Genomic DNA, 401,612 nt, shown 5'->3' on the forward strand with positions numbered 1-401,612 from the left:
GGCCACATCGCTGGCCGGACGACCCGCGACGGAAGCCGCCTCGGCGAGCGTCTGCCCGATGGTTCGCGCCGGATTGAGAGCCGAATAGGGATTCTGGAAGACGATGCCGACAGCCGGTCCTCGATCGGCCTGCGCGTTCACGTGGACGGTTCCCGAGTCGGCGTGTTCCAGCCCGACGATGATGCGCGCGAGCGTTGTCTTGCCCGAGCCGGACTCACCGACGATGCCGATGGATTCTCCCTGCGCGATCTCCAGGGAGACGTCCATGAGGGCGACGTGCAAGTCCTTGCGAGAACGGAACACCTTGGTCAGGTCGCGCACCTCGACGATAGTCTCCGCACCAGCGGGCGTGGACTTCCCTTCGCGCGGGTTCGGTCCATCGATGCGTGGTTCGGCGTCCGACAGACGCTTCGTGTACTCGTGACGCGGCGAGGCCAGAACCTCATTGACCGGTCCTTCTTCGACGATCTGGCCGTCCTTCATGACGATGACGTCGTCGCCGAATTGACGCGCGAGCCCCAGGTCGTGGGTGACCAGCACCAGCGTCATGGCGCGCTCGTCACGCAGGCGCGTCAGCAGAGTGAGGATGTCGCGCTGCGTCGTGACGTCCAGGGCTGTCGTCGGTTCGTCGGCGATAAGGACGCGCGGCTCAGAGTCGAGCGCCGACGCAATGGCGACGCGCTGACGCATACCGCCCGAGAGTTCGTGCGGGTACGAGCGAGCGACACGTGCGTCGAGGCCGACATCGGCCAGGAGCTCACGCGAACGCTGGGCGCGCTCGGAGCGCCTGCCGGTGCGCGCCGCCGTGATTTGCTCTCCGCACGGGAGCGTCGGCGCGAGCGACGTGAACGGATCCTGCGGCAACCAGACGATGCCTCCCCCGCGCTGCTTCTTCAAACGCCCCTGATCCGCCGCCAGGTCGAAGGTCTCTCCTCCCAGCGTCACCGTTCCGCTGGCGACAAGCGCCGAGGGGGTCAGTGCGCACAGCGTCCGCGCGAGCATCGACTTTCCCGCGCCGGACTCTCCGACGATGACGAGGGTGCGACCGGATCGTGCGCTCACGCTGACGTCGTCGACGATCAGGGCTCCGGAGCGGTCGGTGACGCTCACACGCGAGGCCACGAGGCCGTCGCTGCGCTCACGTGTCGTCGCGGTGCTCATAGGTCACGCTCCTTGCGCTCAGCAAACCAATCACCGGCAATGTTGATCGCTGTGGCCGTCACGATGATCGCGAGGCCGGCGGCTACTGACGCGGCGGGGTTTTGGGCGAGGAGGGCTCGTCCGTCCGCGAGTTGGCGCCCCCAGTCGGCATCCTGCGCCCCGACGCCGAGGCCCAGGTAGGACAGTCCAGACAGGGACACGAGCGCGAACGCGATGTTGACGAAAAGGTTCGCCCACACGATCGGCGTGATGTTCGGCAGGATATGGACAGTGAGGATGCGAGGGCCGGACAGGCCCAGGACGCGCGTGGCCTCAATGTAGGGCTGAGGCTTCTGAGCGAGTGTCGCCGCGCGGATCATGCGAATATCCGAGGGAGCGAACAGCACGATGAGCACGCCGACCGTCACCCAATAGCTGCCACCAATCACACCGGCGACGACGATCGCGAGGAGCGTGACGGGAAGCGACAGGAGCACCTCACACGAGCGAGACACGCAGGCATCCCACAGCCCACCGCGCCACGCCGCGCTCATTCCGAAAATGAGTCCGGCAACCATCGAGCCCACGGCGATCACGATCGGCCCGATGATCGCGGAGCGTGCGCCGGCAACCGTCAGGGCGAGGACATCACGCCCGACCTTATCCGTGCCCAGCAGGTGACCGGGGGTGCCCGCAGGACTCACCCCCAGTGCCAGGTTCTGGTCCAGCGCGCCGGGAACCAGCACGGACGGGACAATCACGCAGATCGCGACAGCGACAAGCACCACCACGGACAGGACCACCGAGCCGGGGATCTTGCGCGCGGAGGAGCCAATGCCTCGTCCCAGGGTGCGCGGAGAAAACGACAGCGTCATCACGCTCCCCTCCCCTTACCAATCGTCTGACGTGGATCAACCGCAAACGCGGCCACGTCAACGATCAGCGTGACGACGATGATGACGAACGCGACCAGTAGAGCGATCGCCTGCACGACGGGAACGTCCTTGTAGGTGATGGAGTCGGCGAGGAGCTGTCCGAGGCCGGGCAGGGAGAACGCCTCCTCGACGAGCACCGTGGACCCGAAGAGAGTCCCCAGAATCAGGCCCGCCGAGGTGATGATCGGCAGCGCCGCTCCCCGCACGTACATGGCCGTGATACGCCTGTGTGGCACTCCCCGCGAGCGCGCGAAGGTCACGTAGTCCTGGCTGAGCTCGGCGCCGACGGCCGCGCGGGTGATGCGCACGAGCATCGCGCCGATTCCGGTCGCGAGGGCGATCGCAGGCAGGGTGAGGTGCCACAGGGTGTCGACGAGGCCGGTGCCTTCACCGAAGACGGGGAACCAGCCGAGCATGAGGCCGAAGACGTAAAGGAGGACGAGGCCAAGGGCGAATCCGGGTGCGGATACGCCGACGACCGACCAGCCGACGATTGTGCGGTCGACCCAGGATCCACGGCGCCGTGCCGCTGCGATCCCCAGGGGGACGCCGACGGCGACGGCGAGGATAAATGCGCCGACGGTAAGCCAGGCGGTCAGTGACACGCGCGAGGCGAGCACGTCGGTGACGGGCGTTGCGGAGCGCACCGAGTCCCCGAAGTCACCGGTGAGGGCGCGGGTCAGCCAGTGCCAATAGCGCACGACGAGGGGCTCGTCCAGGCCGTAACGCGCGGTCACGGCCTGGCGAACCTCGGGGGTCAGGCGCCTCGTGCCCACCAGGATCTTCACGGGGTCTCCGGGTACCAGGTACAGGAGAGAGAAGACCAGGAAGGACAAGAGCGTGAGCACCACTGCCACGCCTGCGAGGCGGCGGAGGATGTAGGGCAGCATTTACTTGGCCAGCTCCAGGGAGGAGGCCCACGGAGTCATGAAGAAGTAGGGCGTGTATTCCGTTGGTGTGACGCGCGAGGAGAAGGCCGTCGATGTCTTGCCCCACCACAGCGGCGAGTAGATCGTGTTCTCCTGAGCGATACGCTCGGCTTCGACGATGTCGGTGACGCGCTTGCCGGGGTCGGTCTGGGTGGCCTGGGAGGCGATCAGCCCCTGAACCTGCGCGTTCTCGTAGCGCGCGGGATTGTCGGGGCCGAGCAGCCACCCGGCCACCTCACCCGGGTCGCCGGTCGTGGAGGTGTAGCTCATGTAGGACAGGCCGTAGGTGCCGCTGCCGACCTCGGAGATCCATTCTTCGATGGGCTTGGAGGTGACGGTGAGGTTGATGCCGATCTGTTTGAGGTTGTCGGCGATCGCGAGGGCCGCGGAACCCAGGTCCGGGATTGACGAGGGGTAGGTCAGCTCGGCGTCAAAGCCACCGGGTACCTTGGACTGGGCGAGTTCGGCGCGCGCGGCGTCGAGATCAAAGGAGTCGATGGGCAGGCCCGCCTGGGCGTCCGCTGCGGCCTGCTCGCCGATCTCGCTGCCCAGCTGGTCCGGCGGCTCGATGCCCGTCGCGACCGTCGCCTGGCCCTTGAGGATCGAGGAGACGATGGTGGAGCGGTCGACCGCATGGGCGATGGCCTTGCGCACGTGGATGTCGTCGAAGGGCTCGATGTTCTGGTCGAAGGTGAGGCCCACGTAGGAGCGATCCGACTCGGTCAGGACGCTCACGCCGTTAATGCCCTGGAACTGCGACACCTGGTCGATGGGCAGCTGGGTGGAGATGTCGATCGTTCCGTTCTTTTGCGCGAGGAAGCGCGCGTTCTCGTCGGAGAAGAAGTCGAACTCGATGGTCTGGGCAGACGTGTCGCCGCCCCACCAGGTACCGCTCTTTTCGAAGACGGCCTTGGAGTCGGGCTGGAAGGACACGGCCTTGTAGGGGCCTGTTCCCATGATGAGGTCGGCCGAGGAGCCGTAGGAGGCGGCCGCCTCGTAGAAGGACTTTTCGGTGATCCACAGTCCGCCGTTCGCGGTGACCGTCCACCCGAAGTTGACGGCGGGTGCGGGCAGGGTGATCGTGATCTGGTTGTCGCCGCTTTGCTCGGCCTGGACGCCGGCGGGCCAGTAGACCGCGGAGGACGGGGACTTGTCGGGGTCCTTGGCGATGTCGATAGAGAAGAGGACGTCGTCGATGGTGACCGGGTTCCCGTCCTGGAAGAGGGCGTCGGGGCGGATGTCGAAGACCCACGTCTGGGCGTCGTCAGTGTGATAGGCGGAGGCAATCGCGGGGATCAGCTGACCGTCCTTGCCCACGGCCAGGAGGCCTTCGGAGACGACCTGCGCGACGTAGTAGTTGATGATGCCGGTTTCGTGGGCGGTGTCCAGCGTGGACAGGGAGCCGGGCAGGCCCACCGCGATGGTCCCCTCGCGGGAGGCCGACTGGGCCGCGCCGCCGCCGGATGGAGCACAGGCCGCGAGGGTCGCACACATCATGGCAGCGACGGAGGCGAGGGTGGCTGCTGTTCGTGGGATGCGTGCGATGTGCATCGGTGTCTCCTTGTGTTAGGTGTTGGCGGTAGTGCCGACATCTACGGTATGCACAGGAGAAACAGCGGGAGAAGGATCCTCGTCAGGCGGTCATTTGTAACACCGGTTGATTATGTGTCACACATCTGTCAGGTACGAGGTCACGACCTCGTGGAGGACCTCGGCGGTCGCGCGCACGTCCGCCAGTGCGATGTGTTCGTCGTGCGCGTGCAGCTGTGAGTACACCTGTCCGAGGCTCGCACCGCTATCCACGGCCCCGAAGCCATACCCGATACCGCCAAGCCGACGGGCGACGCGCAGGTCGGATCCGCCGGGGAAGAGCACGGGGACGACGCACGTGCCCGGGTAGCGTCGCTTCAGCGCCGCTTCGATCACCCGGTACAGGTCGGTGTCGATCGACGAGGCCGTGGCGGCCTCACTCAGGAGGCGTTCGATGGTCACGTGCTCGGCGAGGTCGCCGAGGGCCGCCGCAATGGCGGCGTCCACGTCATCGTCGTTAACGCCGGGCAGCGTGCGGATGTCCAGCTCGAGGGTGGCGTGGGAGGGCATGACGTTGATGGGCCCGCCCGAATGAGCGACCGTCTGGGCGACGGTCACGTGGGAGATCGCGTGGGCGAACGCCGCCAGGTCCTCGAACTCGGAGTAGTCGCCCTCGTAGGTACCGTTGATGAGACTCGTTTCGGTCGTTTCATCGAACTCGAAGGCGCGCACGAAGCCCGCCCAAACCTCGTCCGTGGCGGTGGGCCAGCGGGCGGCGGACAGCGCCGCGCTCACCTGGGCGAGCCGCTCGACGGCGCTCGTACGTCCCAGCGGAACAGAGCCATGGCCGGCGTCGCCCCGGATGTGCAGGCGGCGCTGGGCGGCGCCCTTTTCGCCGACGACCACGACGACGCTGTCCCCTCCCCTGCGCCCGAAGATGTGCGCCCCTCCCATTTCGGACAGGGCAGCGTCCCACGGCAGGGCGTCCGGCCGCTTCTCGCCGATCCACGGGACGCCAAGCCCTCCTCGGGCTTCCTCGTCGGCGGCGGCCACGAACACCAGGGAACGCGCGAGAGGCGCGCCTTCCTGGGCGCGGCGCGCAACCTCGCGGGTTACGACGGCCATCGCTGCGGTCAGGTGGAGCATGTCGACGGTGCCGCGCCCCCACATGACGTCATCCTCGATCTGCGCGCCGAAAGGATCGCGCGTCCACTTGGCCGTATCCACGGGCACGACGTCCGTGTGCCCGAGGAGGGTCAGCGGCGTGCCAGGGCTGCGCGGATCCGCGCCCTCGACCGTGACGACGAGCGAGGTGCGCCCCGGGTGCGGGGTGAGCCGCTCGATTGACACGGGCAGGCCCACGAAGAACTCTTCGAGACGGTCAGCGGCGCGCTCTTCTCCGCCCGAGTCGGCGGTCAAGTCGTTGACGCAGCCCAAGCGCACGAGGCGCGCCAACAGGTCGACGGTCTGCTCACCCAGCGATTGCGTCCTCACGATGATCCCCTTCCCAGCGGGGGCCTCGTCCCAGCTCCCACGTCTGACACCACGGTATCCCCACGCGCTCACGTTCACCCGACCGCGCCACGAGAGGAACTTTTGTAACGGCGCATGTGAGCGACGCGCCGGGAGCTCACAGGCCCAGCATTGGACCGAAATGCATGAGGAAACGTAGGCTAGTGAGGCACACAGTCCACGACTCGGATGGAGACAACTCAATTATGGCCATGAACACCCGTGCGCAGGCGCCTCGCGTGCCCGACCGCGCCGCCCCCGAAGGCCTCGAAGCCAAGTGGGGTGAGGCCTGGGAAAGCCAGGGCACCTACGCTTTTGACCGCAGCGCCACGCGCGAGCAGGTGTACTCGATCGACACTCCCCCGCCGACGGTATCCGGCTCCCTGCACATCGGCCATGTTTTCTCCTACACGCACACCGACGTCGTGGCCCGCTACCAGCGCATGACCGGCAAGTCCGTGTTCTACCCGATGGGTTGGGACGACAACGGTCTGCCCACCGAGCGCCGCGTGCAGAACTACTTCGGCGTGCGCGTCGACGCCACACTGCCCTACGACCCCGACTTCGAGCCCCCGCACGTGGGCGGCGACGGCAAGTCGATCAAGGCTCGCGACCAGAAGCCGATTTCGCGTAAGAACTTCGTGGAGCTGTGCGAGCGCCTCACGGTCGAGGACGAGGCTCAGTTCGAGGCGCTGTGGCGCTACCTGGGCCTGAGCGTGGACTGGAAGCAGAACTACCAGACGATCGGCGCGCGTGCGCGCAAGGTCGCCCAGGCCGCGTTCCTGCGCAACCTGGCGCGCGGCGAGGCCTACCAGGCCGAGGCCCCGGGCCTGTGGGACGTCACCTTCCAGACGGCGGTCGCCCAGGCTGAGCTGGAGAGCCGCGAGTACCCGGGCTTCTACCACCGCCTGGCCTTCCACATCACGGACGCCGAGGCCGCCGCGAAGGCTGCCGCCGCCGGCGCGCCCGTCGAGGACGGCGCCGACGTGTGCATCGAGACGACGCGTCCCGAGCTGCTGGCCGCCTGCGTCGCCCTGATCGCCCACCCGGACGACGAGCGCTACAAGCCGCTGTTCGGCACGACGGTCGCCTCCCCCGTGTACGGCGTCGAGGTGCCGATCCTGCCTCACCCCGAGGCGGAGATGGACAAGGGCGCAGGCATCGCCATGTGCTGTACCTTCGGCGACACGACCGACATCGACTGGTGGCGTGACCTGGAGCTGCCGCTGCGCGCGATCCTGCGCAAGGACGGCCGCATCATCACCGAGACCCCCGAGTGGATCACGACGGACGCGGGCCGCGCGGCTTTCGAGGAGATCACCGGTAAGACGACGTTCTCAGCGCGCGAGGCCGTGGTGGCCGCCCTGCGCGAGTCCGGCGAGCTGAAGGGCGAGCCGACCAAGACGATGCGTCAGACCAACTTCTTCGAGAAGGGCGACAAGCCCCTCGAGATCGTCACCTCGCGCCAGTGGTACATCCGTAACGGTGGCCGCGCGTGGACGAACCCGGCCTCGGGCAAGGATCTGAACGAGGAGCTCATTGGCCGCGGCCGCGAGCTGGAGTTCCACCCGGACTTCATGCGCGTGCGCTACGAGAACTGGGTGAAGGGCCTGAAGGGCGACTGGCTGGTGTCCCGTCAGCGCTTCTTCGGCGTGCCGTTCCCACTGTGGTACCGCGTGGACGCGGACGGCCAGGTGAACTACGACGACATCATCACCCCGTCTGAGGATCAGCTGCCGGTCGACCCCTCAACGGACGTGCCGGAGGGCTACACCGAGGATCAGCGCGGCGTGGCCGGCGGCTTCGTCGGCGAGCTGGACATCATGGACACGTGGGCGACCTCGTCCCTGTCCCCGCAGCTGGCGTGCGGCTGGCTGGATGACGAGGATCTGTTCGCTCGCACGTATCCGATGGATCTGCGCCCGCAGGGCCAGGACATTATTCGCACGTGGCTGTTCTCCACCGTGGTGCGCGCCAACCTGGAGTTCGGGGCGCTGCCGTGGAAGCACGCGGGATTGTCGGGCTGGATCCTGGATTCGGACCACAAGAAGATGAGCAAGTCCAAGGGCAACGTCGTGACCCCCATGGGCATCCTGGAGAAGTACGGTTCGGATGCCGTGCGTTACTGGGCGGCGTCGGCTCGCCTGGGCCTGGATGCGGCGTTCGACGAGCAGCAGATGAAGATTGGTCGCCGCCTGGCGATCAAGGTGCTGAATGCGTCGAAGTTTGCGCTCACTATGGGCGGCGAGGGTGCGGCGATTGATCTGGATCCGGCGCTGGTGACGGTGCCGCTGGATCGTTCGGTGCTGGCCGCGCTGGCTTCCGTCATCGACGAGGCCTCGGCTGCGCTGGCGTCCTACGAGCACTCTCGCGCGCTCGAGGTCACGGAGTCGTTCTTCTGGACGTTCTGCGACGACTACCTGGAGCTGGTCAAGGAGCGCGCCTACAACCGTGATGGCGCGTGGGACGAGGCCGCGGCCGCGTCGGCGCGTGCGGCTCTGGCGATCGTGATCGACAACGTTGTGCGCCTGCTGGCCCCCTACCTGCCGTTCGTGACGGAGGAGGTGTGGAGCTGGTACCGCGAGGGTAGCGTGCACGTTGCTCCGTGGCCGCTTTCCTCGGATCTGGACGGCGCCCAGGGCGATCCGTCGGTGCTGGAGGCCGCGTCTTCTGCGCTGATCGCACTGCGTCGCGTGAAGTCTGAGGCGAAGGTGTCGCCGCGCACCCCGTTCCTGGCGGTGACGGTGCGCGCCCCGCAGGCTCAGGTGGAGGCTCTGGAGTCCGTGAAGGGCGACCTGGAGGCCGCGTCGAAGGCCGTGGGTGCCCTGACCGTGGCCGCCTCCGACGACGCTGAGGCCACCGAGGCCGCCGTTGATTCCTTCGAGCTGGGCGACGCACCGGCGAAGCGCAAGGGCTGATCGTTAGGCTGCTGGGGGGCCGCCCGTGGGTAACCACGGGCGGCCCCCTTTCAAAACCTGCGCCTGTGCACAACTAGTGGATTACCCAACGGATCGCCGAAATAACCAGACGAGTTCTGGGGAAAGCCCACCCACTCGTCGTGTTCCAGGGCCGTAATCATGTAAAAGTTCTTTTCAGACAGCATCGACACCGCATTGTGGTACCGGATCATTGCCGGGATATCGTCCAAGAACAGGTCTTCTCTTCCACCACCAGCGTATACTCACATCGAGCAACCGCAATCAATTGAAAGCACTGCCGTCTGCCATCCCCTCAGACCGATCACGACGCTCGAGCGAATCAGGGCATCAGCGGGTAGGGACAGACACCGCCCGAGGTCATTGAAGAAGGCGGCGGCAGAAGGCGCTTTATCATCAAAGATCTCGACCTACCACCTCAGCCAGTACCCGAGCACACACGCATTACAAAAGAGGTGGAATAGTCGGAATTACCTGTCCAAAGCGGACGGTTCAACAGAGCCAGCGCTCCTAAGCTAACCCACGCGATTAGCAGTTGAGTTGCCTTCGAGCAGGATACGATTCTACATATGAGCAACAACCCTTTTGAAGATCTTTCTTCGTACCTTGAGTCAATTAACGCCTCGTATGAGAGTTTCACTCCGGCACTCACGCATCTTGCGGAAGACATCCAGTGGTTTGACTCCCATGCCCAAGTCATGCAATCCCTCCTCGAATCAAAAGAACTAGCTCGTGCAAGCGGCGCTGATAAAGCCGCGCTCAACCTTCTCGATGAGATTCACCAAAATCTCCTACTACGCACTCAGAACTGGGACGATACCCGCGTTTCCTTTGACGATCTCAAGATCTCGATGATCCGCTATATCGGCAAAGACGTAGCATCTCGCGGTCTCTTGCCTCCTCCCCTCACCCCGGAGGCACGCGTGGCCCTCCAGGATGCCCTTGAGAAGATGCAGGACTACGTCACCAGAGTCTCTTCGAGCCTGCCCGAAAACTCTCTCGGCTACCTTCGGTACTTGATCGCACGCTGCCTTGATCTCCTCAAGGGAGAAGACGTGGATCTCATCGCACTTCGTGCACTAAGCACGCAAGTGGCTGGCACAGCGCTCGGTCTCGGAGAACACATCCAGGACGAAAACGAGCGGAACGAACTTTGGTCCCACTGTGGCACTATTTTCCGTACGTGGATCATCCCCATGCTTACTGGTGCTGCCGGAAATATCATCGCCGTCGGTGTCCAAAACATGATGCTCGGATCCTGACTGCGCCTCGCTCAACGTACATTCTCCTCTTGTACAGATGAGATATCAGTGTCCTCTGAAGATAACTCCCACAACCTAAAGTCTGGATACTTTCACTCCATCCGTTTGTAACTGGAGACAAGCCGTTTCGTGATAAAAACACTCACTACAGTTCACATGCATACTCTGCAACGCCCCCGATTAGGGCATCATCACGGGCAAGAGTCCTGCACGTTCACGTCAACCCACAGCCACGCCGTACGCTCATTCTCGTGTCCTGTCACTCCGTTCGAACGGTTACGTCTCAAACCTAATGCCTACAAGTCCCCACGGAACACCAAGGGCAACCTCTCTATTTGTGCATGAGGCGTCGGGCAGCTTCACTGTTCACGGACGCGGTTCATTTCGCCCACCGCAGATGTGCATGGGCGTTGTTAGGGTGAAGTCATGGCCATCTCAACGCTCGACGAGTACCTCGCGACCATCCCGAACGACGATAATCGCTCGCGGATGGTGGTGGTGTTGAACTGGGTAGCTGAGCGCTACCCGGAGCTGGAGCTGCGCATCGCGTGGAACCAGCCGATGTTCACCCACCACGGGACATACATTATCGGGTTCTCTGCAGCCTCTAAGCACATGGCGATGGCACCCGAGCGCACCACCATGATTCGCTTCGAACCGGTCATGCGCGAGCGAGGCACGGACTTCGGCAAGATGTTCGCGCGCCAGCCCTGGGACAAGCCCTTCGACTACGAACTCCTCGACGCCTTCATTCAGCACCAGCTCGCGGAAAAGCAGGATGTCACCTCGTTCTGGCGCCCCAAGGAGCACGAACTCGCAGCCGCTGAGGCCGTCGCATCCGGCGCTCTGCCGCCCACCGTCCGCGAGCGCACGGCAGACGATGGTCAGCTAGCCGAGTCCTTCCTCGAAGAGTTCAGGAAATACGCCGACAACCCCACGCCGGGGCATCCGTTCGAGCAGCTCAACGAGCAACTCAAGCAGGCCGTTCGGGACTACGAGCAGCACCCGGACGACGTCTACACGTTCGACGAGGTGAAGGCCGAGCTCGGCCTGGACTAGTACCTACACAGGTTTGCTCTGTCCGGCCACGGCGAACGCAGGCAACCACCCCTAAAGACGGCTCCTTGCCCACCCTACGGGAGCGTAAGATATCGGGTAACAGCAGATGCGCCGCGCTGAATCCCGTCCCGCGGCGCTCACCGCCCAGCGACCAGGGAGCAGACATGACCGCCGAAGAAACCCCGGCCTCGTCCAACGACGACGCACCGACCCAGACGCAGACGACCACCGAAGCCCTCGAGTGGCACGCCCCCGTCCTGGTGCGCATCGACGAGCACACAACGATCCCCCACCTGCTCAAAGAACGCGTGCAGCGCGGCGCCACCCGCCCGCTGATCCTGCGCAAGATCGGCATCGGCGACACGTGGCGCTCCATCACGGCGCGCGACTTCTACGACGAGGTCCAGTCCGTGGCCGCCGGCCTCATCGCGCGGGGCCTCGAGCCCGGCGACCGGGTCGCGATCATGAGCCGCACCCGCTACGAGTGGACGCTCCTCGACTTCGCGTGCTGGGCGGCCGGCCTCGTCCCCGTACCCATCTACGAGACCAGCTCCATCGACCAGGTCGCCCACGTCCTCAACGACGCGGACGTCACCCTCATCATCACCGAGACCGTGTCCATGGCGGAGATCGTGCGCGCGGCAGCAGCACGAGAAAACCGGGACAACACGCACGTGCTCTCCCTGGACTCCGAGGCCATCGAGACCCTCATCGCGGACGGCGCAGCCACGCCCCGCGACCGCGTCGCCGCACGAGCAGACGCCCTCACGAAGGACGACATCGCGACCATCGTCTACACCTCGGGCACGACCGGGACCCCCAAGGGAACGGTCCTGTCCCACGAGAACTTCACGAACCTGTGCCTCAACGCCCACGCGTGGATGCCCGAGATCGCGGCGGGCAAGGACTCGCGCCTGCTGCTGTTCCTTCCGCTTGCCCACGTGTTCGCGCGCTTCCTGCAGGTCTTCCAGATCAGCGGAAACGGCGTGCTCGGCCACGCCTCCAACATCAAAAACCTGCTCAACGACCTCGCCTCCTTCAAGCCGAGCTACCTTCTGGTGGTCCCGCGCGTCCTGGAGAAGATCTACAACTCGGCGGACACGAAGGCATCCGGCCCCAAGCGCAAGATCTTCCGCTGGGCGGCCAAGGTCGCGATCGCATACTCGCGCGCTCTCGATACCGACGAGGGGCCCAGCGCCTCCCTCAAGGCCCAACACGCGCTCGCCGACAGGCTCGTCTACCAGCAGATCATCCGCCTGGTGGGCGGCAACGCGGATTACATCGTCTCCGGCGGCGCGCCCCTTGCAACCTGGTTGGCCCACTTCTACCGCGGCGTCGGCATCCCCGTCCTGGAGGGCTACGGCCTCACCGAAACGGTCGGCCCGGTCTCCGTCAACACGCCCCGCCTGTCCAAGATCGGCACCGTGGGCCCGGCCCTGCCTCCCATGTCCTTCAAGATCAGCGACCAGGGGGAAATCCTCCTCAAGGGCCCCAGCGTCTTCCAGCGCTACCACAACGACCCGGGCGCCACCGCCGCCTGCTTCACCGAAGACGGCTGGTTCCGCACGGGCGACCTGGGGTCCCTGGACCGCGACGGCTACGTGTCCATCACGGGCCGCGCGAAGGAGATCATCGTGACGGCCGGCGGCAAGAACGTCGCGCCTGCGGCGCTGGAAAACCCGATGCGCTCCCACCCGCTCATCTCCCAGGTCCTGGTCGTAGGCGACCAGCGTCCCTTCGTCGCCGCGCTCATCACGCTGGACGCGGAGATGCTGCCCGACTGGCTCACCGCACACTCGCTGCCCCCGATGAGCGTGGCGGAGGCCGCCACGAACGTCGAGGTTCTGGCCTCCCTGGAGAAGGCGGTGGCCTCGGCGAACGAGCACGTCTCGCGCGCCGAATCGATCCGCAAGATCAAGGTCCTCACCACGGACTTCACGGAGGCGAACGGCCTGCTCACGCCCTCGCTGAAGGTCAAGCGCCTGGAGGCCACGCGCCGCCTCGCGCCGATTATCGATGAGATCTACGGAGGACCCGTCCAGAGCTGAACCCCGCAAGGTTGCTCGCCCATAGACGAGGCCGTGGCCGGCTCGCGCTCCCCCGCGAAGGAGACGGGGGGTTGCGAGCCGGCCACGGCTTTATCGGATGGGCTCTCCTACTGCGAGGCGAGCGCCGCGGTAGGCGGTGTGCGGGCCGCTCGGATCGCGGGGTAGAGCCCGGCGACGGCGCCGATGAGGAGAGTGGCGCCCAGGCCTGCGGCGATCACCCACCAGTGCAGGGTGGGAGGCCAGCCGTAGACGTAACACATGCCCCAGGTGACGCCCGCACCGATGAGGCATCCAGCGAGTCCTCCAAGGAAGGACAGGAGCAGTGCTTCGGCCAGGAACTGAACGGTGATGTGGCCGCGCTTGGCACCCAGGGAGCGGCGCAGGCCGATCTCCTTGCGGCGTTCCAGCACGGAAATAATCATCGTGTTCGCCACTCCGATGCCGCCCACGAGCAGGGCGATCGAGCCGACACCTGCGAGCAGGGTCGTCAGGGTCTGGTCGGCCGCGTTCTGGGCGGCCAGTGCGTCGGAGGGGCGCGAGACCTTCAGGCCGGTGGCCCCCTGCGGGGCCAGAGTCGGACCCAGGAGCTCTCGCACCGTCTCAACCTGGGCCTCGGTGGAGCGCTCGTAGATAGTCGTGGGCGTCTTGCCTGCATCGAAAAGCGAGTTCGCGGCGGGCACGCCGATCAACGCGGCGTTGTCGAGTTCCTCGGCCAGGGGCGCGTGTTCCATAATGCCCAGGACCGTGAAGGAGCGCCCTCCGAGCCACACCTGGGTGCCCGGTTCGACGACGCCGAGGAGCGCGGCGGCCTTCGAGCCCAGGACGACGCCCGGGTAGCGAGCGGTGGCATCATTGAGCCAAGACCCGCTCTTCATGGTGCCCGAAATGACCTTGAGTAGGTTCGTATCGGCCGCCATCGTGAGGATACCACCGGTTGCGTTAGGGTCTGACAGTCGCGAACGGTACACGGAGATGCCGTTGAGCGTCGAGGTCGAAGCCGCGTCGGTCACGCCCGGGATCATACGGACTCGTCCCACGGAGTCTTCGGGTAGGATCAGATCCTGGCCACTCAGGTCAGCCCCGCTGCGCGCGGTCAGCATGTTCGTTCCCAGCGCCCGCAGCTGCTCTTGCAAGCGCGCCTGCGAGGATGCTGACACGCCGACAACGCCGACCATCGCCGCAATGCCGATCGCGATGCCCAGGGCCGAAAGGATTGCTCGCATGGGCCGGGCACGCAGCCCGGTCAGGCCGAGGCGAGCAACGTCGGAGGCGCGCAGCGCGGAACGGCCGGCTCCCGAATTCTTCTTACTCGTCATGGCCACCTCCCGGGTGCGCAGAGTCGGAAACGATCTCGCCATCACGGATGGCGATCTGGCGAGGCAGCGACGCTGCCAAGTCGTTGTCGTGAGTGATCACGATGATGGTGGTGCCGGCATCGTTGAGCTCTCGCAACAGCTCAACGATCGAAGCACCCGAACGCGAGTCGAGATTGCCGGTAGGCTCATCAGCCAACAGCAGGGCTGGGTGGCCGATGATGGCCCTGGCGATAGCGACCCTCTGGCGTTCGCCGCCCGACATCTGGTGGGGCTTGTGGTCCATGCGGTGCCCCAGCCCCACGCGGGTCAAGGCTTCGCGGGCCGCCTCACGCCGCTTGGCTCGCGGCACGCCCCGGTAGAGCAGGCCGTCAGCGACGTTATCCAGGGCGGACACGCCGGCCGTGAGGTGGAACTGCTGGAACACGAACCCAATCAGGGAGGAGCGCACGCCCGACAGTTCGGTGTCTCGCAGGGAGGACACGTCCGTGCCGTTGATGCACACGCTTCCCGAGGTGGGCCGATCCAGCGTTCCGATCAGGTTGAGCAGGGTGGATTTACCAGAGCCCGAGGGGCCCACGATGGCGACGAACTCGCCCTCGTCGACGCTCAGGGATACTCCGTTGCAGGCGTGCACGGGCGGCGAGCCAAACGACCGGTGCACGTCGGTCAGTTGCAGAATGTGGCTCATCGGTTGGGCACCACCACGCGCTGGCCTTCGGCGATCTCATCGCCGCTCACTTCGACGCGGTCACCCGCGAACAGGCCGACGGTGACGGGAACCCGACGAACTCCGCCCTTCTCATCCACAACCTCAACTCCGAACTGGTCGGTGCTGAGAGCAACGAGGGCACCCAAGGGCACGGACAGGACACCCTTGCGGGTCTCAGAGGTCAGGCCCAGGGAGACGGAGGCCTCCTGGAAGCCTTCCAGGGCGGAGGTGTCATCGGGGGTGACGGTGATCGGGATGATCCTCTCCTTATTCGTCTCCTTGCTGCCTTCTTCGCTTTCCTTCTCACGGGGCGGTTCCACGGAGGTGATCGTCCCGGTCGTTGTCGTCGCCGAACCGGGTAGGCGCACGGTGACGGAATTGCCGACGACGCCGAGCGCCTGGTCGGAGAGCTTCAGGTTCGCGGAAATCACCTGACGCGAGGACGAGGCAGTGAACAGCTCCGTCTCCATCGTGGCGCTGGTGCCGACGCGGGCCTTAAGCGCACCGATGCGCAGGTCTTCAGGGGCGAAGAGCACGGTGCCCAGCGGCAGGGAGCCGCTTTGGGGCAGAGTAAGCGCCTTCTGCCACTTCTTGATCGCCGCGATCGTATTCCAGTCGAAGTGGGCGTTGGGGGTGGCCTCGAAGTAGCCGAGCTCCGACAGCGCGGTCTCCAGCTGTCGCACGTCCTCACCGTCGCTCATGCCCTCCTCGAACGCGCGCCAGGCGGGGGTGGCGCCGTGGAGCAAATAGGTGTTGTTCCCGGCGACCGTGTACACGTGTGAACCCTGGGTGAGGGTTGTACCGGGCGTGGGCAGGGCTGTGACGACGCCATCAAAGGCGCTCTTGAGGGTGTAGGAGTCGGCGTAGTGGAGGGACCCCTGGACGGTGGTCTCACCGACCAGGTCTCCGCGGGTGACGGTCGCGGTGGCACCGTTAAAGGACTGCGGGGCATCGGCCTCGGCTTGAGCGCCCGAGCAGGCCGACAGGGTCATTCCCGCGACCGCCACCATCGCTAGTGCTGCGGCGAAGCGTGGGGTGCGTAGACAATTCACTTCGCGCCTCCGGGGTTACCGAAGCACTTGTTGAGAGCATCCTGCGGGATGTCCTGGATGTTGACGCCCTTGCCCGGCTCGGGGTCCTTCACGTCGTAACCAAGATCGCGCAGGCACTGGGCGCCCTTGACGAGGGCTTCACGTCCATTCGGATCCTTCGTCAGATCGTCGTCGCCCGTCAGACCCGACACCTTCGTCATGCACTCGTTGAGTGCCGAATTGAAAGCATCGGAGTTGTCCTTGATCTGCTCGGGCGTCAGCCCGGTGTCGGGAACGTCGAAGCCCTTCTCACGCATGCACTGAGCGAAAACCAGGTTGGGGTCGTTGCTGGCCGCGTTGGTGGCCGCCGAGCTTGGGCTCTTAGTGCTGGAGGCGGACGAACCGGTCGAGCCGGTCGAGCCGCATGCGCTGAGGGCTGCTGCCAGGGTGATGGCGATGACGGCGAGGGCGCTCGTCTGGGCGCGATTCTTCATCGAAAACTCCTTGAGGACTGCTTATCGGCAATGGTTCTCACTGCCTGTATAGATTACAGTCCACAACCCTGAAAGCTACCTGAAAACTATCCGGGAGCCTTCGCAGAATTTCATCAGACAACCCTGAGAGGTCCTCACAGCCACACACCGACAGAAACCACTGTCATGTCCAACTCCTCGCGAGCATATCTCACTCACACCCCAAGGACCTTGGAATACCGATGATCTAATGTCGACACCCGAACGCGATGCAGCAGAGTTGCCTGTGGAATTGCAGACGAATCAGGAGGTAGCGAAACAGGCGGGGGACGACGAAGGCGTCCCCCGCCTCAACTCTCCCACGCGTCGCCCGGAGCATCTCACGAGTTGCCCCGAAGAGGCTGCGAATGTGGAAGTCTTAACCCTCCTTGTCAGAAGCGCTCGCCATGTTTTCTTCAAGGATGGACACGATCTCGCCGTGCTTGGCCTCGGTGAGAGTCACCTTGCGGGCGAAGACGATGAACGCAAGGACGACAACCACCAGCGGCACGTAGAATGCAGCCGCCTTGAATGTCTCGATGTTGCTGCTCGTCAGAAGCGAAGGATCGACGTCGTTGGTCATGGCGGCCACGATGGCGACGAAACCGACGATCGAGTTCGACAGCGCGCCTGCGATCTTATCGAGCATCGGACGCACGGAAAGCGTCACCGCCTCGTTGCGCTTGCCGGTCTTCCACTGGCCGTATTCGACGGAGTCGGTGATCGTCAGGATCGCCGTCATCTGGATGCAGGTGGCGGGCAGGTAGAAGAGCACCAGGGCAACGAAGACGACTACGAGGTTCGTCGAGAAGATGATGAACAGGATGTAGGCGCAGGCCATGAACGCCATGCCACCGAGGTAGAGGTAGCGGCGCGGGACATGCCGGTTTATGACCGGGTATAGAGGCGTGACTGCAAGGCCGATGAGGAAGGCGATGATACCGACTACGGAGTAGATGTCCGGCTTTTGGAGGACGAACTTGAACAGATAGATCATGAATCCGGTCGTCGCGACATTCGCGATCGAGTACAGGACGTAGGACAAGGAGACCCAGAGGAGCTGGTCATTACGTCCGATCGCCTGGAAGGCCTGCAGGGGGTTGGACTTGTCGGCGGGATCGCGCAGCACGCTCTCCTCTTCGCGCGTTCCAAAAGCGACGGCCAGGCAGGTGACGATGCCAAGGATGGCGATCACGGCACCGAAGCCGCTCCAGCCTGCCTGACTCTCGGAGCCTGCACCTGCAAGGGCACCGAAGAACGCGACGACGGGAACGACAATCGCGGTCACACCGTTGTAGCCGATCGAGCCCGTGAAGGTACCGAGGGCGGTGTACACGCTACGTTCCTGCGAAGACGAGGACAGGGCGGGGATCATTCCCCAGTAGGAGATGTCACGTAGGGAGTACAAAACGTCGAGGACCACGAAGACGATCACGAAGACAACGATGAACACGCCCTTGTTCACGTTGACGAGGCCGAAGAGTCCGGTGAAGATCGCGAAGAGTAGGATCGAGGATCCAACACCGCCGATGACCTGCCAGGGCTTGAAGCGCCCAAAACGCGAGTTCGTGTTGTCCACGAGGTTACCCAGGAGCGGATCGATGAAGATCTCAACAATCCTGATGATGAAGACGAGAGCCGTGATGATCGCGATCATCGCCTTGGCATCGGAGTCCTCGTAGTCACGGAACAGGGTCTGCGCCGCGTAGTAGGTGACAAAGAAGGTCGACAGCGCGTTGTAATACGCGGCCTGCCCGAGGTTGCCGATCGCGTAGCAGATTCGCGACACCCAGCTCTTGTTCATTCCTTGTTCGTGTGCCATTGTCCCTCTCCTTTGAAGCAACACTTGCATGGACAGTCATAACTTAACATATTTACCTTGCAGCTCCAAGGTCATTTAGATCATACGAGCATTTACAAGTAACCTAATTGCGTATTTGTACACGGCAGGTTAATCTGTTCTCAGAGCACGATCGCTCCACCGCAACGTCGCACATCCGGAGGTCACCATGTTCCACACGCCCCATGTTTCCACCCCCACATCTGCTTGGCTCAGCGATCCACAGACCTTTGCCGTCAATCGACTTCCCGCCCGCTCTTCCCATGACTCAGACACGCACCGCCAGAGCCTCGATGGAACCTGGGAGGTAGCACTCACCACCGCATCGCGCATCTGCCTCGTCTCCCCCACCGACTGCTTCTTAACCGAGGAAGCGTGCGACCTGCCCGTCCCCTCGACGCTCGAAGCGGAGGGACTGTGGCCACCGGCCTACGTCAACATCCAGATGCCGTGGGACGGACACGCTAATCCGACGGCTCCCAACTTTCCCGAGGACTGCCGAGTCGCCGTCTACCGTCGCCAATTCCGCCTTGACGACGCCGTGCTGGAGAGTCTCAAGGCACGCGGCAGCGTACGCCTACGTTTTGAAGGCTTCGCGACCGCGCTCTACGTGTGGGTCGACGGCGCGTTCGTCGGATACTGCGAGGATGGCTACACTGCGAGTGAGTTCGAGGTGATGCAGGCTCTCAATAGCGATAGCGGCACGGAGGAACACGAGCTCGTGGTCGCGTGCTACGAGCACTCGAGCGCTTCCTGGCTTGAAGGACAGGATTCGTGGCGTTTCCACGGCCTGTTCCGCTCCGTTTACCTGATCGCGCTGCCGGTGTGCCACATCGAAAACCTAATGGTGGACACGGACTACGACGCAGCGACGGGCATGGGCACCCTGGACATCAAGGCCGACATCTGCGGCATCGATGCTGACGTCACCATCAGCGCCGAACTTACGGACCGCTCGGCCACCGTCGTGTGGAGCCACCGCAGCCCCACGAGGGAGCCCGTCATTGAGCTGAGCGGTGTTCTATCCAAGATTTGCCCATGGACGGCGGAGGACCCGGCGCTCTACACGCTGAGCGTGGCTCTTCTCGATGCGGACGGACACACGCACGAGGTCGTGAGCCAGCGCGTGGGCTTCCGCCGTTTTGAGATCGTCGACGGCGTGTTCACTCTCAACGATCAGCGCCTGATCTTCCGAGGAGTGAACCGTCACGAGTTCAGCCCATACACGGGCCGCACGATGGCGATGGAGGACATGGTCACGGATGTACGACTGTGCAAACAGCTCAACATCAACGCCATTCGCACGAGCCACTACCCTAACGACACGCGATTCCTCGATCTGTGTGACGAATACGGCCTGTACGTCATCGACGAGGCGAACCTGGAGACCCACGGCTCATGGTGCACACCAGGCGATATTCCCACACCCGAGACGGCCATCCCGGGCTCGAAGATGGAGTGGGAGAACGCATGCGTGGATCGCGTGGAGTCGATGGTGCGCCAGGACCGCAACCACGCGAGTGTGCTCATCTGGTCACTGGGTAACGAGTCCTACGGCGGCGAGGTGTTCCGCAGCATGTACCGACGCTGTCACGAGCTGGACGAGGCCCGTCCAGTTCACTACGAGGGCGTGACATGGGATCGCGAGTTCGACGATGCCTCGGATATCGAGTCGCGCATGTACGCCCATCCCGACGCTATTGAGGAGTACCTGCGCTGTGAGCCGGCAAAGCCCTACCTGTCGTGCGAGTACATGCACTCAATGGGTAACTCAGTGGGAGGCTTGCAACTGTACACGGACCTCGAGCGTTACCCCGAGTACGGCGGCGGCTTCATCTGGGACTTCATCGATCAGGCTCTGTACCATGAGCCGACCGCCGGATCGGGCGGTGAGTTCCTGGCCTACGGCGGCGACTTCGGTGATCGTCCTTGCGACTGGGAGTTCTCGTGCGACGGCATCGTTTTCGCGGATCGTACGCCCAAGCCTCAGGCGCAGGCGGTGAAGGCTCTCTACGCCCCGGTGACACTCACCCCCAGCGCGCAGGGCATACGTCTGGGTATACTCACCCTTCCCGCTCCGCTTGAGCACCTGAGAGTGCGCGCCCGCGTGCTCGCGGACGGCGAGGTCGCATGGGAGGCCGAGTACGAGGCGGCATCCGCGAGCGGCCCGGAGGGCTTGGTCGAGGTACGTTGGCCCAGCGAGCTGTTGGGCGAGACAGCACGAGAAATTGTCCTGGAGGGGACGCTGTTTCTCGCCGCGCCTACCGCGTGGTGCGAGGCGGGGCACGTGGTGGCGGTGGGTCAATCGATCCACGCGCGCCCGGAGCCGCCAACGGAGGAGATCGAGGGTGAGGCTGACTTCACGCTGGGACGCTGGAACGTCGGCATGCGCCACGGCGAGAGCGAGGCTCTGCTGTCTCGCACCGCCGGCGGCATCGTGCAGTGGAAACGCGGGGAGGAGGCCATGGTGCTCTTCCCGCCTCGCCTAACGACGTTCCGTCCCCTCACAGACAATGACCGCGGGGCCGGCCACGGTTTCGAGCGTGCATGCTGGACGACCGCCGGTGCCTACGCCCGCTGCGTGGACACACGGGTTGAGCCCCGTGAAGGCGGCGTCGTCGTCACCTACGACTACCAGTTGGCCAGCCTGGACAACGTCATCGTTCCCGTGCGCTACGAGCTGCGTACCGATGGAACGATCCGCCTGACGGCAACCTACCCGGGTGCCCAGAACCTGCCGACGATGCCATGTTTCGGCCTCGAGTGGGCTCTACCTTCCTCGATTGACCGGCTGCGTTTCTACGGCCTCGGCCCTGTCGAGGCCTACGCGGATCGCCTAGCCGGCGCAAACCTGGGTGTGTGGGAACTCAGCGCCGCGCAGGGCCTGGCCCACTACGCGGTGCCGCAGGAGTGTGGCTTCCACCCCGGTGTGCGCTGGTGCGATGCGACCGACGCCAACGGCCACGGGCTGCGCGTACAGGCCCGCGCCAACCTAGGCATCTCTCTCCTACCCTATTCGTCCACGCAAATTGAGAACGCACGCCACTGGTGGGAACTTCCCGAGCCTTCGCAGCGTACCGCGACGTACCTGCGTCTGCTCAGCGCACAGATGGGCGTGGGCGGCGATGATTCGTGGGGTTCACCGGTCCACGACGAGTTCCAGATCGACGCGACGCACGAGCAGATCGTGGACGTGACGCTGTCTCTCCTGTGACGAGGCAACGCGGCGGCGGGGTGAGAAGCACACGCCGCCGCCACGTTGCGCGTCAGACGATCAGTACCGGGGCGTGTCCTCGACGGGAATAAAGCTCTGCCGAGGCACCAGGCGCGTGGAGAGGAGCACGTGATGCTTGTGCCGGAACCGGCCGACAATCGCGTCGGAAAGAAGCATGAGGGCTGTCTCGGCGAGCTCTGAACGCTCAATCGCGTAGGAGCTGAGCGTGGGAGCCGTGTACTGACACACTTCGAGATTATCGATCGACAGGACCGCGACCTCCTCGGGAATCCTCACCCCACGGGCCACCAGCGCCTGGATGACGCCGACTGCCAAAGGATCTGCAGCCACGAGGATCGCGTCAGGCATCGCCTCCGCATGGGCATCCAGCAGAGCCTCGGCCTGGTCACGCCCGTTATCAACCGTGAATGGGCCGGACGCATACACGTGCCCGTCGGTCGGCATCCCCAGCAGACGCGCCCACTCATCGAAAGCAAAGGTGCGAGGATCCCGGGCGAAGACGTGCGACCCCATCATGTGCCCGTCTCCACCGATAAAAGCGATACGCTCGCGCCCCTGCTCGCGCAGCGCGTAGATGGCCTCGATGACGGTTTGCTGCAGGTCGGGGCGCACCGAATGAAAGAGGGTGGGTGCGGGATTGATATCGATGAACACGCCGTGTGCCAGCGCCTCATGCAGCCTTTCAAGATCCTCACTCGCGATCGGAGCGGGCCCCAGGGAGACGAAGCCAGCGAAGTCATCACCGGCTTCGACCAGCGAGTCTACGTCGGAGAAGAAGGACAGGCTCATCATGTTTTTGACCGCGCATTCGCGCAGTGCGTCACGCACGTCTGCGAAGTAAGTGTCCTGGGGTCCGCGCGTCGCGTCGAAATTCTCCAGCACCGCCATCATCTGCGGAATTCCGGAGCGCGAGGAGCGCAGCGCGTAGCCGAGCTCATTGGCCACCTGAATAACGCGATGTCGGGTCGATTCTTTCGCGGTGAAGCTGGGATCCCCCGAGAGCACACGGGACACAGTCGCCTTCGAGTACCCTGTCGCCTTCGCGATATCACCTAGATTGACCATCAATCCCCATCCTGAAATGCCACGTGTTCAGCTCGTACAGTCTAGTCGAGAGGCAGAGAAAAGGCTGACACCACCGCCCCTCATCGCCAGCCACCGCAGTCGCATGCAATGCCTCACAAGCGCATCTCCCCATATCCCCTAAACCGCAGAATATCACCGATCCAATGTCGACACCTGAACGCGACGCAGGAGAATCGCCTGCGGAATTAATGAGGCAGGACTCTACAGACGCGGCCCCTCGTTGTACTCGGCCTTGATGTCCTCGTGGTGGCGGATGACCTCACGGACCATGAAGCCCAGGAACTTTTCGGCGAAATCAGGGTCGAGGCCGGAGGATGCTGCCAGGGTGCGCAGGCGCTCAACCTGGCGGGCCTCGCGGGCCGGATCGGCGGGAGGCAGGTCCAGCCGAGCCTTGATGTGCCCGACGCGCTGGGTGCAGCGGAAGCGCTCAGCGAGGATGTGCACGAGGGCAGCGTCGATGTTGTCGATCGTGGCGCGCGCATCCGCCAGCTCGGCGGGAACACCGCTCACTCCCAGGTCGGCCGAAGCGGCCACCGAGGCCTCGTCACGCTGTGCCATTGTTCCTCCCCTAGGGTCTCAACTGACCTCAGTGTAGCGGGAGAACTCAGGCGCTGCGCTTGCCTTCCGAGGAGGGCTCCGGGTAGAGCTCGGCGGGGCCCACGCCCTCAACCAGGTCGCGGGTGACAACCACGCGTGCGACGTCGTCGCGGCTGGGCAGGTCGAACATGAGATCCGACAGGGTCTGCTCCATGATCGACGACAGGCCACGGGCACCCGTCTTTCGCTCGTTCGCGCGAGCGGCGATCGCAAGGAGTGCCTCGTGCGTGAACTCCAGCTCCATGTTGTCCAGCTCGAAGAGGTGCTGGTACTGGCGCACGAGCGAGTTCGACGGCTCGGTGAGGACACGGACGAGGTCCTCCTCCGTCAGCTCCTTGGTGGAGGTCAAGATGGGGAGTCGGCCGATGAACTCCGGGATCATGCCGAACTTGTGCAGATCCTCGGCGGAGACGGCCTCGTAGAGGTCACCCATCTCGGAGGTGCTCTTCAGCTCCGAACCGAAGCCCGTCGACCGGCGGCCCAGGCGGGCCTTCACGATGTCCTCGATGCCCGCGAACGCACCGGCCGCAATAAAGAGGATGCCGGAGGTGTCGATCTCGAGGAACTGCTGGTGGGGGTGCTTGCGTCCGCCCGTGGGGGGAACGGAGGCAACCGTGCCCTCGATGATCTTCAGGAGGGCCTGCTGGACGCCCTCACCCGACACGTCGCGGGTGATCGAGGCGTTCTCAGCCTTCCGGCCGATCTTGTCGATCTCGTCGACGTAGATGATGCCCTTCTCGGCCTTCTTGATATCGCCGTCGGCCTCCTGGATGAGGCGCAGGAGGATGTTCTCCACGTCCTCGCCCACGTAGCCGGCCTCAGTCAGAGCGGTCGCATCCACGATCGCGAAAGGCACGTCAAGGAGGCGGGCCAGGCATCGCGCCAGGTGGGTCTTGCCCGTGCCCGTGGGGCCCAGCAGCAGGATGTTGGACTTGGTACCCAGCATGTCCTCAGCATTACCGGCCTCGCGCGAGCGCACGCGCTTGTAGTGGTTATACACGGCCACCGACAGGGCGCGCTTGGCACGGTCCTGACCGATCACCCACGTGTTCAGGAATTCGTTGATTTCGCGCGGCTTAGGCAGCGGAGTCGCCGAGGAGGAGGACTGCTGAGCACCCAGCTCCTCTTCGATGATCTCGTTACACAGCTCAATGCACTCGTCGCAGATGTACGCGCCGGAGCCGCCGATGAGCTTACGCACTTGCTTCTGGCTCTTCCCGCAGAAAGAGCACTTGAGCAGTTCCGCGCCATCAGTCAGACGAGCCACGAGACCTCCAAGGTGTTGAACGTTTTGCCGTTCGATCGGATACGCTTTCGCACTTGCTAGCAAACAACGTAGTGCACGCGGGGCAGTTTTCCGCTTAGCCACGCCTATTGTTATGAAAAGTTCACCCTCAGCCGAGCGCCGACACTGACCCGCTCAACGAGAGAGACAGCGACGAGGCCGTGGCACCCACCGCACACGCGCGCGGGGAAACCACGACCTCGTCAATGAAGACAGCGTCACAGAGCCTTGCGGGACTCCAGCACCTGGTCGATCAGGCCGTACTCGGCGGCCTGCGGGGCGGTGAGGATCTTGTCGCGCTCGATGTCGCGGCGCACCTGCTCCACCGGCTTGCCCGAGTGCTTCGAGATGGTGTCCTCGAGCCACGCGCGCATGCGGTCGATCTCGTCGGCGACGATCTGGATGTCCGAGGCCTGCCCCTGCATACCCTCCATCGCCGGCTGGTGGATGAGGACGCGGGCGTTGGGCAGCGCCAGACGCTTACCGGGCGAACCTGCGGCCAGCAGCACGGCGGCAGCCGAGGCGGCCTGGCCGAGGCACACCGTCTGGATCTGCGGCTTGATGTACTGCATCGTGTCGTAGATGGCGGTCAGCGCCGTGAAGGAGCCGCCGGGCGAATTGATGTACATGGTGATCAGCGAATCGGGATCCTGGGACTCCAGGACCAGCAGCTGCGCCATGACGTCATCCGCGCTGGCGTCATCCACCTGAACGCCCAGGAACACGATGCGGTCTTCGAAGAGCTTCGTGTAGGGGTTCTGACGGCGGAAACCGTAGGCCGTGCGCTCCTCGAAGTCGGGCAGCACGTAGCGGGCCTGGGGCATCTGGCGGGCGACCGCCTCAAAGTAGGGCTGGATGCTCATCAGTTCTCTCCTCGCGTTCCGATCTCCTGCGGGCTGTCGATCACGCGGTCGACGAAGCCGTACTCGAGGGCTTCCTGCGCAGTGAACCAGTGGTCACGATCGCCGTCGGCCTCGACCTGCTCGACGGTCTTGCCCGTGCGAGACGCGGTGATGGCAGCGAGTTCCTTCTTCATGCCCAGGATCAGGTCCGCGTTGATGCGGATCTCGGTCGCGGAACCGCCCGCACCGCCCAGGGGCTGGTGCAGCAGCACGCGGGTGTGGGGGGTGATGTAGCGCTTGCCGGGGGCTCCCGCGGTAAGCAGGAACTGGCCCATCGACGCGGCCATGCCCATGCCGACCGTGACGACGTCGGGCTTGATGTACTGCATCGTGTCGTAGATGGCCATGCCGGCCGTCACCGAGCCGCCGGGCGAGTTGATGTACAGGTAGATGTCGCGGTCCGGGTCCTCGGCCGCGAGGAGCAGCAGCTGCGCGCAGATCACGTTCGCATTCTCGTCGCGGACCTCGCCGCCCAGCCAAATGATGCGTTCCTTGAGCAGGCGCTGGTAGACCGAGTCGCCCAGTCCCAGCTGCGAGCCTTCGCCAGCAGCACCGGTGTTGTGCACGCTCACGCGTACCTCCTCGTCTGTTCGCGGGCCCCGTCGGCCCATTGGTGTCAACCGTACCCGCAGCGCGCCCGCTCGTGCGCGCGCCGGGCCGTCGTTTCGCTGTCGGCACATGCACTGAGCACATGCGCTCGACACATGCACTGAGCACATGCGCTCGACACATGCACTGAGCACATGCGCTCGACACATGCACTGAGGGGGCGAGGCTCGCGCCCCACCCCCTCAGCCCACGAGTTAGTCACTCGTCAGCGGGTATACCCGCCGCGGTTCACTCCTGCTCGTCAGCGACCTCGGTGATGATCTCCGCGCCCTCTTCGGTGGCGGGATCGGTGCCGAAGAACTTGCTCAGGTCGACGTCGGCGCCGTTGGCATCCTTGACGGTAACGACCTTCAGGGCCTCAATGAGGGCCTTGGAGCGACCCAGGTCGGCCACAACGTTGGCCATCTGCTGGGAGGAGGAGAACAGCTGGTTGATGTCGATGCCGAAGTTCTGCGACATCTGGATCGCGTAGTCGATCAGCTCCTGCTGGGAGACCTGCACGTCGAACTTCTTGGCCAGGGCCTCGGAGAGCAGCTCGGTGCGGATTTCCTTCTCGACGGCCTCGCGGGCTTCCTTCTTGGCCTTGGGCTTGGCGTCCTCGCCGACGCGGTGCTCGACCTGGTGGTCGACCGCGGACTCGGGCAGGACGATCTCGACCTTGTCCAGGAGGAGGTCGATGAGGGCATCGCGCGCAGCGAGGGCCTGCTGGGATTCCTTGGACTGGGCGGCCTGCTTCTTCAGGTCTTCCTTGAGCTCGTCGATGGTGTCGAACTCGGAGACCATCTGAGCGAAGTCATCGTCAGCCTTGGGCAGCTCGCGGGTCTTCATAGCCTTGATGGTGATGGTCACCTCGGCCTCTTCGCCCTCGTGCTCGCCACCCTTCAGCTTGGAGGTGAAGGTGACCTCTTCGCCGGCCTTGGTGCCGCGCAGGGCGGTGTCCTGGCCGTCAAGCATGGAGCCGGAGCCGATCTCGTAGGAGACGTCGGAGGCGGAGTCAACCTGCTTGCCGTCGATGGTGGCGACCAGGTCGATGGTCGCGAAGTCGCCGGTCTTGGCCTTGCGGTTGATGGTCTTGAGGGTCGCGAAGCGGCCGCGCAGGTCCTCAAGTTCCTTCTCGACGTCCTCTTCGGTGACCTCGGTGGGCTCGACCTCGACGACGAGCTTCTCGTCGATCTCGGGCAACTCGAAGGCGGGGACGACGTCAACCTCGGCAGTGAAGACGAGCTGGCCGCCCTGGGCGCCGGTCACGTTGGGGATCTCGGTGACGTCGACAGTGGGCTGAGCCATGGGGCGCAGGTCGTTCTCGTTGACGGCGTCGGAGTAGTAGCCGGGCAGGACCTGGTTGACGACCTGCTCGATGACGGCGGCGCGGCCGAAGCGCTGGTCGATAATGCGCGGAGGCACGTGGCCCTTACGGAAGCCGGGGATGTTGACCTGTCCGGCGATCTCCTTGTACGCCTTGTCCATTTCGGACTTCAGTTCCTCGAAGGGAACCTCAACGGTCAGACGAACCTTGGTGGGCTCGAGGGTTTCAACGGTGCTCTTCACGTGCGTACGCTCCGTAGTCTACGAATTCGGGAACGCCCATTTCAGGCGCATAACAACTCGCTTAGTGTACGCCACGACCCCGCTGATGTCCTCATTCGCGGGGCATTAGTGGGCATATCCACCCCTCTACAGCCGCTTCAAGTGCGCAACGCCACACGGGGAGGTACCCCTCTCTTCCCATTCGCGAGGCCGGGGCCGCCCGCACTCAGGGGCACACTCAGGGGGCGAGGTAGTGGGAGCGCCCTCGCACAACGGCTGCCAGGCGGGCGCGGGGCACATCGGCGACGAGGCGCACCGCGGCGGCGATCTCGCCGTGAATGGCTCGCGCCTCGGCGTCATCTGTCGCGGTAAAGCGTGCGGTGACACGGGGCTGGCCGGAGGCTATGTCGATGTCCCAGGATTCGAGCCGGGTGACGGAGCGGGCGGCGGCCTCGACTTCTTCGGGGGCACGGCCTGGTGCCAGAGTCGTGACCGTCATGATGGTGCGATAGGACGGCATGGACTCCCCCAGGATCGTAAGAAAAAACCGCGACACTATGGCCGCGGCTGGTCGGGGTGACAGGATTTGAACCTGCGACCCTCTGCTCCCAAAGCAGATGCGCTACCAAGCTGCGCTACACCCCGTTGGACTGATGTCCGGTGCCCCATCATACGGGAGGGCGGTTTAAATGTCGCGCACGCGGACAATACCCGCTACGATCTTCGTGTCCCCTTCGGGGGCACGCGGATGTAGCTCAATGGTAGAGCCTCTGCCTTCCAAGCAGATCACGCGGGTTCGATTCCCGTCATCCGCTCCAGCACTGGGAAAGCCCCGGGCCACTCGGCCCGGGGCTTTCTTGTCACATGCTCACATTCACGGTTATAGGACAAAACGTGTTGGTTTTATGGTGACTTTTCGGCTTTTTGGTGCGGAAAAATCGGTATTGAAGTTGGTGGGAGCCAACTTGAAGGATGGACAAAACGTGTTGGTTTTGTAGCGACTTTTCGGCTTGCTGGTACGGGAAAATCCACATTGAAGTTGGTTGTTTCATCGTGGGGGTATGAATACCCCCAAATGCCCGGCGTGCGGGCGAACGATGACCAGGTATGGGCACTCGGCTTCAGGGGCGCAGTTCGCCGGTGTGCTAGCTGCCTGCGCTCCTCGCCACGCACGTGGGCCCGCTAATGCGAGCCTGGGCAGCCCCGCCCACGCTCACATAAGAGGGTTAACGCGCTAATTAGCGGGTTAACGTGCGCATCCAGGGGTTCACGCGCATATTCAGCGGTTTGCATGCGGGCTACATGCCAGGCCGGGCACCGTTACCTCCAACACGCAGAACGCGTCAGCCGCAACCACCGTTTTCAGCGTTCTTCACGGAGGTGGGCTGCGATGTGAGCGCCATACCGCCCCGAACCGCGACATCACTACCCCGAACCGCGACATCACCGCCCTGAATCGCGACCCCACTGCCCACGACCGCGACCTCGCCGCGACTAAACGGGGGGATTTGCACCATTAGGAGCGCGACACGCCGGCGACACGCCGAAGGGAGGGTCATAATGCTGCAAAACCCCCACCATTAGCCCCCGCGTCAGGCTCCCTCACCGGTGCATGGCCGCCTGGCGGGGCGCCGATTAACGCCGGTGAGGCATCGCCAGCAACGACGGGGGACATCATGGTCGCCAGCTCCGAGACAACGCTTGTGATCGATGGGGTGTTACACCCGATCGGGAAGATTCAACCCCTTCTGATCGGGTGGATTCTTCCCTAACGGGTTGAATGCTCCCGTTGGGGTTGAGCCTATCTGAGACGCAGCAGCGCGAGCACGCTAGCCCAACGACACCGCCCTCGACGATGCCTGGGACCGAGCCACGACCAACACGTTGTGACCTTTGCCCGGGCTTTCCGCTCACTCACCTATGCTCACGCGGTTTCGGGGAACGCGGAGGTGTCGACGACGTAGCGGTAGCGCAGACACCGGCCCAACACGACGATCACAAGTTTGCGTCGATGAGAACCTCACGCGGCATGTCCCCATATTTCTTCGGCGTCGCAATCCCGTACGCAAGAAGCGGGTTTGCCTGCAGCAAGGGCTCGATCCGCACCCCCAACCAATCATCACAAATACCTGCATTCTGAACAAAATGATGCAACACTGCCAGGATCTTATAAATCGAACGCTCATCAAACGTCCGGTAGTTTCTCTTGATCCTGTTTGCAATATTTCGATTCAGCGCAGGTGCATCCGACACAGAAATATTCCAAAGCCGATTGAAGTGCGAACAGCGATTTCGCAAATAAACGAACGATCGAACTTGGGAGGGAAAACTACGTCGCGACATACTAAGCGGGGGTGCAACAATTGAATCTAAAACGTCAGACACTCCTGAGGCATGAATCATACGCGATAGTGTCCCAAAGCTAAGAACCTCAACAGCAACCCATATCGGCATCCTGTCGTAGGCCTGAGGAAGATACGACGTGCCAGACTTAATCTCATCACGATAGTGCAGAACGAACAGATCATTACTACGATCCAGGTCGGACAGTATGCGCTCCTGCACCGGTTCCTCTCTAGAGCAAGACAGGGGTTGACTAAAACCTTCACCACGAGCATAAGAGGCAACAGGAGCAAAGTGCTCCGCGTAATGATACGCAAATCGATTTCGCAGGAAAATTTCACATGAGGCTAGCAACATAGAGCACTCATGACTGAGCAGGCGCTCCATCTCATACAGCCGATAGACAGCATCAAAGCTTGTCCCATCAATGAACGAATCGTCTTGATGATCCGGATCGAGCTGCCAATAGCGAAAATAGCCGGATAGGCGATAGTAGTTGACGCGAGATAAGATAGCTGCAGCTTCTACCTCATCCTCAATGAGCATGCCACGACGCTTTAGCAGATCAAGCTGTTCACCGTATGTCAGCCGAACTTTACCGACTTCTGAACGCATTTCAGGCTTCCTCGCATAAAATGGCCCCGGCCATTTGTGCATGTGTGCAGTAATAATTTTACTACACCAGAGGCCTGGCCGGGGGTCTGTCAAGATGACAGATTACACGACGCGGCCAGAGAACGCAACTAGCATTCGTGAGATCTGAAGTGATCTCAAACACTCAATATCCATCTTAGTGTCGAAGAGCTAGCTACGAGTAGCATCGTTCGCCCAGAGAATGGGAAAGCCCCGGGCCACATGGCCCGGGGCTTTCCCGTCACTCACTCACATTCACGCGCTCTCGGGGAACGTCGAGGTGTCGATGACGTAGCGGTAGCGCACGCGCGAATCAACGATGTTGTCGTAGGCCTGCGTAATCTCATCACCGGCGATCATCTCAACCTGCGGAATGACGCCGTGCTCGGCACAGAAGTCCAACATCTCCTGAGTTTCGGCGATTCCGCCGATCTGGGAGCCCGCAAAGGACTTGCCGCCGTTGACGAAGGCGCGCAGTGGCAGGGAGACGGGTTCGGAGGGCAAGCCCACGTCGACGAAGACGCCGTAGGGGCGCAGGGCAGCCATGTAGCCGGCGTAGTCCAGGCCCTCGGCGGAAACGGTGCACAGGATGAGGTCGAAGGAGCCGCGCAGGGACTCGAGCACGCCCTCTTCACTGGTCGCGTAGAAGTGGTCGGCACCGAAGCGGCGGGCGTCATCTTCCTTAGAGCGGCCGTGGGAGATGACGGAGACCTCCGCGCCCATGGCCTTGGCGATCTGTACGCCCACGTGCCCAAGGCCACCCATGCCGAGGATGGCGACGCGCGAGCCGGGGCCCACCTGATAGTGCCTGAGCGGCGAGTAGGTGGTGATGCCGGCGCACAGGAGGGGTGCGCAAGCGGAGAAGTCGAGCGACTCCGGGACGTGGAGGGCGAAGTCCTCGCGCACGGTGAAACCGCGCGAGTAGCCGCCGGTCGTCGGGTTACCCTCGGCGTCGGCGCGGTAGGTCCACAGGGTGCCCGGCGTCGATGTGCACCACTGCTCGTAGTCGGATTCGCACATCTCGCAGGAGCCGCAGGAGCCGACCATGCAGCCCACGCCCACTCGATCCCCCACCTTAAACGTTGTCACGCCGGGGCCAACCTTGGCGACGGTACCGACGAACTCGTGGCCGGGTACCAGCGGGTAGGACACGGGACCCCACTCGCCTCGGGCGGCGTGGATGTCGGAGTGGCAGATGCCCGCGTAAGCGACGTCGAAGTAGATCTCACCCTCGCCGGGTTCGCGGATGTCGATCTCGAGGGGGTGGAACTGGGTCGTGGCGTCGTCACATCCGTAGGCGATCACACTAGGCATAGGAACTCCTTTGTCCGGTCAATTGGATTGCTACCAGCATACTCCACGAGCGTCAGACTGATCGAACATGTCGCAGCGCCGTTACTTTCTCGAAGGCTTGTGCGTCACGGGCTGACGCAGGCCTGCCAAGTCTCGGGTTATGTGTAGGGGCGTTGAGGCCGCTTACGTTCGTATTGCGGGAATCCAGGTTCCGCTGACGTTCCTATCTGCGAGCCCAGTACACCCGATCCGTGGGCATTGCACCCGATCCGTGGGCATTGCACCCGATCCGTAGGCATTGCACCCGTTCTGATCGGGTGCAGCGCCACATAACGGGTGCAGCACCACGTAACGGGTGCAGCGCCACATAACGGGTGCAGCGCCACGCAACGGGTGTAGCGCCCCGCGTGACATCGCCACTTGATTGGCCTGCCACGTCCCGGGTTATGTGTAGGGCTGTTGAAGCCGCTTTCTTTCGTATTGCGGGAATCCAGGTTCCGCAGTCGTTCCTGTCTGCGAGCGCGGTGCACCCGATCCGTAGGCATTACACCCGATCCGTAGGCATTGCACCCGTTCTGATCGGGTGCAGCGCCACATAACAGGTGCAGCGCCCCTCATAATGTCGCCGCTTGATTCGCCTGCCAAGTCCCGGGTTTCATGTAGGGGCGTTGAGGTCGCTTTCTTTCGGGTTGTGGGGTTCCATGTTCCGCGGTCGTTCTTGTCTGCGAGCGCGGTACACCAGATCCGTGGGCATTGCACCCGATCCGTGCGCATTGCACCCGTTCTGATCGGGTGTAGCGCCCCGTAAAGGGTGCAGCGCCCCGCAACGGGTGCAGTGCCCACGTCATGTCGCCGCTTGATTGGCCTGCCGAGTCCCGGGTCTCGTGTAGGGGCGTTGAGGCCTCTTTCTTTCGCGTTATTGCATGTTGGTTTTCTGCTTGTTGTGGTGCGATGGCACCCAGGGCGAGGTGTGGGCGGCTTGTGTTGCACCAGTGGACACAGGTTGAGGTTTCGCGTTCGACATCGCATTGGTCGTGCCATGGACCCATGCAACTGGGGCGTGCCTTACTGGGACAAGACAGTGCAGATTGGCTCGACTCCCCACCGATGTCGATTGACCTCGAAGAAGTCGTAGACTAACGCCCGAGGCGACCCGGCTCCACCCCGGGAAAGCTGAAGCTGCCTTCAAGATCTCATTGGCTCGGCGCAGTTCACGGCTCTCAGCTTCCACGCCCGGATGTGGGCCTCGTGATCACTGACCTCGCCGCGCTCATTGCGTCCTCCCTGCTCCTCGGCACGCACCCAGGTACTCAACGCCTCAGGATTGCCCCCGAACTGGCCGAAGACACCCTCCACAATGCCCGGGATGTATCAAATCTCTTGGGTTTCGCTGCGCACGAAGGGTTTAACGCCGCCACGCATAGAGTCGCACTGTCCACCCGACAGAGTAAACGAAACCCCAGCGCGTGTGCGCCGGGGCGTTGGGGTGGCTGACGGGACTCGAACCCGCGACGTCCTGGACCACAACCAGGTGCTCTACCAACTGAACTACAGCCACCATCGCGTCGCCGTGAAGGCAACGGGTAGAGTTTAGCACTACCCGCCCGAGCTTGGAAACTCGAGCACTACCCTCACGGCGGTGGCGTGCGTCACCAGTGGGCGCGCGCGGAGATCGCGTCGGCGAAGTTGCCGAGCGCGCCCGGGGTGGCACCCAGGTAGAGGTCGGCGTCCACGAGGGAGACCTCCATGACCAGGAAGGAGCCCTTGCCGTCGGGGACCAGGTCCACGCGGTTGAAGAGGAACTGCTCGTCGTGGCCCAGGCGCGAGCGCACGTAGCCGTGCAGGACGCGGCGGATCTCTTCGCCCCACTTCCAGGCGACGGAGTCAGCGGCCTCGGCGGTCACTACTGCCTCGTGAACGGCATGATCGCTGACCGACGCGGGGTGCAGGGCGGAGCGCTTCTCGACGGCATGGGAGACCAGGCCGTTGAAGAAGACCAGCGAGATCTCGCCGTGCAGGTCAATCTCCTCAACGTAGCGCTGGATCATGACGGAGCGACCCTCGCCCAGCAGGCCCTGGACCTGGCGCATGGCGGCCTGACGCTGGCGGGTGTCGACCGTCGTGTAGCGGCCGATATCGCGCACGCCCGAGGACACGGCGGGCTTGACGACGAACTCGCCGAAGGCCGGGAAGCGCGTGTGGATCTGGTGCTTGGACAGGTTCTGCTCGGGCTCCAGCCAGTTCGTGGGAATCGTGGGCATGCCCAGGGCGGCCAGTTCCTTGAGGTAGTGCTTATCCGTGTTCCAGTTCAGCACGTCCGCGGAGTTCTGCACGCGACGCAGCTGCTTCGTCCACTCCAGGAACGCGGGGCGATCACTCGCGTAGTCGGACACGGAGCGCACGACGACCATGCCGGCCTCGGACCAGTCGACGTCGGGGTCGTTCCACACCTTGATCTGGGGGTCGCACCCGCGCGCCGCCAGCTCATCGAGCAGACCTTCCTCACCTTTGAAGAGGTTGGGCATGGACTTGCAGGTCACCAGGGTGACTTTGGGATGGGCCGTCATAGTTATCTTTCTATCGTGGGAATTAGTTGATTAACGAGGCATTGGCTGGGTGCTCAGCGCAAGCCGAGCGGGCGCTGCGCGGCCTCGGTCAGCAGTTCGGTCAGCAGGTCCGGGTAGGACAGGCCTGCGGCGGCCCACATCTGCGGGTACATCGAGATAGGCGTGAAACCGGGCATCGTGTTCACCTCATTGATGATGACGGTGTCGCTGGCCTCGTCGAGGAAGAAGTCGACGCGCGCCAGGCCCTCGCACTCGAGGGCGTCGAAGGCACGCCACGCGGTCTCGCGAATGCGATCGGCGTATTCGGGAGCGACGTCGGCCGGGCAGGACAGGCCGACCACGTCGTCCACGTACTTGTGCTCGTAGTCGTAGAACTCGCCCTCGGGGACGACGATCTCGCCCAGGGGCGCGGTACCGCTGCGCCAGTCGGAGCGCGAGCCGAGGACTCCGCACTCGACCTCGCGGCCGGAAATAGAGGCCTCGACGATGATGCGCGGGTCGTGGTTCGCGGCCTCCTTGATGGCCACGGGCAGGTCCTCGCGGCAGGTGACGCGCGAGATGCCAACCGAGGAACCGGCGCGGCAGGGCTTGACGAAGACGGGGAAGCCCAAGCGCTCGATGCGGTCCATGCATGCGGTGGAGTCGGCGTCCCACTGGCGCGCGGTCACCAGCTCCCACTGGCCCACGTCGATGCCGGCGGCTGCCAGGACGGTCTTGGTGAGGTGCTTGTCCATGGAGACGGCGGAGGAGGTCACGCCGCAGCCCACGTAGCGCACGCCGGCCATCTCGAAGAGGCCCTGGATGGTGCCGTCCTCGCCGTAGGGGCCGTGCAGGAGCGGGAACACGATGTCCACGTGGCCCAGGTCCTCCACGCCAATGACCCGTGAGTCCGGTGAGTCCGGGTCGCCCTCGTAGGTGAGCTCGACGAGGTTGCCCTCGCCCGGGGTCAGGGCGACGCGGGTCGATCCGGCGGTGACGGACTGGCCCTTCCCGTCCTTGAATTCCAGCGCCGACGGGTCATCGGCGACGCGCACCCACTGGCCGTCGCGCGTAATGCCCAGCGGGATCACATCCCACTTGGTGCGGTCGATAGCGGTCAGGATGCCGGCGGCCGTCGAGCACGAGATCTCATGCTCGGAGGAGCGTCCACCGAAGACGATGAGGACGCGAGGACGAGAAATTGCAGTCATGGGTCCAAGACTACCGCGCGGGAGGCTTTTCACGCCCGCGTGCGCGGCGTTTAGACCAGCTCGATCTTCCAGCCGTCCATCTTCTGCGGGCGTGCGAGCAGCATGCGCCCCATGTCCTCGATGCTGGCGCGTCCCTCGACGACCTCGACGACGGCGCCTGTAATCGGCATATCCACGCCGACGGAGGCCGCGACCTGGAGGATCGGCGAGGCCGACGCAACGCCCTCGACGACACCCGGGGAGAGGGCCAGGGCCTCGGCCAGCCCCATGCCGGAGCCGAGGCGGTGGCCGAGGGAGAAGTTGCGCGACAGGCGCGAGGAGCAGGTGGCGACGAGGTCGCCGATGCCGGACAGACCTGCGAAAGTCGCGGGGTCGGCGCCGAGCGCGGTGCCCAGGCGCGTCATTTCCGCCAGGCCGCGGGTGATGAGGGTCGAGCGCGTGTTGGTGCCCAGGCCCATACCCTCGGCGGCGCCGATGGCGACCGCGATGACGTTCTTGGTGGCACCCGCCATCTCCGTGCCCACGACGTCGGTGGACGCGTAGGGGCGGAAGTAGGAGTTGTGGCAGGCCTTCGCGATCTCCTTGGCCAGCTCCACGTCGGTTGCAGCCACGACCGTGGCCGTGGGCTGGCGTTCCGCGATCTCGCGTGAGAGGTTCGGGCCGGACAGGACGGCGATGCGACTACTCGGCACGCCCGAGGCCTCGGCGATGATCTCGTCGACGCGTTTGAGCGAGCCGAGCTCGAGGCCCTTGGCCAGGGACAGCAGGGCGACGTCGGGGGCGAAGGCCTCGCGCGCGGCGCTCAGGGTGGCGCGCACGGCCTTGACGGGCACGGCGACGACGACGAGCTCGCGACCGGCGACGGCCTCGGCGATATCGGTGGTTGCGTTGATGCGCCCCGAGAGCTCAATCCCCGGCAGGTACGTCGGGTTCTCTCCCCCGTTGATGAACGAGATCGTGTCAGCGTTGCGCCCCCACATCGTCACGCTCACGCCCGCGTCGGCGAGGACCTGCGCGAACGTCGTTCCCCACGCGCCCGTTCCCAGGACCGCTGCTGTTGTCATACTCATCGAGACCTCCCTGTCGAGTCCATTCTACTAGGATTGAAACAACCGACCCGCACCAGGAGGAACTGTGTCTCACCGTCGCGCCCTCGCCGCGAGCGCGGCCACCTGTCTGCTCCTGTTGGGTGCGTGCGCGCCCGGAGCCCCAACGGACGCGCCTCAGTCAGCCGAGACCTCGCCGAGCGCCTCTCACTCCCCCACGGCGTCTGCAACCGCGAGCGCGACGCCGGAGACCACGCCGACGTCCGAGCCAGGTCTGGACGCAACCAAGCCGATCAACGCCGATAACTGGATGTCGAGCGTGGAAGGGTTGCCTCCGGTGCGCTCGGATGACCCGGCGAAGGCTTTGGCGCTGACGGGGATACGCGCGGCGAGGCACGAGGGTTTCGCGCGGGTCGTGCTGGAGTTTTCGGGCGAGGGCACGCCGGGGGTGTGGCGTGCGGCGTGGACGGAGGAGGCCGTGGAGCAGGGCCGAGGCCTGCCCATCCAGGTCGAGGGCGAGGCTGTCTTGGATCTGGTCATTGACGGCACGCCGATGACGGCGAGCGAAAGCTCTTACCCGAGTGGCACGCACACGCGCGCTGGCGACCTGGACGTCGTCTCGGACGGAACTTTCGAGGACAACACGCACGTCGTCATCGGGGCGCCGACCGCGCGCCAATTCCAGATCGGATTCTTATCCGACCCGGTGCGCATGGTCATCGATATCCGCGATTAGCCCTTCTTGCGGGCCTTCTTCGCTTTCTTGGCCTTCTTCGCGAGCTGTTCTTCCCACCAGGGGCCGGCCTGCGTGGCGGGGTCCCACACCTGCTCGGGGACGGGCAGTCCACGCAGCTTGCCCACGCCCGCGCGAACGGCGTCGCTAATGCGCTTGGTCGCCTCATTGACGGCCTCGTGATCCTCCGAGCCTGCGGGGCTCATGAGGTCTGACAGGTCGACGGGCTCGCCGAAGTGGTAGGCGATGAGTCGGCCCGGGCGCATGTCGATGCCCTTGGCGTTGTAGGGGGCCATGATGTCCTGCGGTCCCCACTGCGAGACGGGAATGACGGGCACACCCGTGTCAAGGGCCAGGCGGGCGGCACCCGACTTGAATTCCATCGGCCACTGGTCGGGGTCACGCGTGAGAGTGCCCTCCGGGAAGATGCCGACGACCTCGCCGGCTTTCAGCGCCTCGCGGGTGGGTGCCAGGACGGCCGAGGGGTTGGAGTCGCGGTTGACTGGGATCAGCCCCATGCCCTTGATGATCCAGCCGAACACCGGCACGGAGAACATCGACTTCTTCGCCAGGAAGCGCACGGCGGTGTCGCGCTTCATGAAGTACCAGCACAGGCACAGCGGGTCCACGTTGGACAGGTGGTTGGGCACCAGGAGGAAACCGCCCTCGGTGGGGAGGTTCTCTTCACCCGTCACGGTGAACTTGATCCAGGGCGTCATGATGGGCGTCAGGACGCCCTTGGCGAAGGTGTAAAAGCCGGAGACAGCACTCATGGCTTCATTCTACGGGGACCGCTCACCCATTGCGCTGGCCCACACGGACCTCACACCAGGACGGACACAACCCCGGGGGCGACATCGACGGTGAAGGGGATCGAGGCGATGCGGTCACCGTCCGCCATGGCGATCATACCTGCGGGGGCGGCGAAGGAGACGACGCGGGCGCTTTCCACCTCGATAGCCGGGTGTGCCTTCGCGCGGCCGGCGACGACGCGGGCGAGCACGGGCAGGGCGCGAGACAGCGACAGGGGGCCGACGTGGCACACCTCAAGGACGCCGTCGCTCATGTCCGAGGATTCCACCAGGGTGATGCCGCCGCCGAAACGTCCGGAGTTGGACGCCGACGCGATCCAGCCGCTCATGTTGCGCTCGACCCCGTCCACGGTCGCCACAATCTCGGTGGGTTCGTGCGAGGCCAGGGCCGCGAAGGCCCCGTACCCGTAGGCCAGCGGACCCGAGGTGAAAGAGGATTCGTTCGCGAGAATATTCGCTCGCGCGTCCAGGCCGATCGAGACGATGCCGAGAGCGAGGCGCACGCCGTCGCGCGAGCGCACCCACATGCCGTCCAGGGGACGTATCCGGGAGGCCAGCCAGTCCGAGGAGTCGGCCCCGGCCTCGTTGGAAGAAAAACCCAGCGGAGCGAGGGAACGTGCGCGCACCAGCGGGTCCGTGCCGATCCTCAGCGCGCGACACAGGTCGTTGCCGCGACCGCCCGGCATGGGAACGAAGATCGCGTCGGACTCATGGCAGCCGCGCGCCACCGCGCCCAGGTACCCGTCACCGCCCAGAGCCGCGACAAAGGAGCCAGAGGCAACCTCGCCGGCGATCGCCGCAGGGTCGTCGCCGGGCGTCGTCAGGCGAACCGCGACCTCCCAGCCGCCGCCGCGCAGGATGCGCACGATGCGCGGCCCCAGGCGCACGCTGCGCCCGCCCGCCGACATCGACGAGACGAGCAGCAAAATGCTACGGCGCGCACCCGATGCGGCCATGATCTCAGGCGTCCAGGTAACGCACGCGCGCGTCCAGCCGGTGGAGCTTGCGCGTGAAGTGCTCGTAGCCGCGCGAAATGACGTCAATACCCGACACGGTGGACGTGCCCGACGCGGCCAGGGCCGCGATCAGGTGGGAGAAGCCGCCGCGCAGGTCCGGAACCTCGATATCCGCGCTGTGCAGCGGGGTCGGGCCCGAGATGACGGCCGAGTGGTAGTAGTTCTTCTGGCCAAAGCGGCAGGGCGTCCCACCCAGGCATTCGCGGTAGACCTGGATGTTCGCGCCCATTTTGCGCAGCGCCTCGGTGAAGCCGAAACGGTTCTCGTACACGGTCTCGTGCACGATCGACAGGCCCTCAGCCTGGGTGAGGGCCACGACGAGGGGCTGCTGCCAGTCCGTCATGAAGCCCGGGTGCACGGCAGTCTCCAAGGCGATCGAGTGCAGCGGCTCGCCCGGGTGGTAGAAGCGGATGCCGTCAGCGTCGATGTCGAAGGCGCCGCCCACCTTGCGGAAGGTGTTGAGGAACGTCGTCATATCGGGCTGGTGAGCGCCGCGCACGTAGATGTCGCCGTGGGTGGCCAGGGCGGCCGCGCCCCACGAGGCGGCCTCGATGCGGTCCGGCAGAGCCGTGTGGCGGTAGCCGTTCAGCTTGGCGACGCCCTCAATGCGGATCGTACGATCCGTGTCCACCGAGATGATCGCGCCCATCTTCTGCAGGACGTTAATGAGGTCGAGGATCTCCGGCTCGATGGCCGCGCCCTTCAGGGTCGTGATGCCCTCGTTGCGCACGGCCGTGAGCAGCGTCTGCTCGGTCGCGCCCACGGACGGGAAAGGCAGCTCGATGATCGCGCCGCGCAGGCCGGAGGAGGGACGCTTGATGTGCACGCCGTCGGGCTGCTTGTCGACGATCGCGCCGAACTTTCGCAGCGTCTCCAGGTGGAAGTCGATGGGACGGCCACCGATCGCGCAGCCGCCCAGCTCGGGAATGAAAGCCTCGCCCAGCTGGTGCAGCAGCGGGCCACAGAACAGGATCGGAATTCGCGAGGCACCCGCGAGGGTATCGATGTCAGAGCGCGAGGCAATCTTGACGTTCGAGGGATCCATGCGCAGCGTGCCGCGATCCTGATCGAAGTCAATCTGGACGCCGTGCAGACTCAGCAGGTCCGAGACAACGTCGGTGTCACGGATGAGCGGCACGTTGTAGAGCTCAGAGGGGGTGTCGGCGAGCAGCGACGCAACCATCGCCTTGGGGACGAAGTTTTTCGCGCCGCGCACCGTGATTTCACCGCGCAGCGGATGGCCGCCCTCAACCTGAAGAATCGATGACATGAGTGCTCCTCACTATGACGTCACTGGCCCCTACTCTAGCTAGGTAGGGGCCAGTATGCGCAGTGCTTTCAGTCGCGAGCGGACACAACTTCTTCCTTGGGCAAGAATTTCGCGGGCAGCGTGCGCGGCTTGAAGGAGGGGCGCGCGGCCTCGTAAGCCGCGATCTCGTCCTCGTGGCGCAGGGTCAGGGCAATGTCGTCCAGGCCCTCCATGAGGGTCCAGCGCACGTAGTCGTCGATCTGGAAGGTGCCCGAGATCGCACCGGCTCGCCAGGTCTTGTCCTCCAGGGAAACGGTCACCTCGGTGCCGGGCTCAGCCTCGAGGAGCTTCCACAGGGACTCGCAGTCCTCCTGGGAGATGATGCCGGTAACCAGGCCCTGCTTGCCAGAGTTTCCGCGGAAAATGTCAGCGAATTTGGGGGCCAGGACGACGCGGAAGCCGTAGTCCTTGAGCGCCCACACGGCGTGCTCACGCGAGGAGCCGGTGCCGAAGTCGAGACCCGCGATCAGGACGGAGCCGTTCTTGTAGGCGTCCTGGTTGAGGACGAACTCCGGGTCGTTGCGCCAGGCGGCGAAGAGTGCGTCCTCGAAGCCCGTGCGGGTCACGCGCTTGAGGTAGACGGCGGGGATGATCTGGTCGGTGTCGACGTTGGAGCGGCGCAGCGGGACGCCGATGCCAGTGTGGGTGATGAACTTTTCCATGGGTGGTTGAGTCTTTTCTTCCGTGGGGGACGAGGCCGGGGCCCTCCCCCGCTGTCGGGTGGCGGAGGGCGGGCCTCAGAGGTCGGCCGGGGAGGAGAGGGTGCCGCGCACGGCCGTGGCGGCCGCGACGAGCGGGGACACCAGGTGCGTGCGGCTGCCCTTGCCCTGGCGGCCTTCGAAGTTGCGGTTGGAGGTGGAGGCCGAACGGTCTCCCGCGTTCATCGTGTCGGGGTTCATGCCCAGGCACATGGAGCAACCGGCGTTGCGCCATTCGGCGCCGAACTCGGTGAAGATCTTGTCGAGGCCCTCGGCCTCGGCCTGGAGGCGCACGCGTGCGGAGCCGGGCACGACCATGACGCGCACGCCCTCGGCCTTGCGGCGGCCCTTGAAGATGCCGGCGGCGGCGCGCAGGTCTTCGATGCGGCCGTTAGTGCAGCTGCCGATGAACACGGTGTTCACGGTGATGTCGCGCATCGGGGTGCCGGCCTTGAGGTCCATGTACTCCAGGGCGCGCTCGGCGGCCGCGCGGGCAGTTTCATCGGTGAAGTCCTCGGGGGCGGGGACGGTTCCCGACAGCGGCACGCCCTGGCCGGGATTGGTGCCCCAGGTGACGAAGGGCTCGATGTCGGCGGCCTCGAGGATGACCTCGGCATCGAAGACGGCGTCCTCGTCGGAGGCGAGGGAGGACCAGTATTCGACGGCGCGGTCCCAGTCCTCGCCCTCGGGGGCGTGGGGGCGGCCCTTGATGTAGTCGAAGGTCGTCTGATCGGGGGCAATCATACCGGCGCGGGCGCCCGCCTCGATCGACATGTTGCAGATGGTCATGCGGCCCTCCATGGAGAGCTCGCGGATTGCCTGGCCACGGTACTCCAGGACGTAGCCCTGGCCGCCGCCGGTGCCGATCTTGGCGATGACGGCGAGGATGATGTCCTTGGCCGTCGACCCCTCGGGCAGGGAGCCGTTGACCGTGATCGCCATGGTCTTGAAGGGGGCCATCGGCAGCGTCTGGGTGGCGAGCACGTGCTCGACCTGGCTGGTGCCGATACCGAAGGCCAGCGCGCCGAACGCGCCGTGCGTCGAGGTATGGGAGTCGCCGCACACGATAGTCATGCCGGGCTGGGTGAGGCCCAGCTGAGGGCCGACGACGTGAACGATGCCCTGGTCGGCATCACCGAGGGAATGCAGGCGAATGCCGAACTCCTCGGCATTCTTGCGCAGGGTGTCGATCTGGGTGCGGCTCGTGATGTCCGCGATCGGCTGGTCGATGTTGACCGTGGGGGTGTTGTGGTCCTCGGTGGCGATCGTCAGATCGGGGCGACGCACCTGGCGTCCGGCGAGGCGCAGGCCCTCGAATGCCTGGGGGCTCGTCACTTCGTGCACGAGGTGGAGGTCGATGTAGAGCAGGTCGGGGGCGCCGTTCTCCCCCTTGGACACGATGTGGTCTCGCCACACCTTTTCTGCCATGGTTCCGCTCATTGTTCCTCCTCTGGTCTCCACTTTGGAGACACGGTGTCATTCATACTTCGCAATCAATGGAACCGCCTCATCGGCCGCGCGACCCGCTGATCTCACGTCTCGGACGCTGCTTTGACCTGTTTCACTATCCGACAATTTGCCATCTCAAAAGCTGAGATATTAAATAGTTGTATGGAAGAGCAAACATCCAGTGGCGTTGGCGTTCTCGATAAGGCTGCGTTGGTTCTCAGCGCTCTCGAGGCGGGACCCGCCACCCTCGCCCAACTCGTTTCCAGCACGGGGCTTGCTCGCCCCACCGCCCATCGACTGGCCGTCGCTCTCGAATATCACCGCATGGTCGCCCGCGACATGCAGGGACGTTTTATCCTCGGCCCCCGCCTCCAGGAACTCTCCTCCGCCGCCGGCGAAGACCGCCTCCTCCAGGCCTCCATGCCGGTCCTTCAGGCTCTGCGCGACCACACGAAGGAATCCTCCCAGCTCTTCCGCCGCCAGGGAGACTACCGCGTGTGCGTGGCCGCCTCCGAACGCGAAATGGGTCTGCGCGACTCGATCCCCGTGGGCGCCACGCTCTCCATGAGCGCCGGCTCCGCCGCCCAGGTCCTGCTGGCCTGGGAGGAGCCCGACCGCCTGCACCGCGGCCTGTACGGCGCCTCCTTCAACGCCACCATGCTCTCCGAGGTGCGCCGCCGTGGCTGGGCCCAGTCCGTGGGCGAGCGCGAACCCGGCGTCGCCTCCGTGTCCGCCCCCGTGCGCGGCCCCTCCGGCCGCGTCCTGGCCGCCCTGTCCATCTCCGGCCCCATCGAGCGCATGGGTCGCCAGCCCGGACGCCAGCACGGCCCCTCCGTCATGGCGGCGGCCAACAGGCTCACGGAATTCCTCTCCACCGTCGAGGACGCCGCGGACCTGTAAGCCGCAACCACGCAGCAGACAAACGGGTGGGCCGGGACGAATCAATCGTCCCGGCCCACCCGTTTGCGTAGCGATCCGCTAGGCGACCCAGCGGCCCGACCCATCAAAGGTGTAGGCGGTGCCGTCGATGACGACGCGTCCGGTCGCCATGGCTCCCGACGGGTGGCAGAAGTACCAGCTACCGCCGTCCTTCACCCATCCGATCGCCATCTGGCCGGATTCCGTCAGGTAGTACCAGGTACCGCCCACGTTCGCCCAGCCGGTGACCATCGAGCCATTACCGTTCAGGTAGAACCAGCCACCGCCCACGTTCACCCAGCCGGTGGCCATCGCACCGCTGCTGCGCAGGTAGTACCAGGTGTCGCCGTCCTTGAGCCATCCGGTGGCCATGGCACCGGTGTCGGGATCCAGGTAGTACCAGGTGCCATCCACTGCGGTCCAGCCGGTCGCCATCGCTCCGGACGGAGCGTAGTAGCGCCACGCGCCATCCTCGACCTGCCAACCGGTCTTCATCCAACCGTTCGCATCGAAGGAGTAGGTGACGCCTCCGCGCACAACGCGCTCGTTTGCGGGGTAGCTCCCGTCCGGGTAGCGCAGCCACCAGCGGCCATCACCCGAGGCGACCCACTGCGCGGCAGCCGGATCCGGGGTGACGGTGGGATCGATGCGATCTCCCGCGGCCTGCGTGAAGACGGCAACCGTGCGAGCGGGAACCGTGACGGAGCCCGTCTTCGCATCGAAGGACGCGCCCTTGACGGTCTCGTCCGAGCCGTTCGCCTGTGCCTCGTGCAGCTTGAAGACGCGACCCGACAGGCCTTCGACCGCGGTGGTCACGGACTCGCCGCTCGCGTTGAAGACGACGAGAGCGCCATCGAGCTTCGCGTCGATATCACTCCCAGCCCCGGCCTCGTCGTTGATGAGCATGAGGATCGTGCCGTCCACGGCGCCCTCACCCGAGTTCGGGAAGGTCACCTTGGAACGGATCAGATCCGCGCTGCCCAGCGTGAACAGGCGCGAGGAGGAACGCACGCGCAGGAAGTCCATCGCAACCTCCGAGGAGGCGTCGATCTGCTCCGGGGTCGGCTTCAGATCCGGGTTCTCCAGCAGCGGGCGCATGTGGTCCCAGGCAGCGCCATTCTTGGACTTCACGGGCAGGCCATGGCCGAAACCGTTGTCGCGCATGGACCAGTCGATCGCGTTGAAGTGATCGCCGGAGTTGTAGGAGTCGCGGTCCAGGGACTTCGAACGCAGCATCTCCGTGCCCGAGGCCCAGAAGGAAGGCGACTGCGATAGGGCCACGGAGGCCTGGCTGATCAGCGACATGCGCACGCGGTGATCCATCGGAGCATCCGCCGGCATCTTGTAGGTAACCAGGTCGAAGAGCGTCTCGTTGTCGTGGGCGTCCACGTAGTTGACGTTTTCCGCTGGCTGGGAGGCGAACCCGGCGCCCTGGCCGTTGTAGTCCAGCTGCGCGCCCGACACGGTCTTACCGTCGTAGGTGGTGAGCGTGTAGTCCTTCAGGTTGCCCGCCAGGCCCAGCTTCACCAGGTCCACGCGGTGCAGATAGTCGGCGCGGCGATCCGCCTCGGAGCGGGTATCGAGACCGTTGAGGTCCGAGAAGGCGCCCGAGCCGAAGCCCTGCAGGACGCGGTGATCCTCATCGAAGGGGCCGCCACCGTGCACGGCGTCGCGCAGGCGGTCGTTGAACGCACCAATGCCGGTGCCATCCAACTGTCCCTGCGTGGCCTGGGTGAACAGCGCGTTGTTCGCGACCTCACCGAAGTTCCAGCCCTCGCCGTAGATGTACAGGCGCGAGCCGTCCACGCCGTCCTTCTCCAGGGTGAGGGATGCCAGGGCGGCCTTCGCGCGCTTCATCTCCTCGGCCGGGTGGTGGCCCATCAGGTCAAAGCGGAAACCGTCGACGTGGTAGTACTTCGCCCAGTGGATCATCGAGTCGATCATCAGGTGCTCGCTCATCGCGTTTTCGGTCGCCACGTTGGAGCAGCACGTCGAGGTCTCGACACCGCCGGTGGCGTTCAGGCGCTGGTAGTAGCCGGGTACAACGCGGTCGAGCACGGAGTATGCGGACTGGCCGGCTGCGGGCGTGTGGTTGTAGACCTGGTCGAGGACGACCTGCATGCCGATCGAGTGCAGACCACCCACCATGGAGCGGAACTCGCGCACGCGCGAGCCGCCGTTCTGGTGGGACGAGGTCGCGTAGGAGCCCTCGGGGGCCATCCAGTGCAGCGGGTCGTAGCCCCAGTTGTAGGCATCCTGGTCGGCAACGGCCGTGACCGCAGCCTGCTGTTCCTCGGACGCCGGGCCGGCGCCCTCGGGGATCGCAGGCGTCTTCTGGTCCGCGCGTTTCTCGGGAATGGTCGCGATGTCGAAGGTGGGCAGCAGGTGCACCGTGTTCATGCCGGCGCGCGACAGCTCGGCGAGGTGGCGCATGCCGTTGGACTCGAACTGCGTGAACGCCATGTAGGTGCCGCGCATGTCCTCGGGAACCGAGGCGTCCGCGGCGGAGAAGTCACGCACGTGCAGCTCGTAGATAGAGCGCTGGGCGTCGTCCTCGATGGCCGGAGCCTTCGAGTCCGTCCACACCGACGGGGCAATCGACGGGTTGTCCATGTTGACGGCGACGGAGCGCGTGGAGTCCACGGTCAGGGCCACCGAGTAGGGGTCGGTCACGAGGTTCGTCTCGACCTTGCCCGTCTCGGGCACGTAGACGCTGACCTCCCACAGGTACTGGGCGCCCTCGTGGATCTCGCCGGCGGCGTTGTCCACGCTCCAGCGCCCGTCCTCACCGCGCACGGCGGCGGTGCGCATGCCATCACCCGGCACGTCGGCGTCGGAGCCGCGCGGGGTCGAGGTGTTCCACGACAGCAGGGTCACGTTCTTAGCGGTGGGAGCCCACAGCGCAAACGTCGGATTACCTGCCTGGTTCCAGCCCACGCCGTACGAGGCCTGGGCGGCCTTGGCCGCGTAGAGGGAGTCGAGGACGGGAGCGATCTGCACGCCGGTGAAAGCGTTGACGCTCTCCCCCGACTTCTGAGCAACCGCGATCTGGCCGGTGAGGGCCTCGCGTGCCCCGGCCTCGTCGAGGGAGGCCTTCAGAGCGATGTATCCGTTGAGGTTCGGGTGAGCCGTCGTCACCTCGGAGGGCAGGTCACCCGCGACGGTCAGGGCGCTCGTCGTGGCGCCGGTAACGGCCCCATCCGACAGGCCCGCGCCGCCCTCGGGGGCGGTCACCAGCTCGTAGGTCAGAGCCGCGGAACCGTCAAGGACCTGCGCGCGGGACACGCCCTCGGGCAGCAGCGAGGTCGGCCACGCGAGGATATTCGAGGTCACCCAGTAGGCGCGCTGCTCACCCGAGCCCGCGACAGGCGCGTCGGAGGCCGCAATGTCGAGCTTGTGCGTCGCGGAATCGTAGGTGAAGGTCACGAGCTTGTTCGCTTTCGTCGCAAACTGGTAGTTGGCGCCACCGGCGGCGCCATCTTGACCGTAATTCTCGTTCCAGGATCCACCGATGGCAACCTTGACCTCATAGGAGCCCTCGGGCAGTGCCGTCGTCGCGTACACGTAGGTACCGTCCCCCAGAGGCTCCATGAGCGGCGCGAGGCATTCGGGCTTCCAGTTATCCGAGCAGCCCAGTGCCTTTTGAACGGATCCGGGCAGGGTCACCATCTGGGCGGTGGCGGTGTTCCACACGCGGTGCGTCGCACGGTTGTAGAAGAAGGTGACGGGCGTTGTTTCGGTCAGGGTGTAGGAGATGTTCGCTCCCCCCGCAGCGCCCCCGGCGCCAAAGGACGTGTCCCACGAGCCGCCCTCGGCCACCTTATACTGGTAGTCACCGGCCGGAAGCGTGAACGTCGCGCTATACACACCCGTCGCATCGCGTGTCAGGGCCGCTTTGTCGCAGCCGGGCGCCCAGTCGGCGTCGCATCCCATCGCCTTGTTATGGTTACCGGGGATTGTCACCAGCACGTCATCGGCGGCTCCGGCGGCCGCCGTCTCGGCAGTGTTCACATCGCCTGCCTGGTTTGACGTCTCCGTTCCAGGTTCGGCCCACGCAGCTGGGAGCACACCCCCCATCAACGCGATAGCTGCGCCAACGCTGAGCGTTCGGCGCAGGAATGTCCTATTGAGTCGGTATGTCACGACAGACTCCCTCGTCCAAAAGCGGTCCCCTCCCATGGGGCTGCTCCTAGGTTAGACACACTGCAACGTTTCGGAAAGTTTTCTGCAAAGCACAAGAGAAAACGCGGACCGAGTGGTTAATAAAAAACCTCGCCACCGCGAAGGTGACGAGGCTATTGGTACCCCCAACCGGATTTGAACCGGTGTTAACGCCGTGAGAGGGCGTCGTCCTAGGCCGCTAGACGATGGGGGCCTTGATTCAATTTGAATCCGTACCCCCAACCGGATTTGAACCGGTGTTAACGCCGTGAGAGGGCGTCGTCCTAGGCCGCTAGACGATGGGGGCCTTGACTGAAACTTACGCTTCAGATCGCTGGGGTACCAGGACTCGAACCTAGAATGGCTGAACCAGAATCAGCTGTGTTGCCAATTACACCATACCCCATTGGGTATCACCTGCTTCGCTTTCACGTCGCTGGCGACAGGAGATAACTGTAGCGGACCGAGGCCCTCATGCCAAATCGAAGCCCAGTGGTCCCGATCACCAACCCTCCGCTCCCCCACAACGGGACACCTCCAGGCACGACGAAGCCCCGACCTCGTCCTCAGACAGGGCGACGAGGCCGGGGCTGGTCTCAGCGATCAGGCCAGGGAGGCGCGCAGGGCACGCAGGCGGGTCAGCGAAGAATCGCGCCCCAGGATCTCCATGGACTCGAACAGCGGCGGTGAGACCTGACGACCGGTCACGGCGACGCGCAGCGGGCCGAAGGCCAGGCGGGGCTTGACGCCCATCTCGTCGACGATGCGCGCACGCAGCGACTCCTCGAGGGCCGCAGTCGTGAACTCGGTCAGACCCTCGACGGTCTCGATGGCGGCGTCCAGCACGTCCACGGCGTTGTCCTTGAGCTTGGAGACGGCCTTCTCGTCCATCTCCAGGGCGTCGTCGGCGACGAAGAGGAAGGCGAGCATGCCCGTGGCCTCGCCGAGCAGCTGGATGCGCGTTTGGATGAGCGGCGCGGCCTCGGTGAGGATCTCGCGCTCGCGATCGGTCAGCGCCTCGAAAGAGTCGGCCGAAACAACCTCGTCGCGGTGCAGGAAGGGCACCAGACGGTTGCGGAAGTCCTCGCCGTCCAGCAGACGGATCTGCTCGGCGTTGATGGCGATGGCCTTCTTCTGGTCGAAGCGCGCCGGGTTCGGGTTCACGTCCGAGATATCGAAGGCCTGGGCCATCTCCTCCATGGAGAAGATGTCGCGGTCCGCGGCGATCGACCAGCCCAGGAGAGCCAGGTAGTTGTTGAGGCCCTCGGGGATCATACCGGCGGCCTTGTGCAGCAGCAGGTTCGACTCGGGGTCACGCTTGGACAGCTTCTTGTTGCCCTCGCCCATGACGTAGGGCAGGTGGCCGAAGCGCGGCATGAACTTGGCGACGCCAATGGCCTCGAGCGCGCGGTACAGCACGATCTGGCGGGGCGTCGAAGAAAGCAGGTCCTCACCGCGCAGCACGTGGGTGATCTCCATGAGCGCGTCGTCGATCGGGTTCACCAGCGTGTAGAGCGGGTGGCCGTTGGCGCGCACGATGACGTAGTCCGGCACCGAGCCGGCCTTGAAGGTGATCTCGCCGCGGATCAGGTCCGTGAACGTGATGTCCTCGTCGGGCATGCGCAGGCGCAGGACGGGCTGGCGACCCTCGGCGCGGAAGGCGGCGATCTGCTCCTCCGTCAGGTTGCGGTCAAAGCCGTCGTAGCCGAGCTTGGGGTCCTCGCCCTTGGCGCGGTGACGCTCCTCGATCTCCTCGGGGGTCGAGTAGGACTCGTAGGCGTAGCCGGCCTCGAGCAGGCGGGCGGCCACGTCACGGTAGATGTCCATGCGCTCGCTCTGGCGGTAGGGGCCGTGCGGGCCTCCCTTACCGACGCCCTCGTCCCAGTCGAGGCCCAGCCACTGCAGGGACTCGATGATCTGGTCGAAGGACTCCTGGGAGTCGCGGGCGGCATCCGTGTCTTCGATGCGGAAGACGAAGGTTCCTCCCGTGTGGCGGGCGTAGGCCCAGTTGAACAGGCACGTACGGACCATGCCGACGTGAGGGGTTCCTGTGGGCGAGGGGCAGAAGCGGACGCGAACGTCGGCACCGGTGGCAGTTGTTTCACTCATGATTCCTCCATCCTACTCCAGCGGTAGCTGTTGCATTTGCTTGATGGGTGGGCGCGCTGCGACGCGCGCCGGGGGTGCGGATAGGCTGGTTGCATCACCGAGATCGGCCCGCGCCGCTTCCACCGACTCATCCAGGAGGACACCGTGTCCGTTCGTCTCTTTTCCGACTCCCACCTCTACCGCACCGGCTCCCTGAAGTGGACGGGAATCACGACCGCGAGCGGTGAGCCGACGATCGGCGCGTGGGTGGCGGAAATGGACTTTGGGACGGCCCCAGAGGTCGCCGACGCGATGAAGGGGGCGATCGACGACGGCCTGCTCGGCTACCAGCCGACCTGGCTGGAGCCGCGCATCGCGGGCGTGACCGCGGAGTTCCAGAAGCGTTGCTTCGGCTGGGACGTGGATGCTTCCCACGTGCGCCTCGTGGCCTCGGTCCTGCCCGCGCTTGAGGCGACTATCCAGCACCTGGTGCGCCCGGGCGCGCCGATCATCGTGCCCACGCCCGCCTACATGCCGTTCCTGACGATCCCGGGCAAGTTCGACCACCCCGTCATCGAGGTTCCCTCACTGCGTGGCACGCGCGCCGGCGGGCGCGGCTGGGCGCTCGACCTGGAGGGGATCCGCGCGGGGCTCGAGGCCGGGGCTGGCCTCGTCATCCTGTGCAACCCGTGGAACCCGGTCGGCCGCGTCCTGCGCGAGGACGAGCTTCGCGCCCTGCATGACGTGGTCTCCGGCTACGACGCGCTCGTGTTCTCCGACGAGATCCACTCCTCCCTCGTGCTGGACGAGCAGATTCCCTTCGTCTCCTACGCGTCGCTCGGCCCCTCGTTCGCATCCCACACGGTGACGGCGACCGCCGCGTCGAAGGGCTGGAACATCGCAGGCCTGCCCTCCGCACAGGTGATCCTGCCCGACGAGGCGCTGCGCGAGCGCTGGGACGTGTTCGCCGCCGACGTGCGCCACGACGCCAACGTCATCGGCACGGTGGGCGCGATCGCAGCCTACGAGCGCGGCGATGCCTGGCAGCGCGAGGTCAAGGACCTGATCCGCTCCAACGTGGACCTCGTTGAGCGCGCTCTCGCAGATACACCGATCGACTTCGTACGCCCCGAGGGCACGTACCTGACTTGGTGGGGCTTCGAGGGAGTCGACCTGGGTCCCCTCTCCCCCGCCGCGACGCTGCGCGAGCGCGCCCGCATCGCCGCCAACGAGGGCCGCACCCTGGGAGCGGACTACGCCTCGTGGGCGCGCATCAACCTGGCGTGCGCCCCCGACGCGGCCTCGCGGATCGTGGAGAGGGTCCTCGCCCTGCTCTGATCTTCTCCTGCACGAGACGAGGCCGTGGCCGGCAACGGTGGACATCCACCTCCCGACTACGGCCTCGTATTGCGTCTGTGCGCTTAGGCTCCCAGTGCCGCCTCAATGCCTGCGACCACGGTCTGGCGGGCCGCGGAGGCCGCCTCAACGACGGCGGTCGGATCCGTCGGGCCATCGGCGAACGACAGGTCGGAGACAACCGACATGCCGGCGACGCGCACGCCCAGGGCATGCAGGGTGATGGCCTCCATGACGGTCGACATGCCCACACAGTCCACGCCCAGGCCCGAGAGGATGCGGGTCTCGGCCATCGTCTGGTACTCGGGGCCGCGCAGGATCGCGTAAGTACCCTCGCGCTGACAGACCCCGCGTAGCGCCTGCGTCATCTGGGCGTCCCACACGGCCGACACATCCAGGAAGAGCGGCCCATCGAAGGGCGAGGCGCCACTGAGGTTCACGTGGTCGGTGATCGCCATGACGTCGCCCAAGTTCCAGGGCTTCAGGCAGCCGTTCGCGTTCGTGAGGACCGCGCGGCTGATCCCCGCCGCAACCGCAGCTCGGGCAAGAGCCGCGACGGGGCGGACCCCCAGCCCCTCGTAGAGGTGCGTGCGGCCCGTGGCCACGAGGACCACTCCCCCGCACGCCTCGTAGGCGCGCAGCTCGCCACCATGCCCGTCCGCGACCGGCGCGACGACTCCGGGGATGTCACCCAGTGAAACGGTGGCCGCGGGGGCTCCCCAGGCCTCGTCGAGAGCCTCGGACAAGCCGGACCCGAGCGCGACGAGCGCGTCCGGGCGCCCCGCGAGAGAGGTGAGGATCCGGGCACCGGCCACGGCCTCGTCATCGAGGAGAGCCTGAGGAAAGCGCGGGTCGACGCTCACTGCTCGTCCTCATCCGCGCCCTCGGCGTAGGTACGCGAGGGAAGCTTCTCCTGCGCACGCACGCGGCCCACGCTGGTCACCCAGTAGCCGACGAAGCCAACGACCATCGCCAGGAGGATGCCGATGTTGGCGCCCGCCCAATCACCGTCGCGGCCACCCAGGGGACCGAGGAGGTAGCCCTGCCAGGACAGCCAGGAGGCGCTCGCGTTGACGACGAGGCCCCAGCCCACCAGCGAGCCGACGATCAGGGAGGCGACAGCACCCCAGTTCACCGAGCCGTAGCGACCCGAGGGAGTGAAGAGCGAGGGCTCGTCGTAGTCATTGCGACGCAGCGCGATGTCCGCCAGCATGACGCCACCCCACGCGGCGATGACGACACCGAGGGTTGTGAGGAACGCCGTGAAGGGTGTCAGGAAGGAGTCCGCGAAGAACACGACGACGATCGTGCCGACCGTCATGATCGTGCCGTCAATCGCAGTGGCGACCGGGCGCGAGACGGGCACGCCCGTGGCCAGCAGCGACAGGCCCGAGGAGTAGATGTCCATGACGATGCCACCGATGAGGCCCAGGATCGCGACCAGCGCGAAGGGAATGAGGAACCAGGTGGGCAGCAGCGTGGTGAGCGCGCCGATCGGGTCGCCGCCGATGGCCTCGGAGAGAGACTCGTCGGCCGAGCCAACCAGGAGGATACCGAAGAAGACGAGGATGACCGTGGGCAGCGCCGCACCCACCGTCGTCCAGCCGACAACGCCCTTCGTCGAGGCGGCGCGCGGCAGGTAGCGCGAGTAGTCGGCGGCCGCGTTAATCCAGCCGAAACCGAAGCCCACGAGGAGCATGCAGCCCGCGCCAAGCACCGCAGTCATGGGCGCCGAGGGGCGCGAGGAGAGGACCGCGAAGTCGATCGTCGGTGCGACCAGGACCAAGTAGACGATCGTCAGGGCCGCGGTAGCCCACGTGATCCACGTTTGGACCTTCATGATCGCCTCGAAACCGAGGATGCCCGAGCCCGCCGCCAGCACGACGACGAGGATCAGGGCGATAATCTGGGCGACGACGTGGTTTGTGAAGCCCAGCGCCCCCATCACCGTGGCCGTGGCCTGGACGGCCATGATCGCCAGGAAGGTCTCCCAGCCCACCGTCAGGATCCACGAGATCGCAGCCGAAATACGGTTGCCGTTGAAACCGAAGGCCGCGCGCGACAGGACCAGCGTCGGGGCGGAGCCGCGCTTACCGGCGATCGCGATGAGGCCGCAGACCAGGAAGGACAGGGCCACGCCGACGACGGACACAACGACCGCCTGGCCGAGGGAAAGCCCGAAGCCGAGGATCCACGAGCCCCACGAGATACCCAGGACCGAAATGTTCGCCGCGAACCACGGCATGAACAGGTCGGAGGGTTTTCCCTTGCGATCGGATTCGGGAATGACGTCCAGACCGGCCATTTCGACGGCCAGCGCGCCCGATGACTGGGGTTCGCTCACGGTGTGCTCCTATGCGACGGAGATATTGTCAGAACGATATGATCCTATCACACAGGTCACACAATTAGGCTCGGACGACAGGATTCGTCAGGCTTCCAATCCCCTCGATCTCGATCTCCACGCGATCACCTGCGTGAACGATCTCGGCGCCCGCGGGCGCACCCGTGGCGATCACGTCGCCGGGCAGCAGCGTCATCTGATGAGACAAGTAGGACACCAGCTCGAAGGGGTTCCAGATCATGTGCGCGGTCGAGGAGTCCTGAGCGATCTCACCGTTCAGGTACGAACGAATCGCCAGGTTGGTGACATCAAGGGCGGGGTCGACCGTGATCCACGGGCCCAGCGGGCACGCCGAGTCAAAAGACTTTCCGCGCGACCAGGGGCCGCCCGTCATCGCGTCGCGGGCAGTGGCGTCGTTAGCAATCGTGTAGCCGAGGATCATCTGCGGAGCGTCCTCAACGCTCACGTCCTTGGCGAGGGACTTGATGACGATCGCGAGCTCGCCCTCAAAGGCCACCGCGTTCGACCAGGCGGGGATCGCGATCGGGTCATCGGGGCCCACGACCGAGGTATTGGCCTTCAGGAAAATCGGCGGCTCGGGGCGCTCATCAGCCGGAATCGGGGTGTCGGAGTAGTTGTCACCGATACCCACGACCTTCGAGCGCGGAATCACCGGGGAGAGCAGGCGCACCTCGTCCAGCTCGTAGATCTGGCCGGAGGGTTCCACGGGCGAAAACAGCGGGTCACCCTTGAGCCCCACAATCCTCGTCGAGCCCTCCTCAAGGGCACCGTAGACCGGGTTCGTACCATCGGAAAAACGTGCGATTCTCATGCCGGTAGCCTAACGCAGCTCCGCGCGCGCCGCGCCGAGCAGCACCGACATACACGACGCCGGATACGCGAGGCACGAAACATGCCCGGCGCACCCGGCGAGGTGGTCGGCAGCTATTACTTCTTCTTCTGCTTGGGGCGCTTCCACACGCTGCCGGGAACGTCGCCGGGCAGCAGCGGGTTCTTCTCGCCCACGAAGACGGGCTCGGCGACGCCATCGCGACGCTGGGCCTCGTAGTCGCGCAGCGCGCCCAGCACCCAACGGGCCAGGAAGACCAGGGCCACCAGGTTCGTGATCGTCATGACCGCCATCGCGATGTCGACGGCGTTCCACACGACGTCCAGGGTCAGCAGGGCACCGATCGTCGCCGAGGCCACGCACACAACGCGCACGGTCCAGGTCGCCCAGCGGGCGTCACCGAAGACGAAGGACATATTCGTGTCGGAATAGACGTAGGCGGCGATGATCGAGGAGTAGGCCAGGACGAAGATCAGGATCGCCATAGGCACGATCGTCCAGGCGCCCAGCTCGTTGGCCACGGCCAGGGTCGTCAGGTTCGAGGGGTTCACGTCCGCGCCGCCCCACACCTTCTCGCCGGCGATGAGGATGACGAATGCGGTCGCCGTGCACACGACGATCGTGTCGATGAAGACGCCCAGAGATTGGATGAGGCCCTGGCGCACCGGGTGGGACACGGTCGCGGTCGCAGCAGCGTTGGGAGCGGTGCCCTGGCCGGCCTCGTTGGAGAAGAGGCCGCGCTTGGTGCCGTTAATCATCGCGGCAATGATGCCGCCGCCCAGGCCGCCGACTGTGGCATCCATGGAGAACGCGGAGGTGAAGATCTGGCCCAGAACGGTGCCGAACTGCGTGATACTCATGAGGCAGACGATGGCGACCATGATGACGTAGATGGTCGCCATGATCGGGGCCATCCACTCGGTGACACGGGCGACGGTGCGGATACCGCCGAAGATGACCATCGCGGAGAAGACGAAGATCAGGCCTGCGACCGTGAGCTGCGCAGCCGAGAAGCCGCCCGCGCCGGGCAGGGGCTGCTTGGCGGCCTCACCGAAGGCGCTCGTGAGCGTGCCCGCAATGGCGTTGGACTGCACGGAGGTGATGACGATACCGCAGGTGACGACGGTGATAACGGCGAAGACGTTGGCCAGGACGCGGTTCTTCATACCGCGCTTGATGTAGTAGGCCGGGCCGCCGCGGAAGGAGCCGTCAGAGTGCTTCACCTTGAAGATCTGGGCCAGTGTCGCCTCGAAGAACGCGGTCGCCATACCCACCAGGGCCACGACCCACATCCAGAAGATCGCACCCGGGCCACCGAACATGAGCGCCGCGGCCACGCCGAACACGTTTCCGATGCCCACGCGCGCGGCGAGCGAGATCGCGAACGCCTGGAAGGAGGAGATGCCACCGTCGGCGCCCTTGCGCGAGCCGAGGACCGTGCGCACCATCTCCGGGAAGAGGCGCAGCTGCACGCCGCGGGAGACGACCGTCAGGACGAGGCCCACCCCGATCAGGATGACAATCGTCAGGTGCATCGTGATCCAGTCAGCGATCTGCTGCTCGATCTGGGCAATGTGTTCCACAGGAGCCTCCCGGGGTGTCAAAAAACGAGGCCGGGGACGGGTCGCCGCGCCTCGCGCGCTTCGCGGGACGCACCCGCGCGTTGTAATGGGACCCGTTCATCTTGCCACAGGGCTCCGCGCCCGGCAGGCGACGTCTCGCGACGCGCACGCCCGCGCGTGAGTGCATGGGGCGCCCCCGGCCTCGTCGATGAAGTGCGGGGAGGGCCCGGCGGTGCGGGGACGCAGACGTGGGCGCACTCTGGGACAATGGGGCTATGAGCGCGACTTTGAACGAGATCCTGGACGACCTGGAGGACGAGGGCCGTCTGGGCCACGACGACGCCCTGTACGAGGCCTTCGTGTCCTGGGCCGAGGGCACCGGGCGCCCGCTCTACCCCCACCAGGAGGAGGCTCTGGTGGAGATCCTGGCGGGCAACCACGTGATCGCGGCGACCCCCACGGGGTCGGGTAAGTCGATGATCGCGCTCGCCGCGCACTTCACGTCGATGGCGCACGGTGGCCGCTCCTACTACACGGCGCCGCTCAAGGCCCTGGTGTCGGAGAAGTTCTTTGACCTCGTGTCCCTGTTCGGCGCGGACAACGTCGGCATGGTGACCGGCGACGTGTCTCTCAACGCCGACGCGCCCATCATCTGCTGTACCGCCGAGATCCTCGCGAATCAGTCGCTGCGCGAGGGGCCCACGCTGGACGCGGACATGATCGTCATGGACGAGTTCCACTTCTACGGGGACCGTCAGCGCGGCTGGGCGTGGCAGGTGCCGCTCCTGGAGCTGAGGACCCCGCAGGTGGTCGCGATGAGCGCGACGCTGGGCGACACGACGCGTTTCGAGCGCGCGTGGAAGGAACGCACCGGGCGCGACGTGTCCCTCATCGACGACGCGGAACGCCCCGTGCCCCTCGAGTTCGAGTACGTCGTGGACCGCCTGCCCGACACGGTCGAGCGGCTGCTGGGCGAGGGCCGCTGGCCCGTCTACATTGTGCACTTCTCCCAGCGCGACGCCGTTGCCACCGCGCAGTCTTTCGACCGTTCCTCGCTGATTTCTCCCGAGCAGAAGAAGGCGATCGCCGCGCAGCTGGCGGGCGTGTCGTTTACGAAGGGCTTCGGGCAGACCCTCAAGTCGCTGCTGGCTCAGGGCATTGGGGTGCATCACGCGGGCATGCTGCCGCGCTACCGTCGCCTCGTCGAGCGCCTCACGCAGGCGGGTCTGCTGCCGATCGTGTGCGGCACGGACACCCTGGGGGTCGGCATCAATGTGCCGATTCGCACGGTGCTGATGACGTCGCTCGTGAAGTACGACGGCCGACGCATGCGCCACGTGAGCGCGCGCGAGTTCCACCAGATCGCTGGCCGCGCCGGCCGCGCAGGCTTCGACACGGTCGGTTTCGTGCGCGTCCTGGCCCCCGAGCACGAGGTCGACGCCGCCCGTGAGCGCGCACGCCTGAACGCCGCGCAGGAGGCCGCACGCGACGCCCGCGAGGCCAAGCGCGCCGCCAAGAAGTCGGCGAAGAAGCGCAAGGGCCCCGGCGAGGGCGAGATCTCGTGGACGCGATCGACGTTCGAGCGCCTCGTCGATGCGGCTCCCGAGCAGCTCACGAGCCGTTTCGAGATGACGCACGCGATGGTCCTCAACGTGCTGGCCGGTGCGCCTGCGGCCGGGCGTGACCCGGGTGAGCACCTCGTGTGGCTGGCGCGCAACAACGATGATCCGCCCACGGATCGCAACCCGCACCTGCGCCGCCTGGGTGAGATCTACACGTCGATGAAGCAGGCGGGCGTCGTCGAGCACGTGTCCTCTGCCGAGGCCTCGGCGTCGGGTGAGCCTCGCCTGCGTGCGGCCACCGACCTGCCGGACGACTTCGCGCTCAACCAGCCTCTCTCCCCCTTCGCGCTGGCGGCGCTCGAGCTCTTGGACCCCGAGTCCCCGACCTTCGCCCTGGACGTCGTCTCGGTCATCGAGTCTGTCCTAGAGGATCCGCGCCCGCTCCTGTTCGCGCAGGAGAAGGCAGCGCGGGCCGAGGCGGTGGCCGCGATGAAGGCGCAGGGCATGGAATACGACGAGCGCATGGCCGCCCTGGAAGAGGTGACGTGGCCGCGCCCGCTGGCCGATCTACTGGGGGAAGCGTTCGCGGTGTACCTGCACGCGAACCCGTGGATCGAGGATCAGGAGATTTCCCCGAAGTCGGTCGTGCGCGAGATGATCGAGAACGCACTGACGTTCACGGGCATCGTGGGCCGCTACGACGTGGGACGCTCCGAGGGCATCGTGCTGCGCTACCTGACGGACGCGTACCGTGCGCTGCGCCAGATCGTACCGGACGAGCTGATGACGGACGAGCTCCGTTCGATCATTGCGTGGCTGTCGGCGCTGATCCGCGCGGTGGACTCCTCGCTGCTGGACGAGTGGGAGGCCATGTCCACGGGCCAGGCCCTCCCCGCGTCCGAAGGCGACGGCACCCAGGGCGCGGAGCTGGCGTTTGGCGCTCGGGAGGACGGGACGGTTCCATTCAGCGCGAATCGTCACGCGTTCCGCACGGCGATCCGCTCGGCCCTGTTCGAGCGCGTGGAGGCGATGAGCCGCGACAACGTCGAGGCCTTGGCGCGCCTGGACAAGGCCTCACGCACCCCGGTGGCCGCACCGTGGGGCGAGGACGAGTGGGACGCGGTGCTCGAGCGCTACTGGGCGGAGCACGAGTGGATCGGCATCGACCAGCGTGCGCGCGCCCTGTCGCTGTGCTCGCTAAACGAGGCCCCGACCCGCGAGGACGTGCTGGAGCTGGCCCCCGCTGTGGTTTCCTCTGATTTCGAGCGCGCCCAGGTGGCGCGCATTGAGGCGATCGCGGACGCAGTCGATCAGGCTGCGGCCGGCACGTTCTGGCTGGCTACGCAGACCCTGTTCGACTCGGAGGAGGACATGGACTGGCGTATCGTCGCCCTCGTGGACGTGGGAGCCTCGGACGAGGCGAACCGCGTCGTCTTGGCGACGGTCACGGTCGGGCCGCGGTAGGGGCCTACTCTCCGCCTTGGGTCTCTGGCGCTCGCCGCTCGCCGATCTCCTGCTGGAGACGCAGAAGGTAACCGTCGGGGTCCTGGACCAGGAACTGCCGAACGCCGATCTCGCGCTCGCCCGCCCGATACCACTGTTCTTCGGGTTCGACGAAGATCGGCCACTGCGCCTGCGTGAGGCGCCGCCACGCGGCGTCCAGATCTTCGACCTGAACCTCGAGGTTGATCCCACGACCAAGCGGTGGCTCAAGGGGGCCGGTCGCCCACGTCCTCCCGTGGTTGATCTGGTCGAGCATCAGGTGCGCGTTGCCCAAGACGAGGTATCCGAAGCCCTCCTCGGGCCGCTCGTATCGAAGGCAGAAGCCGACGAGGTCGCACCAAAAGCGGCGCGACGCCTCGTAGTTGGTGACGGCAAGTTCGGGAACAAAGCCCGGGTTCGCTGGTCATAGCCTCACTCTAGCGGCCACCGGGCGCGGGGGCGACTGGGCTGGCTGCCGCACAGCGGGTCAGCGGCGGGCGTAGCGTCGTACCTTCTCGACAAATTCGGCGCGGTATTCCGGGGTGTCCTGCGGATGATCGATCTTGCCAAGGATAAACGTGTCCGTCAGACGAATGCCGACAAAGCCCAGGATCATGTGCTTCCACCGCGTGACCGGACCACCGAAGAGACGATAGATGAGAGCGGATGCGCGGGAGGTGAGGATCAGCGCCGCGGTCTTGCCCGTCAGCTTCGCCTCGCTCTTGCCGTCGGCGAATCGGTATGCGAAGCGCGGGGTGAAAGTACGATCGATGAATCCCTTGAGGATCGCTGGTTCGGCCGACCACCAGATCGGGAAGCTGAAGACGAGGTGATCCGCCCACGCGATCAGCTCCTGGTAGCGTTCCGGGGCGCTTTCGTCCTCCATGTGCTTGCGGTACCCGTATCGCAGGTTCGGGTCGAAGTCTTCGGTAGCGAGGTCGATGGTGCGCACCTCGTGACCGGCTCTGCTTGCCTCTTCGGCGTAGGCGCTCGCCAGCTCCTGGGAGTAACTGGCTACGTCGGGGCTTCCTTGAATAACGAGGATCTTCATGATGACTCCTTCACTATCAGACACGCGGTCTAATTATACACTTTATGCCTGGACACATCGTTGATCCATCGTTACTGTCGACTATCCTCCGAGATGCTCATACGATTACAGAACCAGTATTTACAGGAGAATTCTGGCGTTCCTTTACGCGCCTTTGAAGCGTTTCGCACCAGTTCGACCGGTTTGTAGGATTATCCAGTCGATACCGGCAAAGATGGCCATGAAGAGCAGGGCGCCGATCAGGATCGCGACGATGTTGATCGTCACCTGCACGTAGCCAATGCGCCACACGTTGACGAAACCGTAGGGGTACTGGTGTGTGAAGGTGCCCCGAATCAGCGTGTACGCCACCCACGTGATCGGGATCAGCAGCGCGCGGCCCAGCGTCGCCCACGCAATGCCGCCGCGCGGACCCGCGAGCGCGGCCGTGCCCACGAAGGCGGCCGGGACGACGATGTGCTGCAGCGGGTTGGTGACGAGCGCGAAGCCGGAGAGGACCTCGTAGGGGCCAATCAGCGTCGCGTAGACGATCGCGGTCACGGTGATCATCATGAGCGCACACAGGTGCGTGGCCCTCCCCCACGCCCCGACGCGGCCTCGGCGCGCGAGGCGGGTCGAGATGATCGCAACCATGATGTTGGACAGCTCGGTGAAGTAGGACAGGCAATTGATGAGGCGCTCGGGCGCGCCCGCCCAGCCGTGGGCGACACCCGCGAAGAGGCCCTCCTCGACGTAGGTCGGCGCAGCGTATCCATCAAAGGCCGTGATAATAAGAGTGGCGGCGACGCCCGCCCAGGCGAGAGCGGCGACCACCCAGTAGGCGGCGCGCCCGCGACGGCTCAGTTCAGTCATAGTCATCGTGTCCGATGATGACACAAGGCGGGAACTACTTCAGCGGCTGTGAGGAGACGTCCCACGACCCGGTCGCTGGGTGCGCTCACGCCGCAGGACGCGACCAGGGGACACGTGTCTAGAGGAATCAGGACTGTGCGGCCAGGTCCGTGACCTCAGCATCCGTCAGCTCGACGAGGTCGAGGGGGCTCAGTTCGACGCTGAGGCCTCGGCGCCCGCCCGAGATGATCATGGTCTCGTGGTCCAGGCACGCCGAGTCGATGAACACACGGTGCGAGGTGGTCTGCCCGAGCGGGCTGATGCCGCCCACGACGTAGCCAGTGCGACGCTGTGCGACAGCAGGGTCGGCCATGGCGGCGCTCTTAGCGCCGACGGCCTTGGCGATCAGCTTCATGGACAGGTGAGCCCGGGCGGGCACACAACCGACGACGAACTCGCCGGTGGGCTCCAGGCGCACCATGAGGGTCTTGAAAGCCTGGGTGGGGTCGATGCCCAGCTTCTCGACGGTCTCCTCGCCAAATGAGCGGGCGGCCGGGTCGTGCTCGTACTCGTGAACGGTAAAAGCAACGCCGGCCGCCGTGAGCGCCTCGATGGCGCGGGTGGGGCCGCCGCCGTGGTCTTTGCTGTGTTTACGAGCCATGACCCCAGTGTAGGACGCGTCAGAGGATGGACGCGGTCGGGTCGTCGATGACGGCCTTGCCGAAGGGGAAGCAGGTGATCGGGATCATCTTGAGGTTGGCGATGGCCAGCGGGATGCCAACGATCGTGACGGCCTGCGCGGCGGCGGTAGTGATGTGGCCGATGGCGAGCCACAGGCCCGCGACCAGGAACCACACGATGTTCATGATGCCAGAGCCCGCTCCCACGCCCGGCTTGTCGATGACGCGTTTGCCAAACGGCCACAGCACGTAACCGGCGATGCGGAAGCAGGCAACGCCCGCGGGGATCGTGACGATGAAGATGCAGGAGAAGAGTCCCGCGAGGAGGTATCCCAGGAAGAGCGGGAGCCCTCCGAAGAGGAACCAGATGATGTTGAGCAGGGTACGCATGGCGTGTCCTTTCCTTGATCTGTAAACATTCTAGTCTGCCACAACGCGGCTCTCAGACTCCCCTGAGTGGCCCCTGATTCGCCCCTGAAAGTAACACCGCGCGTACCATGAGGGCATGAGCATTCCCGAGGCCATCGCCGCTGCCCGCGACCGCATCGACCGCGCGACGTCCGCGTGCGGCCGCACCGATTCGGTGCACCTGGAGCTGGCGGTCAAGACGCGCACGCCCAAGGAGTGCCGGGCCGCCGCCGCTGCCCTACGCGAGGCGGGCCTGCCGATCCTACTGGGCCATAACCGGGTTCAGGAGGCGCGCGCGACGGCGGAGGCGATCCGCGAGGTGCCCGGCGCGCGCATCCACCTGATTGGGCCTCTGCAGTCCAACAAGATCAACCAGGCGCTGGCCTGCGTGGACGCGATCGAGTCGCTGGACTCCCCCGCCCTGGCCTCAAAAATCGACGCACGCGCGACCGGTACGCTCCCGGTATTCGTCGAGGTGAACGTCTCGGGCGAGACCACGAAGCACGGCTGCGCCCCCTCCGACGTCGCAGCGCTGATCGACGCGGTCGAGGCCTCGGCCCACCTGCAGCTCGCGGGCTTCATGACGGTGGGCCTGAACTCCCCCGTCGAGGCCGACGTGCGCGCGGCCTACGCGCAGCTGCGCGGCATCAGGGACGAGGCCGCCGCGCGCCTGGGCATCAACGAGTCCGACCTGGCGCTGTCAATGGGCATGAGCCGCGACCTGGAGTGGGCCATAGCCGAGGGCGCGACGATCGTGCGCCTGGGAACTGCCGTTTTCGGGGCCCGCCGTGTCTGAGCGGACTGCTCGCTCGCGCTAGTACATCGCCGACTAGGATTATCCCCATGATGACTGTTCTCGCTGGAATGTCCGCCGCTATCCTGGCGCTCGCCCCGATCACAAATCCGATCGGCGGTCTCGCGGCGTTCGCAGGACTCACCGCCGGCAATGCTGCGGCTGCGGTGCGCTCGCAGGCGTGGAAGACAGGCATCTATGTGTTCGCCATCCTGACGGTGTTCGCGGTCAGTGGCTCACTCATCATGCGCTTCTTCGGCTTCGACCTGCCCTCGCTACAGATCGCGGGTGGCTTGGTCGTCTCGCACTCGGGTTTCTCGATGTTGGAAAACAAGCGCCGTGCCACCCATGAGGAGACTCAGCACGCGACCTCCAAGCCGGACGTGTCCTTCTCCCCCATGGCGCTCCCCCTCATCGCGGGGCCCGGCTCGATCGGCGTGGTCATCGCGCTGGCCGCCCGCAACACGGCCATCGGTTTTCATGTCGGCATCGTCCTGGGAATCGCGGTGACAGCGGCCGTCATCGCGCTGCTACTGCGCTACGGCACGCCCTGGATCGACAAACTGGGTGCCACCGGCGTCGGCGCGATCGTGCGCATCATGGGCTTCTTGATCCTCGTCATCGGCGTCGAGCTCATCATCCACGGGGTGCGCGCGCTCCAGCTCTTCTAAGCGGAAGCCCGCCCCGGCCTCGTCGAAACGACGCTGAAGCGGGCAACGGGCCCGGTTCGCACCAAGCGAGCGTGCTCAGGGGATGCGGTGCACCCACTCCTCGCGCGCGAACTTCGTCTCGCAGCGCTCCCGCGCGACCGCCAGGTCCTCCTCGGTGATGGTGCCGACGCTCGCGTTGTACTTCTCCTTGAAGTGGTCGAAGAACACCTTCAGGATCTCTTCGCGGGGAAGCCCGGTCTGGGAGCGCATGGGGTCTACGCGCTTGACGGCGCTGCGGGTGCCCTTGTCTCGGATCTTCTCCATGCCGATGCGCAGGACTTCGTTCATCTTGATGGCGTCGATGTCGTAGGCCATGGTCACGTGGTGGACCATGTAGCCGTTGGCCCAGCGTTTCTGCGCGGCGCCGCCGATCTTGCCCGACTCGGAGGCGATGTCGTTGAGCGGCACGTACTTGGCCTTGATGCCGAGCTTTTCGAGGACCTCCATGACCCACTGATCGAGGTACGGGTAGGCCTGCTCGAAGCTCATTCCCTCCACGAGGGCCGTGGGGATGACGAGCGAGTAGGTGATGCAGTTGCCGGGCTCCATGAACATGGCGCCGCCGCCGGTGACGCGCCGCGACACGGTGATGCCGTAACGGTCGACGCCGTCCTGCTGGATTTCGTTCTGGTAGGACTGGAAGGAGCCGATGACGACCTGGGGGCCGTTCCACTCCCACAGGCGCATGAAGGGCTTGCGGCGGCCCGCGGCCACGTCTTCGACCAGGGTTTCGTCCATGGCGACGTTGATCATCGGGTCGACGACGGGGCCGTGGATGACGTCGAAGTCGATGTCGTCCCACGACAGGGCGGCGCCCAGCGCGCGGCGTACGGCGATGCCGACGGCCTCGGGGGTCACCCCCATGAGCGTGTCACCTTCGTGGAGGGCGGCCTCCACGCGCGCGGCCAGATCCTTCGCGCTCGACGAGGCCGGGGCCCCTTCGAGGGACGCGGTGATCCGGGTGAGTGCGTCGTCGGGGTCGAGGAAGAAGTCGCCGGATACGCTCACGCGCGTCAGGCGGTCCTCCTCCACGCCGGTGTCGACGACGACGAGCTTGCCTCCGGGAACTTTATACTCTCCATGCATGCCCACGATTGTAGGCGCTCCGCTCACGCCCAGTCGGGCAGGACGCGCACGCCGCCCTTGTCGGCGGACGCGGCGAGCATGCCGTAGACGCGCAGGGCGTCGGAGACCTTGCGGGCGCGGGGCTTGGAGGGCTTCCACGGCGCGGCGCCCTTTTCGGCGCGGCGGCGCTCGAGTTCCTCGTCGCTCACGCCCACTCGCAGGACGCGGTTGTTGACGTCGATTTCGATCTCGTCGCCGGTTCGCACGAGGCCGATCGCACCGCCGGCCGCGGCCTCGGGCGAGATGTGACCGATGGAGATGCCGGACGTACCACCGGAGAAGCGGCCGTCGGTGATGAGGGCGCACTTCTTGCCCAGGCCCAGGCCCTTGAGGTAGGAGGTCGGGTAGAGCATTTCCTGCATGCCGGGACCGCCCTTGGGGCCCTCGTACTGGATGACGACGACGTCGCCTTCCTTGACTTGCTTGCTGAGGATGGCCTCGACGGCTTCCTCCTGGGATTCGACGACGAAGGCCTTTCCGACGAAGTGGAAGAGGGACTCGTCGATGCCGGCGGACTTGATGATCGCGCCGTTGGCGGCGATGTTGCCGTAGAGGACGGCCAGACCGCCGTCCTTCGTGTAGGCGTGCTCGACGGAGCGGATGCAGCCGGCCTCAGAGTCGGTGTCGAGGGACTCGAAGAGGTTGGCGGTCGAGAATGCCTGGGTGGTGCGCACGCCGCCGGGCGCGGCTAGGAAGCGGTGCTTGGCCTCGTCGGTGGCGCTCCCGCTGCGCACGTCCCACTCCCCCAGCCAGTCGGCCAGGTTGTCGGAGTGGACGGAGTGCACGTCGCGGTTGAGCAGGCCGGCGCGGTCGAGCTCGCCGAGCAGGGCGGGGATGCCGCCGGCGCGGTGGACGTGCTCGATGTGGTAGGTCGTGGAGTTGGGGGCGACCTTGCACAGGCAGGGCACGCGGCGCGAGATTGCGTCGATGTCGTCGAGCGTGAAGTCGACGCCGGCCTCGTTGGCGATGGCGAGGATGTGCAGGACGGTGTTGGTGGAGCCGCCCATGGCCACGTCCAGGCTCATGGCGTTTTCGAAGGCGGCCTTGGTGGCGATGGAGCGCGGCAGGACGGAGTCGTCCTCGTTGTCGTAGTAGGCGCGGCACATGTCGACGATGCGCGTGCCGGCCTCGGTGAAGAGCTTCTTGCGTTCGATCTGGGTGGCCAGGGTGGTGCCGTTGCCGGGCAGGGCCAGGCCGATGGCCTCGTTGAGGCAGTTCATGGAGTTCGCAGTGAACATGCCGGCGCAGGAGCCGCAGGTGGGGCACGCGTTGGCTTCGATGCTGGCCAGCTGGTTGTCGCTGACTGAGTCGTCGACGGCCATGACCATGGCGTCGATGAGGTCGAGGCGGTGTTCGACGACGCCGTCGACGGCGGCGCCGGATTCCATCGGGCCGCCGGAGACGAAGATGGTGGGGATGTTCAGGCGCATGGCGGCCAGGAGCATGCCGGGGGTGATCTTATCGCAGTTGGAGATGCACACGAGGGCGTCGGCGCGGTGTGCGTTGACCATGGTTTCGACGCAGTCGGCGATGAGGTCGCGGCTAGGCAGGGAGTAGAGCATGCCGTCGTGGCCCATGGCGATGCCGTCGTCGACGGCGATCGTGTTGAATTCCTTGGCGACGCCGCCGGCTGCTTCAATGGCTCCGGCGACGAGGTCGCCCATGTTCTTCAGGTGCACGTGGCCGGGGACGAACTGGGTGAAGGAGTTGGCGATGGCGATGATCGGCTTGCCGAAGTCGCCGTCCGTCATGCCGGTGGCGCGCCACAGGGCGCGTGCTCCGGCCATGTTGCGGCCTTGGGTGGATGTTGCCGAGCGCAGCGGGCGACTCATGATGTGCCTTTCTTTTGCCTTGTAATGACTCAACAGTAGGAGCGTGAGCGCTGCGTTTCCGTGCGGGTTTCGTCTCATGGACGAGGCCGGGGCTGGGTGGGGGCGGTTTTCGCGCGGTATCTCGGGGGCTGTGGTGAGCGGGTCGCCGTGTCAGTGGGCGGACGCTTGTGGGCGTGATTGCAAGGAAAACGCAAGGGGTGCGTGCGTGAATTCGCGTCTTGCCAGATGAGTGGTTGATCGCATTGGTCACGCTTCGGACATTCGGCCTCGTTCTCGACACGCGAAACGTAGGCTGGGTGCACAGATTAGAGAAAGGACTGCGATGACCATTCGCACCACTCATGTTGGTTCCCTGCCCCGTACCCCCGAGCTGCTCGAGGCGAATCGTGCGCGCCGTGAGGGTTCGCTCGGCGAGGCTGACTTCACGTCGCTGCTGCAGGATCAGGTTGACGGCGTTGTGAAGCGTCAGGCCGAGATTGGCCTGGATATCGTCAATGACGGCGAGTACGGTCACGCGATGATCGACACGGTTGATTACGGCGCGTGGTGGACGTATTCCTTCTCGCGTTTCGCCGGACTGTCCTTTGAGGACGTGCAGCGTTTTGATGTGCGTCCCCCGGCCGGCCGTGACGGTCGACTTTCTTTCTCATCGTTTGCTGAGCGCCGCGACTGGCAGCGTTTCGCGGACGCGTACGCGGATCCGGATTCGGGTATTCACATTGCGAACCGCAACCCGATCGCGTTCCCGACGATCACGGGTGAGCTGGCCTACATCGGCGCCGAGGCCGTGGAGCGCGATATCGCGGGCACGAAGCACGCGCTGGAGGCGGCGGGCAAGCCCGTGTCGGATGGTTTCGTGGCGGCGATTTCGCCGGGTTCGGCGGCTCGCGTGGCTAACGCGTTCTACGAGGATGACGAGGCCGTGGTGTGGGCGTGGGCGGACGTGCTGCGCGAGGAGTACAAGCGCATTACGGACGCGGGCCTGACGGTCCAGATTGACGCGCCGGATATCGCGGAGGGCTGGGATCAGATGAACCCGGAGCCGTCCGTTGAGGATTACCGCGCGTTCTCTCGCGTGCGTATCGACGCGCTGAACCACGCGCTGGAGGGCATTGACCCGTCTCTGGTGCGTTTCCACGTGTGCTGGGGTTCGTGGCACGGCCCGCACACGACGGATATTGCGTTTAAGGACATCGTGGATCTGGCTCTCCTGGTGAACGCGAATGGCCTGACGTTTGAGGCGGCGAATGCTCGCCACGCGCACGAGTGGACGATCTGGCGAGACATCGAACTGCCCGAAGGCAAGTACCTGATCCCGGGCGTGGTGTCGCACTCGACGAACGTTGTGGAGCACCCGGAGCTGGTGGCTCAGCGTATCCGCCAGTTCGCGGACATTGTGGGCGACGAGCGTGTCGTGGCGTCGACGGACTGCGGCCTGGGCGGCCGCATCTACCCGTCGATCGCGTGGGCGAAGCTGGAGGCTCTTACCGAGGGCGCTCGTCTCGCATCGAAGTGATCGACTGATTGCTGGCCTGGGGCGCGCGGGGTGGATGAGGATCCACCCCGCGCGCTTTTCCCAGGGTTTTTTCAGGCAACGCTCCCTTTATCTTGAGCTTAGCCTCACACAATGAAACGTGTGTTGTAGCCCCCGTTTCCGGGTCGGCTTGGCGCGGTGGGGATCGCACGCCGCGTCGGGTTCCGGGATTGGGGGCTGCGGCGCGTTTGGGGTCCTCTGATCATCCCCATCTCAATTCACTTCTCCGTCATGCGGAAAACGGAGCCCTTTCTTCGTTATTCTGGAAGTAAGCACCCATTGTCGAGGCTGTTCGAGGGAGAACATCATGGGAGCAAACAACACGGAGGGCACGCACTCCATCCGTTCGCGCGTTGGTTTGCTCGCTGCCGCTCTTGTCATCGTCGCCACGGCGTGTGGCTGCCAACAGAACACGCCCGCGGCGCAGGGGCCGTGGGCGGCCGACATTGAGCAAGCGCGCAGTGAGTGGGCGTCCAACGAGTTCGTCCAATCTGTCCTCGCCGACTCTTCCATCAGCGAGGCCGAACTCCAGGACATGCGTCAGCGTGTGCTGAACTGCCTGACAGACAAGGGCGTGACCGGCGCATCCTTCGGCCCGAGCGGCACGCTGAGCGTCCCCGATCAGCCGGTTGGCTCCTCCATATCTGAGGAACAGCAACAAGAATTCGTCTACACCTGTTCCATCGATGCCGGTCAGCCGATCATCGAGGCGCTCGAGTTCGACATGCGAGTCAACCCGGATCACCGGGATGTCAATGAGCTGTTCACGCAGTGTTTGATCCGCAACAAGGCGGTTGAGCCGTCCTTCACGGCCCAAGAGCTCGCGCGCGCTCGCGAGAGCGGAACGCCTCTCGCAAGCGCGCTGCCTTTCATCGACCCATCCCAGGGTCCCGACATTTTGCGACGATGCCTCGAGGACCCCAGCAAATGACCGCAACCACCCTCAGGAGTTGAGATGGCATCTTCTCGCCGCTGGCTCGCCCTCACCGCGTTAGTCGCTCTCATCGCCGGTGCGGGTGGGGTCAGCGCGGGTATTCTCATTGCTTCGCCGCCCACCCCGGCCTCGCTGGCATCGTCATCTGCACCGACGACGGTCCCCGTCACGACGCGCGAATTTACCGACACGCGCTCCCTCACCCTCACGATTCCCCCGGCCTCGCCTCACGAACTCACCTCCCCCATCGCTGGGCGCATCACGGCCCTCCAAGCAGCGACGGGAGCTCCTGTCACGTCAGGTTCCATTCCCTGCGAGATCGACGGGCTGCCCCTTCTCGCCCTAGCCCTATCCACTCCTCTCTATCAGGACGTGGTGGACGGAGCCGCGGGACCCGATATCGGTGCCCTGAACGCTGAGCTTGCTCGGCTCGGGTATGCGGCTCCGGCGGATTCTCAGCGGGTCACGGTCGCCACGCGAGTGGCCCTGGCCTCGGCGATGGGCGTGAGCGACGGAGCTGGAGGTATCCCCTCCAGCATCGAAGCCTCTCACGTCCTGTGGATCCCGGCGCCGACCGTCACCCCCTCGTCGGTCCCCGTTCACCTGGGTGACAGCGTCGATACACAGACCGTTCTCCTCACCCTTGAGGAGTCCCGCGACGCCTTGCGGCTCTCCGTCCCACCGGATGCCTATCCTGCGGACCACGTCATCACCCTGGGGGACACGGACTATCCCGTTCCCTACGACGGCATCATCACCGACCCCACCCTGACGGCGACGATCCTCTCCTCGCGCGAATACACGGACTTCGTCCGCTCCACCCCGAGCAGCGATGGACCCGTTCAGCTGCCCGTCTCCTGGAAGCTCGCCTCCCCCATCACCGTCGCGGTCATCCCACCGTCCTCAGTGGTCGGAAACGCGACGGGCGCGTGCGTCTTTGAAGACGGCACACCGATTCCCGTTTCTATCGTTTCTTCCCAGCTTGGCCGAACCTACGTCCTGCCAACGACCCCGCTCTCCACCGTCGACACCGCCGTCGAGGGACGCTCATGTCCGTCGAGCTAGACAACGTCGGGCACAGGTTCGCCGCCACCCCGTGGCTCTTTCGCCATCTCAGCGCACGCTGCGAGGACGGTGCCCTCACCGCCATCGTCGGCCCGTCCGGTTCTGGCAAGTCAACCCTGCTGTCACTGATCGCGGGATGGGAGACTCCGACCGAGGGAACGATCACCATCCCCCGTCCGTCTGGTGAGCAGAAGCCCCGCATTGCGTGGGTCTTCCAGAACCCGTTCGGCGTTCGCGCACGCAGCGCGATTGACCACGTGGCGCTGCCCCTGTTGGCCCGTGGCATGAGCCGGGCGCAGGCCGATGCGGAGGCACAGCGGCTCCTCAACGCTTTCAATCTGGCGCATCTTGCGACCCGCCCATTTCGGGATTTGTCGGGCGGAGAGGCTCAGCGTGTACTCCTCGCCCGCGGGCTCGCTTGCGCCCCCACTCTTCTCCTCGTGGATGAACCGACCGCGCAGCTTGATCAATCCACGGCTCGCGACATTGCCTCCACGCTCGGCTCTCTGCGCGAGGACGGGGTCAGCGTCGTGATCGCGACGCACGATCCGTCGATTCGCGCGCAGTGCGACGCCGTCATTGACCTCGCACACTTCCAGGACGAGGAGGGACAGCGATGAGCACACTCTCGTGGCGAGCACTCCTGTCCGAAGCGTGGAGGGACTGCCTGAGCGGGACGGCCCGCGTCGGGATTCTGACTATCCTGGCCACCGCCCTAGTCGGAGGCGTTATCTGCGCCGATGCGTTCTCTCTTCGTTCCGTCAGCGTTGAGGCGGCCTCTTTCCGTGTCCATCTGGGATCGGTGCGAGTCCTCCAAGCGCAAGGCAGCATCGACGGGGCTACCTGCGAGGCACTGTCGCGAATCCCCGGGGTGCGCGCAGGAGCCGTTCGCTCGGTCGAATCCGGCTTGTCCCCACTCGCTCTTCCAGCCTCGTCGCTGCCCCTGTACGAGGTCACGCCTGGAACCGTCTCTCTCCTGGGGGCAACAACGGCCGATCCGACGGGCATTGTGCTCCCTGAGCAGGTAGCCGAGGACCTCGGCACCACTCAAGGAGCCCTTCTCCCCCTCGCACACGGGCAGGCCGAGGTCGCGGGCACCTACCCGTGGGACGAGAACGACGGGCGTCGTCCCGGTTACGCCTACGCGGCTCTTGCCCCCGTGCCAGCGATGGGGACCTTCGATGAGTGCTGGTACGAATCCTGGCCGCACAGCGACGACGTTGATGCCCTGGTGCGCTCAACCCTCGTTGGAAGCGACGACCAGAACGCCCAGGTCCTCGCCATGAACCCTACGCGCGGAACGGCCTTCGACGCGGCGGGACAACTGCGGCAGAGGCCGACCTGGTGGGCGTGGATCGCCGCGAGCACAATCGGTGCCACGCTAGGGGCCGCTGCCACGTGGTGGCGTCGCCTCGAGATCGCCTCGGCTCTGCATGCTGGGCTCCGCAGATCAGATACGACGGTCCTCCAGTTGTTCGAGGCCGTGGCGTGGGTGGGCGGCGCATTCGTCCTCTCCTCCGGCATATGCCTCACGATCCTGAGCGGAGCGCCACCCAGTGACCGCTCTGACTTGATACGCCTGGTCGCTACCGAGGGCATCTGCGCTGCGTCGTGGACTCTCATCGGTGTCGTCATCGCATCAACGACGATCCGAGAGCGCCAGCTGTTCGCTTTCTTCAAGGGCCGATAGGTACCTGCGCGTGATCGCGCCTACAATTGGCGTATGAGCATCCTCGTGATTCAAAACGACCCAATCGTTCCGGTGGGCCAGTTATCCGCCTTCCTCGGCGGTCACGAGATGGTGCGCGCCTGGGAGGAACCGCAGCGCCTCCAGGACCTGGTGGCCGCTCCCCTTCCGGGTGCCCTCATTCTCCTGGGCGGGCGCGCGACCGCCTATGACGACGAGGCGTGGCCGTGGCTGGAAGCCGAGCGCGAGCTAACCCGACGATGTGTGAGCGCCAACGTGCGCGTCCTCGGCATTTGCCTGGGCGCTCAGCTGATAGCAGCGACTTTCGGTGGACGGGTCAGCATCGCCGACCCCTCAGGCCCCGAACGGGGCGTCATCCCGCTCGTGTGGGGCACGAACGACCAGGCGGGCGGCGGCGGAGCCGTCCCCCTGCGCATGGCGCTGGCCTCGACCCACACGGTGTTCGCCGACCATGGTGACGCCATCGTGGAACTCCCCCACGGCGCGCGCGAGTGGGCGCGCTCGGACAAGTACACGCAGATCTTCTCCTACGGCACCGCCCTGGGCGTCCAGTTTCACCCCGAGGTCACGCGCGAGATCGCGACCGTGTGGGCGGCGAACAACGAGGACGTCGACACCGAGGACATTGTGGCCGGCTACGACGCCCACGAGGGCGATCTGGCCTCCACGTGCAAGACCCTGGCCGACTGGGTCTCCGGCGTCTTCTAAGGCGCAAACAGAATCGCAGTGTGGGCACCCCCACGCGGTACCCACACTGCGATTGACAATCGGACCTCGTCGCAGCGAGCGGAGATGAGGCCCGATTCCTATTTTAGAGGAAAACAGCGCGCCTACAAGGCTTTTCCAGGAACCAAGACCACCACGTGGGACGACTTGACAACACTCCCATTCACGGCCTCGTCACGGCGCGCGACGCACCCCGGTCAGGGGGCCGCGACCTGCACAAAGGAGCCGGTGCCGTACGCCCACACGCGACGCTCGGCGGCCGAGATGAACACGGCCTGGCCGCGGCTCAGCCCCACGCTGTCCCCGCCCTGCTCCTCGCTCACGTGCAGGGAGACCGACCCGGAGGTCGCGATGACGATGCGCGGGCCCTCCCCGGGCACGGCGACCTCGTCCACGCGGGACGTGTGCTTGCCGGGTGCCAGCGTCGTCACCGACAGCTCGAACTCCTGGGCAGGTGCCAGGAAACGGTCAGTCGTCGCCGAGGGATGCTCGGGGGCCACGCGCACGGGCGGCAGCGCCGAGAACTCGGTGATTTCCACGAGCTGGGCGGAGTCCACGTACTTGCCGGTGAGGCCCGCGCGCACGACATTGTCGGAGGAAGCCATGACCTCGATGCCCAGGCCCGACTGGTAGGCGTGGATCTGGCGCGGCGGAATGTAGACGGCCTCGCCCGGGCGCAGGGACACCGGGTTCATGAGGAAGGCGACGATGATACCCGGGTCGCCCGGGTGCTTCTCCCCCAGGACGCTCACAAGCTCGTCCGTGCGCGGCGAGGGGGATGTGCCCGACGCGAGGCGGGAGCGGCACGCGTCCACGAACTCTTCGACGCGCTCCGGGGTAGCCGGGGAGTCCTCGTCGAAGAGCCACGTGGCCAGGGAGCGCAGACCTCCGCGCACGGTGGACAGCTTGAGGCGGTGACGCAGGCGGTCCGCGAGCTCACCCTCCAGACCGACGAGGAGCTGGCGGGCCTTGCGCGGCACGCGGAAGCCGACGAGCGCGCTGAACTCGGTGAGCGCATAGATCATCTCCGGCTTGTGGTTCATGTCCCGGTAGACGCGGCGCGTGTCCGTGCGCTCGATGCCCAGGACCTCCTCGCGCAGGTAGCCTTCGCGCGCGATCTCCTTCGTCGGATGCACCTGCAGGCTCAGGGTCTGCGCGGGGGCGATGATCTTCGCCAGGTACGGCAGAGTCGGACCAAACGCGTAGAGCAGGCCACCGCCGAGGGCACGCTTGGGGTCTTCGCCGATGTGCTCGGCGAGGGTCTGCCCGCCCGTCAGCAGCGTCGGTCCATCCGGGTGGGCGCCGAACCACACCTCGGACACCGGGTCGTCCCCGGCAGCGGCCCCCAGGAACTCGGGGATCGCGTTCGTGGAGCCCCACGCGTCAGCTTTCGTCCAGCCGATCAGTCTTTCCATAGGTCGAATCCTATCGGTATCGGGCGCGTAAACACGCGAGGGACGAGGCCGTGGCCCCATCCCCCGCACGCTCGCGTCTGTCAGGCGCTGGGTTGATCGGTGGTTTCGCGCGCCTCGAGGGCGGCGAGCGCACCGCCGCGCGCGTGCAGCTCGGCGTAGGTGCCGGTCTCCACGACGCGGCCCGCATCCATGACGATGATCTGGTCGGCGTCGCGCACGGCGCTGATGCGGTGGGCGATCTCGACGATGGTGCGACCCTTCGCAACGCGGGCGATGCCCTCACGCACGCGCGCCTCGGTGGCCGGGTCGACCTGGCTCGTGGCCTCGTCGAAGACGTAGATCGGGGCGTCTCGCAGGAGCGCGCGGGCCAGGGCCAGGCGCTGACGCTGGCCGCCCGAGAGGCGCTCGCCCATGTCGCCAACCACCGTGTCCAGGCCGTCCTTTTCCGTGGCCAGCCAATCGGTGAGGTCCACGGCCTCCAGCGCGCGTTCCAGGTCGGCCTCGCTTGCGTCGGGTGCGGCGAGCAGCAGGTTGGCGCGCAGCGTGTCGTTGAACAGGTAGGGGCGCTGGGACGCGGAGGAGACCGTCGCGCGCAGGTCTCGTAGGGACACCTCGGCCACGTTCGTTCCGCCGACGGTCACGGCGCCCGAGGCCGGGTCCCACGTGCGGGTCAGCAGCGAGGCCAGCGTCGACTTGCCAGAGCCGGAGGCGCCCACGATGGCGGTGCGCTTGCCGACGGGGATGTGGATGCTCACGCCGTCCAGGACTGTGGGGGCGCGCGCGGGTACGTCCTCGTCCGTCGGGTAGGAGAAGGTCGCGTCGGTGAACTTGATGTCGCCGGGGGTCAGCGGCTTGGGGTCGGCCGGGTCGGCGACGACGGGCGCTCGGTCGGTGATCGCGAAGACGCGGGCGGCCGACGCGAACGCCTGGTCCAGGTCGGCGGCGAACTCCTCGACCGCGAGGACCGGTCCGAAGGATCCCATGGCGATGCCGAGGGCGAGGCCCGCCTGGGACAGCGTCAGCGTTTCGGCAAGCACGTTCGAGCCCGCGACCATGGCGACCGTGACGATGCCAAGGGCGACGGCGGCCTGGTTGAGGCCCCGGCGCAGCGCGATCCAGCGGCCCTGAGTACCCAGACCCGAGGAGATACGCTTTTCGATGGCGCTCATCTCGGCCTCGCGGCGTTCCTCCGCCCCAAAGGCGAGGACCTCACGCACGCCCTGCACCGAATCGGTCACGTGGGCGGCGATCGCACCTCGGGCCTCGCGCAGCTCACGCGCTGCACGCGCGGTCGAACCGGAACCCAGGAAGGGAATAACCGCACCGACGATCAGCAGGAAGGGAGCCAGCACGGCGGCCAGCGTCCAGGACACGGCGCTGCCCATCCACACGATCGACAGGATCGGAACGATGATGGCGGTGGTGACGGGGGCGAGCGTGTGGGCGAAGAAGACCTCGACGCGGTCGATATCCTTCGTCACGCGGTTCATGATGTCGCCCGAATCCAGGCGATCCGTGCCCGCGGGAGCCTGGGGCTCGAGCTGATCGTAGAAGTAGTTGCGCAGCATCGCCAGGGAGTGGAAGGCCACGAAGTGACCGGCGAACTGCTCGAGGTAGCGGGCCAGGCCCTTGAGCAGACTCAGGCCAATCGCACAAACAATGACGAGGGCGATGCTCCAGGCGCTCTCCCCCGACGCGAGGCCGGCGACGGCCCAGCCGCCCAGGGCGAACAGGGCGATGCCGATCATGAGGAAGACGATGCGGGCGGCGATGGAGGCCGCGAGCGGCGGCAGGACGCGCCGCGTGATCGACAGGAGTCGAAGAGACAGTTGCCTGCGGGTCATCGGATCGTTCCTTCCTGCAGGGTCGCGACGCGGTCAGCGCCCTTGATAGTGGCGTCTCGGTGAGAGATCGTCAGGGTCGTGCGCCCGGCACACACGGTCTCCAGCGACGCGAGGATCTCGCGCTCGGAGGCCAGGTCGACGTGGGCGGTGGGCTCGTCCAGGATCATGATCGACGCGTTCTTCAGGAAGGCGCGGGCGATCGCGATGCGCTGGGCCTCGCCGCCCGACACGGCCAGGCCTCGGGCACCCACGCGGGCGTCCAGGCCGCCGGGCAGCGTGTCGACGAACTCGCCCAGGTGGGCGGCGCGCAGGGCCTCGATGAGCTGGTCGTCCGTGGCCGCGGGGGCGGCCAGGAGCAGGTTGTCGCGCAGCGTGCCGGAGAACAGGTAGGTGCTCTGCTCGACGACGGCGGTCTGGGCGCGCACCCACGACAGGGGCGCGCTGGCCAGGTCGACGCCGTTGAGGCTCACGCGGCCTCGCGTGGGGCGCAGGAAGCCCTGCAGCAGCGCCGAGATCGTGGACTTGCCGGCGCCCGAGGGGCCAGCGAGCGCGACGTGCTCGCCCTGGGTGAGGGTCAGGTTCGCACCCTGCAGGACCGGAGTGTCCTCGGTGTAGGAGAAGGAGACACCGCTGAGCCGGATCTCGCCGCGCTGGGGCGGGATCGCCGGGGCCTTGACACCCTTGGCGTCCGTAACCGGCGGGGTCTGCTTGATGAACTTCTTGATCTCCTTGTTGGCCGCGATGCCGCCCATGCCGATGTAGAAGAACTGGCCGATGCGGTCCAGCGGGTCGAGCATGATCGAGGAGAGCAGCACGAGGGAAATTCCCTCACCGACGCTGATCGCGCCCTGCTGGTAGCGGATAAGGGCCAGCGTGATCGCGCCGGTGATCATGCCGAGGGAGAAGACGGAGTCGATGACGAGGAGGATTAGCTGATTGCCGGCCAGGTAGCTCATGACCTTCGAGCGGACCTCTTCGGCGGCCTCGGCCAGGCGCTTGCCCATATCCTTGCCGGCGTTCATGAGGGCCAGGTCGCCCAGGCCCTGGATGGCGTCGAGCTCCTTGGCGGCGAGCTGGCGCGAGGCGTGGCGGTAGCGCGAGGACACCGGCTTGAAAGCCTTGCGGAAGCCCATGACGCAGATCGGGACCAGCGGGATCGCGATCGCGAGGAAACCACCCGAGGCCGGTTCAATCGTCATGGCAACGAGAATGACGACGAGGATCGGGGTCGTCAGCGACGCGATCATCGGGGCCAAGAAAATGCCCTTGTAGGCGGCGACACGCTCGACGCCGTCGGTGGCGGAGTTGACGACGCGGCCCGCGCGCTCATTGGTGCGCTGCGAGGGCCCCAGGGCGAAGACCTGTCGGATCATCGAATGGCGCAGCGCGGGCTCCATCTGGTTCATCTGGGCGGCCCCCAGGGCGCTGACCGCCCACGCGAACACGCCGGATCCCAGGGCCCCCAGCACGCCGATCCACCATGTCGACCAGGCATTGTGTCCCGCAATATCATCGATACCCCAGCCGATCGCCAGGTAGGCGGCGGCCAGGCAGAGAGCCGCTGCCCACGAGCAGACGACCACGATCGCACGTTTCATTGTGCTCCTATCAACATGACGCACACGAGTACACAACCAAGGATACCCTTAGTTAGGTTCTGACACCAGTGTCACTTTGGAGCAATTTCGTATCGTGACCACGTAAAGAAACCACGGCCTCGTGTCAATCGACGAGGCCGTGGCTCCCCCAAGCGATCACGCTCAGACCAGGCGGTACGTCCAGCCGTAGGGATCCTCAGCGCGGCCCCACTGAATGTCGGTCAGGCGCTTGTGAATCTCGCGGGTCTTGTCCCCCACCTCAATCTCCACGTCGAAGTCATCGCCAGCCAGGCGCGTGATCGGGGTGACCACGGCGGCCGTGCCACAGGCGAAGACCTCGGCGACCGCGCCCGAGCGGATGCCATCCACGACCTCGGACAGGGCGATCTTCTCCTCACGAACGGCCACGCCTTCGTCGCGCAGGATGCGCAGGATCGCACTGCGCGTGCCACCCTCAAGGATGACGCCGGTGAGCTCGGGGGTACGGATGGTTCCATCGGCCATGACGACGAACATGTTCATGCCGCCCAGCTCCTCGAGGTACTTGCCCTCGTAGGTGTCCAGGAAGCAGACCTGAGAGAAGCCCTTGGCTTCGGCCTGGATCTGGGGCAGCAGGGAGGCCGCGTAGTTGCCGCCAGCCTTGGCGCTGCCTGTGCCGCCGGGGCCGGCGCGGTGATACTCGCGCTCCACCCAGATGGCCACGCCAGACAGGCCGCCCTTGAAGTAGGGGCCCGACGGAGAGCCGATGACGTAGTAGTCGACAACGCCGGCGGGGTGGACGCCCACGAACTCCTCGGAGGCAAACATGAAGGGACGCAGGTAGAGCGACGAACCGTCGACCTCGGGAACCCACTTGACGTCGGCGCGCACGTAGTCCACGAGGGAGGCCACGAAGTCCTCGCGGCTCATCTCGGGCAGGGCAAGGCGGCGGGCCGAGTGGTTCAGGCGCGCGGCGTTGTAGCCGGGGCGGAAGGTCCACACGGAGCCGTCCTCGCGCTTGTAGGCCTTGATACCCTCGAACACGGACTGGCAGTAGTGGAAGACGGAGGCGCCGGGGGTCAGCTCGAGCGGACCGTAGGGAATGACGCCGCGGTCATCCCAGCCACCCTCGCGGGTCCAGCGCATATGGGCCATGTGATCCGTGAACTTCTTGCCGAAGGCCAGGGTTGACATGATCTCGTTGTACTCTTCCGGCGTCGCCGGGTGAGCGTTGGGGGTCAGAGGGAAACGACCGGCAAGCTCGTCGGCGGCGGGAAGTACCAGGTCGCCGGCAGCCTCAAGTTCCGTGGGGGTATGCTGCGTCGATGCCATGAGGTCTCCTGTCGTGTTTTTTCACAAATATGAAGCCAGAATATGCCCGCCGTCCGCATTGTGGCCGATTAGTTTCGGCATGTGACCCTCCATGCACCACCCTGTGGAGGTTCTCACCCCGGTCAGCCCACGAAGCCTGATGTGTTGTCGGTACCGTCTCATCGTACGTTCGCGCGCCGAACACCGGAGCCCCTCAAGGCTCCGCCTGCTAACGCTTCTCGCCGCCCTAGGGAGTTTGCCCTGCGCTGAGTTCTCCCGCGCCCTCCGGCCACATCTCCCGCGAGCTCATGGGCGTGGGTGCTCTGCTCCTGGGTATCGCCCCGACCTAGTAGGCCTCGCCCTCAGCTTCCAACGCACGGACAGCGCGCGGCAGCATCCGAAACGATACGATCAACCCATGACGACTCTGCCTAAGGCTCTCGCCCTCTGCCTGCCCGCCCGCGAGCGCCGCTCCCCCAGCCTCGAGCTTCATGACGGGCGATGGCTAGCGGCAGCAAAGTCCGGCCTGTACGTCTTCGGGGCCGGGTCCGCATCCGATGAGAAGGCTCAGAAGAGCTACGAGGTCTTCCCCTGGTACGACGTGGCGCGGGCGCAATGGGAGGCTGAGGCGGAATCCTTCACGCTCGAATGGGTGGACCCGACCCGGCCCTCGCTGGTGGGACGAGGGCAGGGCGACCCATCCGACTTCATGCGCCACACAAGCGAGTACGTCAATCGTTCCATCGTTGTACACGCCCAGGTGGAGACTGAGGGCAGGACAACAGTGACGGTCTGGGTACGGCGCGGACCCGACGGGCTCTTCTCCATCCTGACGGCGAACGGCCCACTCGATGCGGCAGGCCAACGTCAGGCGGACGCCCTGGAGGCGCGCGTACGCGACGCGGTTGGCCTGGACTAGGAGACGCCCCTCAGGTCCCGTACGCAGCAAAACCCTCGGGGTACCAACCGGCTCGAAAGGCGCTCAGCCCGCCTGGACGTACGCGACCAGGGCGAGTAGCCACAGGTGGGCGGGGTAGAACACGTAGAAGAAGTACTTGGAGAATCGCGTGTGCGGGCCGTGCTCACCGTTGTACAGGTGCAGGATCGGAATCACGAGGATAAGCATGAAATCGGAGTTCTGCGCGAGCATCGACACCGTCGCCTGCCACGTGTCGTAAGGCTGCCACACGAGGGCGAACATGGCCGCTGCGAGCGCCAGGTACGCCAAGTCACGCCACACGACGCGCGAGTAGAGCGCATAGGTGATGACCATGAAGGGCAGAAGCGGCAGGCCACCCTCGATCGGAAGAACCGCGCACACGAGCGAGAGCACAGAAACACCGCCGATCGCCCACTTGTGCCACTTTGTCCCTGACCAACGCTTGACGAGGGCGAGAAGGCTGGTCCCCACAGCCAGGGTGAGGAAAATATTGTTGTCGTACATGTGCACGTCGCGGGTGGCCAGCAGCAGGCCCAGCGCGTAGTTACCCGCGGCCATGATGAGCGACGCGCCCCACAGACGCGCCAGGTACTTGCGCATGCTCGAGGTGTAGAGAACTCCTTCGACCGCGCCGTAGGCGAACCAGACGGCCACGCACCTGGTGACGACGTGGAAGATGTCCGTCCACATCACGGGGACTAGTCCGGGAACGTGCGGGAGATGGTCGAGAACCATGAGCGCCGCCATCGCGAGCTTGATCCAATACTGGTTGACGCCCAGGCGCGACCGTGGCGCGATGCGAGCGGGGGAGGTGAGTGCGGGAGCGGACATCGTAATGCTTTCTCCTTGCTGGTTTCGGACGCTTCTAGTATCGGCGACCGCTCCTGACGAACTCTATGGGGGGCTGCCCCTATACTCCCCTACCTTTTCCCCGACCCACCAACGCCAATAGGCCCCGAGATACACCTACGGGGCCCAGCCTCGCGGCTGGACCCCGGACCTCGTCACGGCAGTTCAGTGAACGAGATGAATACGCTCGAAGGGGTCGAGAGAGAAACCCTGTTCGAGGATTGTGCGGCTCCATTCGCGTGCGCTGAACAGCGAATGATCGCGGTAATTGCCGCACGAGTAGGCGTCGGTGCCGGGCACGTCCTCCCAGGTGACGTCCTCGGCGATCGCGTGCAGGGAGGAGGCCAGCGCCTGCGTCACCTCACGCACCGAGGGGGTGCCCCACATGATGAGGTGGAAGCCCGTGCGGCAGCCAAACGGCGAGCAGTCGATAACGCCGTCGATGCGGTCGCGCAGCAGGGAGGCCAGCAGGTGCTCGATCGTGTGCAGGCCCGAGGTCGGGATCTCCCCGGCGTTGGGCTGGAGGAGACGCACGTCAAAGTTCGAAATCTGGTCGCCCTTCGGGCCGGCCTCCACGTTGATGAGACGCACGTAGGGTGCCTTCACTGCGGTGTGGTCCAGGGTAAAGCTCTCAACTTCGGCCATCGGTTAGTTCCTTTCAGTGTAGTTTTGCCGACGCTGCTCCAGGCGCATGAGCTCCCGGAACATCTCGGAGTAGATGGGGTCGTCCTCGCTCAAGCGCGACAGGGCCGCGCGGGCCTCGCCGAGCTTGCGGGTCAGGTCCATACGCACCATAGCGGCGACGACGCCTCGGCAGTATGAGCGCACGTCGGCCTCACCCGCAACGGGCAGAGGCGCAACAGCCAGCTGGGTGACGGCGGGGCCGATGAACTCGCCGGCGGTCTCCAGGACCACCTGGACGAAGCGGCGCGAGGCCGCGAGCGTCGCGTTCTCACCCGGGCCGAAGTGGGCCTCGGCCTGGCGCATCATCTGCGTGAAGGCGTCGAGCCCGCCGACCGCGCGGATCGCGTCGTGGACGGCGCGATGCGTGGGCACGGTGAAGGACTGCCCGTCAAGCTCCTCGAAGCCGGAGCCCACGGCGTAGAGCGGGTGCTGGAGGACGGCCTCGAGAGCCTGGCGCTCGATGCGGCTCACCGGGTCCTCGGGGCCTCGGCGCTCGGACGCGGGGACGGGGCGGCCGGCGCCCGCCATCTCGATCTCGCCCGGGCGCGCCTCGTGCGAGAGGACTTCGACGCGACCAGCCGCGCGGATCGCCTGCTCGACCGTGGGGATATCCATGCCGAGCCACCCGGCCAACTGCCGCGTGTACTCGGCACGCAGGGCGCGATCCTTAATGTGCGCAACAATGCCGGCCGAGGCCCGCAGGCCCTGCACGCGGCCCTCGGCGCTGCGCAGGTCCATCTGGGACAAGACCGAGCGGATAGCGAACTCAAAGAGCGGGATGCGCGAGTTCACCAGGTCGACGATCGCCTGATCGCCCTGCGACAGGCGCAGGTCGCAGGGGTCCTGGCCGCCCGGGGCCACTGCCACGAAAGTCTGGGCCGCGAAGTTCTGGTCCTCGCCGTAGGCGCGCAGCGCGGCCTTCTGCCCGGCACTGTCGCCGTCGAAGGTGAAGATGACCTCCGAGCCGTGCGCGCGCCCCGTGGACAGGAGCACGCCGGCGGCCGGATCCGCGTGGTCGCCCAGCAGGCGGCGAATGATCTTGACGTGCTCGGAGCCAAAAGCGGTACCACACGTGGCCACGGCGTTCGTCACGCCCGCGACGTGCGCGGCCATGACGTCCGTGTATCCCTCGACGATGACGACCTTGTGCTCCGTCGCGATCGTCTTCTTCGCCAGGTCCAGGCCATACAGCAGCTGCGACTTCTTGTAGATCGGCGTCTCGGGGGTGTTCAGGTACTTGGGCGATTCCTTGTCGCTGTCGTCCAGGCGACGCGCACCAAAACCAACCGTCGCGCCCGTGATGTCGCGGATCGGCCACACGAGTCGCCCGCGGAAACGGTCGTACACGCCCCGACTGCCCTGAGAGCCCAGGCCCGAAATCTGGATCTCCTGGTCCGTGAAGCCCTTGGAGCGCAGATGGCGCGTCAGGGAATCCCACGAGGCCGGGGCGTAGCCGACCCCAAAATGCGCGCACATCACCTGGGTGAAGCCGCGCTCGGCGAGGAACGTGCGACCCTTATGCGCCTCGGGGGAAGCCAACTGCTGCTGGTAGAACTCTTCGGCGACGCGGTGGGCGTCCAGGAGGCGCTGGCGCTTGCCCGGCTCCTCGGTGCGCACGCGCGCCCCGCCCTCCTCGTAATGGAGGGTGATCCCGGCCTTCGCCGCCAGCATCTCGACCGCCTCGGTGAAGGGCAGGTGGTCGATCTTCTGCACGAAAGAGATGACGTCACCGCTCTCACCGCACCCGAAGCAGTGGAACATGCCCAGGTGAGGGCGCACGTTGAAGGAGGGGGTGCGCTCGTCATGGAAGGGACACAGGCCCTTGAGGGAGCCGATGCCCGCGGGTCGCAGCGCTACGTGTTCGCCGATGATCTCGTCGATCTTCACTGCGTTACGTACCGCTTCGATGTCGTCCTTACGAATCAGACCCGCCATGTCCCTCAGTCTACCGATGCCTGCCCACGTCTGCGTCCGATCATGCTCACAGCTGCGAAGACAGCATGCCGCACCAGCGGGCGTGCCACGCGGAGGCCGACACGTCGGTGAGCGAGGCGACCTGGTCGATGACAGCGCGCAGGCGCACGCCGTCGTCGGAGGCGGCCCGCCACTGCGCGGCGAACACGGGTTCGAGGGTGTCGGCCCCGGCCTCGTAGAGGGCGTCGACGAGATCGGCCAGGAGCGTGCGCTGCTGGTAGTAGACCGGCTCGGTCTCACGCGGGCTCATGACGTAGTGGACGGCCATGCCCTTGAGGATCTGAATCTCGGCGCGAACCTCAGGCGGCACGACGAGGTCCGCGCGGTAGCGGCCCAGCGGCTCGTGCCCGAAGGTCTCGCGCGTGGCGGCCACGGTCGCCGAGCAGAAGCGGCCGATCAGCTCGCTCGTCGCGTCCTTCAGGTGCGCGAGGGAGGCGTAGGACCCGTCGAAGGAGCGCAGCCAGACGGGCATGGAGACGATGCGTTCAAGGGCCTCCTCCAGGTCCGAGCGCGCGACCGAGGGCCCGTACCAGTCCAGGGTCGAGGCCACGACGGCCGAGCAGTGCGCGTCATCGAAGAGGTCCGCGGGGTCCAGCTTGCGGGTCGCGACCGCGTCCTCCACGTCGTGCACCGAGTAGGCGATGTCGTCCGACAGGTCCATGATCTGGGCCTCCAGGCATCGCCTGCCCGCAGGCGCCCCCTGGCGCATCCACGCGAACACGGGCGCGTCGTCGGGGTACACGGAGTACTTGCGCGTCGACTTGGCCAGGTCCGGGCCACCGGCCTTGACCCACGGGTACTTGCAGATCGCGTCCAGGGTGGCGCGCGTGAGGTTCAGACCCGCGGGCACGCCGCCCGCGCCGATGACCTTGGGTTCCAGGCGCGTGACGACGCGCAGGGTCTGGGCGTTGCCCTCGAACCCGCCGATCGAGGCGGCCGCCGCATCCAGGGCACGCTCGCCGTTATGCCCAAAAGGCGGATGCCCGAGGTCATGGGACAGACACGCGGCGTCCACGACGTCCGGGTCGGCCCCCAGCTCCTTGCCGAGCTCGCGGCCCACCTGGGCGACCTCGAGGGAGTGCGTGAGGCGGGTGCGCACGAAATCGTCCGAGATCGGGCCCAGCACCTGCGTCTTTTCGCCGAGGCGGCGCAGCGCCGAGGAGTGGAGGATGCGCGCGCGGTCGCGCTCAAACTCGGTGCGCTCGGAGGACTTGTGGTCCTCGGGCACCCAGCGCTCGGAATCGGCAGACGCGTACGGGCGGCGCGCGTCGCCGCCATCAACACCGGGGATTGCCAAGGAAAACTCGTTCACGGGGCCATGTTACGCGGACCGCACCCACCCCGAGAGCGCGCCACGGCCTCGTCGGCCAACACACGAGGATGCTCACACCAACTCCCCTCCCCCGTGCGCTCCGCCAAGCGCGCCGCGTCCTTTCATGAGATTCTCCTCATGAAGACACAATGGGACTCTCACGGTCCGCATCCATCCTGGTAGCGATGAAAGGAGTACACATGTCAGAACGCATGCGTGTGATCTGGGCTATCGGCCTCATCGCTGCCGTCGGTTGCGGCGCTTTCTTCGGCCTGCGTGCCCTCGCGGCCGGAGGCCAGCAGACCACGATGGAGTCCGGCCTCTCCGTCCCCGCCCAGTCCGACGGTGCGGGCCCCCAATCCGCCCCGGTCGTTGCGGCCACCGAGGAGCCGACGCCGACCCCGGAGCCCGCCCCCGAGCCCACCAGCGAGGACCCGGCGCCCGCACCCACGCCCGCGCCAGTCGCGACAAACCCCTACTACGTCGCCCCCACGTCACCACAGCGCGCCGTCCCCGATGACGACGATGACGATGACGACGACGATCACGACGACGACACCGACGACTGAGCGCGTGGGGTACCGGTATCAGAGGAGCCGGTACCCCATGCCGCGCACCGTTTCGAAGTAGTCTTTACCGATTTTTTGGCGAAGGTAGGACAGGTACACGTCCACCACATTGGACGCGCCATCGAAGTCGATGCCCCACACGGCCGAGAGCAGCTGCTCGCGGCTGAGCACCTGTCCCGGATTGCGCATGAAGGTTTCGAGCAGCGTGAACTCGCGGGCGGACAGATCCACCCATTCCGCGCCCACGCGGGCGCGCCTCGTCTTCAGGTCGAGCACGAGCGATCCCCGGGTCAGCGTCATCGCGCTGGACGTGGACGTCTCTTCGCGCAGGCGCAGGCGCACGCGTGCCAGCAGCTCTTCGAAGGAGAAGGGCTTGGGCACGTAGTCGTCGGCCCCGCCCTCGAGCCCGGCCACACGGTCGGCAACAGAACTGCGCGCCGTCAGCATGATGACGGGCATGCCCACGCCCTGGCCTCGAATCTGCTCGAGGACCTCGAAGCCGTCGATGTCGGGCAGGCCCACGTCCAGGAGCATGAGGGCGCCCCGGCCCTGCAGGGCGGCTTCGACGGCCTCGGATCCCGTGGAGTAGATCTCCGGGACGAAGCCGGCGGCGCGCAGTCCTTTGGCGACGAAGGCAGCGATCCGGGCCTCGTCCTCAACGATGAGAATGGTCGTCATGATATCTCTCCTGACGCGCCGCAGGGGCGCAGAGGGATCACCAGGGTGAAGGTCGAGCCCACCCCCGGTGTCGATTCAATGTCGAGGTGCCCGCCGTGGGCGCGGGCGATAGATTCCACGATGTTCAGGCCCAGGCCGGACCCAGCAACGCTCTCGGTGCCCGCGGTGCCGCGCACGAAGCGCTGACGCACGCACTCAATGTCGTCCGGGGCAATGCCGATGCCGCGGTCGCGCACCCACAGGCGCGCCCACTGCGAGTCCGCGCCCGATCCGATTGCGATGAGCGTGCCGTCGGCCGAGTATTGGACGGCGTTTTGCGCGAGTTGGAGCCACGCCTGGGTGATGCGTGTCGGGTCGAGGCAGCAGGTGACCTGCGCGGCCTCGTCGAGGGTCCACTGGCGATCTCCCAGGGCGCGGGCCTTGTCCAGGACCGCCTCGGTGAGGGCGGCAAGGTCCGTGGATGCGGGGTTCACGGTGTCCGAGGCCCGGGCAAGCTCGAGCAGGTCGCCGACGAGGGTGCCCATCCGGTCGATCTCGTCGATAACGAGCGCGCGGGTCTCGACCACATCGTCGTGGTCGTCAGGATCGAGGAGTTCCATGTGGCCGCGCACGACCGTGATCGGGGTGCGCAGCTCGTGGCTGACATCGTCGAGGAGCTCGCGCCTGGTGACAACCGCAGTCTCGACCCGGTCCAGCATCCTGTTCACCGCTCCTGCCAGGCCCGAGAGGTCGTCGTTGCCGCGCACGGGAACGCGGGTCGTCAGGTCGGACTCGCCGATCGAGTCGGTGGCGCGGCGCAGCTCGCCGATGGGGCGCAGCAGGCGCGTCACCGAGAACCAGGCGAAAGGTACGACGAGGACGAGGGTGCCGAGCGCGGCAACCAGGTAGAGAACCATCGCAGAGTGTGTCGATTCCCCGTAGCCGCGCATGTCGATTGCGTGGACGAGGGCCGCGTTGCTGGACGGACCCGCGATCGGTACGACGATGAGCCGGTAGGTCGTCGTCGTGGTCGTGTGCGTGGTGATGATGGTGTCCGTGCCCGTCGTCAGGGGCGCAACGTAGGCCACCAGCTCCGCGTCGTCCTCGATGTGTAGACGCGGCTCTTGGGAGGGCAGCCAGTACAGGGTCCCGTCGACGAAGCCGACCTCACCGGTGTACGTGCCCGCGTAGGTTCGCGCCAGGTGCAGTCGCACGATCTCCGAGGGGTCGGTGAGAGCCACGCCCGTCTCGGGGTTGGTCCCGCCTTCGACGAGGTCTTGGAGTGCGATCTTGGATTGATGCAGCCGATCCACGGCGCGGGCGTCGAGGGCACGCTGCTGGAGGATGAAGACAAGCACACCGGAGACGGTGAGCGCAGCACCCGCCACCAGGATCACCGCGGCGATGATCCTGGTGCGGATGCTAACGGACACACCCGCGCGCGTGTTCTGCTTGCTCATGACCTCATTGTCCGGGTTATCTCCCAGGTCTGCACCCGGGCGCGACCCGCGTATCACCGTCCAATTCCCACGTGGGTCCAACCGGCGGCGTTCCACGCCTCGCGGTCCAGCGCGTTGCGCCCGTCCACGATGGTGCGCGAGCGCACGAGCGGGCCGATGGCGGCCGGATCCATGTTGACGAACTGGCTCCATTCAGTGGCCAGGACGACCAGGTCCGCGTCGGTCAGCGCCGCGTGCATGTCCTCCACCATCGTCAGGTGGGGCTTATGGGCGGCCGCGTTGGTCAGGGCGATCGGGTCGGTGACGCGCACGTTGGCGCCGCGCTCGTGCAGGCGCGAGGCGACGTCCAGGGCGGGCGAGTCGCGCACATCGTCCGTGTCGGGCTTGAAGGAAGCACCGAGGACGGTGATGTTCTTGCCCGTCACAGACCCACCCAGCGCGGCCTCGGCGGCGGCGACCGCACGGGTGCGACCACGGGTGTTGATCGCGTCGACTTCCTTCAGGAAGGCCACCGATTCACCCTTGTTGAGTTCCTCGGCGCGCGCCACGAAGGCACGGATGTCCTTGGGAAGGCAGCCGCCGCCAAAGCCGATGCCGGCGCCGAGGGCGCGACGTCCGATGCGCTCGTCGTGCCCGAGGGCCTGGGCGAGCATCGTAACGTCGGCGCCGGTGACGTCGCAGATCTCGGCCATCGCGTTGATGAAGCTGATCTTGGTGGCCAGGAAGGAGTTCGCGGCGACCTTCACCAGCTCGGCCGTGGAGAAGCTGTCGACGATGACGGGGCAGCCCGCCTCGATGATGGGTCGGTAGGCCTCGTCGAGGGCGTTGCGTCCACGGAATGCACTGTCAGCATTAGCGGACAGGCCGTAGACGAGGCGCGTGGGGCGCAGCGTGTCCTCGACCGCGTAGCCTTCGCGCAGGAACTCGGGATTCCAGGCCAGGGCGGCAGCCGTGCCCGCGAGCTTCTCTTCGACGATGTGCGCGGTGCCCACGGGGACTGTGGACTTTCCGACGACGACGGTGCGCTCGGCGGGGTCGAGCAGCTCGGTGAGCATGGAGACTGCTCCCATCAGGTGGCTGAGGTCGGCGGATCCGCCCTCGTCAGACTGCGGGGTTCCCACGGTGATGAAGTGGATGCCGGCGCCGGACAAGTCTTGCGCCGTGGGCTCGGCGGTGAAGCGCAGGTGACCCGAGGCGGTTTCGGCGGCGATCATCTCTTCGAGGCCGGGCTCGTGGAAGGGCGCCTTGCCGGCTGACAGAGCCCGCACCTTCGCCTGATCGACGTCGATGCCGACGACCTCGTGGCCGAGGGAGGCCATGCACACTGCGTGGACGGCACCGAGGTAACCGCAACCAATAACTGTCATTTTCATGGAAGTGCTCTTTTCTGTGTCGGTGTCTGTGGTCAGTGAGTGCTCGAGTGAGCGGAGAGTGCGTGGTCCATCCATTCCCCCAGCCAGGAGCTCGCCCCGGGGCGGAAGGAATGGACGAAGATGAGGCGCAGTCGGGAGGCCTGCAGGTAGGCCTCCAGGCGCGCCCGCGTGGTGGGCATGCGGGACGCGACGTCATCGATGTGCCCGATGACGACGTCAAGGCTGTGGGCGCTGAGGGGCCCGCGCAGGTGGTGCAGTTCCGCGTGGGCGCGCAGGTTCATGAGGTCGAGGGCGGGCTCGGCCATGCGGGCGCCGTCCAGGTCGATGACGCCAAGGCTGGTGCCGTCCCACAGGAGCTGTCCGTCGTGCAGGTCGGCATGGGAGACGACGTGGGTGGTGTCGATGTCCTCAATGAGGCGGGCGGACACGTCCAGGACCGCCTCGGTGATACGTGGGTCTTCGCCGATGGTGTCGGAGATGCGCGCCTGCTCGGCCCATCGGGCGAGGATGCGCGCCTCGTGGGCGCCGGTGTGGGGTTCGAGGGCGGCGTCTCGAGTCGGCTGCCAGGCCCGAGCGAGAGCCTTCCACCCGTCCAGCCCCTCGTCCCCGAGGTCACCGAGGGAGCGGCCGGGCAGACGCGTGTAGGTCAGAGCGGTCGACGACCAATCCGTCACGTCGGCGACGGCCAGTCCCCATGAGCGGTAGATGCGACCGGCGACTGCCGTGTTGCAGGCGATGCGCTCCCCGCCCTTGCGCACGTGCTTGGTGACGAAGCGATCCGCAACAACGACGGCGCGTCGGGCGTGGCGGTGGACGACGAGCTCCCCTTCCCCCACGGGAATGGTCCCGAGGACCGGGTCGCAGGCGTACAGGGACATGGCGACGCCGGCATCGGTGGCGAGTCCCGCGCGCAGGCGTCCGCGTCGGTCGACGAGCTCGACGGCGATGCCAGCGCGTGCTGGCCACGCACGCTTGATCCCCTCGATCGATCGGACGTCGGTGATTAGAGACATGCGCTTTCCTCCTCGATGAGCGTGAGGGTGTGGTCGATGTGCTGAGCCCAGTCGGGGCGGGCCTCGCGCAGGGGGTCGGCGAGTTTGAGAGCGCGGGCGTGGATGCGTGCGGCGCTCAGTTCGGTGCCCGTGGGCAGGCGTCCTCCCGCCCGCTCGTATCCGCGCGCGAAGGCCTCGGCACACTCGGGATCGGCGCTGACCATGTACGAGGCCACGTCGAGCGAGGCGGCCCCCATGCGTGCGCGGTCAAAGTCGGTGAGCAGCACGGTCCCATCCGCGGACACGAGCACCTGGTCGGGCGTGGCGTCCGCGTGGATGGGCACGAGGGGCGCTTCCTCCGGCTCGGGGGCCGTGTCCGCGAGCGCCTCAATCCGAGCTCCGAGGACGGCGTTGAGCTCGGAGATGATGCGGGCGTGCACAGCGAGGGTGTGACGGGTCGAGGACGTGGGAGCTCCCATGCTCTGGGCGAGGTGCGCGGAGGGAACGGCGGCGTGGAGACGGGCGAAGAGCTCTCCCGCTTCCTCGTGCCAGGCGTGTACCTGCCCGGCTGTGCCGGCGCTCTGGGACAGGTCGAATCCCCCGGCGTCGGCCAAGACACTCACGTTCGGATCGCTGCCCTCATCCAGGCGCTCGGGCACGGGAACGACCGCGCTCAGAAAGGCGTCAAGGCCGCGCACGTGTGCGTCCTCGGTGGCCTGGATGCGCACGACCATACCGCCACTGCGCGCGACAAGGCGGCGCAGGGGGTTGTGGCGTAACACCTGCCACGTGCGTGGTTCGACGATGCCCGAGGCCTGGGCGCGCCCGATGTGGACCATCAGGTCCGGGTCGGAGACTATGTCGCCCCACTGGAGCCACGGGCCGTCTTCGAGTATGCGCGAGGAGGTGGGTAGGTTTCGGCGCTGGGCCTTGGCGGCGCTCTTCTCGCCCTTCGCGACCGCATCCGGCCACAGCAGGCGAGCCCAACCAACCGGAAGACCGTCAGCGTCGGCGAGCGAGGCACTGATGGATACCCCGGGCTTGATGCGCACGCGGGTGGCGACCCGGGAAGCGTCCACGGCCTCGGACAGGCGCAAGGAGTCGAGGAAGAGGGACAGTGCATCCGACAGGTTCGCGCTCATCGCACGTCACCCCCTCGGGTGCTCGCGGAGGCGCTCGTCGCACTGGCCGCCCACTCGCGGAAGGCCTCGGACTCCTCGAGGAGCTGGGCGGGCGTACCGTCCAGGAGGACGCGCCCGTCTTCGATCCACACGACGCGGCTCGAGCGCAGGGCGACGGGCGGGTCGTGGGTGATGGCCAGGGCGGTGCGCCCTGCCACGAGGCCGTCGATGGCATCCAGGACGAGTCCAGTGGACTCGGGGTCGAGGCCGGTCGTAGCCTCGTCGAGGATGATGATCGGGGTGTCGCGCAGGAGGGCGCGGGCGATCGCGATGCGCTGGCGCTGGCCTCCCGACAGCGTGCCTCCGCGCTCGCCCACCTCAGCGTCGTATCCGCCGGGCATCTCCATGATGAAGTCGTGGGCGTTGGCGGCCTTTGCGGCGGCGACGATCTCCTCGTCGGTGGCGCCCTCGCGGCCCAGGCGGATGTTCTCGCGGATGGTCGTCGCGAAGAGCACGGCGTCCTGGTGGAGCAGGGTGACGTTCGAGCGCACGGCCGCCAGGGTGAGGTCGGTCAGCGGGTATCCGCCCATGAGGACGCGACCGCTCACGGGGTCTTGGGCGCGCACCGCGAGCGACACGAGCGTGGACTTTCCGGATCCGGAGGGGCCGATGATCGCGACCCGCTCGCCCTCGCGCACCGACAGGGACAGGGAGTGCAGGATCTCGACGCCGTCGTATTCGGTGACGACGCGGTCGAACTCGAGGTTGCCGCCGATGACTGCGGGGTGCAGGGCGCCGGGCGCGCTCACGATGTCCTGGCGGACCTCCATGAGGTCGGCGACGCGCTCGCCCGAGGCGCCGGCGCGCGAGATTCGGCCCGTGTACTTGGCCATGTCGCGCAGAGGCTTCATGGCGGTGCGCAGGTAGGAGGTGAACAGGACGAGGTCGCCCACGCTCATCGCGCCGCTGAGCACGCGCAGGCCGCCGCCCACGAGCACGATCGCGGTGGCGATGCCGACGAGCAGGTCCGTGGAGCGCTCCAGGCGGGCGGCCAGGCGCAGGGACTTCACGCCCTGACGGACGGCCTTGCCGTTTGCCCCGCCGAAGCGCCCGGCTATGTAGTCCTCCAATCCGTAGGCCTGGACGACGGGGATCGAGGCCAGGGACTCCTGGGCGGTGTTCGCCAGCTGGCCCTCCCCCTTGCGGGTGCGCCGCGCGGCGGCGGTGATGCGCTGGGAGGAGCCTCGCGACACGAACAGGAAGAGCGCGACGGCCACAACGACCACGACCGCGAGCAGCGGGTCGAGGACCACCATGACGATGACCATGACGAGCAGCGTCGCGGTATTGGCCAGGAGCGGCAGTCCGGCCGTGATGGCCACTTCCTGCAACCGGTTCACGTCACCGACGATGCGCTGGACCGTGTCGGCGCTGCGGTTGCGCGCGTGAAACTGCTGGGACAGGCCCTGCACGTGGCGGAACACGCGGGCTCGCAACGACTGGGCGACACGCGAGCCCACCAGCGCGAAGCACACCGTGGCCATGTAGTTCGAGGCCGCACGCAGGCCGACGATAACGACCAGCAGCCCGGCGCAGGCGACGATCATGGGGGCCGCAGACCACGGGCCTTCTCCGCGGTGCAGCGCCACCTCAACGACCGAGTCGATGACGATCTTCATCGGCCAGGGCTCCATGACGCGGAACACGACATCCAGGAGCAGAGCCACAATGCCCCCGGCGATCAGTCCGCGATGGGGACGCACGTCGGGACCCACGAGGCGCAGGGTCCGCGACAGCGCCCCCAGGTTGTATTTCTTGCTGATCGGCGCCATCTCAGGCCTCCACCAGCTCAAGCACGCGCCCCACAACGCCCGCCCACGAGTGGCGTTCCTCGGCGGCGAGACGAGCCTGCGCACCCAGCTCGGTGCGACGTTCCGGGTCCTGAGCGAGGGCGTCAATCGCACGAGCGAGCGCAGCCGTATCGGACGGCGGCACGAGGACGCCGCAGCCCAGTAGGGCCACGGGGATCTGTCCGAGCGCGCTGGCGACGACGGGCAGGCCGGCCGCCATGTACTCATAAACCTTCAGGGGCGAGAAATAGTGGTCGGCCTCGTCTGCGGGCGCCGGGTAGGGTGCGACCGCGATGGCGGAACCCTCCAGGTGGGAGGGAACCTCGTGCGGAGCGACGGTACCGCGGAAATCCACGTCCACGCCGGCTGCGCGCGCCGCCTCCTCGAGAGCCTCGCGCTGGGGACCGTCACCAATGATGCGCAGGTCCCACGGGGACGAGGCCAGGGCGCGCGCCCCGATGAGGTGCTCCACCCCGTGCCAGGGCTTGAGCGTGCCCACGAAGGTGACGACCACGCGGCCGGCCTCCTCCGTCACGGGAGTGATCCGTTTCGTGTCGACGCCGTTGGGGACGGTGTGGGCACGCTCCGTGCCCGTCATCTCCTCCACCCAGGCGCGCACCGGGTCCGACACGCAGATGATCGCACGCGCCGCACCCGCCTGCTCCACGAGCGCGGAGCGCGCTCCGGCCTCGTCATCCAGGCGACGATGACGACGCTGCTCCTCGATGAGGGGCGCGTTCACCTCGAGGATCCCGCGCACACCACTGCCCTTCGCGAGGGACGCGAGCGCCGTGGAGAACAGCGAGTAGCGCTCCCACACGAGGTCCGGGGCGCTCTTCGCAACGCGCTGTGCGATCGCGCGCGAGGCCTGGGCCTGGGCGCGCTCGCGGTCGCCCGCGCCGTCCGCATCGAGCGGGTACTCGACGGTAGGCACGTCGGCCAGGTCGGCGGGGACACGGTCCCCCATGCGCACAGCGTGGATCTCGACGTCGTGGCCGCGGCGCACGAGCTCGCGCACGACGTCCTGGATGTGGACGGAGGCTCCCTTGGTTCCGAAAACCGGGATGCCGGGGTCCGCGCAGATGTAGGCGATACGCATCAGAGGGTCTCCTCATCACTTTCAAGGCGGGCAAGGGCAGATGCCTGGCGGCGCGAGTCGTAGTGCTCCTCGATGAGCGCGCGCGCCCCACGCGCCAGCTCCACGACGGGGGTGGCACCGGAGGCGATGTCCGCGAGCGCCTGCGCGATCGATTCCGGGGAGCCCGGGGGAACGAGGACACCCGAGCGGCCGTTGATGATGACCTCGGGAATCGCGGTGACGACGGTGGCCACGACGGGTGTGCCCACGGCCATGGATTCGAGGATGACGGTGGGCAGGCCGTCGATGTTGCCGTCCGAGCCGGGGATGCAGGGGGCGACGAACACGTCGGCACCCTCAAGAGCTTCACGCACCTCGCTTTGGGTGCGCGCCCCGCACAGGCGGCACGAGGCGGTGAGGCCTCGCTCCTCGATGCGCCTGGCGAGGTCGTCCTTGAGGTCTCCCTCGCCGATGATCGAGGCATCGACCGCCACGCCTTGATCTCGCAGGATCGCGAGCGCGTCGATGAGGTCCGCGAAGCCCTTCTTTTCGACGAGGCGCCCCACCGCGACGACGCGCAGCGTGCCCGTGGCGGGCTCGGGGTCGCGGTAGGAAAAGCGGGCCAGTTCGAGGGCGTTGCGCTGCAGGACGAGGCGCGCGCCCGTGCCCTCTAGCAAGCGCTCGAGGTAGTCCATGTTGTACTGCGAGATCGCAATGACCTGGGCGGCGTCCGCGCAGATGCGGCGCAGCAGGTCAACGTCGACGGACTCGTGGTAGATGTCCTTGGCGTGTGTGGTGACCGTGAAGGGGATGCCGCTCAGGGACGAGGCGATCCAGGCGGTCCGCCCGGCCAGGGAAGCGAAGTGGGCGTGCAGGTGGGTGATGCCGTCCTCGCGTGCAGCGAGGGCGAGCGCGATGCCCTGGGCGACGACGTCGGCAGGCAACGAAGCGATGGCCGGCATGAGAGCGGCGAAGCGGGTGCGCATCTCCTCGTCGGCGAGGCCGGAGGTGAGGATGTTCCACATCTCGGAGGCCTTGCGGGGGCGCGGCACCCAGCTTACGGGTGCCTCGACGTACGCAATCTCGGGGTGGAAGCGTGTGTCGGTGGTCGGACGCAGCGCGTAGATACGCTGGTCCTGGCCCATGTCTTGGCGGGCGAGCATCTCGGTGACCACGAAGGTCTCGGAGAAGCGGGGGTACACCTTGAGGACGTAGCCGATGCGGGTCATTGGAGGTCTCCATCGTTGGCGGGGGCGATCAGAGTCATAGCGGCGTGCGCGGCGGCGGCGAGGCCCCCGCGGGCGATGCGGGACCGGTCGGTCCGCGTGGTGACGGCACCGTTCAGCCAGCGGGACAACGCCTCGGGCGTGGCGTCGGCCTGGCTGAGGGTGTCGATGAGGTGGGCGCCCGCGAGCGCCCGGGCGCGGATGGTCTGTTCGAGGCGCGGAACCTCACGCGGGACGATGAGGGCGGGGGTGTCGGCGGCGAGGATTTCGCAGACCGTGTTGTATCCCCCCATGGAGATGACGGCGGCGGCCTCGCGGATGCGGTGGGCCAGGCCCGGGCATGTGCGCACGACGGTGGTCGTGGGGCCGGCCAGGGAGCGGGCGCGTTCCATGCTCGCGTCGTCGAGCTGGGGTCCGGCGACGACGAGGTGGTCGTGTCCCTCGGGCATGCGGGCGCCAGCCGCGGCCTCGACGATGCGCCCGCCATCGGAGCCTCCTCCGACCGTCGTCAGCACGAAGGGGCGCTTGATCGGGCCGGGGTGGGGATCCACGTCGGTGCGGCCGTCGGCCAGATAGCCGGTGAAGATCGCACGGGACGCGAGGGCGGCGGGTACCTCCCCCGTCGAGGTCGCGTCGTGGATGGAGGGATCGCCGAAGATCCACACCTGGTCGATCAGGCCGTCCAGGATCGAGGCACCTCCCAGGTCGGCCCATTCCCGCGCGGCCACGGTGGGTTCGTCGAGGATGTCACGCAGCCCCAGGACGACGCGTGCCTGGGGGCGGGAGCGCTTGAGGGCGCGCAGCGGGGCCTCAAGTTCGCGGCCCACGCCCAGCGGGTGGCGGTCAACGACGACGAGGTCGGGGGAAAAGGCCACGAGAGCGGACTCGAGGAGGGCCGAGCGCAGAGCGAGGGTATCGGAGAGCGAACCGGACAGGCGGCGGGGAACGTACGCACCATTCTTTTTCGCGATGCCGGGCAGGGCCAGCCAGTCGAAGCCCTCGGGCAGGGTGAACAGCGGGTTGTGGGCCAGGCCGGAGACGATGAGTCCGCGCACCGCTTCCCCGGCGATGCGCGCGGCAATGTGATGCGCGAGAGCAAGGTTGCGCTTCACGTGCCCCAAGCCCTGGGAATCGTGGCTGTAGAGGAGCACTGACAGTGGCGGTGTCAAGGTCTCGTCCTTTCCGTGTCGGTGATCGTTAGTGACCAGAATGCCCAACTACGAAAAGACCAGGATGAGAGCATCATGAGAACACTCTCATGATGGTTGACCAGCGACGATGGGCACGGAAGGACGCCGAGCAACACCGCCTGATGACCCGATAGGGAGCCCGGGCCTCGTTACTGAAAAAGCCCCGATAATCACCGAGAAATTACTGTGAGATACCCCTTCGGGTCTTTCAGCATTTGTTCAAACATGCTAATTGTCAAGAGTCGCATTCAGCGTCGAATCCCCATCCACGGAAGGAGTCCCGAGTGTCCAACACGGCACAGGAAATCCTCGATGCGGTCGGTGGTCCCGGCAACATCACCCATTTCACCCACTGCGCGACGCGTCTGCGCTTCGAACTCAACGACGCATCGGTCGTCGACAAGGACCGAGTCGAGGCCATTGACGGCGTTCTCGGTGCCGTCCCGCAGTCCGGCGATCGCTACCAGATCGTTATCGGCGGTGCCGTGCAGTCGGTCTTCAACGAGATCAACAACCTGCCGTCGATGAAGCCGGGAGCCGCAGCCTCGAACAACGACGTCAAGGCCGCCGCCCGCGCGAAGGCGCGCGGCAAGAACGCCATCGTTGACGCTTTCTTCGAGTACCTGTCGGACTCATTCCGCCCGCTGCTGCCCGTCCTCCTCGGCGCCTCCCTGATCCTGGCGTTCCTCGCGGTTCTTGAAGCCTTTGGCGTCGTTGATACGCACGCAGATGTTATCCCCGCGTGGCTGGGCTACGTGAACTCCATGTGGAGGGCAGTCTTCTACTTCCTGCCCGCAATGGTCGCCTACAACGCCTCCAAGAAGCTGGACATCGATCCTTGGGTTGGCACGGCCGTCATCCTGTCGCTGCTCACCCCCAACTTCATCGGCCTGAGCAATGCGTCCTCCTTCACTGAGACGACCTGTACGACGACCGCGCTCGGCTCCGAGCAGTGCGTCACCCAGATCGGCTCCCTGCCCCTGCAGCTGTCTGACTACGGCGGCCAGGTCTTCGTGCCGCTGCTGATGGTGCCGATCCTCGCCCTGCTCTACAAGGGATTGAAGAGGATCATCCCCTCGAACATCCAGATGGTGTTCGTCCCCTTCATCTCCTTCATCATTATCATGCCTCTCACTGCCTTCCTGATCGGCCCCCTGTCGATCTGGATCGGTAACGGCCTGGGCGGCGGCCTGGCCTGGCTCAACGGCCACGCCCCCATCCTCTTCGCGATCATCATCCCAATCATCTACCCCTTCCTCGTGCCGCTGGGCCTGCACTGGCCTCTCAACGCCCTGCAGCTGGCCAACATCGCCGCGACGGGTTCGGACTTCATCCAGGGCCCCATGGGCGCGTGGAACTTCGCCTGCTTCGGTGCCACGGCCGGCGTGCTCTTCCTGTCGATCCGTGACCGCGACACCGACATGCGCCAGACCGCGTCGGGTGCTCTCGCCGCCGGCCTCTTCGGCGGCATCTCCGAGCCGTCCCTGTACGGCATCCACCTGCGCTTCAAGCGCATCTACCCGCTCATGCTCACCGGCTGTGTCGTCGGTGGCCTGGTCATCGGCATCGGTGGCGGCGCGATCACGCACACCTTCGTGTTCACGTCGCTGCTGACGATCCCGGTCTTCTCGCCCATGTCCGTCTACGGCCTTGGTATTGCCGCCGCATTCTTCACCGCGTTCCTCATGGTTGTCTTCTTCGACTACCGCACGAAGGAGCAGAAGGCTGAGGTTCGCGCGAAGAAGTCCCTCCTCGCGGACGACGCCCCCGCGGCTGCTCCTGCCGCCGCTCCGGTGGCCGAGGCCTCTCCCGCGTTCAGCGACGAGGCGAAGGCTGACCTGACGCTCACCTCCCCCATGGCGGGCACGACGGTCGCGCTGTCGGACGTTGCCGACGAGGCCTTTGCCGCTGGCGCGCTCGGCCCCGGCATCGCGGTCTCCCCGGCCGCTGGCGCCGTGGTTGTTGCTCCGTGTGACGGCAAGGTGTCGGTTGCGTTCCCGACGGGCCACGCCTACGGCATCAAGTCCGCGTCCGGTGTCCAGGTGCTCATCCACATCGGCATGGACACCGTGAAGCTGGAGGGTAAGGGCTTCACGCCGCGCGTCGCCAAGGGCGACGTCGTCAAGCGCGGCGACGTCCTGGCTGAGGTTGACTGGGATGTCATCCGCGAGGCCGGCTACGACACGATCACCCCGATGGTCGTGACGAACAAGAAGAAGTTCGGCGAGATCACCCCGGCCGCCCCCGGCCCAGTGGGTATCAGTGACACGGTCGTGACTGTGTCCCCCAAGGAGGCGTGAGCTTTCCGAGCATCGCTGTGGGTGCGGGCCAATCGGCCCGCACCCACATGCGTTTCTACCCCGCACCACCGACGCGCGCGGTAACCGCACGCAATGTGCGTGAGGGGCGCTGGAGTGTTCTCCGGCGCCCCTCACCATGTCACGCCCTACTTTCTATGGAACCTCGGGCTGGTACCCAAGTGGATGGGGTAGGTGTTGTCTTTGTTGGTGACCTGTGATTCGTCGAGGCCTCGGTAGGCGTAGGAATTGTCGTAGGCGATTTCGGTGGGATCGACGAGCCCGTCGGCGTACTGCTGGACCTCTGCGGGGGTGGGGCTGGTACCGCCCCCCTTGTCGGCCAGCGGATTCTCGTCGGGGTACTGGGTCGGATCGGTGTTCAGCATCCCACCGAGGTTTGCTGCGCCGTATCCGCCGTATTGATTCCAACCGTTTTCGTGACCGACAGCTGTGTTGACGAGTAGCTGTAGGAGCTGGTTTGCGGTGGCGTTGGGCCACTTTGCACGTGCCTGAGCGAGAGCTCCAGCAACAATGGGGGCGGAATAAGAGGTGCCCTGGGTAGTGCCGATTTTGCCGTCAGATATTAAGCGTTCAACAAATGGTCCACCAACCGCTGCAGTTGTCACTCCCTGGCCCCACGATGAGTAAGAAGCAAACTTTCCTTTGTCATCAATAGCAGAGACCCCGACAACGCCAGACCACCAGGATAGGGAGGTATCATTTTCGTCCTTTCCCGCATTACCCGCTGCAGCGGTAATAATGACTCCCTGACTCATGGCCCGGGCTATCGCCCACTTCAGATTGTTCTCATGTTCTCGACTCGATGCCGAGAAACTGATGATGGATGCGCCATCATTTATAGCGTGATTAATTAGCGAAGGGAGACCGATAAGAGGGATCTTTGCCGCAAGCTGACAATCGTGCTCAACTGTGCTTGAAGAGTCGTGGCTCTGGTAGGAAAGAAGTGTCGCGTCGGGAACGACTCCGTAGTCACGAGAAACTAGAAGGGAGGCTATACCCGTTCCGTGGTTTGTGTGTTCAGAACTTGAATTGACCGTACAGGGAGTCTTGTCAATAATGTTTGCTCCTGCCAACTCGGGGACGGAGGTATCAACTTTTCCATCAATGAGCGCGACGGTAACTCCCTTTCCCGTGTAGCCCTTTTCTCGCGCGGCGTCGAGGTGGTAGTACGAGAAATAGGCTTGGTCGGCGGCCGTGATCTGACGGTCGTCCGCTTGCGTAGGGGTAGCTCCCAATGCGCTGCCTGCCAAAGCAAGCACGCATCCAGATGCTACTGCAGCGCGCCGTGAGCCTTTCCTCAGAGCGCTGGTGAGCGCTGCGCGTCGTACCGTCCCATTGGTTGGGATCCCATCCGTCGTCGCGCCGGCGTGCCGGCGCAATGTCCTTGTCTGTACCGTACGTCTGAGAAAACGGATTGACGTATCCACGAGCAGCGCATCGTCATCCTTATCATCGACGCGAACGCCTCGTACTTGCAGCGACGCTGCTTCTTATCCTCCTTCGCGCCCCGGCACCAGCGCCAGAGGCACCCATGAAACCGCCCCGCTGACCGGCGGCAGCACCCTGCCCGCCGGCAGCCCCTGCCGATTGACCGGAACCAGGTGGCGTGTAGGTGCCCATGCCCGTTCCGCTGTACGTTCCCGCACGCAGAGCGGACGAACCAGCTACCGCACTGCCACGACCGAGCGCTCCGGCACCAGAGGTGCCAAACGAGCCTGCTCCGACGCCTCCCATTCGCCCCATAGCCCCCATGCTAACGGAACCCATGCGAGCAGCTCCCCGTAGGCCGAGAGCTCCAGCCCCCATCACACCGATGCCGCCAAGGCGACCTACTGTTTGGGATTCCGCAGCACGAGAAGCATTCAAGCCCCACAGCGGATGATCACGGTCGATCGGAGGGGCTGGAGTATGCCCGCCAATGACGCCGTTTGCGTGACGGTCTCCGTTGACGCGCGTGTGCAGCAGGTCCATGTCCATGAGATCCTGCGGGTCAGTGATCGGATTCGCGCGCGAACCTACTTCTCCCTCAGGGAAATAACGGCTCGGCACGCGCGGCGACTGCATGACGCGCCTGGGCATGCCGTTCCGGTCAAAAGCAACGTCTGGCATCGCTTCGCTTTCTTTTGAGAAGAAAAACCCCGCACTCCCTTCGGCGAGGTAACCACATGGTCACATGTCTATCGACGGGGGCTGAATTCATGCAATGAATCATCTTCTTTCGGACATCACAGACTGACAATAATGTTGCTGAGGGGCGCTGGAGTGTTCTCCGGCGCCCCTCACCATGTCACGCCCTACTTTCTATGGAACCTCGGGCTGGTACCCAAGTGGATGGGGTAGGTGTTGTCTTTGTTGGTGACCTGTGATTCGTCGAGGCCTCGGTAGGCGTAGGAATTGTCGTAGGCGATTTCGGTGGGATCGACGAGCCCGTCGGCGTACTGCTGGACCTCTGCGGGGGTGGGGCTGGTACCGCCCCCCTTGTCGGCCAGCGGATTCTCGTCGGGGTACTGGGTCGGGTCAGTGTTGAGCATCTTTCCAGGGTTAATAGCCCCATAACCGCTATAGATATTCTGTCCTTCTGCAGGCAACGTAGCGGTATTGATGAGTAACTGTAAGAGTTGGTTCGCGGTTGCGTTGGGCCACTTTGCGCGCGCCTGAGCGAGAGCTCCAGCAACGATGGGGGCGGAGATAGAGGTTCCTTGTGTCTGAGAGATTGAGCCTAACACAAGGTTTCGCTCGGTGAACGGCCCGCCAACAGCTGTGGTTGTAACTCCCTCTCCCCAGGAAGAATAGGAAGCAAACTTGCCATCTGTATTGATAGCAGAAACGCCCACAACACCAGACCACTGTGAAAGATGGCTACTATTTTCATCCGTTGCTTTGTTACCGACTGAAGCGGTAATAATCACGCCTTGGTTCATGGCGCGCGCAATGGCCCATTTCAGATCGTTCCCTTGACTTCTCGTTGATGAGGAGTAGTTGATAATCGAGGCACCGTCATTGATAGCGTGGTTGATTAACGAAGAGAGATCCGTTAGGCGCAAGTTGTTTTGAAAAGAACAGTCGCCACCTACGCGGCTTGTGGGGTCGAGCACCTGATAAGACAACAAAGTAGCATCCGGAACAACGCCGTAATCTCGGGACACGAGTAGTGAGGCGACGCTCGTACCATGCGTTTTCAGCTCATCGGTTGCCTCAACACTACATGGTGTCTTATCGACGATGTTTGCTCCTGCTAGCTCGGGCACGGAAACATCAACGGGGCCGTCAATAATAGCAATGGTAACTCCCTTTCCCGTGTAGCCCTTTTCTCGCGCGGCGTCGAGGTGGTAGTACGAGAAATAGGCTTGGTCGGCGGCCGTGATCTGACGGTCGTCCGCTTGCGTAGGGGTAGCTCCCAATGCGCTGCCTGCCAAAGCAAGCACGCATCCAGATGCTACTGCAGCGCGCCGTGAGCCTTTCCTCAGAGCGCTGGTGAGCGCTGCGCGTCGTACCGTCACCATTGGTTGGGATCCCATCCGTCGTCGCGCCGGCGTGCCGGCGCAATGTCCTTGTCTGTACCGTACGTCTGAGACAACGGATTGACGTATCCACGAGGCAGCGCATCGTCATCCTTATCATCGACGCGGAAGGCCTCGTACTTGCGGCGACGCTGCTTCTTATCCTCCTTCGCGCCACCGGCACCAGCGCCAGAGGCACCCATGAAACCGCCCCGCTGACCGGCGGCAGCACCCTGCCCGCCGGCAGCCCCTGCCGATTGACCGGAACCAGGTGGCGTGTAGGTGCCCATGCCCGTTCCGCTGTACGTTCCCGCACGCAGAGCGGACGAACCAGCTACCGCACTGCCACGACCGAGCGCTCCGGCACCAGAGGTGCCAAACGAGCCTGCTCCGACGCCTCCCATTCGCCCCATAGCCCCCATGCTAACGGAACCCATGCGAGCAGCTCCCCGTAGGCCGAGAGCTCCAGCCCCCATCACACCGATGCCGCCAAGGCGACCTACTGTTTGGGATTCCGCAGCACGAGAAGCATTCAAGCCCCACAGCGGATGATCACGGTCGATCGGAGGGGCTGGAGTATGCCCGCCAATGACGCCGTTTGCGTGACGGTCTCCGTTGACGCGCGTGTGCAGCAGGTCCATGTCCATGAGATCCTGCGGGTCAGTGATCGGATTCGCGCGCGAACCTACTTCTCCCTCAGGGAAATAACGGCTCGGCACACGTGGCGACTGCATGACGCGCTGGTTGATCCCCTCGCCGTTGTCGTATCCTCCCGGATAAAGACCCGAGTCTGAACCCCTTAGATCAGCGTTCCCGAATGCATCCGAACGGGAGCGACCATAAGCGCCGCCTTCATACGGTGAGATAGTGATATGACCTTTTTCGAGGGCATCCGCTGAGTCCTTTGGGATTTCAGGAATTGGTTCCCAGCCGCTACCTCCAGTCTCTGCGCCGGTATTTACTCCTGCCTGGGTATGCTCCGTTAATCGGGAACCTAGGTTGTTCATCGTAGATTCGAGGTGCTCGATGATTTCGGTGGACTTTGCCTCCCGCTGTGCGTTGGCCTGCGCTTCGACAGCGTTGACGTACGCGGCACCGGTGACAACAAGGGAGTTCACGAACTGTCCCGGAAGACCGAAGTTGGAGGCGACAGGGATTGTCACCGTAGCAACGTCACGCATAGCTTCGGTCATCGGATCCAACAACGTGGGCGACAGCTGGCGGGCTTCCTCAGCGGCTAGCATGATCGCGCGGCGCGCCTCAACGTAGTACGACATGCCTGTCAGGTAGAAGTTTGCCTGGCCATTGAATCGATTAAAGGCACGCACCGCCTCGGCGCTCATTGCATCGCCGGCCTGCCCCGTGAAGCCCTGGTGATCCTTGAAATGCTCAATCTTCTCCTGAGCCTTACGGATAGCCTTGACGACGGTCGAATGTTCGTCGTCCCAGCCGTAGAGCTTTTCATTCTCCGGCGCGCTGTTAGCGAACTGCATCAAGCGGTCGTACATGGGTGAAGACACCAATTCTATAATCTCCTTGATCCAGTATGTTTCAGTAGCTATTGGGCTCATCGTGAGACGGTGTTTGCCCAACAGTATTGGATGTTTCCTGCTGCTCGCTTTCGTGCTCGTTGCCCTGCACAGCCTCATCCTTGGGCTTATTCTCACTCGTCAATTTGTCGATGGTTTCCTGCGAATAGACCTTATGCGCGCTCTCTCCCTGATTCAGTGACAGCAGCGCAGTGCTGACAGCGGCCATCGCGGCGCGAGCGTCCTCCTCAGTCCCCTCGAAGTCGGCCACCGCCTGATTTACTTTCACGTCCATATCGCCGACGAACTGCGCTTCATGTGCCATTTGCGAAGAAAAGGCCGTCAGGAATGAACGCACTGTCTTTCCCATGTCCTGAGCTGCGTTTTCCGTTGTCCAATGCCCGAACATCTGCGCCATCGCGAGCACATTGGCGGACACGGCGGAGGCTGCGAGTTCCTGCCCACTGTCGTGTACATCATGACGCGCCTGCGCATGACGTTCCGAATCAAAAGCAACGTCTGGCATTGCCCAGCTCTCCTTCAGTTGAACCCAGCCTCGCTCCTCGGCAGCGAGGTAACCACCTAGTCACAGTCTATCGATGGAAGCTGAATTCCTACAAGGAATTACTATCCTTCGGACACAGCAGAATGACAATATTGATTGTCAGTGAGGGGCGCCGGAGAACACTCCAGTGCCCCTCACGCTGCACAGCAACCGGCCGCGCACGACAGGCTCTAGGCCTCGGGCCCCTCGACGATATCCAAGACGGTTCGCACTTGCTCAACGGTGAACTGGCCGGGAGCACTGCCTTCCCAGCCGGGCAGGGTCGCGAAGGTGGCTGCGGATCCGAGGGCGGAGCCGACCAGGCGCGTGGGTGCGCCGTGGTCCCCCATGGAGATGCCGATGACGGGACGGTCGTAGGCCTCGCGTGCCCACGCCTGCGCGGCCAGCACGCGGGCCGCGTCCGTGGCGCTGGTCGCCATGCACGCGAACTTGAGGACGTCGGCACCCGCGTAGTTCATAGCCGCGAGCACTTCGGCGAGCTGCTCGTCGCCGGGAGTCCCCTCAAAATCGTGGAAGGAAGCGACGACGATCGCCCCGGCCTCGTGCGCCTCCTCAATGAGCGCGGAGGACCCATCGCGCGAGATCTCAACGTCCACGCCGCCCGCGAAGGACGCAAGCCGACGCACGAGGGCGCAGTATTCCTCGTCGTCCAGGTAGGCCTCGCCGCCCTCGACCGACGTGCGGATGGTCGCCAACACCGGCAGGGGCGAGGAATCCGCGACGTAGCGGGCCATGCGCACCAGGTCCTCCTCCACGTCCGAGGCGGCCACGAAGTGCGACCCCACGAGGGAAGACAGGAAGGTGTCGGCCCTCCACTCGACGATGTCCGCGCGGCACAAGGCCAGCGCCTCGACCTGCCCGCTCAGGGCTGCCGCATCCCCGCTGACGGGAACGATGACCTGGGTACGTCCCCCGAGCGTCGCCTTCTTGGCGGCTCGCCCGATGGTGACGAGTCCGGGCGCAGGGTCGGGGTCGGGCGCAGATGAGTGAGGCATGATTCCTTCGCTTAGTATCCGATTTCTGCCAGGTGCAGGCGATCTCGTTCGCTCTGCGTGAGGGAGGGGCGGTCCAGCCAGCCGTCGGGTAGGTGGGGGGTCTTTTCGCCACCGGCTCGGCCGCGAGGTCCGCGTGCTGCGGGCGGGAACGCCTGGTTGAGGTCCAGGTCCGCGAGGCGCTCGTGGAGCTCCTGCAGGGTCGAGACCATGGACAGGGCGTGGCGCTGGGGGCCGCCGACGGCAAATCCGCGCAGGTACCAGCCGATGTGTTTGCGCATCTCGCGCAGCGCTCGCTCCTCGTCGCCCTGGTCGACGACGCACCAGGCGGCGTGGCACTCGATGACGGAGACGACCTCGGCGAGGCTGGGGCCGGGCGGGATGGACCCGCCGTGGTAGGCGGCGACGATGTCGCGGAAGATCCAGGGGCGTCCCTGGGCGCCGCGCCCGACGCTGATGCCGTCACAGCCGGTCTGTTCCAGCATGGCCAGGGCGTCGGCGGCCTCGAAGACGTCGCCGTTTCCGAAGACGGGGATGTCGAGCAGGTCCTTCAGGCGCGCGATTTCGTCCCAGTGGGCGTGTCCCGCGTAGTGCTGGTTCTGGGTGCGCGCGTGCAGGGTGAGGGCGGCGGCGCCGAGCTTTTGCGCATTCAAGGCGGCGTCCGTCGCGGTCTCGTGCTCGGAGTCGATGCCGATGCGGATCTTGACGGTCACGGGGATCTCGCGCCCCGCGCGCTCCCCGGCCTCGTCGCAGGCGCGCACCACGGCACCCACGAGGTCGGAGAACAGGTCGCGCTTCCAGGGCAGGGCCGCTCCCCCGCCCTTCTTCGTCACCTTGGGGACGGGGCACCCGAAGTTCAAGTCGATGTGGTCGGTGAGGTCGCGTTCGACGAGCATCGTCGCGGCCTTCGCCATGACGGCGGGGTTGACGCCGTAGAGCTGCAGGGAGCGCACGCGCTCGGCGGGGTCGGGGCGCACCATTTCCAGGGTGCGTTCGTTCTCCTCGACGAGGGCGCGGCTGGTCACCATCTCGGTGACGTACAGGCCTGCGGGCGCGTCCACGCGCGGGATGGTGACGTGGCGCGGCTCGTTGGAGCTTTCGCCGGGTGCCTTCGGGGACGAGGCCGTGGCCCCCTCCCCCGACTCGGCCGCCCAGGAGGGGATGCCGACGGGTCGCAGGTGGTCGGGCAGGCCCGACTCGCCCATGATGCGGCACAGGCGTCGGAAGGGCACGTCCGTCACCCCGGCCATGGGGGCCAGGACGACGGGTGTCCACAGGCGCAGCGGCCCCACGCGAAGAGGGGCCGCTGCGGATGTTGAGGCTATCTCCAAGTCAGCAGCCCAGGCGTTCGATCAGGTACGACTTGACCTTGTCGAGCGGGATGCGCACCTGCTCCATCGTGTCACGCTCACGGATGGTGACGGCGTGGTCCTCGATCGAATCGAAGTCGTAGGTGATGCAGAAGGGCGTGCCGATCTCGTCCTGGCGACGATAGCGGCGGCCAACGGCGCCGGCGTCGTCGTAGTCGACGTTCCAGATGCCACGCAGCTCGTCGGCCAGCTCCTGGGCGGGGCCAGTCAGTTCGGGCTTGCGGGACAGGGGCAGGACGGCGGCCTTAACGGGGGCCAGGCGCGGGTCCAGCTTGAGCACGACGCGCTTGTCGACGCCGCCCTTGGCGTTGGGGGCCTCGTCCTCGTGGTAGGCCTCGATGAGGAAGGCCATAAGGGAACGGGTCAGGCCCGCCGAGGGCTCGATGACGTAGGGGGTCCAGCGTTCCTTGGTGTTCGGGTCGAAGTAGTCGAGCTTCGCGCCGGAGGCTTCGGAGTGGACGGTCAGGTCATAGTCGGTGCGGTTGGCGATGCCTTCGAGCTCGCCCCACTCGCTGCCCTGGAAGCCGAAGCGGTATTCCAGGTCGACAGTGCGCTTGGAGTAGTGCGAGAGCTTCTCCTGCGGGTGCTCGTACTCGCGCAGGTTCTCCGGGTCGATGCCGAGGTCGACGTACCAGGCCTTGCGGTAGTCGATCCAGTACTGGTGCCATTCCTCATCGGTGCCGGGCTCGCAGAAGAACTCGAGTTCCATCTGCTCGAACTCGCGGGTACGGAAGATGAAGTTGCCGGGCGTGATCTCGTTGCGGAAGGACTTGCCGATCTGGCCGATGCCGAACGGCGGCTTCTTGCGCGCGGCGTTCATGACGTTCGCATAGTTGATGAAGATGCCCTGCGCGGTTTCGGGGCGCAGGTAGTGCAGGCCGGCCTCGTCGTCGACGGGGCCCAGGTAGGTCTTGAGCAGGCCGGAGAAGGCGCGGGGCTCGGTCCACTGGCCGCGCACGCCACAGTTGGGGCACGCGATGTCGGCGTTGCTCAGGGAGGACTCTTCGACGCCCTTCTTTTCGGCGAGCTCTTCAATGAGCTGATCCTGGCGGGCGCGCTTGTGGCAGTTGAGGCACTCGATGAGCGGGTCGGTGAAGGCCTTGACGTGGCCGGAGGCGACCCACACTTCGCGCGGGAGGATGACGGAGGAATCGAGGCCAACGACGTCTGCGCGGCGGCGGACCATGGCGTTCCACCAGGCGCGCTTGATATTTTCCTTCAGTTCCACGCCGAGCGGGCCGTAGTCCCACGCGGAGCGGGTGCCACCGTAGATGTCACCGCAGGGAAAGACGAAGCCGCGGCGCTTGGCCAGGCTGATCACGTTGTCGAGGCGGGAGGGTCCCTTAGCCACTTGTCACTCCTTGAGTATCTGGGGCACGACTGGCTGTCGTGTCGCCATCGATACTAGCCGATAACTACTGTGTCGGGCACTTGCGACCCCTTCCGAGCTCATGGAGCCCACCACAGGTGCGCACCCAACCGACGAAGGAGCCCCGGCCTCGTCCCTTCCGTGTGAGGGGACGAGGCCGGGGACGCGGCGGTTGGGATCGATTTCCAGCGGGTTGGCTCGGTGTCAGCCGACGCGGCGTATGTGGCCTGCCGCCGTGAGGGGCCATCCGGCGGCGACGACCATCAGCGGGATCACGCCGAGCAGCCAGAAGGCCGGGTGCATGGGTGGCAGGTAGCCGGACTTGTGGACGAGGGTGAGGACCAGCCACGTGACCGGCGCGCCGATCGCGCAGATGCCCAACGGGATCGCGACCATGAGCACGAAGGCCCGTTTCCAGGTCGACCCGATGCAGCGGGAGAGCCCGCCGATGAAGCGCCCAGCTCCATCACACGCCACCCATGCGAATAGGACGAAGATCCACGAGTCGACGCCGAGAGGGAAGGACTCGCGTCCCATGACGAAGAGGAGGGGATGGATGGCGATAAGAAGCCACCAGATAAGGGATCCCAGGCCAATGATGACAATGGAGTGGACGTAGCTCGCCGCGGTAAGCACGGGGCGCGACCCGCCGCTGAGGGCTGAGGCTCGCATGTCGATGGTGGAGCTGACGACCCCGCAGACGAAGAGGAAGACGCCCGTGACAAAAGCGGAGTTTGTGGCAGCCTGTTCCGCTTGTTCGGTGACGTCGGGGACTGATAGGTAGACGATTCCATTGACCGTGAAGTTGACGAGGAACTGGAAACACACAACCAGCAGGTAGAGGACCACCGTGAATCGCGATCCGACAAGGCCAATGCGCAGGGGTGAGGGGGAAGATTGAGTGAGGTCGGGCGTTAGGGTACTCATTGGTCGTTCTCCTGGATGAGGTAGGCGAAGGCGTCCTGGAAGGTGCAGGGCGACAGTGTGAGGTTGTGGAATGCGATCTCGCGGTCGGTGACGCCGCGGTCGCGCAGGTCCACGACGATCTCGCGGGCGGATCCAAGCGTTCGCGAGCTGATGACGGGAGTGCCGGGGTGGTCGATCAGGAAGCCTTCGACGTCGGCTGCGTTTCCGGTGATGGCGCAGATGCGTGAGGTGAACTCGTCGACGCTCTCGTGGGCGAGCAGGCGCCCATTCTTGAGGACAACGACGTCTTCGGCGACGTTCTCAAGCTCGGAGACCATGTGCGAGGAGATGAGGAAGGTGCGCCGGGGGCGGCGTCCCTCCATGGCGTCGGCGGCCAGCGTGAGGATCTCCTCGTAGAAGGCGTATCGGGTGGGAACGTCCAGGGGTGCCTGGATCTCATCGAGGAGCGTGATGGGCGCACCCGAGGCCAGCGCGACGGCGCCGGTCAGGACGGCAACCTGACCCGAGGACATCTTGCGCAGTTTCTTGCGCCCCTTCAGCCGGAATCCAAAACGATGGGTGTAGTGGTCGAATAGTTTCTGATCCCAGGTCGGGCGCAGCGCGGCATAAGCGACCACGGCCGAGGCCGAGGAATTATCAAAGTCCCTGTCGGAGGAGACCATGACCGAGTATCCGAGCAGGTCGTTGGGGCTCATCTCCGTTCCGTTGATGGACACGCTTCCCGACGAGGGTGGAAGTAGGCCACCGAGGATCTGCGTGAGCGTCGTCTTGCCCGAGCCGTTGGGGCCCACGAGCGCGGTGACTGTTGCATCTGCGAGGGTGAGAGAGACATCGCGCAGCGCCGCCTCGCTTTCTCCCGGATACGTGTGACTGATGGAGTTGAGGGTGATCATGAGTTGTCCTTGGCGGTTGTGTCGGCGCCGTAGGCGCGGACGTGGTCGATGATGGCGTCGAGGTCGAGGCCCAGGGCCAGGCCCGCTTCGACGGCGGGGTTCAGGGTCTCCTCCACGTAGGATGCGAGCCCGTCGGCCACGAGCGCGCGGCGGGCCCCCTCGGCGACAAACATGCCGATGCCGCGTCGCTTGTCGACGAGGCCCTCGTCGACAAGGATCGCGAAGGCCTTGCCGACGGTGGCCGGGTTGATGCGGTAGGTCGCGGAGTACTCCGTGGTGGAGGTGAGCTGGTCCCCAGCACGCAGGGTGCCGCGCAGGATCTGCGCGCGAATGTCGTCGGCTATCTGCACGTAGATCGGGATCCCCGAGACGAACGTGGGTGCCATGCACAAGCCCTCCCTTCAGCTTCAGTGGTTCATTACATGACTAATGAACCATATAACCAACTAACTTGTCAAGCGGTCTCACCATACGAACCTCGCACCCCTTCCACTCCCCCACACCTACGCCGCCCCCCTAATGTCGCAGGCAATTCTCCCTGGTCAGTCTTCAACACCACCCACAAACGTCACAATTCCAACAATCCCGTTTACATGTTTGAAAGGTTTACATGGGAATTGCATGCGGCATTGTTGGGGAACCACAACGCGAGGCGACAAAGAACCCCAAACAGAAAAGATCTCAAACCTAAAGGCAACTCAAGGCCCAAAGGCGCCCGCGCCCCATGCAGCCACACCACCAGAAGCAACACCCGAGCGGGAGCGCTGCACCCGTTACGGAACCATGCACCCGATCAGGGGCACTGCACCCGATCAGAAGAGGTGCATTGCCTACGGATCGGGTGTAGCACCCCAACACACAAGAACAAACGCGGAACTGGCAAACCGAGCCGCTCCTGGCCCACATCCAGCCCGAGCATAGGACGCCGGGCGGGCGCCGGGCGGCTATAGTGCGCCCCGTTGACACTGCCCTACCGCGAGCCCACCCACAACGCGACATCGCAAGCCACCGCGCCCAAACCGTAGTCCGCTTCGCCCCAAACACCCGTTTTCGCCGGATTTCACCCAAGTGGACTGCACTGTGACCACACCACCACACGGACAGTACGGGCGGAGACACCGCCCGTAGGGTTCGGGTGAGCATCTGGTCGGACACTACGAGCGAAGCGAGGCGGCCAGTTCTCGCGGGAGACCAGGCCCGAAGGCGCACACAAGAGTGCGCTACGAACGCCCAACAACCAGCACTGGTCACCGACCAGCAGCGCCCGAACACCCGTTCCCAACGACCCGCATCTCGCGGCCATCAGCGCCCTCGGCCCACACTGTGCCCACGTCCCACACGATGCCCACGCCCGAACGCATAAAACAGCCCCGGCCTCGTCCCACGGGGATAGGGGACGAGGCCGGGGCTGGCTAGGCAGGAGGGCGCGGCGCGCTTACTCCTTGACGCCGCCGGCGGTCAAGCCGGAGACGATGTACTTCTGCAGGTACTGGAACAGGAGGATCACCGGGATGGCCGCGATGACAGAGCCAGCCGCGAAGATGCTCCACGGAGCGGTGCGCTCATCGGATGCCCACATGTACATGCCGACAGCGAGGGTGAACTGGCTCTGATCCTGCAGGACGACCTTCGCGATCACGAAGTCGCCGAGCGAGGAGATAAAGCTCAGCAGGCCCACAACTGCCAGGACGGGGCGGACCAGCGGCATGATGATCGTCCAGAAGGTCTGGGCGTGCGTCGCACCGTCGATCATGGCCGCCTCATCCAGCGAACGCGGGATCGAGTTGAAGAAGCCGTAGAGCAGGAAGGTGTTCGAGCCGAGCGCACCACCGAGGTAGACGCAGATCAGGCCGAGCTTGGAGTTCAGACCGAGGACCGGGAAGATGTCCTGGATTCCCAGGAGCAGCAGGTACAGGGCCACAAAGGCCAGCATCTGCGGGAACATCTGCACCAGCAGCAGGCCGGTCAGGGTCGCACGGCGCCCCTTGAAGCGGAAGCGGCTGAACGCGTAGGCGGCGGCCGCACCCATGAGGACGGTGCCAACAGCGGTCGCGGTCGACACGATGAGGGAGTTCAGGACCCACGACCAGTAGCCGGCATACTTGCCGGAGCCCAGCGCCAGGAAGTTCTCGAAGGAAAACGAGGAGAAGAGCTTGGTCGAGCCGGTGAGCGTCGCGCCCGGGTTCAGGGACACCGACAGGACGTAGAGCAGCGGGATGAGGCAGTAGATGATCATCAGGATGGCGACGATGTGGCGCCAACCGACCTCTTTCCACCAGCGCGCACCCTTCAGGGTAGACTCACGGTTCTTCTTCACAGTTGCAGCGCTCATCACAGCTCCTCAAGGGTCTTCGTCTGGCGGAAACCGAGCCACGCGATCACGCCCACGACGATGAAGATGACGATAGACATGGCCGAGGCCAGGCCATAGTTCGGGGAACCCGACTCGATCGCGATCTTGTAGACCATCGAGATCAGGATGTCAGTCTGGCCGACATCCAAGCCCGGGTAGTTCGGGCCGCCGCCGGTCAGCATGTAGATGAGCGAGAAGTTGTTGAAGTTGAACGCGAAGGACGCGATCAGCAGCGGAACGGTCGACTGCAGCACGAGCGGTAGCTTGATGGACCACACGGTACGCAGGCCGGAGGCGCCGTCGATCTTCGCGGCCTCTTCGACGTCACCCGGCAGGGACTGCAGGGCACCCAGGCACACGAGGAACATGTAGGGGAAGCCCAGCCACAGGTTCACGCCCAAGATCGAGAACTTCGCCAGCGTTCCATCCGTCAGCCACGGGATATTCACGCCGCCGAGGAACACCTGGTTGATCAAGCCGAAGTCTGTGTTAAGCATGCCCTTCCACACCAGGGTGGCCAGGAAGGCCGGGAAGGCGTAGGGAAGGATCATGAGGGACTGGTAGATCTTACGACCCTTGATGCGCTTGTCAGCAAAGACAAGGCCCAGGATCAGGCCGAGCGCGAAGGTCGACAGGACGGAGACCGCGGCGAAAACGAAGGACCACAGCAGGGCCTTCAGGAAGGGGCCAGCCAGGTCGCCGCGGGCGAACATGTTCATGTAGTTGTCGAAGCCGACGAACACGCGCCAGCCCGGGTCGACCTGATTGCCGTCCGCGTCAACGAAGGCGCCGATCTTATTGTTTGCCGTGTAGACGACGCCGGTCGTCGTGTCGGTCAGGGTGTCTGCGGCCTCGTCATAGTTGTAGCGGGACTTGGCCAGGTAGGCGGTCGATCCGTCATCGCTGCGGTAGCTTCCGTCGTTCGGATTATCGGAGACCGGAACCTTGATGGCGGAGACCTTCTGCTGCACCTCGGGCTTGAGGATCTCGGCGAGCGTCAGGACCTTGTAACCGTCGACCGCGCTGATGACGCCGGCCGCGTAGGTGCCGGACACCTCGTGCAGCGGGGTCTCGGAGTCGCCCACGCGGATCGCGCCCGTCGCAGTGTCGACCACCGCGAGCCCGAGGCCGTTGCTGTCCTCGACGACAGCGGCAGGGAGGCTCGGCGCACCCTCGGCGCGCTGCTCGGAGGCCTGCAGGATCGAGGCGACGGCGTCAGCCTTGCTGGAGTTATGGCCCTGGCCGTAGTTCGTGAAGGACACGTAGCCCGTGTACCCCATGACGAAGACCTGGTAGATGAGCAGGAAAACCATGCCGGGAACGAGGTACTTCGCGGGAATAGTCCGCTTGGAGAAGTACACCCAGTTGACCACGAGAAGCAGGACGACCAGGACGGCAAGAACCGTCCACGACTTCACCAGGTAAGCGGTGAACATGCCGTAGATTCCCAGGGCATCGATGAGCATCATCAGAACAAGTTTGACGAAGAAACCGGGCCTGGTTACTTCGCTAGCGTGCGAGGCGGTGCGCGCCTCTTTTTTCTTTTCTGCAGCCTTCGCTGGCTCAGACATCGTGTCCTCCACACGTGCGCAGTTTGCGCGTCATTGCGACGATACCCGCCTAGTGGCGGGTCGGAAAGCACCCGGGGGTGCGAGTGCACCGCAGTGCGGCGCGAGCGTTTTGTGGGCCTCGCACCCGCCCGCCGCGTGGGACGCGGGCGGGTGCGAGGCTGGGTGCTCGCCTCAGACGAGCGGGGTGCCAGTCGCTAATCAACCGGCGGATTCGATCACTTGGAGGCGATCGCGTTGTTGATGTTGGTGATCATGGTCGCCCAGCCTTCTGCCGGGGTCTCGGTGCCACTCACGATGTTGGCCTCGGTCTGGCCCCAGAAGTTCCAGACGGAACCCATCGCGGGGATCGCGGGGGCGAGAGCGCCAGACTCGGCGACCTTCGCGAAGTCCTTGATGTCCTGGTCATCCGACTTGGCGGCGACCGAAGGCATCGCGGAGGCACGACCGCCAAGGTTCTGCATCTCTTCCTGAGCCTCGGGGGTTGCCAGGTAGTTGAAGAACTGCTTGGCGGCGACCGGGTTAGCGGACTTGGCGCTCTGGTAGAACATCTGGACACCAACGAAGGGCTGTGCGGCCTGGGAGCCGGCGGAGGGGATCGACAGGACGGAGACGTCCATGCCGGCCTCGCGGAAGGCGGCGACGTTCCAGGGGCCGGTCACCGTGTAGGCGGCCTTCCCATCGAGGAAGGCCTGCTTGGCGATATCAGCCGTGATGGACGGGGAGAACACATTCGCGTCAGCCTGAGCCTTCAGCCAGGTGGCGAAGTCGGTGCCACCGGAGCCACCCATGGCCAGCTCGGAGGTGTACTCGCCGTCAGCGTTGGTTTTGAAGACGGGGGCGCCGAAGGAGGTCTGGAAGCCGTAGAAGTGGTACGGGTCGCCCTTGTCACCCATCTGGATGATGAAGGGGTACTCGACGCCGGCGGTCTTGCCGGAGGCGATCATGTCGTCGTAGGTCTTGGGCTCATCCTTGGTGAGGGCGTTGTTGCGCACCAGGGCCACGGACTCGACGGCGTAGGGAACGCCGTAGGTCTGACCGTTGTAGGTGACGGCCTTGACGGCGACGTCTGCGAAGTTGGACTTGGCCTCGCCCAGGTCCACGGGGGCGACGACGCCGTTAGCGACGAGGGCGCCCAGCTTGTCGTGGGCCATGACGATCAGGTCAGGGCCGTTGCCAGTGGGCACCTGGGTGGTGAACTCGGTGTCCATGTCACCTTCAGACTTCTGCACGACGTCGACCTTCACGCCGGTGTTGGTGGTGAAGTCCTCGGCGAAGTGCTGAACCTGGGAGAAGCGGGTGTCGTCCGCCCAGATCGTCAGGGTCGCCACAGCGTCGGTGTTCGCGCTGTCCGAGGAGGTCGAGGAAGAAGTCGTGCCGTTGTTGCAGGCGGCCAGGGCGGTAGCCGCCGCGAAGACGCCGAGTGCTGCGATGCCACGTCGCATTATTGCTCCTGTGTTGGTCGGGCGGGTCGCCTCCATCAGCGACCTGCTACACGCCCACTGTAATACGCCCGATTTTGTTTCTGCAACAATTTTCGCATTTGTGTGCAAGCTGTTACATTTATAGGGAAATAGCTGCACTCGGACGCCCAAAGGAGAGTTGAGCCGATGACCAAAAATCGTACAAGCATGGCCGATATTGCGGCCCATGCGGGTGTATCAACCGCAACTGTTTCACGCGTTTTCAACGGCGTCGGCCAGGTCTCCGAAGACACGCGTCGCAGGGTCCTGACGGCGATCGATGAGCTGGGCTACGACCGTCCACCCAGCGAGCACACGCCCAGCGCTCCGACGATCGGCGTTATCGTGCCCGAACTCACGAACCCGATCTTCGCTTCCTTCGCCCACCACCTCCAGGAGGAGATTTCGCGCGCGGGGGGCATCGCCCTCATTCGCACGCAGACACCGGGCGCAACGTCCGAGTTCGATCATCTCGCATCACTCGTCGACCACCACGTCGACGGACTCATCTTTGTCTCCGGCAGGCACGCAGATCTCTTGTCCGACCTCTCCCCCTATCACGACGTCGCTGCGCGCGGAATCCCCTTCGTCACGATCAACGGCGCACGCCAGGAGGTCCCAGCCCCCGACTTTTCCACCGGGGACTCCCTCGGCATTCACGCCGCGGTCAGCCACCTGCACGAGCTGGGCCACACGCGCATCGCGCTTCTCACCGGCCGCACGCACATTGTCCCAGCCCTACGTAAGGCCGAGGCATTCACGCAGGTGATGGGCGAGCTGATCGGGGACCACTCCCCCATCATCGAAGAAACCTTCTACACGTACGAGGCCGCAGCCGCCTACACGCACGCCCTCCTGGAGCGCGGCGTGACGGCAATCATCACGGGTTCTGACCTGCAGGCCCTCGGCGCCATCCGCACGATCTCCTCGCTCGGCCTGTCCGTCCCGGGCGACGTCTCGGTCATCGGTTTCGATGACACATTCCTCATGAGCCACCTGGATCCGGCACTCACGACGATTCACCAGCCCGTGCAGTCGATCGTCACATCCGCCGTGCGCGCTCTCGTCGAGGCATTGAACACAGCCAATTACGCCCCCGCGCACGCCGATTACGTCTTTTCACCCGATTTGATCGTGCGGAGCTCGACGGGACACGTCCGATAACTCCCCAGATCACGGCGGTTCGGGCAGCGAGATTGACTTGACAAAGATTCTCAATGTCAAAGAGAATGATTTTCATGTCGAAGAGAATCCTTGCTGCCGCATGCGCGGCTGCCACAGCGCTCGCCCTGTCCGCCTGCACCTCCACGGCCACGTCCGGAGATAGCTCCTCCAAGGACGGCAAACTGGCCGTCATGGCCTCGTTCTACCCCCTGCAGTACCTGGCTGAGAAGATCGGTGGCGAGCACGTTTCCGTCACCTCCCTGACCCCGGACGGCGCCGAGCCGCACGACCTCGAGCTCTCCCCCAAGATGGTCGACTCCCTGTCCTCCGCGGACGCGGTTGTCTACCTCGCGGGCTTCCAGAGCGCCGTTGACGAGGCCATCGAGCAGCAGGCCCCCAAGACCGTCATCGACGTCTCCCCCGCAGCCGAGCTGGTTGAGGCCGGCACCGACGCCAACCACCCCTCCGAGGAGGAAGAAGAGGCTACCGACGAGGCTCAGTCCGGCGAGACCGAAGCCCACGACCACGATCATGAGGGCCACGACCACGAGGGCCACGATCACCATCACGACATGAGCGCGGACCCGCACTTCTGGCTGGATCCCACCCGCATGGCGAAGGCCGCCACCCTGGTGGGCGACAAGCTCGCCGAGGCTGACTCCGCCCACGCCGACGTCTACAAGGCGAACGCGAAGGCCCTGGCCGACGAGCTCAACACCCTGAGCGACACCCTGGTCACCAAGACCTCGAGCTGCAAGGTCAAGACCTTCGTCACCGCGCACACCGCCTTCGGTTACCTGGCGGACCGCACGGGCCTGACCCAGGTTGGCATCTCCGGCCTCGACCCCGAGTCCTCCCCCTCCCCCGCGCGCCTGGCTGAAATCGCCCAGATCGCCAAGGAGCAGGGCGTGACGACAATCTTCACCGAGGCCCTCATCGATCCCAAGGTCGCTCAGACCCTGGCCGACGACCTCGGCATCACGACGGCCGTCCTGGACCCGATCGAGTCCCAGACCGACGCATCCAAGGACTACGCTGCGACGATGAACTCCAACATTGACGCCCTGACGAAAGCCCTCGACTGCCAGTGACAACGACTGACAACCCCACGACGGCGGGAGCCTCCTTCGCGGAGGCGACCGCCGTCGTGCGTCTCCACAACCTGCACGTGGCCTGGGATACGGACCTGATCCTCCACGGGATCTCGCTCGATATCCCCGCCGGCCAGACCGTGGCGATCACGGGCTCGAACGGATCGGGCAAGTCTACGACCCTCAAGGCCCTGCTGGGCACCGCTCCCATCACGAGCGGCGACGCCCAGCTCTTCGGTCGCTCGATTTCCGCTCGCCGCCGCGTACCGTGGAACAAGATCGGCTACGTGCCCCAGCGCATCTCCTCGGGCGGCGCGATTAGCGCCAGCGCGATCGAGGTCGTGCGATCCGGCCTGCTCGGGCCTCGTCGCCTGTGGGCGCTGCCGGGCGACACCGCGAAGGCCATGTCCGCCCTTGAGCGCGTCGGCATGGCCCACCGCGCCCACTCCCCCCTCAACATTCTGTCGGGCGGGCAGGCCCAGCGCGTCCTCATCGCACGCGCCCTCGTGCGCCGACCCGAGCTGCTCATCATGGACGAGCCGATGGCTGGAATCGACGCAACATCGCGAGCGCGCCTCGCACAGATCGTCGCCGAGGCCAAGGCTGAGGGGACGACGATCCTCATCGTCCTGCACGAACTGGGCGAGCTCGGCCCACTCTTGGATCGCGAGCTGCACATAAGCGCGGGACACGTCTCCTACGACGGCCCACCCCACATTGAGGATGACCACGAACAGCATCACGGCGGCGGCGATCACTGCCACTCCACGACCGAGCCCGGCCCGGCGACGCGCGACCGCGGCCTCGTGAGCGGAATCTAGACGGGAGCGACACATGATTGACGCACTGACGACCCTCCTGTCCTCGCAGATGATGCAGCGTTCGCTGCTCGCCGCCCTGATCGTGGGCCTCACCGCCCCGATCATCGGCACCTACCTGGTCCATCGCCGCCTCGCCATGCTGGGCGACGGCATCGGCCACATCTCTCTGACCGGTGTCGCGCTGGGATGGCTGGCAGGCACGTTCGCGAACGTAAGCCCCGCCGACTCATGGGCGATCCCCGGCGCGGTCATCATCTCCCTGCTGGGCGCAATCACGATCGAGTTGGTGCGCCAGAGCGGTCGCACGTCCGGCGACACTGCCCTGGCCATGCTCTTCTACGGGGGCATCGCCGGCGGCGTCCTCCTGATCGGCCTGGCGGGCGGGACCTCCGCTCAGCTGAACTCCTATCTGTTCGGTTCGATCTCGACCGTGCGATGGAGCGACATTACGCTCATCACGCTCCTCGGGGTCGCAATCGTGGCGCTCGGGGTAGGCCTGGCCCCCGCGCTCTTCTCGGTGACCAACGACGAGGACTTCGCACGCTCGACGGGGCTGCCCGTGCGCACGCTGTCCCTGCTCATCGCTATCCTGTCGGCGCTGACCGTGGCCGTCGCGATGCGGGTCGTCGGCTCGCTGCTGGTCAGCGCACTAATGGTTATTCCCGTGGCTATCGCCCAGCTCGGAGCACGTTCGTTCCGCTCCACGATGGGCATCGCGATGGCTCTCGGCGTCATCATCTGCACGTGCGGGCTGTCGCTGACGTACTTCGTTGACCTGTCGCCCGGTGCGACCATCGTTGTCGGCGCAATCTGTCTGTACGCGATTGGATTCACGATCCGGGCTATTGTGGACCGTATCCGCAGGGTGCGCAGGCTTCGCGCAGCCCGCGGCCACAACCAGCATCCGGAGCGCGAACCTCTCGCTCACGCGGACGCATCATGAGGAAGGGAACACCATGCAGCGCATGACGAAGCAGCGTCAGGCGGTCCTCGATGAGCTGACCCGTGTCAGTGACTTCCGCAGCGCCCAGCAGATCTTCGAAGACCTCCACCTCCAGGGACAACGCGTGGGCCTGGCGACCGTGTACCGCTCGCTCCAGAGCCTCGCGGACGACGGTCGCGTCGACACGCTGCGCTCCTCCGACGGCGAGGCCCTGTACCGCTCGTGCACGACGCACCATCACCATCATCACCTGGTGTGCCGCGAGTGCGGTTTTACCGAGGAGATCGAGCAGTCGCAGATCGAGTCGTGGGTAGATTCGGTCGCAGCGGCACATGGATTTGGAGATGTCGAGCATTCCCTGGAGCTCTTCGGGGTGTGCGCATCCTGCCAGTCGAAGAAGTGACCTACTGAGGCTGCATCAGCCACGACGAGGCCTGGGAAGCGGGAGACGCTTTCCCAGGCCTCGTCCGTAGGTTAGGATAGGCTTCGTTTGGTTAGCCTCAGTCTGGGAGTGTCATGTTCGCCGCCGGAATCAACTCCATGGTCCCCGCCTTTGCACGCGAGGGTATCTGGCTCTTCGTCTTCCTTTTTGTGGTCGTTTTCTTCCGCGCGCAGGCGACTTACTGGCTGGCTCGCGGCGCTGCCTCCGGCGCAGTCCTGGCGACAGGACGACAGGGCTTCCTGGGCGCCATGGCCCGCTGGTTCGACGGCCCGGTTCCCCGCAAGGGCGCGGCCATGCTGGACAAGTGGGGCATCATCGCCATTCCCCTATGCTTCCTGACGGTAGGCATCCAGACGGCGATCAACGCGGGCGCGGGCCTCGTGCGCATGCGCTGGAGCACCTACACGATTGCCATGATCCCAGGCTGCGTCCTGTGGGCACTGCTGTACGGCCTCGGCACGCTCGCCGTTTTTGCCGCGGCGATTCGAGCCGTCGCCGGTTCCCCCTGGGGCTGGGCTGGCCTCGCCCTCATCATCGCGTTGATCGGCGCGAAGATCGTGTGGGGCCGCCGTAAGCGCCGCGCGGTCGACGCCGCGCTGGCCTCCGACGAGGCCTAGGACTGCGCGACGCTGTCGATCGCGCCGCCGAAGCGGCGGTCTCGCCCCGCGTACTCCTCCAGGCACCCCCACAGCTCCTCGCGGTCGAACGCGGGCCAGGGGGTGTTGACGAACATCATTTCCGCATACGCCATCTGCCACAGCAGGTAGTTGGACAGGCGCTGCTCCCCCGACGTGCGGATCATGAGGTCAACGTCGGGCACGTCGGGCAGGTAGAGGTGGCGTGAGAGCGTCTTTTCTGTCACGCCGCGCGGGCTGAGGCGCCCCGCCGCCACGCCCTCGGCGATGGACCGGGCGGCATCCGCCAGCTCTGCCCGACCACCGTAGTTCACGCACATGATCAGGTCGAGAGCCTTGCAGTGCGAGGTCGCACGATCAGCCTTCTCCAGCGCGTTGATGACGCTCTTCCACAGCTTCGGCCGGCGCCCACTCCACCGCACGTGCACGCCCCACTGGGCGAGCTGGTCGGTACGCCGCGCGAGCACGTCGGAGGCGTAGTTCATGATGAAAGAGACTTCGGCGGGCGAACGTTTCCAGTTTTCCGTGGAGAACGTGTAGACGCTCAGGTAGCGCACACCCGCGTCGATCGCGCCGGCGATCGTATCCATGAGGGCGTACTCCCCCGCCCGATGTCCCTCGGTGCGCGCCAGGCCTCGGCTATTGGCCCAGCGCCCGTTTCCGTCCATGATGAGGGCGACGTGCGCGGGCACCTCACCCTTACGAAAGACGGGCGCCTCGCAGTGCCACTGGCCGGGCCCGAGCAGCGGCGCGGTTGGGTCGTTCGGTGCGCGGTCCATGGGGGTGGGTCGCAGGTCCGTCATGGGTGACTCCTATCGATGACGCTCAGCGAGCGGAGGCGACGTTCCAGATGCCATTGAGTGTACGAGGAAATGAGGCCCGAGGCCTCGGTGCGCGCGTAGGGTTCGCACCGGTCGGCCCGCTCCCAGTCGCCGCTGAGCAGCTGACCGAGGAGGGCCACCGTGTCAGGCGCGGGCGAGGAGGCGCCGGGCGGTCGGCAGGTATCGCAGACGGTGCCACCGTCGGGGATGGAGAACGAGGTGTGCGGCCCCTGGGTGCCGCACACGGCGCAGTCGAAGCAGGAGGGCGCCCATCCGGCGAGAGCGAGGGCGCGCAGCGTGTAGGACGTGCGAATGAGGGTCGGGTCGTGTCGGCCTCGTGCCAGGGCGTTGAGGGCCCCTAGGAGGAGCAGGTATTGGGAGTGGGTGCCGTCGTGAGCGTCCGCGGTGAGGCGCTCGGCGGTTTCGACGACGACGGTGGCCGCGAGGTAGAGGTCGTAGTTGGCGGCGATGGCATCGCCGTATTGGACGATCGAGGCGACCTGGGTGAGGGTGTCGAGAGTGCGGCCTCGATGGAGCTGCGCATCGATGACGGAGAAGGGTTCGACGCGTGCGCCGAACTTTGAGGTCGTCTTGCGCACTCCCTTGGCGACGGCGCGCACCTGCCCATGCTCGGCAGTGAGCAGCGTGATGATGCGATCCGCTTCGCCCAGCTTGTGGGTGCGTAGGACGATCGCCTCGTCTCGATAGGACTTCATCACACGAACATTGTGTCACGGCCACGCGACTTGGGAGAGGAGGCCCGGCCCGCATCGCATGACGCGAAATCTGTTGTGAAGTGCGCTGTCACATCGCTCGACAAGCGCCCCCGCGTGCGCTGTCAACAATATATGAGAAACTGACAGCGTGGTCGGTTACACAGCCGCCAAACGGTTTTCGAGTAGCTAGTTTCTTCGTAACTGGATATGGTTTACCCATAACCGTCGAAGGAAGGAAACAAATGGCTCCGCCGATTGATGCCCGCGAAAAGCTTGGCACCGCACTGCGCCAGGCCCTGACACAGACCCCGCTGTCAAAGATCTCTGTCAGCGCACTGACACGCTCCGCCGGAGTCACCCGTCAAGCGTTCTACTACCACTTCAACTCCCTCAACGACCTCAATGCCTGGGTTTTCCGCACGGAAGTCACAGCGCACCTGACCACCAGTTCGGGAGAATGGCTCGACGCCATCGAAGCGACCATGACGTGGATGCACGCCCATCACGACGAGACCGCCGCCGCCATGAAGACCATCGAGGCGAACGACCTGTGGGCGTTCCTGGCCTCCCACATTCAGGAACTCATCGAGTCCCGCCTCCCCAGCTCCGCCTCGGCCACGGCGCGCGACGTCGTCGCCCAGCACTTCGCCCTGGCGACCACCGCCCACATGGCTCAGTGGATGCTCTCCGGCCTCGAGGTCAACCCCTCGCTCGCGGTCGCGCGCATGCGAGTGCTTATGACCGACCAGACCACCCCCGCCCTGGCTCGCCTGGCCAAGTAACGCGGTTATTCCCACCAACCGCGCGAGGACAGACAGACAGTCTTCCCAGCCCCGACCTCGTTCCATCGACGAGGTCGGGGCTGAACCATACACTCCCCCAGCTCACCCCAGGCTTTCCGGATGCGTACAAGCCAATCTGAGCTATACAATTGGTCAGCCGAACATTGCACTGAAATTTCGCGGATCCGCAATTCAGCCTGCACAGTTTGCTCGTAACCTCTCTTTTCATGTCGACGAGGACCACCGATGCCCCACACCGATGCGAAAACGATGCTCGCGCACGCCCTGCGCGACGCACTTCAGACCGTCCCACTATCGAAGGTGACGGTCTCCGGACTCACGCGCACCGCCGGCGTGACCCGCCAGGCGTTCTACTATCACTTCGCGGACATCCGCGACCTGACTGTCTGGGTGTTCAAGCGCGAGGTCGCCGACCAGATCATCGCCCACGCCACCCACGAGGACTGGGCCGACGGCCTGCTCGCCATGTTCGTGTGGATGCAAAACCACCCCGAAGAGACCCGTTCCGTCGTCTCCTCCCTCGGCATGGAGGACCTGCAGATCTTCCTCCACAAGCAGCTGCGCGCCGTCATGGAACCCATCGTCGATCAACACGGCATCGATCTGCGGGTCACCGAAGACGATCGAGTGTTCGTCACCGACCACTTCACTCTCGCCATTCTCGGCCACATCTCCCAGTGGCTCGCAACCGGCATGAGCACCGACCCCTACATCCTCACCGAGCGCATCGCCCGCGTGCTCGACGGCCAGGTGCGCCGCAGCCTCGAGCTGTTCGCCTCCTCCCCCCACCCGCCCGCGCGCGCCTGACCAAACGTCGAACCCCGGCCTCGTTTCTCCATCAACGAGGCCGGGGTTCGCCCTATCTGTCTGCGAGCGCTTAGCGCAGGGCTCGGTTGACCGCCGAGATGACGGCCTTGTAGGACGCGCGCGTAATCGAGGAGTCGATGCCAACGCCCCACACGATCTGCCCGTCGACCGCGGCCTCCACGTAGGCGGCGGCGCGGGCGTCGCGGCCCTGGCTCATCGCATGCTCGGAGTAGTCGAGGATGCGCACATCGAGATCGAACTCGTGAAGCGCCGAGACGAAGGCGTCGATCGGGCCCGTACCCGTTGCCTGCACCTTCACGGTCTCGCCGCCGTCCGTGAGCGTCGCGTTGAGCTCGACGTGCTCATCGTCGATCGACGAGACCTGCGAGGAGCGCATCTCGAAGCGGCCCCACGGCTCCAGACCGGGAGCGGCACTCGTGGGCAGGTATTCGTCCGCGAAGATCTGCCACAGCGTGGCCGCGTTGATCTCGCCACCGTAGGTGTCGGTGTGACGCTGCACGATGCGAGAGAACTCCACCTGCAGGCGGCGCGGCAGCTCCAGGGCGTGCGCCGTCGACATGAGGTAGGCGACGCCACCCTTGCCGGACTGCGAGTTCACGCGCACCACGGCCTCGTACGAGCGGCCCACGTCGTGCGGGTCGATCGGCAGGTAGGGCAGCTCCCACACGACCGCTTCCTCGTCGCCGCCGGCCGCGTCCACTTTGGCCTTGCGGGCGGTGAAGCCCTTCTTGATCGCGTCCTGGTGGGAACCGGAGAAGCTCGTGTAGACCAGATCGCCGACGTAGGGGGCGCGCGGCGAAGTCTCCATCTGCGTGCAGTACTCGACCGTGCGGCGAATCGCGTCCACGTCGGAGAAGTCGATGCCCGGATCGATGCCCTGGCTGAACAGGTTCAGGCCCAGCGTCACCAGGTCGACGTTACCGGTGCGCTCGCCCTGGCCCAGCAGGCAGCCCTCAATGCGGTCCGCGCCGGCCAGGAGTGCCAGCTCGGCCGTCGCCACGCCCGTGCCGCGGTCGTTGTGGGGGTGCACGGACAGGGCCACGTACTCGCGGCGGCTCAGGTTGCGGCTCATCCACTCGATCTGATCCGCGAAGACGTTCGGGGTGGAACGCTCGACCGTGGAAGGCAGGTTCAGGACGATCTCGCGACCCTCGCCCGGCTCCCAGACGTCCATGATGGACTCGCACGCCTCGAGGGCGAAATCGAGCTCGGTGTCCACGAAGATCTCGGGCGAGTACTCGAATCCGAAGATCGTCTCATCGCCCAGGCGCTTCTCAGCCTGCGCAATAATCTCGCGCGCACCGGACTGGGCGAGCTCGATCGTCTGCGCCTTATCAGCGTGGAAGACGACCTCGCGGAACACGGGGGCCGTCGCATTGTAGAGGTGCACCGTCGCGCGCGGGAAGCCGACCATGGCCTCGACCGTGCGCTCGATCAGCTCGGAGCGAGACTGCGTGAGCACCGAGATCGTCACGTCCTCGGGCACCGCGTCGTCCTCGATCAGGGAGCGCACGAAGTCGTAGTCGGTCTGCGAGGCCGCGGGGAAACCGATCTCGATCTCCTTGTACCCCAGCTTGATGAGCAGGTCGAACATGCGGCGCTTGCGGGCCGGATCCATCGGCTCGATGAGGGCCTGGTTGCCATCGCGCAGGTCGGTGGACATCCAGCGCGGCGCCTTCGTGATGCGCTTGGAGGGCCACTGGCGATCCGGCAGTTCCACGGGATTCGTATCGAGGAACGGCCGATACTTACGAATCGGCATGCGCGAGCCGGAGGGGACGGGAACAGCGGATGTAGTCTTCACGCATCGTAGTCTATCGACGAGGCCGGGCACGCGAGCAGGCGCTGCGCATACTGGACGTGAGATGCGGCGCGCTCCTCACCCAGCATTGACAAAGAAAAACGCTCAAAAATATGTACGCCTCTGCGTTCATATGTCATGATAATTGGGTCCAATGTCCCACACACTGACGCGCGGAGCAGCCATGACTTCTCTTTTGTTAGCCCAATCTTTTACCCCATCGACGACTGCCGTCGCGGGTAACGTCTTCCTGACAGCCGTCGTCGGGCTCCTTCCGCTCGTCGTCTTCTTCGTCCTCATGGGCGTCTTCAAGGTCGCCACCCACTGGTGCTCGATCATCTCCCTGGTGCTCTCCCTGGGCCTCGCGGTCTTCGCCTTCAAAATGCCCGTCGGTATGGCGCTCCTGTCCGGAACGCAGGGCGCCGCGATGGGCTTTATGCCGATCATCTACATCATCATCGCGGCCGTGTGGCTCTACAACCTCACCGAGAAGTCGGGACGCAGCTCCGACCTCAAGGCCATCTTTAATACGATCGGCCGCGGCGACCAGCGCGCCCAGGCCCTCATCGTCGCTTGGTGCTTCTGCGGCCTGCTCGAGGGCTTGGCCGGCTTCGGTGCCCCCGTGGCCATCACCTGCGCCATGCTGGTGACCCTCGGCGTCCCGAAGATCAAGGCCGCCGTCGTCACCGTCGTCGGCAACGCCATCAACGTTGGCTTTGGCGCCATGGCCATCCCCACGACCACCGCCGGCAAGCTCGGTGGTGCAGAGCCCGTCGTCGTCGCCGGCGACATGGGACACCTGACCTGGATCTTCTGTCTGTTCATCCCCCTTCTCCTGCTGTTCATCCTGGACGGAGGGCGCGGCGTGCGACAGCTCTGGCCCCTCGCCCTCGTCGCCGGCCTTGCTGCCGGTGCGGGCCACTTCTTCACTCCTTCCATCTCCTACGAGCTGACTGCCGTCGTCGCCTCCCTGCTCGGCTTCGCTGCCTGCTACGCCTTCCTCCTTTTCTGGGGCCCGACGACCCCCGCGGAGTGCGCAACCGAGGCCGACGAGGCCGACAAGCCCACCGGCTCGCGCATCGGACTGGCCCTGCTGCCCTACGTCCTCGTCGTCGTCATCATCGCGATCACGAAGCTGGCCAAGCCGGTCGCCGCTTTCTTCTCCTCGACGGACGTGAAGATCCCGTGGCCCGGTATCTACGGCAACCTGCTGACCGCCGACGGATCCCCCTCGACCGCAGCCAACTACAACCTGCAGATCCTGTCCAACCCCGGCACCTGGATCTTCGTCACCGGCATCATCGTCGCCATCGTCTACGGCACGAACTCCTCGAACGGCCGTTTCCAGACCTCCGTGGGTGAGATGTTCGCGGTCCTGCCGCGCACCATCTACTCGCTGCGAATGGCCATCCTGACGATCGCCTCCGTCATGGCCCTCGCCTTCGTCATGAACTTCTCGGGCCAGACCACCTCGATCGGCGCCGCACTGGCGACGACGGGCGCGGCCTTCGCGTTCCTCTCCCCCATCCTGGGCTGGATCGGCACGGCCGTCGCCGGATCCGCGACCTCGGCGGGTGCTCTCTTCGCGAACCTGCAGTCGACCGCCGCAGCCGGCGCGGGCCTCGACCCGTCGATCCTGCTGGCCGCCAACACCATCGGCGGCGGCCTGGGCAAGATCGTGTCCCCGCAGAACCTCGCGATCGCCGCGACCGCAGTCGATTCTGAAGGCTCCGATGCGGAAATCCTCAAGAAGGCCGCCCCCTACTCGATCGGCCTGCTCCTCGTGCTGTGCGCCCTGGTGTTCATCGCATCCCAGGGCTGGCTCGGCGCCTACATGCCGCACTGATCGACGGCGGATGGGCTCGGGAGGTCCCGGGAAGCAAGTTGCTTCCCGGGACCTCCCCCTTGTAGGCTCCTAACAGAAGTACGGACAAAGGAGACGACAGTGTGCCACAGGTCCTCCCTACGAGCTATTCGGCCTCGGACGGAAGCCCTGAGCCGGTGTTGTCTTAGCTTCGTCGCCATCGCGGCTCTCGCCACCGCGTGCAACCCATTCACACACAAGACTTCGGCTCCTCAATACCCGAAGGATTCTCGCTTCTCTGAATTCGTCTTCAAAAGTGACGAGACACCGACCGTCAAAGATCGGACCGACTCCGTCAACGTTCGGTGGCCGAACACGAATGCGAGCGAGGCACACATCGTCACCGAGTATTCCAGCCAAACAGGTTTCCTCCCCGACCAGGACCCTGAATTCTGGCTCACCACCGTTGCCACTGTCCCCGATGAGACAATCCAGCTCCTCGCGGAGGGCGCTACCACCGACACGCTCCTGCCCGGCATCTATCCCGATCTCTACGAGTACGTGCCGCAGGGGTGCCATTTCACCACGATCGACCCGTCTGTCGCGGATAAGGCCCTCGCGCCGGATAAAGAGAAGATCCCACACGATTTCGGTCCCATGGACATACAAGCGCTAGCCGTGTCCGAAGATTGCCACCTTCTCGTATTCACCGCACTCGGCCACTCCTGAGCCCCAGGGACCTCCCACTCGTCCTCTACACCGCGCCCCGGCCTCGTCCATTTCCGAGGTCGGGGCGAACGTCTGCGCACACGAAACCATCGCAAAACTGAAAAACGAAAACTCACCCTGAGCTAAGTCGCATCCCGAAGGTCCTAAAACGCCCAATGAGAGGCCAATTTTCGTTGATTACATGTGGCGATTTTTTCGCAAGAAACAGCGGATAAATCAACCTCGTCCGAGTTGTCTGGACAAAAACGGTCGCTGGGACCTCTGACCCAGCCATAACCTGGGCTGGACAGCACCCACGAGGAAGGATCCCCCAGTGCGCATTGCTCTCTTTTCGACCTGCCTGGCAGACGTCATGTTCCCCCAGGCTGCCCAGGCCACAGTGACCCTGCTTGAACGCCTCGGCCACGAGGTTGTCTTCCCCGAAGACCAGGTCTGCTGCGGACAGATGCACGCAAACACCGGCTACTTCGAAGACGCCGCGAAGATTACCCGCAACCACGTCAAGACCTTCGAGCCTGTGCTCGACGGCCAGTGGGACGCTATCGTCGTCCCCTCCGGCTCCTGCACCGGTGCAGCGCGCCACGAGCAGAAGATCGTCGCCGAGCACGTGGGCGACGAGCATCTCGCGAAGCAGTCCCAGCGCATCGCTGAGCACACCTACGACCTCACCGAGCTCATCACCGACGTTCTGGGCCTCGAGGACGTGGGTGCCTACTTCCCCCACACGGTCACCTACCACCCGACCTGCCACTCGCTGCGTATCGCCAAGGTCGGCGACCGCCCCTACCGCCTCCTGCGCGCCGTCGAAGGCCTGACCCTCGTCGACCTGCCCGACGCCGAGGTCTGCTGTGGTTTCGGCGGCACCTTCTCCATGAAGAACTCCGAGACCTCCACCTCGATGCTCGCGGACAAGGTCACCAACGTCATGTCGACGCGCGCCGAGGTCCTCGTCATGGGCGACTACTCCTGCCTCATGCACGTCGGCGGCGGCCTCTCCCGACTTAACTCGGGCATCCGCCCGATGCACCTCGCCGAGATCCTGGCATCCACCAAGGATCAGCCCTTCGAGGGCAACATCTCCTTCGCACCCGAAAGCGCACAGGTGATCTGATATGTCTGAAACGTTCATCGGCATGCCCGGCGTGGTCTCTGACGACGCAAACGCCCAGGCACACACCGGCGGCTGGCGCACCACCGTCTCCATCCCCGAGGACACCCTCCGCTGGGGCCCCACCTTCCCGGAAGGCGCCCACAAGACGCTGGCCAACACCCAGATGCGCCGCAACCTGGGTCACGCCACCCGTACGATCCGTACCAAGCGCGGACAGCGCGTCGCGGAGATGCCAGACTGGGAGGATCTGCGTAACGCCGCCGAGGCCGTCAAGTTCGAGGTCGAGTCCCGTATGCCCGAGCTCCTCGAAGAGTTCGAGCGCAACGTGACCGCCCGCGGCGGCATCGTCCACTGGGCGCGCGACAAGCACGAGGCCAACCGCATCGTCGCGGAGATCATCAAGTCCAAGGGCGTTGACGAGGTCGTCAAGGTCAAGTCCATGGCCACCCAGGAGACCAACCTCAACGAGTACCTGAAGGACCAGGGCATCCACGCTCGCGAGACCGACCTCGCCGAGATGATCGTCCAGCTGGCCGATGACATGCCCAGCCACATCGTGGTCCCCGCGATTCACCGCAACCGCTCCGAGGTCCGCGGCATCTTCCTGGATCGCATGGAGGACGCGCCCCGCGACCTCTCCGACGACCCGACCGAGCTGACTGCCGCCGCACGCTCCCACCTGCGCAAGAAGTTCCTGCACGCCAAGGTCGCCGTCTCCGGCACCAACATGGGCATCGCGGAAACCGGCACCGTCTCCATCTTCGAGTCCGAGGGCAACGGCCGCATGTGCCTGACCCTGCCCGACACGCTCATCACTCTGATGGGCATCGAGAAGCTGGTCCCCCGCTTCCAGGACGTGGAAATCTTCTCCCAGCTGCTCCCCCGCTCCGCCACCGGCGAGCGCATGAACCCCTACACCTCCATGTGGACGGGCGTCACCCCCGGCGACGGCCCCCAGGAATTCCACCTGATCCTCATGGACAACGGCCGCACCAAGGTCCTCGCCGACCCGATCGGTCGCCAGGCCCTCGCCTGCATCCGCTGCGGCTCGTGCATGAACATCTGCCCGGTGTACCAGCACACCTCCGGCCACGCCTACGGCTCCGTCTACCCGGGCCCCATCGGCGCGATCCTGACCCCGCAGCTCACCCAGGGCCTCGACGAGCACGATCCCGTGCACACCCTGCCCTTCGCGTCCTCCCTGTGTGGCGCCTGCGGCGAGGTCTGCCCCGTCAAGATCGACATCCCGACGATCCTCATCCACATGCGTGCGCGCACGGTCGACGTCAAGCGCAACCTCGTGCCGGACGTGTGGGACCTCGCGATGGGCGTGACCACCCCGGTCATGTCGAACGCAAAGCTCTGGAAGGCCGCGAACGTGCCGACCAAGGCGACGCGCCTCTTCGCGAAGAAGGGCGCGATTGGTGCACTGCCCTTCCCGGCCTCGCTGTGGACGCGCGCACGCGACCTGCCGGTAGCCCCGAAGGAAACCTTCCGCGAGTGGTGGAAGCGCACCCACAAGGACTCCGACGCCAACGCGCCGCGCACCGACGCCCCCGCGAAGGGCGTCCCGCTCGCTTCCGAGCACGGCATGACCACCAACACGACCCCGAAGGAGGCGTGACATGAGCACCACCATGGACGCAAAGACCGCGATCCTCGCGCGAGCACGCGACGCCATCTCTCGTTCCCAGCAGGGCCGTCCAGTGCGCCCGATCCCCCGCGACTACATCCGCTCCACCGAGCACGCGCCCGGTTCGCAGGCCGTCATTGACGAAATGATCGAGACACTCGAGGACTACTCCGCGCAGGTCGTCGTAGTCTCCGAGGAGTCCAAGGTCGCCGACGCGATCTCGAAGTTCCTGGCCGACCAGAAGGCCACCTCCGTTGTGGTCCCCACAGGCCTGGACGAAACCTTCAAGAAGGCTGCCGCCTGCGACGGACGCACAGTCCGTGAGGATAGCCGCGAGCAGGCGATCCCGACGCTGGAGCTGGACGAGATCGACGCCGTCGTCACGCGTTGCCGCGTCGCGATCTCCCTGTCCGGCACCATCGTCCTCGACGGCGAGCCCGACCAGGGTCGCCGCGCGATCTCGCTCGTGCCCGACACCCACGTCGTCGTCCTCAAGGCTTCCGACATCGTTCCCACGGTGCCCCAGGCCGTCGAGATCCTCGGCAAGAACCCGACCCGTCCGATGACCTGGATCGCCGGCGGTTCGGCGACCTCCGACATCGAGCTGGTCCGCGTCAACGGCGTGCACGGCCCCCGCTTCCTGCGAGTCGTCATCGTCAAGTGACCTAATCACAACACGGTGCCCGGCTGCCTCACGGCAGCCGGGCACCATGCTTATCTGGGCCGAGACCCACCTGATGCTTCCCCTGCGACAGAGTCTCAGCGCAGGTAGCGCCCCGTCACCGAGGCCTCGCTGTCCACGATATCGCTCGGAGTGCCCTGCGCGACGATACGACCACCTTCAACGCCGCCGCCCGGGCCCATATCAATGACCCAGTCAGCGCAACGGATCAGGTCCAGGTCGTGCTCGATAACGAGGACCGTCGCTCCACGCTCAATGAGGTGCTGGAGCACGTTCAGGAGGACCTGCACATCATACGGGTGCAGGCCGATCGTCGGCTCGTCGAAGACAAAGAGAGTGCCCTCCTGGCGCCTACCCATTTCGGAGGCAAGCTTGAGGCGCTGGGCCTCGCCACCAGAGAGGGCGGGAGTGGCCTCCCCCAGCGTCAGGTAGCCCAGGCCGAGGCCGGCCAGGGTCTCGAGGAGCGCGCCCGCTTTCTTCAGCCCACGCACGGCCATCCGTGCCTCGTCCACGCTCATCGCCATGATATCGGGCAGGCTCAGCCCATCGCGGCGGATCTGCGACGCCCGCGCGCCGTAGCGGCTCCCTCGACAATCTGTGCACTCAATGTCCACGTCAGGCAAAAACTGCACATCCAGGGTGATCTGCCCGGTACCGTCACACGTGGGGCATCGAAGCGAACCCGTGTTGTACGAGAATGCCCCGGGCTTCAGCCCAGCAGCCTGCGCCTCCTCGGTACGCGCAAACGCCCGGCGCAGCTCATCCAGGACACCGGAGTACGTGGCCACGGTCGAGCGCACGTTCACTCCGATCGGCGTCGCGTCGATCAGGTTCACCCGTGAGATACCGGCGGCATCCACGTCGCGCACGTGCGCGGGCAAAGGCTCACCAGCAAGGCGCGCACGCAGCGCGGGAACTAGCGACTCAAGGACGAGTGTCGTCTTACCCGACCCACTGACGCCCGTGACGGCCGTCAACGAACCCAGCGGAATATCAACACTCAGGGGCCGCACCGTGTGGATCTGGTTAGTCTTCAGGTGAAGCGCACCGCGCCCATCGATATCCGCGCCCTGATCCGACTCCCCCGCTGCACGCTCAACCCGACGGACCCCAGCCATGTACGGGCCGATGCGGGACGCGGGGGCGTGGGAGGCCTCGTTGATGGGGCCCTGGAAGATGACGCTACCACCGTCCGCTCCCGCTCCGGGTCCGATCTCGATCAGGTGATCCGCGGCTGCGAGGACACGTGTGTCATGGTCGACGACGACAGCGGAATTCCCGTCGGCGAGGAGTTCCCGGATGATCGCCAGGACGCCGTCGACGTTGGAGGGGTGTAGGCCAATGGTCGGCTCGTCCAGCACGTAGAGGACCCCAGTCGTCCGGTTGCGTACGGCACGGGCGAGCTGCATGCGCTGGCGCTCACCGTTGGACAACGTCGAGGACGCGCGGTCGAGGGACAGGTAGGACAGGCCGAGCTGCACGAGGCGATCCATCGGCTCGGTCATCTCCTCAACGATGACGCGAGCCATGGGAGCTACCTCATCCGGAACGAGGCCGGGGACGCGCTGGACCCACTCGCGCAGCTCCGTGAGCGTGAGGCGCGAGGCCTCGCCCAGGTCGATGCCCTCGATCAACGTGGAGCGCACACGTTCCCCCAGGCGCGTGCCGTCGCACGCGGGGCATGTGCGGGTGACGAGGTATTTTTCCACGCGGGCGAGGGCCTTCTCATCTTTCGCCTTCGACAAGGCGTTTTCGACCGTGGCGACCGCATTGAAGTAGGTGAAGTCCAGCTCCGCGCCACCGGTCTTGGTGGGGACGACGATGTGACGTTTCTCGGCGGGCCCCTCGTAGACGATCGCCTTCTCCGCATCGCTCAGGTCCCGGAAGGGCACGTTCGTGCGCACACCCATTTCACGGGCGACGTCCTTCATGAGCTTCCACATGAGGGATCCCCATGGGGAAACCGCGCCCTCGTCAATAGTGAGGGATTCATCGGGCACGAGGGACGCTCGGTTGACGACGCGCTGGACGCCCGTCCCCTCACACACCGGGCACGCACCGCCCGAGTTAAATGCCATCTCCTCCGCACCGAGGCCGTAAAAGGAGGCTGCACACTGCGGGCACGTGAGAGGCACTTCTAGGGCCACGTTGCGCGAGGGCGGGACGCGGTGCCCGTTGGGGCACAGGTAGGAGCCAACGCGCGAGAACAGCAGGCGCAGGTAGTTGAGAAGCTCCGTCGCCGTACCGAAGGTAGAGCGCACGTCGGGTACACCTGGGCGCTGGCGCAGCGCGAGCGCGGCGGGCACGTGCGCAACCTCGTCGACCGAGGCCTTGGCAGCCTGGGAGATGCGCCGACGCGTGTAGGTCGCCAGGGACTCCAGGTAACGCCGCGATCCCTCTGCATAGAGCGTGCCCAGGGCCAGGGAGGATTTGCCCGACCCGGACACGCCCGCGACTGCGACGAACGCGTTCAGGGGAACGTCAACGTCCACGTTTTTCAGGTTGTGGACGCGGGCGCCGCGCACGCGGATGACACTGGGCATATCAGAACCCGAGGCGTCCCAGCATCTTCGGGTCGGACTGCCAGTCCTTCGCGGTGCGCACGTGCAGGTCAAGGTAGACGCGGCGGCCCAGCAGCTCCTCGATGTGCGCGCGGGCCTGGGTGCCGATCTGCTTGAGGCGGCTTCCCTTGCGGCCGATGATGATGGCCTTCTGGGAGTCGCGCTCGACGTAGACGTTCACGTGAATGTCGAGCATGGGCGGGCGGTCGTCGCCCTCGCGACGCGGCCTCTCGATGATCTCCTCGACCTGGACGGCCAGGGAGTGCGGCAGTTCGTCGCGCACACCCTCCAGGGCGGCCTCGCGGATGAACTCGGCGATCAGGGTGTCGCGGGACTCGTCGGTGACGTCACCCTCGGGGTACAGCGGCGGCGACAGGGGCACAGTCTGCGCGAGGACCTCGCGCAGGTGGTCAATGCCCTTGCCTTCCACGGAGGAAACCGGCACGATGGCGGCCCACTCCCCCAGCTTTTCGATGGACAACAGGTGCTTCATGACGCGCTCGCGCGGCACGGCGTCACACTTGGTCGCCACAGCGATGATCGGCCGCTTGATGCCGCGCAGTTCGCGTGCGATGAACTGGTCGCCGGGGCCGATGCGCTGGTCGGCGGGCAGGCAGAAGAGCACGACGTCGACCTCGGAGAGGGCCTCGCGCACCATGTCGTTGAGTCGCTTGCCCAGCAGCGTGCGCGGGCGGTGGTATCCGGGGGTATCCACGAGCACCAGCTGGTAGTTGTCCCCGTGCACGATGCCGCGAATGTTGTGACGCGTCGTCTCGGGACGGCCCGAGGTGATCGCAATCTTGTGCCCAACCAGCGCATTCGTCAGGGTTGACTTACCGACGTTGGGACGCCCGACGATCGAAACGAAGCCGGCGCGGAAGTCCTCCGGGAAGTCCGGCATCTCGATGGTCGCGGCCGCGTCCTCGCGCAGGGAAGCCAGCGAGGTCATCGCCTCGAAGGCATCGAGGTCGGCGTCCTCCTCGTCCTCCAGGCCCTCGAGGTCCTCGTACTCGTCGTCATCCTCGTCTTCCTCGGAGTCTTCAAAGTCCTCGTCATCGCCGGGCTGCGCCCCGGCCTCGTCCTCAGTCTCGTCGCTGACGCCGACGTCGATCTGCGCACGAGCGTCGGCTTCCGGATCGGCGGCGTCGGGGGCGACCTCAATGCGAGCGTCGCCGAAGGCGTTGGGGCCGGCCATGAGTTCATCGTCGGAGGGGAATCGCATGTCAGTTGTCCTTGTCGTCGGCGGGGTTGAGATCGGAGGTCAGGAGCTGCGCGTCGGGGTCGAGACGGCAGAGGATCGTGGAGACTTGGCGGCGGCGCCCACGCGCCTCTTCCGCCGTCATTATGACGCCGGCGAGGGTGCCGGTCGCTCCGGGCAGGGGCACCCGCCCAATCGCCTTGGCGAGCAGGCCGCCGACGGAGTCAACGTCCTCGTCTTCGATCTCGCGGTCGAGGAGCTCGCCCAGCTCGGAGATCGGGTAGCGCGCGGGCACGCGCCACACGCCCGGCTCGACTTCCTCGGGTTCGATGGAGTGGCGGTCGTGTTCGTCGGTCAGCTCGCCGACGACCTCCTCGAGGAGATCCTCGAGCGTGACCAGGCCAGCAACGCCGCCGTACTCATCGATGACGATGGCCATGTGGAAACGTTCTGCCTGCATCTGGCGCAGCATGTCGTCCGCGGGCTTCATTTCGACGGCGAACTCGGCGGGGCGCATCATCTGCTCGGCGCGCATGTCGAGCTGGCCGCCCGTGGCCTCCCAGCGCGACACGAGGTCCTTGAAGTATAGGATGCCGCGGATATCGTCCACGTCATCGCCGACGACGGGTACGCGGGAGAAGCCGGAGCGCACGAACAGGCGCAGGGCGGAGGGGGCGGGCGTGTCGGCGTCGATGGTCACCATGTCGGTGCGCGGCACCATGACCTCGCGCACGAGCGTGTGTCCAAGGTCCAGGACGGAGCGGACCATGTCACGGTCCTCTTCCTCAAAGCTCTCGGGCTCGCCGACCTCATCGACGATCTCGCGCAGGTCGGAGATGAGTTCGGCGCGCACCTGGGCCTCGGTGGGCTCGGGGGCGGGGCGCGAGGAGCGCACGCGGGTCAGGAGGGGGTCAACCAGGTGGCTAAGACGCGCAAGGCGGTCCGCGAACCTGGTGCCCGCCAGGGCGATACCCTCGGGGTTGCGCGCGCCCCACTGGGCGGGCAGGAAGGACACGAAGAGCAGATGCAGGGCCGCGATCACCAACACCGCAATGAGGGTGACCGCCCACCACGGCAGACGGGTATCGACCAGGATAATCGTGCCCATGACCGCGTAGACGACCTGCCAGAAAGTACGGAAGGCGCGCAGCGACAGCAGGGTGCGCTGGCGATGATCGACGAGGCCGTAGAGGACGCGCGCGTTCCGGCGATCTTCCTCGATGAGGTCCTCGACGCCGGCCAGGGTTAGGCGCTGGACGGCCTGCTCGACGCTCTGGGCGACAGACGCGAACACCAGGGCGATGACCGCGAGGACCAGGAGCGCCACGGAGGGCGCGTCCAGGATCGACGAGGCCGGGGATGCCTGCAGGGGAAGGATCATCGGGAGGCCAGGAAGGTCAGCAGGAGCTTGCGCTGGAGCGCGAACATGACCTCGCGCTCGGCGTCGGTCGCATGATCGTAGCCCAGGAGGTGCAGCATGCCGTGCGTGGCCAGGAGGAGCATCTCCTCGGCGGCGCTGTGGCCGGACTCGGCGGCCTGGCGGGCGGCGACCTGCGGGCAGATGCAGATATCACCGAGCATGCCGGGGGGCGTGGGGTGATCCGCCGTGCCGGGGCGCAGCTCGTCCATAGGGAAGCTCATGACGTCGGTGGGGCCGGGCAGGTCCAGCCAGCGCACGTGCAGGTCTTCCATCGGCTCGGGCTCGATGAAGATGATGTTGACTTCCGCGTCGGAGCTGACATGCATCTGGTCGAGCACGTAGTCGGCCAGCGCGGAAAACTCGGCTTCGTTGATCTCGTAGTCGGTCTCGTTGATGACCTCGGTCATGACGTGTACTCCCTGCGTGCGGTGTTGTGGCTGCGCGTGCGTGCGCGACGCGCGGCGTTTCGATCGTCAAAGCGCTGGTAGGCATCAATGATCGCGCCGACCAGCTCGTGGCGCACGACGTCGGCGCTGGTCAGGTGGCAGAACTCGATGTCGTCGATGTCGCCGAGGATGTTTTCGACGACGGACAGGCCCGAAGTCTGGCTGCCGGGCAGGTCGATCTGCGAGGCGTCGCCCGTGACGACGACCTTGGAGCCAAAACCTAGGCGGGTGAGGAACATCTTCATCTGGCCGACCGTCGTGTTCTGGGCCTCGTCCAGGATGATGAAGGAGTCGTTGAGGGTGCGTCCGCGCATGTACGCCAGGGGCGCGACCTCGATCGTGCCGGCGGCCATGAGCTTGGGCAGGGCCTCAGGGTCGAGCATGTCACCCAGGGCGTCGTAGAGGGGACGCAGGTAGGGGTCGATCTTGTCGGTGAGGGAGCCGGGCAGGAAGCCGAGGTTCTCCCCCGCCTCGACGGCCGGGCGGGTCAGGACGATGCGGCGGACCTCGCCGGAGAGGAGGCGGCGGACGGCTTGTGCCATCGCCAGATAGGTCTTGCCGGTGCCCGCGGGGCCAATGCCGAAGACGACGGTCGCGCGGTCGATGGCGTCCGTGTAGGCCTTCTGGCCGGGGGTCTTGGGGCGAATCGAACGCCCGCGCGCGGAGAGGATCTCTTCCGTGGGGGCTTCGCCCGAGGTGAGACGTCCGAGCAGGCCGATGGCCTGCTCGACAGCGGTGGCGTCCAGGGCGGTGCCGCGCCGGGCCATGCCGATGAGTTCTTCGAGGAGGCCCGCGGCCACGTCGATGTCGGCCTGGGTGCCGGCCAGCGAGATTTCTCGCCCGGTGACGAGGAAACGGACGTGCGGGAAGCCGCGTTCAAGGGCGCGCAGGACCTGGTCTGCGACGCCGAGGACCACGATCGGGTCCATGTCTGCGGGGATGGTGACGCGCCCCGTGGTGTGTGCGAGGGTGGCCGCCGCGAGCGCCGGCGCTGTGTTCTCCGTAGTCATACTGCTTCTATTCTACGCTGGAGCGCCCCTCCACAGGCTTCACGTTGCCCTCTCACGCAGTGACCCCGGACGCATCGGAGCGGCACAGCGGATGGTTCCCGGATGCATGGACGCCCTGGGAACACGCACAATGAAGCCATGCCCACCCTCGACGAACTCGTTTCGCACCCGCCACATCTGCCGGTCACGCGCGCCCTGAGCGATATCGCTGCGGCGGCGCGGCCGGGTGGCTGCGCGGTGATCACGGCGCCTCCGGGCACGGGTAAGACGACGCTGCTGCCGCCCGCGGTGGCGGTGGCATTGGCCCAGCACGACGCGGCGGCGGGGCGTGTTCTCGTCACGCAGCCGCGCAGGGTGGCGGCCCGGGCTGCGGCGCGCCGGATTGCCCGTCTGCTCGGCGAGGAAGCCGGCGGGCAGGTCGGCTATTCGGTGCGCGGGGATTCACGCGTCAGCGAGCGTACGCGGGTGGAGATGGTGACGCCGGGCGTGGCGCTGCGCCGCCTGCAGCGCGACCCGGAGCTGCCCGGGGTGTCGGCGCTGATTATCGATGAGTTCCACGAGCGCGACCTGGACACGGACCTGGCGCTGGCATTCGCGTTGGATGCCCGATCGGCGCTGCGCGACGACCTTTTCGTTGCACTTACCTCGGCGACGCTCGAGGCCTCGCGAACGGTTGATTTCCTGCGCGCCTCGACGGGCGAGGAGCCCGCGCTCGTTGATATTCCGGGGGATGTTTTTCCACTGGAGCTGCGCTACGCTCCCCCGCCGCGCGGCGTCGAAGCCGTGGGCGCGATCGGGGACGAGCGCGTGGGGGTGCGCCGCGAGTACCTGGCGCACGTGGCGCGCACGGTCGAGGAGACGGTTGCCGCCACCGAGGGCTCGGTCCTCGTGTTCCTACCGGGAGTGGGCGAGATCGAGACAGTCCGAGGCAACCTGCGTCTGGGCGATATTCCGGTCCTGGCGCTGCACGGACAGCTGAGCGCCGCCGAGCAGGACCGCGCGCTCTCCCCCGCTTCCGGTCGCCGCGTCATCCTCTCCACGTCCATCGCGGAGTCCTCGCTGACGGTTCCCGGCGTGTCCGTCGTCGTGGATGCGGGGCTCGCACGAGAGCCGCGCTTCGACGCGGGGCGTTCCCTCTCCTCTCTCGTGACCGTTCCAGCGGCCCTCGCCCGCCTCGAGCAGCGGGCGGGACGCGCCGCTCGCACAGGCCCGGGCATCGCCGTGCGCGTCATGGATGCGGTGGACGTGGCCCGCAGGCCCGCGCAGTCCGCGCCGGGCATCGCCACGCAGGACCTGACGGACGCACGCCTCCAGGTTGTCTCGTGGGGCACCCCGGTGGAGGAACTCTCCCTGCTCGATGCTCCACCCGCGGGCACGTGGGAGGCCGCCGGGCAGCGCCTGTCATCCCTGGGTGCCGTCGACGAGGCCGGGGCCGCCACCGCTCTCGGCCGCACGCTGGCGTCGCTTCCGTTGGAGCCGCCCTTGGGCAGGGCCCTCCTGGCGTCGAGCGCGCTCCTGGGGGCGTCGAAGGCGGCGCGTTTTGTGGCCCTCCTGTCGGAGGACCTGCGCGTTCCGGGGGCTGACCTGGGTGCGCTCGAGCGTCGGCTGGGTCGCGGTGGCGCCAGTGGCGCGGCAGGCACGCACGCGCAGGCGGCGCGGGTGAAGGACACGCGGGCGCGCTTGGAGCGCCTGGCCCAGCGTCTGCCGGCTTCCGCGCCGGACGACGCCCTCGCGTCCGTTGTGACTGAGCGGCAGAAGGGTTCACGCACGCGCGAGGACGAGTTGGCTCTGACGTGCGCGCTGGCCTACCCGGAGTGGATTGCGCGGCGCCGCGCGGGGTCCGCGGCCTACATTTTGGCGGGCGGCGTGGGCGCCGAGCTGCCGCAGGGCTCTCCCCTTGAGGGGCAGGAGTGGCTGGCCGTGGCCTCGATCGACCGGGCACCGGCCTCGCGCCACGCGCGTATTCTCGCGGCTGTGCCGCTGTCCGAGGAAGACGCCCTGGCGGCGGGAGCAGCATTGCTGGAAACCCGCACGCAGGCCTCCATCGACAAGGGAGTTCTCACAGCCACCCGCACGCGCGCCCTGGGAGCTATCCCCCTGAAGAGCACCCCGGCCTCGTCCCTGAGCGAAGACGAGGCGGTCGCGCTGGTGGCCGATCACCTGGCCGCGCGCGGGCTGGGCGATCTGGGCTGGGGGAAGGAGGCCTCATCCCTGCGCGAGCGCATGCGGGTGCTCCACGACGTGCTCGGCAATCCGTGGCCGGACGTGTCGGATGAGGCCCTCGCGTGCAGCGCCCACGAGTGGCTCCTCCCCTGGGCAAAGCGCCTCGCACAGGGTGGTTCCTTGAGTAACGTGTCGATGCTTGATGCGCTGCGCTCGATGCTGCCGTGGCCTGACGCTGCACGTCTCGACGAACTGGCGCCAGAAAAGATGCCGATTCCTGCGGGAGGTACTCGCCCCATCGACTGGAGCGGTGCGCACCCGGTGCTGACGCTGCGCGTCCAGCAGGCGTTCGGGTGGACGGACACGCCCCGACTGGTGGACGGGCGCGTTCCCCTGGTGCTGCATCTGACGGATCCGGCGGGTCGCCCCGCTGCTGTTACCTCTGACCTGACATCGTTTTGGGCGGGGCCGTACCGGGACGTGCGCGCCCAGCTACGCGGGCGCTATCCGAAGCATCCGTGGCCCGAGGACCCGCTGCACGCGGAGCCCACGAACCGCGCCAAGCGCCGGGGGTAGCCGGCGGCTCCCCCTGCGCCGGGCAATCAATCGTCCAGCTTGCCGACGATCCCCCGCCCGTCGGGCAGGTTCTTGGATGGCATCTGGTAGGCGTCAAGGTCCGTCATAGCGGGGCGCTCAAGGCCCAGTTCGCGCAGCTGCGCGTAGGTCGACATGCGCACGGGACCCAGCTCTGCGACAGGCTGGCCTTCCTCTGTGAGCGTGACGACTTCACCGGATGAGGCGCGCGCCAGAGCGGCCCCCACATCCTCTTTGAAATCACCAATTTCTAGAGCCCTCATACCCCTAATCTAAGCACGCCGAAGGGGGTTTGAACGAACGGCGCGATCACTATGTGAGCCTTCGTTCCCTTACACCCGCCAAACGAGCGTCATACAGCCAAACGATCGTGAAAATAGACATCCCCGCTGTGACCACCTGGTGGACATTTCCGCTTGATGGAATAGATCCGGGCGCACTGCGTTGAGATAGGTAACCCTTTACTACCCAAGGAGAAACATGTCCACGAACGCAATCGAGAACGTTGACCTGCTGGTTGTCGGCGGCGGCAAGGCCGGAAAGTCCCTCGCGATGGAGCGCGCGAAGGCGGGCTGGAAGGTCGCCATGGTGGAGCGCCAGTTCGTCGGCGGCACCTGCATTAACGTCGCCTGCATCCCCACGAAGTCGCTGGTCAACTCGGCTCGTCGCCTGAGCGATGCCCGCTCGGACGAGGCGTTCGGCGTGGTCGGAACCGAGGGCGCGCGCGTGGACCTGGCCAAGCTTCGCGCTCACAAGGAGGGCATCGTTGGCGCCATGGTCGGCGCGCACGAGAAGATGTTCGCGGCCCCCGGCCTGGACTTCATTCGCGGCGAGGCTCGCTTCACGGGCGAGCGCACAGTCACCATCGCCCTGGAGGACGGCGGCGAGCGCACGATTCGTGGCGAGCGCGTCCTCATCAACCTGGGTTCGCGTCCGGCGCGTCCCGCGATCCCCGGCCTGTGGGAGTCGGGCGCGTGGACGAACGAAGAGATCCTGCGCCTCGAGGAGCTCCCCTCCTCCCTGGCGATCATCGGCGCCGGCTACATCGGCGTGGAGTTCGCGTCGATGATGGCGACATTCGGCGTGGACGTCACGCTCATCTCCTCGGGTGACCACGTGCTGCCTCGCGAGGACGAGGACGCCGCCCGCGTCGTCGAGGCTGGCCTGGAGGCCGCCGGCGTGCGCATCGTTCCCGGCCGCGCTGAGTCCGCCTCGCGCGAGGGCAACACGACCACCCTGACGCTCTCCGATGGCTCCACGGTGTCCGCCGAGGCGGTCCTCGTGGCCGTGGGCCGCGTTCCCAACACGGACGGCATCGGCCTGGACGAGGCCGGGGTTGAGCTGACCGATCGCGGTTTCGTCGCGGTGGATGAGCACCTGCGCACCTCTGCTGAGGGCGTGTGGGCGGCTGGCGACTGCGCGGGCACCCCCATGTTCACGCACGCGTCCTGGTCCGACTTCCGCATCATCCGCGCGCAGCTGACCGGCGCGTCCCTGGACGAGGCGACCACCACCACGAAGGGCCGCACGATCCCCTACGCCGTGTTCGCCACCCCCGAGCTGGCGCGCATCGGCCTGTCCGAAGGTGAGGCCCGCGAGGCCGGCCTGGACGTGCGTATCGCCAAGGTTCCCACGGCCGCGATTCCGCGCGCCAAGACGATGCGCTACGCGGGCGAGGGCTTCTGGAAGGCCATTGTGGATGCGAACACGCACCAGATCCTGGGCGCCACGCTGATCGGTCCGAACGTCTCCGAGGTCATCACGGCCGTGCACGTCGCCATGGCCGGCGGCCTGACCTACGAGCAGCTGCGTTTCCTGCCGATCGCTCACCCGACCATGGGCGAGGGCCTGCAGGTCCTCTTCGACTCACTGGGCTGAGAGCCCAGCGCGCCCCTGGGCACCAGTGGGGGCGCGCCCGGATCCCTCCCGGGACGCGTGAGGGAACAACGGGGCGGGTCCGAACCTAGTGTTCGGACCCGCCCCTGTTTGTCTTCAGTTGAGCATCGCGTCAGGCACGATCGGCGTCGGCGCGCTCAACGCGGGGTTTGAGGCCGGAGCGTCCCAGCCCCGGCCTCGTCCCCTTTTGGCTCAGCCGAGCCACGCGCCGGAGGGCGCGAAGTGGTAGCGCGTGCCGTCGATGGAGACCCAGCCGGTCACCATCTTGCCCGAGGCGTCAAGGTAGTACCAGGTGCCGCCGTCGTTGACCCAGCCGATCGCCATCGCACCGTTGCCGGTCAGGTAGTACCACTTGCCGTTGACGGCTGTCCAGCCGGTGGCCATGGAGCCGTTGCCGTTCAGGTAGTACCAGGAACCGTTGACCTGGACCCAGCCGGTGGCCATCGCGCCCGAGGCGTTCAGGTAGTACCAGGTGCCGTCGACGTTGGCCCAGCCGGTGGCCATCGCGCCGGTGGCGGGATCGAGGTAGTACCAGGCACCGCCGACCTTGGTCCAGCCCTTGGCCATGCGGCCGGAGGAGTTCATCCAGTGCCACGCCGAGTCGAAGCTGACCCAGCCGGTCGCCATCACGGAGTCGTCGTTGAAGTAGTAGGTCTCCCCGCCGATCACGATGGACTTGTTGCGGACGCAGGAGCCGTTGCCGTAGCAGTACTTCCAGCCGCCATCGCTGTTGACCCAGGCACCGTCCTCGTGCACGGACTCATCCACGTGGAAGTAGATGGTGTCCTTCACGTCGTCGTCGGCGCGCGCGTCCTTGTTGCGGCCCTCAGCGCTGACGGTCACCTCGACGTGGGGGGCGTCGGTCATCAGGTCCGCGGCCGCGTAGGGTCCGGCCACGAGCGTGACCTCGTTGTTCTCGAAGGCACCGGTTCCGGTGGCGCTCACCGCTTCCTTGTCAGCGACCTTCAGGGAGGCGTTGGTGACGGGGCCGCCGACCGTGGCGCGCACGTAGACGGTGCCCGACAGGTTGGCGTCGGCCAGCGGACGCCAGTCGGTGGCGCCGTCGCGGGAGTATTCAACGGGGCCGAGGACCGGCTGCGGCTGGTCCTTGAGGACGGCAGCCAGGGCGTTGACGAGGCCAGCGCCGCGGTATTCCTTGCCGTCCGTCGGCTCGGCGAGGCGGTCGTAGGTGTAGCCGGCCTGCTTCTTGAGCAGGTCGATCGTCTGGTCGGGGGTGTAGTCCGGGTGGATCTGCTTGATCAGTGCGGCCACGCCGGCTGCGTGCGGGGAGGCCATCGAGGTGCCGGACAGGTAGCCGAAGGGCGGGTTCTTCTTCCAGGTGGGCACCGTCGACCAGATGCGCGAGCCGGGGGCTGCGACGTCGACGGAGTTCTTACCGTAGTTGGAGAAGCCGGAGCGTTCGAGCTTAGCCGTTGCGGGGTCCGTGCCGGTGGGCAGGGCCAGGGCGGACACGGACACGACGGAGTCGTTGAGCATCGCGGGGACGTCGATGCCGCCCTCGACGTTGCGCTCTGCGGCGGCACCCTCAACGTCGTTGGGCGAAGCCTTGTCGATCGTCGGGTTGTCGTGGTCGTCGTTGTCGTTGCCTTCGGCGGCGATGCTGACGACGCCGAGGTCCTTCGCGTAACGGATCGCGCGCGAGGCGGCCTCAAGACCCGCGGCCTGCGAGCCCTCGTTGGGCATCCAGAAGGCGTAGGGGTCCATGTAGTAGCTGGAGTTCGTCACGTCGATGTCATGCTCGGCGGCCCAGTCGAAGCCGCAGGCCACGTACTCGGGGTAGAAGGATCCGGCCTCGTTCGAGACCTTGATGGCGACGATCGTCGCGTCGGGTGCGACGCCGTCCACGCCGTAGGCGTTGTGCGCGGCTGCGATCGTGCCCGCGACGTGCGTGCCGTGGTAGTGGTCATCCTTCCAGGCGGCGGGGTCCGTGTTGGGGATGCCGTTGACCTGGCAGCCCACGGAACGATCGGCGTCCAGGTGCTCCTTGAGGTCCTTGTGGTCGGGGTCGATGCCGGTGTCCATGACGCCGACGGTGACCTTCTCGCGGGGGACGTCGACCTGCTGCGCGTCGATCGCGCCGATGGCGGCCAGGCCCCAGGCGTTGGCGTCGCCCTCGTCGGGGACGAAGTCGTTGAGCTGGGAGTCGGCGGCCAGGCCGGTCGGGTGCGTGCCCGCGGCGTCGGCGACGGCATTGGCTTCAGAGGTGGTGGTCTGCGGCTGGTCGGTACGCACCTCGGCGCCGGTAACCGTCTTGTAGCGGGTGGGGCCAATCGAGTGGTAGGAGATGCCGGCATCGACGAGGCTCTTGCCGAGCGTCGGGGCGAAGGCGGCCTTCACCGACTGGACGAAGAAGGAGTTGAGTTCGGGGTACTGGGCCAGAACCACGCCGTTCTCCGAGGCCTTGGACACGGCCGCATTGAAGTCGTAGCGGGTTGCGTCGGCCGGCAGGTTGACCGCGTAGTTCATCACCTCGTCGCGGGCGCGGGCATCGGAGGTGATCCCCGGGACGCCGGCCGCGTGTGCGGGAGCGCCGAGCGCAGTCATCGTCAGGCCGGCCGCGAGGGCGGCTCCTCCCGCGATGAGGGTCTTCCATGAGCGTTGGTGCATCATTGTTCCTCGTTTCTGTACGGATGGGGGCGCGTCTTCGGGGCTTTCCGGATGGCACGCCATTGCACCATCGTGTCAAGGATTTCGACAAACGTCCCACAGGGTTTCACATTTTAAGAAATCTTGACCCTTGGGTCGGAAATGCTTGACTATTGCCCTGAAGCGGGGAACGATACGCCAATGCTCGGTCGGAAGAGGCACCAACGCGCACCGTTGAACCCCCGTCACAACAAAGCTTCGCGAGCAACATGGCCAAGCAGTAAAACCTACCAACCGGATCATTAGACACTCATTCACAATCAAAACGTTATCAAGAGTAGTCTTGCCAGCAAACGTTGCAACTATAGGCACCTCTCATTCTGACAGAACGACCAAACAGCTTGACATTTGCACATGAACTACCAAAACATATGTGCTACGGTCAGTAGCGTCAGTCACACGCCCGTGTTGGGAGGCAACGATGCCAGCGTCCGTCTACATCAGCTTTGACGCACCAGGGCAGGTGCCAGCGACACCGCGAAGGCTACATGCCGCCCTGTCCGCGGTTCTGGACTTGCCGCCCGGGGTGAGCCCCGAGCGGGCGGCGCAGTTTCCGACGCTGGCACACCGCCCCGTTCATGGTTCTGGTGGAGTGAAGCCCTATTCACTCGGCGAGCTAAGCCGTTCAGAGTCGACGTTTGGCGTCGAGGTACGCTTCCTGGACGATCGCCTGGTTGACACACTGGATGCATGGCTGTCATGGGGCGGTGTGATGCGCCTTGGCGCAGGCACCGACGATGACGCGGTGCTCGTTGCAGTCGAGGGGCAAGTGATCGCACAGGAGTCCTGGGAGGAGCTCGCCGAACGAGACGGGGACACGACGTGGGAGGTACGTCTGGTGACCCCAACGACTTTTTCAAGCAAGGGGCAGCACGTCCCGGGGCTGAATCCCGCGACGATTGCTACGAGCCTGCAGCAGCGATAGATACGACAGCACGCCTACAAACAGAAAACCTCTATACCCCAAGCGCCAACGACGTACGTACTACTATCATGTAACAGTACACAGCATTCATGTTTAGCCTTACACTCACGCTGACAGGATCAGTACATCCACTCTTTATCCCACCAAATAAATCGCGACATTAACAAGCTTGAAAGAAGGCAGATCGGAACGAATTAGAGATAATACCACAAATCCCAAGCTAACAAAAAAGAAATAAGAGAGCAAGCGCAACCAAAGTAACATTTAGGAGGATCAATGAATTCCAAAAAACTACTAGTTGAAGCGACCGTCAAAGGTCTTTTCGGCAAATACGACCATTCAGTCACTTTCAAAGACGACAGTCGCTTTGTCATCCTATATGGACAAAACGGTGTTGGCAAGACGAAACTACTAGAAATAATTCATCATTTATCAAGGCTCGACTACACCCGACTGAGCCAAATGCCATTCACACGTGCAACACTCAAGTACTCCGACGGCAGCACGCTTACAGCAGCGCGCCAAGCCCCAGATCCAAATGAATCTGAGGAAGATACAGGTAGCTACGATATACTATTCAGACTATGTAAGCCGGATACTGAGCCGATAGAGTGGGGTCCAGAACTTTCAGAATTTCATGAATTCTTAATCCGCGAGACGACCTACCTACCTATAGGAACTGATCTTTGGCAAGACACAAGTGACGGCGAAGTTGTTACCTATTCCGATCTGACCAGACGCTACCATCGTCCCTATATACGCATGGGACAACCGTGTATCGAAATTCACGAAAGCTTCAGAGATTTTTGCTACGACACACCCACTTATTTCATCAACACTCAGCGCCTTAGCGCACTCCAAACATATACCGACCGATCCGAAACCCACATAGGATTCAATTCAGTAAGAAGACAACAGGCAGCAACACGCATTCGCGAACTATCTGAGACCATAAAAGAGCAGCTTAACAAAGCTCAGACGGAACACTCGCGCCTGAGTCAACAGAAGGACCGATCGTTCCCTAGTCGCGTCCTCCAGGCAGTGGATAGCGACACCCCACGCGATCCCAATGAAATCCAAAGTCGTTATGCCGAGCAAAACAAATTTCGCGATCGTTTGGCGCAAATAGTTTCAGTCGAGCTTCCAGAGGAGCTTGCCCCCTCCAACAACGTATCGAAAGATTGGGAGCTAGCTTTATTTGATTTATACGTACGTGACGCAAACGAAAAGCTTGAACCTTTTCGTTCACTACTGAAACGAATAGAGTTACTTCAAAATCTAGTTAACGACCGCCTTGAGACAAAAGTTCTTTCAATTACCGACACAATGGGGCTTATCGTGAAACGCACGGATGACGGAGAAATCATCGACTTAGATTCACTTTCATCCGGCGAACAACATGAAATAATTTTACTGTTCGATCTACTATTCAATGTTGAACCTGGTGCGACAGTTTTGATTGACGAACCTGAGATATCCCTACACATTGCATGGCAGCTTGCATTTATTCCGGACGTTGTAAAGATTGCAGAAGATGTTGATTTTCGTTTCATCGTCGCAACTCATTCACCTCAGATAATTAACGGCATGTGGAGCACAACCGTACGTCTTGGCACCTCGGAGGAAGCTTCGGCATGAGAGAGTTTCTTACGCCTGATTCAGATGTGGACACAATACGATTGCTTACCTCAACTTCTCCCAACTTGGTCGTGGGATTGGAAGGCGAAGACGATTGGAAGTTACTTCATGGTTGGGTTAGTTCCAAAATCACCTTATATGTTAGTTCAGCAGGAAAAGAAGGTCTTCTAAAGGCCGCCCACGCCGCGCATTCTATGGACAGTTCACACGCAATATTTGTAGTCGATCGCGACTTTGATGATTTTTTGGAGACTGCTCCCCTCTACCCACATAACGTAATTTCGACTCACCACCACGACTGTTTCGTTGACATAGTCTTTGAGAGTCTAGACACTTTAGTGCGCGCGGTCGAACACCAGCTAAAGAGTTCTGGCTCAGTAATGTCCGATCACTCCTTTGATACTTTTTCTTGTGCAAGCGATATTGTCGCTTCCGCAATCAGACTGGCGAAGCATAAGGCCGTTGTTAGGGCGGTAGCAGCCCGCTTATCAATCGGTTTGAATTTTAGGAGCTATAGTTTTTTTAGTCAGCCAACAAGGGAAGTCACCTCCGAAACAATTTACGAGGTCCTATCCAGGCGATACAGCGGGCGCAACCCCCTTCCTTCCAACACTTCAGAGCTAATTGGTTTAGCGGCAACAGAACTTGATAGTCTCGACTATTCTCCAGTCGGCGATCATGATTTAATTGAAGCCGTACGCGCAATTATGAAAGAACAGTTCAAAATCTGCTTAAGCGAAGAAACCTTTCGCAACTTGATTATCCTCACATTTACGATTTCACATTTTTCGAAGGCATATTGGTGTGCTCACATTGCCAGTTGGACAAAGCAGTTTGACATTGATTTATTTGTCTCACAAGAGTTACCTTCGCACTTATCCACGTTAGTTCCCTCAACAACAACCTCTGGGCAAACATTTTGAGTTTTCATCGGCGTTCTGTAAGACATTCACGTCTTACAGCCTCGCCGACCACTCACCGCTCAGCGACCCGCCACTTTTGGCGCATCCCAAGATTCTCCAATCATGGACGCTCCCAGCTAGCAACATTTAGTTGCATCACCAAACATACAATACACTCGCATGTTGCATCATCACCATTCTTACTTTCCATTCCTCTCAATAGAGGCAATTCTCAACATAATTATATTGTCTTTCTCGAGTCATTCCGCTCATCATTTCTCCGTTTTATGCGAACCAGGCTCGATACCCATCGGACGGCGGCGTGGGCGAGTCGGGCTCGAAGCCGAGCTCCTCGGGGTTCTCGGGGATGGGGTCGAAGAGAGAGTATTTATCTCTGTCATCGCAGTGCTCGCGCACGATGGTGCGGAACTCCGTCAGCTCGCAGTACAGGACGCCCGTGATTGGGTTGCGCTTGCAGGCGACGATCTTGTACAGCCAGTAGGCAAAGAGCGCGACGTTCGCGCGCGGGTCCATGGTCGCGAAGTTGAAGATGTCGGAGGGCGGCACCGGGACCTCGGGCAGGAGCGTATTCACGGAGATCCAGAAGACCAGCGTGAAGCAGCGGAACCAGAGCCACTGCCCCTTCGCCCACGTGAACGCGGGGATCGTGCAGGCGAGCAGCAGGGCGAGCGTGCAGTACCACATGTAGTCGGACCGCGCGTGGTACTCGGGCGTGGCGCTACTGGCCTCGTGCACGATCCCTGCGCTCATGAAGGTTGGGCGAGGCGCGTGGATCCAATACCGCGCGTACACGCTCACGCTGTGGTCGGCGGTCGTGCTCACGTTCCCGCATTTCATGCAGGATTCGATGTTCGCCCACCGCAGCGCCCACAACCCCTGGGCGATGTTCATCCTCTCGGCGGCCGCCCTGGTGGCGAACGTGTGGGTGTTCGCCGCGCACGTGCGCACGATCGTCTCCAAGCGGCGAAACCCGCTCACGCAGGAGGTCCACGCCGACGAGGCCACCTACGCCTCGTGGGTCCGTGACCTCGCGTCCGATCAGGACAAGGAGCTCATCGCCACGCGCCTGGGCACGACGCCCGAGAAGGCGGGCTTTACATCGACGGGCATGGGGTAACAGAGCGGCACTGTTGCACGGCTGTCCTCCGATCGCCCCCCCTGTGCAGGTCGGAGGGCAGCCACATTCGTTGAAGGCATTCTCGCGCCAGGAGGCTGCGAGAAAGGGACTATCGAAGTTCCTCTAGAAATTGCGGACGTGCCTTCATCGCATGAATGAGGAGTTCACCGCCACTGTCAAAAATCAAGACGACCATTTCCAGAACGCGTCCAGATTGATTAATACCCACCACGAGCCACCGCCTGGGGTCATCCTCATCATCGAGGGGTCGAGAGTTCAGGGCATGCTCATAGGCATACAGGACGGACTCATCGGTGAGCCGGTCGCGCCCAAAATGCTTGCGCGCACTGGCGTGCAGTCTAGGCGACATGGGTCCACTCACGCACCGCAGCACGTATCGCGTCGGAACGGCTATCGATCCCCTCAGAGGCAGCACGTTCCATCAGCGCGCTGAGCGTCTGCTCATCCAAACGCACCGTGACGGCCACTCCCGGCCCCTTCCCGACGGAAGGACGGCCCGGACGCGGGGGCGCCAGCTTGGTCAGGTCATATCCGCGCTCAGCCTCATCAGCCCACGCCTGAATCTGCTCATCGCTGACGGGCTTTCCATGAAGAAGACGCTCACTCATATGAGTATCGTATACGAAATTCTCTCCTTGCACTATCGAATTCACAATGGCGATCCAACAAGGAAAACACCCTCCCCACACACACGAGGGGGCCGCGCACGAGAAATCGTACGCGGCCCCTCACCATCTCAACCGGGAAGGAACCCCGGCCTCGTGATACCTACTCCTGGAGGCGGCCCTCGTCGTCGAACACGTAGCGCGTGCCGTCGATCCAGCGCGCCCCGGTCACCATCGCCCCGGAGGAGGAGAGGTAGAACCAGGAGCCGCCGTCCTTCACCCATCCGGTGCTCATGGCGCCGGAGGTGGCGAAGTGGTACCAGGAGGATCCGATGCGCGCCCAGCCCGTGGCCATCGCACCGGAATCGGCCAAGTAGTACCAGGTGGAGCCCTCACGCATCCAGCCGGCGTGCATCGCGCCCGAGGAGCCCAGGAAGTACCAGGTGTCGCGCACCTTGGTCCATCCGCTGGCCATCTCGCCGCTGATGGGATCCAGGTAGTACCAGGTTCCACGCACCTGCACCCAGCCTGCGGTCTGGCCGCCGGAGGGTCCGTAGTAGAACCAGTGGCCGCCCTCGCTGACCCAGCCGGTCACCATGTACCCGCGGGCATCGAAGCGATAGATCGCCCCGTCGATGCGCAGCTGCATCGAGGTCGGGTAGGTGCCGTCCTCGTAGCGCCACCACCAGCCGAACACGCCGGACACCCAGCGGCCCGAGCGGGCCTCGTCGGGACCGACCTGGTCGGGGCTGACCGTGAAGGGAACCTGGAGCGTTGCGTCGTCGTCGGCGCGGGCGTCATTATTGCGGCCCATGGCCTCGACCGTGACCGTCGCGGCGCCCGCGAAGCGTCCCGTGCCGTTCGGGTGGGACACGTCCACGCCGTCGGCCTGCAGCGTCACCGAGTTGCCCTCGAAGGCGCCGTTACCCACACCGGTCGCGACCTCGCGCTCACCGACGAGGAGACGCGCAGAGGTTACCGGACCGGTCACCGTCACACGGATGGAGACACGTCCGGCGACGCTCTCCCCCGCCAGCGGCTGCCAGGTGGTGCCATCCGTCGAATACTCGACGCTGCCGATGACGGGCTTCGCCTGGTCCTTGAGGACAGCATCCAAGGCGTTGGGCAGGCCCGCGCCCCGGTACTCGCGGCCCTCGACGGGCTTGAGGCGATCCCAGTTCGACGGATCCCCCGCCTGCTTCTTGGCCAGGGCGATGATCTGCACGGCGTTCATCTCCGGGTGGACCTGGCGCAGCGTCGCGATGACGGCGGCTGCCAGAGGCGATGCCTGCGAGGTGCCGTACAGGTTGCCGTAGGCCTTGCCGTACCAGCTCGTCAGCGGCGCGTATATCTTCGCGCCGGGGGCCGCAAAGTCGATGCTGGTGGCGCCCCAGTTCGACCAAGAGGCCGGCTCGAGCACGCCGGTTGCGGGGTCGGCACCCTCGGGCAGCTGCAGGGCGGACACGGAGAGCGTGCCGCGCAGCTTCGGCGGCATGTAGACGGCACCCGTCACGTCACGCTCGTGTGCACCCCAGGTGTCGCCGGGAGCCGAGTCGTCAGTCGTGGGCAGGTTGTCCAGGTCGGTCGAGAAGTTACCCGCGGCCACGACGTTGATGACGTCCTTCGAGGTCGCGTAGTCGACCGCGCGCTGCACGGCCTCCTGGCCCGCGGCCTGCTCCGGGTCGTTGGGGAGCCAGTACTTCCACGGGTCCACGTAGTACGAACCGTTGGTGACCGAAATGCCGTGCTCAGCGGCCCACACGAAGCCACACACGATGTACTCGGGGTAGAAGAAACCGCCGTTACGCGAGGCCACGTTGATCGCGGCGATGCGCAGCGTCGGGTTCACGCCGTCCACGCCCACACCGTCGTGCTTCGCGGCGATCGAGCCGGCCACGTGCGTGCCGTGGGTGGCGTCGTCCCAGCGCCAGGCGGCGGGGTCGCGGTTCGGGATACCGTTGAACGAGCAGGACACAGACTTGTCGTGGTCGACCTGTCCGACCAGGTCCGGCACGGTGTCATCGACGGACTGGTCCATGATGCCCACCGTGACGGGCGCGCGCATGACGTCCACACCCTGCGCCTCGAGAGCGCGCAGGGCCTGGAGGTGCCATCCGTTGCCGGTCTGCGGGTCCGGGGTGAGGGCCGCGTCCTGGTCTCCCTGTGCGCCCTGCGAGCGGGGTGCTGCCGCAATCGCCGCGTCCGCCGCGACTCGGGTTTCGTAGGAGATGGGGACCACGGCCTCGTTACCGCCGACGGGCGCCTGGCGGGTCGGGCCGATCGAGTCGTAGCTGATGCCCTCCTTCACGAGCGCCGCGCCCAGGTCGGGCGAGAAGGTGGACGACGCTGACTGCACGAAGAACGTGCCGAACGCCGGGTACTGGGCCAGGACGAGCCCACCGTGGAACGAGGCCTGGGCCGCCGCACGCTGGAAGGTGGCGTTATCGGTGCCCTTGGGCAGGTTGACCGCGTAGTTGGCGGGCAGCTGGTCGTTGCTGCGCGCGGGAGCGGTGATGCCAGCCTTGGCGGGGCCAGCCGGCGCGGGCGTTGCGTCAGTGTCAGGCGCGGGGGCTGGGGTGACAGCGGAGTTCGGGTCGCGCGAGACGGTGAAGACGGCCTCGCGGCCCGTGTCGTCGTCAGCCTGGCGATCGAAGTTGATGCCGGTGGCGCTGACCTGGACGCGGGCGGTCACCGAGTCCGTGCCCTCGGGCAGCAGTGCGCTGAGGTCCACGTTTTCGATCGAGGCACCCAGGGCATCGTCGAAGTACTTGCCCGAGCCGTCGCGGTCGACGGATGCCAGGCCGGCAACGTCCATGTGCAGGTGGCTGATCGGGGCGATGGCCTCGGTGTAGAAGGTGACGGGGCCGGCCGGCAGGGTCGCTCCGTGCACGTCCTTCCATTCGCCCTTGCCGACCCGGTACTGCAGGGTCTGGACGGTCGGCTGGGGCTGGTCGCGGCGCATGGTGGTCAGCGCGTTGATGAAGCCGTAGCCGCGGAATTCCTTGCCGTCCTCGGGCGCTTCCAGACGCGTGTATTCCATGGCGGCCTGCTTGCGCATGAGGTCGGTGATCTGCTTGCCCTGGAATCCCGGGTGGATCGACTTAATGAGCGCGGCAATGCCCGTGATGTGGGGCGTGGCCATGGAGGTGCCGCTGGTCTTGGCGTAGCCGGAGGAGAAAATCGCCGTGGGTACGGTCGAGTAGATGTCCTGCCCCGGAGCAGTAAAGTCGACGCTCTTGCCGTAGTTGGAGAAGTCGGCGCGCTTGAGGTTCGCCCATTCGGGCTTGGTCTCGACGTTGGTGCGCGTGGCGGCGCTGACCTGACTGACGCCCTCGACCATGGCGGGGACCTTCACGCCGTTCTTCACGGGGCGGTCCTTGATCGGGGCGTCAAGGTCGGTCGGCGACCCGCTGTCGGTCGTGACGTTGTCGTTGTCCATGCCGTCGTTGCCCGCTGAGGCGATGACGGCCAGCCCCTTGCCCTGCGCGTAGGCAATGGCGCGGGTCGCGGCCTCGAGGCCTGCGGCCTGCTCGGGATCGCTCGGGCTCCAGTAGACCCACGGGTCCATCGAGTAAGAGTTGTTGACGATGTCAACACCGTGGCTGGCGGCCCACATGAAGCCGCAGGTCACGTACTCGGGGTACATGAGCTGCTCGTCGTTGGAGGCCTTGATGGACACGAGGGTCGCGGTCGGCGCGATGCCATCAATGCCGATGCCGTTGTGATTCGCCGCGATGATGCCCGCGACATGCGTGCCGTGGAAGTAGTCGTCACGCCAAGACCCGTAGGCCTGAGAGGGGATGCCGTTGTGCCCACAGGAGACGGAACGGGAGGTGTCGACGCGCCCCACGAGGTCGGGGTGCGTGTCGTCGATGCCGGTGTCGATGACACCGACCGTGACGGGCGCGTGCGCAATCGGCACGGCCGCCGCGTCGGTGGCGCTCATCGCCTGGGCACCCCAGTTGACGACCTCCTCGGGCTTATCGGCCTCGGTCGCGTCCTGTCCACGTAGAGAGGACGGGCCACCCGACTGTGCGCCCGACTGAGCCGGGCTCGCCTCGCCAGACTGCGGGCCGGGCTGCGGCTCCGGGGCGGCCTGGCGCTCCCCCTCGGGCACGGAGGCCACGCGGGTCGGCCCCACCGAGTGGACCGAGATCCCGGCCTTCGCCAACTCGGCTGCCAGGTCCGGGGCGAACGAGGCCGACTCACTCTGCGCAAAGAACGTCCCAAGCTCCGGGTAGGAAGCCAAAGCGACGCCCCCGGCGGAAGCGACCAGGGAGGTCGCGCGCGCCAGGTCCTCGGCGCTCGAGTGCCCACTGAGGTTGATTGCGTAGTTCATCAGGCCGGCGCTGGCGCGAGCGGGCGCGATGAGGCCGGTATGATCGTCGGCCCGGGTGGGTGGGGCGGTCGCTGTGGCCACGCCCATGGACAGGGCGAGGGCCGCGACGAGCCCGATGCGTGCGACATTGCGGCGCATGGTTCCTCGACTTTCAGTTGTGAGTCTGGCGAGTACGACAATGTACTCATCAGAAGTATCATGCTTTAGTTTGTCACTCGCCACAATATAGACCAACTTAAATCCGCCATCACCTCAACAAAGGCGACGCTGTCGGGTAACCACTCCCCACGAGCGCACGCGAGGCCTCCTGACAGCGCGGCGGGGCCACACACCGTCAGGTGCATGGCCCCGCCGTGGCGACGTCGCTCAGCCTAGTGCCGCAGGCGCCCGTCCGGTCCGAAGGTGTAGGTCGTCCCGTCTACCTGCTGGGTGCCGGTGACCATCGCCCCCGAGGAACCCAGGTAGTACCAGGAATCTCCCTCATGCAGCCACCCGATCGCCATGCCACCGGAGGGTGTGAGGTAGTACCAGGTGGATCCATCGCGAACCCAGCCGGTAGCCATCGCACCCGAAGCGCTCAGGTAGTACCAGGTGCCATTGACGAACACCCATCCGGTCACCATCGCACCCGTCGCATGATCCAGGTAGTACCAGATGCCGTTCACGTTGGCCCAGCCCGCGGCCTGCGCACCCGAGGGACCGTGGAAGAACCACTGGCCTGCCTCACGGACCCACCCGGTCACCATGTATCCGCGCGCGTCGAAGCGATAGGTCGCCCCGCCGATCTGAACCGAGGTCGACGCCGGGTAGGTTCCATCCTCGTATCGGTACCACCAGCCGACCGCATCATTGACCCACGCGCCAGCCTTGGCCTCGTCGGCCTGATCCTGACCGCCCGACACCGCGTCGAGGGCGTCGAGGAAGCCGTAACCGCGGTATTCCTTGCCGTCGATGGGAGCGTTGAGACGTCCATAGTTGGCAGCGGCCTGCTTCTTCATCAGGTCGATGACCTGGGCGCCCGTAAGCTCCGGGTGCACCGACTTAATGAGTGCCGCGACGCCCGACACGTGCGGGGTCGCCATGGACGTGCCGTCGGCGACGGCGTAGCCGCTGCGGTAGAAGAGCGTCGTGGCCGTGGAGTAGATCTGGTCGCCCGGGGCGGCAAAATCGATCGTCTGACCGTAGTTGGAGAACTCAGCGCGGCCCAGGGACAGGCCCGGCTTCACGTTGTACGCCTGACCAACCGCGCTCACCTGAGCAACGCCGTCGAGCATGGAGGGAACGCGGATACTGCCCTTCACCGCACGATTCTTCGTCGGCGTGGGGACGTCCGTCGGGGACCCGTTGTCGATCGTCGGGTTATCAATGTCGACGCCCTCGTTACCGGCCGCCGCGATCACAGCCAGGCCCTTGTCCTGCGCATACTTGATCGACCTCGTGGCCGCCTCAAGGCCCGCAGCCTGCTCGGGGTCGGTCGGACTCCAATAGACCCACGGGTCCATCGAGTAGGAGTTGTTCACGACGTCCACCCCGTGGCTCGCCGCCCACATGAACGCACAGGTCACGTACTCGGGGTAGATGAGGCGGTTGTCGTTGGTCGCCTGAATGGCGACGATGGTCGACTCAGGGGCGATGCCGTCGATACCAATGTCATTGTGGTTGGCAGCGATAATGCCCGCGACGTGCGTGCCGTGGTAGAACTCATCACGCCACCCGTAGAAGTCCTGCGTGGCAACGCCGTTGACCGAGCACTTCACAGAACGCGACGTATCGACGCGCCCCTCCAGGTCGGGATGCGTATCCTCAACGCCGGAGTCAACGACCGCGATGGTCACGGGGGCGCGCTTGACGTTGACTGCCTCGGCCTCGCGCGCGTGCATGGCGACGGCGCCCCAGTTGAAGATCTCCTCGTTCGCTTCAGCGGGGGCAGCGCTCGCGGTCTCGTTGCGCATCGCGTTCAGACCGCCTGCCGCGCCGGGCTGCGGGGCCTCGTCCTTCTTGTCGGTGGGCAGCTCGACGCGCTCGTAGTAGAGGACGGGGGCCACGCGGGTCGGGCCGATCGAGTGGATGGAGATACCGGCCTGTCGCAGGGCGGCGGCCAGGTCGGGCGCGAACGAGGGCGTGGCACTCTGCGCGAAGAAGGTACCGATCTCCGGGTACGAGGCCAGGGCGGCACCACCGGCTCCTGGGACGAGGGCGAGGGCCCGCTGGAGGTCCTCGGGGTTCGTGCCGGCGAGGTTGATCGCGTAGTTCATCTCGTCGTTGTCAGCGCGGGCTGCGGAGACGAGTCCGGGCTCCTCAGCACGGGCGGAGGGGGCGTTCACCGCGGCCACGCCCATGGACAGGGCGAGAGCGGCGACGATGCCGATGCGTGCGGCAGTGCGGCGCATAGTTCCTCGACTTTCGATTGTCACTGTCAGGATTTCGACTGCATTCACAGCTGCACCCATCATCCTAGAGTTTGTCAGTAACAACAAAACCAAGGCTTACCTAAGTCCATCCTCCAAGACTCCATCAATTCACCGCATATGAGACGGGGAGCACCCGTAGGCACTCCCCGTCTCGTCGCTCGTTTTGTTGCAAGCCGACGTTTACTCCAGGCCGGCGTCGAGGGCCAGCAGATGGTCGACTGTCTGCGGACGGATGAACCAGCGCGCCGATCCGTCCTCGACGGCGAGCACGCCCGGCTTCGTCAGCATGTTGTAGTTCGAGGCCATCGAGTAGCCGTACGCCCCCACAGCGGGAACGGCCAACAGGTCGCCTCCCGTAATGTCGGCCGGCAGGTCGATATCACGGATGATGATGTCGCCGCTCTCGCAGTGCTTGCCGACGATGCGGCAGCGCGCCAGAGACGAGGCCTGCGCAGGGTCGCGGTTCGCGAGCGTCGCCGTGTAGACAGCGTCGTAGAGCACCGGGCGGATGTTATCCGACATGCCGCCGTCGATCGCCACGTAGCGGCGCACTCCCCCGTCTTCCAGGGAAATGTCCTTGACGACGCCGACGCGGTAGAGCATGACCATCGACGGGCCGGCAATCGAGCGGCCGGGCTCGACGGACACGTGCGGGATCGGCAGGCCGTGGTGGGCGCAGCGCTCGCGCACCACGGTGGCCAGGGCGCGGGCGACCTCGACCGGGGAGGTCGGGACCGGATCTTGCCCGGTGTAGGCGATGCCGACGCCGCCGCCCAGGTCGATGGCGGGAACGTCCAGGCCCAGCTCAGCCTTCAGGAGCGCCGCGAAGTCGATGACGATGCGCGCGGCCTCGGCAAAGGCCTCGGTCCCGAAGATCTGGGAGCCGATGTGGCTGTGCAGTCCCCGGAAGTCCAGGTGCGCCGCATCCTTGATCACGGCCACGGCCTCGTACGCCTGATCGGTGGCCAAGGATAGGCCGAACTTCTGATCCTCGTGGGCGGTCGCAATGTACTCGTTGCCGCCCGCGTGGATGCCGGACTTCAGGCGCACCATGACGGGCGCGACGACGCCGAGGTCAGCAGCGATGCGCTCGATCTGGTGGACCTCGTCCATCGAGTCGATGAAGATGCGGTGGATGCCGGCCTCGAGGGCGAGGCGGATCTCCGCGTCCGACTTGTTGTTGCCGTGCAGGCCGATACGGTCGGGGTCCACCCCGGCGCGCAGGGCCAGACTCAGCTCTCCGAGCGAGGCGGTGTCGATACCCAGGCCCTCGGCGGCGACAAGGCGCGCGACGTCGGCGCTCAGGAAGGCCTTGCCAGCGTAGAAGGCGTCGCCGCCGTTCATGCCGTATCCGTCCCAGAACTCCTCGGCCATCGCCGAAGCCCACACGCGGGCGCGTCCGCGCATGGCCTCAACGTCAAGCACGAAGGTGGGCGTGCCGAAGTCGGCGGCGACGCTGGTCAGGTCGACGCCTCCCAGGCGCAGCACGCCACCCTCCCGAGAAGCGCTCCACGGCCACAGGTCGGGGCGCTCATCGGGGGTCGGGCAGGTGAGGGTACCGACGCTTGCCGTCTCGCTCACTGAGTCACATCCTCTCGGGGGCACTCACACCGAGGAGGCCGAGGCCGGTGCGCAGCACCTGGGTGACCGCGTCGTTGAGCCAGAGGCGGGCGATGTGGCCGGGCTCAACCGGGTCGTCGCCGCGAGGCGTCACGCGGCACTGGCCGTACCAGGCGTGGTAGGTCGCAGCCAGGGACTCGAGGTAGCGGGTGATGCGGTGCGGCTCGCGCAGCTCGGTCGCCTGCGCAACCTGCGCGGGGAACTGGGCGAGGGCTGCCAGCAGGGCCTCGTCGGCCTCGGAGTCGAGGGCGGCCGGGTCGAAGCCAGCATCGCGGGTGACGCCGTGCTCGGCCGCATTGCGGGCGACGTTGCAGGCGCGCACGTGCGCGTACTGTACGTAGTAGACCGGGTTGTCATTGGAGTGCTGCGAGAGCAGGTCCAGGTCAATGTCAACCTGCGTGTCCATCGAGACTCGCACGAGGGCGTAACGCGCGGCGTCCACGCCCACGGCATCGACGAGGTCGTCGAGGGTGACGATCGTGCCGGCGCGCTTGGACATGCGCACGGGCTCGCCATCCTTGACGAGGTTGACGAGCTGGCCGATGAGGATCTGCAGGTTCTCGCCCGGCTTGTCACCGAACGCAGCGCACATCGCCATCATGCGGGCGATGTAGCCGTGGTGGTCGGCGCCCAGCAGGTAGATGGCGACATCCGCGCCACGCTCACGCTTGTTGAGGTAGTAGGCGACGTCGCCCGCGAAGTACGCGGCCTGGCCGTCCGACTTGATGAGGACGCGGTCCTTGTCGTCGCCGTAGGTGGTCGTGCGCAGCCACACCGCGCCATCTTCGTCGAAGATCTCGCCGCGCTCGCGCAGGCGCTCGATCGCCGCGGCAACCGCGCCGGAGGTGTGCAGGGACTCCTCGTGGAAGAAGACGTCAAAGTCGGCCCGGAAGGAGTGCAGACGCTCCTTGATCTCCGCGAACATCAGCTCAACGCCGCGAGCGCGGAAGACCTCGATAGCCTCTTCTTCGGGCAGGGTGATCGGGTCGGGCTCGCCGGCCGCGCGCGCGTCAGCGCGGACCTGGTCGGCAATGTCGGCGATGTACTGGCCGCCGTAGCCGTCCTCGGGAACCTCCCGGCCCATGGCGCGGGCGTAGAGAGAGTGCGAGAAGCGGTCGATCTGCGAGCCGTGGTCGTTGAAGTAGTACTCGCGGGTCACGGCGGCGCCGGAGGCGGCCATGAGGCGGGCGAGAGAGTCACCGACGGCTGCCCAGCGGGCGCCGCCCAGGTGCACGGGGCCGGTCGGGTTTGCAGAAACGTACTCGAGGTTGATCGAGCGGCCCGAGAGGGTCTCGTTGCGGCCGTACGCGGCGCCGGCCTCGACGATCGTGCGAGCCAGCTCGCCGGCCGCACCCGCGCCCAGGCGGATGTTGATGAAGCCGGGGCCAGCGACCTCGACGGAGTCGATACCGTCGGCGGCGGCCAGGTCATCGGCGAGGATCTGCGCGAACTCGCGCGGCGCCATGCCGGCCTTCTTACCGAGCTGCATCGCGACGTTGGTCGCCCAGTCGCCGTGCTCGCGCACGCGCGGGCGCTCCACGGTCACGGGGTCGGGGACCAGCGAGGGGTCGATCGAAATGCGACCGGCGGCAGCAGCGTCCAGCAGGGTCGCGCGGATGAGAGTAGCAAGTTCTTCAGGAGTCACCCCTTTAGACTACGGGGTTTTTGCTCCTATCCGCGAACTCTCCCCGGCCTCGTGGATGAAAACCTGGCCACATGCGCGTCCCATTCCCTACCCCTCCTCCGCCCCGCGGGCCTCTAGACGAGTACAGTTTCGGGTAACCGAACGTTTTTCGTCAGCAGTGAGGAACACCCGTGACCACCACGGACACCCAGCAGCGCCGCAAGCTCATCCCCCTCCTCGGCCCCGCCTTCGTCGCGGCCGTCGCCTACGTCGACCCCGGAAACGTCGCCGCCAACATCACGGCGGGCGCGCGCTACGGGTATCTGCTCGTGTGGGTTCTCGTGGCCTCGAACATCTTCGCGATGGTCATCCAGTACCTCTCCGCCAAGCTCGGCCTGGTCACCGGCCAGTCCCTGCCCGCCCTGCTGGGTGCACGCATGCGCAAGCCCGGGCGCATCGCATTCTGGCTTCAGGCCGAGATCGTGGCCGCCGCGACCGACCTGGCCGAAGTCATCGGCGGCGCACTCGCCCTCCACCTCCTCTTTGGGGTTCCGCTCCTGTGGGGCGGCGTCATCGTCGGCATCGTGTCGATGGCTCTGCTTCTTGTTCAGGGCGGTGGGCGCCAGCGCCAGTTCGAGACGATCATCGTCGGCCTGCTGATCATCATCACGCTGGGATTCCTGGCGGGCCTCTTCGTCGCGCCGCCCAGCCCCTCGGGCATGCTCGGCGGGCTCGTTCCTCGCTTCCAGGGCACCGACTCGGTCCTCGTGGCCGCCTCCATGCTGGGCGCGACCGTCATGCCGCACGCGGTCTACCTGCACTCCTCCCTCGTCAACGACCACGAGGCCGACGAGCTCGGCCCCTCCACCGGCGACGCCCGCCACTCCTCGGGACACCTCTCGCGCCTACTGCGCGCGACCCGCATCGACATTTACTGGGCGCTGAGCATCGCGGGTCTGGTCAACATCGGCCTGCTGCTCCTGGCCGCCGCGGCACTGGCCGGCCAAAGCGGCACCGACACGATCGAGGGTGCGCACGCCGCGATCTCCTCCACGCTCGGGCCCATCGTCGGCACGGTGTTTGCGGTCGGCCTGCTCGCATCGGGCCTGGCGTCCACGTCGGTGGGTGCCTACGCGGGCTCAGAGATCATGAACGGCCTGCTCCACATCCGCGTGCCCATCATGGCGCGTCGCCTCTTCTCCCTAATCCCCGCGCTCATCATCCTGGGCGCGGGCGCCGAGCCCACGTGGGCGCTCGTCGTCTCGCAGGTCGCCCTATCGTTCGGCATCCCCTTCGCGATCATCCCGCTCATGCGCCTCACCGCCTCACCCGACGTCATGGGCGACTACACCAACAATCGCCCCCTGCGCGTCACCGGTTTCCTCATCGCGGCCGTCATCGTCGCGCTGAACCTGTTCCTCGTGTACCTCACCCTCACCGGCCAGGGCTAAGAGAGTAGGTCGGGGCTCGGGCCCCTTGTCGGTTGCCACGGGCCTTTGCTGGTCCGGAGTGGCGGCCGGCGGCACTTTTCCCGCCCCACTAAGCCACCATTGAATCCACTAGCGCCTTTGCGGGGATCCAATCAGCCCCCATTGAAACCGCGAGCACCTTCGCAAGTCGGAACGCGTCTAGATTCAGCTCATTTTCACCCGCAGTGGTGACAGCGGTTTCACTTCGCATTGACTACGAGGCGGCAAAGGTGTCCTCGGTTTCGTGCAGCAAGCACCTCCCCCACTGATACGCCAATGCAGCCACCCACACCCAACGTCGCATGCAATTCCACGACTGCCTGCACCGACGTATTCTCGAAAACGCTGCAATCTCAAGGATCTACTACCACAGCTTGAAGGACTCACTGGGGAATTGCATGCGATATTGCTGAGCTCCCGCTTGGAGACGGCGGCGAGGACTGCAAGATCCCTCAGAACAGGCAACGCGAAAACTGCTGCGCCTGTGCGGACGATCGTGCCCCGGACGCCCGATGTTACAAACGTCGTCAATTCGGAGGATTTTCAATCGGTCACTACGGGGTCCTGTTACAAACGTCGTCAAACCAAGCCCAAAACAAGCGTTTTCTGGCGAAATATCGTGTGGATTGACGACATTTGTAACAATCACCCAGGGAGACCTACAAAAAGTCGCTCGGATTGACGACGTTTGTAACACGAAACAACTCAGCGGCATGAACTCTCACACATAAGAGCAGAACGTCGTCGCAGAGGGCAGACAAGTTGGGGATACCGCGCGGTCTGCGGGCCCTGGCGAAGCTTCCATCGGACGCGCCGAGCCACAGGTAAGCCACAAGGGTGGCGAGCAGACGATAGCCCACACGGCAGCTCCAGATCAGGCGGAGCGCACAGCACCGAGACACATCAGGCAACGAACAACGGCAAAAACTGCCGAAGCGGACGCACAAAGCGGGGCCGGTGGTCATTCACCGGCCCCGCCTCGTATGAATTAGCGCGAGAAGCGCATGTATCAACGCCAGAGGCTATCAGGCGCGCACGGAGCGCTCGTAGTCCTTCATCAGGTCGATGCGGCGCTGGTGGCGCTCGTCGCCGCTGAAGGGGGTCTCCAGGAAAGCGTCGATGAGGGCCAGAGCCTCTTCCTCGCTGTGCTGGCGGGCACCGACGGCCACGACGTTCGCATCGTTGTGCTCGCGGGCCAGACGCGCGGTCGCATCCGACCACACGAGGGCGGCGCGCACGCCTTCCACACAGTTGGCGGCCATCTGCTCGCCGTTACCGGAGCCGCCGATGACGATGCCGAGGCTACCCGGCTCGTCGACGACAGCCTGGGCTGCCTCGATGCAGAACGGCGGGTAGTCGTCGAGCGCATCGTAGGTGTGGGCGCCATGGTCGACGACATCGTGACCAGCCTCGCGCAGGTGCGCAACGACCTTTTCCTTGAGTTCGAAACCGGCGTGATCGGTGCCGATATGAACGCGCATGGGATCCTCCTGAAGAGTTCTCAAACAAGCAACGTCCACTAGTATGGCACACATCACCGTCCCGCGTGCTTGTATGAAACCCTGCTAAACTGACCGAGCTGCCCCGATAGCTCAGCGGATAGAGCGCTTGCCTCCGGTGCAAGAGGTCGCAGGTTCGAGTCCTGTTCGGGGTGCCACTCATATCCACACCGCTCACAATGCCCGCGCCCAACCCAGTGGAAACCCGCGAGCGAACGCGCCCCGGCCTCGTCGATGAGGCCACTCCCACCTCCCGGAACACTCCACACCCCGTTCCCCTACCCCATAAAATGGGGGGCGTATCTATCGTCAACCAAGGACTGGCCGATGACCTACCCCTGGTGGAGCCTGCTCCCCTTCGTCGCGATGCTCGCATGTATCGCCCTTCTGCCTATCATCCCGAAGACCGCGCACTGGTGGGAGAAGGAATCCTCCCAGCTGTCCGTCGCGCTTGCGCTGGGCGTTCCGACGACGGTCTGGATGTTCATGAGGGCGGGCACCGGCCCGCTCATCGCCACGGGTGTGGAGTACGTGCAGTTCATTGCGCTGCTCTTCGCGCTGTTCGTGGTCTCCGGCGGCATTCACCTGGCCGGCGACATCAAGGCAACCCCACGTAACAACACGATCTTCCTGGCGATCGGCGGCCTGCTGGCCTCGTTCATCGGGACGACGGGCGCGGCGATGCTGCTGATCCGCCCGCTCCTGGAGACGAACAAGGAACGTAAGCACCGCGTGCACACGGTCCTGTTCACGATCTTCATTGTGGCGAACTGCGGTGGCATACTGACTCCGCTCGGCGACCCGCCGCTGTTCCTCGGCTACCTGCACGGCGTGCCCTTCACGTGGACGTTCGGGCTGTGGAAGGAGTGGCTGTTTGTCCTGGTGCTGCTGCTTCTGTCGTACTACTCGATCGACCGCGTGCGTTACGCGTCCGAGGACACCGCCTCGATCGAGGCCGACGACCGCGAGGTCAAGCCCCTACGCCTGCATGGAAAAATCAACCTGCTGTTCTTCGCGATCATCATCCTGTCCGTCGCTTTCGCTCCGTCTTGGGATGGCGAGGCGCTGGCCGAGGGCCACTTCGACTCGTGGGTCGACCTGGTGCCGTGGCGCGAGCTCATCATGTTCGCGGTCGCGGGCCTGTCCTACAAGCTCTCGGATAAGAAGGTGCGATTCGAGGAGAACGCGTTCACGTGGGCTCCGATCATGGAGGTCGCGACCCTCTTCATCGGCATCTTCTCGACGATGGCGCCGGCGCTGCGCTACCTGGAGCAGATCGCCCCGTCGCTACCGCTGACCCGTATGACGTACTTCGTGTTCACGGGCGGCCTGTCCTCGATCCTGGACAACGCTCCGACGTACATGACGTTCTTCGAGATGGCGAAGGCAACCGGCGGCGAGGGCACCCTGGTCGCGGGCGTGCCCGAGTACTACCTGATCCCGATTTCGCTCGGCGCCGTGTTCTGCGGCGCGATCACGTACATCGGCAATGGCCCGAACTTCATGGTCAAGTCGGTCGCCGAGGCCGACGGCGTGCCCATGCCGTCATTCGGCCGCTACATCGGCTACGCGTTCACGCTCCTGGTGCCCGTCCTGGCCGCCATGGCGATGGTCTTCGTGGGCGAGTCCTGGCTGGTTCGAGGCCTGGGTATCGCTCTGGCCGCTGGCCTGGTGTTCCTGTCGCTCGTGCGCATCCGCCGCGCGGGCCTGGACGAGGCCGTGGCCGACTTCAGCGGCGACGAGTGAGCCGGCGGTCCTGACAAATGCGTTGAGGGGGCGGAGCCAAGCGGCTCCGCCCCCTCCCGTTTTCTCTGCAACAATTGAGTTCAACGGGGGAACGTATCTTGTCACGCAGGAATTGACGACGGTCGCGGAGGGCACTATCCTGGACTGTTACTGCTGACCACGTTGCAAGGGGAGATAGTTGTCTGGTGGAATCGTGTGGGATGCGGACGAGGTGTCGCGTGCCATCACTATCTTGAACTACTCAAGCGAAAACGTAGCATCCCGCACTCTTAAGCCACCTAGTAACGCGGGGAGTAATGAGGCAGACTTAGCGACACAGGTTGAGAGGATCAATCGCGTCATCCAGATGGCATCCTTCTGTTCCTTGGCTGTCGCTCACGGTCTAACTGCCGCATCCGAAGCCTTTGCGGCCGCCGACGATCAGGAAGCTGCCAACTTTGAGACTATGCAAGAGTATCTGCGCAACAGGGGGGCAGAATGAGCGCCAATAATGGCACACCAGCAGCCTCGTTTTCCATGCCGTTTTCGATTAGCGTCGAGAATCTCTTCACTTTCAAGGATCAATGTATGCAAATTGCCGGCGTATTGCACACTGCAGATAGCGATGCAATGCGCGCTTCATCCATTGTCGGTCAGCAGGAGGCACTTCTTGTCGAGGAGTGCCAGCACGATCTACAAACCACATCAAACGTATGTGAAGAGATCTCCAACGATCTGACAGCACTCGCGAACGCTTTGTCAGAACTCGCCTGGTCGATGAAGTCAGTGCGAGACGAGTACAAGGGAATCGCACAGAAAGCCCTAGGATGCGGTCTGATTGTCGTAGGCGACAAAGTAATCCTATTCGATGAGTCGGACGATAACCTTGTCCATAGTTTCAATGAGCTGCAAGCGCAAGCTAAGGTCCAGCAACTGAATTACGAACGAGCCGAGTATGTATTTTCACTCGCGCTAGACAACCTCAAAGTGGATGTCTATGAACAATGGATTGAACCCGTGTTCGACGCACTGAAGGAACAGTTTATTCTGGATGACAAGCATCCGATAGCTAAGGCGATCCCCTATGGCGTGGGACTGCTGGACATGAGCGGGCAAATAACAATCGGTGCTTCGATGTGGCATTTCAATCGACTGTATGAGCCTCCGAAGGGATTCTTCGCCAAAGGCGACCTGTCGAAGTGGACCTACCGGCCGATCGGGAGACATGGGCTGGAACCAATGGCCACACGATCGGTATCTCCGATCGCCACAAAAATTGGGAAAGTTGCCGGCCCGATAGGGGCGGTTGTCGACGGCGGTATCACCGCCTATGACACCTACCAAACCGATACCCAGCAGCACCCCGAATGGAGCGAGGAACACAAAATCGCACGAGCTGGCACAAAGGGCACTCTCGCCGGCCTGGGCACATGGGGTGGCGCAGCACTGGGAGCCAAAGGCGGCGCCGCCATCGGTGCGGCAGTCTCAGGGCCTTTCGCCCCCGTCGGCGCTGTTGTTGGCGGCATTGTCGGCGGCGTTATCGGCGGAGTGATCGGGCACTACACTGGAGAGAAGTTTGGAGACGGAATCAACTCAGTCATTGATAGCCATATGGACAAGGAGTAAAGGGATTCAGACGATGAAATACGATGATGTCATGCCAGTCTTGACACTTCTATTTGGTATCTTCTGCATGACAATGTGGTACCTTGAAATGTTTTCAGACAGTCGTCTTGGACGAATCTTGGGAACTATGACGAAACCAAGTCTTCGCGGCAGAAACTGGTCAGCGATCAGCACCCCAGCATTCTCGCTAGCCTTTATAAATGCCGGTGTCATGACCTTTGCTGAACACGGAATTATTCCTCGCGTCCTGTATACACCTTGCGTCTATATCTCAATACTCCTTATCCTAATAATTCTCATTGGCCTTCTACCCATCAAGTTTCCCCGGTGGGTCTACGCCGATTGGCAGTACGCAAAGCGCCATGGACTCCTGGACGAGAGCGGGAACATTGATCAGGAAGCATGGGCACGACACCATGCAAACAAGAAGGATCTGTGGTGAACGAACAGGTAACAATGACTCTTTCCTCGGGATGGAGATTCTTGACCCCGGAGGAACACGCACAGCTCGGTCTCCTCGCGGATGATCCCAGCGTTCGTCTCGTTGCCGTCGCTCAGACGAAAGATGAGGGTAATGTTCCGACCTTCGTGGTGACCGGCGGAGTACTCAGCACCAACGCGAGCGACGACGAAGTCTACGCAGACAGCGTCAGGCAGGTGGAGGAAGCGTTGCCCGGATTCCACCTGATCGACGACTTCGCATGGCCGGTTCACCCGGAAGGGGCTCGTTGGCGAACAGGCGTCTACATTCTCGACGATGTGTCGCTGACGCTCAGCCAGCTCACGTGGATGACACACATTGCACCCACTATGCAGCGACCTCCGCAGCGTTTCCTGTGGACCGCGACGTGCACATGCCCCAGCATTCTATTCCCAACGATCATCGATGATTTCATCACGATGGCTCAAACCCTGGAGGTGACACCGTGAGCGACCATCCAATCGGCACTAACTCCTCGGATCAGATCATCGTCACCGTCGAGCAGGCCGACGCCCTGCTCGAGATGATTGCCAGTAACGAGAATGCCGGGCGCATTTCAAGCGCTGCTCTCTCCAGCGGCCTGGTCTCACTCGGACTGGCCGGCGCCAACGGCTTAGCCGGCGACGCCGCACGCATCCTCGAACCAGTGCGAGCTGCACGCACCCAACTTGCGATCCGCGTCGTGTCCCCCAGCATGCGCGGCGTGGTACGCGACTGGAGGATCTGGCCCACAGCGCCTCGCTCCGTCGTGATGCGTTCCAACGTGGACGGCGTGCACTTCAGTCAGGTTGATTACTGCGAAGTCCCCCACATCGCAGCCCTCGCCTCCCTACTGCACGCCGGACCTACCATCCACGACGGGCCTCCTTACATTCCCGCAGATTTCATCGCTGCGATTCGTTCTCTCGACGCACAAGGTGCTCAGGATGTGCTCAATGATCTCGTGACTTATGGACCCGCAGAGTCGCACTTCGCCCAGGACTGCGTCTCGGGGCGTTGGAGCGTCGTCACCTGTGTGCGCGAGGAAATGCACGGTCGCGAGTGGCGAACCGGCTTGCACTATGAGTGTTTCGTGACGGACCATCTGCACGCCCAAATCCACGCACCGCTTGACGAGGAAGCGCTCGCCCACCTGTCAGCCGATCCGACACTGGACGCGCCGCCTCGCGCAGCGATCTGGGCGATGTTGATGGGGCTACTCGCGCCCTAGCATCTGCCTGCTGCGCGGCACGCGACCGCTGTCAGCACAGAAGCACCCTCACGAGCCACACTACTTGGCGAGCAGCTCCATCATGAAGCCCCACAGCGCCGTGCGCGGCGGAGCGTCCAGGGTAGGGGCGTTCTGCTCCCGCATGAGGACGAGAGCGCGAGGATCGATGGGCGCGTGAATTTGCGCGTGCATGTGATCGGTGATGAAGCACTCGACGTGCCCCGCGTCCTTCCACCCCTCCAGGGTCCGTTCTTCCCGCACGCACAGCGCGACGCTCCAGCGCTTGTGCCAGCAGTCCTGCGAGAAGTGAGAGTCCGTTGGCCCTTGAGCGGCCACATCGGTCAGGGCTGACTGCGCCCTTTCCAGGTCCACGTCACGCACCGCCTGCACGAAGTCGGCGGAGATCGACGGCGGGCCGTCATGGATGGTCGACCCGGGCTTAAGGAGAGTCTCCTCGGCGAGGATACGCGGGACATCGCAGTAATCAACCTGGGTGAAGTGCACGCCGTCAGCCTCGGTGCGCATGACGACCGAACGAGGCCGCGAGGGCCAAATCCGCGCAATGCGCACGCCGAGGCTCTGCCTCGGGGAGACGACGCGGATCGCGAGACGCGAGTCGACCATGCGCGCGGGACCCAGGATCGCCTCGGCGTCACCGGAGAGGCCGCCAGAGTCGACGAGGCCCGCACTGATGAGTCCACTGACGGGCATCGCGCTCGATAGAGCGCCGTCCCCCTCTCTCGCGCCAATAAGGTCGACAAGCGCATTCGCCTGTTCGAGGGAAACGACGAGCTCCTCCGGCGACGAGGCCGTGGTTCCTTCGACGGTCACGATTCCACCTCCACAGTGCGTGCCATTGTCATGAAGTCCTCGATGATCGACGGGCACGCGAGACTCGGACACGTGCATGTCGCGGCCCACAGGAATCGGCGGGGTTCCTCGTCCCCGTCGTTTCTGTGCCGGGTGAGCCACACGAGCTGCGCGACGGTCATCGAGACGTCGTTGAGGGTGTACACACCTGTAACGAAGCGGGTGCGCGCGGTGGGATACGGCACGATAGTGTCATCAATGAGGCGGCATCCCGGGTGCGGCTCAGCCAGGCGACCAGCGCTGCCATCAAGGATTTCCTTGTCCCCTTTGCCACTGATGACCTCAGTTTCAGTGATGACAATGTTCGGCACGTACCCTTCTGTTGCCTCCGCGACGGCAATGAAGCGAATGCTCTCATCCTGGCCGAGATCCCCGAGCTCGCTACGTTCTTCCTCCGACAGCTGCCTCCAACCGGAGGCCACACGCATCGTCACTTGCGTGTCCATAAGGCTCTCGCCCCCGCCACAATCGCGGTTCTGAGAGGACTTCTTCCCGGCCTTTCCTTCTTCTAAGAGGCCGTTGCGCTTAGCGTATTGCCATTCCGGGTACATACAATCGGGAAACTTGATGGGCAGAAAACCAACAATGAACAGTATCGGGCAAAGAAATACTGGAATAGACGCGCAGATAAACAACCACTTCGGAGGATCATACTGACCAAACCACACGACCACCGGCCCGAGGATCAGCCACATGGAATATGACGGTACGATGACGGAGTCAAAGTTCTTGGGGCGCCGATATCTCCCCGCGCGTTGTGGTAAATCCCAGCCTCCACTGGCGTGGAACATCTTGTAATACCAGTAGGCCATCCCCACGACCCCGAGGAGGAAGAAACCGAGCGGGTATGACGTAAGCTCCGAATTCATAACTCCCTCCCCGGTCTCCCTGCGATGAGAGCGGACAATTTTTCTCCCGGCGTCGCAGCAAGCAGTAACACGCCAGAATATTGCACAGCCAACAATAAAGTCAACGCACCAGAAACACGAAAAGGCGGGTGGTCCCTCCGGTGCGCGCCCGCCAATTCAAGCAAAAACCTCAATCCCTGGGGCCCGAAACAGAACCGGGAGCCGGAGGCTGGGTCCACAGGCCTCGCTGGTCCAGGAAGTCCCGCAGGAAGACGGGACGGTCGGTGATGATGCCGTCGACGCCGACCTCGAGGAGGCGCAGCACGTCGGCCACCGTGTTGATGGTCCACACGTGGACGGCCAGGCCCAGTGTGTGGGCAGTAGCCACGAAGCGCTCGTCAACCACGCGGATGGGGCCCTGGTGCATGGGAACCTGTGCGGCGATGGCGCCCTGGCGCGGGCCGGGCACGTGCCACCAGGCGGGGTTCGTCGCGCTCTTCGCGGCGCCCACGAGGCGCACGACGGCCTCGGTCCCCAGAGATGTGGCGACCGCGCGCGCAGGGTCCGAGGCGGCGATGCCGCGTACGGCGCGCAGGCGCGGCTCGGAGAAGGAGGCAACGAGCACGCGGTCAGCCGCGCCGTGGTCGGCGATGACGTCGAGGAGCGGGCCTTCGACGCCCGGCTCCTTCGCGTCGATGTTGAAGTACATGTCGGGGAATGCCTCAAGGACCTGAGCGAGCAGCGGCATCTGCTCCCCGGAGTCGCGGTGGCGCAGCTTGGACAGCTCGCGCCACGTCATCTGAGCGATCGCGCCACTCCCGTCGAAGCAGCGGTCCACGGTCTCGTCGTGGCAGATAACGACCTTGCCGTCGGCGGTGATGTGAGCGTCGGTCTCCACGTGGCGGATCCCGGCCTCGTAGACGTAGGCGAATGCGCTCATCGTGTTCTCGGGGGCCTCCTCGCTGCCGCCGCGGTGGGCGAAAACGATGGGCCCCTGACGCATGGTGACGGGCATCATGAGCAAGACTCCTGTCCGAGATAAACAGCTTTGTTCTCCTGCATCCACGCCTCCGGATCCACGGGGGTATCCGAGGAGTCGTGGATTTCGAAGTGCAGGTGGGGGCCCGTCGACCATCCGTTGTTGCCGACCGCGCCAATGACCTGCCCGGCGGTGACAGTGTCGCCGACCTTCACCGTAATCTTGTTCATGTACTGGTGCAGGTAGGCGGAGTGGAAGACGGTGCCGTCGGAACGCGTGTGCTTGATCTGCACGTAGGCGCCCGAGCGTGAGTTCTCCGCGACCTCCTCGACGACGCCGGCATACACGGAGGTGATGGGCGTGTCGAGCGGGGCGGCCATGTCGATACCCTCGTGGGCCAGGAGCTGGCCAGACACGGGCGAGATACGCATCGTGAAGGGCGAGGTGATCGTGTAGGTCCCCTCCGGCAACGGCCAGTAGATCGTGTCGGCGACGACGCGCACGTTACGGTTGCCGTCCGCACCGTTGCCCGACGCGCAGCCGGTGATGGACACGGGCGCCTTGGCCTTGGCGCGCGAGTTCGCGGTGAGGGTTCCGTCCAGGGCGGTCGCCTCGGGCAGAGCGGAGGACACGGCCCAGCTGGGGCCACCCACCGAAGCGCCGAAAGCACGCGCGGGCACGGTCAGGGAGGAGTCGGATCCGACGCGTCCCGTCATGGGCACGGCGATGGTGGTCCCCGCCAGCCCCAGCACGAGGAGGGCGCGGAGGACGTAGCCGACCGGGTGAACGTTGCGGCGTCGCTCCCGCGCGGACGAGGCCGGGGCTTCCTCCGCGTCCTCTCGATCCGTCGCGGGATCGGGGGTGGGGGCCGAGGCCTCGTCAGTCATCGGGATCGCAGACGTCGTCGGGTTCTCCTGCTGATCGTCCGCGTCGTGGGGGCGCGCCGCGCGCAGCTGCGACCGCTTCGGCAGCGGGCACTCGGTGTCGCTCACGCTCTCCCCCTTGTCCGTGTTCGTCACGAAGTTATGACCTCGATCTAATGTACCTTGCGGATCGCGGCTCGTCACGGGCGCTGGAGAACGTCTCGGACTTCGCCGACCAGCAGTTCGAGGATGTCTTCGAGGAAGAGGATACCGACGACCGCGCCCGCCTCGCGCACGAGGGCGCAGTGCACGCCGGTGCGCTGCATGTGGCGCAGCGCGTCTTCGACCTGGTCATCGGCGGACACGGACTCGAGGCGGCGGATGCGCCACGGGGTGATCGGCTGCTCACGCTCCTCGCCGGTGGCGTACAGGACATCCTTGAGGTGCACGTAGCCGACAATCGAACCATCGTCGCCGGCGATCGGGAAGCGAGAGTAGCCCGTGTGGGCGACCTGTTCTTCCACGTCGGCCGGGGTGGCCCCCTCGGGCAGGACGACTAGCTTGTCGAGGGGGACCATCGCGGTCCCGGCCGTCTCCTCGGAGAACTCCAGGGTGCCGCTGAGCAGGCCCAGCTCGTCGGTCAGCACGCCCTCCGCCTGCGAGGCGACGACGATCGAGGCGACCTCCTCGATCGTGTAGGAGGCCGAGATTTCCGAGCGCGGCTCGTAACCGGCCCGGCGCACGAACCAGTTCGCGAAGTGGTCCATGGCCTCAATGATCGGGCGCAGGACGTGGCCCAGGCGCACGAGGACGGGGGCCAGGATCAGCAGCATGCGCACGGGGGCGGCGATCGAGATGTTCTTCGGGACCATTTCGCCGAAGACGACGTGGCAGAAGAGAACGATGACGAGGGCGGCGGCGAAGCCGACGACGTGGCTGGTCGCCTCGGGCGCGCCCAGGCGCCCGAGCGGCGACTCGACGAGATGCGCGATCGCGGGCTCCGCGACGACGCCCAGGGTCGTGGACGCGACCGTCACGCCCAGCTGGCAGATCGCCAACATGAGGGACACGTGCTGCAGCGCGTACAGCGCAGCAGCCGCGCCGCGCGCACCCTCGTCGGCGAGAGGCTCGACCTGCGAGCGACGCGTCGAGGTGACCGCGAACTCGCCGGCAACGAAGAAAGCGTTGACGGCCAGCAGGGCCACGGTGATGGCGAGACCAACTCCCACGCTCACAGTGACACCTCCTCATCCTCAGCCTCGGGGGCGGGCGTGATCGCCACCTGGGCGACGCGACGCCCCTGCATCTGGGTGACCTCGATGCCGATGCCGTCCACGTTCACGCGCGATCCAACGACCGGAATCTCGCCCAGCTCGTTCATAACGAGGCCGCCGATCGTGTCGTAGGGGCCGTCCGCGGGCAGGTTGATGTCCGTGCGGCGCGCAAGCTCGTCGGGGCGCAGCGTGCCGGGAACAAGGAAAGTCCCGTCGGGGCGCGGGCGGATGCCGAGGCGACGCTGGTCGTGCTCGTCGGAGACCTCGCCGACGATCTCCTCGACGACGTCCTCGAGGGTGACGATGCCCGACACGCCGCCGTACTCGTCGACGACGACGGCCATCTGCAGGCCCTCGTCACGCAACTGGACCATGAGGGGACCGATCGGCGCGGTCTCGGGAACCGACGGCGCGTCGGTCATGAGAGACGACGAAACCACGGGGACCTCGGCGCGACGATCGGCGGGCACGGCGACCGCGCGGCGCAGCGACACCAGGCCGAGGATGTCGTCGGAGTCGTCGCCAATGACAGGGAATCGGGAGTGTCCGGTTTCGCGGGCCAGGTCGAGCACGTCCTGGGCGCTATCACCCTCGCTGAGGGTGTGCAGGCGGCCGCGGTCGGTCATCACGTCGGCGGCGCTCAGGGTGGACATGCGGATCGTGTTGACGAAGAGGTCGGCCGTGGACATATCGAAGGTGCCTTCTTCGACGGAGTGCTCGACGAGGGCGGCCAGCTCGGAGGCGGAGCGCGCCGAGGAGATCTCCTCCTGGGGCTCGATGCCCATGCGAGCGAGCACCCAATTCGCGGTCCCGCCCAGCACCCAGATGACGGGGCGGGCAATCGCGGTGAAGGCCATCTGGAAGGGGACGACGCGCACGGCGGTCGCCAGGGGGTGTGCCAGGGCGAGGTTCTTGGGGACGAGCTCACCGAAGAGCATCGAGAAAACGTTGACGAACGTGGCGGCCACGAATGCCGCGATGCCGGTCGCAAGCCCCCAGGCGAGGCCGACCGATCCGAGCAGGTCCTCCAGCAGGTCGGCCAGCGCGCTCTGCGTCGTGTAGCCGAGCAGGATCGTGGTGAGCGTGATGCCCACCTGCGCGCCCGACAGCTGGGTCGACAGCGTGCGGGTGGCGCGAAGGACGGAGGCGGCCCCACGATCCCCTTCCTCGGCCTTCTTGTCGAGGACGGCTTGGTCGACCGCAACAAGCGAAAACTCGGCGGAGACAAAGATGAAGGTACCGGCGGTCAGGACAACGCCGAGCAGAAGCATGAGGACGGTGGTCATCGCGTCGCCCCCTCGACGAGGCCGGGGCGGGTCGCGGGTACGCGCGCGGACAGGGGGTGAGAAAGAGCGGCCATAGAGCCGGCAGTGTCGCAGTCCATGATGGTTACAGTCTAGCGGCCCAGCCCGCCTCCCCCAGCGCGCATATCCACACACCGCGGGTCATGTGCCAACAATCATTCTTCAACGGACCAAAGGCCCTTGAAGTACACGCCAAAGGTGTACCAGGTTTCGTGAAGACGATCACGCGGCGGTAGAATTGCGGAGGTATGGCCGCGCGGGATTTGGCCCATGCGCGCGGCGCGACACTTACGGAGGAATACGTGCCCACTCCCACCGCTTCCCAGCCCGATCCGCAGTGGTACATCGCGAAGATGCGAGACCTCTACGAGCGCGATCCACAGCTCCTGGATCCCTCCTGGCGCGCCTATTTCTCCACCGAGTCCGCTCCCCCGCAGCTGCGCGCCAAGCGTCCCGACATCCCCGAGGGAGCTCCCTCAACCCCGGAGCCGGCCCCGACCTCGTCGGTCAATGCCGCAGTCCCCGTTGACCCCGTTGCCCCCGTCTCGGTAACCCCGCCGACCCTCGACATCGAAGACGATGCGCCCGAGGCGGCCGCCACCGAGCACGCACACGTCGTCTCCGTGACGCGTTCCGACCTGCCGCCCGCCCCACCCGCCGCCGTCGCCGAGGCCACCAGCCCCTACACGCGCCAGCAGCACGGACGCGCAGCCTTCACGCTCTTCCAGGACGCCCCCTCGCACGACGAGCTCCACATCCTCAAGTCCGCGGCGCGCGCGACCGCCAAACACATGGAGGCCTCGCTCTCCATCCCCACGGCCACCTCCCAGCGCCAGATCCCGGCCAAGCTCCTCATCGAAAACCGAGCCCTCATCAACGCGCACCTGGCGCGCACCGTCGGCGGCAAGGTCTCCTTCACGCACCTCATCGGCTACGCCCTGGTGGAGGCTCTGTGCGAGATGCCCGACCTGAACGTGCGCTACACGATCGAGGGCGGCAAGCCCGCCGTCGAGCATCTCGCGCACATCGGCTTCGGCCTGGCCATCGACGTGGCCGACGCGCAGGGCAACCACTCCCTGAAGGTCCCCGTCATCCACGACGCCGACACCCTGACCTTCGCCGAGTTCGTCGACGCCTACCAGGACCTCGTTGCGCGTGCCCGCACGGCGACGCTGACGACCACCGACTTCCAGGGTGCCTCCGTCACGCTGACGAACCCGGGCACGCTGGGCACCACCACCTCCGTGCCGCGCCTCATGGTCGGCCAGGGCCTCATCATCGGCGTGGGCGCCACCGACTACCCGGCGGAATTCCGCGGCGTCTCCCCCAAGCGCCTGGCCGCCCTCGGCATCGGCAAGACGATGTTCTTCTCCTCCACCTACGACCACCGCATCATCCAGGGCGCGGCATCGGGTCGCCTCCTGGCCCTCGTGGACGCCAAGCTCTCGGGCCGCGACGGCTTCTACGAGCGCGTCTTCACCTCGATGCACGTCCCCGCGCGCCCCTACGCGTGGGAAGCGGACTACGACTACGATCCGAACCACGAAAAGGGCAAGCCCGCGCGCATCGCGGAACTCATCCACGCCTACCGTTCGCGCGGCCACCTCGCCGCCGACACCGACCCGCTGGCCTACCGCGTGCGTCGCCACCCCGACCTCGATCTGTCATCCTACGGCCTGAGCGTGTGGGACCTGGATCGCCCCTTCCCCACCGGCGGATTCGGCGACTCGGACCAGATGCTGCTGCGCGACATCCTCACGCGCCTGCACGACACCTACACGCGCACGGTTGGCATCGAGTACATGCATATTCAGGATCCTGAGCAGCGCGCATGGGTCCAGAAGCGCATCGAGCGCCCGTACGAGGCCCCCTCCCCCGACGCGCAGCGCCACATCCTGGGCACCCTCATCCGCGCCGAGGCCTTCGAGGAGTTCCTCCAGACGAAGTTCATGGGCCAGAAGCGTTTCTCCCTCGAGGGCGGCGAGTCACTGATCCCGCTGCTCGACCACATCCTCGCCGACTCGGCGCGCACCGGCATCCACGAGGTCGCCATCGGTATGGCGCACCGCGGACGCCTCAACGTCCTGGCCAACATCGCGGGCAAGTCGTATGCGCAGATCTTCGACGAGTTCGAGGGTAACTACATGCCCAACTCCGTCCAGGGATCGGGCGACGTCAAGTACCACCTGGGCACGTGGGGCGTGTACTCCCTCGACGACGGCCTGGCCACGAAGGTCTACATGGCCGCCAACCCCTCGCACCTGGAGGCCGCCGACGGCGTCCTGGAGGGCATTGTTCGTGCCAAGCAGGAGCACCTGGGTGACCCGGACCTGCCGATCATCCCGATCCTTATCCACGGCGACGCGGCCTTCATCGGCCAGGGCGTCGTCCAGGAGACCTTGAACCTCTCCCAGCTGGAGGGCTACAAGACCGGCGGCACGATCCACATCATCGTCAACAACCAGATCGGCTTCACGACGGGCCCGACGCAGGGCCGCTCCACCGGCTACGCAACGGACCTGGCCAAGGGCCTGCAGGTCCCGATCCTGCATGTGAACGCGGACGACCCCGAGGCCGTCATCCGCTGCGCGCACCTGGCCTTCGAGTACCGCAACGCCTTCCACAAGGACGTCATCATCGACATGGTGTGCTACCGACGCCGCGGCCACAACGAGGGCGACGACCCGTCGATGACCCAGCCCGTCATGTACTCCCTCATCGACCGCATCCCCTCCACGCGCGCGGTGTACATCCGCGGCCTCGTGGGTCGCGGCCAGCTCACCGAGGACGAGGCCCGCCAGTCGATCGCCCAGTACGAGGCGGAACTCGGGCGCATCCTCGAGGAGACCCGCGCGGGCGGCGCTTCGTCGGTGTCCGAGATCAACCCGGGCAGCCGCACGCACGACCCTGCCCTCACCGCCGGAGTGGGCGAGGCCGGGGAGTCCCGCGACGAGGAATGGACCATGCCGGAGTCCCAGATGCCCGGCATCGGCATGATGATCGGCTGGACGTCCGCGGCCCCCGCCAAGGCACTGCGCCGCATCGGCCGCGCTCACACGCGCTTCCCGGAGGGCTTCGAGCCTCACCCCAAGCTGCGTCAGCTGTGCGAGCGCCGCCTGGAGATGGCGCTCGGAAACAAGCCCATCGACTGGGGCTTCGCGGAGCTCCTCGCCTTCGGCACGCTCCTCATGGAGGGCACCGGCGTGCGCCTGTCCGGCGAGGACGTGGGCCGCGCGACCTTCGTCCAGCGTCACGCGATCCTGCACGACGCGAACGACGGGCGCGAGTTCACGCCGCTGCGTTTCCTCACCGAGAGTCAGGCGCGATTCGACGTGTGGAACTCCCCGCTGAGCGAGTACGGCGTCCTGGCCTTCGACTACGGCTACTCGCTCGAGAGCCCCGAGACACTCACGATCTGGGAGGCCCAGTTCGGAGACTTTGCCAACGGCGCACAGACGGTCATCGACGAGTTTGTCTGCTCGGCCGAGCAGAAGTGGGGCCAGCGCTGCTCTCTCGTCATGCTCCTCCCCCATGGCTATGAGGGTCAGGGACCCGACCACTCGAGCGCGCGCATCGAGCGCTACCTGCAGCTAGCCGCCCAGGAAAACATGTGGATCGTCCAGCCCTCCACGCCGGCGAACTACTTCCACATGCTGCGCACGCAGGCCTACAAGCGCCCGCGCAAGCCACTCATCGCGTTCACGCCCAAGCAGCTGCTGCGCCTGTCGGCCGCCTCCTCGCACCTCGACGAGTTCACCTCGGGCGCCTTCCAGCCCGTCATCGGCGACTCCTCGATCACCAATCCGTCGTCGGTGACGCGCGTCCTGCTGTGCTCGGGTCGCCTGTACTACGACCTCATGAAGGAGCGCGAGCACCGCGGCGACACGTCGACGGCGATCATCCGCTTGGAGCAGCTCTACCCGCTGCCCGAGGCCGAGGTGGCCGAGACCCTGGCCCAGTACCCGAATGCGTCGGTGACCTGGGTGCAGGACGAGCCGCGCAACCAGGGCGCGTGGCCGCACCTGGCGCTCAACCTGTTCCCATCGCTGGGACGCCCGGTTCGCGTGGTCTCTCGCCCCGAGTCGGCAACGACCGCAGCGGGACGTGCCTCGCTTCACAAGGAGCAAGCAGCTACCCTTATTGCGCAGGCCTTCGAAGGCTAACGAGGGCCGGCGCTCCCACCGGGGGCGCGGGAGGCACCGGAAAGGAACACCATGCGGATCTGCTTCATCGGAGACGAGCTCGTCGCGGGCGTCGGCGACCCCCGAGGCCTGGGCTGGGTCGGTCGCGTCAACGCGCACTCCACCTTCGATCTGCCTGCCACGTTCCTGACCCTAGCCGTACCCTCAGAGACGACGAAGCAGATGGCCGCGCGCTGGGAGGCCGAGGTGCTGCCGCGCCTAGCCGAGGGGGAGCCCCACGGCCTCGTCATCGGTGTGGGCCCTGGCGACGTCGCAGCCGGCATTTCGACGGCCCGCTCCCGCCTGAACCTGGCTAACATCACCGACCGGGCGACCGCGCTGGGCATCCCCAGCTTCGTCGTGGGTCCCCCGCCGCTGGCTGGCGTGGACTCCGGGTCGCTGAAGGCTCTGTCCTCCTCGTGCTCCGAGGTGTGCGCGCGCCGAGGCATTCCCTTCGCCGACTGCTACACGCCGCTGGTCGCGCACGACCAGTGGTTCGAGGACATGGCTGCCTCCCTCGCCCGCGGCGGGGACGGCCAAACCCTGCCCGGCCAGGCCGGCTACGCCCTCATGGCGTGGATCGTCCAGCACCAGGGCTGGTACGAGTGGACGGGAGCGACCCCGGCGGACGTGTAGTATCCCGGCATGCGCAGTAACAATCCGTACGCACCGCCGACCGGGTCGGAACCCGCGCTGCCCGAGGAGAACGTGAAGGCTGCGCACCGGGTGCCTCGAAACGGGCCGGTGCCCGTTGAGCCCTCCGCAGAAGGGTCGGACCCTGCGTTCCCATACGGAGTTCCCACCCCTCGCACCGGGGATGAAAAACCCGTCGAGACTCTGCCCCCGCACATCTCCGAGGCGCATGCGGACAGCGAGCCGACGGCGCCTGCACCCCGCGCCGCCTCCCCCTCAGCCGCTGCACAGCGCGATCGTTCATCGTCGCCGACCGCTGCACGGCCTCACGCGACGTCAACAGGCACAGACCCACAGGACAGTTCCACACCAGAGGACAAGTCCACGAAGGCCTTCACTCTCCCGATACCCACCCACGTGTTCGCGGGTCTAGCGAGCGTAATCGCAGCACTGTTTTTCACCAGCATCGGAATGGCCCAAGCCAACGATTTTGGTACTGCCAAACTTCAATGGCAGTTCGCCGCATGCCTGTTCGGGCTCGCAGCCGCGGGTTTGTGCATTCCCTTCATTCCCGCCACGGTGCGCTACACGCGCATCTTGTTCACAGAAGGCGAGAATGAGTCGGCCGAAACTCGGGCGTCCGGGTATGCCCTCATCTGCCTCGTCGGACTTGCCGCCGCAGTCATCGCAATCAGCAACGCAGTGCCGGCAGCACGCGACCTCATCGAAGGACCCCACGCCACAACAGTCTCCTCGTGCTGGTTGTACCAACGTCCGGTGAAGAGCTCACCAACAAACACCAGCCCGAGCAGCTATAGGAACGAATTCAACATAACACTCAACGACAAGAGCACGCTTGTCCTTGTCATCGTAACAGAAAAACGGGATGAGTTGCAGTCGGCATCGGGCATCTCCGGCACCCTCTACAAAGGATGCGAGTTGCGCCCCTCATCGAAGAAGCTGGTCCTCGACCTGTATCCGCGCACGCAGATCATCGCTGACGCGCGCCTCGTCTAGCGGGTAGCTGTCCATGAACGAATGCCCCTGCCGACTTATCAACACCTATCAGTCAGGCGTCCTCGCGCTCGCACGCACCCAGCTCAGCGGATGCGCCCGAATGCGCCGACCTCGTCAGCAGCCGATTACGTCAGGAAGACCATGAGCAACCAGTATCCTCTCCCACCCTCCAGCGACGGTCCGACGCAGTACGGCGCTCCCTACTACGGCCCGACGCAGTACGGCGCACTCCCTGGCGGCTACGGCACCGATCCCGCCAGCCTGTCCTATCAGCGGGTCTCACCCACGACCGTGGCCAATCACCAGCAGCGCAGACAAAGCCTCAAGTTCGTCATCATCTCGCTGGCCACCATCCTCCTGGGCTGCGCCGTCTATTTCCTCCGCGGCCTCTTCGAGTACGGGACGCCACTCCTCATGTTGAGGCTCGCCGAGAGCGCGGCGGGGCTTGTTTTAGCGTTGTCCTGTTTTCCTTTTGCTTCCATTCTTCGACGCCAAGCACAGCCAGCGTATCCATCGAGCAGCGCCCCTCAGCGGCCGCGCGACATAAGCGGCCCCCTCTACTTCGGCATGGTGGGTCTCCTCATCGCGGGTGTGTCGCTCTACTTTGGTCTGCCCGCCGCGATGGATCTCGCGGACGGCCCTCAGCTGAAGACCGTCACGTCATGCATGTATTTCCAGTACGACGCCCCCCGATCCATGTTTTCTCACTCATCGGTCTACAGGGACAACTTCTCGATCAACTTCGAAGGCGGGCTCACGCATACGACGACGTTCATCTCAGAGAGCATCGACGACATCGAGACGCGTGGGGACCTAGCGACGGAGCTGTACAACGCCTGCGAGCACCGCGAGCGCACTCAAACGATGACGGTGTCCTACTACCCGCGCACGTGGATTCTGACGGGCGTGCAGGTCAGCGGCTCGTGAGGATCCCAGAAACAAAAGCGTGCGTTGACAAGAAGGGGACCTCGTCTCTGACGCTTGAGGTCTCTCGCCATAGCTGGATCATCGGCGACACACGGATTGAGTAGGATGATGCGTGTTCTCACCGACGAGGTGGGTGCACCCGCCCAGCCCGAGCCTCGTCGTCACGAGGCCACACGACACCAGTGAGACACCATGACCGAAAAACTCACCGCCTTCAATCCACACGACGCTCACTATGCAGGTGGGCAGTGACACGGAATAAACAACCCCGGCCATCTCCGTCCCAGTTGAAACGGTTCTTATGAGCAACGAAGCGCCTCTCTCCCCCTATCAGCCCTCTGTCGATGAACCCCATATCTCGCGCACTGCCATCGCGGTAGCGGCGGGGAGCCTCACCGCGATTGTGTGCTGGATGGTCATCCAATTCGCGCGCACATCGCCCATCGCTGTGCCCGTCATTATCCCCATCTGCGCGGCTATTATCCTGAGCGGGATCATTGGATGTGCCATCTATTATTCAATTGATTTCGCTATGCGAGACTCGCATAGACCACATCGGCACCGCAAAGAACGCGACTGAGCACCGCTACCCGCAGTACCACCGTTGAGGCACCCCCATGAGCAAGCGTAAGAACACATCTACCACGCCCCCATCCCCAACAAGTTCGCTGACGAAAGAACAGAAGCGCTATGCGACAGCGTTCTGGATCATCTTCACTCTCATCTTGTATGGTTTGAGCCACTTGGCAAACACCATTTCCCCTCATGGCCCCTCTCGGTTCCGCTGGCTGGTTTTCTCCTACGGCACAGCGTTTCTCTTCATGCTCGCATGCATCGCCGCCATTACCTACTTGTTTCAATGGTTCGATAAGCGCGAGAGAGCTGGCACTGTCATGGGCTTGCACAAACGAGCCACAGCCCTCGTGATACCGGTGCTTATTCTGATTCCAAGCGCCTACAACGCTCTAGGTTACGGGACGCGTGTCGTCTTCGATCTCTTCACCGGTCCGCAGACTGTGACCGTCTCATCGTGCACACACGAAATTGTTTCGCGCCGAGAACCACATGGACGCTACCGAACCATGTCCGTAGCTGACTATCACTTCATCATGACCCTGGCCGACGGAACCACCCGTCAGACAGTCATCGATAGCCGCGTATTTCTCGATGACCGACGCGTCGACGAAGTCCTGTACAGTGCTTGCATCAAGAATCCAGGGACAACTTCGATGACACTCGACGTCTACTACTACTCGTGGATCATTGATCAAGCACGGCTGGATTGACGAGGCTCACCGTCGCTCCGACCGCGAGTGCGCTTCGGTTGCTTCTCGTCCTCGATTAACGAAGCCGTGAAACGCCGCGTGAAACGGTCCGGTCAGGCCTGCGTGAGGATACCCGAGATGAAGCGCGCACTGTGGTCGAGGGCGGCCCCGGCCTCGGGGATAACAGCAGCTGAGAGCACGTAGACGTGGAAACCATCCGGCTCCACCCGAAGTCGCACGTCAACTCCAGCGCGAGCCGCCTTGCGCGCGAACGCGATCGCATCGGGCCCCAGGATGTCGGCGTCGCCCTGGAAGACACGCATCGGCGGCAGTCCGGCCAGATCACCGTACAGGGGGCTAACGCGCCAGTCCGCCGGATCCATCTCACCCGCCCACGCTCGGCCCGCCCACTCCAGCCCAGGCGCGCGCAGGATCTTGTCGCGTCCCTGAACCTCCTCGATCGCGGGGTTCGTCATGGTGACATCCACCCACGGCGCGTACAGAACAAGGCCGTCTACCTGAGGCGCACCCGCGTCGCGACGCTGCATGGCGAGGGACAGGGCAAGGCCGCCACCCGCGGAGTCACCGAAGATGATGACTCGACCAAACTCAGCCTTGGCCTCGTCGATGATGGGCTGAACGAAGTCGAAGGCCTCAGTCGCGGTGTGGTCGGGGGCGAGCGGGTAGTCGGGGATAATGACGGGCAAGCCGGTACGATCAATCAGGCCCTCCACGACGCCCCACTGCCCGTCAACCAGGGGGAACAGGTAAGCGCCACCGTGCATAAACATGAGGGCTCCACCGGCGCGCATGCCCTGCTTCGGCGTCACTCGGGTGACCCCGCCCTGGCGCGTCTCAGTGAAGCGCGCACGCATGCGTTCGGGCATCGGTTCCTGCCGCGGGGCGTGCGCAGCCATATCCCGGGCGGCTTCCTCGGTGTGCAGCGCGGGAGGAGTCAACCCCAAGCGGGCGTGAACGAGACGCATCTGGAGGGACATGGGGCCTCTTTCATATCGATGAATCAGTCTGCGCGCACCGGGACGCGCCCGAGCGCCAACAGGTACCAGGATACGCGAGAGTGGTTCGCTCCTCGCTGCGACGCGAGTGCAACACCACCGCAGGTGGATAAGCTCGGAGTCGACCGCGCCGAAGTCGAAGGCTTCTGCACTTCTCGCGGAAGATCGAGGCGCCCGGTTGCATCAGGATCTGACATGAGCAGATCGGCCAATATCTGGATGCTCGTTCAAGTGTCGCACGCGCGTATTCGGTTCAACGGAAATAGTAGAGTTGGCTTGTGGATAGGAAACGTTGTTCTGGATAGGAACTAGTTATCTGGATAGGTTATTAAGCTATCCAGAACGCAATAACCTATCCAGATTTCCATTTCCTATCCAGATGGTGCGTGAGGCTTCTCCTCGTTGATCTCTACGGGGCGCACCTAACTCCAACAGCGTGCATTCAGATATCAGTCCCCCTCACACACCCCATCGCTAACAGCTCTCCGCACGCGCTTCCGCCACCATCCTGACAGGCGACTCCCGACACCTCACTCCTCGCCGTTATGCACAGGGACAAAAAGAGAGATCCGGTTATCCACAGGCCCTCCTTTTCGACTACCCCCAACTCGAAGCTCTGTTCAAAGCTGGATGCATGAACCAGGTACCTGTTGTCGTCACCGATGTCTTACAGACACCAAAGAGCCAAGCGCATTCGCCCGTCACCGTGCGCATCATGCGCGGCATTGCAGCTGCTCTCCCGCTGCATCCAGACGAGTCAACTCCTTGGGAAATATGGAACGCGGTTGCCCTCGCCCGAATCCATGCAGTGAATGCATCCCTACAACACCAAGCACTGTACGTAGGACGTAGTTGCCTTCTACTCAACGGAATTCAGGGATGGTCCGCTAATCCACAGATAACCATCTACAGGCCAATAAGACGATCCACTTCCCGACTTCCAGCGTGTTCGGTCGGCTCAACGACAGTACCCGAAACAGGTGTCACCTGTTCCAGCATCCCTCCACTCTCTGAGGAACGCAGACGCACTAACGGATTGGAAACGGAACACCCGTACGATGCACTCATCCGTTGCGTTCAGCAAGAGGAGCCGTTGGAGGCTTTCGTCCTCGGATGCATGGCACTGCATCAGTGGAGCAACTTTTCAATGTTTGAGCAGATGGAATCACGTGAACGGGCAGAGGAAATCCGCGTAGCGCTCCTCAAGCGCCTCGAACGCTCCCCCACAAAACGAGGACTCCGCCGAGCATGCGCCATTCTTCGCGCGATTGATCCTGGATGCGAGAATCCTGCTGAAGCAGCCTTGCTTTGGCTTGTGCGCTCGATCAGCCCTTTCCCGTCACTGACTCAAGTGCACATTGAGGTCCGGGGTCGTCACTATTACGCAGATATTGTCATCGCAGATCTACGAATCATCATTGAATTTGACGGCATCGGGAAACTAGGGGACAACCAATCCGATCTTGCGCGCGCAAAACGGGAGTGGATCCGCAGGGATCAGGATCTTCGCGATGCAGGATGGAACGTTATTCGTGTCAGCTGGCCGGACTACAACGACTGGGAGGGTCTACGGTTGAGGCTCATGAGAGCGCTAGGGCGTACGAGTTCATCACTCGATCATCGCCTTCTATGGAGCCCTCCCACCGAGCGCTGCGATGGGCGAAATCGACGTTTCCGGATCGGACGCGCCCCACAACGAGTTCATGTTCTGGATAGGAAACAGTGAACTGGATAGGTTATCGCGTTCTGGATAGCTAAATAACCTATCCAGAACGGCGTTTCCTATCCAGAACGAAAGCCAGTGGATTGGCGCCCCCCATAGACGGGCTCCTCACGCCACCACGAGCGTCCTCAACACCAGCCCAGCACACGAACAACCTATCCCCATGTGCACAGCGCGATCACAATCTGCAGCGAACGGAAGCCCCACACACCGTTTTACTGAGATGCAGGGCCGCAAGCGAAGTAGCGCACACACCAGACACGGCACACCCCACTCATCATCTGCACCCAGCACACGACACGCCACCAAGCGCCGCACACACCAGACACGGCGCAGGCCTGGTCCCGCTCCCGCGCACCCTTGCGTCACGTGCGCCTCGCACGGCCGCATCTGGTCCTCACCAGCCGCGCGTACACAACGCGCACACAAAAACGCGCCCGGACCAACCGGTCCGGGCGCGCAACGCATTCGGCTCAGGCGTTAGGACGCTTGCCGTGGTTCGCGCCGTTCTTACGACGATCGCGACGCTTACGACCCCGCTTCGACATGTCATTCTCCTTGGGTTTGTTGTCTAGACTGAAGCATTTTTGCACACATTGGCCCAAACCACCAAGGCACAGGCCGTTCGCGGCGACGAAGGTCACCGAATAACGGGCGGCAACCCCAGCCTCGTCTGCCCGCGCGCCGCGACGCGATCACGCGTCGTCGCAGCGCTCCTAGCGCCAGGTGACGGACACGCTGGTGATTGATGCGACGACGCGGGCGCGCAGCGCATCGGAGGCCTGCTCGGTCTCGTAGCAGCCGCGCATGAGGGCGCGCACGTGGCGCTCCGCATCCAGGGCGTCGGTGCAGTGCGCGCAGGTGGCGACGTGCTTGATCATGAGGGCACGGGCGCGCGCATCGGGGCCGGGCACGGATCCGGCGTCGATGAGGCCGCTGCGGCGGTCGCATTCCTCGCAGTCGATCAGTTCGTATAGGGCGTCCAGGACATCCTGGCAGGTCACGTGAGTGTTCACTTGGTTCCTCCGATCCCGTATTCCGCGGCGACGTCGGCCAGCGCGGAGCGCAGGTTCTTGCGCGCCCGGTTCAGTCGGCTCATGACGGTCCCCATGGGAACTCCTAGTTCTTCGGCGATTTCCTTGTAGCTCATACCCTCAACGTCAGCCATGAGGACAACCATCCGGTGTTCCTCTGAGAGCGAATCGAGGGCGTCACGCAGCTGAGCGGAGGGCAGCGCCTCGAGCGCCTCGACTTCCGCGGATTTGAGGCCAACCTCTGAGTGGGAGGCGGCGTCGGCCAGCTGCCAATCCTCGACGGTGTCGCTGGAGGCGCGCTTGGGCGAGCGCTGCGCCTTGCGGTAGCTGGTGATGTAGGTATTGGTAAGGATCCGGTAGAGCCAGGCCTTGATATTGGTGCCAGGCTGATACTGGTGGAACTTCTGGTAGGCCTTGAGGTAGGTCTCCTGAACCAGATCCTCCGCGTCGGCGCGGTTGCGGGTCATGCCCAGTGCCGCGCCGAAGAGTTGGTTCATGAGGGGCATCGCTTCGTCCATGAAGCGCGCCTCGAGCTCGGCACCATCCAGAGCGGACGAGGCCGGGGCAAGCTCGGGTGCCTGCGGCGTCGGTGAGGGGGTTGTCGTATCCATCGCCTCTCAGCGTAGTCGCGCGAGCGTGCGGCGCGAATGGGAGTGGTCGGTGGGCAGTCATACTGAGGGCAACGCCTCACCCCCCTCTTTATTCCACAACCCTCACCAAGTGTGGGTTGCGCCACTTTCTCCCCGTTGTTTGGGAACGGGCAGGCCGTTCGGCTTCCCCCAGGGGCAAAGGTGTCGAACAATAGGGGTATGAATCTGCTGCGCGTTGTTGCCCGTCCCCTGCTCGCTGCCCCGTTCATCGCCGACGGGGTTGATGCCCTCATGCATCCGCGTTTCCACGTGGAGCGCGCCGCGGGCGTTCGCCCTCTCATCGATAAGGCGACCGACGCGGTCGGCCTGGATCCGCTGACGGATCAGCAGCTGGCCGTTGCCACCCGCGTGACAGGCGCGGTGATGGTTGTCGCCGGCCTGCGTTTCGCGCTGGGCCGCAAGCCCCGCGTGGCCGCCCTGACCCTGGCTGCCATCGGCGCGCCGATGGCCCTCGTGAACGCTCCCCTGCCGGGCACGACGCGAGGCCTGTCCAAGGAGCAGATCAAGCGCCGCCGCTACCGCACGCTAAATAAGGCGGGCCTGGCTGCCGGCGTCCTCCTCGCGTCGACGGACCGCGTCGGTCAGCCCTCGGCCCTCGTCGCCCACGCGATGCGCCGCGACCAGCGCCGCGCGATCGCTGCGGCCGAGGCCTCCGTCGTGGAGCGTCTGAGCGGCACCGCTTCGTGAGCGCGCCCTGGCCCGCTCCCCTGGCCGCCTCCCCCGTGGATGCCACGGTCGAGGTGCCGGGGTCTAAGTCGATCACGGCGCGTGCCCTGTACCTGGCTGCCGTCGCCGATTCTCCCTCCGTCATTCGGGGTGCCCTGGACGCGCGCGACACGCGACTGTTCGCGGACGCCCTGGAGGTGATGGGCGCACGCGTCAAGGACGAGGGCGCGGGCATCCTGCGCGTCACGCCGATGTCGCTGCCGCCGCGGGGCGGTCGCATCGAGTGCGGCTTGGCCGGCACCGTCATGCGTTTCCTGCCTCCCCTGGCGGCCCTGTCCCCCGAGGAGACGCTCTTCGGCGGGGACGAGCAGGCCTACGCGCGCCCGCTGGGCCCGCTCCTGGACGCCCTGGTGCGCATGGGCGCGACCGTCACGTATCACGGTGAGCGCGGGCACCTGCCCTTCACGGTTCAAGGCCCGATCCACACGCCGCTGGGCGCGCAGGCATGGGTGGACTCTTCGTCCTCTTCGCAGTTCCTCTCCGCCCTGTTGCTCGTCTCTCCCCTGGTCGGCGATCCCCTCTTCGTCTCGGCTCCGGGCGTCATTCCATCAATGCCGCACGTGGAGATGACGCTGGCGTCCCTCGCGGGCGCGGGCGTCGACCTGGAGGTCGTGGACGAGGGGCGCGCGAACCTGTCTACCTGGCACATCTTCCCATCGCGCCCCATCGGCGGCGACATCACCGTCGAGCCGGACCTGTCCAACGCCGGCCCCTTCCTGGCGGCCGCGATGGTGACGGGTGGGCGCGTGCGAATCCCGGCGTGGCCGGGGGCGACAACGCAGGCGGGCGACGCCTGGCGCGCGCTGCTCGGTCACATGGGTGCGACCATCACCCTGGACGAGGAGGGCCTGACCCTGACGGGTCCCGGCGCCGGCAACTACCCGGGCATCAAGGCCACGATGGCCGAGGTCGGGGAACTCACCCCCACCATGGCCGCGATCTGCGCCTACGCCTCGACCCCCTCGCACCTGAGCGGCATCGCGCACCTACGCGGACACGAGACGGACCGCTTGGCGGCCCTGGTCGCCGAGATCAACCGCGCGGGCGGGCAGGCCGAAGAGACCGAGGACGGCCTGATCATCACGCCACGCCCGCTCCACGCCGCACAGATCCGCTCCTATGCGGATCACCGCATGGCGACCTTCGGCGCGATCCTGGGCCTGGTGACGCCCGGCATCACGGTCGACGACATCGCCTGCACGTCCAAGACGCTGCCGACCTTCGAGGCCATGTGGGCCTCGCTCGTGAGCGAAAACGGTGAGGAAAGCACCCAGGCTGTCCCGGCCTCGTCGATCGAGGAGGAGGAGTGATGGCCCGCCGCGACACGGGAACCGACGACCCGCGCGTGCGCGTACGCGCCGGCAAGGGCTCACGCCCCCGCACGAAAGACCGTCCCGACTGGTCCTCCAAGCCGCTGGGCCGCATCATCGGCATCGACCGTGGCCGCTACCAGGTGAGCCTGGAGGAGAACGGCACCCGCGTGGTCGCCGTGCGCGCCCGCGAGCTGGGGCGAGGCTCCGTCATCATGGGCGACCGCGTGCGCCTCACCGGCGACCTGTCGGGGCGCCCCGACACGCTCGCGCGCATCGTCGCCGTCGAAGAACGCTCCTCGGTGCTGCGCCGCTCCCTCGAGGACGCGCCGGATCAGCGCGGCGAGAAGGCGATCGTCGCGAACGCGGACACCATGTGCATCGTCGTGGCGCTGGCGGATCCACCGCCGCGCACCGGCATGATCGACCGCTGCCTGGTTGCGGCCTTCGAGGCGGGCCTCGCCCCTATCCTCGTCCTGACGAAAGCGGACCTGGCCAGTGCGGACGAGCTGATCGCCGCCTACCGGGACTTCGACGTGCGCGTCGTGCTCACGAGCGCCGAGGCCGGGGAGGCCGACCCGGGCGTCGCCGAGCTGCGGGCCCTGTTGGCCGGCCACTGGTCGGTGCTCGTGGGGCATTCGGGGGTCGGTAAGTCCACGCTCATCAACCTCCTGGTGCCGGGCGCGGGCCGGGCGACGGGTCACGTCAACGAGGTGACGGGGCGCGGGCGCCACACATCCACGTCCTCGGAGGCCTTCGAGCTAGGCGAAGGCGGCTGGATCGTCGATACGCCCGGCGTGCGTTCCTTCGGCCTGGGGCACGTGAGCGTCGCCGACGTGCTCGGGGTCTTCCCAGACGTCGCGGAGGCGGCCGCCTGGTGCCTACCGCTGTGTTCGCACGACGCCGAGGAGCCTTCGTGCGCGCTTGACAGTTACGCGCGCGCCACCGGCCCCTTCAGCATCGACGAGGCCGGGGACGGCGATGTGGATCGGGTGTGCTCCGAGCGTGCCTCCCGCGTGGCGTCGGTGCGCAGGCTCCTCGAGGCCGTGGCGACGGCGGAGGCAGCCAGCAAGGCAGCCCGTTAGAGAAAAGTGCGCGCCGAAAGTGCTTGACAGCGCCCCCCTGCGTGGACAATGAGGATATAGTGATGGTCGCTATCTCTGGTTCACAAGGTCGTGATCGCTATGTCCACCATCGAGCAGAACCTCATCGGCAACACCGCAGGGCTTTCGCAGGTCGACAAGGTCCTCCGCTACTTCTTCTTCGCGCTGTTGATCGGCACGGTCGTCTATTCGATTGGCGGCACCTTTGTCGGGAGGGACAACCGCCTACCTGACTACGGGCTCGCCGACGCTGCGTTGCTCCTCGCTGTCTACGCCCCTGGCTATTCGCGTCACATCCTTGGCGCACGCTGGGCGCTTCGGGCCTGCGAGTGGGCGGTGATGGCTTGTTCCCTCGTATGTACCGCCGCTGTCATCGTCGGTGATGTCACGGACCACGGCGTCCGCCCCGATCCCTTCAACATGCCGCAGAACGTTGCCATGGGCGCTGCGCTTGTCGCCTTCTGCTTCTCTATGATTCTCCTCGTCTCCAAGGAGCGGGCGCGCCGACGAGGACTTCTTCCCCCCGCCCGCTAGACACGCAGACAGGCACCCACGGCGAGAGTCCGCGGTGAGGGTGCCCCTCGCCCGCTAGCAGGCGAGGGGTGGCTGCCTCGCGCCGCGTCCCGCTAGAGTGGTGGGCATGCCGAATCCCGAAAACTCCTCCCCGGAGCGCCCCGAAATCGAGCAAATAATCCGCGTTGTCTTCGTTATTGCTTTATTCGCCGTCCTGTTTCTCATGGTGTACTCAATGACCGAACTTGGCCGTTTGAGGACCTCTTCCTTCACATTGGGCATCTGCGCAACCTTCTTTGGCAGGCAGCTGCCGGGATCTGCGCGCCGGATCTTCTGGACAACTCCGGCTTATTTCATCGTCGAGCGTATCGGCCTCGTCTGTGCGGGCCTGTGCGTCGTCACCGCGATGGTGAGCGCGTTCGTGCCCCTCACAGACGACCTGACGGCCTACCGCCACTCAATGATGACGACCTGTGTCCTAGCCATCGTCACCATGGTGATCTTCTTCTACCTGCGCCGCAAGGCCCGCTAACCGCGCCGCGCAGCGCGGCCCCACGTGTCGGGCAAGGGTCAGCGCTGGAAGCGACGCACGAAGTTCTGGAGGACGAGGCGCGAGGGATCCGTATCCACGGTCGCGACCTGGGTACGGATCGCCTCGGCCTTCTCCACCGGGTAGTAGCGGCCCGCGTACTGGTCGATGCGCACGTTGACGCCCTCGAGGTCCATCTCGGGGTGGAACTGGGTCGCCCACGCGGCCTCGCCCACGCGCACCATCTGGATCGGGGTGTCGTCCCCTGCCAGGAGGACCTGCATGCCCGGGGCAAGCTCGCGCACGGCCTCGTGGTGGCCGACGTAGGAGTGGAAGCGGTCGGGCGTGCCCTCCAGGAGCGGGTCCTCGCGGCCCGCGTCGGTCTTCGTCAGCGCGATACCGCTGATTTCCTCGCCGTGGTGGGTGTCGATGACGCCGCCCAGGTGCAGGGTGAGAGTCCCCAGCCCGTAGCACAGGCCCAGGATTGGGAAGGATTCGCCCAGCGCCCGGTCGTAGAAGGACCGCAGCCAGGCCTCGGCGCGCACCTGGCGTTCTTCCTTCAGGTGGTCGTCGGCGTTCGCGTCCCACGGGGACCCGCACACGAAAGCACCCGAGTACTCGGAGAGGTCGAGGTCGGGCAGCTCCCTCTCCATGCGCACCCGGCGGACCTGGTCGGGGGTCAGTCCCGAGAAGCGAGGCAGGTCGGCGGTCTCTGCGGCCAGGACGGGGCCGTCATCGCGCGAGGTCAGCATGAGGAAGGGCTTGGTCATGCCCCCATGCTATCGACTACCTGCGCGCATGCAGAAGGTGTCCGCCTTCCAAGCGTGTGTGACGGACGCAGATGTGGGCGCCCTCTGCCACACTGGAGACATGTTGATTCTGCACACCTCCGACTGGCACCTGGGGCGCACGCTGCACGGCGCGTCCCTGGGCGACAGCGCGGATGCGTTCATCGAGTGGTTGGTGGCCCTGGTGCGTGAGCGCGGCGTGGATGCCGTGCTCATTTCGGGCGACGTGTTCGACCGCGCGGTCCCGCCCGTGGATGCGCTCGCGCGGATGCGCCGCGCCCTGCGCGAGCTGACGGAGATCACGACGGTCATCCTGACGTCGGGAAACCACGATGGGGCCGCGCGCCTGGGGCTGTTCGCCGACATGCTCACCCCCTCGCTGCACGTGGTGACGGACCCGGAGGCGATCGGTACGCCGGTCGAGGCCGGGGGTGCTCTCGTGTACCCGATGCCCTACCTGGAGCCCGACCTCGTACGCCAGAGTCTGTCGGACCTGCCTGCGCGGGGCGAGGCCGACCTGCCCACTCCCCTACCTCGCTCCCACCAGGCGGTTCTGGGGGCGGCGTTGCGCCGGGTACGCGCGGACCTTGAGGCTTGGCGCGACGCGGGCGACGAGCGCCCGGCCATCGCGATGCCGCATGCCTTCGTGACGGGCGCCCAGGCCTCGGACTCGGAGCGCGACATCCAGGTGGGCGGCGTCTCCTCCGTATCGGCGGACCTGTTCGACACGCTCGGGGGTGAGGAGCCCCTGACCCACGGCCTGGACTACGTGGCGGCCGGGCACCTGCACCGCCCGCAGGACATCTCGGGTGCATCCGTCCCGATCCGCTACGCGGGCTCCCCCATCGCGTATTCATTCTCCGAGGCCGGGGCCACCAAGTCGATCACCCTCGTGACCACGGATGCCACCTCGGTGACCGACATCGAGGTGGTGCCCATCCCCACGCTGCGGGGCATCGCGGTACTCGAGGGAACCATGGATGAGCTGCTCGCGGATCCCGACGAGGCCACCACGGCCTCGTACGTGTCGATCACGGTCACGGACGACGCGCGCCCCGAGCGCATGGTGCCTCGCATCCGGGAGGTCTACCCGCATGCCCTGGTCGTCGTGCACCGTCCCTCCCAGGCCCCCGCGCTCGCTCCCGCGATGACCGTGCGCGCGTCCCGCGATCCGCGCGAGGTCACGGAGGAGTTTTACGAGGCCGTGGGCGGGCGGGCGCTAAGCGCTCAAGAGCGCGAGCTGGCCCTGGACGTGTGGGCGCAGCTTCGAGGAAAGGACAGGCAGTGAAGATTCGGTGGCTACGTATTGTGGGCATCGGCCCCTTCGCGGGCAAGCATACGGTCGACTTTTCGGCCTTCGAGGACTCGGGGCTGTTCCTGCTGGACGGCCCCACGGGCGCGGGCAAGTCCACGCTCATCGACGCGATCACCTTCGCCCTGTACGGCGACGTGGCGCGCACGAAGGACGCGTCGAAGGACCGCCTGCGGTCCAACCACATCTCGGATTCGGATCCGTCGGAGGCGGACCTGGTGTTCGAGGTGGGGACGGGCATCTACCGGGTGACCCGCACCCCCGCGTACACCCCGGCGGGCAAGAAGTCGCAGCGCAATTCGAAGTCGACGCTGATGCGGGTCGTCGAGGATCCGGACGCGCCGGACGGGTGGCGTACGGTGGAGCCGATCGCGTCGGGTCCCCGCGACGTGGGCTCCGAAATTCCGGCAATCGTGGGCCTGGATAAGGACCAGTTCCTGCAGACGATCGTGCTCCCGCAGGGCAAGTTCTCCCAGTTCCTCAACGCCACGTCGGATGCTCGCGAGCAGATCCTGCGCGACATTTTCGACACGCAGATCTACGTGGACTTCACGAAGGCCCTCGTCGATGCGGCCGCCTCGTCGAAGCGTGGCATCGAAGAGCGGCGCGTGGCTGCCATCGGTGCTTTCGAGCGCGTGCGCTCACTGGACGCAGCCTTTGCCGAGAACGGCACTGAGGACGGGTCTGCCGCCGACGGCCGGGCGGCCGACGCCAAGGAGGCCGATCAGCTGGATGCGGGCGCGGAGGATTCCAGCGCCGTAACGCGCTGGGCCGAGGACGCATGCGAGCGCGCACGCGAGGCGCACGCACAGACCCTGCACCTTGCCGAGGTGGCCACGGCAACCGCGCGCGAGGCTTCCCGCGCCCTGTCCGAGGGGCGTGCCCTGGCTGAGGCCCAGGCGGAGCACGCACGCCTCAGCGCGACGCTCGCCGAGCTCACCTCATCGGAGGGAGCAATCGCATCCGATCGTGAGCGCGCGGGTCAGGCCCGCCGAGCGCTGGCCGTGGCTCCCCTCGACGCGGCCGAGGCCTCGGCACGGGCTCGTCTGGAGGCTGCGGGAGACCAGGTCGCGGCCCTGTCCCCTGCTCTCGGAGACGAAGATTCCATCGATTCCACATCCTTGACACCCGAGGCCGTGGCCACTCTCGGCAAGCGGGCGCAGGACCTGCGCGACGAGGCGACGCGCACGCGCGGTTCTCTCGAGGAGGCCCTGGCCGTCGAAGGCTCGCTGCCCGAAGTGCGCACCCACATCGACTCGCTGCGCTCCCAGCATGAGCAGGCATTGGCGCGCATCGCGTCGATCGAGGCCGAGCGCGAGACGTTGCCCCTGCGCATCGAGCAGGCCTCCGAGGCCCTGCGCCTCATGCGAGCGGATGCCGACACGCTGCCCGAGGCCGCGTCCGCGCTGCGCGCCCTCAATGAGCGCCTGGATGCCTCCATGCAGGCGGACCTGCTGCGCTCGGCTCTCCTCGGAGCATCGGACGAGCTGCGCGAGGCCACGGTCGCCGCGAAGCTTGCGAATGCCGCGGCGGCGGACGGCCACGACCTGTGGATCGCGCAGAGCGCATCGGCGCTCGCACTCGAACTCGAGGAGGACATACCCTGTCCCGTGTGTGGCTCCACCGCTCACCCCAATCCCGCACCGGCCGCGGACGGGGAGATCACGCGCGAGCAGGTCGCGGAGCTCGACCAGGCGCGAGACCGTGCGGAGGCCGCGCTGCGGGATGCGCAGGCTGGCCACCAGGATCTTGTGCGTCGTATCGCCCAGCTCAACGAGGTGGCCGGCGCCCCCACGCCAACGCTCGAAACCGAGCGGGATGGAGCCGCCGAGCTCGTTGCGAAGCTCGAGGCTCTCAGCCCGCAGATCACAGAGATCGAGGCGGCCCTCGCGCAGGAGCGGGCCCGCCTCGACGGCCTCACGGACTCCCTCGCGAGCGCCCGAGAGACCGCCGCTTCCCTCGCGTCCACCCTCCAGGAGCGCAAATCTGCTCTGGCTGCGGCTGAGGCCCGCGTGGAGACTGAGCGCGCCGACTACACCTCCCTTGATGCGCGCGCTACAGCCCTGGATGAGCGCGCACGCCGAGCGGCGGCCCTGGCCGGGGCCTGCGCCGATTGGGACAACGCCCGCGCCGCGCTCGCGCAGGCGCAGCGATCCCTTGCGGATGCACTTGAGGAACAGGGCCTCGAGGCGGACTCGTGGCGCACGCTCCTGCTTCCACTCCCCCAGGTTGAGGCTCTCGAGGCGCGCGTGGCCGCGCACGAGAAGGCACTCTTCGCGGCACACGAAGCGCTTGCTTCGGAGCGCCTGACCCGCGCGGCATCGGCGCCCGCGCCGGACCTTGAAGCCCTCACCGAGACCGCCCGCAAGGCCGAGGAGGACGCCGCTATGGCGGCCCGAGCTTCGGGTATTCTCGAGCAGCACTGCGCTCAGCTGGACGCCGCCCGCGCCTCCCTTGAGCATGCGTTGGAGGCGCTCGGGCGTGCCCGGGAGCAGGCCGGGCCCATCCACCGCCTGGCAGACATTGCCGCGGCATCCGGCCCGGAGAACCTGGCCTCCACTCCCCTGTCGGCGTGGGTGCTCATCGCGCGACTAGAGGAGGTCCTGGCGGCCGCGAACCCACGCCTCGCGGCAATCTCATCGGGACGCTACGAGCTCGTGTCCGTCCCCGACGACGGCACCGCCTCGCGCAAGTCCGGCCTGGGCCTGGCAATCGTCGATCACGATACGGACGCGCTACGCAGCCCGCGCACGCTGTCGGGCGGGGAAACGTTCTACACGTCCCTCGCGCTGGCGCTCGGCCTCGCGGACGTCGTCTCAGCCGAGGCCGGAGGCGTCGAGCTGCGCACGATGTTCATCGACGAGGGCTTCGGATCGCTCGACTCGCACACGCTGAGCCTGGTCATGGCGCAGCTCCAGGCGCTGCGCTGCGCGGGACGCACGGTCGGCGTCATCTCGCACGTCGAGGAGATGGCGACCCAGATCGCGGATCAGATCCAGGTGCGACCTCTGCCGGAGGGCGGATCGACCCTCAGCGTGCGCGCGTAGGTGTCAGCCCTGGTGCAGGGCCAGGACGGCGGGGCGCTCGGAGCGGTCGAACCACGCCAGGGAGGACTCCCACAGGGCGGCCACGGCCTCGTCGGCGCTCTCCTGCGTATCGGCGCTCAGGACGGCCTGCACTGCGGGTGAGGCGTCGGGCAGGTCCGCGAGGATAGCGGCCACGTCCGACCAGGTGTATTCGAAGGCCGGGGCCGCGAAGATGTGGGGTTCGATCTGCTCGCCGGGGGTCAGCGTCGTCGAGGTGGGGGTGTCGACGGCCAGGACGACGCGAGCGACGCCCGCTCCCTCCGTCTCGCGCGCCAGTTCGAGGGAGGACAGCGCCGCCTCGGTGATGGCGTCGTCCTCGAGGACCTCGATATCCTCGCCACTCATGCCGGCCTCGGGCACACACAGGACGCCGCTGCGCACGGGCGGCAGCGGGACGCACAGGTCGGACAGGACGGCGGGAACATAGACGCGCATGGTCACAGTGTAGGCACCCACTGCTCGACAATCGCCTGCAACGCGTCGGATGCGTCGCAACGCGCACCGTTTTCTCCCAGAGCCTTGCCTCGCAGGGAAGCCCGCCCAACACCCTCATCCTCGGGAACGACGTGGAAAATGCAGTCGGGCATGAAAGCGCCGATCGCCGCCTGCAGGGAGGGCACCGGGTGCGGGCCGATAGCCGCGGTGCTCACGCGGTTGACGATCACCTCGACCGGAATGGCGCGCTCTTGCTCCTCCCACCACCGCGCCAGGAACGAGAGCCGGTTGATGCCGACGATATCACCGCGCGCGACGATGACGAGCCGATCGGCGCGCTCAAGCACCCCGAGCGCGGCATCGTCACGGCTGGCCCCGCGCGAGGCCTTTTCCAGCGAGGTCGACGCAATATCAACGACCGAGTAACGGGCGCTCAGGCGCAGTGCCCCGACGATGGATTCGATACCGGGTTTGCTCACTTCTCGCCAGCGGTGTGGCGTCACGAGGCCCGTGATGACGTGCAGGTTCTCGGAGCGCATGACGGCTGCCCCGAGCGTGTCCGCGGGCGTGATGGGGCCGCGCGAAGCCGTACGCGCGAGGGTTGACAGACCCGACGCATGGACGGGAAGGCCCAGCAGGTGCGCAATCGTCGGGTTGGCGGTGTCCGCATCGACGAGGAGGGTGGGTCCGTGGGCGGACAGCGCGGTCGCGATGCCGACAGCGAGGGTCGTACGCCCGGGCGCACCGGATGTCCCCCAGACGGCCAGCACGCTGCCCGGAGCGGAGGGCGGAGGAGGCGGCGGTGGCGCGGACGAGGCCGTGGCAGGGGTCGAGGGGCGCGTGCGCGTCGCCGCGATGAGAGAGTTGACGACCTGGTCGGGGCTGCCGGGCGCGGCGACCGAGGCGACCCCCAGAGCGATGAGGCGGGAGCGCTCGTGATGGGGCGCAAGGGCAACGACGACCATGCCGCAAGCGCGGAGCGATTCAACGGTCTCGATCGTCAGGTCGGGGTCGGATCCGTCGATGACCGCGAGGTCGGCGAGGCCGGCGCGGGCCGCGGCGACGACCTCAGCCAGGTCAGCGCAGCGCCGGACGATGGCAAGGACATCCGATCGGCCCTGAATCGCCTGGATGAGGGGTGCCTCGTAGCGCTGATCGGCGAGGATGACGACCCCGTGGACGGAGCTCACGGCGCCCCCACGGGGACTGCGGCCAGCTCGTCGGTCGAGGACTGCGCGGCGAGGAGGACCGGCATGGACTGGGCGTTCGCGAGGATCTCGATCCGCTGGCCACGGTGCGACTGGGACGAGGCCTCGATCCGACGCACGAAGGTGAAGGTCCCCTCGATCTCGCGCGCCTGATTGCCAGCCTGTCCCTGCCTGCGCGCGGGGATCGTCCACAGCCGGATCCGCGTTCCATCAGCGACCCCGTCGGGCAGCCCGGCACTGACCGTGACGGCCACGCGCAGCATGTCTGTCTGCACTGTTCCACTGTCCCCCTGTGACAGATCCGTGCGCATGACGATCTGGCCGGGGGTGATCTGCCGAGTCGCGACGGACCCCATGGGGGCCTCGGACGTGGGAACGTAGACGTCCGAGTCGACGCTGAGGACAACCTCTCGGACATTGTCCGCAGTGAGGGTTTCCCCCGGGGCGATGGTCGTCGTCGCGGTGTAGACGCGGCTTCCTCCCCGTAGGAGGCCGCTGAGTGCACTGAAGGCGATCACGGACGCGATGATGAGGACCAAGCCGATAACGAATCGACGGTCCATCTTGCCGGGGGCGCGCGTCGGGATCGACACTGAAGCTGAGACGCGTTTCACTCCTCTATGATGCACGCTCAACCGAAAAAGCGGTAGGTTGCCGACTATTCATCAGAACCAACCGATGCGATCGGTGAAATGACGCGTAAAAAATTGCCGACTCAAACCAATCAAACGAAGCAACCCCAACTGATAGCATGTTGCCATGGCAACACGATTCCTCACCCTCGCTGACGTCGCCGAGACCCTGAATCTCACGATGTCAGCCACCCGCGCCCTCGTTTCCTCCGGCGAGCTCCCGGCCATTCAGGTCGGCGGCAAGCACGTGTGGAGGATCGAAGAATCGGTCCTGGAGCAGTTCATCCAGGATCAATACGCCGCGACGCGCGAGCGTCAGAAGGCGGAAAACGCTCACTAGTCGTCCGACCATCGCTGGCCGAGCACGCGGAGTCGACGAAGCCCCGCAAGTGCCAGAGACACGGTCATGCCACCTACTTCATCCCGGCCGTCATAGGCGAAGGCCTCTCCATCCAGGGCGACATCGACGTGGTCCGCATAGACCGCGTCGATGACCCCCCGATGGTCACCCCCGTCGGATTCGATGACGACTCCGACACCGCGTGCACCTAGTTCGCGCAGGACATGGCCGACACCGACGCCCCCTCGCATGGAGGACTCGCGCGCAACACTGCGCCCGAGGGGCCAGGCCGCGACGATCGCGGAGAGCATGATCAGGCTATCGTCGCGACTTCCGCGCAGGAGCACCCACGAGCGGGTCGAATCGAGCACCGCCCCAGTGATCGTCAAACCCCCTCGCAGCGCCAGTGTAATATCACCGTCTGCACCGGCCAGGCGGGCAGACAGACTGACCGAGGCGCGTTCAGCATCGGTGAGTTCGTCGATGAGCGCATCGAGATCGCGACCGCGCTCATCATCAAATTGTGCTTCTAGCTCGGCAATGAACGCTGACATATCCATGCCCCTACGATGCCACATTCATGCGCCACACATCACATTTAGATAACATAAACTAACATCTATTGACATGGTGCACTATAAAGCGGATAGTTAACGCATCGAATCCGTCCACTCAATGAAGAGTTCACCATGACTGATGATTCACTGACCGTCGCCGGCCAATCACACCTCACCGACGCATTTCTCTGGCTCGTTGGTGCCCCGCTGTGCCTCCTCGACGCACTCTATCTCTCCCGCCTCGCTCCACCCCTGAGCGCGGAGCGTCCCGAGACGCTCATCCTCTGGGTTCTCGGCATTGCTGCCCTCGCGCTCCTGGCGTGGAGTCTCCTATGCTCAGCATGCGCTCACCTCGCGCTCCTGCGCGTTGCTCCACCAGCGGCGCGCACAGCTGCACGTTTCTTCGTCTGCCGTTGCGGCACCCGTCTCTCGCGGTCGCTTCTGGCTCGCGCCGGAGCCAGCGCATTGATTGGCTCCACACTCGTCACCGGTGCACCCGCCGCGGCTTCCCTGGCAGCACCGCAGGAACAGACCTCCCCCGCCGTCTCACTGACGTGGGCGGATACCCCCGGAGCCCCTTCCCCCGACCAGGAGGCGACACAGACTGCTCCGGCCACATTGCCCGTGCCCGCGCAGGATGCACCGGACGCGGATACGCCCGATCACCCTACCTCAATCACGGTCGCGCCGGGCGATTCACTCTGGTCGATCGCCGCCTCCCTGCGCCCCGACGCCGATGATGCGCACATCGACGCCACGTGGCGGGCAATCCACGCGGCCAACGCCGAATCGGTCCACGACCCATCTCTCATCTACCCCGGACAGACACTCGCCATCCCCCAGGACCTGCCATGAGCACCCAAATCGCGCCCCGGCCTCGCGCCTCCGAGGCCCCCAGACGACGGACCAGCACGAGGCCCACCCCCACCCGTCCGATCCAGCCCACCCCGTTCCGGTGGAGTCAGGATCCTGAGTTGGTCTACAGGGCGGCAACATCGCCGACACCAACCCACTACGTCACCCTCCCACGGCAGAATCTCCCGGATCCCGGACCGTGGGCGGCAAATCTCGCACGCGCCATCGTCGAGGTCGTCACGGGCGTTCGTCAGGCACCCCAGCTGCGCCGTTGGATGTTGCCCGATCTCTACGGGGCTCTCGTGTGCGTCCACATGTCCCCATGCGCACGGGGAACGAGGCCCGTCGACGTACGCACGTGCCCCGTCGACGAGCGCACAACAGAGGCCGCCGTCATCGTCTCCACGGTCTCGCGTACCTTCGCCCTCGCCCTGCGGCTTGAGGAGTACCACGGGCGATGGATCACGACGGCCCTCGAACTCGCCTGACGGACCGGCCGCGCGGCTCGACGGATACACAAACGGGTGAGGGGGCTCCCGCAGGAACCCCCTCACCCGTGACGTGTACCGATCAGCGGCGGCGACGCTTCTTAGCGGCAGCGCGACGCTCCGCGCGGTTACCGCTCGACGAGGACGCGGCCGACTCGGTGCCCTCAGCGGAGCTGTAGCTCACGCGGCTCGGCGCCTTCGCGCGACCCACGTTGCCCATCACCGAACGGGCGTGAGCAACGGCCGTGCGCGCGGCCGCGGAGGCCGCAGACTCGGCGGCGGCAACGTCCTCGACGCTGGGCTCAGAAGAGGACGACGAGGCATCCTCCTGCGCGGGAGCGACGCTGGCGGCGGCGATCGAACCACCGGCCTCCTCCTCGGCGGTGGCCAGGGCGCGCTCGAACTGCTTGGCGTAGGAGAACACCTGCTGGACTGACTCCTCGCGGATGCGCTCGACCATCGCCTGGAACATCTGGGCCCCCTCGTCCTTGTACTCGACGAGCGGGTCACGCTGCCCCATCGCGCGCAGGCCGATGCCTTCCTTCAGGTAGTCCATCTCGTAGAGGTGCTCGCGCCACAGGCGGTCCACCACGGAGATGACAACGCGACGCTCGAGGGTACGAATGGGCTCATCGCCCAGCTGCGCCTGCGCCAGCGGGTTGGCGTTCAGGCGGTCCTCGGTGTCCGCGTAGACGGCGTGGATGTCGCCGACCAGCTCGGTCACCAGATCGTCGCGCACGAGGGACGCAGCACCACCGTGCTCCTCCTCGACCTCTTCGATCGTGACCGACGGCGGGTAGTAGGCGCGCAGGTGCTCCCACAGGGTGGGCAGATCCCACTCGTCCACGGGCTTGTCGGCGATCGCTTCGTCGACAAGGCCGGTCACGAGGGACTCCATGAACGCGCGCATCTGCGGGCCCATGTCCTCGCCCTCGAGTACCTTGCGGCGTTCGGCGTAGATCGTCTCACGCTGACCCGTCATGACGTCGTCGTACTTCAGGACGTTCTTACGGATCTCGAAGTTGCGGGCTTCCACCTGGCGCTGGGCCGACGCGATCGAACGCGACACCATGCGGTTCTCCAGCGGCATGTCCTCCGGGTAGGCACCCGAGGCCATGATGCGCTGCGCCATGCCCGAGTTGAATAGGCGCATCAGATCGTCTTCCATCGACAGGTAGAATCGGGACTCGCCCGGGTCACCCTGACGGCCGGAGCGTCCGCGCAGCTGGTTGTCGATACGACGCGACTCGTGGCGCTCCGAACCGAGCACGTACAGGCCGCCCAGCTCGCGCACCTCCTCGCGCTCGGCCTCGACGGCCTCTTCCGCGGCCGCGAGAGCCTTGGGCCACGCCTCGCGGTACTCCTCCGGGTTCTCCTTCGGGTCGAGGCCCTCGGCAGCCAGGTTCGCCTGGGCGAGGAACTCCGAGTTACCACCCAGCATGATGTCGGTACCACGGCCGGCCATGTTCGTGGCCACCGTGACCGCGCCCTTGCGGCCGGCCATCGCGACGATGGCGGCTTCGCGGGCGTGTTGCTTGGCGTTGAGCACCTGGTGCGGAATGTGCTTCTTCTTGAGCATCTGGGAAAGCAGCTCGGACTTTTCCACCGAAGCGGTACCGATGAGGACCGGCTGGCCGGCCTCGTGACGCGCCACGACGTCCTCGATGATCGCGTTCAGTTTGCCCTTCTCCGTCGGATAGACGAGGTCGGACTGATCCTTGCGGATCATCGGCTTGTTTGTGGGGATCGGGATGACGTCGATCTTGTAGGTCGAGTGGAACTCCGCGGCCTCGGTCTCAGCCGTACCGGTCATGCCGGAACGCGAGCCCTCGGGGTACAGACGGAAGTAGTTCTGCAGCGTGATCGTAGCGAGCGTCTGGTTCTCGGCCTTGATCTCCACGCCTTCCTTGGCCTCGATCGCCTGGTGCATGCCGTCGTTGTAGCGGCGGCCCGGCAGGACACGGCCCGTGTGCTCGTCAACGATGAGAACCTCGCCGCCGTCCACGATGTAGTCGCGGTCCTTAAAGAACAGCTCCTTGGCGCGGATCGCGTTGTTGAGGAAGCCGATCAGAGGGGTGTTCGCCGCCTCGTAGAGGTTCTCAACGCCCAGCTGGTCCTCGACCTTGTCGATGCCCGGCTCCAGGATGCCGACGGTCTTCTTCTTTTCGTCGACCTCGTAGTCCTCGTCGCGCTTCAGCAGGCGCGCGATGCGGGCGAACTCCACGTACCAGCGGTTCAGGTCACCGTCAGCGGGACCCGAAATGATGAGGGGGGTACGGGCCTCATCGATGAGGATCGAGTCAACCTCGTCGACGATGACGAAGGCATGGCCACGCTGGACCAAATCCTCGGGCACCTGCGCCATGTTGTCGCGCAGGTAGTCGAAGCCAAACTCGTTGTTCGTACCGTAGGTGATGTCGCAGGCGTACATCTCGCGGCGCTCAGCAGGCGTCTGCCCCACGAGGATACAACCGCAAGTCAGGCCCAGGAAGTTGTAGACGCGGCTCATGATGTCCGACTGGTACTTCGCCAGGTAGTCGTTGACCGTCACAACGTGCACACCCTTGCCGGTCAGCGCGCGCAGGTACGAGGGCATCGTGGCGACCAGGGTCTTGCCTTCACCGGTCTTCATTTCGGCGATCTTGCCCTGGTGCAGGGCAATGCCACCCATGACCTGCACGTGGAAGGGACGCATGCGCAGGATTCGCCACGAGGCCTCACGGACCGTCGCAAACGCCTCGACCAGGATGTCGTCCAGGGTCTCGCCATCCTCAAGGCGATCCTTGAACTCCTGAGTCTTAGCCTGCAGCTCCTCGTCCGTCAGAGCCTCAAAATCCTCCTGCAAGGCATCAACCTGCGACGCAAGCCGATCCAGCTTGCGCAGCATACGCCCTTCGCCAGCGCGAAGGATCTTGTCAATAATCGACACGAATAGCTCCTGACGTTAATCGCCCGCCCCCTTGTAGAGCAGACAGTCAAATCCACCCATTAGTTTACGAACTAACTGCCCAAAGTGGAAACGCCCGCGCGAACTATGGACGTATTTAACGCTCACAGCGCACACGGGAGCGCCCCGGGCATGGTGCCCGGGGCGCCGCGGTCCTTTAACCGTCAGATTGTCGTGTTCAAGCGAAGCACGCCATACGTCCACCCGTGGCGGTGGTAGACGACGCACGGCTGGTTCGTGTCCTTGTCGACGAAGAGGAAGAAGGGGTGGCCAACCATCATCATCTGATCCAGGGCCTCATCCACGCTCATCGGCGGGGCCTCGTGCACCTTCTGACGGACAATGATCGGGGTATCACCCCACTGTTCCTCACGGGCCTCTCCGACCTTCAGGTCCTCAGCGCTGCGCAGCGGCTTGGGAGCCTCGGGTTCGAATGTGGCTGTCTCTTCGACGACGGGAGCTTCGAGGATTTCGGCTTCGGCCAGGTCGCGCGGGTACCGACGACGGTGGTCCTTCACGCGATCACGCAGACGGCGCAGGCGCTCGTAGAGCTTGCCGGCGGCGATATCGACGGCCGCGTAGCGATCAGCGGACTGAGCCTCAGCGCGAATGATCGGGCCCTTACCGTAAACGGTCAGTTCGATGCGCTCGGCAGTGTCGGCCTGGCGGGGGTTACGTTCGTGAGTCAGCTCCACATCGACGCGCTGAGCGCGGGGGTAGAACTGAGTGATCTTCGAAACCTTCTCCTCCACGTATTCCCGGAAATTCGGGTGAATCTCGGCATTACGTGCGACGACGGTGATGTCCATGTGTTTCCTCCATGGTGTGCGGCGGGCATCGTTGCCCGCAGGTGGGGATTGTTCGGTGCTCACTGCCCGAACCGTGGTCTGAGCTATCACCTCCCGCACTGACGTGAGGAGCGTCCCTGCTGCTCACGCTATCGAAAGTCAGTACGCACATCATACCCCAGCCGGTGACCTGCGTCATGAGATAAGCCCGGGTCGACACAGAGTCACAACCGCGTCGAGACGGCCCAACACACGCTCCATTTCCCGAACCGTCGCGCCCGTCGTCACCACGTCATCCACCGCAACAACACGCACGCCAGGCCTCGGGACCGCGAGCGCACGCATCGACCCCATGCGCCCCATCGTACGCTGTGCCCCGGCCTTGCCCGACTGGGAGGTCGCGCCCACGCGCAGCCGCACAGCGTCCACCACCCGAACGCGCACGCGCACGCCAGGAGGCGCGCCTGCCGCCAGAGCTCGGGCAACAGCGCGCGCCAACGGCAGCGCCACCTGCCTACCCCGCAGGCGCCTCTTCCACGAAGAGGGCGCGGGCACCACCCACACATCCACCGCTCCCCCGGTGAACGAAGCCCTCCCCTCCAACGCGCCCACAGCGGCGGCGGGCGACCCAGCCACGCCCAGCACCCCACCCAGCGCGGTGCCGAGGCAGGCCCCGGCCTCGTCGAGAAAATCGGTGACGTCCGTACGCGCGGAGTGCTTGGCGGCAAGGACGATGCGTCGCAGCGGCCCGTCGTAGTCCCCTATGGCCACCAGGGGAAGGGGGCCTCGCACGCCCTCAAGGGAGGCCACGTGCGCGGGGCAGCCAGCCAGGGAGCGGCATGACGGGCACAGGACCTCGTCCCAGGCGCGACACCCGGCGCATTGCACGGGAAGGAGCGCGCCGACCAGCCCCCGCATCAGGCCCCGGACTCCGCTCCCGCCCACCACGGTTCCTACCCCGCGTATCGGGCGGAGGTGAGCGACTCGGGGGCGTTTTGCCACAGCGCGCCCGAGCGGATGAGCACCTGCGCCTTGCCGGCGGCATCGGTACCCGAGATGACCACCACGGAGGAGGACCCACCGGCGCTCATCGATGTCACGCGAATCGGGAGGGACACGTTCGAGGGCAGACCGCCGAGGGGCAGCGTGACCAGCTGGTCGTCCTCACCGGTCGTGCGCACAACGAGCACGAAGCCCGTCGATGTCGTCCATGATGCGTCGACAACCTGGCCGTGTTCAAGGGGGATCTGTTCGAGGGAGCGGATCGCCAGCGGGCGCCCGGAGGCATCGCGTTCGACGACACCGACCCACGCGCTCGCCTCGCTTCCGCGCAGGACGAGGGCGCGCGTGCCGTCGGGAGAGATGCGCACCGCGTGGATCTCCCCGGCGCTCTCGGACTCCACGCTCACGCTGAACGCGCCATCGACTCCCCCGCCGACGCTCACCGACGAGGCCGTGGCAGGACCCCACACCCATCCGAAGCGGTCCACCGACGGGCCGAGAGGCGCCTGTCCAGGCAGGAATGCGACCGATGTTCCGCCGCGATGCGCGTACACACCGTCGGTACCGCTCCAGGCAACCAGCGAGGGGTCAACGGGCGAGACTGTCGGGTTGGAGGCATCGGTGGTGCTGGTCAGGCTCGTCAGCCCCGACGATGACACGATCCCCACCCCGTCGGGGCCCGCCCCCACGAGAGTATCGAGAGAGTATGTCGGGGGCACCGGGATCCCCTGAGCATCCAGCACGTCACCGGACAAAGAGACGCTCACCTGCGACACGTCCGCCACCTGGGTGAGGGTACGGGTGAGCTCCCACGCGAGGTTCGCACGCGCCCCCTCGGTCGCGGGCACCACCGCGTTCAGTTCCACGCGCGCCACCCCGTCGACGACGTCGAGTCCCTGGGAGGGCACGGTCGTGCCCGCCGGGATAGCGTTCGCCGTGACCGGCTCGAGAGATTGACGCGGCCCTTCGACGAGGCCCGCGAGCAGATGGGAGGCTAGGCGTCGCGACGGGTACCAGCGAGGATCGGCGACCAGGTCCCCGCCCTCTGTCGTTGGGAAGTAGAGATTGGCGAGCGAGAACGACGCCGTGAAAGACGCCCGGCTCATGAGGACCATGTTCTCGGGGCTGTTGATGCGCCACTGTCCGTCTTCGCGCACGAGGCTGAAGGTGCGCGTCACGGTCGAGGCAGCCACGCGGGTCAGCACGCCCGACGCGTCGATGCTGGCCACACCGAGCACGGAGACCGTCACGTCCACCTCGGAGCCGTTCTCGGATCCGGCGGTGACCGCGGGGGCCGCGTCCGTGTCGTAGATGAGGATTTCCATCTCCGGCTGCCACGAACGCGCCGACGTTGCGCTCAGGAACAGGCGCGCGGTCGCGTAGTCGTCCTGGGGGCCGGCGGCACACGCCAGCAGGAAATCGCTCACCAGGGTCGCGGCGTCCGCCCCGTCGGAGGGGCCCTCCGCGGAAAACTGGATGCCGCTGCCGTCCCGAGCTGACACGTCGAAGGGCGCGGGTGCCGAGGAGGTGGGCAGGGAGGTACATCCCGCGAGGGCCAGGCAGGCGGCCACGGCGAGTAGCATCGGGCGGCGTCTCATTCGTCCTCCCACAGGGCAAGGGGGCGGCTAACGATCTCTTCGCCGGCGCGCTTGGGCAGGGTCATCAGGAAGGACGCGCCACGACCGGGTTCTCCGTACGCCTGCAGGCGTCCTCCGTGGATGGCGACATCCTCAGTTGCGATCGCGAGGCCGAGGCCAGTACCGCCAGTCGTGCGGGCGCGGGCGGTGTCGGCACGGTAGAAGCGGTCAAAGACGTGGTCGGCGACCTCCTGGGTCATGCCCACCCCGCGGTCGCGCACGCGGCATGCGACGTCGGTCTCGGTCGCGGCGAGCGTGATCGTCACGGGCGTGCCGTCGGCATGCTCGATCGCGTTGACGACGAGGTTACGGATGACGCGCTCGATACGGCGTTCATCAATCTCGGCCGCGACTCTGCCCTGCGCCACGATCCCGACGCTCACGTTCTGTCGCTGTGCGAGCTCCGCACAGCCTTCGACGACGCGCAGGGCGATCGGTCGCAGGTCGCGGTCCTCGGCGTCCAGCAGGGCACTGGCAGCGTCGTAGCGGGAGATCTCCAGCAGGTCCGCGAGCATCTGCTCCATGCGTTCGGTCTGGTCGTGCAGGAGCTCGGCGGATCGACGCGCGTGGGCCGGCAGTTCGTCCCGGTTGTCCCACACTATGTCCTCCGCCATGCGGATCGTCGTCAGCGGGGTGCGCAGCTCATGGGAGACATCGGAGACGAAGCGCTGCTGGAGCTTGGCGAGCTCGTCGTAGCGCGAGATCGTCTCCTGGAGCGAGGAGGTCATCGCATTGAAGGCGTGCCCGAGGTCGGCCATCTCGTCGTCCCCATGCACATCCACGCGCACGTCGAGGTCTCCCTTTGACGCCTTTGTCGCAGCTTGCGCGGTCACTCGCACGGGCAGGAGGAGGCGATGCAGCAGCGCGAACACACCGATCGGCAGGGCCACGATGATGGGAAGCGCGGAAAGGATGAGGACTCGCAGGACCACGTCGACCTGCGCCTGATCGGCGGATAGCGAGTAGAGAATGTAGAGCTCGTGCGTGCCCGCACGTGGCAGCTGCACCTGGGTGCCGACGAGAATTCCGGGGACTACCTTGTCGGAGTCGCTCGAGCGGATACCAACTGACTGCCACTGTGCGCCCCCACCCGAGACTGCGGTGCGCATCTGCGGAGTGATGAGTGCGCGCATCTGCTCATCCTCGATCTGGTTGATGCGCAGCGACGCCGTGGCTCCCTCCGAGCGCAGCAGCGCCACGTTCGTCGCACCCGCACCGGCCGCCGAGGCCTTGAGCGAGGCCAGCGCGCCGCGCGCGGACTCCTGAACCTGCGCGGGAGACGAGGCCGTGGATGAGGAGAACACGGATTGCGCGGATGAAAAGCGCAGGGACGCGTCAGCCAGGATTGCATCCTTGCGCGTCTCGAACATGGAGGTGCGCAGTTGGGAGGCGATAATCACCCCGAAAACGAGGAGGATGACGAGCGCGGCGGCCGTGATCGCCAGGGCGATGCGGGCGGACAGGGAATGCCGAATACGACTGGCGAGGTGAGAGGAGGCCAGAAGGGACCACGGCCTCGACGATGCGACGGCACGCAGCAGATCCTTGAGCGCGTCCCTACGCCCCTGCGCCGGCACGGTACCCAACCCCGCGGACTGTTACGACCAGCTCGGGACGCTCCGGGTCGCGTTCGATCTTGGAGCGCAGGCGCTGCACGTGGACGTTGACGAGCCTGGTGTCAGCGGCATGACGGTAGCCCCACACCTGCTCGAGGAGTTCCTCGCGCGAGAACACCTTCCAGGGCGAGCGCGCCAGGGTCACCAGCAAATCAAATTCCAGAGGAGTCAGCGCAATGACGCGCCCCTCACGCTTGACGATGTGGCCGGCAACGTCGATCGACAGGTCCTGGAGGGACAGGCCCTCATCTGCCTGCGAGTCCTCACGGCCCCGCAGCCGCGCGCGCACGCGCGCCACGAGTTCCTTGGGCTTGAAGGGCTTGGGAACATAATCGTCGGCACCGGCCTCGAGACCCGTCACGACATCAGAGGTATCGGAACGGGCGGTCAACATAACGATCGGAGCATCCGAGACACGACGGATCGCGCGGCACACGTCAAAGCCGTCCATGCCGGGTAGCATGACATCCAGGAGGACCAGGTCCGGATTGTGCTCTTGAAATTGAGTCAACGCAGCGGATCCGTCGGCACAGAAGACGACCTCATAGCCCTCGTTCTGGAGGACAATGCCGATCATCTCAGCCAGGGCGACGTCGTCGTCGACGACGAGGATGCGCGAACTCATGTCACGATAGTGTCACGAAATCGTCACGAACGCAGGAGACTCGCGCAGCCATCCCTCAATTTCTCTCCGAGACAAGGTTTCGCGCAAGTTGCGCATATGGCAGGATGGACACTGTAGAAGCACCATCAACACGGAGGCATCAATGAGCTCCCCCTGGACCTCTCCCGATCCGTCCGCTCCCTACCAGGGATGGACGCCGCAGCCCGAGTCCGGCGCACCGACGCCCCAGCAGGGCTACGGCGCACAGCAGGGCTACGGCGCACAGCAGGGATACACGGCCCCCCAGCCCGCCCAGGGATACGGAGCCCAGCAGGGCTACGCCGCGCCCCAGGCCCCCGCCTACGGCGCACAGCCCGCTTATGGCGCACAGCCTGGCTACAACGCCCAGCCCGGGGCATCCGGCTACTCCACCACCAACCGGTGGGGGTGGCAGTCCAAGCCCGGCATCATCCCCTTGCGTCCTCTCACGATCGGCGACCTGTTCAGCGGCGCCTTCGAGGCGATCCGTTCGAACCCGAAGGTTCTCTTCGGCTTCACCGTCGTCATCATGCTGTTCGTGTCGCTCATTGCCAGTGTGTCGATCCTGCTCTCGGGCCTCGGATACGAGTCCGTCGCCAATACTGACTACGATCCCCAGGCACTCCACCAATCGATGACGGATCAGACCAACGTTCTCCTCCTGAGAATGATTTCGAACATGGTGCAATGGATCGCCACGTTCGCGGGCACGACCATCCTCACGGGCCTGCTGGCCTCGACTGTCTCACAGATGACGATCGGCAGGAATCTGACGTTGAGCGAGGCGTGGGCGATGACGCGCAAGCGACTCGGATCGCTCCTTGGCTCTTTCGCGTTGACCGCGGTCATCACGGCGGTCCCCATCATCCTCTGGATCGTCGCCGTCTTCGCCTCGCTCGCCGCACTGATGAGCGGCAACGATGATTTGTGGTGGCTCGTGCTTGTCGCCTTCGCTGCTATTATCCCCATCTTTATCCTCGTGTATTTCTTCCAGATCAAGCTGCTGTTCGCTCCGATATGCGCGGTGCTGGAGGAGATCGGTCCCGTCGCTTCGCTGAAGCGTTCCTGGTCGCTCGTCAAGGGTGAGTTCTGGCCGACTCTCGGCCGCTTCCTGCTGCTGAACCTCGCCGTCAGCTTCATCGGCGGATTCATCGGATTCGTCATCGGACTCATCGGCGGCCTGGTATCCGTCGCGGCGACGTCCGACCCCTCAAGCCCGGTCGGCTCTGCCATCGCCATATTCTTCGTTATGCTCGGCTCCTCGCTGTTGCTGCCGTTCTCTGCATCGTTCGAGACGCTCATGTACACGGATCTGCGTATCCGTAAGGAGAACTTCGCCTCGGTCCTGGCTCAGGCAGGCGCTCAGCAGCAGTGATCGGCTTGCTCTCCTGTGATGCTCCGCTGACCCCCGATGAGGGGGAGGCGCACGAGTGGATCGTTGAGGAACTCTCTCACGGCGAGTACGCCAATGTTCCCAACCCCATCGCGCGCTGGCTCGCATCGCTCATTGACTGGTTCTGGGAGGCCCTGTCCTGGAAGGGGCAGGGCACTCCCCCGGTCTCCCTGATCTTTATGATCGTGGGAATTATCGCGGTTGCCGCAATCCTCATTGCGCTCATCCTCAACCCGATCCGCCTCGCCAAGCGCGTCTCTCCCACCGTGTTCGAGGAGGAGGCCAGCGAAACGGAGGCCCAGGCCTCGTTCGACGAGGCCGTGGCAGCCCAGGACTGGGACCTGGCCTACGTGTGGGCATACCGTCTCATGGTTTTGGGCCTGGACGCTCAGGACGTCGTCACCTCCACGCCCGGATTGACGGCGCGCGAGGCGGCGCACGCTGCGACGCGAGTCGCGCCCATGTTCGGCCCCCAGCTCGATCAGTTTGCGCAGGCCTTTGACCAGGTGCGCTACGGCCGCTCCGGCGTTTCATCCGATCATGTTGAGGCGTTGCGCCGCTTCACCCCGGACCTCCTGCGCGCCTGCCGTGATGCGGAGGTGGCGTCGTGAAAGCCACGCAGGTCGCTGTCGTCACTCCGACTGCCCGCGAGCGCTTCGCCGCGGCACGCCCGATGATCATCATCGTCGTATTCTCGCTGCTGCTCGTGGTCGCAGCGTCTATCCTGCCCACGGCTGGGTACAACAACGCCCCCGTCGGTATTCGGAATAAGGAGGGCGATGGGGCGCGCGCCCTCGCCCAGGTGCTGGGCGACCACGGCATTTCCGTGCGTGATGTGAACGCGCAGCAGGCCGCGTCGGTCGACGAGAATACAACTCTCGTCGTTATTTTTCCGTCGCGTATGACCGATGAGATGGCGACGGCTATCGAGACGCGCACGAACGTCGTCTACGTGGGCCTCGAGGAGGATCAAGGATCCTACTCCGTCTACCTTCAGGGCTTGCGTTCCGGACGTGCATACAGCAGCAAGACGTGGCTCACCCCCGGCTGTACGTCCGACATTGCGGGCCGCACCCAGCATCTGCAGGCCTCGGACTACGTACTGTCCGGCTCGGCCGACGGATGGAATCTGTGCTTCTCCGACGACGGCAGGAACTACGCGTACGCCGAGCGCTCCGACTCTGGCCGATTCCGCGCTCTGATCCCCGACTCCCTGCGCCTGCGCAACCGCGCGATCTCCGAGGGAGGAAATGCCGCGCTGGCAATCAACGCGATCGGCCGGACCTCGAAGGTTGCCTGGTATTCGCCGACGCGCACCGACACTCCGACGGGCACGTCGACGCAGGAGCTGCTCACCTCCCCGTACCTCATGCCCGCGTTCCTCATGGTCATCGCCGCCTGCCTGCTGGCTGGCCTCGCGCGTGGTCGCAGGCTCGGCCCCCTCACCTCCGAACGCCTCCCCATCGAGGTCCCGGCATCCGAGACGCTTATCGGCAAGGCCCGCCTCTTGCGTTCCCAGCGCGCCTACGAGCACGCCGCGCAGGCACTGCGCAGCTCCACGGCCTCGCGCATCGCGACCGCCCTGGGCGTTGCACACACCGCCGACCGGGAAGCCCTCACTCACGCGATGGAACAGCGAGGCCTGCCCGCCTCGCGCTGCTCCGCCCTCCTGTGGGGTCCGCCCCCAACCTCCGAAAAGGCACTCATCCGCCTCGCCAATGACCTCGACGCTCTCGAAAAGGAGATTCGCCATGACTAGCCCGATCCCCGGCCCCGCGCCCGAGGGCATGCCCCAGCCCGGCCACATCCCCGCCGCGCCGCCGAACGGCTACGCTCCGCAGGGCGCGTCGGCCCCCTACGCGCCCCAGGTGCAGGTCGCCCCGCAGGACGCCCGCGCCTCGTTCTCTGCGCCCACCGGCGAGGGGTGGTCGGGCCGCGCGCTCGATGAGACCGAGAAGCGTACCCAGGAGGCGCTCCTTGCCCTGAAGGCAGAGATCGGCAAGGCGGTCGTCGGCCAGGACGCCGCAATCAGCGGCCTCATCGTCGCTCTTGTCGCGGGCGGTCACGCGCTCCTCGAAGGTGTGCCCGGCGTTGCCAAGACGCTGCTCGTACGCACCCTGTCGCGGGCCCTCGACGTGGACATGGCGCGTATCCAGTTCACCCCCGACCTCATGCCCGCCGATATCACGGGCTCGATGGTGTGGGACGCCGGCCAGTCCGAGTTCGTCTTCCGTGAGGGCCCCGTCTTCACGAACCTGCTGCTCGCGGACGAGATCAACCGTACGCCTCCGAAGACCCAGTCCGCCCTCCTCGAGTCGATGGAAGAGCACACCGTCTCGATCGACGGCGAGACCCGCCAGCTCCCCGATCCGTTCATGGTGATCGCGACGCAGAACCCTGTTGAGTACGAGGGCACCTACCCGCTGCCCGAGGCCCAGCTGGACCGTTTCCTGCTCAAGCTCGAGCTGCGGCTGCCGTCGCGTGAGGCCGAGATCGACATCATCGCGCGTCACCAGGCGGGCTTCAGCCCGATGGCGCTGGCCGAGGCCGGCATCCGCCCGGTCGCCAGCGCAGCCGACATTCAGGCTGCCCACGCGGTCGCATCCCGCATCGAGGTCTCACCGGCAGTCATGGCCTATCTCGTCGATCTGTGCCGCGCGACGCGCACCTCCCCCGCCGTGCGTCTGGGCGTATCCCCCCGAGGCGCGACCGCACTACTGCGCACCTCGCGCGTGTGGGCGTTCCTCCAGGGCCGCGGCTTCGTCACCCCCGACGACGTCAAGACGATGGCTCCCGTGACGCTTGCACACCGCCTGGGTCTGCGCGCCGAGGCCAACCTTGAGGGCGTTACCGCCACGGACGTCGTCGCCGGCGTCCTCGCGGCTACCCCCGTGCCCCGCTGAGGCCCCCGTGGCAATTTCGGCGCGTAGCGCGCTCCTTGTACTGGTCGGGCTCATCCCCCTCGCGTTCGCCCCGTCTCGCGCTCTCGCGTGGGCGTGGTGTGGCCTCGTCGTAGCCGTGTGCCTCCTCGATGCCTTCGCCGCGCCCTCCCCGCGCACCCTGCGGCTCAGCCGTGACGTGACCGGGCCGATTCGTGCTGACCAGACCACCGAGTCTCGCCTGCGACTGACGAACACGACGAAGCGCCACATGAACCTGGATGTGCGCGACGCGTGGCCTCCTTCGCTCACCCCATCGCCGGTGCGCCAGCGAGTGCGACTGCGCCCGGGCACCTCCGAGCGTGTCTCTACCGTGCTCGCCCCGACCCGGCGCGGCACCCGCGAGGCCGACGTCGTCACGATTCGCTCGTGGGGTCCCCTGCACCTGGGCGCGCGCCAGGTGAGTCTGTCCGCTCCCCTCTCCCTGTCGGTCCTCCCCGAGTTCAAAGCGCGCGTCCTGCTGCCCTCGCGCCTAGCGCGTCTCCACGAGCTCGAAGGAACCACTCCGACGACGCTGCGCGGCGCGGGAACCGAGTTCGACTCCCTGCGCTCCTACGTCGTGGGCGACGATCCGCGCGACATCGACTGGCGTGCTTCCGCTCGTTCGACGGAACTGATGGTGCGCCAGTGGAGGCCCGAACGCGACCGCCACGTCGTGATCGTCGTGGACTGCGGGCGTGCCTCCTCGGCTCTGCTCGGAGCCCCCGAGCACGAAGAGGTTGACTCGATCGCGCTGGGACGCGCCCCGCGCCTCGATTCCTCTATCGAGACTGCCCTGCTTCTCGCTGCCCTGGCCGACCGAGCGGGCGACAAGGTGCACCTCATCGTCCTCGACTCGGCTGTCCGCGCACGCGTCTCGGGCGTGCGAGGAGCTAAGGTCATCGAGACCCTGGCCCACACGTTTACGGATATTTCACCCCGCCTGGACGTCACCGACTGGTCGGAGATGGTCAGCACGGTCGAGCAGACCGTACATCATTCCGCGTTCGTCGTTATCGCAACGAAGATTCCACCGGCCGGCATGGAAACCGAGTTCACCGATGCGCTGGCGCGCTTAAGCGACCGCCACACGGTGCTGGTTGCATCGGCGACCGATCCGGATGAAATCCGAGCGCGGGCAGGACGCGAGGACGCCGAGCAGGTCTTCCTTGCTGCCTCCGCCTCCCTCGCCGAACGGTCCGACGAGGCGGGAGCCACCGACGCTCGCCTGGCCGGCGCGCTCACCGTGCGCGCCTCGGCGGGTCTGCTTCCCGCTCGGACCGCGGACCGCTACATCGAGCTCAAGAAGAGCGGCCGACTCTGAGCCGCGCCTGCTTCGCGCGCGCATTGACGCCACGTGAGCGACTCACCCCGAGACAGGCTGGTAGTAGCCTGCGTCAGTGCCGACATCGGCGCTGGCGCCCGCCTGGTGCGCGCGCCGCCCGAGGATGAGGATGTATGCCCACACGGCGGCCGTCATGAGGGCACCGAGGGTGATCTTGACGGCGTCAGGCAGGTCGGAGGGCGTCACGAAGCCCTCCAGGACGCCGGATCCGGCCAGGAGAATGGCACAGCCCGCCGCGACCGTCATCGCGCTACGAGCCGCCTGTCCGACAGCCTGGAAGCGCGTCATCGGACCGGGCACGAGCAACGACCAGAAGACCCGCAGACCCGCCGCAATCGAGATGAAGACGGCAGTCAGCTCGGGAAGTCCGTGCGGCAGGATGAAACGGAAGAAGTGCCAGACTCCGCCGTAGCTGAAGACGACGGCCGTTGACGTGCCGATGCTCGTGGCGTTCTCCCACAGGATCTTCAGCGGGTAAACTCCCGTAATCCCCGTGGCCACGCCCACCAGGGCGATCCAGGCATTATTGGCCCACACGGACAGGCCAAACTCCGCGTTCGTGTCCTGGTGGTAGTACTCAACGAACGCGCTCTGCGCATAGTACTTCAGCTGCTCGGGGGTACCCAGCTCGTTCATGACATCCGGGTGACTCATCAGGTAGTGCGCTTGGACGCCGGCGATGGCGATGAACGCTGCCATCACGGCCAGGATCACCCAACGGATCCGATAGAGCGTGAGCGGTAGGGACACCGTGAAGAAACGTGCGATAACGGCTCCGGAGAGGCCGCCGGTGCCCGCGAGACGCCCGCGCGCGGCGGACAGGATGCGCGACAGCTCCGCGATCACCTCGGGATCGGGGTTGAGCGTGCGAACGCGCGCCAGATCCGTCGTGGTCGAACGGTAGAGACGGTCGAATTCGTCGATCTCGTCGCCCGACAGCGAGCGCTGGCGCGTCAGCTGTTCCAGCCGTTTCCATTCCGTTTCGCCACTTACCCGCAGCACATCAATGTCCATTGGACTAGCGTGTCATATATGAGCACGCAACGCAGTCAATCGAGCGCCATTCAAGACGACTTTGTGCGCACGGGCGAGGCAGTCACCCTGGACGTGACACCGGCCTCGCCTCCGGAGCGCTTCGCCGCCGCAGTTATGGATGCGACGACGTACTTGATGTGCACAGTCGTGCTGCTTGTCATGGCTGTCAGGTTCACCTTGCCATCCCCGTCAATCCAGCGCGTGATCATCATCGGCTTCTTGTCGACGACAATGTTTTTCCTGCCGCTGGTGGTCGAGATCGCGACCCGTGGGCGCTCGTTTGGGAAGTGGGCATTTAACCTGCGGGTCGTGCGCGACGACGGCGGTGCGATCACTGCCCGCCATAGCGCAGTGCGCGTCTCGACAGGCATTCTGGAGAACTGGGCGACCTTTGGTGGCCTGGCTGCACTCGCGGAGCTCATGAGCTCAAAAGGCAAGCGCCTGGGCGATCTGGCGGCCGGGACGATGGTGTGTTCACAGGGCGCGTCCGTGTTCTACCCGCCGCTCGTACTGCCGCCGGGCCTCGAAGACTGGGCGCACACCGCAACAATCCTCCCCCTCGACGATGCCCTCGTCGCCGAGGCTCGTGCCTTCCTGCAGTCGAATCGCTCGTTGAAGACGGACGTTCGAGGACAGGTCGCAGTCTCACTCGCACAGCGCCTGTCGCGTCGCGTGCAAACTCCCCTCCCCGATGGCCTCCACCCGGAGGTTGTGATTGCGGCCGTGCTGGTGGCCCGCAGGGATCGCGAGTGGGGTCGGGAGGCTGAGCGCCGCTCGCGAGGCCAGACTCGTTTCCACGAGGCGACGCAGGCTCGTTTCGGCCTCTAGCCCCTAGTCGTGTCCTCGGTGTCCGTGCCGTCGACAACGGTGAACTGGGCGCGGCGTCGCGCGTACGGGCTCGACGGATCGAGCGGGCTCGAGGTGTCAGGGGTCCCCACGGAACGCGCGGGCCCGAACGGTCCGGTGGTCGGCTTGCGGGTCTCCTGAGGCGGCGCCGGGGCCGCCTGCGCCTCCTGGGCAACCCTGCGCACAGCATCGACGAGCGCCGCGAGGTCATCCCCCGAGGGCGGCGCGGGTTCGAAGGTGGTTGCCAAACGCACGACCTGCCAGCCAAGCGGCGCGGTGAGGTTGTGCGCGTGTTCCTCGCACAGGTCGTAAGAGTTAGGGTCGGCGACAGTCGCGAGGGGGCCGACAACGACCGTCGAGTCGCGGTAGTCGTAGGTCAGAGTGGCGACGGCGACCGTGGAGCAGCCGGGCTTGGAGCAGTGGCGTTGGGCAATCACGCCCCTAAGAGTACGACACTCTGTGCCCGTATCGCCCGCTTCGGCGCGCCATACGCTTACCCTGAGGGGGTGTTTTCTACGCGCCGCCATGTCTCGAGTCGTGACCGCCACGGTCGCGGTCCGCGCGGTCCCCTGTTTTTCCCGGGGACTCCGGCGTGGAGGACGCGGCGTGAGGACTTCGATCTGATGGTCGGCGAACTCGTCACCGAGCTCATTCGTCGATGGCCGCAGGTGGCCACGATCGAGTTTGCGGTCGAGGATGTCCCCCCGTCGAACCCTGCTCCCTGGGAGTCTCACAACGTCGTCGTCGCGCGTATTTTCCCGGCGGATCGGCGTCGCGGTCTGCACGATCGTATCGTCGTCTATCGCCTGCCGATCACGCTGCGGTGCGCCCCGGAGGAGGTCGCTGTTATGACGCGCAGGGTATTGATCGAGCGCATCAGCCACATCCTGGCGTTGCCGCCGGACGAGATCGACGACGCGATGCGCTGAGCGGTGCTTCAGTTGGTGGTGCGGATGGTGCCGCTGACGGCGCTGATGCCTTCCGTGCCCACGTTCCACGTCGTGGTCATGCGACCCACAGCCGTGTCCGCGGAGACGACGATAGTCGCCTGGATCGGAGAGTCCGCGCTGAGGGTTCCACCGTTGTCAGGCAGATCCACGAGGGTGGGGATCCCGGGTGCAACGTAGATGGTGCGCCCGCCCACGCGCACTGTGACCGCTCCGGGTGTGGAAGCAGACGTTCCGCTCGACTGTGGGTCCTGATCGGCGCCGGACTGGCTTGTCCCGGATTGCCCGCCGCTCGGCGAGGGCGAGGCCCAGATGTCAGGGGTTGCACTCGGGCTGGGGGCATCCGATGAGGCGACGCCTTGATCGTTCGACGAGGCCGGAGCGTCCGCGGGTGCGTAGAGCAGGAGGCTCGCGCGTACGTTGGTGACGCCCGAATTGGTGGCCAGGGAGGTGGCACGGATCGGCGTCGTAGAGAGGACCTGGCGTCCCATGCCCTCAATCTGGGTGGCGCCAGGAATAGTCGCCTCAGTCAGGGCTGTGGCGGGAGTCGCGTTGGACCGCATGATCCAGGCACTCGCTCGCTGCGCCCACGGCGCACCGAGGGTGATTGTCGTCGTCTGAGCCACGACCTCACGATCGGAGGTGACGATGAGCGTGATCAGACTGGAGTCGCTGGATGCGCCGTCAAGGGGCATGTCGAGGGTGGTGCCTTCGGCGACCGTCGCCTCGCCTCCGGCCAGGGGGTGCACGCCAGTCGAATCGGCGACGGAGACGCTCACGCGGGCCTCTCCCGACGGCGAAGTGAGGCGGAGCAGGGAGGTTCCCTTCGGGTCCACGCCGAGGATGGTCTGCGTGGTTGCGGGCACGACCGCGGAAGCCAGGGTGGTACCCTGCGGGATTTCACCGTTCATGAGGGAGGCCTGCGCCCAGGCGGCAACCCCTCCCCCGTCGGCGGTCACATGCACGGCCAGTGCGCTCTCGTCGGGGAACCATCCGGCGAGCAGCACCGAGGCCGAGGAACGCGCGGGGACTGTCACCTGACGTGGTGCTGCGTTGAGCGGCCCCGGCGCGCCATACCCATCGATGCTGACGACCGATGCTGTGGGGCCGGGGTTGGACAGGATCAGGACCATATCGGCACCCGCGGTGGTCGCACCGGTCGCGATCCACTGAGATGTGCGAGCGGCCGCGCAGCCGACGGCGCTGAGGCCGGCGAGTTCACCGCCGCCCTGACCGGCGAGGGTGAGGGCCGTCGGGATGACACCGCCCTGCCCTGTGACGGAAGCGGGTGCGGGAGACACGGGAGCCGTCGCCAGCGACGACCAGGTGATACCCGCTGCGACGTTCGTGGTCTCAAAGGGGTCGACAATGCCGGAAGGGCAAGCGAGCTGGACCTGGGAGGGGTGTGCGCTCTGCGCAGTGCCTTCCACCACGGCAGGAGCAGACGACACCCACATGGACGCCGAGGCCACAACCGCCGCGGCTATCCCCGCTCCCATCAGTGTCGTCAGGGAGTTGGCTGGGCGCTTCGTCATCTCTTCCTCCACGCGGATAGGGCGCTTGCTGCGGCGACGACCAGGCACACGCCGGAGGCGATCCGCCAGGGGATGATCCACCACGCGCTGTAAGTGAGCGTCAGGTGCCCTGCGGTAGGCATCTCGAAGGCCTGAGACCATCCGTCGGCTGCTTCAGTAGCGACCAAAGCGGTGCCGTCGACGGATGCGCGCCATCCGGAGTCGGCGCGCTCGGCGAGGATCAGGGTGCCGCTCGCATCAACGTCTCCGCTGACGCTCAGCTGGCTGCCGCCGACCGGGGTAGTCACGCCAGACCCCGATTCGACGCGGGCACGCGAAGGGGTCACGCCGCCCGGTCGCACGCGCCAGACGGTGCCCGAGTTCGTGTCGCCGACTTTTTCGAGGCCGGAGGCGCGGTCGAGTCCGGAGGTCAAGGCCTGGGATCCGCTGGCGCCGAGGGGCACCAGGATCGTATCGATATCGTGGGCGGCCAGGGTCGCCACGGTCGTGTCATCGGGGTAGACGACGAGCGTGTAGGCCGCCTGGGCAAGCGACGCGGTCGCGGGGTCTCGCAGGACTCCTTCCGCAGCGCCCGAGCGAGCACGAGCGAGGGCGAGGGCGCGCGTTGCCGGCGATCCATCAGTCAAGGAGGGGCCCGAGCCGCGCCACAGGGACGCGTTCACCGTGCCGTTCGTCGGATCGCCGTCGAGGACGAGGATACGGCCCACGCGCGTCGATCGCTGGGCCTGCGAGGCGACAGCGGAGACGATCGGCGAGGACATCGGGGAAACGGTCGAGCGCTGCGCGAGCGTGAAGGTCGGAGTGTCCGCTGCGTCGCCACGTGCGGCGAAGGCCGAGACGGCCACGCCTCCTCCTGCTCCGAGCAGAACGAGCGCGCTGAGGGCGCCGAGCGCACGTACGGTGAAGGGACGCGAACCGTCCCATGCGGGACGCGAGGCCTCGGCCTCGTCTTCGTTGCCCGAACCAGATCGGGCGGCGAGCACGAGCAGGGCGCCGACAGACAGGGACAACGCGGGGCCGGTCCACGCGTGAGCGACGAACGCCCCGGAGATTCCCACGCCGATCTGCGAGGCAGCCCAACCGGCCGCTGCGGCCACGAGGGCTAGGCAGAAGGCGAGTGCAGCACAGCGAGTACGCAGGCGCAGGAGAGCAATGCCCGCGGCGGCAATGATGCCGGCACCGATAGTGCCCAGAGCAATGGCCTCGAGCGGCGTTGACGGTGCGGCAGGCATGCCAAGCATCGCCATCCACGAATCGGCGCGCGTGTAGGCGTGCACTCCCCCGCTCGTCGAGGCGAACGCCGGCCATGCCGAAGGGTGCACCGCGATCGAGACGTAGGTGGGCACGAGGAGGACGATGGCGGGCAGTGCCACGAGGAGGGAACGACGCGAACGCCACGCCAGAACACCCGCACCCAGCGGGAGCGTCCAGGGAGCGCAGCAGCATAGGACGACGAGGGCAAGAGCGGCGCATCCGCCGTTGATTCCTCGCGGACGCAGCGGGGCCTCATCGACGCCACCGGCACCAGCTACCAGCAGAGGCTTCGGCTGGCCCAAGCAGTATGCGGCAAAGACCGGCAGGGCCGCGTGCGCGAGGGTCGCTGCGAGAACGCCGTGCGTGGCACTCATGAGCAGAGAGGGTGCGACAGACCATGCGAGCGATACGAGGAAGCGGACGCGCAGCGACGAGGCGAGCACTCGTGAAGGAATCCAGGCCATCATCGCGGCAATCGGAGTCGACGCGACAAGCAGGAAGGTGGCAAGAGCTCCCGGGGTGATGCCCATGGGTGCAAACGGAGCACTGAGAATCGCCATGAGGATCGTCAGCGGATCAGCCCCGCCGGCGTACCCGTCTCCGCCCGGGACCCACGCGGACCACGCGGCTGCCCACAGCTCGGACCACGAGGAAGGCAGGGACACCCAGGCCCCGCCGACGAGGCCAGCCCCCGTCCCCCACCACTGCATCAGTGCCAGGGCGGCAGTGAGGATGAGGAGCCCCAGGGCAGTCGATGCCGAGCGGAATCGGTAGCGTCGCATCGAGGCAATGATGAGCGGATCGATCCGCTCTCCATGCTCATCTTCGTCCACGCCTGCGGGTTCCTTGCGCAGCATGGCGGGAGCCGTCTCAAGCGCGCGGAGGGTCGAGCGGGGAACGCGACGCGACTGAGCTGCGCGGACACGCCCCGCCAGCAGGCGCGGGGTCGCGCCGATCAGGGACACGAGGGCGCCGATTTCGGGCAGAGCCAGGGAGGCCCGGCCCGTCAGAATGCGTCCGAGGGCGCGGGCGGGGCTCCACACAAGGAGCCACAGCGCCAGGAACGGCAGGATGAGGGCAGGCACTGCCTTGCACCAGTTGTACATCTGGGCGTAGCGGCGCTTGCGGAACGATCCATCGGTCGCGTCGTTGCCATCGACGACGGCATCGGAGACATCCCCCGTCGGTTTGCTGTGGTCCGTGTCCGAAGCGCCATCGAGGCCGGAGTAGAGGGAGACGCGGGCGTGACGCACGCGCGCCTTGGGGGCTACGATCACGCGATACCCGGCCAGGTGCAGGCGCCGCCCCAGGTCGAGGCCGTCACCGAAGGGACCGAGCGCGGGATCGAATCCGCCGACTGCCTCGTAGGCCTCGGCACTGATGAACAGACCGGCGGTACCGACGCCGAGGACGTCGCTCGTGCCATCGTGCTGGCCCTGGTCAATGTCGTCATCACCGACACGCTCGAGTCGGCGGGCACTGGCCGTGGCAAAGATGCCGAGTTCAAGGAGACGGCTACCATCCCAGCTCATCTGCTTGACGCCGACAGCTCCGACGATCTTACCGACGGCGGCGGCCTGGATCAGCTCGTCGAGACACTCGGGTTCGGGGGCACTGTCCTCGTGCAGAATCCACCACCACTGCTCCGACGCAAAGCGGGCACCCTGTGCGTGAGCGCGACGAATCGCGTCGCCGAGGTTCCGGGCGCGGCCGACGCGCACGAGTTCGGCACCGTCGGGAACTCGATCAGCGGGGAAAGGAGTGACGTGTCGGCCTGCGACATCAATGATGGTCAACGAATGCGGGGCCACCGATTGATTCTCAATGGCCCACAAAACGGACTGGGTCAGCGGCGCTTCTCCCCTTGTCACAAGGATCGCACCGACGGAGCGCTGCGTCGGACTCAACCGGCCATACGGCGCAGGCGCCGCCTCTCGCGCTCGGACATGCCGCCCCAAATACCAAAGCGCTCGTCGTTAGCCAGCGCATATTCCAGGCATTCTTCGCGCACCTGGCAGGCCTGACAAACGGCCTTAGCCTCGCGAGTGGAGCCACCCTTTTCCGGGAAAAACGCCTCAGGATCCGTCTGCGCGCATAGAGCGTGCTGCTGCCACGCAAGGGGGCCGTCAATGCGGGCATACTGCGCCGCGTCGGCGTCCTCGGACCACTCCAGAGGTCCGTCACCGAAGATGTTCCACATTGCGGGAGCTCCTTATAACGAATCGATCAATACGAGAATTACACGCGTGTCGTTGTCGGAAGTCAAGCCGTTTCGCGATATTGAGACCTTTCCCGTAGCACTTGACCCAACGGTAAAACAATGCCATATTTCAAGGACTTCACAGTTACTAAGTACTTGGGTCACCCGAGACCTTCGATATACTTGAAACCATGAACAATAAGTCCTTAGAAACTATGAGCAGGCTCACCCACTGTATCACAGCAATTAACGGATGGTCAGGTCCAGCACTCACCCAATACGGCCAGGAGCGGGTTGAACTGGGAGGACCCGTGGTCAGCCGGTGGTTAGCAAAGATCGCAAACTACCTGACAAACGAACTTGCGGCCGATCTGTTCGGCACGGGCGAAGCGACACCAACTCGCATCTACACGACTCTTCAGCCCTGGCAGGACGCACTTTGGCAGATCGCAGCGCGGGCGATGGGGTGGGAGGTTCTCGATACACGACGTCCCCTCCCCGGAGACCTTTTCGTCACGAATATTCTCGGTTCCGAAGCATCCGACGCGCTGGACGCCGGGGCGCACGTTCTCGCTCAGCCCGCACAGTACCTCTCCTTCGCATGGGATGGTCCCCTGGACGGAGCTCTCGACGGCCTCGCGGAAATCGCCATGCAGCCGGATGCCCTCGTCGTCGACACTCCCCCGCTGCTCGTCCAAGCCCGAGACGAGGCACTGGCTGGGACCCGCCCGTCGGCGCCGGCTCAGGGTCGCCGCGTCGCGCTGCTGTGGGACGCGCGTACGGGTGCGGGCCAGGTGCTGGATCAGTGGATGCAGGGACGCTCCGTCCTCATCATCGACCCGCACGCCATCTCGCCGGACAGGCTGACGCAGATCCTTGCGACGGAGGATGCGGACGGCGGGCTCGTCACCTATCAGAGGTAGAAGGTCACCACACGCCGAGGACTCGCGCAGCGGCGAGCTTGAGGCCCTCCATGCGGTCACGGCGGATCTGACGCCAGCGCAGGGCGAAGCGCAGCCTCAAGGCGATGCCTTGCCCCTCGAGCTCGCCCAGGATGGCGCGCAGCTGGCGAGCGCGGCGCTCGTCGAACGTACCGACCTTCTGGGCGGTACGGGCAGTCAGAATGAACTGGTTACGATAAAAACCGTTCCGCAGCTTGGCCATGCGGGCGTCACGCGCCCCGGAGCCGGAGTTCGCGCCCTGCACATTGCCGCCGTGCTGACGATACTCAAGTGTCGGTTCCTCGCCGATTACCCAGGTGAGGCCGATTGATCGGGCCAGCGCGTACACATACCAGTCGTGCACGCCGATCTCGCTGTAGTCGAGGCCTTCCAACACCTGCACGAGGGCCTCGTGGGCCTTCGGACTGAAGACGTAGGTGGAGCCGGGCCCCGCGGCTTCGAAGAGAAAGTCCCAAGCCCGCTGAGGCTGCGACTTGCGAATGAGGCGGCGCTCCCCCACCGCCCCGCCGGGCAGCCACTGGAAGGACGTCACGTTCGATGACACGACGTCAGCCCCACGATCGGCCATGAGGGCCAGCTGAGAACTCAGCTTATCCTCGTGCCACACGTCGTCCTGGTCTGTGAAGGCGACGTAGGAACCGTCGGGGACATGCGTCGTAAAAAGGTGCAGGAAGTTGCCCGTGACGCCGGGGGTACCGTCACGCTGGGGCAGAACCGTAATCCGAGGGTCGGCAGCGGCGCGTGCCTCCAGGTGTGCGCGCGTCCCGTCGCTCGACGCGTCGTCGGACACGACGAGATGGACGTCCACGCCCACCTGGGCGAGCACGGAGTCAACCTGTTCGTCGAGCCACGCCCCGCCCTCGGCCATCCCGTTGTAGGTGGCCATGAGGACGGTGACTCGGGGGCGAAGCACGGCCTCGTCTCGGGTCACGCGATCCAAGGACTCAGTGTCCTTCGGCGGCGTACTTCGCCTCGACGGCTTCCTTGAGGGGAGCCCACCACGCCTCGTTCTCGGTGTACCAGGCGATCGTGTCGGCCAGGCCGTCGCGGAAGTTCGTGAACTGGGGCTCCCAGCCGAGCTCGGTGACCAGCTTGGAGTTGTCGATCGCGTAGCGCAGATCGTGGCCCGGACGATCGGTCACGTGATCGAAGTCGTCGGGGGCGTAGCCCATCAGCTCGTTGAGGATGGCGACGACGTCGCGGTTGTTCGTCTCGCCGTCCGCGCCGATCAGGTAGGTCTCGCCGATGCGGCCCTTCATGAGGATGTCCCACACGGCCGTATTGTGGTCGCGCACGTGGATCCAGTCGCGCACGTTCAGGCCGTCGCCGTACAGGCGGGGGCGCACACCGCGCAGGCGGTTCGTGATCATGCGGGGGATGAACTTCTCGATGTGCTGGTAGGGGCCGTAGTTGTTCGAGCAGTTCGAGATTGTGGCCTCAACACCGAAGGAACGCACCCACGCGCGCACCAGGAGGTCCGAACCCGCCTTGGACGAGGAGTACGGCGAGGAGGGGTTGTAGGGCGTGGTGGGGGTGAACTTCGCGGGATCGTCCAGCTCGAGGTCACCGTAGACCTCGTCCGTGGAGATGTGGTGGAAGCGGACCTTGTGGCGGCGCACGGCCTCCAGCAGGGTGAAGGTGCCCACCAGGTTGGTCTGAATGAAGGGCGAGGGGTCGAGGAGGGAGTTGTCGTTGTGCGACTCGGCGGCGAAGTGAACGACCGCGTCGGCACCGGCGACGACGCCGTCCACGAGGTCGGCGTCGGCGATGTCGCCCTCGACGACGGTCAGGCGAGCGGCAAGCTCGGCGGGCATATCGGTCAGGGACGCCCGGTTGCCCGCGTAGGTGAACTTGTCCAGGACGACGACGTCGACGTCCGGGTGGTCCTCCAGCAGCGTGTGAACGAAATTCGCTCCAATGAAGCCGGCACCGCCGGTCACAACGATCTTCATGAGGTCTTCTCCTTTGCGCGCCCGCAGGCGTCCGAGGGTGCTACTCACCCGATTCCTGCCCCTATTATGCCGTAGTTCTCACGCATTCCACGCCACTGACCTCCACTTACCCGTCGGATACGTCACTATTCGCCACGCTTGAGGTCCAGTGAGGGGCCGCAGCGCGCTGATAAATTGGACGTATCCCCCAACAGAAACGGAACCCTCGTGCCTCGTCTCGTCCCCTCGCTCGCGCTGCTCACCCTGTGCGCCCTAGCCACGACCTCGTGCTCCATGCTCGAGGACACCCAGAGCGCACAGTCGACGCCCGCGGCCTCCGTTTCCCCGGGGGACCTCGGCCAGCCGTCCAGTTCGGCGATGCCGACCCTGCACGCCGCCTCCCCTGGCTGCGCGGCAATGGATGAGATCTTCTCCGAAGCTCTCAACGGCTCCGAGACCGGCCAGGCTTACAGGTCGCTGGCTGCGAAGCGCTCAGGGGAAACCAACGCGGACGAGCGACACCGCGCGTGGGAGGCCTTCACGGCCGCCTTCAAGAACGACTACTCCGACCGCCTCACCCAGGCGGCCACGGATGAGACCTCCAAGCAGGCCCTCGCCGCCCTCGCGGTCTACGTCGAGCGCAACGCGGCCCTCGACTCCGGCGCAATCCCCGAGTTCGCCGATCAGCAGGAAGCCGAGGAGGCCCTCAAGCGCGGTGAAAACCCCGAGGTGAATCCCGCCTACACGCAGGCCCTCGCCGAGGCAACGAGTGCACACGGCACTCTGACGACCTGCATGCCCCACTGGCCCGTCGTTTTCTAGGCTCTGCGTGGCCTCGCGCCCGCCGGGCCAGGCCCGGACTCGTGTACATTAGACGTACCTATCCCGGACAGATTGGCTCATTTCATGGCACGTGCGCTCATCGATCACCTCGCTCCCGCGCGGGATCGTTTCGTCTCTACCGCAGCGCGACCTCTGGCCTTCGTCATCCTGGCCTTGGGCATCCTCTCCGTGGCCACGGGCTGGATCTTCGCTTCTCCTCCGGGCTCTTCCCCGGACGATGACTACCACCTCGTCTCCACGTGGTGCCCGCGCCCCATCGAGTCCACGGGCTGCGACACGACCACGATCGACGGGGAGCTGTACGTGATGGCCCCCGTGACCACGTCCCACGCGCAGTGCGAGGCCTTCAGCCCCGAGCGCTCGCACGCGTGCATCAAGGACTACTCGGACGACACGATGTTCCCGTCATACCGATACAACGACGGCCAGTACCCCTACGGCTTCTACCAGTTCCACCATCTGTTCGCGGGCCACAACGTCGAGCGCTCCGTGTGGATCATGCGCTCGATCAACGTTGGCATCGCGATGGCGCTGATCGGCGCAGTCTGCGCGCTGTCGACCCGCGAGGTCCGGCGCGCGACCGCGCTGGCCGCGCTCGTCGCATGGACGCCGATGGGCCTGTACTTCATCGCCTCCAACAACCCCTCCTCGTGGGCGATCACGGGCGTCTTCAGCTACGGCGCGGCTCTCTACGGCGCGCTGAACGCGCAGGGATGGCGCCGCTGGACGCTCCTGGGTGTGGCTGGTCTCGCGTCCCTCCTGTGCTACGGCTCGCGAGGCGACGCCGCCTTCTACGTCTTCGTGGCGTCCCTCGGTATCCTCATCCTGGCAGCCCGGCGCCGCCACCTGCCCGAGATCGGTATCGCGTCCGTCCTGAGCGTCATCGGCATCTGGTTCATGCTCAGCTCCGGACAGTCCGGCCACATCGCCCAGTCCGATGCCTCGGTGACCCTGCACGAGCGCATCGAGGTCGCGATCATGAACATCCGCTACCTGCCCGAGTACTTCGCGGGCTTCATCGGGTTGAACTCCGGCCCTGGCTGGCGCGATACCCCCCTGCCGGGCTACACGACGATTCTCGGCCTCCTCGTCCTGGGCGCGGTCCTTTTCTACGGTGCACGCACGATGAGCCTGCGCAAGGCCCTGGCAGCCTTCATGGTCTTCGGCGCGATGGCTGGCATCCCGCTGCTGATCGCGACCCCTCCGACCTTCCCCAACCTCGGCGGATACCACTCCCGCTACGCCCTGCCGCTACTGGGCACGTGGCTGCTCATCTGGCTCTCCTGCGCCATCAAGAAGTCTTCGATAACCCGTGGCCAGATCGTCATGTTCGTGTTTTTCCTGAGCGTCGTCGACGCGGTTGCGATGCACACGACGATCGCTCGCTACGTCCGAGGCCTGCTATCGATCCGCCACATGGGGTGGATCGCACCGGGTAACCTGAATGGTGACATTCAGTGGTGGTGGGCCGACATGCCGCTCAGCCCAATGACTTTGTGGGGCCTAGCCTCCCTGGGATACGCACTTGCCCTGGCGAGCGCCATCTACCTGCTGCGTAACCGCCAGGTGGAGGCGCCTGCCTCGACCACTCCGACCCAAGAGGAAGAAACTGCATGAGCGCAACAGTCACCGTCGTCGTGCGCACGCGTAATCGCCCGGCGATGCTCACCCGTGCCCTCGCATCGATCGCTTCGCAGAGCTTCGACGACTACGAGGTCGTCATCGTCAACGACGCCGGCGACGAGGCCGAGGTCCGCGAGATCGTCAAGAAGCAGAAGAGCGCCGTACGTTCGAAGATCACGATCGTCACGAACGAGGTCTCGAACGGCCGCGAGGCCGCGCTTGAGTCGGGCCTGGCGGCATCGCGCAACCGCTACTACGCGGTCCACGACGATGACGACTCCTGGCACCCTCACTTCCTGAAGAAGACGGTCGCCTACCTCGATGAGCATCCGGAGGCGGGCGGAGTCGCCTCCCGCTGCGAGATCGTCCGCGAGCGCGTACGCGCCGACGGCACGTGCATCGAGATCGAGCGCGAGGTCCTGTCGACGGATAACTACGGCCTGTCCCTTGTGGACATGATGGTGGAGAACTACACGCCGCCGATCTCGCAGCTGATCCGCCGCGAGGTCGCCGACCGCGTGGGCCACTGGGACGGTTCCCTGCAGACACAGGCGGACTGGGACTTCAACCTGCGCCTGCTGGCGGACTCGCCAGTCGGCTTCATCGACGGGGAGCCGCTGGCCTACTGGCACCACCGCGACACGATGGATGCGTCCCTGGGCAACTCCGTCGTCACGGACGCGTACCTGCACAAGTGGGACAACCTGCATATCCGCGACCGCTACCTGCGTGCCATGCTGGCGACGGAGGATCCTTCATCCCCGCACCTGGGCCAGGCTCTGCTGTCGGCGGAGTACTACCGCCGGATGCGCGAGGAACTCGCGCGCGTAGATTCGGGCTTCCACTCCTCGCTCAACCTCGTGCACGTCGACATGCTGAACACGATGACGGCCTTGCACCAGCAGGTGCACGAGCTGCGCGGAGAGGTCAGCGCCCTGCGCGAGCAGCTTGATGCCGGTTCGCCCCTGCGCCAGTCGCTGCGCCGCACGGCATCCCTGCCGAAGCGCATCGTGCGTCGCCTGCTGGGGCGCTGAGTAACACCTGTCGCGACGGGGCGTGCCGGCCGTGGAACACCCACGACCGGCCCGCTTCCACTTCTCTCCTATGGCAGCGGGCGCACGACGTCCGGGGTCATGCGCTCCCACCCGTATCCGGCGGTGATGTGCTGCATACGGGCGGGGCGTCCCATCCAGTCGGTGTGGACGATCATGTCGTCCCCCAGGTAGATGGCGACGTGCGTGACGGTGCCGCTCGTCGTGTAGAAGATGAGGTCGCCGCGCTGGCGCTGCGCAAGGGGCACGTGCTGGAAACGCGGGTACGCGTAAAGTTCCTGCGACGTGCGATAGGACGGCCACGCGTGCTTGATCACGTCGATGGGCTGGGGATCCAGGCCCGCAGCGTAGAGGGATTGGAGGACCAGGCCCGAGCAGTCGAATCCCTGGTCGTAGGGGCCTGCCCCTCCCCACGTGTAGGAGGAGCCGGTCTGGTTCCACGCGTACCCGATCATCGCCTCGACGCGCTCGGAGCGCGTGGCCGTCAGGGGCAGGGGCGTGGCCTGGTACTGGTCGACGGTCCACGGGTAGCCGGTGTCCATGGCATCCCAGGTGGCCTTGTCGACGACGCCGGTGACGGGTAGTCCCGCCCGCTGCTGGAAGTTCTTGACGGCGGCCACGAAGGGCGCGTCGACGGAGGCGAGCTTATTGGAGTGCCACAGGCCCAGGCGCACCTGTGCGATGCGTACCTTGGTGCCGTTCATCCCCCAGGTGAGCGTGTTGGTCGCGTCCCCGAGGCCCGTGATGTGGTCGGTGGGCTGCAGGTAGCCAGCCGGGGCCTCGTATCCACGCCAAGCGCCCGAGGCGTCGAATTCGTAACGGCGGCCGTTCAGTTCCAGGGGCGCGGTGCGCATGACGCCGCTATCGGGGTCGAGGTAGTACCACTGGCCCCCGTCGCGCAGCCAGCCTCCCATCTGGGCACCGTTGGAGGCGAAGTAGTGCCACCCGTCGGCCAGGCGCTCCCAGCCGGTGCGCATCGCGCCCGACGATCCCAGGTAGTACCACGTGCCATCCACGCCGGTCATACCCGTACGCATGACGCCGGTGGCGGGATCCAGGTAGTACCACGATCCGCCGTCACGCAGCCATCCGCCAACGAGCGCTCCCGAGGGAGCCAGGAAGAACCAATCAGCACCATCACGCAGCCAGCCTGTGGCCATGTAGCCGCTGTCGTAGAAGAAGTAGCGCGCGCCTCCGATCCTCACCCACTGGGAGGCGGGGTAGGTGCCGTCGGCGCGCCGCCACCACCAGCCGACCGAGTCACGCATCCAGGTGCCCCTTCCGGTCTCGTCCTGCGCGCCCATCGTCGGGGGGTCGTCACTCTCCGACGAGGCCCGGGCCGCCCGATCCCCGTCGCTCGAGGCGGGGGCGGTGGGCTCGGGCACGTCCGTGGTCTCGGGGCTAGGCGAAGCCGACGGCGCGGCAGGCGAGGCGGACTGGGCAGCGGTGGAAGTGTCGGCTGCGGACTGTGGCGTAGCCTCATCCCCAGCGTCGGCGCGGGCCTGCGCGGGCAGGGCGATGAGCGCGAGGGTCAGGGCTACGGTGAGGGCGCGCGCGAGCGCACGGCGGGCGAGCGTGAGCGTCGATGCCATGACAGTGCCTTGTCGCTGGAAAACAGTTCTCCTATAAGTGTAGGATGCTCCTCACACTGCGCGGGCACGTTTGAGCCACCAACTCCACAAAACGCCGAGGCCCGGCGGCATCACACCGCTGAGCCCCGGCCTCGAACGCCGTTGCGTCCGTCAGTCCTCATTCTCGAGCGCGTCGGCCTGCTGGGCCTGCATGCGCGCGAGGTGCTCGTAGTCGGCGGCGCCGCGCCTGGGCACGTCGCGCATGGGGCGCTCGGGCGTCAGGTCCGTGAACGACGCTCCCAGGTTCACCAGGCCGCCGGACTCCATGCCCGGGCCGGGCAGGACGTCGAAGCGGCGCGCCTTTTGCAGGGCGTCAATGACGCTGGTCATGTCCTGGTTCTGGATGGCTGCGGAGATCGTGTACGCGCCCGGGTTGAAGGTCAGACGCGGAATGTCGATGTCGAGGTGACCGGTGCCCGGCTCGATCGAGGTCGGCACGTAGCAGGCGTCCATACCGTGCAGTCCCCACACGAAGACGCCTTCGCGGGTGTCGATGGAGGCGCCGAAAACCGGGGACTCGATACGCTCGTTCGCGCGGTAGTGCAGGCGCAGGCGCACGGGATCGCCCGGGTACACGAGCGACGTGGGCTGACCGGACGCGGACAGCAGTTCGATGCGCTCGATCATGGCCTCACCGCTGCCGAAGCGCGTGCCACCACCCTCGACCTCGACGGCGTGGTGAGCGACGTCGGAGTAGGTGTCGATAACCTCGGCTGCCGCACCCACGTCGACGAGCGTGCCGTGATCCAGCCACGCGGCCTGGTCACAGAAGGTGCGCATCTGCTCGAGGCCGTGGGACACGACGACGACCGTACGCCCCTGATCCTTGAGCTGGGCAAACTTGTCCATGCACTTGTTCTGGAATTCCATGTCGCCCACGGCCAGGACCTCGTCGACGAGGAGGATGTCCGGCTCCACATGGATGGACACGGAGAAGCCCAGGCGCACGTACATGCCCGACGAGTAGTTCTTCACCGGCTGATCGATGAAGCGCTCGACGCCGGAGAAGTCGATGATCGCATCCAGCTTGGAGTCGATCTCCTTCTTGCTCATGCCCAGGATCGCGCCGTTGAGGTAGATGTTCTCGCGGCCCGACAGCTCGGGGTGGAAGCCGGAGCCGACCTCGAGCATGGCGGCCATGCGCCCCGTCGAGGAGATCGTTCCCCTGTCCGGGGTGAGGATCTTCGCGATGCACTTGAGCAGCGTCGACTTGCCCGAACCGTTGTGTCCGAGCAGGCCGAATGTCTTGCCCTGCGGGATCTCGAACGAGACGTCGTCGAGGGCCCAGAACTCCTCGAACTGAGCGCGCGAACGCTGCAGGAACGCGCCCTTGAGGGACTGGTTGCGGTTCTTGTAGATGCGGAAGCGCTTGGAGACGCCCTCCACCGAAATCGCGTTCGTCATCAGAGTTCCTCCACGATTCGTGCCGAGAAGCGGCGGAAGATCAGCGAGCCGAGGCCGAAGATGCCGAAGGCCCAGGCGGCGCAGCCGAGCCACACCTGCCAGGACGGCATCGCGAAGCCGTACAGCGTCGAGCGGTAGGCCTCGAGGAAGAGCTCGGCGGGGTTGAGACGGAAGATCGTGACGATCGGGAGGGGCTCGCCTCCCCAGGTCCATCCCTTGGCCGCCAGGTCGGTCTGGACCTTGTTGAGCATCGAGAGAGAGAAGACGACGCCGGAGGCGTACATCCAGATCTGGTTGAAGATCTGCCACAGGTGCGAAATATCGCGGAAGTAGACCGAGGCAACCGACAGGATGAGGCCCATGCCGATCACGAAGAGCATCGCTAGCAGGGTAATGACGATAACCGCGGGAATCATGAGCAGCACGCCGGGGCCGCCGGCGATGCACATGATGAGGATGATGACGCCCAGCTCAAAGGCAAAGTCGTAGGCCAGCGCCAGGACCGAGGAGTAGATGAGGACCTGACGCGGGAAGTAGACCTTGGTGAGCAGGCCGGAGTTACCCACGAGGGAATCCATGCCGCGCTGGATGCCGCTCGACAGGAAGTTCCAGGCGATGACGCCCACGCCAATCCACAGCGCGAAGGAGGACAGTCCCGAGTTCACACCCTTGTCGGCCTCGCCGCGGAAGACGACGCCGAAGATCAGCGCGTACACGGCGATCGTGGCGATCGGGTTGATAAAGGACCACAGGCGGCCGAGCGCGGTGCCCTTGAACTCCGAGGAGATCGAGCGCTGCGCCATGCGCACCGTCAGGTCAATGACCCGTTTCGTCTCAGACACGGCTACTCCCATCGCTTCTGTCGTGGTCAGGAAATCTATTCTACTTGCCGGCGGCCGGCGTGAGCACGAGGTAGCGCTGCGTGAACTCCACGATCACGACGCTGGGCTTGTAGGCCTCGATGAGGGCGGCAACGTCCGTCGGCTGCTCGGTGTCGAGGCCGTGGCCGACCTGGATCGTGTATTCGAAGGTAGCGGCGACCTCGGGTCCCAGGTTGTTGCCCTGGGAGTCACGCACGATGAGCGCGGTGCCGCGTCCGTTCGGGTTGTAGGTGAGTGCTGGCTTGTTCTGGAAGTCGACGGGGCTGGCCAGGGACACCTCGGGGGCGCCCGTCACCTCGGCCAGGCGCGCGGCGGTGTCGGCCAGATCGTCGCGAGTCTCCAGCTGCAGAAGGTGGACGCTACCCGGGTCCTGCTCGTAGGTGGGGACCGCCCACGGGCCACTCTGGGCGGAGGCTCCCAGGGCCTCGTACTCGTTGGGGGCGTCCACGCTGCTCACGCCGGACGGCGTCAGGGAGGGCAGGCCCTCAAGCTGGGGGTTCACCGCAGCCAGGCAGGACAGCGTCTGGTTCCACGCGACGTGCGCGGCGTAGGGCGACCAGTGGGGGTTGACCGCCGAGTACAGCGGGGCCTCGCTCCCCTCGCGGGCCTCGCGCAGGCCCTCGCGCACGTCCACCCACGCGCGGGTAGGCAGCGCCGAGCGCATGAGATCCAGGGAGGTCGTGCCCATCAGCGGGTCGGTCCACTGGGGCAGCTTATCGGAGTAGATGTCCCACGTGGCCGGGGCGGGCATGAAGAGCGCGGTCGCGCCCTGCTCGCTCGCGGCGGTCTCGATACCGCTCATGTAGCGGTCCCACGCGCTCACCTGCTCGGGGGTGGGGCGCACACGGCCCAGTGCCTGGGAGAAGTTCGCGTTGAAGACGTCGGAGAGGAACAGGTAGCCGTCGCGGCCCTGAACGTAGGTGGTCACGCCGGTCATAGACTGCTCGAACGAGGCCTGGGCAGCGTCCGTGGGCAGGTAGCCCGCCGTGCCGGCGACTCCGGGCGTCCACGGACCCACGTCGGCGCGCGGGGTGGGGGCGCAGACCTCGGGCAGGGATTGGGGTGTGGTGCGCGCGAAGGACGAGGCCTGGGCGGCGGGTGCGGGCACCTGAGGAGCGGGGTGGGTGGCCTTGTACCAGGTGCCAACGCCGGTGGCCGCGCACGCGCCCGCAAGGAGAACCGCGAGGGGCACGTAGTGGAGGCGGCGCTTCCACGAGCCGGCGGGAACGCCCTCGTCGAAGGAGACATCGCGCAGACCGGACTCGGATTCCTTGAACTGGCCGGCGACCTTCTTCTCACTCACTTGGTCTCCTCCTCGCTGCGTGCGGCCGCCTCTTCGGCCTCCATGACCGTCGCGATCCTGGTCGAGGACAGGGCTGGCGTGACAATGCGGCGTGCCACGGCATCGTACGTGGGACGGAAGTGCTCGATGAGCTTGTCCATCCATCCGGGCAGGTAGTTCTTCAGGCTCATCGCGGGCTTCTCAATGAGGTGCCACGACAGGTAGGCCAGGATGTGCACGGTCACGACGACCGTCAGGTGGTAGGCGATCCAGCCGCGATCCTGCAGGTGGAAGTAGGCGGCGAACGCCATGATCGGCCATGCGTAGATGTAGATGCCGTAGGACAGGTCGCCGTGCTTCTCCCAGTTCTGCAGGGGCAGGCGAATCGCCAGGTACATGAGGAAGTACAGGAAGCCGTACTGGCCGACGATGTTCCAGCCGCCCGACGCATACGACAGCAGGCCGAAGATGAGGCCGCCCCACGCCAGGCGCGAGTCCATGGGGATCTTGTCGCCGTAGAGCGTGAAGAGCATGCCGAAGGCAAAGGGGCCCAGGAACATCAGCATGTAGGGGTCGCGCAGCAGGTAGTTGACGTTGGCGACCTGGCCCGCGCCCATCCACTGCAGGGCGTTGAGGGCAATCAGCACGAGGGCGAAAGCGCCGCCCACCTTGCGGTTCGCGAGCGCTCCAAACAGGCCGAGGATCGCCACCAGGATGTAGGCCTTGAACTCATAGATGAGCGTCCAGGCCGAGCCGTTCCAGTCACGGGCGCCGTGCAGGATGAAGTAGGGCAGGTTCTCGCCCATGCCGGCGATGTTGCGCTGGCCCAGGTTCAGCCACATGTTGTTCACGAAGTACGTGAGCGGGGACTCGGTGGCCGGGTGCAGGTAGCCGGAAATGTTGTGGTAGGTGTGCCAGTAGGCGATCGGCGCGAGGATACCGACCGTGAAGAGCAGGGCCGCCCAGAAAGCGGGGAAAATACGCAGAACGCGGCGCCACATGTAGCGCCAGATCGTCGCACGCCCCATACGCGAGCGCGTGATCAGGAAGCCCGAGAAAAAGAAGAAACCAGCGACGGCGACGCCACCGATGGACTGCTCCTTGGAGATCTGCACGCCCAGGTCCTCGCCGCCGTAGAAACCAGCGATCGGGCCAGCGTGCGAGAAGATGACCATGAAGGCCATCAGCCAGCGCAAAAACCCAATCGAGTTGGACCTGGAGTTGAATGCCTGCGCGACGGACTGGGGCGTGTGGGGGGCCGCAGCCCGAATCGTGGAGGCCAGGCTCATCGCTCACCCTTCATGGATCGGATCCTATGGACGGCACCACGGGCCGCGCGGTACGCCGGCTTGAGGGCGTTCCCCAGTCCCGGGGTACGCACCATGATGTTGGTCTTGACGGCACCCAGCAGGTTCGGGACCGTGCCCATGCGCGCCTTGAGGAAGGGCACCTGGTCGATCGCGAAGGCGGGCATCATCGAGGAGGTCGCCGCCAGCTTGTACTCGAGGTAGCCGTAGTACACGCCCGCCCACTTCGGGGTCATGACGGGGCGCACGTAGTAGCCGCGCGACAGGACCGCGTAGGACAGGAGACGCTCGATGACGTGAGCCAGGGAGCCGTCCTTGTAGCCGCCTTCCTCCGGGAAGTCCTCGGGGACGAGGCCGGCGCCGGTCAGCAGGGACAGGGCCTCCGGGCGCGCGATGAACATGGAGCCGTAGGGGGCCAGCGGCTGGTGGTCGTCGAAGGGGACGGTGATGCCGACCTTCTTGGCGAAGTCGCGGGCGGGGGCGCGGTTCGCGAACCACGCGTGGCCCATCGTCGGGTAGCCCATGTGCGGCATGGGTGCAATCACCATTCCCAGGCCCGGGTGGGCCGCGAACTCCGCGAGGATGCTGGCCACGTGATCGGAGGAGGCCAGCAGGTTGTCGTAGAGGTGCTCCTTGAAGAGCTGGGCGGCGTTGTAGTCGTCCTGGACGGACTTCTTGGAGTGGATCTTCACGACGATGTCGTACTCGCCGGAAGTGAGCACGTCGTTGCAGTCCACCAGGAACGCGCCGATGTCGCGGCCGCGGTTGGAGGACACGACGCGCACGTCGGCGTCCACGCCTCGTTCCTGGGCGCGCGCCTCGATGAGGGCCTTGTTCTCCTCGTTCGAGGTCGTGGCCACCAGGTGGTAGCCGGCGGGCAAGACGCTCAGGCGGTCGAGGATCTCGTCTGCCATGTCGGCGTAGAAGATGTGTGCGACCGCGAGAATCTTCAGGGAGGCGGCGGCGTCAAGGGTGGCCTGGTCGGCTCGCGGAGAGATGACGGTCGTCAGGCCCGCGTTTGTCACAAGGTCACGCGGACGCGAGGTGCGCGCAAGGTTCGTGAGGATCAGGTCGGTGTCGTAGCCTGCCTTACCCGCCAGCTCCAGCATGTCCGCACCGATGATCGCGTGGCGGTCCAGGTAGAGCGGGTCGTGGAAGAGGTTGCGGCGCTTGAGGATCGGGCAGCCGTCCGCGAGCAGCATCGACGCGTTGTCGAAGACGGGGTTGCGCGAGGGGTAGTCCTCGCGCGGGTATGCCACGACATGCGTGTAGCCGAGGTTGCCGAAGTACTCCGTGAAGCGCGACTCGTGCCACTGGATCGAGTCGTTGTAGGAGCGGATCGGGGGCATCTCATCCCAGTACTTGCGGAAGTCCGGGGAGCTGAGCAGCGGGTTGCGCACGGCAATCCAGTGGGACTGGATGTGGCGCGGCATACGAGTGGCCGCCAGGAAGGGGTGGGGACGCACCTCGTCGTGTTCGGTGATGCCCCAGAAGTCCACCGCTCCGGCGGCGTCCACGCGGTCGAAGAGGTTCTTCCACGGGTTGATGGGGGCGAAGAAGGTGTAGTTGAAGAGGATCAGCTCGTCGATCTGACCGAGGCGGTCCCAGCCGAAGCGAGCGATGCCGTCGCGGTAGCCGCCCACGTCGAAGCCGGTGTTTTCGCGCTCGAAGACATCGGTGGCACCCTTGAGGAGGCGCCCACGAGCAGTGTCGTCCAGAGGAGAGTTGGAGACGACGAGGATCTCGTCGAGGTACTCGCGCAGCGAGGTCAGGCACTCCACGATGTAGTCGTCGACGAGGCCCTGGGGATCAAAGAACAGGAGAATACCGGCGCGCTTCACGGCCTTACTCCCCCGTGCCGTCGACGGTGGCCAGGATCTGGCGGATCTTCGTGGCGTCGCCCCACACTCCGGGCGAGTCGTAGGGACGATCCGGGAAGGCCCCGTACTCGAGGGTGATGTCCAGGTCGTTCTCGCGGATGTAGGATTCGACGCGGTCGGCGAGGCTCATGGGTTCGCCGCTGCAGATGTTGATGATGCCGGTGACCTCGTCCTGGGAGACGGCGGCAGCAATCTGGTAGGCCAGTCCCTGAATGGAGATGAAGTCGTAGAGGTTCTTGCCCGTGGTGAAGGGGAAGGTCTTCTTGCCTTCCTGGGCGGCGGCCAGGAGCTTGGAGAAGATCGAGGAGCCGTGCGCGTCGTCGCCGACGATGTAGTAGCCGCGCAACCACTGCATGGTCGCGCCGTGCTTGGTGGTCAGCAGCGACGTGATCTGTCGCAGCGCGTTCTTGGAGATGCCGTACAGCGAGGCGGGGTTGCACGCGGAGTTTTCGTCGATGGCACCTTCCCAGTAGCCGACCTCGTGCATGGAACCCATGACGGCCAGGTGGGTGCAGCCGCCCTCGAGGAGATTCTCGATGAAGTGGTAGTGGGCGGGCAGGTCCTCGATGTGGGCCGGCGAGTTATGCACAAAGCCGTCACGCCACGCGAGGTGCAGGACCACGTCCGGGCGTCCGAGCTGGTCGTAGATGTCAGCGTCGCCGCTGAAAATCTGGGTGTCGATGCGGCGCGCGCGCTCGTCGACACCGTCGAGGCGGAAGTCCACGACGCTGACGTCGAGGCCGCGCTCCAGCAGGGCGTGAACAATGTGGCGGCCAATGTAGCCGCCGGCTCCGGTAACGAGGACAGTCTTCACCATGTCAGCCAGTCTATCAAGGCGTAGGCGCTACGCAGCTCCGCCCCGCGTTGTGTGCCGTGACGCACCCACCGATCCCGGCCTCGTTCGCGAGGCCGACTCCCTATCGTCGAGGACGCGAGGCGGTGCGGTGGCGCAGCGCGCGAGGCAGGGCGAGGAGCCCCTGGAGGACTCCGCGGGCGACCGGCCCCCGTCCGCCCGAGCGCACTGCCCGAGCAATCGAGCGGGCGATGGCGCGCGCGACGACGCCCCAGGGGGCATGCTGGGCGGCAACGATGATGCGGTTGCGTGCGTTCACCCGCAGGAACATGGGCGAGGACGTGCCCGAGGAGGCCGCGTGCTCATGGTCGACGACGGCACCGGCAACGAAGCGCACCTCATACCCAGCTTCGCGCAGCTTGTAGGACAGGTCGGTGTCCTCGTAGTACATGAACAGGTCCGTGCGCACTCCCCCGACAGCTCGCCACGCGTCGGCGTCGATCGCACAGGCGCCGCCGCACAGGCCGAAGACCTCGGGGGCAGGAAGCGGGGAGTTGGCGGGGTCCAGCCAGGAGCGGTCATAGCCATTGCCGGCGTGATCGACCTCGTTGCCGGTGGAGTTGATGAGAACCTGCCCACCGCTGTCTCCGTCGGCGACGCGCGTCCAGCGGCTGCCGTCGCGGGCGACGAGGAACTCCGTGTCGGAGGGGGTGGAGGGACGCCAGGTGCCGGTCAGGAGGATGAGCGCGGTCGTGGCGCCCACGGCCTCGCCCAGGGGTACCAGGAGGGCATCGAGGAATCCGTCGCGCACTGTCGCGTCGTTGTTGAGTAGGACGAGGGCATCTTCGCTCAGGCCGGCCGCTCCTGCCATGACACCGGCGCCGAAGCCGTCGTTCGTCCCGGCGTTGACGAGGGAGACGCGCGCGGGATCGGCGGCGCTGCGCAGCTCATCGAGTCCTTCGCGCAGGACGATGAGCGAGTCGTCGTCGGATCCGTTGTCGACGATGACGAGGTGGTCCCCCTCCCCCATCTGCGGGGCGATGGAGTGGGCGGCGCGCAGGGTGAGCGGCGCATTCTTCCAGTTGACGAGGATGACCCTCGCGCTGCGCGCCCTCATCGGTCGCCCGCCAGGGACGCGTAGATGGCGGCGTGAGCGGCGGCGGAGGCCTCCCACGTGTAGTCGCGGGCACGCTCGATACCGGCTGCGGCGAGCCGGTCGTGCTCGCTGCCGGCAGCTGCCTCAAGGGCTTCGGCCAGGGCCGAGGCGTCGGTGGCCGGCACGAGGAGACCGGCGTCACTACCCGTAATCTCCGCCATGCAGGTATCCGCGCTGGTCACGACGGGCGTTCCGTGCGCCATGGCCTCGAGGACGGGCAGGCCGAAGCCCTCCCAGATCGAGGGGAAGGTGAAGACGCGGGCGCCCGCATACGCGCAGGCCAGGTCGGCATCGTCGAGGCGTCCGAGGACGTGGACGCGCTCGGGCGGCAGCGGCGCGTCGGTGGGGTCGGTTCCCCATCCGGCAGGTCCGACGAGGACGAGGTCAAGGTCGGTCCCGCGCATCTGCTCGTAGGCCGCAAGCAGGGTGGGCAGGTTCTTGCGGGGCTCGCGGGTGCCCACCCACAGGACGTAGGGGCGTTCGAGTCCGTGGCGGGAACGGAACTCCTCCACCTGCGCATCGGTGACGGGAGTGTGGCTCAGGCCGTGCGGGATGACGGTGATGCGCGAGGCGTCCAAGCCTGCTTCGATACAGTCGTCAGCGGTGGCCTGGGAGGGGACGATGATGGCATCGGCGCGCTTCCTGGTGATCTCGAGGGCGCGGTGAAAGTACGCGGAGCCGTGGGCCGTGAAATGGTCTGGGTCGCGCAGGAAGGCGACGTCATGGACGGTGACGACCAGGGGGCGCGAGGTCGGCGGGATCGCCCACGTGGTCGCGTGCACAACAGCCGCTCCCCCGCCCGATCCGACGCCGAGCATCCGGTCGACGCTGGGGGTACCCAGCCGATCCCAGGCGGCGTACAGGGCGCGGCGAGGCAGCGCCGAGTTGAGCACGGGGATGGTCAGGCCTACCTCGCTCGGTGTGGGCTCGCCCGCGCCGCGCCGCGCGGCGATGCCGATAGCATGCACACCCTGGTCTGCCAGGCGGCCTGCGACCTCGACGATGTACCGGCCAGACCCTCCGGGCACCGGCTGCCACATTTGCTCGACGACCATTCCAACGTTGACGCTCATACATCTAGGGTAGTTCACGGGCGCGCGGGGCCAGGAACAAAAGTATCCGCGAGCGCAAAATGGCATACGATAAGGGGAATAGTTGTTGCTCCCGACCCAATGGGGATGATCGTGGCCCACTCCGTTTCTCACTCGCATCCGATCCGCGTCTTGCTGGACGGCACCGCGATCCCCGCAGACCTGGGCGGCGTTGGCCGCTACGTGGACGACCTGGTGCCGGAGCTGGTCGAGCAGGGCGTTGACCTGACGATGGCCGTCCAAGAGCGCGACGCCGAGCACTTCGCGACGCGCCTGCCTTCGGCCCGCATCATCCCGATTTCGCAGCGCTTCGAGTCCCGTCCCGCGCGTATGGCGTGGGAGCAGACGGGCCTACCCAAGCTGATCCGTAAGGTCCGCCCCGACGTCCTGCACTCCCCGCACTACACGTCCCCGCAGTTCCCGGGCGTGCCCGTCGTCATCACGCTGCACGACGCGACGTTCTTCTCGCACCCGCAGGCGCACTCGCGTCTCAAGCAGCGCTTCTTCACGGCGGCGATTCGCCGCGCGATTCGCCGCGCGGACGCCCTCATTGTGCCATCCCTGGCCACGCGCGACGAGACGATCAAGTACGCGGGCGGTGACCCGTCGCAGTTCTACGTGGCCTACCACGGCGTGGATCGCTCGATCTTCCACCCGGTCTCGGACGCCGAGCGCGAGCGCGTCAAGGCGTCCCTGGGCTTGGAGGGCCGCGACTACATTGGCTTCCTGGGCACGCTGGAGCCCCGCAAGAACGTGCCGAACCTGGTGCGTGGCTGGGTGAAGGCCGTCTCGGACCGCCCGAATCCGCCGGCCCTCGTGCTGGCCGGTGGCAAGGGGTGGGACGAGGACATCGACCCCGCCCTGGCCTCGGTGCCCGAGCACCTGACGGTCCTGCGCCCCGGCTACCTGCCCCTCGAGGATCTGCCCGGTTTCCTGTCGGGCTGCGTCATCCTGGCTTACCCCTCGATTGCGGAGGGCTTCGGACTGCCGGTCCTGGAGGCGATGAGCTGCGGTGCCGCGACGCTGACGACCCGCCTGACCTCCCTGCCGGAGGTTGGCGGCGACGCCGTCGCCTACTGCGACATCGACCCCAACTCGATCGCTCAGGCTCTCACGGAGCTGCTGGACGATCCTGCTCGTCGCGAGGCTCTTGGCGCTGCTGCGATTCCGCGCGCCGACGAGTTCACGTGGGCCCGCGCCGCTTCGGTCCACATCGAGGCATTCCGCGCCGCCGCCCGTTCCTGAGTCGACCGCGCTCGAAGGAGATCGCCGCATGCCCACGTCCGCCCCGCAGCGCCGCACGTTTATCGCCGCGTTCGTGCTCGTCGCCGCGGCGATTGTGGCCTCGTTGGCGTGGGTCATCGCTTCCCCGGTGGGGTCTTCCCCGGACGAGGACTTCCACGTCGGTTCCATGTGGTGTCCTCCGCCGGTGGACGAGACGGGCTGCCAGATTTCCACTAAGGACGGCGAGAAGGCCGTCATGGTGCCGCAGTCGCTGGCCAAGGAGTACGTCACCTGCTACGCCTTCGACCACGATAATTCCGCTCTGTGCACCCTCAACGCCTCGGACGAGGAGCTGGCGCCGACCCTGCGCTGGGACGACGGAAACTACCCCTGGGGCTACTACCAGTTCGCTCACCTCTTCGTGCAGCGCTCGACGAGCCACGCGGTGTTGGCGTTGCGCACGGTGAACACGCTGCTCGCGGTTGGCCTGATCGGCGCGATCATCGCTCTGGCAGATTCTGGGTTGAAGCGCGCAATCAGCGTTGCCGTGACGGTCGCGTGGCTGCCGATGGGCTTCTATTTCGTTGCGGGCATGAACCCCTCATCGTGGGCGATGACAGGCACGTTTGCGTTTGCCACTGGGCTACTGGCCGCCACCCGTTCGGTGGGAGCGCGTCGCATGGGCCTGATCGCCTGCGCAGCGGCCGGCGCGGTCTTGGCCTGCACGTCCCGCGGCGACAGCGCCTTCTTCCTCTTCGTCATCACCGTCGCGCTGGCCTTCGCAGTGCCCCTGAGTAGGCGGGTCATTCCCGAGGCAACCCTGGCATGCATCGCGTCCGTCGTGGGCATCTGGGTCATGGCGCGCACGAACGTGGCTGCCTCGCACCTGGGCTCGAGTAACGAGATGGCGGGATACTCTCTCTCGCACATCCTGTGGCTGAACGTCTTGTCGCTTCCCACATACCTGCGCGGCTTTGTGGGGCACGGCCTCGGCCCCGGCTGGAACGATGTCTCCTATCGAGGCACGGTCTCTTTCGGCGCAAGCCTCGTGGTCCTCGCGGTCCTGTGCTGGTCGCTACGCCAGCTCACCTGGCGCAAGGCGCTCTCAGCCATCACAGTTTTCGGCGCAATCACGGGTGTTCCGGTAGTCATCGGCCTGCGCGGTCATTTCAACAACGTTCACGTCTACCAGCCACGCTACATGCTGCCGCTCTTCGCGGTATTCCTCCTCATGCTCCTGGCCCCCTCCCCCGCACGCGCGAACGATGAGGGGCGGCGCGTGGGCAGCGAGGCATTCCGCCTCCCCACCAGCATCGCCGGTCGCGTGGCCACGGGGCTCGTGGCGGCACTGTGGGCACTCACCAACGCCCGCGCCCTCTACCTCGTCATCGAGCGCTACGCGTTCGGGCGCACGCAGCACGGCTACCCGATCGACCTGGCGACGCGGAACCTGAGCGCGGGCAACGAGTGGTGGTGGCCGACGGCTCCGATCGGCCCGATGGCCGTGTGGATCATTGGCACTCTCACCGGCGCTATCGCGATTGGCCTGGCCGTTGTCCTGTGGCAACGCTCCCCCGAAACACAGCCCGAGCCTCGTCGATAGCCACTTCACACCCACGCCGTTCACAAATCCACTTAATAGTGCTATGCTCGAACATGTAGCACCCAAGCGGCTTCTATGAACGAAAGGTGATCGCATGCCCACGACCAACGTCGGCACGCTCAGCGAGCCCCAATTCAACATCCTGAACGCACTGGCCAAGGCAGACGCTCCCCTCACGCAGCGGGCGCTGTCGGAGGCCACCGGCATGAGCCTGGGGCGCGTCAACACCGCTACCCGCGAGTGCGAGGCCGCCGGCTACACCGACGATCGCGCGATCACCGATGCGGGCCGCGAGGCCCTCGAGCCCTACCGCGTCACGGGCGCCGTCATCATGGCCGCGGGCCTGTCCTCGCGCTTCGCTCCCATCAGCTACGAACGCCCCAAGGGCACGCTCAAGGTGCGTGGGGAGATCCTCGTCGAGCGTCAGATCCGCCAGCTCCACGAAGCCGGCATCACAAACATCGCGCTGGTCGTTGGCTACAAGAAGGAATACTTCTTCTACCTGGCCGACAAGTACGGCGTCGACATCGTCGTCAACCGCGAATACGCCACGCGCAACAACAACGGCTCACTCTGGCTCGTCAAGGACCGCCTGGACAACACCTACGTGTGCTCCTCGGACGATTACTTCACCACGAACCCCTTTGAGCCCTATGTCTACAAGGCTTACTACTCGGCGAACTACATCGAGGGCCCCACCGACGAGTGGTGCATCAAGACCGGTCCGGGCGATCGCATCACGGGCGCAACCGTGGGCGGAGCCGACGCGTGGGTCATGCTCGGCCACGTCTACTTCGACCGTGTTTTCTCCGCGAAGTTCCGCGAGATCCTCGAGCAGGTCTACCACCTGCCCGAGACGGTGTCGAAGCTCTGGGAGTCCATCTACCTGGATCACATCAAGTCGTTCGACATGGTGATCCGCCGCTACCCGGACGGCATCATCCACGAGTTCGACTCGGTCGACGAGCTGCGTACCTTCGACCCCCTCTTCATGGAGAACGTGGACTCTGAGGTCTTCGACCACATCGTCGAGACTCTGGGCTGCGCAAAGTCGGAGATCCGCGACTTCTACCCCCTCAAGCAGGGCATCACAAACCTGTCATGCCACTTCGCTGTGGGCGATGAAGAATATGTCTACCGTCACCCGGGCATCGGCACGGAGAAGATCGTGGACCGCAGCGCTGAGTTCGCTGGCTTGCACCTAGCCGCCGAACTCGGCATCGACGATACCTTCATCACGGGTGACCCGGCAGCGGGATGGAAGCTCTCACGCTTCGTGCGCGACGTGCGCAACCTGGACGTAACCCGCCCTGAGGAACTGAAAGCGGCCATGGAGATGGACCGCGCGCTGCACACCTCCGGCCGAGTCCTGGACCGCTCCTTCGACTTCGTCACCGAAGGCTTGCGCTACGAGGGTCTCCTGAAGACCTTCGGCCCAATTGATGTGCCCGGCTACTTTGAGCTGCGAGACAAGGTCCTGCGCCTCAAGGCTTTCGCGGACGCGGACGGGTTCGAGGTCGTCCCCTCGCACAACGATTTCTTCCCCCCGAACTTCCTGGTGGATAACGATGGCAACATCAGCCTCATCGACTGGGAGTACGCGGGCATGTCGGACATGGCAGCCGACTTCGGCACGATGACCGTGTGCACGGCGGAGATGACCCGCGAGCGTGCTCACGCCGCGCTGGAGTTCTACCTGGGTCACGCCCCCAGCGAGGCCGAGGAGCGCCACTTCTTCGCCTACGAGGTCTTCGCCGGCTGGTGCTGGTACCTGTGGGCGCTGGTCAAGGAGGCCGAGGGCGACGACGTGGGCGAATGGCTCTACATCTACTACTCGCACGCGACGCGTACGATCGATTCCCTGCTCGCTTCGTACGAGGCCACCTCGGCCTCGGGCGCGCAGGTCTCCCAGGAGGGTGAGCTGGCATGAAAACTCAACACGGCGGCAAGCGTTACGGTATTTTCTCGGGTGTCCTGTGGGGCCTCGACACGGTCGTGCTGGCGATCGCCCTGGCTATGATTCCGTTCGCCGACTTCGGCCAGTCGGCGCTGGCGGGTGCGGTCCTGCACGACGTCGCGTGCGCCGTGATCCTGTTGGCATACATGGGGATGCGTGGCCGCCTGAAGGACACCGCGAAGGCACTGCGCACCCGCCCTGGCAAGTCGGTGATTGCGGCTGCCCTGCTGGGCGGCCCGATCGGCATGAGCGGCTACCTCATCGCGATCGACAACATCGGCCCGGGGCTGACCGCGATCATCTCGACGTTCTACCCGGCGCTCGGCACGCTGCTGGCGTTCGTGCTCCTCAAGGAGCGGATGGCGCCTCGCCAGATCGTTGCCCTGCTAGTGGCGCTCGCGGCGATCGTGGCGACGGGCTGGTCGGCGACGTCAGAGCCGGTGGAAGGTGGTAACGCGATCCTGGGCGTCGCCGGCGCCCTGGCCTGCGTGATCGGTTGGGGCTCCGAGGCCGTGATCCTCACGTGGGGCATGCGCGACGAGGCCGTGGATAACGAGGTGGCCCTCCAGATCCGCGAAACGACCTCGGCGGTCGTGTACCTGTTCGTCGTGGCGCCGATCGCGGGAGTCTTCGGCTTCACGCTGCATTCGCTGGCCCACCTGTCGGCGGGCGTGGTGGCTCTCGCCGGCCTGGCGGGTACGGCCTCGTACCTGTTCTATTACAAGGCTTTGTCGGCCATCGGCGCCTCGCGAGGCATGGCCCTGAACATTTCCTACTCGGCGTGGGCGATCATCTTCGCTCTCGTCCTGCAGGGCACGGTGCCCACGGCCACCCAGGTGGTGTGCTGCGTCGTGATCCTCGTGGGTACGGTCCTGGCGGCCACCTCCAACTGGGGTGACCTGCTTCCCAAGCGAACGGAGAAGGTCACGAGCTCCCAGGCGTGAGACAATGGCGGGTGGGCGCACGCGCGCTCACCCGCCATTGTCATATTCGGAGGACTGATGACGACACCCGATCACGACCTGCGCAAGGTCCAGAAGCTCCTGACGTTGATCCTGGCCGAGCTGGACCGGGTGTGCCGACACATCGGAGTGTCCTACGCGATCTACGGCGGCACGGCGATCGGCGCGATCCGCCACGGCGGCTTCATTCCGTGGGATGACGACATCGACGTGATGATGACGCGCGCCGACTACGAGCGTTTCTTGGCCGAGGCACCCGCCCTGCTGGACGAGCGTTTCCGCCTGGATAACACGCGCACGCGCGACGATTTCCCCTTCATGTTCACGAAGATGGTCATGCCGGGAACCCTGTTGATCCCCGAGGCGGACAAGGACTCGAAGTACCGGATGCCCTTCTTCCTCGACATCCTGCCCCTGGATGAGATTCCCGCCGACGAAAAGGCCTTCCAGGAGATGTCGCGCCAGTCATGGCTGTGGGGGCGCCTGCTGTTCCTGCAGGGTACGCCTCGCCCACACCTGATCAACACGCCGGCGTGGAAGAAGGCACTGATTTTCTCGGCGACGACTCTCGCACACCTGGGCCTGAAAGTTGCGCGCGCGACGCCGGCGAGCCTGCAGGCCCGCTGGGAGCGCGCGGTTCGCCGCTACGAGGGCACGGGCACTGGCGTATACGCCGACTTCACGATGCGCGACCCGCAGAACTGGATCGTGCGCGAGGAGGAGTTCTTCCCCACCCGCGACGTTCCCTTCGAGGACATCACGGTCATGATCCAGAACGAGTATGACGCCCTGCTGCGCCGCGGATACGGCGACTACATGCAGTTGCCTCCCCCGGAGAAGCGCTACAACCACGAGGCCGCGGTCATCGACTTCGGCCCCTACGCCGAGGCCCTGTAGGCCTCGTCCCCTGAGACGATCGGAGAACTGATGAGCGCAGCAGACCCCGCAACCCTGGCAGCCATTCAGCGCGTCACCAAGCGCTGCCTCGCCGAGATCGACCGCGTGTGCGCCCTCCTCGACCTGCGCTACGTCGCCTACGGTGGCACAGCGATCGGAGCTGTGCGCCACCAGGGCTTCATCCCGTGGGATGACGACGGGGACGTGTGCATGCCGCGGGAGGATTACGAGCGTTTCATCGCCGAGGCCCCCGCCCTCCTCGGGGACGAGTTCTTCATCGCCTCCCCCGCCACTCACCCCAACTATCCGATCAGCTTCGGCGTGCTGGGCTTGAAGGGCTCCGAGTTCGTTTCGAAGGTCGCGAAGGACCGCTCCTTCCGCATGCCTATCGGCGTGGACCTGTTCGTCCTGGATGAGATCGCGGACGACCCCGGTCGCTTCCGCGCCCAGTCGCGCGGCACGTGGCTGTGGGCGCGCCTCATGTTCCTGCGTTCCATCCCCAACCCGCCGACGGGCCTGCCCACGCCCGCGCGCCAGCTGGCCTCCGCGGCGATGGCCTGCGCCCACTGGGGCATGCGGGCGCTGCGCGTCAACGAGGCCTCGCTGTACCGGCGCTGGCTGCGCGCCGCCCTCAAGGGCCGCGAGAACCCGCAGAAGGCAGCCGACGGCTCAATCCTGTTCGGCGATTTTTCGACGCGTGACCCACGTCGCTGGAGCGCCTCCGAGGCTGAGCTCTTCCCGGCTCGCTCCGTTCCTTTCGAGGACATCACGGTGCGCATCCCCGCCGCGTACGACGTCGTGCTCACGCGCGGCTACGGGGATTACATGCGCATTCCGGATCCTGACGATCGGGTGACCCACGAGCCCTTCCACATCGTTTTTGGACCCAACGATCCGGGGCCCGAGGCCCCCGAGGAGGCCGGCGCGTGAGCGAGAAGGACACCACGGCCTCGTCCCTTCCTGACGCGCAGGCCGCCGGCGACGCGCAGGTCGAGGCCACGGAGGAGGCCCTCGAGTCGCGCGGCCAGCTGGGGCGCGACTACCTGTGGAACACGGCCGCCTCCCTCATGTCGAGCCTCGCCGTGGTCATCATGGGCGTGGCGATCATGCGCTCGGGCGCCACAGATTCCTTTGCACGCGCCCAGTACGGCCTGTTCACGCTCGCACTGGCGATCGGCCAGCAGTACCAGACGGTGGGCCTGTACGAGGTGCGCACCTTCCACGTGACGGACGTGCGGCGACGCTTCGATTTTGGAACCTACCTGTCCACGAGGCTGTTGACTTGCCTCGTGATGGTGAGCCTGATCCTGCTCCACTCGTGGAACTCCTCGACGAAGGATCCCTACCCCGCCTTCACGGTCATCGCCGCGATGGCTCTCCTGCGCATTTTCGACGCCTTCGAGGACGTGTACTACTCGGAGTTCCAACGCTCGGGCCGCCTCGACATCGCGGGCAAGGCCTGCTTCGCCCGCATTTTCACGACGACGTTCCTGTGGTCGGGGCTCTACTGGTTCACCCAGGACCTCCTCGCGTCCACGATCATTACCTTCGTGGTCACCTGCGTGGTGCTCGTGGTGGCCTACGGCCTGCCTGCACGTGGCGTATTCTCCCTGCTCCCCTCGTTCAATCTACGAGGCATCACCGGGATCCTGTGGGAGTGCCTGCCCCTGTTCATCGCCGCGTTCCTCAACCAGTACCTGGCGAACGCGCCGCGCTTCGCGATCCACGCGAGCCTCGGCGACGAGGAGCTGGGCGTCTTCGCGATCATCTACATGCCCGCGGTCGCGATCAACATGCTGTCGCTGTTCGTGTTCCGCCCGCTGCTCACCCGCATGGCGCTGCGGTGGGCGGAGGGCAAGCGCGTCGAGTTCCTGTCGATCGTGCGCAAGGGCCTGGTGACGACCGCTGCAGCGTTCGTCGTCGTCGCAGCTGTCACCTACTTCATCGGCGCACCTCTCCTCACCCTCGTGTTCGGCACGGACGTGTCCGGCTATGTGCCTGAGCTGATGGTGCTCGTCCTTGCGGGCGCACTCAACGCCGCCGGCGTCATCCTCTACTACGCGCTCGCGACGATGCGCCGACTGCGCGCGGTCCTCGTCGCCTACGCGGCGGCCGGCGCGACGGCCTACCTGATCGCGCCGATGCTCACGAAGTCCCACGCCATGATGGGTGCCTCACTCGCTTATGCCGCCACCATGGGGCTGCTCGCAATCCTCTTCGTCATCTTCATGCTCATCCCCGTCCCTCGCACGACCAACGAAACGGAGCCCATCAATGACTGATCGCCCCCACTCCCCCGTCAAGGTCGGCATCTTCATGGAGTTCTTCCTGCCCTACCTGGGCGGCATCGAGCGCTACCAGGATCGCCTCAGCGAGCAGCTGCGCGCCCTGGGCTACGACCTGTTCATCGTCACGTCACTGCACGACGAGTCCCTGCCTCGTTTCGAGAACAAAGACGGCCTGCGCATCTACCGCCTGCCCACCAAGGGCCTCTTCAAGCAGCGCTACCCCTTCTTCAAGCGCGACGAGCGCTTCAAGGAGACGATGGCTGCGGTGGAGGCCGAGAACGCCGACTTCTACATCGTCAACACGCGCTTCCACCTCACCAGCCTGCTCGGCGCACGCCTCGCGCATCGCCTGGGCCGCCCCGTCGCACTCATCGAGCACGGCACCGCGCACATGAGCGTCGGCAACCCATTGTTGGACTTCTTCGGAGGCATTTACGAGCACGGCCTCACACACTTCGTCAAGAAGCACGTGACCTCCTACTACGGGGTGTCGCGCAACTGCAACAAGTGGCTGCGCCACTTCGGGATCGAGGCCTCGGGGGTCTGGTACAACGCGGTGACGCCGGAGGATACGGCCGTGGCGGACGACCGCTACGAGCGCGAATGGCCGCGAGGCGGTTCCGACTCCGAGATCGTCATCTCCTACGCGGGGCGTCTCATCGCCGAGAAGGGCATCGTCGCGCTGCTCGACGCCTTCACGCGCCTGCGCGCCGAACTGCCAAACGTACCCCTGCGTCTCGCCGTCGCGGGCTCTGGTCCCATCGAAGAAGAGCTGCACGAACGCTACGGGTCGGATCCTGCTGTGTCGTTCCTGGGCAAGCTCGACTTCCCTGCCGTCATGAGCCTGTACCGGCGCTCCGATGTGTTCGTCTACCCGTCCATGTACCCCGAGGGCCTGCCCACCTCGATCCTCGAGGCAGCCCTGGGCGACTGCGCGATCGTGGCGACGCCTCGAGGCGGCACCGAGGAGGTCATCACTTCCCCCTCACTCGGATGGATCGTAGACGGCCGCACGTCCGCCGAGCTCACCGATGCACTCGTCCCCGCCCTGCGCGAGGCTGTCACCGACCCGGTGCGTCGCGCGTCCTGCGCGGCGGCTGTGGGCGCACGCGTGCGCGAGCACTTCACGTGGCAGTCCGTGGCCAGCGAGGTCGCCTCCGTCATCGACGAGGCCGTGGCGCGCTAAGCGTTAACGATCGTTGCCCGTGGTTGCTCTGTGCACCGCCTTGTCGCACGTGGCTGCTCTGTGCACCGGTGGGCGGGTAGTACCACCTGACCCCACCGCCAGACCTCCGTGCGGTGCGAGGCCTGCACGCCCGCTCGCCGCCCGCGCCGCGAGCTTCGCTCGGCGCGTCGTCTCGAAGCCCGGCCAGGCCCCGCAGGCCTCACACCACCCTCCAGTCGGGCGGCCACTCACCCCTGGTCCTGCCACCACCCACCGGTGCCGCAGCCACCTCCACCCCAGCAGGCCTCGCGCCACCCTCCAGTCGGGCGGCCACTCACCCCTGGTCCTGCCACCACCCACCGGTGCCGCAGCCACCTCCAGCCCGCAGGACTCACGCCCATCCAATCGGACAACAATGGGGGTTTTGCAGCATTAGGAACTCACTGCCGGCGTGTCGGGGTTCTAATGGTGCCATTCCCCCACGACATGTCCGCTGGGAGGGACCGACAGCGCTCATGCACGCCCCACCACAACCAACCGGGGGGCAGCCCGAGCCGCGCGCGCTCGCCAGCACGCCTACTATCATCGCTTCTCCTCGCCTCATCGCTCGTGAGCCCGGTGGGACGGCCTCCCCACCGAGCTCACGGACGTGAACCTTTCGTTCTCAGGAGTAGTCCTTCTGGAACTTCAGCTCCAGTTCCTCGAGCGAGTGGTACTTCGTCTCGGGGACGACCTTCCAGTAGAAGAGGAAGGAGAGGAAGTTGATGGCTGCGAAAATCGCGTAGGTTCCGGCACCGCCGACGGTGGCCATGAGCGGCGGGAAGATGACGGAGACCAGAGCGTTGGCGAGCCACAGCGTGGCAACCGCGATACCAAGGGCGGTGCCACGCACGGCGGCCGGGTAGATCTCGGAGACGAGAACCCAGGTCACGGTGCCTGACTGCTTGATGAACACGAAGAGGCAGACGATGCCAAGAACCAGCCACGGGGCAAAGTTCGGGGCGCCGGAGATGTTGCCGTCAGCGTCCAGGTAGGGGCTGATGAAGAAGGCGAACACCGCGGCCAGGGCGGCCAGGGAGATCGTGATGCCGAGCTCCTGATACATGCCGACGTGGCGGCGCGCGAAGCGGGCGACGAGCCACAGTCCAACGGCGGAACCGATCGCGGAGATACCGCCCGAGACGACGTTCAGGGTGATGGCGTCTTCCATGGGAACGCCGGCGGCGTTGAGGATCTTCGGCGTGTAGTACATGGCCGTGTTGATGCCGGTCAGCTGGTCGGCGATACCCAGGACGATGCCGATGTAGAGGAGCTTGCGGGCCCACTTAACCTTGAGGATCTGGGACAGCGACCACTTCTCCTGCTTGGACTCGGCGCGCTGGACCTCGAGCATCTCGTTGAGCTCGCCGGCAACGTCATCCTTCTTTTCGTCGCGCACGCGCTTGAGGGAGCCGATGGCCTCGACGATGCGCAGGTTGGCGGCGTACCAGCGTGAGGACTCGGGCACAGTGCGGATGCCGACCCACAGGGCGATGGCGGGCAGCGAGCACAGGATGAGCATGTATCGCCACGTCATGCCGTTACCGGCGCCGGTGACATCGGCGATGTTGACGGCTGCCTGGACGGTTTCCCACGCGACGGAGGTTCCAGCCTGTCCGAGCACGTGGCCGGACGCGTCAACGGCGTCACCGGTCAGGTGCACGGTGGGGCCACCCTGCAGACGGGCGATGATGGCGTTCATAGAGAAGGCCAGGAACTGGCCGAAGACGATCATCATCTGATCCGTCGCGACAAGGAAACCGCGCAGCCGCTTGGGAGCAGTTTCGCTGAGGAAAACGGGAACCGTCGCGGAGGCGCCACCGACGGCGAAGCCGAGGATGATGCGCGCCAGGTAGAGGACCCAGATGTTCGGGGCGATCGCGCAGCCGATGGCGCCGAACAGGAAGACGATTGCCAGCAGCGTGATGTTGTGGCGGCGTCCGTAGCGGTCGGAGAGACGTCCGCCGAAGAACGCACCGGCGGCGGCACCGATGCACAGCAGGCCGCCGACCCAGCCTTCTTCGAAGGTGGTCATGTTCAGACCGCCGGCGCCTCCGGACATGTACATGTATGGCAGGGCGCCAGCGACAACGCCGGTGTCATAGCCAAAGAGGAGCGAGCCGAGCGTCGCGACGGCGGCGATCGCGCCCAGGGAGCGCTTTGCGCCGGAGGCGGGGGTCTTCTCGACGAGGTCGCGCACCTTATCGGGTGTGTAGTCGTCAATCGTTGGAGCGTGTGACATGTGGTTCTCCTCTGCACTTCCTCGTCGGAGCAATCCGGATGAACGAGACAGCAGCCATAGCATAATGCCGCACCCGTGTATGCACCGCTTCCCGGCAGATGTCAGGCGGATGACGGTCGCACCCCTTGAGGATATCAAGGCCGAGGCCCCAGCGAGCACCTCGTCGTCGGGGCACTCAAGCCCACACCTATGACTGTATAGAGTGGAGGGGTGGGCACACTGCACCCACCCCTCCACTCAGAGAGTTGTCAGACTCAGCCGTTCGTCGGGAAGTTCATTCCGACGTAGCCGACCTTCTCACCGCGCTTGGGCCAACGGGTCGTGACGACCTTGGCCTTCGTGTAGAAGCGCACACCCTCGGGGCCGTGAATGTGAGTGTCGCCCAGCAGCGACTCCTTCCAGCCACCGAAGGAGTAGTAGGCGACCGGAACCGGGATCGGCACGTTGACGCCGACCATGCCAGCCTCGACGTCAACGACGAAGTGGCGGGCAGTGTCACCGTCGGAGGTGAAGATCGCGGAGCCGTTGCCAAACTCGGAGGAGTTGACGATCTCGATGGCTTCCTCGTAGGTGTCGGCATGCACGACAACCAGGACGGGGCCGAAGACCTCTTCGCAGTAGACGCTCAGATCGCGGTCCACGTTGTCAATGATCGTGGGGGCCAGCCAGAAGCCGTCCGAGTATTCCTCGCCCTCGGGGCGATAGCCTCGGCCGTCGAGGACGATGTTCGCACCCTTGGCCTCGGCCTCATCGATCCACTTGGTGATGCGCTCCTGAGAGGAACGGGTGATGACCGGACCCATCTCGGAGGCCGGGTCAGTGCCGGGGCCGACGACGATCTTCTCGGCGCGAGCCTTGATCGCGGGGACCAGCTTCTCCTCAACGCCGCCGACGGCAACGATGACGGGCAGGGCCATGCAGCGCTGGCCGGCCGCACCGAAGGCGCCCGCGCTGATGTGCTGCGCGGCGAACTCGATGTCCGCGTCGGGCATGACGATCGCGTGGTTGTTCGCACCGCCCAGAGCCTGGACGCGCTTACCGTGGGCCACGCCCGTGTCCTGCACAATGTGAGCGACCGGGGTGGAGCCAACGAAGGAGATGGCATCGATGCCGGAGTGGGTGAGGATGTCGGTAACCAGGTGACGGTCGCCGGCGATGACGTTGAACAGGCCATCGGGCAGGCCGGCCTCCTTGTAGAGGCGAGCGATGATCAGCGAGGCGCTGGGGACGACCGAGGCAACCTTGAGAATGAAGGCGTTACCGGTGGCCAGGGCGACCGGGTGCATCCACATGGGGACCATGGCCGGGAAGTTGAAGGGGCAGATGCCGGCGACAACACCGACGGGCTGACGCAGGGTGTGCACATCCACGCCGGTCGAGGCCTGGTCGGTAAACTCACCCTTGAGAGCAGCGTTGATACCGCAGGCAAAGTCGATGGTCTCGCGGCCTCGGGCGATCTCGCCGAGGGCGTCACCGTGGGTCTTACCACCCTCGCGCACGATGGCGTCGGCGATCTCGTCCTGGTGATCGATGACAAGCTGGCGGAACTTGAACATGATGTCCACGCGCTTGGCCAGGGCGGTGCGGCCCCATTCTTTCTGCGCGTTGCGGGCGATCTCGACGACATGATCGAGGCAATGCTTGTCGGCCAGGGCGAGCTGGTCGACGACCTTGCCTGTGGCGGGGTTTTCAACGCCAATGGTCTTCTCAGTGTGAGCGACGTACTCTTCGCCGTTGACCCACAGGTTGATTGTCATTGGTTTTACCTTTCTCCCATTCATCCACGAATGGCGGAACAACTTTGTTAGGACAAAGGGTAGCATACGCGCAGGACTAATGTCGCGACATCCGCACTAATAGGGATTACGGAGCCAGATTTGTCCCGCCTATTGGACACACTCCCCCATCGCCAACTCCCACTCCAGCCAACGCGCCGTTTCACGAGGCGTTTCACGCAGGAGCTACCGACGACCGTGGGCATACGCGACAGGGGCGGCCCCGGATTCCTCCGGGGCCGCCCCCTCAGGCACTCAGCGCATCACAGGTAGTGACGCTGCGGCTTGCGATCTCGCTGGTAGTCCTCGTAGGCGCGCTGCGTGGACTCCAGTTCGGAGACCTGCGAGACGGCCACGTCCCACCAGGAGGATCCGGGCGGGTTGGGACCCATCAGGTCCGTCTCGATGTGGATCATGGTCGCGCGATCCGAGGCGGCGGCCAGCTTGTAGGCTTCCTTGAACTCCTCGATACCGTGGGCCTCGATCACGTCGATGCCCCAGGAACGGGCGTTCGCCGCGATATCCACACCGGCGATCCGCTCGGTATCCTCCAGGTGCGAGCCGGTCCCACGCTGGCGGTACTTCGTGCCGAAGCGCTGGGAGCCGCGCGACTCGGACAGAGCGCCGATCGACGCAAAGCCGTAGTTCTGCAGCAGGACGTAGATGACCTTGATGCCCTCCTGGGCGACCGTGGCCAGCTCCATCGGGAGCATCTGGTAGGTGCCGTCGCCGACGATCGAGACGACCTCGGACTGCGGACGCGCCAGCTTGACGCCCATGGCGGCCGGGACCTCGTAGCCCATGCAGGAGAATGCGTATTCGACGTGGTACTGGACGGGGGTCTTCGCCTGCCACAGGGCCTGCAGGTCGCCGGGCATCGAGCCGGCAGCGTTGATGACCACGTCCTCGTCGCGCAAGAGCTCGTTCAGCGCACCAAAGACCTCGGTCTGCGCGGGCAGCGGGGCGTTGCCCACGTGGTAGCACTGCTCCACCTTGGCAGCCCAGGCCTCGCGCTCGGCGGCGATCTCGGCGGTGTAGGACTCGTCGACGCGGTAGTCGGACAGCTCCTCGGTCAGAGCGACGAGGGCCTCGCGGGCGTCGGCCACGACCATCTCGGCGCTCTGCTTGGCGGCGTCGAAGGGCGTGATGTTGATGTTGACGAAGGAGACGTCGGGGTTCTTGAACTGCGTCTTCGAGGCCGTCGTGAAGTCGGAGTAGCGCGTGCCCACGCCGATGATCAGGTCGGCCTTGTCTGCGAGGTGGTTGCCCGAGTCGCCGCCGGTGGAACCGACGCCACCCACGGAGCACGGGTGATCGCAGTTGATGGCGCCCTTACCGGCCTGCGTGTCCGCCACCGGGATGCCGGTCGCGGCCGCGAACGCGCGCAGCTCCTCCGAGGCCTCGGAGTAGATGGTGCCGCCGCCGGCGATGATGAGGGGACGCTTGGCGGCGCGGATCTTGGCGACCGCGCGCTCGAGGGCGGCGCGCTCGGCCGGGGGACGGCGCACGTGCCACACGCGCTTGGCGAAGAACTCGACCGGCCAGTCGTAGGCCTCGGCCTGGACGTCCTGGGGCAGGGCGATCGTGACGGCGCCGGTCTCGGCCGGGTCGGTCAGGACGCGCATGCCTGCCAGCAGAGAGGGGATCAGCTGCTCGGGACGGTTGATACGGTCGAAGAAGCGCGACACGGGACGGAACGCGTCGTTGACGGTGACGTCCAGCGAGGTCGGGTCTTCGAGCTGCTGGAGGACCGGGTCCGGGATGCGGGTCGCGAACTGGTCGGAGGGGAAGATGAGGACGGGCAGGCGGTTGGTCGTCGCCAGGGCTGCGCCCGTGACCATGTTGAGCGAGCCGGGGCCGATCGACGCGGTCGTCATCCAGGTCTGCAGGCGGTTCGTCGTCTTGGCGAAGGCTGCGGCAGCGTGGATCGCGCCCTGCTCGTTGCGGGGCATGATGTAGGGCATCGGGTTCTCGCCCTCGGCCGGCGCAATCTCGTTCTGCAGGAGGGCCTGGCCAACACCGGCGACGTTACCGTGACCGAAGATACCGAAGGCACCCGCGATGAGGCGGTGCTCGACGCCGTCACGCTCGGTGTACTGGTTGGACAGGAAGCGAATGATTGCCTGCGCGACCGTCAGGCGCACGGTTCCCTTGTAGGCTTCTTTGCTCATGGGTAGTCCTCTCGGGTCTTTCTTACTTGTTCATGGGCAGTCGGGGGTCCACTTCCTGGTTTTCCCAGGTCGCGCGGATCCAGTGGTGCGCCGGGTCATCGGGGGCCAGCCACACGAGGTCCTCGTTCGGGCCGGCCATGACGTTCAGGTAGTACATGTCATAGCCGGGGGCCGCGACGCAGGGGCCGTGGTAGCCGTGGGGCACGAGGGCAACGTCGCCGTCGTGGACCTCGCAGCACAGGTCGATCGGGCGACCGGGGCTGCCGTAGGTGCGGTGCAGGCCAAAGCCCTTGGAGCCCTCGGGGCCGTCTTCGATCTCGAAGTAGTAGATCTCTTCGAGCTCGCGCTCGTCCTCGGAGTCCTGCTCGTGCTTGTGGGCCGGGTAGGAGGACCAGTTACCGCCGGGGGTGATGACCTCGCAGGCCAGCAGGTGGGAGGTGGTGACGCCCTCGACGGCCAGGGAGTAGTTGTTGACCTGGCGCGAGCAGTCGCCGGCGCCGCGCAGGTCGACGCGGACCTGGCTCTTGGGGTAGTAGGCGACGTCGATGTCGCGGGTAGCGATCGCGGAGGGGAAGGCGAAGCGGCCGCCCTGGGCAGAGGTGATGGTCAGGCTCTTGCCACGTCCGACGTACAGGTAGTCGGTGACGCCGGAAAAGACGCCGCGGCGACCCTCGAGCTCGAAGGTCTGCCCGTCGACCTCGACGGTGGCGCCGCCGGCGAGGGGCAGGATGAGGAGCTCGGCCGCGCCGGTCTCGACGACCTGGGACGAGCCGGCCTCGAGAACGAGAACGCGCAGGCCCGAGAATGCCCACCCGGCACGCTGGGGATCAATGTCGACGGTGAAATTGCCGTGGCCGGAGGAGCCGGCGGGAACGTAGATATCGGGAAGAGTCATCGTAGTCTCCTGAAAGTTGGGCATCGGTGCCGCTGGATGAAAAGGGGGACGAGGCTGGGGCAGGTCGGGTGGGTTACGGGAGGACCCCCGTTTCGACGAAGGTGTGCAGCTGCTCGTGGGTGGGCATCGCTGTCGAGCATTCGATGTGCAAACACACGTAGGCTCCCGCGGCCGAGGCGTAACGGATCGTGCGCTCGAGGTCCCATCCTTCGACGAGGCCATGGATGAGTGCGCCTCCGAAGGCGTCCCCCGCGCCAAGTCCGTTGACGACGTCCACATCCCAGGCGTCGACCCACACGCGCTCGTCGGCGGTCTTGGCGAGAGTTCCCTTGGGGCCTTGCTTAACGATCGCCAGCTTGACGCCCCGTTCGAGGAGGGCGTCGGCTGCTCCTTCGGGATCGGAGACGCCGACAGCCATCTCGCATTCCTGGCGGTTACCGACGGCGACGTCCACGCGGGACAGGACGGCTGCGACGCGCGAACGCGCCTGGGCCATTCCGCTCCACAGATTGGAGCGGTAGTCGAGGTCGAGGATCGTCACGCCATTGGAGCGATCGCGGTGATCGAGGGCGCGCAGGTGCAGGCCGAAGGAGGAGTCGCGCGACAGGCCGGTCACGGTGAACCAGAAGATTCCGGCGCGCTCGACGGCGTCCCAATCCACCTGATCCTCCCCCAGCTCCAGGTCCGGGGCGCTGGGCTCTCGATAGAAGTAGAGGGGGAAGGAGTCCGGCGGGAAAAGCTCGGCAAAGGTCACGGGGGTATGGAAGTCGCGCACGGTGACGACATGGTCGGAGGAGACGCCGAGGCGCTCCAGCTCCCGAGTCACGAAGCGACCGAAGGGATCGTCCCCCACGCCGGTGATGACGCCGGAGCGATGCCCGAGGCGGGCAGCTGCGACGGCGACGTTCGTCGGGCTGCCACCGAGGAACTTTCCGAAGGTTTCGACATCTTCGAGGTGGGCGCCAACTTGGAGAGGAAAAATGTCAATGCCGGAACGACCCATTGTTAGAATGTCGACATAGCGGCGCTCGAGAGACATGGCGCCTCCTTCCTCTCCATTGGGGTGGCCCGTAAACCTTTCGTTCCAAGGATGCACTATCAACAGGCAATCGTCAAACTTTGTCTGTACAATATATAACAGCGCGTCACTCTCGCCCTTTACATCAACGCTGATACTATGTAACCCTAAATATTTAGCACCGCTGTCGCGCCACACACGAAGGTTTGACATGTCCAAAGCATCGACCACTTCGGAGAACACCCCCTACGTTCCAGACATCACGCTGGACCGCTCCTCCCCCGTGCCGCTGTACTTCCAGATTTCAGAACCCATCGCACAGCTCATCAACTCCGGCGCCCTGCCCGCAGACACGCGCCTGGAGGACGAACTGTCGATGGCTGCGCGACTGCATGTCTCCCGCCCCACGGCACGACAAGCGCTCCAGCGCCTCGTTGACCGCGGCCTCCTGACGCGCCGCCGCGGCGTCGGTACGATCGTGTCTCCGCGCCACGTTCACCGCCCCATGGAGCTCACCTCCCTCATGCGCGACCTCGTCAACGCCGGCCACAAGGTTCACACGACGATCCAGCGCTACGAGGCGCGCCCGGCCAACGCTCAGGAAGCCGACATCCTCAAGATCACCGAGGGAACACTCATCGTCCACATTGAGCGCACGCGTTTTGCCAACGACGAGCCGATCGCCGTACTTACCAACTTCATCCCGACGGACATCGCACCGACCATGCAGGAGCTCGAGTCCGCCTCCCTCTACGACCTGATGCGCGAGCGCGGGGTCACCCTGGCCTCGGCCCGCCAGGTGATCGGCGCCCGCAGCGCGACAACAAAGGAAGCCAAGCTCCTGTCCGAGCACCGCGGCGCCGCACTGCTGACGACGCAGCGCACGACATACGACCCCTCGGGACGCATTGTCGAGTACGGCAACCATATCTACCGCGCATCGCGATACTCCTTCGAGGCTAGCCTTTTCGCCCAGTGACAAGACATTGACACTTTGTCCTAACAAACTGTTGACAGGCGTAGGTGCTCGCCGTAGACTTATCCCCGACGGAGAAAGTCGAAAGCAATCACAAAGGAGTGCTTCCCGCCATGTCCATCGAGTACACCCCCGGCCCCCTTCTGGACGCCGCGCGCAACACCCCCACCGCCCTGTGGAACGATTCCTCGGATCCCAATGAGCTGGCGCAGTCCATCTCCTTTGGCGGCGTTGGTGCCACCTGCAACCCGACCATCGCCTACACCTGCATCAACCAGCGTCGCGATGTGTGGCTGCCCCGTATTGCGGAGCTCGCCAAGGAAATGCCCGACGCCACCGAGTCCGAGATCGGCTGGCAGGTCGTGCGCGAGCTGTCCCTCGAGGCCGCCAAGCTCCTCGAGCCTATCTTCGAGGCCGAGAACGGCCGCAATGGCCGCCTGTCAATGCAGACAGACCCTCGCCTGGCTCGCTCCGCCAAGGCTCTTGCCGACCAGGCCGAGGAATTCCACAACCTCGCCAAGAACATCATCGTAAAGATCCCCGCCACCTCGGTGGGCATCGAGGCCATCGAAGAGGCCACCTACCGCGGCGTCTCCGTCAACGTGACGGTCTCCTTCTCCGTCGCACAGGCCGTCACCACAGGCGAGGCCATCGAGCGCGGCCTCAAGCGCCGCGAGGCCGAGGGCAAGGACACCTCCCAGATGGGCCCGGTCGTCACCCTCATGGTGGGCCGCCTTGACGACTGGATCAAGGAGGTCGCCGAGCGCGACGAGATGTTCCTGGATCCGGGCCACCTCGAGTGGGCGGGAATTGCCGCCTTCAAGCGCGCCTACCAGGAGTTCCAGAAGCGCGGCCTGCGTGCCCGCATGCTCTGCGCTGCGTTCCGGAACGTCATGCACTGGTCCGAGTTCGTCGGTGGCGACGTCGTCATCTCCCCGCCGTTCAAGTGGGCCAAGCGCATCAACGACTCGGACTACAAGATGGAAGAGCGCATGGACATCCCGGTGCGCGAGGACATCATGAAGACGCTGCTCTCGATCCCCGAGTTCGTCCGCGCCTACGAGCCCGACGGCATGACCGCGGAGGAGTTCGACACCTTCGGCGCCACCGTGAAGACCCTGCGCGGCTTCCTGCAGGCAGACGCTGACCTCGACACCCTGGTGCGCGACGTCATTATGCCCGCTCCGTGATCCACTCGGTGGCCCCACACGTCGCGTGTGGGGCCACCGCCGGTCATGGTTTTTCTGCTCTCCAGCACCCCCTCACCTAGAAAGAAGCAAAGATGCTCAACATTGCCGTTATCGGCGCCGGCCGCATCGGCCACGTCCACGCCAAGACCATCGCCGCGCACCCCGGCGCCACCCTCGCCCTCGTTGCCGATCCTTTCGGTGACGCCGCGAGCAAGCTGGCCGAGGTCTACGGTGCCCGTCACACGACCGACGTGGATTCCGTCTTCACCGACGAGGGGGTCGATGCCGTCGTCATCGGCTCGCCCACGCCGCTGCACATCCCCCACCTGCTCGCCGCCGCCAAGGCGGGCAAGGCCGTGCTGTGCGAGAAGCCGATCGCTCTGGACATGAAGGACGTCGAGGCCGCCCGTGACGAGCTGGGCGCTGTGTCCGTGCCCGTTATGTTCGGCTTCAACCGCCGCTTCGACCCTTCCTTCGCCGCGGTTCACGCCCAGCTTGAAGAGGGAAAGATTGGCGATCTGGAGAACCTGCTCATCATCTCGCGTGACCCCTCCGCTCCCCCGGCCGAGTACGTGAAGGTTTCCGGCGGCATCTTCCGCGACATGACCATCCACGACTTCGACATGGCCCGCTTCTTCCTGGGCGACATCGTCGAGGTGCACGCCTTCGGCCAGAACTTCAACGAGGAGATCAGGGAAGCCGGCGACTTCGACGCCGCAGTGGTCACCCTGAAGAACGCCGCCGGCGTCGTCGCAACCATCGTCAACAACCGCAAGTGCTCGGCCGGGTACGACCAGCGCCTGGAGGCCCAGGGCTCGACGGGCACGCTCAACGCGGACAACATCCGCGCCACCACCGTGCGCCTGTCCAACGCCGAGGTCACGGATGCGGCCGAGCCGTACCTGGACTTCTTCCTGCAGCGCTACGCGGACGCCTACCGCATTGAGCTGACCGCATTCATCGACGCCGTCGTCGCGGGCACCAAGCCCACGCCGTCCATCGACGATGCGATCGAGGCTCTGCGCCTGGCCGAGGCCGCCACGGAGTCGGCGAAGACCGGCAAGCCCGTGTCGCTGGCCTGACATTCAGCTGAATAATCCCGGTGGGGCGCCATGCGTCCCACCGGGATTGTCTTGTCCGGCGCATTGACCTCTCCGGCTTGCGCGACCGCCTCGGGAGTCGCCGCGACGATTCCCACCAGCCACGCCCTCGTTTGGGAGCACATTCAGCACTGACAAACCCTCCTGAGAAATCCCCCAAGCCACCCTCTTTGTCTGGACAATCGAACAGGATTGGGTAGAATGGTGACACCGGCACACATCGCCGACGGATATAACCGCGACTCATAGGAGAGCTGCAATGACTCACGTCTACGATCCCGCAACCGCGATCAACGACCCCAATGGCATTACCTGGGGCATGCACCCGATTGCGTGGCGTAACGACGACATTCCCGAGGTCGGCGAATGGAACACCATCGACGTCATGTTCGACGACCTGGCAGAGGCCGGCTTCGCTGGCACCGAGGTCGCCGGCTGGTACCCCTCGAAGGAAGAGACGAAGGAAAAGGCCGATGCCGCGGGCCTGAAGATCGTCGCCCAGTGGTTCTCCAGCTTCATCGTCCGCGACGGCGTCGACGCCGTCATCCCGGACTTCCGCACCACCTGCGAGTACCTGCAGTTCCTGGGCGCGACTCGCGTCGTCGTCTCCGAGCAGACCGGCTCGGTGCAGGGCATCCGCGACATCTGCATCTTCGAGAACAAGCCCGTCCTCAAGGACGAGGAGTGGCCGGTCCTGGCCGAGGGCCTGAACAAGCTCGGCGAGATCGCCCACGAGTACGGCCTCGACCTGGTCTACCACCACCACCTCGGCACCGTTATCCAGACCAAGGACGAGACGCTGCGCATGCTCGAGCTGACCGATCCGAACAAGGTGTCGCTCCTGTTCGACACGGGACACGCTTTCGTGGGCGATGGCGACGTCATGGGGCTGCTGCGCGGCGCGATCGACCGCATTAAGCACGTGCACTTCAAGGACGTGCGCCCCGCCAAGATGGAAGAGTCCCGAGCGGCCGAGCGCTCCTTCCTCGACTCCTTCCTCGCCGGCATGTTCACGGTCCCCGGCGACGGCACCATCGATTTCACCGAGCCCTACGCCTTCCTCGTTGAGCACGGCTACAAGGACTGGATCCTGGTCGAGGCCGAGCAGGATCCGAAGATCGCTCCTCCGCTTGAGTACGCACACATCGCGCGTGACTACGTGTTGAGCACGCTGCTGGGTCAGTGAGCAGCATCGCGCGGTTCCTCACCTTCCCGCGCGACACACGAGGGGTGGAAGCGACTCGTTCGCTTCCACCCCTCAGTCACTGCTGCACTTCGCCCCAGTTTCACCCGCGAAAGACTCGACGGGCGTCATGCTCGCGTGCGCGTGGGCGGGGCGACGGTGCCGCTGCTCGTATAAAGAGGTTGTCGACCATACCGCTACAGCATGCTCAATATGACTCCTTACTCGACAGATGCTTCCACCCACATAGCCAGGCTCATTCCCCTGTCGCGAAGCATCGTAAAAGGGTTGAGACACTCCACCCCAAGCGCGGCACATGCGTCGGGAATCTTGATCCGCCTCTTCGATCTCGGTGCTGACTTTTCATGCGTGACAACCACCCATCCATTAGCCAGTGCGTGCGCAACGATCCATGAGTCCGCAACGCGTTGAAACTCGCTGACTGCTGGCGGCTCATAGTTGTCTTTTGCCCACTTCATGACCTGCTGATAGCGGACCACCACGCGCGAGTCGGGTGCAATAAAGCGTTGCTTATACTGCTTCGCCCAGCCCATGAGAGGATCGTCATCGCCCGCTTCACCCAGTTCGTCGTACACCGACTTGATACTCACGGCGTGATGAGAGTCGAATAGCTGAACAAGGAAGTCCCAATATCCGGGAGCCAGATCGAACGCATAGTACGCGTTAGCCGCATCGATGAAGACGTTCGTGTCAAGGACGTACATCTCTCACACCACCTGGAGATGTCTCGCCAGTTTGTCGAACACCTCCCTCTTGTGTGTGCCGATCATACGGAAACTTTCCGTGAATCCCGTACGCCCCTCCAGGGTGGATGTGACGATCGCGGTCGCAAATGAACGCCCAAGACGTGCGGTGAGGGTGTTGTAATAGTTACCACCGCCACCGCGGCGCTTCTCGCCACCGTAGTCAGCGCGCACCGCTTCTAGAAGCTCACCGTAACGCTCCTCGTCGATCCGGCGAGCCCCGTGGAGTCTGTGGAGCACAACCTCGGCGGACACACCAAAGCGACGCGCGAGGGCACGGTAGTCCTGCACAGTCGTCGCTTCATTGAAAGCTGTCAGCGCCTCGTCAGGTAGCAGCACACATGCAGCGACGCGATTGCACCATGCCTCTTCACCGGATCCACCAAGCAAACGGTCGCCCCCAGACAACGCACTGTGTCCGAGGAGCAAGTGAGCAAACTCGTGCAGGAGGGTGAAGTTTTGTGCGCTAAACGGCTCGTCAGCGACATTGACGAAAATCAAGGGGGCAATGTCGTCGTAGAGGCTAAATCCTCGGAACTCCCGCGTAGAGAGCTTCCTCGTGTTGCTCGCACCGACGACGCCGCTCCTCATGACAAGCACACCAACACCTTCAAGCGCTGCGACGATATCGTGCCGCCATTGCTGGGTCCCGGTCGCCGACACGTGATCAAGTTGCAGGAGAGAGCGTACCCGGCGGGCAATGACCCGTGGGGAATCCTGCACGCTCGCAGACCCTAGGAATGAAAGTTTCTCCGCCCCCTGCTCACGAGCGTAATCGTGGTACCAGTCCTGGAACTGTTGATAACGGCCGATCGTGTCGAGCAGATTTCCTGATGGACGCTCAATGGCGGCACTCTCACGAGTACGCATGTCGGCGATAGGCAGTGTCTCATCGGGTGGTTCAGGCATGATGAGCGCACCCAGAGACACGTGTGTAAAGGATGCGAATTTCTCAAGCTCGCGGAGACTTGGCAGGCAGTCCCCGCTCAGCCAATCCCCGAACGTCGGAAACTTTTTAACCGTTTCTTCGTATGAGCGGTCAGCGCGCTGGAGAGCCCACGCCAGCACGGATTGAGTAACAGCAACATACGTGCTCATAGCGCCCCTCCTCCAGGCATATTTTTATACCATCATCGTACAGCGCTCCCTTGACATTTCTATCCCATCGCATAGTTTTCCACACAACATCAACCCACGCGGTGCAAGCTGCTTTACAAATGAGCCCCTGATTGCAGTCACGACGATCGTCGCGACTGTACCGCTGCTCCTTTAAAAAAGTTGTCGGCGCGAGCCCAGTGCCCGCGCCGACAACCTCGTTTCACGCCCGTGGGGCGGTAATGACCAGTGGCAGAGCATCGCCGCGGGCATCGCTCGGAGGCTGTTCCCCCGCCTGCAAGGTCAGACTCTGCCCATCCCACGAGCACGCCGCGCCCGGCGTCAGAATCGTGGAACGCGAGTAGTCGAATCCGCTCGGCAGACCCGACACCTGCGTGACGGACGCATCCGCCACCACTGCGACGTGGTCCTCGTGAACGAGGAGGCGAACCCAGGCCTCGTCCTGCGAGGACTCAGCGGTGACGGCCTCGGATTCCTGCGCCGACAGCGCTCGTACGCCGCGCAGCTCCGATCCATACAGGTCGTTCCACGCGCCCAGGCCCTCCAGGCACTCGCGCTGCTCGCGCGGGATCGTGCCATCGGCCTTCGGACCCACGTTGAGCAGGAGGCGCCCGCCGCGCGAGACCACGTCCACCAGGTGGCGAACAGCGGCCGCGCCACTGAGGTACTGATGCTCACCCTCGGCGCGGTTGTAGCCGAAGGACAGGCCGACACCTCGGCAGTTCTCCCACGGCTTGCCGCTCGTCTCCGAGTCGCCCATGTGCTGGTATTCGCTGGTCAGGTAGTCCGCGTGGACTCCGCCGTAGCGGTCGTTCGTGACGCCCTCGGGGCGCGCCGCGTAAAAGTACTCGAAGAGCGTACCCAGGCCGTAGGGGCCGAAGTTCTTACCCTCGTCCGGCCACTCGATGTCATTCCAGATGACGTCGGGCTGGTAGCGGTCGATCAGGTCGCGCACGTGCACGAAGCAGTAGCGCGCGTAGTCCGCATCCTTCGGGCGGCACAGGTCCTTGCAGTCGTCTTCGGAGAGAATCGGGCGGTGGGGGCGGTAGTGCCAGTCCAGGCCGCCCGAGTAGTACAGGCCAACCCGCAGGCCCTCGTCACGCGCGGCATCCGCGAAGCCGGCCACGAGATCGGTACGCGGTCCACGGCGCACCGTGTTGCGCGTACCCGTCTCGGGAGCGTCCCACAGCGTCACGCCGTCGTGGTGCTTGGTCGTCAGCACCGCGTATCCGGCTCCAGCACGGTGGAACAGGCGCATCCACTCGGCCGGATCCCACGCGTCGGGGTCCCACGCGTCCAGGAACGCGTCGTACGAGGCCGACCCGTACAGGTCCTTGTGCCGCAGCGCGGCCGGGGAACCCGGGATACGAATCGTGTTGAAGTACCACTCCGCGTAGGAGTTGTGGGTGAACCAGGCCTCCCAGTCCTCCTCGACGCCCAGCTCCCCGTGATCCTCGGCCCACGCGGGGACCGAGTAGGGGCCCCAGTGGACGAAGATGCCCAGCGGGGCGTCCTCGAACCACTGCGGGGTCGGGCGGGACAGCGCACTCCAGCGCTCGGTATCGCTCATCGTTTCGCTCATGATCGTCATCGTCCTCCGAAGGCGCCCAGGGTGACGCCCTTTTCCAGCTGCTTCTGCAGGAACACGACCAGCATGATCGACGGGATCGTCGTCATCGTCACCGCGGCCATCAGCGGGCCCCAGTCGGTGCCGCGCTCGCCCGAGAACATCTGCAGTCCCAGCGGGATCGTCGCCAGCGTCGAATCGTTGACCACGATGAGGGGCCACAGGAACGCCGACCAGTAGTCAATGAACGCGAACACGCCAACCACCGTGATCGGAGCCTTGAGCAGGGGCAGCAGGATCTTCGTCAGGATCTGCCAATCGCTGCAGCCGTCGATACGAGCTGCTTCCTCGAACTCGAGGGGCAAGGACATGAGGAACTGGCGGATCAGGAAGGCACCAAACGCGCCGAAGGCGAAGGGCACGATGAGGGCGAAGTAGGAGTTCACCAGGCCCATGCGCTGCATGCCGATGTACAGCGGGATCACGAGGACTTCCTGGGGCAGGACGAGCGTGCCCAGGAACAGCATGAACAGGTGATCGCGGCCCTTGAAGCGCAGGCGCGCGAACGCGTATGCGGACAGGACCGACACGACGACCACGAGGGCCGCACCTGCCAGCGAGACGATGAACGAGTTGAGGACGACTCTGCCAAACGGAATCGAGTTGAGAGCCGACGGATAGTTGTCCCAGGCGATCCTGCTACCCGTCGGGCTCAGGCTGAAGACCTCGGTCGTGGGCTTGAGGGAGGTCGCGACCATCCACACGAAGGGGAAGATGAACGCGACCGCGATCAGGCCCAGGAGGACGACCGAAATCGTCGTTGATACGCGCTTGTTATGCATCGTAATTCACCCACTTCTTCTGGCCAGCGAACTGCAGGGCCGTCACCGTCATGACAATCACGAAGAGCACCCACGCCATCGCGGACGCGTAGCCGAGCTTGTCGAAAGAGAAACCATTGCGGTACAGGGCCAGCACGATCGTGTTGGTCGCCTCGCCCGGGCCACCCAGCGTCAGGAAGTAGGGCTGAGCGAAAACCTTGAAGGCACCGATGATCGTCATGACCGTGCAGAAGAAGACGGTCGGGGAAATCATCGGGAAGACGACCTTGAAGAAGCGCTGGACGCCGTTGCAGCCGTCGATCGTCGCGGCCTCGAGAACCGAGGTGTTCAGGCCGTTGAGGCCAGCCGTCAGGACGACGATGTTGTAGCCCAGGCCCTGCCACAGGCTCATCATGAGCAGCGAGCCCATCGCGAGGGCCGGGTGGTTCAGGAAGGGAATGTGCTCGATCCCGAAGACGGCCAGAGCCGAGTTGACCACGCCGTTGTCGGAGAGCATGAGGCGCCAGATCAGCGCGTTACCGACCATCGGCGTGACGACCGGAATGAAGAAGATGACGCGCAGGACACGGCTGAGCCATTCGGGAACGCGCTGAAGCCAGTAGCTCAGGCCGATCGAAATCACCAGGTTCAGCGCCGTGTAGCAGGCGGCGAACACGACGGTGTTGCGCATGACCGTCCAGAACGCCGGGTCCTCGCCGCTGAGCATGCGCCGGTAGTTTTCCACTCCGATGAAGCGGCCGCCTCCGAAGATCGACCAGTCGAAGAAGGAGATCACGAGGGACGCGATCAGAGGCAGGACGATGAAGAGAAGGAAGCCCGTCATTCCGGGCGAGAGGTAGACGAGGGCGCGCAGGCCATCGCCCCGCCGACCCTCGGCGCGCGCGGAGTTTTTGCCGCGCTTGGAGGCCTTCGCCTCCCCCGCGTCCGCCGCGCCCGAGGACGCCTCGCGGCCGGGTTTCACAGTGTCAACGCTCATGAGCTATGCACACCTTTCGTCGAGTATCAGTGGGTTCCACAGTCCCGCTCACGCCACCGTTAGCGCTAACGGAAAGAAACCCACGAAACGAGGCCGGGGAACCGAGAAGGTCGCCCCGGCCTCGTTCATGGTGAGCTGGGATCAGCCAGCGGAGTTCTGCAGATCGGCGAGGATGTCCTGAGCGGTCTTGGTGCCGCGGAAGCCCTCAGGCGAGTACTGCTGGAAGGACGTGTTGATCTGGTTCCACGTCGAGGTGGTCACGAGCGGGGTGCCATTCTCGAGGAGGATCCGCACGGCCTCGGCGCTGTCCTCGGGCTTGTTGGCCGCCCACTTGTCCATCGCGGACTCGACGGAGGGAACGGTGCCCTGCTTGTCAGCGACGGTGCCGATGACCTCGGGGGTCACGAGCTCCTTCAGAACGTTGAACGCAGCCTGCTTGTCCGGGCAGGACTTCGCGATGCCGAAGCCGGAACCCTGGATGACCGCACGGGGCTGGCCAGTGGGGGTCGGCAGGACCGCGACGCCGAGCTTATCGCCCAGCTCCTTCTCGAAGGAGCCGTACATCCACGGGCCGTCCACGATCATCGCGGCGGTGCCGGAGGTGAAGGCGGTCTGCGCCGGGCCATCGTTGTCGGCAGCGTTCGGGGCAACCGCGACCTGCTCCTTGTGGACCAGGTCGAAGGCGAACTGGACGCCCTCAACGAACTTGGGATCCGTCAGAGTGTTCTTGCCATCCTTGGAGACCTGGCCGCCGAATGCGATGCCGAAGTCACCGGGGGCGTTGCCCAGGAGGGACGGCTTGACGGCGATGCCGTACTTGCCGTCACCAGTCAGAGCCTTGGCGTCCTTGAGGAACTGCTCGGTCGTGTAGGAGGTCGAGGGGGCCTGCAGGCCGGCCTTCTCGAACATCTCACGGTTGTAGTACAGGACGTCGGGCTCGGCGTCGTAGGGCAGAGCCAGAACATGTCCGTCCACCGTCATGCCCTGCATCATCGCAGCGTTGTAGTCGGAGGCCTTGATGCCGGCGGCTTCCATGTAGGAGTCGAGAGGCTCCAGCAGGCCGGACAGCTCCTGGGCGCGGGCGGCCTGCGTGGTGAGGATGCAGGGCGCGTCCGAGGCAACCATGCGGGTCTTGACCTTGGTCCAGTAGTCGTTGAAGGCCGGGCCGTCGAAGGTCAGGGTGAAGTTGGGATCCTTCTCCTTGGCCGCGTCAACGAAGGACTGCCACTGGGCGCGGTCGTTGTCGGTGGAGACCCAGGTGTACATCTGGTGGACCTGGTCCGAGCTAGCACCACCGCCAGAGCTGGTGCTTCCCGAGCCGCACGCACCTGCGAGCAGGGCGAAGGCCGAGGCGGTTGCACCGAGTGCGAGGAACTTGGAGATAGTGGGGCGCACGCTGCGCTCCTTCCTTGTCAGGGGCACTGGGGTTCCAGGGGGTGCACTGCCTCTCTGTAGCGCGTGGGTAGGAACGTTCCCGTATGTGCCGTCTCTCGTCATTGAAATTGACAGGACAACTATACCATCCTCTGAGCAGGGCACACAAGCGAGATTTTTGCATTCATCACATACTGCGATTAAGCCTGACTATCCTGTGAAGGCTTTTGAGAACGCGGATGACGGACTTTTCAAACGTTTTCGTCAAACTCTCATCAGCCTGTCACCCATCCAGTTTGATTAAAGAGGGATTTTAAAGATCCAAAACATCGCGCAGCGCCTCGTCCAGGGATGCGGCGCCCTCCCCCAGCATGGCCTCGAGGCTCTCGAGCGTGTGGTGCGAGGGGCCCGCCAGGAATGCGACCATCGCCCCCACCTTGGAGGCGTCCACGCCCATACGGGCCGCCCACGCGCGCTGGTACAGGCGCAACTGAGTCACGAAGTACGCGACCTTGTCCGGCTTGGTCGCGGCACTCACCGGGCGTCCACTCTTCCAGTCGACGACCAGGTAGCGGGGACCATCGCCGCGCACGCGCTCGAACACGGCATCAATGCGGCCCTGGACGGACACGCCGCCCACCTGAACTGAGAAGGCCTCCTCGATCGCGACGGCCCGGTAGTCCGACAGCTCGTTCGCGACAAAGGCACGGAAGTTGGCGCGCAGCCGCTCCAGGCGCTCGCGCTCACCGTCCGTCAACAGGGCCTCGTCCGCCGCGTCGTCACCGCCGGCCAGCGTGGCGTCCTCACCCGCGCTCACCTCGTTGCCCGTGGTGATCTCCGAGGCCGGATCCGCGCTCGCGAGGTGAAGCTCGCGCTCCACCCACGCGTGAAACACCGTGCCCAGCGCGGAGAACGAGCTGGGGCGAGCAGGCATGGGTCGGCGCATATCTCGCGCGAACTCATCCGCGTCCTGCAGGAGCGCCGACACGGACGTCGCGGGTACGCGCTCGGCCCACAGGTCCACGACCGGCGTCTCAAGCCCCAGATGATATTCCTCGATGAGTGCGACCGTATCGCGCACCAGTGGGTCATCCCCCAACTGCGCCAAGGCCTCGTACACATCCTGATCCTGCGCCAGGTCGCGAATCTGCGCCTCGACGGCCTGCGCGGCCGCGGCGACCCTCTGGCGCGAGGGGCCGGGCTCCTCCGGGAAGAACACCGACGCCGCACCGGCCCCGCTGTCGACGATGTCCTCGTCGCCGGGCTCCGGCGCGATCAGGCATACTCCGGCACCGGACACCGATTCGATCCCCAGGCTGCGCCAATCGCCCCTGGCCCACACGCCGCGGTCCCCCACGCGCACGAGCGTGTCGTCGACCAGGTCCGGCGCATCACCGAACAGCTGCGCGCGCGCCTCCATCAGGTAGCGGGAGGGCTGCCTCGTGGTCGAACCCGTCCGATAGATCCACGAGCCCACGAGGAGCTGGATGCTCCGAGCGCGCGTCATCGCCACGTACGCCAGGCGGCGCTCCTCGCGCTCCGCGTGCACTCCCAGGGAGCGCCCGTAGTGCCCCTTCACCCACTTCGAATACGCAGCAGAGGGCTTGGACTCCCCCTCCACGTCCAGCAAGAACGGCGGCAGATCCGCGCGATCCCCGCGCAGCGGGTGCGGCAACGCGCCCGCATCCGTCAACCAGGCAGTAGCGATCGGCGGCTCATCCAGCCACGACACAGTCTTGCGCTTGTCGTGCGACGGGAAGATGCCGTCACTCAACCCGAAGACGACGACGCAATCCCACTCGAGTCCCTTGGAAGCATGGACCGTCATGATCTGCACGGCGCGCGGATCCGGCTCCCCCAGGGGAGCCTCGAGTCCGTCCTCTCGCTCGTCGGCCATGCGCAGGTAGGCCAGGAACGAGCCGAGGGAAGCCCCCGGCGTATCCTTCTCGTAGGCCGCCGTCACCGCGATGAACTCGTCGAGGGCCGCGCGCCCGCCCATCGACAGCGGATCGGCGATCACGTCGTCCAACGTGCCCATGATGAGGATCGCCCTCTCGACCTGCTCGGTGACCGAGCGCCCCACGCCCTCGCGGACCTGCCGCAGGCGCTCGCCGAGGAGCCGCACGCGGCGCACCGCCTCCTCGCTGATCGCGGGCCGCCCCTCGGCCGCCCACCCCGGCTCCGGCGGAGAATCCACCGCATCCAAAAGGACCGCCTGGTGGGGGTTTGTCCCCTCCGTGCGGGCGAGGACGCGCGACCAGTCGCCCAGCGCCATCAGGTCCGTGGCCCCCAGGTCGATGCCCACCAGCAGGCGCGCCAGCCACGGGGAGGCCTCAACGTCATAAGCCAGCTCCAGCGCGGCGCGCACGTCCTGCACGGCGGGCTGGTCGAGCAGACCGCCGAGTCCCACGATCTCCGTCGGGATACCGGCGTCACGCAGGGCAGCGTCCACGTACGCGAAGTCCTTGCGGCGCCTGCACAGCACCGCGACCGTGCGCCGCTTGCCGCCCTCGCTCGCATGGGAGCGCACGCTGCGGGCGAAGTCGACGACGGCACCCAGCGCGGCCTCGTAGTCAGGGGCGTACGCGACATCGACATGCCCGGGCCCCGCTCCGTCTCGCGCGACCAGGACGGGCGACTGGGCCTTGAGGTGCTCTTTGCCCTCCTGATACGCGGCGACCTCACGCAGGGGCGCAGCCACGCGATTCGCCGCGTCCAGGATCGCCTCGTCGTTGCGCCAAGCCGTGGACAGGGTGAGCGTCTGGCTCTCCTGTGCTTCCCCCGTCTGGAATCGATCCAGGAAGGACTCCAGCGACGAGGCCGAGGCCCCCCTCCAGCCGTAAATAGCCTGATTCGGGTCGCCCACCGCGGTGACAGCGTGGTCGCCGAACAGCATGGACAGCATGTCCATCTGGATGACGGACGTGTCCTGGAACTCGTCGAGGAGGACCGCGCGGAACTCTTCGCGCAGCGACTCGCGAACCGCCGGGGCCTCGCGCACGATACGCGTGGCCAGGACGAGCTGGTCGGAAAAGTCCAGCACGCCCATGTCGCGCTTGCGCTTCTGATACTCCGCGATGGGGTCGAGGAAGGCGATGCGGCGGCGGTTCGCCCGCAGCAGGCGCCGTGCGTCGTCGTTCGTCTCGCGCACCTGTTCGAGCTCGCGGCCAAAGCCCACGAGGGCCTCGCGGGCGCTCTCCACCGTGTAGCCATGCTCGGCGAACTCGCCTGCCAGGTGCAGGATCTGTCCGACTGCCCCCAGGGGCGTGAGATCCTCGTCGAGGTCGGTGGGCCACGCCTCGACAATCTGCAGCATGAGGTCCAGAGCCCCGGCCTCGGAGAGCATCGAGAAATCGGGGTCGATGCCGATACGCATCCCGTGCTCGGACACGATGCGTTCGGCGAAGGAGTTGTAGGTGAGGGACACGGGGTCCTCGTCGAGGCGCTCGCGCAGCTGCGGCATCTCGCGTGAGAGAAGCCGGATGCGTTCGCGCAGGCGCTCCCCCAGCTCGCCGGCTGCCTTGCGCGTGAAGGTGAGGCCGAGGATCGAGGACGGGCTCAGGTCGGGGTGGTTGGCGAGGAGCCACAGCACACGCATCGACATGGTCTCGGTCTTACCCGACCCCGCGCCCGCCACGACGAGGAGCGGGCGTCGCGGGGCCTCGATGACGCGCACCTGCTCGTGCGTCGGGGTCTTCGTCGCGTCGACGATTGCCTGAATCTGCATGGCACTCAGAGCCATTGCACTGTCCTTTCCCACGTCACTCCACCACCTTGCGGCCGCGCTCGCGCGCCGGGCACAGCCGGTCGAATGAGCAGTATCGGCAGGCCTCCTGCGAGGGCCTCGCCTCGAAGTACGGGCCACGGGCGCTGAGTGCCACCTCGCGCACCGACTCGCGCCACCGCTCCAGCTCCTCGCCCTGGAGCGCAGGCTGATCGTAGATCTGTGGCTTGGAGCCGCCCAGCAGTGCGATGCGAGCCCCCGCGACCTTTTCGCCCGAGGCGAGCATGGCCATCTGGTAGGCGGCCAGCTGCGGGTTTTCTGCGACGCTGGCCTTCGTGTAACCGCTCTTACCGGTCTTCAGGTCAGTGACGCGAACGCCCTCGTCCACCTGCTCGAGTCGGTCCATCCGGCCCCGGATGGTCACGCCCTCAACCTCGGACGATACCGTCTGTTCCACCGTGACCTCACCGGGTACGCCGACGACGTAGGAGGCCAGGTTGTTCACGATCTCGCGCGCGTGGCGGTCGGAGACGCGACCAGCCCACGTGTCCAGGTTGTAGCCCAGCTCCTCGATACGCGCCTCCAGTGCCTCGGTGAGCTCCTCGGGGGTTCCGTGCGGATGCTCCTCGGCGACCGCGTGGACGAGGGTGCCGAGGCTGGCGGCCGCGTTCGACGGTGCATCGGCTCCGATCGTGGTGAGGAACCACCGCAGCGGGCATGCCAGCGCGCGTTCGAATTGCGACGGCGACAGGACGATCTGCCCGCGGTAGTCCTGCGCGCTGGTCGGCGTGCCACCCGCGCCCAGCCACCGGTGCGGCTGCGCGGAAGCAATCCCCTCGCGAGCCATGAGGGCCAGGAGGGTGGCGGCGAGCTGGGCGTCAGCCGGCTCGTCGGAGTTAGCCGCACGCGCCCGCAGGTCCGCGATGTGCCCGGACAGGGACAGCGGCGCCTCGACCGGATCCACCGGGACGATGTCGTTCTCTCGATGGGTGCCAGCCAGGTACGCCACCAGGTCGAAAAACACTGAGGGCGCCGCGTCCTCCGAGCGCACCGCGCCGGCGTGCACGATGCTGCGAGAGCGCGTCACAGCCGCGACGAAGAGGCGATACTCATCATCCAGCACCGCGCGACGGGCTGCTCTCGTCGAGTCGATGAGCTCCTCGCGCCCATCCTCTCCCACGGCGACACGGCCCGCGCCCACGTCCGCGAGGAGGTCAGCGCGCAGAATCCGGTCGCGCAGGCGCAGGTTCGGCCAGGCCCCGTCCTGCAGGCCCGCGAGGACGACGACCTGCCAGTGGCGACCCATCGCCTGCGCGGGGGTGAGGACCTCGACGCCGCCCGGGCGCACGCCCACGCGCGAAATCGTGTCGATGGGGACCGAGCCGGCCAGCAGCTCCGATGCGAAGCCCACGGCGGAGCCAGCGGGGTTGCGCTGCTCCCACACGTCGGCCACGCGCAGGAGTGCCACGACGGCGTCCAGCTGATCGTCGTACCAGCCCGACGAGTCATCCGACGCGATGGCCCGCGAGCGCCACTCGCCGGCCACCCCGGATGCCTCCCAGAGGGACCACAGGCGTTCCTGTGGGCGCACACTGCCGCTCATCCCCAGCTCCCACAGGCGCGCGGCGGTCTCGAGGGGCCGCGCGAGCATGGTGGCTGCGCGGGCGCGCTTGCCGCCCGCCTGCTCGGCCTGTTCGATGAACGGCCTCCACGTCTGCGGGTCACTGACGAGGTCGGCAGCCGTCAGCGGGATCGGCGCGGATTCGCCGCCCGCTTCCTCGGCAGCCTGGGCGCGCGCGGCGTTCAGGCGACGCAGCAGACGGTGGATGGCGAGGGCGTCGGCTCGCACGAGGGGCGAGGGCAGGAGGCGCTCGGCGAGTTCGCGGCGCTGGGCCACGTCCGTGTCGCTCGTCCCCGTCGGCATGGTCACCAGGTCCAGGAGCAGGCGCGTCGTCGGCTGGGTCGCGAAGTCGAAGGCACGTCCGCCGCCCGCGACGGGCACGCCTCCGCGCGCCAGATAGCGGCTAGTTTCGGCAACCATCGAGGAGCTGCGCACGATAACGACCTGATCCGAAAAGTCGATGCCGTCGTGCAGGTGGTGGGACCTGAGGGCTCGCGCGATGAGTGCCCCCATCTGCGAGGGAGTAGCGCCCAAGTGGGTGACCAAAGCGCCCTCAGGAGCGTCGTCCGCGACGCCGGCCTCGCGCCGGGCGGGCGAGCCGGACTGTGCGATGCGCGCGCATGCCTGGCGCGCCAGCTCGCGCACGGCACGGGACATGTCGTAGACCTGGCCGAGCTCCGCGATCTCGACACCAAGAGCACTGGCAAGCCTGCGGTCCAGGTGCGGCTCGCCGCCGCGATACCCAGCCACGGCCACATCGGAATCCGAGAAGGCAACGATCCGGGCACCCGCGCCGCGACAGGCTCGCAGCAGCCTCAGCGTCGAGGGCGTGCAATCCTGCAGGTCATCAACGATCACCACATCGGGCACCGGACACGGCGCCTGTACACCGCGCTTCGGCGCATCCTGCTCCCATGCGTCTATCAGATCGGCCGCGAGCGCCTGGATACGCGACAGGTCCACGCGCAGCGTGCGCGGATACTCCGGGGAACGCTCGTGCCCCTCCTCCAGCGCAGCAATAATCGCACCCGCGCCCTGCCACTCCGGACGACCGAACCGGGCCCCGGCCTCGGACAGGGAGGACGCGTCCATCCCGGCCTCGCCCGCGCGGGCCACCAGGTTGCGCAACTCCCCGCGGAAGGCCGGCATCGCGCGCATCTGCGGTCCAATGTCCTCGGGCCACGGTGCATCCACCGACTCCAGGGCCTCGGCGAGCATCTGGTCCTGGGCCGCGCCCGTCACCAGCTCCACGCCCTCCAAGGGCACGTCGCGCTGGGTGCGCCACGTAGCCACCACCTGATAGGCGAAAGAGGCAGGGGTACGCACCGGGCGCACCGCATCCGGACCAAGCGCCTGCGCGCGCGGGGTCAGCACGTCGGCACGCGTGCGATCGGGAGCGAGAATCAGCGCGGAGCGGCCCTGGGCGGCCGCCTCCTCAAACACGGCCAGGGCACACGTCGAGCGGCCCGAGGACGGGGCGCCGCGCGCAATCACGTCGCCCGAGCGCGCCGCGTCCACGACCGCACGCTGGTTCGCGTTCAGCTCCGGCAGACGCCACCAATCGGCGTTGCGGCTACGCAACCTGACCTTGATTTCGCTCATAACGCAATACTCCCAGACCCCACCCGCATCTGCGGCACATATGATGTCCATGACGATATTTACCAGCAAGGAGTCAACATGGAGATCTTCATCGGCATCCGCGACAACACGCGCCAGCTCGCCCTCGACGTCGACATGACCGAAAACGAACTCATGGCGAAGGTCAACGAGGCCCTCATCTCCGCCCACGGCGTCCTCGATATCACGGACACGAAGGGCCAGCGCACCCTCGTACCCGCACACGCCCTCGGCTACGTGCAGATCGCCAACAAGACCGAACGCCGCGTCGGTTTCGCAATCCACTGATTCGCGCCCAAACGAACGAGGCCGGGGAACCCGAGCGGTTGCGATACCGCCCGAGGAACCCCGGTCTCGTTTATACCCTGTGGCCTCAGGCCTTCAGGTGAATGTCCTTCATGCGCTCCCCGTGACGCTTGATCACGTACTCCGTGATCTCATCGACGTTCTCCGGGGACGCAGCCAGCGACGGGTAGGTGAACAGCGTCGCGCGCACCAGGCCGAGGGCCTCGCCCGCCACGCGGCGCCCCCACAGGGACAGGCGCGCAGACAGCTGCTCGTCAGCCTCGATCTGCGGGCCCAGGTGCGCGCGCACCCAGTGCCCCTGCTCGAATGGCCACACGTCCTCGATGCCCTCGAACAGGCCGTGCACCTTCGCGACGCGGATCAGCATGTCGCCCAGCATGCCGCGGGTAATGAACGTCTTGACAGCCCGCTCCGCGAACGTCGTCGGACGCGTGCGCGCATCCAGGTCGTCGTACGCTCCCGAGAACGCGTTACCGGCCGCCAGCAGATCAAAGCCGCGGTGCGCACTCCACACCTCAAGCTGCTGATAAAGCTTGAAGCACTGCGCGGCCATGCGCGCATGCTCCACGTGGGCCTCGAACGTAGGGGCCTGCTCACCATCCTTCGCCAGGCGCGTCATGAACGCGAGCGACGAATAGGCGAGAATACCAAGGACTTCGGCGTCGTCGGCGGGGACGGAATCAAACTCGTGTGCCATGACTCCAGCATAGTGCCTGACAAGCTCCACGGCCCGGCGCATGATTCCTACTTCTGTGCATTTGGTAGCCGTCTCTGTGACCAGCCCCTCCCCCGCGAACTCCTCACACACCATTACACTGAAAGGTGACCACCGGAAGACCGGTCGCATTCTTGACTACATAACACGTACGCGTGGACGAGAATCCCCGCCCCAGATAATGCGCGATCGGCACCGACCCCAACCCCGGAAAAGCCCGGGAGACAAGGTAGATCGTGACCAACACGAGCACTGAGGCAACTGTGCCCACCACCGACGTTGACACCACCGAGAAGGCCACCCCGGCCTCGTCCGTCGAATACTCCGCAGGCGTCGTCCGCCTCGGCAACATCAAGCCCGCAGCCCCCGAGGTCGAAGAGGCCACCCCGGACATTTCCGGCAAGGGCGAGGACCTCGACAAGAAGTCCTTCGCAGACTTCGGCGTCACCGACCCGATCGTCGACGCCCTCGAAGACCAGGGCATCACGCATCCCTTCCCGATCCAGGCCCTGACGCTTGGCCCCGCGCTGGAGCGCCACGACATCATCGGCCAGGCCAAGACCGGCACCGGCAAGACCCTCGGCTTCGGCATCCCCGTCCTCGAGGACGTCATCGCGCCCGACGAAGAGGGCTACGAGGACCTCCTCAACCCGAACAAGCCGCAGGCGCTCATCATCCTGCCGACCCGCGAGCTCACCAAGCAGGTCGCCCAGGACCTGCGCGAGGCCGCCAAGTACCTGTCGACCCGCATCGTCGAAATCTACGGCGGCGTCGCCTTCGAGCCCCAGATCGAGGCTCTCGAGCGTGGCGCCGACATCGTCGTGGGCACGCCCGGCCGCCTCATCGACCTGCTGCGTAAGGGCCACCTGCACCTGTCCGGCGTCGAGACCGTCGTCCTCGACGAGGCCGACGAGATGCTCGACCTGGGCTTCCTGCCCGACGTCGAAACGCTGCTCAGCCGCGTCCCCGAGAACCGCCACACCATGCTGTTCTCCGCGACCATGCCCGGCCCCGTCGTGGCCCTCGCCCGCCGCTTCATGGTCCAGCCGACCCACATCCGCGCGCAGGATCCCGACGACCAGAACCAGACCGTCAACACGGTCAAGCAGGTCATCTACCGCGTTCACGCCATGAACAAGGTCGAGGTCGTCGCCCGTATCCTCCAGGCGGAGGGGCGCGGCCGGACCGTCATCTTCTGCCGCACCAAGCGCACGGCTGCCCGCCTGGGCGAGGACCTGACCGCCCGCGGTTTCGCGGTCGGCTCGCTGCACGGCGACCTGGGGCAGGGCGCGCGCGAGCAGGCTCTGCGCGCCTTCCGTAACGGCAAGGTCGACGTCCTGGTCGCCACCGACGTCGCTGCACGAGGCATCGACGTCGACGACGTCACGCACGTCATCAACTACCAGTGCCCCGAAGACGAGAAGATCTACATCCACCGCATCGGTCGCACGGGCCGCGCGGGCAACTCGGGCACGGCCGTCACCTTCGTTGACTGGGACGATACGCCGCGCTGGTCGCTCATCTCCAAGGCCCTGGGCCTGGGTGTGCCGGATCCGCTCGAGACCTACCACACCTCCCCCCACCTGTTCACCGACCTGCATATCCCGGAGGGCACGACCGGTCGTCTGCCGCGCGCCAAGCGCACACGCGCCGGCCTGGATGCGGAGGTGTTGGAGGACCTGGGCGGTTCGTCTCCTCGCCGCGAGGGCCGAGGCCGTGGCTCGCGCGGCGGGTCCCGAGGCGCCTCTCGGGGTGGCCGTGGGCGTTCGGCGCGTTCGGGCGGCACTTCGGATTCAGCGCGCGGCTCTCGGTCGCGCGGTTCCCAGGACGGGGATCGCACGCTGAACGCCGGTAAGGGGGGTCGATCGGATCGCGGTACGCGTGGCCGTGGCCGCGGCGAGCACTCGCAGCATGCGGGTGAGGCGTCTGAGGGCGCGCCCCGCGCCCGCAAGCGCATCCGCCGCCGCAAGGGCGCCGAGTGAGGCTGTCAGCGTCGCACTGATACGACATGAGGAGGGGCCCGAGCCGAAAGGCTTGGGCCCTCCCCTGTTTTTTATTGTTCTCCGGCGCATCCCTGCTGTGGCATTGACGCACGTAGCTCCGGATCACGCACACGGGTGCGGTGAGCATGAGAGGCGTCCACGCCGACCCACGACCGTAGCCTGAGTCTGTCACTGACGCACTCCACGCCTGCAGCACTAGGTCCGCACGATAGACGCTGCACCAGCTATTGAAGCGCTACACCCGTTACGGGGCACTACACCCGAACAGAAGAGGTGTAATGCCTACGGATCGGGTGCAGTGCCCCCACGACAAGGGCAAAAGCGGGCTGCCCTGTGCCAACAGCTTGACAACGGTGCTCAGGCACTGCCACGAAGCTGTCGAAAACTCGGTGGAGCACCGCTCTGTCCCCCACATTCAGATACCACCGACCGGCGCACTGGCTCTATCCACCACCAGGTTGTCACCGGGAGGGGCCGATGCTCGGCTGCACTCCCTCATTGAGGTCATGCCTGCATCCCAGGAGGCTCCTCGCGCTGTCGGTGGGCTCACCTTCCGAAGTGAACGGCCGACACCTCCCGCTGCAGCATCCCTGCAAGAGCCTACCGAAGCCCCGTGCGGATCACTCCTCTTCCGACGCCGGCAAGATGCTCCTCTCGCGCTCGGTGAGAACCCGCTCGACGACGCCCGGCAGGCGCGTCGGCACTTCGCGGCGGCGCAGGGCGAGGAGGCGCACGCGCGTCCACGGGGAGACTCGCACGCTTTCGGGCCAGCGAGTTGAGACGTACTGGACCGCGTCCACCACCTCCAGGCGTCGCGTCGAATTGCCCACGCGCACCCACAACTCTGCTTCCCCCTTACCCTTGGGTCCCCTCAGATAAACGGGGCGGGGCGAAGGCGGGATGGTCACGCGGCACACATCTTGGCGTTCGTACCCATCCTGCGGGTCCGTGGCCTCGGCAAAGTCGAGCCTCGGCAGAGTGGCGGCATTGGTCCCCATTCGCTGGCCCCACAGGTCGCGGATCCACAGCTCGAAACGGTCAGCGTCCGGGGTCTTGAGGGTCGCATAGTCGGGGCCAAGCCCGATAAGCCGTCCCTCGTCGTCGACGCCGATGAGGAGAGTGCCGCCACCGGAGTTCATGAAGGCGGCGACGGTTTTGGCGATAACGGTCTCCATTGCATCGTCGCGTTTGCCGGAACGCATGTTCCAGCGGGCGCTCGACTTGAATTCGAGGGAGTCGGATTCGCCGTGCCTGGCAACCTCGGAGATGGGGTCGAGGCCGGGGCGCGGGTGCAGGTAGGCGGCGATCAGGGAAACAACGATGACGACGACGAGGGCAACCAGCGCGGCGACGCCGATCATCCCAGGTTTCCACAGGTCACCGGAGTCGAAGATCCAACCGGCGATCACCAAGCCACCCCACAGGCCGGCCAGGCCGGTCAGAGTTGCTGACGCGGTGGACATCGTCATGCGGTTCTTCAGGACCCGGCGCACTACGACGCCGATCAGCCACGCGATGAGGACCAAGACCTGCTGGATGAACACCATCCAGATCAGGTCCGGGCTCGCCGGGACGAATGAGCCGTTCGTTGGTTCCACGGGTGTCCTTTCGGGTTTCGACGCTTATCACTCCTAAGACATCATAGGAAACTGAACGAATCCTCAAAGCCCGGCGCACGTTCCCTCGAAGCCGCCCGCGCGCGCAGCGAAGCCCCGGCCAGCGGAGTCAACCGCCGGCCGGGACCACGCTCACCCCATGAGGTTGAACGCCGCCGCGGTTCCGACGAGCAGGTTCGCACTCGCGTGGAGCGTCCAGCCGGGCAGGATCGATCCCCCGGCCCCCTCCTCGTTGAGCCAACCGACGATCCATCCGCTGGCCCCCGTCAGGATCCCGATGGCGAGGAGCCGGATCGGGTTCGCGAAGGAGGCGAACATCGCGACATGCAGGATACCGAAGGCGATGGCCTGAGCGGCGTTGCCAGGGGCGAAACCCCACCTGGCGATGACCCGCTTGCCGAGGAAGCCCCGGAAGAATAACTCCTCGGCGAGGGAGGTCTGCACGATCGCGAAGAGCAGGACCGGGACGAGGCCGCCGAGGCCTCGCCCGGCGAAACGCGCGGCAGGCACGTCCCCCGACAGGGATTGGAGCAGCGCGGTTGAGGCCGCCCCGATCACCACCCACGCGAGGATGGCAACGCCGAGTCGCGCCCTTCTCCCGTCCCAGGTCGGCCAACGTAGACCGATCCAGGAGGCAAAGCCAACACTACGTCTGGCGGTGAATGCCCACCACGCGAACGGGATCACGAGGAACAGGCCGAGCTGGACGAAGGCGCTGATCACTGACGATAAGAGGAACATTGAAACCTCCTATGCTTGGCTCGCGCACGCGCGAGGACGGGCGCTAGCGCAGGGACGTGTGTTTCTCGATGGAACGAGAGGCCCACAGGCCCATGACCAGCGCAACCAGGGGCACGAGGACATAGGAGCCGGTGCCGATGACGTTCGGTTGCCCCTCGGTTCCCATCGTCGCCAGGTACGAGGTCCACATAATCTCGGTGGAGAAGTGTCCGTCGGTTGTAACAGACAGCGGAAGGAAGAACGTGCCAACCGTGGAAAGCACCTGGTTGACGATGTACAGCAGGACGAAACCGATGATGGGCGCGCCGAAACCCATGTGATTAAAGCGCCCTTCCGCGCCGATGGACATGACGGCACTACCCTGCACGAGCCACGACAACGACACGAGCACCTGCGCCACAATCATGATAGCGACGGTGGAGGTGGGAACTCCGGCTACGAGGGAACGCGGCCCGGCCGTATACTCAGCGAGGCTAATGCCGTCGCTCCACGCGGCGGCCGAAGCGACGGCGATAATTCCGCCGACGGCCAGGGCGAGAGCCAGGAGGCACTCGATCACCATCCGGGTGGTCTTCGCCCAGAAAATGGTCGTGCCGGAGACGGGCAGGCTCATCATGAAGTAGCCGCGCTGCCCGTACAGGGTCTTCCAGTAGTCGGCCATCGCCGCGATCGCGCAGGCGACCGGCGTGAGCGCACACAGGGCGTAGGCGAGGACAGCGGTGGAGCCGCTGATTCCCGGCAGCCCCGCGGCGACGATTCCCGACGCGGCGGCAATAGTGACGATGAACGCCCCGAAGGAGCGCGCGTCCGCGCGGTAACGCGAGCGAATCTCGTAGGCAAGTAGTTTGGCGTACATCAGCGGTATTCCTTCCGGAAGATAGCATCAAGGGAATCGCCGTGGGAGGCGCGCAGGTCGTCGGCGTCGCCTTGCAGGAGGACCTGCCCGTCCTTCATGAAGAGCGCATAGTCGACGAAGTGTTCGATGTCGGAGATGAGGTGGGTGGACATGATGAGCAGCGAGGCGGGGTCGAACTCGCGCAGGATGCCGTCGAGGATGACGTCGCGTGTGGCGGGGTCGACACCGCTGATGGGTTCGTCGAGGAGGAACACGCGGGCGCGCCGGGACATGACGAGGCTGATCTGGAGCTTCTCCCCCATGCCCTTGCTCATCTCGCCGAGGCGTCGGTCGGTGGGCAGTCCGAAGAAGTCGACCATCGAGGCCGCCTTGTCTGCGTCGAAGTCGGCGAAGAACGTGGAGTAGACGCGGATCGCATCCGCTGCCGTCCACTCGGTGTTCAGGAAGTCGGCGTCGGGCAGGTAGGAGACGATCTCCTTGGTGGCGACGCCGGGCGCATGCCCGTCGATGGTCACGGCACCCTCATAGTCGGAGAGGACTCCGGCGAGGATCTTGAGCAGCGTCGTTTTACCGCAGCCGTTAGGGCCCATGAGGCCGACGATGTGCCCGGAGTCCAGGCTCAGGCTGTAGTCGCGCAGGGCTGGGGTAGAGCGGTAGCTCTTCGTCAGGCCAGTGACCTGGACGAGGCCGGGGACAGCCGCGCTCGCGCCTGTGGGTTGGGTGGTCATGAGAGTATTTCCTCCTGGTTTACAGGTCCGCGTTCCAGCGTTCATCGACGAGGCCGTGGGCACCTTCAACATCGACGCCGAGGGATCGGCAGGCGCGGATGAAAGCGTCTGCTGCGGCGCGCGCATCCTCCTGGCGGAGGGCGTGGAGCGCCGTGTCGTCGGTGGCGACGAAACGCCCGGCAGTTCGCTTGGGGATCGTGAGCCCTTCCTCATCGAGGGCGGCGAGGGCTCGTTGGACGGTATTGGGGTTCGTTCCGGCCTCGATGGCGAGGTCTCGGACGGAGGGGATCTTCTCTCCCAGCTTCCACGTCCCGTTGGTGATGCGGGATCGGAAGGAGTCGGCGAGCTGGATCCAGATGGGGCGGGTGTCATCGATGCGCATCGATGCATCCCTCCTGTCTCTCTGTATTAATACACTAATACAATGACACAGATTCAGAATTGTGTCAACCCACTAATACACTTGGGTCGCGTGTCAATACCGATGCGCGCTCCCGAAACACAGGAAAGGCCCGGAACCTTGCGGTTCCAGGCCCTTCCCTACGCAAATACGTCAGGCGATCGGCTCACCCTCGATGTGCCACACATCGCGAGCGTAGTCGGAGATCGTGCGGTCCGAGGAGAAGCGGCCGGAGCGGGAGATGTTCGCCCACACGCGAGCGTTCCAGGCCTTCTGGTCGCGGTAATCGGCGGCCATACGGTCCTTGGTCTCGCGGTAGGAAGCAAAGTCACCCAGCACGTAGTACACGTCGGCGGGGTCGTAGCCGCCCTCGAGGATCGAGTGGCGGATGTCGTGGAACCAACCGGAGTTGGAGTCGTCGAGCGTGCCGTCGGTCAGGGCGTCGATGACGCGCTTGAGGCCGGGGACGTTCTCGTAGTGCCAACGGGGGTCGTAGTGGCGACGCAGCTCGGGCAGCTCATCGTCGGTCGCACCGAAGATGTAGGCGTTCTCATCGCCCACGGCCTCGAGAATCTCAACGTTCGCGCCGTCCAGGGTGCCCAGGGTGAGGGCGCCGTTCATCATGAACTTCATGTTGGACGTACCCGAGGCCTCCTTACCGGCCATCGAGATCTGCTCGGACACATCCGCGGCGGGGATGATGTGCTCAGCGGGCGAGACATTGTAGTTGTGAACGAAGACAACCTTGATGCGCCCATTGATGTCCGCGTCGTTGTTCACCAGCTCAGCGATAGCGTTGATGAGCTTGATGATCGCCTTGGCGCGGATGTAGCCGGGAGCGGCCTTCGCGCCGAAAATGAAGACGCGGTTGGGTGTGTCCAGCGTCGGGTCGTCCTTCATGCGGAAGTACAGGTCCAGGACGTAGAAGGCATTGAGCAGCTGACGCTTGTACTCATGCAGGCGCTTGATCTGGACATCAAAAATCGCATCGGGGTCAATCTCGACGCCCTCGCGCTCCTTGACCCACGCCGCGAAGTCGACCTTGTTGGCGCGCTTGATCTCGCCCAGGCGCTCAAGCACCTCGTCAGTGCCGGCCTCGGTAAACTTAGAGAGTTCCGTGAGGTCACGAACCCACGCGTCGGAGCCGGTCACCTCGTCGAGGAGGGCGGCCAGGCGCGGGTTGCACTGCTTGAGCCAGCGGCGCGGGGTCACGCCGTTGGTCTTGTTGTTGAAGCGCTCCGGCCAGATCGCGTACCACTCCTTGAGGGTGTCGCGCTTAATGATCTCCGTGTGGAGGGCGGCGACGCCATTGATGGAGTAGGAGCCGTAGCAGGCGATCCAGGCCATGCGCACGGTGTTGCCGGCGACGGGGGCCATGTAGTCGATCGTTGCCTGGTCGAGGCCACGCTCAGCCATATCGATGCGGAAGCGGCGGTCGATCTCGCGGACAATCTCGGCGATGCGCGGGAACAGGCGGTCGAAGATGTGGATGTCCCAGGTCTCCAGGGCTTCGGCGAGAACCGTGTGGTTCGTGTAGGCGAAGGTCTTGGAGACGACCTTCCAGGCATCTTCCCAGCCGAGGCCGTGCTCGTCCATGAGGATGCGCATGAGCTCGGGGATGGCGAGGACCGGGTGGGTGTCGTTGAGCTGGACGGCGTTGAACTCGTCGAAGCCGTTGAGGTCGGTGCCGTGGTGACGCACGTAGTTGGCGACGATTTCCTGCAGGGAGGCGGAGCAGAAGAAGTACTGCTGGCGCACGCGCAGGACCTTGCCCTCGAACGTGGTGTCATTGGGATACAGGACTCGGGAGATGTCCATAGTGCGCTCACGGTCGACGATGGCGTCGGTGAAGCGCTGGGAGTTGAAGGCGTCGTAGTCGAATTCCTCGATCGGCTCAGCCTTCCACAGGCGCAGGGTGCCCACGTTCTTGGTGCCGTAGCCGGTGATCGCGATGTCGTAGGGGACGGCGCGAACGGTCAGGTCAGCGTAGGAGACGATGCGTGCGCGCTCTTCGCGGCGAATGACGAAGGGATATCCCTCTTCCATCCACGGGTCCGGGTGCTCGGTCTGGAAGCCGTTGTCGAAGAGCTGCTTGAACAGGCCGTAGCGGTACAGGATGCCGTAGCCGCGCACGGGCAGGTCGAGGGTCGCGCAGGAGTCGAGGAAGCAGGCGGCGAGGCGACCTAGGCCACCGTTACCGAGGGCAGCATCAGGTTCCTCTTCGAGGACCTGGCCGAGGTCGAGGCCGTAAGCGGCGAGGGCTTCGCGAGCCTGCTCGACGAGGCCGAGGTTCGACAGGTTGTTGAGCAGGGCTCGGCCCATGAGGAACTCGGCGGAGAAGTAGTGTTCCTGACGACCCTTGGCGTAACGCTCCGTGGTGGCGGCCCAGTTATCGGCGATCTGATCAACGATTGCGGCGGACAGGCCCTGCCACACCTCCATCAGGGTCGAATCTTCAACGGGGCGTCCAGAGGTCGCGCGCACATGAGAGGGCAGCGACTGCGTCAGATCCAGCGTCATACGATTTCCTTTTTTGTAACTGCGCCGTGCCCGCCGCGGGGGCGAGCGCCCCAGGGTGGGGCTGGCCTCAATTCTAGAGGGTAGCGATTAACCACCACGATTCCATGCGCTGGCACGGGTCTGGGAGAAACCCCACCCTCAGCCACGTGACGGAGCACACCCGCCACATTGACTCTAAGACTAAAGACCCAGGTTGTCACCAACAAACACCAGCGAAAATAACCCCACCTGCAGCAAGTTGCGAAATACTCCTTCAATGATTTTTCGCAAACGTGAGACACGGTCAGTGTTCATGGACTAAGGTTTTCATGTAACCAATGCTGACCGGGCTAACAACAGCCCACACGGCCAGTGTTCTTGAGACTGAATCACCTTCAACACGAGGAATACGATGAAACTGACGCATAGGTTGACCATCACGACGGCTCTGAGCGCCACGCTCGCGACCGCCCTGATCGCAGGCCCGGCAATGGCTTCTCCTACCGAAGAGAACAAGCCCACCGGTCCCACGATTGCCAACGGCGACAACTCGACCGCGTGCCGCGCGAACTGGACCGCCTCGGCGATCCTCGACACGGACATCCTGGCCCACCACCCCGAGCTTGTATCCGCCGACGCAATCACCCGCAACGCCGACGGCACCATCAACAAGGTCGCCACCGGCTCGAACAACGGCTACACCTCGAAGGTGTCCGCCCTGTTCAATAACGACTCCTACACGGCACCGGGCATGTTCGAGGCCAACCACTGGATCTCCGGATCCCAGCAGAACTGGCGCTTCCCCGTCGCCACCAAGACCAAGCTGGCCGCCGGCACGACGATCACCGTCGACCTGCCCGACGACATGACCAACACCGTCTTCACCGGAAAGCTCGAGACCCGCGCAGGCCTGAACGCCTTCATGCAGGCATGGGGCGGCCAGGCCGCCACCTACACGTGGAACGACGGCGACTTCACGGCCACCCTGACCGACGCGGCGAAGAACATCTGGACCATCACGCTGAACAAGGGCCTCGAAGCCAACACTGGCACTGTCTTCCAGTTCACGGGCACCTTCCCCGAGGGGGCCGAGTCCTCGACCGCTACCGCGACGCTGACCGGTGCCCAGTTCCCGGCCGACGGCGCGGTGTGCGGCGACCTGCCCACCCCTGAAACCCCCGAGCTCACCAAGTGCCAGGTCACCACGGTGGACCGCACCGTGTGGAGCCCCTACTCGCGTGACATCAACGAGCGCTCGAAGTACTCCAGCTCCTGGGGTTCGGATGAGCCCAAGTGGGGCGAAGCCAACGCCGATGGCTGGTTCGTCGCCACCGGTACCGACCCAAAGGTCGGCGACTCGCGCACCCTGCGCCTGTACGGCGCCACCCACAAGGACCTCACCAACGCGACGCTGACGATCAAGGCCATCCAGGGCCTGAAGTTCGACGCCTCCACGATCAACACGATCTCCAACCCCGGCGCTGGCGCGCTCAAGGGTAACGGCTTCACGAACACCGTCGAGGGCCTGGGCGAGATCAAGGTCAGCGAGGACGGCAAGACCATCACCGTCACGATCAAGCACATGCCGGCAAACTCCGCCTTCTCCTTCAACATTAACGGCATCCTGACCGGCGAGACTCTCGAAGGCTCCCCGATCCTGGCCCCGATCGTCCTGCACAACTGGCTGACCGGCACGGACAGCGAGTGCACGGTTCCCACCGAGGAGCCGACCACGCCGGCGCCGTCGGATTCCCCGACGCCCGAGCCGACGACCCCCACTCCCACCCCGTCCGCAACCCCGAGCGGCAACCTCGCTCGCACGGGCGCTGACACCCCGATGCTGGCCGGTGCGGCCATCATGGCTGGACTGGCAGGCCTGGGAGCTCTGGCTCTGCGCCGTCGCCAGCGCTGACGGATCATCCCCCGCAAGGTGCGCCCCTGCGGGGGGCACGCTCCGCAGGGGCGCATAACAGGAAAGTGGCACCCCTCAATGGAGCGGTGCCACTTCCCATCACCGGTTCATCATGAGGGCTCAATTCATGGTGACTTTCGGTAGTTCCATTATGCATGTGATGCACGCATCATTTCAAGGCGAAACGATGACTTTTCGGTGCAAATTCGCGGTTTTTTGCTGCACGTTCGTGCACAACTATCGCGTGATCTGCGCAAACTAGACAAAACGCGGGCCCGCTCGGATCGAGCGGGCCCGCTTTATTTGTCAGGCGAAGATGCCTCAGTGGCGCTTGCGAGCAACCACGAGGGTCACGCCACCGGCCAGCGCGATAACGCCAGCGCCAGCGGCGATCGAAGCGACGGAGCCGGTGTTGGCCAGCGTCGGGTTCGAGGCGGCGGGGGAGCCGACCGGGGCGTTCGTGTTACGGATACCGCCACGAGCAGAGACGGGGGCCGGGCCGTTGCCGGTGGAGATCTGGCCGCGGGTGGTCACGCCGGTGGTGCCGACGGGGCCCGAAGCGGCGCCAGCACCACCCTGATCGGCGGCGGGAGCCTGGTCGACAGCGGGGGTCGAGGGCTCAGGCTGGCTCGGCTGCGGGTCCTGGCTCGGCTCCGGATCCGGCGTGCTCGGAGGCTGGGGCATGCCCGAGGGCTGGGGATCAGGCTGCGGGGCATCGTTGTTGTCCGCGCCGTTGCCGGGGGCCGGAGAGGTGGTCGGGGCGGCGGTGGGACCCGGAGCCGGGTTCGCGGACTGATCCGGCGCGGGAGTCTCGGAGGCGAAAGCAACGCCGGCCGAAGCGGCGATCAGGCCGAGGGCCGCGGTGGCGGCAAGCAGAGACGAGGTCGTCTTCTTCATTGTTTCTCCTGGAAGGAATGTGGTGAGGGATGAATGCGCGACCCTGACCAGTGCGGACTGTGTCGCGTCACGGCGTTCTCTCCCACCCTACAACACCTCCTGACCATTACGCATATATTTCCACATATCACCCGTCTACGAGTCGCACCCCACTATTTCTCAGGACTTTCATCGGCTCCACCACGCGGAAAAACAACCAGTTCAGGACAGCTTAGCGGTCGCAATGAACTGGAAAATGCCCTCCATGATGAGTTGTGTCGCAATGGCGGCCAGCAGCAGGCCGGAAATCTTTGTCAGCAGCATGATGCCACCGGGCCCCAGGAGCCGGGACAGCATCAGGGAGAAACGCATCGTCAGCCACATGACGACGTGCGCCAGTATCACAGCGACGATGACTGCGATCCACGAGCCCACGTTCGTGCCGGCCTGTCCGACGGCCACCATGACAGCGACGATCGAGCCGGGGCCCGCCAAGAGCGGAGTACCCAGCGGCACGAGCGCGACGTTCACGCCCTCGTCCCCCGTGTCTGGTGTCGATGAGTCGGTGCCCATGAGGAGCTCCATGGCGACCAGGAAGAGCAGGACGCCGCCGGAGAGCTGAAGGGCCTCCATCGAAATGTGCAGGAAGCGCAGGATCTGCCCGCCCAGGATCGCGAAGGTCAGGATGACACCGAAGGACACGGATGTCGCCTGGATAGCGGCCCTGCGCTGCTTGACCTGAGAGTATCGCGAGGTCAGCCCCAGGAAGATCGGCACGGTGCCGACCGGGTCCATAATGACCGTCAGCGTCGCGAAGGCGGTCGCAAAAAGAGTGACGTCGAACAGACTCACGGCTCGACCACCTCGATGGTGCCCTGCGCGATGACCTCGGCGATCACCTGCGGGTCCGTCGTGTTTTCGCCGATACGGTTCGGCTTGCCCGTCCCGTGGTAGTCGGAGGAGCCGAACATCGCCAGACCCATCTCGCGGGCCATGCGCTCGACGTCGGCGCGATCCTCAGGCGCGTGGTCGCGGTGGTCGCGCTCGATGCCGAAGAGTCCCGCCTCCGCCATGTCGGCGATGACGGCCTCGGGCAGCAGGCGCTGACGCTTGCGAGCACGGGGGTGGGCCAAGACCGGCACTCCCCCGGCCTTCCGCACGCAGCGCACGGCCTCGACCGGGTCGGGCGCCCAGTGGTGCACGTAGTAGGGGCCCGACGGGTGCAGGGCCTGAACGAAGGCAGCGCTGCGATCGGGGAAGGCACCGGCGGCGACAAGCGCATCGGCGATGTGCGGGCGCCCCACGGGGCCGCCCTCGGGCGCGAAGGCGAGCACGTCGTCCAACGTGATCGGGTAGTCGGCGGACAGGTTCTCGACCATGCGCGCGGCGCGCGTCTCGCGGTCCTCGCGCGTGCGTCGGAAATTATCGACGAGGCCGGGGCTGGCCGGGTCGAAGAGGTACGCCAGGAGGTGCACGGTAATCCCCGAGGACGAGCACGACATCTCAGCGCCCCGGATGAGGCTCACGCCGGTGTCCGCGACAGCGGCCGCGGCCTCGTCCCATCCGATCGTCGTGTCGTGGTCCGTCAGCGCGATGGTGTCCAGCCCGGCCTGCGCGGCGATAGCCAGGAGCTGCGCGGGCGTATCCGTCCCGTCTGAATACGCGCTATGAGTGTGGGGGTCAATTCGCTTCACCATTTGAGATTACCCCATTAGTCCCATCACACAACCGCGCGGGCGAACAACACCCGCGAGCGCCAGGAGGTCTCTCCAATGACCCGGTTTTGGCTTGTCTCGACCGCATTTTCTGCACGTTCTCCCGTTTCGAAGCCGCCGTTTTGACCACCGTCCCACCTGCAGCGACGATCCGTCGACTATAGGAAACTGGCAGTAAGCGGCCATTTGGCCTCCCTCAACACCGATTGGAGTACACGCGTGTCTGACAAGGATCAGACCCAGGTGTCCACCGCGACCGACGCAGGAGACGCCGGGTACAACAAGGCTTTGAAAAACCGACACATCCAGATGATCGCCATCGGCGGCTCGATCGGCACCGGCCTGTTCCTGGGTGCCGGCGGCCGCCTGGCTCAGGGCGGCCCCGCGCTGGCCTTCGCCTACGCGGTGTGTGGCGTCTTCGCGTTCCTGATGGTCCGGGCCCTCGGCGAGCTCGCCGTACGCCGTCCATCCTCGGGCGCATTCGTGTCCTACGCCCGCGAGTTTCTGGGCGAGAAGGGTGCGTTCGTCACCGGCTGGTTCTTCTTCCTGGACTGGGCGGTCACGGTCATGGCCGATATCACCGCGGTGGCGCTGTACATGCACTACTGGTCGATGTTCGAGTCCGTCCCGCAGTGGGTCATCGCCCTCGTCGCGCTCGCCCTGGTCTTCGTCCTCAACATGATGAGCGTCAAGGCCTTCGGCGAGGCAGAGTTCTGGTTCGCGATGATCAAGGTCGCGACGATCCTCATCTTCATGGGCGTGGCAATCTGGGCGATCATCACTCAGGCTCACGTCGGCGAGTACACCGCGGGCCTCCACAACATCTCCGAGTCCGGTGGTTGGTTCCCCGAGGGCCTGGCCCCCGTCTTCGCGCTCACGCTGGGCGTCGTCTTCGCCTTTGGCGGCACCGAGATGGTGGGCGTCGCGGCGGGCGAGGCCAAGGACGCCGCGACGATCCTGCCCAAGGCCATCAACTCGATGGTCGTGCGTATCTTCTTCTTCTACGTCGGCTCTGTCGTTCTCTTCGCCCTGGCGCTGCCCTACAACGCATACTCCTCGAATGAGTCACCCTTCACGACGTTCTTCTCCGGCCTGGGCGTGCCCCACGCGGGCGACATTATCCAGGTCGTCGTCCTGACCGCCGCCCTCTCCTCGCTCAACGCCGGCCTGTACGCGACCGGCCGCACGCTGCGCTCGATGGCGCTCGTGGGCGAGGGCCCGCGCTACGCCGCTCGCCTCAACAAGAACCACGTCCCCTACGGCGGCATCATCATCACCGCGTCGCTCGGCCTGCTGGGCGTCCTGCTCAACGCCTTCGTTCCGGAGAACGCCTTCAACATCGTCATGGACCTCGCGGGTATCGGCATCGCCGGCACCTGGGCAATGATCCTCATCTCGCACCTGGCGTTCCTGCGCAAGGTCAAGCGCGGCGAGGAACAGCGCCCCGAGTTCCGCATGCCCGGCGCCCCCTACACCAACTACCTGGCGCTGCTCTTCTTCGCGGTCGTCGTGGCTTCGAACGTGACCTCCGAGTCGGGCCGTTGGACCCTCGCGCTCTTCGCCGTGATCGTCGTCCTCATGGTCGCCGGCTGGTACTACGTGCGCGGGCGCGTCGGCAACCTGACCGACGAGGCCGCCGCCTCGCTGCAGGGCGAGGAAACCCTGGTGGCGGGCGACTGAGAAAGGACGAACAGTGCGTCTTCACGTCACGTATGCCGGTGGCACCATCGGCATGGTCGACTCCCCCGAGGGTCTGCGCCCCGGCGCTGACCTTCAGGGATGGTTCGGCTCACAGCTGGAGGGCATCGAGCTGGCCTCGAACATCACGATGTCGACGCTGGACCCGCTCATTGACTCCTCGGAGGCCACCCCCGAGGACTGGCAGGCCATCATCAACGACATCAACGCGCATGCGGACGAGGCCGACGCCTTCCTGGTCCTGCACGGCACAGACACGATGGCTTACTCGGCCGCGGCCCTGTCCTACGCTTTGGCGAGCATGGGCAAGCCGGTCGTCCTGACCGGGTCTCAGTACCCGCTTGGCGTCGTCGGCTCGGATGCGTCCGCGAACGTCACGGGCGCCCTGCGCGCTGCAATTTCGCATCGCGCCCGAGGCGTCATGCTGTTCTTCGGGCACAAGCTCCTGGCCGGCAACCGCGCCACCAAAACCTCGTCGTGGGCGTTCCGCGGATTCGAGTCGCCCTCCGTGTCCCCCATGGCGCGCACGGGCGCACCGTGGCGCTGGTACGAGGCGCCGAGCACGGGCACCGGCTGGCAGGATCCCAGCCCGTACAAGCGCCAGGATGTCGCCGTCATCGACGTGGTGCCCGGTATGAGCGCCGCGCGGCTGCGCGCCATGACGACGCCCCACCCGGATGCGGTCATCCTGCGCACCTTCGGTGTGGGTAACATCCCCGCCTCCGAGCCCGGCCTCGTGGATGTCCTGGCCGAGCTCACGCAGGCCGAGGTGCCGATCATCGTCGCCTCCCAGTGCTACCAGTCCGAGGTCATGCTCGGCCACTATGAGGCCGGCAACGCCCTGGCCCAGCTGGGCGCGATCGGCGCGCACGACATGACGCTCGAGGCCCTCTACGCCAAGACCGTCTTCCTGCTCTCGCAGGGCAAGCGCGGCGCGGACTTCAAGCGCTGGATGGACCTGTCCATCGCGGGAGAGCTCACCCTCCAGGACTGAGCCTCTTGCACCCGACACAGCCCCGGCCTCGTTCCCGGCGCAGCGCGCGCCACCTGGGAGACGAGGCCGGGGTTTGTCATGTCTTTCGCGCCCGTGAGCGCACAACGCGTGCGTAGAATAGCACCCATGAGTGAAGAAGCTACACAGTCCATGGCCGATCGCGGCGATAACCGCTCTCGTCAGCCCCAGTCCTCCGCTTTCCGCGACTTCATCGGCTCCGGTTGGGGACCTCGTCCCACCGAGCTTCCCGCGCGCGAGCGCGTCGCCGATTTCCTGAATGACCGCACCCTCAAGGCCGGTGCCCCGTTTCCGGGCGAGCGCCTCGTCGTCCCCGCGGGCCCCTACAAGGTCCGCTCGAACGACTGCGACTATCGTTTCCGCGCGCACTCCGCCTTCGCGCATCTGTCGGGCCTGGGCGGCGAGAAGGAACCTGACACGGTCCTGGTGCTCGAGCCGAACGACGATGGTACCCACACTCCTCTGCTCTTCTTTAAGCCCCGCGCCTCGCGTTCCTCCAAGGAGTTTTACGCGGACGCCCGCTACGGCGAGTTTTGGGTGGGCGCACGCCCCTCGCTCGAGGAGCTAAGCGCACAGACCGGCCTGGAGACCCGCCACATCGACACGCTGCGCGACGCGCTGGCGAAGGACGCCGGGACCGTGCAGCTGCGCATCGTGCGCGGCGTCGACGCCAACGTCGAGGCGATGGTGAACGAAGTGCGTTCCCAGGCCGGGCTGCCCGCAGGCGAGGAGGCCCGCGAAGACGACGAACGTCTCGAGGAACGCCTGTCCGAGATCCGCCTGACCAAGGATGCGTTCGAGCTCGAGGAGATGGTGCGAGCCGTCGAGGTGACCAAGGCCGGTTTCGAGGACATCATCCGTATCCTGCCTCGCGCTGTCGGCCACCGCCGTGGCGAGCGCGTCATTGAGGGCGCATTCCGAGCGGTCGCCCGCGAAGAAGGCAACGGCGAAGGCTACGAAACCATCGCCGCTTCGGGCAACCACGCGAATACCCTGCACTGGATCGACAACGATGGCGAGGTGCGCGAAGGCGACCTGGTGCTCGTCGACGCCGGCGTCGAGGTCGATTCCCTCTACACCGCCGACATCACGCGCACCCTGCCCGTCAACGGTCGCTTCACCGAGGTCCAGGCGCGCGTCTACCAGGCCGTCCTCGACGCGTGCGAGGCCGCCCTGGCCCGCGCCAACGAGCCGGGCTGCCGCTTCAAGGACGTGCACGACGCGGCCATGCGCGTCATCGCCACGCGCCTGCACGAGTGGGGCATCCTGCCCGTCACCCCGGAAGAGTCCCTCGCCCCCGAGGGCCAGCAGCACCGCCGTTGGATGCCACACGGCACCAGCCACCACCTGGGCCTGGACGTGCACGACTGTGCGAAGGCGCGAGACGAGCTCTACAAGGGTGCGCTGCTCGAGCCGGGCATGGTCTTCACGATCGAGCCGGGCCTGTACTTCCGCGCCGACGACCTGCTCATCCCCGAGGAGTACCGCGGGATCGGCGTGCGCATCGAGGACGACGTCGTCGTGAACGCCGACGGCACCGTCACGCGCATCTCCGAGGACATCCCGCGCACGATCGCGGACGTTGAGGAGTGGATCGCCCGCGTGCAGTCCCGCTGAAATGCGGGCGCAGAGCTGAGGTTACGCCTCGGTCTGGTCCTTTTCGGGGGACGAGGCCGGGGCGTCCTCATGTGCGGACGCCGCGCTCTCGGGGCTGTTCGTCATAGGGGCCGAGGCATCGGGCGCGCTCACGGGGACGTCGGTCCGGGCGGACGTGTCCTCGGGCGTCTGGCGTCCACCGGGCACCTCCCCGTCCTTGGTCGCCGCGCCGAAGCGGGGGCGGCCGTCGGGGAAGAAACCAACGGAATCCTTCTGCGGGCGCGCCTGCTCCGTACGCGGGCGCACGACGCGCGCGCGGTTGCCGGGGGTGCGCTGCAGGATCTGGTAGGCGCGGTCAATGTCGGCCGAGGCCAGGACCGCGTAGCGCTGGGCGACAACCTGCTGGGAGGACACGAGGTCGCGGCTGCGTCCGCGAATGATGAAGGACAGAGCGGACAGAGCCATGCCGATCAGGGCGCCGACGATGATGCCGCCAGCGACCCACGTTCCCGTGCCACCCGCGCTCTGGCCAGCGGACATGAGCATGCCACCCAGGGCTCCCCACAGGCCGCCGCTGGAGGCACCCGAGAGGGAGGCGCGGGCGATCGTCAGGCGTCCTTTGACACGCTCGACGAGGTGCAGGTCGGAGCCAACAATCGTGATCGCGGAAACATCGAAGCCGGCATCCGACAGGAAGTCGATGCCCGCACGCGCCTGCGCGTAGGTCTCGTACGAGGCGACCTCGGTGCCCGTGGGCATCTGCGGGTCCATCACGACAGCCATTTCTTCTCCTTCGTCCCGGCCTCGGTGGCATGGAACGCATTGTTCATGCGGCGACCGGCTCATCAGTACGCATCTGTGGTCACCAGCCTAAGATGTAAGAGTGAGCATCGCATCTATTGAACTAGGCACCAAGGGCCGCCGCGTCTACATCGGAAAGCTCGCTGGCACCGGTGTTTTCGACCCTTTGGGCGACCAAGTCGGCAAGATCCACGATGTCGTTGTCATCTTTCGGCTGAAATCCGAAGCCAACGTCATCGGCTTCGTCGTCGAGGTTGGCCCGCGTAAGCGTGTCTTCCTGCCGCTCACCCGAGTGACCTCGATCGAGGCCGGCTCGGTCATCACGACGGGCCTGCTCAACATTCGTTCGTTCACGCAGCGTCCCATCGAGACGCTCGTGCTCTCCGAGCTCTTCGACCGCGTCGTCACCATGAACGACGGCTCGGGCCAGGTGCGTATCCTTGACGTCGCGATGCGTCAGCGCCGTCCGAAGGACTGGGTGATCTCCACGCTGCACGTCCAGCGCGTGCGCACGTCCACCCTCGGTTTCACGCGCAGCGGCGAGACCCTCACGGTCGACGTGTCCGAGGTGTCGGGTCTGCTCAAGACCGACTCGAACCAGGCGGCGACCGCGCTGCTGCAGTACACGGAGGACATGCGCCCCGCCGACCTGGCGGACTTCATGCACACGCTCCCCCAGGACCGCAAGATGGCGGTCGCCATGCAGCTGACGGACGCGCGCCTCGCCGACGTGCTCGAGGAGCTGGGTAAGGACGACCGTATCGCGATCGTCTCGGCGCTGGAAGCCGCCCGAGCCGCCGACGTCCTGGACGTCATGCAGCCCGACGACGCGGCCGACCTCGTCGCCGAGCTGCCCGCCGCGAAGGCTCAGTCCCTGCTCGCCCTCATGGAGCCCGAAGAGGCCGAGGACGTGCGTCGACTCATGACCTACGACGAGTCGACCGCGGGTTCGCTCATGACCACCGAGCCCGTCATTTTCGGCCCCAACGCAACCGTCGCGCAGATGCTCGCGGCCGTGCGACGCGAGGACATCCCGGCCTCGATCGCGACCGTCGCTTTCATCGCACGCCCGCCTCAGGAGACACCGACCGGCCAGTACCTGGGCATGGTCCACATCCAGCGCGCGCTGCGCGAGCCCCCACAGACCCTGCTCGGCACGATCCTGGACCGCGACATTGAGTCCGTGGACCCCAACGCGCACATCGCGACCGTGACGCGTCTGCTCGCGACCTACAACCTGACGGTCCTGCCCGTCGTCGACGAGGACGGGCACCTGCACGGTGCCGTCTCGGTCGATGACGTCCTCGACGAGCTGCTGCCCGAGGACTGGCGAGACTTCGACGACGACGTGACCGACCGCATGATGGCAAGGAGCATCGATGGCTGATCGCCTGGACAACCCGATCGACAAGCGTCGGTGGTTCTTCCGCCGCTCTTCCGGTAGCGGCGACGGTTTCGGCCGCTTCGCGGAGGCCACCGCACGCTTCATGGGCTCCCCGAAGTTCGTCCTCTACATGACGATCTTCGTCATCGCATGGATCACGGCGAACCTGATGCTCGCCAGCATCAGCGAAGAGGCCGCGTGGGACCCCTACCCCTTCATCCTCCTGAACCTCGCGTTCTCGACCCAGGCCTCGTACTCGGCCCCGCTGATTATGCTCGCGCAGAACCGCCAGGACGCCCGCGACCGCGTCGTGGCCGAGCAGGACCGCATTCGCGCGGAGCGCAACCTCGCGGACACCGAGTACCTCGCCCGCGAGATCGCCGGCCTGCGCCTGGCCCTCCAGGACGTCGCCACGCGCGACTTCGTGCGCTCCGAGCTGCGCGACATGCTGGAGGACCTGCGTGCGGAGATCGCCGCGGACGCGACCAACGCCTCGTCGAACGAGGCGGAGGGCGAGGTCGAGGCCGACGGTGCCTTTCGTCCCCTAGAAGATGGGCACACCGGCCAGTAGAGTGGAGTCTATGCCAGTCACGCTTGAATCCGTCATGGAGGCTCTCGGCCAGGTCATCGACCCCGAGATCCGCCGCCCCATCACCGACCTCAACATGGTGACCCCCGACCTGGTCACGATCGACGGCTCCTCCGTCGCCGTCAAGGTCCTGCTCACCACCGCCGGATGCCCCCTGCGCACCCAGATCACCAAGGACGTCACCGAGCGCGTGAGCGCCGTCGAAGGCGTCGACAACGTCTCGGTCGAGATGGGCGTCATGGACGAGGCCCAGAAGAAGGCGCTGCGCGAGAAGCTCAACGGCGGTCGCCCCGAGCGCGAGATCCCCTTCTCTCGCCCCGACTCCCTCACGCGCGTCATCGCCGTCACCTCGGGTAAGGGCGGCGTCGGCAAGTCCTCCATGACCGCGAACCTGGCCGCCGCGCTGGCCGCGCAGGGCCTCAAGGTCGGCGTCATGGACGCGGACATCTACGGCTTCTCGATCCCGCGCATGCTCGGCGTGGACCACGACCCGCAGGTCATCGACGGCATGATGATCCCGCCCGTGGGCGCCGGCGGCGTCAAGGTCATCTCGATCGGTATGTTCGTTCCCGACGGCCAGGCCGTCATCTGGCGCGGCCCCATGCTCCACCGTGCCCTTCAGCAGTTCCTCGCAGACGTGTTCTGGGGCGACCTGGACGTCCTGCTCATCGACATGCCTCCGGGCACGGGCGACGTCGCGATCTCGATCGCGCAGCTGCTGCCCAACTCAGAGATCCTCGTCGTGACGACCCCGCAGGTCGCGGCCGCCGAGGTTGCCGAGCGCGCCGGTTCCATCGCCTCGCAGACGAACCAGAAGGTCATCGGTGTCGTCGAAAACATGTCCTTCCTGCCCCAGCCCGACGGCTCGCGCCTGGAGATCTTCGGCGCGGGAGGCGGCGAGTCCGTCTCGCAGCGCCTGACCGCGCAGCTGGGCTACTCTGTGCCGCTGCTAGCCCAGGTGCCCCTCGACATCGCGCTGCGTGAGGGCGGCGACCGTGGCGAGCCCGTCGCCGTCGCCTCGGGCCCTGCCGCCGAGCAGCTCACGGCCCTCGCCAAGCGGCTCTCGTCGGTGAACCGCGGCCTGGCGGGCCGCCCCCTCGGGGTCTCCCCCATCCAGCACTGAGCCACGCGGCTTCGCCCCGGCCTCGTCCCCATCGACGAGGCCGGGGTTTCGTATGCTTGCCAGGTGAATTTTTCGCGTATTTTCGGAGCGCCAGCGCGCCCTTGCGCATCCTCGCCTGTACCCTGATGCCTGGGGAGGCATCAACGCGCAGGCGTACCTCACCCAGGCGATCAAACACGAGTGAGGATACGGCGATGGCGGACAAGGCCCAGACGTGGGTGTACACCGAGGACTACGTGGCGGAAAGCGACGCGCTGACCGCCGCACGCGCCGTCGCTACCGAAATGGGCGCTTCCCCCGTATCCGCTGGCACCGGCGCAGCCCTGCGCATGCTGGCGGCCGTCTCCGGCGCCCGCGCGGTCCTGGAAGTGGGCACGGGCGCGGGTGTGTCCGGCCTGTGGCTGCTGGACGGCATGGCTGCCGACGGCGTCCTCACGACGATCGACTCCGAGTCTGAACTCCTGGGCCACGCGCGCCGCAACTTCGCTGCTGCAGGCCTATCCTCGCATCGCACGCGCCTCATCGCCGGGCGCGCTCTCGACGTGCTGCCGCGCATGGCTGCTCGCGGCTACGACATGGTCGTCCTGGACGGCGACCTGGAGGAAACCCCTCAGTACCTCGATCACGCGGTGCGTATCCTGCGCCCCGGTGGAACGATCGCTTTCGTGCACGCCCTGTGGCGCGACCAGGTGGCCGACCCCGCGCGTCGCGACGCGCACACCGTGGTCGCCCGCGAGGTGGTCAACTACCTGCGCGACTCCGATGAGTTCGTGCCCACGCTACTGCCCGTCGGTGACGGCCTGGCGGTCGCCGTGAAGCGCTGAGCTGCCCCATTCATAGACAAGCGGCGGAACAGGAGATCCTGTTCCGCCGCTTCGTCTCTATCTGTCAGATGGCCGCTCCGAGAGCTTCGGCGAGTTCCGCCGCCTCCTGCTCGTTCAGCTCAATGACGAGCCGACCGCCCCCTTCGCTGGGAATGCGCATGACGATACCGCGCCCTTCGGCGCTGACTTCGAGGGGTCCATCCCCCGTGCGAGGCTTCATTGCTGCCATGAGAGTACTCCTTCTCAGAGTTATGCCCGCGCCTCCTCAGGCGGGGTAACATACCTATTTTATCGAATAAGCGCCATTTTTCCTTAACACACCGCAAAGAGTAATCAATAAAAATAATCCAATCGATTAATTAGTCCTGTAACAAGTGGAGTTTGATAGAACATAGCACCCGCATAAAGGCTGCAAAACTACTAGGCACCCGTCGCTAGACGCACGGCCTCCTCCGGGTCATCCACGACGCGGAGCAGGTCCACGTCGCCGGGCGAGATCATCCCGGCATCGACCATCGAGGAGCGGATCCAATCGACCAGGCCCGACCAGTAGTCGGTCCCCACGAGGACCACCGGGAAGGAACGGATCTTCCCCGTCTGCACGAGGGTCGCGGACTCGAAGAGCTCATCCATGGTCCCAAACCCCCCGGGCATCACGATGAAACCCCGCGAGTACTTGACGAACATGGTCTTACGAGCGAAGAAGTAGCGGAAGTTAACGCCCAGGTTCACCCACTGGTTCAAGCCCTGCTCGTGGGGCAGCTCGATACCCAGGCCGATCGACGTTCCGCCGGCCTCCCATGCGCCGCGGTTCGCCGCTTCCATCATGCCGGGGCCGCCGCCCGTGATGACGGCGTAGCCGCGATCCACGAGGAGCTCACCGATGCGCTGGGCGCACTCGTAGAGGGGCTCGTCGGGGCGGGTGCGAGCGGAACCGAACACCGAGATGGCGGGGCCGACCTCCGCGAGGGCCTCGAAGCCCTCGACGAACTCGGACTGGATGCGTAGGACCCGCCACGGGTCCTCGTGCTTCCAGTCCGCGCTCTGGTCGGACTGGAGCAGCGATGCGTCCGAGGTCATGCGCGGGATCTGGTCGCCTCGCAGGACGATGGATCCGCGGCGGTAGGTGTGCGTCGGCTTGGTCATGGTCATGCCTCCCTGTGTGGTGCAGGCGTCGGTGCCGGCTGCGCGAGCACGAACGCTCGCAGCGTGTCGTGCACCTTCACGATATCGGATACGGGCGTATGTTCGTCGCGCGTGTGCGCCAGTAGCGGGTCACCGGGGCCGAAGTTCATGGCGGGCACGCCGGCCTGGGTGAAGCGCGCGACGTCGGTCCAGCCGACCTTTGCACTCAGCTGCAGCTCCTCACCCCGCGAGGCCGCGACCTGGCGGGCGACCGACAGGAAGCGCTGGGCGACGTCAGAGTCCGCTCCCGGCCTGGCCCCTTCGCACAGGTCATCGATCTCGACCGTGGCGCCCGTGCCCTCGAAGAGCCCGCGCACCCACTCCAGGGCATCGTCCGCGCGCGTGGAGGGAGCGAAGCGGTAGTTGACGGTCATCGACGCAGCCTCGGGAATTACGTTGTTGGCGATACCGCCCGCGACGCGTACGACCGAGAGGGATTCGCGGAATTCAAGGCCATCGACGGTAACGACAGGGTTTCCGTAGGCGGCGATACGCTCGATGACGGGAGCCATCGCGTGGATCGCGTTGACGCCCATCCACGCGCGAGCCGAGTGCGAGGCGCGCCCCGGGAAGTGTGCAATGACGCGCAGCGTGCCGTTGCAGCCGCCTTCCACCTGGGCGGCGGTGGGCTCGCCCAACAGCGCCAGGTCGCCGACCAGCCATTCGGGGTGGTTGCGCTGGACGCGCCCCAGGCCGTTCAGGTGGGAGGCGACCTCCTCGTGATCGTAGAAGACCCAGGTGACGTCGGCGTTCAGCGCAGCCTCGTCGCTGGAACGGAGGACAGCGCCAGCCTCGCACGCGAGCGCGAGTGTCGCCGCGCAGCCTCCAAGCATGTCGACAGACCCACGACCCCACAGGACCGTGGCCCCGTCGCGCTCCTCGAAGCGACCGGGGACATTGTCGGCGATGGGGACGGTGTCGAGATGCCCGGCGAGAACCACGCGCTGGTCGAGGCCGAGACAAGTCCGCGCGCAGACGGCATCACCGTCGCGCAGGATCTCCAGGGATGGGACCGATCCGAATCCGGCATCGAGCAGGGCCGCCTCGACGGCGTCAGCCAGGGGCCCTTCGTCTCCCGACACCGAGGGAATGTCGATCATTTGGCGCGTGAGCTCGACCGGGTCCGTCAGGTTCGTCAGCTGCATGGTTCCTCCTTCACGGATGCCTCCAGGATAGCCGTGCACTCCCCCACCTGCGTCCCTCCGCCGCTCCCCGGGAGCGAGCCCCGGCCTCCTTCCTGATACCCGTTTTTGCGCGAACCACCCAAGGTGTTACCCTCAGCACATGACACGCTGTGCTAACCCGTTGCTGTTTGCGGGTATCGCTTCTTTCCTGTCCGCGCGAACCGGGGGTCGTTTTCGCCTGATCATCGGCTACGAAACCCCTGAGAATCAGGACGCTGCGCGCGACGGCGCTGCGGTCGTCGAAGCGTCCGGCGGGCACGCCCTGCTCATGCCGCGTGCGCTCCCCGCTCCCCTGACGGCGTTTTCGGTGCGCATGGTGATGGCGGACGGCGCCGTGTACGTGCGCGCGTCGGGTGAGACCCTCATCTACCTGGGTGGGCGCGCAATCGATCGCTCGCACGAGGGCGCTCTGGCCCCCGATGCTGAGCTGGCCCTCATCGACGAGGCCGTGGCCGCGTGCGGGGACGGCTCGTCCCTCCCCCGTTCGCTGGGAGGCTGGGAGTCGGTGGGCGACGGAATGGTCGGCGCGTACGTGGACCGCTGCACCTCGCGCATCGCCTCCCTGGAGCCTTCCGGCGCACGCGGGACCTCCGTGTCGATCGACGAGGCCTCGGGGCTCCTGGCGACTCTCCTGGACCACCTGGGCGTGCCGGTCGTCAAGGAGGGCGCTGATCTCTCCCTCAGCGTTTCCTCGGATGGGCGTACCCTGAGCACCTCGGTGCCCGAGGAGCGGGTCCGCAGCGCGCTGGAGGATGCGCTGAGCACCTCTCCCGCCGTGCCCACCGACCCGGGCCTGTACTGCGTGGACCCGGCCTTCGTACTCGACGCGGACGCGCTGTGCGCGGGCGCGGCGCTGGCAGTGCTAGGAGTCTGAGACCGAACAGTTGTGCCCCGGGGACACGTCCCCGGGGCACTGCCGTCTATACCGTCAGCTCACACGTCGAAGGGTGTGGAGATGACCATGCCGCCCGTCTCGATCTGGCCGACCATGTCGGACAGGCCCAGCTTGAGCTCGGAGGACAGCATCGGCGTGTAGGCGCCGAAGCCCGTGAGGATCACGCCGCCCGAGGCCAGGGACACCGGGACGACGGATGCCTTCTCACCCGCGGAGGCCTGGGCGATGAGGGTATCCATCGCGGCCTTGTAATCCACGACGACGCCCGTCAGCACGGGAGCGCCGATGGCGGAGCGGACCTCGTCGGCGATCTGGATGTAGCTGAACGCGTCCGCGAATGACTGCGTGTCCACCTGCTGCGTCACCGACCCGCCGGACTGGCCGGACATCGGTGCGGTCTCAGCCGACTGGGCCTCGTCGCGAGTCAGGCCCTTCAGGTCGTTCTTCGTCAGGCCCGACCACACAAGGCGCACGGTCGGGTTGGCGGCCTCGGTGACGGCGCGCGCGGCGCCCTCGTTGGCCTCACCGGCGAAGGGGGCGATGATGTCGGCGCCTTGAGAGAGCGCGTCGGCGGTCGCCGTGCGCACCTCGTTGGCGCTGCCCGCGTACGTGCCGTCGCTCGTCACGGGGTTCCAGCCGAGCACCGTGATCGACGTGCCGTTGGCCAGGTTGTAGGCGTCCACGCCCTGGGAGAACGCGGACATCTGCGAGCTGGTGACGTTGTCACGCTCTCCGCCGATGACGGCGAGCGTGCCCGTGGTCGTCATGCCCGCGGAGGCGTAGCCGGCCAGGTAGGCGGCCTGCGAGGCGTCCACGTCGACGACCGAGCCGTTCTTCAGAGTGGTCGCGGCACCCTTGGAGTCAACGAAGGAGGCGCCCACGAGGGCGAAGCGAACCTTCGGGTTGGAACGTGCGGCCTCGGAGATCGAGGCGGCCATGGTCGAGTCCGCGCCCACGATCAGCGTGCAGCCGGAGGTCACGAGCGAGGCCGGTGCCTCCTGCCCGCTGGCCGACTCGAAAGCGACAGACGCGTCGTTCGCGGCGCTCGCGAGAGCGGTCGCGACGGGGTCCGTGGCGGCGTCGCCGTGGGCTCCGGAGATGGCGGCGCAGACTTTCGCGGAGGCTGCGGGGGTGGCGGCGGGCGTGGTCGAGCAAGCTCCAAGGGCCAAGGAGGCCGCGGTCGCGGTGGTTGCGAGCGCGGCGATGGTCCGCTTGTTCACGTGTGATGCCTTTCGTAGGGGCTTCTTGCTGCCCAACACGCTACCAGCCCCGTACCCCTGCGCGGCGGGCGGGGCGGCGCACCTCACCCGAGAGCGAACAGGGCGCGGCGAGGCCAGACCCCCTCGCGGGAGCGCCACGAGGGGATACGCCAGGCCGCGCGTCGGCGAGGCGTCAGAGCAGGTCGGAGCGGCCCCGGTCAGCGAGCTGGTCGACGACGGCCTTCACGGACTGCGCGCGGTCGCGGCGCGTCACGAGGATCGCGTCGGGGGTCAGAGCGACGGCCACATCGGGCACGCCGACGAGCGCGACGAGGGGCCCCTCGCCATCCTGCGTGAGGGAACAGAAGACCGCCGCCCCTTCGGATTCGACGCGCAGCGCCTCGCCCAGGTTGCCCGCCTCCGCGACAATGCCGGTGAGGGCCTCGAAGTCGCCGAGATCCGTCCAACCCAGCTCGGCGTCTGCGGGCACGACCGCCACTCCCCCGTCGGTGGCCACCGGCTCGGCGATCGCGTGGTCGATGGCGATCTTCGTCAGGTGCGGCCAGTTATCCGCCAGCACCTCATCGAACTCGGGGGTGCCCCACGCGCGCGCGACGGTCTCCAGGCGTGCGTGCATGTCGGGCAGCAGGCGGGCCAGATGGGCGGCAAGCACGCCCGCCGACACGATGAACATACCCGCGTTCCACAGGTAGCCCGCCGCCACGTAGCGGGCAGCCGTGTCGGCATCCGGCTTCTCCACGAACTCGGCGACCCGGCGAGCGCCGCACTCAGCGTCGGCTTCCCCGGCCTCGTCAGAGAGGGCCGGACCGGGTGCGATGTACCCGTAGGCGGTCGACGCCTCCGTGGGTGTCAGGCCGATCGTCACGACGTAGCCCTCGCGGGCGGCGCCGATCGCCGTCTCGACGGCGATGCGCAGCAGCTCGGGGCGGGCGATCAGGTGGTCGGCCGCGAAGGACCCGACGATCGCGTCATCCCCGAAGCGCTCGCGCACGACGTATGCGGCCAGGCCGATCGCGGCCATTGAATCGCGGCCCGACGGCTCGATGAGAAGCGTGCGATTATCCGACGAGGCGAACTCAGGCAGCTGGGCGAGCACGCCGTCGCGGTGCGCCTGGCCGGTCACGATGGTCACCGACGAGGCCGACTCCTCCAGGCGGTCCACCGTGCCCTGCAGGAGGGTACGGCCCGTGCCCGCCAGGTCGAGGAGGAACTTGGGGCGGCGGCGGCGCGACAGCGGCCACAGGCGGGTGCCAGCACCGCCGGCGGGGATGATCACGTGGAGGTCACTCATGCCCCCAAGTATCGCAGATACGACGAGGGGGCGAGGCATCAGCCTCGCCCCCTCGTGGAAAGCGTGCGTTACGCGAGCGTCACTCGGCGTCGCCCTCTGCGTCGCCCTCTGCGGCGGCCTCTTCGGTGGCTTCCTCAGCCTCTTCAGGGGCGGCTTCCTGAACGGCGACGATGACCGTCTCGGGATCGAGCTCGACCTCAACGCCGGCGGGCAGCTTCAGGTCGGAGACGTGCACGGCGGAGCCGGCCTCGACGCCCTCAATGGAAACCTCGAGGCTCTCGGGGATGGAGGTGGCGGGGGCCTTCACCAGGATGGTGAACTCCTCGACGGAGTGGACGGTGCCGGGGGCGGACTCGCCAACGACGACGACGGGGACCTCAACGTCGACCTTCTCGCCGGCCTTGACGGCCAGGAAGTCGGCGTGCAGGATGTCGCGGCGCACGGGGTGAACCTGAACGTCCTTGACGAGGGCCAGCTGGGTCTTGCCCTCGATCTTCAGCTCAACGAGCGCGTTCTTGGTGCCGCGAACGATGAGGAAGAGGTCGTGGCCGGGAACGTCCAGGTGACGGGGCTCGGCGCCGTGGCCGTAGAGGACCGTGGGGACCTTGCCAGCGCGGCGGGCGCGGCGGGCAGCACCCTTACCAAACTCGGAACGCTCTTCGGCAAGCAGGATGGGGTTGTCGCTCATGTGTCTTTCCTTCGTTTCTCAGGTCCGGCGTCGGTGTCGGCAGAGTGAAGGAAACGCGTGGCATTTCAATTCAGGCCCTGTCGATAACGGCAGATACGGATCCGCCCTCGCCGGAGCAACCCCAATAGGTTACCTCACGGCGAGGGCGGATGTGAAGCGGGAGGCGCTCAGTTAAAGAGCGATGTGACCGAACCGTCTTCGAAGACCTCTTGGATCGCGCGAGCCAGGAGCGGCGCGATGGAGAGGACGGTGAGCTGCTCGAAGCGCTTCTCAGCGGGGATCGGCAGCGTGTCGGTGACGACAACCTCGGCGGCGCCGGACTCGGAGAGACGCTTCGCGGCGGGGTCGGAGAGGATGCCGTGGGTGGCCACGACGATGACCTTCTTGGCACCGGCATTGTTGAGGACGTTGATCGCCTCGGTGATCGTGCCGGCCGTGTCGATCATGTCGTCCACCAGGACGCACTCCTTGCCTGCGACCTCGCCGACGACGCGGTTTGCGACGGCGACGTTGGGGCGGGTGGTGTCGCGGGTCTTGTGGACGAAGGCCAGGGGCGCGCCGCCCAGCTTCTTCGACCACTTCTCGGCGACGCGAATGCGGCCGGCGTCGGGAGAGACGATGGCGGTGTTGGTCAGGTCGACGCGACCGCGCACGTAGTCCACGAGGACCGGCATGGCGAAGAGGTGGTCGACCGGGCCGTCGAAGAAGCCCTGTTCCTGCGAGGCGTGCAGGTCGACGCTCATGATGCGGTCGGCACCGGCTGCCCGGTACAGGTCAGCCATGAGGCGCGCGGAGATGGGCTCGCGCCCCTGGTGCTTCTTGTCCTGGCGCGAGTACGGGTAGAAGGGAGCAACCACGGTGATGCGCTTAGCGGAAGCGCGCTTGGCAGCGTCAATCATGATGAGCTGCTCCATGATCCACTTGTTGATGTCGCCCTCGATGGACTGCAGGACGAACACGTCGGCGCCGCGAACGGACTCGTTGAAGCGCACGTAAATCTCGCCGGAGGCGAAGTCGTAGGCCGTCACCGGCGAGACCCCACATCCGATTTCCTCGCCCACGGCGTGAGCCAGGTCCATGTGAGCTCGTCCAGAAACGAGGACGAGGTTCTTCTCTCCGGTGGTCACCAGTCCGCTCATGCGGTTGTCTCTCCTTGTGTTGGATCAGGCGCGAGGCGCCGCGATCAATGTGCCGATGGTGCTGTATGGCGTGACCATCGTATCGGCTGCGACGCAGCCCTGACCGATCCACGCGGTGGGAACCACACTGCGGTCCCCAATTTCCGCATCAATCAGCGTGGCGTTAGGACCGATTTCACAGCTGGTCCCAATGGTGGTTGTCCCCCGCAGACAGGTGCCGGGGTAGATGGTGGTGTCGGCACCAACCGTCACATCAACGTCGATCCAGGTGGAGGCCGGGTCGACGATCGTCACTCCGGCACGCATGTGGGCCTCGCAGATTCGGCGGTTCATCTCGGCGCCGAGTTCGGCCAGCTGGACGCGGTCGTTCGCGCCCGCGCTCTGCCAGCGGTCGGTGAGCTCAAGGGCACCTGCGGTGCGCCCGGCGGGGGCCGCTGCCGCGAGGACGTCGGTCAGGTAGACCTCGCCCTGATCATTGTCGGTGCCCAGGGAAGCCAGGGAGGTGCGCAGGAAGTCCGCGTCGAAGGCGTAGATGCCCGCGTTGATTTCTTTAATCGCGACCTGCTCGGGGGTGGCGTCGCGCTGCTCGACGATCGCGGTGACCGTGCCCGAGGCGTCGCGGATGATGCGTCCGTAGCCGGTGGGATCCTCGACCCGCGAGGTCAGGACGGTGACCGCGTGGCCCGCGCCCTCGTGGGTGGCGACCAGATCGGCCAGGGTGTCCGTAGACAGGAGGGGGACGTCGCCGTAGGTGACGACGATGGTGCCGGAGACGGGCTCGACGGCCTTATCGAGGGCCTCGAGGCCGCACTGGACGGCGCGGCCGGTGCCGGGAATCCCGTCCTGGTCGGCGATGATGGCGCTGGGCAGCACGCGTTCAATCTCGGCGGCGACGACGTCGCGCTGATGACGCACAACGGCGACCAGATGCTCGGGGTCGAGGCCGTGGGCGGCGCGCAGGGCGTGTCCGATCATGGACAGGCCAGACAGGGGGTGAACGACCTTCGGGAGGGCAGATTTCATGCGCGTTCCCTGACCTGCGGCCAGGACGATGACGGCGGCGGGGCGAGACATGTTCCTCCTCGGGGGTCTGCGGTCCCATCGGGACCGTTCGCTCCGCCCCTAGGATTCGAACCTAGACTAAAGGCACCAAAAACCTCTGTGCTGCCGTTACACCAAGGCGGAATGCGTCCACTGTGATGATACCCGCACCCCTCGCACGCTTTCAAACGCGACCCCGCGCTCACTGCCCGGTCTGAGCGAAGTCCGACCCACGCCTCGTGTGATACTGGGCGCATGGCTGAGAAGAGGACACGAATGAGCGGCTTCGCGCGCCGCGAGCAGCTGGTGGCCGTGGGGCGTTCCCTGTTCGCCGAAAAGGGCTTCGGCGCGACCAGCGTCGAGGAGATCGCCGCCCGGGCGAAGGTCTCCAAGCCCGTGGTCTACGAGCACTTCGGGGGCAAGGAAGGCCTGTACGCGGTCGTCGTCGACCGCGAGGTGCAGGCCCTCATCTCTTCCCTGCAATCGTCCCTGGAGTCCTCCGAGCGCCCACGCCTCATCCTGGAGAACGCGACCCTGGGCCTGCTCGACTACATCGAGCGCAACACGGACGGCTTCCGCGTGCTCGTGCGCGACGCCCCCTCGGATCGCACGGCGGGCTCGTTCTCCTCGGTCATGGGCGACGTGGCGACCAGAGTCGAGCACATCATCGCCGAGCAGTTCAAGCGCTCGGACTTCGACACCACCTGGTCCCCCCTGTACGCGCAGATGCTCGTGGGCCTCATCGCGCAGGTCGGCCAGTGGTGGCTGGACGACCGCCGCATGAAGAAGGACGAGGTCGCAGCCCACGTCGTCAACCTCATCTGGAACGGCCAGCGCGGCCTGCGCCCCCACCCCACGCTGCGGGTGCGTTCGGGCGAGGGACGCTAGTTTTTCACCTTCTCAGGTACGACGAGGCCGTGGCGGGTATTCCCAGCCACGGCCTCGTTAATGAGTGAGACTCAGCGCGCCTCGAAGGAGAGGCAGTCAGCGGTGCCCGCACCGACCGAGATGGCGGCGGCGGTGCACTCGAGTGCGGAGTTGTGGACGCAGTCTGCCTTCTGGCAGGCGCCGACGAAAGTCTCGGACTTGGCGAGGCCGCCCTTGACGGTCAGCGGGATGAAGGTCGTGCAGGAGGTCGAGTAGCCGACGGTGATAGCGGCGGCTCCGCAGCTCTTCTCCTTGTTGTAGGAGCAGTCGGTGACGGAGCAGTCGAGGATGCGGGGCATATCTGCCATTGGAGTGTCCTTTTCAACGTGGACCCGTGGGTCCTCTTTGTAGCCGGTCGCGACCGGGTTGGCCGCGCTGTTGACTCCAGTGATACGCCTTTTCGCAACATATCCAAAACGTAGCGAGTTTTCGTTGCAATTCCAAGGGTGCTCGCACGCCTCTCGGGGGTTATTTTCGCATTCATACCATCACTAATTACGTAAATAAATGCGGCATTTGTTTTGCGTAATTCGGGTAGGTGAGCCTGCGCTACGCGGGTGTGGCAAACCTACCCTGATCGACTCTCACGCACAGAATCGCCCGCGCCGCCGAGTGGCAGCGCGGGCGCTTATGGGTCAGAGCCGGCACGTAAGAAGCACTCACGTCGCGGACCGGACTCGGCACTCTATCAGCGGCACCGCACCGGGGCATTCACCTTCATCTCAGGTAGGGATACCCCAACCACTGACGAAGCAGAGGCCCGCCGTCGGGCAGCATGTACGCATTGAGCAGCTCGGAGGGAGACACGTCGTAGAGCCAGGCAAGGGCCACACAGTAAGACGGAGCCCCTGCCTCGAAATCGAGACGCTCGCCATGAGGACCATCCAGTCGGTCGTAACGAGCAGCCGCCTCCTTATGCAAAGACCACCCCTCCGGGAGCTCCTCAACTTTTGTCGGAACACCCAACACCGGGAGCCCCAAACTATGCCGCAAGATCGAGACCGTGTAGTTTACCATCACCTTCTGCGTCAACTCGACCGACGCCGAGGCGATAATGCCACCCTTTACGACCTTTCCACGCTCTTCCTCATCGAAGCAGTATTGCCCATCCTCCAACCACAGGAGCATTCCCGATCCGAACCCCGCATCGATCGACAGGCCGGTGTGTCCCCGCTTGAAGCCGTTGTACACCTCAAGCCCGGTGTGCCGGTTCATGACCGCCGCATACTCGTCCAGGAAGGCCATCGGATCTTTCTCTTCCCCGGATGTCCCTCTCTTAAAGAACCGTCCCAACGCGTTCAACACTGTCTTCCTCCTCTGGGGTAGAAACTACAGATCTTCTCGTCTGCGACCCGTCTCGACACCGACGACGTCAGGAAAGCCACTGACGTAGAAACGGGCCACCTGATGGATCGATATATCCAGCGAGGAGTTCATCGAAATCAATTTGCATCACCTGGGACAGTTGATTGAGTTCCGGATGCACCGGGAAGATTGTGCGCATCTCCATCGGGATATATGCTCCGTCCAGGGTGAGCCGACCAGTGATAGGGGTCAGCTGTTCGAAACCCCACTGGGGCGATACGCTTTCAAGCCCCACAGGAACATCGATGCGCGGCCATCGGCGACGCCAACGCGCTTTTTCACCAATGCGCATGATCGCCCATTTCAACATGATCTCACCATAGTCGCTGATCATGGTAGGCACGCGCGGCTCCAGGTATTCGCTTTCACCGTAAAACGCTTGGGGGCGGGGAGAATTCTTCGTGTCCCACACGTGCTGCCAGCTGCGCCCTGAATCCCAGGTCAGGGCAATCCCATTGCCATTGTAGACCGAGGAGATGGCGCCGCTGTCGCACGCGAAGTCGATGAGGTCGGCGGTGACGGACATCAGTCCTTCCCCTTTCCTTCGAGGATTCCCAGTTGCAGGCATTCATTGGCGGTCAGCGCGTAGTCGCCCGCCAGGAATTGGACTTGCCGCGCTCCTCCACACAGGGAGAATTGCGGGATATTGATGCCGGTACGGATGGAGAATCCTGTCGGCAGCGTGAGGATGCGGTACTCGTAGTAGGGATCGTTCACCGCAAGAATATCGAGGGCTCGCTCTTCCAATGAAAAGGGGCGTCCATTTTCGGGCAGCTGCCAGAAGTACTTTCCGTACGGCAGTCCAAGCCGATCTACATAGTGGCCGAATGTCTTCGTATAGGCCAGAAAGCTTGTATAGGTCTTCACGGTGCTTCTATCCATTCGAGCGAGCACTGTTGGCCCATCCGGCACCCATTTCAAGACTCCCGAATTGGGGAAACTCGGCGAGTGAACATCAGGGATCTGACTGGCGCCCATCTTTCTATTCCTTTCTACTCCATTCACTTGCGCAAGCTTAGATACTCACGCATTTCATTGATGCTCATACGCATGAGACTCTCATCGAACATAGGGTCTCCCGAGCCACCGCCGAAGCAATGGGCCGCCGTCGGGAAGCATGTATGCGTGCAGCAGCTCAGACGGAGAAACGTCGTAAAGCCACGCTAACGGGACGCAGAAACGCTCACCAGAAGTCTCAAAATCCAAATGCTCACCATTGGGGCCATCAAGGGCAACATAGCGCCATATTGGCGCTTCTTGAAGCTGCCAACCGTTTGGCAATTGATCTTCCTCCATTGGTAGGCCTAGCCACTCAAACCCGAGAGCATGTCGCAGTATCGACACCGTGTAGTTCAGCATCACCTTCTGCGTCAAATCGATCGAAGGTGAATTGAACATCCCTCCCCTCCGCACCTCCCCACGCTCCTCTATATCAAAACAATAAACACCGTGGTCATACCAGAAGCGCATGTAAGAATGGTTACCATAGTCAATACAACATTGACACCCCTCCCTATGGGCACCCACAAATACCTTCAAGCCAGCATGCTTCTCCATAACATGCTTGTACTCATCGAGAAACTCCAACGGGACTCCCCTTTCCTTTAAGGATCTTGTGTTTAATCAAGTCATTGACTGACGCAAAACTACCGTCTTCCTTAATCACCTGCAGCTGCGTTGCCCCACCCGGCTGCTGCCCCCAGGGAGCGACCTTGCCCGACTTGATGGTCCACCCTTCTGGTAAAGGATTCTTAGTGAACTCATACTGGTAGTAGTGGTCGTTCACCGAGTCCGGGCGCAGGGAACGCTCCTCGAAGGAGGCGGGGCGACCGTCCTCGATGGCACCCAGGTAGTTGCCGTCAGGATGTCCGATGCGGTCCACGTCCCCGCCGAAGTCCCGGACGTATTCCTCGACCGAGGAATACACGGTCGGCTCCCCGTCGTAGCCGCCGTTCGGGGGCCAATCAATGATTCGTTCCTCAGTTCCATCGGGCATCACTTTGATATGTGAGTGAGCTTCCTCCCATTCGGCATACGTGCGCGAACTCCCATCCGGATTCACACCCAGGACCAGCTCGCGTCGGCGCACCATGTCCGCCCCCATCACGTCATCTACCAGCCCTTCAGTCGGCGTAGGCTTGCCATTCGACTGATGCGTATTAAGCGGCACCCTCGATGCCAGGTCGTCCGCACTTTGGGGAAGGACGCGTAGTCGTTTCTCCTTCCATTCATTGGCGAGATCTTCCATGCCGTGCGTGCGCAGATAGTCGTCCAGATGCGAAGATAACCTTCCCGCGGCCCCATCTGCACCAATACCAAGGCGACCCGCACCCTTCAGAGCAAGAGTGCCTAGCCCCATGCCCATGTCCCGCAGCATCGTGCCTTCTCCAATGATAGGCAGGGACTCAAGTACAGCGGCGGCACGAGCCGCATTTCCACCGCCAGCAGTAAGCGCAGCAAGAACTGCAGCCGGAACAAGTTCGCCGAGTGCGGCGCCGGGATCATCTTCCCATCCCTCAGCGTTGATCAGCGCGTCCCACATTTTCTTCGCGAAGCCTGCCGGGTCTGCCACAATCGCGTCACGCAGCGCAAACAAGTCCTCAAGTGAGATTTTGTTCTGGTTCTGCTTCGCCTGCAGTTCGTCCCAGGTGATCCACCCCAGCATGTACCGTCCATAGTCCCACATGCCTTCGAGAGCCATGCCATACTGCATGGAGAGTAGCCCCCAAACGCCATCAAAGACTCCAGATACCATGCGTTTCATGAAATGCACGGGGGCCCACGAAGGATCTGGGGACCGGTTAGCTTGCTCATAAAGCGTTTGCGCTAGCTCTTCTCCGGCAGTGTTTGTGTCACTCACTGCAGCGTCAAAATCAGCGATCGCCTGGGCCTTCTTGGCTTCGCCAGGTCTCGTATCCCGCTCTGGGTGATACGACAGATCTACCTCGGGTAGTCCGAATATACCGGTCTGCGGGTGGTCGGCTGCCCACTTCTGTTCCGCAAGAGCTGCCTCGACGGCAGCGACTCCTTCTTCATATGCGACTTTAGCTGCAGCAGCACGCGTTTGAGCTTGCTCCAGCGCTGAAGCATAGACTTCCCAGGCATCTGCGGCACGGCCGAAAGTCGCTGAGGCACACCACCAATTTTCCGGCTGCAGCTTGAAATGTTCATGAAACCGGTCAGCCGCCCGCCCACTCCAGCCAGACACTGAAATCTCCTGCAATGACCAAGCGATTCTCTCAAAATCGGAGGCACGATCGCGCATGACAGCGATCCGCCCGCGAATGGCAACAGGATCACCCTTGATCTCGAATGTTGGCGCACCTTTATGTGTCACACTCACGCTAAACCCCCTTGACCAGAGGCTCTGTGGAGATAGCAGCTGCTGCATCACGAGCGCGTGTCATCGCCTCATCACACGCAGTCATATAGTCAGAGTAGATCCCGGTAACCTTGCCGAGCCGACCGGCTGCTTCCGAAATATCTCGAAGCATTCCGTTGAGCCCCTGATCCCACTTGGTATTAAAGCTCTCCAGCGCCCCGGCGATAACGGGATTAGCAACCATTCCAGAGTTTGGCGTATAGTCCGCAACATCATAGGTTTTATTGCGTTCTTGCAGCTCGCTGAGCTTTGTAACCGCTGTGGCTAATGCCTCGAGATCAACTTCAAAATCATGACTTATCATCACAACCCCTAATCAACGGCAGCAAATGCAAGGGTTTCGGCGTGAATACCCGCCTCGCGAATCTCTTCAAACGCCGCTTTGAAGGCATCCAGGGCACTAGCCATTTCTTCGGCTCGATCATCAAGACGTTGCGCGCACTCTTTCTGTGCTTGACGCGCCTCAGAGGTATCCGACCACTCGACCAGCTCATGCTCCACGAGATCTGACATCTCTGTGCTGCCTTCGCGCAGCTTTGAAGCTGCACGCGCAAAATCATCCATCACGTAGTTCGCTGCCGTCTCATAAAACACAAGGTCATGACTACTCATTGCACGCTCCCAAATGCACCAGCGTCAATAATTCCTTCAGTCGCTTGCTCTTCCGCCGCGACAAGCGCCTCATCGACAGAGATCAGCGCCTGTGCGTAGCGATCAAGGTCTTCAATGTGTGCTTTGCCTGCTTCGCCCCACGCCGTCAGCGCTTCACCCAAGATCGACACATACGTTCCATTCACCTGCGATAGCTGCCCGGTAATATCTGTCTCGAGTGAGTCTGCGATTTCCCCGAGCGAGGTTTCGAAGTCGACCACATAACCAGCAGCCTTCGTTTGCGCACCAATGACAAGTCCGAAGCCAGGTCCACTCATAACACGCTCCCCCTTCATCGGATAGAGAGCGGCGAACACCACTCGTTCAACCACTTGTTCAGTTGAACATCGTATTAAATCACAATACGTTTTACTCGAGCAAATCCGCCGCCTCGAGCCAGGCCTCCTCCAGCTCGTCCATCTCGGACAGGATGTCCTGGTGGGCCGCCGAGACCTTCGTCAGCTCGGACACCGCCGCAGGATCCGTCGCCACCTGGATCGACAGCTTCTCCAGCTTCGCCTCCAGGGACGAGGCCTCCGCACGCAGGCGCTCCAGCTTACGTTCGATGCGGGCTACTTCCTTCTTGGCCGCGCGCCGCGCCGCAGCGTCACTCACGCCGCCGCGAGCGCTCCCCTGCCCCGCGCTCTCCTCGCCCGAGGAGGCGTCTGCGGAGGGTGCGACGGGGCGGGAGGCCGAGCCAGCCTCGTCGGAACGATTGGAGGAAGAGAAGGACCCGAAGTCGCCGGAGGCGCGCATCTGCAAGTACTGCTCGACGCCGCCGGGCAGCGCGCGGACCTGGCCGTCGCCGAGGAGGGCCACCTGGTGGTCGGTGACGCGCTCAAGGAGGTAGCGGTCGTGCGAGACGACGACGAGGGTGCCCGGGAAGGTGTCGAGCAGGTCCTCCATGGACGCCAGGGTGTCGGTGTCGAGGTCGTTCGTGGGCTCGTCGAGGAGCAGCACGTTCGGCTGGCTCATGAGCAGGCGCATGAGCTGGAGGCGTCGGCGCTCGCCGCCCGAGATCTCGCTGATGCGCGTGTAGGCGCGGGCGCGCGCGAACCCCATGCGCTCGGTCATCTGGGAGGCGCTGACCTCCTTGCCGTCCACGACGACGGTCTGGGCGACGTCGGCGACGGCCTCGACGACGCGCATGTCCGCCAGGGCGTCGAGCTCGTGCGTGTCCTGGGAGAGGGTGGCGACCTGGACGGTCTTGCCGCGCTTGACGCGCCCCGAGGTGGGCTCAAGGTCGCCGCGCAAAAGGTTGAGGATCGTCGTCTTGCCGGCGCCGTTGACGCCGACGATGCCGACGCGCTCGGCGGGTGCCAGACGCCAGGTGACGCCCTTGAGGATGTCCAGGCGCGAGCCGTCGGGGCGCGTGAAGGACACGGAGACGTCTTCGAGGTCGATGACGTCCTTGCCCAGGCGCGCGGTCGCCATCTTCACCAGCTCGACGGTGTCGCGCGGGGGCGGCACGTCGGCGATGAGGGCCTCGGCGGCGGCGATGTGGAACTTCGGCTTGGAGGTGCGCGCCGGGGCCCCGCGGCGCAGCCAGGCGAGCTCCTTGGTGAGCAGGTTGGCGCGCTTGGCGGCGGCCACGTCCGCCTGGCGCATGCGTTCGGCGCGGGCCAGCGTGTAGGCGGCGTAGGAGCCGTCGTAGATTTCGACGTGCCCGGCGATCTGCGGGCGGTCGCCGCCCGGGTCGACGCCGGGGACGACCTCCCAGATGTGCTCGCACACGGCGTCGAGGAACCAGCGGTCGTGGGTCACTGCCAGGAGCGCGCCGGACGCGCCGGGGCGGGCGAAGCGGGCGTTCAGGTGCGCGGCCAGCCATGCCACGCCCTCGACGTCGAGGTGGTTGGTGGGTTCGTCCAGGCACACGATGTCGGCGGTAGCCGCGAGGACTCGGGCGAGCGCAACGCGGCGGCGCTGCCCGCCCGACAGGGTGCCGACGAGGGCGGCGGGGTTGATGTCAGCGAGGAGACCGGCGTGGATGTCGCGCACGGCCGGGTCGGATGCCCACTCATATTCCTCCATGCCGGGGTGAACGGCCTGGATGACGGTGTCCTCCGGGTTGAGGGTGTCCGCCTGGGTGAGGACTGCGACGCGCACGCCGTCGCGTCGGGTCACCACTCCCCCGTCGGGTTCCTGAGTACCGGCGACGATGCGCAGGAGCGTGGACTTTCCGGCACCGTTGGGGCCGAGGATACCGACGCGACTGCCGTCGTCGAGGCCGACCGTGACCCCTTCGAGGAGCTTACGCGATCCGGCGAGGGCTCCGACATTTTGGGTTCCAAGCAGGTGTGCCATCAGATGGCCTCCGTCGATTCAATGCGGGCGCCGCAGGCTGGCCCGTGGGTGGGGGTCGCGCGCGCGACCGTGGGCGCGCCGCTGAGGGTGGCTGCGAGGGCTTGGGCGTGCTCGGCGTCGCGCGCGAGGGCTGCAACGGTCGGGCCGGACCCGGACAGGGTGACGGCCAGGGCTCCCGCATCCTTCGCGGCACCGATGGTCTCGGCCAGCTCGGGGCGCAGGCGCAGGGCGGGTGCCTGCAGGTCATTGACGAGGCAGTGGCGCAGTTCCACGGGTTCCCCGCACAGGGCGGCGACCTCCTCGGGCGTGGGTCCGGCGAGGGCGCGCTCACTCGCCGCGTCGACTCGATCGAACTCACGGAACACCTCGGGGGTGGACAGGCCCTCGTGGGACAGGAGCATGACCCAGTGGTGGCGGCCCTCCTCGTCCCCTTCGCGCAGGACGCTCATGTGGTCCCCGCGCCCGGTTCCCAGCGCGATGCCGCCCGCCAGGCAGGCGGGGACGTCGGCGCCCAGCGAGCGGCCGATCGCCTGCAGTTGCTCGGCGCCCAGGCCCAGCTCCCACAGCTCATTGCAGGCCACCAGGGCGGCGGCCGCGTCGGCTGACCCGCCGGCCATGCCACCAGCGACGGGCACGCGCTTGTCGACGCGGATGCTCAGGCCAGCGGCGGTGGACGCCCAGGGGCCCGCGGCGGCGAGGCGCTGGAGAACGCGCGCGGCGCGCACAGCCAGGTGGGTCTGCGGGTCCACGTCCGCCATGGCGCGGGTCGTGGCCTCGTCGATGCTGCCGTCGGGCAGGTACGCGATCGTCTCGACGCGTACGCCGGGCGTCTTGGAGGTGCGCACGGTGACGGTTTCGCGCAGGTTCAGGGCCTCGAAGACCGTGACGAGGGGGTGGTAGCCGTCTGGCGTGGGCGCGCCGACGCGCAGGGTCAGGTTGACTTTTCCGGGCGCACTGGCGCGCACTTCACGCATGGCGTTCCTTCTTCCTACCGCTTGTCTGACCGGCGGCCCTCAGCGGGCCGCGGTCGACGCCGCGAGGGTACCGTTCACGCGGGCCTCGATGACGGCGCGTCCCAGCTCGACGAACTCGTCGATCGAGAGGGTCTCGCCGCGGCGCGTCGGGTCAATGCCAGCGGCCGACAGGAGGGCCTCGGAGGCCTCGGGGCCGCCCGCCCAGTTCTTGAGGGCCGCACGCAGGGTCTTGCGGCGCTGGCCGAAGGCCACATCGGTGGCCTCGAAGGTGGCGCGACGCAGCTCGTCGTCGCCGCGCGGGGTCTCCAGACGTGTGAGGCGCACGAGGGCGCTATCCACGCCGGGCACGGGCCAGAACACGGAGCGGCCGATCGTCCCGGCGCGCTCAACCGAGCCATACCAGGAGGCCTTCACGGAGGGCACGCCGTAGGTGCGCGATCCGGGGCCGGCGGCCAGGCGGTCCGCGACCTCAGCCTGGACCATGACGACGACGCCCTGGACGGAGGGGAAGGCCTCAAGCATGTTGAGCAGAACCGGCACGGCCACGTTATACGGCAGGTTCGCGACGAGCTTCGTGGGGGCGGGCCAGTCCACGCCGAAGTCATCGATGCCGCTGATTTCCGTGGCGTCCATGGTGACAACGTGCAAGCGGTCGGCGGCCTCGCTCATTCGGGCGCGCACGGTCTGCGGCAGGGCTGCGGCCAGGGTCGGATCAATCTCGACGGCACGCACGCGCGCACCGACTTCCAGGAGCGCGAGCGTCAGGGAACCGAGGCCGGGGCCGACCTCGATGACCTCGTCACCCGCTTCGACGCCACCGGCTGCGACGATCTTGCGCACCGTGCCCGCGTCGTGCACGAAGTTCTGGCCCAGCACCTTGGTGGGGCGAATACCGAGCGCCTCGGAGATGGCCTTGACTTCAAGGGGACCGAGCAGGCCCGTCTCGGAGGGGACGGCTCCCTCGGGCAGGGTCGGATCGAGGCGGCGGCGCGTGTCGCGCTGGTTGCGTTGGGAGGATCGGCTCACGCTGGCAAGTCTAGTGCACGGGGCCGACGAGGCCGGGGCTGGGGGCACTGTGAGGCTCGAAGCGTCACGGGGCGGGGGCGGGCGGTAGGACGACGCGCACCTCGTACTTGCTGGCCTGCTCACCCAGAACGGCATTGACCTGCTTCTTCACGACGTCTTCCAAACGCCCCTGCGCCTTGTCAAGCAGACCCTTGGAAACAGCCTCGTCTGCTGCAGCAGCTTCCCGATCCGCCAGGAAGGTGGTGACCTCTCCGACCTCGATCTGGTTAACGATGGAGAAAGACTGGTCGTAGGTCTCGACCGAGGCAGGGTCGATGGACGCGGAGAGAATTTCGACGGCAGGCACGGTCACCGTCACGACGTGCCCCGTTTCGTCCACCTCGACCTGAATCCGGCTGACGTCGGCCACTCCGGCCTTCACTTCTCCCGAATAGGTGATGAGGTAATGGGCGCTCGTGCCCGGCACTTCCATGCCAAACACCTTGGTTCCCTCCTCAGAGTATTTCCCCACCTGGGTGAAGTTGTAGGACTCAGTGGAAAGTTCACCAATATCCGCGAAAGAGTTTTTCACAAGAGTCGTGTCAACGGTAACGACTGGTTCGCCACCCTGGTCCCCGGACCCGACGCCGAATACCGGGGCAGCCTTCATGCCACCGGCGAATCCTACACCTGCGATCACCACAGACGCAGCCAACTTAGCAACGGTGGAAAAACCCATGACGACCTCACTGACACAATTAGGGTGAATATTAAGTAACCCTCATGGGGATTGTACGGTAAGCGTCAAGTTGCCACAACCCCTACACCACGCGGATAGGTTATCGGCGTGCGGATAGCTTACTTTCCTATCCGCATGCGCCTAACCTATCCACATCTTCACAACCTATCCATATGCCGACGGCGAGCCGGGCGCCGCACGCATAAGCTTGCCAACACCCAGCTAGACACACTCCCCATTCTGGCGCAGCACGCATCCGCCCCCGGCACACGCCCGTAGACACGAACGAAAGCCGGGCCCGACAACCCTCGTTGTCAGGCCCGGCCCTCAGCATCTCTCAGGCTTAGTACCAGCCCACGGCGCTGGAGTGCGCCCAGGCGGAGCAGGGCGTGCCGTAGCGGCCCTTGATGTAGCCGATACCCCAGTTGATCTGGGTGATCGGGTTGGTACGCCAGTCAGCACCGGCCGAGGCCATCTTCGAGCCCGGCAGCGACTGCGGGATACCGTAGGCACCCGACGAGGCGTTCTCGGCGTACGGATTCCACTGCGACTCGCGGTTCCACAGGAGGACCAGGCACTGGTACTCGCTGTCTCCCCAGCCCTGGGCTGCGACGAGGGGCTTGGCCAGCGAACGCGGGTCCTCGCCGGAGTAGGTGGTCGGGACGGCGCCGGCGGCGGCAGCGGCAGCGGCGGCGGCAGCAGCCGTGGCGGAGTCAGTGTTCTTCGTGTCGGCTGCGATAGCGGCGATCTCTTCCTTCGTGGAGATCGTGCCGAGCTTCGCGCGGTAGCGCACGGAGGTCGTACCGTCCGCCTCGACCTTCTCCTCGAGGGTGGCCTTCGGGTCGATGCCTGCGGCGATGAGGGCGGCCGGAGTGGCCTCCTTCGTCCCCTCGCTGCGCACCTGGGTGACGGGCTGAGACGTGGAGTGCTCGGTGATCGGCACGGTGGTCAGGACCTCTTCGCCCTTCTTCTCCTGCCACACGGTCCACGTGGTGACGCCGTTGACGCCGACCGTCGTCACCTGGGATTCGCCGACGAAGAGGTCGGAGTTGGTCGTCGTCGTCTCACTGAAGGGGATCTCGACGGTCTCGGTGGCCTCACCGCGGGTCACGCGGCTGACGTTGATCGACAGCTCGCCGGCCTCGCCCGTCGTGACGTTCACGCGGTCGAGGGGGTGCACGGAGACGCCGGAGGCCTTGAGGATCGCGCGGGCATCCTGCCCGGGACGTGCGGCGACCTCGCGCGTGGTGCCATCCACCGTGACGACGACGTTGCGAGCGCGCGACACGAGCGGGGTAAGCTCGTCACGTGAGGAGGAACGGTCTGCAGCGAGGCTGACGGTCGAGCCCAGCGGAGCGGCGTCCGCGAGGATCGCATCGGCCGACGAGGCCGTGGTCCAGAGGGTACGGGTCTGACCGTCGACGGCCACCGTGTACGGCTTGGAGGTGCGCACGATGATCGTGTCGCCGTCGCGCACGGCCTCGCCGGTGCCGGGCTGAACGAGGTCATTGCTGCCAACACTCACGCCCGCGGCATGCAGCGCGTCGCCGACGGTGTTACCCCAGGAGGTCACGGGGCGCGAGACGCCGTTAACCTCGAGCATGACGGATGTGTGCGAGGAGGCGACACCGACGCCTGCGACGCCGAGGACACCCGCCGAGGCGAGGGCGGCGACGCCGAGGACGATGCGCGGGGAAGGCGCGAAGGAACGCACGTGGGCGCCCAGGACGTGCAGGGCGCTTGCGGCGGACGCACTCAGGGAGGTGCTCAGGTGGTGGTTCACGATTCTCCAGTTACTCGCTATTGGTATGCCGGTCAGCTTAACGTGCACGCACGCGGGCGCGCCAGGGTCTGGCCGCGCCCGCGTGCAATGTCACGTCAGACGAGGCCCAGCTTGTAGGCGCAGCCCCACTGGCCCCAACCGGAGCGCTGCTGGAGCATGCGCGCACGCATGGTCTGTTCTTCCACGGAGGCATCAGAGGGCAGGCCGGAGCCGCCCACGGAACGCCACGTCGGCAGAGAGAATTGGTACATGCCGTAGTAGCCGTTGCCCGTGTTGATCGACGGGTTGCCACCGGACTCGCACTGGGCGATGGCCGCCCAGATCGCAGCGTCGTCGCCGGAGACGGCGGCGGGAGCAGACGCAGACGAACCAGACGAGGAGGCACCCGAAGAATCGGACGAGGTGGACGAGCTGGACGACGTATCCTCGGCCTTCTTCGCCTTCGTGCCCTTGGAGACGATGCGCTTGGTGGGCTCGGTGCGGGTCGTGGACAGGACGGCGGAGACGGTGACGTCGCCGTCGATGGTCTCCTGGTAGGTCTCGGTCACCTCGGAGCCGGCCACGCCTTCCTGCACGGTCTTCTCGCTACCCTCTTCGGCCTCGGCGTCCTCACGCTCTTCGGTCTCGTACGGGATCTCGGTCGTGGAAGAGACGATGCCACGCACGACGCGTGCGACGCGCAGGGTGGCCTCGCCGCCGTTGTGCTCGAGGGTGACGCGGTCGATCGGACCGGCGCTGACGCCTGCCTTCTCGAGGATCGCGGTCGTGCCTTCGTCAGAGGAGACGACGACGTCCGTCGTGGTGCCGTCGGCGACGACGTGGACGGTCTGGCCGGCCTCGGCGATGGGCATCTCGGCGCGGGTGTAGGAGCGGTCGGCCGCCATGGATGCGGCGGAGGCCGGCAGGGCAGAGAGCACGCCGGAAATCGACGAGGCAGTGGACCATGCCGTGGTCTGGTTGCCGTCGACCGTCACGTCGTACTCGGTCGCGGTGCGCACGACGACGGTGTCACCGCTCGCGACGGTCTGGTTGGAGGCGGGGGCGACGAGGTCGTGGTCGCCGACGGTCACACCCGCGCTGTGCAGAGCATCGCCGGCAGTCGTGAAGAAGCCTGAGACATCGCGGGTCACGCCGTCAACTTCGACGGTGACGTGGCGATAGGAGGTACCAATGGCAGTGGCCGCGGTGCCGGCCACGACAAGGGCCGTCGCGGCTGCGACGGAAATGACGGTTGTACGAGAGGGCTGAAAGCTCACGTGTCTCCAGACTTTGTAGGTTCCGTTTCAGGGCCGCGCCGACGCATCCCCGCGGACTGCGGGCGCATCAGACGGGCAGGCCAATTCGGACTGACACACCCACCGTAACCAATTTGTTACCTTCGCGCGACCACTTTGACGCAATTCACCAGTCAGAGAACGCGCGCGGGAAGGTCGTGCGAGGCCTGATAACCCGCGCTCGTCACAGGAGAGATGCCCTCACCAGGTGCCGTAGACCGCCTCGGTGTTCGCCCGCAGCTGGTCGCACGCAGCCGCCTCGCTGACGCCCCACTGATCCGCAATGAAACGCACGGTGTGCGCCATGACGTAGGAGGCGTTGGGGCAGCCGCGCCACGGCGCGGGCGTCAGGTACGGGGCGTCCGTCTCAACCAGGACCAGCTCGCGCGGAAGGACCGCGAGCGCGGCACGCAGGTCGGAGTTCGCGGGGTATGTGATGGGGCCGGCGAAGGAGGCGTACCATCCGCGCCCGGCGAGGTGCTCGGCCATCGCCGCGTCCCCCGAGTAGCAATGGAAGACGATGCGCTGGTCCTCGCTCGCACGCTCGTCGAGAATCGCGAGGGTGTCCTCATGGGCGTTGCGGTCGTGGATCTGCAGGGGCAGGCCCGCGCGCTGCGCCATGTCGATGTGCGCGCGGAAGGATTCCTTCTGCGCCTCGCGGCCCGGGTCGGCCGTACGGAAATAATCCAGGCCGCTCTCCCCCACCGCGACGACCATCGGATCGTCCAGCCGAGCCTCGACGGCAGCCAGGGCCTCGTCAAGGGGCACGTGGTAGTCGCGCACGACGGGGACCAGACCGTCAGGCGAGGGGTCCGCACAGCCCGCGTGCAGGGCCGCGTCGTTGGGGTGGATCGCGATCGCGACGCGCACGCCCTCGTGAGCGCGCGCCAGCTCGATCATCGGATCGAAGTCGGGCAGCTCGCAGGCGCTCGAAATCATCCGGGTGACCCCCACCTCGCGGGCGCGGTCCAGCTGCTCCTCAAGGCTGAGCGCCACGCCCTCGCGCCGGGGGATCTCGCCGACGTGGGTGGGCAGGTGCGTGTGGTTGTCTACCACGGGCGCCGCCAGGGGCGCGGGCGCGTCTGGCCAGGGACGAGGCTTACGCGGGCTCATGCGAGGTCATTGACCTTTCGAGGAGGGACGGGAACGAGGCGGGCGCGCGTCAGCGGGAGAGCACGACGCCGCGGGCGACCTCATCGACGACGTCGTCGCCGAGGATGAGACGGACGATTTCGAGGCCGAGCTCCAGGGAGGTGCCTGCGCCGCGGCTGGTGATGATCTGCCCGTCGACGACGACCGGGTTCTCGTGGACGATTGCGCCGCCCTCGGCGATGGCCTTGACAAAGGCGGGGTTCGCGGTCGCGTGGCGGCCGTCGAGGACGCCCAGCTCGGACAGGATCGAGGGGGCCGCGCAGATCGCTGCGATGGGCTGGGCGGCGTCGGAGCGGCGCAGCACCTCGGCCTGGATCGCGGGCGTGCCCTTCAGGCCCAGGGTGCCGGGCATGCCGCCGGGCAGGAAGAGGACGGTGTAGGTGGACAGGTCCACGTCCTCGAGCATGAGGTCGGCGACGACGCGGATGCCGTGCGAGCTCGTCACGTGGCGGGCGTCGGTCACGGAGATCAGGTCGGAGCGCACGCCGGCTCGGTACAGGACGTCGGCGACGGCCAGGGCCTCGACCTCTTCGAAGCCGTCGGCCAGCATGATGGCGACAGTGGCGTCGGTGGCAAGCTTGTCGGGAGTGGGCATGATTCCTCTTTCGTCGCGGCTACTGAAACGAGCGTTACGTCCAGGTTAGCGCAGCCGCACGTGCCCCGTGGACGCGCCACGGCCTCGTCCCGCGGGACGAGGCCGTGTGCGTCACTCGGAGCGCAGGGCCTCGACCGGGTCCTGGCGCGAGGCGCGCGAGGCCGGGATGACGCCCGCGATGACGGTCAGACCGACGGATACCGCGATGAGTGTGAGGGCCGTGAGCGGCGAGAGCTGGGCAATGTTCTCCACGTTGAACGAGGAGTACGCGATACCATTCGCAACCGCACACAGCCCGTAGGTGACGCCCACGCCGATCAGACCCGCCAAGAGGCCTTCGATGACGGTCTCGGCGTTGAACACGCGGGACACGTCGCCCTTCGAGGCACCGATCGAGCGCAGGATACCGATCTCCTTGCGCCGCTCGAGCACCGAGATGTAGGTGATGATCGAAATCATGATCGACGAGACCACCAGCGAGATCGACACGAAGGCAATGAGCAGCCAGGAGATGATGTCGACAATCTTGGTCACCGAGCTCATGAGCGCGCCCATGACGTCGGAGTAGGTGACGACCTTGTCGGTCGCGCCCGCCGACTTATTGTCGGCGTTGTAGGCGTCGAGGGCGGCCTTCACCTTGTCCTTGTCCGCGAAGGACTTGGGGTAGATGGAGATGTTCGACGGGGAGGCGATATCCGCCCATCCCAGGTTCCTCAGGTTCGTCTCGAGAGTCGGCACGTTCGTGGAGAACATGGTCGCCATGAGCGCGGCGAGGGACTTCTCGTCCACGTTGGATTGGAAGGCCTCGGCGAAGGCCTGCGGATCCATGGAGAAAGCGCTCGACATGTTGGTGGCGAACTGCTCCATGGTGGAACCGATCTGCTCGCCGATCACGGTCGACAGCTGCGTCATCATCGAGGTCATCGCGTTCGTCATGGCTTCCTGCATGACCTGGCCGATGACAGCGCTCACGCCCTGCGTGAGGGTGGTCCCCAGCTGGGCGGCGATCTGCGTGGAGATCGCGTTCATGACCTGAGTGGAGATGTCGGTGCCGATCTGGGCCAGGGCGGGGTCCTCGCCGAGGGCCTTCGTCAGGTTGGCGGCGAGCTTGTCGGAGTCGACGACCCGGTCGGAGGAGACAGCCGCGCGCAGCTGCGCGAGCACCTCGGGCTGAGAGAAGTACGCCGAGGCCAGGGTCGCGAAGTCGGTCGTTCCACCCGCCTCGATCTGCTCGCGGGCGTAGTCCTGGAAGCCCTGGGCGATCTGGGAGGCCTGTGCGCTCAGGTAGTCTGCCGCGCCATCCTTGACGGCACCGTCGGCCAGGGCCGAGCGGATGATCGTCTGGAAGTCGACGTTGGCCAGCTGCGGCAGGTCCTTACTCAGCTCCCCGAAGTCAAGGCCGGACAGGTCGAAGGCCATGCCCGACTGGGCACCGGACTGTGCGCTCAGGGCTGACAGGTCAATGGTCGACAGGTCCAGGCCCGACATGTCGAGGTTGGAGAAGTCGAGGCCGGACAGGTCGAGGCCGGAAAGGTCCAGGCCAGACAGGTCCATTTGCATCTTGTCGGGGTCGATCTGGAAGGCGGCGGAGAGCTTGGACTCATCCACCGTGAACAGGGAGGACATGTCGAAGCCGCCGGACTGGCTCTTCTGATTGTCCGCCAGCTCCTTGAAAGTCTTGCCGGTGAAGACATCAACGTCGGGCTTGGCGCGCTGGGCCTTGACGATCGGGCTGGCCGCCGCCTCCTCAATGATCTGGTAGGTCAGGGCAGGCGTGTAGGCGATGCCCTGACGCAGGGCGCCACCCTTGTCGGAGTTGGGCTTGACGATGCCGGAGATCGTCAGCTGCTGGCCGCCGTCCACGAGCTTCTTCATGTAGTCCGTGTCGGAGGAACGGTCTGTCCACACCTTGTAGGTGTCGTCCCACGTGTACTTGTCGAAGGCGTTGACGCGACGGAAGGTCGTGCCCAGGATCGCGGAGTAGTCGTAGGTGGCGGTACTCGCCCCCGACTGCGCGCCCGACTGCGCCCCCAACTGGCTCTTGCCCCCGAGCGTGCCCTGGTAGTAGCTGCGCATCAGGTCATCGAATTCCTTGTGGTCTTTGAGACCCAGGGTGTATTCGAAGAGGTTGGGGATGTTGCCGTCCTCGTCGAGGACCAGGACGACCTGGTTCGCGCCGCTCGGCCAGGAGCCGGCGACCACGTCGTACGCGGAGGTGTACAGCGAGGTCGTGGCGGGCATCTGGTAGAAGGCATTCGTCTGCATCATCGACCCGAAGGCCCCGGCGCCGAAACCGGCTTCCATCTGCTTCATCGACTGGTCGGGACTGACCTGCACGACCTCTTTAGATGTGTCGGTTTGGTAGATCTGCGGGACGATGTCGTAGTCATACTCGATCGCGTTAACCATCGAGTTGATGTTGCCGCCGTTGTTGTCCAGGTAGGTCTTGAGCGAGGCCAGGTCGTTCGTCTTCGCGTCACGGATCGTGTCGGCGAAGGTGCGCAGCTTGGAGACGCCGACCTTGCCGTCGGGCGCGGGCTGGGAGTCTTTGGAGTCCGAGGCCGACACGGACAGCGCGGCGGTCATGTCGATGCCGCTCTTTTGGATCGTCAGCGGGTACGCGCCCAGCGTCTCCTCTTCCGTCTTGGCGATGTAGGCGTTGGTGCCGTTGGCCAGCGCGAGGATCGCCGCAATGCCGATGATGCCGATGGACCCCGCGAAGGAGGTCATGAGGGTGCGGCCCTTCTTCGTCATCAGGTTGTTGGCCAACAGGGACAGGGCCGTCAGGAAGCCCATCGAGGTGCGACGTGCGGGCTTGGCTTCACGCCGGTCCTCGGCGGCGGGTACGAAGGGATCGGAGTCGGCGACGATGGAGCCGTCGGCCAGCTCAACGATGCGGGTCGCGTACTGGTGGGCCAGATCGGGGTTGTGCGTGACCATGATGACGAGGCGGTCGCGGGCCACGTCGCGCAGCAGGTCCATGACCTGCACGCTCGTCTTGGAGTCGAGGGCGCCGGTGGGCTCGTCGGCCAGCAGGATCTCGGGGTCGTTGATGAGGGCACGCGCGATGGCGACGCGCTGCATCTGGCCGCCCGACATCTGCGAGGGCTTCTTGTGGACGTGCTCCTTCAGGCCGACCCGTTCGAGGGCATCGAGGGCGCGCTTGCGGCGCTCGGAGCGCGAGACGCCCGACAGGGTCAGGGCCAGCTCGACGTTCGCCAGCACGGTCTGGTGGGGAATCAGGTTGTAGGCTTGGAAGACGAAGCCGATGCGGTTGTTGCGGTAGGCGTCCCAGTCGCGGGCCTTGTAGTCCTTCGTCGAAATGCCGTCGATGACGAGGTCGCCGCTCTGGAAGCGGTCGAGGCCTCCGATGACGTTGAGCATCGTCGTCTTACCGGAGCCGGACTGGCCCAGCACGGCCACGAACTCGTTGTCGCGGAACGCCACGGAGACCTTGTTGAGCGCCACCTGCACGAGGTTGGCGGTCTGGTAGGCCTTGACGATCTCCTTGAGCTCTAGCACGCTTCATCCTCACATCTGCTGTTGATTCCACAGACAAGTCTAGGCGAGCGACCATCGCTCAAGACCGCCGCTGTTCACTGACTGATCCCTGATCATCCCCTGACAAACCCCTGAAGTCGTATCTCGCGCGTCACATCGAGCTCCCCGAAATCCAGCCCGGGCCTCGTTCATCGAACAACCTCCAGAGACGCGCGCAACCCAGTGGCTAGACTGATCCCATGATCGACCTCACCCAGATTCCCGTGCCCAACGAAGGGCCGATCACCGATAAAGTCAAGGAAATCTACGAGCGTTCCTTCCCGCCCGAGGAGCAGATTCCCCTTCCCGAGCTGCTAACAAGCGCCCAGATGGACGAGGTCTCCTTCCTCGCGTGGATCGATCCCTCCCTGCCTGCGGGCAAGGACGGGGCCGGCAACGTGGTTGCCCTGACCTTCTCCTTCGTCTTCCCCGACCTGTTCTACCTGGGTTTCCTCGCGGTGGACGGGCGCACGCGCAGCGCGGGCTACGGCTCGCGCATCCTCACCTACTTCCGCGAGCGCTACGGCGACGTTCCGCAGCTGCTCGAGATCGAGCCGGTCGTGCGCGAGGCCGGGAACTACCAACAGCGCGTGCGACGCCTAAAGTTCTACGAGCGCAACGGTTTCACGGTGACGAACATGCTCACGCACGAGGCCGACCAGAACTACAGGGTCCTGGTGCGCGACGGGATCGTGAGCCCGCAGCGCCTGGAGGAGGCGCTCAATTCGGTGACCGACGACCCGGCGTACGCGTCGCGGGTGACGACGGACTAACGCCCTCCCCGGGGTCAGTGGCCGACGCCGCTGCTGGAGACCAGGAGGATTTCCTCGTTGTCGAGTCGGGCGAGCGCACCTTCCAGGGCAGCCGAGGAGAAGATGCCTTCGTCGCGGGCCTGCAGGAGGGCGTCGCGCTGGGCGTGAATGGCCTCCAGCGCCAATTCACGGATCTGGTCGCGCGTGAAGGAGCGCTCAACCTCCTCCTCGCTCATGTCGACGGTGCCGTGGCCATCGTCATCCACCTCGCTCGCGGAAACGGTGGCCTGAGCGGCGGCGTCCTGGAAGATGTCCGTGAGGACGCGGTCAGCGGCGTGCGCAGTCCGCACTTGCTCACCCGTAGCCTCGTCAGTGAGCGCATGTCCCAGCCGGGACAGTGTGCGCGAGACGCCGGCGGAAAGCAGGGTCTTGCCGTCGACCTCGTGGATAGCCTGTGCGAGGGCCGTGTCGACCAGCGCGGAGCCCATGACCTTCAGGAGCTTGGCGCGCTCCTCCTCGGAGATGTCGCCCGTCGCCATCTTGGGCTTGACGAGGCGAATAAGGCCGGGCAGGGTCAGGCCCTGGATGACGAGGGCACCCGCCGCGATAAACAGCGCGATCGAGAGCAAGAACGCGCGCATCGGAGCGTGCGTCGAGATTGTCTGCGCGGCCGCCAGGGTGATCGCTCCGCGCATGCCCGCCCAGACGATGACGCTTCCCTCGCGCGGGCCCAGCGGCTCGTTCTCGAAGTAATCCAGGTCTGATCCGCGCATGGCGTTGCGGCGCGCGCGCCGCTTGAGGCGGCGACGATAGAGGTTGAGTGCCTCTTCCCAGCGTTCGGGGCTCAGGTCGCGGGCCTCGAGCATGTCGGCGTCGACCTCGCTCGCCTTGTGCATGCGCTTCTCGAAGCGATCGATGCGCGCGGCCTCGGCCTCGTAGCGCCGCTGTCGGCGCTTGTGTCGGTGGTCCAGCCAGGTGAACATCAACGCGATGAAGACAGCTCGAATGACCATGATGAGCGCGCCGAGGGTGACGGCGAGGAACGCGGCGAAGGCCAGGCCTCCGGAGAACGCGGCGGTCTCCTCGACGATGCCGAAGGCCTGCAGGCCCATCGCTAGGAAGATCCCGCTCTCCAGGACGAGGGTCATGGTCTGCCAGTTCTGCTGGGAGAAACGCCTGTTGGTCGCGGAGATGACGGCGGCGCGGCGACGCGAGACGACCAGGCCGGCGACGACGGCGGCGACGAGTCCGGAGCCTCCCAGGTGCTCGGCGGGGATCGAGGCAATGAAAGGCATCGTGAACGAGAAGACTGTATCGGCCGAAGGCTCCTTGATGAGGGCGCGCAGGCGCACGCCGACCTCGCCAACGACCCAGCCAATCGCAGCTGCGATACCGAGGGCGATGGCCACCTTGCCGATGAGCAAGCCCGGGTTGAGGGCGTGTTCGTCAGCGGCCAGACCGGCGCTCATCGCGGCGGAGAGCAGGACCAGCGAGGTCGCGTCGTTGAAGAGGCCCTCGCCTTCGAGCACAGTGATGATGCGGTGGGAGACGCCCGAGCGTTTCGCGATCGAGACGGCGACCGCATCCGTCGGCGACAGGACCGCGCCCAGCGCGACGCCCCAGGGCAGCGAGATCGCCGGAACCAGCCAGTTAATGACGAAGCCGACCGCGAAGGCGGACAGGAACACGAGGGGGATCGCGAGCATCGCAACCGCGTGCATCTCGCGCCGGAAGTCCATGGTCGGCATACGCACGGCTGCCGAGAACAACAGGGGCGGCAGCACGACCTCAAGGATGAGATGCGGCTCGACCTCGATGGCGCCCACCTGCGGCAGGAACCCGATCGCCAGGCCGATAACCAGCAGAATCAGCGGCGACGCCACGCCCACCTTGGGGGCGATGAATTGGCATGCCACGATGATGAGCATTCCGGCCACGGCAATAAGAAGGGGTTCCACAGGTCAATTGTATTGCGAGCAACCCCACCAGCGCCGTTGCCATCTCACCACAGCGGCTACGCGCGCCGCGAACTCGCGCGGAGCACCACACCCCACCCACCTGCCTTCCACACCGGCCCCAGATGTCAAACAGATCCACACGAGCAGAGCACGTGCTACAATTAACGAATAGGTTCAAGGAGGTTCTCATGACCGCTTACGACCACTCGTCGGGGTACACCTACGGCACCGATGCCGTTCCCTCGTCTCCACTCACGCTCGAGGATCTACGCCAGATCGAGGCCGCGGCGCACGTCCAGCCCGGTGACGCAGAGCTGCTCGCACGAGCAGAACCCATCCTGGCGCCGCATGCCATGGAAATGGTCGACACGTGGCGCGGAATTCTGGCTCAAAAGACGTATCTGGCAGCCCATTCCGCACACCCGGACGGGCAGCCTAACCCCGAGTACGCGCAGGCGTCAAAGCCGCGCTTCGCCCAGTGGATCATCGACATGTGCACGCGCGAGCGTGACCAGGCCTGGTTGGACTACCAGTATCTGATCGGCGCACGGCATATGTCCGCGGCGAAGAACGCGGCGGATGGGGCGGACTCGACGCCATTCGTGCCACTGCGCTACGTGCTCGCCTTCATCGCGCCCACTGTGGAGGTCGGTCACCGTCTCCTCGCGGAGGGCTTCGAGGGTGACGAACTGAGCGCCGTCCGTGACGCTTGGACTCGCGCTGTGACTGTCGCCGTGACAGTGTGGGCGTATGCCTACCGAGATCACCCCGAGCAGTTCTGATCCGGCGCTCGCCACCTACGACTCCCCCATCGGCCGCCTCACGCTGGCCGCTCGGGGCGGTGCGCTCGTTGGCTTGTGGGTGGCCGGGCAGCGATTCTTCGGCGCTCCCTTCGGGATCGACGAGGCCGTGGCGCGCTCCGCGCTCGACCTGACCTCGCCCAATTTCCGGGATGTTGTCCTCGCCGAGGCCGGGTGGGACGAGGCCGACGCGCAGGCTCTGGGCATGGCGGTGGCGTGGCTCGACGGATACTTCGCGGGCGAGGCCCCCTCCCCCGCTACCATTCCTCTCGCGCCTGCGGGCACGGACTTTCAGAGGCGCGTGTGGGAGGCGATGGACGCTATCCCCTACGGCGCGACGCGCACATACGGGCGTCTCGCGGCCACGCTGCGGGACGAAGGCGTGCCCGCGTCAGCCCAGGCGGTCGGCGGAGCGGTCGGACGCAATCCCCTGCTGCTCATCCGCCCCTGCCACCGGGTCGTGGCAGCCACCGGCCCGGGTGGCTACGCGGCGGGAGGGGACGTGAAAGCCTGGCTGCTTGCGCACGAGGCGGCCACGGCCTCGTCGGCCAACTAACTCAGCCGTTCGCCCGGTCGGCCTCAATCGCCTGTTCGACCAGGGCCTCGTCAACGGGCAGAGCCTCGCGCGCGTAGGCGGCAGCATCATCCTGAGTGTCGGCGATCTGCTCGGCGATCGAGTCGGCCTCGCGGCGCAGCTCGGCCCCATCGAGAACCGAAGCCCGGGCGAGGGTGCGGGCCTGGGCGCGGTGCTCGTCCGTGTACTCCAGGTCGTCGGCGTGCTTGCGCACGAGGACGCGGATGAGCTTGCGACGCAGGTTCTCCTCGCGCAGGACGGCGGAGCGCTCGCGCAGCCAGCCGACCGCGAGGACGACAAGGAGGGCGACACCCAACCAGCCGATGATCGGGTACATGCCGCCAATCAGCTTCTTGAAGCCCATGAGCGAGGCCGCATAGCCCACCGCAACAACGCCGACGAGGACGATGCGCATGCGGCCGGTCTCCCCACCGGAGAATCGGCGCGCCGTTGAGTAGAACAGCGAAAAGACCGTGTTGTAGATGAGCGCGAAAATGATGAGCGTGTAGACGAAAGCGAAGGCCGGGTGGATCGAGCGTGCGATCTCGAGGGCGGGAACGTTGACGTCCCAGACGCGATCCATGTTCAGGTACAGGCACAGGGCGTCCGCGCCGATAACGAGGGCAATGATGGTGCCGCCGAGGCGCCCCGCACGCCGGGCTTCACCGATGCGCAACACCGAGCCGCCAAGCACGAAGGCCATCGCGATGCCGTTGACGACGCACAGTGCGAAGTAGTTGATCGTGGAGAGCCACAGGTTTGGCAGCGCCGGGGTGACCTGGGTCGCGGCAGCGTTGAGCTCGGCGAGGCCCGGATGGGGCGTCGTGAGCGAATAGATGGTGAGGATCGTGATCGCGACAATGATCATGGGCGTAAACACGCCGATCACCTTCATGATCCGGTCGAAGTCCAGGAATGCTGTGAGAATGACGAGCACCGCGCACAGGGCACTGCCCGCCCACGCAGGCAGACCGAACTGCTGCTCGAGGTTCGCGCCCGCGCCCGCGAGCATCACGAAGCCCATCGCGAAGCCCGAGAAGACGAGCACCACATCGATGACGCGGCGCAGCGCCGGGTGGGTGATGCGCTCGAAGACCACGTCGTGGTGGCCGGATCGGTAGTAGGAGCCCAGCTGGAGCGCGACGACGCCGAAGACGACGTTGAGGACGCCCAGGACCGCGATGCCGATCAGGCCCTTCGCGCCAAAAGACAGGAAGTACTGGAGCAGATCCTGGCCGCTCGCCAGGCCCGCGCCAATGATGACTCCCACGTAGGCGAAGGCGACAGAGAGGTACTTCTTGGACATTGGGTCCCTCCAGTGGTGAACGTTTCACGAGGCCGAGGTCTCTTCCACGGTAGAGGCGCAGCCGGGAGGGATGCACGTCCGTGGGAAATTGTTCACGCTCACGATGAGTAACAGAGGCGCAGATGTGTACACAATGTATTAAAATAACACTATGAAGACACTCGCTACGACGCTGTCTACTCGAGAGCTCCGTGCAAACCTCTCCGACGTCCTCGGACGAGCCTCCTACGGCGGTGAACGAATCGGAGTAACAAAGAACGGCCGCCTCGCGGCAATCGTGATCGGCGTCGATGACCTGTTGGCCTTGGAAGAACTCGAGGATGCACGCGATCTCGCGGCCTTCCGCGAGGCGGTACGCAACGACGACGGGCAGCGCGTCAGCCTGGCCGACCTGCGCGCTGAGCTCAACGACTAGCGATGTACCGCGTCGAATTCACCTCAGCGGCGGCGCGACAGGTACGCAAGCTGGATCGGCCGGTGCGCGCCCGCTTGCTGAATGCCATCGAATCACTCGCCACTTCTCCTCGACCCGACGGAGTCAAGAATCTTGCGAGCACGGAGAACGCGTGGCGCATCCGCGTCGGCGACTACCGGATCATCTACTCAATTGAAGACGACGTCCTCGTCGTGACGGTCGTGCGCGTCGCACACCGCCGCGAGGTCTACCGCTCGTAGCATTACTTGCCTTCGAGGAGCGGGATCGGCGGGCGCGGGGCCTGCATCGAGTTGATCGGGGCCTCGGGATCCGCGTAGCCGAGCGCGAAACCGGTGATGAACCGGTAGCCCTCGGGGATTTCGAACTCAGCTTCGACAGGCTCGCGCCAGGTGGCGAGGATGCCGACCGGGCAGGAGTCGATGCCACGCGACTTGGCGGACAGGAACAGTGTCTGGAGCATGAGGCCGGCGTCCATGGCGCTCCACGGGAGCATGTCCTCGTGGACGAAGACGAAGCCCATGACGGGAGCGTCGAATGCCGTGACGTTGCGGCGGTTCACACGGTTGCGCCCCTCGATGTCGGCGCGCTCGATGCCGTGGATGCCGTAGAGAAGCTTCGCAACCTCGATCTGGGCGGGGCGAACCTCGTCCGGGTAGCGCTTGCGCACGGGGAAGTCGCCGTCGGGAACGGGAATCTCGACGTCCGGGTCCTCAGCCTTGCGCGCGTGGGCAGCTATCTCCTCGTCGAAGAGACGGCCGTAGTGTTCGCGCAGGCACTGGGCGCGCTCGCCCGTGGCCAGGGCGACGCGGAAGGCACGCGTGTTGGACCAGGACGGCGCGGTCGTCGCGTCGGCGAGGATCGCGTCGAGGACCTCGGCGGGAATCTCCCGGTCTGTAAAGGCGCGCGTGGAGCGGCGCGAGGCGGTCAGGGCCGAAAAGTCGTTCGTCTCAACGTTGAGTGTCATGCTCTGAGGCTACCCCCGTGATTCATCTGAACACTGGGACGATCCACCTACTGGGCGCGGTTATCCGACAATAGCCGTTGACAACCGCGGGCTCGGCGCTCAGCACAACACCTGAACACATGTAACATACAACACAGTTTCCCGGCATGACATCATCAGCCGTCATGACGTCTAACAAGTAGCGCGCAGCCAGCCTCACCGCCGGCATCACGCTGCCACACGTTCCAACGTCCGACCAGGAACACAATCACATCGTCGGACCCTCACGAAGGAATACATCATGCTGTCACTTATCGGAATGGTCATTACCGGTGCCGTCCTCGGTGCACTCGCACGACTCATCATGCGAGGCGAACAGAACATCTCCATCCTGTGGACCATCATCCTCGGCGCGATCGGCGCACTCATCGGCGGCACTATCGCCAGCTTCTTCGGCGTTGCCGACACCAGCGGAATCGACTGGATTAGGTGGGCCCTGTCCCTGATTGCCGCCATCGGCGCAATCTCGGTCTACCTCAAGCTCGCCGGTCGCAAGTGAACAACACTCACTGACACACCCCGAATAGCGACGCCACCAAACTCAGTGGCATACGCCACATAAGAAGGTCGTGAGGTTTTCATAGCCTGAAGCGTCTTCTTCATAACGCGGCAACCATGACGGGCAGCAAGACAAGTTAATCCGGCTACACACTGGCCGACTAAGGAAGCCACCACGGTGCCTGACTGACCACTTGCTGATCCGCGCACAACCCCGTCCAATCATCTCTCGACGAAACGAAAGAGGCTCACATGAGCAAGAACACCATCCCCCAGACCGGCCAGCAGCGCGAGCGCAATGAGAACGCCGAAGAGGAAAAGACCCTGCGCGGTCCCCTCCAGACCGAGCACGGCGTGACGACGATCGACGAGAACGTGGTCGCCAAGATCGCCGGAATGGCCGCTCGCGAGGTGCCCGGCGTCTACGACATGGGCAACGCCGTTCGCCGCGCCTTCAGCGCTGTCACGGACCGCATCCCCAACGCCCAGACCAACGTCGCCGGCGGCGTGAGCGTGCAGAAGGGTGAGACCCAGGCTGCCATCGAGATCACCATCGTCATCGACTACGGCGTCTCGATCGTTGAGGTCTCCAACGCGATTCGTCGCAATGTCATCGAGCAGCTTGAGGGCACCACGGGCCTTGAGGTCGTCGAGGTTAACATCAACGTCACCGACGTCCACCTTCCCGACGAAGACGCTGACGATTCCGAACCTGCCGACCTCAAGTGATTCACCCCGACGCTCTGATCTGAGGAATTTCTTATGAAGACAACGCACCTGGCCCTCCTCACGGGCCTGTTCCTAGGAACCATTCTTGCCTTCGGCTCTTTCGCCGACTTCGTTCTGGTCGCCCTCTGCGGCCTGGTCGGATGGGGAGTAGGCCTCTGTCTGGAGGGCCGGGTCGATGTCCGAAGCCTCCTGGATCGGCGAAAGAAGTGACGATGGCGACCGCGACCCAGCGCGCAATCGCGCAGCCGGGACCCTCCAAGGACTCTCACCCGTCCTGGGAGGACCGCGGCACCACGACCATTCCCTCCCGAGTCGTCTCCCGGATCGCTGCCGAAGCAGCCTACGAAACTGCGAACGTTGGCTCGAACGCAGGTGGACTCCTGGGAATCGGCGCGCGCCACAACTTCTATTCACGCCCCGATGCGACGTGTGACATCTACGGTCAGGTGGCCGTCATCCACCTGAACCTGGGCCTGACCTTTCCAGCACCGCTGTCTTCCGTTGTTGAGGATTTGCGCCAACACGTGTGCCGTCGAGTCGAAACGCTTACTGGACTGACCGTCGGCAAAATGACGATCGAGATCTCCTGGCTCCATCCGAGCAGCCACGTTAGGAAGAGCCTGACATGAGAACACCGGTTCCTTCACTTATCCGCCTCCCCTCCCGCACCATCCCGAGCATCATCCTCGCGCTGCTGCTCCTCACGGCCGGAGGGCTGGGCGCATGGATCACAGGACACAGGATCATCACCGGAAGTTGGCCGACACCCGCAGACACTGCACTGTCCGCTATCGGCTCCGCCACTGTCGGCTCCCCCGCAGCCCTTGCAGTCGCCTTCTTTGTAGCGCTAGGCGGCCTGTCGATGATTCTGTCGGCACTGTGGCCGGGACTTCCAGGGCGCCTCGAGATCCTTCCGGATGATCTTCCCGGGCAGACCGCGACGAAGCGCCGCGAGCTGGCGGACCTCATTCGCTCTCAGGTTGAGCAAGTTGACGGCGTCCACTCCGTCGCCGTGACCATTCGCCGCTCCCGCGTCGATGTCCTGGTCCTCAGCGTCCTGGATAACCTCGCTCCCGTGCAGGATGCCGCCCGTCAACAGACCAATGAGGCGCTGGCTTTGCTCGCACCCGTCGGCATTTCACGCAGCCGCGTGCGCGTCCAGCAGACGCGATGAAGGAGAAACCAACATGCGTTCAGTTTCTGGTGCTTTCAACCGGATCATCTTAGCCACCTTCGGTCTCGCTCTCGTCGCAGCGGCGTCATGGTTTGTGGCCTCGGGCCTCGGCGCTGGCCGCTACTGGCCGGACGCCGACCGTTACCTGGCACCCGCCCAGGATTCTTTCAGCAGCATCGTCGCGCCTCTCACGCATTCGAATTGGCTTATCCCGATCTGCGCATTGCTCTCGTTGTTCGCGATCGTCGCAGGAGCATTCGTGCTCATCAAGCAGATTCCTCGCAAGGCTGCCGCTTCTCCCCTGAGAATCACGGGTTCCGAGGGCTCACTTGTGGCCTCCCTGGCTCCCGATGTCCTCTCCCAGGCGCTGTCTGAGAGGGCACAGGAGATACCCGGCGTCGAACAGTGCTCGGTCTGGGTGGCAGGGTCCCACAAGAACCTGTGGGTTCAGGCAGACATCACTGTCTCTCGAGACAGTGCGGTCGAATGGGCTGTGTCTGCGCTCAGGAATCGACTCAACGAGGACATCGCAACGTCCCTCGGTGCTGCTCCTCGACAGATCGACGTCCTGATGAATCTCAACAGTCCGTCACGGTCGAACAGCAGATCAGAAGCCGTGACAGGACAACGCGCCCCAGTCATGGACGGGAGCAACCTTGACGCCTGAGGCCCAGGGCGAGGCAGCACCAATGCCTCGCCCTGTGCCTCATTCGCGCTACGATGCTGACATGACTACCCCGTCCGCGTCGCCTCACGATGACCGATGTCTCGTCCTGCGCGCTCAAGACGGAGACATCGGCGCTTTTGAGAAACTCGTCAATCGATATCAGGGCCGATTGTTCCGATCGGCCTACATGATCGTACGCAACCGCCAGGACAGCGAAGACATCGTCCAAGAGACACTCATTCAAGCCTGGCGGAGCATTCACCTGGTCCGCGAGCCAGCCGCTTTTCGAGGATGGCTCGTGCGGATCTGCACGAACAAGGCCACCAGCCTGATGCGAAAACAGCAGCGCCGAGCGACCGACCCTTACGACGCTGAAAGCCTCGACACCGTGAGTAACACTGCGCAGGCCTCTGCGAACAATACCGCCGATCCAGCTGACTCCAGCGAAGTGAACGCACAGATCAAAGCGCTGGCCGACATTCTAGCCTCTGTGCCTGCGAACCTGCGTATCGTCTGGGTACTGAGAGAAATTGACGAGATGACGTACGAGGAGATAGGCCAAACCCTCAACCTGACCGTTCCGACCGTTAGAGGGAGGCTGGCACGCGCCCGCTCTCTCGTGATGCGCAAGATGAAGGAGTGGTCCTGATGCGTGGCGCGAAGAAGCTATCCAACAACGTCCGGAACTCAGCGGCGTCAGCACGTTCTCTCGTTCGTTCCCACAAGCATGACGATGCAAACACCCAGAAGTACTTGCAGGTGATCGCATCTCTACACAAGGAATGGGATGAGTTGGAGGCGCAGGGCAGCTCATCAGTGATGCCCCGTCGCTCCCTCATGGACGCCATTGCGGCCGAAACCCGACACGGATCCCAGGTGGAGATGCCGGAAACGGATCTCGGCCCCTACAGCATGTCCGAGTTTGCATTGCGGGCACTGATTCGAAAGACCATCGATGCTGTGCCCGGCGCACGGGCATTGCGTTCATCTATGACGCACGCCCCCACCAGCAAGGAGCACCGAGGCCTCGGAGTTCCCGAGACCATCTCCTGCCGGATCTCCGCGCACATCAGCGTCGACAGCCTGCCGCTTCTCGCTCAGCAGGTCCGCGATGCCGTCCGGGCAGCTTGTCGTGAGAACCTGGGGGTCTCGCCCATTGTCCACATTCACATTGAGGATCTCCACGATGACGACTAGCCGCTCAGCCGCCGAGCTGGTCCACCTCGTTACTTCTATTCCCGGGGTGCGAGGAATCGAGCCGGGACTCGCCAGCACGTTAAAGGTGATTGGCAAACGCATGCAGCAGCAGAAGTCTCAGCAAGAACGTTTCGGCGTCATCATTGAAGAAGGTACGAACAGGGCGATCATCGAGGTCGGCCTCGACGAGTCTCGACCTGTCAAACAGATCGTGCGTGACATCCAAGAAACCGTGATCCGCTCCCTCACCGAGCCGGACGCACGGGACAATGAGGCTGTGAGCGACGAAGACTCCGAACACGTCGACAACCCTACGGGCCACCGGGTCACAGTGCGGGTCCAGTCGCTTCTCTAGGCTCTCACCCTCAGTGAAACGCTCTGACGAGCGGCTTGTGATCTGACTATCGGACGCGATGCCCTACCGTGCCAGGGCCTGCTCGAAGGCCACCACGTCCTCCTCGGGGGTGGCCCAGGAGGTGCCGATGCGCGCGAGGTAGCGGCCGTCGGGCAGGGTCTCCCAGATGCTGTAGCGCACCTTGTCCGACAGGCGCTCATGCCCGGCCTGGTCGAGGGCCACGAAGGTCAGGTTGGTGGGCGAATCCATGGTGACGACGTAGCCGGCGCGCTTGAGCGCCTCTCGGATACGCGCGGTCGCCTTGACGGCGGGCTCGCCGATCGTCAGGTAGAGACCGTCCTCGAAGAGCGCCTCGAACTGGACGCCGAGGAGACGCCCCTTGGCCAGGAGCGCCCCGTGCTGCTTCATCTGCGTGACGAACTGACGGATCGAGCCCCGGGTCGGGATGACGACCGCCTCGCCGAAGAGGGCCCCGCACTTGGTGCCGCCGATGTAGAACACGTCGGTGAGGCGAGCCAGGTCGGCCAGCGTCACGTCGTTCGAGGGAGAGGCCAGCGCGTATGCGAGGCGCGCGCCGTCGACGAAGAGCTTGAGGTCGCGCTCGCGACACACGGCGGAGAGCTCCTCGAGCTCCTGCAGGGAGTAGAGGGTGCCGTACTCGGTGGGCTGGGAAATGTAGACGAGGGCGGGGGCGATCATGTGGTCGCGCGCGCCATCGCCCTCCCACGCCGAACAGATACGCTCGACATCGGCTGCGTTGATCTTGCCGTCAACGGCGGGAACGTCCAGGATCTTGTGGCCGCCACGCTCGACGATGCCGGCCTCGTGCATGTTGATGTGGCCGGTATTGGGGGCGATGACGCCCTGCCAGGGCAGGAGGATCGCGTCGATGACGGTCGCGTTCGTCTGCGTGCCGCCGACCAGGAAGTACACGTCGGCGTCGGGGGCTTGGCAGGCCAAGCGAATCAGGTCGCGGGCGCGCTCGCAGTGCTCGTCGGTGCCGTATCCGCTGGTCTGTTCCATGTTGGTGGCGACGAGGGCGTCAAGCACCCGGGCGTGCGCCCCCTCCTGGTAGTCGCTAGAGAAGTTCGGCTGCACATGGGAAGAATTCACGCGGCCATTATTCCACGCGGAGGCCAACATGGTTGCCGATACACTATGGGTTCTGCTGCCCTGCTGGCACCGGGCTTATCCTGGCAGGGGTGGGCCAAGCGCCCAACCTCAACGAGGACCGCACGGGGAATAGGAAACATGGCGACACGAAGCAACGCCCGGGAAGAATCGATCAATCGCGACTCGCAGGCCTATTGGAACAAGCGGGCCGCGACGTTCACACGCAACGCGACCAGCGACTACGAGCGCTGGCTCCTGGATCTACTCGCGCTCAAGGCGGGCGAGGAGATCCTCGACATGGGGTGCGCGACGGGCACGCTCGCCGTTCCCCTCGCCCGCGCGGGGCACCGCGTCCACGGCTGCGACTTCGCCGAGGCCATGCTCGCGATCCTCGACGAGCGCGCGGCAGCAGAGAACCTGCCGATCACCTCCCACCTGCTCGCGTGGGAGGACGATTGGGAGGAGGCGGGCCTCGGGCATAACAGCGTAGATGTCGCCTTCGCGTCACGCTCCCTCATGAGTGGAAACGTTTTCTCCGCCGTACGCAAGCTCGACGCGGCTGCCCGCTCGCGGGCGGCGGTCGTCGTGCCCGACAGCCTGCTCCCCTCCCGCGACCCGCGTCTGCTCACCTACCTGGGGCGCTCGGCGAGGCACCCGCGCGTCGTCCGCGAGGTAATCCGCGTACTCGCATCCCTGGGACGTATCCCGATTTTCGCGACCACACGAACCTTCCGCCCGATGAGGTTTTCTTCCTTCGACGAGGCCCGTTCGGACCTTCGTCGCCTGGCCGGCCCCGAGCCTTTCACCGCGCGCGAGCAGCGGCTTTTCGACGCCTACGCAGAGCAGCACTTCGTGCGTGAGGATGCCGCCACCGCCTCGGAAAAGGCAGGGGAACAATGGGTCCTGGACTACCCTCTGCCCGTCACCTGGGTGTTTATCGGCTGGCACACCGACGGGCACGCGTGGGCGTAGGCAGCCCCGGCCTCGTTCTCCTTAGTCCGCGTCAGGGCGGCGCCTGCGTGCTTTGACCTCCGAGCGCCTCTTCTTGTCAGCGAGGCGGCGCAGCTTCGACCCCCGCGTTGGTTTCGTGGCCCGCCTCGGGACGGGCGGGACGAGGGCCGAACGCAGGATCTCACCGAGGCGCTCGCGCGCGGCGGCGCGGTTGCGACGCTGGGAGCGATGCTCGGCGACGGTAATCGTGAGGAGCGTTCCCGTCAGGCGATCCCCGAGAACAGACAGGGCACGCTCGCGCTGCTTGTCATTCAGCGCGACTGTCGCAGCAAGATCCAGGCTGAGCTGCACGCGCGAGTCCGCCGTATTGACGCCCTGGCCACCCGGGCCCGAGGCGTGGGAGAAGCGTTCGACCAACTCCCCCGCGGGCACGACGAGGCCGCGCGGGCAGCCGGGCCCAGCGGGAATACACAGATCGTCCATGCGTTCCAGTGTGCACCACGCGCCGCACCCCAGCCTCGTCAGGCGAGCAGAGAGGCGACGCGCGCTTTCAGGTCAGGCAGCACGTCGGCGGCGAACCAGGGGTTCTTCTTCATCCACATCTGATTGCGCGGCGAGGGATGCACCAGCGGAAAGTAGGTGGGCAGGTAGCGCTTGTAGTCGCGCACAACTTCGGTGAGCGAGGCCGACGAGGACAGGTTGAGGTAGCGCCTGGTGGCGTACGCGCCGACGAGGATCGTCATCTCCAGCTTCGGCATGAGTTCGAGCAGGCGCGGGTGCCACGTGTCGGCGAAGTCCTTGCGCGGAGGCAGGTCGCCGCTCTTTCCCGTGCCCGGGAAGTAGAAGTCCATGGGGACGATCGCGAGCTTCCCGGACTCATAGAAGGTGTCCCTATCGACGCCCATCCAGTCGCGCAGGCGGTCGCCGCTGCGGTCGTTCCACACGATGCCGGTCTCTTCGGCGACGCGCCCGGGTGCCTGACCGACGATCATGATGCGACACTCGGGTCCCGCGTAGAACAGCGGCCCCACGCCTCGCTTCGTGTACGAGGCGTTGGCCGGGTCTGCGGCGATCTCCTCGGCGATTGCGCGGACAGCTGGGTCGATGATCTCGGGTGTCATACCCCTAGGGTATGCCCGCCCCACGAGCGCGCGGCCCCCGGCGACTGGCAGGTCACACGCCGCGCGGAACCAGCCATGCCGATGTGTAGCAACAGACACACCGATTAGTGGAGGCGGCCCGACCGGGCATAGAGTTGAAGCCATGAAGGCAACCAGGTTGAGGCGAGGGCATTGACAACACGATTCATGCGCCGTTCCAACAGGATGGGCATTATCGCCGCGTCGGTTGCGATCGCGATCTCCCTGTTTGGCCTCACGGGCCTGACGGCGAGCGCCCTCAATCGCTCCGGCCACGGCCAGAAGGACCCCGCCCCCGTCTCTTACGAGGAGGACGGCACGACCTCCGCGCTCGCCACCCGGGCACTGGAGGGGACGATCCAACAGATCACCTACGACCAGGCCTACGAGGGCGTGACCTACGAGAAGGAGGCCCTCGTCTACGTGCCCGCGTCCTACACGCCGGGGGTTCCCGCGAACATCGTCTACCTGACGCACGGATGGTGGGGCACAGCCGACGGCCTGGCCGGGGGCGTGGCCCCCATCGTCGACCAGCTGACCTCCGCGGGGTCAATCACCCCCACAATCGTCGTCTTCGCGACCTACTATCCGGACCGATCGTTCGCGACTGAGGACTACGAGGACGACTACGCACTCAATCGCTTCTTCGCGACAACCGAGATCGACACGCTGATCAAGACGGTCGAGTCGCACTACACGACGTTCGCACGCGGGGACACCTCGGACGAGTCGTTGCGCGCCTCGCGCAGGCACCGCGCGTTCGGCGGTTTCTCGATGGGCGCGACGACCACGTGGGACGTGTTTGCCCTGCGCCCGCAGTACTTCTACAGCTACATACCGATGGCGGGCGAGTCGTGGATCGGGCGCGAGGAGGACGCCGACTCCGCGCAGATCGCACAGCTGGTGACCGCCGGGGCCGAGCGCGCGCACTACGGGCCGCAGGACTTCCGCATCTTCGCTTCGGTCGGCTCACTCGACCCTGCCCTGGATGACATGTCCCCTCAGCTGGCGCAGCTGCGAGCAGATTACCCCGACCTGATGACGGACGACAGCCTGCAGATGTGGATCGACGAGGGAGAAAGCCACTCCATGGCCTCGGTCGGTAACCAGGTCGCTCACGACCTGCCGCTACTGTTTCCGCCCGCGTAGGGGATTCTCCCCGTTCACCGACAGAGACAGCCCCGGCCTCGTTCCTTTTCTCAGGGACGAGGCCGGGGCTGGCTGACAAATAAGCGCGGCCCTTATGCGCGGGGCTGGCGCTCCGCCCACTCGCCGAGGCTCACGCGCGGACCCGTGAAGAACGGGGTGTCCTCGCGCACGTAGAGGCGCGCCTCGGTGTAGCGCTGGGCGTGCATGACGCCCTCCAGGCGGTCCAGGCTGTCCGCCTCGAACGCGAGCACCCACTCATAGTCGGAGAAGCCGAAGGCGGACAGGGTCGAGCCCTTGACGTCCGGGTACTGCGCGAAGCCGTTGCGGCCGTGTTCGGCCATGATGCGGGCGCGCTCTTCGGGGGCTTTGAGGTACCAGTCGTAGGAGCGCACGAAGGGGTAGACCATCGCCCAGTCGCGGGGCGCGACGCCGCCGAAGCAGGCGGGAATGTGGCGCTTGTTGAACTCGGCTGGGGTGTGCAGGCCCATACAGGACCACACCGGATCCAGGAACTTGCCCAGCGCCGACGCACGCAGGCGATGGTAGGCGTCCTGGAGGACCTCCGGGTCGTCGTCGAGCCACCACACCATCAGGTCGGCCTCGGCGCGGAAGCCGGATACGTCGTAGAAGCCGCGGATTTCCGCACCCGCACCCTTCACGTAGTCCAGGGATTCGGCGACGATGCGGCCGCGCTCGCCGTCCTCGGCGGGCAGGGACTCACCGAGTGCGAACACGGAGTAGAGGGCATAGTGCTGCTTGTTGTTGACCTCGTCGAAGTCGACGTCCGTCGCGTCGCGCGGGTCGGTGACGCGGGCGTGAGCGGCGTGCGAGTGGGGCGTCGCCTCGGTACCCGCGTGGCGGGCCTGGTGGCGCGCGGCGTGCTCACCGACGCGATCCGGCACTCCCGCGGGATGTCCCGGGTTTTCCGGGTTCTGCTCGGGCGGCACGACGGCGTGGGGATGCGGGGTAGACATGGAGTCCTCCTGAGTTGTAGCTGGTTGAACGGCGGCTCGGGCGGGCGCGCCGGAAGAATGAGGGGCGGTGCCGGGGTGGCCACTCGCGGCGGCGGGTGAGGGGTGGCCTGGGCGCGCCGGGGAGAGGCAGCAGTCGCTCGGGCAGACGGTATGGAAGGGGCCGGTGCCGGTCACGGTGACGGGCAAGGGATTCTCTCCTCGCGCCTGGGCCGCGCGCTCTTCGAGCACGTCGACCAGGGAGGACACGAAGGCCGGATCCGTCGCAACGGTGTCGGCGCGCTCGTAGGGGATCCCCAGGCGCGCGGCGGTCTCCTTCGCCTCGGTGTCGAGGTCGTAGACGACCTCCATGTGGTCGCAGATGAACCCGATGGGGACGACGACGGCGCCGGTCAGCGGGTTCGCGTCGGCCGCGATCTCCTCGAGGAAATCGTTGATATCGGGTTCGAGCCAGCGGGACTGCGGAGGTCCCGACCGCGAGCAATACACGAGGTCATAGCCCAGATACGCGCGCCCCAGGACGCGCTGTAGCTCCGGCATGATCGCCTCAATGAGGGCGTGATGCTGGGCGACGTAACTGATTTCAGTGGCCGGGGTTCCCGCGGTCGACGACGCCGCGCTCCCTCGCTGCTCGGCGCGTCTGCCCGAGGCCGCCACGGCCTCGTCGATCGAGGGATGGAAGGGGAAGGGCGAGGACCCCGCCTCCATGCTCACGGGGATGGAGTGGGTGACGAAGATCAGGCGAATCCCGGCCGGGTCGACGCCTCGCGCAGCGAGGGCCTCCCACGCACGCCGGACAGAAGCGATCTGCGCGCTCGCCATGCCGAGGGTCGAGTAGTAGGGGCGAACCTTGTCCAGGATGATGTCGGCGTCAGGGTTGTCGGCGCTGTCCTCGGCGCCCAGTTCGATCGTCCCCCACTTGTCGCGCAGGGCCTCCGCGGCCTCGGCGAGATCTTCGCGGTACTGGCGACACCCCGAGTACGAGGCATAGGCGGAGGTGGGCAGGACGAGGATGCGACGGGCACCCGCCTGGATGAGCTCGTCGAGGCCCGCGGTCACGAAGGGGTGCCAGTTACGGTTTCCCCATCCGACGGGGATATCGTGCCCGCGGCGAGCGAGCTCGGCAGACAAGTCCGCGATCAGGCGCTGGTTGCAGGCGTTGATGGGCGAGACGCCGCCGAAGCGCTTGTAGTGGGCGGCGACCTGAAGCAGGCGCTCGTCGGGGATCCCGCGACCGCGCGTCGCGTTACGCATGAACGGCAGGACATCGTCCGGGCCGTTCGGGCCACCGTAGGACAGCAGCATGATCGCGTCGTAGGTATCCATACCTGGCACTTTCAGTCCTCCTTCAGGCCGAGCGTTGACAGTGTAGGGCCGCTTCCCTCCCCCACGCAGCGACAGATTGTCAGAAAAACGCGGTAAATCAGCAGTTTTCCCCTGCGTGCAGCGCCACCTTGCACACATAAGTTAACACTGTTAACCTTGCCTGTGACACAAAGTTAACAGCGTTAACCGATGGGAGAGAACCGTGTCACATCCACACGCTCCAGGCCTGGACGCCCGGGGAATCCGCAAGAGCTACGGCGCCCACGAGGTCCTACGCGGAGTCGACCTACGCGTCGAACCCGGACAGATCCTCGGCCTGCTCGGACGAAACGGGGCGGGCAAGTCCACGCTCATCACGATCCTGTGCGGCCTACGCCGCGCCGACTCCGGCACCGCGTCAATCTGCGGGGCAGCTCCCGGGTCCCCCGAGGCCGCACGATCAATCGGGTACGCGCCGCAGGAACTGGGGATCTACCCGGACCTGAGCGTCGCCCAGAATCTGGCGGCCTTCGGCGAGCTGCACGGGCTCGGCCGACGCGAGGCGGCCTCGCGCGCCGGCGAGGTCATGGACCTCCTCGGGTTGAGCGAGAAACGCGGTCAGCGCGCCTCGCACCTGTCGGGCGGGCAGCAGCGCAGGCTCCACGCGGGGATGGCGATCATGCACCGCCCGCTCCTGGTGTTCATGGACGAGCCGACCGTCGGCGCGGACGTGGAGGCGCGCAGCCAGATCCTGGGAGCGGTGCGCCAGCTCGCGCAGGACGGCGCGGCCGTCGTCTATACCTCCCACTACCTGGCGGAGTTCGAGGAGCTCGGCTCCGATATTGCGATCCTGAACGAGGGGCGCATCGTCGCGAGCGGAACGCTCGAGGACATCATCTCGCGCCATGGCAGTGCCGAGGTGACCCTCGAGTTTGATCGTCCCGTTCCCCCGATCGACGGGTGGAGCGCCGACGGGACGACACTCCGACACATCGGGGACGAGGCCGACCCGGGCATCCGGATTGGTGAAGCCCTGGCCTCGCCCGCCCTCGAAGGCGCACGCCTGACCGACGCGCGTATCGAACAGGCAAGCCTGCACAACGCGTATCTGCAGATCATCAAGGAGAGTGACCATGTCGCAGCTTAAGCAAATCGGAGCCATGACCCGCCTCAACATCCGCCTGCAGCTCACTGACCCTGCGCCCATGCTCATCCTGACGGTGATCCCTCTCGTCTTGATCCCCTTCATGATGCCGGCGTTCAAGTCGATGCTCCTGGCCGACGGATACACCGGCGTGACCGGTGCGGAGCAGGCCGTGCCCTCAATGGCAATCCTGTTCTCGTTCCTGGCCGTGCAGAACATCATCAGCTCGTTCTTCAACGAGCAATCGTGGGGAACGTGGCAGCGGCTCGAAGCCTCCCCCACCTCGCGCGCATCCATCCTGACGGGTAAGGCATTGGTCGCCTTCCTCATGCAGACCGCCCAGATCGCGGTTGTCCTCGCGCTCGGCGCTGCAATCTTCGGGTATCGACCGACCGGGTCTCTCATTGCACTCGCCGCTGTCCTCCTGAGTTTCTCCGCGGTCCTGTCGGCGCTCGGCGTCGCACTCGCCCTGTGGTCCCACAGCCGCGACGCGGCACTGTCCCTGTCGAATATCGTGGGCATGCTGGCGGCCGGCATCGGCGGCTCCTTCTCCACGATCTCTTCGTTCCCCGATTGGGCACAGCACGCCGCGCGCCTGTCCCCCGCCTACTGGGCGATCACCGCGATTCACGAGGTGAGCCTCGACGGGGCGAACCTCTCCGACGTCGGGATGCGGATCGGGGTCCTGTGGGGTTTCTTCGCGGTGATCGCGGGGCTGGCACTGGTACAGTTCCGGTATCACAGGGAGTAAAGACCACCGAAGCGGAGAGTCCATGCCTCAGTCGAAGCAGCGCGCGCTATCGCGAGAGATCATCTTGTCGACCGCGCTCGGCCTGGTTGACGAGGAGGGACTCTCCGCTTTATCCCTGCGGTCCCTGGGAAAGCGCCTCGGCGTCTCCCAGGCCGCCTTTTATCGTCATTTCCCCGATAAGGCGGCGCTCCTGGAAGGCATCTCGGAGCAGGTCTGGCGCCTCACCTTCGAGGCGTTCCTGGCCCGCTTACAGGAAGGGAAGGTGGAGGTCCCAGGCGGTTCCACAGCAGCGGCGGGAGTCGGCGCGACTCCACCCTCGCGGCTAATGGCCTACATGCGCGAGTACGCACACTGCCTGGCAGCGACGTTGCGATCCCACCCGGGCACGGTGATGCTGGTGCTCACCCACCCAACCTCGACACCGGAGCAGTTTTCTCTTCTCGCTGGCGTGTTCGTGCAGCTGGCGCGCCACGGTATCGCACCTGAGGCCAACGTCCTGGCGCTCATCAGCGCCGTGTCGATCTATACGACAGGCTTCGTCGCCGCCGAGGTCGTTCCGCCGGTGGGAGGCGCCCCCGAGCGCCCCATCGACCTGTCAACCGCGAGCGCCGCACTCAGCCCGGACGATGCGCAGGTGCTGCGTCCTCTCGTTGAGGACGTGGTCGCGGGCCGCTGCGATCTGAGGGTGCAGTTCGCCCAGGGCCTGGAGGCGATCCTGCGCGGCTGGGCCTAGCTGATCAGTTTTTCTACCTCGCGCACAATGCGCGCGGCTCCGCCCAGCGAGGACAGTTCCTCGCGTAGCCCTCGGATTCCCGAGGTCAGCGCGGGTTCATCGAGGAGGGCACGGGCGGCGCGTGCGATGAGCGCCGGCTTGGGCTTGCGCACGGTCAGGCCGCAGCGCGCGCTTTCCACGGCCTCGGCGTTGAATTGCCGCTCGAAGACGCGACCCGGGACGATCAGCTGCGGGACTTCGTAGGACAGGGCATCCATCATCGAGTTTTGCCCGCCGTGGTGCACGAAGACGCGGGCGCGCGGCAGGAGCTCGGAAAAGTCAAATCGGGGCGCACAGGTCACCGTGTGACCACCTGAGACCTGGACGGCCTCGGGCGCTCCCGCGACGTACACGTCGCATCCGAGGGCCTCGGCAATCTCTCGCCCGGCGCGCACGGCGACGCCCGCGGGGACGCTGCCCGCGCCGAGGTAGACGAGCGCGCAATCGCGAGGCGTCGGCGTCAGGGCGGGTGCCTCGTCCAGGAACCCGCAGTAGACGGCCCGCTCCCCCGCCCGCGGTTCCAGGGTCGGGCAGCTCGGAATGAAGCGGCGCCTCATCCCCTCAAAGATCGTCAGGGACGAGGCCGGGGCGGGCATACCCATCTCGCGCAGCAGGCGTCGAATTCCCGCGGATTTACGAGGGTTGGAGGCGTAGGCGGCGGTCGTCGGCTGCGAGGCGCTGCCCACGCACGGGATGCCCTCGGCGCGGGCGACGATGACGGCGGCGAGGCTGAATTCGGAGTAGACAACGTCGGGGCGCGCGGTGCGCATGTGGGCGCGAAGCGTATCAACGGCCGCGCGCGAGCAGCGCTCGTCGAGGGCACCGGTCAGCCAGAGGACCTCCTCGAAGCTGCGCACAGGCTTGCGGCCCATGAGGCCGAGGCGCGAGGCCAGGGGGAAGGTGTGGCGCGCGATGGCCTCGGGAAGGCCGAGAGGTGAGGGCACCGGAATCTCGAGCGTCGGAGCGATGGGATTGGCACAGTTGCCGTCGTCTCCCCACGCGAGCACGGCCTCATGGCCAGCGTCCTGGAACGCACGTGCGACGCGCTGCGCGCGCGACCACGGCCCGCCCATCCGCGAGCGGGCGACCATGGGAACGACGAGAACCTTCACGATTCAAGGGTACGCCGCTCACAACCGCACGCCCGCAGCGCGCCCACGCATCGACGCGAGGAAGGGCGCCCCTGAACACCAATAAGGTCGAGGACGTCGCCTGATCGGCGGCACCTCTACCGGTTCACGCGTTTGACGAAGCGGAACATGTAGTCGGCCTCGCCCATCAGTTCGTCCGCCCCACGGGGATGCGAGGTGTCGGGGTGATGTTCGTTGAAGAACTCGACGATGTGGAAGCCGCACTTGTTGACGTAGAAGTGGATGTTGCGCACCTCGAAGTATGGAGTTTCCAGGGTCCATTCCGTGACGTGCGGATGGGCGGCCTCGATGGCGAACCAGGCGCGCGTCCCCACTCCCCTGGAGTGAACCGAGGAATTCATGGCGAACAGGAGAACCTCGCCTCGTTCCCCATCGACGGTAAGGATCACGTTGCCCACGCCATTACCGTTCTCATGGATGCGATAGGCGAGCGCTCCCGGAGCATTCAGAGACTGCTCAATGTCGGACAGCGGAAGAATCGGCTGCGCAGTCACACCGCCCTCGCTGGGTCCAGCAGGAGGCTGCTCGCGCGCGGCAAGACGCTCCCCCACGAAGGAGCCCTGCGGGTTGTCCTGGAAGTGCTCGAAGGAATCTTGAAAGTCCGCGATCAGCGCAGGACGCTCGGCATCAGTTAGGGGAACAAGCGTAATCGTCATGGGTGCATCGTATCTGTAGACTGCTACACATCTAACAACAGGGGCCACTTGCCGCCGTATCCTGGGGGAGGGCCTCAACGACGTGAGCCCCCGAGAGCCGAAGGGGTACACATGGAACGCCTGTTCACCATTTCATTCGTCATGCACATCATCAAGGTGCCCCACTCGTTTCGACGAAAGGAACTGGGGTTCTAGGCTCCTCAAGCTAGACACGTAACCGCCAGATACCCTCCGGGGCGCTACAACTCCAGCCTCATGTGCACGAGCTCCTGATAGCCCGAGGACGCAGACCGGTAGCCTCGTGGGTTGCGCCCATACTCCTCGAACCCCGAGCGCCGGTAGAGGGACACCGCGCGTTCATTGTCCGCCACTACCTCGAGCTCGAGCTGGGTGTAGCCCGCCCGGCGCGCACAATCGATGCATGATTCCATCAGCATCCGGCCGATTCCCATCCCCCAGTACTCCTTGAGAATGCTGATCCCAAAGCGCGCCCGGTGCGCCACTTTGCGCCTGCTGCCCGCCGCCGTGACTCCTGCGCTTCCCACGATCCGCCCATCGACGACGGCGACGAGCTCAACCTCATTATCACTGCGTTCCGTTTCCACCAGCGAGCGAGCCTCCTGTTCATCGTCGGCGCTTTGCTCGTCCGGGTAGGACAGCAGGTAGTCGGTCTCCGCATGCGTGCGCTTCATGATGTCACGCAGCGCGCGGGCATCCGACGCGACGGCGTTCCTCACGAGGAGCTCCACTCCATCCTTCAACACCACCGTTTCGGCGTACCTCATCATCGGATTCCTTTCCCCCTGACGGCTGCTCTTCACAATAGTGCGAATGCCCCTGCGCATACTGTCAGCCTGAAAGAGCTACACGCTCGTGGCCTTTAGCCCACCCCAATGACCGAACAGTGTTGACTACACCCATCGACCAGAGACAATATCGTTCAAGCAGTATCGCCCGCTAGGGCCAACACCATTGCACATTGACACCAGGAAGAAGTAGAATACGTTGTATTCATCACCGGGAGGTCACCATGCCCACCATGACCATGCGCCTTGACGAGACCGACGCCGAGGTCGTGCGCAAGTACGCCGAGTTTGAGGGAAAAACAATCTCCGACTTCGTTCGAGATGCCGTCTTCGAGAAGATTGAGGACCAGCAGGACCTCGCTACTCTACGCGAGGCAATCGCAGCAGATAACGGCGTTCGCTACACCCACGAGCAGGTACTCGCAGAGCTGGGCCTGTAAATGTCCTACCACGTCGAGTACAGCGACACAGCCCTCAAGCAACTGAAGAAAATGGACCGATTCGAAGCGCGACTCATTACGTCGTGGATCGGCAAAAACCTTGAAGGCTGCTCGGACCCCCGCATCCACGGCAAAGGCCTGACCGCCAACCGATCAGGCGAGTGGCGCTACCGTATTGGCAACTACCGCGCCCTGTGCATCATCGAAGATGACCGCCTCATCATCGAAGTCTTTTCCGTCGGCCACCGCCGACACATCTACCAGTGATCACGCGGCCACAACATCGTCACCCTGCATTACCGCCAGATTTATACCGCCACTGGCGGTGATCGAATGGCAACACCTAGGCGGCGCGATCAGCGCGACGCACACGAGGGTGCGTGGCCGTACCCTGGTCCTGGGAACGGGAATAGCGACGCCACGAGGAGGGAGCACCCATGAAGCGAAGCCAGCAGCACTCACTGTTCGAGGAGTCCGGCGAGGACACGCGTCCTCTCGCCGACCGGATGCGCCCCACCTCCCTCGACGAGGTGGTGGGCCAGTCGCACCAGATCGGGCCGGGCAAGGCCCTGCGTTCCATGATCGAGGCCGACCGCACGCCCTCAATGATCTTCTGGGGGCCTCCCGGGGTCGGCAAAACCACCCTGGCGCGCGTGATCGCCCGCCACACCCACGCCTCGTTCATCGATTTTTCCGCGGTGACCAGCGGCATCAAGGAGATCCGCGAGGTCATGAAGCAGGCCGACGCGCAGGCGTCCATGGGCAGGCGCACGATCGTCTTCGTCGACGAGATTCACCGCTTCAACAAGGCCCAGCAGGACGCCTTCCTTCCCTTCGTCGAGAAGGGATCAATCATCCTCATCGGCGCGACCACCGAGAACCCGTCCTTCGAGATCAACAACGCCCTCCTGTCGCGCTGCAAGGTGTTCGTCCTGCACGGCCTGACCGAGGAGGACCTGGTTGACTTGATGCGCCGCGCCCTGAAGGACCCGAGGGGCTTCGGCGGTCGGGAGGTGCGCATCGAGGAGAAGCTGCTGCGCGCAATCGCCACCTTTGCCGACGGCGACGCGCGCGTGGCCCTGTCCACCCTGGAGATGGTCGTCCTCAACGGCGTGGAGGACGGCGGAGTGACGACGGTCGGCCCGGAAACGGTCCGGCAGCTGACGTCCACCAAGAGCCTGCGCTACGACAAAGACGGCGAGGAGCACTACAACATCATCTCGGCGCTGCATAAGTCGATGCGCAACTCCGACCCCGACGCCGCCGTGTACTGGCTGGCGCGCATGCTCGAGGGAGGCGAGGACCCCCTATACGTCGCGCGGCGCATCACGCGTTTCGCTTCCGAGGACGTGGGCCTGGCGGACACGAACGCCCTGAACGTGGCGATCAACGCCTTCCAGGCCGCCCAGTTCATCGGCATGCCCGAGTGCTCGGTTCACTTGGCGCAGGCCGTCATCTACCTGTCGCTGGCTCCCAAGTCGAACAGCTCCTACGTCGCCTACGAGCACGCGAAGAAGGACGCGCTGCACACGCTCGCCGAACCCGTGCCGATGGCCATCCGCAACGCACCAACCCGGCTCATGAAGGACCTGGGATACGGACGAGGCTACCGGCTGGCGCACGACGAGGCCGACAAGGTGGCCGCCGACATGCGGTGCCTGCCCAACTCCCTCGCGAGCGCCGAGTACTACAGGCCCACCGAGGAGGGCAACGAGGGCCGCCTCAAGGAGCGGCTCGCGTGGCTCAAGGGCATCCGAAGCAAGGCGAGAGCCGTGAGCGTGAACAGACAAGAGGCACCCTCGAAGGCGATGGAAACGCTTATCCATTTCTTCCGCGCGGAGAACAATCGGGAGTGGGAGGCGTACAGGGCTTTCTTACACCCGGACGTGGTGTGGCACCTGCACGGCGAGCGAGACAGGACGATCCGCGGGGTTGACGAGTACCTGCAGACCATCCGGGACGCCTACGCGGGATCCGATGCACACTTCCGAGTGGAGGAGGCGCACGAGGCAGCCGACGGACGCCGCGTCCTCGTCCTGCTGGTCGACAACTCCGGGAGGAGATCGTTTGAGGTATTCGATGTCGAAGACGGCCTGATCCGGCGCGAGTACGAGTACCTCCTCGGGTGAGGAAAGCGACAAGCAGCGCGAGCACCCTCACATCGTGACATCGGCGGCTTTCGACGCACGGAATGGTTGACGGCCGGGGGCGGCCTCAGCAAGGATTTTTCCTTGTGTTGACGGGAATTTTTCTCTCCGTTATCGTCGGTGGAGGGCAGTGAGCACCGCCCGCCCCTCCCCCACCTGCCCCGCGCACGCAGTCTCATAGGAGGGACGAAAGGCGCGGCTTGCGCTGTCCCGGCCTGAGAGTCGTCGCGCGCAGGTTGATTCAGATACGCGCACATAGCGAGGAGAACGCATGAGCATGTACTTCGGAGACGTGTCGCTGTGCTACACCAACTCCCTGACGATGGCACTGGATTCTTACGGGTTCGATGTGCGTCCCGAGCACCTGGAGGCGCTCATGGTGATGGGCAACGGTGCGAGCATCATGAAAGACGCCCCTCGGCATCCGCTCGTTTTCTTCGACAACGGGGAGCCCGACGTGTCCATCAGTAACTGCCTGCGCATGCTGGGCTTCACGTGGGAGGACTTCTTCGTCGAAGGACCCGCGGTCGACCTCGCCGAGGCCCACGATCGGCTCGCCCGCATGCTGCAGAGCGGCCCGGTGGTGGCGGGCCCCCTGGACATGGGGCTGCTCACCTACAACCCGAACTACCGTGAGCTTGGCGGGGTCGATCACTTCGTCTGCATCCTCGGCCTTGACGACGGTCGGGTGCGCCTGCACGATCCAGCGGGATTCCCCTGCATGAGCATGGAGTTCCAGGACTTCGCGAAGGCCTGGGAGGCGCGGGCAATCTCCTACAGGAGGGGGTCGTTCTCCATGTGGGGCGCCTTCACGCGGGTAAGGGAACCTACGGAGGAGGAGGTCTACCGGGAGGTGTCCTCGATCATGAGGAAGCGTTACGAGGCCGGCGAGCAGGGCGTCATCCATGCCTACGCCAGGGCCATCGGCAGCAACGGAATGAGCTCGCAGCAAAAGCAGATGCACCAGTACTTCAGTTTCCGCTTGGCCGCAGCGAGGAGCATCTACGCTGCCCGTTTCCTCGCCGACCACGACCCGGAGCGCGCGCAGCTCAAGGAGCGGATCGCCTCCCTGTTTGGGCAAGCACACCTGGACAACCTCGCGGGGGACAACGAGGCCCTGGCCCACACGCTGGAGGGAATCGCCGACCTTGACGACCGCTTCAGGGAGCTGTGCGTCCTCAGGGGCTGACGGCAAGAAGCCGGGCGGGGCAGCGCCGCTCCACAAGGCCTCGAATCCGATATGGAAGGGATAGTGAGAGACGATGACGAGAGTCCGCGTCGTGCACGAGGCCGACCTGCCCTGGTCGGTCTCCCAGGTGTGGCGTGTTGTCACCAATGTCGATCAGTGGCGGTGGCGTTCGGACCTGGAGAGATGCGAGAGGGTCGGCGAGCACGACTTCGTGGAGTATCCCAATGGCGCCACGCCCATTCGTTTCACGACCGTGCGCCGAGAGGAGGAACGGGTGTGGGAGTTCACCATCAACGGGGAGTCCCTGAAGGGGTCCTGGCAAGGCGTTTTCACGTCAACGGCTTCCGGCTGCCTCGCGCGTTTCACGGAGGACGTGGTTGTGCGGGGCAGGTTCGTCCCCCGATGGGTTGCCAGGCTGTTCCTACGCTCGTACCAGGCCCGATACTTCAGGGACCTGCGCGCGGAGTTGCGTCGCCGCTACGGCGAGGCCGGGGCGTGAGTCACGGGGGCCGGCGAGCCGCTCGGACTCTTGTGCCGCGCGCTGGCGCGGCATGCACCGCGGCCCTCGGCTAGTCGCGCCTCGCGCACGCCCTTCGGTGGGCGCGGAGCTTCTTGAGCGCCCAGTCGTAGTGGGAACTCGTGGCGCTCACGAAGTAGGAGCCGAGCGTCGTGGTCCCCGTCCAGTCGAATCGTCCCCTGTCGAACAGGTCCTCGTCGGAGAACCTCTCCGCCAGGGCTATGACCGCACTGTGGGACTAATCCAGCAGGTCGCGGGCCTGTTCCAGGGGCGTGTCCTGATGCTTGCGCCACAGGGCGACGTTCATGTCGCCGTAGGTCCGCCACGTGTAGGGTTCGGGCAGGAATGGCCGCTTCTCCCCGACCTCGTTGGCACCCACCCAGTCCAGGAGGAGCCGGTGCCACTCGTGGAGGTGAGCCAGGACGTCGCGCAGGTTCTTGTCCCGGCTCCAGTGCGCCTCCTTCCGGCCCTTGTCGGCGGAGAAATCGAAGGGGGCCACCAGCTCGTCTTCGGTCATGGAGGCAGCAAACTCCGTGAGCTTCCCGTACCCGCATGCGGATGCGGCGATCAGCTCGTTCTTGCTCGTCGGTCGCGCCACGACACGGCCTCCTTCATGTCCTAGGCAAAGGAGTTCCTGACTCCTCCCATTCTAGGGCGGGGGCGACCGACGGGGCGTGCGGAGGTCCAGGGGGAAAGAGGAACACTCCCCACGGGAACGCTGTGATCGGCTCATTCAGCCTCTTGGACGGCTTCGCTTTCGAGGCCGGTGACGCTGGAAACGCCGCGCATCAGCAACCATGCCGTCGATAGTGCGATCGCTATGAGCATGGGGATCGGCTTCACTGGTTGCCCGAAGTAGGTGCTGAGGATCTGCGCCAGCCCAATGACCGCCCCGCTGTACTTCCACAGGGGGCGCCAGGACGATCCGGCCCAGGAGATCATGAACACCCCGAGCATGATGTCGCACAGGTGCCACGCCCCGTATATCTCGGCCACAGCCGCCTGGAGGCCGTCGTCGGCGATGACGGGCAGCCCATTGACGGGATAGACGAGCCTGCCGGTCCCGAGCACGACCACCACCCATGCGATCATCATCAGCGCGAAGCTCGCCACCGCGAGCCCGGTTAGCGCCCTCCCACTGCGGAGGCGCGATCGAAGCGCGTTGTAGAAGGCCCACCCGCCCAGGACGGCTGAGAGCACGAGCAATTCGTCCATGGCCGCGAGCAGACCGCTGTACTGGTCGACGGCTTGGCGCAAGGAGGCCGCCGACGCCATCTGGAGGCTGAAATACAGGAAGCCAATCCGAACGGCCGCGTACACCAGAACAGCTGCGACGAGCACCCCTTGGGCCAGTCGATACCTTCTCTTCTGTTCAGAGGACCGACCGCCCATGTGTTCCTCCCTCGGATTCCCGGCTCGCCCTCTCACCGCTCCCCTGCCCCGGCTCTCGATCCGAATGCGGTGAGCGCGGCGCTCAGCAGGAGTGCCACGGCAGCCACGCAGAACGCCACCAGGACCGCATGAGCGTAGGCGCTGCTTGCTGCGGCGCGCACCGCCTCCGCCTGCGGCGCCCCTTGCGCGTCGGCAGCCTCGAAGGCGAGCGCTACGGAGCGGAAGCCCTCGGCGGCGGTTCCCCGGCACGACGCTGCGTAGGTTGAGCCGACAAGCGATCCGATGGCACCGATTCCGATGAGGCAGCCGAGCTGTTGGAAGGTGGAGATCAGGGCGGATCCACCGCCTCGTTGCTGCTGGAGAACGCGTTCCATTCCCCATCCCTGCATGACGGGCAGTCCCATCGCCATGCCCAGCCCGCAGGCGCACTGCCCCACGACCATGAGTGGATATCCCACGACCGCCGTCGAGACCCCCATAACCGCCAGACCAAGAGCAATGAGGACGAGGCTCGCCACGCAGGCGCGCCTTTTGCCCAGCTGCTCCGCGACTCTCCTGGTAACGGCGGCCCCCACCATGGCGGCGCCCACCATGGGCATGAGCATGAGCGCCCCCACCAGCGCGTTGTTCCCCAGCGCCGTCTCCACGTAGGCGGGCAGCACGAACATGATGCCCGAAATCGCGACGTTGAGTGCGAGCAGGGACAACGAGGCGGCGGCAAAGGAGGGGATGCGCAGCAGACCGAGTTCGGCCAGCGGGTTCGACGACCGGGTGTCACGGCGGACGAACACCGCGATCACCACAGCGCCAGCCACCATCAGGCCCCACGAGTCCGGTGAAGTGGCGGAAATCTGCGCGTTGATGAGTCCCGCCGAGACCAGGGCGAGTCCCGCGAGGGCGAGGAGCGCGGACAGGAGGGGCAGCCGGGCACGGGCACCGGTGGTTCCACGGGACTGGCTCCGATCCGGCGGCAGGAGGAGGACATCGAGGAGGAGGACGATGAGGAACGCCGCCAGGTCGAAGGCGAAGATGGCTCTCCAGTCGGCGACGTTGACAAGCAGGCCCCCGATCACCAGGCCGAAGGGGGCGCCGAGGGTCATGGCGACGGCATTCATCGTGAGGGCGAGGACTTGCCTGTCGGATTCGAACAGGCGTGTGATGAGCGCGAGAGTCATCGTGATGGAGAAGCCCGCGCCGAAGCCCATGACTCCTCGCGCGACGATAGTGGTCGCGGCACTCGTCGCGAGGATACCCGCAGCAGAGGCAGCCGCAAAAGCGCCAGCACCGACCAGGAGCGTCCTCTTGACGCCCCACCTGTCGCCCAGGGAACCCGCGAGAAGCATGAACGCGCCGAAGACCAGGTTGTAGGCCGACACCATCCACTGCTGCTCGACCTGGCCGGCGCCCAGCGAGACCGAGATCGCGGGGAGGGCGATGTTGAACGCGGTCGTGTTGGTGAAGCACACGAACGTTCCGAGGCACAAGCCAGCCAGCGCCCGCCAGGCCCGTGTGGCCTCGTACGCGTCTATGCCGTCACAGTCTCCTGCGGGCATGCGAACCATCCCCCCTGTACGTTCCCGCACTCCACGCTCATGTTGCAGTGTAGGACTCGTTGACGCGGGGACGCCGCTGAGTCTCAGCGATCCGTCGCCCCATCGAGCGCCTTCGGGTCTGTTGGCTGCGGCGCCCCACGCTTGGCGGCTTTGGCCGAGGTGGCGAAGGGAACGACTTCGAGGCTTCCATCGACCAGCTCGGCGAGGAACACCTGCTTGACCGAGGAGTACCCCTGCTCCTTCAGCTGCTCCTTCACCCACGCCTTGTCCTTACCGGCCAGGGTCAGGCCGTCGGGCACGAGGTGCCATCGCTGACGAGCGGCAGGAGTGCACGCTTATGCTCGGAGTTGCGCTCCCGGATCGTCAGGGAACCGTTCGTCTCCATGACCGCAGCCTCAACATCCTCGAGGCTGGTAATCCCCTGCTCGCGCAGGCTTCGACTGAGTCCCTGGGCGGTCAAGCCGACCTTCGCGCAACGGGCGATGTCCACCTTGCCGTCGCGGACAATCAGCTCGGGCTGGGAGGCGGTGAGGCTCTTGAAGGTCCTGCTGGTGTCAATAAGAATCTTCGTCACGATGACGACGAGCGACCACATCAGGATGATGAGCAGGAACTGCAGGACGGAAATCGACGAGTTGTAGATGACGCCGCCGATGATGCCGCCCAGCACGTAGTTCTGCACCTGGTTGAGCGGAGTGTTCACCGAGAAGTCACGCTTTCCCAGGATGTTGATCTGGAAGATCATCATGAGGATACCCAGCGCGAACTTGATCGCGGTCAGCGTGTAGAAGTCCATGTCAGTGCTCCCCATTGACGTAAACGTTGTGGTCGATGATGTGGGTGCGTTCAAGCGTGTAGGAGTTGTTGTCGTCGCCCAGGTGGACGAGGTAGTCCTCCTCGTTGAAACGCACGATGATGCCGTCTTGCAGGGAGGTCGAGTTCACCAGAACCTCGCTGGTTGACACCCCCGTGGTCCGTGGCGAGGCCCTCCACGAAGTGCACGAGACGCTGGGACTGGGACAGTTGGTTGCTCACCTGGAGGTACTGCTCAGTCTGAATACCCAACAGCACGAGGGAAAGCACGAGGAGGCCGACCCCGGCATCCCGCCATCGGGTTCGCGCCTTGTCGCGCAGGTAGAGGACGCTGAAGACAAGCGCAACCAGGAGCAGGATAATGATTGCGACGACGCGCCGCGTGGAATCGGCATTCTGGTGGGAGACGATGTAGTCGAGGGTGTAGAAATCCATGCGCCTTCCCAGTTCACGCACACTATGAAACGACACAACCCTAGCACCGGGATTCACGCTCACTGTCGGCAGGTTGTCCCCGCTGGCCCCGCATGATCACTCACACTGTCGCGCACGGGTGCACGAAAGCCTCGTCAATTGACGAGGCCTGCGTTGAGAGTGCGCGAAACGCTCAGTCGACCCCGTGGAACACCCAGGCACGCCCCCGCACGCCGCGCGCGATGTAGCTGGCACCGGCAAGGCTCAGGGCGAGACCGAGGCCCGTGTAGAAGAATGCGATAAACCAGTCGGGGAAGACGCCCGCGGCGCGCATTCCGATACCAAACGACATCATGATCGCCATCATCATGTAGCTCTTGCGATCAAAGAAGCGGACGACGTGGTGGCGCTCCCCCTCCAGGTCGGCGATGCGCTGGGTGTTCTTCTGAACGAGCTTGCTGAACATGGGATGGAAGGCGCAGAAGATAGCGACGGCACCGCCCGCGAGTGCGAGGAGGACAATTGCGGCGAGGCCGCGCAGGTCGATGGCCGCGCGCACACCGAGGATCGCAACGTTCAGGCCGGCGAGCAGCCAGACGATGCCGGCGACGGCGATCAGGGCCTGCTTCTTGATGCGGAATCGACTCATTTCTTAGCGTCCTTTTCGTCTGCGGGGTCGTCGTACAGGGAGGCATCGAGGAGGGCGAACAGCGTCTCGCACTCGCCGCCGTCCATGAGAGAGGCAAAGATACTGCGCAGCACGTAGCGACACAGGGCCTCAGCGCTCATGGGGCCGACGAGCCGGGAGCGAACCACGGCCTCGTCCGCGTTGAGGACACGCGCGAGCCCGCACTCGATGTGGGCGAGCATGGGGGCACGCACGGCCTCGAGAGCTTCCTGTTCTGCGCTGGGGAGGCGGCGCATCTCGGCGAACCAATCGACACTCATGTCGGAGCGCACGGCGCACAGGGTCTCGCGAAATCGCCTCACATAGGAGGTGAAGCGTTCGCCGGGGCGCACAGCGCACAGCTCGCCGGAGAGGTTCTCTTCGAAGAAACGGGTGAGCACGGCGGCCGTCAGGTCCGCCTTGGTCGGGAAGTAGCCATAGACCGAGCCGACGGCGATGCCGCACGCGGCGGCGACCTTGCGCACGGAGAGCGCGGAGATGCCGTCGCGCGAGGCGATGGCGTAGGCCTGGCTGACCAGCTTCTCCGGGTCGATCACTTGCTTGCGCATGATTTCCTGATGTCTTGCTACCTGTAACAATCCATAATGAATAGTGTTCAGTATAGGGTGGCGCAGCCCTGTGTCAACAGAGGAAACTAGGGATCACACCACTCCCGACGCCAACTCGTCGCATGTCACACGCCTAGACGCGACCGCCGCCAGGCATACCTTCCCGGGATGACTATAGGCTGACAGTCCGAGGAGTCCGCGCAGTTCGGCTACCGCATTGCCGTTCCAGCGCACGCCTCTGATGAGAACGAAGGAGTTCACATGGACCACATCACCCTGAACAACGGCATCACAATCCCCCAGGTCGGCCTCGGCACCTACCTGCTCGAGCCCGATGATGCCCAGTCGGCGGTCACCTACGCACTCGACAACGACTACACGCTGATCGACACAGCGAACGTCTACGTGAACGAGCGCGCCGTCGGGCGCGGAATGCGCGCGTCCTCGAAAGCGCGCGATGAGATCTTCCTCGAGACGAAGCTCTGGCCGTCGTTCTTCGAACGTGCCAGCGCCGTCGAGGAGACGCTCGAGCGTCTGGGCACGGACTACATCGACCTGATGATCCTGCACCAGCCCGCCGGAGACACCGTCGCGGGGTACCGCATCCTCGAGAAGGCGCATAAGGAAGGCAAGATTCGCGCAATCGGCCTGTCGAACTTCGACGTCGCCCAGACGCAGCGCATCCTGGACGAGTGCGAGGTTGTCCCCACGATCAACCAGGTCGAGTGCCACCCCTACTTCCCGCAGACCGAGCTCAAGGCGCTCCTCAAGGATCACAACATCACGCTGCAGGCGTGGTACCCGCTCGGCGGGCGCGGCAACGACTCGATCATGAGCGAGCCCATCGTCCAGGGCCTCGCCGAGGAGCACAGTAAGTCCCCCGCCCAGGTACTGCTGCGCTGGCATATTCAGCAGGGACACATCGTCATTCCGGGATCGAAGACGCCGTCGCACATCGCTCAGAACATCGACCTGTTCGATTTCGCGCTGACCGACGAGGACATGGCCCAGATCGATTCCCTCGACAAGGGGAAGCCGTTCTTCGAGCACAACGACGAGGTCTTGGCTGGGTTCCTCGCGTACGTGCCCGACGTGGAGGGCCAGAAGTAGTCCCGCTACCGCACACTGAGCCGAACACACGACTGTTTCGGTGGCGACACCAGGAGCACATCACGAGGCCTACCTTGCTTGGCAGGGTAGGCCTCATTCCGCGACAGCAAGGTTATACTCGCCACAAGTCAACGAAGTCCGATGGAGAAAACCCATGTCTCGAGTCGCATCCCTCGTCACCACGTTCTGCTTCGTCGCAACAGCCTATGCGGGCGGGCCTTTTACCGTAGTTTTCTATCGTCCCTACCCGATGCTCCGGATCGACGTCTGGTTCCCCGCGATGCTTGTTTTCGCCGTGGCGACTGTCGTCTTCACCAATATCTCGCGCAACAGGCGCAAGCCCCGCGAACTGGCGTTCTGGGGACTCTTCATCAAACTTAGCTTCCTCCCCTTCTTCCTTATCACGTGCTTGTTGCTTCTCTTCCTGGGACAATATCTGTTCGCTCCAGGCGGCCCCGCCCCTCACGTGCTCTTCCTCCCTCCCCTACTCCTGGGGAGCTACATCATCATGATCGTCACCTCATCCCACGGGTTCGCGGCAATCGTTCGGGCGCGCAACGAGCAACTAATCTCCCCTGAAACGGCGAAGCAGCACAAGCGATGGCATGCCATCCCCGTCGCCGACCTGGTCTCCTCGATCAGGCTCTACGCACTCCTGCGTCGACTGGACAGCGCCGCTCCGGCCAGCTCTCAGGACGTCTAACCCGCCATTTCCGCCGAGGCCACCCCATCAGTCAGGGATCCGCACACCACGACGCAGTGGCCGAAGAACATATCGTCGTCATCGAAGTAGGCGGAAAATGAAGCGTCCGGATCCATGGCGATACTGGTGAGACCTAATCGCCACGCGAAGCTCTCTTCGGTGATCTCGGGGACGTCCTCGTCGGCGGATTCGCGCCACTCAGACGCGAGCTCGGTCAGCTCACGCGCGGCGCTCGCTCGCATGTCGCGGTCCCAGCGATCCTGGTCCGCCAGCATCGCCTTCATCGCTTGCCTGGCCGCGGTCCAGCTGTCCTCGCTTGCCGCATCGACCTCAAGCGACACGTCGATCTGCTCACCCTGCCACAGGAGATGGCCTTCGAAGACGTCATAGTCCTTGTCGAGGGTGAGCTCTCCGAGCACCTCATCGGCCACCACGACCGGTCTGCGGTATTCGGCCAGAACCTCTTCGAGCGCGAGGCACGGGGGGCGCTCTTCGAGGACCTCCACAATCAGGAACTGGTTCTGCACGGAGGCGGCAACACCCTCGGGAACTTCGTGGGGAACTTTCTTGCGCGCCTTCACGCGATAGATCGTCTCTTGACCGAAGCGGTCGAGGATGCCTCCAGCATCATGCTCCTCACTGCTGACGGGATAGACGATCCGGCCGTCCCCCGTGTACAGTGCGCCGGTCTGGCAGTCCACATACGCGATGAAGTAGTGCTCGACCTCCCAGAATCCGTTCCTCTTACTTGCTCCCTGGCCACCGGCGAGCAAAACGAGGATCTCCCTGGCATCTTCCTCGAAGGTACGCTCCCATTCGTCCTGAGTCATGGCGTTTTGTGAACGCATGTATTTCAGTAGATCCACGTGTTGTCCTCCTTGAACGACAGGACCAGTTCACGAGGACATCGTCCCCTCGTCTCGCACACCATCCAAGCCACCGAAGCGAGCAATCGCCTTCGAATGGATGGCACACACATCGTCCCGCGAAAACGCGAAAGCGTTCACTTCGCGAGCTCTTCAAACACGTCCGCGTAGGCATCCATGAAGTCAACAGCAACATCGACAGCACTCTCAGACTGCTGCGCCGGTTGAATGACCACCCAAGGCCTGTTGTTCTTGAGGATCGTGACAGGCTTCCCCGTCCTGTTCACCTCTGCTGTCACCCGCGAAAAGTTATTCTTCGCCTCGGCGAGCCCCATAGTCAGTGTCGACATACTACCCCTTTCATCACTAGCCATAATTATGGCCAGAATTCGATCTCCGATCAAGCGACTGGCCACTCCAAAGCACGGAAGATCTGACACTCGTCGCACTTTCGATAAACAAACCCCGGCCTCGTCCCACGAATCAGGGACGAGGCCGGGCTATCAGTCTGCACACTCAACTCTGGATAAGAGTCACTCCCACTCGATGGTGGCCGGGGGCTTGGAGGTCACGTCAAGGACGACGCGGTTGACCTCGGGCACCGAGTTGGTGATGCGCGTGGAGATACGGGCCAGGACGTCGTAGGGCAGGCGCGTCCAGTCGGCCGTCATCGCATCCTCGGAGGAGACGGGACGCAGCACGATCGGGTGACCGTAGGTGCGGCCGTCACCCTGGACGCCCACGGAACGAACGTCGGCGAGCAGGACGACCGGGCACTGCCAGATCTCCTGATCCAGGCCGGCCGCCGTGAGCTCCTCGCGGGCGATCAGGTCGGCGGCGCGCAGGATGTCCAGGCGCTCGCGCGTGACCTCGCCGATGATACGGATGCCGAGGCCGGGACCCGGGAACGGCTGACGGTTCACCAGGTAGTTGGGCAGGCCCAGTTCACGGCCAACCGCGCGTACCTCGTCCTTGAAGAGAGTGCGCAGGGGTTCAACCAGCTCAAAGGTCATGTCCTCGGGCAGGCCGCCCACGTTGTGGTGACTCTTGATATTGGCTGCACCCTCGCCTCCGCCTGACTCGACGACGTCGGGGTACAGGGTGCCCTGGACGAGGAACTTGACCTCGCCACCAGCGGCGCCCACCTCCTCGATGACCTGCTTCTGGGCGGCCTCGAAGGAGCGGATGAACTCGCGGCCGATGATCTTGCGCTTCGCCTCGGGCTCGGTGACGCCAGCCAGGGCGGACAGGAAGCGTTCGGACTCGTCGCACGTGATGACGCGGATGCCCATGCCGCGCGCGTAGTCGTTCTCGACCTGCTCGCGCTCGCCCGCGCGCAGCAGGCCGTGATCGATGAAGAAACAGGTCAGCTGGTCGCCGACAGCCTTGTGCACGAGCGCCGCCGCGACGGAGGAGTCCACGCCCCCGGATAGTGCGCAAATGACCTGCGCATCGCCGACCTGCTCGCGGATCTTCGCAACCTGCTCGTCCACGATGGAACCGGCGGTCCACGTCGGCTCCAGGCCGGCCCCCTCGTAGAGGAAGTTCTTCAGTGCGTCCTGGCCGAACTGGGAGTGCCCCACCTCGGGGTGCCACTGCAGGCCGTAGAGGCGACGCTCACGCGACTCGAAGGCCGCAACTGGGGTCTCGGTGGTGGAGGCGGTAACGGTGAAGCCCTCGGGCGCACCCTGGACGGCATCGCCGTGGCTCATCCACACGATCTGGTCGTCGGGGGTGCCCCCGAACAGGCAGGAGTCACCGGAGACAGAAGCCTCGGTGTGCCCGTACTCGCGGGTGCCCGTGCGACCGACGGTGCCACCCAGGGCGTGTGCCATGGTCTGGAAGCCATAGCAGATGCCCAGCACGGGCACGCCGGCCTCGAAGATCGCGGGATCGACGGAGGGAGCACCCTCCTCGTACACGGAGGACGGGCCGCCGGACAGGATGATGGCGGCGGGCTCCTTGGCGAGCATGTCCGCCACGCTCATAGTGTGGGGGACGATCTCGGAGTAGACGTTAGCCTCACGTACGCGGCGCGCGATCAGCTGGGCGTACTGAGCGCCGAAGTCGACGACGAGGACGGGATGCATGTCAGAAGCGTTCACCCTGCCAATGGTACCCGCGCGCGCCCCGCCCCGTCGTGCTCCATTACGCATGTCACCACTGCGGACGCCGGATACGGCGACGGCCCCGCCCCCGGGTGGGGACGAGGCCGACTCACGTTGCGCTCGAGCGCGCGGCTCAGCGGAAGATGGAGCGCAGCACCGGGAAGGCGCCGGTGGCCACGGCGGCCTTGACCAGGTCGCCGATGATGAAGGGCACGAAGCCCTTCATCAGACCCTGTTCGAGGGTCATGTGCGCGAAGGGGATCATCCAGGCCAGGCCAAGGATGTACACGGAGAACAGGGACACGACGGCGGTCGGCGCCATGGTGGCAATGCGACGGTCGGCGCCGCGCTGGGCCGCCACGCCGGCGATCGCGGCGACGAGGAGGTAGCCGAGGATGTAGCCGAAGGACGCGAAGGCCCAGCCGACGTTCGTGCCGGTGAAGACCGGGACGCCCGCAATGCCGAGGAGGGCGTACGCAGCGACCGAGACGAGGCCTCGGCGCGCGCCGAGGGTCGTGCCAACCGAGAGGGCGCCCAGCGTGCCGAGCGAGACGGGCACAGGCGTGAAGGGCAGCGGGATCGAGATGCGGGCGAGGACGATCATGGCGATCGTGCCAGCCGCCACCAGGGCGATCTCGCGGGCGATCGTGCCACCGAGGCGATCGGCGAGAACGCGGTTCTCACGCGCGGCGACGGGGGAAGCGGTCAGGGTGGTCATACGACACCTTTCAACAGGGCTAACAGCCTTTCATTCAACAATTGAACAATATGCTGTCCACCACTCCCTGTCAAGCACACGGGCGCAGATCTCAGGGGGCGAGCGCCACACCGGCGCTCGCCCCCTGGTGCCCATGAGCGGGAATGATCAGTGCGCGAAGTGGCGCGTGCCCGTCAGGTACATCGTGATGCCCGCAGCGTTCGCCGCGTCAATCGACTCCTGGTCACGCACCGAGCCGCCGGGCTGAACGACAGCCTTCACGCCCGCATCGATGAGCACCTGCAGGCCATCCGCGAAGGGGAAGAACGCATCCGACGCGGCGACCGCGCCAATGGAACGCTGCTCGGGAGCATCACCCACGACCTCGGAGGCGCGAGCGCCGCCCGCGCTGTCCACGTTGGACGCCGCCGCGTCACCCGTCGAGCGCGAGCCCAGCGTGTTCGCACGCTCAACCGCCAGCTTGCAGGAGTCCACGCGGTTCACCTGGCCCATGCCAACACCCACCGAGGCGCCGTCCTTGACCAGCAGGATCGCGTTCGAGCGCACCGCGCGCACCGTGCGCCACGCGAACTCCAGGTCCGCCAGCGTCGCCTCGTCGGCGGGAGCACCTGCCGCAAGCGTCCAGTTCTCCGGGGAATCGCCGGGCGCGTCAATATCGTCGCGCTCCTGGACCAGCAAGCCGCCGCTGATCTGCTTGAACTCGTACGAGCCGCGAGCCGGGGGCTCAACCTGCAGAACGCGCAGGTTCTTCTTCGCACTCAGCACCTTGAGCGCACCCTCCTCGTAATCGGGGGCCAGCACAACCTCGGTGAAGATCGGGACGATCTGGCGGGCCAGCTCCACGCTCACCGGGCGGTTCACGGCGATCACACCGCCGAACGCCGACACGGGGTCGCAGGCGTGCGCGAGGCGGTGCGCCTTGGCCACGTCGTCAGCCACCGCAATGCCGCAGGGGTTCGCGTGCTTGATGATCGCGACGCAGGGGCGCTCATGATCGTAGGCGGCGCGCAGGGCGGCGTCACCATCCGTGTAGTTGTTGTAGCTCATGGCCTTGCCATGCAGCTGGCGCGCATTCGCAATGCCCGAGGCCAACGCCTCGTCGTCGGCCTCCTCGTCCTCGAAGGACTCGTCGATCTCACGGTACACGGCCGCACCCTGGTGCGGGTTCTCGCCGTAGCGCAGCGACTCCACGCGCTCGAACGCGTCGGCGACGAACACGGGCATGCCCGAGGCCTGCCCCTCCTCCTCCTCGGGGGCCTTCACCACGTAGTCTTCCTCGGTCTGGTAGCCCAGCGACTCCAGGAACGCAGCGTCGGAGGCGTCCAGGTGAGTCTCGGCGGCATCGTCGAGGGTCTCGCGCACGTCCTCGAGGTCCAGCTCGTCAGCCAGCCAGCCGGCGATCGCTAGGTCGTAGGTCGCCGTATGGGCGAAGGCCTCGGCGGCCAGCACGCGGCGCTGCTCGAGGGTGAAGCCCTCCCCCGCCACGGCCTCGGCCACATCCGCGTAACGCTCCGGAGAGGTCACGACCGCGACCGACGGATGATTCTTCGCGGCGGCTCGCACCATGGAAGGGCCACCGATGTCAATCTGCTCGACACACTCGTCGAAGGACGCGCCCGACGCAACCGTGTCCTGGAAGGGGTACAGGTTGCACACGACCAGGTCAAACGCCTGGATACCGAGCTGCGCGATCTGCTCGCGGTGCGCGGCCTTACGCTGATCGGCCAGGATGCCGGAATGGATGAAGGGGTGCAGGGTCTTCACTCGGCCCTCGAGCACCTCGGGGAAACCGGTCACGTCGTCGACCGGGGTCACAGCCACGCCAGCGGCCGCGATGCGGGCAGCCGTGGAGCCGGTGGAGACGATCTCCACGCCGGCCTCGCCAAGGGCGCGAGCAAGGTCCTCCAAGCCCGTCTTGTCATACACGGAGATCAGTGCCCGCTTGATGGGGCGCACGTCGATGGGTTCCAGGTTGTCCAGGGAGACGGACATAGTTCCTCCAGGTTGAGACCAAACCCAGGCGCCCAGGCGGGCGACGCCTCGCGGGAAATGCGGCCGCTCCCCGGTGGTCATCCACCCTCGCCAGTCGCGGCGTCTCCCAGTCTAGTTCAGGCCCTCGCGCCGCGTCGCCTTCGTCTCGGGGTCTTCCGCGTCACCTTCGGCCTCGACCGCTTCGCTGCCCGCAGCGTCATCGGCGGCGGTTTCGCTGGTCTCCTCGGGCTTCTCGTCCACTTCTCCCCCCATCGGCCACCGCTTCGAGATCCTCAGCCCCGGCCTCGTCGGCGCTTGCTTCCGTGTCGCCCACCTCAGCGGGATCGGAAGCCTCAGCCCAGGCCTCGTCCATCGTCGAGGCAGCGGCTCCCACGCGGGATGCACGCTCGGCGGCGCGGCGGCGCAGGGCCTCGCCCTCGTTGCGTACGCGACCGGCGCCCTCGCCGAGGAGGGCACGGGTCGTCGGGTGGGTCGCCAGGGCGATGATCAGCGCGGGCAGGGCGATCTCGAGCACGAGGGCGAGCGTCGCCCACCCCACGCGCGGGCCCATCAATGCGAGGCGCACGGAGCCCATGCTCATCGTCGCGCTCCACATCCACAGGGCCGTCACCGACGCGGTGATCAACGAGGCCAGGACCCCCTGAGCGGTCTGGTGCAGCAGGTGCTCACGACGGAACCAACGAGCCGCGACGAAACCGAGGCCGATACCCAGCGCGATCGGCGCGAGGAGCACCCACATACCGGGAGCGGTCTGTGGGACGGCACCCAACAGCGGAATCGGCGGGATCGGCCCGGAGCCGACAACCATCGGCGAATGCAACGAATCCGTCGCCGTCAAGAAGCCTGCGCCCGACCACCAGGAGGCCACCCACGCCATGATCGTCGGCGCAAACAGCGCCTGCCCGCCGACGATGAACGACGTATCCACGGCCGATGACGCACCCAGGAGCTCCAGAATGCCCGCCATACGGCTCCACCCCGCGACGAGCGCAATGACCGAGGCGACGAATGAGGCGGCCGCGAGGACCACCACAGACAGGCCACCCAGCTTCAGGCCACCCGAAATCCAGTGCTGCATCGACGGTGCCTCATGGTCGCGCGAATAGCCCGAGGCGACGAACCACACCGAGCCGATCAGCGGGATCAACACGCCGCCGATCGTGCCCGTCCACCAATGCGAATGAATACCGGAAGCCCCCGCCAGGAGCCACGAAGTCAGCAGGAAGCCAGGCACGGCAAACAGCGCGGCACTGCGCGGATAACCCGCCGTCGTGCGTAGCAGAATCCGCACCAACACGACCAGCAGAGCACCCATCAGCGTCGGGATCGCGCGATAGTGCACGTCACCCACGACCGACGTGCCGCCAATGACGGCGGCCCACAGGTCCCCGCCCAGGCCGAGCGCGTCGCGCGGCGTCGTGTCATTCATCCACGAGTTCGATCGCAGCGTCAGATAGGCGATCATCGTGAACACCGTGATCAGACCCCAGCCCGCGAAGGCCGCCTCAACTCCCGCGAGCACACCGCGCGCCCACCCCTGCGGGACAGCCACACGGATCGTCGCTCGATCCGCCACGTACGTGGTCGTGGTTCGCCGGGGACTGGGTACTTCTCTGATGCGCTCGCTCACAGGCCCATAGTGTCAGAATCGGCCCGGGGCCGCGACGCTGCGCGCCGACCCCGGGCCGATTTGTGCTGTGACGTTAGCGCGAGAGGATCTCGCGCGCGATCTGCGCTGTCTGCGAAGGAGTGCGCCCCACGCGCACGCCCACGGCCTCGAGCGCCTCCGCCTTCGCGGCAGCGGTGCCGGACGAGCCGGATACGATCGCACCGGCGTGCCCCATGGTCTTGCCCTCGGGGGCCGTGAAGCCCGCGATGTAGGCGACGACGGGCTTCGTCATATTCTCCTGGATCCAGGCGGCCGCGCGCTCCTCGGCGTCACCGCCGATCTCACCAATCATGATGACGAGGTCCGTGTCGGGGTCCGCCTCAAAAGCCGCCAGCGCGTCGATGTGGGTGGTGCCCACGACCGGGTCGCCGCCGATACCCAGGCACGTCGTGAAGCCAAAATCGCGCAGCTCGTACATGAGCTGGTAGGTCAGCGTGCCCGACTTCGAGACAAGGCCGAGGCGTCCCGGTCCCGTGATGTCCGCCGGAGTGATACCCAGGTTCGCCTGCCCGGGCGAGATGATGCCGGGGCAATTCGGGCCGATCAGGCGCACGCCCGCCGCGAGCGCGCGCTCGACGACGATCGTGGAATCCTGCACGGGGATGCCCTCGGTGATGAGGACGATCGTTTCGATGCCCGCGTCGATGGCCTCGAGGGCGGCTCCCTTCGCGAAGGCCGGGGGCACGAAGATGACGGAGGCGTTCGCGCCGGTGGCCTCGCGGGCCTCGGCAACCGTGCCGAAGACGGGGACCTCAACCTGGCCGTCGGTCACCTTGTCGGCGCCCGGGCCGTAGCCCTGCACGTCGAAGGTGACGGTCGTGCCGGCCTTGCGCGGGTTCGTGCCGCCCACGATGGCCGTGCCGGCACTCAGCATGCGCTGGGTGTGCTTGCGGCCCTCGGCGCCAGTCATGCCCTGGACGATGACCCGGGTGTCAGAGTTGACGAAGATAGTCATGGTGTTCTCCTGCGATTCTCGGGTCGTTACTTCGACGAGGCCTGGGCTGCGAGCTCAGCTGCACGCCGGGCCGCGCCGTCCATTGTTTCTTCCATGTGGACGAGCGGGTGCGCAGCCTCGGCGAGAATCGCGCGGCCCTCCTCGACCTTGTTGCCGTCAAGGCGCACGACGAGAGGCTTCGAGGCCGCGTCGCCCAGCGTCTCGAGCGCACCGATGATGCCTCGGGCGACCTGGTCACAGGCGGTGATGCCACCGAAGACGTTGACGAACACGGAGCGCACCTGCTCGTCGCCGAGGATGATGTCCAGGCCCTTCGCCATGACCTCGGCAGAGGCGCCGCCGCCGATGTCGAGGAAGTTCGCGGGCTTCATGCCGCCGAACTCCTCGCCGGCCATCGCGACCACGTCGAGCGTCGACATGACCAGGCCCGCGCCGTTACCGATGATGCCGACCTGGCCCTCCAGGCGCACGTAGTTGAGCCCGGCTGCCTTCGCGGCGGCCTCGCGCGGATCCTGCGCGGCCACGTCCACCAGCTCGGCGTGGCCGGGGTGACGGAAGCGGGCGTTGTCGTCGAGGGTGACCTTGCCGTCAACCGCCCACACGGAGCCGTCGGGGCTGGAGACCAGCGGGTTGACCTCGACCAGGGTCGCGTCCTCATCACGGTAGACGGTCCACAGGGTTTCGAGGACGGGGGCGATGGCCTCGGCCGTTTCCTCGTCGAAGCCCGCTTCCTTGGCGATGTGGCGGGCGACCTCGGCGTCGATACCAACGGTGGGATCGAGGGGGACGCGCGCGAGAGCCTCGGGGCGCTCCTTGGCGAGGGTCTCAATGTCCATGCCACCTTCGCGCGAGCACATCGCCAGGTGGCGGCGGTTCGAGCGGTCCAGCAGGATCGAGAAGTAGTATTCGGCGGCAATGTCCGCGCCGGACGCGATCATGACCTTCTTGACAATGTGGCCCTTGATATCGAGGCCGAGGATCGCCTCAGCCTTCTCATAGGCCTCGTCGGCGGTGTGGGCGAGCTTGACGCCGCCGGCCTTGCCGCGGCCGCCGGTCTTCACCTGCGCCTTGACGACCAGCAGCAACGCACCGTCCGCCAGGAGCTCGCGCGCACCCTCGCGCGCCTCTTCGGGGGTTGACGCCAGGCGATAGTCGAGCACGGGCACGCCGTGCTCCTTGAACATCTGCCGGGCCTGGTACTCGTAGAGATCCACCTTATTCCCTCCGTTGAACGTGGTGTGGTCAGCGCAATAATTCTAACGTGCGACCGGCGTCAACGCGCCATTTCCTCCCATTATCAAGGCTTGTCACAACCTTGACCGTAGAGCCACTTCCTTTTGTCAACGCTTTGCGTTGCGGGGTCAGTTGCTGGGGTCGGTGGGACGCGCAGGGCGTCGTAGCACCAGCGGTGCACCGCTTTTCGCCCGCTACGCAGCTGTACGACACGAGCGGCAGGTCCTTCAATCTCGGCGAGCATGGACGTAGCTCCCATATCCGTGAGGCCCAGTGCGTGGCGAATCGACACACTTTGTCGCGCACGTTAACCCACCTGGTGGAGCGTGGGCGGCAGCGCCCAGCCGCCACCAGGTGGGTTTAGCTGTGCATTGAAGGGTTAACACTGCCAGTAGATGGGCCCAGCAGCCGGGACCGAGGCGAGCATGACACCGTGCAGCACCGCAACAATCAGCCAACGCAGTGACGCCCACCGATTCCGCCACAGTGCAGACCCATTGCACAAAACAGCCCGTTATCAGCGTTACTCGCCCAATCGGTCCGCAGTTTGGCGGCCACACCGCCACCAATCAGGGGAAATTACGCCATTCAAGGCTCCGACACGCCGGCGACACGCCGCTAGAAGGCTCCGCATGGCGCAAAACCCCCACTGCCACGCAGCAAGCAAGCCGGCGGGCTGGCACACACCACCAAACTGGATAGGAAACAGCAATCTGGATACGCTATTGCGTTCTGGATAGGTTAATAAGCTATCCAGAAGCACCGTTCCTATCCAGAACAGAGCTTCCTATCCAGAACACGCACACCATAGGAGGGCGTCGGAGGGCCTGGCTGCGGAGCCCGTGGGCGGCGGCAGGGCCTGGCCGGGCTTCGAGACGACGCGCCGAGCCGAAGGCTCGCGGCGCGGACGGCTCGCGAGCAGGCCGCCGCCCGCGGGTGCATCAAGCAGCCCGGCCCACGAGACAGGCCACATGGCGCCCGGAACACCCGCGGGGCCACAAACAAACCGAGCAGTGCTGGGCACTAGCCGGGATACGCTACGAAATCTTCTGCATCGGAGCCATGCGCACGAGCAGGCGCTTCTCGCCCAGGCCGAAGCGGATGCGGGCCACGGTGCGCGGCCCCTCGCCTTCGATGCCGGTGACGGTGCCGGCCCCCAGGGTTGCGTGCTTGATGCGGTCGCCGACCTTGAGGGAGAGCACCGGCTTATCCTCGGCAGGCTTGGCCGCAGGAGCAACCCCCATGCGCGTCACCTTGCGTACGCCGGCGGGCTGGGCGGAGGCACCGCCACGGCCGGAGCCAAAGGCGCCCGTGTCGGTGTCGCCCCACGGGTCGCGTCCCTCGGAGCGACGGGAGCGCCCATAGGAACCCGAGCCGTACGATCCGGACCCGTAGGAACCGCCGTAGGACGCTCGCATCCGCTCCCCCGACGTGGCCGCACGGCGCAGGTCGAGGAGCTCGGCAGGGATGTCGTCGAGGAACCTCGAGGGCGGCATCTCCTGCGGAGTCCCCCAGGCGCTGCGTACGGCCGCGCGCGTCAGGTACAGGTGTTCGCGCGCACGCGTAATCGCAACGTATGCCAGTCGGCGTTCCTCCTCCAGCTCACTCTCGTCGCCGAGGCTGCGCTGGTGCGGGAAAGTGCCGTCCTCCATGCCGGTGACGAACACGACCGGGAATTCGAGGCCCTTCGCGGTGTGCACGGTCATGAGGGTGACCTGCCCACCGCGCTCGCCCTCCGCGGGAACCTGGTCCGAGTCGGCCACGAGGGCGACGCGCTCGAGGAAGTCCGCGAGGGTTCCGCCGGGAGCGTCGGCTGCGAAGGCACCCGCGACCGAGTGCAGTTCCGCCAGGTTTTCCACGCGCGAGGCGTCCTGCGGGTCCTCGCTGCGGCGCAGCTCAGCCAGGTAGCCGGTACGATCCAGGACCTCTTCGAGGATGTCGGCCTGCGATGCACCCCGCGCCTCCGCGGCGCGCAGCGTCTCGATGAGTCCCCAGAATGCAGCCGCCGACTTCGCGGCGCGCGGGGTGATCCCGAGGACCTCGGGAGCCGAAGAATCAGCCGAGGCCTCGTCCGGGGACGTGGAACGAGCGAGCGCATCGACGTCGATCCCCTCGCCCTCACCCGCGGGGCAGCCGGCGCGCAGCCACAGGTGGCGCAGCGCCGCGCCAAACGAGATGCCGTAGTGGGCGGCGTGCGCGGCGATCGCCTCTTCGGCCTTCGCGCCGATGCCGCGCTTGGGGACGTTGAGGACGCGGCGGGCCGCGACGGTGTCGTCGGGGTTGGAGATGACCTGCAGGTACGCCAAGGCGTCCTTGATTTCGCGGCGCTCGTAGAAGCGGGTGCCGCCGACGACGCGGTACGGGATGCCCTGGCGCACGAGGAGTTCCTCCAGCGCGCGGGACTGCGCATTCGTGCGGTAGAAGACCGCGATGTCACCCCATTCGACGCCGGAGTCCGCGAGGCGGTCGATCTCGCCGACGACGAAGCGGGCCTCGTCGTGCTCGGAATCGGCGGCGTCCAACGTAATGAGCGCACCATCGCCCGAGGCCGTCCACAGGTTCTTCGCGCGGCGCCCCGTGTTGCGGGCGATGACCGCGTTCGCGGCCGACAGGATGTTCTGCGTGGAGCGGTAGTTTTGCTCGAGCAGGATCGTGCGCGCGCCCGTAAAGTCGCGCTCAAACTCCTCGATGTTGCGGATCGTGGCGCCACGGAAGGCGTAAATCGACTGGTCGGAGTCACCCACGACCGTCAGCTCGGCGGGCTCCACGCCATCCTTTCCGTCCCCCACGAGGGCGCGCACGAGGACGTACTGCGCGTGGTTCGTGTCCTGGTACTCGTCCACGAGGATATGGCGGAAGCGCCGATGGTAGTGCTCGGCGATCAGCGGGTTCTCGCGCAGTAGGTCGACCGTGCGCATGATGAGGTCGTCGAAGTCCAGCGCGTTCGATGCGCGCATGCGCTTGTCATACTCGACGTAGGCGTCCGCGACGATGCGCGAGACCGGGTCCTTGCCCGCCGTCTCCGCGTAGCGCGCCGGGCCGATCAGCTCGTTCTTCGCGTCCGAAATGCGCGCCGCCACCATCTTTGGGGTGAAGCGCTTGATGTCGACGTCCATGGCCTTGAGGACCATCTGGATGAGGCGCTGGGAGTCCTGGGCGTCGTAGATCGTGAAGGATGAGGACAGCCCTGCCGCCTCGTGTTCGTAGCGCAGCAGGCGCACGCACGCCGAGTGGAAGGTCGACACCCACATGCGACGCGCGTCGTCACCCACGAGGGCGCCCGCGCGCTCGCGCATTTCGGCCGCCGCCTTGTTCGTGAAGGTGATCGCCAGGATCTCCCCAGCCCGCGCGCGGCCCCTGGCCAGCAGGTATGCGATGCGGTGCGTGAGCACGCGCGTCTTACCGGAGCCTGCACCAGCCAGGATCAGCAGCGGCGAGCCCGCGTGAGTGACGGCCTCGCGCTGACGATCGTTGAGGCCGCGCGTCAGCGACTCGGGGTCCACGCCCGGGCGCGCGGGACGCTCCCAGCCGGACGAAAAAGCACCCGAGGACGCGGGAGGCTCCCACGCCGACGGCGCACCCGATGCCCCACCCGGCACGGCGATCTCCGGCCACGCGTCGGAACCCAAGGCGTCCTCCACATCAAAGGCGGGCACCTCCGGCGGCACGTAGTCGTCCTGGAAACCCCCGTCGGGGCCGATCAGGAAACCAAGGTCAGGCAAAGAAGTCGAGTCACTCATCGCCTCCAAGGGTAAACCGCCCCACCCTCACCTGCGACCCCCGCCCCGGGTGGCGCCAACCACGAAAGGCGGCACACAACGAGGCCGGGGCCTCCCCGCGCTGATAAGCGATGGAAACCCCGGCCTCGTCGAAGCGATTACTTCTTGCGGTACAGCGACTTCGTCGCGTACACCGGCTCCGTCGTCACCTGGATGCCCAGCGAGCGGAAGATGCCCTCGTCGACGGGCCCCAGGATGACCGACTCGTGCACGTCGCAGCCGCGCAACGAGCTCAGCTTGTCCAGGGCGCGGCGCGCGTTGTCGTCGCCGTTGGCGCTGACCGCGAGCGCGATGAGGACCTCGTCGGTGTGCAGGCGCGGGTTGCGCGAGCCCAGGTCGCGGGTCTTGAGGCGCTGGATCGGCTCGATCGACTGCGGGGACAGGAGCTGGACCTCGTCCGGCAGGCCGGCGAGCTTCTTGAGGGCGTTGAGGAGCATCGCCGAGGAGCAGCCCAGCAGCGCCGACGTCTTGCCCGTGACGATCTGGCCGTCGGGCAGCTCGATCGCGGCCGCCGGCTCACCCGTGGCCTCGGCCAGCTCGAGGGCCGGACGCACGACCGGGCGGTCCATGCGGCCCACGCCCACGCGGCTCATCAGCAGGGAGATGCGCGCCGACTGCACGGGCTCGCTCATCTCCTTCTTCTCGGTCACGAGGGCCTTGTAGTAGCGGCGGATGATCTCCTGGCGCGAGGCTTCCTTGCAGGCCTCGTCGTCGACGATGCAGTGGCCCGCCATGTTGACGCCCATGTCCGTGGGGCTCTTGTATGGGGAGGATCCGAGGATCTTCTCGAAGAGGCGGTTCAGGACCGGGAAGATTTCGACGTCACGGTTGTAGTTGACCGTCTTGATCCCGTACGCCTCCAGGTGGAAGGGATCAATCATGTTGACGTCGTCGAGGTCGGCGGTGGCCGCCTCGTAGGCGATGTTGACCGGGTGATCCAGCGGAATGTTCCAGATCGGGAAGGTCTCCCACTTCGCGTACCCCGACTCGATCCCGCGCTTGTGGTCGTGGTACAGCTGTGACAGGCAGGTCGCCATCTTGCCGGAGCCCGGTCCAGGCGCCGTCACAACGACGAGGTTGCGGCTGGTCTCCACGTACTCGTTGGCGCCGTAGCCCTCGTCCGAGACAATGCGCTCGACGTCCGAGGGGTAGCCGGGGATCGGGAAGTGACGGTAGACGCGGATGCCGAGCTTCTCGAAGCGTTCCTTCACCTCGGCGGCCGCCTTGTTGTCGTCCGTCCACTGCGTAATGACGACGGAACCGACGTACAGGCCGCGCTCACGGAACTCGTCGATCTGGCGCAGAACCTCGTCGTCGTAGGTGGTTCCCATGTCTGCGCGGACCTTGCGGCGCGCGAAATCCTTGGCATTAACGGCGACGATAATCTCGACTTCGTCGGCCAGTTCGCGCAGCATACGCACCTTGTTATCGGGCGTAAAACCGGGCAGAACACGCGACGCGTGCATGTCGTCGATCAGCTTGCCACCGAACTCCAAATACAGCTTTCCGCCGAATTCGCTTCGTCGCTGCGCAATGTGTCGAGACTGCATCTCGACGTACTGATCACTATCAAAACCGATGCGGTGCATGCATCCTCCGAGGTCGCGGAAATAAAGGGGCCGTCCGTACGGGGCGGTCAGGCGCTGTCACGCTCTCGGGATTCCATTGTAGGCACGCATGGGCCGCGCGCTCCGGATGGGGCGCTCGAAAGGGGTCCGACCTCACACGATGTGTCGCTGCATCGCCCAGCGCGTCAGCTCGTTGCGGTTGGAGAGCTGGAGCTTGCGCAGGACCGAACTCACGTGGGTTTCGACGGTCTTGATAGAGATGAACAGGTCGTGGGCGACTTCCTTGTACGTGTAGCCGCGGGCGATGAGGCGCATGACCTCCTGCTCACGCGCGGACAGCAGGTCCAGCTCAGTGTCGGTTGTGGACACCTCGCCGGTCCCAAAGGCGTCGAGTACGAAGCCGGCCAGGCGCGGGCTGAAGGCGGCGTCCCCGGCAGCGACGCGGCCGATGGCCTCGACGAGGTCGGGGGTGGCAATCGACTTCGTGACGTATCCGCGTGCGCCCGCTCGGATGACCTGGACGACGTCCTCGGCAGCGTCCGAGACGGACAGGGCCAGGAAATGCAGTCCCTCGATGTCACGGCAGGTGCTGGCGACCTCAGCGCCACCTCCACCATTTCCGCCGGGCAGGTGCACGTCGAGGAGGGCCACGTCCGGGGTGAGCGCGCGGCAGGCCGCGATGGCGCCCTCGACGTCGGAGGCGTCGCCGACGACCTCCAGGTCGGCCCCGGAGTTTTCGAGCTCGGCGCGCACGCCTGCCCGAACCATTGGGTGGTCGTCGATGACGAGGATGCGGATGGTCACTGGGTCCTCCCGTTGGGCGCTGTTTCTTCCAGGATATCCGAGCGCGGCACGCTCAGAGCAACTTCGGTTCCGCGGGCGAGACGCCTAATCGTGGCGTTTCCCCCGGTCCTGCGCATGCGCCCGACGATGGAGTCGCGCACGCCGTGTCGATCGGCAGCGATCGAGGCGGGGTCAAAGCCCTCGCCGCTGTCTTTGATGAAGGCCTCCACGGCCTCGGGGCGCACTTCGACGTAGACGGAGACGGGCGGGGCGCCGTGGCGCACGGCGTTCTGGCAGGCCTCCGCGAGGGCCGCGACGAGCGCGAGTTCGCCGGGGCCCGGGCGCATGTCGCCGACGACGACCACACTGATGGGCACGCCGTGGCGGCTCTCGACGCCCACGACCGCCTCGGTGACGGCAGCGTCGAGGGAGTCGGCGGCCTGCGCGTGGCCCGTGTAGAGCCAGGCGCGCAGCTCGCGCTCCTCAGTGAGGGCGATGGCTCGCACGCGGGCGGGGTCCTCGGCAGATGCGCGGATAAGAGTGAGAGCCTGGAGCACGGAGTCATGCAGGTGGGCGGCGATGTCGGCGCGCTCAGATTCGCGCACGCGCTGCGCCTGGGCCTGGGACAGGTCCTTCGTCGTGCGCACCCACATGGGGACGAGGGCGAAAAGCACGCCCGCGACCAGAGCAGCACCAATGAGGCCGCCACGCAGCAGAATAATCGGCGGGTTGTCGCGCGAAGCCACCATGACGACGCCGAGGCTGAGCAGCACGATACCGCCGAAGACAGCCCCGACGAAGCGCAACGACCGCCAGGAACTCACGTTACGACTCTGACTCCACACGAGCGAGATACCGGAAACGATCGTGATGATCGAGCCCATGTCCCGCCAGTCCAGCGTGTTCGTCGCGTTCAGGATGGTGCCTGCGATCGCGGCAACGATCAGAGCCACGCCGACAACAATCATGCGGTTACGTGACACCTGGCTGGCGCGTTCCTCGCGGAGTCGGACGAGGCCGGGGCTGAGTGTCCCGTTGTCGGTTCGCTCGGGATTATCTTCGGGGACGCTCACCCACAGCCACAGGTAGACACCGATACCGATGCCCACGACGCTCAGGCAGGCGACGACGATGCGCACGAGCGCGACCGACACTCCCAGGTGAACGGCGAGACCGGAGCACACGCCGCCCATCCAGGGGGCCGGCATGTCCGGGCTCGCGACTATCGCACGCACGAGCGGAGGCCTGGCCGGAGGGGCCGGAATGGGCGGCGTCCAGCCCGGGTGCGGGGATTGTTCGGGTCTGCTCACAATCCCATTGTGGCATGTGCCGGGGGCATTCTCCGGGCTACCCCCAGAACAATCAGGGGCGGTTCAGGGGGTCCCCTACTTTCGGGACGACCCGTCATTTTGGTTGAGTAGTGGTATCGATCCACGCCGTGTGGATCCCATCGAGAGGAAGTGCATGATGAGTTGGCCGAACGGCACAACAGACCCCGGTGCCCAGTACCAGCAGCGCCCGCCCCGCAACAGCTTCTTTGACGCGGTCCGAGGCTCGGGCTGGTACCGCGCTCAGAATCGCACGATCGCCGGCGTATGCTCGGGCATCGCTGCTCGCCAGGGCTGGGATCTGTCGCTCGTGCGCGTCCTCATGGTGGTCGCTACGCTCTGTATGCCCGTCGTGGCAATCGCCTACGGTCTTGCCTGGCTTCTCCTCCCCGAGGCCGCCGACGGTCGCATTCATGCCGAAGAAACGCTCGAGGGGCGATTCGACGTCGCGGTTATCGGAGGCGTGTTCATGGTTCTCGCCGGTCTGTCGTCGGCACTGTCATCAATCGGAATTGTCAACGGCGTGGGCCTCGGCTGGTTCCAGCTGCTCGCGTCGGCGGCTGCGATGACAGCCATCGTCGTGGTCATCGTGAGCATAGCGCGCTCCGCTTCTCAGGGCGGCCCGCATCGCCACGGCGCGGTGCCCCCGTACGGAACGCCGCAGCACGGTGCCCCCCAGTACGGCAACCCGCAGTACGGTACGCGCCAGCAGCAGGCGTCAGCGGCGGGAGCCTCCGTCCCTTTTGGGCACAGCGCCCCGGGTGCTAAGGACACGGGCTCTACCATGCCGCAGCAGCAGAACACCCAGGCCCCCGAGGGTTTCCCCGCCTACGGCGTCCCCGCAGGCAGCGCAGCTAGCGCGGGCACCCCACGCGCTGATGGCGCCACCTCCGCCGCCCAGGGCACGAACGCCGGGCCGCGCCCGGCCGCCCCTCGCCCCACCCAGCCCCACGCCGGCTGGACGACTCCGCCCAGCGCGCCCAGGCCTCGTCAGTGGACCCCGCGCCCAATGCCGACTCATCGCCCGCGCACCGTCTCCAGTCGCGTAAACCAGGCGATCACGGGCCTGCTGATCCTGGTGGCGGCCGCCGTTTTCGCCGGTATTTACATGGTCGATAAGGGACCCGCGATCCCCTTCATCACCGCGGAGACCGCGGATCAGACGGTCGCCCGAATCATCGCGATCGGCGGCGGCGTATGCCTGATCATCGTGGGTCTGTCCCTGGCGATTGCCGCCCTGCGCGATCGTCGCGCCGGCTGGCTCACCGCCCTGTCCATTATAGGCCTCATCTTCGCGGTTCCCACGGCTGCGTTCGGTACTGAGGGCGCACACCGGGCCAACCTGCACATCAACACGAACGTTGGCGCTATCGGCAACCAGACGACGCTCGACTGGACGGTTGATACCGTCAGCGGCACCGATCCGACGGCCACGACCATTCTCGACCTGACCGGCGCTCCCATCGGCACAACCAAGACAATCACGGTCGACTGGCGAGCATGGAAGCGACTCACCATTCAGGTATCCGAGGGACAGCCGATACAGATCGTGTGCCAGTCCAGTATCGACACCTTGTCCACCAACATGGACGACGACGGTTGGGCGGCTGACCTGGACAACTGCTCCGGTAAGACCGTGTCGTCCCCTTCCTGGGGCAAGCCCAACCTTGGTGGCCTCACGGTACTCCTCGCCGATACGGCGAGGATGGACACACTGACGATCATTCAAACGCCCGACGCCGCTCGAAAGTGGACGTCCGCGCCGGATGCAACCCCATCGCCCACCCCCTCCGAGACGCCGACCGACACCCCCACCGGCTCTCAGTCCGGTAACTGAGGAAGGAACACGACCATGACGCCCTCAAACGACGATAAGACCACCCAGATGCCCAGCATCGATGAGACGACGGCGCTGCCGACCACTCCAAACCTGGATGCAACGGTCGAGATGCCGACATCCTCTCCCGAGTCCTCCTCGGACCCGCTCGCGATCTTCCGTGAGGCCCCAACGACGCAGATGCCTGCCGACCCCTTTCGGGCAGACGCTGGCGCTGAGAGCCAGGCGGGCGCATCGGGCGCTCAGGGTTCACAGGCGCAGGCGGGCACTCCCGCTGGCTCTGTAGGAACGGGCGGACGCACCGCCTTCGATCCGGCCTCCACGGGTGAGTCGACTCCTCGGGGCGACGAGGCCGGGGCTGCCCCCGGCACTCAGGCGAGGGCGGGCGCTACCCCCGCCCCGGGTACCCAGACGTGGAGCGCTCAGCACAGCCTGGGCACTACCTACCCGCTGCCCGAGGCACCCAGCAGGGGCGTGCGCGTCGGTTCTTTCGTGTGGGCGCTCTTGGTGTGCATGGTGGGCGCTTTCCTCATTGCCGAGGTCTACATCACGAACCTCAATCTGCCGGTCCTCGGCATCAGCGCAGTCGCGCTCCTCGGCATCATTCTGATCTTCACTGCTCTCTTCTCGGGTCGATCCAAGAAGACTCCGAAGCAGGGCGCGGGCACAGCGGCCGCCCCCAACCCGGCCGACGCAATCCGCAGGGACTGACGCGGACGTACAACACGCACACAAACGGGGTGGGCCCGGGAACCAATTGGTTCCCGGGCCCACCCCGTTTGCTTGTCAGAAGCGCCGAATCAGAGCAGATCCAGCATCGCGGGAGCCACCAGCTTCAGGACGTTCTCGCGGCCTTCCTTCGCGCTGGGGGCATCCACCGCGAAGGCGGCCATCTGCTGGCAGGTCGCCAGGTCGTGCATGCGCAGGGCGGCGCGCACGGCGTTGACCTTCGAAGGAGCCATCGACAGGGAGGCGACACCCAGGCCCGTGAGGACCAGGGCCAGCAGCGGATCGCCACCGGCCTCGCCACACACGCCGATCGGCTTGCCCGTCGCACGACCGCCGTTGCAGGCGTGGCGGATCATCTCGAGGACCGCGGGCTGCCACGGATCCAGGAGAGACGCCAGGTTACCGTCCAGGCGATCGGCAGCCATCGTGTACTGCGTCAGATCGTTCGTGCCGATGGAGGCGAAGTCCACGATCGACAGGAGCTGCTCGGCGCGGAGGGCGGCCGCGGGCACCTCAATCATGATGCCGACCTTGGGCAGGCCGTAGCCGCGCGCCTTGTCGGCGAACCACTTGGCCTCAGCGGCGGTCGACACCATGGGCGCCATGACCCACAGTTCCGCGTCCGTCGCCTTGTGGGCAGCGGCCAGAGCCTGCAGCTGCGTGTCGATAAGATCCTCTCGCACCTGGCACAGGCGCAGGCCGCGCACACCCAGGGCGGGGTTCTCCTCGGCACCCAAATCCGCGAAGTTCAGCGGCTTGTCGGCGCCCGCATCGAGGGTACGAACCACCACGCGACGCGACCCGAAGGACTGCAGGACCTTCGTGTAAGTGTCGGTCTGCTCCTCCAGCGTCGGAGCCTCCGAACGCTCCAGGAATAGGAACTCCGTGCGGAACAGGCCCGAGCCCTCGAGATCAAACTTCGAAGCCTTCATCGCATCGTCAACCGTGCCGATGTTGGCTAGGAGCTTGACGCGGTAGCCGTCGTAGGTCGCACCCTCGCCGGTCGAACCGGCCAGGGCGAGCGCGCGGCGACGCGAGCGCTCCTTGAGCAGGTGCACCTCGTCATCGGTGGGGGCGACGATGACCTCGCCGACGCCACCGTCGAGGGCCAGCATCGTGCCTTCCTCGACAGTCATGATGCCCTCGGCCTTGACGATCGCGGGGATGCCCAGCTGTGCAGCCAGGATCGCCGTATGCGACGTAGGGCCGCCGACCTCGGTAATGATCCCGAGAACGGTCTCAGGGTTCAGGGTCGCGGTCTCGGCGGGCGCCAGGTCGCGCGCCACGAGGACGACGGGGCCATCGAACGCCGGCACGCCGGGCTCGGGCAGGCCACGCAGCTCGCAGATCGCACGATCGCGCACGTCGTACAGGTCGGTCGCGCGCTCAGCCATGTAGCCGCCCAGGCTGCGCAGCATCTGCGCGTAGTCCTCGACGGCGTCATGGACGGCCTGGGTGACACCGAGGCCCTTCCTCAGCTTCTTATCAACGGCCTTGGCCAGGCCGCGGTCACCCGCGAGCTGGGCGGTGGCCTTGAGGATCGCCTTTGTCTCCTCCGGCGCGTTCGCAGCGCGGTCGCTCAGGCGAGCGGAAACGGCTGCGAGCGCCTCACGGACACGCGCGCCGTCGGCGGCAGCGTCGACGCTGCCCGGCTCCGTCGTGTCGACGCCGGGGGCAGGCTGGACGATCGCGGCGGGAGCTGCAGCGGTACCGGCGGAGACGCCGATGCCGTGCAGGACGTCGTGCGTCGCCATTAGCTCACTCCTGGTCAAGGTCGCGCGAGAGCAGCTCGACGAGCGAGTCGAGGACCGCGCCCGCGGAATCATCCTCGGTGGACAGGGTGACGACGTCGCCATGCTTGGCGCCCAGGGTCATGATTTCGAGGAGCGACGCGGCGTCGGCCTCCTCGCCATCGAAAGCGATGGTGACCTCGACGCCGGAGTCGTCAACGGCCTCGGCGAGGACGGAAGCGGGACGTGCGTGGAGACCAACGGAGGAACCAATTGCAACGGTGCGGGAAATCATGGTCATTCCTTTCAAATGCGGGTATGTCCATCGTGAGACACAGGTGCCCGTACGGCCCATGGTAACGGGCTTAGATACCCACGCAAAACCCGATATCACAGACAGTGACATGGGATACATCACCCTTATAAATGCCGAAAAACCATAGATTTGACGCGACTCGCTCATCCCATGACGACACCCACGCACACCAACCACCCCAGGCCTCGCCGATGTGACGATCGACCGCCTCCCACCCCACCAACTACAATGGAGAAGTACCGAGGGAAGGAAAGGAGAGCGCGCATGAGTTCACGCGAACCCACGCTGGCCGACGTCGCCGAGCTGGCCGGAGTGAGCCTGACGACCGTATCTCGCGTGCTCAACAACCGCGGCTACCTCTCGGAGAAGACAAAGAAGAACGTCGCCGACGCGATCGAGACGCTCGGCTACCGCCCGAACTCGCTGGCTCGCGCCCTGCACGGCAAGCGCACGCAGACGGTTGGCCTCATCGTTCCCGCCGTGTCCCTGCCCTTCTTCGGCGAGCTGGCCGTCGAGGTCGAGAATGCCCTCGCCGACGCCGGCTACCGCATCCTCATTTGTAATTCCATGGGCCGGGCGGACCGCGAGCGCGAGTACCTCTCGCTGCTCGTCGGCAATCGCGTGGACGGGATCATTTCAGGCGCCCACAACGAGGGCCTGGGCGAGTACGACACGATCCGCATGCCCCTGGTAACGATCGACCGCGAGCTGAGCCCATCCATCCCCAACGTGCGTTGTGCAAACAAAGAGGCGGGCGCCATGGCGACGCGCGCGCTTATCGAGTGCGGCTGCCGCCATCCCCTGCTGCTTACCTCCCGTTCGGGTCCGCGCAATCTGCGCGAGGCCGGCTACCGCGCCGAGATCGAGCGCGCTGGCCTGACCCCTCGCGTGGTCACCGTGCCGTTCGATACGCCCACGCCGCAGCGTTTCGCGATGGTGCGCGACGCCCTGGACGAGGCCCGCGCCGCTGCTCCCGTCGACGGGGTTTTCGCGACCGACGATCTGGCGGCTGCTGAGGTCCTTGAGTGGGCACGCACGCGCAACCTATCGGTCCCCACTGACCTGTCTATCATCGGCTTTGACGGCACGGAGACGATGCGCCGAGCCCTCCCCCACTTGGCGACGATCCGCCAGCCCATTGAGGAGATCGCCCGGGCTGCGGTGTCGATCCTCCTCGATCAGATCGAGGGCAAGGCTCCGCGTTCTTCGTCCGACGAGGCCGGGGCTCCACACGCTCAGACAGTCGAGTTCTCGGGCACGCTGATCCAGGGGCGCTCGATCAACGCCTGAGCGCGTATCACGCGGCGGGACTATGACCGCCCGCGCTGCCCCAGGTTATTTTCTTAACCCCTAGGAACCACGGATGCGCACGCGGATAGGTTATCCGCATGTTCGCCCCTCTCTACATGTTCGGTTCGTATTTTGGAGCTCCTCACCTATCCGCGAGCGCGCATCACCAAGCACATCGCGCCGGTGCGCACGCTAACCCGATAGATGATGCCTGAGACCTTCAATGCGCACGTTAACCCGCTAAGTGGAGCGTGGGCACCCCTGCCCGCGCTCCACGAGTAGGGCCCAGCTGCGCATTAGCGGGTTAACACGACCACCTGAAGGGCCCAGGTGTCGGCACCTCCGTTGACACAAGGCCCCACTGCTCAATCAGTACACCACAAACAACCCTCATTGCGATTGCCGACTGTATCGCCTACAGCCAGTTCCCATTGGCGAGGGGCACGACAGACGGGTGGGCGGCACCAGCGCACTGCTGGTGCCGCCCACCCGTGACGTCAGGAATGACTCCCGATGAGCTCAGGCCTCCTTGGGGGCCACGTCAAGCAGCGCGTCGCCGCGCTGGATCTCGCCGCTGGCGACCGGGGTCACCGCGCCGAGCTTCTTCTTGTTCGTCACGACGACGGGCGTGATGGTCTCGTAGCCGGCCTCGCGGATCACGTCAAGGTCAACCTCGGCGAGGACGTCGCCGCGGCGCACGACGTCACCCTTGGCGACGCGGGGCGTGAAGCCCTTGCCGTCCAGCTTGACGGTGTCCATGCCCACGTGGATGAGGACCTGGACGCCGGAGGCGGACTTGAGGCCGTAGGCGTGACCGGTCGGGAAGGCGACGGTCACGGTGCCATCGAAGGGGGCCACGACGAGGCCGTCGGCAGGCTCGATGCCGATGCCGGGGCCGAGCATGCCCTTGGCGAAGGACTCGTCCTTGACCTGCTTGAGCGGAACCACGGTGCCCGCGAGAGGCGAGGCGACGGAGAGGTCAGCCAGCGCCTCGTCACTGAAGGACGGCGCAGGGGTGGCAGCCGGGGCGGCCGCGGGAGCCAGAGCGGCGGGGGTGGCCACGGGAGCGGCAGCCTTGGCGGCGGGCGCGCGGCCCTCCATGTCGGCCTTGCCGCGCGTCATAGCGTAGGCGAAGGTGAAGCCGAAGGACAGAACGAAGACGAGGACCTCAAGGGCCAGGTACGCGGGGATCGACGTGGGGATGATCGACACGAAGCCGACGAAGCCCGCGGCGCCGAGAGCCTGACCGCGCACGTTCAGCAGGGCGACACCCGCGGAGCCGATGGCAGCAGCGGCCATGGCGCAGAAGAAGGGCCAGCGCAGGCGCAGGTTGACACCGAAGATGGCGGGCTCGGTGATGCCGAAGACGGCGGAGGCGCCACCGGCGCCGGCCAGGCCTTTGAGCTTGGCGTCGCGGGTCTTGAAGAAGATGGCCAGGGCGGCCGCGCCCTGTGCGACGTTCGCCATAGAGGCGACGGGGAAGATGAAGTCACCGACGCCGCCGTTGACGGGCAGCAGCGGGATTTCGATGGCGGGGAAGGACTGGTGCAGGCCGGTCACAACGATCGGGCTGTAGACGAGGCCGAAGAGAAGACCACCGAAGACGCCGAGGGTCGAGTAGGTCCAGTTAATGCCCCAGGTCAGGTACTCGGCGGCCACGCGGGTGACCGGGCCGATGATCGTGAAGGCCAGGAAGCCAGTGACCAGCATCGTGATGAGCGGGGTGAGCAGGAAGTCTGCGGTGCCCTTGAGGACCTTGTGCAGGCTCTTCTCGATGAGGCACATGACGTAGGTGACAGCCAGGGTGGGGATGACCTGCGCCTGGTAGCCGATCTTGGCGACGTCCATGCCGAAGATGTGCCAGTACTCAACCGAAGCCTCACCGGCGAGCGCCGCGCCCGTGTTCCAGGCGTTGAGCAGGTCGGAGGAAACCATGGCCGCGCCGATCGCGGCACCGAGGTAGACGTTGCCGCCGAAGCGCTTGGCCGCGGAGAAGCCGACGAGGACCGGCAGCGAGGCGAAGGCCGCGGAGGAGACCATGTTGATCAGAGCGGCGTAATCCGCGATCGCCGGGTACATGGTGGTGAGGGACTGGTCGCCGAACAGGCCCTCAGCGGTCATGACGTTGTTGATGGCCATCATCAGACCGCCGGCGACCAGCGCCGGGAGGATCGGGACGAAGATGTCGGCGATCATCTTGATGAAGCGCGAGAAGAGGTTGCCGCCCTTTTCGGCTTCTTCCTTGGCCTCGTCCTTGGAGACCTCGCGCACGCCGTGGTTTGCGACCATCTTGGCGTAGACCTGGTCAACATCGCCGGGACCGACGATGATCTGGAACATGCCGCCGGCGGCGAATGTGCCCTTCAGATCTTCGTTGTCATCGAGGGCCTGCTGGTTGATCTTGGACTCGTCCGCGATCACCAGGCGGAGACGGGTTGCGCAGTGTGCTGCTGCGCTGATGTTGGATGCGCCGCCGACTGCTTCGACGACCTCTCCTGCCACCTTGGCGTGATCCATTGCCGACCACATTCCTTTCTCAAAACCCCACGCGCAACGCCATTGTTACGCCGCGCTGGGCAGTGTGTAGCAATCGATTGACATACTACGGGTGACAGAGTCCTCATCGCAAGGTGCGTCGGGCATCGTCTCAGGTCAGAGCATGAGAGACCGCCCACATACGACGAGGCCGTGGCCACTGTGAGCAGCCACGGCCTCGCAGGCGGGTCGCTTTAGTCGGCGCGCGCGGCGCCCACGAGCGTCACGGAGGCGGCGCCCACAAGCGTCACTCCTGAGCCCTCGCCGTTCAGGAAGCTACGGGTCGTGAAGACGCGCGAGCCGTCGCCCAGGTAGATCTCGGTGATCGATCGGTCGTGAAGGATTTCCACGCGCGAGGCCTCCCCCGGCGACGCGGTGACGACGCGGCGGCCACCGTGGGGGTAGCGCGTGCCGCTCAGGTCGACGGTCAGACGCCCCTCTTCAAGAGTGATCGCCAGGCCAGAACCTGAGCCAATACCCACGGACAGGGCTCCCTCGTAGGAGGCATCGAAGGCAAGCCTCCACGAGCGTGACCCAGCGAGCTCCACAACGCGCGCCCCGGCCTCGTCCCCGGGAGCGCCCTCAAGCGTGGCGGGCGCGAGGGGCAGGCCCGGCAGGTACGGGCGAGCGATAACGCGGCCGCCGCGCAGGGTGAGGGCGCGCGGCGCGGTGAAGCAGTGCACCCAGCCGCCGGTCTCGATGGAGGGCTGGTCGTCCTCGCCCGCGTTGCCCGCCCACCCGAAGAGGACGGTCGGTGCCCCCGGGTCCGAGGACGCGGATCGCGCCATGATCTGGGGAGCGTAGAACTCGGTGCCGCGGTCGAGCTCCTCGAAGGAGCCGTCGGCACTGCGGAACTCGGTGCCCACGAGCTCGCCGACGATAGCGACGCACGGGAAGACGTTCTCGAATCCCTCGCGCTCGGGTGAGATGCCCTGCGGGCAGAAAATCAACACGTCGTGGGCCTCACCCGAATCCTCGTCGACCAGGCGCACCAGGTTGGGGCACTCCCACATGTAGCCGAACGTGTCGAAGGCGCCACCGGCGTCGGGGAAGGTCATCTCACCCTCGCACTCCCACGCACGTAGGTCAGTCGAGCGGTAGAGCAGGGCCGCGCCCGTGAGGTTCTCGCGCTGGACGCCGAGCAGCATCCGGTAGGTGCCATCCGCGTCGCGCCAGACCTGCGGGTCGCGGAAGTGCGCCGTGTAGCCCTCGGGCTGGCGGCCGATGATCGGGGGTACCTGCTTGTCGAAGTGGACCATGTCGGCCGTGGTGACGACGCACTGGGTGGCCTCCCGCTCCCCCGTCTCGGGGTCCTTGTAGTTGCCGGTGTACCACAGCTCGACGTGGTCCCCGACGTCGATGGCCGTGCCCGAGTAGGCGCCGTTGGCATCCTGATGGGTGTCGGGCAGAATCGCGGGGGCGTGGTACTCCCAGTGGGTCAGGTCGCGGGAGGTGGCGTGGCCCCAGTAGACGAGGCGACGCGGGTGCTCGGGGGTGTACTGGAAGAAGGCGTGGTAGGTCCCGTCGATCTCAATGAGGCCGTTCGGGTCGTTCAGTCGGCCCACCGGGGGTGCGACGTGAAAGAGCGGGTAGTCGGGATCTTGCGGGGCGCGCGACGAGGCCTCGGCAGCGAGGGCGGACGCGAGAAAATCTTCGGCCATGACCTCACGGTAACACCCCGGGACAGACGAGCGCGCGGGCGGGACGCATCCGTCCCGCCCGCGCGCTGTCAAACGTACGTCACACTCATCACGAGTGGCGTCGTGCCAGGGAAAACCCTAGATCAGGCGCCCGTCACATCATCGGGGTGAGCGTCCGCGTAGCGGGCAAGCTCCTCCTCGACAATGGACTCGTCCAGCTTCACGAACACCGGCGTGGGCTTGGCGATCGGGGTACCGACCGTGATCGGGTGACGTTCCCAGGTCGGCACGTTCGTGTAGTCACCCGTGATGATCGGGTAACCGTCACGGCCCTCGAAGTCGGCGGGCAGGACCTGCGGGTCAAGCTCCTCGACGTCCTCGATGTAGGGCATCGGCGCGATCTCGCCTGCGCCGCCCATGACGCGGTCGATGTCGTTGGCCGCGTGGGGCAGGAACGGGGAGAGCATGAGGTTGAGGTCCGTGACCGCCTGGGCCAGGGTCCACAGGACCGTCGCGAGACGCTGCTGCTGCTCGGGCGCCTTGAGCTTGAAGGGCTCGGTGTCGGTCACGTACTTGTTGGCCTCGCCGACCAGGCGCATGGCCTCGGACAGCGCCGCCTTCTGGCGGTGGTGGCGAATCAGGTTGCCGACGGTCTCAAACCCGGTCTCGACGGCATCCAGGAGGGTGCGGTCGATGTCCTCGAGCTCACCGGGGGTGGGGATCTCGCCGAACTTCTTGGCGATCATGGACGCGGTGCGGTTGACCAGGTTGCCCCAGCCGGCGACGAGCTCGCCGTTGGTGCGGCGCACGAACTCAGCCCACGTGAAGTCGGAGTCCGAGGTCTCGGGGCCGGCGGCGCTGATGAAGTAGCGCAGGGCGTCGGCCTGGTAGCGCGAGAGGAAATCACGCACGTAGATGACGATGCCGTGCGAGGAGGAGAACTTCTTGCCCTCCATCGTGAGGAACTCAGAGGACACGACCTCGGTGGGCAGGTTGAGGACACCCAGGTCACCGGGGGCGCCACCCTTCGCGCCCTGGCCGTTGTAACCGAGCAATTCGGCGGGCCAGATCTGCGAGTGGAAGACGATGTTGTCCTTGCCCATGAAGTAGTAGGTCAGGGCCTCGGGGTCGTTCCACCACTTGCGCCACGCCTCGGGGTCGCCGGTGCGGCGCGCCCACTCGATGGAGGCGCTCAGGTAGCCGATGACGGCGTCGAACCACACGTACAGGCGCTTGGTCGGCTGGTCTTCCCAGCCGGGGACCGGGATGCCCCAGTCGATGTCGCGCGTCATGGCGCGGGGGCGGATGTCCTCGAGGAAGTTCTGGGAGAACTTGATGACGTTGGGACGCCAGGTGCCGGACTTCTCGCGCTCGTCGAGCCAGGCGGACAGGGCCTCGGCCAGGGCGGGCAGGTCGAGGAAGTAGTGGGTGGACTCCACGAAGTTGGGGGTTTCGCCATTGATGCGCGAGTGCGGGTTGATGAGCTCGGTCGGGTCCATCTGGTTGCCGCAGTTGTCGCACTGGTCGCCGCGCGCTCCTTCGGCGCCGCAGATCGGACAGGTGCCCTCGATGTAGCGGTCGGGCAGGGTGCGGCCGGTGGACGGGGAGATGGCGGCGCGCGTGACCTTCTCGATCATGTAGCCGTTGTCGCGCACGGTGGCGAACATGTCCTGGACGACGCGGTAGTGGTTGCCGGCGGTCGTGCGGGTGAAGAGGTCGTAAGACAGGCCGAGCGCCACGAGGTCCTCGACGATGAGGCGGTTGTTCTGGTCTGCGAGTTCGCGGGCGCTCACCCCGGCGCCGTCGGCGGCCACCAGGATGGGGGTGCCGTGTTCATCGGTGCCGGACACCATGAGGACGTCGTGGCCGGCCATTCGCATGTACCGGGAGAAAACGTCGGAGGGGACACCGAATCCCGCAACGTGGCCAATATGACGGGGGCCGTTGGCGTAGGGCCATGCGACGGCGGACAGAATACGACTCATAGCCTCTAACAATACTGCGTTGGTGTCATAAACGGGCAACCGGCCGCATTGCGAGGAGTTGAAAAGTCCTTGGACGAGTATGACCCGGGTGATATTGTTGAGGAAATTACTGAATTATCTGGGAGGTCCCATGCCCCGCGCTCTCATCATTGTCGACGTTCAGCCCACATTCTGCGAAGGTGGTGCCCTCCCAGTGACGGGCGGTAACGCTATCGCCGAGGCCGTGGCCGCCTACGTGGACGCGCACCGTGACGAGTATCAGCTGATCGTGACCACGCAGGATTGGCACATCGATCCGGGCGCTCACTTCTCCGAGACACCGGATTTCGTGGACACCTGGCCCCCGCACGGCGTCGCGGGCACGGCCGAGGCCGAGCTGCACCCTGCGCTCGCGCACGTGAACGCGGACGTGACGATTAAGAAGGGCCAGTACGAGGCCGCCTACTCGGGTTTTGAGGGCACGACTGAGGACGGGACCACGCTGGAGCAGGCCCTGCGCGCTGCCGACATCACGGACGTCGACGTCGTGGGCCTCGCCGAATCGCACTGCGTCGCGTGCACGGCGGTCGACGCCGCTCGCGCGGACTTCAAGACGCGTGTGCTGGGCGAGCTGACGGCTCCCGTGACCGCTGAGCTGGGCGCGGCGGCCCGCCAGTGGATGACGTCGGAGCGCGTCGAGATCGTCTGAGACTCCCCAGCCTCGTTTTTATCGCGCGGCGAGAGCGGCCTTGTAGAGGTCGTTCTTACGCGCGCCCGTCGCCGCGGCCACTTCGGCTGCGGCGTCCTTGAGGCGCATGCCTTCCGCCGCGAGCGCGAGGACGGCACCGACGTGGTCTTTTGCGCGTGCGCTTCGCGTGTATCCGGCGACAACGATCGTCACCTCGCCGAGGACGTCGTCGGCACCCTCCGCGAGCTGCCCGAGCGTGCCGCGGCGCACCTCTTCGTAGTCTTTCGTGAGCTCGCGGCACAGCGCGGCGGCGCGGTCGGCGCCGAAGACCTCGGCCATGCGCGTCAGCGTGGCGGCTGCGCGCCGGGGCGATTCGAAGAAGATGAGCGTGTGCGGGTCCGTTGCGAGGTCCTGCAGGTAGCGCGTGGCATCCCCGTCCTTGCGCGGTAGGAATCCCTCGAAGGCGAAGCGATCCGACGGCAGGCCAGACAGGGCGAGAGCAACGAGTGGCGCGGAGGGACCGGGCAGAACGGACAACGGAACACCCGCGTCGATGGCGGCACGAGCCAGCCGGAAGCCGGGGTCGGAGACCGTGGGCATACCCGCGTCGGACACGAAGACGACGCGTGCCCCTCCCCTGGCGGCCTCGACAATGCCCGCGGCCTTCTCAGCCTCGTTGTGGTCGTGCAGGGCGACGAGGCGACCGCCAAGCTTAATGCCTATGCGCGAGGCCAGGGCGAGCGCGCGGCGCGTGTCCTCGGCGGCGACAATGTCCGCCCCCTCGAGCGCGGCGACGACGCGGGGCGAGGCGTCACGCACGTCCCCGATCGGGGTGGCTGCGAGCAGGATGGTCCCCGCCTCCTGGCGGTAGGGTTCCTGCGTGCGGGCGTCCTTGGATGTCGAGGCAGCCTCGGGGGCGTTGGTCGTGTCGGTCGCTGCTTCCATGCCCGTATCGTCTCACTGGTTCCCTGTGCGCGCACAGCGCGTCCGCCTCGCACCCGCCACCCTTTGGGGGACGCGCGAGGCCAGGACGCTCGCGGCGCACAGGAGCGCGATGGTTCCGCCTGCGCTGAGCCGCGCGGGGACGGCGATCGCGAGGCCCGCGATTCCGAGGAGCGCCCCCAGGACAGGAGCGCCAACGAGGAATGCGCGCGAGCTGCGCACGAGAGGCGCAAGCGCGGCAGCCGGCGCGGCAATGAGCGCGATCGACAGGATCGTGCCGACCGCCGGGATCGCCACGGTGACCGACGCGAGGATGAGGCCAAGGATGACGAGTTCGTGACGCCCGGCGCGCGAGGCGGCGGCCGGATTGGCGGGGTCGAAGCAGTGAGCAATGAGCTGGCGCCCGCCCAGCGTCACGACAAGCAGCGCGGCCACGAGCACGCCACCCGCCCAGGCGACGTCGGCGGGCGAGACCGTCATGACGGATCCCGTCAGGAAGGAATTCACCGCGAGGGGCAGGGGCTTGAACCAGGTCGCCAGGAAGTACCCGGAGGCAAATCCGGCGGTCAGCACGATGCCGGCGGCTCCCTGGCTGGAAATGCCTGGGATCGTGGCGAGCCAGCGCATGAGGACGACGAGCGGGATGGTCCCGAGGAACGCGCCGACGTAGAGCGCCGCCGACATTCCGGAGTGCCCGAAGCCGAGGGCGGCTGCGATGACGACACCGAGGACCGCGCCCGGGAACGTCCCGTGCGTGACGGATTCGGCGAAGAAGATGCGTCGGTCCAGGTAGGCGAAGGCGCCGATGAGGCCACCCAGGGCCCCGATGATCGTCACGTGAAGCGCGGGGTACAGGAGGAGGCTGGCAATCACGAGGCCTCCCCTCCCCCGGCGCTCACGGTCGTTTCACGCGACGTTTCACGCCCGGCAGTGACCGTGCACGCGCGTCGGGCACGGATCTCGCGCAGCGCCAGTGCGGCAGCAAAGCAGAGGAGGACCCCCATCGCGACGCACGCCTGCGGGGACAGCGGGCGCGGTGCGCGCAAGAGGGAGACGCCGAAGCCCGCCCATCCTCCAACGAGCGCACAGGCGCCGGACAGGAGCACCATGGAGCGCGGGCCCGCCGCGAGCAGCCGACCGAAGGCTCCGGGAACGATGAGGTATCCGACGACGAGGAGGACTCCGACCGCCGTCGAGGCCGCGACCACGATCGCACCGAGCGCCGCGTTGAAGGCGATGTCTATCCACGTGACGGGGATACCACTCACCCGTGCGGCCTCGCGATCGAAGGCTACCGCAACCTGCGCGCGCCAGGTGGCAGCGAGCAGCTCGGCGGCGACCACGAGGACGAGGGCGCTCGTGGCCATGCGCGACAACGTGATATCCAGGAGACGGCCGAACATAAGGGATTCGAGCTGCCCAGACATGTCCCCGATGCGCAGGGAGATAACGATGCCGAGGGAGAAGAAGGCGGTGAGCAGGACAGCGGTCGTCGCCTCGGAGTGGCGCTGTTTGCGGGAAGCCACCGTCAGTGCCGCCGCGACGAACGCCGCGCACACCGCGCCACCCGGGATGATGGCCTCTCGCCCGCCGACCGCCATTCCCACAACGATTCCGGGAAAGACGCCGTGGACCATCGTCTCGGCGCTGAATTCGGCGCGGCGCAGGTTCACGAGCGTCGAGGCGGGTCCAACCGCCAGCGCGAGGAGCCCCAGGACGATGATGGGGCGGGCCAGGAAGGGGGCGATCATGACAGTGCCGCAATCGCCTCGTCCGCGCCCGCCCCGTAGGCACGCGCCAGGACGGAGGGGGCAAGGGCCTCGTCGACGCTGCCGAGGGCGACGAGGTGCGAGGCGAGCACGCAGGCACGCGAGCACACGTCGCGCGCAAGGGAGAGGTCGTGCGTGGAGACGACGACGCCGACACCGTCCGCGGTCAGCTCGGCGATCAGCCGCGTCAGGATGTCGCGGCTGGGCGCGTCGAGGCCGTTGAAGGGCTCGTCCATCATGACCAGGTCCGGCCGGGCGACGAGGGCCCGCGCCACGAGGACGCGCTGTCGCTGCCCGCCGCTGAGCGTCCCGAATCGGCGCGACGCGCGATCGGAGAGGTTGACCCGTTCGAGGGCGGCGCTCACCCGCGCGCGCATGTCGGCGTTGATCCGCTTGCCCCACCCGGCCTCGGCGATAAGACCCATGGTGACGACCTCGGCCGCACTCACGGGAAAGGTGAGGTCCAGGTCGGCGCTCTGGGGCACGAGGCCGATGCGCTTGGCGTCCACCTCGACGGTCCCGGAGAGGACCTGGCAGCCGCCGGCGATGCCGCGCATGAGAGTGGTCTTGCCGCCACCGTTGGGACCGACAAGGGCGAGGGCCTGGCCCCCGAACACGTCGAGGGTCAGGCCGGTCAGCGCCGGGGTATTCCCATACCCCAGCGCCGCGTCTCGGAAGGAGACGAGTGTCGTCATCACTGGTCCTTCAGGCGCTCGGGCAGGTCCGGGACGGTGCCGCCCCACGCCTGGGTCACGGCACGCACGTTGTGGATGATCGAGCCGACGTAGGTGGCTCCCTCGGACCCGTCGGGGCCCAGCGAATCGCCGTACATGGCATCCTCGCCCACGATGGGGGTCACGCCAGCCGCGCGGGCGATCGCCTCGATGGACTTGGAGTTGTTGGAGTTTTCCGCAAAGAGCGCAACCGCGCCGGATTCCTTGACGGCCGCGACGGCCTTGGCGATGTGGTCGGCGGTGGCGTCCTGCTGCTCGTTGAAGTCGGACAGGGCGGCGCCGATGAAGCGGATCCCGTAGTCCCTCGAGAAGTAGCCGAAGGCGTCGTGGGAGGTAAAGAGCACGCGCTGTCCCGCAGGGACGGTCTCAATGGCCTCGGCGGTCCACTGATCGAGAGCGTCAATGTCCTCCAGGTACGAGGCCGTGGCCGCGTTGATCGACGATGCTGCGTCCGGTGCCGCGGCCGCGAGGCCTGCTCCGAGGTTGGCAACCTGGACGTGGGCACCCTTTGGCGAGGTCCACACGTGCGGATCGAAGCGGAACTCGGGGGCTTCGCCCGCTTCTTCCGGTGGGAAGGGCCACGGGGCAACGTTCACGCGCTCGCTGCCGCGGTCGATCGTGTAGGCCCCCTCAGGGTCGGGTGCGCCCGGGTTGTCAATGTCGGCGGCGGTCAGGACGCCCGAAGTGACGACCATGCGCCCCTTGAAGCCCGAGGAGACGACAGCATCGTCGAGGAAGTGTTCGAGGTCGACGCCGGAGACAGCCATGACGTCGGCCTCCGAGAGTGCCTTGGTCTGGGCAGGGGTCATCTCATGTTCGTGCGCGGAGGCGTTGGGGGCGAGCAGGCACGTGAGGCTCATGGTCAGGGCGGCCCCCTCGGGGGCGGTGCCCACGTGTGTGCTCTGTCCTGAGGCATCGGTCTTGGCAAGGGAGATGTCGGTGGATTTCGCGGCGATCTGGGTGACGTAGTCGCAGATCTGCGTGGTCGTGGCGACGACCGCGAGGCCGTGGGCCGAGGAGGAGGGCGCGCACGCAGCCAGCGAGGCGGTCGCCATGGCCAGCCCTGCGGCAGCGGCCAAGCTGCGCATTGTTGGGGAAAACATCATTGCTCCTATACAATTTTCGGGTACACGAAAATTATAGTCACAAGCGAGAACAATTCTCAAGAGACACAAACTGAACATTCTCTCCACGTGCAAGAGCGGATGTGCGCCGCACTCCTTTCAGCACGATTGGGCCGCTAGACTCGGATGCGATGGATACCGCGAACGCACACAACGACACGATCGACAAGACCGAGAACCTCCTCGAGCAGGAGGCGACAGGCGATGAGATCGCCAGCAAGCTCCCCGAGCACGAGCCGGCAACCGATGACGAGGCCCCCGCGCAGCCCGCCGAGGCCTCGCCCGCTCCCCCGACCAACGGATGGACACAGCGCCTGTCGACGCCCGCAGCGGGGTGGGTAGCGACGGCGATTGCGACGCTCATCGCCACTCTCATTCGACTGCCAGGACTGGGTAACGTTCGCACGCTCATCTTCGACGAGACCTACTACGTGAAGGACGCCTGGTCACTCCTCACCCTCGGATATGAGGGAACGTGGGCGAAGGATGTCGACACCGCGTTCGCCAATGGGGACACCTCCGGATTGTCCGCGGTGGGCGGCTATCCCGTTCATCCGCCGACGGGCAAGTGGCTGATCGCGATGGGCATGAAGTTCTTCGGCCAGGCGGATCCAGTGGGATGGCGCATCGCGGCGGCGATCTGCGGGGTTATCACCGTATTCCTCCTGTGCCGCCTCGCGCAGAACCTATTCCACTCCCCCGCCATCACCCTCCTCGCAGGCCTATTCCTGGCGACGGACGGCATGGCGATTGTTATGAGCCGCACGTCCATCCTCGACGGATTCCTCGCGATGTTTGCGCTGGCTGCATTCCTGTGCGTCGTAAAGGATCAGCACATGGCGCAGCCCAAGCTTTTGGCCAAGCTGGCGGCATGGGATGGACTGGGTGAGCCAAGGCAGGGGTGGCACTCCGCCTGGGCACACCTGACGCTGCGCGATCAACGCCCCTTCACGATCGGCCCCAATGCGGGAAACCGCCCGTGGCTTTTCGCGGCCGGCATCTGCGCAGGGCTCGCCTGCTCCGTCAAGTGGTCCGGCATTTACGTACTTGCCTTCCTCGGACTATTCGTCGCGCTGCGCGAGGTAACGTGCCGTTGGCGCGCAGGACATCCAACGCCGATCCGCGGAGCACTCCTTGCAGACGTGTGGTGGGCGTTCGCCCTCATGGTTCCGACCGCGATTCTCACATACGTGGCATCCTGGTTCGGCTGGTTCACACACTCCGCCGCACACGGACACGGCCGTTCCGGCATCGCTGGATTCGCCGGACAGCTGGCCGACCTGTGGCTCTACCACAAGGAGATGTGGACGTTCCACAACGGACTGAACACACCCCACAAGTATCAGTCCAGCCCGTTCACGTGGCTCGCTCAGGTGCGCGCGACATCCTTTTACTGGAACAACGGCGAGGCCATGACCGGCTGTCGATCAGGCAAGTGCGCGAGTGACGTCGTCGCCCTCGGCAATCCCCTCCTCTGGTGGGTGGGCATCGGAGCACTGCTACTCGTCATCCTCGCGACCTTCTACTACCGCAATTGGCGCGTGGGCATCATTACCCTCGGCTACATCGCACTATATGTTCCATGGCTCGCTTATGCGCATCGCACGATCTTCATTTTCTACACCGTCGCATTTGCACCTTTCGTCGCCCTGGCAGTCGCATGGATGATTGGACTCCTCGCGGGGTGGGCGACAATTGACGGCTCAGCCGAACCCTCACCGACCAGCCGCCGGACTCAGATCACCGGATGGGCGTTTGCTGCACTCGTCACGGCCACAATCCTCGGCTGCGCCATCTACTTCATGCCCCTGTGGCGCGGGGACGTCATCGACTACGACTTCTGGCGCGCCCACATGTGGGTGCAGAGCTGGATTTAAGCGTCCAGCAAGAACCCGACAGATAAGGGTGTGGCCCGGCAGCTTCCTGCCGGGCCACACCCTTACTCTGAACGGCTGCTTCAACGAGCCACCAAGCGTTCAACCACGGTCACGCGGCGACTCACAACGCGCATACTGGCGCGCAGCGCCACAATCACACGAAAACCGCTTAGAAGCCTTGCTCACGCCAGCGACGCAAGCAGTTCACGGATCTGCACGCCAAGCTCCTCGGAGGGCGTGAAAACACCGTCCTGGAAGTCGGAACCCAGGTTGATGCCAACCTGCTGCTCGCGCACGTCGGCACCGAAGGTCGACACGATCTCGCGCAGGTGCTCAAGCGGCTTGACCGCGCCGTACCAGGAGTAGCCGACCAGACCAACGGCCTTCTCCTTCAGCGTGGCCGGAGGCAGGTAGTCGATCGCGTTCTTCAGGGCTGCGGGCACGGAGTGGTTGTACTCAGGCGTCACGAACAGGACGGCATCGTTTGCCTCGAGGTTCGCACGAAGACGAACGGCCTCGGGCAGCTCGGGGGCCTGCATCGAGGGCGGCATCTCCTCCGCAAAGAGAGGAAGATCGTAGTCGCGCAGATCGAAGAACACGGTCTGCACGCCCTCAACCTGACGAGCCTGATCCTCAATCCAGCGAACAACCTGATCGCCGGCGCGACCGGGACGGACGGAACCAAGAATGATGGCAACGGAAGCCATGACATTTCCTTTCGAAAGCTTGTTGAAACATCAACTACTATAGCTCACCACGAAGCTTGACACAAGGACGATCGCTGTCGTTTAAGACACAAGTGACATGGTGCAGCAGCGCTACGATTCCTCTGGTTAGTGTGCACACGCAACGGGGGAAAGACTCGCAGCATGATGCGCGAAGGGCCTCATCCTTATGGATGAGGCCCTTCGACTTGAGGTGTGTTGTGGCGGTGTCCTACTCTCCCACAACCTGTCGGTTGCAGTACCATTGGCGCTGCCGGGCTTAGCTTCCAGGTTCGGAATGGGTGCTGGGCGTTTCCCCGGTGCTATGACCACCACAAGATTGGTGTTCAACACTCTCCCCCGTAGTGTTGTGGCGGGGGTGTGGGTTGATCGTGGTTTGTATAGTGGTTGCGGCTGTTGTGCTGGTGTTTCTTGTTCACCCCAACGGTGTGTTGGGTGGTTGTTTAGTGTTGGCCCATTAGTACCAGTCGGCTCGCGAGCACATTGCTGTGCTTCCACCTCTGGCCTATCGACCCGCTAGTCTGGCGGGGGCCTCTCACCCCACGGGGGGGCGTGGAAATCTCATCTTGAAGCAGGCTTCCCGCTTAGATGCTTTCAGCGGTTATCCCTTCCGAACGTAGCTAACCAGCCATGCACCTGGCGGTACAACTGGCACACCAGAGGTTCGTCCATCCCGGTCCTCTCGTACTAGGGACGGCCCTTCTCAAATTTCCTGCGCGCACAGAGGATAGGGACCGAACTGTCTCACGACGTTCTGAACCCAGCTCGCGTACCGCTTTAATGGGCGAACAGCCCAACCCTTGGGACCAACTCCAGCCCCAGGATGCGACGAGCCGACATCGAGGTGCCAAACCATGCCGTCGATATGGACTCTTGGGCAAGATCAGCCTGTTATCCCCGGGGTACCTTTTATCCGTTGAGCGACCACGCACCCACGTGCCATGGCCGGATCACTAGTTCCTGCTTTCGCACCTGCTCGACCCGTCGGTCTCACAGTCAAGCTCCCTTGTACACTTGCACTCGCCACCTGATTACCAACCAGGCTGAGGAACCTTTTGAGCGCTCGTACATTTAGGAGCAACCGCCCAGTAAACTACCCACCAGGCACTGTCCCAACCGGATCACGG

The 401,612-nt window shown here is 65.6% G+C and carries 337 protein-coding genes, 8 tRNA genes, 2 rRNA genes, 6 pseudogenes and 1 riboswitch (1 of these 354 running past the window's edge); of the genes and pseudogenes, 127 read left to right on the forward strand and 226 right to left on the reverse strand.

Features of this window, described 5'->3' with window-relative positions; translation table 11 throughout:
- From ACTODO_RS08510 to ACTODO_RS08530, 5 genes are all read right to left on the reverse strand, one after another.
- Nucleotides 1–1,161, reverse strand: the 5' portion of a protein-coding gene (locus tag ACTODO_RS08510; protein ID WP_003792980.1) for an ABC transporter ATP-binding protein. Its footprint begins 396 nt before the window's first position; only the first 1,161 of its 1,557 coding nucleotides appear in the window; it begins with the start codon at nucleotides 1,159–1,161; its stop codon lies off the left edge, out of view.
- Entirely contained in the window at nucleotides 1,158–2,015 is an 858-nt protein-coding gene (locus ACTODO_RS08515) for an ABC transporter permease (protein ID WP_003792981.1), read from the reverse strand. The genes ACTODO_RS08510 and ACTODO_RS08515 overlap by 4 nt, the downstream gene beginning before the upstream one ends.
- Nucleotides 2,015–2,965 (reverse strand): ABC transporter permease, encoded by a 951-nt coding sequence (locus ACTODO_RS08520; RefSeq protein WP_003792982.1) that lies wholly within the window; start codon nucleotides 2,963–2,965, stop codon nucleotides 2,015–2,017. The genes ACTODO_RS08515 and ACTODO_RS08520 overlap by 1 nt, the downstream gene beginning before the upstream one ends.
- On the reverse strand, nucleotides 2,966–4,555 hold the full coding sequence (locus tag ACTODO_RS08525) for an ABC transporter substrate-binding protein (protein WP_003792983.1): 1,590 nt from the start codon (nucleotides 4,553–4,555) through the stop codon (nucleotides 2,966–2,968). It lies immediately after the preceding gene.
- 117 nt (nucleotides 4,556–4,672) lie between these two features.
- A complete protein-coding gene (locus ACTODO_RS08530; RefSeq protein ID WP_208853701.1) occupies nucleotides 4,673–6,028 on the reverse strand; it encodes a M20/M25/M40 family metallo-hydrolase in 1,356 nt (451 codons plus the stop codon).
- Nucleotides 6,029–6,252: 224 nt separating this feature from the next.
- On the opposite strand from ACTODO_RS08530, the gene valS reads away from it, so the two are divergent.
- From valS to ACTODO_RS08550, 4 genes are all read left to right on the forward strand, one after another.
- Entirely contained in the window at nucleotides 6,253–8,964 is a 2,712-nt protein-coding gene (valS, locus tag ACTODO_RS08535; protein WP_003792985.1) for a valine--tRNA ligase, read from the forward strand.
- Nucleotides 8,965–9,551: 587 nt separating this feature from the next.
- The gene (locus ACTODO_RS08540) at nucleotides 9,552–10,244 is read left to right on the forward strand and encodes a hypothetical protein (protein ID WP_003792988.1); all 693 of its coding nucleotides are present in this window, start codon (nucleotides 9,552–9,554) and stop codon (nucleotides 10,242–10,244) included.
- A 426-nt stretch (nucleotides 10,245–10,670) separates the two neighbouring features.
- A complete protein-coding gene (locus ACTODO_RS08545; RefSeq protein WP_003792989.1) occupies nucleotides 10,671–11,303 on the forward strand; it encodes an iron chaperone in 633 nt (210 codons plus the stop codon).
- Between the two features lie 164 nt (nucleotides 11,304–11,467).
- Nucleotides 11,468–13,351, forward strand: coding sequence for an AMP-dependent synthetase/ligase (locus tag ACTODO_RS08550; RefSeq protein WP_003792990.1), 1,884 nt, complete (start codon nucleotides 11,468–11,470; stop codon nucleotides 13,349–13,351).
- Between the two features lie 107 nt (nucleotides 13,352–13,458).
- On the opposite strand, the gene ACTODO_RS08555 is transcribed toward ACTODO_RS08550, so the two are convergent.
- The 5 genes from ACTODO_RS08555 to ACTODO_RS08575 all read right to left on the reverse strand — a co-directional run bounded on the left by ACTODO_RS08555 (nucleotide 13,459) and on the right by ACTODO_RS08575 (nucleotide 18,741).
- The gene (locus tag ACTODO_RS08555) at nucleotides 13,459–14,667 is read right to left on the reverse strand and encodes an ABC transporter permease (protein ID WP_003792991.1); all 1,209 of its coding nucleotides are present in this window, start codon (nucleotides 14,665–14,667) and stop codon (nucleotides 13,459–13,461) included.
- Nucleotides 14,657–15,355, reverse strand: coding sequence for an ABC transporter ATP-binding protein (locus tag ACTODO_RS08560; RefSeq protein ID WP_003792992.1), 699 nt, complete (start codon nucleotides 15,353–15,355; stop codon nucleotides 14,657–14,659). The genes ACTODO_RS08555 and ACTODO_RS08560 overlap by 11 nt, the downstream gene beginning before the upstream one ends.
- On the reverse strand, nucleotides 15,352–16,386 hold the full coding sequence (locus tag ACTODO_RS08565) for a peptidoglycan-binding protein (RefSeq protein ID WP_003792993.1): 1,035 nt from the start codon (nucleotides 16,384–16,386) through the stop codon (nucleotides 15,352–15,354). The genes ACTODO_RS08560 and ACTODO_RS08565 overlap by 4 nt, the downstream gene beginning before the upstream one ends.
- Nucleotides 16,387–16,424: 38 nt before the next feature.
- A complete protein-coding gene (locus ACTODO_RS08570) occupies nucleotides 16,425–16,901 on the reverse strand; it encodes a hypothetical protein (RefSeq protein ID WP_003792994.1) in 477 nt (158 codons plus the stop codon).
- A 397-nt stretch (nucleotides 16,902–17,298) separates the two neighbouring features.
- Nucleotides 17,299–18,741 carry a glycoside-pentoside-hexuronide (GPH):cation symporter gene (locus ACTODO_RS08575; protein ID WP_034512378.1) on the reverse strand — a complete coding sequence of 481 codons (1,443 nt, stop codon included), beginning with the start codon at nucleotides 18,739–18,741 and terminating at the stop codon, nucleotides 17,299–17,301.
- Nucleotides 18,742–18,928: 187 nt separating this feature from the next.
- Here ACTODO_RS08575 and lacZ point away from each other — a divergent pair, with 187 nt between their 5' ends.
- Nucleotides 18,929–21,973, forward strand: a complete 3,045-nt coding sequence (gene lacZ / locus ACTODO_RS08580; RefSeq protein ID WP_003792996.1) for a beta-galactosidase, LacZ type — start codon at nucleotides 18,929–18,931, stop codon at nucleotides 21,971–21,973.
- 60 nt (nucleotides 21,974–22,033) lie between these two features.
- Here lacZ and ACTODO_RS08585 read toward each other — a convergent pair whose 3' ends face one another.
- The 8 genes from ACTODO_RS08585 to ACTODO_RS08620 all read right to left on the reverse strand — a co-directional run bounded on the left by ACTODO_RS08585 (nucleotide 22,034) and on the right by ACTODO_RS08620 (nucleotide 28,645).
- Nucleotides 22,034–23,059 carry a LacI family DNA-binding transcriptional regulator gene (locus ACTODO_RS08585; protein WP_003792997.1) on the reverse strand — a complete coding sequence of 342 codons (1,026 nt, stop codon included), beginning with the start codon at nucleotides 23,057–23,059 and terminating at the stop codon, nucleotides 22,034–22,036.
- A gap of 222 nt (nucleotides 23,060–23,281) precedes the next feature.
- A complete protein-coding gene (locus ACTODO_RS08590) occupies nucleotides 23,282–23,638 on the reverse strand; it encodes a chorismate mutase (protein WP_003792998.1) in 357 nt (118 codons plus the stop codon).
- Between the two features lie 46 nt (nucleotides 23,639–23,684).
- The gene (clpX, locus tag ACTODO_RS08595) at nucleotides 23,685–24,944 is read right to left on the reverse strand and encodes an ATP-dependent Clp protease ATP-binding subunit ClpX (RefSeq protein ID WP_003792999.1); all 1,260 of its coding nucleotides are present in this window, start codon (nucleotides 24,942–24,944) and stop codon (nucleotides 23,685–23,687) included.
- A gap of 236 nt (nucleotides 24,945–25,180) precedes the next feature.
- Nucleotides 25,181–25,825: an ATP-dependent Clp protease proteolytic subunit gene (locus ACTODO_RS08600; RefSeq protein WP_003793001.1), complete on the reverse strand. Its 645-nt coding sequence runs from the start codon at nucleotides 25,823–25,825 to the stop codon at nucleotides 25,181–25,183.
- Nucleotides 25,825–26,436, reverse strand: coding sequence for an ATP-dependent Clp protease proteolytic subunit (locus ACTODO_RS08605; protein WP_034512381.1), 612 nt, complete (start codon nucleotides 26,434–26,436; stop codon nucleotides 25,825–25,827). The genes ACTODO_RS08600 and ACTODO_RS08605 overlap by 1 nt, the downstream gene beginning before the upstream one ends.
- 265 nt (nucleotides 26,437–26,701) lie before the next feature.
- Nucleotides 26,702–28,021, reverse strand: a complete 1,320-nt coding sequence (tig, locus tag ACTODO_RS08610; RefSeq protein WP_003793004.1) for a trigger factor — start codon at nucleotides 28,019–28,021, stop codon at nucleotides 26,702–26,704.
- Nucleotides 28,022–28,238: 217 nt separating this feature from the next.
- Entirely contained in the window at nucleotides 28,239–28,520 is a 282-nt protein-coding gene (locus ACTODO_RS08615) for a hypothetical protein (RefSeq protein WP_034512384.1), read from the reverse strand.
- A 48-nt stretch (nucleotides 28,521–28,568) separates the two neighbouring features.
- Nucleotides 28,569–28,645, reverse strand: a tRNA-Pro gene (locus tag ACTODO_RS08620).
- Between the two features lie 99 nt (nucleotides 28,646–28,744).
- On the opposite strand from ACTODO_RS08620, the gene ACTODO_RS08625 reads away from it, so the two are divergent.
- A tRNA-Gly gene (locus tag ACTODO_RS08625) sits at nucleotides 28,745–28,818 on the forward strand.
- 1,177 nt (nucleotides 28,819–29,995) lie between these two features.
- Here ACTODO_RS08625 and ACTODO_RS08630 read toward each other — a convergent pair.
- The 6 genes from ACTODO_RS08630 to ACTODO_RS08660 all read right to left on the reverse strand — a co-directional run bounded on the left by ACTODO_RS08630 (nucleotide 29,996) and on the right by ACTODO_RS08660 (nucleotide 37,096).
- Nucleotides 29,996–30,958: an Abi family protein gene (locus ACTODO_RS08630; protein WP_034512391.1), complete on the reverse strand. Its 963-nt coding sequence runs from the start codon at nucleotides 30,956–30,958 to the stop codon at nucleotides 29,996–29,998.
- A 273-nt stretch (nucleotides 30,959–31,231) separates the two neighbouring features.
- The gene (locus ACTODO_RS08635; protein ID WP_003793010.1) at nucleotides 31,232–32,290 is read right to left on the reverse strand and encodes an NAD(P)-dependent alcohol dehydrogenase; all 1,059 of its coding nucleotides are present in this window, start codon (nucleotides 32,288–32,290) and stop codon (nucleotides 31,232–31,234) included.
- A 1,461-nt stretch (nucleotides 32,291–33,751) separates the two neighbouring features.
- Nucleotides 33,752–33,827: transfer RNA gene (locus tag ACTODO_RS08645), tRNA-His, on the reverse strand.
- 91 nt (nucleotides 33,828–33,918) lie between these two features.
- Nucleotides 33,919–34,836 carry an ATP-grasp domain-containing protein gene (locus ACTODO_RS08650; protein ID WP_003793014.1) on the reverse strand — a complete coding sequence of 306 codons (918 nt, stop codon included), beginning with the start codon at nucleotides 34,834–34,836 and terminating at the stop codon, nucleotides 33,919–33,921.
- Nucleotides 34,837–34,889: 53 nt separating this feature from the next.
- Nucleotides 34,890–36,026, reverse strand: a complete 1,137-nt coding sequence (locus tag ACTODO_RS08655) for a D-alanine--D-alanine ligase family protein (RefSeq protein WP_003793015.1) — start codon at nucleotides 36,024–36,026, stop codon at nucleotides 34,890–34,892.
- A 50-nt stretch (nucleotides 36,027–36,076) separates the two neighbouring features.
- Nucleotides 36,077–37,096, reverse strand: coding sequence for an NAD(P)H-dependent glycerol-3-phosphate dehydrogenase (locus ACTODO_RS08660; protein WP_003793016.1), 1,020 nt, complete (start codon nucleotides 37,094–37,096; stop codon nucleotides 36,077–36,079).
- Between the two features lie 64 nt (nucleotides 37,097–37,160).
- On the opposite strand from ACTODO_RS08660, the gene ACTODO_RS08665 reads away from it, so the two are divergent.
- On the forward strand, nucleotides 37,161–37,808 hold the full coding sequence (locus tag ACTODO_RS08665; RefSeq protein ID WP_244262547.1) for an AMIN-like domain-containing (lipo)protein: 648 nt from the start codon (nucleotides 37,161–37,163) through the stop codon (nucleotides 37,806–37,808).
- On the opposite strand, the gene ACTODO_RS08670 is transcribed toward ACTODO_RS08665, so the two are convergent.
- The 5 genes from ACTODO_RS08670 to leuC all read right to left on the reverse strand — a co-directional run bounded on the left by ACTODO_RS08670 (nucleotide 37,805) and on the right by leuC (nucleotide 43,080).
- The gene (locus tag ACTODO_RS08670; RefSeq protein ID WP_003793019.1) at nucleotides 37,805–38,578 is read right to left on the reverse strand and encodes a lysophospholipid acyltransferase family protein; all 774 of its coding nucleotides are present in this window, start codon (nucleotides 38,576–38,578) and stop codon (nucleotides 37,805–37,807) included. The two genes, ACTODO_RS08665 and ACTODO_RS08670, sit on opposite strands and share 4 nt — an antisense overlap.
- A gap of 50 nt (nucleotides 38,579–38,628) precedes the next feature.
- On the reverse strand, nucleotides 38,629–39,573 hold the full coding sequence (locus tag ACTODO_RS08675; protein WP_003793020.1) for a diacylglycerol/lipid kinase family protein: 945 nt from the start codon (nucleotides 39,571–39,573) through the stop codon (nucleotides 38,629–38,631).
- A gap of 4 nt (nucleotides 39,574–39,577) precedes the next feature.
- Nucleotides 39,578–40,903 carry a UDP-N-acetylglucosamine 1-carboxyvinyltransferase gene (murA, locus tag ACTODO_RS08680; RefSeq protein WP_003793021.1) on the reverse strand — a complete coding sequence of 442 codons (1,326 nt, stop codon included), beginning with the start codon at nucleotides 40,901–40,903 and terminating at the stop codon, nucleotides 39,578–39,580.
- Nucleotides 40,904–40,971: 68 nt separating this feature from the next.
- A complete protein-coding gene (gene leuD, locus ACTODO_RS08685; protein ID WP_003793022.1) occupies nucleotides 40,972–41,604 on the reverse strand; it encodes a 3-isopropylmalate dehydratase small subunit in 633 nt (210 codons plus the stop codon).
- A 75-nt stretch (nucleotides 41,605–41,679) separates the two neighbouring features.
- Nucleotides 41,680–43,080 (reverse strand): 3-isopropylmalate dehydratase large subunit, encoded by a 1,401-nt coding sequence (gene leuC / locus ACTODO_RS08690; protein WP_003793023.1) that lies wholly within the window; start codon nucleotides 43,078–43,080, stop codon nucleotides 41,680–41,682.
- A 171-nt stretch (nucleotides 43,081–43,251) separates the two neighbouring features.
- Here leuC and ACTODO_RS08695 point away from each other — a divergent pair, with 171 nt between their 5' ends.
- Nucleotides 43,252–43,989 carry an IclR family transcriptional regulator gene (locus ACTODO_RS08695; RefSeq protein WP_003793025.1) on the forward strand — a complete coding sequence of 246 codons (738 nt, stop codon included), beginning with the start codon at nucleotides 43,252–43,254 and terminating at the stop codon, nucleotides 43,987–43,989.
- Nucleotides 43,990–44,067: 78 nt separating this feature from the next.
- Here the strand turns inward: ACTODO_RS08695 and pulA are convergent, their stop codons facing one another.
- From pulA to gltX, 5 genes are all read right to left on the reverse strand, one after another.
- Nucleotides 44,068–48,186 (reverse strand): pullulanase-type alpha-1,6-glucosidase, encoded by a 4,119-nt coding sequence (pulA, locus tag ACTODO_RS08700; RefSeq protein WP_003793026.1) that lies wholly within the window; start codon nucleotides 48,184–48,186, stop codon nucleotides 44,068–44,070.
- A gap of 120 nt (nucleotides 48,187–48,306) precedes the next feature.
- Nucleotides 48,307–48,382 (reverse strand) — tRNA-Glu (locus ACTODO_RS08705).
- Between the two features lie 20 nt (nucleotides 48,383–48,402).
- A tRNA-Glu gene (locus tag ACTODO_RS08710) sits at nucleotides 48,403–48,475 on the reverse strand.
- A gap of 27 nt (nucleotides 48,476–48,502) precedes the next feature.
- Nucleotides 48,503–48,574: transfer RNA gene (locus ACTODO_RS08715), tRNA-Gln, on the reverse strand.
- Between the two features lie 197 nt (nucleotides 48,575–48,771).
- Nucleotides 48,772–50,277: a glutamate--tRNA ligase gene (gene gltX / locus ACTODO_RS08720; protein ID WP_034512397.1), complete on the reverse strand. Its 1,506-nt coding sequence runs from the start codon at nucleotides 50,275–50,277 to the stop codon at nucleotides 48,772–48,774.
- A gap of 144 nt (nucleotides 50,278–50,421) precedes the next feature.
- Between gltX and ACTODO_RS08725 the strand changes: the two genes are divergently transcribed.
- Nucleotides 50,422–51,594: a MalY/PatB family protein gene (locus tag ACTODO_RS08725; RefSeq protein ID WP_003793028.1), complete on the forward strand. Its 1,173-nt coding sequence runs from the start codon at nucleotides 50,422–50,424 to the stop codon at nucleotides 51,592–51,594.
- An 83-nt stretch (nucleotides 51,595–51,677) separates the two neighbouring features.
- Here ACTODO_RS08725 and ACTODO_RS08730 read toward each other — a convergent pair whose 3' ends face one another.
- From ACTODO_RS08730 to ACTODO_RS08745, 4 genes are all read right to left on the reverse strand, one after another.
- The gene (locus tag ACTODO_RS08730) at nucleotides 51,678–52,475 is read right to left on the reverse strand and encodes a purine-nucleoside phosphorylase (protein WP_003793029.1); all 798 of its coding nucleotides are present in this window, start codon (nucleotides 52,473–52,475) and stop codon (nucleotides 51,678–51,680) included.
- Nucleotides 52,472–53,917: a purine-cytosine permease family protein gene (locus ACTODO_RS08735; RefSeq protein WP_003793030.1), complete on the reverse strand. Its 1,446-nt coding sequence runs from the start codon at nucleotides 53,915–53,917 to the stop codon at nucleotides 52,472–52,474. The genes ACTODO_RS08730 and ACTODO_RS08735 overlap by 4 nt, the downstream gene beginning before the upstream one ends.
- A 103-nt stretch (nucleotides 53,918–54,020) precedes the next feature.
- Complete coding sequence (locus tag ACTODO_RS08740) at nucleotides 54,021–54,788, reverse strand: fumarylacetoacetate hydrolase family protein (protein ID WP_003793031.1); 768 nt, start codon at nucleotides 54,786–54,788, stop codon at nucleotides 54,021–54,023.
- Nucleotides 54,789–54,904: 116 nt separating this feature from the next.
- Nucleotides 54,905–56,389, reverse strand: coding sequence for an alanine/glycine:cation symporter family protein (locus ACTODO_RS08745; RefSeq protein WP_003793032.1), 1,485 nt, complete (start codon nucleotides 56,387–56,389; stop codon nucleotides 54,905–54,907).
- A gap of 254 nt (nucleotides 56,390–56,643) precedes the next feature.
- Here ACTODO_RS08745 and ACTODO_RS08750 point away from each other — a divergent pair, with 254 nt between their 5' ends.
- Nucleotides 56,644–59,394, forward strand: a complete 2,751-nt coding sequence (locus tag ACTODO_RS08750; protein WP_003793034.1) for a DEAD/DEAH box helicase — start codon at nucleotides 56,644–56,646, stop codon at nucleotides 59,392–59,394.
- Nucleotides 59,395–59,398: 4 nt separating this feature from the next.
- Here the strand turns inward: ACTODO_RS08750 and ACTODO_RS08755 are convergent.
- From ACTODO_RS08755 to ACTODO_RS08775, 5 genes and pseudogenes are all read right to left on the reverse strand, one after another.
- Nucleotides 59,399–59,833, reverse strand: a pseudogene (locus ACTODO_RS08755) (bleomycin resistance protein); the annotation flags it as partial.
- 66 nt (nucleotides 59,834–59,899) lie between these two features.
- A complete protein-coding gene (locus ACTODO_RS08760) occupies nucleotides 59,900–60,463 on the reverse strand; it encodes an NAD(P)H-dependent oxidoreductase (protein WP_003793036.1) in 564 nt (187 codons plus the stop codon).
- Between the two features lie 144 nt (nucleotides 60,464–60,607).
- Nucleotides 60,608–61,315, reverse strand: a complete 708-nt coding sequence (locus ACTODO_RS08765; protein WP_034512401.1) for a Pr6Pr family membrane protein — start codon at nucleotides 61,313–61,315, stop codon at nucleotides 60,608–60,610.
- 127 nt (nucleotides 61,316–61,442) lie between these two features.
- The gene (gene ybaK / locus ACTODO_RS08770; RefSeq protein WP_003793038.1) at nucleotides 61,443–61,955 is read right to left on the reverse strand and encodes a Cys-tRNA(Pro) deacylase; all 513 of its coding nucleotides are present in this window, start codon (nucleotides 61,953–61,955) and stop codon (nucleotides 61,443–61,445) included.
- Nucleotides 61,956–61,974: 19 nt separating this feature from the next.
- Entirely contained in the window at nucleotides 61,975–62,364 is a 390-nt protein-coding gene (locus ACTODO_RS08775; RefSeq protein ID WP_003793039.1) for a YccF domain-containing protein, read from the reverse strand.
- A 115-nt stretch (nucleotides 62,365–62,479) separates the two neighbouring features.
- On the opposite strand from ACTODO_RS08775, the gene ACTODO_RS08780 reads away from it, so the two are divergent.
- Both ACTODO_RS08780 and ACTODO_RS08785 read left to right on the forward strand, forming a co-directional pair.
- Nucleotides 62,480–63,178 carry a YggS family pyridoxal phosphate-dependent enzyme gene (locus ACTODO_RS08780; protein ID WP_003793040.1) on the forward strand — a complete coding sequence of 233 codons (699 nt, stop codon included), beginning with the start codon at nucleotides 62,480–62,482 and terminating at the stop codon, nucleotides 63,176–63,178.
- Nucleotides 63,179–63,225: 47 nt separating this feature from the next.
- Nucleotides 63,226–63,846, forward strand: a complete 621-nt coding sequence (locus ACTODO_RS08785) for a MarC family protein (protein WP_003793041.1) — start codon at nucleotides 63,226–63,228, stop codon at nucleotides 63,844–63,846.
- A gap of 75 nt (nucleotides 63,847–63,921) precedes the next feature.
- Here ACTODO_RS08785 and lplAB read toward each other — a convergent pair whose 3' ends face one another.
- A complete protein-coding gene (gene lplAB / locus ACTODO_RS08790) occupies nucleotides 63,922–64,971 on the reverse strand; it encodes a lipoate-protein ligase LplAB (protein WP_003793042.1) in 1,050 nt (349 codons plus the stop codon).
- A gap of 23 nt (nucleotides 64,972–64,994) precedes the next feature.
- The gene (gene ilvD, locus ACTODO_RS08795; RefSeq protein WP_034512402.1) at nucleotides 64,995–66,842 is read right to left on the reverse strand and encodes a dihydroxy-acid dehydratase; all 1,848 of its coding nucleotides are present in this window, start codon (nucleotides 66,840–66,842) and stop codon (nucleotides 64,995–64,997) included.
- Nucleotides 66,843–67,164: 322 nt separating this feature from the next.
- Between ilvD and ACTODO_RS08800 the strand changes: the two genes are divergently transcribed.
- From ACTODO_RS08800 to ACTODO_RS08825, 6 genes are all read left to right on the forward strand, one after another.
- A complete protein-coding gene (locus tag ACTODO_RS08800; RefSeq protein WP_003793044.1) occupies nucleotides 67,165–68,358 on the forward strand; it encodes a cobalamin-independent methionine synthase II family protein in 1,194 nt (397 codons plus the stop codon).
- A 325-nt stretch (nucleotides 68,359–68,683) separates the two neighbouring features.
- Entirely contained in the window at nucleotides 68,684–69,307 is a 624-nt protein-coding gene (locus ACTODO_RS08805; protein WP_003793045.1) for a hypothetical protein, read from the forward strand.
- A 24-nt stretch (nucleotides 69,308–69,331) separates the two neighbouring features.
- Entirely contained in the window at nucleotides 69,332–70,375 is a 1,044-nt protein-coding gene (locus ACTODO_RS08810) for a hypothetical protein (RefSeq protein ID WP_003793046.1), read from the forward strand.
- Nucleotides 70,360–70,995 (forward strand): ABC transporter ATP-binding protein, encoded by a 636-nt coding sequence (locus ACTODO_RS08815; protein WP_003793047.1) that lies wholly within the window; start codon nucleotides 70,360–70,362, stop codon nucleotides 70,993–70,995. The genes ACTODO_RS08810 and ACTODO_RS08815 overlap by 16 nt, the downstream gene beginning before the upstream one ends.
- Nucleotides 70,992–72,065, forward strand: coding sequence for a hypothetical protein (locus tag ACTODO_RS08820; protein ID WP_003793048.1), 1,074 nt, complete (start codon nucleotides 70,992–70,994; stop codon nucleotides 72,063–72,065). Before ACTODO_RS08815 ends, ACTODO_RS08820 begins: the two co-directional genes overlap by 4 nt.
- Before the next feature lie 33 nt (nucleotides 72,066–72,098).
- Nucleotides 72,099–72,791, forward strand: a complete 693-nt coding sequence (locus tag ACTODO_RS08825) for a type 1 glutamine amidotransferase (protein ID WP_003793049.1) — start codon at nucleotides 72,099–72,101, stop codon at nucleotides 72,789–72,791.
- A gap of 215 nt (nucleotides 72,792–73,006) precedes the next feature.
- On the opposite strand, the gene manA is transcribed toward ACTODO_RS08825, so the two are convergent.
- The 4 genes from manA to ACTODO_RS08845 all read right to left on the reverse strand — a co-directional run bounded on the left by manA (nucleotide 73,007) and on the right by ACTODO_RS08845 (nucleotide 78,977).
- The gene (manA, locus tag ACTODO_RS08830; protein WP_003793050.1) at nucleotides 73,007–74,224 is read right to left on the reverse strand and encodes a mannose-6-phosphate isomerase, class I; all 1,218 of its coding nucleotides are present in this window, start codon (nucleotides 74,222–74,224) and stop codon (nucleotides 73,007–73,009) included.
- Between the two features lie 80 nt (nucleotides 74,225–74,304).
- Nucleotides 74,305–76,068: a thiol reductant ABC exporter subunit CydC gene (cydC, locus tag ACTODO_RS08835; RefSeq protein ID WP_003793051.1), complete on the reverse strand. Its 1,764-nt coding sequence runs from the start codon at nucleotides 76,066–76,068 to the stop codon at nucleotides 74,305–74,307.
- A complete protein-coding gene (locus tag ACTODO_RS08840) occupies nucleotides 76,065–77,666 on the reverse strand; it encodes an ABC transporter ATP-binding protein/permease (RefSeq protein ID WP_003793052.1) in 1,602 nt (533 codons plus the stop codon). Before ACTODO_RS08840 ends, cydC begins: the two co-directional genes overlap by 4 nt.
- Before the next feature lie 162 nt (nucleotides 77,667–77,828).
- A complete protein-coding gene (locus ACTODO_RS08845) occupies nucleotides 77,829–78,977 on the reverse strand; it encodes a branched-chain amino acid aminotransferase (RefSeq protein WP_003793053.1) in 1,149 nt (382 codons plus the stop codon).
- A gap of 397 nt (nucleotides 78,978–79,374) precedes the next feature.
- Here ACTODO_RS08845 and ACTODO_RS08850 point away from each other — a divergent pair, with 397 nt between their 5' ends.
- Nucleotides 79,375–79,875 carry a hypothetical protein gene (locus ACTODO_RS08850; protein WP_003793054.1) on the forward strand — a complete coding sequence of 167 codons (501 nt, stop codon included), beginning with the start codon at nucleotides 79,375–79,377 and terminating at the stop codon, nucleotides 79,873–79,875.
- Nucleotides 79,876–79,938: 63 nt separating this feature from the next.
- On the opposite strand, the gene ACTODO_RS08855 is transcribed toward ACTODO_RS08850, so the two are convergent.
- The 4 genes from ACTODO_RS08855 to ACTODO_RS08870 form a co-directional block, all read right to left on the reverse strand.
- On the reverse strand, nucleotides 79,939–80,727 hold the full coding sequence (locus ACTODO_RS08855; protein ID WP_003793055.1) for a TraX family protein: 789 nt from the start codon (nucleotides 80,725–80,727) through the stop codon (nucleotides 79,939–79,941).
- A 183-nt stretch (nucleotides 80,728–80,910) separates the two neighbouring features.
- Complete coding sequence (locus ACTODO_RS08860) at nucleotides 80,911–81,390, reverse strand: S-ribosylhomocysteine lyase (RefSeq protein ID WP_003793057.1); 480 nt, start codon at nucleotides 81,388–81,390, stop codon at nucleotides 80,911–80,913.
- A gap of 3 nt (nucleotides 81,391–81,393) precedes the next feature.
- Complete coding sequence (gene dnaG / locus ACTODO_RS08865; protein ID WP_003793059.1) at nucleotides 81,394–83,364, reverse strand: DNA primase; 1,971 nt, start codon at nucleotides 83,362–83,364, stop codon at nucleotides 81,394–81,396.
- A gap of 46 nt (nucleotides 83,365–83,410) precedes the next feature.
- Nucleotides 83,411–84,715: a deoxyguanosinetriphosphate triphosphohydrolase gene (locus ACTODO_RS08870; protein ID WP_003793061.1), complete on the reverse strand. Its 1,305-nt coding sequence runs from the start codon at nucleotides 84,713–84,715 to the stop codon at nucleotides 83,411–83,413.
- A 200-nt stretch (nucleotides 84,716–84,915) separates the two neighbouring features.
- Between ACTODO_RS08870 and ACTODO_RS08875 the strand changes: the two genes are divergently transcribed.
- Entirely contained in the window at nucleotides 84,916–85,284 is a 369-nt protein-coding gene (locus tag ACTODO_RS08875) for a hypothetical protein (protein WP_244262548.1), read from the forward strand.
- An 18-nt stretch (nucleotides 85,285–85,302) separates the two neighbouring features.
- Here ACTODO_RS08875 and ACTODO_RS08880 read toward each other — a convergent pair whose 3' ends face one another.
- The 9 genes from ACTODO_RS08880 to ACTODO_RS08920 are packed head-to-tail and all read right to left on the reverse strand — an operon-like array spanning nucleotide 85,303 to nucleotide 96,210.
- Nucleotides 85,303–85,962 (reverse strand): response regulator transcription factor, encoded by a 660-nt coding sequence (locus tag ACTODO_RS08880; RefSeq protein ID WP_003793067.1) that lies wholly within the window; start codon nucleotides 85,960–85,962, stop codon nucleotides 85,303–85,305.
- Nucleotides 85,959–87,401 (reverse strand): sensor histidine kinase, encoded by a 1,443-nt coding sequence (locus tag ACTODO_RS08885; protein ID WP_003793069.1) that lies wholly within the window; start codon nucleotides 87,399–87,401, stop codon nucleotides 85,959–85,961. The genes ACTODO_RS08880 and ACTODO_RS08885 overlap by 4 nt, the downstream gene beginning before the upstream one ends.
- A 53-nt stretch (nucleotides 87,402–87,454) precedes the next feature.
- Nucleotides 87,455–88,774, reverse strand: a complete 1,320-nt coding sequence (locus tag ACTODO_RS08890; protein ID WP_003793071.1) for a UDP-glucose dehydrogenase family protein — start codon at nucleotides 88,772–88,774, stop codon at nucleotides 87,455–87,457.
- 32 nt (nucleotides 88,775–88,806) lie between these two features.
- Entirely contained in the window at nucleotides 88,807–89,787 is a 981-nt protein-coding gene (locus ACTODO_RS08895; protein WP_003793073.1) for a phosphotransferase family protein, read from the reverse strand.
- Entirely contained in the window at nucleotides 89,778–90,908 is a 1,131-nt protein-coding gene (locus ACTODO_RS08900) for a phosphotransferase (protein WP_003793075.1), read from the reverse strand. Before ACTODO_RS08900 ends, ACTODO_RS08895 begins: the two co-directional genes overlap by 10 nt.
- A complete protein-coding gene (locus ACTODO_RS08905) occupies nucleotides 90,905–92,719 on the reverse strand; it encodes an ABC transporter ATP-binding protein (RefSeq protein WP_003793077.1) in 1,815 nt (604 codons plus the stop codon). Before ACTODO_RS08905 ends, ACTODO_RS08900 begins: the two co-directional genes overlap by 4 nt.
- A 1-nt stretch (nucleotide 92,720) precedes the next feature.
- Complete coding sequence (locus ACTODO_RS08910) at nucleotides 92,721–93,836, reverse strand: glycosyltransferase family 4 protein (RefSeq protein ID WP_003793078.1); 1,116 nt, start codon at nucleotides 93,834–93,836, stop codon at nucleotides 92,721–92,723.
- The gene (locus ACTODO_RS08915; RefSeq protein ID WP_003793080.1) at nucleotides 93,836–95,044 is read right to left on the reverse strand and encodes a glycosyltransferase; all 1,209 of its coding nucleotides are present in this window, start codon (nucleotides 95,042–95,044) and stop codon (nucleotides 93,836–93,838) included. Before ACTODO_RS08915 ends, ACTODO_RS08910 begins: the two co-directional genes overlap by 1 nt.
- Nucleotides 95,041–96,210 carry a glycosyltransferase family protein gene (locus tag ACTODO_RS08920; RefSeq protein WP_244262549.1) on the reverse strand — a complete coding sequence of 390 codons (1,170 nt, stop codon included), beginning with the start codon at nucleotides 96,208–96,210 and terminating at the stop codon, nucleotides 95,041–95,043. The genes ACTODO_RS08915 and ACTODO_RS08920 overlap by 4 nt, the downstream gene beginning before the upstream one ends.
- 305 nt (nucleotides 96,211–96,515) lie before the next feature.
- Between ACTODO_RS08920 and ACTODO_RS08925 the strand changes: the two genes are divergently transcribed.
- Nucleotides 96,516–98,531, forward strand: coding sequence for a glucose PTS transporter subunit IIA (locus tag ACTODO_RS08925; protein ID WP_003793084.1), 2,016 nt, complete (start codon nucleotides 96,516–96,518; stop codon nucleotides 98,529–98,531).
- 146 nt (nucleotides 98,532–98,677) lie between these two features.
- Here ACTODO_RS08925 and ACTODO_RS10650 read toward each other — a convergent pair whose 3' ends face one another.
- From ACTODO_RS10650 to ACTODO_RS08995, 14 genes and pseudogenes are all read right to left on the reverse strand, one after another.
- Nucleotides 98,678–99,808, reverse strand: coding sequence for a S8 family peptidase (locus tag ACTODO_RS10650; RefSeq protein ID WP_244262550.1), 1,131 nt, complete (start codon nucleotides 99,806–99,808; stop codon nucleotides 98,678–98,680).
- A gap of 73 nt (nucleotides 99,809–99,881) precedes the next feature.
- Nucleotides 99,882–100,640, reverse strand: a pseudogene (locus ACTODO_RS10995) (hypothetical protein); the annotation flags it as partial.
- A 203-nt stretch (nucleotides 100,641–100,843) separates the two neighbouring features.
- Complete coding sequence (locus tag ACTODO_RS10660) at nucleotides 100,844–102,067, reverse strand: S8 family peptidase (RefSeq protein WP_081445786.1); 1,224 nt, start codon at nucleotides 102,065–102,067, stop codon at nucleotides 100,844–100,846.
- Entirely contained in the window at nucleotides 102,046–103,557 is a 1,512-nt protein-coding gene (locus ACTODO_RS08945) for a hypothetical protein (protein ID WP_003793093.1), read from the reverse strand. Before ACTODO_RS08945 ends, ACTODO_RS10660 begins: the two co-directional genes overlap by 22 nt.
- A 43-nt stretch (nucleotides 103,558–103,600) precedes the next feature.
- Nucleotides 103,601–104,104 carry a hypothetical protein gene (locus ACTODO_RS08950; RefSeq protein ID WP_003793094.1) on the reverse strand — a complete coding sequence of 168 codons (504 nt, stop codon included), beginning with the start codon at nucleotides 104,102–104,104 and terminating at the stop codon, nucleotides 103,601–103,603.
- Nucleotides 104,105–104,313: 209 nt separating this feature from the next.
- Nucleotides 104,314–105,138, reverse strand: coding sequence for a type I 3-dehydroquinate dehydratase (gene aroD / locus ACTODO_RS08955; protein WP_003793096.1), 825 nt, complete (start codon nucleotides 105,136–105,138; stop codon nucleotides 104,314–104,316).
- An 11-nt stretch (nucleotides 105,139–105,149) separates the two neighbouring features.
- On the reverse strand, nucleotides 105,150–106,427 hold the full coding sequence (gene dusB / locus ACTODO_RS08960; protein ID WP_034512403.1) for a tRNA dihydrouridine synthase DusB: 1,278 nt from the start codon (nucleotides 106,425–106,427) through the stop codon (nucleotides 105,150–105,152).
- A 40-nt stretch (nucleotides 106,428–106,467) separates the two neighbouring features.
- Nucleotides 106,468–107,856, reverse strand: coding sequence for a glycine--tRNA ligase (locus ACTODO_RS08965; protein WP_003793101.1), 1,389 nt, complete (start codon nucleotides 107,854–107,856; stop codon nucleotides 106,468–106,470).
- Between the two features lie 222 nt (nucleotides 107,857–108,078).
- Nucleotides 108,079–108,801: a hypothetical protein gene (locus tag ACTODO_RS08970; protein ID WP_003793103.1), complete on the reverse strand. Its 723-nt coding sequence runs from the start codon at nucleotides 108,799–108,801 to the stop codon at nucleotides 108,079–108,081.
- The gene (locus ACTODO_RS08975) at nucleotides 108,798–109,694 is read right to left on the reverse strand and encodes an ATP-binding cassette domain-containing protein (RefSeq protein ID WP_003793105.1); all 897 of its coding nucleotides are present in this window, start codon (nucleotides 109,692–109,694) and stop codon (nucleotides 108,798–108,800) included. The genes ACTODO_RS08970 and ACTODO_RS08975 overlap by 4 nt, the downstream gene beginning before the upstream one ends.
- On the reverse strand, nucleotides 109,691–110,080 hold the full coding sequence (locus ACTODO_RS08980) for a GntR family transcriptional regulator (RefSeq protein ID WP_003793107.1): 390 nt from the start codon (nucleotides 110,078–110,080) through the stop codon (nucleotides 109,691–109,693). Before ACTODO_RS08980 ends, ACTODO_RS08975 begins: the two co-directional genes overlap by 4 nt.
- Nucleotides 110,081–111,129: 1,049 nt before the next feature.
- Nucleotides 111,130–112,026 carry a sugar ABC transporter permease gene (locus ACTODO_RS08985; RefSeq protein WP_003793111.1) on the reverse strand — a complete coding sequence of 299 codons (897 nt, stop codon included), beginning with the start codon at nucleotides 112,024–112,026 and terminating at the stop codon, nucleotides 111,130–111,132.
- Nucleotides 112,026–113,618, reverse strand: coding sequence for an ABC transporter permease subunit (locus tag ACTODO_RS08990; RefSeq protein WP_034512404.1), 1,593 nt, complete (start codon nucleotides 113,616–113,618; stop codon nucleotides 112,026–112,028). The genes ACTODO_RS08985 and ACTODO_RS08990 overlap by 1 nt, the downstream gene beginning before the upstream one ends.
- 215 nt (nucleotides 113,619–113,833) lie before the next feature.
- On the reverse strand, nucleotides 113,834–115,060 hold the full coding sequence (locus tag ACTODO_RS08995) for a sugar ABC transporter substrate-binding protein (protein ID WP_003793118.1): 1,227 nt from the start codon (nucleotides 115,058–115,060) through the stop codon (nucleotides 113,834–113,836).
- Between the two features lie 165 nt (nucleotides 115,061–115,225).
- On the opposite strand from ACTODO_RS08995, the gene ACTODO_RS09000 reads away from it, so the two are divergent.
- The 6 genes from ACTODO_RS09000 (at nucleotide 115,226) to ACTODO_RS09025 (ending at nucleotide 120,156) form a co-directional block, all read left to right on the forward strand.
- Complete coding sequence (locus tag ACTODO_RS09000) at nucleotides 115,226–116,242, forward strand: LacI family DNA-binding transcriptional regulator (protein ID WP_034512405.1); 1,017 nt, start codon at nucleotides 115,226–115,228, stop codon at nucleotides 116,240–116,242.
- A gap of 65 nt (nucleotides 116,243–116,307) precedes the next feature.
- Nucleotides 116,308–117,333 carry a metal ABC transporter substrate-binding protein gene (locus tag ACTODO_RS09005; protein WP_003793122.1) on the forward strand — a complete coding sequence of 342 codons (1,026 nt, stop codon included), beginning with the start codon at nucleotides 116,308–116,310 and terminating at the stop codon, nucleotides 117,331–117,333.
- A complete protein-coding gene (locus tag ACTODO_RS09010; RefSeq protein WP_003793123.1) occupies nucleotides 117,330–118,154 on the forward strand; it encodes a metal ABC transporter ATP-binding protein in 825 nt (274 codons plus the stop codon). Before ACTODO_RS09005 ends, ACTODO_RS09010 begins: the two co-directional genes overlap by 4 nt.
- A gap of 13 nt (nucleotides 118,155–118,167) precedes the next feature.
- On the forward strand, nucleotides 118,168–119,097 hold the full coding sequence (locus tag ACTODO_RS09015; RefSeq protein WP_003793125.1) for a metal ABC transporter permease: 930 nt from the start codon (nucleotides 118,168–118,170) through the stop codon (nucleotides 119,095–119,097).
- A gap of 13 nt (nucleotides 119,098–119,110) precedes the next feature.
- A complete protein-coding gene (locus ACTODO_RS09020; RefSeq protein WP_003793127.1) occupies nucleotides 119,111–119,500 on the forward strand; it encodes a Fur family transcriptional regulator in 390 nt (129 codons plus the stop codon).
- Nucleotides 119,501–119,613: 113 nt separating this feature from the next.
- Nucleotides 119,614–120,156, forward strand: coding sequence for an SNARE-associated domain-containing protein (locus tag ACTODO_RS09025; protein WP_003793129.1), 543 nt, complete (start codon nucleotides 119,614–119,616; stop codon nucleotides 120,154–120,156).
- Here ACTODO_RS09025 and ACTODO_RS09030 read toward each other — a convergent pair.
- Nucleotides 120,153–120,977 carry an isoprenyl transferase gene (locus tag ACTODO_RS09030; RefSeq protein ID WP_003793132.1) on the reverse strand — a complete coding sequence of 275 codons (825 nt, stop codon included), beginning with the start codon at nucleotides 120,975–120,977 and terminating at the stop codon, nucleotides 120,153–120,155. The two genes, ACTODO_RS09025 and ACTODO_RS09030, sit on opposite strands and share 4 nt — an antisense overlap.
- Nucleotides 120,974–121,711, reverse strand: a complete 738-nt coding sequence (gene recO, locus ACTODO_RS09035; protein ID WP_003793133.1) for a DNA repair protein RecO — start codon at nucleotides 121,709–121,711, stop codon at nucleotides 120,974–120,976. The genes ACTODO_RS09030 and recO overlap by 4 nt, the downstream gene beginning before the upstream one ends.
- A gap of 242 nt (nucleotides 121,712–121,953) precedes the next feature.
- Between recO and ACTODO_RS09040 the strand changes: the two genes are divergently transcribed.
- Both ACTODO_RS09040 and ACTODO_RS09045 read left to right on the forward strand, forming a co-directional pair.
- The gene (locus ACTODO_RS09040) at nucleotides 121,954–122,493 is read left to right on the forward strand and encodes a TetR/AcrR family transcriptional regulator (RefSeq protein ID WP_003793135.1); all 540 of its coding nucleotides are present in this window, start codon (nucleotides 121,954–121,956) and stop codon (nucleotides 122,491–122,493) included.
- 246 nt (nucleotides 122,494–122,739) lie between these two features.
- Nucleotides 122,740–123,321: a TetR-like C-terminal domain-containing protein gene (locus ACTODO_RS09045; protein WP_003793137.1), complete on the forward strand. Its 582-nt coding sequence runs from the start codon at nucleotides 122,740–122,742 to the stop codon at nucleotides 123,319–123,321.
- A 70-nt stretch (nucleotides 123,322–123,391) separates the two neighbouring features.
- On the opposite strand, the gene leuA is transcribed toward ACTODO_RS09045, so the two are convergent.
- Nucleotides 123,392–125,146, reverse strand: coding sequence for a 2-isopropylmalate synthase (leuA, locus tag ACTODO_RS09050; protein ID WP_034512413.1), 1,755 nt, complete (start codon nucleotides 125,144–125,146; stop codon nucleotides 123,392–123,394).
- A gap of 181 nt (nucleotides 125,147–125,327) precedes the next feature.
- On the opposite strand from leuA, the gene ACTODO_RS09055 reads away from it, so the two are divergent.
- The 5 genes from ACTODO_RS09055 to ACTODO_RS09075 all read left to right on the forward strand — a co-directional run bounded on the left by ACTODO_RS09055 (nucleotide 125,328) and on the right by ACTODO_RS09075 (nucleotide 131,084).
- Nucleotides 125,328–126,989 (forward strand): L-lactate permease, encoded by a 1,662-nt coding sequence (locus tag ACTODO_RS09055; RefSeq protein WP_003793143.1) that lies wholly within the window; start codon nucleotides 125,328–125,330, stop codon nucleotides 126,987–126,989.
- Nucleotides 126,990–127,136: 147 nt separating this feature from the next.
- Nucleotides 127,137–127,676, forward strand: coding sequence for a hypothetical protein (locus ACTODO_RS09060; RefSeq protein WP_034512688.1), 540 nt, complete (start codon nucleotides 127,137–127,139; stop codon nucleotides 127,674–127,676).
- 313 nt (nucleotides 127,677–127,989) lie between these two features.
- Nucleotides 127,990–128,787: a (Fe-S)-binding protein gene (locus ACTODO_RS09065; protein WP_007589553.1), complete on the forward strand. Its 798-nt coding sequence runs from the start codon at nucleotides 127,990–127,992 to the stop codon at nucleotides 128,785–128,787.
- Between the two features lies 1 nt (nucleotide 128,788).
- Entirely contained in the window at nucleotides 128,789–130,411 is a 1,623-nt protein-coding gene (locus ACTODO_RS09070; protein WP_003793149.1) for a LutB/LldF family L-lactate oxidation iron-sulfur protein, read from the forward strand.
- 1 nt (nucleotide 130,412) lies between these two features.
- Nucleotides 130,413–131,084 (forward strand): LutC/YkgG family protein, encoded by a 672-nt coding sequence (locus ACTODO_RS09075; RefSeq protein WP_003793151.1) that lies wholly within the window; start codon nucleotides 130,413–130,415, stop codon nucleotides 131,082–131,084.
- A gap of 95 nt (nucleotides 131,085–131,179) precedes the next feature.
- Here ACTODO_RS09075 and ACTODO_RS09080 read toward each other — a convergent pair whose 3' ends face one another.
- Genes ACTODO_RS09080 through ACTODO_RS09100 form a run of 5 tightly spaced genes read right to left on the reverse strand, consistent with a single transcriptional unit; the run spans nucleotide 131,180 to nucleotide 137,737 of the window.
- Nucleotides 131,180–133,645: an excinuclease ABC subunit UvrA gene (locus ACTODO_RS09080; protein WP_003793152.1), complete on the reverse strand. Its 2,466-nt coding sequence runs from the start codon at nucleotides 133,643–133,645 to the stop codon at nucleotides 131,180–131,182.
- A gap of 1 nt (nucleotide 133,646) precedes the next feature.
- Nucleotides 133,647–134,885: a GTPase Era gene (gene era, locus ACTODO_RS09085; protein ID WP_003793156.1), complete on the reverse strand. Its 1,239-nt coding sequence runs from the start codon at nucleotides 134,883–134,885 to the stop codon at nucleotides 133,647–133,649.
- Between the two features lies 1 nt (nucleotide 134,886).
- Nucleotides 134,887–136,242 carry a hemolysin family protein gene (locus tag ACTODO_RS09090; protein WP_003793157.1) on the reverse strand — a complete coding sequence of 452 codons (1,356 nt, stop codon included), beginning with the start codon at nucleotides 136,240–136,242 and terminating at the stop codon, nucleotides 134,887–134,889.
- On the reverse strand, nucleotides 136,239–136,688 hold the full coding sequence (ybeY, locus tag ACTODO_RS09095; protein ID WP_003793159.1) for an rRNA maturation RNase YbeY: 450 nt from the start codon (nucleotides 136,686–136,688) through the stop codon (nucleotides 136,239–136,241). The genes ACTODO_RS09090 and ybeY overlap by 4 nt, the downstream gene beginning before the upstream one ends.
- Nucleotides 136,685–137,737, reverse strand: a complete 1,053-nt coding sequence (locus ACTODO_RS09100; RefSeq protein WP_003793163.1) for a PhoH family protein — start codon at nucleotides 137,735–137,737, stop codon at nucleotides 136,685–136,687. The genes ybeY and ACTODO_RS09100 overlap by 4 nt, the downstream gene beginning before the upstream one ends.
- A gap of 138 nt (nucleotides 137,738–137,875) precedes the next feature.
- On the opposite strand from ACTODO_RS09100, the gene hrpB reads away from it, so the two are divergent.
- Nucleotides 137,876–140,476, forward strand: coding sequence for an ATP-dependent helicase HrpB (gene hrpB, locus ACTODO_RS09105; protein ID WP_003793165.1), 2,601 nt, complete (start codon nucleotides 137,876–137,878; stop codon nucleotides 140,474–140,476).
- 26 nt (nucleotides 140,477–140,502) lie between these two features.
- Here hrpB and ACTODO_RS09110 read toward each other — a convergent pair whose 3' ends face one another.
- Complete coding sequence (locus ACTODO_RS09110) at nucleotides 140,503–140,757, reverse strand: type II toxin-antitoxin system Phd/YefM family antitoxin (protein ID WP_003793167.1); 255 nt, start codon at nucleotides 140,755–140,757, stop codon at nucleotides 140,503–140,505.
- A gap of 217 nt (nucleotides 140,758–140,974) precedes the next feature.
- On the opposite strand from ACTODO_RS09110, the gene ACTODO_RS09115 reads away from it, so the two are divergent.
- Nucleotides 140,975–142,372, forward strand: a complete 1,398-nt coding sequence (locus ACTODO_RS09115; RefSeq protein ID WP_003793169.1) for a dihydrolipoyl dehydrogenase family protein — start codon at nucleotides 140,975–140,977, stop codon at nucleotides 142,370–142,372.
- 210 nt (nucleotides 142,373–142,582) lie between these two features.
- Here ACTODO_RS09115 and ACTODO_RS09120 read toward each other — a convergent pair whose 3' ends face one another.
- The gene (locus tag ACTODO_RS09120; protein ID WP_208853706.1) at nucleotides 142,583–145,018 is read right to left on the reverse strand and encodes a S8 family serine peptidase; all 2,436 of its coding nucleotides are present in this window, start codon (nucleotides 145,016–145,018) and stop codon (nucleotides 142,583–142,585) included.
- Nucleotides 145,019–145,649: 631 nt separating this feature from the next.
- Between ACTODO_RS09120 and ACTODO_RS09125 the strand changes: the two genes are divergently transcribed.
- The 3 genes from ACTODO_RS09125 to ACTODO_RS10815 all read left to right on the forward strand — a co-directional run bounded on the left by ACTODO_RS09125 (nucleotide 145,650) and on the right by ACTODO_RS10815 (nucleotide 148,543).
- Nucleotides 145,650–145,982 carry a hypothetical protein gene (locus tag ACTODO_RS09125; RefSeq protein ID WP_003793173.1) on the forward strand — a complete coding sequence of 111 codons (333 nt, stop codon included), beginning with the start codon at nucleotides 145,650–145,652 and terminating at the stop codon, nucleotides 145,980–145,982.
- A 276-nt stretch (nucleotides 145,983–146,258) separates the two neighbouring features.
- Complete coding sequence (locus ACTODO_RS10665; RefSeq protein ID WP_003793174.1) at nucleotides 146,259–147,620, forward strand: AAA family ATPase; 1,362 nt, start codon at nucleotides 146,259–146,261, stop codon at nucleotides 147,618–147,620.
- Nucleotides 147,617–148,543 carry a hypothetical protein gene (locus tag ACTODO_RS10815; RefSeq protein ID WP_131332800.1) on the forward strand — a complete coding sequence of 309 codons (927 nt, stop codon included), beginning with the start codon at nucleotides 147,617–147,619 and terminating at the stop codon, nucleotides 148,541–148,543. The genes ACTODO_RS10665 and ACTODO_RS10815 overlap by 4 nt, the downstream gene beginning before the upstream one ends.
- 264 nt (nucleotides 148,544–148,807) lie before the next feature.
- Here ACTODO_RS10815 and ACTODO_RS09135 read toward each other — a convergent pair.
- Nucleotides 148,808–149,233 (reverse strand): annotated as a pseudogene (locus ACTODO_RS09135) (DUF5692 family protein); the annotation flags it as partial.
- Between ACTODO_RS09135 and ACTODO_RS09140 the strand changes: the two are divergent.
- Nucleotides 149,232–149,660: pseudogene (locus tag ACTODO_RS09140) on the forward strand (DUF5692 family protein); the annotation flags it as partial. The pseudogenes ACTODO_RS09135 and ACTODO_RS09140 overlap by 2 nt on opposite strands.
- A gap of 359 nt (nucleotides 149,661–150,019) precedes the next feature.
- Here ACTODO_RS09140 and ACTODO_RS09150 read toward each other — a convergent pair.
- The 5 genes from ACTODO_RS09150 to argS form a co-directional block, all read right to left on the reverse strand.
- Nucleotides 150,020–150,289 carry a ribbon-helix-helix domain-containing protein gene (locus tag ACTODO_RS09150; RefSeq protein ID WP_003793182.1) on the reverse strand — a complete coding sequence of 90 codons (270 nt, stop codon included), beginning with the start codon at nucleotides 150,287–150,289 and terminating at the stop codon, nucleotides 150,020–150,022.
- 160 nt (nucleotides 150,290–150,449) lie between these two features.
- Nucleotides 150,450–154,763 (reverse strand): S8 family serine peptidase, encoded by a 4,314-nt coding sequence (locus tag ACTODO_RS09155; RefSeq protein WP_003793183.1) that lies wholly within the window; start codon nucleotides 154,761–154,763, stop codon nucleotides 150,450–150,452.
- Between the two features lie 233 nt (nucleotides 154,764–154,996).
- Nucleotides 154,997–157,015 (reverse strand): S8 family peptidase, encoded by a 2,019-nt coding sequence (locus ACTODO_RS09160; RefSeq protein ID WP_003793185.1) that lies wholly within the window; start codon nucleotides 157,013–157,015, stop codon nucleotides 154,997–154,999.
- A 201-nt stretch (nucleotides 157,016–157,216) separates the two neighbouring features.
- The gene (lysA, locus tag ACTODO_RS09165; RefSeq protein ID WP_003793186.1) at nucleotides 157,217–158,617 is read right to left on the reverse strand and encodes a diaminopimelate decarboxylase; all 1,401 of its coding nucleotides are present in this window, start codon (nucleotides 158,615–158,617) and stop codon (nucleotides 157,217–157,219) included.
- Between the two features lie 4 nt (nucleotides 158,618–158,621).
- Nucleotides 158,622–160,301 carry an arginine--tRNA ligase gene (gene argS / locus ACTODO_RS09170; protein WP_003793189.1) on the reverse strand — a complete coding sequence of 560 codons (1,680 nt, stop codon included), beginning with the start codon at nucleotides 160,299–160,301 and terminating at the stop codon, nucleotides 158,622–158,624.
- Between the two features lie 170 nt (nucleotides 160,302–160,471).
- On the opposite strand from argS, the gene ACTODO_RS09175 reads away from it, so the two are divergent.
- Nucleotides 160,472–161,731: an Nramp family divalent metal transporter gene (locus tag ACTODO_RS09175; protein WP_003793191.1), complete on the forward strand. Its 1,260-nt coding sequence runs from the start codon at nucleotides 160,472–160,474 to the stop codon at nucleotides 161,729–161,731.
- A 1,043-nt stretch (nucleotides 161,732–162,774) separates the two neighbouring features.
- Here ACTODO_RS09175 and ACTODO_RS09180 read toward each other — a convergent pair.
- Nucleotides 162,775–163,230, reverse strand: a complete 456-nt coding sequence (locus ACTODO_RS09180) for a ribose-5-phosphate isomerase (protein ID WP_003794677.1) — start codon at nucleotides 163,228–163,230, stop codon at nucleotides 162,775–162,777.
- Nucleotides 163,231–163,330: 100 nt separating this feature from the next.
- Between ACTODO_RS09180 and ACTODO_RS09185 the strand changes: the two genes are divergently transcribed.
- The 5 genes from ACTODO_RS09185 to ACTODO_RS09215 all read left to right on the forward strand — a co-directional run bounded on the left by ACTODO_RS09185 (nucleotide 163,331) and on the right by ACTODO_RS09215 (nucleotide 168,290).
- Nucleotides 163,331–163,406 (forward strand) — tRNA-Arg (locus ACTODO_RS09185).
- Nucleotides 163,407–163,575: 169 nt separating this feature from the next.
- The gene (locus ACTODO_RS09190) at nucleotides 163,576–164,994 is read left to right on the forward strand and encodes a sodium:proton antiporter (RefSeq protein ID WP_003793195.1); all 1,419 of its coding nucleotides are present in this window, start codon (nucleotides 163,576–163,578) and stop codon (nucleotides 164,992–164,994) included.
- A 516-nt stretch (nucleotides 164,995–165,510) separates the two neighbouring features.
- Nucleotides 165,511–166,599: a glycine zipper domain-containing protein gene (locus tag ACTODO_RS09200; protein ID WP_003793197.1), complete on the forward strand. Its 1,089-nt coding sequence runs from the start codon at nucleotides 165,511–165,513 to the stop codon at nucleotides 166,597–166,599.
- A 438-nt stretch (nucleotides 166,600–167,037) separates the two neighbouring features.
- On the forward strand, nucleotides 167,038–167,529 hold the full coding sequence (locus ACTODO_RS09210) for a hypothetical protein (protein WP_244262553.1): 492 nt from the start codon (nucleotides 167,038–167,040) through the stop codon (nucleotides 167,527–167,529).
- Nucleotides 167,526–168,290 carry a hypothetical protein gene (locus ACTODO_RS09215; protein ID WP_003793205.1) on the forward strand — a complete coding sequence of 255 codons (765 nt, stop codon included), beginning with the start codon at nucleotides 167,526–167,528 and terminating at the stop codon, nucleotides 168,288–168,290. The genes ACTODO_RS09210 and ACTODO_RS09215 overlap by 4 nt, the downstream gene beginning before the upstream one ends.
- Nucleotides 168,291–168,350: 60 nt before the next feature.
- Here ACTODO_RS09215 and ACTODO_RS09220 read toward each other — a convergent pair whose 3' ends face one another.
- From ACTODO_RS09220 to ACTODO_RS09245, 6 genes are all read right to left on the reverse strand, one after another.
- Nucleotides 168,351–169,121 (reverse strand): hypothetical protein, encoded by a 771-nt coding sequence (locus ACTODO_RS09220; protein ID WP_003793206.1) that lies wholly within the window; start codon nucleotides 169,119–169,121, stop codon nucleotides 168,351–168,353.
- Nucleotides 169,118–170,029 carry a hypothetical protein gene (locus ACTODO_RS10335; RefSeq protein WP_003793208.1) on the reverse strand — a complete coding sequence of 304 codons (912 nt, stop codon included), beginning with the start codon at nucleotides 170,027–170,029 and terminating at the stop codon, nucleotides 169,118–169,120. Before ACTODO_RS10335 ends, ACTODO_RS09220 begins: the two co-directional genes overlap by 4 nt.
- Nucleotides 170,030–170,198: 169 nt before the next feature.
- The gene (locus tag ACTODO_RS09230; protein WP_003793210.1) at nucleotides 170,199–171,026 is read right to left on the reverse strand and encodes a glycerophosphodiester phosphodiesterase family protein; all 828 of its coding nucleotides are present in this window, start codon (nucleotides 171,024–171,026) and stop codon (nucleotides 170,199–170,201) included.
- On the reverse strand, nucleotides 171,023–172,006 hold the full coding sequence (locus tag ACTODO_RS09235) for a M23 family metallopeptidase (RefSeq protein WP_003793211.1): 984 nt from the start codon (nucleotides 172,004–172,006) through the stop codon (nucleotides 171,023–171,025). Before ACTODO_RS09235 ends, ACTODO_RS09230 begins: the two co-directional genes overlap by 4 nt.
- A 44-nt stretch (nucleotides 172,007–172,050) precedes the next feature.
- Nucleotides 172,051–173,085 (reverse strand): hemolysin family protein, encoded by a 1,035-nt coding sequence (locus ACTODO_RS09240; protein ID WP_003793213.1) that lies wholly within the window; start codon nucleotides 173,083–173,085, stop codon nucleotides 172,051–172,053.
- A complete protein-coding gene (locus ACTODO_RS09245; RefSeq protein WP_003793216.1) occupies nucleotides 173,082–174,410 on the reverse strand; it encodes a hemolysin family protein in 1,329 nt (442 codons plus the stop codon). Before ACTODO_RS09245 ends, ACTODO_RS09240 begins: the two co-directional genes overlap by 4 nt.
- A 266-nt stretch (nucleotides 174,411–174,676) precedes the next feature.
- Here ACTODO_RS09245 and ACTODO_RS09250 point away from each other — a divergent pair, with 266 nt between their 5' ends.
- The 5 genes from ACTODO_RS09250 to ACTODO_RS09275 all read left to right on the forward strand — a co-directional run bounded on the left by ACTODO_RS09250 (nucleotide 174,677) and on the right by ACTODO_RS09275 (nucleotide 182,472).
- The gene (locus ACTODO_RS09250) at nucleotides 174,677–178,591 is read left to right on the forward strand and encodes a multifunctional oxoglutarate decarboxylase/oxoglutarate dehydrogenase thiamine pyrophosphate-binding subunit/dihydrolipoyllysine-residue succinyltransferase subunit (protein WP_003793218.1); all 3,915 of its coding nucleotides are present in this window, start codon (nucleotides 174,677–174,679) and stop codon (nucleotides 178,589–178,591) included.
- A 51-nt stretch (nucleotides 178,592–178,642) separates the two neighbouring features.
- Complete coding sequence (locus tag ACTODO_RS09255) at nucleotides 178,643–179,245, forward strand: GDSL-type esterase/lipase family protein (protein WP_003793220.1); 603 nt, start codon at nucleotides 178,643–178,645, stop codon at nucleotides 179,243–179,245.
- A 9-nt stretch (nucleotides 179,246–179,254) separates the two neighbouring features.
- Nucleotides 179,255–180,259 (forward strand): hypothetical protein, encoded by a 1,005-nt coding sequence (locus ACTODO_RS11000; RefSeq protein WP_244262554.1) that lies wholly within the window; start codon nucleotides 179,255–179,257, stop codon nucleotides 180,257–180,259.
- A 141-nt stretch (nucleotides 180,260–180,400) separates the two neighbouring features.
- Nucleotides 180,401–181,186 carry a hypothetical protein gene (locus ACTODO_RS09265; protein ID WP_034512429.1) on the forward strand — a complete coding sequence of 262 codons (786 nt, stop codon included), beginning with the start codon at nucleotides 180,401–180,403 and terminating at the stop codon, nucleotides 181,184–181,186.
- 617 nt (nucleotides 181,187–181,803) lie between these two features.
- Nucleotides 181,804–182,472, forward strand: coding sequence for a hypothetical protein (locus ACTODO_RS09275; RefSeq protein WP_003793233.1), 669 nt, complete (start codon nucleotides 181,804–181,806; stop codon nucleotides 182,470–182,472).
- A gap of 92 nt (nucleotides 182,473–182,564) precedes the next feature.
- Here ACTODO_RS09275 and ACTODO_RS09280 read toward each other — a convergent pair whose 3' ends face one another.
- The 4 genes from ACTODO_RS09280 to ACTODO_RS09290 form a co-directional block, all read right to left on the reverse strand.
- Nucleotides 182,565–183,449: an alpha/beta hydrolase fold domain-containing protein gene (locus ACTODO_RS09280; RefSeq protein WP_003793236.1), complete on the reverse strand. Its 885-nt coding sequence runs from the start codon at nucleotides 183,447–183,449 to the stop codon at nucleotides 182,565–182,567.
- Between the two features lie 2,214 nt (nucleotides 183,450–185,663).
- Complete coding sequence (locus ACTODO_RS11105; RefSeq protein WP_370465157.1) at nucleotides 185,664–185,738, reverse strand: 50S ribosomal protein bL37; 75 nt, start codon at nucleotides 185,736–185,738, stop codon at nucleotides 185,664–185,666.
- Between the two features lie 168 nt (nucleotides 185,739–185,906).
- Nucleotides 185,907–186,206, reverse strand: a complete 300-nt coding sequence (locus ACTODO_RS09285) for a hypothetical protein (RefSeq protein ID WP_003793242.1) — start codon at nucleotides 186,204–186,206, stop codon at nucleotides 185,907–185,909.
- Nucleotides 186,203–186,835: a sigma-70 family RNA polymerase sigma factor gene (locus ACTODO_RS09290; protein WP_003793243.1), complete on the reverse strand. Its 633-nt coding sequence runs from the start codon at nucleotides 186,833–186,835 to the stop codon at nucleotides 186,203–186,205. The genes ACTODO_RS09285 and ACTODO_RS09290 overlap by 4 nt, the downstream gene beginning before the upstream one ends.
- Before the next feature lie 198 nt (nucleotides 186,836–187,033).
- Between ACTODO_RS09290 and ACTODO_RS09295 the strand changes: the two genes are divergently transcribed.
- From ACTODO_RS09295 to ACTODO_RS09315, 5 genes are all read left to right on the forward strand, one after another.
- On the forward strand, nucleotides 187,034–187,561 hold the full coding sequence (locus ACTODO_RS09295) for a DoxX family membrane protein (protein WP_003793245.1): 528 nt from the start codon (nucleotides 187,034–187,036) through the stop codon (nucleotides 187,559–187,561).
- A complete protein-coding gene (aroA, locus tag ACTODO_RS09300; RefSeq protein ID WP_003793247.1) occupies nucleotides 187,558–188,910 on the forward strand; it encodes a 3-phosphoshikimate 1-carboxyvinyltransferase in 1,353 nt (450 codons plus the stop codon). Before ACTODO_RS09295 ends, aroA begins: the two co-directional genes overlap by 4 nt.
- Nucleotides 188,910–189,995, forward strand: coding sequence for a ribosome small subunit-dependent GTPase A (gene rsgA, locus ACTODO_RS09305; RefSeq protein ID WP_003793251.1), 1,086 nt, complete (start codon nucleotides 188,910–188,912; stop codon nucleotides 189,993–189,995). Before aroA ends, rsgA begins: the two co-directional genes overlap by 1 nt.
- A 99-nt stretch (nucleotides 189,996–190,094) precedes the next feature.
- The gene (locus ACTODO_RS09310) at nucleotides 190,095–190,547 is read left to right on the forward strand and encodes a hypothetical protein (protein WP_003793253.1); all 453 of its coding nucleotides are present in this window, start codon (nucleotides 190,095–190,097) and stop codon (nucleotides 190,545–190,547) included.
- Nucleotides 190,548–190,653: 106 nt separating this feature from the next.
- Nucleotides 190,654–191,058: a hypothetical protein gene (locus ACTODO_RS09315; protein ID WP_003793256.1), complete on the forward strand. Its 405-nt coding sequence runs from the start codon at nucleotides 190,654–190,656 to the stop codon at nucleotides 191,056–191,058.
- 38 nt (nucleotides 191,059–191,096) lie between these two features.
- On the opposite strand, the gene ACTODO_RS09320 is transcribed toward ACTODO_RS09315, so the two are convergent.
- Nucleotides 191,097–191,825: a glutamine amidotransferase-related protein gene (locus ACTODO_RS09320; protein ID WP_003793257.1), complete on the reverse strand. Its 729-nt coding sequence runs from the start codon at nucleotides 191,823–191,825 to the stop codon at nucleotides 191,097–191,099.
- Between the two features lie 100 nt (nucleotides 191,826–191,925).
- Here ACTODO_RS09320 and ACTODO_RS09325 point away from each other — a divergent pair, with 100 nt between their 5' ends.
- The gene (locus ACTODO_RS09325; protein WP_034512434.1) at nucleotides 191,926–193,131 is read left to right on the forward strand and encodes an exonuclease SbcCD subunit D; all 1,206 of its coding nucleotides are present in this window, start codon (nucleotides 191,926–191,928) and stop codon (nucleotides 193,129–193,131) included.
- Nucleotides 193,128–196,202: an AAA family ATPase gene (locus tag ACTODO_RS09330; RefSeq protein ID WP_003793262.1), complete on the forward strand. Its 3,075-nt coding sequence runs from the start codon at nucleotides 193,128–193,130 to the stop codon at nucleotides 196,200–196,202. The genes ACTODO_RS09325 and ACTODO_RS09330 overlap by 4 nt, the downstream gene beginning before the upstream one ends.
- Nucleotides 196,203–196,205: 3 nt before the next feature.
- Here ACTODO_RS09330 and ACTODO_RS09335 read toward each other — a convergent pair whose 3' ends face one another.
- The 3 genes from ACTODO_RS09335 to ACTODO_RS09345 are packed head-to-tail and all read right to left on the reverse strand — an operon-like array spanning nucleotide 196,206 to nucleotide 198,498.
- Entirely contained in the window at nucleotides 196,206–196,676 is a 471-nt protein-coding gene (locus tag ACTODO_RS09335; protein ID WP_003793264.1) for a DUF6912 family protein, read from the reverse strand.
- Between the two features lie 2 nt (nucleotides 196,677–196,678).
- Entirely contained in the window at nucleotides 196,679–197,866 is a 1,188-nt protein-coding gene (locus tag ACTODO_RS09340) for a CpaE/TadZ family protein (protein WP_003793267.1), read from the reverse strand.
- Nucleotides 197,863–198,498: an SAF domain-containing protein gene (locus ACTODO_RS09345; protein ID WP_488803503.1), complete on the reverse strand. Its 636-nt coding sequence runs from the start codon at nucleotides 198,496–198,498 to the stop codon at nucleotides 197,863–197,865. Before ACTODO_RS09345 ends, ACTODO_RS09340 begins: the two co-directional genes overlap by 4 nt.
- Before the next feature lie 145 nt (nucleotides 198,499–198,643).
- Between ACTODO_RS09345 and ACTODO_RS09350 the strand changes: the two genes are divergently transcribed.
- Nucleotides 198,644–198,856 carry a helix-turn-helix domain-containing protein gene (locus ACTODO_RS09350; RefSeq protein WP_003793271.1) on the forward strand — a complete coding sequence of 71 codons (213 nt, stop codon included), beginning with the start codon at nucleotides 198,644–198,646 and terminating at the stop codon, nucleotides 198,854–198,856.
- Here the strand turns inward: ACTODO_RS09350 and ACTODO_RS09355 are convergent.
- Nucleotides 198,853–199,416, reverse strand: coding sequence for a hypothetical protein (locus tag ACTODO_RS09355; RefSeq protein WP_003793273.1), 564 nt, complete (start codon nucleotides 199,414–199,416; stop codon nucleotides 198,853–198,855). The two genes, ACTODO_RS09350 and ACTODO_RS09355, sit on opposite strands and share 4 nt — an antisense overlap.
- Before the next feature lie 129 nt (nucleotides 199,417–199,545).
- Here ACTODO_RS09355 and ACTODO_RS09360 point away from each other — a divergent pair, with 129 nt between their 5' ends.
- Nucleotides 199,546–200,268: a LysM peptidoglycan-binding domain-containing protein gene (locus ACTODO_RS09360; RefSeq protein ID WP_003793275.1), complete on the forward strand. Its 723-nt coding sequence runs from the start codon at nucleotides 199,546–199,548 to the stop codon at nucleotides 200,266–200,268.
- A complete protein-coding gene (locus ACTODO_RS11005; protein WP_244262555.1) occupies nucleotides 200,265–200,756 on the forward strand; it encodes an Rv3235 family protein in 492 nt (163 codons plus the stop codon). Before ACTODO_RS09360 ends, ACTODO_RS11005 begins: the two co-directional genes overlap by 4 nt.
- Nucleotides 200,757–200,838: 82 nt before the next feature.
- On the opposite strand, the gene secA is transcribed toward ACTODO_RS11005, so the two are convergent.
- From secA to mtrA, 6 genes are all read right to left on the reverse strand, one after another.
- Nucleotides 200,839–203,685, reverse strand: a complete 2,847-nt coding sequence (secA, locus tag ACTODO_RS09370) for a preprotein translocase subunit SecA (protein WP_034512436.1) — start codon at nucleotides 203,683–203,685, stop codon at nucleotides 200,839–200,841.
- A gap of 182 nt (nucleotides 203,686–203,867) precedes the next feature.
- A complete protein-coding gene (hpf, locus tag ACTODO_RS09375) occupies nucleotides 203,868–204,512 on the reverse strand; it encodes a ribosome hibernation-promoting factor, HPF/YfiA family (RefSeq protein ID WP_003793282.1) in 645 nt (214 codons plus the stop codon).
- A gap of 174 nt (nucleotides 204,513–204,686) precedes the next feature.
- The gene (locus tag ACTODO_RS09380; RefSeq protein WP_244262556.1) at nucleotides 204,687–205,436 is read right to left on the reverse strand and encodes a ComF family protein; all 750 of its coding nucleotides are present in this window, start codon (nucleotides 205,434–205,436) and stop codon (nucleotides 204,687–204,689) included.
- An 8-nt stretch (nucleotides 205,437–205,444) separates the two neighbouring features.
- Nucleotides 205,445–207,091: an LpqB family beta-propeller domain-containing protein gene (locus ACTODO_RS09385; RefSeq protein WP_034512439.1), complete on the reverse strand. Its 1,647-nt coding sequence runs from the start codon at nucleotides 207,089–207,091 to the stop codon at nucleotides 205,445–205,447.
- Entirely contained in the window at nucleotides 207,088–208,707 is a 1,620-nt protein-coding gene (gene mtrB / locus ACTODO_RS09390; RefSeq protein WP_003793288.1) for an MtrAB system histidine kinase MtrB, read from the reverse strand. The genes ACTODO_RS09385 and mtrB overlap by 4 nt, the downstream gene beginning before the upstream one ends.
- Nucleotides 208,688–209,371: an MtrAB system response regulator MtrA gene (gene mtrA, locus ACTODO_RS09395; RefSeq protein WP_003793291.1), complete on the reverse strand. Its 684-nt coding sequence runs from the start codon at nucleotides 209,369–209,371 to the stop codon at nucleotides 208,688–208,690. Before mtrA ends, mtrB begins: the two co-directional genes overlap by 20 nt.
- Before the next feature lie 142 nt (nucleotides 209,372–209,513).
- Here mtrA and ACTODO_RS11070 point away from each other — a divergent pair, with 142 nt between their 5' ends.
- The 5 genes from ACTODO_RS11070 to ACTODO_RS09420 are packed head-to-tail and all read left to right on the forward strand — an operon-like array spanning nucleotide 209,514 to nucleotide 215,024.
- On the forward strand, nucleotides 209,514–210,764 hold the full coding sequence (locus ACTODO_RS11070) for a DUF7847 domain-containing protein (RefSeq protein WP_003793293.1): 1,251 nt from the start codon (nucleotides 209,514–209,516) through the stop codon (nucleotides 210,762–210,764).
- Nucleotides 210,761–211,393: a DUF4129 domain-containing protein gene (locus ACTODO_RS09405; RefSeq protein ID WP_003793295.1), complete on the forward strand. Its 633-nt coding sequence runs from the start codon at nucleotides 210,761–210,763 to the stop codon at nucleotides 211,391–211,393. Before ACTODO_RS11070 ends, ACTODO_RS09405 begins: the two co-directional genes overlap by 4 nt.
- Nucleotides 211,390–212,541, forward strand: a complete 1,152-nt coding sequence (locus ACTODO_RS09410; protein ID WP_003793297.1) for a DUF4350 domain-containing protein — start codon at nucleotides 211,390–211,392, stop codon at nucleotides 212,539–212,541. Before ACTODO_RS09405 ends, ACTODO_RS09410 begins: the two co-directional genes overlap by 4 nt.
- Nucleotides 212,534–213,685 carry an AAA family ATPase gene (locus ACTODO_RS09415; protein ID WP_003793298.1) on the forward strand — a complete coding sequence of 384 codons (1,152 nt, stop codon included), beginning with the start codon at nucleotides 212,534–212,536 and terminating at the stop codon, nucleotides 213,683–213,685. The genes ACTODO_RS09410 and ACTODO_RS09415 overlap by 8 nt, the downstream gene beginning before the upstream one ends.
- Before the next feature lie 7 nt (nucleotides 213,686–213,692).
- Nucleotides 213,693–215,024 carry a DUF58 domain-containing protein gene (locus ACTODO_RS09420; RefSeq protein WP_003793300.1) on the forward strand — a complete coding sequence of 444 codons (1,332 nt, stop codon included), beginning with the start codon at nucleotides 213,693–213,695 and terminating at the stop codon, nucleotides 215,022–215,024.
- A gap of 42 nt (nucleotides 215,025–215,066) precedes the next feature.
- Here ACTODO_RS09420 and ACTODO_RS09425 read toward each other — a convergent pair whose 3' ends face one another.
- A complete protein-coding gene (locus ACTODO_RS09425) occupies nucleotides 215,067–216,059 on the reverse strand; it encodes a stage II sporulation protein M (protein ID WP_003793301.1) in 993 nt (330 codons plus the stop codon).
- Between the two features lie 18 nt (nucleotides 216,060–216,077).
- On the opposite strand from ACTODO_RS09425, the gene ACTODO_RS09430 reads away from it, so the two are divergent.
- Complete coding sequence (locus tag ACTODO_RS09430) at nucleotides 216,078–216,908, forward strand: RDD family protein (protein WP_003793303.1); 831 nt, start codon at nucleotides 216,078–216,080, stop codon at nucleotides 216,906–216,908.
- Here the strand turns inward: ACTODO_RS09430 and ACTODO_RS09435 are convergent.
- Nucleotides 216,905–217,363, reverse strand: coding sequence for a DUF3499 domain-containing protein (locus ACTODO_RS09435; RefSeq protein ID WP_003793305.1), 459 nt, complete (start codon nucleotides 217,361–217,363; stop codon nucleotides 216,905–216,907). The genes ACTODO_RS09430 and ACTODO_RS09435 overlap by 4 nt on opposite strands.
- 186 nt (nucleotides 217,364–217,549) lie before the next feature.
- On the opposite strand from ACTODO_RS09435, the gene ACTODO_RS09440 reads away from it, so the two are divergent.
- Complete coding sequence (locus tag ACTODO_RS09440; protein ID WP_003793306.1) at nucleotides 217,550–217,855, forward strand: metallopeptidase family protein; 306 nt, start codon at nucleotides 217,550–217,552, stop codon at nucleotides 217,853–217,855.
- A gap of 8 nt (nucleotides 217,856–217,863) precedes the next feature.
- Here ACTODO_RS09440 and ACTODO_RS09445 read toward each other — a convergent pair whose 3' ends face one another.
- Genes ACTODO_RS09445 through ACTODO_RS09455 form a run of 3 tightly spaced genes read right to left on the reverse strand, consistent with a single transcriptional unit; the run spans nucleotide 217,864 to nucleotide 222,862 of the window.
- Nucleotides 217,864–219,408: a DUF5719 family protein gene (locus ACTODO_RS09445; protein WP_003793308.1), complete on the reverse strand. Its 1,545-nt coding sequence runs from the start codon at nucleotides 219,406–219,408 to the stop codon at nucleotides 217,864–217,866.
- Nucleotides 219,405–222,569 carry a glycosyltransferase family 2 protein gene (locus ACTODO_RS09450; RefSeq protein ID WP_003793311.1) on the reverse strand — a complete coding sequence of 1,055 codons (3,165 nt, stop codon included), beginning with the start codon at nucleotides 222,567–222,569 and terminating at the stop codon, nucleotides 219,405–219,407. Before ACTODO_RS09450 ends, ACTODO_RS09445 begins: the two co-directional genes overlap by 4 nt.
- Nucleotides 222,566–222,862 carry a WhiB family transcriptional regulator gene (locus ACTODO_RS09455; RefSeq protein WP_003793312.1) on the reverse strand — a complete coding sequence of 99 codons (297 nt, stop codon included), beginning with the start codon at nucleotides 222,860–222,862 and terminating at the stop codon, nucleotides 222,566–222,568. The genes ACTODO_RS09450 and ACTODO_RS09455 overlap by 4 nt, the downstream gene beginning before the upstream one ends.
- 311 nt (nucleotides 222,863–223,173) lie before the next feature.
- On the opposite strand from ACTODO_RS09455, the gene ACTODO_RS09460 reads away from it, so the two are divergent.
- Entirely contained in the window at nucleotides 223,174–223,785 is a 612-nt protein-coding gene (locus ACTODO_RS09460; protein ID WP_003793314.1) for a hypothetical protein, read from the forward strand.
- A gap of 4 nt (nucleotides 223,786–223,789) precedes the next feature.
- On the opposite strand, the gene ACTODO_RS09465 is transcribed toward ACTODO_RS09460, so the two are convergent.
- Both ACTODO_RS09465 and rfbB read right to left on the reverse strand, forming a co-directional pair.
- Nucleotides 223,790–224,764 (reverse strand): glycosyltransferase family 2 protein, encoded by a 975-nt coding sequence (locus ACTODO_RS09465; RefSeq protein ID WP_003793316.1) that lies wholly within the window; start codon nucleotides 224,762–224,764, stop codon nucleotides 223,790–223,792.
- Nucleotides 224,765–224,768: 4 nt separating this feature from the next.
- Complete coding sequence (gene rfbB / locus ACTODO_RS09470; protein ID WP_003793318.1) at nucleotides 224,769–225,776, reverse strand: dTDP-glucose 4,6-dehydratase; 1,008 nt, start codon at nucleotides 225,774–225,776, stop codon at nucleotides 224,769–224,771.
- A 207-nt stretch (nucleotides 225,777–225,983) separates the two neighbouring features.
- Between rfbB and ACTODO_RS09475 the strand changes: the two genes are divergently transcribed.
- From ACTODO_RS09475 to ACTODO_RS09485, 3 genes are all read left to right on the forward strand, one after another.
- Entirely contained in the window at nucleotides 225,984–226,577 is a 594-nt protein-coding gene (locus ACTODO_RS09475) for a hypothetical protein (protein ID WP_034512449.1), read from the forward strand.
- An 84-nt stretch (nucleotides 226,578–226,661) separates the two neighbouring features.
- Nucleotides 226,662–228,215 (forward strand): DUF2142 domain-containing protein, encoded by a 1,554-nt coding sequence (locus ACTODO_RS09480; RefSeq protein ID WP_003793322.1) that lies wholly within the window; start codon nucleotides 226,662–226,664, stop codon nucleotides 228,213–228,215.
- Nucleotides 228,212–229,255: a glycosyltransferase family 2 protein gene (locus ACTODO_RS09485; protein ID WP_081445788.1), complete on the forward strand. Its 1,044-nt coding sequence runs from the start codon at nucleotides 228,212–228,214 to the stop codon at nucleotides 229,253–229,255. Before ACTODO_RS09480 ends, ACTODO_RS09485 begins: the two co-directional genes overlap by 4 nt.
- 68 nt (nucleotides 229,256–229,323) lie before the next feature.
- Here ACTODO_RS09485 and ACTODO_RS09490 read toward each other — a convergent pair whose 3' ends face one another.
- From ACTODO_RS09490 to ACTODO_RS09530, 9 genes are all read right to left on the reverse strand, one after another.
- Nucleotides 229,324–230,865 carry a C40 family peptidase gene (locus ACTODO_RS09490; protein WP_003793325.1) on the reverse strand — a complete coding sequence of 514 codons (1,542 nt, stop codon included), beginning with the start codon at nucleotides 230,863–230,865 and terminating at the stop codon, nucleotides 229,324–229,326.
- Between the two features lie 150 nt (nucleotides 230,866–231,015).
- On the reverse strand, nucleotides 231,016–232,308 hold the full coding sequence (locus ACTODO_RS09495) for an ABC transporter ATP-binding protein (RefSeq protein WP_003793327.1): 1,293 nt from the start codon (nucleotides 232,306–232,308) through the stop codon (nucleotides 231,016–231,018).
- Complete coding sequence (locus ACTODO_RS09500) at nucleotides 232,308–233,150, reverse strand: ABC transporter permease (protein ID WP_081445504.1); 843 nt, start codon at nucleotides 233,148–233,150, stop codon at nucleotides 232,308–232,310. The genes ACTODO_RS09495 and ACTODO_RS09500 overlap by 1 nt, the downstream gene beginning before the upstream one ends.
- A 40-nt stretch (nucleotides 233,151–233,190) precedes the next feature.
- Complete coding sequence (locus ACTODO_RS09505; RefSeq protein ID WP_003793331.1) at nucleotides 233,191–234,492, reverse strand: alginate O-acetyltransferase AlgX-related protein; 1,302 nt, start codon at nucleotides 234,490–234,492, stop codon at nucleotides 233,191–233,193.
- Entirely contained in the window at nucleotides 234,489–235,760 is a 1,272-nt protein-coding gene (locus ACTODO_RS09510) for an acyltransferase family protein (RefSeq protein ID WP_003793333.1), read from the reverse strand. Before ACTODO_RS09510 ends, ACTODO_RS09505 begins: the two co-directional genes overlap by 4 nt.
- Nucleotides 235,757–237,619 (reverse strand): rhamnan synthesis F family protein, encoded by a 1,863-nt coding sequence (locus tag ACTODO_RS09515; protein WP_003793335.1) that lies wholly within the window; start codon nucleotides 237,617–237,619, stop codon nucleotides 235,757–235,759. The genes ACTODO_RS09510 and ACTODO_RS09515 overlap by 4 nt, the downstream gene beginning before the upstream one ends.
- 4 nt (nucleotides 237,620–237,623) lie before the next feature.
- A complete protein-coding gene (locus ACTODO_RS09520; protein WP_003793337.1) occupies nucleotides 237,624–238,475 on the reverse strand; it encodes an NAD-dependent epimerase/dehydratase family protein in 852 nt (283 codons plus the stop codon).
- A 100-nt stretch (nucleotides 238,476–238,575) separates the two neighbouring features.
- Nucleotides 238,576–239,568, reverse strand: a complete 993-nt coding sequence (locus tag ACTODO_RS09525; RefSeq protein ID WP_003793339.1) for a glycosyltransferase family 2 protein — start codon at nucleotides 239,566–239,568, stop codon at nucleotides 238,576–238,578.
- A complete protein-coding gene (locus ACTODO_RS09530; protein ID WP_003793341.1) occupies nucleotides 239,565–240,680 on the reverse strand; it encodes a glycosyltransferase family 4 protein in 1,116 nt (371 codons plus the stop codon). Before ACTODO_RS09530 ends, ACTODO_RS09525 begins: the two co-directional genes overlap by 4 nt.
- Before the next feature lie 99 nt (nucleotides 240,681–240,779).
- Here ACTODO_RS09530 and ACTODO_RS09535 point away from each other — a divergent pair, with 99 nt between their 5' ends.
- The 8 genes from ACTODO_RS09535 (at nucleotide 240,780) to ACTODO_RS09570 (ending at nucleotide 250,815) form a co-directional block, all read left to right on the forward strand.
- Entirely contained in the window at nucleotides 240,780–241,943 is a 1,164-nt protein-coding gene (locus tag ACTODO_RS09535) for a glycosyltransferase family 4 protein (RefSeq protein ID WP_003793343.1), read from the forward strand.
- A 28-nt stretch (nucleotides 241,944–241,971) separates the two neighbouring features.
- A complete protein-coding gene (locus ACTODO_RS09540) occupies nucleotides 241,972–243,525 on the forward strand; it encodes a DUF2142 domain-containing protein (protein WP_003793344.1) in 1,554 nt (517 codons plus the stop codon).
- 94 nt (nucleotides 243,526–243,619) lie between these two features.
- On the forward strand, nucleotides 243,620–245,455 hold the full coding sequence (locus tag ACTODO_RS09545; protein ID WP_003793346.1) for a phosphotransferase: 1,836 nt from the start codon (nucleotides 243,620–243,622) through the stop codon (nucleotides 245,453–245,455).
- On the forward strand, nucleotides 245,452–246,426 hold the full coding sequence (locus ACTODO_RS09550; protein ID WP_003793348.1) for a DMT family transporter: 975 nt from the start codon (nucleotides 245,452–245,454) through the stop codon (nucleotides 246,424–246,426). The genes ACTODO_RS09545 and ACTODO_RS09550 overlap by 4 nt, the downstream gene beginning before the upstream one ends.
- A 57-nt stretch (nucleotides 246,427–246,483) precedes the next feature.
- The gene (locus tag ACTODO_RS09555) at nucleotides 246,484–247,341 is read left to right on the forward strand and encodes a LicD family protein (protein ID WP_003793350.1); all 858 of its coding nucleotides are present in this window, start codon (nucleotides 246,484–246,486) and stop codon (nucleotides 247,339–247,341) included.
- 30 nt (nucleotides 247,342–247,371) lie between these two features.
- Complete coding sequence (locus tag ACTODO_RS09560; RefSeq protein WP_003793352.1) at nucleotides 247,372–248,271, forward strand: LicD family protein; 900 nt, start codon at nucleotides 247,372–247,374, stop codon at nucleotides 248,269–248,271.
- Nucleotides 248,268–249,623, forward strand: coding sequence for a lipopolysaccharide biosynthesis protein (locus tag ACTODO_RS09565; RefSeq protein ID WP_003793353.1), 1,356 nt, complete (start codon nucleotides 248,268–248,270; stop codon nucleotides 249,621–249,623). The genes ACTODO_RS09560 and ACTODO_RS09565 overlap by 4 nt, the downstream gene beginning before the upstream one ends.
- The gene (locus tag ACTODO_RS09570) at nucleotides 249,616–250,815 is read left to right on the forward strand and encodes a glycosyltransferase family 4 protein (RefSeq protein WP_003793356.1); all 1,200 of its coding nucleotides are present in this window, start codon (nucleotides 249,616–249,618) and stop codon (nucleotides 250,813–250,815) included. The genes ACTODO_RS09565 and ACTODO_RS09570 overlap by 8 nt, the downstream gene beginning before the upstream one ends.
- A 643-nt stretch (nucleotides 250,816–251,458) precedes the next feature.
- Here the strand turns inward: ACTODO_RS09570 and ACTODO_RS09575 are convergent.
- The 5 genes from ACTODO_RS09575 to iolC all read right to left on the reverse strand — a co-directional run bounded on the left by ACTODO_RS09575 (nucleotide 251,459) and on the right by iolC (nucleotide 258,955).
- Nucleotides 251,459–253,075 (reverse strand): MFS transporter, encoded by a 1,617-nt coding sequence (locus ACTODO_RS09575; RefSeq protein ID WP_003793357.1) that lies wholly within the window; start codon nucleotides 253,073–253,075, stop codon nucleotides 251,459–251,461.
- 254 nt (nucleotides 253,076–253,329) lie between these two features.
- Entirely contained in the window at nucleotides 253,330–254,832 is a 1,503-nt protein-coding gene (locus ACTODO_RS09580; RefSeq protein ID WP_003793359.1) for a CoA-acylating methylmalonate-semialdehyde dehydrogenase, read from the reverse strand.
- 281 nt (nucleotides 254,833–255,113) lie between these two features.
- Nucleotides 255,114–257,021 carry a 3D-(3,5/4)-trihydroxycyclohexane-1,2-dione acylhydrolase (decyclizing) gene (gene iolD / locus ACTODO_RS09585; protein ID WP_003793361.1) on the reverse strand — a complete coding sequence of 636 codons (1,908 nt, stop codon included), beginning with the start codon at nucleotides 257,019–257,021 and terminating at the stop codon, nucleotides 255,114–255,116.
- A 22-nt stretch (nucleotides 257,022–257,043) separates the two neighbouring features.
- A complete protein-coding gene (gene iolB, locus ACTODO_RS09590; RefSeq protein ID WP_034512457.1) occupies nucleotides 257,044–257,916 on the reverse strand; it encodes a 5-deoxy-glucuronate isomerase in 873 nt (290 codons plus the stop codon).
- A gap of 73 nt (nucleotides 257,917–257,989) precedes the next feature.
- Nucleotides 257,990–258,955, reverse strand: coding sequence for a 5-dehydro-2-deoxygluconokinase (gene iolC / locus ACTODO_RS09595; RefSeq protein ID WP_003793365.1), 966 nt, complete (start codon nucleotides 258,953–258,955; stop codon nucleotides 257,990–257,992).
- 190 nt (nucleotides 258,956–259,145) lie between these two features.
- On the opposite strand from iolC, the gene ACTODO_RS09600 reads away from it, so the two are divergent.
- The 4 genes from ACTODO_RS09600 to iolE all read left to right on the forward strand — a co-directional run bounded on the left by ACTODO_RS09600 (nucleotide 259,146) and on the right by iolE (nucleotide 263,386).
- On the forward strand, nucleotides 259,146–259,913 hold the full coding sequence (locus tag ACTODO_RS09600) for a GntR family transcriptional regulator (protein WP_003793366.1): 768 nt from the start codon (nucleotides 259,146–259,148) through the stop codon (nucleotides 259,911–259,913).
- Nucleotides 259,914–260,023: 110 nt separating this feature from the next.
- Complete coding sequence (locus tag ACTODO_RS09605; protein WP_003793369.1) at nucleotides 260,024–261,100, forward strand: transaldolase family protein; 1,077 nt, start codon at nucleotides 260,024–260,026, stop codon at nucleotides 261,098–261,100.
- A 92-nt stretch (nucleotides 261,101–261,192) separates the two neighbouring features.
- Nucleotides 261,193–262,182, forward strand: a complete 990-nt coding sequence (gene iolG / locus ACTODO_RS09610; protein ID WP_003793372.1) for an inositol 2-dehydrogenase — start codon at nucleotides 261,193–261,195, stop codon at nucleotides 262,180–262,182.
- A 277-nt stretch (nucleotides 262,183–262,459) separates the two neighbouring features.
- Complete coding sequence (gene iolE, locus ACTODO_RS09615; protein WP_003793375.1) at nucleotides 262,460–263,386, forward strand: myo-inosose-2 dehydratase; 927 nt, start codon at nucleotides 262,460–262,462, stop codon at nucleotides 263,384–263,386.
- Nucleotides 263,387–263,604: 218 nt separating this feature from the next.
- Here iolE and ACTODO_RS09620 read toward each other — a convergent pair whose 3' ends face one another.
- From ACTODO_RS09620 to ACTODO_RS09655, 8 genes are all read right to left on the reverse strand, one after another.
- Nucleotides 263,605–264,108, reverse strand: coding sequence for a DUF4411 family protein (locus ACTODO_RS09620; RefSeq protein WP_003793377.1), 504 nt, complete (start codon nucleotides 264,106–264,108; stop codon nucleotides 263,605–263,607).
- A gap of 3 nt (nucleotides 264,109–264,111) precedes the next feature.
- A complete protein-coding gene (locus ACTODO_RS09625; RefSeq protein ID WP_003793379.1) occupies nucleotides 264,112–265,245 on the reverse strand; it encodes an ImmA/IrrE family metallo-endopeptidase in 1,134 nt (377 codons plus the stop codon).
- A gap of 220 nt (nucleotides 265,246–265,465) precedes the next feature.
- A complete protein-coding gene (locus ACTODO_RS09630; RefSeq protein ID WP_003793381.1) occupies nucleotides 265,466–266,854 on the reverse strand; it encodes an alpha-L-fucosidase in 1,389 nt (462 codons plus the stop codon).
- Entirely contained in the window at nucleotides 266,851–267,672 is an 822-nt protein-coding gene (locus ACTODO_RS09635; RefSeq protein ID WP_003793383.1) for a carbohydrate ABC transporter permease, read from the reverse strand. The genes ACTODO_RS09630 and ACTODO_RS09635 overlap by 4 nt, the downstream gene beginning before the upstream one ends.
- Nucleotides 267,665–268,648 carry a carbohydrate ABC transporter permease gene (locus ACTODO_RS09640; protein ID WP_003793385.1) on the reverse strand — a complete coding sequence of 328 codons (984 nt, stop codon included), beginning with the start codon at nucleotides 268,646–268,648 and terminating at the stop codon, nucleotides 267,665–267,667. Before ACTODO_RS09640 ends, ACTODO_RS09635 begins: the two co-directional genes overlap by 8 nt.
- A gap of 141 nt (nucleotides 268,649–268,789) precedes the next feature.
- Nucleotides 268,790–270,043 (reverse strand): ABC transporter substrate-binding protein, encoded by a 1,254-nt coding sequence (locus ACTODO_RS09645; protein WP_244262558.1) that lies wholly within the window; start codon nucleotides 270,041–270,043, stop codon nucleotides 268,790–268,792.
- 292 nt (nucleotides 270,044–270,335) lie between these two features.
- Nucleotides 270,336–273,764 carry an ATP-dependent DNA helicase gene (locus ACTODO_RS09650; protein ID WP_003793390.1) on the reverse strand — a complete coding sequence of 1,143 codons (3,429 nt, stop codon included), beginning with the start codon at nucleotides 273,762–273,764 and terminating at the stop codon, nucleotides 270,336–270,338.
- A gap of 19 nt (nucleotides 273,765–273,783) precedes the next feature.
- Entirely contained in the window at nucleotides 273,784–276,969 is a 3,186-nt protein-coding gene (locus tag ACTODO_RS09655) for a UrvD/REP family ATP-dependent DNA helicase (RefSeq protein ID WP_034512458.1), read from the reverse strand.
- 78 nt (nucleotides 276,970–277,047) lie between these two features.
- Here ACTODO_RS09655 and ACTODO_RS09660 point away from each other — a divergent pair, with 78 nt between their 5' ends.
- Nucleotides 277,048–277,275, forward strand: a complete 228-nt coding sequence (locus tag ACTODO_RS09660) for a DUF3107 domain-containing protein (RefSeq protein ID WP_003793395.1) — start codon at nucleotides 277,048–277,050, stop codon at nucleotides 277,273–277,275.
- 85 nt (nucleotides 277,276–277,360) lie between these two features.
- Here ACTODO_RS09660 and ACTODO_RS09665 read toward each other — a convergent pair whose 3' ends face one another.
- Nucleotides 277,361–277,990 carry a ferritin-like fold-containing protein gene (locus tag ACTODO_RS09665; protein WP_034512460.1) on the reverse strand — a complete coding sequence of 210 codons (630 nt, stop codon included), beginning with the start codon at nucleotides 277,988–277,990 and terminating at the stop codon, nucleotides 277,361–277,363.
- A 254-nt stretch (nucleotides 277,991–278,244) separates the two neighbouring features.
- On the opposite strand from ACTODO_RS09665, the gene ACTODO_RS09670 reads away from it, so the two are divergent.
- The gene (locus ACTODO_RS09670; RefSeq protein ID WP_003793399.1) at nucleotides 278,245–279,990 is read left to right on the forward strand and encodes a DEAD/DEAH box helicase; all 1,746 of its coding nucleotides are present in this window, start codon (nucleotides 278,245–278,247) and stop codon (nucleotides 279,988–279,990) included.
- Nucleotides 279,991–280,631: 641 nt separating this feature from the next.
- Here the strand turns inward: ACTODO_RS09670 and ACTODO_RS09675 are convergent.
- The 6 genes from ACTODO_RS09675 to ACTODO_RS09700 all read right to left on the reverse strand — a co-directional run bounded on the left by ACTODO_RS09675 (nucleotide 280,632) and on the right by ACTODO_RS09700 (nucleotide 286,872).
- On the reverse strand, nucleotides 280,632–281,558 hold the full coding sequence (locus ACTODO_RS09675; RefSeq protein WP_003793402.1) for an AlbA family DNA-binding domain-containing protein: 927 nt from the start codon (nucleotides 281,556–281,558) through the stop codon (nucleotides 280,632–280,634).
- A gap of 201 nt (nucleotides 281,559–281,759) precedes the next feature.
- A complete protein-coding gene (locus ACTODO_RS09680) occupies nucleotides 281,760–282,368 on the reverse strand; it encodes a CPBP family intramembrane glutamic endopeptidase (protein ID WP_003793404.1) in 609 nt (202 codons plus the stop codon).
- Nucleotides 282,369–282,411: 43 nt separating this feature from the next.
- A complete protein-coding gene (locus ACTODO_RS09685) occupies nucleotides 282,412–283,224 on the reverse strand; it encodes a hypothetical protein (RefSeq protein ID WP_003793405.1) in 813 nt (270 codons plus the stop codon).
- Nucleotides 283,224–283,952 (reverse strand): ABC transporter ATP-binding protein, encoded by a 729-nt coding sequence (locus tag ACTODO_RS09690; protein ID WP_003793407.1) that lies wholly within the window; start codon nucleotides 283,950–283,952, stop codon nucleotides 283,224–283,226. The genes ACTODO_RS09685 and ACTODO_RS09690 overlap by 1 nt, the downstream gene beginning before the upstream one ends.
- 19 nt (nucleotides 283,953–283,971) lie before the next feature.
- Nucleotides 283,972–284,334: a GntR family transcriptional regulator gene (locus tag ACTODO_RS09695; RefSeq protein ID WP_003793410.1), complete on the reverse strand. Its 363-nt coding sequence runs from the start codon at nucleotides 284,332–284,334 to the stop codon at nucleotides 283,972–283,974.
- 171 nt (nucleotides 284,335–284,505) lie between these two features.
- Nucleotides 284,506–286,872, reverse strand: a complete 2,367-nt coding sequence (locus tag ACTODO_RS09700; RefSeq protein WP_003793412.1) for a glycogen/starch/alpha-glucan phosphorylase — start codon at nucleotides 286,870–286,872, stop codon at nucleotides 284,506–284,508.
- Between the two features lie 391 nt (nucleotides 286,873–287,263).
- Here ACTODO_RS09700 and ACTODO_RS09705 point away from each other — a divergent pair, with 391 nt between their 5' ends.
- Complete coding sequence (locus tag ACTODO_RS09705; RefSeq protein WP_003793416.1) at nucleotides 287,264–288,763, forward strand: hypothetical protein; 1,500 nt, start codon at nucleotides 287,264–287,266, stop codon at nucleotides 288,761–288,763.
- A gap of 321 nt (nucleotides 288,764–289,084) precedes the next feature.
- Here ACTODO_RS09705 and ACTODO_RS09710 read toward each other — a convergent pair whose 3' ends face one another.
- From ACTODO_RS09710 to ACTODO_RS09720, 3 genes are all read right to left on the reverse strand, one after another.
- Nucleotides 289,085–289,660: an LPXTG cell wall anchor domain-containing protein gene (locus ACTODO_RS09710; protein WP_003793417.1), complete on the reverse strand. Its 576-nt coding sequence runs from the start codon at nucleotides 289,658–289,660 to the stop codon at nucleotides 289,085–289,087.
- A gap of 201 nt (nucleotides 289,661–289,861) precedes the next feature.
- Nucleotides 289,862–290,491: a MarC family protein gene (locus tag ACTODO_RS09715; protein WP_003793419.1), complete on the reverse strand. Its 630-nt coding sequence runs from the start codon at nucleotides 290,489–290,491 to the stop codon at nucleotides 289,862–289,864.
- Nucleotides 290,488–291,336: a PHP domain-containing protein gene (locus ACTODO_RS09720; protein ID WP_003793420.1), complete on the reverse strand. Its 849-nt coding sequence runs from the start codon at nucleotides 291,334–291,336 to the stop codon at nucleotides 290,488–290,490. Before ACTODO_RS09720 ends, ACTODO_RS09715 begins: the two co-directional genes overlap by 4 nt.
- Nucleotides 291,337–291,573: 237 nt before the next feature.
- Between ACTODO_RS09720 and ACTODO_RS09725 the strand changes: the two genes are divergently transcribed.
- The 3 genes from ACTODO_RS09725 to ACTODO_RS09735 all read left to right on the forward strand — a co-directional run bounded on the left by ACTODO_RS09725 (nucleotide 291,574) and on the right by ACTODO_RS09735 (nucleotide 295,681).
- The gene (locus tag ACTODO_RS09725; RefSeq protein WP_003793422.1) at nucleotides 291,574–293,034 is read left to right on the forward strand and encodes an amino acid permease; all 1,461 of its coding nucleotides are present in this window, start codon (nucleotides 291,574–291,576) and stop codon (nucleotides 293,032–293,034) included.
- Between the two features lie 13 nt (nucleotides 293,035–293,047).
- Nucleotides 293,048–294,046: an asparaginase gene (locus ACTODO_RS09730; RefSeq protein WP_034512465.1), complete on the forward strand. Its 999-nt coding sequence runs from the start codon at nucleotides 293,048–293,050 to the stop codon at nucleotides 294,044–294,046.
- 126 nt (nucleotides 294,047–294,172) lie between these two features.
- Complete coding sequence (locus ACTODO_RS09735) at nucleotides 294,173–295,681, forward strand: aminopeptidase P family protein (protein ID WP_003793428.1); 1,509 nt, start codon at nucleotides 294,173–294,175, stop codon at nucleotides 295,679–295,681.
- A 21-nt stretch (nucleotides 295,682–295,702) separates the two neighbouring features.
- On the opposite strand, the gene ACTODO_RS09740 is transcribed toward ACTODO_RS09735, so the two are convergent.
- Entirely contained in the window at nucleotides 295,703–296,443 is a 741-nt protein-coding gene (locus ACTODO_RS09740; RefSeq protein WP_003793430.1) for a general stress protein, read from the reverse strand.
- 100 nt (nucleotides 296,444–296,543) lie between these two features.
- Here ACTODO_RS09740 and ACTODO_RS09745 point away from each other — a divergent pair, with 100 nt between their 5' ends.
- From ACTODO_RS09745 to ACTODO_RS09760, 4 genes are all read left to right on the forward strand, one after another.
- Nucleotides 296,544–297,848: a magnesium transporter MgtE N-terminal domain-containing protein gene (locus ACTODO_RS09745; RefSeq protein WP_003793433.1), complete on the forward strand. Its 1,305-nt coding sequence runs from the start codon at nucleotides 296,544–296,546 to the stop codon at nucleotides 297,846–297,848.
- Nucleotides 297,841–298,416 carry a DUF1003 domain-containing protein gene (locus ACTODO_RS09750; RefSeq protein WP_003793437.1) on the forward strand — a complete coding sequence of 192 codons (576 nt, stop codon included), beginning with the start codon at nucleotides 297,841–297,843 and terminating at the stop codon, nucleotides 298,414–298,416. Before ACTODO_RS09745 ends, ACTODO_RS09750 begins: the two co-directional genes overlap by 8 nt.
- Nucleotides 298,417–298,426: 10 nt before the next feature.
- Entirely contained in the window at nucleotides 298,427–299,557 is a 1,131-nt protein-coding gene (locus ACTODO_RS09755) for an Mrp/NBP35 family ATP-binding protein (RefSeq protein WP_034512468.1), read from the forward strand.
- Nucleotides 299,558–299,751: 194 nt separating this feature from the next.
- Nucleotides 299,752–300,381 carry an O-methyltransferase gene (locus ACTODO_RS09760; protein ID WP_003793441.1) on the forward strand — a complete coding sequence of 210 codons (630 nt, stop codon included), beginning with the start codon at nucleotides 299,752–299,754 and terminating at the stop codon, nucleotides 300,379–300,381.
- 64 nt (nucleotides 300,382–300,445) lie between these two features.
- On the opposite strand, the gene ACTODO_RS10685 is transcribed toward ACTODO_RS09760, so the two are convergent.
- The 3 genes from ACTODO_RS10685 to dapE all read right to left on the reverse strand — a co-directional run bounded on the left by ACTODO_RS10685 (nucleotide 300,446) and on the right by dapE (nucleotide 302,711).
- Nucleotides 300,446–300,610 (reverse strand): DUF3117 domain-containing protein, encoded by a 165-nt coding sequence (locus ACTODO_RS10685; protein ID WP_081445789.1) that lies wholly within the window; start codon nucleotides 300,608–300,610, stop codon nucleotides 300,446–300,448.
- Between the two features lie 191 nt (nucleotides 300,611–300,801).
- Nucleotides 300,802–301,527, reverse strand: a complete 726-nt coding sequence (locus ACTODO_RS09765) for an LOG family protein (RefSeq protein ID WP_034512470.1) — start codon at nucleotides 301,525–301,527, stop codon at nucleotides 300,802–300,804.
- A 2-nt stretch (nucleotides 301,528–301,529) separates the two neighbouring features.
- Nucleotides 301,530–302,711, reverse strand: coding sequence for a succinyl-diaminopimelate desuccinylase (dapE, locus tag ACTODO_RS09770; protein ID WP_003793446.1), 1,182 nt, complete (start codon nucleotides 302,709–302,711; stop codon nucleotides 301,530–301,532).
- Nucleotides 302,712–302,850: 139 nt separating this feature from the next.
- Between dapE and ACTODO_RS09775 the strand changes: the two genes are divergently transcribed.
- Nucleotides 302,851–303,624: a hypothetical protein gene (locus ACTODO_RS09775; protein ID WP_003793448.1), complete on the forward strand. Its 774-nt coding sequence runs from the start codon at nucleotides 302,851–302,853 to the stop codon at nucleotides 303,622–303,624.
- Between the two features lie 59 nt (nucleotides 303,625–303,683).
- On the opposite strand, the gene ACTODO_RS09780 is transcribed toward ACTODO_RS09775, so the two are convergent.
- From ACTODO_RS09780 to ACTODO_RS09805, 6 genes are all read right to left on the reverse strand, one after another.
- Nucleotides 303,684–304,865, reverse strand: a complete 1,182-nt coding sequence (locus ACTODO_RS09780; RefSeq protein ID WP_003793451.1) for a BMP family ABC transporter substrate-binding protein — start codon at nucleotides 304,863–304,865, stop codon at nucleotides 303,684–303,686.
- Between the two features lie 172 nt (nucleotides 304,866–305,037).
- Nucleotides 305,038–306,156, reverse strand: coding sequence for a mannose-1-phosphate guanylyltransferase (locus ACTODO_RS09785; RefSeq protein WP_003793453.1), 1,119 nt, complete (start codon nucleotides 306,154–306,156; stop codon nucleotides 305,038–305,040).
- Nucleotides 306,157–306,235: 79 nt separating this feature from the next.
- A complete protein-coding gene (locus ACTODO_RS09790; protein WP_003793454.1) occupies nucleotides 306,236–306,844 on the reverse strand; it encodes a 50S ribosomal protein L25/general stress protein Ctc in 609 nt (202 codons plus the stop codon).
- A 167-nt stretch (nucleotides 306,845–307,011) separates the two neighbouring features.
- The gene (locus ACTODO_RS09795) at nucleotides 307,012–307,983 is read right to left on the reverse strand and encodes a ribose-phosphate diphosphokinase (protein WP_003793457.1); all 972 of its coding nucleotides are present in this window, start codon (nucleotides 307,981–307,983) and stop codon (nucleotides 307,012–307,014) included.
- 24 nt (nucleotides 307,984–308,007) lie between these two features.
- Complete coding sequence (locus ACTODO_RS09800) at nucleotides 308,008–309,057, reverse strand: bifunctional UDP-N-acetylglucosamine diphosphorylase/glucosamine-1-phosphate N-acetyltransferase GlmU (protein WP_003793458.1); 1,050 nt, start codon at nucleotides 309,055–309,057, stop codon at nucleotides 308,008–308,010.
- 40 nt (nucleotides 309,058–309,097) lie between these two features.
- A tRNA-Gln gene (locus ACTODO_RS09805) sits at nucleotides 309,098–309,168 on the reverse strand.
- Nucleotides 309,169–309,279: 111 nt separating this feature from the next.
- Here ACTODO_RS09805 and ACTODO_RS09810 point away from each other — a divergent pair.
- The gene (locus ACTODO_RS09810; RefSeq protein ID WP_003793460.1) at nucleotides 309,280–309,912 is read left to right on the forward strand and encodes a TetR/AcrR family transcriptional regulator; all 633 of its coding nucleotides are present in this window, start codon (nucleotides 309,280–309,282) and stop codon (nucleotides 309,910–309,912) included.
- A 71-nt stretch (nucleotides 309,913–309,983) separates the two neighbouring features.
- On the opposite strand, the gene ACTODO_RS09815 is transcribed toward ACTODO_RS09810, so the two are convergent.
- From ACTODO_RS09815 to ACTODO_RS09900, 18 genes are all read right to left on the reverse strand, one after another.
- Nucleotides 309,984–310,259, reverse strand: coding sequence for a DUF1540 domain-containing protein (locus tag ACTODO_RS09815; protein ID WP_003793462.1), 276 nt, complete (start codon nucleotides 310,257–310,259; stop codon nucleotides 309,984–309,986).
- 409 nt (nucleotides 310,260–310,668) lie between these two features.
- On the reverse strand, nucleotides 310,669–311,256 hold the full coding sequence (locus ACTODO_RS09820; RefSeq protein WP_244262559.1) for a TNT antitoxin family protein: 588 nt from the start codon (nucleotides 311,254–311,256) through the stop codon (nucleotides 310,669–310,671).
- A 67-nt stretch (nucleotides 311,257–311,323) separates the two neighbouring features.
- Complete coding sequence (locus ACTODO_RS09825) at nucleotides 311,324–311,842, reverse strand: Imm61 family immunity protein (RefSeq protein WP_003793466.1); 519 nt, start codon at nucleotides 311,840–311,842, stop codon at nucleotides 311,324–311,326.
- Nucleotides 311,842–312,294, reverse strand: coding sequence for a glycohydrolase toxin TNT-related protein (locus tag ACTODO_RS09830; protein WP_034512474.1), 453 nt, complete (start codon nucleotides 312,292–312,294; stop codon nucleotides 311,842–311,844). Before ACTODO_RS09830 ends, ACTODO_RS09825 begins: the two co-directional genes overlap by 1 nt.
- A gap of 81 nt (nucleotides 312,295–312,375) precedes the next feature.
- Complete coding sequence (locus ACTODO_RS09835; protein ID WP_244262560.1) at nucleotides 312,376–312,786, reverse strand: Imm61 family immunity protein; 411 nt, start codon at nucleotides 312,784–312,786, stop codon at nucleotides 312,376–312,378.
- Between the two features lie 100 nt (nucleotides 312,787–312,886).
- The gene (locus ACTODO_RS09840) at nucleotides 312,887–314,659 is read right to left on the reverse strand and encodes a TNT domain-containing protein (RefSeq protein ID WP_244262561.1); all 1,773 of its coding nucleotides are present in this window, start codon (nucleotides 314,657–314,659) and stop codon (nucleotides 312,887–312,889) included.
- 1 nt (nucleotide 314,660) lies between these two features.
- Nucleotides 314,661–315,002, reverse strand: coding sequence for a hypothetical protein (locus ACTODO_RS09845; RefSeq protein ID WP_003793474.1), 342 nt, complete (start codon nucleotides 315,000–315,002; stop codon nucleotides 314,661–314,663).
- Between the two features lie 8 nt (nucleotides 315,003–315,010).
- On the reverse strand, nucleotides 315,011–315,310 hold the full coding sequence (locus tag ACTODO_RS09850) for a hypothetical protein (protein WP_003793476.1): 300 nt from the start codon (nucleotides 315,308–315,310) through the stop codon (nucleotides 315,011–315,013).
- A complete protein-coding gene (locus ACTODO_RS09855; protein ID WP_244262562.1) occupies nucleotides 315,307–315,681 on the reverse strand; it encodes a hypothetical protein in 375 nt (124 codons plus the stop codon). The genes ACTODO_RS09850 and ACTODO_RS09855 overlap by 4 nt, the downstream gene beginning before the upstream one ends.
- A 37-nt stretch (nucleotides 315,682–315,718) precedes the next feature.
- Entirely contained in the window at nucleotides 315,719–317,653 is a 1,935-nt protein-coding gene (locus ACTODO_RS09860) for an ABC-F family ATP-binding cassette domain-containing protein (protein ID WP_003793480.1), read from the reverse strand.
- Complete coding sequence (locus tag ACTODO_RS09865) at nucleotides 317,653–318,627, reverse strand: 4-(cytidine 5'-diphospho)-2-C-methyl-D-erythritol kinase (RefSeq protein ID WP_003793482.1); 975 nt, start codon at nucleotides 318,625–318,627, stop codon at nucleotides 317,653–317,655. Before ACTODO_RS09865 ends, ACTODO_RS09860 begins: the two co-directional genes overlap by 1 nt.
- 39 nt (nucleotides 318,628–318,666) lie before the next feature.
- Nucleotides 318,667–319,653 carry a 16S rRNA (adenine(1518)-N(6)/adenine(1519)-N(6))-dimethyltransferase RsmA gene (gene rsmA, locus ACTODO_RS09870; protein WP_003793484.1) on the reverse strand — a complete coding sequence of 329 codons (987 nt, stop codon included), beginning with the start codon at nucleotides 319,651–319,653 and terminating at the stop codon, nucleotides 318,667–318,669.
- A 64-nt stretch (nucleotides 319,654–319,717) separates the two neighbouring features.
- The gene (locus ACTODO_RS09875) at nucleotides 319,718–320,302 is read right to left on the reverse strand and encodes a DUF4230 domain-containing protein (RefSeq protein WP_244262563.1); all 585 of its coding nucleotides are present in this window, start codon (nucleotides 320,300–320,302) and stop codon (nucleotides 319,718–319,720) included.
- A gap of 412 nt (nucleotides 320,303–320,714) precedes the next feature.
- Nucleotides 320,715–322,154 carry an aggregation-promoting factor C-terminal-like domain-containing protein gene (locus ACTODO_RS09880; protein ID WP_003793488.1) on the reverse strand — a complete coding sequence of 480 codons (1,440 nt, stop codon included), beginning with the start codon at nucleotides 322,152–322,154 and terminating at the stop codon, nucleotides 320,715–320,717.
- A 95-nt stretch (nucleotides 322,155–322,249) separates the two neighbouring features.
- Entirely contained in the window at nucleotides 322,250–323,410 is a 1,161-nt protein-coding gene (locus tag ACTODO_RS09885) for a resuscitation-promoting factor (RefSeq protein WP_003793489.1), read from the reverse strand.
- 219 nt (nucleotides 323,411–323,629) lie between these two features.
- Entirely contained in the window at nucleotides 323,630–324,541 is a 912-nt protein-coding gene (locus ACTODO_RS09890) for a TatD family hydrolase (protein ID WP_034512483.1), read from the reverse strand.
- A gap of 49 nt (nucleotides 324,542–324,590) precedes the next feature.
- The gene (locus tag ACTODO_RS09895) at nucleotides 324,591–325,175 is read right to left on the reverse strand and encodes a DJ-1 family glyoxalase III (protein WP_003793494.1); all 585 of its coding nucleotides are present in this window, start codon (nucleotides 325,173–325,175) and stop codon (nucleotides 324,591–324,593) included.
- Nucleotides 325,176–325,286: 111 nt separating this feature from the next.
- Nucleotides 325,287–328,697 carry an ATP-binding cassette domain-containing protein gene (locus tag ACTODO_RS09900; protein ID WP_003793496.1) on the reverse strand — a complete coding sequence of 1,137 codons (3,411 nt, stop codon included), beginning with the start codon at nucleotides 328,695–328,697 and terminating at the stop codon, nucleotides 325,287–325,289.
- A 218-nt stretch (nucleotides 328,698–328,915) separates the two neighbouring features.
- On the opposite strand from ACTODO_RS09900, the gene ACTODO_RS09905 reads away from it, so the two are divergent.
- Nucleotides 328,916–329,488, forward strand: a complete 573-nt coding sequence (locus ACTODO_RS09905; RefSeq protein WP_003793498.1) for a GNAT family N-acetyltransferase — start codon at nucleotides 328,916–328,918, stop codon at nucleotides 329,486–329,488.
- Between the two features lie 14 nt (nucleotides 329,489–329,502).
- Here the strand turns inward: ACTODO_RS09905 and ACTODO_RS09910 are convergent, their stop codons facing one another.
- Nucleotides 329,503–331,395, reverse strand: a complete 1,893-nt coding sequence (locus tag ACTODO_RS09910; RefSeq protein ID WP_003793500.1) for a cation:proton antiporter — start codon at nucleotides 331,393–331,395, stop codon at nucleotides 329,503–329,505.
- A gap of 218 nt (nucleotides 331,396–331,613) precedes the next feature.
- Between ACTODO_RS09910 and ACTODO_RS09915 the strand changes: the two genes are divergently transcribed.
- Together ACTODO_RS09915 and ACTODO_RS09920 are read left to right on the forward strand one after the other, a co-directional pair.
- Nucleotides 331,614–332,207 carry a protoglobin domain-containing protein gene (locus tag ACTODO_RS09915; RefSeq protein ID WP_003793503.1) on the forward strand — a complete coding sequence of 198 codons (594 nt, stop codon included), beginning with the start codon at nucleotides 331,614–331,616 and terminating at the stop codon, nucleotides 332,205–332,207.
- Entirely contained in the window at nucleotides 332,176–332,781 is a 606-nt protein-coding gene (locus ACTODO_RS09920) for a methylated-DNA--[protein]-cysteine S-methyltransferase (protein WP_003793505.1), read from the forward strand. The genes ACTODO_RS09915 and ACTODO_RS09920 overlap by 32 nt, the downstream gene beginning before the upstream one ends.
- A gap of 1 nt (nucleotide 332,782) precedes the next feature.
- On the opposite strand, the gene ACTODO_RS09925 is transcribed toward ACTODO_RS09920, so the two are convergent.
- Nucleotides 332,783–334,105, reverse strand: coding sequence for a hypothetical protein (locus ACTODO_RS09925; RefSeq protein WP_003793506.1), 1,323 nt, complete (start codon nucleotides 334,103–334,105; stop codon nucleotides 332,783–332,785).
- A gap of 151 nt (nucleotides 334,106–334,256) precedes the next feature.
- On the opposite strand from ACTODO_RS09925, the gene ACTODO_RS09930 reads away from it, so the two are divergent.
- Nucleotides 334,257–334,520, forward strand: coding sequence for a type II toxin-antitoxin system Phd/YefM family antitoxin (locus ACTODO_RS09930; protein WP_003793508.1), 264 nt, complete (start codon nucleotides 334,257–334,259; stop codon nucleotides 334,518–334,520).
- Between the two features lie 2 nt (nucleotides 334,521–334,522).
- A complete protein-coding gene (locus ACTODO_RS09935) occupies nucleotides 334,523–334,780 on the forward strand; it encodes a type II toxin-antitoxin system RelE family toxin (RefSeq protein WP_003793510.1) in 258 nt (85 codons plus the stop codon).
- Between the two features lie 2 nt (nucleotides 334,781–334,782).
- Here ACTODO_RS09935 and ACTODO_RS09940 read toward each other — a convergent pair whose 3' ends face one another.
- Nucleotides 334,783–335,505: a nitroreductase gene (locus ACTODO_RS09940; protein WP_003793512.1), complete on the reverse strand. Its 723-nt coding sequence runs from the start codon at nucleotides 335,503–335,505 to the stop codon at nucleotides 334,783–334,785.
- Nucleotides 335,506–335,785: 280 nt separating this feature from the next.
- Between ACTODO_RS09940 and ACTODO_RS09945 the strand changes: the two genes are divergently transcribed.
- From ACTODO_RS09945 to ACTODO_RS09985, 9 genes are all read left to right on the forward strand, one after another.
- Complete coding sequence (locus ACTODO_RS09945) at nucleotides 335,786–336,043, forward strand: GlsB/YeaQ/YmgE family stress response membrane protein (RefSeq protein WP_003793514.1); 258 nt, start codon at nucleotides 335,786–335,788, stop codon at nucleotides 336,041–336,043.
- 251 nt (nucleotides 336,044–336,294) lie between these two features.
- Nucleotides 336,295–336,771 carry an Asp23/Gls24 family envelope stress response protein gene (locus ACTODO_RS09950; protein WP_003793516.1) on the forward strand — a complete coding sequence of 159 codons (477 nt, stop codon included), beginning with the start codon at nucleotides 336,295–336,297 and terminating at the stop codon, nucleotides 336,769–336,771.
- Between the two features lie 33 nt (nucleotides 336,772–336,804).
- Nucleotides 336,805–336,981, forward strand: coding sequence for a hypothetical protein (locus tag ACTODO_RS10900; RefSeq protein ID WP_003793518.1), 177 nt, complete (start codon nucleotides 336,805–336,807; stop codon nucleotides 336,979–336,981).
- A 2-nt stretch (nucleotides 336,982–336,983) separates the two neighbouring features.
- Nucleotides 336,984–337,400, forward strand: a complete 417-nt coding sequence (locus ACTODO_RS09960; protein WP_003793519.1) for an Asp23/Gls24 family envelope stress response protein — start codon at nucleotides 336,984–336,986, stop codon at nucleotides 337,398–337,400.
- Nucleotides 337,397–337,945 carry a DUF6286 domain-containing protein gene (locus tag ACTODO_RS09965; protein WP_003793522.1) on the forward strand — a complete coding sequence of 183 codons (549 nt, stop codon included), beginning with the start codon at nucleotides 337,397–337,399 and terminating at the stop codon, nucleotides 337,943–337,945. Before ACTODO_RS09960 ends, ACTODO_RS09965 begins: the two co-directional genes overlap by 4 nt.
- 13 nt (nucleotides 337,946–337,958) lie before the next feature.
- Entirely contained in the window at nucleotides 337,959–338,612 is a 654-nt protein-coding gene (locus tag ACTODO_RS09970) for an Asp23/Gls24 family envelope stress response protein (RefSeq protein WP_003793524.1), read from the forward strand.
- Nucleotides 338,613–338,673: 61 nt separating this feature from the next.
- Nucleotides 338,674–339,261, forward strand: a complete 588-nt coding sequence (locus ACTODO_RS09975; protein WP_003793525.1) for an RNA polymerase sigma factor — start codon at nucleotides 338,674–338,676, stop codon at nucleotides 339,259–339,261.
- Nucleotides 339,261–339,809 carry a hypothetical protein gene (locus ACTODO_RS09980; protein WP_003793527.1) on the forward strand — a complete coding sequence of 183 codons (549 nt, stop codon included), beginning with the start codon at nucleotides 339,261–339,263 and terminating at the stop codon, nucleotides 339,807–339,809. Before ACTODO_RS09975 ends, ACTODO_RS09980 begins: the two co-directional genes overlap by 1 nt.
- Nucleotides 339,799–340,164, forward strand: a complete 366-nt coding sequence (locus ACTODO_RS09985) for a hypothetical protein (protein WP_003793529.1) — start codon at nucleotides 339,799–339,801, stop codon at nucleotides 340,162–340,164. Before ACTODO_RS09980 ends, ACTODO_RS09985 begins: the two co-directional genes overlap by 11 nt.
- 63 nt (nucleotides 340,165–340,227) lie before the next feature.
- On the opposite strand, the gene ACTODO_RS09990 is transcribed toward ACTODO_RS09985, so the two are convergent.
- Nucleotides 340,228–341,307: a threonine aldolase family protein gene (locus ACTODO_RS09990; RefSeq protein ID WP_003793532.1), complete on the reverse strand. Its 1,080-nt coding sequence runs from the start codon at nucleotides 341,305–341,307 to the stop codon at nucleotides 340,228–340,230.
- A 108-nt stretch (nucleotides 341,308–341,415) separates the two neighbouring features.
- On the opposite strand from ACTODO_RS09990, the gene ACTODO_RS09995 reads away from it, so the two are divergent.
- Nucleotides 341,416–342,249, forward strand: a complete 834-nt coding sequence (locus tag ACTODO_RS09995) for a class I SAM-dependent methyltransferase (protein ID WP_003793535.1) — start codon at nucleotides 341,416–341,418, stop codon at nucleotides 342,247–342,249.
- Between the two features lie 21 nt (nucleotides 342,250–342,270).
- Here the strand turns inward: ACTODO_RS09995 and arfB are convergent, their stop codons facing one another.
- Entirely contained in the window at nucleotides 342,271–342,711 is a 441-nt protein-coding gene (gene arfB / locus ACTODO_RS10000; RefSeq protein WP_003793537.1) for an alternative ribosome rescue aminoacyl-tRNA hydrolase ArfB, read from the reverse strand.
- A gap of 38 nt (nucleotides 342,712–342,749) precedes the next feature.
- Nucleotides 342,750–343,349: a uracil-DNA glycosylase family protein gene (locus ACTODO_RS10005; protein ID WP_003793539.1), complete on the reverse strand. Its 600-nt coding sequence runs from the start codon at nucleotides 343,347–343,349 to the stop codon at nucleotides 342,750–342,752.
- Between the two features lie 171 nt (nucleotides 343,350–343,520).
- Here ACTODO_RS10005 and ACTODO_RS10010 point away from each other — a divergent pair, with 171 nt between their 5' ends.
- Nucleotides 343,521–344,516: an alpha/beta hydrolase gene (locus ACTODO_RS10010; protein WP_244262564.1), complete on the forward strand. Its 996-nt coding sequence runs from the start codon at nucleotides 343,521–343,523 to the stop codon at nucleotides 344,514–344,516.
- A 92-nt stretch (nucleotides 344,517–344,608) separates the two neighbouring features.
- On the opposite strand, the gene hemQ is transcribed toward ACTODO_RS10010, so the two are convergent.
- On the reverse strand, nucleotides 344,609–346,813 hold the full coding sequence (gene hemQ / locus ACTODO_RS10015) for a hydrogen peroxide-dependent heme synthase (RefSeq protein ID WP_003793542.1): 2,205 nt from the start codon (nucleotides 346,811–346,813) through the stop codon (nucleotides 344,609–344,611).
- Nucleotides 346,814–347,015: 202 nt separating this feature from the next.
- Here hemQ and ACTODO_RS10020 point away from each other — a divergent pair, with 202 nt between their 5' ends.
- Genes ACTODO_RS10020 through ACTODO_RS10030 form a run of 3 tightly spaced genes read left to right on the forward strand, consistent with a single transcriptional unit; the run spans nucleotide 347,016 to nucleotide 349,420 of the window.
- Nucleotides 347,016–347,939: an ABC transporter ATP-binding protein gene (locus tag ACTODO_RS10020; protein ID WP_003793544.1), complete on the forward strand. Its 924-nt coding sequence runs from the start codon at nucleotides 347,016–347,018 to the stop codon at nucleotides 347,937–347,939.
- Nucleotides 347,926–348,687: an ABC transporter permease gene (locus ACTODO_RS10025; protein WP_003793546.1), complete on the forward strand. Its 762-nt coding sequence runs from the start codon at nucleotides 347,926–347,928 to the stop codon at nucleotides 348,685–348,687. Before ACTODO_RS10020 ends, ACTODO_RS10025 begins: the two co-directional genes overlap by 14 nt.
- A gap of 22 nt (nucleotides 348,688–348,709) precedes the next feature.
- On the forward strand, nucleotides 348,710–349,420 hold the full coding sequence (locus ACTODO_RS10030; protein WP_003793548.1) for a TetR/AcrR family transcriptional regulator: 711 nt from the start codon (nucleotides 348,710–348,712) through the stop codon (nucleotides 349,418–349,420).
- Here the strand turns inward: ACTODO_RS10030 and ACTODO_RS10035 are convergent.
- The 3 genes from ACTODO_RS10035 to ACTODO_RS10045 form a co-directional block, all read right to left on the reverse strand.
- Nucleotides 349,417–350,550, reverse strand: a complete 1,134-nt coding sequence (locus ACTODO_RS10035; protein WP_003793549.1) for a glycosyltransferase — start codon at nucleotides 350,548–350,550, stop codon at nucleotides 349,417–349,419. The two genes, ACTODO_RS10030 and ACTODO_RS10035, sit on opposite strands and share 4 nt — an antisense overlap.
- Nucleotides 350,551–350,687: 137 nt before the next feature.
- Nucleotides 350,688–351,266 carry an N-acetyltransferase gene (locus ACTODO_RS10040; protein ID WP_003793551.1) on the reverse strand — a complete coding sequence of 193 codons (579 nt, stop codon included), beginning with the start codon at nucleotides 351,264–351,266 and terminating at the stop codon, nucleotides 350,688–350,690.
- A gap of 239 nt (nucleotides 351,267–351,505) precedes the next feature.
- The gene (locus ACTODO_RS10045; RefSeq protein WP_034512703.1) at nucleotides 351,506–352,051 is read right to left on the reverse strand and encodes a GNAT family N-acetyltransferase; all 546 of its coding nucleotides are present in this window, start codon (nucleotides 352,049–352,051) and stop codon (nucleotides 351,506–351,508) included.
- A 245-nt stretch (nucleotides 352,052–352,296) separates the two neighbouring features.
- Between ACTODO_RS10045 and relB the strand changes: the two genes are divergently transcribed.
- From relB to ACTODO_RS10070, 5 genes are all read left to right on the forward strand, one after another.
- Nucleotides 352,297–352,512 carry a type II toxin-antitoxin system RelB family antitoxin gene (relB, locus tag ACTODO_RS10050; protein ID WP_003793554.1) on the forward strand — a complete coding sequence of 72 codons (216 nt, stop codon included), beginning with the start codon at nucleotides 352,297–352,299 and terminating at the stop codon, nucleotides 352,510–352,512.
- The gene (locus tag ACTODO_RS10055) at nucleotides 352,513–352,779 is read left to right on the forward strand and encodes a type II toxin-antitoxin system RelE family toxin (protein ID WP_003793556.1); all 267 of its coding nucleotides are present in this window, start codon (nucleotides 352,513–352,515) and stop codon (nucleotides 352,777–352,779) included. It begins immediately after the preceding gene.
- Between the two features lie 170 nt (nucleotides 352,780–352,949).
- Nucleotides 352,950–354,641 (forward strand): AAA family ATPase, encoded by a 1,692-nt coding sequence (locus ACTODO_RS10060; RefSeq protein ID WP_003793558.1) that lies wholly within the window; start codon nucleotides 352,950–352,952, stop codon nucleotides 354,639–354,641.
- A 289-nt stretch (nucleotides 354,642–354,930) separates the two neighbouring features.
- Nucleotides 354,931–355,848, forward strand: coding sequence for a cysteine peptidase family C39 domain-containing protein (locus ACTODO_RS10065; protein WP_003793559.1), 918 nt, complete (start codon nucleotides 354,931–354,933; stop codon nucleotides 355,846–355,848).
- 73 nt (nucleotides 355,849–355,921) lie between these two features.
- The gene (locus ACTODO_RS10070; RefSeq protein ID WP_003793561.1) at nucleotides 355,922–356,347 is read left to right on the forward strand and encodes an SRPBCC family protein; all 426 of its coding nucleotides are present in this window, start codon (nucleotides 355,922–355,924) and stop codon (nucleotides 356,345–356,347) included.
- Between the two features lie 70 nt (nucleotides 356,348–356,417).
- On the opposite strand, the pseudogene ACTODO_RS10075 reads toward ACTODO_RS10070, so the two are convergent.
- From ACTODO_RS10075 to ACTODO_RS10105, 9 genes and pseudogenes are all read right to left on the reverse strand, one after another.
- Nucleotides 356,418–356,963 (reverse strand): annotated as a pseudogene (locus ACTODO_RS10075) (ClbS/DfsB family four-helix bundle protein).
- A 131-nt stretch (nucleotides 356,964–357,094) separates the two neighbouring features.
- Nucleotides 357,095–357,757: a hypothetical protein gene (locus ACTODO_RS10080; RefSeq protein WP_003793566.1), complete on the reverse strand. Its 663-nt coding sequence runs from the start codon at nucleotides 357,755–357,757 to the stop codon at nucleotides 357,095–357,097.
- Between the two features lie 32 nt (nucleotides 357,758–357,789).
- Nucleotides 357,790–359,310 (reverse strand): MFS transporter, encoded by a 1,521-nt coding sequence (locus ACTODO_RS10085; RefSeq protein WP_244262565.1) that lies wholly within the window; start codon nucleotides 359,308–359,310, stop codon nucleotides 357,790–357,792.
- A gap of 83 nt (nucleotides 359,311–359,393) precedes the next feature.
- Nucleotides 359,394–359,609 carry a YetF domain-containing protein gene (locus tag ACTODO_RS11015; protein ID WP_003793570.1) on the reverse strand — a complete coding sequence of 72 codons (216 nt, stop codon included), beginning with the start codon at nucleotides 359,607–359,609 and terminating at the stop codon, nucleotides 359,394–359,396.
- On the reverse strand, nucleotides 359,594–360,121 hold the full coding sequence (locus tag ACTODO_RS10090; protein ID WP_003793572.1) for a DUF421 domain-containing protein: 528 nt from the start codon (nucleotides 360,119–360,121) through the stop codon (nucleotides 359,594–359,596). The genes ACTODO_RS11015 and ACTODO_RS10090 overlap by 16 nt, the downstream gene beginning before the upstream one ends.
- Nucleotides 360,108–360,275, reverse strand: coding sequence for a DUF3290 family protein (locus ACTODO_RS11020; protein ID WP_003793574.1), 168 nt, complete (start codon nucleotides 360,273–360,275; stop codon nucleotides 360,108–360,110). Before ACTODO_RS11020 ends, ACTODO_RS10090 begins: the two co-directional genes overlap by 14 nt.
- Before the next feature lie 64 nt (nucleotides 360,276–360,339).
- Nucleotides 360,340–360,558, reverse strand: a pseudogene (locus tag ACTODO_RS11025) (DUF3290 family protein); the annotation flags it as partial.
- A 172-nt stretch (nucleotides 360,559–360,730) separates the two neighbouring features.
- Nucleotides 360,731–361,186 (reverse strand): hypothetical protein, encoded by a 456-nt coding sequence (locus tag ACTODO_RS10100; protein WP_003793578.1) that lies wholly within the window; start codon nucleotides 361,184–361,186, stop codon nucleotides 360,731–360,733.
- Complete coding sequence (locus tag ACTODO_RS10105) at nucleotides 361,183–361,773, reverse strand: TetR/AcrR family transcriptional regulator (RefSeq protein ID WP_003793581.1); 591 nt, start codon at nucleotides 361,771–361,773, stop codon at nucleotides 361,183–361,185. The genes ACTODO_RS10100 and ACTODO_RS10105 overlap by 4 nt, the downstream gene beginning before the upstream one ends.
- Before the next feature lie 261 nt (nucleotides 361,774–362,034).
- Here ACTODO_RS10105 and ACTODO_RS10110 point away from each other — a divergent pair, with 261 nt between their 5' ends.
- Both ACTODO_RS10110 and ACTODO_RS10115 read left to right on the forward strand, forming a co-directional pair.
- On the forward strand, nucleotides 362,035–362,883 hold the full coding sequence (locus ACTODO_RS10110) for an aldo/keto reductase (protein WP_003793583.1): 849 nt from the start codon (nucleotides 362,035–362,037) through the stop codon (nucleotides 362,881–362,883).
- A 154-nt stretch (nucleotides 362,884–363,037) separates the two neighbouring features.
- Entirely contained in the window at nucleotides 363,038–363,586 is a 549-nt protein-coding gene (locus tag ACTODO_RS10115; RefSeq protein ID WP_034512495.1) for a DUF6652 family protein, read from the forward strand.
- On the opposite strand, the gene ACTODO_RS10120 is transcribed toward ACTODO_RS10115, so the two are convergent.
- From ACTODO_RS10120 to ACTODO_RS10175, 13 genes are all read right to left on the reverse strand, one after another.
- The gene (locus ACTODO_RS10120; RefSeq protein ID WP_034512497.1) at nucleotides 363,583–364,452 is read right to left on the reverse strand and encodes a DUF2262 domain-containing protein; all 870 of its coding nucleotides are present in this window, start codon (nucleotides 364,450–364,452) and stop codon (nucleotides 363,583–363,585) included. The genes ACTODO_RS10115 and ACTODO_RS10120 overlap by 4 nt on opposite strands.
- Before the next feature lie 137 nt (nucleotides 364,453–364,589).
- Nucleotides 364,590–364,802 carry a type II toxin-antitoxin system Phd/YefM family antitoxin gene (locus ACTODO_RS10125; protein ID WP_003793591.1) on the reverse strand — a complete coding sequence of 71 codons (213 nt, stop codon included), beginning with the start codon at nucleotides 364,800–364,802 and terminating at the stop codon, nucleotides 364,590–364,592.
- Nucleotides 364,803–364,985: 183 nt separating this feature from the next.
- Entirely contained in the window at nucleotides 364,986–366,542 is a 1,557-nt protein-coding gene (gene guaA, locus ACTODO_RS10130; RefSeq protein WP_003793593.1) for a glutamine-hydrolyzing GMP synthase, read from the reverse strand.
- Between the two features lie 151 nt (nucleotides 366,543–366,693).
- Complete coding sequence (locus tag ACTODO_RS10135; protein WP_003793595.1) at nucleotides 366,694–367,278, reverse strand: biotin transporter BioY; 585 nt, start codon at nucleotides 367,276–367,278, stop codon at nucleotides 366,694–366,696.
- Between the two features lie 147 nt (nucleotides 367,279–367,425).
- Nucleotides 367,426–369,270 carry a bifunctional phosphoribosylaminoimidazolecarboxamide formyltransferase/IMP cyclohydrolase gene (gene purH, locus ACTODO_RS10140; protein WP_003793597.1) on the reverse strand — a complete coding sequence of 615 codons (1,845 nt, stop codon included), beginning with the start codon at nucleotides 369,268–369,270 and terminating at the stop codon, nucleotides 367,426–367,428.
- A 23-nt stretch (nucleotides 369,271–369,293) separates the two neighbouring features.
- Nucleotides 369,294–369,378: riboswitch (ZMP/ZTP riboswitch) on the reverse strand.
- A gap of 3 nt (nucleotides 369,379–369,381) precedes the next feature.
- Nucleotides 369,382–369,522, reverse strand: a complete 141-nt coding sequence (locus ACTODO_RS10910) for a hypothetical protein (protein ID WP_165478150.1) — start codon at nucleotides 369,520–369,522, stop codon at nucleotides 369,382–369,384.
- Nucleotides 369,467–370,900 carry a cell division protein PerM gene (locus ACTODO_RS10145; protein WP_244262566.1) on the reverse strand — a complete coding sequence of 478 codons (1,434 nt, stop codon included), beginning with the start codon at nucleotides 370,898–370,900 and terminating at the stop codon, nucleotides 369,467–369,469. The genes ACTODO_RS10910 and ACTODO_RS10145 overlap by 56 nt, the downstream gene beginning before the upstream one ends.
- Before the next feature lie 73 nt (nucleotides 370,901–370,973).
- Entirely contained in the window at nucleotides 370,974–371,894 is a 921-nt protein-coding gene (gene sucD, locus ACTODO_RS10150) for a succinate--CoA ligase subunit alpha (RefSeq protein ID WP_003793601.1), read from the reverse strand.
- A 26-nt stretch (nucleotides 371,895–371,920) separates the two neighbouring features.
- Nucleotides 371,921–373,108, reverse strand: coding sequence for an ADP-forming succinate--CoA ligase subunit beta (gene sucC / locus ACTODO_RS10155; protein ID WP_003793603.1), 1,188 nt, complete (start codon nucleotides 373,106–373,108; stop codon nucleotides 371,921–371,923).
- 1,056 nt (nucleotides 373,109–374,164) lie between these two features.
- Nucleotides 374,165–376,867 (reverse strand): UvrD-helicase domain-containing protein, encoded by a 2,703-nt coding sequence (locus ACTODO_RS10160; protein ID WP_003793605.1) that lies wholly within the window; start codon nucleotides 376,865–376,867, stop codon nucleotides 374,165–374,167.
- 137 nt (nucleotides 376,868–377,004) lie between these two features.
- On the reverse strand, nucleotides 377,005–378,495 hold the full coding sequence (locus ACTODO_RS10165) for a DUF1846 domain-containing protein (RefSeq protein ID WP_003793607.1): 1,491 nt from the start codon (nucleotides 378,493–378,495) through the stop codon (nucleotides 377,005–377,007).
- A gap of 132 nt (nucleotides 378,496–378,627) precedes the next feature.
- Complete coding sequence (locus tag ACTODO_RS10170) at nucleotides 378,628–379,278, reverse strand: LuxR C-terminal-related transcriptional regulator (protein ID WP_003793608.1); 651 nt, start codon at nucleotides 379,276–379,278, stop codon at nucleotides 378,628–378,630.
- Nucleotides 379,275–380,465: an ATP-binding protein gene (locus ACTODO_RS10175; RefSeq protein ID WP_003793611.1), complete on the reverse strand. Its 1,191-nt coding sequence runs from the start codon at nucleotides 380,463–380,465 to the stop codon at nucleotides 379,275–379,277. The genes ACTODO_RS10170 and ACTODO_RS10175 overlap by 4 nt, the downstream gene beginning before the upstream one ends.
- Nucleotides 380,466–380,721: 256 nt before the next feature.
- Between ACTODO_RS10175 and ACTODO_RS10180 the strand changes: the two genes are divergently transcribed.
- Nucleotides 380,722–382,422: a PspC domain-containing protein gene (locus ACTODO_RS10180; RefSeq protein ID WP_034512501.1), complete on the forward strand. Its 1,701-nt coding sequence runs from the start codon at nucleotides 380,722–380,724 to the stop codon at nucleotides 382,420–382,422.
- A 15-nt stretch (nucleotides 382,423–382,437) separates the two neighbouring features.
- Nucleotides 382,438–383,133, forward strand: coding sequence for a hypothetical protein (locus ACTODO_RS10185; protein ID WP_003793614.1), 696 nt, complete (start codon nucleotides 382,438–382,440; stop codon nucleotides 383,131–383,133).
- An 89-nt stretch (nucleotides 383,134–383,222) separates the two neighbouring features.
- Here the strand turns inward: ACTODO_RS10185 and ptsP are convergent, their stop codons facing one another.
- Both ptsP and ACTODO_RS10195 read right to left on the reverse strand, forming a co-directional pair.
- A complete protein-coding gene (gene ptsP / locus ACTODO_RS10190) occupies nucleotides 383,223–384,905 on the reverse strand; it encodes a phosphoenolpyruvate--protein phosphotransferase (protein WP_003793617.1) in 1,683 nt (560 codons plus the stop codon).
- Between the two features lie 4 nt (nucleotides 384,906–384,909).
- Complete coding sequence (locus ACTODO_RS10195; protein WP_003793915.1) at nucleotides 384,910–385,176, reverse strand: HPr family phosphocarrier protein; 267 nt, start codon at nucleotides 385,174–385,176, stop codon at nucleotides 384,910–384,912.
- A 285-nt stretch (nucleotides 385,177–385,461) separates the two neighbouring features.
- Between ACTODO_RS10195 and ACTODO_RS10200 the strand changes: the two genes are divergently transcribed.
- Nucleotides 385,462–386,487 carry a LacI family DNA-binding transcriptional regulator gene (locus ACTODO_RS10200; protein WP_208853703.1) on the forward strand — a complete coding sequence of 342 codons (1,026 nt, stop codon included), beginning with the start codon at nucleotides 385,462–385,464 and terminating at the stop codon, nucleotides 386,485–386,487.
- A gap of 519 nt (nucleotides 386,488–387,006) precedes the next feature.
- Here ACTODO_RS10200 and ACTODO_RS10205 read toward each other — a convergent pair.
- The 3 genes from ACTODO_RS10205 to metG form a co-directional block, all read right to left on the reverse strand.
- Nucleotides 387,007–389,004 (reverse strand): sucrose-specific PTS transporter subunit IIBC, encoded by a 1,998-nt coding sequence (locus ACTODO_RS10205; protein ID WP_034512503.1) that lies wholly within the window; start codon nucleotides 389,002–389,004, stop codon nucleotides 387,007–387,009.
- 212 nt (nucleotides 389,005–389,216) lie between these two features.
- A complete protein-coding gene (locus tag ACTODO_RS10210) occupies nucleotides 389,217–390,683 on the reverse strand; it encodes a glycoside hydrolase family 32 protein (protein WP_003793625.1) in 1,467 nt (488 codons plus the stop codon).
- Nucleotides 390,684–390,805: 122 nt separating this feature from the next.
- Nucleotides 390,806–392,647: a methionine--tRNA ligase gene (gene metG / locus ACTODO_RS10215; protein WP_034512505.1), complete on the reverse strand. Its 1,842-nt coding sequence runs from the start codon at nucleotides 392,645–392,647 to the stop codon at nucleotides 390,806–390,808.
- A gap of 130 nt (nucleotides 392,648–392,777) precedes the next feature.
- Between metG and ACTODO_RS10220 the strand changes: the two genes are divergently transcribed.
- The gene (locus ACTODO_RS10220) at nucleotides 392,778–393,335 is read left to right on the forward strand and encodes an isochorismatase family protein (RefSeq protein WP_034512507.1); all 558 of its coding nucleotides are present in this window, start codon (nucleotides 392,778–392,780) and stop codon (nucleotides 393,333–393,335) included.
- Between the two features lie 18 nt (nucleotides 393,336–393,353).
- Here ACTODO_RS10220 and rsmI read toward each other — a convergent pair whose 3' ends face one another.
- The 5 genes from rsmI to ACTODO_RS10245 are packed head-to-tail and all read right to left on the reverse strand — an operon-like array spanning nucleotide 393,354 to nucleotide 397,865.
- Nucleotides 393,354–394,259, reverse strand: a complete 906-nt coding sequence (gene rsmI, locus ACTODO_RS10225) for a 16S rRNA (cytidine(1402)-2'-O)-methyltransferase (RefSeq protein WP_003793633.1) — start codon at nucleotides 394,257–394,259, stop codon at nucleotides 393,354–393,356.
- Nucleotides 394,260–394,271: 12 nt separating this feature from the next.
- Nucleotides 394,272–395,129, reverse strand: a complete 858-nt coding sequence (locus tag ACTODO_RS10230; protein WP_003793635.1) for a metal ABC transporter permease — start codon at nucleotides 395,127–395,129, stop codon at nucleotides 394,272–394,274.
- The gene (locus tag ACTODO_RS10235) at nucleotides 395,126–396,007 is read right to left on the reverse strand and encodes a metal ABC transporter permease (protein WP_003793637.1); all 882 of its coding nucleotides are present in this window, start codon (nucleotides 396,005–396,007) and stop codon (nucleotides 395,126–395,128) included. Before ACTODO_RS10235 ends, ACTODO_RS10230 begins: the two co-directional genes overlap by 4 nt.
- Nucleotides 396,004–396,720 (reverse strand): metal ABC transporter ATP-binding protein, encoded by a 717-nt coding sequence (locus tag ACTODO_RS10240; protein ID WP_003793639.1) that lies wholly within the window; start codon nucleotides 396,718–396,720, stop codon nucleotides 396,004–396,006. The genes ACTODO_RS10235 and ACTODO_RS10240 overlap by 4 nt, the downstream gene beginning before the upstream one ends.
- Entirely contained in the window at nucleotides 396,720–397,865 is a 1,146-nt protein-coding gene (locus ACTODO_RS10245) for a metal ABC transporter substrate-binding protein (RefSeq protein ID WP_003793640.1), read from the reverse strand. Before ACTODO_RS10245 ends, ACTODO_RS10240 begins: the two co-directional genes overlap by 1 nt.
- 149 nt (nucleotides 397,866–398,014) lie before the next feature.
- Here ACTODO_RS10245 and ACTODO_RS10250 point away from each other — a divergent pair, with 149 nt between their 5' ends.
- The gene (locus ACTODO_RS10250; protein WP_003793642.1) at nucleotides 398,015–399,760 is read left to right on the forward strand and encodes a dolichyl-phosphate-mannose--protein mannosyltransferase; all 1,746 of its coding nucleotides are present in this window, start codon (nucleotides 398,015–398,017) and stop codon (nucleotides 399,758–399,760) included.
- Nucleotides 399,761–399,942: 182 nt separating this feature from the next.
- Here the strand turns inward: ACTODO_RS10250 and ACTODO_RS10255 are convergent, their stop codons facing one another.
- From ACTODO_RS10255 to ACTODO_RS10265, 3 genes are all read right to left on the reverse strand, one after another.
- Nucleotides 399,943–400,467, reverse strand: a complete 525-nt coding sequence (locus tag ACTODO_RS10255) for an NADPH-dependent FMN reductase (RefSeq protein WP_003793644.1) — start codon at nucleotides 400,465–400,467, stop codon at nucleotides 399,943–399,945.
- A 216-nt stretch (nucleotides 400,468–400,683) separates the two neighbouring features.
- Nucleotides 400,684–400,801, reverse strand: a 5S ribosomal RNA gene (gene rrf / locus ACTODO_RS10260).
- A 120-nt stretch (nucleotides 400,802–400,921) separates the two neighbouring features.
- Nucleotides 400,922–401,612: ribosomal RNA gene (locus tag ACTODO_RS10265) — 23S ribosomal RNA — on the reverse strand; the annotation flags it as partial.

This window comes from Schaalia dentiphila ATCC 17982 (assembly GCF_000154225.1).
Taxonomy (GTDB): Bacteria; Actinomycetota; Actinomycetes; order Actinomycetales; family Actinomycetaceae; genus Pauljensenia; species Pauljensenia dentiphila.

What these genes read in the sequence shown, in the direction of transcription:
- ACTODO_RS09695 (WP_003793410.1), bottom strand. Translation starts at nt 284,334, where the DNA reads ATGCGCATCGATGACACCCGCCCCATCTGGATCCAGCTCGCCGACTCC.
- ACTODO_RS09705 (WP_003793416.1), top strand. Translation starts at nt 287,264, where the DNA reads ATGAAACTGACGCATAGGTTGACCATCACGACGGCTCTGAGCGCCACG.
- ACTODO_RS09045 (WP_003793137.1), top strand. Translation starts at nt 122,740, where the DNA reads ATGCCCCACACCGATGCGAAAACGATGCTCGCGCACGCCCTGCGCGAC.
- leuC (WP_003793023.1), bottom strand. Translation starts at nt 43,080, where the DNA reads ATGAGCGGAACCATGGCAGAAAAGGTGTGGCGAGACCACATCGTGTCC.
- ACTODO_RS11000 (WP_244262554.1), top strand. Translation starts at nt 179,255, where the DNA reads ATGCGCAGTAACAATCCGTACGCACCGCCGACCGGGTCGGAACCCGCG.
- ACTODO_RS10165 (WP_003793607.1), bottom strand. Translation starts at nt 378,495, where the DNA reads ATGCACCGCATCGGTTTTGATAGTGATCAGTACGTCGAGATGCAGTCT.
- ACTODO_RS09275 (WP_003793233.1), top strand. Translation starts at nt 181,804, where the DNA reads ATGAGCAAGCGTAAGAACACATCTACCACGCCCCCATCCCCAACAAGT.
- ACTODO_RS10210 (WP_003793625.1), bottom strand. Translation starts at nt 390,683, where the DNA reads ATGGCCGAAGATTTTCTCGCGTCCGCCCTCGCTGCCGAGGCCTCGTCG.
- ACTODO_RS09655 (WP_034512458.1), bottom strand. Translation starts at nt 276,969, where the DNA reads ATGAGCGAAATCAAGGTCAGGTTGCGTAGCCGCAACGCCGATTGGTGG.
- ACTODO_RS08760 (WP_003793036.1), bottom strand. Translation starts at nt 60,463, where the DNA reads ATGAAGATCCTCGTTATTCAAGGAAGCCCCGACGTAGCCAGTTACTCC.
- ACTODO_RS10005 (WP_003793539.1), bottom strand. Translation starts at nt 343,349, where the DNA reads ATGACACCCGAGATCATCGACCCAGCTGTCCGCGCAATCGCCGAGGAG.
- ACTODO_RS08525 (WP_003792983.1), bottom strand. Translation starts at nt 4,555, where the DNA reads ATGCACATCGCACGCATCCCACGAACAGCAGCCACCCTCGCCTCCGTC.
- ACTODO_RS08650 (WP_003793014.1), bottom strand. Translation starts at nt 34,836, where the DNA reads ATGACGGCCCATCCCAAAGTCACCCTGGTGACCTGCAAGTCCATGCCC.
- ACTODO_RS08655 (WP_003793015.1), bottom strand. Translation starts at nt 36,026, where the DNA reads ATGACTGCAATTTCTCGTCCTCGCGTCCTCATCGTCTTCGGTGGACGC.
- ACTODO_RS09440 (WP_003793306.1), top strand. Translation starts at nt 217,550, where the DNA reads ATGGTCGGCGAACTCGTCACCGAGCTCATTCGTCGATGGCCGCAGGTG.
- ACTODO_RS09980 (WP_003793527.1), top strand. Translation starts at nt 339,261, where the DNA reads ATGCGTGGCGCGAAGAAGCTATCCAACAACGTCCGGAACTCAGCGGCG.
- ACTODO_RS09245 (WP_003793216.1), bottom strand. Translation starts at nt 174,410, where the DNA reads ATGACCACCGTCCTCATGCTTCTGCTCGGCGTTGTCCTGACCGCCGGT.
- ACTODO_RS09970 (WP_003793524.1), top strand. Translation starts at nt 337,959, where the DNA reads ATGCGTTCAGTTTCTGGTGCTTTCAACCGGATCATCTTAGCCACCTTC.
- ACTODO_RS09950 (WP_003793516.1), top strand. Translation starts at nt 336,295, where the DNA reads ATGAGCAAGAACACCATCCCCCAGACCGGCCAGCAGCGCGAGCGCAAT.
- lplAB (WP_003793042.1), bottom strand. Translation starts at nt 64,971, where the DNA reads ATGCATGGAGAGTATAAAGTTCCCGGAGGCAAGCTCGTCGTCGTCGAC.
- ACTODO_RS08800 (WP_003793044.1), top strand. Translation starts at nt 67,165, where the DNA reads ATGACCATTCGCACCACTCATGTTGGTTCCCTGCCCCGTACCCCCGAG.
- ACTODO_RS08910 (WP_003793078.1), bottom strand. Translation starts at nt 93,836, where the DNA reads ATGCGTATCGCCTACATCTGCGCGGACCCCGGCATCCCGGTTTTCGGA.
- ACTODO_RS08675 (WP_003793020.1), bottom strand. Translation starts at nt 39,573, where the DNA reads ATGGCCGCATCGGGTGCGCGCCGTAGCATTTTGCTGCTCGTCTCGTCG.
- ACTODO_RS09765 (WP_034512470.1), bottom strand. Translation starts at nt 301,527, where the DNA reads ATGACCAAGCCGACGCACACCTACCGCCGCGGATCCATCGTCCTGCGA.
- ACTODO_RS08780 (WP_003793040.1), top strand. Translation starts at nt 62,480, where the DNA reads ATGAGCATTCCCGAGGCCATCGCCGCTGCCCGCGACCGCATCGACCGC.
- ACTODO_RS09930 (WP_003793508.1), top strand. Translation starts at nt 334,257, where the DNA reads ATGAAGACACTCGCTACGACGCTGTCTACTCGAGAGCTCCGTGCAAAC.
- hrpB (WP_003793165.1), top strand. Translation starts at nt 137,876, where the DNA reads ATGCCCACCCTCGACGAACTCGTTTCGCACCCGCCACATCTGCCGGTC.
- ACTODO_RS10245 (WP_003793640.1), bottom strand. Translation starts at nt 397,865, where the DNA reads ATGATGTTTTCCCCAACAATGCGCAGCTTGGCCGCTGCCGCAGGGCTG.
- ACTODO_RS09620 (WP_003793377.1), bottom strand. Translation starts at nt 264,108, where the DNA reads ATGTACGTCCTTGACACGAACGTCTTCATCGATGCGGCTAACGCGTAC.
- ACTODO_RS09790 (WP_003793454.1), bottom strand. Translation starts at nt 306,844, where the DNA reads ATGAGCGACAACCCCATCCTGCTTGCCGAAGAGCGTTCCGAGTTTGGT.
- ACTODO_RS09000 (WP_034512405.1), top strand. Translation starts at nt 115,226, where the DNA reads ATGACCAAAAATCGTACAAGCATGGCCGATATTGCGGCCCATGCGGGT.
- recO (WP_003793133.1), bottom strand. Translation starts at nt 121,711, where the DNA reads ATGAAGTCCTATCGAGACGAGGCGATCGTCCTACGCACCCACAAGCTG.
- arfB (WP_003793537.1), bottom strand. Translation starts at nt 342,711, where the DNA reads ATGGACGATCTGTGTATTCCCGCTGGGCCCGGCTGCCCGCGCGGCCTC.
- ACTODO_RS10660 (WP_081445786.1), bottom strand. Translation starts at nt 102,067, where the DNA reads ATGGGATCCCAACCAATGGTGACGGTACGACGCGCAGCGCTCACCAGC.
- ACTODO_RS09825 (WP_003793466.1), bottom strand. Translation starts at nt 311,842, where the DNA reads ATGTCCGTCACCGCCGACCTCATCGACTTCGCGTGCGACAGCGGCGCC.
- ACTODO_RS09025 (WP_003793129.1), top strand. Translation starts at nt 119,614, where the DNA reads ATGTTCGCCGCCGGAATCAACTCCATGGTCCCCGCCTTTGCACGCGAG.
- ACTODO_RS09040 (WP_003793135.1), top strand. Translation starts at nt 121,954, where the DNA reads ATGGCTCCGCCGATTGATGCCCGCGAAAAGCTTGGCACCGCACTGCGC.
- ACTODO_RS09015 (WP_003793125.1), top strand. Translation starts at nt 118,168, where the DNA reads ATGATTGACGCACTGACGACCCTCCTGTCCTCGCAGATGATGCAGCGT.
- ACTODO_RS08815 (WP_003793047.1), top strand. Translation starts at nt 70,360, where the DNA reads ATGTCCGTCGAGCTAGACAACGTCGGGCACAGGTTCGCCGCCACCCCG.
- ACTODO_RS09680 (WP_003793404.1), bottom strand. Translation starts at nt 282,368, where the DNA reads ATGTTCCTCTTATCGTCAGTGATCAGCGCCTTCGTCCAGCTCGGCCTG.
- ACTODO_RS10815 (WP_131332800.1), top strand. Translation starts at nt 147,617, where the DNA reads ATGAGAGAGTTTCTTACGCCTGATTCAGATGTGGACACAATACGATTG.
- iolD (WP_003793361.1), bottom strand. Translation starts at nt 257,021, where the DNA reads ATGAGCAAAGAAGCCTACAAGGGAACCGTGCGCCTGACGGTCGCGCAG.
- ACTODO_RS09915 (WP_003793503.1), top strand. Translation starts at nt 331,614, where the DNA reads ATGACCGCTTACGACCACTCGTCGGGGTACACCTACGGCACCGATGCC.
- ACTODO_RS09635 (WP_003793383.1), bottom strand. Translation starts at nt 267,672, where the DNA reads ATGCATAACAAGCGCGTATCAACGACGATTTCGGTCGTCCTCCTGGGC.
- ACTODO_RS10040 (WP_003793551.1), bottom strand. Translation starts at nt 351,266, where the DNA reads ATGACGATTACGCTTGTTCCCCTAACTGATGCCGAGCGTCCTGCGCTG.
- ACTODO_RS09960 (WP_003793519.1), top strand. Translation starts at nt 336,984, where the DNA reads ATGGCGACCGCGACCCAGCGCGCAATCGCGCAGCCGGGACCCTCCAAG.
- ACTODO_RS09665 (WP_034512460.1), bottom strand. Translation starts at nt 277,990, where the DNA reads ATGGCACACGAGTTTGATTCCGTCCCCGCCGACGACGCCGAAGTCCTT.
- hpf (WP_003793282.1), bottom strand. Translation starts at nt 204,512, where the DNA reads ATGGACATCACCGTCGTCGCACGTAATGCCGAGATTCACCCGAATTTC.
- ACTODO_RS08565 (WP_003792993.1), bottom strand. Translation starts at nt 16,386, where the DNA reads ATGGTGGCGGTCGCGGGAATGACCCTGTCGGCCTGCTCGGGCGCTCAA.
- ACTODO_RS11070 (WP_003793293.1), top strand. Translation starts at nt 209,514, where the DNA reads ATGAGCTCCCCCTGGACCTCTCCCGATCCGTCCGCTCCCTACCAGGGA.
- ACTODO_RS08635 (WP_003793010.1), bottom strand. Translation starts at nt 32,290, where the DNA reads ATGCCTAGTGTGATCGCCTACGGATGTGACGACGCCACGACCCAGTTC.
- hemQ (WP_003793542.1), bottom strand. Translation starts at nt 346,813, where the DNA reads ATGGATACCTACGACGCGATCATGCTGCTGTCCTACGGTGGCCCGAAC.
- ACTODO_RS10115 (WP_034512495.1), top strand. Translation starts at nt 363,038, where the DNA reads ATGTCTCGAGTCGCATCCCTCGTCACCACGTTCTGCTTCGTCGCAACA.
- ACTODO_RS09625 (WP_003793379.1), bottom strand. Translation starts at nt 265,245, where the DNA reads ATGAGCACGTATGTTGCTGTTACTCAATCCGTGCTGGCGTGGGCTCTC.
- ACTODO_RS09720 (WP_003793420.1), bottom strand. Translation starts at nt 291,336, where the DNA reads ATGGTGAAGCGAATTGACCCCCACACTCATAGCGCGTATTCAGACGGG.
- ACTODO_RS08820 (WP_003793048.1), top strand. Translation starts at nt 70,992, where the DNA reads ATGAGCACACTCTCGTGGCGAGCACTCCTGTCCGAAGCGTGGAGGGAC.
- ACTODO_RS09320 (WP_003793257.1), bottom strand. Translation starts at nt 191,825, where the DNA reads ATGACCAAGCCCTTCCTCATGCTGACCTCGCGCGATGACGGCCCCGTC.
- ACTODO_RS08845 (WP_003793053.1), bottom strand. Translation starts at nt 78,977, where the DNA reads ATGGCATCGACGCAGCATACCCCCACGGAACTTGAGGCTGCCGGCGAC.
- ACTODO_RS08985 (WP_003793111.1), bottom strand. Translation starts at nt 112,026, where the DNA reads ATGAGCGCTGCAACTGTGAAGAAGAACCGTGAGTCTACCCTGAAGGGT.
- ACTODO_RS08825 (WP_003793049.1), top strand. Translation starts at nt 72,099, where the DNA reads ATGAGCATCCTCGTGATTCAAAACGACCCAATCGTTCCGGTGGGCCAG.
- ACTODO_RS09580 (WP_003793359.1), bottom strand. Translation starts at nt 254,832, where the DNA reads ATGACAATCAACCTGTGGGTCAACGGCGAAGAGTACGTCGCTCACACT.
- ACTODO_RS10685 (WP_081445789.1), bottom strand. Translation starts at nt 300,610, where the DNA reads ATGGCAGCAATGAAGCCTCGCACGGGGGATGGACCCCTCGAAGTCAGC.
- ACTODO_RS08945 (WP_003793093.1), bottom strand. Translation starts at nt 103,557, where the DNA reads ATGTACGACCGCTTGATGCAGTTCGCTAACAGCGCGCCGGAGAATGAA.
- ACTODO_RS08890 (WP_003793071.1), bottom strand. Translation starts at nt 88,774, where the DNA reads ATGAAAATGACAGTTATTGGTTGCGGTTACCTCGGTGCCGTCCACGCA.
- ACTODO_RS09690 (WP_003793407.1), bottom strand. Translation starts at nt 283,952, where the DNA reads ATGACCACCCAACCCACAGGCGCGAGCGCGGCTGTCCCCGGCCTCGTC.
- ACTODO_RS09710 (WP_003793417.1), bottom strand. Translation starts at nt 289,660, where the DNA reads ATGAAGAAGACGACCTCGTCTCTGCTTGCCGCCACCGCGGCCCTCGGC.
- ACTODO_RS10085 (WP_244262565.1), bottom strand. Translation starts at nt 359,310, where the DNA reads ATGCCCGCAGGAGACTGTGACGGCATAGACGCGTACGAGGCCACACGG.
- ACTODO_RS09360 (WP_003793275.1), top strand. Translation starts at nt 199,546, where the DNA reads ATGACTGATGATTCACTGACCGTCGCCGGCCAATCACACCTCACCGAC.
- ACTODO_RS08915 (WP_003793080.1), bottom strand. Translation starts at nt 95,044, where the DNA reads ATGACCCGCATCGGCTACGTCCTCAAGGTGTACCCCCGCTTCTCCGAG.
- ACTODO_RS09740 (WP_003793430.1), bottom strand. Translation starts at nt 296,443, where the DNA reads ATGGCTGTCGTGATGGACCCGCAGATGCCCACGGGCACCGAGGTCGCC.
- ACTODO_RS08590 (WP_003792998.1), bottom strand. Translation starts at nt 23,638, where the DNA reads ATGGCACAGCGTGACGAGGCCTCGGTGGCCGCTTCGGCCGACCTGGGA.
- purH (WP_003793597.1), bottom strand. Translation starts at nt 369,270, where the DNA reads ATGTCCGTCTCCCTGGACAACCTGGAACCCATCGACGTGCGCCCCATC.
- ACTODO_RS09255 (WP_003793220.1), top strand. Translation starts at nt 178,643, where the DNA reads ATGCGGATCTGCTTCATCGGAGACGAGCTCGTCGCGGGCGTCGGCGAC.
- ACTODO_RS09295 (WP_003793245.1), top strand. Translation starts at nt 187,034, where the DNA reads ATGAATCTGCTGCGCGTTGTTGCCCGTCCCCTGCTCGCTGCCCCGTTC.
- ACTODO_RS08950 (WP_003793094.1), bottom strand. Translation starts at nt 104,104, where the DNA reads ATGCCAGACGTTGCTTTTGATTCGGAACGTCATGCGCAGGCGCGTCAT.
- era (WP_003793156.1), bottom strand. Translation starts at nt 134,885, where the DNA reads ATGCGATTCCCCTCCGACGATGAACTCATGGCCGGCCCCAACGCCTTC.
- ACTODO_RS10205 (WP_034512503.1), bottom strand. Translation starts at nt 389,004, where the DNA reads ATGGATCACGCCAAGGTGGCAGGAGAGGTCGTCGAAGCAGTCGGCGGC.
- ACTODO_RS11005 (WP_244262555.1), top strand. Translation starts at nt 200,265, where the DNA reads ATGAGCACCCAAATCGCGCCCCGGCCTCGCGCCTCCGAGGCCCCCAGA.
- ACTODO_RS09605 (WP_003793369.1), top strand. Translation starts at nt 260,024, where the DNA reads ATGTCCATCGAGTACACCCCCGGCCCCCTTCTGGACGCCGCGCGCAAC.
- ACTODO_RS08750 (WP_003793034.1), top strand. Translation starts at nt 56,644, where the DNA reads ATGAGCGCGACTTTGAACGAGATCCTGGACGACCTGGAGGACGAGGGC.
- ACTODO_RS10160 (WP_003793605.1), bottom strand. Translation starts at nt 376,867, where the DNA reads ATGAGTGACTCGACTTCTTTGCCTGACCTTGGTTTCCTGATCGGCCCC.
- ACTODO_RS09560 (WP_003793352.1), top strand. Translation starts at nt 247,372, where the DNA reads ATGAGCGCAGCAGACCCCGCAACCCTGGCAGCCATTCAGCGCGTCACC.
- ACTODO_RS08860 (WP_003793057.1), bottom strand. Translation starts at nt 81,390, where the DNA reads ATGGCCGAAGTTGAGAGCTTTACCCTGGACCACACCGCAGTGAAGGCA.
- ACTODO_RS09775 (WP_003793448.1), top strand. Translation starts at nt 302,851, where the DNA reads ATGACACGCTGTGCTAACCCGTTGCTGTTTGCGGGTATCGCTTCTTTC.
- ybaK (WP_003793038.1), bottom strand. Translation starts at nt 61,955, where the DNA reads ATGGCTCGTAAACACAGCAAAGACCACGGCGGCGGCCCCACCCGCGCC.
- ACTODO_RS09495 (WP_003793327.1), bottom strand. Translation starts at nt 232,308, where the DNA reads ATGACGAACGCGATTTCGGTGGAGGGCGTCTCCAAGCGCTTCCGCATC.
- ACTODO_RS09415 (WP_003793298.1), top strand. Translation starts at nt 212,534, where the DNA reads ATGACTAGCCCGATCCCCGGCCCCGCGCCCGAGGGCATGCCCCAGCCC.
- ACTODO_RS10195 (WP_003793915.1), bottom strand. Translation starts at nt 385,176, where the DNA reads ATGATTTCCCGCACCGTTGCAATTGGTTCCTCCGTTGGTCTCCACGCA.
- ACTODO_RS09785 (WP_003793453.1), bottom strand. Translation starts at nt 306,156, where the DNA reads ATGAGTGACCTCCACGTGATCATCCCCGCCGGCGGTGCTGGCACCCGC.
- ACTODO_RS09810 (WP_003793460.1), top strand. Translation starts at nt 309,280, where the DNA reads ATGGCTGAGAAGAGGACACGAATGAGCGGCTTCGCGCGCCGCGAGCAG.
- ACTODO_RS09535 (WP_003793343.1), top strand. Translation starts at nt 240,780, where the DNA reads ATGGGGATGATCGTGGCCCACTCCGTTTCTCACTCGCATCCGATCCGC.
- ACTODO_RS09760 (WP_003793441.1), top strand. Translation starts at nt 299,752, where the DNA reads ATGGCGGACAAGGCCCAGACGTGGGTGTACACCGAGGACTACGTGGCG.
- ACTODO_RS10060 (WP_003793558.1), top strand. Translation starts at nt 352,950, where the DNA reads ATGAAGCGAAGCCAGCAGCACTCACTGTTCGAGGAGTCCGGCGAGGAC.
- ACTODO_RS09310 (WP_003793253.1), top strand. Translation starts at nt 190,095, where the DNA reads ATGTCCACCATCGAGCAGAACCTCATCGGCAACACCGCAGGGCTTTCG.
- ACTODO_RS10910 (WP_165478150.1), bottom strand. Translation starts at nt 369,522, where the DNA reads ATGGGGGGAGAAGTGGACGAGAAGCCCGAGGAGACCAGCGAAACCGCC.
- ACTODO_RS08585 (WP_003792997.1), bottom strand. Translation starts at nt 23,059, where the DNA reads ATGGTCAATCTAGGTGATATCGCGAAGGCGACAGGGTACTCGAAGGCG.
- mtrA (WP_003793291.1), bottom strand. Translation starts at nt 209,371, where the DNA reads ATGAGTTCGCGCATCCTCGTCGTCGACGACGACGTCGCCCTGGCTGAG.
- ACTODO_RS09750 (WP_003793437.1), top strand. Translation starts at nt 297,841, where the DNA reads ATGGCTGATCGCCTGGACAACCCGATCGACAAGCGTCGGTGGTTCTTC.
- dapE (WP_003793446.1), bottom strand. Translation starts at nt 302,711, where the DNA reads ATGCAGCTGACGAACCTGACGGACCCGGTCGAGCTCACGCGCCAAATG.
- rsmI (WP_003793633.1), bottom strand. Translation starts at nt 394,259, where the DNA reads ATGGAAGCAGCGACCGACACGACCAACGCCCCCGAGGCTGCCTCGACA.
- ACTODO_RS09685 (WP_003793405.1), bottom strand. Translation starts at nt 283,224, where the DNA reads ATGTACGCCAAACTACTTGCCTACGAGATTCGCTCGCGTTACCGCGCG.
- ACTODO_RS08905 (WP_003793077.1), bottom strand. Translation starts at nt 92,719, where the DNA reads ATGGCGCCGATCAGCAAGAAATACAACCTGGGGGCGCTGTCGCGGACC.
- ACTODO_RS09445 (WP_003793308.1), bottom strand. Translation starts at nt 219,408, where the DNA reads ATGACGAAGCGCCCAGCCAACTCCCTGACGACACTGATGGGAGCGGGG.
- ACTODO_RS09755 (WP_034512468.1), top strand. Translation starts at nt 298,427, where the DNA reads ATGCCAGTCACGCTTGAATCCGTCATGGAGGCTCTCGGCCAGGTCATC.
- ACTODO_RS09350 (WP_003793271.1), top strand. Translation starts at nt 198,644, where the DNA reads ATGGCAACACGATTCCTCACCCTCGCTGACGTCGCCGAGACCCTGAAT.
- ACTODO_RS09030 (WP_003793132.1), bottom strand. Translation starts at nt 120,977, where the DNA reads ATGACGGACCTGCGACCCACCCCCATGGACCGCGCACCGAACGACCCA.
- ACTODO_RS09120 (WP_208853706.1), bottom strand. Translation starts at nt 145,018, where the DNA reads ATGCACCAACGCTCATGGAAGACCCTCATCGCGGGAGGAGCCGCCCTC.
- ACTODO_RS08895 (WP_003793073.1), bottom strand. Translation starts at nt 89,787, where the DNA reads ATGTCTCTAATCACCGACGTCCGATCGATCGAGGGGATCAAGCGTGCG.
- ACTODO_RS09455 (WP_003793312.1), bottom strand. Translation starts at nt 222,862, where the DNA reads ATGTGGAACATCTTCGGTGACGGACCTCTGGAGTGGTCCGAGGACGCC.
- ybeY (WP_003793159.1), bottom strand. Translation starts at nt 136,688, where the DNA reads ATGACCGAGGTCATCAACGAGACCGACTACGAGATCAACGAAGCCGAG.
- ACTODO_RS09700 (WP_003793412.1), bottom strand. Translation starts at nt 286,872, where the DNA reads ATGACGCTGGATCTGACGCAGTCGCTGCCCTCTCATGTGCGCGCGACC.
- ACTODO_RS09660 (WP_003793395.1), top strand. Translation starts at nt 277,048, where the DNA reads ATGGAGATCTTCATCGGCATCCGCGACAACACGCGCCAGCTCGCCCTC.
- ACTODO_RS09075 (WP_003793151.1), top strand. Translation starts at nt 130,413, where the DNA reads ATGAGCACCACCATGGACGCAAAGACCGCGATCCTCGCGCGAGCACGC.
- sucD (WP_003793601.1), bottom strand. Translation starts at nt 371,894, where the DNA reads ATGACTATCTTCGTCAACTCTGACACCCGGGTCATCGTCCAGGGCATG.
- aroD (WP_003793096.1), bottom strand. Translation starts at nt 105,138, where the DNA reads ATGCCTCACTCATCTGCGCCCGACCCCGACCCTGCGCCCGGACTCGTC.
- ACTODO_RS10100 (WP_003793578.1), bottom strand. Translation starts at nt 361,186, where the DNA reads ATGAGTCGATTCCGCATCAAGAAGCAGGCCCTGATCGCCGTCGCCGGC.
- ACTODO_RS09965 (WP_003793522.1), top strand. Translation starts at nt 337,397, where the DNA reads ATGAGAACACCGGTTCCTTCACTTATCCGCCTCCCCTCCCGCACCATC.
- ACTODO_RS09080 (WP_003793152.1), bottom strand. Translation starts at nt 133,645, where the DNA reads ATGCCCAGTGTCATCCGCGTGCGCGGCGCCCGCGTCCACAACCTGAAA.
- ACTODO_RS09180 (WP_003794677.1), bottom strand. Translation starts at nt 163,230, where the DNA reads ATGCGCGTTCATATCGGCACCGATCACGCCGGTTTCGAACTCAAGGAA.
- ACTODO_RS09920 (WP_003793505.1), top strand. Translation starts at nt 332,176, where the DNA reads ATGCCTACCGAGATCACCCCGAGCAGTTCTGATCCGGCGCTCGCCACC.
- ACTODO_RS09425 (WP_003793301.1), bottom strand. Translation starts at nt 216,059, where the DNA reads ATGGACATTGATGTGCTGCGGGTAAGTGGCGAAACGGAATGGAAACGG.
- ACTODO_RS09525 (WP_003793339.1), bottom strand. Translation starts at nt 239,568, where the DNA reads ATGAGGGCGCGCAGCGCGAGGGTCATCCTCGTCAACTGGAAGAATGCG.
- ACTODO_RS09895 (WP_003793494.1), bottom strand. Translation starts at nt 325,175, where the DNA reads ATGCCCACTCCCGACAAGCTTGCCACCGACGCCACTGTCGCCATCATG.
- ACTODO_RS09875 (WP_244262563.1), bottom strand. Translation starts at nt 320,302, where the DNA reads ATGAAGGCTGCCCCGGTATTCGGCGTCGGGTCCGGGGACCAGGGTGGC.
- ACTODO_RS08995 (WP_003793118.1), bottom strand. Translation starts at nt 115,060, where the DNA reads ATGCGACGTGGCATCGCAGCACTCGGCGTCTTCGCGGCGGCTACCGCC.
- ACTODO_RS09630 (WP_003793381.1), bottom strand. Translation starts at nt 266,854, where the DNA reads ATGACGATCATGAGCGAAACGATGAGCGATACCGAGCGCTGGAGTGCG.
- ACTODO_RS09925 (WP_003793506.1), bottom strand. Translation starts at nt 334,105, where the DNA reads ATGTCCAAGAAGTACCTCTCTGTCGCCTTCGCCTACGTGGGAGTCATC.
- ACTODO_RS10185 (WP_003793614.1), top strand. Translation starts at nt 382,438, where the DNA reads ATGACGCCCTCAAACGACGATAAGACCACCCAGATGCCCAGCATCGAT.
- ACTODO_RS09905 (WP_003793498.1), top strand. Translation starts at nt 328,916, where the DNA reads ATGATCGACCTCACCCAGATTCCCGTGCCCAACGAAGGGCCGATCACC.
- ACTODO_RS09845 (WP_003793474.1), bottom strand. Translation starts at nt 315,002, where the DNA reads ATGATAAGTCATGATTTTGAAGTTGATCTCGAGGCATTAGCCACAGCG.
- rsgA (WP_003793251.1), top strand. Translation starts at nt 188,910, where the DNA reads ATGGCCCGCCGCGACACGGGAACCGACGACCCGCGCGTGCGCGTACGC.
- ACTODO_RS08980 (WP_003793107.1), bottom strand. Translation starts at nt 110,080, where the DNA reads ATGGCACCCACGTTCGTCTCGGGGATCCCGATCTACGTGCAGATAGCC.
- ACTODO_RS09830 (WP_034512474.1), bottom strand. Translation starts at nt 312,294, where the DNA reads ATGGGCGCCAGTCAGATCCCTGATGTTCACTCGCCGAGTTTCCCCAAT.
- ACTODO_RS09910 (WP_003793500.1), bottom strand. Translation starts at nt 331,395, where the DNA reads ATGCTCATCATCGTGGCATGCCAATTCATCGCCCCCAAGGTGGGCGTG.
- ACTODO_RS09155 (WP_003793183.1), bottom strand. Translation starts at nt 154,763, where the DNA reads ATGCGCCGCAATGTCGCACGCATCGGGCTCGTCGCGGCCCTCGCCCTG.
- ACTODO_RS10200 (WP_208853703.1), top strand. Translation starts at nt 385,462, where the DNA reads ATGAGTTCACGCGAACCCACGCTGGCCGACGTCGCCGAGCTGGCCGGA.
- ACTODO_RS09430 (WP_003793303.1), top strand. Translation starts at nt 216,078, where the DNA reads ATGAGCACGCAACGCAGTCAATCGAGCGCCATTCAAGACGACTTTGTG.
- ACTODO_RS09315 (WP_003793256.1), top strand. Translation starts at nt 190,654, where the DNA reads ATGCCGAATCCCGAAAACTCCTCCCCGGAGCGCCCCGAAATCGAGCAA.
- ACTODO_RS09940 (WP_003793512.1), bottom strand. Translation starts at nt 335,505, where the DNA reads ATGACACTCAACGTTGAGACGAACGACTTTTCGGCCCTGACCGCCTCG.
- ACTODO_RS08805 (WP_003793045.1), top strand. Translation starts at nt 68,684, where the DNA reads ATGGGAGCAAACAACACGGAGGGCACGCACTCCATCCGTTCGCGCGTT.
- ACTODO_RS09355 (WP_003793273.1), bottom strand. Translation starts at nt 199,416, where the DNA reads ATGGATATGTCAGCGTTCATTGCCGAGCTAGAAGCACAATTTGATGAT.
- ilvD (WP_034512402.1), bottom strand. Translation starts at nt 66,842, where the DNA reads ATGAGTCGCCCGCTGCGCTCGGCAACATCCACCCAAGGCCGCAACATG.
- ACTODO_RS10090 (WP_003793572.1), bottom strand. Translation starts at nt 360,121, where the DNA reads ATGGGGAGCACTGACATGGACTTCTACACGCTGACCGCGATCAAGTTC.
- ACTODO_RS08990 (WP_034512404.1), bottom strand. Translation starts at nt 113,618, where the DNA reads ATGTCTGAGCCAGCGAAGGCTGCAGAAAAGAAAAAAGAGGCGCGCACC.
- ACTODO_RS09835 (WP_244262560.1), bottom strand. Translation starts at nt 312,786, where the DNA reads ATGCGCTTCTGGTATGACCACGGTGTTTATTGTTTTGATATAGAGGAG.
- ACTODO_RS08840 (WP_003793052.1), bottom strand. Translation starts at nt 77,666, where the DNA reads ATGAAACGTGCGATCGTGGTCGTCTGCTCGTGGGCAGCGGCTCTCTGC.
- ACTODO_RS08855 (WP_003793055.1), bottom strand. Translation starts at nt 80,727, where the DNA reads ATGTCCGCTCCCGCACTCACCTCCCCCGCTCGCATCGCGCCACGGTCG.
- murA (WP_003793021.1), bottom strand. Translation starts at nt 40,903, where the DNA reads ATGTCATCGATTCTTCAGGTTGAGGGCGGCCATCCGCTGCGCGGTGAA.
- guaA (WP_003793593.1), bottom strand. Translation starts at nt 366,542, where the DNA reads ATGCATCCCGTCCTCGTCGTCGACTTCGGCGCTCAGTACGCCCAGCTG.
- ACTODO_RS08880 (WP_003793067.1), bottom strand. Translation starts at nt 85,962, where the DNA reads ATGACGACCATTCTCATCGTTGAGGACGAGGCCCGGATCGCTGCCTTC.
- ACTODO_RS08515 (WP_003792981.1), bottom strand. Translation starts at nt 2,015, where the DNA reads ATGACGCTGTCGTTTTCTCCGCGCACCCTGGGACGAGGCATTGGCTCC.
- dnaG (WP_003793059.1), bottom strand. Translation starts at nt 83,364, where the DNA reads ATGGCGGGTCTGATTCGTAAGGACGACATCGAAGCGGTACGTAACGCA.
- ACTODO_RS09865 (WP_003793482.1), bottom strand. Translation starts at nt 318,627, where the DNA reads ATGCGTGAAGTGCGCGCCAGTGCGCCCGGAAAAGTCAACCTGACCCTG.
- leuD (WP_003793022.1), bottom strand. Translation starts at nt 41,604, where the DNA reads ATGGAAAAGTTCATCACCCACACTGGCATCGGCGTCCCGCTGCGCCGC.
- ACTODO_RS09575 (WP_003793357.1), bottom strand. Translation starts at nt 253,075, where the DNA reads ATGTCACACGCTCCAACGATTGACGACTACACACCCGATAAGGTGCGC.
- ACTODO_RS10065 (WP_003793559.1), top strand. Translation starts at nt 354,931, where the DNA reads ATGAGCATGTACTTCGGAGACGTGTCGCTGTGCTACACCAACTCCCTG.
- ACTODO_RS10250 (WP_003793642.1), top strand. Translation starts at nt 398,015, where the DNA reads ATGGATACCGCGAACGCACACAACGACACGATCGACAAGACCGAGAAC.
- ACTODO_RS09070 (WP_003793149.1), top strand. Translation starts at nt 128,789, where the DNA reads ATGTCTGAAACGTTCATCGGCATGCCCGGCGTGGTCTCTGACGACGCA.
- ACTODO_RS09510 (WP_003793333.1), bottom strand. Translation starts at nt 235,760, where the DNA reads ATGAGCCTGGCCTCCACGATTCGGGCTGCGGCCCCCCACACGCCCCAG.
- gltX (WP_034512397.1), bottom strand. Translation starts at nt 50,277, where the DNA reads ATGAGTGAAACAACTGCCACCGGTGCCGACGTTCGCGTCCGCTTCTGC.
- ACTODO_RS08975 (WP_003793105.1), bottom strand. Translation starts at nt 109,694, where the DNA reads ATGATCACCCTCAACTCCATCAGTCACACGTATCCGGGAGAAAGCGAG.
- ACTODO_RS09160 (WP_003793185.1), bottom strand. Translation starts at nt 157,015, where the DNA reads ATGCGCCGCACTGCCGCACGCATCGGCATCGTCGCCGCTCTCGCCCTG.
- ACTODO_RS10080 (WP_003793566.1), bottom strand. Translation starts at nt 357,757, where the DNA reads ATGGGCGGTCGGTCCTCTGAACAGAAGAGAAGGTATCGACTGGCCCAA.
- ACTODO_RS08545 (WP_003792989.1), top strand. Translation starts at nt 10,671, where the DNA reads ATGGCCATCTCAACGCTCGACGAGTACCTCGCGACCATCCCGAACGAC.
- ACTODO_RS09640 (WP_003793385.1), bottom strand. Translation starts at nt 268,648, where the DNA reads ATGAGCGTTGACACTGTGAAACCCGGCCGCGAGGCGTCCTCGGGCGCG.
- ACTODO_RS09545 (WP_003793346.1), top strand. Translation starts at nt 243,620, where the DNA reads ATGCCCACGACCAACGTCGGCACGCTCAGCGAGCCCCAATTCAACATC.
- ACTODO_RS08540 (WP_003792988.1), top strand. Translation starts at nt 9,552, where the DNA reads ATGAGCAACAACCCTTTTGAAGATCTTTCTTCGTACCTTGAGTCAATT.
- ACTODO_RS09600 (WP_003793366.1), top strand. Translation starts at nt 259,146, where the DNA reads ATGTCCAAAGCATCGACCACTTCGGAGAACACCCCCTACGTTCCAGAC.
- ACTODO_RS09290 (WP_003793243.1), bottom strand. Translation starts at nt 186,835, where the DNA reads ATGGATACGACAACCCCCTCACCGACGCCGCAGGCACCCGAGCTTGCC.
- ACTODO_RS10665 (WP_003793174.1), top strand. Translation starts at nt 146,259, where the DNA reads ATGAATTCCAAAAAACTACTAGTTGAAGCGACCGTCAAAGGTCTTTTC.
- ACTODO_RS10255 (WP_003793644.1), bottom strand. Translation starts at nt 400,467, where the DNA reads ATGGCTTCCGTTGCCATCATTCTTGGTTCCGTCCGTCCCGGTCGCGCC.
- ACTODO_RS09815 (WP_003793462.1), bottom strand. Translation starts at nt 310,259, where the DNA reads ATGGCAGATATGCCCCGCATCCTCGACTGCTCCGTCACCGACTGCTCC.
- ACTODO_RS09985 (WP_003793529.1), top strand. Translation starts at nt 339,799, where the DNA reads ATGACGACTAGCCGCTCAGCCGCCGAGCTGGTCCACCTCGTTACTTCT.
- ACTODO_RS09110 (WP_003793167.1), bottom strand. Translation starts at nt 140,757, where the DNA reads ATGAGGGCTCTAGAAATTGGTGATTTCAAAGAGGATGTGGGGGCCGCT.
- ACTODO_RS09090 (WP_003793157.1), bottom strand. Translation starts at nt 136,242, where the DNA reads ATGATCCTTCCCCTGCAGGCATCCCCGGCCTCGTCGATCCTGGACGCG.
- iolB (WP_034512457.1), bottom strand. Translation starts at nt 257,916, where the DNA reads ATGACTCTTCCCGATATCTACGTTCCCGCCGGCTCCTCCGGCCACGGC.
- ACTODO_RS08560 (WP_003792992.1), bottom strand. Translation starts at nt 15,355, where the DNA reads ATGAGCCACATTCTGCAACTGACCGACGTGCACCGGTCGTTTGGCTCG.
- ACTODO_RS08875 (WP_244262548.1), top strand. Translation starts at nt 84,916, where the DNA reads ATGTCAGAACGCATGCGTGTGATCTGGGCTATCGGCCTCATCGCTGCC.
- ACTODO_RS09005 (WP_003793122.1), top strand. Translation starts at nt 116,308, where the DNA reads ATGATTTTCATGTCGAAGAGAATCCTTGCTGCCGCATGCGCGGCTGCC.
- ACTODO_RS10240 (WP_003793639.1), bottom strand. Translation starts at nt 396,720, where the DNA reads ATGACGACACTCGTCTCCTTCCGAGACGCGGCGCTGGGGTATGGGAAT.
- ptsP (WP_003793617.1), bottom strand. Translation starts at nt 384,905, where the DNA reads ATGGCGACGCACGACGTCCTGCACGGCATCGGCGTCTCCGCCGGTACC.
- ACTODO_RS09850 (WP_003793476.1), bottom strand. Translation starts at nt 315,310, where the DNA reads ATGAGTAGTCATGACCTTGTGTTTTATGAGACGGCAGCGAACTACGTG.
- ACTODO_RS09550 (WP_003793348.1), top strand. Translation starts at nt 245,452, where the DNA reads ATGAAAACTCAACACGGCGGCAAGCGTTACGGTATTTTCTCGGGTGTC.
- ACTODO_RS09385 (WP_034512439.1), bottom strand. Translation starts at nt 207,091, where the DNA reads ATGAGACGCCGCCCGATGCTACTCGCCGTGGCCGCCTGCCTGGCCCTC.
- ACTODO_RS10900 (WP_003793518.1), top strand. Translation starts at nt 336,805, where the DNA reads ATGAAGACAACGCACCTGGCCCTCCTCACGGGCCTGTTCCTAGGAACC.
- ACTODO_RS09055 (WP_003793143.1), top strand. Translation starts at nt 125,328, where the DNA reads ATGACTTCTCTTTTGTTAGCCCAATCTTTTACCCCATCGACGACTGCC.
- ACTODO_RS09990 (WP_003793532.1), bottom strand. Translation starts at nt 341,307, where the DNA reads ATGTTGGCCTCCGCGTGGAATAATGGCCGCGTGAATTCTTCCCATGTG.
- lacZ (WP_003792996.1), top strand. Translation starts at nt 18,929, where the DNA reads ATGTTCCACACGCCCCATGTTTCCACCCCCACATCTGCTTGGCTCAGC.
- ACTODO_RS08670 (WP_003793019.1), bottom strand. Translation starts at nt 38,578, where the DNA reads ATGAGTGCTGTCTCCGGCTTTTACACCTTCGCCAAGGGCGTCCTGACG.
- ACTODO_RS08600 (WP_003793001.1), bottom strand. Translation starts at nt 25,825, where the DNA reads ATGAGCATCCAGCCCTACTTTGAGGCGGTCGCCCGCCAGATGCCCCAG.
- ACTODO_RS10105 (WP_003793581.1), bottom strand. Translation starts at nt 361,773, where the DNA reads ATGCGCAAGCAAGTGATCGACCCGGAGAAGCTGGTCAGCCAGGCCTAC.
- ACTODO_RS10180 (WP_034512501.1), top strand. Translation starts at nt 380,722, where the DNA reads ATGATGAGTTGGCCGAACGGCACAACAGACCCCGGTGCCCAGTACCAG.
- ACTODO_RS08570 (WP_003792994.1), bottom strand. Translation starts at nt 16,901, where the DNA reads ATGAAGAATCGCGCCCAGACGAGCGCCCTCGCCGTCATCGCCATCACC.
- ACTODO_RS09490 (WP_003793325.1), bottom strand. Translation starts at nt 230,865, where the DNA reads ATGGCATCGACGCTCACGCTCGCCCGCCGTGCGCTCGCGCGCGCCCTC.
- ACTODO_RS09890 (WP_034512483.1), bottom strand. Translation starts at nt 324,541, where the DNA reads ATGAGCCCGCGTAAGCCTCGTCCCTGGCCAGACGCGCCCGCGCCCCTG.
- ACTODO_RS08740 (WP_003793031.1), bottom strand. Translation starts at nt 54,788, where the DNA reads ATGAGAATCGCACGTTTTTCCGATGGTACGAACCCGGTCTACGGTGCC.
- ACTODO_RS10125 (WP_003793591.1), bottom strand. Translation starts at nt 364,802, where the DNA reads ATGTCGACACTGACTATGGGGCTCGCCGAGGCGAAGAATAACTTTTCG.
- ACTODO_RS08885 (WP_003793069.1), bottom strand. Translation starts at nt 87,401, where the DNA reads ATGAGCAAGCAGAACACGCGCGCGGGTGTGTCCGTTAGCATCCGCACC.
- iolE (WP_003793375.1), top strand. Translation starts at nt 262,460, where the DNA reads ATGACTCACGTCTACGATCCCGCAACCGCGATCAACGACCCCAATGGC.
- ACTODO_RS10070 (WP_003793561.1), top strand. Translation starts at nt 355,922, where the DNA reads ATGACGAGAGTCCGCGTCGTGCACGAGGCCGACCTGCCCTGGTCGGTC.
- ACTODO_RS08550 (WP_003792990.1), top strand. Translation starts at nt 11,468, where the DNA reads ATGACCGCCGAAGAAACCCCGGCCTCGTCCAACGACGACGCACCGACC.
- ACTODO_RS09555 (WP_003793350.1), top strand. Translation starts at nt 246,484, where the DNA reads ATGACGACACCCGATCACGACCTGCGCAAGGTCCAGAAGCTCCTGACG.
- pulA (WP_003793026.1), bottom strand. Translation starts at nt 48,186, where the DNA reads ATGGGAGGGGACCGCTTTTGGACGAGGGAGTCTGTCGTGACATACCGA.
- ACTODO_RS09795 (WP_003793457.1), bottom strand. Translation starts at nt 307,983, where the DNA reads ATGAGCGGACTGGTGACCACCGGAGAGAAGAACCTCGTCCTCGTTTCT.
- ACTODO_RS08900 (WP_003793075.1), bottom strand. Translation starts at nt 90,908, where the DNA reads ATGAGCGCGAACCTGTCGGATGCACTGTCCCTCTTCCTCGACTCCTTG.
- ACTODO_RS08810 (WP_003793046.1), top strand. Translation starts at nt 69,332, where the DNA reads ATGGCATCTTCTCGCCGCTGGCTCGCCCTCACCGCGTTAGTCGCTCTC.
- ACTODO_RS09480 (WP_003793322.1), top strand. Translation starts at nt 226,662, where the DNA reads ATGGCACGTGCGCTCATCGATCACCTCGCTCCCGCGCGGGATCGTTTC.
- ACTODO_RS08785 (WP_003793041.1), top strand. Translation starts at nt 63,226, where the DNA reads ATGATGACTGTTCTCGCTGGAATGTCCGCCGCTATCCTGGCGCTCGCC.
- valS (WP_003792985.1), top strand. Translation starts at nt 6,253, where the DNA reads ATGGCCATGAACACCCGTGCGCAGGCGCCTCGCGTGCCCGACCGCGCC.
- ACTODO_RS08630 (WP_034512391.1), bottom strand. Translation starts at nt 30,958, where the DNA reads ATGCGTTCAGAAGTCGGTAAAGTTCGGCTGACATACGGTGAACAGCTT.
- ACTODO_RS10055 (WP_003793556.1), top strand. Translation starts at nt 352,513, where the DNA reads ATGTCCTACCACGTCGAGTACAGCGACACAGCCCTCAAGCAACTGAAG.
- ACTODO_RS09325 (WP_034512434.1), top strand. Translation starts at nt 191,926, where the DNA reads ATGTTGATTCTGCACACCTCCGACTGGCACCTGGGGCGCACGCTGCAC.
- ACTODO_RS09860 (WP_003793480.1), bottom strand. Translation starts at nt 317,653, where the DNA reads ATGGCACACCTGCTTGGAACCCAAAATGTCGGAGCCCTCGCCGGATCG.
- ACTODO_RS10030 (WP_003793548.1), top strand. Translation starts at nt 348,710, where the DNA reads ATGCCTCAGTCGAAGCAGCGCGCGCTATCGCGAGAGATCATCTTGTCG.
- ACTODO_RS08520 (WP_003792982.1), bottom strand. Translation starts at nt 2,965, where the DNA reads ATGCTGCCCTACATCCTCCGCCGCCTCGCAGGCGTGGCAGTGGTGCTC.
- ACTODO_RS10175 (WP_003793611.1), bottom strand. Translation starts at nt 380,465, where the DNA reads ATGCCGGCCCCCTGGATGGGCGGCGTGTGCTCCGGTCTCGCCGTTCAC.
- ACTODO_RS10035 (WP_003793549.1), bottom strand. Translation starts at nt 350,550, where the DNA reads ATGGTCGCCCGCTCGCGGATGGGCGGGCCGTGGTCGCGCGCGCAGCGC.
- ACTODO_RS08555 (WP_003792991.1), bottom strand. Translation starts at nt 14,667, where the DNA reads ATGACGAGTAAGAAGAATTCGGGAGCCGGCCGTTCCGCGCTGCGCGCC.
- iolC (WP_003793365.1), bottom strand. Translation starts at nt 258,955, where the DNA reads ATGTCTCTCGAGCGCCGCTATGTCGACATTCTAACAATGGGTCGTTCC.
- ACTODO_RS10220 (WP_034512507.1), top strand. Translation starts at nt 392,778, where the DNA reads ATGCCCCGCGCTCTCATCATTGTCGACGTTCAGCCCACATTCTGCGAA.
- ACTODO_RS08850 (WP_003793054.1), top strand. Translation starts at nt 79,375, where the DNA reads ATGACGACTCTGCCTAAGGCTCTCGCCCTCTGCCTGCCCGCCCGCGAG.
- ACTODO_RS09485 (WP_081445788.1), top strand. Translation starts at nt 228,212, where the DNA reads ATGAGCGCAACAGTCACCGTCGTCGTGCGCACGCGTAATCGCCCGGCG.
- ACTODO_RS08735 (WP_003793030.1), bottom strand. Translation starts at nt 53,917, where the DNA reads ATGGCCGGTCTGGACGTCATTCCCGAATCCGATCGCAAGGGAAAACCC.
- ACTODO_RS09570 (WP_003793356.1), top strand. Translation starts at nt 249,616, where the DNA reads ATGACTGATCGCCCCCACTCCCCCGTCAAGGTCGGCATCTTCATGGAG.
- ACTODO_RS08615 (WP_034512384.1), bottom strand. Translation starts at nt 28,520, where the DNA reads ATGCCGTCCTATCGCACCATCATGACGGTCACGACTCTGGCACCAGGC.
- ACTODO_RS09200 (WP_003793197.1), top strand. Translation starts at nt 165,511, where the DNA reads ATGCCGTTTTCGATTAGCGTCGAGAATCTCTTCACTTTCAAGGATCAA.
- ACTODO_RS08660 (WP_003793016.1), bottom strand. Translation starts at nt 37,096, where the DNA reads ATGAGTATGACAACAGCAGCGGTCCTGGGAACGGGCGCGTGGGGAACG.
- ACTODO_RS08765 (WP_034512401.1), bottom strand. Translation starts at nt 61,315, where the DNA reads ATGACTGAACTGAGCCGTCGCGGGCGCGCCGCCTACTGGGTGGTCGCC.
- ACTODO_RS08575 (WP_034512378.1), bottom strand. Translation starts at nt 18,741, where the DNA reads ATGGCACACGAACAAGGAATGAACAAGAGCTGGGTGTCGCGAATCTGC.
- ACTODO_RS09230 (WP_003793210.1), bottom strand. Translation starts at nt 171,026, where the DNA reads ATGATGCCCGTCACCATGCGTCAGGGGCCCATCGTTTTCGCCCACCGC.
- ACTODO_RS09020 (WP_003793127.1), top strand. Translation starts at nt 119,111, where the DNA reads ATGCAGCGCATGACGAAGCAGCGTCAGGCGGTCCTCGATGAGCTGACC.
- ACTODO_RS09115 (WP_003793169.1), top strand. Translation starts at nt 140,975, where the DNA reads ATGTCCACGAACGCAATCGAGAACGTTGACCTGCTGGTTGTCGGCGGC.
- ACTODO_RS10235 (WP_003793637.1), bottom strand. Translation starts at nt 396,007, where the DNA reads ATGATCGCCCCCTTCCTGGCCCGCCCCATCATCGTCCTGGGGCTCCTC.
- ACTODO_RS10135 (WP_003793595.1), bottom strand. Translation starts at nt 367,278, where the DNA reads ATGACCACCCTGACCGCTTCCCCCGTCGCCGCGCGTGAGAACCGCGTT.
- ACTODO_RS09540 (WP_003793344.1), top strand. Translation starts at nt 241,972, where the DNA reads ATGCCCACGTCCGCCCCGCAGCGCCGCACGTTTATCGCCGCGTTCGTG.
- ACTODO_RS09520 (WP_003793337.1), bottom strand. Translation starts at nt 238,475, where the DNA reads ATGGTGAAGACTGTCCTCGTTACCGGAGCCGGCGGCTACATTGGCCGC.
- ACTODO_RS10110 (WP_003793583.1), top strand. Translation starts at nt 362,035, where the DNA reads ATGGACCACATCACCCTGAACAACGGCATCACAATCCCCCAGGTCGGC.
- ACTODO_RS09735 (WP_003793428.1), top strand. Translation starts at nt 294,173, where the DNA reads ATGAGTGAAGAAGCTACACAGTCCATGGCCGATCGCGGCGATAACCGC.
- ACTODO_RS09250 (WP_003793218.1), top strand. Translation starts at nt 174,677, where the DNA reads ATGGCCGCGCGGGATTTGGCCCATGCGCGCGGCGCGACACTTACGGAG.
- ACTODO_RS09150 (WP_003793182.1), bottom strand. Translation starts at nt 150,289, where the DNA reads ATGAGTGAGCGTCTTCTTCATGGAAAGCCCGTCAGCGATGAGCAGATT.
- manA (WP_003793050.1), bottom strand. Translation starts at nt 74,224, where the DNA reads ATGGAAAGACTGATCGGCTGGACGAAAGCTGACGCGTGGGGCTCCACG.
- ACTODO_RS09190 (WP_003793195.1), top strand. Translation starts at nt 163,576, where the DNA reads ATGACCTACCCCTGGTGGAGCCTGCTCCCCTTCGTCGCGATGCTCGCA.
- metG (WP_034512505.1), bottom strand. Translation starts at nt 392,647, where the DNA reads ATGAGTCGTATTCTGTCCGCCGTCGCATGGCCCTACGCCAACGGCCCC.
- ACTODO_RS10025 (WP_003793546.1), top strand. Translation starts at nt 347,926, where the DNA reads ATGTCGCAGCTTAAGCAAATCGGAGCCATGACCCGCCTCAACATCCGC.
- ACTODO_RS09335 (WP_003793264.1), bottom strand. Translation starts at nt 196,676, where the DNA reads ATGCGCGTCTATGTTCCCGCCGTCCTGTCCGACCTGTGCGTCCCGCTG.
- ACTODO_RS09935 (WP_003793510.1), top strand. Translation starts at nt 334,523, where the DNA reads ATGTACCGCGTCGAATTCACCTCAGCGGCGGCGCGACAGGTACGCAAG.
- ACTODO_RS09945 (WP_003793514.1), top strand. Translation starts at nt 335,786, where the DNA reads ATGCTGTCACTTATCGGAATGGTCATTACCGGTGCCGTCCTCGGTGCA.
- ACTODO_RS09280 (WP_003793236.1), bottom strand. Translation starts at nt 183,449, where the DNA reads ATGTCCCTCCAGATGCGTCTCGTTCACGCCCGCTTGGGGTTGACTCCT.
- iolG (WP_003793372.1), top strand. Translation starts at nt 261,193, where the DNA reads ATGCTCAACATTGCCGTTATCGGCGCCGGCCGCATCGGCCACGTCCAC.
- cydC (WP_003793051.1), bottom strand. Translation starts at nt 76,068, where the DNA reads ATGACCCGCAGGCAACTGTCTCTTCGACTCCTGTCGATCACGCGGCGC.
- ACTODO_RS09265 (WP_034512429.1), top strand. Translation starts at nt 180,401, where the DNA reads ATGAGCAACCAGTATCCTCTCCCACCCTCCAGCGACGGTCCGACGCAG.
- ACTODO_RS09975 (WP_003793525.1), top strand. Translation starts at nt 338,674, where the DNA reads ATGACTACCCCGTCCGCGTCGCCTCACGATGACCGATGTCTCGTCCTG.
- ACTODO_RS08970 (WP_003793103.1), bottom strand. Translation starts at nt 108,801, where the DNA reads ATGAGTACCCTAACGCCCGACCTCACTCAATCTTCCCCCTCACCCCTG.
- relB (WP_003793554.1), top strand. Translation starts at nt 352,297, where the DNA reads ATGCCCACCATGACCATGCGCCTTGACGAGACCGACGCCGAGGTCGTG.
- ACTODO_RS09800 (WP_003793458.1), bottom strand. Translation starts at nt 309,057, where the DNA reads ATGTCTCGCCCCGCCGCCGTCATCGTCCTGGCCGCAGGTCAGGGAACG.
- rfbB (WP_003793318.1), bottom strand. Translation starts at nt 225,776, where the DNA reads ATGAAGATCGTTGTGACCGGCGGTGCCGGCTTCATTGGAGCGAATTTC.
- ACTODO_RS09100 (WP_003793163.1), bottom strand. Translation starts at nt 137,737, where the DNA reads ATGACTACGGAGAACACAGCGCCGGCGCTCGCGGCGGCCACCCTCGCA.
- ACTODO_RS10335 (WP_003793208.1), bottom strand. Translation starts at nt 170,029, where the DNA reads ATGAATTCGGAGCTTACGTCATACCCGCTCGGTTTCTTCCTCCTCGGG.
- ACTODO_RS08775 (WP_003793039.1), bottom strand. Translation starts at nt 62,364, where the DNA reads ATGCGTACCCTGCTCAACATCATCTGGTTCCTCTTCGGAGGGCTCCCG.
- ACTODO_RS09675 (WP_003793402.1), bottom strand. Translation starts at nt 281,558, where the DNA reads ATGGTGTTCATCCAGCAGGTCTTGGTCCTCATCGCGTGGCTGATCGGC.
- ACTODO_RS10045 (WP_034512703.1), bottom strand. Translation starts at nt 352,051, where the DNA reads ATGAGGTACGCCGAAACGGTGGTGTTGAAGGATGGAGTGGAGCTCCTC.
- ACTODO_RS08695 (WP_003793025.1), top strand. Translation starts at nt 43,252, where the DNA reads ATGGAAGAGCAAACATCCAGTGGCGTTGGCGTTCTCGATAAGGCTGCG.
- ACTODO_RS09650 (WP_003793390.1), bottom strand. Translation starts at nt 273,764, where the DNA reads ATGGCTCTGAGTGCCATGCAGATTCAGGCAATCGTCGACGCGACGAAG.
- ACTODO_RS09530 (WP_003793341.1), bottom strand. Translation starts at nt 240,680, where the DNA reads ATGAGCGTCAACGTTGGAATGGTCGTCGAGCAAATGTGGCAGCCGGTG.
- ACTODO_RS09995 (WP_003793535.1), top strand. Translation starts at nt 341,416, where the DNA reads ATGGCGACACGAAGCAACGCCCGGGAAGAATCGATCAATCGCGACTCG.